Source organism: Polynucleobacter sp. HIN8 (assembly GCF_030297615.1).
Lineage (GTDB): Bacteria > Pseudomonadota > Gammaproteobacteria > Burkholderiales > Burkholderiaceae > Polynucleobacter.
Window position 1 is genome coordinate 1 of sequence record NZ_AP028139.1, and the last position, 461,373, is coordinate 461,373.

A 461,373-nucleotide genomic window follows, 5' to 3' on the forward strand; every position below is an offset into this window, starting at 1 on the left:
TTATCCCTCGCTACAATCAACTCCTGAATTTCATATGAGTAAACTAGAAATCCCCCCACTCCTGACACACCCGAATCCACTTGGGTTTTGGGATTTAGCTATGGAGATTTTAGCTAAAGAGCTGTCACCACAACAATTCAAAACCTGGATTCAACCTTTAAAATTAAAGGGTTATGACGAAAGTGAGCGTTTACTACTCATTGGTGCTCCCAACCCCTTCAAGCTTGACTGGATTAAGCGCACCTTTTCTGCCAGGCTTCACGAAATAGCCTCCTCTTATTTTGGCAGCACTATTAACATTCAATTTACACTCGGCGCCGATTCGACGAAAGATCCCTCCAAAGTCGTTAATACGGTTTTCCGTCAAGAAAAATTAGTGGATGCTTCGGTTGACACCGCTGCGCCGTCGGGCGCCGCCCTTTCTGGCGGCGACTTAGGAACCGACGGGGGCGAGGTTCTAGAGATCGGCATTGGATCGACCCCCCAGGATCGCGACCATTCAAAGCTTAATCCTGGGCTAACTTTTGAGAGTTTTGTTACAGGCAAAGCAAATCAGTTGGCTCGTGCGGCATCCATTCAGGTTGCCCACAACCCGGGGGCATCGTATAACCCGATGTTTTTGTATGGCGGCGTGGGCCTTGGCAAAACCCACTTAATACATGCTATTGGGAATCACCTCCTTAAAGAAAAGCCCGATGCCAAAATTCGATATATCCACGCGGAACAGTATGTATCCGACGTTGTGAGGGCCTATCAGCAAAAGGCGTTTGATCGATTTAAGCGGTACTACCACTCTTTGGACCTGTTGTTAATTGATGATATTCAATTTTTTGGTGGAAAATCCCGCACCCAAGAAGAGTTCTTTTATGCGTTTGAAGCTCTGATTAGTAATGGGGCACAAGTAATTATTACCAGCGATACCTATCCAAAGGAAATGGAGGGTATTGATGAGCGCCTCATTTCACGCTTCGACTCTGGGCTAACGGTTGCCATTGAACCGCCAGAGCTAGAAATGCGGGTTGCTATTTTGATGAAAAAGGCTGCTATTGAAGGCATCCCGATGAGCGAAGATGTCGCTTTTTTTGTGGCTAAGCACCTGCGTTCAAACATTCGTGAGCTTGAGGGTGCACTTAGAAAAATCTTGGCGTACGTTCACTTTCATGGCAAGGAAGTCAATATTGAGGTGGCGCGCAGCGCACTTAAAGATCTTTTGTCTATCCAAAATCGACAAATTTCAGTTGAAAGTATCCAAAAAACGGTTGCCAACTTTTATAACATCAAGGTTGCCGACATGTATTCAAAAAAACGGCCCGCCAACATTGCTCGCCCTCGTCAAATTGCGATGTTTATTGCTAAAGAACTAACCCAAAAGAGTTTGCCCGAAATTGGCGAGTTATTTGGTGGCAGAGATCACACTACCGTTTTGCATGCGGTTCGTAAAATTGCTGAGGAGCGCCAGCACGATTCTCATCTTAACCACGAATTGCACGTTCTCGAACAAAGTCTTAAGAATTAACCTGTGGATAAACTTGTGGAAAGATGGTGGGATAACCGCGTTAAGAAACGCTTAATAGTTTTTTGAATAAGTTGTTTGTATTATCCTAATGCGATGTTATTCACAATTTGTTCATGAGTTATTTGGCACTTATGCACAGCAAATTTTCTCGAAAAAGCCTTGATTTCACTATAAAATTTAACTTATAAACAGAAAACACAACCCTAATTATTACTACGATATAAATATACAAAGGAAATAAAAAAACAATGCAGCTGATCAATGCCACCCGAGATGAAATACTAAAGCCTCTACAGGTCGTTAGTGGCATTGTTGAGCGTCGCCACACGCTGGCAATCCTGGCGAATTTACTATTTAAAAAAACGGGGCCGTCGATTTCGTTTGTATCTACGGATATTGAAATTCAGATTACAACAAAAGCGAACTTTGGGGTTGGTTCTGATGATGTGACAACAACAGTGGGGGCTCGAAAGATATTGGATATTTTGCGAGCCTTGCCCGAGGGGCCCGTAAGTCTTAATCTTAAAGACAATAAGATGGTCGTGCAAAGCGGCAAGAGTCGGTTTTCCCTCCAAACCTTAGCGGCAACCGAATTTCCGGTCATGCAAACCAACTCAGAGGCTCAATCGAGTTGGGCAATGAGTCAAAAGAAGCTTCGCCAACTCATCAGTCAAGTTTATTTTGCAATGGCTCAGCAAGATATTCGTTATTACTTAAATGGCATGCTTTTGGTTGTTGATGGAAAGGATCTGGTTGCTGTTGCAACCGATGGCCATCGGTTAGCCTATAGCCATGTTGAGCTTGACACCGCACCTTCAGGAAATGGGCAAAAACAAGAGATTATTATTCCGCGCAAAACAATTCTTGAGTGTCAACATTTACTACAAGAAACCGACGAATCGGTTGAGATCAGCATTAGTAACAACCAGATTAAGTTTAACTTCGGTGATATCGAGCTAATTTCGAAACTGGTTGAGGGTAAGTTCCCGGACTACCAACGCGTAATTCCGAAGGGCCAAAAAAATTCACTTTCTGTTAATCGTGAGACATTGCAAGCAGCTCTTCAACGAGCAGCTATTCTGACAACTGAAAAATTCAAAGGTGTTCGTTTTTCATTAACAAGCAACAAAATTACTATACAGTCTACCAATGCTGAACAAGAAGAAGCCCAAGAGGAAATAGAGACCACTTATGATGGCGACACAGTTGAGATCGGTTTCAATGTTAGTTACCTTCTTGATGTCCTCGCAAACATTAAAAACGAAGCGATTCAGATTAGTCTTGGGGATGCCAATAGCAGCGCCGTCATTACATTACCAGGATCAGAAGCATTTAAGTACGTTGTAATGCCGATGCGTATTTAGGTTTTGTTGTTCTTATAAGTTCAAATTAGAAAATTTCATGTCTTTAGAAAACCAAAGTAATGAGCAATATGGCGCCTCATCCATTCAAATATTAGAGGGACTAGAAGCGGTACGTAAGCGTCCAGGAATGTATATTGGGGATACATCTGACGGGACCGGCTTACATCACTTGGTATTCGAAGTTCTTGATAATTCGATTGATGAGGCTCTAGCAGGGTATTGCACAGAAATATCAGTAGTAATTCACACGGACAACTCCATTTCCATTATTGATAATGGAAGGGGCGTACCTACCGGCATCAAGTTTGACGATAAACATGAACCCAAGCGAAGTGCGGCTGAAATTGTGATGACCGAACTTCATGCTGGGGGTAAATTTGATCAAAACTCATATAAGGTTTCTGGCGGCCTACATGGTGTGGGAGTTAGCTGTGTTAACGCCCTTTCTAAGTGGTTGCGTTTGACGATACGACGTGATGGCAAAGTTCATCATATGGAGTTTGGTCGCGGGGTTGTTCAAAACCGAAACATTCAAATTGAAAATGGTGTTGAGGTGTCTCCAATTTCGGTTACTGGAGAAACCGATTTACGAGGCACCGAAGTTCATTTTCTGGCCGATGAAGAAATTTTTGGCAACATTGAGTATCACTACGAGATCCTTGTAAAACGAATTCGTGAGCTTTCATTTCTCAATAATGGCGTTCACATTCGTTTGGTTGATCAGCGAAGCGGGCAAGAGGAAGATTTTGCATTCTCCGGCGGGGTGAGGGGGTTTGTTGAGTACATCAACCAAACCAAAACCGTATTGCACCCAAATATTTTTCACGCCCTGGCTGAGCGGCCCTCTGATCTTGGCGGTCAGATTACCGTTGAGGTTGCCATGCAATGGAACGATGGTTACAACGAACAAGTTTTGTGTTTTACAAATAACATCCCTCAGCGCGATGGAGGTACACACCTAACCGGCCTGCGCGCCGCCATGACCCGCGTTATCAATAAATATATTGATGAAAATGAGATTGCAAAAAAAGCAAAAGTTGAGATCTCAGGCGATGACATGCGCGAGGGGCTTACCTGCGTCCTTTCGGTAAAGGTCCCGGAACCAAAGTTTTCAAGTCAAACCAAAGATAAATTAGTGTCCAGCGAGGTTCGGGGCCCGGTCGAAGATGTTGTTGCCCAGGCGCTTGCAGAATATTTGGCTGAGAAGCCACAAGATGCAAAAATTCTGTGTGGCAAGATTGTTGATGCCGCTAAAGCTCGCGAGGCAGCGCGCAAAGCTCGTGAAATGACACGTCGCAAAGGGGCTCTTGACGGCATTGGCCTACCCGGCAAGCTTGCGGATTGTCAGGAAAAAGACCCGGCAAAATCCGAACTGTTCATTGTTGAGGGAGACTCGGCGGGCGGCTCCGCCAAGCAGGGGCGCGACCGAAAATTCCAGGCCATCTTGCCGCTTAAAGGCAAGATCTTAAATGTTGAAAAAGCGCGCTTTGACAAGATGTTGAGTAGCCAAGAGGTTGTTACCTTGATTACGGTTTTGGGAACTGGCATTGGTGCCGAGGAATATAAAGCAGATAAGTTGCGCTATCACCGGATCATTATCATGACCGACGCCGATGTGGATGGTAGCCACATCCGCACATTGCTTTTAACTTTTTTCTATCGCCAAATGCCGGAGCTAATTGAGCGCGGACATGTTTATATTGCTCAGCCCCCGCTCTACAAGGTTAAGTTTGGTAAAAGCGAACAATACATTAAGGATGATGCCGAATTAAATCAACTGCTGTTTAGGGTTGCTCTTGAACAGGCCTCTATCGAAACCCCTGCGGGAGAGCGACTTTTAGGACAGGAACTTGAGGGTCTTGCAAAACACTATCAAAATATTCAGGCTGTGGTTGATCGGCTATCACGAACAATGGATGAAGATGCTCTTCGGGCGGTGGCGGCGGGCGTAACCTTGAATTTTGATACAGAGGCAGCAGCTAGCGATTCGGCAGACCGTTTGCGTAGTGCATTTTTGCAAAATGCAAGCCCCTTATCTATACCCACCGACATTGTGGTCCAAAAGGAAGAGAGAACGGAGCGCTATCGACTATTGTTGTCAAAGCGCGTGCATGGTAATTTAAAAATTTCGGTAATTAGTTCAGATTTTGTTGCTAGCGACGATTATCAAAGCCTTATGAATGCCGCTGCATCGCTTGCTGGCAAAGTTCCAGCGGGTAGTCGTGTGCGACGCGGAGACCCAGAGAAATCAAACAAAGAGAGCGTGGTTGCTGATTTTCGTGGCGCGTTTGAATGGTTGCTCTCCGAAGCCGAGCGCTCCATCAGTCGCCAGCGTTACAAAGGTTTGGGCGAAATGAATCCCCAGCAGCTTTGGGAAACAACAATGGATGCAAGCACCAGAAGGTTGTTGCGCGTTCAAATTGAAGACGCCATCATGGCCGATCAGGTTTTTACAACCCTAATGGGCGACGAAGTTGATCCTCGGCGTGCCTTTATTGAAAAGAACGCTTTGATTGCGCGCAATCTAGACATTTAATCCCATGAAAAAAAACAAAGCCCCGAAAATCGTGGCGAAGTCATTTATTGCCGTTAAAAATTCCAAAATTCATGGCCGCGGCGTTTTTGTAAAAAAAGAAATCCCTAAAGGGTCAGCAATCATTGAATATATTGGTGAACGGATTAGTTGGAAGGAGGCTTTGCGGCGTCACCCACATGACCCAGAGCAGCCAAATCATACTTTTTATTTTTCGCTAGAAGACGGACGTGTTATCGATGCAAATGTTGGTGGGAACGCCGCTCGCTGGATTAACCACTCGTGTAAGCCAAATTGCAAAGCGGACGAAATTGCTGTTGATGGTGAGGGTCGCGTTTTTATATTTGCGAAGCGCAAACTTCTTCCAGGAGAAGAGCTTTTTTACGATTACTCACTCAATTTGGACGAAAAGCCGACAAAAAAGTTGCTAAAGGAATACGCTTGCTATTGTGGCAACAAAAAGTGCCGAGGCACAATGCTTGATATCGATTGATTTGATGTCATCATGGTGTTTGTTTCCATCCAAGATTTAGAGGCCGCCATAAATTATTGGCGCACACAATCACCCTCTAAAGGCGACGAGTTAGTTTTATCCAAAGAGGCGGGCGCCTTAGCAAAGCCGTACGCACTGATGATTATTCAGGGGGCGCAGCGCATGCCGCTTGATATGCTTGATGAAGTTTGTAAAGAGGCGCTTGCCAAGTTTGTGGCTTGGAAGTCGCAGGCTCGTTAGCCAACTATTCATTGCGCTAAATTTTGGAAACCGTAGTCGACTTTAGTTCATATCTTTGGCTTTTGCTTTTGGTAGCCGCATTTGCCTCTGGCCTGGTTGACGCAATTGCTGGCGGCGGCGGATTGATTCAGGTGCCCGCTTTATTCGCTGCTTACCCAGATACCCACCCCGCAACCCTATTAAGTGCCAATAAAGTTTCTTCGATTGGTGGAACAATTAATGCAGCTAGGCGGTATTTACGTCACGCTAAGTTGCCGTGGAATATTCTGGGCCCGGCGATTGTTGCTGGATTCATCGGCGCTCTCTTGGGTGCTCTAGCCGTTAGTGTTTTTCCGCCAGAACCTCTGCGTAAAGCGTTGCCGTTCATGTTGGCAGCCTTACTTGCTTACACTTGGTTTGCTCCAAATATGGGCGCTGAAAATCGCCCCACCCACAAAATAGGTCGTCATGAAGCCGTTAAGGCGGCGGCCATGGGTTTAGTCATTGGGTTTTATGATGGTTTTTTTGGGCCCGCAACCGGAAGCTTTTTTCTATTTGCATTTGTTCGAATCTTTCACTTTGATTTTTTGCATGCTTCGGCTGCTACCAAGCTCGTAAATGTTACAACCAATCTAGCCACAATCCTGATGCTTACAAGCCTTGGTTTTATTGATTGGCCTCTTGGCTTGACTCTTATGGTTGCTAATATTATTGGTAGCCAAGTGGGCAGCATCTTGGCAATTACACACGGAAGCCAATTTGTCCGAAAAATTTTCTTGATTGTGGTTTTGGCGCTGATTGTACGATCAGCATATTCCGCATTTTTTTCCAATTAAATCAAGGGTTTATATTTTAGATAATGCATTAATTATTTTGATGTTTCACGTGAAACAGTAAAAATGCTATGATCTACGCCCTAATTGGGCAAATCCATGTTTTATTTCAAGAAATTTGATGTGATTGTGGTCGGCGGCGGCCATGCCGGGACTGAGGCCGCTCTCGCATCGGCTCGCAGGGGATCAAAAACCCTCCTGATAACGCATAGTATTGAAACCCTGGGGGCAATGAGCTGCAATCCCTCGATCGGAGGTATTGGTAAGGGTCATCTAGTAAAAGAAATTGATGCTTTGGGCGGGGCCATGGCCTCAGCGACGGATGAGGCTGGCATTCAATTTCGAATTTTAAACTCCAGCAAAGGTCCGGCAGTTCGGGCGACGCGAGCCCAAGTCGACCGTATTTTATATAAGGCGGCAATTCGTCGGCGCCTAGAGAACCAAGCTAATTTAACCTTATTTCAAGCCGCGGTTGATGATCTGATTGTTTATGGCGATCAGGTTCGGGGGGTTAAAACCCAAAACGGGCTTCAATTTGAGGGAAAAAAGGTTGTATTAACGGCCGGTACTTTTTTGGATGGAAAAATCCATATTGGATTGGCAAACCATAGCGGTGGTCGTGCGGGAGATCCTGCAGCAACCACCCTTTCAGCTCGTCTAAAAGAGCTTAAGCTACCCCAGGGCCGCCTAAAAACCGGTACCCCACCCCGCATTGATGGCAAGACGATTAACTTCTCTGTTATGCAAGAGCAGGCTGGTGATCTGGACCCCATTCCATGTTTTTCATTTATGGGCAGGCCCGAGCAGCACCCTCGCCAAGTGCCGTGCTGGATAACCCATACCAATAGTCAGACACATGACATTATTCGTTCTGGGCTGGATCGTTCGCCCATGTATACAGGGGTCATTGAGGGGGTCGGCCCACGATACTGCCCTTCAATCGAAGACAAGATCCATCGTTTTGCCACGAAAGAGAGTCACCAAATCTTCCTGGAGCCGGAAGGCTTAACGACTAATGAGTTTTATCCAAATGGGATTTCGACCAGTTTGCCCTTCGATATTCAAATGGCCCTTGTCCACAGCATTCGTGGGCTTGAAAGCGCTGATATTGTGCGCCCTGGATATGCCATTGAGTACGATTATTTTGATCCGCGACAACTCAAGCACAGCCTGGAAACCAAAGCGATTAAGGGCTTATATTTTGCTGGGCAGATTAATGGAACAACCGGATATGAAGAGGCTGCCGCTCAGGGGCTGCTGGCAGGCATTAATGCAAGCCTCGCCGCAGACGAGAAAGAGCCTTGGCTACCCAAAAGAAGCGAATCCTACATTGGGGTTTTGGTTGATGACTTAATTACACGCGGAGTACAAGAACCCTACCGAATGTTTACTAGCCGTGCCGAGTATCGTCTAAGCTTGCGTGAGGATAATGCAGATGCGCGACTTACAGAGGCCGGAAGAAGGCTTGGACTGGTCGGCGATGAGCAATGGGAGTTTTTTTTAAGAAAGCAGGAGCATGTTTCACGTGAAACATTGCGCCTTCGTTCAGTGCGGGTTGGCCCGAAACATCACACGGCAGAACGGTTAGAAACCTTTCTTGGTCAAGCCTTGGCGCACGAGTGTAGCCTTGCAGAGGTTTTAAGGCGTCCCGAAGTTGATTATCGTTCGCTGATTCAGGTTGATCCCTCCTTTGCGGAAGAATCCCCAAGGCTTGAAGACCCCTATCTCGAGCGACAGATTTTTGACCAGGTGGAGGTTTCAATCAAATATGAGGGTTATATTGAGCGCCAACGAATTGAAATCGAGCGCCATGAGCATTATGAAACCCTTCGCCTACCGCAAGACTTGGACTATTCCCTTGTTAAGGGCCTATCGGTTGAGGTCTGGCAAAAATTAAACCTGCATCAGCCAGAGACTCTGGGCCAAGCATCGCGCATTTCCGGGGTAACGCCGGCAGCAATATCCTTGCTTTTGGTCCACCTAAAAAAGGGTATTGCTAAGACCCAAAAAATAACATGAGCTTGGTGGTTGATAAGGGCCTAAAAGAGTTTGGCCTTACCCAAAGCGAGACTGCTGCAATGCAATATTTTTTAGGCGAGTTGCAGCGCTGGAATCGGGTTCACAATCTCACCGCCATTAATGAAACAGAAGCAGCGCTTCATTTACATCTTATTGATTCAATTATTATTTTGCCAATTCTGCGACGTTACTTGCAATCCAATCAATCAATGACTCACATTGCCGATTTAGGGTCGGGGGGAGGCCTACCCGGTATCCCGTTGGCAGTCCTTCAACCCTCTTGGTCATTTACTCTGGTTGAAACAAGTAAGAAAAAAGCCGCTTTTCTGCAGCATGTGCGAGGCGGTTTAGGGCTTGGCAATCTTCAAGTAATGGCAAATCGAGTTGAAAGTCTAGCGACGTCTCATGCAACGTCTTTTGATGCCATAACAGCACGAGCATTTACGCGTCTAAATAAACTGCTGGAGCTATCGGAACCTTTATTAAAATCATCGGGCCTTGTGTTTGCAATGAAGAGCCAACAAAGCAAAGAAGAAATTTCTGAAGTATCGAGTAAAGACTGGAGGCTGCTAGAGGAGTGCCAGCTGTCTTTGCCTGGGCAACAGCTTGATCGCCGATTATTAGTTTTCCAATACCAACAGTAAAAAAATTATGGCCAAAACATTCTGTATCGCAAATCAAAAAGGTGGCGTTGGAAAAACAACCACGGCAGTCAACTTGGCTGCGGGGCTCGTTGCCCAGAGACAGCGAGTTCTTTTGGTGGACTTAGATCCTCAGGGAAACGCAACCATGGGGTCGGGGATTGATAAATCATCGATTAAAAGTGGTGTTTATCACGTACTGATTGGGATTGCATCTGCGACTGAGGCAATCCAGTTTTCAAAGGAATCTGGTTATAGCGTTTTGCCTGCAAATCGCGATTTGGCTGGGGCCGAAGTTGAATTGGTTGAGCTGGAAGGGCGAGAAGTAAGGCTAAAAAATGCACTAAACGAGCTTGCAGACCAATACGATTTCATTTTGATAGATTGCCCCCCTGCACTGTCTTTATTGACCCTCAATGGCTTATGTGCAGCAAATGGCGTGGTGGTTCCGATGCAGTGCGAATACTTTGCACTCGAGGGGCTCTCGGACCTTGTAAACACTATTAAGCAAGTTCATGCAAATTTAAATCCGGATTTAAAAATCATTGGACTTCTGCGGGTTATGTTTGATGCCAGGGTCACCTTGCAACAGCAGGTATCAGAACAGCTCAATATTCACTTTGGAGACAAGGTGTTTAAAACAATTATTCCTCGCAACGTACGTTTAGCAGAGGCCCCCTCATTTGGTTTGCCAGGAATCATCTTTGACAGATCATCTCGAGGAGCCCAGGCTTATATTGATTTTGCGGGCGAAATGGTTCAACGAATTAAAACCATGTAGGCAAACGATGAGTGCAAGCAAGAAAAAGGGATTGGGGCGCGGTCTCGACGCATTATTAAGCGCCAGCAATAAGGGGGACGACGTAAGCCCTCTCTCTGGAAAAGGATCGCAATCATTGCCGCTGAAACTTTTGCAGGCAGGTAAGTATCAGCCACGGACCATCATGGCCGACGAGCCTCTAAAAGAGCTGGCCGACAGCATTCGAGAGCGCGGTGTGATGCAGCCTCTTTTGGTTCGTGAAATTGACAATGGGCGTTACGAAATCATCGCTGGCGAACGCCGTTTTCGAGCAGCAACGCTTGCTGGCCTTGATGAGGTACCCGTTCGGGTCTTGGAGGCCGACGATCAAGCTGCGGCAGCGATTGCGCTCATTGAGAACATGCAGCGAGAAGATTTAAACCCACTGGAAGAGTCGCGCGGTCTATCACGATTAATTAATGAGTTTAGTTTTACCCATGAGCAGGCTGCGAAGGCTGTGGGCAAATCCAGGAGCGCTATAACTAATTTGCTTCGCTTATCGCAGCTTTCAGGAGCGGTTCAAGCAATGCTTTTATCTGGTGATTTAGATATGGGTCATGCCAGGGCGCTTTTAACCCTTCCAGGCTCAAGCCAGGTTGCCTTGGCCCAAAAAATTATTGCCCAAGGGCTTTCGGTGCGAGAGACAGAGCGATTGGCGAGTACAGTAGCCCTGGCCGCTGGCGATTTAGCTCGAAAAGCCCCTCTCAAAAGAAAAGTAGGCGCCTCAACAAGCCAAGATTACAGTCGCCTGGCACAAACCCTGTCGGATCTAGTGGGTCTAGAAGCAGTCTTTAAGACCAATAAAAAGGGTGGGGAGCTACGCTTTCACTACAGCCATTTTGATGAACTGGACGCCCTACTTAAGAAGTTAGGCATTGACAATGACTGATTCATCTCGAGGGATATTAATTGACCTTCCCGAGAGCGAACACTAAAATTTTGAGGCTTAGTTGATTCATAAAAAAGAGCATTTGGCGCCAAAACCATCATGGCAAGAGCTTGATGAAGAGGCCGATTCTTTTAGAACCTACTCTAGAGAAGAGATGGAGGTTCTTAAAGGGACCAACCGTAGTGCTTTTTCAAGCATGTCACCATGGGCCATCATCCTTTTACAGGTAATCATGACGCTTGTGATGGCAGTTGCTTGGTCAACTTTTGCAAACCCTCGTGGGCTGAGCGTTTATACTTATTCAGCTTTTGTGGGTGGCTTTATTGGATTTTTCCCTGCGGCCTTGTTTGCTCTGAGAATGGGCTTAGCAAATAAGCAAAAAAACAAAAGCCCTGGGAGTCTTTTGGCAGCAGTTGTTTCAGGTGAATTTTTAAAAATCGCTGTAACAATTGCGCTATTTGTCGGGGTGGCATTGAGTTACCCAGATTTGCAGTGGATACCATTGCTAATCACGTATGTTGTGACGCTTAAGTGTTACTGGCTGGCGTGGTTTTGGCGGTAAATGGTTTTAATTAAGTACAAAGGAATTACTTAAACATGGCAAGTGCAGCACACGGAGCTCCAAGCGAGCCGTTAACTCCCACAGCATACATTGCTGAGCATTTACAAAATCTCAACAATATTGGTGGGGCACAAGCCTCTATTATTGATTTCAGTGTTATTAATTTAGACACATTATTTTGGACCATTTTGATGGGTCTATTGGCGGTGGGTTTTTTGTTGCTTGCTGCGAGACGCGCCACCCCGGGAGTACCCGGACGCTTTCAGGCCCTAGTTGAGATGCTAGTTGAAATGGTTGAGACCCAATCAAAAAGTATCGTTCATGGCGATCGAAGTTACATTGCTCCACTTGCCCTCTTTGTTTTTTGCTGGATTGTTTTACTTAATACCCTTGATTTGGTTCCTGTTGATTGGGTCGTCGGAGTCAATCATTTCTTGGAAAATTTTGGAATCCATGTTCCCCATCACAAGTTGGTTCCAACCACCGATTTAAATGCAACCCTTGGAATGTCTTTTGCGGTTCTTATTTTGGTTTTCTTCTACAGTTTCAAAATAAAAGGCGTCGGCGGATTCGTTCATGAACTTCTATCGGCCCCCTTTGGAGCCAAATGGTATTTGGCTCCTTTCAATTTGATATTAAACATTATTGAATATATTGCGAAAGGCGTGTCTTTGGGTATGCGGTTGTTTGGCAATATGTACGCGGGAGAATTAATTTTCTTATTAATTGCTCTCTTGGGAAGCATCTGGACCTTTAGCCTCGATTTCAGCGCTTTGGGTTTGGTTGGACATGTAATTGCAGGATCTGCTTGGGCAATCTTTCATATTCTTGTCATTTTGTTACAAGCATTTATTTTTATGATGTTGACATTGGTTTACATCGGGCAGGCGCATAGCCATCATTAATCGTTTTATTTTTAACAGCACTTTTATTACTTAGGAGTTGACATGCAAGCATTTCTAGCAAACATACAGGGCCTTACAGCAATTGGTATTGGTCTAATCATTGGCCTTGGTGCTTTGGGCGCCTGTTTGGGCATTGGTCTAATGGGTGGAAAATTTATTGAAGGCGCGGCTCGTCAGCCAGAGCTGATGAATGAACTCCAAACCAAAATGTTTTTATTGGCAGGCTTGATCGATGCTGCATTCTTGATCGGTGTTGGTGTTGCAATGTTATTTGCTTTTGCTAACCCATTGCTAGCTGTTATTAAGTAATTAAGGCTGGGTCGTTGACCCATACTTTGAGAGCACTGAAAGGAATATCGTGAATCTAAACGCGACATTATTCGCGCAAATGATTGTCTTCTTCATCTTGTGGTGGGTGGTCGCTCGCTTTGTTTGGCCGCCGCTTGTTAAAGCTCTTGATGAGCGTGCTACAAAGGTTGCCCAAGGTCTTGCAGCAGCAGAGCGCGGCAAAATTGATTTAGCTAATGCCACCAAGAAAGCAGAAGAGGCTATGGCCTCTGCGCGCCAAGAGGGTGTTCAGCGTGTTGCAGAGGCTGAGAAGCGAGCACAACTAACGGCGGAAGAAATCAAGGCGAACGCTCAAGCTGAGGCAGCTCGAATCATTGCACAAGCAAAATTGGATGCTGAACAGCAAATCGGCAAAGCCCGCGATGAGTTACGTAATCAAGTTGCGGCATTGGCAGTCAAGGGCGCCGAGCAAATTTTGCGACGGGAGGTTGATCCAAAATCCCACGCCGCTTTACTTGAGCAACTAAAGGCAGAACTATAAATGGCCGATATTGCCACTATTGCGCGCCCTTACGCAGAAGCACTATTTGCAAGTGCAAAACCGAGCGATCTTGACGTTTGGTCAAAGCAGCTTGAGGAACTGGCTGCTTTTTTTGAGAATAAAGAGTTATTGGCATTAGCCAATAATCCTAAGTTGAGCACGAATGATTTGGTCGCTTTGGTCGAGGGTTTGCTTAAAACGAAACCCTCTGAAGCGCTCGCGAATTTCTTAAAACTATTGGCCAATAACCATCGGTTAGTCGCACTGCCTGAGATTTCTAAGCAGTTCTCTGCCATGAAAAACAAAAGTGAGGGCGCAGCAGAAGCGCTCATTACCTCCGCATTTCCTTTGGAGGGAAGCGCGCTTACAGACTTACTGAAGAGCCTTAAAAAGCATTTTGGTGGAAAAGATTTGCGTCCTACCGTGATTGTGGATCCCAACTTGATTGGTGGTGTTCATATTCAGGTTGGTGACGAGGTATTGGACGGCTCCATTAAGGCAAGGTTGGCACAAATGCAAACCAACTTGAGCGCGTAACGTATCGTTATTGAGATTATTCGATTTATATTTAGGAGCAATTGATGCAACTGAACCCTTCCGAGATCAGCGAACTGATCAAAAGCCGAATTAATGAATTAGGGGTTGATTCAAAGATTCGTAATCAAGGCACGGTTATTTCTGTGACCGATGGTATTTGTCGAATCTATGGACTCTCTGGCGTTATGCAAGGCGAGATGTTGGAGTTTCCGAACAACACAATTGGCCTAGCACTTAATTTAGAGCGAGACTCTGTGGGCGCCGTTGTTTTGGGCGAATACACGCATATTAAGGAAGGTGATTCGGTTAAATGCACAGGGCGTATTTTAGAAGTCCCAATCGGACCCGAGTTATTGGGACGCGTAGTAAACGCACTTGGACAGCCAATTGATGGTAAGGGCCCAATTAATACAAAACTTACCGATTACATTGAAAAAGTTGCGCCCGGAGTTATCGCGCGTCAGTCAGTTAGTACGCCGGTTCAAACAGGACTCAAGGCGATTGACTCAATGGTGCCAATTGGCCGGGGTCAGCGCGAGTTAATTATTGGAGATAGACAAACCGGTAAAACGGCTGTAGCAATCGACGCCATCATTAATCAAAAGGGCAAAGGCCTTTATTGTATTTATGTTGCAATCGGACAAAAAGCCTCGACTATTGTGAACGTCGTTCGCAAACTCACCGAACTTGGTGCCATGGAATACACCATTGTGGTTGCTGCAAGCGCATCAGAGTCTGCAGCAATGCAGTATTTATCCGCATATACGGGTTGCACGATGGGTGAGTATTTCCGTGATCGCGGCGAAGATGCGCTGATTATTTACGACGACCTTTCAAAGCAAGCGGTGGCTTATCGACAAATCTCATTGCTCCTTCGTCGCCCTCCTGGTCGCGAAGCCTATCCTGGCGATGTGTTCTATTTACACTCTCGCTTACTAGAGCGGGCTGCCCGGGTCAATCCAGATTATGTTGAAAAATTTACCAACGGTGCAGTAAAAGGAAAGACTGGATCCCTCACCGCGCTCCCCGTGATTGAGACCCAAGCTGGTGACGTCTCCGCATTTGTGCCAACCAACGTTATTTCGATTACGGACGGCCAGATTTTCTTGGAAACCGATTTGTTTAATGCGGGTGTTCGTCCTGCGATTAATGCGGGTATTTCCGTATCGCGTGTGGGCGGTGCAGCACAAACAAAAATTATTAAAAAATTATCTGGCGGAATTCGTACCGACCTTGCACAGTATCGCGAGCTTGCAGCTTTTGCACAATTTGCCTCCGACCTTGACGAGGCAACCCTAAAGCAATTGGAGCGCGGTCGACGTGTTACTGAATTGTTAAAGCAGCCTCAGTACATGCCCATGCAGGTTTGGCAAATGGCAGCATCACTGTATGCGGTAAACAACGGCTTTTTTGATGACCTGGATATTAAGCAAGTGTTGCCTTTCGAAAAGGGCCTACACGAGCACCTTAAGTCTAAATATGCAAGTCTAGTTAATCGGATTGAAGATACGAAAGATTTAACGAAAGAGGATGAGGCTGCTCTCAGGGCCGCTATCGAAGACTTTAAGCGGTCAGGAACCTTTTAATCTAATTTACTATGGCTAGCACAAAAGAAATTCGAAGCAAAATCAAGAGCGTACAAAATACGCGAAAGATTACCAAGGCAATGGAGATGGTTGCTGCTTCAAAAATGCGTCGTGCCCAAGAGCGAATGCGTGCAGCGCGCCCTTATTCTGAAAAGATTCGAATTATCGCGTCCCACCTTGCAAATGCAAATCCCGAGTATCGACCAGTGTATATGGCTGAGCGCGATGTGAAGGCTGCAGGAGTAATCGTTGTTAGTACCGATAAGGGACTTTGTGGCGGCTTAAACACTAACGTTTTTCGGGTTTTAACAAATCAAATTCGAGAATTCAAAGAAAAAAATATTTCGACCCAATTCACTGCGATTGGCTCAAAGGGTTTTCAGTTTTTGAATAGAGCGAAGGCAAAAATTTTGTCCCAATCGGTGCACTTGGGAGATACCCCGCACATGGATATTTTGATTGGGGCTATTACTGCCCAATTAGAAGCATTTGAGCGCGGCGAGGTTGATGCTGTCTACTTAGCCTATACGCGATTTGTCAACACGATGAAGCAGGAACCAGTGCTAGAGAAGCTTTTGCCTCTCTCAGGCGATGAATTAGCTCAAGATGCAAATGGCAAAGCTGGCTGGGATTATATCTATGAGCCCGATGCCGAGTCGATATTAAATGGCTTACTTAAGCGCTACATTGAAGCGCTGATTTACCAGGCAGTGGCAGAAAACATGGCGTCCGAACAATCGGCGAGGATGGTTGCAATGAAAGCCGCGTCCGATAACGCCAAAAATGTGATTGGTGAGTTGCAACTGACTTATAACAAAACGCGTCAAGCAGCAATTACAAAAGAGTTGTCAGAAATTGTTGGTGGCGCAGCGGCAGTCTAAATGATTAAGAGATTAAATAGCGGAGAAATGTGATGAGTACCGGAAATATTGTTCAATGTATCGGCGCAGTAGTAGACATTCAGTTTCCTAGGGATCAGATGCCCAGCATCTATGATGCTCTGACGCTGATAGATAGTTCGGAAGCCAGCTTTGCTGAAAAAGGACTGACCTTTGAGGTTCAGCAACAAATTGGCGATGGTGTCGTTCGCGCAATTGCAATGGGTGCAAGCGACGGCTTGCGTCGCGGTATGGAAGTAAAGGCTACTGGGGCCGGTATTTCTGTCCCTGTTGGTCCTGCAACTCTCGGGCGCATTATGGATGTGTTAGGTCGGCCCATCGATGATGCCGGCCCAATAGCAACCCAGGAGCGCCGCTCAATTCATCAACTTGCTCCAGAATTTAATGACCTATCTCCGTCGGTTGATTTGCTTGAAACCGGAATTAAGGTGATTGATCTTGTTTGTCCCTTTGCAAAGGGCGGAAAGGTTGGATTGTTTGGTGGCGCCGGCGTCGGCAAGACCGTAAACATGATGGAACTCATTAACAATATCGCCAAGCAACACTCTGGATTATCTGTGTTTGCTGGTGTGGGCGAGCGGACGCGTGAGGGCAATGACTTCTACCATGAGATGAAAGAGTCCAACGTGGTTGATAAGGTTGCAATGGTTTTTGGGCAAATGAACGAACCCCCTGGAAATCGCCTGCGAGTAGCACTTACTGGATTGACAATGGCAGAGGCTTTCCGTGATGAAGGCCGCGACATCCTATTCTTCGTAGATAACATTTATCGTTATACCCTTGCAGGAACAGAAGTTTCTGCTTTACTGGGGCGTATGCCATCTTCCGTTGGTTATCAGCCTACCCTGGCAGAGGAAATGGGTAAACTCCAAGAGCGAATCACTTCCACAAAAAAGGGCTCAATTACATCGATTCAGGCCGTTTATGTTCCTGCGGACGACTTAACTGACCCATCACCAGCAACAACATTCGCACACTTAGATTCAACGGTAGTGTTGTCGCGTGATGTTGCTGCGCTTGGAATTTATCCCGCGGTTGATCCGCTTGACTCAACGAGTCGACAGCTTGATCCGCAAATTGTGGGCACTGAGCATTATGAGGTGGCTCGTGGTGTGCAGATTACATTACAGCGCTATAAAGAACTCCGTGACATCATTGCTATTTTGGGCATGGATGAACTTTCTCCAGAGGATAAGTTGGCTGTAGCCCGAGCTCGTAAAATTCAGCGTTTCTTATCCCAGCCATTTCACGTTGCTGAAGTTTTCACTGGCTCGCCTGGCAAATACGTTCCATTGAAAGAGACAATTCGTGGCTTTAAGATGATTGTTAGCGGTGAGCTCGATCATTTGCCTGAGCAGGCTTTTTATATGGTTGGTTCGATTGATGAGGCAATTGAGAAAGCGAAGAAACTGTAATGGCAACCATTCGTGTTGATGTGGTCAGTGCAGAGCAGTCGATTTTTAGTGGCGACGCTAAATTCGTAGCGCTCCCTGGAGAATCGGGCGAGCTGGGAATTTTGCATGGCCACACGCCCTTAATTACGCGCATTCGGCCCGGTTCGGTACGTATTGAAAAAGCCGATGGCGATGAAGAGTTTGTATTTGTGGCGGGCGGCTATTTGGAGGTTCAGCCAGACAGCATTATTGTGTTGGCTGACACTGCAATCCGCGGTCATGATCTTGATGAGGCAAAAGCATTAGAGGCAAAAAAACGTGCTGAAGAAGCAATGCAAAATCGTGCAGGCGACTTTGATATTGCTCATGTTCAATCCGAGTTTGCTGTTGCCGCTGCCCAGTTAGCCGCCATTGCGCGATTGCGTCGTAAGAAGTAATTTAATTGTTAGCAAACGATCGCTTCCTAAAAGCGTGTTTGGGCCAAAAAACTGATCGCACGCCTTTGTGGCTGATGCGTCAGGCTGGTCGATACCTTCCCGAATACAACGCAACTCGGGCTAAGGCCGGTAGTTTTTTGGGTCTTGCCAAAACACCCACGTATGCAACAGAGGTCACCTTACAACCATTGGATCGCTATCCTTTGGATGCGGCTATTTTATTTTCCGATATTTTGACCATTCCAGACGCGATGGGTCTTGGCCTTCAATTTGCTGCGGGCGAGGGGCCGAGTTTTGCCAATCCTCTTCGAACAGAGGAGGCTGTTAAAAACTTAAGGCCTGCAGATCTTCATCAACTTCAATACGTCTTTGATGCAGTAGCGCAAATTCGGAAGTCCTTGATCCAGGACGGTAAGCAACGCGTTCCTCTGATCGGATTCTCGGGCAGCCCCTGGACGCTGGCTTGTTATATGGTTGATGGTTCGGGATCGGATGATTTTCGACATGCGAAGACCATGATGTTTAATCGGCCAGATTTGCTTAAACATATTTTAGAAATCAATATTCAATCGGTAGCCGCCTATTTGACCGAGCAATTACGATCGGGCGCTCAAGCGCTGATGATTTTTGATACCTGGGGCGGACTGTTGCCCGATGGGTGGTATCAAGATATTTCTTTGGCAAGTATGCGCAAGGTGATTAATCAGCTTCCTCGCGAGTTAAATGGCCAAAAGGTGCCAATCATCATTTTTACCAAAGGCGGTGGTTTGTGGCTTGACGACATGGCAGAATCTGGAGCCGATGTTATTGGACTCGATTGGACAATGTCAGTGGCAATGGCACGATCCCGCTTGGTGGAAAAAAACAAAATAATTGCACTTCAGGGTAATCTTGACCCCTTGGCTTTATTTGCCAGTCCAGAACAAATTGAGGCACAAGCCAAGAAAATTCTTGATGGCCTCGGCACAGCCCCAGCCTTAAAGACAGGCCTCCACCCCCTTGATGGACATATTTTTAATTTAGGCCATGGAATTTCTCAATTTACTAATCCAGATAGCGTCACTGTTTTAGCCAAGACCGTCATCGAGTATTCAGAACATTTACGCAGGCCCTAATTTAGCCTCTTTAGCCCTTTAAACAGGCTCGCTTAAGGGTAGACTTATGCACATACGATGGCTGCTCATTTGATTTCATGGAGATTGTGAACAGACCACACACCCTGGTTTGAGTATATGCTGTAAGTTATTGATTTAATTGAATATTCATTAATTTTGATTCTATTCAATTAAGTTAGGGGCCGCTATCCCTTCTTTTGAATATTGGCAAAATTGATGGTTGTCCACAAAGTTATCCACAGATTATTCAATACACCGCTAAATGAACCAATCGGCACCAATTATCGTTAAAGTTGTTGTTGATCGGCCACTTAATGACGCATTTGATTACTCATGGAATTCAGCCTCTCTTAACGCTAAACCCGAGATTGGGATGTTGGTTGAGGTTCCTTTTGGACGTACAAATTTGGTCGGTCTAGTCATAGAAGTAAGTAGTTACACTCAAATAAATCAAACCAAATTAAAAAACGTTCTTCAAGTCGCCCCTTTAATCCCACTTGACAGCCGTTTGATGCAGTTAGGGTACTTTGCATCCCAATATTACATTCATGGACTTGGCGAAACGCTCATTTCAGCAATACCCAAATGGTGGCGTACAAGTACTCACTGGAATAAACCACTAGAGCAATTAATTGCAAAGGAAAAGGCGACAGCGCAATCAAACAGTAAGAAGAAGATTGCCCAGAATCAGCTCAATGAAGAACAAACGCATGCAATTCAGATACTGAGTAACCATCAAGCAGGAACATTTAATACATACCTCCTCAATGGGGTTACCGGAAGTGGGAAAACCGCGGTTTATCTTACGTTCATTGAATCCTTGTTAAAACTCGATCGCGGCGCCCAAGCATTAATCATGCTGCCCGAAATTAATCTAACTCCACAATTACAAAGGCGGATTCAAGAGCACTTCCCCGAAGAGAACTTAGCGATACTTCACAGTGGATTAACAGAAAAACAACGTGGCATTGCGTGGCATCAAGCAATGACAGGGGCGGCGCGCATTGTATTAGGCACGCGTTTATCGATCATGACCCCGTTGCCAAAATTGGTAGCGATCATTGTCGATGAGGAAAATGACAGCTCATTTAAACAACAAGAGGGTCTCGGGTATTCGGCACGCGACCTCGCCATTTGGCGTGCAAAAAATGAACGACTTCCAATCATTTTGGTATCGGCAACTCCATCTTCCCAGACTTGGCACGCAGTAAAAGAGGGCCGCTATCAAGAAATTCGATTGACTGGTCGGGTTGGGGGGTTTCAGTCACCGAGTGTTGAGTTAGTGAGTCCTGATAAATCATCCGGCTCAATCACCATTAACTCGAAAATGATTTCGGCACTTGAGGATAACCTTCATAAAAACCGACAAAGCCTAATATTGATTAATCGCCGCGGCATGGCCCCGGTGATTACATGTTTATCTTGTGGCTGGTTAAGCGAATGCAACAACTGTTCAAGCTATATGGTGATGCATCGCCAGCTGGGCCACTTTAAATCACCCATGATGTGTTGCCATCATTGCGGTCAAGCAAAGACCATTCCGCAAAGATGTCCACTGTGTGGCGATACAGATTTACAACCGCTGGGAAGAGGAACCCAAAAAATTGAAGATCAGCTGCAAACACTGTTTCCAGAAGCCAAAGTATTACGAGTCGATGCGGACACTGCACGAACAAGTAAAAAAAGCGACGCACTATTTGGAGAAATACATGATGGTTCAGCACAAATCATCGTTGGTACACAAATGTTAGCTAAAGGGCATGATTATCAAAATATCGGCCTAGTTTGTGTATTGGATGCAGACGCTAGGCTTTATTCGAATGACTATATGGCACCAGAGCATTTATTTGCCCAACTTGTTCAGGTTGCTGGGCGAGCTGGTCGCTTTAGCGGTGAACCAACACAAATATTGATTGAAACTCGTTATCCAAACGACCCGGTTTATCAATATATAAAAACATTTGATCTAGCAGGATTTATGGAGAATTTAATGTTAACGCGTCAGGAGGCAGGACTGCCCCCATTTGGTTACCAAGCCTTGGTGCATGCTGAGGCAAAGCAAAGGCAAGAAGTGTTGGCATGGCTAAACCATACAAAAGAATATTTACAAAGCATCGCAGATACTCAAGCCGGAATTACCATTTTTGATCCAGTACCAAAATCAATTGCTCGCCTTGGGGGGTGGGAGCGGTCGCAATTATTAATAGAGTCGCGACAGAGAGGACCACTTCAAGCTTTACTCAGTGCTCTTGACCAATACCTGCGGGAACGATCAGTTGGACGAATTTCAAAAATCAGTAAAGTACGCTGGTCAATTGAACGCGACCCATTGATTATTTAATTATTAAGGCCCGACTCATATTGTTGGTTGGGCATTAATGATGCAAGCTCCAAATTAGATGTTGCTTCGTCATCTGCTTTGATCTTAAAGAGCCAAACATCGTAAGGCTGAGTATTAATCCTTTCAGGATTTTCAGTAGCTGTGGCATTAATTTCAGCAACGACACCACTAATGGGAGCATGAATATCACTTGCTGCTTTAAGCGATTCAATCGTAGCGCATGCTTGACCTTGTTTTAAGCAAGATCCGATATCTGGAAGCTTTAGAAAAAGGATATCGCCGAGCGCTTCTTGGGCATGATTGCTAATACCAACCCAATAAAGGCTATCGTCACCACGTTTAATCCACTCATGAGTTTGAGCAAATAAAAGATTGCTAGAAATATTCATTAGAATATTTTAACGACTCTAATTAAAAGTTTAATAATACCGACATGACTTTAAAGCTCGCAATTGTTCCCGTGACCCCGTTCGAGCAAAATTGCTCGATCGTGTTTTGTGAGAAAACAAAAGAGGCGGCTGTTGTTGATCCGGGCGGGGATTTGGAGAAAATTGAGGATGCCTTATCGAAACTTGATGTCAAACTTTGTAAGGTGTTATTAACACATGGTCATTTAGATCACTGTGCCGGGGCGAAAGAGCTCGCAAAAAAATGGCAGGTTCCCATAGAGGGCCCCCATCACCTTGAAAAATTTTGGCTTGATCAGCTTCCTGAGCAAACAGTACGGTTTGGTTTTGGGGAGGCCGAACCCTTTGAACCGGATCGCTGGTTACTTGATGGCGATTCGGTTCAGCTTGGAGAGCATGAACTCAAGGTGTTCCATTGTCCTGGGCACACACCCGGCCACATCGTGTTTTACGATGAGCCAACTCGCCTGGCTTTTGTTGGCGATGTTCTATTTGCCGGCTCAATTGGGCGTACTGACTTTCCGAGAGGCAATCATGCAGATCTGATATCTGCAATCAAAACAAAGTTATGGCCGTTAGGAAACGACGTCCATTTTGTACCAGGTCACGGCCCAATGTCGACCTTTGGCCGCGAAAGGCAAAGCAATCCCTACGTGGGGGATGGCGTTTAAGTTTTAGCGGAGCCGGTACGGTGAGTGCGGTTATAGAGGCAACTGGCGCAAATCCAACGCTGTTTTCGGTTGCTTGTAGGAATCCAGGTGCCGCCTTCCAACCTTTTTTCCCGGCTGCATGAAGAGCAAAACTTAAGGCTGGGAGAAGTATCTTGGGTGGGAGTTGGGGTGGTTGACGTGGTCATAACGGAATCTGATAAATCTTCTCGAAACCATTATTTTACCTCGTTTCCCCATTGTTAGAGGGGGTAAGCAGAACCCGAACAGAATCAGCCGTTTTTTTGCCATCAAAATCAAGCCAGGCCTTTTCCGTAAAGTCATAAAGTTTGCAGGTCTTGGCGGTATCAAAATACCACTTCCAAGAGAATGGTTGAACAATAATTCGTTCTGGCAATAGGGTTTCAAGCCGATTTTGGGCTGCCTGAAGGTTGTAAAGGGGAACACTCATATCCACATGATGAGCGGTATGTTCCATGATGTGATGCATCAAGGCGCCCCAATAGAAACCAAAGGTTAAGTGAACCGTGGTTGAAACAAAAGGCTGGGCCCGCAACCACTCTGATTTATTGTCGTACCAGCAAACCGCCGGATGAGTATGGTGCACATAGACCACAAATCCAATCATCCCGTTCCAAAATAAGTAGGGCAGCACAAAGCCACACAGCAAAGTGATAAGGACAGATTGCCCAGTATTGACGGCAAAAATGCTTAAGAGTCCAATCCAGATTAGGGCAAAGGCACTAACCAAAAGATTGTCTTTTATGAAAATAGAGCGGTCCGCTGGGCGATATTTTTTATTTGGGAAGAACATTTTGTTCCACCATATTTCAATCAAATAATAAGTAACGGGCCCCCAGCCACTTCGATAATGCCTCTCTAGAAATTGACGCCATTTAGGCAGCGCATCGTATTCTGTCTTTGAAAGCGGCGCCCATACGAAATCAAAACCCTTGAGGTTGGTTTGTCCATGATGGACAACGTTATGGCCGATATCCCATAGGCTGTATGGGGTAAGTGATGGCAAAAAAGCAATCCGTCCAAGCACTTTATTTAAGGCGCGATGGGGGGTAAAGCTTTGATGGCACGCGTCGTGCCCCAAAATAAAGATTCTTCCCGTTATAAAGCCAGCAATTACTCCGAAGAGAACCTTAATCAGAATATTCTCAAAATACACCGTGGCAGCAATGCTAAGAGTCCATAAGACGGCATCGAGAACTAGTAGCAAAATTGCCTTAAACGTTCTAGCCTCGGTCATTGGGCTTAGCCATGACCGAATAACCTTGCGGTGAGGAAGGGGAAGATCTGGGCTGAGGGGTGCCGGATTAACCAATGCTTGGTTGGAATGGAGGGCGCTATTTAGCTCTGACACAGTGACTTTCTTAAGATCCTCAAATCATAGTGGTTTTTTTGGATTTCGGTGTTACACAATGATGAAACTGGCGCGCCCGGCAGGAATCGAACCTGCGACCCTTGGCTTCGGAGGCCAATACTCTATCCACTGAGCTACGGGCGCATTTAGGAGTAATCAGTATGTATTGTAAGTGCCTGAAACCAGGATGCTCTAGGTATAATTTATGCCATTCCTAATTAACCACACTTTTTCAAACCACTATGAGCGAAGAGCACGGTAATTTAATTAAAAATACAAAGCAACTGAGTGTCGCAGTAATTGCAAGTTTTTTTGTACCCCTCATTATTATTTTCTTATTGATTGTTTACGTTAGCAGTGGGAAAAATAAGCAGAATGTGGCTTCGGAAAAAAGTACGGAGACATTAATTAAGCCGGTTGGTAAATTAAATTTCAAGGATGCGAGTGCTCCACGTGAAGTGCAAACCGGTGAGGCGGTTTATAAAACGGTGTGCGCTTCTTGCCATAACTCCGGCGCTGCTGGCGCTCCAAAGTATGGGGATTCGTCTTCCTGGGGCGGTAGACTTGCCAAGGGATACGATGCTCTTTATGTATCGGTTATGAAAGGCAAGGGTGCTATGCCTGCCCGTGGCGGTGCAAGTCCAACCGATGTTAGTGATTATGAAATTGCACGATCGGTTGTTTATCTTGCAAATTCAGCCGGCGGTAAATTTACTGAGCCCAAGGCTCCAGCCTCGGCACAAGCTCCGGCAGAACCAGCAAAGTAATTAACCACCACCTTTTTTTGCTGCAAGAGCAAGATCGTAGGCCTCATTTTTTTGAAGGCCATACATTGATTGCAAAACTATTGAAAGATCTTTGCTGCTCAATTGCTTAGAAAGTAATTGAGCTAAGTGCCAAGGCTCATGGTTTTCCGTAATAGTTTTGCGATTATTTCCTTCCAGGATAAAAACAAATTCACCTTTCAAGTGGTTGGGATTTTCAAGCCATCCTGGGATTTCATCGGCCCTTAATAAAAAAAGGCTTTCAAATTTCTTACTAAGCTCCCGCCCAATACTTAGGCGACGACCATTGTCGAGAAGTTCGCTAAATCGAATTAAGGTTTTGGCCAAGCGATGTGGGCTTTCATAAAAAATGGTTGGAATCGGGCTTTCAATCATTAAGCGAAGCGCCTCTTCGAAATCATTTTTTGGGGTTGGTAAAAAACCAAGAAATTGAAACTGTCCGCGGGAGGCAATCATGACCTCACCAGCGATCGAGAGCATAGCGGTTAATGCGCTTGGGCCTGGGATTGGAATAGTTTGATAGCCATTAATTTGAACCTCAGCAACCAATCGAGCCCCAGGATCGGAAACTCCCGGGGTACCTGCGTCGGATAGATAGGCCCATCGTTCTCCCGCCTGAAGGTGATCCATAAGCTTTTTTGCTGCCTCAATCTCATTGTGCTCATGAATTGCCACCATTGGCTTTCTGATTCCATAATGTTTGAGAAGCAATAGGCTATGACGCTTATCTTCACAGGCAATTCCGTCAACAAGGCTCAGAATATGCAATGCCCTTAATGTAATGTCGCCAAGATTTCCGATGGGGGTAGCAATGACATACAAACTGGCACTTGGAAAGTCCTGATTTTGAAATGCACTGAGTGACGGTATTTCCAACGTTAGGGACCCCCTTAGAATCAATTATCTCCGCAAATGAATTGAAATGAAAATCGCCTGGAGATAGATTTGGGGATGGCAAAACAGAGCATAATATTGTGATGAAAACAAAACCATTAGACGAGCTTAAAACTAGAGCCCATCAGCACTTTGTCGATAGTATTGCGACAAAGCAATTGGGCGCCCAATCATTACCATTGGAAGTTGCGCGAGCCATTTTATTAATCACTCGGTCCATTGAGGCGGATGGAAAAATAATGGCTTGTGGTAATGGTGGATCTGCAGCGGATGCGCAACATTTTGCAGCCGAACTGATGGGTCGGTTTGAGCGCGAGCGTCGTGAGTTGGCAGCCCTTGCACTGACAACCGATTCGTCGATATTGACAGCGATCGGGAATGACTACAGCTATGAGGAAGTGTTTAGTAAACAGGTCCGAGGCATCGGACGTTCAGGCGATGTTTTGATTGCAATATCAACATCTGGGAATTCTAAGAATGTGATTAAGGCGATTGAGGCTGCCAAGAAGATTGGTATTCATATTGTTGCAATGACGGGTAATGGTGGCGGCAAGATCGCTGCTTTGTTAAGCGGCGAAGATGTTCACCTATGTGTCCCGGCAACCCGCACAGCACGTATTCAAGAGACCCATTTACTTTTATTGCACTGCCTTTGCGATGGTGTTGACCATGTTCTATTTGGTGAGGATTGAAATGATGCGACTCGTTAAAACAGTCTGTGCGGTTCTGTTTGCGCTTCAGCTCTCCGCCTGTGGCGTTTTGGTGGTTGGCGGCATGGTTGGTGGAGCAACCATACTGGCTGATCGCAGAACGCCTGCGGTTCAGGCAATTGATTTGGGAGTTGAGATCGAGGCCAACAGCCAGCTTTCAAAAAAGTTTGGCGATTCAGCCCACATTGTGGTTGTGTCTTTTAATCAGAAAGTTCTCCTAATTGGCGAGGCAAAAGACGACACTATTAAAACTCAGGCGGGCAATGACGTGAAGGCGATGAAAAATGTTCGCTCTTTATTTAACGAAATCGTGATTGGACCCAATAGTTCTTTGGGCCAGCGAGCAAGCGATGCGTATATGGCCTCCAGCATCAAAACCCAACTGATATTTAGCCCTGACGTTCCTTCAAATTCCATGAATATCTCGGTAGAGAGTGGTAAGGTCTATCTCATGGGTATTTTGACCCAGCAAGAGGCCGATAAAGCCAAGCAAATTGTTAGTAAGGTAAGCGGTGTGAAGCAGGTATTTGCCTTTTTTGACATTATTTCGGAGGCCGAAAAACGGCGCCTGGAACAAGAAGGTAAGGCAAGAACTTCACAGCCGGACACCAACCCAGCCCCAAATTAAAGCCGGATTAATTTTGGCTCTAATTTATAAGTATTTACCCTTATATAGTAAGACTCGGCTTTTATTAAAAATTAAGCCCTTACTACTATATGTCCCTAAGTCACTGATTTCATTGTGTCCAAAGTTAATCGAGTTAATTATGGTCTTCTACAGCATAAAAATATTTGTAAGAAGGTGTTGACATCACACTAAGGGTATGTCATAGTTATGGACTTCGCTGAATTTCCATGAATTATTTCTAGGGACAGCCTTCTTTAAAAATTAGTCAACCGATAATTGTGGGTACTGAGTAGAGGCATCCAGTCCTTCGGGACAGATGTAAATAAACAGTACTCATAGACAGTAAAAATGATTTGGTTTTTTACCAAGTCAATTTCTTAAATGAGTGCGACGAACCGCAAGGTTCACAGGAATTAAACTGAAGAGTTTGATCCTGGCTCAGATTGAACGCTGGCGGCATGCCTTACACATGCAAGTCGAACGGCAGCACGGGTGCTTGCACCTGGTGGCGAGTGGCGAACGGGTGAGTAATACATCGGAACGTACCTTATCGTGGGGGATAACGCAGCGAAAGTTGCGCTAATACCGCATACGCCCTGAGGGGGAAAGCGGGGGACCGTAAGGCCTCGCGCGATTAGAGCGGCCGATGTCTGATTAGCTTGTTGGTGAGGTAAAAGCTCACCAAGGCGATGATCAGTAGCTGGTCTGAGAGGACGATCAGCCACACTGGGACTGAGACACGGCCCAGACTCCTACGGGAGGCAGCAGTGGGGAATTTTGGACAATGGGGGCAACCCTGATCCAGCAATGCCGCGTGAGTGAAGAAGGCCTTCGGGTTGTAAAGCTCTTTTGTCAGGGAAGAAACAGCAGCTCTAACACAGTCTGCGAATGACGGTACCTGAAGAATAAGCACCGGCTAACTACGTGCCAGCAGCCGCGGTAATACGTAGGGTGCGAGCGTTAATCGGAATTACTGGGCGTAAAGCGTGCGCAGGCGGTTATACAAGACAGGCGTGAAATCCCCGGGCTTAACCTGGGAATGGCGTCTGTGACTGTATAGCTAGAGTGTGTCAGAGGGGGGTGGAATTCCACGTGTAGCAGTGAAATGCGTAGATATGTGGAGGAACACCAATGGCGAAGGCAGCCCCCTGGGATAACACTGACGCTCATGCACGAAAGCGTGGGGAGCAAACAGGATTAGATACCCTGGTAGTCCACGCCCTAAACGATGCTGACTAGTTGTTGGGAATTTACATTCTCAGTAACGTAGCTAACGCGTGAAGTCAGCCGCCTGGGGAGTACGGTCGCAAGATTAAAACTCAAAGGAATTGACGGGGACCCGCACAAGCGGTGGATGATGTGGATTAATTCGATGCAACGCGAAAAACCTTACCTACCCTTGACATGTCACTAACGAAGTAGAGATACATTAGGTGCCCGTAAGGGAAAGTGAACACAGGTGCTGCATGGCTGTCGTCAGCTCGTGTCGTGAGATGTTGGGTTAAGTCCCGCAACGAGCGCAACCCTTGTCTTTAGTTGCTACGCAAGAGCACTCTAAAGAGACTGCCGGTGACAAACCGGAGGAAGGTGGGGATGACGTCAAGTCCTCATGGCCCTTATGGGTAGGGCTTCACACGTCATACAATGGTGCGTACAGAGGGTTGCCAACCCGCGAGGGGGAGCTAATCTCTTAAAACGCATCGTAGTCCGGATCGTAGTCTGCAACTCGACTACGTGAAGCTGGAATCGCTAGTAATCGCGGATCAGCATGTCGCGGTGAATACGTTCCCGGGTCTTGTACACACCGCCCGTCACACCATGGGAGTGGGTTTTGCCAGAAGCAGTTAGCCTAACCGTAAGGAGGGCGATTGCCACGGCAGGGTTCATGACTGGGGTGAAGTCGTAACAAGGTAGCCGTATCGGAAGGTGCGGCTGGATCACCTCCTTTCTAGAGAATGATGCTAAAACTTTAGTGCCCACACTTATCGGTTGACAAAAAACGCCACGGGTCTGTAGCTCAGCTGGTTAGAGCACCGTCTTGATAAGGCGGGGGTCGTAGGTTCAAGTCCTACCAGACCCACCATCAAGCGGCGGTACAGATTGCGGTCGATGGGGGATTAGCTCAGCTGGGAGAGCACCTGCTTTGCAAGCAGGGGGTCGTCGGTTCGATCCCGTCATCCTCCACCATCATTAAATGTCAAAACAAAGCATTGCTGCAGTGTTTTGTTTTGCCATTTATGGCTGTTCTTTAACAATTTGAGTAAGCAATGCGTTTGATGCATCTTTGAGAGTGCATCAAACAACAAGTAGTATGGGTAGTGATTGAATCATCAGTAATACAAATGAGTTTTATCAAGTTTGGATTACGGCAAACATGTCAGAAGTAAAACCTGTAACCGGTATCAGTAATGGTGCTTGTTATAGGATCAAGTGAATAAGTGCATGTGATGGATGCCTTGGCGATTACAGGCGATGAAGGACGTTGTAGCCTGCGATAAGCTTCGGGGAGCTGGCAAACAAGCTTTGATCCGAAGATTTCCGAATGGGGAAACCCGCCGCTTTTGCGGCACCCACATCTGAATACATAGGGTGTGTGGAGCGAACCTCGTGAACTGAAACATCTAAGTAGCGAGAGGAAAAGACATCAACCGAGATTCCCAAAGTAGTGGCGAGCGAAATGGGAACAGCCTTCTAGTGATAGCACAACATTTAGCAGAACGGAATGGAAAGTCCGGCAATAAAGGGTGATAGCCCCGTATGCGAAAAATGATGTGTGGTACTAGGCTAGAGACAAGTAGGGCGGGACACGTGAAATCCTGTCTGAATATGGGGGGACCATCCTCCAAGGCTAAATACTCGTAATCGACCGATAGTGAACAAGTACCGTGAGGGAAAGGCGAAAAGAACCCCGGGAGGGGAGTGAAATAGATCCTGAAATCGCATGCATACAAACAGTAGGAGCCCCGTAAGGGGTGACTGCGTACCTTTTGTATAATGGGTCAGCGACTTACATTCAGTAGCAAGCTTAACCGCATAGGGAAGGCGTAGCGAAAGCGAGTCCGAATAGGGCGTTAGTTGCTGGGTGTAGACCCGAAACCAGTTGATCTATCCATGGCCAGGTTGAAGGTGCGGTAACACGTACTGGAGGACCGAACCCACTAACGTTGAAAAGTTAGGGGATGAGCTGTGGATAGGGGTGAAAGGCTAAACAAAACTGGAAATAGCTGGTTCTCTCCGAAAACTATTTAGGTAGTGCCTCGTGTATCACCAAAGGGGGTAGAGCACTGTAATGGTTGTGGGGTCCATTGCGGATTACCGCGCCATAGCAAACTCCGAATACCTTTGAGTGTCAGCACGGGAGACAGACATCGGGTGCTAACGTCCGGTGTCAAGAGGGAAACAACCCAGATCGCCAGCTAAGGTCCCTAAAATTGGCTAAGTGGGAAACGAAGTGGGAAGGCTAAAACAGTCAGGAGGTTGGCTTAGAAGCAGCCACCCTTTAAAGAAAGCGTAATAGCTCACTGATCGAGTCGTCCCGCGCGGAAGATGTAACGGGGCTAAGCCAGTTACCGAAGCTGCGAATCACGTAAGTGATGGTAGGAGAGCGTTCTGTAAGCCTGCGAAGGTGTGTTGTAAAGCATGCTGGAGGTATCAGAAGTGCGAATGCTGACATGAGTAGCGATAAAGGGGGTGAAAAGCCCCCTCGCCGTAAGCCCAAGGTTTCCTACGCAACGTTCATCGGCGTAGGGTGAGTCGGCCCCTAAGGCGAGGCAGAGATGCGTAGCTGATGGGAACAAGGTTAATATTCCTTGACCGTCGTTAGATGCGATGGGGGGACGGATCGCGGAGAGTTGTCCGGGTGTTGGATGTCCCGGTTCCTGCATTGGAGATGGCTACTAGGTAAATCCGGTAGCGTAAATCAAGGGTGTGGGACGAGTGAGCTTGCTCACGAAGCAATTGGAAGTGGTTCCAAGAAAAGCCTCTAAGCTTCAGTCTAACGAGACCGTACCGCAAACCGACACAGGTGGGCGAGATGAGTATTCTAAGGCGCTTGAGAGAACTCAGGAGAAGGAACTCGGCAAATTGGTACCGTAACTTCGGGATAAGGTACGCCCAAGTAGCTTAACTGTGAACAACAGAAGGGCAAAAGGGTTGCAATAAAATGGTGGCTGCGACTGTTTAATAAAAACACAGCACTCTGCAAACACGAAAGTGGACGTATAGGGTGTGACGCCTGCCCGGTGCTGGAAGATTAAATGATGGGGTGCAAGCTCTTGATTGAAGTCCCAGTAAACGGCGGCCGTAACTATAACGGTCCTAAGGTAGCGAAATTCCTTGTCGGGTAAGTTCCGACCTGCACGAATGGCGTAACGATGGCCACACTGTCTCCTCCTGAGACTCAGCGAAGTTGAAATGTTTGTGATGATGCAATCTACCCGCGGCTAGACGGAAAGACCCCATGAACCTTTACTGTAGCTTTGCATTGGACTTTGAATCGGTCTGTGTAGGATAGGTGGGAGGCTTTGAAACCAGGATGCTAGTTCTGGTGGAGCCAACCTTGAAATACCACCCTGATTTATTTGAGGTTCTAACCTTGGCCCGTTATCCGGGTCGGGAACAGTGCATGGTAGGCAGTTTGACTGGGGCGGTCTCCTCCCAAAGTGTAACGGAGGAGTACGAAGGTACGCTTGGCACGGTCGGACATCGTGCCTAAAGTGCAATGGCAAAAGCGTGCTTAACTGCGAGACCGACAAGTCGAGCAGGTGCGAAAGCAGGTCATAGTGATCCGGTGGTTCTGTATGGAAGGGCCATCGCTCAACGGATAAAAGGTACTCTGGGGATAACAGGCTGATACCGCCCAAGAGTTCATATCGACGGCGGTGTTTGGCACCTCGATGTCGGCTCATCTCATCCTGGGGCTGTAGCCGGTCCCAAGGGTATGGCTGTTCGCCATTTAAAGAGGTACGTGAGCTGGGTTTAAAACGTCGTGAGACAGTTTGGTCCCTATCTGCCGTGGGCGTTGGAGATTTGACGGGGGCTGCTCCTAGTACGAGAGGACCGGAGTGGACGTACCGCTGGTGTACCTGTTGTTTCGCCAGAAGCATCGCAGGGTAGCTATGTACGGAAGAGATAACCGCTGAAAGCATCTAAGCGGGAAACTTGCCTGAAGATAAGATCTCCCGGAGGTTTAACCTCCATAAAGGGTCGTTGAAGACCACAACGTTGATAGGTCAGGTGTGGAAGCGCAGTAATGCGTTAAGCTAACTGATACTAATTGCCCGTTAGGCTTGATCCTATAACCAGCACCATTGTGCTGAAGTTTGCGTGATTCAAGTCACTATCGATATTAAGTAATACATTGCTTGCTCAAATTGGGTTGTTTCTTTAGAAACAACCTACCATCTACGCCCGGTGACCATAGCGAGTTGGAACCACCCCTTCCCATCCCGAACAGGACCGTGAAACGACTCAACGCCGATGATAGTGCGGATTACCCGTGTGAAAGTAGGTAATTGCCGGGCACCAATGTGTGACGCCCAGACCCCTACGGTCTGGGCGTTTTCACTTGTGGAAGAAGGACTTGCAGATTGACAGCATTGACCGAACAAGAGAAAATGTACGGTTCTCGGAGAGATGCCCGAGCGGCTAAAGGGGGCAGACTGTAAATCTGTTGGCTTACGCCTACGTTGGTTCGAATCCAACTCTCTCCACCAGATGAATAGGTAGTAAAAGAAGTAGGAGCGGAATAAGTGAAGTATGAGTGGATGTAATTAAGCAGTTTTGATTGCGGGTGTAGCTCAATGGTAGAGCTGAAGCCTTCCAAGCTTATGACGAGGGTTCGATTCCCTTCACCCGCTCCAGCTTTTGGTAGTTCATGTGCAGTATCGACGCAGTGTGATGTTAGAGCGCTGCCCATGTGGCTCAGTGGTAGAGCACTCCCTTGGTAAGGGAGAGGTCGGCAGTTCGATCCTGCCCATGGGCACCAGTTTTTGTGGTTAATTTTTTTAGTGTGAATCAATTTGATTTAAGTAGATTACAAGGCACCCAAAATGGCAAAAGAAAAATTTGAACGGACTAAACCCCATGTGAACGTTGGCACCATTGGTCACGTCGACCACGGTAAGACCACGCTCACCGCAGCAATTACCACCGTGCTCTCTAAGCTCTTTGGTGGCGAAGCCAAAGCGTACGATCAGATCGATGCGGCTCCCGAAGAGAAGGCTCGTGGTATTACGATTAATACTGCCCACGTGGAGTACGAGACCAAGAACCGTCACTACGCGCACGTCGATTGCCCAGGCCATGCCGACTACGTGAAGAACATGATTACCGGTGCAGCACAGATGGACGGCGCCATTTTGGTGGTCTCGGCCGCTGACGGCCCCATGCCCCAAACCCGTGAGCACATCCTCTTGGCTCGCCAAGTCGGCGTGCCTTACATCATCGTGTTTATGAACAAATGCGATATGGTGGACGATGCTGAACTCTTAGAGCTCGTGGAGATGGAAGTGCGTGAGCTGCTCTCCAAGTACGAGTTCCCAGGCGACGATACCCCGATCGTCAAGGGCTCTGCCAAGCTTGCCTTAGAAGGCGACAAGGGTGAGCTCGGTGAAGGCGCGATCATGAAGCTTGCCGAAGCCTTAGACAGCTATATCCCCAACCCCGAGCGCGCGATTGATGGCGCGTTCTTGATGCCAGTCGAAGACGTGTTCTCGATCTCTGGTCGTGGCACCGTGGTGACCGGTCGTGTCGAGCGCGGGATTGTGAAAGTCGGTGAAGAGATTGAGATCGTGGGCATTAAGCCAACGCTGAAGACCACCTGCACTGGCGTGGAGATGTTCCGTAAACTGCTCGATCAAGGTCAAGCCGGTGACAACGTTGGTATTCTCTTGCGCGGTACCAAGCGCGAAGAAGTCGAGCGTGGCCAAGTGTTAGCCAAGCCGGGCTCGATTACTCCCCACACCCACTTTACCGCCGAGGTCTATGTGTTGTCCAAAGATGAGGGTGGTCGTCATACCCCCTTCTTTAACAACTACCGTCCTCAGTTTTACTTCCGTACCACCGATGTCACTGGCTCGATTGAGTTGCCAAAAGACAAAGAAATGGTGATGCCTGGCGATAACGTCACCATCACCGTGAAGCTCATTGCCCCCATCGCCATGGAAGAGGGCTTGCGCTTTGCAATCCGTGAAGGCGGTCGTACCGTCGGTGCGGGTGTGGTTGCGAAGATTTTGGCTTAAGAACGAATTAGGGGCGTAGCTCAATTGGCAGAGCGTTGGTCTCCAAAACCAAAGGTTGGGGGTTCGATGCCCTCCGCCCCTGCCAGCATTATTTTGTAAGCGGATTTGTAAATGTCACAACAAACGATAGAAAGCTCGGAGCAGAAATCAGGCTGGGTTAGCCTTGTGGCGGTTGCTATTGTGATCGCTGCATTGGTTCTTTATTACACCCTGATTGATCAAGGATATTGGATTCGACTAGGTGCGTTATTAGGTGGCATTGCATTAGCAATTGTGTTGATGATTTTTTCTGCTGACGGTAAGCGTTTTATTGCCTACAGCAAGGACTCTTGGCTAGAGGTAAAAAAAGTAGTTTGGCCAAGCCGCCAAGAATCAACCCGAATGACCCTTGTAGTTTTTGGCTTCGTTTTGATTATGGCGCTCTTTTTATGGCTAATTGATAAATTAGTTGAATGGCTTGTGTTTTCAATCTTTTTAGGCTGGAAGTGAGGCAATATGGTTGATGCTGATATGGTTTCAAACCCTCAGGCAACTGGCAATATGCGCTGGTATGTAATCCATGCCTATTCTGGTATGGAAAAGAGCGTCAAAAAAGGACTTGAAGAGCGAATTGCTCGCTCTGGGATGGCCGATAAGTTTGGCCGCATATTAGTCCCTTCAGAGGAAGTGGTAGAGGTTAAGTCGGGTCAAAAAGCCGTATCAGAGCGTCGATTTTTCCCCGGTTATGTATTAATTGAGATGGAAATGACCGATGAAACCTGGCATTTGGTCAAAAACACCCCAAAAGTCACTGGTTTCGTAGGCGGTGTTCGTAATCGCCCATCCCCAATTTCTACTGCAGAAGTCAGCAAAATCATGGACCAAATGCAGGCCGGGGTAGATAAGCCCAAGCCCAAGACCCTATTTGAGGTGGGTGAGATGGTTCGTGTCAAAGAAGGCCCATTTACCGATTTCAATGGAAATGTCGAAGAAGTGAATTACGAGAAGTCAAAACTCCGTGTTTCTGTTACAATTTTTGGTCGCGGTACTCCCGTTGAACTGGAATTTGGTCAAGTGGAGAAGATGTAATTTATAGAAGTATCAAGTAGTAATCGAGGAGCGGATCTAGAACACGCCAATTCTGGTGAAGCGTTTACTCAACGGCGGTTAACACAACCTGTTAGCGCGCTTTTTTGGAGCAAGTATGGCAAAGAAAATTATTGGCTTTATTAAGCTGCAGATTCCTGCTGGTAAAGCAAATCCATCCCCACCCGTTGGTCCTGCATTAGGTCAGCGCGGCCTCAATATTATGGAATTCTGTAAAGCGTTTAATGCTCAAACTCAGAGCATGGAACCTGGCTTGCCGATTCCTGTTGTAATCACTGCTTTTGCGGACAAGAGCTTCTCGTTTGTGATGAAGACTCCACCCGCAACTATCTTGATTAAGAAAGCAGCAAAAATTGAGAAGGGCTCACCCCGCCCTCATACCGATAAGGTTGGTAAGATCACTCGAGCTCAGGCTGAGGAAATTGCCAAGTTAAAAATGCCTGATTTAACCGCTGCAGATTTAGATGCTGCTGTGCGGACTGTGGCTGGCAGCGCCCGATCGATGGGCATCACCGTGGAAGGAGTCTAAGCATGCCTAAATTATCAAAGCGTGTGAAAGCGATTCAGTCCAAGGTAGATCGAAATAAATTTTATCCGTTGGATGATGCATTGGTGTTAGTTAAGGAATGCGCAACGGCAAAGTTTGATGAGTCAATCGATGTTGCTGTTCAATTAGGCATTGATGCGAAAAAATCAGATCAAGTTGTGCGTGGCGCGGTTGTGTTGCCTGCTGGTACTGGTAAACATGTGCGCGTTGCTGTTTTCGCTCAGGGCGAAAAGGCTGAACAAGCGAAAGCAGCTGGAGCCGAGATTGTTGGTATGGAAGATTTAGCCGAACAAATTAAAGGCGGCAACATTAATTTTGATGTGTTGATTGCATCCCCAGATACCATGAAGATTGTTGGAACTTTGGGACAAGTATTGGGCCCACGCGGTTTGATGCCTAATCCAAAGGTCGGTACAGTGACCCCTGACGTGGTTACTGCAATTAAGAATGCGAAGGCAGGCCAGGTCCAGTTCCGCGTAGACAAGGCTGGTATTGTGCACGCTTCGATTGGCCGTCGCTCTTTTGAGCCAACCGCTCTTAAGACCAATTTACTAGCCCTACTTGATGCCTTAAATAAGGCTAAGCCAAGCGCATCAAAAGGGATTTATTTAAGAAAGATCGCGGTCAGTAGCACTATGGGTGCTGGTGTGCGGATCGATCAAGCTTCGCTACAGGCTGCATAAGCCCGTAGTAAAAAAACTTTGGGTCGAGTGCCTTGGCACTCGAACATCAAAGACCGTTGGTGAACAAAGTGTTGTTTGACGAGTTCTTAATAATTACGTAAGTAATGACCAGCCTAGATGGCGACCCTGTAAGGATATTTCGGGCACACCCCGTGATAGACAAATCAGACGCTGGTGTGTAACCCCGATTGGAAACAATCGGAATGAGAAGGAGTTAAACCGTGCCTTTGAATGTAGAAGACAAAAAAGCGATTGTGGCTGATGTCGGCGCTCAATTGGCTGCGGCTCAAACAGTGGTGCTTGCCGAGTATCGCGGGATTCCCGTGGGTGAGCTAACCACCTTGCGTGCCAATGCGCGTTCTCAAGGTGTTTATCTTCGAGTATTGAAGAACACCTTGGCACGTCGTGCTGCGCAAGGAACACCGTTTGAGCAACTTGGTAACTCAATGGTTGGACCTTTGATTTATGGAATCTCTGCAGATCCTGTTGCTCCGGCAAAGGTATTGCATCAGTTTTCTAAAGGTCAAGATCAATTAGTGATCAAAGCAGGCTTTTATAACGGCAAAGTACTTGATGTAAACGGTGTTAAAGAACTGGCGACGATTCCGTCACGCGAAGAATTGCTCTCGAAGCTTTTGGGAGTCATGAAGGCGCCTGTGTCGGCAATGGCTCGTGTTCTTGGTGCTGTGGCAGAGCAAAAAGCAAGTGGAGCGCCAGCTGTAGCGGCCGCACCAGTTGCTGAAGTTGCCGCAGAGCCAGCACCCGAAGTGAGTGCTGCACCCGAGCAAGACAACCCAACTCCTGCGGCTTAATGCGCAGGATCAACTTATATAGTTTAGGAGCTAAAAATGGCAATTACTAAAGAAGAAATTATTGAAGCAGTTGGCAATATGTCCGTAATGGATTTGAATGATTTGGTTAAGGCATTTGAAGAGAAGTTTGGCGTCTCTGCAGCCGCAATGGCTGTCGCCGGACCTGCTGGCGGTGGCGGAGCTGCTGCAGCAGCTGAAGAAAAGACCGAATTCACCGTAAACCTCCTTGAGGCGGGTGCTAATAAGGTTGGCGTGATTAAGGCGGTTCGTGAGATTACCGGTCTTGGCTTGAAAGAGGCAAAAGATTTGGTTGATGGTGCACCAAAACCAATCAAAGAAGGCGTTGATAAGAAAACAGCGGAAGAGGCTAAGAAAAAGCTCGAGGACGCTGGCGCAAAAGCCGACCTCAAGTAATTTTGAGATTGCTGGAGGGCCCATGGGCTCTCCGTGGTTTGATCCTCAGTGGTCAAACCAGATCTCACATTTACTGATGTAAGTCTGAAATCTGGTTTGCCTTCTGATACGACTGCAGAAGACAAGTTTGGTCGGGCATAACAATTTAGATTGTTTTGCTGTCCGCCAGAGGCTGGTAGAGGCCAGCCGCCAAATCTTTGCTCAGTCGCTGCCATCGGAGATGAAATGAACTATAGCTTCACCGAACGCAAGCGCATCCGTAAGAGTTTTGCTAAGCGACCCAACAATCATCAGGTTCCATACCTGCTTACAACCCAGCTCGAGTCTTATGCTAAATTTTTGCAGGCTGATAAACCTGCAACCGCAAGAGCGAATGAGGGGCTTCAATCTGCATTTACATCGATATTCCCGATCGTATCCAACAATGGATACGCTCGCATGGAATATGTGTCCTATCAGTTATCACCACCACCATTTGACGTCAAAGAGTGTCAGCAGCGTGGCCTGACCTATCACTCTGCCTTGCGCGCCAAAGTACGCTTGATCATTAATGACCGTGAGGCGCCGCAGAAGGTAAAAGAGGTGAAGGAGCAAGAAGTCTATATGGGTGAAATCCCCTTAATGACTGATACAGGCTCATTTGTGATCAATGGCACCGAGCGTGTGATTGTTTCTCAGCTCCATCGTTCACCCGGTGTGTTTTTTGAGCATGACAAAGGTAAAACCCACAGCTCAGGAAAGCTTTTGTTCTCTGCGCGCATCATTCCCTATCGCGGCTCTTGGCTTGATTTTGAATTTGATCCCAAAGATATTTTGTATTTCCGAGTAGACCGTCGTCGTAAGATGCCCGTCACCATTTTGCTTAAAGCGATTGGCTTAAATAACGAGCAGATTTTGGCAAACTTCTTTAATTTTGACCATTTCACTCTCTCACAGTCAGGCGCGTCCATGGAATTTGTTCCAGAGCGTTTGCGTGGTGAGGTTGCTCGATTTGATATCGTTGATAAGAATGGCGTTGTTGTTGTTCAAAAAGACAAGCGCATCAATGCAAAGCATATTCGTGAGCTTGAGGCTGCTAAAACTAAAATTATTACCGTACCGGATGATTCTTTAATTGGTCGCGTGGTCGCTAAAAATATTGTTGATCCGGATTCCGGCGAAGTATTAGCAAGTGCGAACGACGAGATTACAGAAGATCTCTTAGCCAAACTTCGTGAGAGCGGCATTAAGCAATTTGAGACTATTTATACCAATGACTTAGATTGTGGCGCTTATATTTCGCAGACCTTGCGCATGGATGAGACTGCGGATCAAACCGCTGCTCGTATTGCCATTTACCGCATGATGCGTCCTGGCGAGCCACCTACTGAAGATGCGGTTGAGGCTTTGTTCCAGCGCCTGTTCTATAGCGAAGACTCTTATGATTTATCACGCGTTGGCCGCATGAAGGTCAATAGTCGTTTGGGTCGTAGCGAGATGGAAGGCCCGATGGTGCTCTCGAATGAAGACATCATGGATACCATCAAGATTTTGGTTGATCTTCGTAATGGTAAAGGCGAGGTCGACGACATTGACCATCTCGGTAATCGTCGTGTGCGGTGTGTTGGTGAGTTGGCAGAAAACCAGTTTCGTGCCGGGTTGTCACGTGTTGAACGCGCAGTAAAAGAGCGCCTTGGTCAAGCCGAGACCGAAAACTTAATGCCCCACGATTTAATTAATAGCAAACCGATTTCTTCGGCGATTCGTGAGTTCTTTGGCTCATCGCAGCTATCGCAATTTATGGATCAAACCAATCCATTGTCTGAGATTACGCATAAACGTCGTATCTCGGCATTGGGGCCTGGTGGATTAACCCGTGAGCGCGCCGGCTTTGAAGTGCGCGACGTGCATCCAACCCATTATGGTCGGGTTTGCCCAATTGAAACCCCAGAGGGACCAAACATTGGTTTGATTAATTCACTCGCTTTGTTTGCCCGATTAAATGAGCATGGTTTTCTTGAGACGCCATATCGTAAGGTAAGCAATGGCAAGGTAACCGATCAGGTTGAGTATTTGTCGGCGATTGAAGAGGCGAAGTACACCATCGCTCAGGCGAATGCCACGATTGATAAAAACGGTAAGCTTGCAGACGAATTAGTATCTGCCCGCCAAGCAGGCGAGACCATGATGGTTGGTCCAGAGCGGATTGATTACATTGATGTGGCGCCAAGCCAAATCGTTTCTGCTGCAGCTTCACTTGTGCCATTCCTAGAGCATGATGATGCAAACCGCGCATTGATGGGTGCAAACATGCAGCGTCAAGCCGTTCCTTGTTTGCGTCCTGACAAACCATTAGTTGGTACAGGTCTTGAGCGCATTGTGGCCCTCGACTCTGGAACTGTGGTGATGGCAACTCGCGGCGGTGTGGTCGATTATGTGGATGCGAACCGAATCGTGATTCGTGTAAACGACGATGAGACCGCAGCCGGTGAAGTTGGTGTAGATATTTATAACCTGACTAAGTACACGCGCTCGAACCAAAATACCAACATCAACCAGCGCCCAATCGTTCAAGTTGGCGATCATGTTAAGCGTGGCGATGTGGTTGCAGACGGCGCCTCAACCGATCTTGGTGAATTGGCCTTAGGTCAAAACATGACCGTCGCCTTTATGCCTTGGAATGGGTATAACTTTGAAGACTCTATCTTGATTTCTGAGAAGGTTGTAGCGGATGATCGATATACTTCCATTCACATTGAGGAACTATCGGTTGTAGCGCGAGACACAAAGTTAGGCTCGGAAGAGATCTCAAGGGATATTTCTAATTTGGCCGAATCCCAATTAGCACGCCTTGATGAAAGCGGTATCGTGTATATCGGTGCCGAGGTTGAGGCTGGTGATGTATTGGTCGGTAAGGTAACGCCAAAAGGCGAGACCACCCTGACTCCAGAAGAGAAGTTATTGCGCGCAATCTTTGGTGAAAAAGCCTCTGATGTAAAAGATACTTCATTGCGCGTGCCCTCGGGAATGAGTGGTACCGTCATTGACGTTCAAGTATTTACTCGTGAAGGTATTGAGCGTGATGCGCGCGCTCAATCGATTATTGCTGAAGAGCTCCAGCGCTATCGGTTAGATCTGAACGACCAGTTGCGTATTGTTGAGGGCGATGCATTTGATCGTTTACAAAAACTACTCTTAAATAAATCAGCCAATGGCGGTCCCAAGAAATTAGCTAAAGGTAGCAAGATTACGAAAGAGTATTTGTCAGAGTTGGATCGCTACCATTGGTTTGACATTCGGCCGGCGGATGAAGATGTCGCTACACAGGTCGAAGCGATCAAAGCTTCGATTGAAGCAAAGCGCAAGCAATTTGATGCAGCGTTTGAGGAAAAGCGTAAGAAGTTGACCCAAGGCGATGAATTGCCTCCAGGCGTTACCAAGATGGTGAAGGTGTATTTGGCTGTGAAGCGCCGCTTGCAGCCTGGTGACAAGATGGCAGGACGTCACGGCAATAAGGGCGTCGTATCCAAGATTGTTCCAGTCGAAGACATGCCGTATATGGCTGATGGTCGTTCGGTTGATATCGTGCTTAATCCCTTGGGCGTTCCATCACGGATGAACGTTGGTCAGATTTTGGAAACCCATTTGGGTTGGGCTGCGCAGGGTATTGGTAAACGGATTGATGCCATGCTCAAGGAGCAGGCTAAGGTAGCTGATCTTAGAAAGTTCTTTAAGACGCTTTATAACGAAACAGGTCGTCAGGAAAATATCGATGACTTTAGCGATGAGCAGATTCTGGAACTTTCCAGCAACCTAAAGAATGGCTTGCCATTTGCAACCCCTGTTTTTGACGGTGCTACCGAGAACGAGATTGGCAAGATGTTGGAGTTTGCCTATCCAGATGATCAGGCCAAGAGTTTGCATATGACTCCATCCCGTCAGCAAATTACCTTGTATGACGGACGCACTGGCGATGCATTTGAGCGCCCAGTCACCGTTGGTGTAATGCATGTCTTGAAATTACACCATTTGGTTGATGACAAGATGCATGCTCGCTCAACCGGACCATACTCCTTGGTGACGCAGCAACCTCTGGGTGGAAAAGCCCAGTTTGGTGGTCAGCGCTTTGGTGAGATGGAAGTTTGGGCACTTGAAGCATATGGCGCCTCTTATGTCTTGCAAGAGATGCTTACCGTGAAGTCTGATGACGTCACCGGGCGAACCAAAGTTTATGAAAACATCGTCAAGGGCGAGCACACGATTGATGCTGGCATGCCCGAATCGTTCAACGTTCTGGTGAAAGAAATCCGTTCGTTGGGTATTGACATTGACATGGAGCGCAACTGATATGAAAGCATTGCTCGATCTATTTAAGCAAACCTCTGGTGAAGAGCAGTTTGATGCCATCAAAATTGGCTTAGCTTCCCCTGAGAAGATTCGTTCGTGGTCTTTTGGTGAAGTTCGTAAGCCCGAGACGATTAATTACCGTACCTTTAAACCAGAAAGAGACGGTCTCTTTTGTGCCAAGATTTTTGGTCCGATTAAAGACTATGAGTGCTTGTGCGGTAAATATAAGCGTCTCAAGTTCCGCGGTGTTATTTGTGAAAAATGCGGCGTTGAGGTCACTTTGGCTAAGGTGCGCCGTGAGCGCATGGGACATATTGAACTCGCCGCTCCCGTTGCGCACATTTGGTTTTTGAAGTCGTTGCCATCCCGTTTGGGCATGGTTTTAGACATGACCTTGCGTGATATCGAGCGTGTTCTGTATTTCGAGGCATACGTCGTTGTTGATCCCGGCTTAACGCCTGAGGGCGCAATGAAGCGTGGTCAAATTATGTCCGAGGATGAGTACAACGCTAAGGTGGAAGAGTTTGGCGAGGGCGCCTTTACGGCCATTATGGGCGCTGAAGGTATTCGGGAGCTATTGCGCACGATTAATATTGATCGTGAAGTAGAGTCGATTCGTTCAGAGCTGAAGGCAACTGGCAGCGATGCCAAGATTAAAAAGTACGCCAAGCGTCTCAAGGTTTTAGAGGCCTTCCAAAGCTCGGGCATCAAGCCTGACTGGATGATCATGGAGGTTTTGCCAGTATTGCCTCCTGAGCTGCGTCCTTTGGTGCCATTGGATGGTGGTCGTTTTGCAACCTCAGACTTGAACGACCTTTATCGTCGCGTCATTAATCGTAATAATCGTTTGCGTCGTCTGTTAGAGCTACGCGCACCAGAGATTATTGTTCGTAATGAAAAGCGCATGCTGCAAGAGGCGGTTGACTCTTTATTAGATAACGGTCGTCGTGGTAAGGCAATGACGGGAGCGAATAAGCGCCCCTTGAAGTCGCTTGCTGAGATGATCAAAGGTAAGAGCGGCCGTTTCCGTCAGAACTTGTTAGGTAAGCGCGTTGACTACTCGGGTCGTTCTGTGATCGTAGTGGGCCCAACGCTGAAATTGCATCAGTGCGGCTTGCCAAAGTTGATGGCTTTGGAGTTATTTAAGCCCTTCATTTTTAATAAGCTTGAAACACTCGGTATTGCAACCACCATCAAGGCTGCTAAGAAAGAGGTGGAAAGCCAAACCCCAATCGTTTGGGATATTTTGGAAGAGGTGATCCGGGAGCATCCGATTCTGTTAAATCGTGCCCCGACTTTGCATCGTCTTGGTATTCAGGCGTTTGAGCCAATGTTAATTGAGGGTAAGGCAATTCAGTTGCACCCCTTGGTCTGCGCTGCGTTCAATGCGGACTTTGACGGCGACCAAATGGCGGTTCACGTTCCGCTCTCACTCGAGGCGCAAATGGAAGCCCGCACTTTGATGTTGGCATCGAACAATGTATTGTTCCCTGCCAACGGCGAGCCATCGATTGTGCCCTCACAGGATGTGGTGTTAGGCTTGTATTACGCTACGCGTGACAAGATTAACGGCAAGGGCGAAGGCATGGTATTTGCCGATATTCCTGAGGTGATTCGGGCATATGAGGCTGGAACTGTAGAACTCGCATCCCGGATCGCGGTGCGCGTCACTGAGTATGAAGTGGTGAACAAAAATGCTGAAGGCGATGAGCGGTTTGTTGCCAAGACATCGGTTCAACATACGTCGGTAGGCCGCGCAATTTTGTCTGAGATTTTGCCCAAAGGCATGGCTTTTGCAGAAATTAACAAGCCGCTGAAGAAAAAAGAAATCTCGCGGCTGATCAATACTTCCTTCCGTAAGTGCGGCTTGCGTGAAACCGTTATTTTTGCCGATCGTTTGTTGCAGGCCGGTTTCCGTTTGGCAACTAAGGCAGGCATCTCGATTGCCATCGATGACATGTTGATTCCAAGCTCGAAAGACGGAATTATTAATGAAGCTGCCGGCAAAGTGAAAGAGTATGACAAGCAATTTATGTCAGGCTTGGTAACCAATCAAGAGCGTTATAACAACGTCGTTGATATTTGGGGTGCGGCTGGTGATCAGGTTGGCAAGGCGATGATGGATGAGTTATCGCATGTTGACGTAACCGATCGCAACGGCAGGTCAGTGCGCCAGGAGTCCTTTAATTCCATTTATATGATGGCTGACTCTGGAGCGCGTGGCTCAGCAGCACAGATTCGTCAGCTTGCTGGAATGCGAGGCTTGATGGCCAAGCCCGACGGCTCAATCATTGAAACGCCAATTACCGCGAACTTCCGTGAAGGCTTGAACGTTTTGCAGTACTTCATTTCTACTCACGGCGCTCGTAAGGGTCTTGCAGATACTGCGTTGAAGACTGCAAATTCCGGCTACTTGACGCGTCGTTTATGCGATGTGACGCAAGATCTGGTTGTCGTTGAAGAAGATTGCGGCGCAAGCAATGGTGTAACGATGCGTGCTTTGGTGGAGGGTGGTGAAATCATTGAGGCCTTGCGTGATCGTATTTTGGGTCGCGTGTGCATTGGCGATATCTTGCATCCAGATACTCAAGAGGTCATTGTTCCTCACGATACTTTGCTTGAGGAAGATCATGTCGATCAAATCGTTGATTTGGGTATTGACGAGGTTAAGGTACGTACGGTACTTACCTGCGAGACACGTTATGGTCTATGCGCCAAGTGCTATGGACGTGATTTAGGTCGTGGCGGCCTGGTTAATGTGGGTGAAGCAGTTGGTGTAATCGCGGCTCAGTCGATTGGTGAGCCCGGCACCCAGTTAACGATGCGTACCTTCCATATTGGCGGAGCGGCATCACGTGCTTTGGTTGCTAGCAACGTGGAGGTCAAGTCCAACGGTTCATTGAAGTTCTCCTCCACCATGCGATTTGTAACTAATGCCAAGGGCGAGCAAGTCGTGATTTCTCGTTCGGGCGAGGCCTTGGTCTTAGATGACAACGGTCGCGAGCGCGAGCGCCATAAGATTCCATATGGAGCGACCTTGCTAGTGAAAGAGGGCGCAAGCGTAAAAGCTGGAACCAGCATTGCAACGTGGGACCCATTAACTCGCCCGATTATTTCTGAGTATGCGGGTATTGCACGCTTTGAGAATGTTGAAGAAGGTGTAACGGTTGCCAAGCAAGTCGATGAAGTTACGGGTTTATCAACCTTAGTGGTGATTGATGGTAAGCGTCGTTCAGCAGCCAGCAAAGGCTTGCGTCCAGTCATTCAGTTGCTCGATGAAAAAGGAAATCAAACCAAGATTGCTGGTACCGATCATCCAGTAACGATCGGCCTTCAAGTAGGCGCATTGATTACTGTTAAAGATGGCCAGAAGATCGAGGTTGGTGAGGTGTTGGCACGTATTCCAATTGAGTCACAAAAGACGCGTGATATTACTGGCGGCTTGCCACGAGTTGCTGAACTTTTCGAAGCTCGCTCACCGAAAGATGCTGCTATTTTGGCCAAGGTGACTGGAACCGTTTCGTTTGGTAAAGAAACAAAGGGTAAGCAGCGCTTGGTCATTACCGATATGGATGGTGAGAGCAGCGAATTCCTCATTCCAAAAGAGAAGCAGGTCTTAGTTCATGATGGTCAAGTGGTGAACAAGGGCGAAATGATTGTGGAAGGCCCAGCGGATCCACACGATATTTTGCATCTCAAGGGAATTGAAGAATTAGCGATCTACATCGTCGATGAGGTTCAAGACGTTTATCGACTACAAGGTGTAAAAATCAACGATAAGCACATCGAAGTAATTGTGCGCCAAATGTTGCGTCGTGTTCAGATTACCAATGCTGGCGATACGAACTTCATTACCGGTGAGCAAGTAGAGCGCTCCAAGCTGTATGACGAAAATGATCGAGTCATCGCAGAAGGTAAACAACCCGCTCAGTTCGAAAACATTCTGCTTGGAATCACGAAGGCATCCTTGTCGACCGATAGCTTTATTTCGGCGGCATCCTTCCAAGAGACCACCCGTGTTTTAACGGAAGCAGCCATCATGGGCAAAGTGGACACCTTAAGAGGCTTAAAGGAAAACGTCATTATTGGTCGACTAATTCCAGCGGGTACTGGTTTGGCCTATCGTCGGGCGAGAAAAGTGCGAGAGCAATTTGAGCGTGATCGTGCCCAGATGATTGCCGCTGAAGAGGCTCTAGCCTTGGATGCTGGTGCTGTGGCTGAACAAGTTGAGGCTGCTGCGACCCCTGAAGGTGAAGCTGAGCAAAGTTAGGGTAGCCATCGGCACATTGACCAGTCTTTCCCAACAAGTTGACGGGAAGGGCTGGTCAAGCTAGAATGCTCAGTTCTACTGATTTATAACAAAATCAATTGTTTAGTAAATAGCCAGTTAAATTTAATAAGTTATTGATTTTAAAGATAAAAGTAATAAGCGAGTATATATTTATGCCAACAATTAATCAGCTGCTGCGTAAGCCGCGCTCACGACTAGTCATCAAGAGCAAAAGCCCTGCGTTGCAGAATAGCCCCCAGCGTCGCGGTGTTTGTACCCGTGTTTACACGACGACACCAAAAAAGCCAAATTCGGCATTGCGTAAAGTGGCAAAGGTTCGCTTAACCAACGGTTTTGAGGTGATCTCATACATCGGTGGTGAGGGTCACAATCTTCAAGAGCACTCGGTAGTGCTAATCCGCGGCGGTCGTGTAAAAGACCTGCCTGGTGTGCGCTATCACATTGTTCGTGGATCTCTTGACTTACAGGGCGTTAAAGATCGTAAGCAGGCTCGATCCAAGTATGGTGCAAAGCGCGCTAAGAAAGCGTAATTTGATTTAGTTGTTTTTGTAGTAACGGCCATTTTGGCAAGTAAGTGGCTACTTCGCTTTGATACAAAGTTGTTGAGTAGCTAAGGGAATGTTCCCTAACTGAATAGATAGGAGTTGTTATGCCGCGTCGTCGCGAAGTCCCGAAACGGGAAATTCTTCCTGACCCAAAATTTGGGAATGTGGAAGTTGCTAAGTTCATGAACGTCTTAATGCTTGACGGTAAGAAGTCCGTTGCAGAGCGTATCGTTTATGGTGCCTTTGAGCACATTGAGAAAAAAGCTAACAAAGAGCCTCTCGAGATTTTCTCGACTGCGATGGGAAATGTAAAACCCATGGTTGAGGTCAAAAGCCGCCGCGTTGGCGGTGCCAACTATCAAGTGCCTGTTGAAGTTCGTCCATCGCGTCGGTCTGCGTTGGCGATGCGCTGGCTAAGAGAGGCTGCTAAGAAACGTGGTGAGAAATCCATGGCACAGCGTTTGGCAAATGAATTATTGGAAGCTGCCGAAGGTCGTGGCGGCGCAATGAAGAAGCGTGAAGAGGTTCACCGCATGGCTGAAGCCAACAAAGCCTTCTCGCATTTCCGTTTCTAACGCTCTAACCGAAAGAGGAAAAAGTGGCACGTAAAACCCCCATTGAGCGCTATCGAAATATTGGTATCTCTGCACACATTGATGCTGGCAAAACAACGACGACAGAACGCGTGTTGTTTTATACCGGCGTAAATCACAAAATCGGCGAAGTTCATGATGGCGCTGCCACGATGGACTGGATGGAGCAAGAGCAAGAGCGTGGAATTACCATCACCTCAGCAGCGACAACTGCATTCTGGAAAGGCATGGCTGGTAATTATCCAGAGCATCGCATCAATATCATTGACACACCGGGTCACGTTGACTTCACGATCGAAGTAGAGCGCTCAATGCGTGTATTGGATGGCGCTTGCATGGTTTACTGCGCGGTGGGCGGAGTTCAGCCCCAATCCGAAACCGTTTGGCGTCAAGCAAACAAATACAGAGTTCCTCGATTGGCCTTTGTGAACAAAATGGATCGTACTGGCGCGAATTTCTTCAAGGTCTATGACCAAATGAAAGCCCGCCTTAAAGCGAACCCAATTCCAATCCAAGTTCCAATTGGTGCTGAGGAAAATTTCCAAGGCGTTATTGACTTGATCAAGATGAAGGCCATTATTTGGGATGACGCCTCTCAGGGAACTAAATTTACATACGGTGACATCCCTGCAGAACTAAAAGAAATTGCAGAAGAGTGGCGCGAGAAAATGCTCGAGGCTGCGGCTGAGAGCTCTGAGGAAATGATGGACAAATATCTTGGCGGTGAAACGCTCACCGAAGAGGATATTAAAAAAGCGTTGCGCCATCGCACCATTGCTGGAGAAATCGTGCCAATGCTTTGTGGCAGCGCCTTTAAGAATAAAGGTGTTCAAGCCATGCTGGACGCAGTAGTTGATTTCTTGCCATCACCCGTTGATATTCCCCCGGTCAAAGGCGAAAAAGAAGACGGAAGCGAAACGAGTCGTAAAGCAAGTGATGACGAAAAGTTCTCGGCACTCGCATTTAAGATCATGACTGACCCATTTGTTGGCCAGTTAATTTTCTTCCGCGTTTATTCTGGAGTTGTAAATTCTGGCGATACCATTTACAACCCGATTAAGGGCAAGAAGGAGCGTATTGGTCGTCTGCTCCAGATGCATGCTAATCAGCGTGAAGAAATTAAAGAAGTTCGTGCTGGCGACATCGCTGCTGCGGTTGGTTTAAAAGAAGCGACCACTGGCGAAACCCTTTGCGATCCAGACAACATTTTGATCTTAGAGCGCATGGTGTTCCCAGAGCCAGTGATTTCTCAGGCTGTTGAGCCCAAAACCAAAGCTGACCAAGAGAAGATGGGCTTAGCTCTGAATCGCCTTGCACAAGAGGACCCATCGTTCCGCGTGAAGACCGATGAAGAATCTGGCCAGACCATTATTTCTGGAATGGGCGAGTTACACCTTGAGATTATTGTTGACCGTATGAAGCGCGAGTTCGGCGTTGAGGCAACGGTTGGTAAACCACAAGTTGCTTATCGCGAGACGATTCGTAAGGTGTGCGATGAAATCGAAGGCAAGTTTGTCAAGCAATCTGGTGGCCGCGGTCAATATGGACATGTGGTGTTAAAACTGGAGCCACAAGATCCAGGTAAAGGTTTTGAGTTTGTCGATGCAATCAAAGGCGGTGTCGTTCCTCGTGAATACATTCCTGCCGTTGAAAAGGGTATCGTTGAAACACTCAATGCCGGAGTACTTGCTGGCTACCCAGTGGTTGACGTAAAGGCAACCCTGTTTTTTGGTTCCTATCACGATGTTGACTCAAATGAGAATGCATTCAAGATGGCGGCGTCGATGGCGTTCAAAGATGGAATGCGTAAAGCAACTCCAGTACTACTTGAGCCAATGATGGCAGTAGAAGTTGAGACGCCCGAAGACTTCATGGGTAACGTGATGGGTGATTTATCCTCACGCCGTGGAATTATGCAAGGCATGGATGACATTCCTGGTGGCGGCAAGATTGTGCGCGCCGAGGTTCCCCTCGCAGAAATGTTTGGCTATTCAACCGGCTTGCGCTCATTAACGCAAGGCCGCGCGACCTATACCATGGAATTTAAGCATTACTCAGAAGCACCAAAGAACGTCGCTGACGCTGTCATTGCAGCAAAAGCAAAGTAATTTTTTGAACATTGATTAGCTAAATAAAAGGCACCCAAAATGGCAAAAGAAAAATTTGAACGGACTAAACCCCATGTGAACGTTGGCACCATTGGTCACGTCGACCACGGTAAGACCACGCTCACCGCAGCAATTACCACCGTGCTCTCTAAGCTCTTTGGTGGCGAAGCCAAAGCGTACGATCAGATCGATGCGGCTCCCGAAGAGAAGGCTCGTGGTATTACGATTAATACTGCCCACGTGGAGTACGAGACCAAGAACCGTCACTACGCGCACGTCGATTGCCCAGGCCATGCCGACTACGTGAAGAACATGATTACCGGTGCAGCACAGATGGACGGCGCCATTTTGGTGGTCTCGGCCGCTGACGGCCCCATGCCCCAAACCCGTGAGCACATCCTCTTGGCTCGCCAAGTCGGCGTGCCTTACATCATCGTGTTTATGAACAAATGCGATATGGTGGACGATGCTGAACTCTTAGAGCTCGTGGAGATGGAAGTGCGTGAGCTGCTCTCCAAGTACGAGTTCCCAGGCGACGATACCCCGATCGTCAAGGGCTCTGCCAAGCTTGCCTTAGAAGGCGACAAGGGTGAGCTCGGTGAAGGCGCGATCATGAAGCTTGCCGAAGCCTTAGACAGCTATATCCCCAACCCCGAGCGCGCGATTGATGGCGCGTTCTTGATGCCAGTCGAAGACGTGTTCTCGATCTCTGGTCGTGGCACCGTGGTGACCGGTCGTGTCGAGCGCGGGATTGTGAAAGTCGGTGAAGAGATTGAGATCGTGGGCATTAAGCCAACGCTGAAGACCACCTGCACTGGCGTGGAGATGTTCCGTAAACTGCTCGATCAAGGTCAAGCCGGTGACAACGTTGGTATTCTCTTGCGCGGTACCAAGCGCGAAGAAGTCGAGCGTGGCCAAGTGTTAGCCAAGCCGGGCTCGATTACTCCCCACACCCACTTTACCGCCGAGGTCTATGTGTTGTCCAAAGATGAGGGTGGTCGTCATACCCCCTTCTTTAACAACTACCGTCCTCAGTTTTACTTCCGTACCACCGATGTCACTGGCTCGATTGAGTTGCCAAAAGACAAAGAAATGGTGATGCCTGGCGATAACGTCACCATCACCGTGAAGCTCATTGCCCCCATCGCCATGGAAGAGGGCTTGCGCTTTGCAATCCGTGAAGGCGGTCGTACCGTCGGTGCGGGTGTGGTTGCGAAGATTTTGGCTTAATTGTTTTGCACGATTGGGAATATTTGTGCTGCAGATATTCCCTTGCTCTTTAGTTGGATGATTAACGCGGCAGCACCGCACTGCTCTTTGGAATAACTATGCAAAACCAGAAAATTAGAATTCGTTTAAAGGCTTTTGATTATCGATTGATCGATCAATCTGCTGCTGAGATTGTGGATACTGCAAAGCGTACTGGTGCAGTTGTCAAGGGTCCAATCCCTTTGCCAACCCGCATTGAGCGCTTTGATTTGTTACGTTCTCCACATGTGAACAAGACTTCACGGGATCAGATGGAGATTCGTACGCACCTTCGTTTGATGGACATTGTCGACCCAACCGAGAAAACGGTAGACGCCCTGATGAAGTTGGATTTGCCAGCCGGTGTGGATGTTGAAATCAAGCTTCAGTAAGCTAGGTTGCCCGAAAGTTTGTTAGTTTTGCTTTTTTAGGCTAGAATTGAAGGCTTTTCGTAGTTTTAAAATGCATGTTTTGTAGTATATAAATTGTAAGTGCTTGTTTTATATAAATATTTTTATATAAAACGGGTTAAATTAAATTTCCGCTGACCAATCGAAGTCAGCATTGGAGTAAGAATATGAGCTTAGGCTTGATCGGCCGTAAGGTCGGCATGACCCGTCTGTTTACGGATGAAGGGGAAGCTATCCCTGTCACCGTGATTGATGTGAGCGATAACCGGGTTGCTCAAGTGAAAACCCAGGCAACGGATGGCTATGATGCTGTTCAGTTAGCTCACGGAACACGCCGCGCTAGCCGCGTAACCAAGGCGATGGCTGGACACTTTGCAAAAGCAGGTGTGATGGCTGGCAATGCCTTAAATGAATTCCATGTTGATGCTGAAAAATTGGCCGAGATGAAGCCTGGTCAAGTTGTTGGCGTTGATGTTTTTGCTGCTGGTCAAAAAGTGGATGTGCAAGGCGTAACGATCGGTAAGGGCTACGCTGGAACGATTAAGCGCTACCACTTCGCCTCTGGTCGTGCGAGTCATGGTAACTCCCGTTCACACAATGTTCCAGGCTCTATTGGTATGGCGCAAGATCCAGGCCGCGTTTTTCCTGGTAAGCGCATGACCGGTCATTTGGGTGATGTAACCCGTACGGTTCAAAATCTCGTGATTGCTCGCATTGATGCGGAGCGCAATCTAATTATGGTCAAGGGCGCCGTTCCCGGTGCTCCTGGTGGAAAAGTACTTGTGACCCCAGCTGTTAAAGCTGCGGCAAACAAATAAGGAGAAGATATGGAACTCAAGCTTCTCCAAGATAACGGTCAACTAGGCGCTGGTGTACAAGCCTCACCCGAAGTATTTGAGCGTGAGTACAACGAGGCACTGGTTCATCAAATCGTAGTTGCTTATCAAGCGAATGCACGTAGCGGTAATCGTGCTCAAAAAGATCGTGAGCAGGTTAAGCACAGCACGAAAAAACCATGGCGCCAAAAAGGTACTGGTCGCGCTCGTGCTGGTATGAGCTCCTCGCCATTGTGGCGCGGAGGCGGTCGGATATTCCCGAACTCCCCAGAAGAAAATTTCTCGCACAAGGTCAACAAGAAAATGTATCGCGCCGGTATGCGCTCTATCCTTTCTCAGTTGGCACGGGAAGGTCGTTTAAATGTGGTTGATCAATTCAATCTAGACGCGCCTAAGACAAAACTATTGGCTGAAAAAGTAAAGGGTATGGGTCTTGAGTCCGTACTAATTATTTTGGATGAAGTTAGTGAGAATCTTTATCTTGCTTCCCGCAATTTGCATAAGGTTGCTGTGGTTGAACCGCAGCATGCCGACCCTTTGTCATTAGTTCAGTTTCAAAAAGTATTGGTGAGCAAAGCAGCGATCGCCAAGATGGAGGAGTTGCTGAAATGAGCCAAATACGTAAAAACGATCATCGTCTCATGCAGATTTTGCTTGGACCCATTGTTTCTGAAAAAGCGACGATGGTTGCCGAAAAGAACGAGCAGGTGATTTTTCAGGTTGCGCGCGATGCAAATAAGCTTGATGTAAAACAGGCCGTTGAATTGCTTTTCAAGGTCGAAGTGGAGTCTGTGCAAATCGTTAATCAAAAAGGTAAGCCAAAGCGCTTTGGCCGATTTGAGGGACGACGCGATCACGCCAAGAAAGCCTATGTCAATCTGAAGCCTGGTCAAGAAATTAACTTTGAAGCGGAGGCAAATTAATTATGCCGCTCATGAAAACTAAACCGACCTCACCAGGTCGTCGTTCAATGGTCAAGGTAGTCAATCCTGATCTGCATAAAGGCAAGCCTTTCGCAGCCTTGGTTGAGCCACAATTCCAAAAAGCTGGTCGTAACAATAATGGTCACATTACGACACGTCACAAGGGCGGTGGTCACAAACATCACTACCGCATGGTTGACTTTAAGCGCAACGATAAAGATGGTATCGCCGCTAAAGTTGAGCGCCTGGAATATGATCCAAACCGTAGCGCAAATATTGCTCTTCTGGTCTTTGCCGACGGTGAGCGTCGCTACATCATTGCCTCAAAGGGAATGACCGTCGGTCAGCAAGTGATGAACGGTGCCGAGGCTCCGATCAAAGCAGGAAATAATTTACCAATTCGCAACATACCGATTGGTAGCACAATCCATTGTGTTGAGATGCTGCCTGGAAAGGGTGCGCAAATCGCTCGTTCTGCTGGTAGCTCAGCTGTGTTGTTGGCCCGCGAAGGTGTGTATGGCCAGGTTCGTTTGCGCTCCGGAGAAGTGCGCCGTATTTTGATCGATTGCCGAGCCACGATTGGTGAAGTAGGCAATGAAGAGCATAGTTTGCGTCAGATTGGTAAAGCAGGCGCAACCCGTTGGCGCGGTATTCGTCCAACAGTGCGTGGTGTAGCCATGAACCCAATCGACCACCCTCATGGTGGTGGCGAAGGACGAACTGGCGAAGGTCGTGTACCCGTCTCTCCATGGGGAACCCCAACGAAGGGCTATCGTACCCGTCGCAATAAACGTACAACGACCATGATTGTTCAGCGTCGTCAAAAGCGTTAATGGATAAGGAATAGATAAATGACACGTTCTGCAAAAAAAGGTCCTTTCTGCGATGCCAGCCTTGTGAAAAAGGTTGAGACCGCTCAGGCCAATAAAGATAAGAAGCCAATTAAGACATGGTCGCGTCGTTCAACCATTCTTCCTGACTTCATTGGATTAACAATCGCTGTTCACAACGGTAAACAGCACGTTCCAGTTTATGTTTCTGAAAACATGGTTGGACACAAGCTTGGTGAGTTTGCTTTGACGCGCACGTTCAAAGGACACTCTGCCGACAAGAAAGTTGTGAAGAAGTAAGGGGATGATGATGGAAGTTAAAGCTATTCACCGCGGCGCACGAATTTCTGCCCAAAAAACACGTTTAGTGGCAGATCAAATTCGTGGTTTGCCGATTTCACGCGCTATGAACATTTTGAATTTCAGCCCCAAAAAAGCTGCTTTCATCATGAAGAAGGTGGTTGAGTCCGCCATAGCCAATGCTGAGCACAATAAAGGTGCCGACATTGATGAGCTCAAAGTGTCCGCTGTGATTGTTGACAAAGCAACATCATTAAAGCGTTTTACTGCTCGAGCCAAAGGCCGCGGTAACCGCATTGAGAAACAAAGTTGTCACATTAGCGTGACCTTGAGTAATTAAGGAAAGACATGGGCCAAAAAATTAATCCAAATGGATTTCGTCTATCGGTAAGCCGTAACTGGACATCCCGTTGGTATGCCAATAGCAATGATTTTGCCAACATGCTTAAAGAGGATGTTGAGGTACGCAATTACCTGAAGAAGAAGCTAAAGAATGCTTCTGTTAGTAAAGTGTTGATTGAGCGTCCTGCTAAGAATGCACGAATCACTATTTTTAGTTCGCGTCCTGGCGTCGTAATTGGCAAGAAAGGCGAAGATATTGAAGTTCTCCGCAAAGAACTGCAAAAGCGCATGGGTGTGCCTGTTCATGTCAATATTGAAGAGATTCGTAAGCCCGAAGTAGATGCCCAGTTGATTGCAGACTCAATTACTCAACAGCTTGAAAAACGCATCATGTTCCGTCGTGCCATGAAGCGTGCGATGCAAAGTGCAATGCGTCTTGGTGCTCAGGGCATCAAGATTATGTCCTCTGGACGTTTGAATGGTGCTGAAATTGCTCGTCGCGAATGGTATCGTGAGGGCCGCGTTCCACTCCATACCCTAAAGGCTGATATTGATTACGCCACATCAGAGGCAGAAACAACATACGGCATTATTGGCGTCAAGGTTTGGGTTTACAAAGGCGACACCTTGGGTCGTGGCGCAGATGCGCAATTGACTCAAAATGCAGCACCAGAGGCCCCTGTAGCCGAGGAGAAAAAACCACGTCGTGCACCTGCTAAGACTGTGCGTCGTGCAGCCGGCGCTGATTCGTCAGCCAAGCCCAGTGAAGAGAAGCCAGCGGTGAAACCCACTGTAAAGCGGGTTCGCAAAGCGGCTGCTAGCACCGAAACGAAAAAGGCAGGAGAGTAAGCATGCTGCAACCAAAGCGTCGCAAATATCGTAAAGAACAAAAAGGTCGTAATACCGGTGTTGCCACACGCGGTAGTTCAGTTGCTTTCGGAGATTTTGGTCTGAAGGCAGTTGGCCGTGGTCGTTTAACGGCGCGTCAAATTGAGTCTGCACGACGCGCAATGACCCGCCATATTAAGCGCGGCGGAAGAATATGGATTCGTATTTTCCCAGACAAGCCAATTTCTCAAAAGCCTGCTGAAGTGCGTATGGGTAACGGAAAAGGTAACCCAGAATACTACGTTGCCGAGATTCAGCCGGGCAAGGTTCTGTATGAGATGGACGGTGTTGATGAAACTCTAGCGAGAGAGGCATTCCGTCTAGCCGCATCCAAGTTGCCCATTCAAACAACCTTTGTGATTCGTCAAATCGGCGCTTAATCAGGAATCCATCATGAAAAGCAAAGAACTCCAAAGCAAAGATTTAGGCGCTCTTAACCAAGAGTTGTCTGAATTGCTAAAAACCCATTTCAAGCTGCGTATGCAAAAAGCAACTCAGCAACTTCAAAATACCAGTCAATTGGGACAGGTAAAGCGTGACATTGCTCGCGTTAAAACCTTTATCACCCAAAAGACTATTCAGAAATAATTAGGATCGAGATATGACAGAAATCTCCAAACCCTTGCGCCGCACCTTGGTTGGTCGTGTCGTTAGCGACAAGATGCAAAAAACCGTGACTGTTCAAGTTGAGCGTCAGGTGAAGCATCCTGTAATTGGCAAATACGTTGGTAAGTCAAAAAAGTATCACGCACACGATGAGACCAATCAGTACAAGATGGGCGACACCGTGGAAATTACAGAAGGCAAGCCAATGGCTAAAACGAAGGCCTGGGTAGTAACCCGCCTAGTTGAGGCTTCTAAAGGAATTTAAGTTGAAATTTTGACAAGATATTGTCAAAACACAGTTTTTTGAAGTAGAATCAAAGGCTTTCCGTTATTAAATAGATCAAATGACGGAAATATATAGTTTTATTAAGTTGTTGATTTATAAGTAATTTTTATTAAATCCGAGCTACTTTGCAGCAATGCGATGGGCTCATAGACGGAACCAAGACTGACGCCATTGGCGTACAAGTTGGGGATTAGACAAAATGATTCAGACTGAAAGCAGGTTGCAAGTCGCCGATAACACTGGCGCGAGCGAAGTTTTGTGCATCAAGGTATTGGGCGGTTCAAAGCGCCGTTATGCCAATATTGGTGATGTCATTAAGGTTAGCGTAAAAGCTGCCGCTCCTCGTGGTCGAGTTAAAAAAGGCGATATTTATAACGCAGTAGTTGTTCGGACTGCGAAAGGCGTTCGTCGTCCAGACGGCTCCTTAATTAAATTTGATGAGAACGCTGCTGTTTTGCTAAATGCAAAGCTTGAGCCAATTGGTACCCGTATTTTTGGACCAGTCACGCGTGAGCTACGTACAGAGCGTTTCATGAAGATTGTTTCTCTTGCCCCAGAAGTTATTTAAAGAGGTCACTATGAAAAAGATTCGTAAAGGCGACTCCGTGATTGTTCTTACTGGGCGTGATAAGGGTAAAAAAGGAACGGTTACCGGAATTCTCGAAAACAAATTTGTGGTTGAGGGCGTGAACATTTACAAAAAGAATGTGAAGCCCAATCCCAACGATGGAACCACTGGCGGAACCGTAGATAAGACCATGCCAATTGCCGCTTCCAATATTGCATTAATAGATGCAAACGGTAAGCCATCCCGTGTTGGCATTAAGTTGGTTGATGGCAAAAAAGTGCGTTATTTAAAAACCACTGGCGCGACATTAAGCGCTTAAGGTTCGGAGAAATTATGAGCACCCGTTTACAAGAGCATTACAAAAATACAGTTGTTGCAAACTTGATGCAGCAGTTTGGCTACAAGTCTGTGATGGAGGTCCCTCGCATTACCAAAATTACCCTCAACATGGGTTTAGGTGAGGCCGTAAATGACAAAAAAGTAATCGAACACGCGGTTGGTGATCTAACTAAAGTTGCTGGTCAAAAACCAGTTATCACGAAGGCGCGTAAAGCGATTGCGGGATTTAAGATTCGCCAAGGCTACCCTATCGGTGCGATGGTTACTCTGCGAGGTACTCGCATGTATGAATTTTTAGATCGTTTTATTACAGTTTCTTTGCCACGTGTACGCGATTTCCGCGGAATCTCTGGCAAAGCGTTTGATGGCCGTGGTAATTACAACATTGGCGTTAAAGAGCAGATTATTTTCCCTGAGATTGAGTACGACAAAATCGATGCATTGCGTGGTCTCAATATCAGTATTACAACCACCGCTAAAACCGATGAAGAAGCTAAAGCATTGTTAGCGGCGTTTAAATTTCCATTTCGCAATTAAGAGGCAAACGTGGCAAAACTATCTTTAATTGAGCGTGAGAAAAAACGCGCTAAGTTGGTTGCAAAATATACGCATAAGCGCGCTGAGCTTAAGTCGATCATTAATGACACAAGCCGTAGCGATGAAGAGCGCTATGAGGCCCGTTTGAAGATGCAATCACTGCCGCGCAATGCGAGCCCTATTCGTCAACGTAATCGTTGTTCATTAACCGGTCGTCCACGTGGCACCTTCCGCAAATTTGGTTTAGCGCGCGGCAAGATCCGTGAGATTGCTTTCCGTGGCGAGATCCCCGGTTTAACCAAGGCCAGCTGGTAAGCGGCGAAAGAATTTAGGAGAACCCATGAGTATTAGTGATCCAATCGCCGATATGTTGACTAGAATTCGCAACGCGCAAGCGGTGCAGAAAACCTTGGTCACCATGCCGTCGTCCAAATTAAAAGTTGCTATCGCAAAAGTCTTGAAAGACGAAGGCTATATCGATAGTTATGAAATCACTGGTGAAGCAGCCAAGCCCGTATTAAAGATTGATCTCAAATACTACGCTGGCCGTCCTGTGATTGAACGAATTGAGCGAGTTTCAACCCCTAGCTTGCGTATTTACAAAGGTCGTCATGATATTCCTGAAGTGATGAATGGCTTGGGTGTTGCCATAATTTCAACACCGCAAGGTTTGATGACTGATCGCAAAGCACGCGCATCTGGCGTGGGTGGCGAAGTCATTTGCTACGTGGCTTAAGGAGAGAACGATGTCACGAGTTGGTAAATCTCCCATTACAGTGCCAAAAGGTGCTGAGATCAGTATTGCAAACACCTTGTTAACAGTGAAAGGGCCTTTGGGTACTCTCACCCATACATTGCATCCCAGTGTTGGCGTTGAACATAAAGATGGCGTTATAACGGTTGCTATTAAAGACAACTCGCCAGAAGCGAATGCACTCTCGGGAACAACCCGAGCATTGGTCAACAACATGGTCGTTGGCGTAACCCAGGGGTTTGAGCGTAAGCTGAGCTTAGTTGGCGTGGGTTATCGTGCGCAAGCGCAAGGCAATTCCTTGAAATTGCAATTGGGTTTCTCGCACGAAATTAACTATCCACTGCCTACTGGTGTCAAAGCGGAAACCCCTTCGCAAACTGAAATCATTATTAAAGGTGCCAATAAGCAACAAGTTGGTCAGGTTGCTGCCGAAGTTCGTGCGCATCGCTCTCCAGAGCCCTATAAGGGCAAGGGCGTTCGTTATGTTGACGAAGTGGTTCACCTTAAAGAAACCAAGAAGAAGTAATTAAGTAAAGCCGAGATTCGATATGAATAAAAACGAAACAAGACAAAGACGTGCGCGTCAAACCCGTATCAAGATTGCTGAGCTATTGGCTCATCGCTTGACGGTGATTCGGAGTAATTGCCATATCTCTGCCCAGGTCTATAGCCCATGTGGTAGCAAAGTGGTTGCTGCGGCTTCGACGATGGAAAAGGATTTGCGTACATCGGTAAAAAATGGTGGAAATAGCCAAGCGGCGCAAACCATTGGCAAATTAATTGCTGAGCGTGCAAAAAAGGCTGGTGTTGAAAGCGTTGCTTTTGATCGTGCGGGACATCGTTACCACGGCCGCATTAAGGCCCTTGCTGAAGCTGCGCGTGAAGCCGGCTTGAAGTTCTAAGAAACGGTTTAGGAAAAAATTATGGCAAAAATGCAAACCAAAATTCAGTCTGAAGAGCGCGATGACGGTCTACGCGAGAAGATGATTGCTGTTAATCGCGTAACCAAAGTGGTTAAGGGCGGCCGTATTCTTGGCTTTGCTGCTTTGACCGTCGTTGGTGATGGTGATGGACGCATTGGAATGGGCAAAGGGAAATCGAAGGAAGTTCCAGTCGCTGTTCAAAAGGCTATGGACGAAGCTCGCCGCAAAATGATTAAGGTCCCTCTTCGTAAGGGAACGCTGCAACATTCTGTGATTGGTCAGCATGGCGCATCGCGCGTTCTGATTTCTCCCGCTAAAGAAGGTACTGGCGTGATTGCTGGTGGTCCAATGCGCGCAATTTTTGATGTGATGGGCGTAACCAACGTTGTTGCTAAGTCGATTGGTTCAACCAATCCCTACAACATGGTACGTGCAACTTTAGATGGTTTAAGCAAGATGAGTACGCCTGCAGAAATCGCAGCTAAGCGCGGAAAGTCAGTTGAAGAAATTTTGGGTTAATAGCCTGTAATCGAAAGTAAAAAATGGCAAACACACAAACAAATTCAAAGGTCAAGCTTCAGCTAGTGCGTAGCTTAATCGGTACTCGCGAGAGCCATCGTGCCACGGTTCGTGGTTTAGGCCTTGGCCGCCTCAACTCGGTTTCAGAGTTACAAGATACTCCGGCGGTCCGGGGAATGATTAATAAGGTTTCATACCTTGTGAAAGTGATCGGGTAAAGCAATGCAATTAAACACAATCAAACCTGCAGAAGGTGCTAAACGCCCACGTCGTCGTGTAGGCCGTGGTATTGGCTCTGGTCTTGGTAAAACTGCAGGTCGTGGTCATAAAGGCCAAAAGTCGCGTTCTGGTGGTTTTCATAAGGTTGGCTTTGAAGGTGGTCAGATGCCAATGTATCGTCGCTTACCGAAGCGCGGTTTTATTTCTTTAACACGTCGTTTTGTTGGTCAAGTAACCCTCGCAGATCTTGAGCGCATCGGTTTGGCTGAGGTGGATCTAGTTGCCCTTAAACAGCATGGCCTTGCTGGTGAGCAAACAAATGCTGTCAAAGTGATTAAGACCGGTGAAATTAAGCGTGCAGTCACCTTGAAGGGGTTGACTGCAAGTGCTGGTGCAAAAGCTGCTATTGAGGCTGCTGGTGGCAAGGTGCTCGCAGAGGTTTAAAGCAATTTATGGCACTCGGTTCCTCTAACGTCTCTAGTTTGACACCATCTGGAAACAAGTATGGCGACTTACGTCGCCGCTTGATTTTCTTGGTATTGGCGTTGGTTGTTTTCCGTATTGGTGCGCACATTCCAGTACCTGGAATTGATCCTGATCAGCTATCAAAGCTCTTTAGCGAGCAAAAAGACGGTATTTTGGGAATGTTCAATTTGTTTTCAGGCGGTGCATTATCGCGCTTCACCGTATTTGCTCTGGGAATCATGCCTTACATTTCTGCATCGATCATTATGCAGTTGATGACGATTGTGATCCCTTCGCTTGAGGCAATGAAGAAGGAAGGCCAAGCTGGGCAGCGCAAGATTACCCAGTACACGCGCTATGCAACGGTCTTTTTAGCCACATTCCAGGCGATTGGAATTTCTGTTGCCCTTGAGTCTCAGCCCGGATTGGTTGTTGATCCAGGCCTCATGTTTCAGTTCAATACCGTTGTAACGCTTGTTACTGGGACGATGTTTTTAATGTGGCTTGGCGAGCAAATTACAGAACGTGGTTTGGGTAATGGCATTTCCATCATTATTTTTGCCGGAATTGTTTCTGGTTTACCCAGTGCACTAGCAAGCCTTCTTGAGCTCGTTCGTACCGGTTCCATGAGCATCCTTTCAGCAATTTTTATCGTATTGATTGTTATTGCTGTTACTTATTTTGTGGTTTTCGTAGAGCGTGGGCAACGTCGTATTTTGGTGAACTATGCCAAGCGTCAAGTTGGCAATAAGATCTATGGTGGTCAGTCTTCCCATTTGCCTTTAAAGCTGAATATGGCCGGTGTTATTCCCCCCATCTTTGCTTCATCGATTATTTTGTTCCCAGCAACCATTGCCGGTTGGTTTACTGCAGGCGAACCAACCAATATGCTTAGTCGTATTGTGAAAGACTTGGCCGCAACTTTAGCTCCAGGTCAGCCGGTGTACATTATTTTGTATGCTACGGCGATTATTTTCTTCTGCTTTTTTTATACAGCACTGGTCTTTAATAGCCGTGATACGGCTGATAACTTAAAAAAGAGTGGAGCATTTGTCCCAGGCATTCGTCCGGGTGATCAAACGGCCCGTTACATCGACAAAATTTTGGTTCGTTTAACGTTGGCGGGTGCTATTTACATGGTTTTAGTGTGCCTATTGCCTGAGTTTTTGGTTTTGAAATACAACGTTCCTTTCTACTTTGGCGGAACATCGTTGTTAATTATTGTGGTGGTTGCGATGGACTTTATGGCCCAAGTGCAATCATTTGTGATGCAACAGCAGTACGGCTCTCTCATGAAGAAAGCCAACTTTAAGATGGGACCCACTCTCTAAGATGCCTAAAGACGATGTGATTCAGATGGCAGGGGAAATTGTTGAAAACCTTCCCAATGCCATGTTTAGGGTGAAGTTAGAGAATGGGCATGTAGTACTAGGTCATATTTCTGGAAAGATGCGGATGCATTACATCCGAATTCTGCCCGGAGATAAGGTAACTGTGGAAATGACCCCATACGATTTAACGCGCGCAAGAATTATCTTCCGTGCGAAGTAAGGATTATTAAAGAGGTGAATGATGAAAGTATTGGCATCCGTTAAATGTATTTGCCGCAATTGCAAAATCATCAAGCGTAAGCGCGTGGTGCGTGTGATCTGCTCGTCCGATCCACGTCATAAGCAGCGTCAAGGTTAATTCGGTTAAGTAGAGGAATTCATATGGCACGTATCGCTGGGGTAAATATCCCAAATCATCAACATACTGTGATTGGTTTAACCGCCATTTATGGTATTGGCAAAGCTCAGGCTCTCAAGATCTGTGAGAACACAGGTGTTGCAATCGATAAGAAAGTCAAAGATCTTACCGATGCTGAATTAGAGAAGCTTCGCGATGAAGTGGGTAAGCGCACCACAGAGGGTGATTTGCGTCGTGAAGTCACCATGAACATTAAGCGTTTAATGGATTTGGCTTGCTATCGTGGCATTCGTCATCGCAAAGGTTTGCCAGTTCGTGGCCAGAGAACGAAGACCAATGCGCGTACCCGCAAAGGCCCCCGTAAGGCCGGCGTTGCACTTAAGAAATAATTAGGAACTGATATGGCAAAAGCACAACAAACCGCCGCAAATGCAAGTGCGCAACGCGCTCGTAAAAAGGTAAAAAAGAACGTCGCTGATGGCATCGCCCACGTGCATGCATCATTCAATAACACCATTGTGACCATTACCGATCGTCAAGGAAATGCCTTGTCGTGGGCAACTTCAGGCGGTCAGGGATTTAAGGGTTCACGCAAGTCAACGCCATTTGCAGCACAGGTTGCTGCTGAAGTAGCTGGCAAGGCAGCAATTGAGTGTGGGATTAAGAATTTAGAGGTCCAAATTAAGGGCCCCGGTCCCGGTCGTGAGTCTGCAGTTCGTGCATTGAACTCCTTGGGCATCAAGATTGTTGAAATCCAGGATGTAACGCCGGTTCCACATAATGGTTGCCGCCCTCCAAAGCGTCGCCGTATCTAATTTTTGCAGTACCAAGCCGCTGGCTATGCCAGCAATTGTTTAATAAGCCCACCGTTCGCTGGTAGTTACAGCGAACTCACCTCGGTAACCATCGAGGCATAGAAAGGAAGAAATCGTGGCACGTTACTTAGGCCCTAAAGCCAAACTATCTCGTCGGGAAGGTACCGACTTATTTTTAAAGAGCGCTCGCCGTGCTTTATCGGACAAGTGCAAATTAGACAGTAAGCCTGGTCAGCACGGTCGCACTTCAGGTGCGCGTACTTCTGACTTCGGTAATCAGTTGCGTGAGAAGCAAAAGGTAAAGCGCATTTATGGTGTGCTCGAGCGTCAATTCCGACGCTACTTTGCTGAGGCGGAGCGTCGCAAGGGAAATACCGGTGAAACCTTACTGCAGCTTCTCGAGTCCCGTTTAGATAATGTGGTTTATCGCATGGGCTTTGGCTCAACACGTGCTGAAGCGCGTCAGTTGGTATCGCATGCAGCAATTACTGTAAATGGGCAAGTAGTTAATATTCCATCGATGCAGGTTCGTCCTGGTGATGTGATTGCGATTCGTGAGAAGGCAAAAAAACAAACCCGAATTCAAGAAGCACTAAATCTTGCATCGCAAGTCGGCGCAATTAATTGGGTTAGCGTTGATGCTAGCAAGCTCGAGGGAACGTTTAAACAAGTACCAGATCGCGATGAAATCAGTGGTGATATCAACGAAAGTTTGATCGTCGAATTGTATTCACGCTAATACTGCACCTCTTAAGGAAAAGATATCTATGCAAACAAATTTGCTTAAACCAAAAATCATTTCTGTTGAAGCACTCGGTGCGAATCAGGCTAAAGTTGTCATGGAACCATTTGAGCGTGGCTATGGCCATACGCTTGGTAATGCATTACGTCGTGTTTTGTTGTCTTCCATGGTTGGCTTTGCTCCAACCGAAGTAGCCATTGCAGGCGTTGTTCATGAGTATTCCACCTTGGATGGCGTTCAGGAAGATGTTGTTAACCTGCTCCTCAACCTAAAGGGCGTTGTCTTTAAATTGCAATCTCGTGATGAGGTGACGATCAATTTGCGTAAGGAAGGTCCTGGTGTGGTCTGTGCCAAGGATATTGATCTTCCGCATGATGTTGAAATCATCAACCCTGAGCATGTTATTGCTCACTTGGCTGCAGGTGGTAAGCTCGATATGCAGATCAAGGTTGAAAAGGGTCGCGGATACGTACCAGGTAATATGCGCCAGTATCAAGATGAAGCGACTAAGCTAATTGGACGTATTGTTTTAGATGCCTCATTTAGCCCAATTAATCGCGTTAGCTATGCCGTTGAGTCTGCTCGTGTTGAGCAACGTACCGATTTAGATCGTTTGGTAATGACGATTGAAACCAATGGCGTGATCTCGCCTGAAGAATCAATCCGTCAAGCCGCAAGTATTTTAGTAGACCAATTGGTCGTATTTGCTGCCTTAGAGAGCAGTCAGGTGAGTGGCGAGTTGGCTCCAAGTCGCTCGACGATGGTCGATCCATTATTGATGCGACCGGTCGATGACTTAGAGTTGACAGTTCGGTCAGCGAACTGCTTAAAGGCTGAAAACATCTATTACATCGGTGATTTAATTCAGCGTACTGAAAATGAACTACTCAAGACACCTAATTTGGGTCGCAAGTCCTTGAACGAAATCAAGGACGTGTTGGCAGCCCGTGGTTTAAGTCTTGGGATGAAGCTCGACAGCTGGCCTCCAGCGACCCTCGGGCAATAATTAGAAAGGAAGCATCATGCGTCATGGTAATGGCTTACGCAAACTAAATCGCACCTCCTCGCATCGTTTGGCGATGTTGCGCAATATGTCGAACTCCTTGATTGAGCACGAGGTCATCAAAACAACTCTGCCAAAGGCAAAAGAATTGCGGATGGTAGTTGAGCCTTTGATTACTTTGGGTAAGAAGGATAATTTGGCTAATCGTCGTTTAGCATTCAATCGATTGCGTGATCGTGAAATGGTTAGCAAATTATTTACTGAGCTCGGCCCTCGTTATGCGACCCGTCCAGGCGGCTATCTCCGTATTCTGAAATTTGGTTTTCGGCACGGCGACAATGCACCAATGGCGTTGGTTGAGTTAGTCGATCGCCCCGAAGTCGAAGAGGCCCCTCAGCAAGAGCCTGTAGCAGCATAAATTAGCATCAGGTATAGTTAAAGCCAGGCCTTCGGCCTGGCTTTTTCATTTAACCCACTGCTTGAACCATCTCTTTGTATGGATTCGATACTGATCGTGACAACGACTTTGCCAACGATGGATGCGGCTAGATTACTAGGTCAGCAATTAATCGATGAGCGTCTCGCAGCCTGTGTGCAAATTCAGGGGGGCGTGCAATCGATTTATCGATGGGATGGAACACTATGCAACGATGCCGAGGTCTTATTGAGTGCTAAAACAACACCTACTCAGTGGCAACCTATTGAAGCATTCATTAAGATCCATCACCCTTATCAATTGCCAGAGATCATTGCTTTTAGGCCGGCCGAGTATTCCCAAGCATACGGCCAATGGGTGAATGAGGAGACAAGGCCATGAGGCGAATTCAGTATGGCTTAGTTAAACTCTTATTGTTTCTACTATCAAGTGTCGCATTATCTGGTTTAGTAAGCGCTAAAGAATTTTTGCCTCCAGAAAAGGCATTTATTGTGGAGGCGACATGGCTTGCCAATACCAATGAGATTGCAATTGAATACCGACCGGTTTCAGGTTATTACATTTACCAGGAGTCCTTGCAGTATCGGCTATTCATCAATGACAAGCCAAGTGCTCCCAAGAGTATTCAAATCCCCCGAGGGGTTGAAAAGTTTGATGAGACCTTTGGAAAAAAAATGGAGATTTTTCCAAAACCATTTGAAGTGGTTCTTGGGTTTACACAAACTCCACAAAGCGGTATTCGCCTAGAGATTGATTTACAAGGTTGTGCGGACGGAGGTATTTGCTATCCACCAATGACCTATCAATACTTTATTGCAGCCCCAGGGGTTCGGGTTGCGCCAATTCCTGAGGGTGATGCAGCACCAACAAGGAGCTCGAATCCAACCCCAGTCCCATTTGACTTAAGTGATTTGTGGAGTGGGCGAGATGACGTTGCCTCGATTAAAAGTTACTTAGAGAATGCCAAACCGTTTTATCTATTTACGGGATTTTTTATTCTCGGGATTGCGCTTGCGTTTACGCCCTGCGTGCTACCAATGTTACCCATTTTGAGCAGTATTGTTTTAGGCCGCCAAGATGGGGGTCCAATCAGCAAAACCCGATCGGCTTATCTTGCCTTGGCTTACATTTTGGGTATGGCCTTGTTGTATGCGTTAGCGGGAGTACTTACGGCTGCATTAGGGAGTGGTGTGCAGCGGGCTCTACAAAGCCCCATCGCGCTGATACTCTTTGCCCTCCTTCTATTATTTTTAGCGGGCAGCTTATTTGGCTTATACGAGTTAAAGATGCCTCAAGCGTGGCAAAACAAAGTCGATCAACTGGCAGGGCGACAAAAGGGTGGCAGCATCGCTGGAGCGTTTAGCCTTGGGGCGATTTCGACTTTGGTGGCAAGTCCCTGTATTACGGCGCCACTAGCAAGTGTTTTAGGGTTTGTGGCACAAACCGGATCGATGGCGCTTGGTGGAGGCCTTCTATTTGTGATGGCCTTGGGCATGGGGCTTCCGTTATTACTTATTGCGATGGGTGCCAGAAGTTTCTTGCCACAAACAGGCGTGTGGATGATATGGTTGCAGCGCGGTCTCGGTTTGGTGTTAATTGCTTTAGCCATTTGGATTGTATGGCCAGCAATATCCGTCGTAGCTGATAACCAAAATCAAACAAGTCCTCGTACTGAAAAACGAATTTCATCCGATTTGGTATTTCAGGTCGTGCGTTCAAGTGAAGAGCTCGAGCGCATTTTGCAAAGGGCGAAGGCTGAAAATAAACCCGTCATGCTTGATTACTATGCGGACTGGTGCATCTCTTGCAAAGAGATGGAAGCGATTACTTTCACAAATCCCGAGGTTGCTAAGGCAATGAGCCGTTTTGTATTGGTTCAAGCTGATGTGACTATTAACAGCCAACAGAGCCAAGCACTACTCAAGCAATTTAGTTTGTACGGCCCGCCCGCAATATTGTTCTTTAATGGGGCTGGTGACGAACAAAAGTCTTTGCGAGTAGTTGGTTTTATGGCGCCCAGCCGTTTTTTAGAGCGACTGCAGGAGTTAGGAGCTAAATAATCCTAGCGTTTGAGTAAGCGTGCAGCCTCAAGCGCAAAATAGGTCAAGATGCCGTCTGCCCCGGCGCGTTTAAATCCGAGTAGGGACTCCATCATTACTGCATCATGATCAAGCCAGCCATTTTGGGTGGCAGCTTTCATCATGGCATATTCGCCACTCACTTGATAGGCATAGGTTGGATAGCCGAAGGCTTCTTTAATGCGATATACGATATCGAGGTAAGGCATGCCAGGTTTTACCATGACCAAATCAGCACCTTCACTAATATCTAAGCCAACTTCACGGATGGCCTCATCGCCATTGGCGGGATCCATTTGGTAAGTCTTTTTATCTGCTTTACCAAGATTTGTTGCCGATCCAACTGCATCCCGAAAGGGACCATAAAATGACGACGCGTATTTGGCGGCATAAGCCATGATGCGCGTATGAATCAATCCTTGATTTTCAAGGGCGGTACGAATTGCACCAATACGGCCATCCATCATGTCAGAAGGGGCAACAATATCAACGCCTGCTTGAGCATGACAGAGCGCCTGTTTGATGAGGATTGCGACGGTCTCATCATTTAAAATCCGATGCTGATCATCGAGTACGCCATCTTGACCGTGACTGGTATAGGGATCGAGTGCGACATCAGTCATGATGCCAAGCGCAGGAAAACGTTTTTTTAGTTCCATTACAGCGCTTGGAATAAGCCCTTTTGGATTAAAAGCTTCGGCACCGTCATTGCTCTTTAATGACCCATCGATTATGGGAAAGAGGGCCATCACTGGAATGCCAAGTGCTACGCATTCTTCAGCCACATGAAACAAGCGATCAAGTGACATCCGCTCAATACCCGGCATCGAGGAGACCGCTTGGCTTTGATTGTTGCCGGGCAGTAAAAAAACGGGATAGATGAGATCGTCAATCCGTAGATGATTTTCTTGAATAAGGCGACGCGACCAATCATCGCGGCGCATCCGGCGAGGGCGATAAGCAGGGTATTGAGACATTGCAAATACTTTCTAATCAGGGCAGGGTTGGGTGGTGCGGTGTTCTGGAAAAAGCCATTGTTGAATAAGTGTATCGCTTTCGAGAAGACCGACCCGTTTTGTACTTGAAAATAACTGGGCAGTAATTTGGGCGGGGGCAAATCCCTTTATTTGCTCAGAGATGGCATGTAATAGGGCGCGATTTTCTGAAAACGTTTGTTTATCAGACTTGCTCAATAAAATGTGGATGGGTTTTTGGGTCACGCCAAACCATCCAATCATCTGTTCATCCAGTTCAGTTAGGCCCCGTCGCGCATCAACAATTAAGATTAGCCCAACCAAATTCTTGCGAGTTTGAAGGTAGCGGCTTAAGATTTCGTTCCAATGGGAACGGGTTGCCTCGCCAACTGCTGCATAGCCATAGCCTGGTAAGTCGACTAAATATGCAAGTAACTCATCCTTGGCGTAGACCCCAAAATAGTTAATGTGCTGGGTTCGACCTGGAGTTTTACTTGCAAAGGCTAGGCGCTTCTGATTACATAAGATATTGATTGCACTGGATTTTCCGGCGTTGGAGCGCCCTGCAAATGCGATCTCGGGGAGATCTCCCTGGGGAAGAGTTTGAAGCTCATTGACCGTGGTAAAAAAGCGGGCTTGGTGCAGTTTAGACATGACTGGAAGCTATTGTAAAATCACATGAATTTAGTTGAACATCAATTCATTTCAAAGTAGGCTAGGTACCCATAATGCGCTATAGCAGCAAATTCTCCAAATTAAATATTTCTGCCCTTTTGCTAGTTTTAGTTGGCGGTTTTTTATCGTTTGCTCATGCAGCTGAGCCTGCAAAAGCCGCCGCGCCTGCGATGACCACCAGCGCTCCAACCCCTGCAGTGATCAAAGCGGATGCTGCTGCTGGCGATGCTCTCTATAACAATGGTGATCCAAAGAGAGGAATCGTTTCTTGCGTTGGTTGCCATGGTCCAAACGGTAATAGCGGGGTTGCAACCTGGCCTAAGTTGGCTGCTCAGCATGCTGCTTACACTCTGAAGCAACTCAAGAATTACAAAGATGGCTCACGGATGAACCCCGTGATGATGGGGATGGTAGCTGCCTTAACCGAGCAGGATATGCTGAACCTAGCTGCCTATGTCAGTAAACAAGAGCCTAAGTTGGGTACCGCTCAAAATAAAGATTCGATTGCATTGGGACAGCGCATTTATCGCGCAGGCATTGCTGAAAAAGGGATTCCGGCATGCTCGGGATGTCATAGTCCTAATGGTGCTGGCATCCCAGCGCAATACCCGCGTTTGAGTGGCCAATGGGCAGATTACTCGACCTCGCAATTAATTGCTTTCAGAGAGGGTACGCGTAAGAACAGTGTACAAATGAGTACGATTGCTGCCAAGATGTCAGATGCTGAAATGAAAGCCGTGTCTGATTACATGGCGGGTTTGCGCTAGACCGAATTAGCTCGTTCCAATCGTTCGTTCATTAGCAAAGAGGCTATTGGTAGTCTCGCGTTCCCTTACTAGGTGGGCTTGATCACCATCAACCATCACTTCCGCTGGTCGTCCTCGCGTGTTGTAGTTTGATGCCATAACAAATCCATAAGCGCCCGCGGACAAAATAGCCAGAACATCACCTTCTTGAACCGCTAAGGCACGATCTTTGCCCAACCAATCGCCTGATTCGCAAACCGGTCCAACTACGTCATAAGTGATTGCTTTACCGCTTTCACTTTTGATCGGAACGATCGCATGATAGGCATCATAGAGGGCGGGACGCATTAAATCATTCATGGCGGCATTCACAATGCAGAAGTTTTTATCAGCGCCGGTCTTCAGATATTCAACTTGAGTCAGAAGTACTCCAGCATTTCCGACTAAGGAGCGACCGGGCTCTAAAATCACATCTAGCTGCGCAAAGCCACGCTCATCGATACGATTGAGTAGGGCGTTGGTGAACATCGTGATATCTGGGGGCGCATCCGAGCCATAGTCGATTCCAAGGCCACCGCCTAAATCAAGATGATGAATGATGATGCCTTCACGCTTTAGTTGCTCAATAAGATCAAGTACCTTATCAAGTGCATCAAGGTAAGGAGAGGTATTTGTAATTTGGGAACCAATGTGACAATCAATACCAACAATATCAATATGGGGCAGTAGCGCCGCCTCACGATACGTTTTTAGAACCTCAAAGTAGGCAATCCCAAATTTATTGTCTTTGAGACCCGTGGAAATATAGGGATGGGTTTGGGCATCTACATCAGGGTTCACGCGCAATGAAACCGGAGCACGTAAACCCATGCCTTTAGCAATCAGATTAATTCGATGGAGTTCAGGGATGGACTCGACATTAATGCACTTGACTCCAACTGTGAGTGCAAATTTAATTTCATCAGCGGATTTGCCGACCCCAGCAAAAACCATACTTTTTGGATCGGCACCGATATGAAGAGCGCGCGCCAGTTCACCACCACTAACTAAATCAAACCCAGCTCCTAGTTGCTTGAGCTCATCTAAAACAGCAAGATTACTATTCGCCTTAACTGCGTAATGAATTCTGGCACGTCGACTACCATTTGCACGGATGCAGGCGACATCATAAGCACGGTATGCCGAACAAATCGCATGCTTGCTGTATACGTATAAGGGAGTACCGTATTGACTCGCTAAAACGGATAGCGAAATCCCTTCAGCAAACCATTCCCCATGGTGTTGAGAAAAGCCGATTAGTGATGGAATGGAATGCATCATTACTTTGTGGGGCTTGAATTAATCGGAGTACTTGAACCTGATTCTTTAGGTGGATACAGAGTACCCTTAGGTTCCGCTTGAGTCGGCGCTGGTGGGACGGGCGGAACATTTGGCAAAAATAAAGGCCCTCTAACCCCACATCCAACGAGGGACATTAAAGCAACACAAACCGGAATCTTAACTACAATCGATATCATCTGATTAATCACCGAAATTTGAATATAGCATGCAAAATACCTCTTCTTCCCAGATTGACAAAATTGACGATAAGCAATTTCATCAGCTCGCTAGTCATCTATTGCAGTCGATTGAATTGTCGCTTGAGAATGCCGATGAGCGTTTAGATCTCGACCTCGACATTGCTCGTCAAGGGGGTAATGTCATTAATATTGTGTTTCGAGATCGCAGCGTTGTCGTTATCAATACGCAACCGCCCTTGCATGAGATTTGGGTCGCATGTAAAGCCGGAGGCTTTCACTACCGTTGGGCTGGAACCGTTCATCAGCCACGATGGCTTGATACAAAAACAGGTAACGAATTGCTTGCCGACTTATCTCGCTTTGTGAGTGATCAGGCAGGCCAAGCAGTTCAGATTACTTTACTTGATTAGTCGTTAAGACCTGGTCAACGATTGCATCATCAACCACCTCAATTTTTGCTTTTCCAATTCTCTCAAGGGTAATGTAACGAATTTCTCCGCCCTCGGATTTCTTATCAATTCGCATAAGATCAAAGAAGCGGCTATTTCCAAGTTTGGGCGCACAATCGGGCAGGTTCATTGCCGCAATGAGTTTTTTAATGCGACCCGCTTCCTCAGTTTGCAAATAGCCTAAGCGAGAAGATAAATCTGCCGCCATCACCATTCCGCATCCTACTGCCTCACCATGCAACCATTCCCCGTAGCCTAAGCCAGATTCGATAGCATGGCCAAAGGTGTGGCCAAAATTTAAGATGGCACGAATCCCAGACTCTTTTTCGTCGGCAGCTACTACTGCTGATTTAATTTCGCAAGAACGCTCGACTGCATGACTCATCGAATTGCTATCGCAATTTAGTAGTTCTTGGCGATGTGCTTCAATCCAATCAAAAAATTCAGCATCTGCTATCGCCCCGTGTTTGATTACCTCTGCCAAACCGGCTGACAACTCTCTGGGTGGAAGTGACTTGAGGGTATCAAGATCAGCAATGACTGCAACCGGTTGATGAAAGGCGCCGATCATATTTTTGCCAAGAGGGTGATTAATCCCAGTCTTGCCGCCTACCGAGGAGTCCACTTGAGCCAACAAGGTGGTGGGCACTTGAATGAAGCGAATGCCGCGCATAAAGCTAGCAGCTGCAAAACCCACCATATCACCAATCACCCCGCCACCGAGAGCAATTAATACCGATTTACGATCAGCGCCATAGGTTAATAGGGCGTCAAAGATTTTCTGCAGAGTAATCCAGTCTTTGTAAGACTCGCCATCGGGTAGAACAATCTCATGAACAGATTTTGCATCGTTTGAAATGGTTTGGATCAAGGATTGGCTATAGAGAGGGCCAACGGTTGTGTTGGTGACCACAAATACAGATTTGCCAGTAATCCAAGGTTTAAAAAGTTCAGATTGTTTAAGTAGCCCCGAACCAATGTAAATGGGGTAGCTGCGTTCACCAAGGGATACATTCAGAGTTTTCATGGGGCTAGTTCAAGTTGCATGAGTAAAGAGCTTACGAGTTGATTAACGCTTGGTTTACCAGTCTCAATAATAAAGTCTGCGATTTCTCGATAGAGTGGATCGCGAATGGTATATAAGTTTTCTAAGATCATCTTTGAGTCGCCATGTTGTAACAGGGGGCGACCTTCGCCGCCCTTAGTGCGATGCCAAAGCTCAATCGGGTTGGCATGCAGATAAATTACCGTACCACGTTCAGCAAGCACCCTTCGATTATCTGGAAGCAATATCGCACCGCCACCGGTGGCAAGCACAATCGAGTGCTCTCGGGTTAGCTCATCGATGATTTGAGCTTCGCGCTTACGAAAACCCGCCTCACCTTCCATCTCAAAAATGGTCGGTATTTTGACACCACAGCGCTCTTCAAGCGCATGGTCGGAATCAATAAAGCGCCGTTCGAGTTTTCGGGCAATTAGTTTCCCAACCGTTGACTTGCCAGCCCCCATTAGTCCAATTAGAAAGATATTGGAATTTTCAATGTCCATAGCGTCATTCTATTCGGGTTTATCTAAGATGGTAGGCGTTAAAAATACGAGAAGTTCGGTCTTATCTCGCAAGCTGGATTGATGTTTAAAAAGATGACCAATTAAGGGAATGTCTCCTAAGAATGGGATTTTGACAGTATCCTTTCGCTCCGTTGTTTGATAAATACCGCCCAAGATAACGGTTCCACCATTCTCAACACTGACTTCGGAGCTCAAATTTTTAGTATCAATGGCATAACCTTGTTCGGTCTTCATGCCAATACTGTCTTTATTAATAGCAACCAATAAAGAGACTCTGCCATCATCATGAATCTTCGGAATGACTTCGAGGCGTAAGTTGGCTTTACGGAACTGAATTTTATTTCCTCCATTTGAAGAGGAGGTTTGATAGGGTAGTTCGGTACCTTGTTCAATCGTGGCTTTCACCATATCGGCGGTCATGATGCGTGGATTGGACAGTATCTTGCCCTGCCCATCGCTTTCAAGGGCGCTTAATTCAAAATCGAGTAAGCGAGTGGCGTTTTTACTCAGCAAGGTTGCTGCCGCGGTAACTGGCTCAAATCCACTGAGGCCGCTAGCACCAAGCGGTAATCCTATTGCAAACGAACTCTGAGTTCGACTATTCCCATCGGGCGAAGTTTCTGGATGAGAGCGCAAGCCCAGCTTGGCACCTAGATTACGTGCAAAGCGATGGTCTGCTTCCACAATCCTGGCTTCAATCAAAATTTGCCGAGGTGTGCCATGGTGCTCGCCACCAAAAGGTAATGTGGAGTCATCACGACGTTGTTTTTGGAAAGCTGTGATTTCCTGGTGTGGTGCAATCCAATAGACACCCTGCTTGCGAATGAAGCGTAAGCCACGACTCGCTAAGATGGTTGATAAGGCAGTTTGCCAATGAACATCGACAAGCTGGACATTAATCGTTCCTTGAATGCTGGGACTTAATACAAAATGCGCATTACCCAGTTGACCCAATGCATGGAGCAAATCCACCAGCGGCATCTCTTTGGCTGAAATACTAATCGGTGTATTTGGTAAAGTACTGTTGATGGTTGGATGATATGCAAATGCACTTTGAGCGCCCAATAAAAGCCAAATCCAAATGCTCTGAAATACCTTACGTATCATGGTGAAGTTATCACTACTTGCTTTCCTCCGGGGCCTTGTAGGATGGCTTGAGAGTGATCAAAGTGGGTGATCTTCCAGGCGGGTTTTGCGAATTCATCATGGGTGAAGACCCGACTTTGTTGGCCATCATGGAGCATCACGAATGACCCCCCCTTATTTTTTCCCACACCAAGGTGACGCCATTTTTTTAAATCAACTTCATCAGGATCGGGACTTGCTAGGCGCTTAATTTCTTTAGTCGGGATAGACCGACTTTTTTGAGTCACCTCTAGAAGTTCCATCATCTGGGAAAAGTTTTCCTCTGTCTGCTCATAAAGATCATCGATCTGACCCTGAATGACCGTTAATTCTCGCTTCATCGAAGCTTGATTTGATCCATCGTGACTCCGTTGAGCGATCTCCTGAACTTGAGTGATTAGATAGGTCAACGCCAGAAGAACCGCTATAAAACCAAGGGCAAGGACAAGCGCCCAAGAGTGAGGGGATGCGCGATAGGACTCTTTGAGGGCGCTAAGGCCCGACCATGTTTGCCCTAATTGGGTCGACCCTGGAGTCTGGCGTTTACTTTGCAAATGATCGGCTTGAGTCTCATGCTCCAAAATGGCGGGATCATTACCTAAGCTTTGGAGTGCTTCGTCAAAATCTTCCCGTTTAATATTGCGATAGACCATGGCCTATTGTGTTGCTAGCCACTGCGCATTAAAAGCGGCAAACCCGTATTAATTGATCAGTAATTCTTGCAAATGCTGTAGGACCATATAATTTAAGGATGGTTAATCCTCCTAGCAAAAAACCACCTTTTCAACGGGGCTCTGGTAGTCGTTTTACTGAAAGGTCAAACGCTAGCCCACTGATTAAAGCGTTATTGATCTTGATGGTGGTGGTTGGCTTGTTATTTGCCATGTTGGTAGCGTACGCATTCATTATTGCCAAGCCAAATTTACCGAACATTTCAGCGCTGGTTGAGTACAACCCGAAAGAGCCGCTACGGATTTATACCGCCGATAAGGTGTTGATTGGAGAATTTGGGGAAGAGCGACGGAATGTCGTACCTCTCAATGAAATCCCAGTTCATCTCAAGTACGCAGTGATTGCAATTGAGGACGATCGTTTTTACAGTCATGGCGGTGTTGATTATTGGGGTGTTTTGCGAGCCGCTCTAGCAAACTTGCGAGGAAGCCTTTCGCAAGGAGCATCAACGATTACGATGCAAGTGGCACGTAATTTTTTCTTGACCAATGAGAAGACTTTCAGTCGTAAGCTTTATGAGGTGTTGCTGGCATGGGAAATCGAGGCCCAATTAACCAAAGATAAGATTCTTGAGATATACATGAATCAAATTTATTTGGGCCAACGTGCATATGGATTTGCCAGTGCTTCCAAAATTTACTTTGGCAAAGAACTCAAAGACATTAGTATTGCGGAGGCTGCAATGTTAGCGGGCTTGCCGAAGGCGCCTTCGGCCTATAACCCGGTTAATAACTATAAACGCGCCAAGATTCGTCAAGAATATATTTTGCAGCGCATGCGTGACCTTTCTTACATTACGCCAGCTAATTATGAAAAAGCGATGGCCGAATCCATTAAGATACGCGGTCTCGGAAAAGAGTTTGATACTCGCGCCGATTTTGTTGCTGAGATGGCTAGACAGCTGCTCTTCGCTCAGTATGGCGATATTGTTTATTCGCAGGGTATCAATGTTTACACCACAGTCTTAAAAGCGGACCAAGATGCAGCATACGCCGCAGTCCGTAAAGGTATCTTTGACTATGATTTACGACATGCGTATCGCGGCCCAGAGGGCTTCATTGAATTACCTGAAGACCCGCTAAAGCGCCAGCGAGCGATTGATGACGCTTTACTTGATTATCCAGCGCTCGACGAGTTGCAATCCGGGGTTGTATTGGAAGCTAGCCCCAGGGAGTTAAAGGTCATGATTGCCACTGGGGAGCAAATTACGATTAAAGGCGATGCATTAAAGCTTGCAAGTTCATCTTTATCAGAATCAGCGCAACCCAAACGGCGTATTCGTCCGGGGGCGGTTGTTCGACTCCTTAATGATGATGGGGTTTGGAAGCTGGCTCAGTTGCCACAGGTTGAAGCTGCGTTTGTAGCTCTTGATCCGAATGATGGGGCAATCTTAGCGTTGGTCGGCGGTTTTGATTTTCGTCGCAATAAATTTAATCACGTGACTCAAGCGTTTCGCCAACCTGGCTCAGCCTTTAAGCCTTTTGTTTATGCGGCGGCTCTTGAAAAGGGTATAAGTCCTTCAACCATGGTGAATGACGCGCCATTGTCGATTGGGGCATTGGAGACCGGTAGTCAAGTGTGGCAACCCAAGAACTACGATGGGAAGTTTGACGGCATGATGCGTTTACGAACCGCCTTGGCAAAGTCTAAAAATTTAGTGTCGGTTCGGGTGATTCGGAAAATAGGTCCGTCTTACACCCAAGAATTTATTCAACGATTTGGGTTTGAGCCTGAAAAGCATCCACCTTATCTAACCATGGCTCTTGGCGCAGGATCTGTCACGCCATTGCAAATGGCTAGCGCTTACAGCGTATTCGCTAACGGAGGTTATTTCGTAAATCCCTATTTAATTGACAAAGTCACTGATGCAAAAGGTCAAATTCTTTTTCAGGCTGATCCTGTCCGGGTTGGAAAAAATGCGCTACGGGTATTGGATGAGCGAACTACTTTTGTGATGGACAGTATGTTGCAAGAAATTACCAAAACCGGTACGGCGGCGCGTGCAAGACCTGCTTTAGGACGCAACGATATTGCTGGGAAAACGGGTACAACGAATGATTCACACGATGCTTGGTTTGCTGGATACAATCCCCGAGTTTCAGCAGTCGCATGGATCGGTTTTGATAACCCCAAAAGCTTGGGCGATCGCGAGACAGGTGGAGGCTTGGCATTACCCGTTTGGATTAACTTTATGTCGGTTGCTTTACGAGGCGTCCCTGAGATAAATCGCGCGCCTCCGCCAGGGGTTTCTGAATACGATGGCGATTGGATCATTCCAGAGTTCGCCCCCTTGGGCGGCGTTCGTCAACTTAATTAAGTAAAGATGGCTCGTAAAGCGCGCTTGGTCATTGTTGGACAAGCGATGCATCTTTTAGTTCGTGGCCACAACCGTCAAATTATTTTCAACGACGACGCGGACTGCCGAATTTATTTGAATTGGTTGCGCGATGCTGCTAAAGAGTTTGGATGCGGGGTTCATGCATTTGCCTTAATGCCCAATCATGCGCATTTATTGGTGACCCCTCGTTATGACTATTCCTTATCCAAAACGATGCAATCATTAGGGCGTCGCTACGCGCAATACATCAATCAACGACAGGGTACCTCAGGCACGATTTGGGAGGGGCGCTTTTGTTCTTCTCTCATTGATCCTAGCTATGCTTTACAAGTGCAGCGCTATATTGAACTCAACCCTGTACGAGCCGGACTTGAATCCCGCGCCGAAGACTGTAAGACCACCAGCTATCAAAGCCATATTGGTGGCAAGGGGGAGCCCTGGCTAACTGATCATCCGAACTTTTGGGCCTTAGGAAACACGCCTTTTGAGAGACAGCTAGCTTGGGAGGCATTTGTCAGAGAGGGCGCACCGCATCATGAGGATCGGGCCATTATCGAGCATTTGATTCGCTCAAGACCTTGGGTAAGTCTGGAATTTATCCAGCAAAATCCTAAATGGAGTCTAGACCGGTGGCAGCTGAAACCACGAGGGCGACCTAAAAAATCTTAAGTCTGTCCCTATTTAATAAGATGGATTTTTAGTTCCCAGCAATTAAATGGGACAGAGTCATTAAATATCTATTGCATCCCTAAGTGGAATCCCCTATATTTACCCTCCCGGCCAATAGTTAACGCAATTCATGGGGATTGCATGCCGTATGACCAATTTGGATTAAATATGAATCATCTCGAGTTACGTCCATCCGCCCAAGGTCTTTATGACCCCCAAAACGAACACGATGCCTGCGGCGTCGGCTTTGTGGCTCACATTAAGGGTAAAAAAACCCACGACATCATTACTCAGGGATTAAAGATCCTTGAAAATCTAGATCATCGTGGCGCCGTAGGCGCAGATCCGCTCATGGGCGACGGCGCTGGAATATTGATACAGATCCCAGACGAGCTCTACCGTAGCGAAATGAAAAAGCAAGGGGTGGACTTACCACCCGTTGGTGAATACGGCGTTGGCATGATCTTTTTGCCAAAAGAAAATGCTTCACGACTTGCATGTGAACAAGAGTTAGAGCGCACTGTTCGGCAGGAGGGACAAATTGTTTTAGGTTGGAGGGATGTGCCAATCGATAGCGCGATGCCGATGTCGCCGACTGTGAAAAAAACCGAACCAATTATTCGTCAAATTTTTATCGGACGTGGCCGTGACATCATGACCACCGACGCATTAGAGCGCAAGCTTTATGTAATTCGTAAAACGGCAAGTCATGCGATTCAAGACTTGCATCTGAAACACGGTAAAGAATACTTTGTAGCATCGATGTCTGCCCGCACAGTAGTCTATAAAGGCCTCTTGCTGGCCAGTCAGGTGGGTGCATATTACTGCGATCTTAAAGATTCGAAAGCAGTATCCGCGCTCGCATTAGTACACCAACGCTTCTCCACGAATACATTCCCTGCGTGGGAGCTGGCCCATCCTTATCGCTTACTTGCCCATAATGGCGAGATTAATACGGTCAAGGGCAACGTGAACTGGATTAATGCGCGCACAGGTGCAATTAGTTCACCTGTATTGGGTGATGATCTGCAAAAGTTGTGGCCCCTGATTTATCCAGGCCAATCGGATACTGCCTCGTTTGACAACTGCCTTGAGCTCTTAGTGATGGCCGGTTACCCGCTTGCACAAGCCATGATGATGATGATTCCTGAAGCGTGGGAACAGCATACCCTCATGGATGAAAATCGCCGTGCCTTTTATGAATACCATGCCGCCATGATGGAGCCATGGGATGGCCCCGCTGCGATGGCCTTTACCGATGGGCGTCAAATTGGCGCCACCCTGGATCGCAATGGATTAAGACCTGCGCGCTATTACGTTACCGATGATGATTTGGTCATCATGGCGTCTGAAGCTGGCGTGTTGCCGATTCCAGAAAATAAGATTGTGCAAAAGTGGCGTTTACAGCCTGGCAAGATGTTCATGATCGACATGGATCAAGGCCGCATCATTGATGATGTGGAGTTAAAGAACTCAGTTTCGAAGGCCAAGCCTTATAAGAGCTGGATCGATGCGGTGCGTGTGAAGCTTGATGAGTTGGATGTCAGCAAAAAAGATACCCAAGACGATGCGAAACATATTCGCCCCGCTGCAAAGTTACTCGATCGTCAGCAAGCATTTGGCTACAGTCAGGAAGATCTCAAGTATCTGATGGCGCCAATGGCACAAAATGCGGAAGAAGCCATTGGTTCGATGGGTAACGATAGTCCGCTTGCCGTGTTATCCGATCGCAGCAAGTCGCTCTATAACTACTTTAAGCAATTATTTGCTCAGGTTACCAATCCTCCAATTGATCCGATTCGTGAGAACCTGGTCATGTCTTTGGTGTCGTTTGTTGGGCCAAAACCCAATTTATTAGATACCAACAATATCAATCCACCGATGCGCTTGGAGATCAGCCAGCCAGTTTTAGATTTGGATGACATGACCAAGGTACGCCATATTGAGCACTACACCGGTGGCAAGTTCCGTTCCCACGAATTGGATATTTGCTATCCAGTGGCATGGGGCAAGGAAGGCATTGAGGCGCGTTTGGCTTCCTTATGTGCTGAAGCAACCGATGCCGTGCGCAGTGGATTCAATATTTTGATTGTGAGTGATCGTCAGGTGGATCGCGAGCATATGGCGATTCCTGCATTGTTAGCAACCTCAGCCATTCATCAGCATTTGGTGGAGCGTGGTTTACGGACCAGCACTGGTTTGGTAGTCGAAACTGGTAGTGCTCGCGAGGTTCATCACTTTGCGCTACTCGCAGGCTATGGTGCCGAAGCCATTCATCCCTATTTGGCGATGGAGACCTTGGCTGAAATGGCTAAGGGACTCTCTGGTGATTTATCGCCAGAGAAAGCGATTAAGAATTTTGTGAAGGCTATTGGTAAGGGCTTACAAAAAGTGATGTCGAAGATGGGCATTTCAACTTATATGTCCTACACCGGATCGCAAATCTTTGAAGCCATTGGGCTTAATCACGAACTGATTGATAAGTACTTTAAAGGTACCTCTTCGAATGTCGGTGGTATTGGTGTATTTGAAGTTGCAGAAGAAGCACTGCGGATGCACCACGCTGCATTTGGAGATGATCCCGTATTGGCTGATATGTTAGAAGCGGGCGGAGAGTATGCCTATCGCGTTCGTGGTGAAAAACATATGTGGACTCCGGATTCGATTGCCAAGTTACAGCATGCCACTCGCACTGGACCAGAGAAGGGCTACCAAACTTATAAAGAGTATGCCAACCTGATTAATGATCAGAGTAAGCGTTTAATGACCTTGCGCGGATTATTTGAGTTCAAGATCGATCCCAATAAAGCCATTCCGCTCGATGAAGTCGAGTCTGCCAAAGAAATTGTGAAACGGTTTGCTACGGGCGCGATGTCCTTAGGTTCCATTTCCACTGAGGCTCATGCAACCTTAGCAATTGCGATGAATCGCATTGGTGGTAAATCCAATACGGGCGAGGGTGGTGAGGACCCGAATCGCTATGTCAATGAGCTCAAAGGTATTCCGATTAAGAAGGGTGAGACGCTAGCGAGTATTTTGGGTAAGGATGTCGTTGAAGCCGATATTCCCTTACAAGATGGTGATTCGTTGCGATCGAAGATTAAGCAAGTTGCCTCAGGACGTTTTGGTGTAACCACCGAGTATTTACGTTCGGCCGATCAGATCCAAATCAAGATGGCCCAAGGTGCAAAGCCTGGCGAGGGCGGTCAGCTTCCCGGTGGTAAGGTCTCGGACTATATCGGACGCCTACGCTTCTCGGTGCCAGGTGTGGGTCTCATTTCGCCACCACCGCATCACGATATTTATTCCATTGAGGATTTGGCACAACTGATTCATGACCTAAAGAATGTCAATCCACAAGCCGATATTTCAGTGAAGCTTGTCTCAGAGGTCGGCGTGGGCACAGTTGCAGCAGGCGTTGCTAAAGCAAAGTCGGATCACGTTGTGATTGCTGGTCATGATGGTGGCACAGGCGCATCTCCCCTGTCATCGATTAAGCATGCTGGTACACCGTGGGAGCTGGGTCTTGCAGAGACGCAGCAAACATTGGTGCTCAACCAGCTGCGCAGTCGGATTCGGGTTCAAGCCGATGGTCAAATGAAGACTGGTCGTGACGTTGTGATTGGTGCTTTATTAGGTGCTGATGAGTTTGGTTTTGCTACAGCGCCATTAGTGGTTGAAGGCTGCATCATGATGCGCAAGTGCCATCTCAATACCTGCCCAGTGGGTGTTGCGACCCAAGATCCGGAACTGCGTAAAAAGTTTTCAGGTAAACCCGAGCATGTCGTTAATTTCTTTTTCTTCATTGCTGAAGAGGTTCGTGAAATTATGGCGCAACTGGGGATTCGGACTTTTGATGAGCTGATTGGTCGTGTTGATCTCTTAGACACACGAAAAGGGGTTGATCATTGGAAAGTACAAGGCTTAGATTTCAGTAAGGTGTTTGCTCTACCCAATGTGTCTCATGACGAACCTCGTCACCAAACACTCACTCAAGATCATGGCCTAGATACTGCACTTGACCATACTTTGATCGAAAAGAGTGAGCCAGCCTTAGAGCGTGGCGAAAAGGTTTCATTCATTGTCCCAATCCGCAACGTTAATCGTACGGTGGGTGCGATGCTGTCAGGCGAGCTGGCAAAACGCTATGGCCATTTGGGCTTACCCGATGACACGATCTACATTCAGTTAAATGGTACCGCTGGACAAAGTTTTGCAGCATTCTTAGCGCGTGGCATTACTTTGGATCTGGTGGGTGATGCGAATGACTATGTCGGTAAGGGATTGTCGGGCGGGCGCGTTGTGGTGCGTGCGCCGCACGAGTTCCGTGGCGATGCTTCCCAAAACATTATTGTGGGTAACACGGTGTTGTATGGCGCGATTGAAGGCGAGGCATTTTTCAACGGCGTCGCTGGTGAGCGGTTTGCAGTTCGTAACTCAGGCTCAATTGCGGTTGTCGAGGGCACAGGTGACCATGGATGCGAGTACATGACGGGTGGCACAGTTGTTGTTCTTGGGAAGACCGGCCGTAACTTTGCAGCAGGCATGAGTGGCGGCGTAGCCTATGTGTTTGATGAAGACGGACTTTTTGAGAAGCGTTGCAACACCACCATGGCCACACTTGAGAAAGTGTTGCTGTCTTCTGAGCAAATTGCGAGTATGCCCAAATCAACATGGCATGCACCAGTGAATGTGAAAGAGGGTGGCGAGAGGCAAACGGATGAGCAAATCTTAAAGACACTGATAGAACGACATTTCCGGTACACCGGCTCAGAGCGGGCCAAGGCATTACTAGCCGATTGGGACAAGTCGCGCGCGCGTTTTGTGAAGGTCTTGCCTACCGAATATAAGCGAGCTCTTGGTGAGTTATGGGAACGCGCTCAAGGACACGATCAAAACAAGCCTGTGATGGCTTGATGATGCTGATTAATTAATGAAGGATTTTTGGAGTTGGTATGGGTAAAGTCACTGGATTTATGGAATTTGAACGGGTCGAGGAGACCTATGAAGCACCAGTCAAACGAATTCATCATTACAAAGAATTTGTGGCCGCGCTATCGGATGCCGATGCAAAAGTACAAGGTGCACGTTGTATGGATTGCGGTATCCCGTTTTGTAACAACGGCTGCCCCGTGAATAACATCATTCCCGACTTTAACGATTTGGTGTACCAAGGCGATTGGAAAAATGCGATTGAGGTTTTACATTCCACCAATAATTTTCCGGAGTTCACTGGCCGTATTTGTCCGGCACCATGCGAGGCAGCCTGTACCCTCGGAATCAATCAGTTACCGGTCGGTATCAAATCGATTGAACATGCCATTATTGATAAAGCATGGGCCAATGATTGGGTAAAGCCACAACCACCTAAAACAAAGACTGGCAAGAAAGTTGCCGTGGTTGGATCTGGCCCTGCCGGGATGGCAGCAGCTCAACAATTGGCGCGGGTTGGCCACGATGTCACCGTTTATGAAAAGAATGACCGGGTGGGTGGCTTACTTCGCTATGGCATCCCTGATTTCAAAATGGAGAAGTGGTTGATTGACCGACGGGTCGAGCAAATGCAAGCCGAAGGCGTTACTTTTGCTACCAGGGTCTTTGTCGGTAAAGAAACGCTTGGCAAAGAAGTGAAGAACTATGCTCAAAAAACGGTAAGCCCGGATGAATTACTCAAGAGCTTTGATGCGGTCATTATTAGCGGTGGTGCTGAGCAACCCCGCGACTTACCTGTGCCTGGTCGTGAGTTGAGTGGAATTCATTTTGCTTTGGAGTTTTTAATCCCACAAAATAAAGAAGTGGCGGGCGATCTCAAAAATGAGATTCGGGCAACGGATAAGCACGTCGTTGTGATTGGTGGTGGTGATACGGGTTCTGATTGTGTCGGGACCTCTAATCGCCACGGTGCAAAGAATGTCACGCAGTTTGAGTTATTGCCTCAGCCACCTGAAGAGGAAAACAAACCCTTGGTCTGGCCCTATTGGCCAACCAAGCTTCGTACCTCATCATCCCATGAAGAAGGTTGTGAGCGCGATTGGTCCGTTGCCACTAAGCGTTTTGAGGGTAAAAACGGTAAAGTTGAAAAACTGATTGGCGTGCGCTTGGAATGGAAAGACGGCAAGATGAGTGAGGTCCCAAATTCTGAATTTGAGATTAAAGCCGATTTAGTTTTATTGGCGATGGGCTTTGTCTCTCCGGCTCAGCAAATCTTGAATGCCTTTGGTGTAGAAAAAGATGCTCGTGGGAATGCCAAGGCGACCGTTGATGGTCATCATGCCTATCACACGAATGTACCTAAGGTATTTGCGGCTGGCGATATGCGTCGCGGTCAATCATTGGTGGTTTGGGCGATTCGTGAAGGCCGTCAATGTGCACGCTCAGTCGATGCGTATTTAATGGGCACATCAGTTTTACCGCGATAATCTAGGCATGTCCTCTATTCCCACCGCACGCGCGATCGAGTCGCCGGTTGTTTCGATTCGGGGAGTGGATTTTTCCTATGCGCCGGGTGAGCGCCAAATTCTCGGTGGGCTTCAGATGGAATTTCGCCGTGGTCAAGTTGTTGCTGTAATGGGCGGTTCGGGTTGCGGTAAGACCACGATATTGCGATTGATCGGCGGTCAGGTGACTGCTCAAACCGGCTCAGTAGAGTTTGAGGGCCATGAAATTTCTGCGATGAATACCGATCAGTTGATGCAAGCCAGACGGCGCATGGGGATGCTATTTCAGTTCGGCGCCTTGTTTACTGATTTGAGCGTGTTTGAGAACGTTGCTTTTCCATTGCGGGAGCACACGAACCTAAGTGAAGAGCTTATTCGTGATTTGGTGCTAATGAAATTAAATGCGGTGGGCTTGCGTGGGGCTCGCGATTTAATGCCTTCGCAGATTTCAGGGGGGATGGCAAGGCGCGTTGCCTTGGCACGCGCGATTGTTTTGGACCCACCGCTTATTATGTATGACGAGCCATTTGCGGGTCTTGATCCGATCGGCCTTGGGATTACAGCGCGATTGATCCGCAATCTCAATGACGCTTTAAATGCAACCAGTATTCTGGTGACACACGACGTGGAAGAGACTTTCGAGATCGCAGACTACGTGTACTTTATTGCTAATGGCAAGATTGGAGCGCAAGGCACGCCCGATGAGCTCAATCGCTCAGTCGATCCATTTGTGCGCCAATTTTTAGACGCTTCGCCTGAAGGACCGGTTCCGTTTAATTACCCAGGCCCTGATTTAGCTACTGATTTTGGATTACGCCAGCAATGAGTCTTAAATCAACTTCCAAAACCAATCCGATCACTAATCTATTAGGCGATTTTGGATTTTTTATTCGCAGAAACATTACGGGCCTTGGCTATGCTGCGCGGATGTTTTTCTTGGTATTGATGCGTTCTGGTGGTTTACTCAAACGACCGCGCCTGGTATCGGATCAAATTTTATTCGTCGGTAATTATTCGTTTGTGATTATTACGGTGTCCGGCTTATTTGTTGGCTTTGTGTTGGGCTTGCAAGGCTATTACACCTTAACGCGTTATGGTTCAGAACAGGCCCTGGGATTATTGGTGGCTTTGTCGTTGACACGTGAACTAGGCCCCGTGATCACCGCTCTATTGTTTGCAGGCCGTGCTGGCACCTCACTCACTGCGGAGATTGGCCTCATGAAAGCCGGAGAGCAGTTATCGGCGATGGAGATGATGGCCGTGGACCCCTTACGTCGGGTGATCGCGCCGCGTTTATGGGCCGGGATTATTGCAATGCCAATTTTGGCCACCATCTTTACTGCCGTGGGTGTCTTGGGTGGTTATTTAGTGGGCGTGCCACTCATTGGGGTTGACAGCGGTGCATTTTGGTCCCAAATGCAAGGTGGTGTCGACTTATTTGATGATATTGCCAATGGCTTTATCAAAAGTATCGTCTTTGGAGTGGCTGTGACATTTATTGCTCTCTATCAGGGCTATGAGTCAAAGCCCACCCCCGAGGGCGTCTCGCAAGCGACCACCAGGACCGTAGTCCTCTCATCCTTAGCAGTGTTGGCTTTGGATTTTTTATTAACCGCCATGATGTTCTCTAACTAAAGCGTCGGCCACGATCGGAATAAACTAGGATTCTTATGAAAAAAAGTGCGATTGATATTTGGGTTGGATTGTTCGTAACAATCGGCATGTTGGCCATGCTTTTTTTGGCACTCAAGGTCGGCAATATGAGCGCCGTCTCATTCGCTCCAACCTACACGGTTTCAGCCCGCTTTGACAATATTGGTGGTTTAAAACCGCGTGCGCCAGTAAAAAGTGCCGGCGTTGTGGTCGGCCGTATTTCAACCATTCAGTTTGATGACAAAACCTATCAAGCTACGGTAACGATGACGATTGATAAGACCTACCAGTTTCCGAAGGATTCGTCAGCTAAGATATTGACTTCAGGTTTGTTGGGCGAACAATACATTGGTCTTGAAGCGGGTGGCGATGATCAAATGCTCGCCGATGGCGGTAAGATTACCCAGACCCAGTCAGCCATTGTTTTAGAAAATCTGATTAGTCAATTTCTTTATAACAAGGCAGCAGATACTGGGCAAGATAAAGGCGATTCCAAGTCCGGCGCTAAATAACTATAACTATTTAAGAAACAACCTCGACTGTGATTTTTCTAAAGCGCCTGGGCATTACTTTTCTAAGTTTTTGCATTATTGGTTGTGCAAGTATCCCTGCGGGTAGTGAGCCATCGCCCCATGATCCATGGGAATCTTTTAATCGCTCGGTGTTTTCTTTTAATGAGGGATTGGACGAGTATTTATTAAAACCCATTACCAAGGGTTATCGATTTATATTGCCAAAACCTGCCCAGCAAGGGATTGATAACTTTTTTGGTAACTACCGCGACATCTACACCTCAGTAAACAATCTTTTGCAAGGCAATGTCAGCATGGCCTTTAGCGATTTGATGCGAGTGGTCGTCAATACCATTTTTGGTTTGGGTGGCTTTATTGATATGGCCACACCGGGGGGGTTAGAAAAACACAAAGCAGATTTTGGGCAAACTTTTGGTGTTTGGGGTGTACCTGCAGGCCCTTATGTGGTTTTACCAATTTTTGGCCCCAGTAATGTCCGCGATACCTTTGGTACCGCGGTGGATTTAGAGACCGATTATCTGTTCCGACTCTTACCTGACGTGGCCCTGCGCAACAGTTTGACGGGGTTGCGGATTGTCAATGCTCGTAATAATTACTATGAAGCAGGCGATCTTCTTGAGGGTGCGGCGATTGATAAGTACACCTTTACGCGCGATGCATATATTCAGAGGCGTCAGTATCAAATTGATCAGGCCAAGGAAGGCAAGGAATCAAGCGCACCCGTTTATGAGAACCCCTACGAGTAAATCATTCAAAAAGACTAAAATCAATTCATTATTATTTTGACCGGCTTATCGTGAAAACAACCTTTTTAACTTTCTTTGCTTTTTTGCTGTCTGGCATGGTTGGCTTTGCCAATGCGCAAAATGCGCCTGACCCGAACTCGCCTGACGGCCTCATCAAAATGATTGTGGCCGATGTGATGGCCTCCGTGAAGGCAGATCATGAAATCCAGAAAGGCAATATTCCTCGGGTGGTGGATTTGGTGGAAAAGAAAATTGTTCCCTATACCGATATGCGTAGAACCACCCAATTGGCCATGGGTCGAAATTGGAGCAAGGCAAGCCCGGAGCAGCAAACGCAACTGATTGCCGAGTTCAAATCCTTGTTAATACGAACCTACTCAGGGGCTCTAAGTCAATTGCGTGATCAGACGGTTCAATACAAACCCTTTCGTGCAAATCCGAGCGATACCGATGTGATTGTGCGAACCGTCGTCATTGGTAAATCAGATCCGATTCCCTTGGACTATCGGCTTGAGAAAACCAATGATGGGTGGAAAGTCTATGACATTAATATCATGGGCGCTTGGTTGATTGAGGCATATCGCAATCAATTTACCAATCAAATTAGTCAAAATGGTGTCGATGGCCTAATTAAGTTTTTGCAAGAACGCAACGCGATGTTGGCAGGCAAGAAGTAAGTATGAGTTTTGCCTTACCGAATTGCGTGACCCAGGCCAATGCGCTCGGTATTGAGAAACAGGGCGCTCTTGCCCTAGTAAAGTCTTCCCAAGTGGATTGCTCTGCACTGCATGATTTTGACTCAAGCGTGCTAGCGGTTCTGCTGGTATGGCGCCGCCAACTGCAAGAGCGCAATCAAGCCCTCGTAGTTTTAAATTCCCCTGAGAAATTAAGAGTACTTGCTAGCGTGTATGGAGTGACTGATCTTTTGGGGCTGCAGTAAGTCATGCAATCAGCTGTTCTCGTTGAACATTTAACTAAATCTTACGGTTCACTACAAGCGCTCAAGAATGTTTCTTTGGATGTAAAGGAGGGCGAGTTTTTTGGTTTACTCGGTCCTAATGGTGCTGGTAAGACCACGCTGATTTCGATTTTGGCTGGTTTATGCCGACCCGATTCTGGTCGCGCGTTCGTCATGGGCACGAATGTGCAAACTAATTTTATTGAGGCGCGTCGATTACTAGGCGTAGTTCCTCAAGAGCTGGTATTTGATCCTTTTTTTACGGTACGTGAGACCCTGCGGTTTCAGTCGGGTTATTTTGGGATTCGGAATAATAATGATTGGATTGATGAGATCATGACCCATCTCGATTTAACCAGTAAGGCCAATAGCAATATGCGTTCGCTTTCTGGAGGTATGAAGCGTCGAGTTTTGGTTGCACAGGCCCTCGTGCATCGCCCACCCCTGATTGTCTTGGATGAGCCGACTGCTGGTGTGGATGTCGAGTTGCGTCAGTCCCTCTGGAAATTTATTAGTCGTCTTAATCAAGATGGTCACACCATCTTGTTAACCACTCATTATTTAGAAGAGGCTGAAAGTTTATGTGGTCGGATTGCGATGCTTAAATCTGGTCAAGTCGTGGCACTCGATACCACTCAAAATCTGCTCGCACGCTATGGAGCACACAAAGTACAAGCTGGGCAAGAGGCTGATCTAGAGGATGTATTTATTCAAATTATGGCGGGAGAGTAGTCGCAATGCCAATTCCATTTGAATACGGTAATGGTTTTCCAACCCTGCTACGTAAAGAGATTAAGCGTTTTTATAAGGTTGCCTTTCAAACGGTTGCTGCACCTGTGCTCACTGCTGTGTTGTACCTAATGATTTTTGGGCATGTATTAGAAGGACGCATAGTGGTGTATGACAAGTTGACCTACACGGCATTTTTAATTCCGGGTTTGGTGATGATGAGTGTGTTGCAAAACGCATTTGCAAATACCTCCTCGTCATTGATCCAATCCAAAATTACTGGTAATTTGGTATTTGTCTTACTGGCACCCCTAACTCACCTTGAGTTTTATTCTGCCTATGTACTCGCTGCCGTATTTCGTGGGGTTGTTGTGGGTCTAGGTGTTTTACTCATTACCCTCTTTTTTGATGTTCCTGCCATGCAAAACCCAGCGTGGATTCTCTTATTTGCATTTATGGGCGCGGCAATCTTAGGCGGCTTAGGGCTGATCGCTGGTATTTGGGCAGATAAGTTTGATCAGCTCGCTGCCTTTCAGAACTTTTTGATCATGCCTGCCACGATGCTCTCAGGAGTGTTTTACTCCATTCACTCCTTGCCAGAAATCTGGCAGTTTATTTCGCATCTCAATCCATTCTTTTACATGATCGATGGCTTTCGCTATGGATTTTTTGGGGTCTCGGATGTTTCACCCTGGCTTAGTTTGACGATTGTTAGCGTGTTTTTCTTGGTCGTCTCAGGATTGGCTCTGCGTTTACTACAATCGGGTTATAAATTACGCCATTAATCATGAAGGATCGCGATGTTTCCAACCCCTGAGCAAGTAAAAAGTTATATTAGTGAGCAGCTCTCCTGTACGCACATAGAGGTTGAGGGGGACGGACAACATTTTTATGCCACCATCGTGAGCCCCGAGTTTGCAGGAAAGCGCTTGGTGCAACGCCATCAATTAGTTTATGCAGCCCTGGGAGATCGGATGAAGGCGGAAATCCATGCGCTCTCCATTAAAGCCTTTGCGCCCGATGAGTTTGCGGCTCAATAAATCATTTCAGATTAGCGCGAATGGATAAATTAGTAATGACGGGGGGAGTCGCCCTCAACGGTGAGGTCGCAATTGCGGGGGCTAAGAATGCCGCTTTACCAATTTTGTGTGCAAGCTTATTAACAGCTGATCCCATAGAACTCTTTAACGTCCCTGATTTGCAAGATGTGCGTACGATGTTAAAGCTCTTGCAACAGATGGGGGTGACCTTGAAGTTTCCAAATCCGAACGATCGCAGCCATTTGATCTTGCAGGCGGCGACTATTTCAAGTCCTGAGGCTCCCTATGAATTAGTAAAGACCATGCGGGCCTCCATTTTGGTATTGGGCCCGCTCTTAGCGCGGATGGGACGTGCAACCGTATCACTACCCGGTGGCTGTGCGATTGGGGCGCGACCCGTGGATCAGCACATTAAAGGCCTCAAAGCCATGGGAGCCGGTATTCAGATTCGTAAGGGCTTTATTGTTGCAAAGATTTCTGAGCCCAATACTCAGTTACGGGGTAATGCGATCCTGACCGACATGATTACTGTGACCGGTACAGAAAATCTTTTAATGGCCGCTTGCCTTGCGGAGGGGACTACGACTTTAGAAAATGCAGCTCGTGAACCCGAGGTCGGTGATTTGGCTGAGCTCTTAGTCAAGATGGGAGCGAAGATTACTGGTATTGGTAGCGATCGTCTTGTGATCGAAGGAGTATCCGCGCTGCACGGAGCAAGCCATCAGGTGATTGCTGATCGCATTGAGACCGGCACCTTCTTGTGTGCGGTAGCAGCGACCGGTGGTGAGATTGTTCTCAAGAACTGCCGACCTGATACCTTAGATGCTGTTCTAGTAAAACTTAAAGAAGCTGGTCTTAAAATAAAAATTGGGACCGATTGGATTTCTGCTTCGATGGGTGGTCGTCCAAAGCCAGTGAGCTTTCGGACTTCCGAGTACCCAGCCTTTCCGACTGATATGCAAGCCCAGTTTATGGCGCTTAATGCCATCGCCAGTGGTAGCTCACGTATCACCGAGACCATTTTTGAGAATCGCTTTATGCATGTGCAAGAGCTCAATCGCTTAGGGGCCGATATCTCGATTGAGGGCAATACGGCAATTGTCGAGGGGGTGGATAAACTCTCGGGTGCAACAGTAATGGCTACAGATCTGCGTGCCTCTGCAAGCCTGGTGATTGCTGGCTTGGCGGCTCAAGGTGAGACCCAGGTGGATCGTATCTATCACCTTGATCGTGGTTACGATCGCATGGAGCAGAAATTAACCCAACTTGGCGCAAACATCCGCCGCATGAAATAATGGGTCATTATGTTGACTTTAGCTTTGTCCAAAGGACGTATCTTTGAAGAAACCGCCCCTGTTTTAGCAAAGGCGGGTATTCGTCCGCTCGAAGATCCTGAGCAATCCCGTAAGTTAATTATTCCGACCTCTAATCCAGAGGTGCAAATCATTATTGTGCGCGCATCAGATGTGCCCACCTATGTGCAATTTGGTGCTGCTGATTTTGGCGTTGCTGGTTTAGACGTTCTTTTAGAAAAAGGCAGCGATGGTTTATATGTCCCGATTGATTTAGGAATCGCACGCTGTCGAATGGCGGTGGCTGTTAAAAACGGGTTTGATTATGCAGCAGCAGTCCGTCAGGGCTCGCGTCTGCGAGTGGCTACCAAGTATGTGAACTGCGCACGCGAGCACTTTGCTAATAAGGGCGTGCATATCGATACGATTCATTTATATGGATCGATGGAGTTGGCTCCCTTAGTGGGCTTAGCCGATGCGATTGTGGATTTGGTGTCCACTGGCAACACCTTGCGCGCCAATAATTTAATCGAGGTCGAGTCGATTGCTGATATCAGTGCGCGCTTAATCGTAAACCAAGCATCGTTTAAGCGTAAGCGCGCTCAACTGCAAAAGATCCTGAGTATTTGGCAGCCATGAGTATCAAGATTCGACGCCTTACAAGCCGTGATCCCGGCTATGAAAAGACCTTGCTTTCCAGCTTGTCAATTCCATCGGCCGATGATCACGCCATTGATCAGATTGTTCTCGGAATTTTGGAGCGCATTGAGCGCGAGGGCGATGCGGCGCTTTTGCAATACACCCAGCAGTTTGATCGCTTAGCAGTCAATCGGGTAGGCGATCTTGAGATTACCCCTTCTGATCTTGCCGCGGCTTATCAAGCTCTACCGCAAGACCAAGCAAGTGCATTACAAGCGGCTGCTAAGCGGGTTCGGGCCTATCACGAGCGCCAGAAAGTAGAAACCGGTTGCCACTCGTGGGAGTACACCGAGAGCAATGGTACACGCTTAGGCCAAAAAATTACTCCCTTAGATCGTGTTGGTATTTATGTGCCTGGTGGTAAGGCGGCTTACCCATCCTCTGTTCTCATGAATGCCATCCCTGCCAAGGTCGCCGGGGTTGGTGAGATTGTGATGGTTGTCCCTACACCTGATGGTACGCGTAATCCCTTGGTATTAGCAGCCGCTCATTTAGCAGGAGTGGATCGGGTCTTTACGATTGGCGGTGCGCAAGCGGTTGGGGCATTGGCATATGGAACCCAAACCGTGCCGGCGGTCGATAAGATCGTAGGTCCTGGTAATGCGTACGTGGCAGCAGCAAAGCGCAGAGTATTTGGTCGGGTGGGGATCGATATGATCGCAGGTCCTTCTGAGATCTTGGTGTTGTGCGATGGCTCGACCGATCCAGACTGGATTGCAATGGATTTGTTTTCGCAGGCTGAGCACGATGAGCTCGCCCAATCGATTTTGCTCTGTCCCGATGCCGGCTTTATTGATCGAGTGGATGCGAGTATTCAGAAGCTATTGCCGCAAATGCCTAGAGAGAAAGTAATCCGCGCATCTCTACAAAATCGGGCACTATTGATTGAGGTCGACGATATGGCGCAGGCTTGCCAAATTGCCAATTTGATCGCGGCTGAGCATCTAGAGATTTGTGCAAACAATCCCGATCAATGGGCCGCACACATTCGGCATGCAGGCGCTATCTTTATGGGCTCCTACACCAGTGAATCCTTGGGCGACTACTGCGCTGGGCCTAATCATGTTTTACCCACGGCACGTACGGCACGGTTTTCTTCACCTTTGGGTGTCTATGACTTTATCAAGCGCTCGAGCCTCATTGAGGTGAGTGAGGCGGGTGCACAAACTTTAGGTCCCATTGCCAGTACCTTAGCGCATGGCGAAGGTTTGCAGGCGCATGCGCGTGCAGCCGAGATGCGGCTCACCAAAAAATAATCAGCTTAGTTTTAAAAAGTATTACGACACAATATCGCGTAAGGCATCGATGAGTAATTTCATTTGCTCATTTGTGCCAATCGTAATTCGTAGGTAATTCTTGATGCGCGGCATTTTGAAGTGGCGCACGATGATTCCGCGCTCTCGTAAGGCTAGATATAACTTCTCGCCATCATGCTTGGGATGCTGGCTAAAGACAAAGTTAGCGCTTGAGGGAAGGGTATCAAAGCCCAGACTCTTTAAGCTTTCGATACAGGCGGCTCGAGTCTTCATCACCTCTTGAGTGATTGCATCAAGATGCGCCTGATCTTCAATCGCTGCAATCGCACCGGCTTGCGCTAATTGACCTAAGGGGTAGGAGTTAAAACTATTTTTTACGCGCTCAAGTCCTGAGATCAGATCAGGGTGGCCCAAGGCATAACCAACTCGTAGTCCAGCTAAAGCCCTCGATTTTGAGAGCGTGTGGGTGATGAGGAGATTGGGGTAGTGTTTGTGTAAGAGTGGTACACACGATTCGGTACCATAATCTACATAAGCCTCATCAACCACCACCACGCTTTGGGTATTGGTTTTTAGGAACTCTTCAATTGCTGCGAGCGGCAGAGCGCGACCGGTTGGCGCATTAGGGTTCGGAAAGATGACTCCACCATTTCCACTCAATTCGTTAGTCTTCTGAATGTAGTCATCGAGATGAATGGCAAATTGACTGTCGAGCGCAATCGTTTGGTAGTTAATTCCAAAGAGTTGGCAATAGACGGGATAGAAGCTGTAGGTGATATCGGGAAAGAGGAGGGGCTTTGGGTGTTTGAGAAGCCCCAAGAACACATGAGCGAGTACTTCATCCGAGCCATTTCCCACGAACACCTGATTGGGTTCGAGCCCATAGTGCTTTGCGATGGCCTCTTTAAGCGCCTTGGCATCGGGATCGGGATAAAGCCGCAAGCCCTCGTGGTTGCCTGCAGCAATCGCTGCTAAGGCTTTGGGCGAGGGCCCATAGGGGCTCTCGTTCGTATTGAGTTTGACAAGTTTCTCGTGTTTGGGCTGCTCCCCAGGAACATACGGACTTAAGTTTTGTAGATCAGGGTTCCAAAAGATGCTCATCGCAATGGGGTCCAAAGAGTAACTATGAAAAAACAGGTGAAGTGATTGATTTTGAATGACAAATGATATTATGAACGCTTAAGACTTATTATTTTTATTCACACACCATGCGCCAAGCAGATGTCAGTCGTAATACCTCAGAGACCAAGATCCAAATTACTTTGAACTTGGATGGTACCGGCAAAGCGGATTTAAATTCCGGAGTGCCGTTTTTGGATCACATGCTCGATCAAATCGCCCGTCACGGCATGATCGATTTGAAGGTGCATGCCCAAGGCGACACTCACATTGATGACCACCACACTGTAGAGGATATTGGCATCACCTTGGGTCAAGCCATCGCCAAAGCAGTTGGTGATAAAGCGGGTATTACCCGTTATGGTCTCTCGTATGTGCCACTCGATGAGACCTTGTCGCGCGTTGTGATTGATTTCTCAGGCCGTCCAGGTTTGGAGTTCAACGTGCCCTTTACCCGCGCACGGGTGGGTGACTTTGACGTGGATTTAAGTATTGAGTTCTTCCGCGGCTTTGTAAACCACGCTGGTGTGACCTTGCACATCGATAACATCCGGGGTGTCAATGCGCATCACCAGATTGAAACTGTATTTAAGGCCTTTGGGCGAGCGCTGCGCATGGCCTTGAGTATCGATCCACGTTCACCCCATGCGGTGCCATCCACCAAGGGAAGTTTGTAAGACATACTTCTTCTGCCAACGAGATTATTGAGATCGCGATGCACATCGCTATTGTTGATTACGGAATGGGTAATTTGCGCTCGGTTTCACAAGCCTTGCAGTACGTCGCTCCTGAGTGCAAGATTACGATCTCCAGCGATCCGGCTGAGATCTTGCGCTCAGACCGTGTGGTGTTGCCCGGGCAGGGCGCGATGCCCGATTGCATGAAGCAGTTGCGATCCTCGGGTCTCATGGATGCAGTGATGCAGTCGGTGCGTGAGAAGCCACTTTTTGGGATTTGCGTGGGCGAGCAAATGCTTTTTGAAGAAAGTGAAGAGCGTAAACCCGGAGTAACAACCAATACGGCGTGCCTTGCTTTAATGCCAGGGAAGGTGAAACGCTTTCATTTGTCGGGTACGCAAGAGGATGGCTCAGAGTTTAAGATCCCACACATGGGATGGAACCAAGTTCGCCAAGATCGTGATCACCCGATGTGGCATGGCATCCCTGATATGACGAGTTTTTACTTCGTACACAGTTATTATGTTGAGGTGGGCAACCCAGAAGATACTGTAGGATCAACGAATTACGGTGGGTGGTTTACATCAGCCGTGGCTCGCGATACTATTTTTGCTACGCAATTCCATCCAGAAAAAAGTGCTCAATACGGACTAAAGCTTTATCAAAACTTTGTCGCCTGGCGACCCTGATTGATTTCAAGACGATGACCTTATGTTGTTAATACCTGCGATTGATATTAAAGACGGACACTGCGTGCGTCTTGAGCAAGGTGATATGAACCGTAGCACCGTGTTTTCCGAAGATCCTGCCGCGATGGCCAAGCACTGGTTGAGTAAAGGTGCGCGCCGCTTGCATCTGGTCGATCTCAATGGTGCCTTTGCTGGTAAGCCCAAGAATGAGGCTGCAATCAAATCGATCCTCAAAGCAGTGGGTAGCGATATTCCTGTGCAATTAGGTGGCGGTATCCGCGATCTAGAAACCATCGAGCGCTTACTCGATGATGGCATTAGCACCATCATCATTGGCACCGCTGCGGTGAAGAACCCCGGATTTTTACAAGATGCGTGTACTGCATTTGCGGGGCACATCATGGTGGGCTTAGATGCTAAAGATGGTAAGGTCGCCACCGATGGTTGGAGTAAGTTAACTGGCCATGAAGTGATCGATCTTGCCAAGAAGTTTGAGGACTACGGAGCTGAGGCGATTATCTATACCGACATTGGGCGCGATGGCATGCTCAAGGGTATTAATTTAGAGGCGACTGTGAAGCTTGCGCAATCGGTTCGTATCCCAGTAATTGCGAGTGGTGGTCTATCGAGTAAGAAGGATATTCAGGCGTTATGTGCGGTCGAGGATGAGGGTGTGATGGGGGTAATCGCAGGGCGCTCCATTTATAACGGTGATATTGATCTAGCTGAGGCACAACAGTACGCCGATCAACTCAGCAAAGCCAAGTAGGCAACTATGCTTACAAAACGCATTATTCCTTGCCTTGATGTCACTGCAGGCAGGGTCGTCAAAGGAATTAATTTTGTTGGCTTGCAAGATGCGGGCGATCCGGTAGAGGTTGCGCAGCGTTATAACGAGCAAGGCGCTGATGAGCTTACCTTTCTAGATATCACCGCAACATCGGATGACCGTGATCTGATTTTGCCGATCATTGAGGCAGTTGCGTCAAAAGTGTTTATTCCATTAACAGTCGGCGGTGGTGTGCGTACTACACAGGATGTACGTCGTTTACTCAATGCTGGGGCTGATAAGGTGAGCATGAACTCCTCAGCGGTCGCCAATCCGGATTTGGTTTCGGATGCGTCCGCGCATTATGGCTCGCAATGCATCGTGGTGGCGATTGATGCCAAGCAAACCGCCCCTAAGCGTTGGGAGGTGTTCACGCACGGCGGTCGTAAAGGCACTGGTATCGATGCGATTGAGTGGGCTATGGAGGTCGCAAAGCGAGGTGCCGGTGAGATCCTGCTCACCAGTATGGATCGCGATGGCACCAAGAATGGCTTTGATCTGGAACTCACGGCTGCGGTAAGCAAGGCGGTTTCAGTGCCCGTGATTGCTTCTGGTGGTGTGGGTGGCTTACAAGATCTCGTTGATGGCATTCAGATTGGCAGAGCCGATGCGGTACTCGCAGCAAGCATCTTTCATTACGGACAGCACAGTGTGCAAGAGGCTAAGCACTATATGGCTAAGCAGGGAATTGCGATTAGACTCTAATCATCATGACCAACGCTAAATTTACAAAGACAGTCGGTTTGGAACCAGGCCCATGGCTTGAGCGAATTGTTTGGAACGAGCAAGGTTTAGTGCCCGTGATTGCGCAAGAGGCTTCATCGGGTGATGTGTTGATGATGGCTTGGATGAATCAAGCATCTCTACTGCAAACCTTGCAAAAGGGTGAGGCGGTCTACTGGTCGCGCTCGCGCAATAAACTTTGGCATAAGGGCGAAGAGTCTGGCCATACACAAACCGTGCGAGAGATTCGGTTGGATTGCGATGGCGATACGCTTTTACTAATCGTGGATCAAAAAGACGGAATTGCTTGCCATACCGGTAGACACAGTTGCTTTTTTAATGAGTGGGACTCGGCGGCGAGCAATTGGGTCGATACAATGAAGCCATGAGTAGCTCGAATCAATCGAACCAAAAACCTAACCTCGAATCTAATCTAGATTCCATCTTGGCTCATCTAGCCGATGTGGTCGATAGCCGTCGTGCTGATTTAGCAAGTGGCAAGATCGATGCTGGAAGTTCATATATTGCCCAGTTGTTTACCAAGGGCGATGATGCGATTTTGAAGAAGATTGGGGAGGAGGCCACAGAAACGGTGATGGCGGCCAAGGACTCGCGCCAGCATCAGCTCGATCCCAAATACCAACAGTTATTGGTGGGTGAGATGGCTGATTTGTGGTTTCATTGCCTGGTAGCGCTCTCCCGTTTTAACTTACGACCCGAGGATGTTCTGGCGGAGCTCAAGCGTCGCGAGGGCACTTCAGGGATTGCTGAAAAGGCGAATCGCAAAACGTAGTGCTTACCCCCAGTTCGCTGGTTTTTGGGGTTAATTCAGGTAAGATGCCAGCCTATGAAACACCCAAGCCATGAGCCAAACTGCATTTTTTGCAAGATTGTTGCGGGGGAAATCCCTTGCCAAAAGGTCTATGAAGATCATGAAATCCTGGCGTTTAGGGACATTAATCCTGCCGCCCCAGTGCATTTATTGCTGATTCCCAAAAAGCACATACCGATGTTGGAGTCAGCCACTGCCCACGATGAGCCATTGCTGGGTAGAATGATGGAATTAGCCCCGCGTTTAGCTTCCCAAGAAGGATGTCGTCCCGGTAAAGAGGGGGGATTTCGGGTGATGGTGAACAATGGCGCGGATGGGGGTCAGGAGGTTTATCACTTGCATCTGCATGTGATGGGCGGACCGCGCCCCTGGAAAAAATAATCCGAGGAGAAATTGAGATGGGCTCATTTAGCATTTGGCACTGGTTAATCGTACTGGTCATTATTTTGTTGGTCTTTGGTACCAAGAAGCTTCGTAATATTGGTTCCGACTTAGGTGGTGCCGTAAAGGGTTTCAAAGATGGCATGAAGACGAATGAAGAAGCCAAGACTGAACAGATTCAGTCGCAAACCCCTGTTGCAGCAGAAAAGACTGTTGATGTGCAAGCCAAGGATGTGAACAAGTCGTAAGACCTGATCAAACCAGACACAAAAACTAAAAACTAGCGATGCATCGATGATTGATCTTGGTGTATCAAAGCTCGCCCTAATTGCGGTGGTGGCTTTGATCGTAGTGGGCCCCGAACGTTTACCCAAAGTGGCTCGCATGGCGGGTAACTTATTTGGTCGTGCCCAGCGCTATATGGCGGAAGTGCGCTCTGAGGTCAATCGCCAGATTGAGCTTGATGAGTTCAAAAAGCTTCGTGAAGCAAGTGCGGACGCCATGAAAGAAATGGAGAGCTCCCTCAATGCCACCGTGCAAGAAGTGAGCGTTAATCTGAGCGATCAGGCTGAACCCAAGGATGATTACGCGAGCGCCATTCTAGAGTCTTCCCCGGATGTGACGAAGGTGTATCGAGATGCGCTTCGACAAGGGCGAGATAGTTGGGGTGTCAAGCGCACCGCCAGACCTCTTTGGTATAAACATTCGGCCGGTGTGCGCACTCGAGTTCAATCGGGCGCTGCCCGCGTGAAGCGCTTTAAGCGTCCAGTACTAAGTAAGTAAATTGACCCAAACAAGTCAAGAATAGATAACGATGTCCGATACCAAGCCAGGTCAGAGCGAAGAAACTACCAAATCAGGAGAGGGTTTTCAAGAAACCTTCATGTCGCATCTCTTTGAGTTGCGCGATCGGGTGGTCAAATCCGCAATCGCAGTCATTGTGGTTTTTGTTTCGCTGGTCTACTGGGCCCCGGACATCTTTCATTTGTTTGCCAAGCCACTTTTAGACTCTCTCCCAGCCGGTGGCAAGATGATTGTGACCGATGTAACCGGATCCTTTTTTGTGCCGATGAAGGTCACGATGCTGGTAGCCTTCTTAATTGCACTTCCCATCGTTCTCTACCAAATGTGGGCCTTTATTGCCCCAGGTCTTTATACCCATGAGAGAAAACTAGTCCTTCCATTGGTAGTAAGTAGTTACTCACTATTTTTAGTGGGGATGTCGTTTGCGTACTTCCTAGTCTTTCCAACGGTTTTTCAGTTCATGGCGAGCTACAACGCCCCCTTGGGTGCGGATATGTCGACTGACATTGATAAGTACCTTAGTTTTGCCATGTCGACCTTTTTGGCCTTTGGCATCACCTTTGAGGTACCGGTCGTGGTGGTAGTTCTCGTCAAAATGGGGATTGTTAGCATCGAAAAACTCAGAGAAATCCGGCCCTATGTGATCGTTGGGGCATTTGTAATCGCGGCAATTGTCACCCCGCCGGATGTGTTATCCCAACTCTTACTCGCCATTCCCATGTGCCTCCTCTATGAACTTGGCCTTTTAATTGCTCGTTTTTACCTACCCAAAACGCAATCTGCAGAAGAAAAATCAGAATAATTCTTTAAGTAATTGATTTATAAACATTAAATCATAGAAAAATCCCTGTTGCACCAATACAACGAATAGCCATAAAAAAGCCCAAAAAGGCTGTATTTACATACAAAAACCGGATAATTCATAAGTCCTGAAGAAATTCAGGCATTTCTTAATTTATGGAGATTTAAACAATGAAAAAATCACTATTTGCGATCGCCGCAGTCGGTGCGTTTGCTGGTGCTGCACAAGCCCAGTCGAGCGTGACCGTATACGGTATTTTGGATGTTGGCTTTCAAGGAAGAACAGCCAGAATGTCAGGTACTGAAGTTCCATCTGCAGTAAAAACCAACACAACAGCCTTCTCGGGTCAGGGCGCTGAAAGTACTAGCCGTTTAGGCTTCCGTGGTAATGAAGACCTTGGCGGTGGCACAAGGGCTTTTTTCACAGCTGAGTTTGATCTAGCTCCAACTGATTACAACCTTTCGGGTAACGCTCAAGATGGAGTTTTCAATCGTCAAACGTTTGTTGGACTCGGGCAAAAGGGTATTGGTCAGGCAGCAATCGGAACGCAATATACCCCAGTACACGTAGCCGTTGCAAGGACAGACCCCGGACAAGCTAATAACATGCAAGGTAATTTAGTTTACGCAGTTAATAGTTCGACTGGCGCTACCGAAAGCACAATTCCAAGTTACTCAGTACGTTATAACAATGCACTCACCCTGCAAACAGATAGAATTTCAGGCTTTGTACTCTCCGCAATTTACAACAACAATAACAGCAATGCGAATAACCCAGCTACATTACAAACCGTTGGAAACAATCAGGCATATGGCCTTGGTTTGAATTTTGTTTGGAATAAGCTAAATATTGATGTTGCAACAAATCAATCTCGCCAACAAGCTATTTCAGGGTCAGCAGTTCAGACAGCCTCCGGCCCATCAGCCGCGGTAAGAAATTCTGCAGTGCCAAACTTGCTTGGAAACAATGTGAACTGGAGTCAAACCTATGTTGGTGCGACATATGACTTTGGAATCTTCACAGCATATGCTCAATATATATCTACCAATATGACATCCAATATGCTAATAATCAAGCATATATTCAGCGCAACGCAAGCCAAATTGGTATTCGTGGCTACGTAACAAAAACAGTTGAGGCCTGGGCGTCTGGTGGTATGGGCAGACTTTCAGCTGGCGGTTTAAGCACAGTCGCAGCCAACTCAGCCACTGGTGGTGTAAGCTCCCAGAATGCTTTAGCTACAACAACTCGGACAACATCCGATTTGAATGGATATCAGCTTGGAGCTAATTACTGGTTAAGCAAGAGAACAAATATGTATGCAATCTATGGTCAGAGTACACGTTCACAGTCTGCTCAAATTTCAGCAGCTGGAACAAGTAGCTATGGCTTAGGTGTGCGCCACACATTCTAATTATTCATTAATTAGTTAGCATCTCTTAAACCCATCACATGTGAATGTGATGGGTTTTTTATTAATGAAAATATGTTAATGAAAATAAATAAAAACTTTACAGGTAAAAATTGATCAAAGAAGAATTAAACATCGTAATAGTATGCGGAACAAGAAAATCAGAAAATGATTTTTATGAAAAAACCGCAACTGGTAAATCACTAAAATCAACTTCAGAAATTACAAAAAACAAAATAATTTTATATCCTGAAAATACAAAAGGGTTAAGTGAGATTTATAACGACGCAATTCAAATAACTAAAAATGAAGAATCAATTCTAGTATTTATGCACGACGATATTTGGATTACGGATTTTTTTTACAAAGCTAGAATTCAAAAAGCATTAGAAAAATTTGATATCGCAGGTGTTGTGGGATGTATTGCAAGAACTAAAAAACAACCATCATGGTGCCATATGTATTACAACCCCGAAAGTCAAAAATTCATACAACACAATATCAGTAACTTGAGTGGATCAATAGGGCATGGAAAAAAATATCCAGAAAAAATAGACTATTTTGGGCCAACAATGAAAGAATGCAATTTAGTAGATGGGGTAATTATCGCAGCAAAGAGCAAAAAATTAATAGAAACAAACACATATTTTGACAATCAATTTAAATTTCATTTTTATGACTTGGATTTTTGCAGAACAGCAGAAAGAAATAAACTAAAAATTGGAACAATGGATGTCTCAATAATCCACGAATCGTATGGAGGATTTCAAACAGAAGAATGGAGAGAGGCTTACAACAAATATATGAGTAAATGGAAAGAATAAATTAAGTAAAAATCACATCAGGATTGAGACCATTTTTTCTACGGGAGTGAGCAGAAATTAATGCAGCTTCAAAATTAGTAGCATATTTTTTACCATTAAATAGATCTGTAGATTCTAAATTAGAGGTCAACCGCGTTTTGATAGCGTTAAATAAATTGGGATCATTGGAAAGTTCAACCGCACATTTGACATAATCAGTATCTGAATAAGTAATTAATTCAGTCAAGTTTAATGAATTGAGTAAGCTTGCACACATTCGTGAGGCAAATGACCTACCGCAGAGAGTGAGTATGGGGAGGTTTGAAAATAGAGCATCACTAGCGGTAGTGCCACCATTGAATGGAAATGTATCAAGGAATAAATCAGCAAATTTAAAGCGCTCAAGATACTCTGGATAAGACACTCTAGGTGCAAAAAATATACGATTAGAGGAAATATATCTGGATTTCATTTCGGATAATATATTATCCCTTGTAATATCGCTATCAGCATAAATCCAGAGCACAGAATTCAAACTTTGTGAAAGAATTTCCGACCAAAGATTAAATAACCTAGGATTAAATTTAAAAGAATTATTAAAGCAACAAAAAACAAAAGAATCTTTAGGTAATCCATAAAATTCACGTGATTTCATGGACGAAGTAGGAAAATCTCGATACGAATCATTTGGCTGAAAACATAGAGGAAGATATAAAGGCTTTTCAGAATAATCATTAATAAGATGATCAGGAATTACAAAGCGATCAGCGACAATATAATCCATAAAATTACAACCCATAGATCCAGGGTAACCAATAAAATTAATTTGGATGGGAGCACACCGATGCGAAAATATAAAAGAACGTGAATTTTGAGTAAATCCAGCTAAATCGATAGCAATATCAATATTAAATGAACGTATGAAGCCCAATAAATCATAATTAGAGAAATGTGAGACATTAAAAAAATTAGATCCAAATGCCTTTGCAATTCGAAAATATTTAGAATCTTCAGTTGTATTTCCAAAATAAAAACCGAATATTTCAAATTTATCTAAATCATGTGATTCAAAAAGTTCAGCGGTAAGGTTTGATACAGCATGATTATTAAAATCAGGAGAAAAATACGCCAACCTTATACGATCACTATGGACATTTGAAGAATCAGTAACAATAGGAGGTGTAGTAAAAAATGAGAGAGCATAAGTCTTTGCACATTTACTTTGAAGGCCTAAATCATCAGTCATTCCAAGAAAAGCAAATGGTTGAATAGTGGGTCGCTGTAAATCAACATTTATGCAGCACAAATTAAATAACTCATCAAATGAAGACCAATCACAAACTTTCATTTTCTGGTGCAATAAAGTACCCACTACAAAATTAAGATTTGGATCAAGATTAAAGGCTAATTTATAACTATCTAAAGATTCATGAAACATACCAATTTCATTAAATAAATCTCCCCTTAGTAACAAAACTTCTGCAGAGTCGGGATCAATGGAGAGAGCATTATTAAAGCACTCCAATGACATTGTGTAGTCACGTAAAATAAAATACGAATTCGCCCTGTGAAAAAAGACATCAAAATCAGAGGAGTGATAATTAGATGCAAGATCAAAACACAGAAGTGCATCAGAAGGACAATTTAATGAATTTAAAATTTTTCCTTTTAAGAGAAATACATCATCAAAAGACTCATTTAAAGAAATTAGAGAATTGACAGCTACTAAGGCTTCATCAAATTGATGTAAGGAAAAAAGAGCAGAAGAAAGATTAAAGAGCGCCTCAGGATAATCTGATTTAAGTTTTAATGAGTGATGAAAATATTTAACAGCACTAGATAAATCATTAAGTTTTGCAAAACAAATACCCATATTTAAAAATAATTCTGGAAATTTGCTGTTAAGCTCATATGCTAACTTATAATGCTTAATTGCAAGATCATAATGGCTAAGGTTACGATAAACATTACCAACATTAAATTGCAAAAAATAATTTTTTGAATTGATTTTTAAGGCTTTAAGAAAATACTTTAATGCAGATTCCTCATCGTTTTTTAGGCCGAGAACAACCCCGATCATTTGTAACGCATCATAATGATTTGGATTAATCTTTAAAGATTCTTTGAGAAAGTAAAGGGCAGTGTCAAGTTTATTCGAATTGAAATTTAAAGCTGCTTGCTGAATTAAATAATCAGTGCGTTGATTCATAATGAATAAAATACAGATATATCAAATATATTATGATGACCTGTCAAGAAATCAGGTGGAAAAAGAATTTATAGGATTAGATAATACCAGCAATCAGAGATCGGACTGGTACGAATTCTGGCCAATATTAAACTTTCTCAGGAAAAATAAAATAGAGAATGACATATGGTATGGCTTTCTCTCACCAAAGTTTAGAGTAAAAACTGGCGTCAGTGCAAAGTTATTAACAAATATAATTAAGGACCATGGTAATAGGGCCGATGTAATAATAATTTCACCAGGATGGGATCAATTAGCATACTTTAAAAATACCTTTGAACAAGCGGAGTATTGGCACCCAGGTATTGAAGAGCTAACAAGTGTATTTTTAGAGAAAGTAAAACTAAATATAAATTTAAAAGAATTCATAACAGATTCATCCAATTCAGGGTTTTCAAACTATATAATTGCTAAAGGAAAATATTGGCAAAATTGGTTAAATTTATCCGAACACTTTTTTTATATTGCAGAAAATAATGAACAATTTAAAATAATTACAACATATGGGTCGGAAAATGAACTTGTACCAATGAAAACATTTATTCAAGAAAGGCTTAGCTCAATAATTTTAAATTTAGAAGAATACAAAATAATAACTTATGATCAAAGTACAAGCATGCCAATTTTTGAAAAAATGTTTGAAAATAACATTGAAACTAGAAAATTACTTATAACATGCGACTTAATGAAAAAATATTATCGAATGAGCAATGATAATAAATATCTAGACATGTATTGGGAGGTGAGAAGTAAAATAAAATTAAAGAAATTAACTAATTAAATAAAGAATTATTTAGATCGTTAAATAAATTGCTATAAATTTCTTTATATATACACTCGAGATTATTAGCGTAAAGCTCTGTGTTAAATAATGGGTAATTATTAATATTTAACCTTAGTTTATTTTTGATCTCAACTAATGCAGAGCGATCATTGTATAATTTAATCGCAAGATTCTCGTAATCAACGAGTGAACAGGTTATTAAACAATCTAGTCCTGTAGCCTTTAACAAACTAGAGGCAACTCTGCTCTGAAAAGACTTTCCTTGAAGAGTAATTAATGGTAACCCAGCCCATAAAGCATCGCTAGCAGTAGTATGAGCATTGTAGGGAAATGTATCTAGAAAGACATCAGCAAGAGAGTGTCTATTTAAATGTAGGTCAAGCGGTAGAGGATCAGAAAAAAATAATCGTCTTGAATCTAATCCGAGAGAAGACGCATATTTTTTTAGATTAACTTCGCTAAGTTGATTGTCTCTCAAAAGCCACAATATGCTGTCATTTGTTTGTACTAAGATTTTAGCCCAACTAGTAAATATTTCAGATGTAATTTTATTGCAGTTGTTAAAACAACAATAAATAAATTTATTCTCTGGTAAATTAAAGTCATTCCGTGTGTAATTTTTTTTGGATATATTTTTTTTTCGGTCATTGGGTTGATAAGAATTTGGTAGAAAAATAATCTTTTCTGTATAAAATTTTTTATCTTTGTCTGAAATTAGATAATTATCAGCAATAATGTAATCATAATTTTTTGAGCCTAAGGTGCCGGGATATCCTAAGTAGTTGATATGTACAGGCGCAATTCTTCTGGAAAATATAGAAGGCCTTGAATTTTGTGTATAACCTTTAAGATCAATAGCAATATCAATATTTAATTCATCGGTGATATTATAAATTTCATTATCAGATAAATTTGTAATATCAATAAACCTTGCAAATGCTTTTAATAACCTTAATTGCATTTCATCATGCGTAATTGGACCAAAGGAAAAAGCAATAACTTCAAATTTAGACTTATCATGTAATTCAATTAGCTCCGAAATTAAGTAACTTGTAGCATGATTATGAAAATCAGATGAAAAATATGCAATTTTTATTTTTTTATTTAATGTAATATTTTTTTTATACGTGGAGATTCTCTTATCAGAAATATCTCTAGAATATATATGTGAAGCTAATTTATGAATTTTCGGACAATCTAATAGTAACAACAAACTAAATGGCATTATTGTTTTTTCTCTCGCTTTGATTTTTTTAATGATATTGTTCAAATCAGATGAAAAATTTTGCCAATCACATATTTGCATTTTTGTATGAAGTAAAATACCATCTATCCAATTAAGATTTGGATTTAATTCTTTTGCTGTTTTATAGTTAAATATTGCCCGTTGATAATCTTTTAATTCATGATAAATATTTCCAAGATTAAGCCATGCCTCGGCATAATCCGGCTTAAGGTAAATACATTTCTTGAAATAATTAATAGCTTGTTCAAAATCTTTCAAATCAAAATAAATATTTCCTAGGCTTAGGCAAGCCTCCGTATAGTTTTCATTAATAACTAGCGCATTCTTAAAAGAGTCAAGTGCGGCTACTAATTTTCTGTTTTTGTATAGTGCAAGTCCTTTATTGTAGTAAGCCTCTTGGTATCTATGATTTAATTTGATCGCAATATCATAGCTTTTGATTGCATTTTGAAATTGGTTTATATTGTTTAGGGCAACTCCATTATTCAGCCAAGCCTCAGAAAAATTTGAAATTAACTGTTTATGTTGCTGAAATAATTCAGTTGATAGTTTAAATTCTTTTAATTCATTTAAAGTGGCTAATTTATTAATTAGAGAGGCAGGTTCATAGGGTTTAATTCTTAATGCTTCATTAAAAAATTTAAGAGCATCTTTGTGATTGCTTTTTATAGCATGAATTAATCCAATATTGTAAGGTATCTTGTCATCATCTCTAAAATGATCATTTAATTTTTTAAATATTAATAGTGCAATATCAAACTTTTCTTCTTTTGCTAAGCGTATTCCAATATCAATAAATTTATCTTTGCAATTAATATTTGCGGTAATGATAGTATTGATTAAAAAATTAAGCTCTTCTAGTTTATTTTGATCAATTAGTTGATTTATTTTTAATAAATTGTCAGAAAAAGCCATTTTTATTTTGTTTTAAGGAGATCTCTAATTTCCCTAAGCAGGGTAATGTTTTCTGGGGTCTGGGCTACTAGCGCTACATCTTCATTCCTAATTCTGTTGATAATCTTAATCATCTGAAATATAACAAATGCAAGCAGCATGAAATTGATTGATATTGTCAGGAAATTACCATAGGCAAAAATGGGAATCCCTGCCTTTTTGAGGGCATCAAAAGTTCTTGGGAGGTTCTCAGGTACAGTACCAAGCACAATAAAGAGGTTGGTAAAGTCGATTCTGCCCCCCAGAAGGGTGGAAATTAGGGGCATCACAATGTCATTGACTAAGGAATCAACGATTTTCCCAAAGGCCCCCCCAATGATGACGCCGACTGCTAGGTCAATTACATTGCCTCGGACTGCAAAAGCTTTAAATTCTTTCATCATTTTGGTTGCCACGGTCTTCTCCTGGTATTTCCGTAGGTTAAGTCATTTTTAGCCGAAATTAAGCGGGTATTTGGCTTTTTACCTTAAAATAAAGGGTTATTGCAATTCACCCTTTAGAACCCTTATTTGACATAGGCACAAGGATAGATCGTACATGAGTGATACCCCAAAAATGGATAAAGACCGCCGGACTTGGCTAATAGCAACTTCCGCTGTAGGTGGTTGCGGTGCTGCAGCAGTTGCCTACCCATTTCTAGACAGTTTTCAACCCTCAGAACGCGCTAAAGCCGCTGGAGCCCCGGTTGAGGTTGATATCTCTGGAATGAAGCCCGATGAAATTCGTACGGTTGAGTGGCGCGGCAAGCCAGTTTGGATTTTGCGTCGTACCCCAGAGCAAGTGGCTCAACTGCCCAAATTAGATGGTGAGCTGGCTGACCCCAAATCCTTGAGAGATCCTGCTGCTTTGACACCTCCGTATGCCCGTAATGATCACCGCTCGATCAAACCTGAGTATTTGGTGGCCGTTGGTATTTGTTCGCATTTGGGTTGCTCACCAACAGCAAAATTACAATCAGGTCCTCAACCATCGTTGCCCAATGATTGGCCAGGTGGTTTTTTATGTCCCTGCCATGGCTCTACCTTTGATTTAGCTGGCCGTGTGTATAAGAATAAACCAGCTCCAGATAACTTAGAAGTACCACCTCATATGTATTTAAGTGATACCAAGATTTTGATCGGTGAGGATAAAAAGTCGTAATTTGTTTATTCAATTATTAGTTATTGATTTAGGAAACTGACCATGGCATTCCAAGAAATTAAAGTCCCTGATAACGCCACTGTTGCCCAAAAAGGCCTGGCGTGGGTGGATTCACGCTTTCCATTGAGTAAGCTCTTCAAAGAGCATATGAGTGAGTACTATGCTCCCAAGAACTTTAACTTCTGGTATTTCTTTGGCTCTTTAGCCATTGTGGTGTTGGTGATCCAAATCGTGACCGGTATTTTCCTTGTCATGAACTACAAACCGGATGCCATGAAAGCATTTGACTCGGTGGAGTACATCATGCGTGAAGTGCCTTGGGGCTGGCTGATCCGATATATGCACTCCACTGGAGCTTCGATGTTCTTTGTGGTGGTCTATTTGCACATGTTCCGCGGCTTGATTTATGGTTCCTATCAAAAACCACGTGAGCTCATTTGGATCTTTGGCTGCACGATTTTCTTACTACTCATGGCCGAAGCTTTCCTGGGATATCTCTTACCCTGGGGCCAAATGTCCTACTGGGGCGCTCAGGTGATTATTAATCTCTTTGCTGCCATTCCTTTAATTGGTCCAGACTTAGCTTTGTGGCTCCGCGGTGATTATGTGGTGGGCGATGCAACTTTGAATCGCTTTTTCTCCTTGCACGTCATTGCCTTGCCATTGGTCTTAGTTGGTTTAGTCGCCGCCCATATCATTGCTTTGCATGAAGTGGGCTCCAATAATCCAGATGGCATTGATATTAAAAACAACTTAGATGCCTCTGGTAAGCCAGTTGATGGTATTCCATTTCATCCTTACTACTCCGTGCATGACATCATGGGTCTGGGTGTGTTCCTCATGATCTTCGCCGCAATTGTGTTCTTTGCGCCTGAGATGGGCGGCTACTTCTTAGAAGCGAATAACTTTATCCCAGCAGACCCTCTACAAACGCCATCGCATATTGCCCCGGTGTGGTACTTCACACCGTTCTATTCGATGCTGCGTGCGACGACCACTCCGTTCCTAATTCCGTTATGGATTTTGTGTGCGGTGATTTTGGGAATGGTCATCAAGACCAATAAAGACATTCGAGTTAAAGCGGTGTGCGCTGGTATTTTGGCAGCCCTTGCTGTTGGTTTTTATGTGTTCGATGCCAAGTTTTGGGGCGTGGTCATTATGGGCGGCACAGTAGTAATTCTGTTCTTCCTGCCTTGGCTCGATAAATCCCCGGTGCGCTCGATCCGGTATCGCCCTGACTTTCATAAATATATTTACGGCATTTTCATTGTTAGTTTTGTGATCTTGGGTTATCTCGGCATTAAGCCACCTTCACCACTCTTCGAGAAGATCTCGCAGATTTGCACGATTTACTACCTGGCATTCTTCTTTGCCATGCCCTGGTGGAGCAAGATGGGTACCTTTAAGCCTGTACCCGATCGCGTGACCTTTGAGGCGCACTAATCCATAAGAACAATAGAAGATATTAGGAATCCAGATGAACCATTCTCTTTATATGATCGGTGCACTTAAGAAGTTCGTTGTTGTGGGCTTAGGTAGTTTTATGATGAACGTCGCATTTGCTGCAGGAGGTGATTTTCCCCTCGATAGTGCACCCAATCGTGTTAACAACAATGCTTCCTTACAAAATGGCGCTAAGATTTTTGTTAATTATTGCTTAGGTTGCCACTCCGCAGTGAACTTGCGTTACAACCGTCTGCGCGATATTGGCTTGAGTGATCAACAGATTAAAGATAACCTGATTTTGGGCGATCAAAAAGTCGGCGATCTGATGACGATTGCCATGTCGTCTAAAGATGCGAAGGCGTGGTTTGGTAAAGTTCCTCCTGATTTATCGGTGGAAGCACGTGCCCGAGGTACTGATTGGCTGTACACCTACTTCCGTACTTACTACAAAGACGAAGAGAGCCCAACTGGGTGGAATAACCTTGTCTACCCCAATGTCGGTATGCCCCATGTGCTGTGGGAGCTCCAAGGCGAGCGTATTGCTAAGTTTGAGGATTTAAAAGATCCCAAAAATCCTGGCAAGACAACTAAAGTCTTCAAAGGGTTTGAGCAAACCACGCCAGGATTAATGAAGCCCCAAGAATATGATGATAATATTGCGGACCTCGTTTCATTTATGTCTTGGATGGCTGAGCCTACTCAGTTACAACGTAAGCGAATTGGTGTCGTTGTCCTTCTGTTCCTCGCAATCTTCACCTTGATTGCTTGGCGCCTGAATAAGGCATATTGGAAAGACATTCGCTAAGCGATAGCTTGGCGTATTTTGATTATTTGATTTGAAGGATATTTGCTTATGATGGTGTTGTACTCGGGTACTAATTGCCCATTCTCACAACGCTGCCGCCTGGTTCTCTTTGAGAAGGGCATGGACTTTGAGATTCGTGATGTCGATCTCTTTAATAAACCTGAAGATATTTCGGTCATGAATCCTTACGGTCAAGTTCCGATTTTGGTAGAACGTGATCTGATTCTCTATGAGTCCAACATCATTAATGAGTACATTGATGAGCGTTTTCCTCATCCCCAGTTAATGCCGCCCGATCCTGTGGCTCGCGCTCGTGCTCGTTTATTTCTCTTTAACTTTGAGAAAGAACTCTTTGTGCATGTGAGTGCGCTTGAGAACGAAAAGGGTAAAAGTGCGGAGAAACTCCATGAGAAAGCTCGTATTGCTATTCGAGATCGCTTGACTCAATTGGCTCCTGTCTTTGTTAAGAACAAGTATATGTTGGGTGATGAGTTTTCAATGTTGGATGTGGCAATTGCTCCTCTGTTATGGCGCTTAGATCACTATGGCATTGATCTTTCTAGAAACGCTGCCCCACTCCTAAAATATGCTGAACGTATCTTCAGTCGTCCTGCTTATATTGAGGCCCTGACCCCTTCTGAAAAGGTCATGCGCCGTTAATCGAGGCATCTGTGTCGCTAGCTTAAAATAGAGTTATGGCTAGCGAAACCCCAAGTACCAAACCGTATCTAATCCGTGCACTACACCAGTGGTGTACGGATTTTGGTTTTACGCCGTTCTTGGCCGTTTTTGTTGATGAACGGGTTGAAGTACCCATGGAGTTTGTAAAAAACAACGAGATTGTTCTCAACATTTCTTCAGAAGCTTGCCATCAATTACATATTGAGAACGATTGGATCAGTTTTCAGGCAAGGTTTGGTGGTGTGCCAAAGAAGGTATTAGTTCCGGTTACGCATGTATTAGCAATCTATGCCCGAGAGAATGGCCAAGGCATGTCATTCCCATTTGATCCGGAAAACAAAGGCCCTGTAGATAAGGGGCTTGGCAACCAAGAGGCCACCAAGACCAAGAGCGAACGCCCAGCTTTGAAGATTGTGAAGTAAGTTAAAATCCAGTTTTAGAAGGTTTATGCCCCATTAGCTCATCTGGTAGAGCAACTGATTTGTAATCAGTAGGTGGTCTGTTCGAGTCGGACATGGGGCACCAATCATTTTGCTGCCCCTTCTTCATTGATTAAGATCCACTCTCCTTGTCTCTGGCAGATACAGTATTGCCAAAGTCGCCGCAATTGCTAGGAAAAGAGTTGGATACCAAAGCCCCGCAAGCTGACTCGCAAACTCTTTATTGAGCCAGGTCACAATTAGCGGTAGTAGTCCTCCAATCCAACCAGCCGCTAGGTTGTGTGGCAAAGTTGCTGCACTATTACGTGTTCTAGCTGGAAATAGCTCCGCCAGGAGGGCTGTTTGAGGCCCGATGACCAATGCAAGTGGTATTGCAAGTGCAACTAGAGTTGTACTCATCAGAAAATAATCAGGTGCACTTTGCATCGACAATGTTTGTAGTAACTGATAGGCAGGCTGAATTAAGATTGTTCCGAGCAATAGACCGCTAATCACGACTGGACGACGGCCAATTCTGTCTGAGAGTGCTCCCGAAATGATGACCATCGGAAAAAGAACAAGCGTTGCGGAAATCGTGAGGGTATCCACAATTTGCGTACTCATTTGCAAGGCGGATTTCATGAAGATGCCGGTGTAAACCTGAACGCAGAAAAAGAGTACTGATCCGCCCGCTGAGATACAGAAAAACAATAAGAACATTTGTTTGCGGGTTTCTTTATCTTTGAAGTTATCGCGCAAAGGTGATTTGGCCAGCTCACCTTTAGCAAGCATCGCATTAAAGATCGGTGTTTCTTCAAGGATCATCCGAACCTTTAGGGCAACTAGCAGAAGAACAATCGAGAACCAAAAGGGCACGCGCCAGCCCCATTCTTTAAAACTCTCTGGATCTAAATAGTGATTGAGTAGCACCAATTGCAGGATCGAGACCAGCATGCCAAGTGGCCCCATGAGTTGTAAGACACTTGTTTTAAGGCCCCGGTTGCTACTGCCTGCATGCTCAGTTAAGTAGACCGCACTCCCGCCAATTTCTCCACCTGCAGATAGGCCCTGAAGAAGTCGCAGAGTTACTAGGCAGATGGGTGCCCAAATCCCAATTTGCTCATAGGTGGGTAAAAATCCCACAGCAAAGGTGGCGCTACCCATTAATGTGATCGTGATCAAAAAGACTGGCCGACGCCCAATGCGATCACCGAGAGAGCCAAAGAATGCTGCTCCTAGGGGTCTAACTACCATCCCCGCCCCAAAGGTTGCAAGACTGGCCAGGAGACCCGTCATGGGGTCGGAGCTTGGAAAAAAGAGTGGGGCAAAGGCCACCGCAAGGGTAGCAAAGGTTAGGAAGTCGTACCACTCTAGAAAGGTGCCAAAACAGGCAGCGGTGGCGATTTTGGGATAAGAATGGTTGGTTTGTGGGGGATTTGGCACAGGAGATTTATTATAAATAATTGATTTAATTGACTATTTTATTCAATACCCGAGTATTTTGTTGCATTGCACACATATTTATTGCATAGCAGCAAATAATTAGGTATAGTTTCATGGTGCAGTGCAATATTAAACAAGTTAACTAATTGGAGAGTACACCATGAATCAAGATCAAGTCGCAGCAAAATTGTCGCAAATCCAGAGCAAGAACCTCGAGACCGTATTTTCATTGAGCGAAGCTGCTCTTGAGAATGCTCAGAAACTCGTTGAACTGAACTACGACGCTTCTAAAGCGGCGTTATTAAATGCTCAAGAGAACATTCAGCAAGTATTGAGTGCAAAAGATCCCAAACAAGTAACCGAACTTTTGCAAGCCGAAACTTTGCAAGACGCTGGAAATCAAGCCATTGCTCATCAGCGTAAGGTAACCAAAGTATTGCGTGAGAGCGGCAAAGAGTTTGCGGATGTCGTAGAAGCTAGCATTGAGCAAGCGCAAGCTGGTATGCAAGACTGGGTAAACACCTTGGCTGCAAATGCACCTGCTGGTTCTGATGTGTTTGTATCTGCATTCAAAACTTCGATGAACTCGGTCATGCAAGGTATTGAGCAGTTCCGTGAAGCTAGCAAAGATGCATTGGCTACCGTTGAGAAATCAGCCGACCAAGTATTTGAAGCATTCCAAGGTCAATTGGCTCAAGTAAAAAAAGCCGCTGCTCCTGCAAAGGCTCGTAAAGCTGCTTAATTCGTAATTCGTTGTTGATGAAGACCCGCTCCGAGTGAGCGGGTTTTTATTTATGCAGACTCATCATCTTGCGTGAGTAGATTGCTCGCAATCATTTTGTTAGGCTTCACTCCCAATTCTTTGACCTTCTCAGCAGCTTTAATCAAATTGCCTTTACCCGTTTTGAGTTTATTAAAAGCATCGTGATAACTCGATTGCGCTTGGTCTAGGCGCTTACCAATTTGTTCAAGGTCTTCCACAAAGCCTACAAACTTGTCATAAAGGTTGGCACACTGACGGGCAATTTCCATGGCATTTTTGTTCTGTTGATCCTGCCGCCACAAGTGGGCGACAGTTCGCAAAGTGGCCATGAGGGTGCTGGGGCAAACCAAGACAATGTTTTTGCTAAGCGCCTCTTGATAAAGATTGGGGGCGGACTTGAGGGCACTTAAGAAGGCGGGTTCTATAGGAATAAACATCAATACAAAATCTACACTGGCGATATCCGCAATCCCGGCATAGTTCTTACAAGATAGACCTTGAATATGTTGGCGAATCGATTGAATATGAGCGAGCAGTTCTTTATTAGCCTCATCCTTACTGACTGCCTCAGTATGTCTGGCATAGGCCGTAATCGATACCTTGCTATCGATTACGAGGTGACGACCTTCGGGCAACTTAATAATCACATCAGGCTGTAAGCGACTACCATCCTCATGCGTATGGCTATCTTGAACCAGGTACTCTTCGCCTTTACGTAAGCCCGAGGACTCCAGGATGGATTCCAGAACCAGTTCTCCCCAGTTCCCTTGGATCTTAGAGTCGCCCTTTAGTGCATTGGTAAGTGATCGTGCTTCATCCGACATCTTGAGGTTGAGATTGGCTAGACGCTCAATCTCATGCTTGAGAGCAAAGCGTTCTCTAGATTCTTTTTCGTAAGAGTTGCTCACTTGTTCCTTGAACTCGGTGAGCTTGGTTTGTAGGGGCTTTAGCAAAATATCGAGCTGCTGGGCGTTTTGCTCCGTGAACTTCTTAGTTTTATCTTCCAAAATCTCATTGGCGAGATTCTTAAACTGATTGGTGAGCGCCTCCTTGGCCTCGTTTAATGAATCAATCCGATGTTGAACTTGCTTACGCTCTGAATCCAACTCAGCCTCTAGACGAATGGCGCGCTGGAGGGCTTGATCACGCTCCACCCGAATATGCTCTAACTGGGTGGTTAGCTCAGCAATGGCACCTTGCTGTTGATTCTGATTGGATCGAAGAATGGCAACATAAATTCCTAGCCCAATGGCGATGCCAAGGGCAATAATAGTAATTAGGGAATGAGGATCAAGCATAGGCTTAGTCTACTGCGGACCAAGCCCACCGAGTGAGCTTTTGAGGAGTGGGCTTGCGATCAAAGACCGAGGAGTTTTTTGAGTTCGCCGCTTTGGTACATTTCGGTCATGATGTCTGAACCACCAATGAACTCGCCATTCACATAGAGCTGAGGGATAGTGGGCCAGTTTGCATACTCTTTAATGCCCTGACGAATGGCTTCATCATCAAAGACATTGACCGTATGCAAGGTCTCTAGACCACAGGCACGTAAGATATTCACGGCATTACCTGAGAAGCCGCATTGTGGGAACTGTGCGGTACCCTTCATAAATAGAACCACAGGATGGCTGGTCACAATTTCTTTAATTTTGGTTTGGGTATCACTCATGGTGATGAAATCCTTTCATAAACGAACTGGGTTTTACTGATTTTTAGCTATTTTATGACCTATTAAAAAGTAGGGTCTTCTTTTCTGGCCTGTGTGACTCGTAAATGCCCCGCTAGATCAGTAATGGCGCCAATATCATGAAAGCCATGGTTTTCTAGGAGTACTGATATCTCAGCCGCCTGATCATAGCCATGCTCTACGGCTATGAGGCCACCGGGCTTTAAGTAATGATGGGCGTGATTCACAATCTCCCGAATACACGACAGGCCATCACCATCATCGGTAAGCGCTGCTTTGGGCTCAAAGCGTAGATCGCCCTCGTGTAAATGAGGGTCGTCCTTTTGAATATAGGGAGGGTTACTGACAATTACATCAAATGTGGTTTGGTATCGATTGGGTATTGCGTCATACCAATTGCTTGGCAAAAACTCGACCAAATGGTTAAGCCCCAGGGCTTTGGCGTTTTCGCGCGCAAGTTCAATCGCATCACTCGCTTGATCAACCCCTAGAATGCTTAGATTGATCGGCACTTTACTGATGGAGCATTCGTGGGCAATCGCTAGAGCAATCGCTCCAGAGCCTGTCCCCAAATCCAGAATCTGAATGGTTTGATTGGGGTAGTTCGCATGAATACGCTTCATTTCTTCCAGAGCAAGATCCACCAGGAGCTCGGTCTCTGGACGGGGGATTAACACGGCCTCATTGACCTTGAGATCGATCCCATGAAAACCTTTCATTCCTGTGAGGTAAGCCACAGGCACCCCAGATACGCGCTGGGCTTCTAGGGATTGCCAGGCGATGAGAAGTTCGTTGGGGAGGGGCTCTTGATCCTTAGAAATGAGAGCCGACCGTGGCCAACCTAGATGTCTGTCAAGCAAATGCGTTAACAGCGCCTTGGCATCGGTTTTATTGAGTTTTGTGTTCTCGAGGAGAGCGGCAATCGTGTTGGCCATAATGCGGATTACGCATCGCCCATAGCGGCTAACAGTTCAGCTTGATGTTCGGCTGCCAGAGCATTTAATAGATCGCCAATATCACCATCCATCATGGCATCAATTTTGTAGAGGGTGAGATTAATGCGGTGATCGGTAATTCGACCTTGGGGGAAGTTGTAGGTACGAATCCGGTCACTGCGATCGCCGCTACCCACTAAGGATTTGCGGGTTTGTGCTTGTTCTTGCTGCTGCGCATGCCGTTGGGCATCCATGATGCGTGAGACCAAGACCTTCATCGCTTGATCTTTATTGCGATGTTGGCTGCGATCGTCTTGGCACTCCACCACAATTCCGGTGGGAAGGTGAGTGATCCGCACTGCGGAGTCTGTTTTATTAATGTGTTGACCGCCGGCACCCGATGCTCGAAAGGTGTCGATGCGGATCTCTGCTGGATTAATTTTGACACTCTCAATCTCATCCACTTCGGGCATCACCGCAACCGTACAAGCCGATGTATGTATCCGTCCCTGAGTCTCAGTTTGCGGGACGCGCTGTACCCGATGGCCTCCGGACTCAAACTTCATCTTGGCATAGACATCATTGCCGGCTAAGCGCACGATCACCTCTTTATAGCCCCCAAGATCGGACTCGGCTTGACTGACTATCTCGGTTTTCCAGCCCTGACGCTCAGCAAAGCGGGAATACATTCGCAGTAGATCGGCTGCAAATAAGGCACTTTCGTCACCGCCAGTGCCCGCTCGGATTTCTAAGAAAATATTGCGCCCATCGTCTTCATCCTTGGGCAGCAAAAGCGTTTGCAGGCTTTTCTCAAGCTCTGCCATACGTGCTTGCGCATCTTTTTCTTCTTCGTCGGCAAAATCCTTCATTTCAGGGTCAAGGCGCATTTCGCTCGCAGCCTTTGCATCCGCTTCTGCTTTTTTGTAAAGCCCAAACTGCTCCACCACCGTTGAAATATCCGCATGCTCGCGCGTGAGTTTGCGATAGACATCCATATCCTTCGCGGAGTCTTCTTGCATCAAAATGGTATTGAGTTCAGCCAAACGGGCATCCAGATGCTCCAGCTTGGCACGCATGCTGGATTTCATCTAATGGCTATCGGAAGAATTATTTTTATCGTTTGAGTGGGTAGTGAATAACTTGGGTAGTAATTTCAGTAAAGCATCGCGCTCAGAACCACTAGCGTGTTGTAGGGCGTGTAAGGAGCCATGTAAGAACTTGTTGGTGAGGCCCTGGGCCATCGCATTGAGAACCTCTTGCGGATCATCGCCACGAACTAAGCGTCTGAGTGCGCGCTCTAGTTCAATTTGACGCAGGCGATCGCCTTGCTGTTGAATATCCTGGATTAAAGGTACGGCATTGCGGCCTTGCAACCAATGCATGAAATTACTCACACGCTCTTCAATAATGATCTCGGCTTGGCTAACTGCAGCTTGCCGCAGATTGGCGCCAGCTTGGGCCATAGTGCCTAGATCATCCACCGTGTAAAGATACACATCATTTAATCGGGCAATCTCGGGCTCAAAGTCCCGCGGCACTGCTAGATCAATCATGACCATGGGTTTACGACGCCTGAGCTTTAGGGCACTTTCCACCATCCCCAAGCCAATGATGGGTAGCGGGCTAGCGGTAGAAGAGACAATGATGTCAAACTCATGTAGGCGTGTTGGCAGGTCATTGAGACGAAAGGACTCCGCTTCGATATTTTGGGCTGAGATCGAGTCAGCTAGCTCTTGACCACGCTCCACGGTACGATTTGCAATTGCTGCACCACGGGGTTTGCGAGCGACGAAGTGGGTGGCGCATAAGGTAATCATTTCACCGGCGCCGATAAACAAAATTTTCTGTTCGCCAATCGATGCAAAGATGCGCTCGGCTAAGCGAACCGATGCGGCAGCCATCGAAATGGAATGGGCACCGATTTCAGTGGAGCCACGAACCTCTTTGGCAACCGAGAAGGTTTTCTGAAAAAGTTGATTGAGATAGGTTCCTAGTGCGCCAGCCTCATTAGCGGTGCGAACCGCATCTTTCATTTGGCCTAAGATTTGGGTCTCGCCAATGACCATCGAATCTAAGCCACAAGCAACCCGAAATGCATGACGAACTGCATCGGATTGCGGTAGGGTATAGATATGGGGTTGTAAAACGCTGGGTGCTAAATTTTGGCTTTTGGCTAGCCAATCAAACGTTGCCTCATGAAACTCACCCTCCGAGGCAGGATCATTAGCGGCACAGTAGAGTTCGGTGCGATTGCAGGTCGAAAGAATGGTTGCCTCAGGCATGCCGCCACGATTAACGCCATCCAAATGGGAGCGTAGGTCGGATAATGCGTCAAGCAGACCCTCGGGATCAAAAGCAACTTTTTCCCGAACGGCAACTGGCGCTGTGTGATGGTTAATGCCCAAAGTCAACAGCTTCATATTGATAATTATAGGTTTCTTGGGGCTAATAGGGGTGTTTTGAATGGGGTTTTTGGCTTATTTACTACTTGGAAGCCTGATGGGCTGGGCTACTGCCCATTATTTTCCTGGGTTTTCCCCTAGAAATAAGGGCACAAAGCGAGGCAAACGAACCAAGGCCACTTACCTCTGGAGTATGTTCTTCGGGATTCTTGGAACTGCTTTTGCAGGTTACGGTGGCCAAGCTGCGGGACTGTTTACTGCTGGGCAAATGCTCGAGTGGGGTAGTGCCATTGTGGGGGGATTTTTATTGCCCCAAGTCTATCTTTTATCCATTCGGGCTTAATCTAAATTCTTGTTTACTGGATCCAGTCCAAGCAATTGGGCTTTTCTGATGTGTTGTTAAATACGTATTTGCCTTCGTAAAGTGCCCACAACTTTTCTGATCACCTGGATAGATAAAGGGTTGTTTTGTTTTATAGACTCCAAGGCCTGAGGGGTGCGAGGATTTTAGGATGAGGTGTTGGTTAGGATTATGAATATATTCCTCCATGGATTGCGCATGACCACCCCAAAGCATCCAAACGAGATTGGGTTGTTGTGAGAGTTTTTGAATGATCTCAATCACGAGAGATTTCCATCCCAATTGCGCATGCGAGTTTGCCTCACCTAGTCGCACTGAGAGGGCAGTGTTTAATAACAACACCCCTTGCTTAGCCCAGTGGCTTAAATCGCCACTCTTGAGGAATCCCAATCCTTCAAGAGCTAATGCTTTATTGATATTGCGTAGTGAGCTTGGAAATTGTTTGGACTGCAGTGGAATATCTTTGGGGACTGAGAATGCTAAGCCTTGCGCCAATCCCGGTGAGTGATAGGGATCTTGTCCCAAAATGACAACCTTTACTTGATTGACTGGTGTGAGATGCATGGCATTGAAGATACGCTCTAGATCCGGTCGAATCGCATCACGGTGTTGTTGGTATTCGATAGTAAATTTTTTAGATAGGGAGCGCCAATCGTTTGATTGCAGATAGTCATTTAATAGCAACTGCCAATCATCAGGGATGAACCGCTTGAGATCCATGCTGATAGGGAAAGACTACTTATTAGGTTGCTTCAGCTCATATTGAGCTGGACAGTCGAGCTTTAAGACAACGCTTGCTTGATGCTCTTTATCTTGTCGGAAGTAATTGAAGGCGATTTTCTTACTATGCACAAGACTTCCAAGCACTTGATCCATTCTCGTGGTGGTGATGCGTTGCTGATTGATGCTGCCAATCAGATCGTTTGGGGCTAGCCCTGCTTGTTGGGCCATGCCACCATCAAGCACATGCGTTACCTTAACCCAGCCGTTGCTATCGGTATAACGCATTCCAAGGGCTAGTTTGATGGATTCAGTAAAGTTCGCTTGTTTTTGAGCGACTTCGATATTGGCAATCTGAGGTAACCAAATCTGCAAGGGTAGGTCCTGTGTGCCATCAATATAGTCGCGCTTAAAGCGTTGCCAAGTTTTATTAAAGCCAATCCCAATGGTTGAGTTGATAGCCAGATCCAGTGCGTATTGATTAATCCCAATTCCAGTTTTGCCATGTTCTTTCCATAAAAAGCGCATGACATCATCCAGCGATTGCTGATTGCTTGAGTACTGCCGAATTAAAAGATCCAGACCAAGGGCAATCAGTGATCCTTTGGCGTAGTAACTCACCACCGCATTGGGGGTGTTCTCATCCATCTGGTAATACTTGGTCCAAGCATCAAAGGAGCTATCCGCTACGCTTTGTTTGGTTCTGCCAGGATTGCGCAATACCCCATTCCAATTGTTGGCCACTAACTCCAAGTAGCGCTCCATGGTGATGCACCCACTGCGTACCAGTTGGAGATCGTCATAGTAACTGGTAAATCCTTCGAAGAGCCACAACAGTCGGGTGTGATTACGTTCATTGAGACGGTATGGCTGAAAAGCCTTCGCCTGAATACGTTTGACGAGCCAGGCATGGAAATACTCATGACTACAGAGTCCCAAAAACTCTTCATACGATTTTTTAGGTCTTTGAGCGCTATGATCACCGTAAGGTAATTGATCACGTTTACACAAGAGAGCGGTGCTGTCGCAATGCTCAAGTCCACCATAGCCATCGAGAGCCGTATTGACGATGAATAAGTATTGTTTGAAGGGGGCCTTGAGTTTGCGTGGCTCAAATAAGCGAATCGTGGCATCACAGATTTGTTGGAGATCAAGAGCGAGCTGTTTTCTATCAAGCAGTTGCGATTGCTCACTCGTTAGCCCTTGAATGACCATGCGGTGAGAGGTACCAAAAGATTGCCACTCAATCGTCTCAAATTGTCCGAGTGCGACTGGATGATCAATCAGATCTGCATAGTCTTTGGCCATATAAAAGCCAAAACCGCTCGCATCCGTTTTGACCTGGCGCAACGTGGTTTGCACTTGCCAGTGCTTGTTCGTCTGATCGTGTGGCGGGGCAATAGCCAGTGAACAGGGCAAATGGGCCTGACCCTCAACAGCGAGACATAGACTAGTGGGGTTAAAGAAACCTCGTTCTTGATCGAGATAAGCCGTGCGTACCGATTGATCAAAAGCATATACCGTGGTGACGATCTCGCAAGCCCCGGTTCCCTTGGGAATACGCCAGCGATCATTATCGAGACGCTCCAAGGCAATCTTTTTCTTTGCTTCCGCCTGGTTTTTGGGGAGAGTAAACGCGGTGATGGACTCAATATGCTTACTAAAGTCTCGAATCAAGTAGCTCCCCGGAATCCATGCGGGCATATGCACAACTTGCCCCTGAGGCTCTGGGCGATGAATGGTGAGTGAGACCGTAAAGCGATGACCATGAAGGTCATCAGGCCAAACCATGTACTGAATTGCTGGTGTGGAATCTAAAGCCATCATCAATTACTTCAAAGAGGCGAGTTTTTTCTCGATATCAGAGAGTTGGACAGCGCCTGGGAAACGACTACCGTCGGTGAAGAAAATAGTTGGGGTGCCATTAATTGCATAGGTTTTTGCAATGGCCATATTCTTATCAATTGGATTTGCGCAATCTGATTTGCCACTTGGCGTGATGTTACCTAGCATCCAATCGTTCCATACTTTTTGTGGATCGGAAGCGCACCAAATTTGTTTAGATTTCAGTGCTGAGTCGGCCGATAAAATCGGAATAAGATAATTGTAAATAGTGACGTTATCGAGCTGTTGCAGGGTTTTTTCTAAACGCTTGCAATAACCACAATTGGGATCAGAGAACACAGCAATTTGACGACTCCCATTGCCCCGCACAATTTTAATGGCATTGGCTTGGGGAAGCTCAGACCATTTGATGCGATTGATATCCTCTTGACGTTTAGCAGTCAAATTCGTCCCCGTAGCGAGCTCAATCATCTCGCCTTGGATTAAATATTTAGCCTTACTATCGGTGTAAAAAATTTCATTATTGACTTGCACTTCAAATAATCCTGGGATTGCCGATGGCGTGACATTACGGACATTGGCCGAAGTACCTAAGCGCTTTTGCAATTCAGCACGAATTTGTTTCTCTGACGTGGCATCGGCTGAACCAAAAAAACTGAGTAAGACGATCGCAAGTCCAAATTGGTAAATGAATTTACCCATGCAGTTGTTCTCCTAGTGCGCGCTCAATCAGCTGGCGCTTGATGATGTGACTTCGATTAACCATTCCTAAGCCCCAGTTGCGTAATCCCTTTTCAATCGGACTTTGTGCTGCAAACAGTTTCTTTAAGCGATCGGTTAGCCATAAAAGCGACGAGGTGTCGCCTTCACGCTCGCGCTCATAGCGACGCAGAAGAATGCGATCATCCACTTCCCGATACGACTCTTTGTCCTTCATAATGTGAAGTAGGCTTACCACATCCCGTAAGCCCAGATTAAGTCCTTGACCAGCCAATGGGTGCATCACGTGCGCAGAATCACCAACCAAGATTAATTTAGGATCGTAATCTGGACCAATCAGGCGATGCGCCTTGATGTGTCGCAGAGGAAAGCTTGCTGGTGCGGATTGCAGTCGCAGCTCACCGAGTTGATCATGAACTTCTACTGCGAATTGGTTTGACCATGCCTGGCTATCCAGTTGTAGTAAATGTTTGGCATGCTCGTTTTGTGTTGACCACACCATTGAAACCTGTTGCTGAGGTAATGGCAGCATGGCTAAGATGTCGCCGCTGGGCAAGAACCATTGGTAGGCGGTCTCACGATGGGCAATTGCGCAGGTAAAGTTAGCAACTACTGCATGTTGTTCATAAGAATGTTGAGCGATTTCAATTCCAACCGACCGACGTAGAGGGGAGTTCGCACCATCGGCTGCAATCACCAGTTTGGCTTGAATAGTTTGACCATTGCTCAATGAAAGCGTTGGTGATGTATTAGGCTCAAACCGAACCTCGTCAACACTGGCCTCGATACTTTGCAGGTTCTTATTAAAACGAATCGCTTGGGTCAGCGTGGCCTCAATCAAATCAGATTCGGCAATCCAGGCGAGTTCCGGTCGACCGGCTTCAAAGGCTGAGAAATGCAGTTGATCATGCTGTTGCCCACGATCGCCGTAGATTCGCATATCGCGCACTGGTTGAATACGAGTATGGTCAAGTCCATCCCAAATGTTTAGTTCCGATAAAAGATGTTTGGTGCTCGGTGAGAGTGCATAGATTCGTTGCCCAAAGGAAGGCACAAGAGTGATCGTCTGAAGTAAATCAGGTGCAATTTGAATCACTGAGTAGCCCAGTTGCGCCATGGCAAGTGCACTTGCCTTACCCACAATGCCGCCTCCAACGACTGCGAAGTCGAATTGGGTATTGGCGTGCTGGGCAGAATTAGCGGTACTTTGGGAACGCATACCAAGATGATAGCGAATCAACCGCATTTACAATGGGAGGATGTCACTCAAATGCGGAATCGTTGGCTTACCGAATGTAGGCAAATCCACCCTGTTTAATGCCCTCACCAAGGCTGGTATTGCAGCCGAAAATTATCCGTTTTGCACCATTGAGCCCAATGTGGGCATGGTCGAGGTCCCGGATCCCCGTTTAGCTGCTTTAGCGCAGATTGTGAGTCCTGAGCGGGTTGTGCCCGCCACGGTTGAGTTTGTCGATATTGCTGGATTGGTGGCCGGTGCTTCCAAAGGGGAGGGACTGGGTAATCAATTTTTGGCCAATATTCGGGAGACCGATGCGATTACTCACGTCGTGCGTTGCTTTGAAGATGCCAATGTGGTTCATGTTAGCGGCAAGGTAGACCCGATTGCAGACATTGGGGTAATTGATACTGAATTAGCTCTAGCTGATTTGGGTACTGTTGAGAAAGCCCTGCAGCGTTACTCGAAGGCAGCTAAATCGGGTAACGATAAAGAGGCTGCAGCCTTGGTTGCGGTACTCACCAAGGTTCAAGCACAGTTAGATCAAGCTTTGCCAGTTCGAGCTATAAGCCTCAGCAAGGAAGAGTTGGCTCTTCTTAAGCCATTTTGCTTAATTACGGCAAAACCGGCGATGTATGTGGCAAACGTGAAAGAAGATGGGTTTGAGAACAACCCCCATCTTGAGGCGGTCAAGCAGCATGCAGCCAAAGAGAATGCCCCGGTCGTTGCGGTATGCGCAGCCATTGAAGCGGAGATTGCCGATTTAGAGGATGCCGATAAGGTCGAGTTCTTGGCTGATCTGGGGATGAGTGAGCCCGGACTTAATCGGGTGATCCGGGCGGGTTATAGCTTATTGGGTTTACAAACTTACTTCACTGCCGGTGTGAAAGAGGTGCGTGCTTGGACCATTCATATTGGCGACACGGCGCCACAGGCTGCAGGAGTAATTCATACGGATTTCGAGCGCGGCTTTATTCGAGCACAAACCATTGCTTACGATGATTACATTCAATACAAAGGTGAGCAGGGCGCGAAGGAAGCGGGCAAGATGCGTGCCGAAGGTAAGGAATACATCGTCAAGGATGGCGATGTCTTGAACTTCTTATTTAACGTCTAACTCAAGCAAATAATGCTGCGAGTGCCTTACCTGGGTGCTCAGAGCGCATAAAGGCTTCGCCAATTAAAAATGCGTTAACCCCAGCTTCTTGCATCTGCTTCACATCGTTGGCATTGAGAATCCCAGATTCCGTAATGACGAGTTTGTCTTTGGGAATGGCTGGCAGCAGATCGAGGGTGGTTTGTAAGCTCACCTCAAAGGTTTTGAGATTACGGTTATTAATACCCAGTAGAGGCGTTTGTAGTTCAAGGGCGGTTTCTAATTCGGCGCCATCATGAACTTCCACTAATACATCGAGTTGGTTCTCGATCGCACACGCTTCTAGTTCTTGCATTTGCGATAACTCAAGTGCCGCGACAATTAAAAGAATTGCATCAGCACCCATGGCGCGCGCTTCATAGACCTGATAAGGGTCAATGATGAAGTCCTTGCGAATCACTGGCAAGGAGCATGCAGCCCGGGCCTCTTTGAGATACTGGGGCGAGCCCATGAAGTAATCCCGATCGGTCAAAACCGATAAGCAGGTCGCGCTATGGGCGGCATAACTTTGGGCAATGTCATGAGGCACAAAGTGCTCACGCAGCACTCCTTTACTCGGACTTGCTTTTTTGATTTCAGCAATGATGCCGGGTTTGTGATTGCTGACAGAGCTTATCAGTGCTTGGGCAAAACCACGCACCTTCGTATTTGGATCAGAATTAGCTTGCAGAGCCTCTTTTAAGATTTCTCCGCTAGAGATCAAGCGTTGTGCAGCCATAATCTCATGCCGCTTCGTTTCCAGAATACGACTCAGAATATCGCTCATGAGGCGAGACTTTGTGTCAAGGCAACAAAAGCCTCGAGTTTCTGTTTGGCTTTACCCGAAGTTATTGTGCTGCTAGCCAGTTGCACGCCCTCTGCAATCGACTTGCAAACATTGGCAGCATAAAGCGTTGCACCGGCATTGAGGTACACAACATCGCGCGCTGGTCCCGATTGATTGTTCATGATGTTCAAAATGATGGCTTTGGATTCTTGCGCATCGGCGACCTTCAGATTTTCCATTGAAGCATTGGCGATTCCAAAATCACTCGGCTTAATTTCATATTGACTGATTTGCCCGTTGCGCAGTTCAGCGACCATGGTGGAACCCGAGAGTGTGATTTCATCTAAGCCATCGTTGCCATGGACCACTAAGGCATGCTCAGCCCCCATCAGCTGCAAGACTTTTGCTTGGGTAACCACTAGCTCCGGATGAAATACGCCCATCAGAATATTGGGTGCTTTAGCGGGGTTAGTGAGAGGCCCCAAAATATTAAAGATGGTACGCACCCCGAGGTCCTTGCGAACTGGGACTACGTTTTTCATGGCGGGGTGATGGTTGGGGGCAAACATAAAGCCAATGCCAAGTTGCTCAATGCATTGACTTACCGCAGCAGCACTCAGATTAAGTTTGACCCCGAGCGCTTCCAAAACATCGGCGCTGCCTGATTTACTACTAACACTGCGGTTGCCATGCTTCGCAATCTTGGCACCTGCTGCGGACGCAACAAACATCGATGCTGTTGAAATATTAAAGGTATGGGCGCCATCGCCACCGGTACCGACCACATCAACTAGATAGGTCTTTTCCTTGACATTCACTGCAGTAGCAAAGTCCCGCATCACGGTAGCCGCTGCAGCAATTTCTGTGGGCGTTTCTTTTTTACTACGAAGGGCGACCAAGAGAGCGGCGATCATCGGACTCGGCAGTTCACCACCCATGATGGCGCGCATGATCTGTACCATTTCTGCCTCGGGTAATTCTTTGCCGTCAATCAAGTGTTGTAGTGTTTGAGATGGGTTCATGACCATTTCTTACTTCATTGCTAGAAAGTTTTTTAGGAGGGCGTGACCGTGTTCCGAGAGAATTGACTCTGGGTGAAATTGAACACCCTCAACGCATAACTCCTGATGACGCACACCCATAATTTCGCCATCGGCAGTTTGCGCGGTGATGCTTAAGCAATTAGGTAGATTCTCACGATTAATGGCGAGCGAGTGGTAGCGTGTGACACGAAATGATTTCGGAAGATTTTGAAATACACCTTCATTCGTATGCGTGATTTCATCGGTTTTACCGTGCATCACCTTCTTTGCGCGGATGACCTCGCCTCCAAAGGCTTCGCCGATCGCTTGATGCCCAAGGCACACCCCCAGAATCGGAATCTTGCCCGCATAGGTCTTGATGGTGTCGACCGAGATCCCTGCTTCCTTTGGGCTGCATGGTCCTGGGGAAATACAAATCCGATCTGGATTGATTATGGCGATGTCGGCAACGCTGATTTCATCATTGCGCACGACTTTTACGTCTTCGCCAAGCTCGGCAAAGTATTGCACCAAGTTATAGGTAAAGGAGTCGTAGTTATCGATCATTAAGAGCATCGTTATGCTCCTTTTGGGGATTCGGTTAATTCAGCAGCTGCCAATACTGCTTTTGCCTTGGCCTCGGTCTCTTTCCATTCGGAGCTAGGATCCGAATCGGCCACAATACCTGCGCCCGCTTGAGAATGCAACATACCGTCCTTAATCACACCGGTACGGATCACAATCGCCACATCCATATCGCCAGAGAAGGAGAGATAACCCGCAGCGCCTCCATAGATGCCGCGTTTGGTAATTTCCATTTCATCAATAATTTCCATTGCCCGAATTTTGGGGGCACCCGATAAAGTTCCTGCAGGGAAGGTGGCGCGTAAGACATCCATATTGCTCATATTGTCCTTGAGTTCACCTTCGACCGAACTGACAATATGTTGCACATGGGAATACTTTTCAATCACCATCGAATCGGTAACCTTGACACTTCCGGTCTTAGCAATGCGTCCGACATCATTGCGGGCGAGGTCAATCAACATCACATGCTCAGCGATTTCTTTGGGATCCGCCAATAACTCTTTAGCGAGTTGTGCATCCTCTTCAGGGGTCGCACCGCGGCGACGAGTACCGGCTAAGGGCCGAATCGTGACCATCTTGCGCCCCTCACGTTTTTCTTGGCGTACCAAGATCTCGGGGGATGAGCCCACAATTTGCAAATCCCCAAAGTCATAAAAATACATATATGGGGAAGGGTTAAGTGAGCGCAACGCGCGGTAGAGTTGCAATGGCGGCTCAGTGAAGGTTCGGCTAATGCGCTGGCCAATCACAACCTGCATGCAATCACCCGCGAGGATATAGTCCTTGGTGCGACGCACTGCATCTTCAAAATCGCTCGCCTTGAATTTACGAATAGGTTCGGGGTGTGGCTTGGATGCTTGTTCCTCAGGCATCTGGATCGAGACTGTCAGTGTGGCTTGCAAGCTTTGTAGCCGTTTCATGCCACTCTCATAAGTGCTAGTGTTATTGGGATCCACATACACAATGAAATAGATCTTGCCGGCAACATTGTCAACAACCGCCAGTTCTTCGGTGAGCATCAGCTGAATATCAGGTACACCGATTTCATCGGGTAAAGAGTGAACAGCGAGGCGCTTTTCAATATAGCGAACCGTGTCATAGGTGAAGTAACCGGCCAATCCACCACAAAAACGCGGTAAGTTGGGTTGAGGAGCGACCTTAAAGCGTTTGATGTAAGTGTCAATAAAGTCAAGCGGATTATCGTGATTGCGCTCAATCACTGTACCGTCATGAACGATCTCATTAATGGGCTTGGTAGGCGTGCCAACGGTTCGCAAAATAGTGCGCGCTGGGAGACCAATGATCGAATAGCGTCCAAAGCGCTCACCACCATAAACGGACTCCAAAAGAAAGGTATTTTTCTGACCGGACTTCTGAGTTAACTTCAAGTACAGCGACAGGGGGGTCTCGAGATCGGCAAGTGATTCTGCAACCAGAGCTACTCGGTTGTATCCCTGCTTCGCGATTTCTTGTAACTCAGTCATGTTCATGATGCGAGGTCTTTTCTAGAATGATTTAAGACCCAATCGCTTTACGCATGGCAGTAATGACTTCGCCGTAGTTTGGCTTGCCAAAGATCGCTGAGCCGGCGACGAAGGTATCGGCTCCAGCCTTGGCAACGCTAGCAATATTGTCAATCTTGATCCCACCGTCAACCTCAAGACGAATGGAGCGCCCACTGGTTTCTTGATAGCGATCGAGCATCCTACGGACCTGTTCGATCTTAGTGAGAGTGCTGGGAATGAAGGATTGGCCCCCAAAGCCTGGGTTAACTGACATCAGGAGCACCAAATCAATTTGATCCAGAGCGTGGTCTAGGTGATGGGTCGGGCTGGCAGGGTTGAGGACGAGCCCAGCCTGGCAACCATGATCTTTAATTAGAGAGAGGGTGCGATGCACATGAGCGCTCGCCTCAGGGTGAAAGCTAATCAGATTGGCTCCTGCTTTGGCAAAATCCGGAACAATCCGATCAACTGGCTCAATCATCAGGTGGACATCGATCATGGCTGGTTTACCGTTTTTGATCGCATGTGGACGAATTGCCTCACAAACTAAGGGTCCAACTGTTAAATTGGGCACATAATGGTTATCCATCACGTCAAAATGAATCCAATCGGCTCCGGCATCCAAGACGGCCTTTACTTCTTCGCCCAATTTGGCAAAGTCGGCTGACAGAATCGAAGGGGCAATGATGGCGGAATTAGGGCTCATTTGAGTACTTTTTGTCATTCATACCTAGATTCTATCTTGCGAACGGGGTTGGGATGGCGCAGAATGCTCCTCATGAATCCACCTGAAATTACTGTTAACGTCCGCCCCCAGTACCTTCCCGAGCAATCAGATCCCGATAATCAGCAATACGCGTTTGCCTATACCGTGACGATTCGTAATACTGGAACGGCTAGTGTTCAGCTGATTGCCCGCCATTGGTTCATTACCGATGGCGAGGGTGAAGTTCAAGAAGTGAAGGGTTTGGGGGTGGTTGGCCAGCAGCCACTTTTGCGCGCTGGCGAGCATTTTGAGTACACCAGTTGGGCTACTTTGCCCACCCCAGCCGGTACGATGCGCGGGGAATATTTTTGCGTCACCGAGGATGCCCAGTTTTTTCAGGCAACCATCCCAGAATTTGCCCTGGTGATGCCAAGAACCTTGCACTAATTTGGGTAACTCAAATCCGAGAGCTCAAACTTTCTAGGATTAACCCTAATTGGTCTCGGTTTAGATTAAATATTGTCCATTTTTCTGCTAAAAATACAAATCGCTGTTTCTTATCTCATACGAGCCAAAGGATTTATATGAAAAAAGCTTTCTTTTTACCTCTTGCGGTTTCAATGCTTGGGCTGTTTTCTGCGCCAAGCGCACATGCTCAACAAAGCACCTTGGACAAAATTAGATCAACTGGAGTTGTTACGATGGGTGTTCGAGAGTCATCAGGAGCCCTATCGTATACCTTGGGCGATGGTAAGTATGCCGGTTTTCACGTTGAAATTTGTAATGATGTTCTTCGCGACATTCAAAAACAGCTCAACATGAAGACTTTGGATATTAAGTACACTCCAGTCACTTCACAAAACCGTATTCCTCTTTTACAAAATGGCACGGTTGATATTGAGTGCGGTTCAACGACCAATAATGCCACCCGTCAAAAGGATGTAGCTTTTGCGGTGACTACCTATGTTGAGGAGATCCGGATTGCAGTCAAAGCAAATTCAGGCATTACATCATTAAATCAATTAAATGGTAAAAAGGTCGCTACTACCACTGGTACAACATCGGTTCAACTTTTGCGTAAACATGAGAGAGCGACTGGTGTGAATTTCGAAGAAGTGTTTGGTAAAGACCATGCTGATAGTTTCCTCTTATTGGAATCTGGGCGCGCCGATGCGTTTGTGATGGACGGCTCAATCTTGGCCGGCAATATCGCCAATGCAAAGAATCCAAGTGATTACCGAATTGTAGGAGAGGTAATAGCGGTTGAGCCGATTGCTATCATGATGCGTAAAGACGACCCTTCATTTAAGAAGGCAGTCGATACGAGCATTATTAGAATGATGAAGGATGGCACCCTTGCAAAGCTTTGGGACAAATGGTTTTTACAGCCAATTCCACCGAAGAATGCACGAGTTGGTTTAGCCTTGTCTGAGAGTACGAAACAAGCATGGTCGAACCCAAATGATCGTCCTGCCGAGGATTATCAGAAGAAGTAATTTAAAAGGTTCATTGTGAGTTTGATATGACCTTAGATTGGAGTGTCTTTTGTAAGGACACTTTAACTGGAGAAGCAGCCCCGCGCTGCTTCTCCTTTTTGTTTGGAATGGATCCTAATGTTGATCCAAGCTATTTGGATTGGTTATTTAAGGCTTGGGGTTGGACCTTAGCGGTTGCTGCTTTAAGCCTTATTTTGGCCCTCATCATGGGTGTGGTGATTGGTACCTTGAGGACGTTGCCCCAGAATCATTTCATCCAAAAGATCCTCACTAGTTTTGCCACTGCTTGGGTTGAGCTTTTCCGTAATATTCCATTGCTCGTTCAGGTATTCCTTTGGTACCACGTTGTGCCGGCCTTGTTTCCGATTATGAAGAGCTTTCCATCCTATCTTTTGGTTAGCATCGCTTTAGGGTTATTTACGTCTGCCAGAATCGCAGAACAAGTTCGAGCCGGCATTCAATCACTACCAAGAGGGCAGCGGTATGCTGCAATTGCTCTTGGGATGACTACAGCGCAAAGCTACCAATATGTCTTATTGCCGATGGGTCTACGAATCATCATTCCACCGCTAACCTCCGAGTGTATGAATATTGTGAAAAACTCATCGGTTGCGTTTGCTGTGTCTGTACCAGAACTTACCCTCTTTGCAATGCAGGCACAAGAGGAAACGTCACGCGGTATCGAAATCTATTTGGCAGTGACTGGTCTGTACATGATTTCAGCATTTTCAGTCAATCGGGTGATGACCTGGATTGAGAAAAAAACACGTGTTCCGGGTTTTATTGCGTCAAGTAATTCATCGGGACATTAAGAGACCAAGAAAATCATGATGAATCTTGATCTTAGTTTCTATAATTGGGCTTTATTTACCAACTATATTCAAAAGGGTTTGATTTTTAGTATTCAGCTCACCGTGATCGCAACGATTGGTGGAATTTTGGTAGGTACTATTCTTGCATTAATGCGTTTGTCTGGTAAGCCATGGCTGGTGTTACCTGCAACTGCTTACGTTAACACCATGCGATCCATTCCTCTCGTCATGGTGATTTTATGGTTCTTCCTGTTGATTCCACTGATTATCGGCAAACCCATCGGGGTGAATCTATCAGCAATCATTACCTTTATTGCCTTTGAGGCAGCTTTCTTTTCGGAAATCGTACGTGCTGGAATTCAATCGATCCCAAAAGGGCAAGTATATGCTGGCCAAGCCCTTGGAATGACCTATTCACAAAACATGCGATTAGTGGTTTTGCCCCAGGCCTTTCGAAATATGATCCCTGTCTTTATGACCCAAACTATCATTTTGTTTCAAGACACTTCTTTGGTCTATGCCATTGGCGCTTATGATCTTTTAAAAGGGTTTGAGATTGCAGGTAAAAATTTTGGCCGTCCGATTGAAACTTACCTTTTGGCGGCTGTGACGTATTTTCTGATTTGCTTTGGTTTATCGCGGATTGTTAAAAGGATTCAGGAAAAAGTAGCGATTATTCGCTAATACAGAAAGTTATTAATATGATTGCGCTACAACATATATCAAAATGGTATGGACAGTTTCAGGTTCTAACGGATTGTTCTACCACGATTCATAAAGGTGAAGTGGTGGTAATTTGCGGCCCATCAGGGTCAGGTAAATCCACTTTAATTAAAACTATTAACGCGCTGGAGCCATTTCAAGAAGGTGAGTTAACGGTTGATGGTATTCACCTGCATGATCCTAATACAAATTTGCCCAAGCTTCGCTCGAGGGTTGGTATGGTGTTTCAGCACTTTGAATTGTTTCCCCATTTATCCGTGATGGAGAACTTAACCATTGCCCAGATAAAAGTGCTAAATCGTAGTCTTGAAGAGGCTAAACAACACGGCCTTAAATATTTAGAGCGGGTTGGATTATTGGAGCAAAAAGATAAATTTCCTGGCCAGCTCTCGGGTGGTCAGCAACAACGCGTTGCAATTGCACGAGCTTTATGCATGGATCCAATTGTCATGTTGTTTGATGAGCCAACTTCCGCACTTGATCCCGAAATGGTTGGCGAGGTTTTAGACGTGATGGTCAAGTTAGCACAAGAGGGGATGACTATGTGCGTAGTCACTCATGAAATGGGGTTTGCCAAGAAGGTAAGCGATCGCGTTATTTTTATGGATCAAGGAAGAATTGTGGAAGATTGCACTCGTGACGAGTTCTTTAATCATCCCGATGCACGATCGCCACGGGCCAAAGAATTTCTTTCCAAAATATTGAGTGACTAATTTCTCTAGTCTCTACGGCCTTTACCGGTCCAAAACACAATTGCTAATAGAATAATTAGAGCTAGAAATGCTTCTAGCACAAATAAGAGCATTGGATATTCATCAAATAACTGAGCGAACATGATGATTTTCTGGAATTGGAGTTACCTCATTGTAGTTAGTAAAACCGCATTCTGTGTTGTGATAGCGAGCCTTTTTCTTACATCGTGCGCTGTGCCGCCAACCAAGCCAGTTTCTCAAGCGCCTAAGGTAAGTAGCCCGAGCAACTTATCGCGTACACCGAAAGTCACTGAAACCGTTGTTACCGATGACAGTAGTTCATCAGCGGCATTAACGCCTGTGGAGTTTTCTGAGATACCGGGGTGGGATGAAGATAAATTAAGTGAGGCATGGCAAGCTTGGTTACAGAGCTGTAGTGTGTTGCGTAACCGTAAACCAGGGCCAGTCAATTGGGTTACGGTATGCGATCGAGCGAACGCTCAAAAACCGAGAGATGCAAAAACGTTTTTTGAGAATAATTTCAGAGCCTATGCAGTTCGTAATCAAATGACTGGTAAGTCGGAGGGCTTAGTTACCGGTTATTACGAGCCCATTATTTTGGGCTCGCGTGTACGTACGGACCGATATACAGTACCTCTTTATGCTTATCCGAAGGCCTGGGTTCGTGCAAAGCCATCGCCTGCGCCAGCGCGTACCGAGTTGATGAATTCGACTCTTCTTAAGGGTTCCGAAATTGCTTGGGTTGAAGATCCTGTAGCGGCTGCATCGATGCAAATTCAGGGGTCTGGAAAAATCCGTTTAGATAATGGCCAAATCATGCGATTAGGTTTTGCGGGGTCGAATGATTTACCCTTTAAATCGAGCGCTCAGTGGCTATTAGATCGCAAAGAGATTACCCGAGCGCAGGCAACGATGCAGGGGATTTCAGAGTGGGCTAAACGCAATCCCAGCAAAGTGCAAGAGATGCTTAATGCTAATCCACGCTTTGTGTTCTTTCGAGAACTGCCTGCCTCTGCAAACCAAGATCTTGGACCGATTGGGGCCTTGGGGGTTCCGCTGACCCCGGAACGCAGTATTGCGATTGATCCTCGGGCAATTCCGTTGGGCGCCCCTGTTTTTTTAGAAACAACGCGACCGCTTAGTAATCAGTCAATTCGACGTTTGGTCATGGCCCAAGATACGGGTAAGGCGATTGTAGGCCCAGTCCGAGTCGATTATTTTTGGGGTACCGGAGATGAAGCTGGAGAATTAGCCGGCAGAATGAAGCAAAATGGTCGTGTTTGGTTAATGCTACCGAAAAGGGATTGAAATGCCATACAACACAATATTGACTCAGACAGAGGGAAAAGTTGCCCTCATTACTTTAAACCGTCCACAAGTACTCAATGCATTAAATGACGAGTTGATGGATGAATTAGGCGATGCATTATTAAAGTTTGATGCGGATGATGCGATTGCGTGCATTGTGATTACTGGAAGTGAGAAAGCATTTGCTGCTGGTGCTGATATCGGCAAGATGGCTAAATTAGATTTTCAGGAGGCGTATCGAAATAATTTTATTAGCCGTAATTGGGAAACCATTTGCAAGATTCGTAAACCAGTGATTGCGGCAGTATCGGGATATGCATTGGGAGGCGGTTGTGAGTTGGCGATGATGTGTGACATGATCATTGCTGCAGATAATGCCAAATTTGCGCAACCCGAAATTAAATTAGGAATTGTTCCAGGCTCGGGTGGCACGCAACGGCTAACCCGTGCGGTATCAAAATCGAAAGCAATGGATTTATGTTTAACGGGTCACATGATGGATGCCGCCGAAGCCGAGCGAAGTGGTTTAGTTGCCCGAGTTTATCCAGCAGCGCAATTAATTGCTGAAACAATGGCAATTGCACAAACGATTGCTGCGATGCCATTGCTGACCCTAATGATGGTGAAAGAAAGTGTGAATGCCGCTTATGAAACAACCTTGAGCGAGGGCATTCGATATGAGCGCCGTTTATTTCATGCCTGCTTTGGTACCGAGGATCAAAAAGAGGGAATGACTGCTTTTTTAGAAAAGCGGCCAGCACAGTTTAAGAATCGTTAACGCAGAAAAGTTTGGGCTAAACGGACCCAGTAGTTCACTCCTACCGGAATGATTTGGTCATTGAAGTCATAGGAAGGGTTGTGCAAATGGCACGGACCCATGCCATGGCCTGTTGTGCGGTGATCGCCGTCACCATTCCCTAAAAATACATAGCACCCAGGTTTCTTTAAAAGCATGAAGGCAAAGTCTTCGGCACCCATGGTTGGATCGATTCGGGTGTTCACTCGCTCATTGCCCACGAGTTCTTTCATCACCTGAGCGGCAAATTCGGTTTGCTGTTCATCGTTAATCAGGGGCGGGTAGTTACGCTTAAACATTAGATTGGCTTTGCAATCAAAGGCACTGGCTACTTGATTGGCGATCTCATGCATTCGTGTTTCGATGAGATCTAAGACCTCTAGTGTAAAAGTGCGTACGGTACCGCCGAGCATCGCAGTGTCGGGAATGACATTGCTTGTTTCTCCAGCATGAAACTGCGTAATCGAGATCACCGCAGCATCGACCGGGCGCTTATTGCGAGTAATGATGGTTTGCAGGGCTTGCGCAATCTGAATACCAGCCATGATGGGATCCGCACTGTTGTGCGGCAGGGCCGCGTGCCCACCTTTGCCCTGAATGTTGATCACGAACTCGTTGCTTGATGCCATCATGGGGCCGCTTACAACACCAAAATGACCCTCTTCTAGACCAGGCCAATTGTGCATTCCAAATACTGCATCGCATGGGAACTGTTCAAAGAGACCGTCTTCAATCATTTCTTGGGCGCCAGCACCGCCTTCCTCAGCGGGTTGAAAGATAAAAATCACCGTTCCTTTGAAATCCCGATGGTTGGAGAGATATTGCGCCGCACCTAAAAGCATCGCAGTGTGACCATCGTGGCCGCAGGCGTGCATCTTTCCAGGGTTTTGCGAGGCGTGGGCAAATGTATTTTTTTCTTGCAATGGCAGGGCGTCCATGTCGGCACGTAAGCCAATCATCTTGCCAGGACCCAACTCACCATCTAAGCGACCGACCACCCCTGTTTTACCGAGGCCCTGATAGACCGCAATACCCCAACTGGATAATGCTTGCGCAACTAAATCAGCGGTCCGCTTTTCTTCAAAGCGCAATTCGGGGTGCGCATGAATAATGCGTCGGATTTCAGCGATGCTAGGGGTGGACTCGAGGATCTCAGGGAGAATTCGCATAGGTCAATATTAGCCCAAAGCGATACACTTGGCGTGGAGACATTGTGACTATTAAAAAAGTGTAATAAATACCAATGATTACAAATAAACCTTGGTTTTCATCCTATCCAGCGGGTGTTGCCCATCATCTAAGTTATGACCGATATGGGTCACTCTTAGACTTGCTCGATGAGTCTTTCAAAACTCATCGGGAGCGACCTGCGTATTGGTGTATGGGTAAGCATTTTTCCTATGATGCGATCGATTTAGCTTCAAAACAATTAGCGAGTTATTTACAAAGCCTTGGCCTATCAAAGGGTGCACGGGTCGCAATCATGCTACCCAACATCCCTCAATATCCCATGGCTTTATATGGTGTGCTTCGCGCCGGATTTATTGTGGTCAGCATTAATCCCCTCTATACCCCTCGTGAACTAGCGGCGCAACTTCGTGATTGCGGGGCTGAGGCCATCTTGCTGTTGGAGCATTTTGGGAAAACGCTTGAGGATGCCTTTGTGCTTGAGGGTAAGGCGATTGCATTAAAGCACGCCGTGATTACAAGTATTGCTGAGATGTTGGGTTGGAAAGGACCATGGTTAGATCGTTTTATACGGACCTTTAAGCGTAAGGTCATTCCCTATACGCTACCGACACACGTTCACAGTACGCAATTTACAGCCGCCTTAGAGTTAGGCGGGCAGCGTACATATGAACGTCCACAACTTTCTCATGCTGATATTGCACTATTGCAATACACCGGAGGAACCACCGGAATTTCGAAGGGCGCCATACTGACGCATCGCAATTTAATTGCGAATGTATTACAAATTGAGGCTTGGTTAAAACCAATTGAGCAACGAAAAACGATTATGTCTTGGCATTTTCTGTGCGCACTCCCGATGTATCACATCTTTGCTCTCACTGGCTGTGGCTTATTGGGTATGCGCCTTGGAGCCCGAATTCTATTAGTTCCGAATGCGCGGGATTTGCACAATTTAATTGGGATTTTGAAAGAATTTCCCGAGATTAATTTGTTTCCGGGAGTAAATACTTTATTTGCGGCCCTTTTAAATAATCCGAAATTTTCTCAATTGGATTTTTCACAATGGGCCCTAACGATCGGTGGCGGTATGGCAGTGCAGCGGACTGTTGCACAACGTTGGCAAGATCTAACCGGTACAGTGATTACGGAGGGGTATGGTCTTTCTGAAACCTCTCCCGTCGCATCGTGTAATACCCCATTGGCAACCGAGTTCACAGGTTCAATCGGCTTACCTCTACCAGATACCGAGATGTGTATTCGGGATGAAGAGGGTAAGGATTTAGCGGTTGGCGAGATTGGTGAAATTTATATTCGCGGTCCTCAGATTATGCGAGGTTATTGGCAACAAGAAGCTGAAACGCAGAATGTGCTCGGCGCCGATGGATTTTTTAGAACGGGTGATATTGGTGTGATGGATGAGGCTGGCTACTTTCGGATTGTGGATCGTAAGAAAGATATGATTTTGGTGGCTGGATTTAATGTCTTTCCGAATGAAGTTGAAGATGTTGTTGCCTCGATTCCGGGGGTCCTGGAGTGCGCAGTAGTGGGTATTCGCCAGGGCGCGATGGGCGAGGCGGTTAAGTTATTTGTGGTGCGAGAGGACCTTACGATTACCGAAGAACAAATCATGGAGGTCTGTAATCGCGAGCTGACCCACTACAAGCGCCCAACTCAAATCGAGTTTCGGGAGACCTTGCCTAAAAATAATGTCGGTAAGATTCTGCGCCGTGTCTTGCGCGATGAAAGTCAATCAGGGTAAGGCGATTGCCGCCGCAGCAAACTGAATCGCTTCAATCGAATAGGGCGCATTCGTTTCTTTCTGTAAGTGCGGCGGTAAATGAGCAATGCTTCCCAATAAGGGCGCCTTGATTCGATTCTGAAGCGTTGAAATGTTTTCGTTTAAATAGGCCATCTTAGGATCGATGCAATTGGCGATCCAACCAGCTAGCGTGAGACCACGCTGTTTGATGGCCTCCACCGTGAGAAGTGTGTGATTGATGCAACCCAAACGCATCCCCACGGTCAAAATTATGGGCACCTGAATACGCTGGACAAATCCAGAGAGATCATAGCGATCATCGATCGGAGTTAGAAACCCACCAGCACCCTCTGCAATCACATGGGTTACTCGTGTTTGTAGGGTTTGATACGCTTGCACCATCCGATCAAGTTCTAAGCGCTTGCCATGTGCGGCAGCGACTAGATGAGGTGCGGCTGGAGTATCTAATACATAAGGGCAAATCGTACTTTGGGGAATTGTAGGATCTTGGACTAGCACATAGCTTTCCAAATCCTCATTGCAAAGCATGCCATCACCGTTGCGGTAGGTCCCTGCGACGACTGGCTTGTAGGCACATGCTGACCCTGGATTGAGGGTGTTCAATTTGTAAATCAGCGCTGCAGTGACTAAAGTTTTACCAATCTCAGTGTCTGTACCAGCTACAAAGTAGGAATGATTCATGATGGTGGCAATGAGGACTCTAGCTCAGATAACACATTGCAGAGCCCCTCAATCTGTTCTTTAGTATGCGCGGCCGATAAAGTCATTCTTAAGCGCGCCTTGCCCTTGGGAACCGTTGGTGGACGGATTGCCGGTATCCAATAGCCAAATTGATCTAAGGCTCTAGCTAGCTGCAATGCGGTCTCATTGCTGCCAACCATAATTGGCTGAATTGCGGTATCTGATTCCAATCGCTTCCAACGGGTAAAGGTCGATTCCTTTTTCCAAAGCGCGATGTTTTGTTGCAAAAGTACCCGTAATTCTTTCCCCTTCTCACCTTCCATTAGAGAAATACTGCGCAGTACAGCAAAAGCTAATGCGGGCGAGCTGGCTGTGCTGTAAATATAGGGTCTTGCTTTCTGAATCAACCACGCAATAATTTTTTTATGAGCACATACAAACGCACCATTGAGACCAGCCGCCTTACCAAGTGTGCCAATATAGATAATACGGTCAGAGCAAATTCTTTGGTCTTCTAAGATTCCATATCCATGCTTGCCGAGCACACCAAATCCATGTGCATCATCAATCATGAGGAGCGCATCGTATTGATTGGCTAGGTGCAAAAGCTTTTGAACTGGGGCGAGGTCACCATCCATGCTAAAGACCCCATCAATCACGATTAATTTATGTGGGGCCGAGTCATTATGCAAAATATCGTCAAGAGCTTCTAAATGATGGTGATCAAAAATATGGAGATCGACAGAACCTTGCCCACGGGCTAGACGAATCCCATCAATGAGTGATGCATGGTTAAGAGCCGCAGAGTAAATACTTATTTTTTTGTTTCCAATTAAGCCTAAAGCGGTAATTACACTTAGGTTAGCAACATATCCGGTTGAGAAAAATAGAGCACGTACATTTGGAATAGCGCCGGCTTGAGTCGATGCTAATTTTGCTTCGAGCTCGTCATGGATTACATGATGGCCGCTAATTAAATGCGAAGCACCGCTACCCGTACCAAAACGCGCAGCCCCTTCAGATAGGGCGGCAATTAACTCAGGATGGTTGGCAAGCCCCAAATAATCATTGCTACAAAATGCCAGCAATGATCGCCCCTGTATTTGAATCTCAGGGCCACATGGGGTATTTACCGACCGAATGGATCGGCGCAGTAGCTCACGATCCAGCGTTACTAGTTCTGTATCAATTTGATCAAGGGCAAAAGGCATGGAAAATATTGAATCTAGACTTTTTGTAAAACGGCATGCAAGGTGCGCTCAATTGCACGACTCATCTGTTGGACTTCGTCGTCAGAAAGAATATAAGGTGGCATCACATAGACAGTACGACCGATGGGTCGAATTAACACACCTTCGCACAAACCTTGCTGAAAGATCTCTTTTGAGAATGAGCCTGGGTTTGAAATCGCAGATGCTTTCACATCAAACGCCATGATCATTCCTTGTTGACGAACATGTTCAATCGATACGTGATCACGGGTCCATACGAATGCTTCTTGGATCGATTGGCTGCGGACTTTATTTTTTTCTAGTACGGCATCCTCTTGAAAAATATCTAATCCTGCGAGTGCAGCGCGACACGCTAATGGGTTACCGGTATACGAATGGGAATGCAAGAACGTTGCAGTCATACGATCACTGTAAAACGCGGAGTAAATCCTATCGGTACTTAAGCAAATGGATAGGGGTAGATAGCCCGCACTAATTCCTTTGGATAGCGTCATGAGATCGGGCCAAATACCGGCTTGCTCACAAGCAAAGAATGTGCCCGTCCGACCACAGCCCACTGCGATTTCATCGGCAATCAGATGCACATCGTATTGCTCACACAGTTGCTTAGCCCCTTTCACATACCGTGGTGCATGCATTGCCATTTGGCCTGCGCATTGCACCAGAGGCTCAATGATTAAGGCCGCAATGGTTTGATGGTGTTGAGCTAAACATTCCTCAAGACTCTTAAGTGCCAAATCAATGACTTCCTCGCTTGAGATTTGCTCTGTTGCAGCTCGAGAATCGGGTGACATAACAATATGTACCGGATTGAGAAGCGATCCATAGGCATCGCGAAATACAGAGACATCGGTCACGCTTAGAGCGCCTAAGGTTTCTCCGTGATAGCTATTTGCTAAACAAATAAATTCATTTTTATTCGGCTTACCCTGAATCTTCCAAAAGTGATGGCTCATCTTGAGTGCAATTTCAACGGCCGATGCACCATCGCTGGCATAAAACGCATGCCCTAAATGACCGTTGGTCAAAGTACTTAAACGTTCAGATAGTTCAACCACCGGTTGATGAGTAAACCCCGCAAGCATCACATGCTCAATACTTTGGAGTTGCTGGACGATTGCTTGATTGATGCGTGGATTGGCGTGACCAAATAAATTGGCCCACCAGGAACTAATTGCATCGATGAACCGGCGCCCTTGCGTATCTTCAAGCCACGGCCCATTTCCAGAGGTAATTGCAATTAATGGATACGCCTCATGATCTTTCATTTGGGTGCAGGGGTGCCAAACCGAGGCAAGGCTTCGGCTGACCCAGTCTAAGGAATGACTCGGTTTATTCATTTGCAAGTCAGGGGACTATTTTCAAAATTAAGCTGCATATCTGTTATGTTATTGGTTTTAGAGTTCAATCCCGATAAAACCATGTCAGCATCACCATCGATCTCACCCTTGGTTCAGGTTAAGCCAAGCTCAACCACTACTTATCCAATTTGGACGCTTGAGCAGGTTGCGGCGCTATTTGAACTTCCTTTTCATGAATTGATGTTTCGGGCTCAGGAAACCCATCGCCAGTATTTTCCAGAAGGCGATGTGGAATTAGCCACTTTGCTTTCGATTAAGACGGGGGGTTGCCCGGAGGATTGTGGCTATTGCCCCCAAGCAGCGCGTTATCACACCGATGTTAAAGCGACAAAACTCTTGGATTTAGATGAAGTGCTAGAGGCTGCCAGGGCGGCCAAAGCAGCTGGCTCTAATCGATTTTGTATGGGCGCTGCATGGCGCGAGCCCAAAGATCGTGATGTTGAAAAAGTAGTCGCGATGATTCGGGGCGTTAAGGAGTTGGGGCTTGAGACCTGTGCGACGCTTGGAATGCTAGAGCCCAGTCAGGCAAAGGCTTTGCGGGACGCAGGCCTGGATTTTTATAACCATAATTTGGATACCAGTGAAGACTTCTATCCAAATGTGATCCAGACCCGTAGCTACCAAGATCGGTTGGATACTTTGCAGCATGTTCGCGATGCCGGGATGTCCGTATGCTGTGGTGGAATTATTGGCATGGGGGAATCGAGGGAGCAGCGGGTGGCATTCATTGCACGTTTAGCCAATTTGAGTCCCTATCCAGAATCGGTGCCCATTAATCATTTGGTCCCAGTAGCCGGCACCCCTTTGGCCGATCAAGCTAAATTAGATCCCTTGGAATTTGTGCGCACCATCGCTGTTGCCCGAATTACGATGCCTAATGCCCGAGTTCGCCTATCGGCTGGTCGTCAAGAGCTTGGAAAAGCGGTTCAGGCCATGTGTTTTCAAGCGGGGGCAAACTCTATTTTTTATGGCGATCAACTGCTCACCACGGGCAATCCTGAGGCGCTAGCCGATCGCCAATTGCTCGCAGAACTTGGCCTAAAAACCAAGGAAAGCTGCAAGGCTGAAGTGCAAGTATGAGTCGTTCAAACCCTATCAACTTGAGCCCAATTGATCATTTGATTGGTGAGTTTGATACTGCGTTGCGTGCAATTGCCGGTGGTGCCAATTACAGCCGGCCAGTCCCCAAGGCCAATATTCAAAAAGGATTAAATGAAGAGCAAGTGCTCACTTCAGATCTTGATTTAAGCCCCCAAGACCGCACCCATGTAGCAGGCTTAATGCGCGTTAATCATGTCGGCGAGGTCTGCGCCCAAGCGCTCTATCAATCCCAAAAATTTCTAGCCAAGACTCCCGAAACCCGCGCCTTATTAGATCAGGCGGCAAAAGAAGAAATGGATCATATGGCCTGGTGCGAGGAGCGCCTTAAGGAACTTGATTCTCGACCCAGTCTTTTAAATCCACTCTGGTACGCCGGCGCATTCGGAATCGGTCTGGTGGCAGGACTCGCTGGCGATCGTTGGAGTTTGGGTTTTGTGGCAGAAACGGAGAAGCAGGTCGAGCGGCACTTAGATGATCACCTTGAGAAACTTCCTGAAGCGGACCTTCGCTCCCGTGCCATTGTGGAACAAATGCGAATCGATGAAATTGAGCACGGTACAAGCGCAATCGCTGCAGGAGGTCAAGAATTACCCCGGCCACTTCAGACACTCATGGCGGGTATTTCAAAAATAATGACAACAACCGCTTATAAAATCTAGTATTACTGTTCTTTTATACAGTCTTTTCAGGGCATCCCCGGTATATACCTAAAGACGTATCTTAGCTATAGATTCCAAGTACTTGTTTTAGGTCAATATTTTAATTCACAGCTATTTTGCAAAGCTTCTCTAAGTATTTGTAATCACTAGAGAATTTCCTAAAAATTTACCCAAAAATACTTGACCCTGTAGGAAGCTTCCTCTAAAGTGGGAGGAAGTGTGAAAAAGTGGGGTAAATTTTGTTTCAAGGTGCTTCAGCTCTCAATCTCGATGCAAAAGGTCGCATGTCGGTGCCGGCAAGGCATCGTGATGCCTTATTGCTGCAGGGTGAAGGCCGCGTTACCTTAACCAAGCACCCCGATGGGTGTTTATTGCTATTTCCAAGACCTGAGTGGGAAGCGTTTCGAGCTCGAGTTGCGCAATTGCCTATGGATGCGCATTGGTGGCGCCGAATCTTCTTGGGTAATGCCGCTGAAATAGATTTAGATGGCGCTGGACGCATTCTGATTACACCCGAGTTACGAACTTCCGCAAACATTGAGCGCGAAATTATGTTGTTGGGTATGGGTTCGCATTTAGAGATCTGGGATGCCAACACGTATGCAGCAAAAGAACAAGCTGCAATTGCGCAGGGCATGCCAGACGCATTAAAACAATTTACCTTTTGATGATCGGGCGCCATGAACAATATCCATCGCCCAGTGTTACTGGCCGAGGCAGTCACCGCCATGATCAGTGGACCATCCTTTCAACCCAATTCTGCGGTAATCATCGATGGAACCTTCGGACGAGGTGGGCATACGCAAGCCCTGTTGGATACGCTTGGCAAGGAAATCAGGCTCATCGCATTCGACAAAGATCCCGAAGCAATTGCAAAGGCGCAATCGCTTTGCGATCCACGTCTGCAAATCATTCATTCAAGTTTTGCAAATATGGAGCAGTACCTTCAGTCAGAGTCCGTCGACGCGGTACTACTCGATTTGGGGATCAGTTCACCGCAAATCGATACACCAGAGCGCGGATTCTCATTTCGGTTCGAGGGCCCGCTTGATATGCGGATGGATACGACACGCGGAATCTCTGCACAGGAATGGCTCGTGAGTGCAGCCGTCGATGAGATTGCACAGGTGATCAAAACCTTTGGTGAGGAGCGATTTGCGACATCCATAGCGCGCGCAATTGTGAAACAGCGCGAAGAGGGGCGCCCTGTTCAAACCACTAAAGGTTTGGCAGAGCTGATTGCAAGCGTAGTGAAAACGCGAGAACCTGGGCAGGACCCAGCAACGCGAACGTTTCAAGCGATTCGGATTTTTATTAATCAAGAATTAAGCGATCTTGAGAAGGGGCTATCAGCCGCACTCAAGCTATTAAAAGTAGGCGGTCGATTGGTAGTAATTAGCTTTCATTCCCTAGAGGACCGTATTGTTAAGCAGTTCATGCAAGCGCATGCGCAAGTTAATGTCCCCCGTGAATTACCCATACGAGCAAAGGATTTACCACAGGGTGATTTAGAAATCATTGCTCGGATTAAGCCTAGCGCAACGGAAGTTTATGAAAACCCCCGTGCACGTTCAGCAGTAATGCGAGTTGCGCAGAAAAGAGGTGATCTCTTATGAATCGCGCTACGCTCAGCCTGCTTGTGTTGCTATTGATTTGTGCATTATCGCTGGTTACGTCTCAACAAAAAACGAGAAAATTATTTGTATCTTTGGAACGTGCCCAAGCCCAAGAGCGTAAGTTAAATCAAGAATGGCTTAGATTGGAGTTTGAGCAGCGTAATCTCTCTAAATCTGCTCGGATTCGTGATGTGGCTCGCAATCAATTGCGAATGAGTCCAATCACTCCAGATCGTACCTTGTATTTCAAGGAGGGCCTATGAAACCAGTTGGCTTCTCGACCTCTCCAAACGTTGTGCTGCGACTACCAATGTGGCGTTCGCGATTGATGTTGTTTTTATTATTTGTTGCGTTCGTAGCTTTGGTTATTCGTGCATTTTGGATTCAGGGTCCAGGGAATGGATTCTATGAGGCCAAAGCAGTCAAGGGCGTACAGCGCGAAATTGAGATGCGCGCAACCCGTGGAAAAATTTTGGATCGTAATGGTCAGTTAATTGCAACGAGTCTTGAGGCAAAAGCCGTGATTGCATATACAGATAACATCCCGACCGATTTGGCTCCAGAAAAAATTACCCAACTCGCCAAGCTCTTGGAGATGAGTGAAGCAGAGATCAAAAAGCGCTTTGCTGATGAGCGTAATCAAGTATTTTTGAAGCGTCAGGTTGATCCGGAGATTGCTCAACAAGTCCGTCGTTTAGAAATCCCTGGTATTGGACTAAATAACGAATATCGTCGCCATTACCCAGAAGGTGAGGCGATGGCCCATGTGGTTGGTTTTACCAATGTGGAAGATCGGGGTCAAGAAGGAATTGAGTTGGCGCGCGATAAAGAGTTGGCTGCACACCCGGGTAAACGGCGGGTTGTAGTCGACCGTTTGGGTCGAATCGTCAATGACATTACGATCTTGCAATTTCCACAGGACGGTCAAGATCTTCAACTCTCAATCGATAGCAAGATTCAATACATTGCGTATAACGCCTTAAAGAGCGCAGTTGAAAAGCATCGTGCAAAAGCAGGTGGCGCGGTAGTGCTTGATGTGCGCACCGGTGAAATTTTGGCATTAGCCAATTGGCCAAGCTATAACCCGAATTCTCGTAAAGCGCTTACTGGAGAGCAGCTTCGGAATCGCGTCCTTACGGATACATTTGAGCCGGGTTCCACGATGAAGCCCTTCCCTGTCGCTCTTGCACTTGAGCAGGGTAAGGTGCAACCTGAAACCAATATGACCATTGGTCAAAAGTTATTAGTGGGACCTAAACCGATCACAGATACCCATCCTTATGGAATGTTGACAGTATCGCAAGTGATTCAAAAGTCGAGCAATATTGGAACGGCAAAATTAGCGTTACAGCTTGAGCCACGAGAGATGTGGGACTTATTTGCTGCAGTTGGTTTTGGACAGGCTCCAAATATTGGATTCCCTGGTACGGTGACAGGGCGTTTGCATCCCTATCAAAAATGGGGCCAAAGCGATCAAGCCCGCATGTCCTTTGGTTATGGAATTTCAACTTCCTTATTTCAGTTAGCACGTGCTTATACGATCTTTGCTCGCGATGGTGAGTTAGTGCCCACCACTATTTTGCGCAGTCCAGATTACAAACCGGGCACTCGGATTATTACCGCTAAGACTGCGATTGAGATGCGCAATATGTTGGAGACAGTCACTGAGCAAGGCGGTACTGCGTTGACAGCGCGAGCCGAAGGATTTCGGGTTGGAGGAAAAACCGGAACTTCGCATAAAGTCGAGGGTAAGGGCTACGCATCAAATAAATACCGAGCGTTCTTTGTTGGATTGGCACCCATCAGCGCGCCACGTATTGTGGTTGCGGTGATGGTTGATGAGCCCTCTGTAGGCGGCTATTTTGGTGGGCAAGTTGCGGCACCAGTGTTCTCGACAATTGTGAGCGAGACCCTACGCAGTTTAAATGTTTCCCCTGATATCAATGAGCGTACGGTAGTACAGGCTCCGGATGCTCAACCGTTAACCGGTACATTGCAAAAAGTGGCACTAAAGCAATGATGGCCAATGTTCAAATGACCCACCATGACGTGTTGCCTTATTTAAGGCAATTTCTTCAATCCAGTGCAAAGTTCGTTGCGGATACGCGCATTCTTGCAAAGGGCGATGTATTTCTTGCCTATTCTGTTGGACACGGTAAAGCCTTGCGCGATGGACGAATTTATATTGCTCAAGCTCTTTCTCAAGGCGCTGCATTTGTGTTGTATGAACCGCACCTTCAGGGAGCTCAAGGCTTTAATTGGGAATCCGAGTTAGATGAGCGGTGTATTGCAGTTCCAGATCTCGCAAGTCATGCAGGATGGTTAAGCGCACAGTGGTTTGGCAACCCCAGCGAAGTGATTCCAGTAATTGGCGTAACCGGCACCAATGGGAAGACGAGTGTGACGCAGTGGCTTGCACAAAGTCTATCTGAGAAGGCTGGGGTCATTGGCACTCTTGGGAGCGGCTTTATAAACCGATTACAAGGGTTGGGGTACACCACCCCAGATGCGCCTCGCTTGCAAATGGAAATGGCTAGTTTAAAAGCACAGGGTGCCGACTATATTGCGCTTGAAGTGTCCTCTCACGCATTAGAACAAGGGCGTGTTCATGGGACTCACTTTGCTTGCGCTGTTTTTACCAATCTAAGTCAAGACCATTTGGATTACCACGGCACGATGGCGGAGTATGGCGCGGCAAAAGCCCGACTTTTTTATGATTTTCATCCAAAGAATATCGTCATTAATATCGATGATGCTTTTGGGCGAGAGCTATTAATGCGGCTGGTGACACGCGAGGAAGTTGTGATATGGGCATATGGCATGTCTCAATCCTCGTTTGATGGGTTGGAGAAGCTTCGGAGTCGATTTAAAGCCGTTTATTTTCAGGAATACGCATTTGCAAAGAATGCATATCAATGCCAGTTAAGCATTGATGGAACAAGTTGTTCCACAGCAATTCCTTTATTAGGCCTTTTTAATTTAAGTAATGCCCTAGCAGTAATTTCTACTTTGATGGTTTTTGGCGTATCCGTTCCAGATGCGCTACAGCGCGTCTCTAACCTAAAGCCAGTTCTTGGTCGCATGGAAGTGATTCACAGTGATCGCAGCGATGCTCCGCTGATGGTTGTTGATTACGCCCATACTCCGGATGCATTACAAAAGGTATTAGAGACCTTAAGATCGATTGCCCAAACGCGCGGTGGAAAGTTGGTATGTGTGTTTGGTTGTGGTGGCGACCGGGATCAAGAAAAACGTCCCAGGATGGGAGCTATAGCGCAATCAATGGCTGATCATGTGATTGTCACAAGCGATAACCCGCGCACTGAAGATCCGCAAGAGATTATGAACATGATTGTGGCGGGCATGAGCGGTCATCACAATTCATCTGTTGAGCTAATTGCGGATCGCGCCGCAGCCATCATGACTGCAGTTAGGCAAGCTCAAGCTCACGATGTTGTTCTCGTTGCCGGTAAGGGCCATGAGACCACCCAAGAGATCAAGGGAAAGCGTTTTGATTTTTCGGATCAGGCGCACTTACGTTTAGTCAGTGGAGGGTCAAATTGATGTTAGCGATTCCGGCCATGACAAATCTTGCCCATATCCATGCCTTACTTCCAAATAGTCAACTGCATAATATTGGCATCGCAGAGGCGCGCGATCGGCAGATTAGTCAGATTGGAACAGACAGCCGCCATCCAACGGTTGGGGAGCTATTTGTTGCGCTCAAAGGGGATCGTTTTGATGCGCATCAATTTTTAAACACAGTATCCGAGCAGGGTGCTTCTGCTGCTTTAATTAGTGAGAAAACATCGTGCCCCATCAGCTTACCCGCTGTTTATGTAGAAGATACCCGTAAGGGACTTGGTGAGCTGGCAGCTGCATGGCGTGCACAGTACTCATTACCACTCGTTGCGGTGACGGGAAGTAACGGCAAGACAACCGTTAAGGAAATGATTGCGGCAATTTTTAGGCAAGCGATCAGCCCACCTGAATTACTTGTGACTGAGGGAAACCTAAATAATGATATCGGGTTACCGCTGACATTATTAAAGCTACGCCCATTGCATCGCCTAGCTGTGATTGAGTTGGGGATGAACCATCCAGGCGAAACCGCCGAGCTTGCGGCGATTACTCGCCCAACCATTGCACTTATCAATAATGCGCAACGAGAGCATCAAGAATTTATGGAAACCGTTGATGCCGTAGCTCGTGAGCATGCTGACGTATTGCGCTCGTTAGGGCATAACGGCGTGGGCGCATTTCCAGCGGATACCCCGTATACCGATTTATGGAAATCCGCATGCGCCTCAAAACAGTCTATGAAATTTCGTTGGTTCGATCAGGCCCCAAATACTAATTTGCAAGACGATTCATTAATTAGTGGTTACCTCCTATCGGATGGCAAGATTGAGATACGCACACCGCTAGGTAGGATTGAAGTGCAACTCAATACGCTTGGGGCGCATAACTATCGTAATGCCTTAGCAGCCGCTACCGTTGCCGTTGCTGCAGAGATTCCTTTATCTCAAATTAAAGCGGGTTTGGAGCAGTTTGAGCCAGTATCTGGTCGAATGCAGCGTATCGCCCTTTCCCAAAGTATCGAACTAATCAACGATACCTACAACGCCAATCCAGATTCAGTTATAGCCGCTATCGATACCTTGGCAGCTCTCGGTGGAGTGCGTTATCTAGTCTTAGGTGATATGGGGGAGGTGGGATCGCAGGGCCCGGCATTTCATCACGAAATTGGTAAATATGCAGCGCAATGCGGTATTGAGCATTTCATCACGATTGGTAGTCTGACTCAAGAAAGTCATAAGGCCTACTTATCGAATAGACCTACTGGAGATGCGCGTCACTTTGATGATATGGATTCTTTAAATACGGAGTTGGTTCAGAATCTGTGCAAATTCGATGATCGCAATCTTTATATCCTAGTTAAAGGGTCACGATTTATGCGGATGGAGCGGGTAGCGCAAGCACTCGTCAAAGGAGTGAACCCATGCTCTTAATCTTGGCACAGTGGTTGCAAGATGATTATGGATTTTTCCGGGTGTTTTCTTACATCACCTTTCGTGCCGTGATGGCAACAATGACTGCACTTTTGATTGGTCTTGTCTTTGGCCCTTGGGTAATTCGTAAGTTGACTGAAATGAAAGTGGATCAAGCAGTTCGCACTAACGGACCTCAAACGCATTTAGCAAAAGTAGGCACCCCTACCATGGGCGGTGTATTAGTGCTCATTGGAATTTTTATCTCTTGCGTTCTATGGGCTGATTTAAGTAATCGCTTTATTTGGATTGTCATGCTTGTGACTTTTGGTTTTGGTGCGATTGGCTGGGTCGATGACTATCGAAAGGTGGTTTATAAGGATCCGAAAGGAATGTCTTCGAAAGAAAAATTCTTTTGGCAAACTTTGATCGGTTTATTTGCCGCGATTTATTTAGCATTCTCTGTGTCGGAAGTTAACAACCTAAAAGTTCTGCAGTTATTTATTAGCTGGGTTGAAAGCGGTTTTTCATTAGATCTTCCGGCGAAATCAAACTTAACCGTGCCGTTCATGAAAGAAGTGAGCTATCCCTTGGGTGTTATGGGATTCATCATTTTGAGTTATTTGGTGATTGTGGGCAGTAGCAACGCTGTGAATTTAACAGATGGCCTTGATGGTTTGGTCATCATGCCTGTAATTTTAGTTGGTGCTGCACTCGGTGCCTTTGCCTATGTGATGGGTAACGCAATTTACGCGAAATATCTTTTATTTCCCCATATTCCAGGTGCTGGTGAATTATTGATCTTTTGTGGCGCAATGGGTGGCGCCGGATTAGCATTTCTTTGGTACAACGCGCATCCTGCACAGGTCTTTATGGGTGATGTAGGTGCTTTAGCTTTAGGCGGTGCCTTGGGAACAATCGCAGTCATTGTTCGTCAAGAGATCGTTCTTTTTGTCATGGGCGGAATTTTTGTTGCTGAAACCGTTTCGGTAATGATCCAAGTTTTTTGGTTTAAGTTCACCAAAAAATATTATGGAGAGGGTCGACGCATATTCCGAATGGCGCCTTTGCATCATCATTTTGAACTGGGTGGCTGGCGCGAGACTCAGGTTGTTGTGCGTTTTTGGATCATTACGATTTTGTTAGTACTCGTTGGCTTATCAAGCCTTAAGTTACGTTAATGGTCAATACAATGAACCAGCGATTACTCCATCCCTTCAACTCCAGTAAGAGCAATGATTTTGCTGGGCAGGGATCTCCTCACGTATTAATTGTGGGGATCGGTGAGTCTGGCTTCGCTATGGCGAAGTGGTGCCTATCTCAAGGCGCGCAGGTGCACCTTGCTGATACGCGTGCGCGAGAGGCGTTGAATTCGCAACAACAAAATTGGTTAAGTGAACTTGAGGGCTTTGGATTAAAAAGCTTTACCGAGCAGGCAAGTAATTGGAGTGTGCTGCTTGGGCAGATTGATATTTTGGGGATTAGTCCTGGTTTATCGCCACTCCAAGAGCCAGCTAAAACAATTTTGTCAATCTGTGAGGAACGCAAGATTGCTGTGTGGAGCGAAATCGAGTTTTTTGCACGTGCACTTGATGCACTTCATCAAATGGCATTGAAAGGCGGCACACGGTATCAGCCAAGCATTCTTGCGATTACCGGCACCAATGGCAAAACAACGACAAGTGCATTAACTGCACAAATATGTGAGCGAGCCGGTCGCCATGTTGCGTTGGCTGGCAATATTAGTCCAGCTGCTCTTGAAAAATTGAGCGCTGTATTAAAAGAGGCCAAGAGTTCTGATGACTTGCCTCAAATTTGGGTATTGGAGTTATCGAGTTTTCAGTTGCACTTTACTCATACCCTGAATCCAACTGCATCAACTATTCTTAATCTCTCCCAAGACCACTTGGATTGGCATGGCGATATGAATTCGTATGCCGCTGCCAAAGCTCGAATTTTAGGAAGCGATTCCGTTTTGGTGCTGAATCGAGATGACCCTTTAGTCAACGATGTATTCAGAAATGTAGTCGATCATAAGATCATCTCCTTCGGAAGTGATGCGCCAAACGAAAGCGACTCATTTGGTATAGAGCGCGATTTGAATGGTGGTGGAATTGATTGGTTGGTTTGGGCGGAGCCTGATGAAGCGACTCAAGCGATGGCACAGGAAGAGGCACAAGAGGGATTTATCAAGCGTCGTCGTAAGAAAAATAATGCGTATGAAGCCTCCGATACCTTGCGACTAAAGCGATTAATTCCTGCAGATGCCCTACGTATTCGGGGGCGACACAATGCCCTAAACGCCCTTGCTGCGCTCGCACTTGCTCGTGCTGCAGGATTGGGAATCGGCTTACTTTTACATGGCTTGCGTGAGTATCAAGGAGAGCCACATCGGGTTCAAACTGTCGCTGTGATTCGAGATGTGGAATACATTGACGATAGCAAGGGAACCAATGTGGGAGCAACGGTTGCTGCATTGATGGGCTTAGGGGTAGCCTCTGGCCAAAAAAATATATGGCTCATTGCGGGTGGTGATGGAAAGGGTCAAGACTTCACGCCTTTATCTGAACCCATCGAGCGATTTGTAAAAGGCCTCATCGTGATAGGTCGCGATGGCCCGGCTATTACGACTGTGTGTTCAAGTGCAGTCAGCCGAGGTATTTTGTTGGCTATTGAAGTGAAGGATCTAGAGTCGGCGGTTCAGTCGGCGGCTCAATACGCATCGGCCGGCGACATTGTTTTGTTATCCCCAGCGTGTGCGAGCTTTGATATGTTTAAAAACTATCAACATCGCGCTGAAGTTTTTGTGGGGGCTGTCCATGAGTTGATGAATCAGTGGAGCGATAGTCCCAATGAACATCTGGGGGCGTCCGCATGAACCTTCGTCAGAACCGTTTTTGGAATATTTCGCGCGAGGGCTTTGATGGGTTTCGTTCGGGGCTACGCGATGCCGTATCTGGTGTTGAGCAAACGCGATCGCGCATGATGGAATATGACCAATTACTGGTTTGGGCAGTGTTGTCATTGAGTCTGATTGGCCTAGTCATGGTCTATTCGGCCTCCATTACTCTGGCTGATGGCCCTAAATATGCCAACTACAGCAGCAACCATTTTTTAGTACGTCATCTCATCTCTCTTGGGATTGCGGTCTTCGTTGGTTTTTGGGTATTTAAGATTCCGGTGAAGACTTGGGATAAGTTAGCACCATATATCTTTGCATTCACAATCCTATTATTAATTGCTGTTTTGATTCCTGGAATCGGTAAGGGAGTCAATGGAGCGCGACGTTGGATTTCTCTAGGAGTAATGAATTTCCAACCCTCTGAGTTGATGAAGTTCGCTGTCATCATCTTTGCAGCCAGTTACACGGTGCAACGTCAAGAGTATCTGCATTCTTTTGTGAAAGGCTTTGTGCCCATGGGGCTAGCGGTTGCCTTAGTTGGTCTTTTGCTCATGCTGGAACCCGATATGGGGGCCTTTATGGTCATTGCCATCATCGCCATGGGCATTCTGTTCCTTGGCGGCATTAATGCCAAATTGTTTGCTGGCCTAACGATTGTGGGCGTGTTGATTGTGACAACTGTGATCGCTTTATCCGAGTTTAGACGGCAGCGCATCTTTGCATTTTTAGACCCTTGGCAAGCGGAGCATGCGGCTCGAAAGGGTTATCAGCTGGTTCACTCACTGATGGCTTTTGGACGTGGAGAGTGGTTTGGTGTTGGTTTAGGAGGTAGTGTTGAGAAGTTGCATTACTTACCTGAAGCTCATACGGATTTCATCTTGGCTGTGATTGGTGAAGAACTTGGTTTTATAGGTGTATTTGTAGTGATCCTACTTTTTTACTGGATCGTACGTCGGGCATTTCTGATTGGACGTACTGCGTTGCAATTGGACCGAAGCTTTGCAGGTTTATGCGCCAAGGGTGTTGGCATTTGGATCGGTTGGCAAGCCTTTATCAATATGGGCGTGAACTTAGGCATTTTGCCAACTAAAGGTTTGACTTTGCCGCTGGTCAGTTACGGTGGCTCAGCGATTCTTATGAATATGGTTGCCTTCGCGGTCTTACTAAAAATTGATTATGAGAACCGAATTTTGATGCGCGGAGGCAAGCTATGACGATGGCCACGCGCTCCGTCTTAGTAATGGCCGGTGGCACTGGTGGGCATATTTTCCCTGGGTTAGCCGTTGCGGAGTGTTTGCGCAATCAAGGGTGGACCGTAGCTTGGATGGGTAATCCCACTGGTATGGAATATCGTTTAGTGCCTGCAAAAGGATTTGCTTTTGAGGGCGTGAAATTTAGTGGTCTGCGCGGCAAGGGCATGCTGACAAAGGTGCTCATGCCATTTCGGCTAGCTCGCGCGATGATGCAAAGCTGGAAAATTCTGCGTCGCTTAAAGCCAAGTGTGGTGTTGGGTATGGGAGGCTATATCACCTTCCCAGGCGGCTTAGTAAGTTACCTCATGGGTCGGCCTTTGGTGCTGCATGAGGCTAACTCCGTAGCTGGAAGCGCTAATCGAGTGTTAGCACGATTCGCAACTCGAGTTCTTACTGGATTTCCAAAAACACTGAAAGAAGCCCAATGGGTTGGTAATCCAATACGTGAGAGTTTTGAGAGGTTAAGTGATTGTAAGACGCGCTATGGCAAGCGCCAGGGTCCGCTGCATTTACTTATTGTGGGTGGAAGTTTAGGGGCCGCTGCACTCAATACAGTGGTTCCTGAGGCTTTGGCGTTGTTACCTGCTGATCGGCGCCCAAATGTGCTTCATCAGACTGGCGAGCAGCATTTAGAGACGGTTACTAAGACCTATCAGCAATTGGGTGTTAATGGTGAGCTAAAGCCATTTATTGACGACATGGCCGCAGCCTACGCCAATGCAGATTTAGTAATTTGCCGTGCTGGAGCGATGACCGTATCAGAAATCTCTGCTGCTGGGGTTGCTGCGTGTTTTGTGCCATTTCCGTATGCGATTGATGATCATCAGACCGCAAATGCGCGTTTCCTCTCAGACGCAAAGGCTGCAATCCTGATACCTCAATCTCAGTTGGATGGCGATTCTTTAGCAAACTTAGTTTTGGGATTACGGCGTGAAGATTTAGCCGAAATGGCTGTAAAAGCGCAAGCACTTGCTAAGTTTCATGCGACCGAAGAAGTTGCTTCCATTTGCGAGGAGTGCGCCCGATGAAACATATCGTCCAGCACGTTCATTTTGTGGGGATTGGTGGAGCCGGTATGTGCGGTATCGCTGAGGTCCTGCTGAATCTAGGGTATCGCGTTTCAGGATCAGATTTGGCCGAGTCGGCAGTCACAAAACGATTAATGACATTAGGCGCACAAATTGAGATTGGCCATGATGCAAAGAATATTGGTAATGCTGAAGCAGTGGTAATTTCTTCAGCAGTGACCGGTAACAATCCAGAGGTACTTGCCGCAAGAGCCAATCGGATCCCGGTGATTCAGCGTGCTGTAATGCTTGGGGAGTTAATGCGTCTTAAGCAAGGAATTGCCATTGCCGGTACGCATGGCAAAACTACTACAACGAGTTTGGTTGCCTCAGTGCTCGCTCAGGGTGGATTAGATCCAACCTTTGTGATTGGTGGAAAGTTAAATTCTGCCGGTGTCAATGCACGTTTGGGGCAAGGTGACTTCATTGTGGTTGAGGCCGATGAATCCGATGCCTCATTCTTACAGCTGTATCCAGCAATGGAAGTTATTACGAATATCGATGCTGATCACATGGATACGTATCAGCACGACATGGCACGTTTGAAACAAACGTTTGTGCAGTTTACTCAGCGAATGCCATTTTATGGAATCGCAGTACTTTGCATTGAGGATGCAAATGTTCGAGACATTCTGCCCTTTGTTTCGCAGCCTATCTTACGTTACGGATTTTCTGAAGATGCTGATATTCGTGCAACGGATATCAAAGCCGTTGGTACGCAAATGCATTTCAAGGTTCATCGTCGCGCAATTCGCCGGCATGGCCCAAGACCCGGATCGTTACCAATCATTCTAAATTTACCCGGTAAGCACAATGTATTGAATGCGTTAGCAGCTATTGGAATTGCTACTGAACTAGGCGTGAACGATGATGCCATTGTGAATGCCTTATTGCAATTTAGTGGCGTCGGACGTCGTTTTCAGCACTATGGAGATATTTCATTAGCGCATGGCGGAGCATTTACCTTGATTGATGATTATGGTCATCATCCAGTTGAAATGAATGCAACCTTAGCGGCTGCACGCGGCGCTTATCCAAATCGACGTTTAGTTTTAGCATTTCAGCCTCATCGATTTACTCGCACTCGCGATTGTTTTGGTGAATTCGTCAATGTGTTGCGCCAGTTTGATGCAGTGGTTCTCACGAATGTTTATCCGGCTGGTGAAGCACGGATTGCCGGCGCTGATAGTAAAAGTCTGATGAAGGCTCTTGGTAAATCAACCTCAGTTCAGGTGGTTGAAGATCTCCAAGAGATTCCTCTGGCCTTGAGCGGACTTCTAAAAAATGGCGATGTTTTGATTACGATGGGCGCGGGTTCCATTTCCAAGTTGCCTCAGATGCTTGTGGAGATTGGTCATGTCTAAGCCACAACGCATTTCTTCATGGGGTCAGGAAGTTACTTTGCAACTCGCTCAGTTCGACCCTAAACAATTTGGGCGCGTTGGAGTATTAATGGGCGGACGTTCCGCAGAGCGTGAGATTTCTCTTTTATCCGGTCAAGGGGTACTCAACGCGCTTTTGGAAAAGGGCATTGATGCACATGCCTTTGATCCAGGGGTGCGTAGTCCTGTAGATATTTCTAATGAGCAATTTGATCGCGTCTTTATTGCACTGCATGGCCGTTATGGTGAAGATGGAACCATTCAAGGTCTTCTCGAGTTACTTAATATTCCATATACCGGTAGTGGTGTTTTGGCCTCTGCGTTATCGATTGATAAGGTGGTTACTAAGCAAATTTGGTTAAGCAATCAATTACCAACACCACGCTATGAGGTCTTAACCAGTGACAGCAATTGGGATCGAATTGCTAATCATCTGGGACTGCCGATCATTGTGAAGCCTGCACACGAGGGATCTTCCTTGGGCTTGAGTAAAGTGCGGCACGTGGAAGATCTACCGGCAGCTTACGCATTAGCAGCCAAATTGGATCGACGAGTTTTGGCGGAGACCTGCATTGTTGGTCCAGAACTAACCTGCCCGATAGTGGGTCACGGCGCGAGTGTCCAGGCGTTGCCACTAATCCAAATTATTCCCCCTGAAGCTGGTTATGACTTTCATCACAAATATTTTTCGGATGAAACTCAATATCGCTGCCCTCCAGGACTTGATCCCGAGCTTGAGAATCAGATTCAGGAGCTTGCGATATCGGCTTATCGAGCGCTAGGTTGTCGGATGTGGGCACGTGCAGATGTCATGCTCGATGCGGCAAATCAGAACAAGCCATATTTATTAGAAATGAACACATCGCCAGGAATGACCTCGCATTCACTGGTTCCAATGGCGGCTAAAGCGGCTGGTGTTCCCTATGCCGATCTTGTGGTGTGGATCCTAAGCCAGACCTTAGAGGACACACTTTCTCCACTTGGAGTCCATAGATCATGACCATGATGCAACGGATCTCTGAGGGAATCGGCTTTGTCATTGCGCCGGTTTGGAACTATCCCGAACGGATGCAAGAAATCACGCGATGGCTAATGCGGTTCTTTATTTTGGCTGTTGTGCTATCCATTTTTATTTGGCTCAGTCAGCAACCCGTGTTTACATTAAAACAGTTACAGATTGAATCGGCTGGCAATCAAGACTTAAAGCACCTCCAGCTGCCTGCAGTACGCAGTCAGGTCTTAGATAAAGTTCAGGGTAATTTTTTTAGTGTTCGTTTACAAGATGTAAAAAATGCTTTCGAGGCATTTCCTTGGGTGCGTCATGCCAGCGTTCGCCGGGCTTGGCCCAATGGTTTGATTGTTAGTATTGAAGAGCAAAAACCGTTAGGGGTTTGGGGAAAAGCCGATCAACAGAAATTAATTAATGTTCACGGCGAAGTATTTGATGGCTCAATCGCCGAGCTAGACGAAAACACTCCCATCATTGAGTTTAGTGGCCCAGATGGATCAAGTAAGGAAGTGCTTCGTCTTTATCAAAAAGCCAGCATCTGGTTTAGGCCATGGGATGCTGAGATCAAATCATTAACACTTTCTGATCGGTACGCATGGCATATCAAGCTTAGTAATGGCGTCCGCATTGAGTTTGGGCGCGAGGAAGAGCAGGCAAAAGGCGCCTTAGAGCAACGCGTCGCACAGCTTTTGCAATATTGGCCACAGGTTCAACAAAAATGGCCAAATCGGGTTGACGCAGTCGATCTGCGCTATGCCAATGGGTTTGCTGTACATATTGTTGGCGCTCCAACTAAGCCAAGCACGCCCGCGATCAAGGTTGAACTACCCAAGGCGTATCAAATCGCCATTATGAGTCATGACGAGCAACGTATCGAGGAATGGAAATGAGTAAAGACAGCCGCGATTTATTGGTTGGGTTGGATATTGGCACATCAAAAGTGGTGGCACTGGTTGCCGAGCTAAGCCCTGATGGTGAATTTAATGTGTTGGGCTTAGGTCAGACTTCCTCTAAAGGTTTGAAAAAAGGGGTAGTAGTCAATATCGAGGCCACGGTTCAGTCCATTCAGAAGGCACTCGAGGAAGCAGAGTTGATGTCCGATCGTCGGATTGCCCAGGTTTATACCGGCATCGCTGGTAATCACATCGTGAGTTTTAACTCAAGCGGCATGGTTGCGATTCGTGACAAGGAGGTTGGCTCTGGTGATGTGGAGCGAGTTCTTGAAACAGCTAAAGCAATCAATATTCCTACCGATCAACAAATTCTTCATATTTTGATCCAGGAATTCATCATTGATGGCCAGGAGGATGTGCGTGAGCCGATTGGAATGAGCGGTATTCGTTTGGAGGTGAAGGTGCATATTGTCACTGGGGCGGTGAGTGCGGCACAAAATATTGTGAAGTGCGTCAGACGCTGTGGCCTTGAGGTCAATGATTTAATTTTGCAACCCCTTGCATCAAGTTTGGCAGTTCTTACGGAAGACGAAAAAGAATTAGGCGTTGTATTAATTGATATTGGGGGCGGTACAACCGATATTGCAATTCATAGTCAGGGATCGATTCGCCACACCGCAGTCATTCCAATTGCGGGTGATCAGATTACGAATGATATTGCGATGGCCCTACGAACCCCAACGGTTGAGGCGGAAGATTTAAAGATTCATCATGGGGTTGCTAAACAAGATATGGCTGACCCCAATGCGATGATCGATGTTCCGGGTGTGGGTGATCGTGAACCTCGCCCCATGTCTAAACAAGCACTTGCAGCGGTGATTGAGCCGCGCGTTGAAGAGCTATTCACCTTAGTGCGCAACATTATCCGTGAGTCAGGCTACGAGGACATGGTTTCCTCGGGAATTGTGTTGACAGGTGGCACCGCCATGATGCCAGGCATGGTTGAGTTGGCAGAGCAGGTTTTCTTAAAACCGGCACGTATTGGTGCTCCGGAATATCGCGGTCATTTACATGAGGTATTGAGAAGCCCACGTTACTCAACAGGGCTTGGTTTGCTAATGGAGGGTCAGGCGCAAATGGTACGAGGCCGTAGAGCGACTCAAGGCGGGAGTTTACAAGGCGTCGTTACTCGAATGAAGGAATGGTTTACAGGTAATTTTTGATTTTTTTCGTCGTCGTCAATCGGTGATCCATGGTGGAAAGCCGATTTTATTAAGGAGGGTGTTATGGAGTTTGAAATGATAGAACAGGAAACAGCTGGCAAAACCATCATCAAGGTGGTTGGTGTCGGAGGGGCTGGCGGCAATGCTGTCCAGCATATGATTCGTCGCAGCGTTAATGGCGTGGAGTTCATTTGTATGAACACCGATGCGGGAGCATTGCAGCGTTCGCAAGCGAGCTTAAATCTACAGTTGGGTGAGACCGGCCTTGGGGCCGGCGCAAAGCCAGAGGTGGGTGCAGCTTCAGCGGAGCAGGCCCGCTCACGTATTGCGGATGCTTTACAAGGCGCACATATGGTGTTTATTACCGCAGGCATGGGAGGTGGCACTGGCACCGGAGCTGCGCCAGTGGTTGCTCAAGTTGCTAAAGAAATGGGCATCCTAACGGTTGGTGTCATTAGCAAGCCATTTGACTTTGAGGGCATCAAGCGCTTGAAAGTTGCCGAGCTGGGTGCGCAAGAGTTAGAGAAACACGTTGATTCATTAATCGTCGTTTTGAATGAAAAGCTCTTTGAAGTGATGGGAGAGGATGCAGAATTTGATAAAGCCTTTGCTTGCGCAGATGATGTATTGCATAACGCCGTATCCGGTATTGCCGAGATCATTAATGAGCAGGGTTTAATCAACGTCGACTTTGAAGATGTGAAGACCGTCATGAGTGAGCAAGGTAAAGCCATGATGGGAACGGCAACCGTATCTGGAATGGATCGGGCGCGTTTGGCTGCTGAGGCTGCTGTTGCTTCGCCATTACTTGAGGGAGTTGATTTATCGGGTGCACGAGGTGTGTTGGTCAATATCACCGCCAGTCGTTCATTGAAGTTATCCGAGACCCGTGAGGTGATGGCAGCTATCCGAGGTTATGCTGCTGAGGATGCCACGGTAATTTTTGGAACCGTCTATGACGATAGCCTAGGCGATGCTTTACGGGTAACCGTAGTGGCGACTGGGCTTAATGGCTCTCAATCGCTCCAAAAAGATCAACCCCAATTAATCTGGCGCGCTGCCACAGGGACGAATGATGCAAGCCCAACGATGACCACTTTGGGTGATTTTGCTCCGACCAGTCCAGCCGCGGCGATGAGCCGTAATGCTGCTCAAGCGTCAAGCGCCATGGGCTCAAGCCCGGCTGCCCCGATTAATGCAGCAGTTGATTATGGTCAGTTTGATGTTCCAAAGGTATTTCGTAATTCTCGAGAGTCTGTGCCTCCAAGCCTTGGTGCCGATAGTTCACCACAGGCCAAGGCAATGCTTGAGAAGGGGGCGGATTACTATGAGATACCTGCCTTTTTAAGGAAGCAAGCAGACTAGTAAATAAACCATACAATAGTGGCTTCGAGGATTGCTAATTCAGTCGCCCCTCCGGACGACGAATCCAGCGCCTGCGTTAGCACCCCAAACCACTATTGATATGGAGATAACATGATTGCAGTAGGACAAAAATTACCCAACGCCACCCTCTATGAGTTTTTTGATGAAGAGCGCGATGGCTGCTCCTTGGGCCCAAATTCATTTGAAGTTGAAAAATTAACTGCCGGTAAAAAGATTGTAGTTTTTGCGTTACCTGGTGCTTTTACACCAACCTGCTCGGCTAAACATGTTCCTGGATTTGTGGAACACTTTGATGCGATTAAAGCCAAGGGAGTCGATGAGATCTGGTGCGTTTCTGTGAATGATCCATTTGTGATGGGCGCATGGGGACGGGACTTAAAGGTTGGTAAGAAAGTGCGTATGTTGGGTGACGGTAGTGCTGAGTTCACCAAAAAGTTAGGTATGGAATTTGATCTCACCGCTCGCGGTCTTGGTGTTCGTTCCCAACGCTATGCCATGATTGTTGATAACGGCGTTGTTAAGCATTTAGCGCTCGAAGCACCTGGCAAGTTTGAAGTTAGTGATGCCGCAAATACCTTAAAGCATCTCTAATTAATGTGATGTAAGCCATGGTGCTTAAACAAAAAACCTTAGCACAGCCGATCAAAACGGTCGGCATTGGCTTGCATTCTGGTCGTAAGTCGACATTAACAATTAAACCCGCACCAATTGATTTTGGAATTCAGTTTGTGCGGGTTGATATGCCTAATGCAGCCCCAATTCCAGCTCATGCGTTAGCAGTCTGTGATACCCGCTTGGCCTCGGTAATTCAGAGTCAAGGTGTCAAGGTTTCTACAGTTGAGCATTTGCTCTCCGCTTGTTCAGGTTTGGGGCTGGATAACTTATTAATTGAGGTGGATGCGGAAGAGGTGCCGATCATGGATGGCAGCGCCGCCTCTTTTCTTTTTTTAATTGAATCAGCCGGTACTGTTGAACAAGAAGCACCACGTAAATTTATGGTGATTCAACGTGTGATTGAAGTGCGCGAAGGCAATAAATTAGCGCGCTTGGAGCCATACTATGGATTTAAGTTAGATTTCACGATCGACTTTAAGCACCCAGCAGTAGACAAAACGGGGCAGCGTTTTATGGTTGATTTTGCTGAACATGCTTACCGTAGTGAAATTGGCCGTGCTCGTACGTTTGGATTTGCGCACGAGGTTGAGGCACTTCGTGAGATTGGCCTGGCCCGAGGCGGTAGCTTGGATAATGCGATCGTGCTTGATGAGCACCGTATCTTAAATAATGAAGAGTTGCGTTACGACGATGAATTTGTGCGTCACAAAATTCTGGATGCCATCGGCGATCTTTATCTAGCCGGTCACCCAATTGTGGGCGCTTATACTGCAGAAAAGTCAGGCCATGCTCTAAACAATGCATTGTTAAGAAAGCTTTTGGATGACCCTAGTTCGTATTCAATTGAGACATTTGATAAAAGCAGTGCCCCAGCAGCTTATTTGCAAATCCCCGAGAGCATCAACGTTTAGTTTTTCTATTTTTTAATAAGCTTTCGATCGATTGCCGCAGGGAGGATTGCAGAGGTAGTTTTTGATAAAGCCCTTCCCAGGCACTTTGAGCTGCTTGAGTAAATTCTGGGGTTTCTTCATTTCTTCTATTGGGATTCACTGATGAATGGTTGGGTCTTACCTTTACCCGAACCTCATGAATGACCCAGTGATACTGGCCGAGTTTTTTGGCAATACTTGGGGCCATTTGCTGAAGGCGGGTACCAATCGTGGCACTGGGGACCACTAAAACAAGCTCACTGGGACGATCGGGGCGCCATTCAACTAAAAGGGCCTGGCTAATCGATTCATAACCCTGAGAATGCAGGACCCGCTTAACCGCATGGGCCAGGGCATCATGCTTTTTGGCCCGCTCAAGAAGCTTTTTTAAGCCTTCCTCATGGGCTAGGCAATCCTGCCACGGCAGGGCCAACTTCACTAGGGGCTTATTCATCAAAGGAGGGCTCGCGGGTGATAAACTCAATAGCTAAAATTTTTTCTAGATTCTTATGGTACTTGGTCTTATTAAAACACTGGTTGGTAGTAGCAACGACCGCCTCCTCAAGCAATATCGCAAGGTTGTTTCAAAGGTAAATGCACTAGAGCCCAATCTCCAGGCTTTAGATAATTCAGCGCTGCAGGCAAAAACGGCTGAATTTAAGCAACGGATTGCAGCCGGCGAGGCTTTGGACGACTTGGCTGCGGAAGCATTTGCGGTTGTTCGTGAGGCCAGCGTTCGCGTCATGAAAATGCGCCATTTTGACGTTCAGATCATGGGGGCTCTGGCGCTTCATCAGGGAAAAATCGCTGAAATGGGGACCGGCGAAGGTAAAACCCTAACCGCAACCTTGGCCGTTTACTTAAATGCACTCTCTGGCAAGGGTGTCCATGTCGTTACTGTTAATGATTATCTGGCAGAACGCGATGCGGAGTGGATGTCAAAACTCTATACCTTTTTAGGGTTGACCGTTGGGATTAACTTGTCCCAAATGGATCATGCAGCCAAACAAAAAGCATATGCAGCCGATATTACCTATGGAACCAATAATGAGTTTGGTTTTGATTATCTACGCGACAATATGGTTCAGGATGTGGCGCAGCGCGTACAACGTAGCCTTTCCTATGCCATTGTTGACGAGGTTGATTCAATTCTGATTGATGAAGCCCGTACCCCCTTGATTATTTCAGGGCAGGCTGAAGACCATACCGATCTTTATATCAAGATGAACGCATTGCCTGCTCATCTTGATCCTCAGTTGGGTGAAGAGAAATCCGATGGCTCAGGCGTGATTAAGCCAGGCGATTACTGGGTCGATGAAAAGTCCCATCAAGTTTATTTGACTGAGCGTGGCCATGAAAAAGCAGAGCAAATTCTGACTCAAATTGGTCTATTAAAAGAGGGCGATTCCTTATACGCCCCGCAAAATATTAATTTGATGCATCACCTCTATGCGGCCCTACGCGCACATTCGCTGTATCACCGAGATCAGCATTATGTTGTTCAGGGCGGTGAGGTCATTATTGTGGATGAGTTCACTGGTCGATTAATGCAAGGTCGGCGCTGGTCGGATGGTTTGCATCAAGCGGTGGAGGCAAAAGAGAAAGTGGGGATTCAGAACGAGAATCAAACACTCGCAACCATCACCTTCCAAAACTATTTCCGCATGTATCAGAAATTGGCTGGAATGACCGGAACGGCCGATACTGAAGCCTACGAATTCAAAGAAATCTATGGGCTTGAAACAGTTGTTATTCCACCTAATCGACCCAGTCGTCGCTTAGATCGGCAAGATCAAATTTACAAGACTTCGCCTGAGCGCTATGCAGCGGTCATCAAAGATATTAAAGACTGTTTTGAACGAGGTCAGCCAGTTCTGGTAGGCACTACATCGATTGAGAACTCAGAACTGATCTCTAAATTGCTTGATAAAGAAAAGCTATCCCATCAAGTTTTAAATGCAAAGCAACATGCGCGTGAGGCAGAAATTATTGCTCAAGCGGGCAGGCCCAAAATGATCACAATCGCTACTAATATGGCTGGTCGTGGAACCGACATTGTTTTGGGTGGCAATGTCGAGCGGCAATCGATTCTGATTGAGGCCGATGAGTCCTTAAGTGATGCTGAAAAGGCAAAACGAATTCAACAGTTAAAAGATGAATGGCAGGGCCTACACGATGCTGTAGTCAATGCCGGTGGTCTCCATATTATTGGTACCGAGCGTCATGAAAGTCGCCGAATCGATAACCAGTTGCGTGGCCGTGCTGGACGCCAGGGCGATCCCGGTTCATCGCGTTTCTATCTCTCCTTAGATGATCCCCTATTGCGTATTTTTGCAGGCGATCGTTTACGCGCTGTGATGGATCGTTTAAAAATGCCCGAGGGTGAGCCAATTGAAGCGGGGATGGTAACCCGTTCAATTGAATCCGCTCAACGTAAGGTCGAAGGCCGTAACTTTGATATTCGTAAGCAATTATTGGAGTATGACGATGTTGCTAATGATCAACGTAAAGAGACGTATCGTCTTCGTAATCAGATTCTTGAGAGTAAAGATATTGGTGATCTGATTGCCAACTTATGCGATGATGTCTTTACAGCAATCGTTCGCAATTATGTGCCAGTGGAATCGATGGAGGAGCAGTGGGATATTCCTGCTCTCGAACATCTCTTGGTGAATGAGTGGGGAATTTCCGTTGATCTTCAAGGCTGGATTGCTAATGCAGATACAGTGGACGATGAAGAGATCGTAACCCGCGTGATTGAGGCTGCTAAGAAAAACTACAAGGACAAAGAGGAACTCACTGGCCGCGAGTCGTTCGCTAGCTTTGAACGCTCGGTGATGTTGTACAGCTTAGATATGCATTGGCGTGAGCATTTGGCCGCGCTAGATCGATTGCGTCAAGGGATTCATTTGCGGGGATACGCCCAAAAAGATCCAAAGCAAGAGTATCGTCGTGAGGCATTTGAGCTTTACGCAGAATTACTTGATGTTGTGAAAAATGACGTGATTAAAACGGTCTTTACAGTTCAGATTAAGAGCGCCTCAGAGCTTGATGAAGCAACAGAGACCATTGCCGATGATGGTCAGGTCAAAGAGATGCAATTTAAGCATAATCAGTTTGCTGATGGAGAAAGTGTCCCGGTTGAGCAGGTTGAACATGCAATCGCACCGGCACCAGTGCGTGAGGGCCCAAAAATTGGTAGAAATGATCCTTGCCATTGCGCTAGTGGTAAGAAATACAAGCACTGCCACGGAAAAATTGCTTAATTTGGGGTTTGCCGTTCTAATTTAACGATGGCTGTCAATTTTCCAACCCTTGATCCCAAATCCCTAACTCCAATACCCGGGCTTGCCCTCGGAATTGCCGAGGCTGGTATCAAGCGTGCTAATCGCAAAGATGTTTTGGTGATGCGTTTGACCCCGGGATCTACAGTTGCAGGGGTTTTTACTCAAAATCGCTTTTGTGCTGCCCCTGTGCAGCTATGTAAACAGCACTTATTGGAAGCTAATCCGATTGAAGCGTTGATTGTGAACACTGGTAATGCCAATGCTGGGACTGGTGAAGAGGGTTTGCGTCGAGCCTTTCAGACCTGTGAGGTGCTGGCAGGGTCTTTTGGACTTAGTGCAGAACAAGTATTACCCTTCTCAACGGGGGTGATCATGGAGCAATTGCCAGCCGACAAAATTGTGGCAGTGATACCCCAAGCTGTTGCCCAATTGACAGAAGATAATTGGTTTGCGGCTGCGCAGGCTATCATGACCACCGATACTTTGCCCAAAGCAGCCTCTTTAACGATTAATACTGAACTTGGGCCAATTCATCTCACTGGCATCTCAAAAGGGGCTGGCATGATTCAGCCGAATATGGCAACCATGCTGGGTTTTGTGGGAACAAATGTTCAGATTGATCGAGGTCTGCTCCAAGAGTTAACTGCAGAGGCTGCCGATACATCATTTAATGCAATTACGATTGATGGCGATACCTCAACCAATGATTCTTTTATTGTGATGGCAACCGGCCAGTCTGCTATTCGAATTCAAAGTCGATCAGATCCGCTGTACGATGTTTTTCGAGAGGCTTTGATTACTATTTCTCAACAGTTAGCCCAATTGATTGTGCGTGATGGCGAGGGTGCCACTAAATTTATAACAATTTGTGTAAAAGGTGGCAAAAATACCCTTGAGTGCAAGCGAGTCGCAAAAGCAATCGCACATTCTCCTTTGGTTAAAACTGCGTTTTTTGCCAGTGATCCAAATTTGGGTCGTATTCTGGCTGCAGTGGGCTATGCCGGAATCGATGATCTCAATAGCAGTAAAGTTCAATTATGGCTAGATGATGTTTGGGTTGCAAAAGACGGCGGCCGACATCCGGACTATCAAGAAGAGCACGGTCAAGCCGTGATGAAACAAGCTGAAATAACCGTAACAGTTGATTTGGGAAGGGGCGATACGATGGGTACGGTTTGGACCTGTGATTTATCGCACGAGTATGTATCGATTAATGCGGATTACCGCTCTTAGCTAAATTCATTATTACGAGAACCTGAACTGTGAATGACAAGCTCGATCGTCTTTTAGATCATCTCGAAACATTTTTACCGAAGCCATTGAGTGATCAGGAGTGGCAAATAGCTAAAGCCTTTCGTTGGCAACGTCGGGATAGTATTTTTGGACGAATTGGATTCTTAAAGCCAGTTAAACACTTGTCCCCAATCTCGTTTAAAGATTTAAAGCATATTGATCGTCAACGCGATGCAATCATCGACAATACGCGACATTTTGTTGAAAAGAAACCTGCTAATAATATTTTATTAACGGGTGCACGTGGCACCGGTAAGTCCTCACTCATTAAGGCTTGCCTCAATGAATTTGCTTCTCAAGGTTTACGCTTAGTAGAGGTGGATAAAGATCACTTGGCAGATTTGCCTGACATCACTGAGATTCTTGCGGCTCGTCCGGAGCGATTTATTGTCTTTTGTGATGATTTATCGTTTGAAGAAGGTGAGTCTGGGTATAAGGCGATGAAGTCTGCGCTAGACGGTTCTATTTCTGCGCAGGTGGACAATATTTTGATTTATGCAACCTCGAATCGCCGCCATTTGTTACCCGAGTATATGAAAGACAACGAGTCTTATGTTCATACTGACGATGGTGAGATCCATCCAGGCGAGGTCGTTGAAGAGAAAATTTCTTTATCGGAACGTTTTGGCTTATGGCTTTCTTTTTATCCGCCAAGGCAAGAAGAATACCTCGCAATTGTGGCCCATTGGTTGGCGCATTTTGGGCTCTCTGACAAAGCCATTGAAGCAGCTCGTCCAGAAGCCCTAGTGTGGGCCCTAGAGCGTGGCTCACGCTCAGGTCGTGTAGCTTGGCAGTTTGCGAAACACTGGGTTGGTTCCCAGTCTGGCAAAAAGTAGTTTATGTCGGCTCAATCTCGGTCGATCGTTGAGGTCGCCGTCGGAATTCTTTTAAAAGAACAATCCCTTGTCTTAATGGGTAAACGACCCAGTGGAAAACCTTATGCAGGTTATTGGGAGTTTCCAGGTGGCAAACTAGAGGCCAATGAATCCATCACAACTGCATTGGAGCGTGAGTTGTATGAGGAACTTGGCATCCGAATTGCTTTAGATAAAAACCATTGTCATGAAATTATGACCTTAGAACACGATTACCCACACGCTTATGTTCGTCTACATGTATGCTTGATTGATCGTTGGGATGGCGATCCAGTTGGCTTAGAAAATCAAGAGCTATCTTGGCAAAATATATTCAATCAAGAGTTAACCATAAACCCTTTATTGCCAGCCGCCTGGCCAATGATTCAAAAAGTTCGTTCGTATTTGAGCGGCACGTAAACAATTGTGAGCCCAAAGTCAGAATTGACAGAAGGTTAACTTAAAGGGAATATCTTGATTGATTAGAGTAGGCTTAAGATCCTGCTCACACTTGAGTAGCCGAATCGAGACCAGATATTTATTAGCGCTGATCTCAGCAAAGAGCGAGGGATCTTCTAGCGTGATACGCATTAATTGGTAAACCTTGCCAGAGGGCGCTTGTTGGAAAGAGCCTTGATGAGCTAATACTTCTTTACTCTCTCCAGACTCACGAAGCAGGCGCAAAAATAAATGGCATGCTTCTTGCCATGGGAGCATCGGGTAAATAAACTTTTGTAAGAGCTCACGACGAGAAGAAGCGGGGCTGTGGCGCCAAGCATAAAAACCTGGCAGGTCAATCGGACTCGTTCCCCCTGGTGTGTGTAAGCGGGTACGAATTGCATTAAGCCATTCGTTTTCACCGATCAGTGCGTTTGGCTTGATAACTGACGCATTGACTTGGGCGCTTGCATGCTCTAATTCCATCATGGTGGATGCTAGTTTTTCTTGATCAACCTCTTTGGCATGTTTAAGTTGATTGAGTGCAAATTTCTGGCGCTCTAATTCTTTTAAAAGTAATGATTTGATATCGCCTCGGGCGCTAATGTCGCCTAGCTCAAAGAGAGTGGTCAAAGCATTGTGGTGTAGTTCGGGGTCGTCTGAGCGGGCAAAGTGATTAAACCGGTCGAACAAATACTCAAGTCGGAGCATGTTCCTGACCAGTTCATTAAACGGGTATTCGTAAATAATCACAGGGTTTTATTTTATTCCGACCACAGCCAAAAAACTATAAATCCAGCATTTTTTGATGAAGGCGGTCGACTTCAATCTCTAGGCTCGCCAGATCCCCCTGGTTATGAATCACGGTATCCGCAATTGCCAGCCGCTCGGCTCGGCTGGCTTGATGGGTCATGATGGCCAATACGTCTTGCCGGTTCAACTGGCTTCGCCCCATTACCCGCTGAACTTGGAGCTCTTCCTCGCAATCAACCACCGCTATATGGTCAAGGTTCTCGATCCAAGTCCCAGACTCTAGGAGAAGTGGGACCACAAACACCAAATAGGGTGCATGATTATTTAAGCCATTTTCAGCCTGGATCAGGGTTTCCTGTCGAATTAGGGGGTGCGTAATAGCCTCTAGAATTCGTTTGAATTCGGCATTGCTAAATACGTATTCACGCATTTTTGCTCGATTTAGGGATCCATCGGGAAGGATGAACTCTGACCCAAACTCCTTTTTGATCGGATCAATCGCCATACCCCCGGGAGCAGTTATTTGGTGGGCGATTTGATCAGTATCAATCACCCATGCACCTCGCTTCGATAGATAGGAGGCAACACTCGATTTGCCTGAGCCAATTCCCCCGGTCAGTCCTAAAAATGGAACTTTTCCTTTTAAATCAAGGAGTGAACGAGTGGACTTGACCATAGTATTTGTATGATGCCAGCAAATGCCAAAAAAGGACCAAAGGGAAAGGGATGGCTTGGTGGTAATTTTTGATACTTTAGCCAGAGTAGCCCCCCAATGGTGCCGCTTAAAGCGGCTAGGGCCAATATCCATAGAGCACTATGGATTCCCAACCATGCCCCAAGAGCGGCCAAAAGTTTTGCATCTCCCATTCCTAGACCATGCTGTGAGCGGATTCGTTTGTAGAGTTGATTAATGATCCATAGAAGGGAGTAGCCAAAAATGGCACCAAGCCAAGCCAAATAGGCATCGCACCAGGCGAGCGGTGAAAAAGAATTAAAGATGAGACCAAAGACAATCATGGGGTAAGTGAATCGATTGGGGATTAAAAATCGATGAAAATCGACCCATGCTAAATAAAGGAGCGTTAGGATGAGACAAATTCGAAGGATGAAGTCAACCCACATCAGATAATTCTGCCTAATGAAAAAATCGGGAGGTATAGTGTCATCAGCAATCCTGCTACTAAAAGGCCAAGAAAAATAATAAACAGTGGCTCTAAACTTTGGCTAAGGATAGCTAACCGATGCTCTAAGAGATTTTCAATCGAACGAGACCGATTGAGCAACATTGCATTGAGCATACCGGTTCTAGCACCGATTTCAAGCAATTGAATGGTTTCAGGATCAAAAAATCGACCAATAGGATCGGCACGTCTCATCGCGAGCCCTAGATCTAAGCCCAACGATAGTTGCTTAAATAGGTTGGCACTCAAATCATGACTTAACCAATGATTTGATGATTGTGCACAAATACGAATGGAATCCAAAAGACTTAGACCGGATTGAAGTAAGTGGGCAATGTTTTGACACCATGTAATTTGATGCGATAGTCGTATGAATTCTCCAAAAATCGGAATTTGAAAGCAATATCGATCACACCACTTTTGAAATCGAATTGATTTTCTCCAAAGGAATAGAGTACTAGTACATAGGATGAATATCGAGCTTAAAATAATTACCGCATGATCATTCAAGTTTTTTGATAGTCCAATCAATAGTTGTGTGCTCATCGGCAATTCAGCATGAAAATGATGAAAGATGTCTTCAAAGCTAGGTATAACCAATAACAGCATAGTGACGACCATCATCATCGCAGCTACAAAAGTAATCGCAGGGTAGGTTAGCGCTTGCTTCATTTTCTGTTTCAGCGATTCCTTAGCAAGTAACTGTTGATGAATTAAGGAAAGTGATTGTTCTAAGGCCCCTGTCTTTTCTCCAATCGCTATTAGGCCAATGCAAATCGGACTGAACCATTTGCCCTCTTTAGAAAGACTAGTTGCTAAGCTATTACCACGCTTGAGCCCTTCAATCGTATGCGATAGAAATGATCTCCATTGAATAGGGGAGCATTGCTCTAAAAGATGGAGGGCTTCAAGGAGTGGTACGCCAGCCTGTAAAATACTATGGAGGCGATAAGTGAAATTGATTTGATCACGAAGCGATAGAGAGCGCCAAATCATCACGGAAGCTCATCAATTAAAACTGATTGGTCAATCAACCCTTGATTCAATAAGGCGTCAGCCGCTTGTCGCATTGAACGAAACCCTTCTTCGCCTGCAATGATGCCCAGATCTGTTGATGACACACATTTTTCGATCGCAGTCATCAGTTTGGGGGTAAAAGGAAGCACCTCATGAATCGCAAAACGACCCATTGACGAGTCACGATAACGAATTAAGCGCTGCGAGCTAATCAAGAGAATATTTTGGGCGATAGCATGGGGTTCGATACCGAAGTACCTAAGCCGCTCAATGCATGAGAGCGCTTGATGTGTATGAATAGTACTTAGAACTAAATGGCCTGTTTGTGCAGCACTTATGGCAAGTTTTGCCGTTTCTGAGTCACGAATCTCGCCAATCATCATTACATCAGGATCTTGACGCAAGAGCGCTCGAATGATGGCATTAAAATGAAGCCCAGCTTTTGGATGGTACGCAATTTGGTTTACTCCTTGAAGACGAATTTCAATTGGATCTTCAATGCTACAAAGATTGAGATGGGGTTGATTTAAAAAATTAAGAAAGCTGTACAGTGTGCGTGTTTTTCCGCTACCCGTAGGACCGCATACCAGAATCAAGCCATGGCGCCGATTCAAACACTTTTTGACAATACCCAGTTGATGATCAGTTAAGCCGATATGGTTAATATCCAATTCAGCATTCGTTGTTTTGAGAAGTCGAATGACTGCTTTTTCTCCAAATAGAGTAGGCATGGTTGAGACCCGACAATCAATTTTGCGCCCTATAGAATCGCCGACAGTGATTGCAAGACGACCGTCTTGTGGTAAGCGCTGTTCGGCAATATCAAGCTTCGCCAGAATTTTGATGCGAGTAATTAGACGAATGTGATCAGTTTTTGAATATGCCTTGAAAAGGCATAGGTCACCATGGATACGAAAACGTACGATGCAAGAATTCTGTTGTGCTTCAATATGAATATCGCTTGCATCTTTAATAACGGCAGATGAAGCAATTTCATGCCACAAACGAATGATATGAAAATCAGATGCTTCGAGTGGTTTGCGTAATGAATTCTGAGTGATAGACCCGGTATGAATCAAGAGTCTAATCGACTTCGATCTTCAGGCCCTGGTTTATGAAGCCTAACTGTTTTAATCCCTTGATCATCAAATTGAATAATCTCCATCACTACGCCTGCAACCTTGACACTAAGATCATGATCGGGTATTTCTTCAAGCTCTTCAAGTATCAATCCATTCAATGTACGAGGCCCATCAACGGGGAGCTGTAATCCCAGTAACCGATTGAGATCGCGCAAATTTGCACTACCATTTGCTAGATAGGATCCATCACTTGACCATTGATCATGAGTCAACATACCCGGAAAAGAGGTAGTGAACTCACCAATTAACTCTTCAACAATATCTTCAAACGTTAATAACCCCTGAACGCTCCCATACTCATCAACGACTAAACTTAAACGTTGACGATTTTCCTGAAAAAATTGCATCTGCTGCATTACTGGAGTACCCTCAGGAATAAAGTAGGGCTCATTTAGAAGTTCTCGAAAGTCGCTGTGACTGAGTTCTTCGTTTCCTAGCAAGGAAAGCGCTTTTTTAACTGAGAGAATCCCAATAATTCTTTCTGGATCCCCCTCGCATACGGGTAATTTGTTGTGATAGCAGGTCTCAAGTTGCCCAATGACTTCATCAATAGGCCGTGATAAATCCAATATCTCCATCTTGGCTCGAGGCGTCATCACATCATCAACCGAGATATTTTCAAGGTTAAATAGATTGAGCAAGATACTACGGTGCTGATTTGAAATAAAGTGACTTGACTCAAGAACTAGACTCCTGAGTTCTTCCGTGCTCATGGTTTGTAAGGCCGTTTCCTTTCGGTTTAAGCCCATGAGGCCCATTAAGCCAGAAACAAAAGAGTTCACCAGCCACAGCAATGGTTTAAGCAAAATCGTTAGCGGATAAATTACCCAACCGATATTGGCGGAGATTTTTTCAGCAAAAGCAGCACCAATGACTTTCGGTGTAATTTCACTAAAGATGATGATTAAAAATGCAATGGTTAGGGTGGCTATCGACAAAACTAGGCCATTGGTACCAAACAAATGAAGTGCAATACCCGTTACTAAAATGGGCAAAATAGTATTGATTAGATTATTAGCAATCAATAGAACCGATAAAAGCGTATCAATACGCTTAAGGAGTTTTTGGGTGATGGCAGCACCAGCATGACCACCATTTGCCATCGCTCGTAAGCGGTGTCGATTACTTGCTACCATACTGGTTTCGGCCATCGAGAAAAATCCAGACAAGGCAAGTAAAAAGACCACCAGAGCGGCTTGAGCCCAAAGGGGCCAAGAATCAAAAAAAGAATCCATCTACACTTTCAAGAAAAGCACAGATAAGCAATATAGCAAATACTGATTATTTAGACTATCAGGGTAAATTGATTTAGGTGTCAGAAAGGGGGAATTTTTGCAGTCAACTTTGAAGAGTCATGTTGAGTATTGCTTGATACGTGCCCCGTTTGGGGGATTGGGTATTCGCACAGAAATGATTGATGAGTCCTTAATGATTACTCAAGTTCAATACTTGAGTCATTTGGATCAACCCAGTCGACCTCTGAACGAATTAGCAAAAAACGCAAAAGAGCAAATTGAGAGTTACTTCGATAATCCTAATTCACGTTTTGACTTACCAATAAAAAATCAAGGTAGTGTTTTTCAGCAAAATGTTTGGGCAAAGATTGAATCCATTCCAGTCGGAAAAACCATGACCTATGGAGAGCTAGCTAATCAGATCAAGTCTGCCCCAAGAGCTGTTGGGGGCGCTTGCGCCTCGAACCACTACCCACTGATTATTCCATGCCACCGCGTCCTATCAAAATCAGGTATTGGCGGTTTTATGGGCGAGGCTAAGGGACCTTATCTAAGAATTAAACAATGGTTGTTAAAGCACGAACATGCAATTTAGGACTACGCTTTTAGCGATCTAGCTTGGACTCTAAAAAAGATGTCTAATAGCCAATCACTGTGAACCGCAAATTTAGTAAAAAGATAAAAACGACTTACCTGCGATCGAGTCAATTTTGCTTCAATTGATCTATAGCCATGATGACGTAGTGCAATTTGTTTTAGCGTTAGTACTGCTAAGCCAAAGGCAAGAAAACAAAAGCGACGGATTCCGAGCTCTGATTTCGGAATGCAGTGAATGTAATGAAGGGCATCTTCAAGTTTTTGGTGGGCAATCACGAGTAAATCCGTATCACTAACACCAATTGGTTTCCATGAAACCCCACGTTCTCGATCCTCTGGGGAGTCTTTGAGAATATTGGTCATTTGTAAGGCTTGACCAAAAGAAATCGATAAGTATTCTCGTTGGGCAATGGCCTTGGAAAAATTAGGGGAGTGTAGTGCAAATACAGTAGTTAGCATTTCACCAACAACTCCAGCAACGACATAGCAGTACTTTTCAAATTCGGCTAAATTTTCCAGGCCGAGAGGATTTTGTAGGGTATGAAAATAGCTCATACCGTCAGACATTATTTGTATGCAACGAGCGACGGCTTGGCGCTGTTGCACATCGCAAGTTTCTAGTACGCGAAGTACCCGTGGGATATTTTGGATTAAATCTTTTTCACTTTGATTGTTGTGCCCTGATAAAGCAATGGCACACTGCTCAGTAAATTGCTTGGGATTTTGCTCACCTAGAACCGTTTTTACAAAGCTCGCGGATAGATCTTGTTTAGTTATTGCATCGATACCAGGCGCATCCTCAATTGTATCTACGATACGACAGAGTAAGTAGGTATTGCCAACTACTTTCTCAAGATTTGGGGGTAATAATGGAATGGTGAGCGCAAATGTTCTAGATACCGACTCCAGAATTGAGCGTTGATAAAGCTCATCAGCAGATAAAACAGGCATGCGCAGTTTGGCTTTCGAAGAGAATTAACTAATTAATGCCGGACTTTGTTTGGATGGTTTGATTTATCCTCTGGAAGCCGAGGTGCGATGAAGCTGCCAAGAACCATACCAACTGCACTAGCTAACAAACCAATTAATTGGGGCTCAACCGGTTCCTCGATACCCATGAATTCAAGCAAGATCCACATCATTAGGCCAAAAGTAATTGCTAGCAAGGCTCCTAGATCACTCGCTCTCTTCCAAAATAATCCAGCAACCAAGGGTACAAATGCACCAGCAAGTGTAATGCGGTAAGCATTCTCAACCATCGTGTGAATTTTAGTTTCAGTAGCAATTGCATAGTAGGTCACAATACTGGTAAAGACAAATACAGTGATGCGCGTTGCCCATAAAAATTGCTTATCTGTCATGTAAGGATAAAACCCTTTTAAGATGTTTTCAGTAAAAGTGACTGAAGGTGCAAGCAGAGTGCCAGATGCGGTGCTCATAATGACCGATATGAGTGCTCCAAAGAAAACAACCTGCATAAAAAATGGCATATGGTCGAGGATCAGAGTTGGTAAAATCATTTGCGAGTCGCTGGCAAGAAATTTTTCAACCATTTGTGGATCAATGATATTGGCGGTGTAAGCCAAGAAAAGTGGAACACTAGCAAAAAAGAAATAGGCAACACCACCCAAAGTGGTTGCCCAGATCGCAATCGATTCATTTTTGGCCGCGTTGACTCGTTGGAAAACATCTTGCTGGGGAATCGAGCCTAGTGCAATCGTGAGCAAGGCTGCAATCCAGCTGAGCATATCAATTGGGTCCAGGCTTGGTAAGAAATTAAATTTTCCTTCCGCACTGGCCTTAGCAATAACACTCGCAACACCGCCTGCTTGATCCGCAGCATTACTTGCCACAAGCAAAAGTCCGATCACAATCACAATCATTTGTACAAATGTTGTGAGCGCTACAGACCACATGCCGCCAAACAGGGTGTAGATCAAAACTACACCGGCCCCAATGAGCATGCCATCGCTCATTGAAACTAAACCGTTTGAAAGGACATTAAAGGTAAGACCTAATGCTGAAATTTGAGCCGATACCCAGCCAAGGTAGGACACAATAATGCAAATGGAAATTAATAATTCAGTTTGGCGGTTGTAGCGAAATCGAAAATAGTCACCAAGGGTGATGAGATTCATTCGGTACAACGGTTTTGCAAATACCAGTCCAAACAGAATTAAGCAGACCGATGCCCCAAGAGGGTCTGAAATGAGTCCCCTGAATCCCTCTTCCAGAAAGGTTGCAGAAATGCCAAGAACAGTCTCTGCTCCAAACCAGGTTGCAAAAACCATTGCCAGAACAAAGGCCATGGGCAAATTTCGTCCAGCAGTAATGTAGTCTCTGGCATTGTGTACTTTTGTTGCGCCGTATAAACCAATCGCAATTGAAATGCCGAGATAAGCAATTACCAACCAAAGCAGCATCGAACCGTCCTCTTTTGACAAAATAGATTGATCATCGGAGGGTTTTTAGACCACCCCATTAAGGCCCATCTAGTAGCAAGACCTGATTATAGGCGGGGATCATCCTGTCATCATGAAACCAAAAATGGGGCCTAAGGTATTGAAACCTATCAAAATCTGCTGTTCTAGGGTAATTCCATTTCATTAGTAATTCACTAAAAATACCAGTAGCGTTTAAGTCTTATAAAAGAGTAGACCTTTTTTCTTGAGAGAAGCTTACTTAAAGTGAAAAATAATTTTATGGATGAATTGAGACCCGCGAAGTGTTGTGGAAAATCCAAATAGCCCTAAAAAATATCGTACTATTGCCAATAATCTTATTTAAATTGGAGTGTTTATGAAAATCTGTGTGATTGGCGGCGGCGGCGCAATTGGCGGTTATCTGGCGGTAATGCTAGCAAATTCTGGCAACGAGGTAACCGTGATGGCGCGTGGGGCTACCCTGAGAGCCATTGAAGAGCGTGGACTTGCATTAATAAGCGATGAGCATCCTGAGCCGATCATTGCAAAAGTTAAAGCTGTTGAAAATTTACGCGGTTTGCCAAAACAAGATGTCATTATTTTGGCAGTGAAGGCTCATCAAGTGGAGCCCGTCATTGATGATTTGGTTGCCGCACTTGGACCCGATACCATTTTGATCCCAATGCAAAACGGAATTCCATGGTGGTATTTTCAGAAGCTCAATAGCAAGTACAAAGATCATCCGGTCGATACCGTTGATCCAGGCGGTGTTGTGATGCGTGCCATTAGCCCGGACAATATTATTGGTTGCGTTGTTTATCCGGCCACCATTACGCAAGGACCTGGGGTCATTCGACATGTCGAGGGAGTGCGTTTTCCCCTCGGAGAGCTCGATGGTAAATCGACAGATCGTATTCAGAAGATTTCTGATGTGATGGGTGCCGCAGGCTTTAAATCGCCCATCTTGGATGATATTCGTGCCGAGATTTGGCTAAAGCTTTGGGGTAATCTCACATTTAATCCAATTAGCGCCTTAACTCACGGTACTTTAGAGGGAATTTGCCGTTACCCTCTCACTAAAGAGTTGGCTCGCAATATGATGGCTGAAGCGCAAGCGATTGCTGAAAAACTTGGGGTGACGTTTCGAGTCGATATTGAGCGCCGCATTGCTGGAGCTGAAAAAGTGGGTAAACATAAAACCTCCATGTTGCAAGATTTGGAGGCTGGTCGCTCATTAGAGATCGATGCTTTGCTGGGCTCCGTAATTGAGTTGGGTGGAATTACTGGAACCCCAACTCCCTGCCTTAATACTGTTTATGCATTGACTAAGTACTTAGATCAAAACGTACAGGATTCTAAGGGGAATCTTATCTTGCCCGTAGCCGCCGGGTATTAATTAATTATTCAAAGCGATTATCAAGACGCCCAACGCCATCGATCACGATACTGACCTGACTGCCTGGTTTCATGGAGCCAACGCCCACGGAGGTTCCACAGGCAATCACATCGCCTGGCATAAGGGTCATGTCTTGTGAAATTAAGCTGACTAGTTGAGAGGGTGTAAAAACGGTATCACTCATCGGATAGTTTTGACGCTCTTGGTCATTAAGAATCGTTTTGATCGACAAGCCCATAGGATCGACATTGGTGGTAATGGTTGGTCCAAATACGCCGAAAGTATCAAAGCTCTTTGAACGACTCCATTGCGCGTAGCCTGGGTTTCGATTCAGAATCTCGACAGCAGTCACGTCATTGACACAGGTATAGCCAAAAATGTATTGAGCGGCATCTGCGACGCTAACCCCATGGCATTTTGTCCCAATCACAATTCCAAGCTCACCCTCATAAATAACCTTACCCGCATAGGATTTTGGGACCTGTATGACTTGACCGGCGGCTAAATAAGAATTACTTGCCTTTAGGAAGTACAAAGGTTCATCCGGAACGGTATGTTCAAGCTTGGTTACCAAGGCATGAAAGTTATCTACCAGGGCAATAAATTTACTGGGAACGCATGGTGTTTCAATCGTTACATCCTGAACTTTGAGGTGTTCACCACTTGCCTTAGGGTTAGCAAATAAGTCGCCCGTATGGACAGCAATTTGATCACCCTGTAATTGTCCAAACCCAATATTGCCTTGATGAGTGTAGCGTAGCCACTGAGCCATAGTATCTTTCTCCTGTATTTATGATTACTATGATCTTATCAATTACCACAGAGCTACTCTAAAAATGTCAGAACTGTCGTTTGCACCCGAATTTGACAGCGCAATTCCATACATGCAACGGACACGCTCTTATTACCTGGCACTCGGTTATGACAACCCGTATGTTTGGGCACATTACAACAATGTGCCATTTACCCCTTTACGAAAGCCGTTGCGAGCATCAACGTTGGCTTTAATTACAACTGCGGTTCCATATGACCCCTCAAAAGGAGATCAAGGTCCTGGAGCCCCTTATAACGCACAAGCGAAGTTTTATGAGCCTTACGCAATGATTACGCTTGGTGACCCTGATTTGAGGATTGCGCATGTTGGAATCGATCGACAGCACGCCAATTTATCCGAGATGGCTTGCTGGTTCCCTCTTAAGGCAGCGAGACAAGCAGTTTTGGATCAGCGAATTGCCAAGCTTGCACCTCGATTTTACGGTTTGCCAACGAATCGCAGCCAACGGCATACCCTAGAAAATGATGCCCCAAGGATTTTGGAAATGTGTCAAACCGATGGGGTTGATGTTGCGATGTTGATTCCAAATTGCCCAATTTGCCATCAGAGCATGTCGTTACTGGCGCGTTATTTGGAAAATGCTGGCCTCTCAACCGTGATTGTTGGAGCCGCAAAAGATATTGTTGAATATTGTGGAGTCCCACGTTTTGTATTTAATGATTTTCCTTTAGGCAATGCAGCGGCAAAACCTCAAGACCCGCAATCGCAATCCATCATTTTTAACTTAGCTCTTGATGTGTTAGAAATTGCCCCAGGTCCTCGAACGACAGTTCAAAGTACCCTGCGCTGGAGTGTTGATCCCCGTTGGAAACTCGACTATATGAATATCGAACGTTTGGCAAAGCACGAAATTGAAGCCTTACGAGCTGAAGCCGAGAGAGCGCGGCTTACTGCAAAAGAAATTCGGCTAAATACAGTTGGGAGTTAGTGGTCGGAATGAGAGGATTCGAACCTCCGACCCCCTCGTCCCGAACGAGGTGCGCTACCAGGCTGCGCTACATTCCGTATTTCTATTTTATCCCTGACGAATTAGCGAGTACTCGCATAGAGCTCGCAATGAATCGCTGGCTGGGTTTTGTGGAAAATCTTTAATCGTGTTCAGGGCCAGGTGCACCTCGCGCCTCGCGGCATCTTGGGTGTATTCAAGGGCGCCTGAAGAGTGAATACCTTGTAGGATTTGGTCAAATACGTCATCGGGCAGCTCCTCGTTTTGGGAGATTGCTTCCCGAGCAAGCAATTGTTGATCAGCACTACCTTTTTCCATTAAGAAGATGAGCGGCAGAGTCGGCTTACCTTCACGTAAGTCATCACCCACATTCTTGCCCATTTCATTGGGATCGGCGGTGTAGTCTAGGAGATCGTCCATGAGTTGGAAGGCGGTACCAATATGTCGTCCAAAAGCTGCTGCGAGTTCTCGCTGAATGTCGCTTGCTTGAGAAATTAACGCACCGAGCTCAGCAGATGCCTCAAATAATTTTGCTGTTTTATAGCGAATGACCTGGAGGTAGCTCGATTCATCCACCTCGGGATCATTCATATTTAATAGTTGCAAGACCTCACCCTCTGCAATGGTGTTCGTAGCATCGGAAAGGATTTGCATCACCCGAATATCATTAGGGGCAACCATCATCTGGAAGGCGCGGGAATATAAAAAATCACCCACGAGAACACTTGCAGCATTTCCGAAGGCGGCGTTAGCGGTTTGCTTACCTCGACGCATCGTTGACTCATCCACAACATCATCGTGGAGTAGGGTGGCGGTATGGATAAATTCAACCACTGCTGCCAGCTCTAGAGCATGAGGAGTTTCCTTACCGTCAGCCAAGGCCTTGGCCATTAATAGAAGGAGTGCAGGACGAACCCGTTTTCCACCAGATTGAATGATGTATGACGAGATTTGGTCAATCAGAACCACCTCAGAGGCTAGTCGACGGCGAATAACCTCATCTAAAGCCTTTAAATCAGGGCTAATGGGGGCCAAAATTTGCCCTAAGTGATTGTTTTTGACAGTGTTATTCATCCAAGATATAATACTTGGCTCAGCTTATGGTCGCGGATTTTCTATAAGTCACCGATTTTTAAGGAAATCATGCCGCCAAATAAGTTGATTTGCAATTATTTGTAGTTCTTTTTGAGAGGTTTAACCATGTACGCGGTCATAAAAACCGGTGGCAAACAGTATAAAGTTGCTGCTGGCGAAAAATTGAAAATAGAACAGATACCAGCGGACATCGGCAGCGACATTACTCTTGACCAAGTTCTCGCCGTAGGCGAGGGCACATCGCTTAAAGTAGGCGATCCTTTGGTTAATGGTGCCGCTGTGATGGCTACTGTAGTCTCCCAGGGACGTCACGATAAAGTGAGAATCTTTAAGATGCGACGTCGTAAGCATTATCAAAAACATCAGGGCCATCGTCAGAATTACACAGAAATTCTGATTAAGTCGATCAAGGCCTGAGTTAGGAGAGAAAGATGGCACAGAAAAAAGGCGGCGGCTCAACACGCAACGGTCGCGATTCCGAATCAAAACGCCTAGGCGTTAAAGTTTATGGTGGTCAAGCAATCAATGCTGGCGGAATTATTGTTCGTCAGCGTGGTACTAAAGTTCATCCTGGCGTCAATGTTGGCATGGGCAAGGACCACACATTATTTGCCTTGATTGATGGGCAAGTCGAGTTTGGAGTTAAAGGCGCAATGAAGAAAGCGCAAGTTTCAGTATTGCCTCGTTCATAAGCGGCCTGACTGAGATTTCTTTAAACTAAGTTAATCAACAGAAACAGGCCTCGCAAATTGCGAGGCCTTTTTATTTATGAAATTCATAGACGAAGCCAAAATTGAAGTGATTGCCGGCAATGGTGGTGCTGGTAGTGCCTCAATGCGTCGCGAGAAATTTATTGAGTTTGGCGGCCCTGACGGTGGTGATGGTGGTCGCGGCGGAAGTGTGTATGCAATTGCCGATCGAAACATTAATACACTGATTGATTATCGGTATTCCAAAACCCATACCGCTAAAAATGGCGAGCCCGGACGAGGTGCGGATTGTTATGGTCGTGCCGGAGATGACATCGAGTTGCGGATGCCGGTTGGAACTATTATTGCGGATTTAGAGACCAACGAGTTAATTGCCGACTTAACTAAACATGGCGAGCGAATTTGCCTTGCTCAAGGTGGGGTTGGAGGTTGGGGCAATATTCATTTCAAAAGTAGTACCAACCGTGCTCCACGTCAGAAGACCAATGGCAAGCCAGGTGAGCGCCGCAAGTTAAAGTTAGAATTAAAAGTTTTAGCCGATGTGGGTTTATTGGGAATGCCCAATGCTGGAAAATCAACCCTCATTACCGCAGTATCGAATGCCCGTCCAAAGATAGCTGATTATCCGTTTACAACCTTGCATCCCAATTTGGGGGTGGTGCGCGTTGGCAATGAGCGGAGCTTTGTGATTGCAGACATACCTGGTTTGATTGAAGGAGCTGCCGAGGGTGCTGGGCTTGGTCATCGGTTTTTAAGGCATCTGCAACGAACTGGCGTGCTGTTGCATCTTGTTGATATTGCCCCTTTTGATGAGAATGTTGATGTGGTCGCTGACGCTAAGGCGATTGTCAATGAGCTTCGTAAATACGATGAAGCCCTCTATCAAAAGCCAAGATGGCTTGTTTTGAATAAGATCGATATGCTGCAACCCGAGGAGCGAGAGCGCATCATTGCCGATTTCTTAAAGCGCTTTAAATGGAAAGGCCCCGTATTTGAGGTCTCAGCCCTTACGGGTGAAGGTTGCGATCGCCTGTGTTATGGAATTCAAGACTATTTAGATGGGCTTCGTAAAGATCGTGACCTAGAGGAAGAGCGCGCTGAGGACCCCCGTTTTTTAGACGAGTAATCACGATGAAAAGAACGATTTCAGAATCAAAACGAATTGTTGTGAAGGTTGGATCGACCTTGGTGACCAATAATGGCGCTGGATTAGATCGAAATGCAATTGCTACATGGGCAGAGCAGGTATCCACTTTACTAAAGCAAGGCTGCCAGGTATTGATGGTGAGTTCCGGAGCGATTGCCGAGGGAATGCAGCGCTTGGCCTGGACTCAGCGTCCACAAGAAATTCATCAGCTCCAAGCAGCAGCAGCGGTTGGTCAGATGGGCTTGGTTCAGGTTTACGAATCGTGCTTCGCTAAATTTGGTGTGCATACTGCGCAGGTTTTATTGACCAATGCTGACTTAGCCAATGAGGAGCGCAATGCAAATGCGAAGGCAACCTTGCAAACGCTGTTGTCTTTAGGCGTTGTTCCGATCATTAATGAGAACGATACGGTTGTCACCGATGAAATTAAATTTGGGGATAACGATAGCTTAGCAGCGCTTGTCGTTAATTTAGTTCACGCCGATGCTTTGGTAATTTTGACCGATCAAGGCGGGCTATATACCGCCGATCCTCGGAGAGATACTTCTGCCACGATGGTTGATTTTGCAATTGCGGGCGACCCCACTTTGGAGCGTATGGCTGGCGGTGCTGGTAGTGATTTAGGCAAAGGCGGAATGCTGACTAAAGTACTGGCAGCAAAAACGGCGGTAGGAACCGGTGCCAGTACCGTCATTGCTTCGGGTCGAGAACCCAATATCCTCGTGCGCCTTTATCAAGGCGAATCTATTGGAACGTTACTCAGTAAATCCTGATTAGCGAATGGTTGGTAATTCTTCTTCAGTCCCCACCGGTGCAATGATTCCGAGAAAATTCTTCGGGTCAAGTGACTTCACTACTTTGGCATAACTTTTTTCTTGGGATGCTAGATTACAAAAAGCACCCTGAGCTAAGGCTGCCTGATATCGATTTGGCACATTATCTTTAATGGCCAACCAACTCCCCAATGGATTGGCTCGCCATTGTTGATTGGTTTCAAGGGTTCCATACAGGCGCCACTGAAAGGTGTCGCACCGAATTCCTTCAAAGTACGCATTTTGACCGCCAGAGGGATTCGTAATAACAACAATGTATCGGGTCACCCCATCATTCCCAATCTTGATGGATTCGGTATCGACCGCAAACTTGAAAATTGTGGTTTGCGAGACAGAAAAAGGCACCAAATATTTTTTATTCGGCGGATTGAGAGGCATGAGGGTATTACCCTCTTTGAAAACCGTTGGCGCATAAGGGTCGGTACCATCCGCTAAAGGATCAGAGAAGCAGGCGCTTAATACCAACGTGAATGAAGCAAAAAGTAGCAGCCAGGATTTATTCATGATGAATGTGAGGCATGCAATGGCGCCCCCCAGACTAATTGCTGCATTTGGTTGGTGGTGGCGATAAACCGGGCAAGTTCGGAGAGCGCCAGTTGATATACCTCGCGCTTGAAATCAATCACGGTATCAAGTTCAATCCAATAGGGATGCCAACGCCAGGCATCAAATTCAGGGTGACCAGTGGCTCGAAGCTGAATTTCGTGATCCTGACCTAGCATTCTGAGTAAGAACCAAATTTGTTTTTGTCCCTTATAGGCCACGCGCTGATGACGGTGATTGATTTGGCGTCGCAAAAACTCCTCAGGCACATCGTAGCGAATCCAATCACGGGTTCGTCCAATAATTTCGACATGGTGGGGAAAAAGCCCTACCTCTTCGTGAAGTTCACGATACATCGCTTCTTCGGGACTTTCTCCGTGCGCAATTCCTCCTTGCGGAAATTGCCAGGAGTGTTGTCCAATTCGTTTGCCCCAAAATACTTCGTTACGAGCATTGAGAAGAACGATACCAACATTAGGTCGATAGCCCTCGCGGTCAAGCATAATCGTACCTTTTAGCCCTTAATCTTTAATCCTTTAAAATCAACGATTTGATTATAGTCACTCATGAAAGCTTCACAAACCTTTCTTGCAACCCTGAAAGAGGCTCCAGCGGATGCTGAAATCGTGTCCCATCAATTGATGGTGCGCGCTGGGCTCATTCGTAAATTAAGTGCCGGAATTTATAACTATCTCCCTCTCGGGCTTAAGGTAATTCGAAAGGTTGAGAACATTATTCGAGAAGAAATGAATCGCGCAGGAGCAATCGAGCTTCTGATGCCAGTAGTTCAGCCTGCTGAACTATGGCAAGAGACGGGCCGTTGGGAAAAAATGGGACCCGAGTTATTACGGATTAAAGATCGCCATGAGCGCGATTACCTAATTCAGCCAACCTCCGAAGAAGTCATTACTGATCTTGCTCGTTCGGAGATCAGAAGCTATAAGCAGCTACCAGTCAATTTTTATCAAATCCAGACAAAATTTCGTGATGAGCGCCGCCCTCGTTTTGGGATTATGCGAGGTCGTGAGTTCAGCATGAAAGATGCCTATTCATTCGATCGCGATCAGGCGGGTTTGAAAAAATCCTATGCCCTCATGTTCGATGCCTATGTCCGAATCTTTCAGCGCATGGGCTTACAGTTTCGGGCTGTCGCTGCCGACAATGGTGCGATCGGAGGGTCTGGTAGTCAAGAGTTTCATGTGATTGCCGATACGGGCGAAGATGCGATTGTTTATTGCCCCAATTCGGATTACGCCGCCAACTTAGAAGCCGCTGAATCGGTTGCTCTCATTGCGCAGCGAGCCGCTCCAAAAGAAAGTATGCAAAAAGTGGCAACGCCAGGTCAAAAGCGTTGCGAGGATGTTGCACAATTTCTTAAGATGGATTTGATGCGCACGATCAAATCTTTAGTGTTGGCAGTTGATCAAGAGACCGGACCCGCTAAATTATTCATGGTGTTGCTCAGGGGTGATCATGAGCTCAATGAAATCAAGGTTAATAAAATTGCTGGCTTGGGCGCCTTCCGCTTTGCCACTGATGCGGAAATCCAGGTGGCTTGCGGTTCTCCGGTGGGTTATTTGGGTCCGGTTGGCTTGCCTACTTCAGTCCAAGTGATTGCTGATCGGACTGTCGCAAATATGAGCGATTTTGTATGCGGTGCCAATGCGGAAGGCTTTCACTTGACCGGTGTAAATTGGGGGCGAGATGTACCTGAGCCACTGGTAGCGGATGTTCGTAATGCAGTGCTTGGTGACCCCTCTCCGGATGGCAAAGGTACCGTCGAGATTTGTCGCGGTATTGAGGTAGGCCATGTTTTTCAACTGGGGACCCGTTATTCAGAGGCGATGAAGTGCACCTATCTCGATGAAAACGGCAAAGCTCAAGCCATGGTGATGGGCTGTTACGGAATTGGTGTGACCCGTTTATTGGGCGCTGCGATTGAGCAGGGTCATGACCAGCGCGGGATTATTTGGCCGATTTCCATGGCCCCATTTGAGGTCGTGATTTGTCCTGTGGGCTACGATAAATCCGATGCCGTTCGTGAGGCTGCGAATCATTTACATCAAGAACTTCTTGCTGCTGGCGTGGATGTGGTTTTGGATGATCGCGGTGAGCGTCCTGGCGCCATGTTTGCAGACTGGGAGTTGATCGGAGTTCCTTATCGTGTTGTGATTGGCGAGCGTGGTCTTAAAGAGGGTCAGGTTGAGTTTCAGGGGCGACGTGAAAGTGCCGCTCAATTAATTCCGCTTACCTCAATTGCGCATACCATTACTACTGCAATCCATACTGCAAAAAATAACTTGATTTAAGCCCTACTTTTTGAACAGTCCGCCAAGCCCTTTGGCGGCTCCGCGAGCGGCAAGCGAACCCATCATTTTGGCCATCTTGCCACCTTTCATTTGTTTCATCATCCCTTGCATTTGTTCAAATTGCGCCAAGAGACGATTGACCTCTTGGACCTGAACTCCCGCGCCTGCTGCAATTCGACGCTTACGACTTGCCTTTAATAGTTCGGGTTTGGCACGCTCTTGAGGGGTCATGCTATCTATGATTCCTTGCATGTGTTTCATTTGTTTATCAGCCATTCCTAAGTTGGCTTTGCTAGCCTGTTGTGCGATTTGGCTGGGTAGTTTATCGAGAAGATTAGCCATGCCACCCATGTTTTGCATTTGCTTAATTTGCTCTCGGAAATCACCAAGATCAAAGCCGCCCTTTTGTATTTTTTTGGCAATCTTTTGGGCTTGCTCAACATCGACATTTTGCTGGGCTTGCTCAACCAATGCCAAGATATCGCCCATGCCCAATATGCGATTGGTCATTCGCTCGGCATCAAACGCCTCAAGCCCATCCATCTTTTCTGCAACACCAATAAATTTGATGGGCACCCCGGTGATGTGACGAACCGATAACGCTGCACCCCCGCGGGAATCACCGTCCAGTTTGGTGAGAATGACTCCGCTCAAAGGCAATGCTTCATGAAAAGCCCGTGCCGTATTGATGGCGTCTTGACCGAGCATTGCATCAACCACAAAAAGGGTTTCAATCGGTTTCACACTGGCATGCAATGATTTGATCTCTTGCATCATTTGCTCATCAATGCCTAAACGACCTGCCGTATCAACAATTAAAACATCGTGGTAATGGCGCTTAGCCCAATCAAGAGCGGCATTTGCGATGTCAATGGGTTTTTGATCGGATGAGCTTGGAAAGAAATCGGCTCCAACTTGAGCGCTGACGGTTTTTAATTGTTCGATTGCGGCCGGACGATACACATCGCACGACACCGTTAGAACTTTTTTCTTGAACTTTTCTTGTAAAAATTTGGCAAGTTTAGCTACCGATGTTGTTTTACCTGCTCCTTGCAAGCCAGCCATTAGGATGACCGCAGGGGGTTGAGTGGCTAAATTTAATTTGCCACGGCTTTCCTCATCTCCGCCCATGATGAGGGTTAGCTCGCGTTGTACCACCCCCACCAAAGCTTGACCAGGCGTTAGGCTGCCCACCACATCCTCACCGAGTGCCTTGAACTTGATTTGCTCCATGAGGCTCTTAACAACCGGTAAAGCAACGTCTGCCTCAAGTAAAGCGAGACGAATCTCGCGAAGCATATCCGCGGTATTGCTTTCTGTTAGGCGAGCTTGCCCTCGCATGGTTTTAACCACACGACTTAGGCGATCGGTCAGATTCTCAAGCATTTATCGATTAGACTTTCGAAATGACTATTTTAGGTTACTCGGGATTTGGTTGGCTGCCATCCCTACTTTATCTTCTGCTGATTATTGTTTTGGGCTATCGCGATCAAAAGCGCCCTGAAACCCCGTTTTTTATTGGCTTAGTGCAAATTCTGATTCTGATCGTTTTGATCATTCACGGAATTTTGTTATACGAGTCGATTTTTAACGGCGAGCACTTTGTGTTTGGTTTCGCGCAGGATTTGTCCCTTATGGCTTGGGTGGGGTTGAGTTTTTACTGGATTCAAAGCTTTTTCTTGCCAATTTCAAGCTTACGGTTGATGACCATTAGTATGGCGATGTTTTGTGCAATCTTGCCGGATCTTTTCCCGGGTTCGGTCATTTCTCAGCGCGCAGTATCTGATCCTTGGTTTAAGGCACATTTTATTGTGGCAACCTTTGCGGTAGGCTTTTTTAGCCTAACAGCAATGCTAGCGGTATTAATGAACCTGCAAGATCGTGCTTTGCGTAAGGGCATGGCCAATGGTATGGGCGGCGCCCCAACTTGGATTGAGAGTCTGCCGCCATTATTGACCATGGAGAGCTTTTTGTTTCGCCTCCTCTATGTCGGTTATGTACTTTTAAGTATGACTGTTTTCTCAGGCTTATTTTTCTCGCAAGAGCTGTTTGGTAAACCACTGGTTTTTGACCATAAAACGGTGTTTGCACTCTTATCATGGCTTTTATTTAGTGGTTTGGTGGTTGCGCGCCTACGCGTTGGTTTACGCGGACCAACTGCGGTGCGGTGGGTTCTAGGTGGATTTGTGGCTCTGCTTTTGACTTATGCAGGTACCCGCTTTGTGGCCGAAGTGATTTTGCAGAGAGCCTAATTTTGCTGAAATGGATTTTGCTGGCTTTGGGATTGGGTTTTGCCTATTGGTGGTTCGTGGTTAAGAAAAAGCGAGATCAAGAAAAATCGGCAGAGCCTAAAGTAGCGCCGCCGCCGCTAAAGGCAAAGCGTATGGTCTCTTGTTCCTACTGCGATCTTCACTTGCCCGAAGAGGATGCCATTGCCTGGGATGGTCGCTATTACTGCTGCGTCGATCATCGCGATAGTCTTAGTCAGAAGGGTTGGTGGGGCAAAGCGCAATGGCGGGCTTCCCCAAACTTTGATGAGCGACCCACCCAAATTGAGCCCGATCTGGTGGTGATCCATCACATTAGTTTGCCGCCCGGTCAATTCGGTCGAGGACACATTATTGATTTTTTTCAAAACAAGCTAGATCCTCGTGCCCACCCTTATTTTGAACAAATTGCGCATCAGAAGGTTTCAAGCCATTTTTTGATTGATCGTGATGGACAATTAGTTCAACTGGTGTCAGTTCATAAGCGGGCTTGGCATGCAGGAGTATCGCAATTTTTTGAGCGGGAGCGCTGCAATGATTTCTCAATCGGTATTGAGCTAGAAGGTGATGGGGAATCGGCTTTTACAAATGAGCAATACACGGCATTGAGCCAACTAATTGCCTTATTGGAGAAAAATTTTCCGGCCATGCGTTTTGCTGGGCATAGCGATATTGCGCCCGATCGTAAGACGGATCCCGGGAAATCATTCGATTGGGCTCGAATACAACGATTGGCAAACCTAAGTCAGGAACAATTGCCCTTTGGGGTCGACTCTCGCTAACTGTTTCTTCATCAGGTAAGCGTACGCTTACATCACCCTTTTTGAAGATTTCATTTCTATCAAAAATAGGGAAATTACTAATAAATTCTGTAAAAAAGGACTTACCTAATATAAAATATTTACCTATACTTAGTATCTAGAACGATTCAAAACCACTACATCTAGTGTTTTTGTTACAAATTTGTCTTTTTTCCAATAAATACATATATATAGCAGGAGCAATATGACCTTCGCCGATCCTCAAGCAGCTGGCCAAGCAGGCACCATGAGTCATGAAGGCGTTAGCCCGGTAGGTAATTTGACCCAAACCCCGTCCGCCAACTATGTGGCGGGTGGCGTAGGTCTTGCTCAAACCACCCAGCTTTCAGACTACAAAATTATTCGTCGCAATGGTTCGGTAGTGGCTTTTGAGCCTTCCAAAATTGCAATTGCTGTCACTAAAGCCTTTTTGGCAGTGAATGGTGGACAGGGCGCCGCCTCAGCAAGAATTCGTGAGCAGGTTGAGCAATTAACCCAGAACGTTGTACGTGCACTATTGCGCAGCCGTCCCAATGGCGGAACGTTTCATATTGAAGATATCCAGGACCAAGTTGAGTTAGCTTTGATGCGTAGCGGTGAGCATAACGTTGCTCGCGCTTATGTTCTTTATCGCGAAAAGCGTAACCAAGAGCGCGCAGCCCAACAAAGTGCTGCCCAAGAACAAGCTACGGACCCAAGCCTGCCTTCCGTTCAAGTGAATGACAACGGTGTTAGCAAACCCCTGAACGTGGCTGCTTTACGCAGTGTGATTGAGGCGGCGTGCGAAGGATTGGGTAACCATATTGATGCTAGCCCCATCATGACCGAGACCATCAAGAATCTTTATGATGGCGTCCCCATGGCTCAGGTCTATGACTCCGCTATTTTGGCGTCCCGTACCTTGATTGAGAAAGATCCTGCTTACAGTCAGGTAACCGCTCGCATATTGATGCATGTGATTCGTAAGGAAATTCTAGGACGCGAGGTCTTGCAAGGCGATATGCAGTCCGAGTATCCGAACTACTTCCCTCAATTTATTCGTAAGGGCATTGAGGCGGAACTCTTAGACCCCCGCCTTTTAGAGTTTGATCTGAGCAAAATCTCGGCAGCCCTTAATGCTGACCGGGATTTGCAATTTAATTATTTAGGCCTCCAGACCCTCTACGATCGTTATTTCTTGCATATCGAAGATCACCGCATTGAAATGCCGCAGGCGTTTTTCATGCGGGTGGCGATGGGCTTGGCTTTAAATGAGCCTGAGCGTGAGCGCCGTGCAATTGAGTTTTATGAAGTTCTCTCAACCTTTGACTTTATGTCGAGTACCCCAACGTTGTTTAATTCAGCAACGTTGCGCTCGCAATTATCGAGTTGCTACCTGACCACGGTGGATGACGACTTAGATGGTATTTATGAGGCACTTAAGGAGAATGCCTTGTTATCTAAATTTGCTGGTGGCTTGGGGAATGACTGGACCAATGTACGTGCATTGGGAAGTCATATCAAGGGGACCAATGGCAAGTCCCAGGGCGTTGTCCCTTTTCTGAAGGTTGTGAACGACACAGCGGTGGCTGTGAATCAGGGCGGTAAGCGCAAAGGCGCAGTCTGCGCTTACTTGGAAACTTGGCACCTGGATATTGAAGAGTTCTTGGAGCTTCGTAAAAATACCGGTGACGATCGTCGCCGTACCCACGACATGAACACGTCCAATTGGATCCCTGATTTGTTTATGAAGCGGGTGATGGAAAACGGGGAATGGACTTTGTTTTCTCCATCCAGCACTCCTGATTTACACGATAAGTATGGCAAAGCTTTTGAGCAAGCTTACATTGCCTATGAGAAACGTGCCGAGGCAGGAGAAATTAAGCCATCGAAGAAAATCCCTGCGGTTCAGTTATGGCGCAAGATGTTAGCGATGCTGTTTGAGACTGGACATCCTTGGATTACGTATAAAGATCCTTGCAATATTCGTAGCCCCCAACAGCATGTGGGTGTGGTTCATTCATCGAATTTGTGTACCGAGATTACCCTCAACACCAATGAGACTGAAATTGCTGTATGTAATTTAGGCTCAGTCAACCTCACCGCCCACATGACCACCGATGCCAATGGTCAGATGGTGCTCGATCACGCTAAGCTGAAGAAAACGATTCAGACTGCGATGCGAATGCTCGATAACGTAATTGACATCAATTACTACGCGGTTGCTAAGGCTCGTAACTCCAATATGAAGCACCGCCCAGTCGGCCTTGGAATTATGGGCTTCCAAGATTGCTTGCACATGCAACGCATTCCGTATGCGAGTGAGGCCGCGGTTAAGTTTGCTGATACATCGATGGAAGCGGTTTGCTACTATGCCTATCAGGCGTCGAGTGAACTTGCCAAAGAACGCGGTACCTACAGTAGTTACCAAGGATCATTGTGGGATCGCGGCATTCTGCCTCAGGATACCCTGAAGATGCTTCAAGAGGAGCGTGGTGGCTATGTCGAGGTAGATCAGTCCAGCACGATGGATTGGAACGCCTTGCGCGCCCAGATCAAGCAACACGGTATGCGCAACTCCAATTGCGTGGCAATTGCTCCAACCGCCACGATTTCCAATATTATTGGCGTCTCCGCCTGCATTGAGCCAACCTTCCAGAACCTCTTTGTGAAATCGAATCTTTCTGGCGAGTTCACCGTGGTAAATGACTACCTGGTGCGGGACTTAAAAGATCGCGGACTTTGGGATGAGGTCATGATCGCTGATTTGAAGTATTTTGATGGCACTCTGTCCAAAATTGATCGCGTTCCCCAAGATTTACGTGATTTATATGCCACCGCCTTTGAGGTTGAGCCAAGCTGGCTGGTTGAGGCTGCTTCACGTCGCCAGAAGTGGATCGATCAAGCGCAATCGCTCAATATCTATATGGCCGGTGCCTCAGGTAAGAAGTTGGATGACACGTATAAGTTGGCTTGGATTCGGGGTTTAAAAACAACGTATTACTTGCGGACGATGGCGGCAACCCATGTTGAGAAATCAACGGTTGCCACTGGCCAACTTAATGCGGTCTCTAGTGGGGCTGCCAGTACTGCCGGTGCGATTGCGGCGGATGGTCCGGTTTGCACTATGCGGCCTGGCGACCCAGGATTTGAAGAATGTGAAGCCTGTCAGTAAGCTTAATTAAAACAATAGAACAAGTACGAACTAGGAGAAGAGTATGTTGAACTGGGATGAAGAAGTGGCACCAGCCCTTGCTAAAGCGGGGTTTGTGCCACCACCCTCGCCGATGGCAGTTCCACCGGTGCAGGTTGCTCCTGTGGCCGATCAGGTCGCGGTTGCTCCTCCGGTGCAAGCTGCTCCAAAACTAACGACTGACGCAACCGAGCGCCGCGTGAACGTTGCCGATAAGCGAGTGATTAATGGTACGACCGACGTCAATCAGTTAGTTCCTTTTAAGTACAAGTGGGCCTGGGAAAAGTATTTGGCTGGCTGCGCGAACCATTGGATGCCCCAAGAAATCAATATGAATCGTGATATTGCGCTCTGGAAAGACCCCAATGGGCTTACTGAAGATGAGCGGCGCATTATTAAGCGTAATTTGGGTTTCTTTGTTACGGCCGATTCCTTAGCTGCAAATAACATCGTATTGGGAACCTATCGTCAGATTACTGCTCCCGAGTGCCGTCAGTATCTATTGCGCCAAGCTTTTGAGGAGGCTATTCACACGCACGCCTACCAATACATTGTCGAGTCTTTGGGTCTGGATCAGGCAGAAATCTTCAATGCCTACCATGAGGTTCCGTCGATTCGGGACAAAGATGAGTTCTTGATTCCGTTCATTGACGTGCTAACCGACCCCGCATTTAAGACTGGCACACTGGAAAATGATCAAAAATTACTGCGTTCACTGATTGTTTTTGCTTGCGTAATGGAAGGTTTGTTCTTTTATGTTGGTTTTACGCAAATCCTCGCAATGGGTCGTCAGAACAAAATGATGGGGGCTGCAGAACAGTATCAATACATCTTGCGCGATGAGTCGATGCATTGCAATTTTGGCATCGATTTAATCAACCAAATTAAGCTGGAGAACCCGCAGTTATGGACTTCCGCGTTCAAAGAAGAGATTCGGAGCATCTTTGAAAAAGCAGTTGAATTGGAGTATCGCTATGCCGAGGATACGATGCCAAGAGGGGTGCTTGGGCTCAATGCTCCGATGTTCAAAAGTTACCTTCGCTTCATCTGTAATCGTCGTTGTATGCAAATAGGACTTGACGCAATGTATCCAAATGAAGAGAATCCTTTTCCATGGATGTCAGAAATGATAGATCTGAAAAAAGAGAGAAACTTTTTTGAGACTAGAGTAATTGAGTATCAAACCGGTGGTGCGCTGAATTGGGAGTAACAAAAAGCTAGACCAGCGCTTCCTCCGGCAACATAGGAGATAGTTCGGTTGATTAGTATTTGTAGTCACTTGAAACTGGCAAAACTGCGAAAACCCTTGCAACAGGGTGACTGGGCCTTCTTCCCAATTTTTTCTACCCTCTTTGAAAAGCTGCTTCCCGCAAGGGCCGCAGCTTTTTTTCCAGGATTCATTAGCGTGCAGCACCCTGTAGTAAGCCGCGCGCCGATGAATAGCTCGCTCGTTTCCCATGGTGCACCGCAAGGCGCAGCTTGGAGTCATGGTCGGGTTTTCTTAATCAGTAGTTTGTTCTAATCCTCACACGTGAAGGAGAATCACTATGGCAATCGCCAAAAAGAAGTCTGCTGCAAAGAAACCAGCTGCTAAGAAAAAAGTAGCTGCTAAGAAACCAGCTGCCAAAAAAGCAGCGAAGAAGCGCCCAGCTGCCAAAAAAGCAGCAAAGCGCCCAGCTGCCAAAAAAGCAGCGAAGAAGCCTGCCGCTAAAAAAGCTGCTAAGAAAAAAGTAGCCAAAAAGCGTCCTGCTGCTAAAAAGAAAAAAGCTGCCAAGAAAAAGCCTGCTAAAAAAGCAGCTAAGAAAAGGCCTGCTGCCAAGAAGAAAGGGGCTTCTGTAAAAAAGCCCGCGGCTAAGCCCGCCGTTGCTGCTCCAACGCAAACTGCGTTGAATCCGGCTGCGGCTTGGCCATTTCCTACAGGCAGCCGTCCCTAAGCGTCAGCTTGGTGGATAGTTGAAGTAGTCTGGATGGGGTCCTTCGGGACCCCATTTTTATTTAGAGGGTAATAGCCGTCCCAAAAGCAGCTTTGAAGCGATCGCTAATTTCAGCGCGCGTTGGTTGATGGTTTTGGGGGCCTTGGTGAGCGATTTTGATCGATCCCATGAGACTCGCTAAGCGTCCAGTCGTCTCCCAGTCCAAACCTTTTTCAAGACCATATAGTAGACCACCCCGAAATGCATCACCGCAACCGGTTGGGTCGGCGACTTTCTCAGCCGGGACTGCAGGAATGTCAATCACCTTGTCTTGCGTATGAATTTGCGCTCCTTGAGCACCTTTAGTAACAATTAGCGCCTCAAGTCGATTGGCAAGCTCGTGAAGCGATAAACCGGTGCGTTGGCAAAGCATTTCAGCCTCATAGTCATTTACAGCAACATAGGTGGCGAGATCTACAAGCTCTAGAAGCTCTTGACCATTAAACATTGGCAGCCCCTGACCTGGATCGAAAATGAATGGAATCTTGGCCTGCGAAAATTGATGGCAGTGTTCCCACATACCAATTCGACCATCTGGAGCGACGATGCCAATGTGTCGATCGTTATTCGACAGATGGGCTATACAGTCGCTTACTCGATTGGTGTGGGAATCATTCATCGCCCCAGGATGAAATGCAGTAATTTGATTGTTGGCAAGATCGGTAGTAATCATCGCTTGAGCTGTGAAGGCCTGATCCAGCTTCTTAATGAACTGGCGACTTATTCCTAGCCTCTCGAGGTGGGAGAGGTAAGGATCTGCATCCGCTCCCACAGTTGCCATGATGAGAGGTTTGCCGCCGAGGAGTTGGAGGTTATAGCCAATGTTCCCGGCGCAACCCCCAAACTCTCTACGCATGCTGGGAACCAAAAAAGCGACATTCAGAATATGAATTTGTTCAGGAAGAATTTGATCTTGAAAGCGACCCTCAAAGGTCATGATCGTGTCATACGCAATGGAGCCACAAATAATACTTGCCATAAAGTTCTCTAAAGGGATGGTGATTGAGTGAAAGAGGGATATGCTACACGTAAGCGATAGCCTGCCGTATTGGCAGGAAGTCGCAGGGGAATAGAAAGGTTAAATTGTTCTTTGGGTGGGGCCCCGGTTTGCTCAAAGTCAGGGTGAGCGTTTTGCCAGGTTTTTGGGAGCCATTCTCTGGGGCCTATCAGAATTTGAGTAATCGTATTTTCATCGGCATCGCTCAGTGTTAGTTCGAGATGGGGGATTGCAACAGGAATCAATAGGCGGTTTTGTAGCTCGATTTGCAAGATGGACTGCACTTCTTCCCCACGCTTCGCTTCATCCATACCAAGATTAGCAAGTTGAAAGCGCCAAGCTTTGAAATCGATCGCGGCAGCTCGAGCGCAAGGTAATACCTTACAAATTACCCGATCCATGGTTTGTATTAACTCAAAGCCATGTAAGGCAATTGGGCTCGGGTTTTTATCTATACTGGGAGCCAAAAAATGCAAGATTGGGATACGCCAAAGACTCCATACAACGAAGCAACTGATGGTAATAAATAGTCCAGTGGCAATAAAAAGCGCTTGCGGACGATGGCGATTGATCTTTGCAACAAAAGTACCAGCAATTACGCGATTCGGTATTTCAGCATCCTCAATCAAGGGCGCATTCGAAATCTGATTTGGCATAGAGACTGGTTTTTGACCATGCAGGCAAACCCAGCCCTCCGAAACCCTCCAGATTGAGAGAGGAATAGCGTTTTTATAGCAATCAATAACCTCTTGTGCTTGCCGCTCCAGGATGCCTGACAGAATTAGTTGCCCACCATCTTGAACGCGTGCGATTAGAGCAGGGGCTAAAACTTGCAAAGGGTTAGCCAAAATATTGGCAATCACAACATCAAAGAGCCGGGAACCAATTGCAACATCAATATCGTCGGGCAGTTGAAACTCAATATCCGTTTGGTTATGATTGGCATTCGCACGAGCCGATTCAATTGCCTGAGGGTCAATATCGGTACCAAAAACCGTTTGAAAGCCCAGTTTTTTGGCGGCAATTGCCAAAATTCCAGAACCGCATCCATAATCCAATACGCTTTGGCTTTTACAAATTCCACTGGCGCTATATTGCTCAAGCCATTCAAGGCACAGTCGAGTGGTGGGGTGGCTACCCGTCCCAAATGCAAGCCCTGGATCCATTGCTAGGCAGATTGCCTCTGGTGCAGAGGGTTTTGGGTGCCATGAGGGAACAATCCACATGCGCTCACCAATCGGAATGGGATCAAATTGATTTTGTGTCATCGACACCCAATCTTGATCTGCCACAATCGATTCAGTAGGGGTTTGAACGGCAAACCCAGCCTCTAATAAAGTGCTGGCGAGCTCTTCCTTATTTACTTCTTGGGTTTGATCAAAAAGCGCCTTAACAACGGATAAATCCCATGCTTGCACGTCTGGCGATAATCCTGGCTCGCCATACAAAGGGTTTTCATCATAGCCACCCGCAGTCGCATCTTCAACCGAAATCGACAGTGCCCCCAGTTCCATAAGGGCATCCCCCAAGGGTTCGGCAATTTCAGCAACAACCGTAAATTGGAACTCGCGGTACGGCATTGGCTCAGGAAAGCCTACTTCTCGCCACGAGTTGCGGATTGCTCCTCAAGGCGCTGTTCAAGGTAATGAATGCTAGTACCCCCCTCAATAAATTTTGCGTCGAGCATTAGCTCACGATGTAGGGGTACATTGGTCAAAATGCCATCAATCACCATTTCGGAGAGGGCAATACGCATTCGACGAATCGCCTGTTCACGAGTTGCTCCATAAGCAATTAATTTACCAATCATGGAGTCGTAGTTCGGGGGCACTAAATATCCGCTGTAGGCATGGGAATCGACGCGGATGCCCGGGCCTCCAGGCATATGCCATGACTGAATTCGACCGGGGCTTGGCGTGAACTTAAAGGGGTCCTCAGCATTTAAGCGGCATTCAATTGCATGGCCTTTAAAGACGATATCGCGTTGCCGAAAGCCCAACTTTTGACCGGCCGCAATTTTGATTTGTTCTTGAACAATATCAATGCCAGTAATCATCTCCGTTACTGGGTGCTCGACTTGCACGCGGGTGTTCATTTCAATAAAGAAGAACTCACCCTTTTCGTAGAGAAATTCAAAGGTACCAGCGCCACGGTAAGCAATTTTTTTGCATGCATCGGCACAACGCTCTCCAATTTTGGCAATCAATTTACGATCAATGCCTGGGGCCGGTGCTTCTTCAATCACTTTCTGGTGGCGACGCTGCATGGAGCAATCACGCTCACCCAACCAAACTGCGTTGCCATGGGTATCCGCTAAGACTTGGATCTCTACGTGCCTGGGGCGTTCAAGGAATTTCTCCATGTAGACTTCGGGGTTACCAAAGGCACGACCCGCTTCCTCACGGGTCATATTCACGGCACTGATGAGGGCTGCTTCCGTATGAACAACACGCATACCGCGCCCACCACCACCACCTGCTGCTTTGATGATCACCGGGTAGCCTACACGCTTGGCGGTCGCCAAAATTTCTTTTGGATTATCAGTGGGTAAAGCTCCGGCAGAGCCGGGTACGCAGGGAACACCCGCTTTGATCATGGCATTTTTTGCAGAAACCTTATCGCCCATTAAGCGGATGGATTCCGGTCTTGGGCCAATAAAAGCAAATCCTGATTTTTCAACACGCTCAGCAAAATCAGCATTTTCTGAGAGAAATCCATAGCCAGGATGAATCGCCTCAGCATCGGTCACTTCAGCCGCTGAAATAATCGCCGGCATATTGAGGTAACTTTGTGTCGAAGGTGCTGGCCCGATACATACCGCTTCATCAGCAAGTTTTACGTATTTGGCGTCTTTATCCGCAGTGGAATACACCACCACGGTTTTAATTCCAAGCTCGCGGCAGGCTCGTTGAATTCGCAGGGCAATTTCGCCACGATTGGCGATTAGTATTTTGTCAAACATGGCGATTAGGCGATGATGAACAGCGGTTGATCAAACTCAACGCCTTGACCGTTCTCACACAAGATTTGTTTAATTACCCCGGCTTTTTCGGACTCAATCTCATTGAGAAGCTTCATCGCTTCGATGATGCAGAGGGTTTGGCCTACTGTTACGGTATCGCCTACATTCACGAAAGCAGGCGCCTCTGGATTGGGAGAGCGATAAAAAGTTCCAACCATTGGAGACTTTTGCACAAAACCCTCAGGCGCTGAACTGACTTCTGGGGCAGCAGCGGAAGCAGAAGCTATTGGAATTTCCTGTTGGATCGGCGCCGGTATGACCATGGTATTCATGGGCAATGCTGCTGGAGCGTTTGTAACGGAGCCAGAATGTCGCGCATTCACAATCTTGACTTTATCTTCTCCTTCGCTCACTTCGAGTTCGGAGATTCCGGATTCGGAGACCAAGTCGATGAGGGTTTTTAGTTTACGTAAGTCCATGCCAAACCTCGTTGTAATGTTTTTAATGAGAAGCCAGTTTGTTCTGAATGGCTGCTAACGCCAATTCATAACCTTGGGCACCTAGGCCACAAATAACGCCCATGGCTAGATCTGAAAAATAGGAATGTTTGCGAAACTCTTCACGTTGGTGAATATTGGAGAGGTGCACTTCAATGAATGGGATTGCTACACCAGCTAAGGCGTCCCGTAGAGCAACGCTCGTGTGAGTAAATCCGCCTGGGTTAATAATGATGAAACCAATGCCGTCCTTTTTGGCTTTCTGAACACGGTCAATCAGCTCACCCTCGTGATTGCTCTGAAAGGTCTCAAGCAAAATCCCAGCATCTTTAGCGAGCATGCCCATACGACGAGTGATGTCCTCAAGGGTTGTTTTCCCGTAAACTTCGGGCTCTCTGGTTCCTAAAAGGTTTAAATTAGGCCCATTGAGAAGTAAAACAGAGGAATTTGAATGGTTAGTAGGCATAGATCGCTACAGTTATTGAAAAATATCGATTAATTTGGCGATAAATCAGGAAAATTAACGTAAGAAGCAGTATACCCCCTGATACCCTGAATTCCTAGAAATTAGCTATTTTTTTAAGAATTTGATTAAAAATAGCAGGTAAGCATGCGAAGAATTTAGATTTAAAATGAGTTAAATTTACCTAAATTGCCTCTTTAATTAACTTTCTGAGCTCATCTTCGCTGATCTTGCCTAATTTTGTACCAGCGATATTTCCTTTAGCATTAATAACCACAGTAAATGGTAGAGCACCTGATGGATTCCCCAGCATTTTATTGATGTCATTACCGCCGAGACCGCCCAAAACGATTGGGTAAGAAATAATCGTAGTTTCAATAAATTGACGAATATTAGATGGTGAATCAATACCGATGCCGACAATTAGCATCTTTTTAGGGTCATATTCCCCTTGAATTTTGTCCAAAGCGGGCATTTCTTCAACGCAGGGTGGACACCAAGATGCCCAAAAATTGACGACTAAAACCTTATTCTTCCAATCTTGGGTCGATATTGGCTTTTGGTCAGGAGAAAACCACTCCCGGTCAAAAAGGGCTTTCACAGCATCTTGCGAAGCGGATTGCAAGGCAGTTCTGCGATTAGCAAAAAAAGCACCAGTTACGGCAGCAACAATCGCTACTCCGCTTGCAATTAGAAAATGACGACGGTTCATGGCTCTCCTTGGCTAAAATCCTCGCATGCATATTCATATCTTGGGCATTTGTGGCACCTTCATGGGTGGAATCGCGGCAATTGCCAGACAGGCCGGTCATGAGGTAACCGGTTGCGACGCGAATGTGTACCCACCAATGAGCACGCAACTTGAAGCACAAGGTATTCAATTAATCGAAGGATACTCTCCTGATCAACTCCGTGAATTTAAATTGAAACCGGATTTATTTCTAATTGGTAATGTAATTTCAAGGGGAAATCCTCTTCTTGAGGAAATTCTGAATCAAGGCTTGCCCTATACCTCAGGACCCCAATGGTTGGGAGAGCAGGTGTTATCGGGCAGACATGTGCTTGCGGTCGCCGGAACGCATGGCAAGACCACAACGACAGCTATGTTGACCTGGATCTTAGAGCGAAATCAACGTAAACCTGGATATTTAATTGGTGGTGTGCCGTTGAATTTTTCAGTTTCGGCTCGCTTGGGCGAGGGGCGCTATTTTGTGATTGAGGCCGATGAGTACGACACCGCCTTTTTTGATAAGCGCAGTAAGTTCGTGCACTATCGGCCACGAACCGCGATTTTGAATAACCTCGAATTTGATCATGCCGATATTTTTACTGATTTAGCGGCGATCGAAACCCAATTTCATCATTTAGTTCGAACCATTCCGCAAACAGGCCTGGTACTTGCTAACGGCTCACAGGAGTCATTGGATCGTGTGATTGAGCGCGGCTTGTGGTCTCCGTTGGAGCGTTTTGGTTTTGGTGACTGCGATTGGTCATTTGAGGATTTAGAAAATGCAGATGGCAAAGGCGGAGCTGATTTTTCAGTTCTTTATCAGGGTAAGAAATGTGCGGAAGTTCATTGGGCAAGGCATTCGGGTGTGATGGGTGTTCATAATCAACTTAATGCATTGGCGGCGATTGCAGCTGCTCACCATATCGGAATTACCCCAGAAGAATCCGCTCTTGCTTTGGCGGAATTTAAAAACGTCAAGCGACGTTTGGAACTTATTGGCGAAAAGAATCGGATTTCTGTTTACGATGATTTTGCCCATCATCCTACGGCAATCGCTACCACCATTGATGGATTGCGTAAACAAATTGGTCGGGCGCGAATTCTGGTGGTGCTTGAGCCACGATCAAACACCATGAAGCTTGGTGTTATGAAGTCGCAGCTTCCAGATAGCTTAAATCAAGCTGATTTGGTGTTTGCCTACGGAGCGGTCAGCGGCAAAGATGCTTTAGGTTGGGACTTGCAAGAGGCGATCGCGCCATTGGGTTCGAAAGCGAAAAGTTTTCATGATCTTGGGCGTTTAGTCGAGGCCGTATGTAACGAAGCCAAACCCCACGATCATGTTTTAGTGATGAGTAATGGCGGTTTTGGCGGCGTTCATCAAAAAATTTTGGCTCGCTTAGAGCACCTTCATCCTTAATTAGAGGAATTGGTATGCGTTTACGAAATAAAGTGGCACTTATTACTGGAGCAGCTAAAGGAATTGGTTTTGCAACTGCCAAACGGTTTTCCGAGGAGGGTGCCAAGGTCATGTTGGCCGATCTAAATGAAGCTGCGGTAATGGAGGCCGTCGGCCAACTTAAGCATGCTGAACCCTATGTATTGAATGTTACCGATCGAGCCAGTATTCAGCGTGCAGTGGACGACATCATCGCTAAACATCAACGCATTGACATATTGATTAATAATGCTGGCATTACTCAAGATGCGCGTTTAGTGAAAATGACCGAGGAGCAATTTGATGCGGTGATTGATGTCAATCTTAAGGGCGTCTTTAATTGCACCCAATTAGTTATTCCTCATATGCTAGAGGCAAAAAAGGGGGCTATCGTCAATGCTTCGAGTGTGGTTGGTATCTATGGTAATTTTGGGCAAACCAATTACTCTGCGACTAAATTTGGCGTAATTGGATTTACTAAAACCTGGGCCCGTGAGTTCGGTCAAAAAGGCATTCGGGTGAATGCGGTGTGTCCTGGATTCATTGCGACTGAGATGGTTAAGGCGATGCCTGAAAACATATTGCAAAGCATTGAGCAGCGCTCGTGGATGGCTCGCTTGGGTACACCAGAAGAAATGGCGAACGTATACCTGTTTCTAGCAAGCGACGAAGCCAGTTATGTCAATGGCGTTACCATTGAAGCAAGTGGCGGGATTTCGCTTTAATGCAATTACTGCATGAGGAGGGTGGTGAGCTACGTATTGCCACAGCCTTATCGTCTTCAGGTGCTGGAGATACGCAGTCATGGCAAGCAAGCGCTTTATCGGGTAAGCATCTCAAGCTAAAATCAAAAGAAGTTTGGCTTCAATTTGAAGCGACTAATCCCCAAGCAGTTCTTGAGGAGGCTCATGGTATTGCTGCAACAATTGATTTGCAGTTGTTATGGGATTGCGCGTCTGATCACGAATTTGCATTTCAGGTGATTGCTAAAGAGTATTTTGGAGATACCGTTAGCACGCCTCAATTGATCGGCTTAGCGATTGCATTGCAAGGAGCCCCTGTTTACTTTCGACGTAAAGGGCGCGGTGCCTTTATGCGGGCGCCATTTGATCAGCTGCAAGCGGGACTAGCGGCAATCGAACGCAAGCAAAGAGATCTTTTGCAACAAGAGGCATGGCAGTTGGAGCTTATCGAAGGAAAGCTGCCAGATGCCTTATCCACGCAGGTGAACAGTTTGCTGTTTCATCCTGATAAAAATAGCTTGGCATACAAAGCCTTTCATGGGGCGTGTGAGCAAACTGGAGAACACCCAGCGCGTTTACTAATGCGCTGCGGTGCTTTGGATTCCCCGCTGTCTTACCATCATGGCCAATTTATACAAGCGCATTTTCCAAAAGGAGAGGGCTTTGCAAGTGATTTTCGGTTTACTAACGCAGAGTATGAAAAGGCCATTGCTGGTTTGCCAACTGCGCAAGTTAAGGCGTTTTCAATTGATGACGCCGGCACCACTGAAATTGATGACGCCTTGTCATTATCGCCAATCGGTAATGGCTTGTATCGATTGGGCATACATATTGCCGCACCCGGTTTATTGATTCAAAAGGGAGATCGTTTTGATCAGGTCGCGCGCGAGCGGATGTCAACGGCTTATTTCCCAGGTGACAAAATTACGATGTTGCCAGAGCAATTTGTTGAGTACTTTTCGCTCGATGCTGGTTCGGCACGTCCGGCTGTCTCCTTGTATGTTGAGATCGATGCTCTAGGGCATCGAACCCAGACCCCCCCGCAAAGCGCACTGGAGTTGGTGCCCATTGAAACTAATCTTCGGTTAGATGATTGGGAGCCTTTAGTTGACGAAGCCTTCTTGGCCCAAGAAAACTCATCATTACCGTATCACGAAACACTTAATCGATTGTGGGTTTTGGCTCAGAATGAATATCAGAAACGCCAAGAGCAGCGGGTTAAAGATGGCTTGCGGGCTGAAGTTTTGGGTCAAGCCGATCCAAATGCCTTGATCCGTGATTTCAATTTCAAGATCACATCACCAACGAATGAGATTGTGATCGAGCCTCGTATTCGAGGTTCGATTTTAGATACCATCGTGGCCGAGTGCATGATCTTATGTAATCGAATTTGGGGGCAGGCGCTGGCTGAGCATGGCTTACCAGCTTTATTTCGGACCCAAAAAGGCTGGGGAGTAATGCGTACGCGTATGCAGACTACGCCCAGTCCTCATGAGGGTTTAGGTGTTGAGTTCTACGCTTGGTGTACGTCGCCTCTGCGTCGTTACGCGGATCTTGTGAATCAATGGCAATTGATTGCCATGATTCGAAATGGGGTTACTGCCAAGATGACAGCCCCATTTCCTCCCAAAGATTCTGAGATTATGGGGATTGCTGCCGATTTTGACGCAGTGTATTTGCAGTATGGCGAGTACCAGTCTCGTATGGAACGTTATTGGTGCCTGCGCTGGTTGGCGCAGGCTGGCTTACCCCATTCAATTTATGCACGCCATTTGAAAGAGGGCATGGCGCGAATTGAGCCCATTCCCCTTCATTTGCCTATTCCTGAATTAGCTGGTCATCCCCGTCTTACCCGCGCTAAGATCGAGATCATGGAAATTGATCTGTTGGATCTAACCGCCAAGGCACGTGTGCTCGAGCTTGAGGCCAATTCCAGCGATATGAGTACTGGGGCAGAGGGAGATTTGCCAGAATGAGATTAGCGCTTCACCCGTTTGTGGTGAGTCGGTCAATTAAGCCGCTATGGATTGCATTGGCTATTTCATTATTGATTCATCTCGTTCTAATGAGTCAACGTTGGTTCGATGCGCCTGAAGTAGATCGTCGCTTAAATACTCCACTTAGCGTTGTATTAGTAAATGCGTCTAGACCCACTCCGCCTCAAAATGCGCAGAAACTGGCACAAGCCAATTTGGATGGTGGTGGCTTAACCATCCGGGAAGATGCGAGTGCGATGCATCGCGCTCACTTAGGGGCCGATGCTAAGTTAGAGGCACTCGAGAAGCGCCAAAAACAATTGTTATCGAAGTTGGATGCCGAGAAAAAGCAGGCAACTGGATCGCGATCGGGCGATGAGTCAAAACCGCTCTCCCAGACCAATGCATTAGAGGCCGAGCTCGCTAGACGACTCAGTCCCGAGGGACGCCTTCCGCGTCGAGTTGCGCTGAGCGCGAGTAGTACGAAAACGGTTGTATTTGCCTATTACTATGACGGCATGCGTCAAAAGATTGAAGCCTATGGCAACACTTTTTTTCCTCGTGTTCAAGGACGGCCGTTGTACGGTAGCTTAGTGCTTACGGTGAGCGTTGATGCCGAGGGTCGGATTACCAATAATGTTAAAGGCCGCGAAGGAATTGAGGTGAGTCGCTCTTCAGGTATCCCCGAGCTTGATCGTCAAGCGGTCGCGATTGTGCGTGCTGCTGCTCCGTTTGGGCCTTTTCCGAGTGAAATGCGTCAGAAAATTGATATTTTGGATTGGGTTTCAACCTTTGAATTCGCGCGCGATTTGAATGAGCAATCAGGTAACCGTCTTGAATTAAGAAACGGCTCCAAACCATGAACCACTATCCATTTTTGACGACGCTTGAGCCAAGTCTCTTTGCTGGGAAACAAACATATGCTGTATTTGGTCATCCAATTGGGCATAGTAAGTCACCCCTAATTCATGAGCAGTTTGCTATGCAAATTCAGCGTGATATTAAGTATTTACGAATTCAACCGTCGCTTGATGGTTTTGCAGCAATGCTTACCCAATTTTTTGCTCTGGGTGGTCAAGGGGCAAATATTACGATCCCATTTAAGCTTGATGCATATCAGCTATGTCAGCAATTGAGTTCGCGTGCTCGGTTAGCGGGTGCTGTCAATACGGTCTGGCAAGATGAAGGGGTGCTCTGCGGTGATAACACCGATGGGGCTGGATTGGTGGCCGATCTTCTTTCTCAAGGCGTGGCCATCAACAAAGCGGATGTTCTCATTCTGGGGGCTGGTGGCGCAAGCCGTGGCATCGTTGAACCCCTGCTTACCCAAAGGCCAAAACGGCTTTGGATTGCCAATCGGACTTCTCAAAAAGCCGATGAGCTCGTTTTGTTATTTCAGTCTCTGGCAAGCGAGCATGGCGTTGAATTGATTGCCAGCAGCAATGCTCAGTTCGAAGAAAATGCACCTTCATTTTCGCTTGTGATTAATGCCAGTGCGGCTGGTCTTGATGATCAAAGTCCTTTAAGCAAATTGGCTGCGGATCATGTTTTTTGTACCGGTGGTTTTGCTTATGATTTGGTGTATGGCAAGACCACAGTATTTATGGAACAGGCCTTGCAGCGTGGCTGTCGAATCAGTGATGGTTTGGGAATGTTAGTTGAGCAAGCTGCTATTGCATTTTGTCAATGGCACCGGGTGGGTATCGAGCGCTTAGATACCCGAGCCGTTATCGCGCAGTTGCGCCACATGTAATCATCATGTCATGGGCGATGTATTTCCTCAAATGCATGGCATGGGGAGTGGTCGGTTTGCAACTTTACTTTGTGATTCAGATTGGCCTATGGGCATTCATTAATCCAAGCAGTACCGCATTTCAGAGGGCTGAACGTTGGCGTATCTGTCACTTGAGCTTGACCTGCCCAATTCAGCATCGCTGGGTTCCATATGCACAGATTAGCAATGATTTAAAGCGAGCAATACTAGTGAGCGAAGACGACATCTTCTTTAAGCACAACGGTGTGCGTATCGATGATATGCAAAAAGCGTGGGAGCGCAATCAAAAAGGGGGCAGTAGAGTTGTGCGTGGAGGCTCCACGATCACACAGCAATTGGCTAAGAATTTATTTCTTTCTTCAGAAAAAAACTATCTACGCAAAGCGCAAGAGCTTGTTATTACCGGTCTTTTAGAGTTGATGCTCTCCAAAGAACGCATTCTTGAAATCTATATGAATTCCGTTGAATGGGGCGAAGGAATTTTTGGAATCGGTGCCGCAAGCTCTCATTACTATGTAGCTAATCCAAAAAATATCAGTCGTGAACAAGCAGCTAACTTGGCATCTGCTCTACCAGCCCCGAAGTGTTTTGATAAAAGCAAATATTGCAAACGCGGTAGTATTAACTTTGAAGTGCGACAACAATTTATCTTAGAGAATATGGACCGCGTGGTTTTACCTAAAAACCGTTAGCAATACAAAGCATCTTCTTTATGTGACTTGCGCAGACTGAATCGCATCGCGGGTTGCCATCGCTACTTTTCTGGCAGCATCCGCAAAATCGTCTTTGGCACTGGCATACAAAATCGCGCGCGATGAATTAATCATCATTCCCGTACCGGGTCGATTTGCCACTTGGCCCGCAGCAACCGTCGCTTTTATATCTCCACCTTGCGCCCCAATTCCAGGAATGAGTAAGGGCATATCGCCGACGATGGTTCGAACTCGAGTGATTTCTTGGGGGAAAGTGGCACCCACCACAAGCGCAATTTGACCGGTTTGATCCATTTCTTTAGCAAGGATTGCAACGCGTTCAAAAATCGCCTGATGACCATCGGTCAGAAGGTTTTGGATATCTGATCCACCGGGATTAGAGGTGCGGCAGAGAATAATGACCCCTTTGCCAGGATGTTGCAGGTAGGGTTCAATTGAGTCTTTACCCATATATGGGTTGACTGTAACGGCATCGGCTCCATAGCGCTCAAAGGCCTCCAACGCGTAATGCTCTGCGGTACTCCCAATATCCCCTCGTTTCGCATCCAAAACTACCGGGATCTGTGGGTAGTTTGTTTTGAGGTGGGCGATTAGCTCCTCCAATTGACCCTCTGCCCGTTGGGAGGCAAAGTACGCAAACTGTGGTTTAAAAGCACACACTAGGTCGGCACAGGAATCAGCAATTTCTTTACAAAAGGTGAGGATGGCTTTGGGACTTTTGCCTAAACTGGGTGGAAAGCGCTCGGGGTCGGGGTCTAACCCAAGGCACAGCATGCTGCCCTGGGACGCCCAAGCGGCCTCGATCTGATCCCGAAAGGATCCCGGATTTTTTGCCAAATGTAATGAACGATTCATAGTGCATAGGATAAACTAGGGCATTCGTCGGGAGTTCACCATGATCAACTTGTTCGTCCTACAAAACGGTCGTCTATCGCAAGAGCAAGTCGAAGATCGCAATGAACTGCTCCAACACCACAATCCAATTTGGATTGATGTGATTGACCCTGAAGAGGAGGAGCTTCTTTGGATTAAAGAAGCTTTTGCAGTCCAACTCCCTGAGTTGGATGACCTTGGGGACCTGGAGGCGTCTGCACGCTATTTTGAGGCAGACGATGGGCATCTGCATATTCGTACCGATTTTTTGCTTGACGAAGAAGACACATCACGGAACGTGAGGGTTGCATTCGTTCTAACCAATCAGGTTTTGTTCTCAATCCATGATGAAGATTTACCAGTATTCCGACTCGTACGATTACGGGCGCGTTTACGTCCAGGCTCGGTCAGTAATGCTAAGGATGTATTACTTGATTTGTATTCCACCGATGCTGAGTACTCTGCCGATGCGCTTGAAGAGGTTTATGAAAATCTCGAACGCGCGGGTAAGCGCGTTTTATCGGAAACCATTACCGATGCCGACGCTGCCGAGGTCCTTGAGACGATTGCTACGGAAGAGGATACCAATGGCCGAATTCGTCGTAATGTGATGGATACGCGGCGCGCACTATCATTTTTGATGCGCAGTAAGTTATTGTCCGACGAGCAGCAAGAAGAAGCACGTCAGATTTTGCGAGATATTGATTCGCTAGAAAATCATACGGCATTCTTATTTGACAAGATTAACTTCTTAATGGATGCCACGGTGGGTTTTATTAGCCTGAACCAAAGCAAAATTATTAAGATATTCTCCGTGGTCTCGGTCGCCTTAATGCCCCCAACCTTATTGGCCAGCGTCTGGGGTATGAACTTTGAATACATGCCAGAACTTAAAGAAACTTGGGGCTACCCATTGGCAATCATCAGCATGATTATTTCTGCAATGATTCCCCTGGGCTACTTCCGCCACAAAGGCTGGTTGAAGTCAAATTAGCGGGTGGCGCTTGGCGTGAATTGCGCGAGCAGTGACTGAATGGCGTAAATGCAGGCTTGCTCCCGTATGCTCTGACGGTCACCGCTTAACTGTTTTGTTTGCGAGCGAGTTTGAATTAAGTTGTTCTCCCGCCTTCCCCAGGCAAAGCAAACCATCCCTACTGGCTTATCAATGGTTCCACCACCAGGTCCCGCGATCCCAGTTATGGCAATGCTCACTTGGGCGCGACTATTTTTGAGGACGCCCTCAGCCATGGCTTTTGCAACTTCTTCGCTGACGGCCCCGTAGCGCTCAATGAGCGAATGCGCTACGCCAATACTCTCTTCCTTGGCTTCATTGCTATAGGTGACAAAGCCCCGCTCAAACCATTGACTTGATCCACTGAGATCGGTGAGGTGTGCAGCCAATAAGCCTCCAGTGCACGACTCAGCGAGAGCAATACTGAGCTTATTGGCTAGCAGTGTTTGTGCCAATTGTTGAACTAAAGAGATCATTGATGAATTCATGTGAGCCAGTGTATTCCAAGAATCACAATCAAAATTGTGAAAAGAGCAGCGATGAGATCATCAATCATGATGCCAAAACCGTATTTGATGAGATGCGACGGGTTGACATGTTCTTGATGGATCCAGATTTTCTTAAAGTATTGGTCCACACAGCTAATGGGCCATGGTTTAGCAGCATCGAAAAACCGAAAGATTAAAAATGCAATCGCTTGCACTAAAAAATTTGTCGATCCAATAAAAAATAGGATCCAACCAAATGCAATCACCTCATCCCAAACAATTGAGCCGTCATCGGGGCGACCAAGATCGTGGCTGCATTGACCGCAAGCCCATAGACCATAGAGCGATCCAATGCAAAGTAGAAGACATAATGCGGTCGTTGGAAGAATTGCGTTGAGGATCAAAAACAATCCCCAGGCAAGCAGCGTGCCAGCCGTGCCTGGGGCAAGTGGAGAGAGCCCGCTACCAAAGCCGATACCAAACACCCGATGCACAGATCCCAGCATCCAAGCAAATGATGGGGGGTGAGCTGAATTCATGAGCATCTAATCTCGAAAGTGATCAAAGGAACGTTGAAGTTCCTTAGTTTGTTCAGGGCTTAATGGCACGCCATCACTATTTTCGAGTATCAGTGAGTTTTTATTCTGAGATTTGATGATTTGCCCGATGCAGGTGAGAGGAAGTCCTAGCTCTGCTGAAAGCTTTGTAATTTTGTCGTGCTGATTTGGATTTGTTGTGAAACAGAGCTCATAGTCATCCCCACCGGATGCTGCACATTGATACTGAATTGCTTGCGCTTGTCGACGCAGTACTTGTGAGCGAGGCAGGGCATCGATATTAATCTGGGCGCCCACATGGGAGGCCTCCAAAATGTGTCGTAAATCGCCCAATAATCCATCCGATATATCCAAGGCTGATGTTGCAATTCCGCGTAGGGCGATTCCAAGTGCGACTCGTGGTAAAGGCGAATGAAGTCGCTGATTGACTTGATCCAGATCTTTAGACTCGAGGTCGAGCGACCATTCATTGCGGTGATGAGCAAGTGCTAGGCGCGCATCACCAAGCTCACCTGAGACCCAAATGGAGTCGCCAACCTGAGCGCCCGATCGATTAATTGCTTGTCCGCTTGGAATCACACCAAAAGCCGTGATGCTGATCGTCAATGGCCCTTGACACGTATCACCGCCAATTAGGTGGCAATCGAAGAGTTCGGCTAAATCAAAGAGACCATTTGCAAATCCATGTAGCCATGCTTGCCTTTGTTTTGGTAAGGCGAGCGCCAAAGTAAATCCCGTAGGCTTAGCACCCATTGCAGCGAGATCCGATAAATTCACCGCCAGGGATTTTTTTCCGACAAGGTAAGGGTCGGCGTCCGCAAAAAAGTGCCGATCAGCTACCAACATATCGGTTGTGATTACCAGCTCTTCGTTTGGGCGAGATGCGATCACCGCTCCGTCATCACCAATACCTAGAAGCGGTGCGTGTTGAGGTTTAGCCTTCATCATTTGCTCAGCGCGCGTCTTGAAAATATCGCGAATTAACTCAAATTCCCCGAGTTTGTGGGTATTTGATGGCGGGCTCTGAAGGAATTGCTTTGTCATCTTTGTATTGTAGGCGGGCTTTAAGGCCCATTCATGCGAGACCTGCCGTTTCAGAGGGCATTCAAAGGGCAGTCTTTAGAGGAATAGAATAGAGCTTTTAGCAATTTTGTTTTAGGCTTCAAGCCTCTTCATCCCATTACCGTGAAACCCTATGAGTCAATCAGGCAATAAACCCAATCAAAACAAAGAAGAGCAAATTAAAGCTTTACGTGAAGCTGCTCTGAAGTACCATGAGTTTCCGGTGCCCGGCAAAATATCCATTGCTCCTACCAAGCAATTGACTAATCAACGGGATCTGTCCTTGGCTTATACACCGGGGGTGGCAGCAGCTTGTGAGGAAATCAATCGAGACCCCGCTACTGCATTTCGCTATACCGCTCGCGGTAATTTAGTTGGCGTGGTCACCAACGGCACGGCGGTTTTAGGTTTGGGTGATATTGGCGCACTGGCAAGTAAGCCCGTCATGGAAGGTAAGGCGGTACTCTTTAAAAAGTTCGCTGGGATTGATGTGTTTGATATCGAAGTTAATGAGAGTAATCCCGAGAAATTAGTGGAGGTTATTGCCGCTTTGGAGCCAACTTTTGGCGGAATCAACCTCGAAGACATCAAGGCCCCCGATTGCTTCTTGGTCGAGCGTAAATTGCGTGAGCGTATGAAGATTCCGGTCTTTCATGATGATCAACATGGCACAGCGATTGTGGTCGCTGCAGCGATTCTCAACGGCCTGAAAGTCGTTGGAAAAGATATTACAAAAGTAAAGTTGGTCACATCCGGTGCCGGTGCGGCAGCGCTTGCATGCTTAGAGTTATTGGTTCATCTCGGCTTACCAAAGAGCAACATCTGGGTAACCGATATTGTTGGCGTGGTCTATGAAGGCCGCATTGAACTCATGGATCCGCAAAAATCACCTTTTGCGCAAAAGACTGACAAACGTACCCTAGGCGATGTGATTGAGGGAGCGGATGTATTTTTGGGCTTATCCGCTGGTGGAGTCTTGAAGCCAGAGATGGTTGCCAAAATGGCGCAGAAGCCTTTGGTATTTGCCCTTGCAAACCCTACACCTGAGATCTTGCCTGAAGAGGTAAAAGTCGTTAGGCCTGACGCAGTGATGGCGACCGGGCGCACTGATTACCCGAATCAAGTCAACAATGTCCTATGCTTTCCCTTCATCTTCCGTGGTGCTTTGGACGTAGGGGCAACCACGATCACTACGGAGATGGAAATCGCTGCAGTGAAGGCAATTGCCGAGTTAGCCCAAGCCGAGCAAAGCGATGTGGTGGCAGCTGTTTACAGTTCTGAAAACCTGGCTTTTGGCCCAGATTATTTAATTCCAAAACCATTTGATCCACGCTTAATTACAGCGATTGCGCCGGCCGTTGCGAAAGCTGCCATGGACGGTGGTGTCGCAAGTCGCCCGATTAAGGATTTTGCGCTTTACAAGGATCAATTGCAGCAATTTGTGTATCACTCGGGTACGGTTATGAAGCCCTTATTTGGGATCGCTAAGAAGATCCCAATGGAACAAAAGCGCATCGTCTTTTGTGAGGGCGAAGATGAGCGAGTAATGCGTGCGGTTCAAGTCATGCTCGATGAAAGTTTGGTCAATCCCATTCTGATTGGGCGTCCATCGGTCATTGAGCATCGCATTGAGAAGTTTGGCCTGCGCATGAAATCTGGTGTGGATATTGAGATTGTTAATCCAGAAAGCGATGCGCGCTATCGGGATTTTTGGCAAACCTATTTACAGCTCACTGAGCGCAAGGGAGTAACAGAGTCGTTTGCGAAGCTTGAGATGCGCCGTCGTAATACCTTGATTGGTTCTATCCTTCTCAAAAAAGGTCAGGCAGATGGCATGATTTGCGGCACCATCAGCAACACCGCCACTCATTTGAAATACATTGATGAGGTCATTGGTCACGAGCCCGGTGCAACCGTTTATGGAGGAATGTCTGGACTGATATTGCCTAATCGCCAAGTCTTTTTGGTCGACACCCACGTCAATATTGATCCAAGCGCTGCTGAGTTGGCTGAGATCACACTTTTAGCTGCTAGCGAGATGCGTAAGTTGGGAATGACCCCGAAGGTCGCGTTGCTCTCCCACTCAAACTTTGGCTCTAGCGATGCCCCATCGGCTGTAAAAATGCGTGAAGTATTAGCCATCTTGCAAAAAGCCGCCCCCGAACTTGAGGTTGATGGTGAAATGCACGGCGATTGTGCTCTGGATCCGGAGACTCGCGCTGGTGCCATTACAAATTCAACTTTACGTGGGGAGGCCAATTTATTGGTCTTGCCCAATATTGATGCTGCCAATATCTCCTATAACTTATTGAAAACGGCTGCTGGTAATGGCGTAGCCATCGGACCGCTTTTATTGGGGGTGGCAAAGCCCATTCATATTTTGACTCCAGCAGCGACCGTTCGCCGTATTATTAACGTGAGTACGCTAGCAGTGGTGGAGGCTGCAAGCCAATCCAAGGGCTTATTTTAGAGCGGAAATATACTTAGTAAGTAGTCGCTCACTTTTAAATTATTGATAAAAATCAATCACTTATAAAATTAGTTCATGGATTGGGCTTGATTTGGAGGCGGGATAAGGGTAACCTATTACCCATCATGAATATTCTTCCTGAAAACATTACTTTAGCAAGCGTCGAAGATCACAGCCGCGCAGAAAATTGGGACAGAAATGATCAAGCCGATCGCGAGATCTCGGCGGCGAGCGTTTATGCGCAGGGCGGGCTATCGCGTCTTCAGACCTATGCTGCCAATCAAGACCTAGGAAAAAAAGTGACAGCTTCTTGGCGTGCCGCTTTGGCTATGAGGGATGCTGGCCCCCCAGCAATGTTGCGCAGTGTTCGTCCCAATATCGTGCAATCAATTCGTGCATTTAGAACCAGTGATTTAGCGGAGGCCGCAACGGAGTTAGGCCAACACTTTGTTTATGCAAGTTGCACCAATGCCAATACCAAGGGCGAGGTACTCGAAGCAATCGCGAACGCCTATATGTTTACCAAACAGCAGGCTAAAAACTTTGATCCACTGTTGGATGCGCTGACAACTTTAGTTGACAAAGCAGGTCCGCAGCCAGGCTTTGTAGTCGTACTTGAGGGCTTGCCTTGCACCCAAAAGTTTGACAAGGAAGCAAGAGAGACCCTATTGGATGTATTCCGCGACGCGGTTGAGTTTTGGTCCGAGCGCCGGGTTCCTTATCGGGTCTTTTACTCGTTCGCTTAATTCGCTTTTAAATTCCAAATACTTTCAACGGCTGAGATCGCAACGATCCCAGCCGTTTCTGTTCGTATTATGCGTGGACCAAGTGACAAGGTTATAAAACCAGCCTCTTTAGCACTTGCCTCTTCCTCTCTACTAAAACCACCTTCCGGACCAATCGCGATGGCAATACTTTGGGGCGAGTGTCGGTTTAGAAATTGGTGCAGCGAATCGGTACCAGTTGGGCTCAGAAGTATTTTTAAGCCAGCTTTACTTTGTTTAAATGCATCTCGAGGATATTGAGTCGGAGTAACTTTTGGAATGACGCTGCGATCGCATTGCTCACAAGCCGCTTGGGCAATTGCCTGCCAATGTAACATGCGTTTTTCTAGTCGCTTGGGTTCGCTTTTAAGTTTCACCACGGAGCGATCACACTCAATAGGGGTAATGATTGATGCCCCCGTTTCTACAGCCTTCTCAATGATCCAATCCATTTTGTCACCACCGGCAAGCCCCTGAACAAGCTCTAGGTAATAGGGTAGTTCGCGGTGCCGATCTTCTTGGATTTGCTCGATTTCGATCTGCGGATGGATATCATTGATTTTGGAAAGTCTTCCTATAGCGGTGTAGCCTTGGCCATCAAAGACGGTGAACACATCATCTGGTCCAATACGACGAACGCGTAAATGATGGGCTAGATCCCCGTCAATTGGAACTTGAAGTTTAGGTAGTTTGGATTGGGCCCAATCACCTGCTAGGTAGAACTGTGGCATACAAGCTCAGTGAGTAATTGAATCAATCACTTTTTCTTATTGCGGCAGTTCTTTTTTTGGCAATGACCATACATTGCCAGCGAATGCTCTTGTAACTTAAATCCAAGGGATTTGGCAATTTCGTTTTGGCGTTTTTCAATCGCTGAATCAACAAATTCTTCAACATGACCGCAATCAAGGCACACAAGATGATCGTGATGATTGCCCTCATTAAGCTCATAAATGGCTCGGCTATCACCTTTGCTTGACTCAAAATGGCTACGAAGTAAGATTCCAGCTTGCTCGAACTGGGTCAAAACACGATAAACCGTGGCAAGACCGATATCCGAGTTGTCCTTGACCAGGGCCATATAGACTTCCTCAGCACTAAAGTGCGAATTTGCGTTTTCCTGAAAAAACTCAAGGACTTTCATGCGAGGCGCCGTGACTTTTAAGCCGATTTCACGGAGGTCGGTGGGGGAAGCGTTCTGGCTCATACGGTTTGGCTCGATCGGCAGGTTTGGGCGCTAAAATCAGATACTTAATGATACGTTGAACTGTTGACCCATGCAGATTAGCATTTTTACTTGCCGCAAGCCAAATCGAGCTTTTGCATCACGGATGTTGATCGTGCTGTGCGTTTGTTTTGGTTTAGGAGCGTGCACTTCAGCCGTTGATAATACCCAGCGAGCTTGGATGAACAGTATTTTTCAGCCATATGTTCCGGATGTGGTTCAAGGTAACTTTATTTCCAGCGAGCAATACGCTCAGCTAAAAGTTGGAATGAGTCGTGAGCAGGTACGTCAAATTATGGGTACACCATTACTCGCTAGTTATTTTCACGCAAATCGCTGGGATTATGTGTTTGAGTTTAAGCGTGAGGGTCAGACGATTGGTAAAGAGCGTCGCGTAACTTTATTTTTTGAAGGTGACAAACTCATTAAATTTGATGGCGATGCTCTGCCTACTGAAGTAGAGCTTGTGGCGGAGATTGATAATTATGCGCGGGAGAGACGTAGCTTTTGGGATGTTGTAACCGGAAAAAATAAGCCACCGAAGCCTGTGAAGAGGGCACCCCCTGAAGTGATGGTGATTAGCCAGCCCAATAACTTACCTAACCCAACACCACAACCCGATGTGGTGGTTACCCCTGTTAAAAATTAATCAGAGAACTAGCGATGCCAATGAAATTTGCAGTTGCGGGAGCGACCGGAAAAATGGGCAAAATGCTCATCGAGACGATTCTGAGATCGCCTAATGCTCAATTAACGGGCGCCCTTGAGCATCCTGCATCCCCCCTATTAGGAACGGATGCGGGTACTTTTTTAGGTCAACAAACCAATGTCCTAATTACGGGTGATTTAGCGAAGGGTTTGGCGGGTGCAGAGTATTTAATTGATTTCACCCGCCCTGAGGGAACCTTGCTGCACCTTGAGGCCGCAAAGCGGGCGGGTGTCAAAATGATTGTTGGTACTACCGGCTTTACCCCTGAGCAGTTACAACAACTTCGAAGTGCTGCTGACACCATTGCCATGGTGTTTGCTCCCAATATGAGTGTAGGAGTGAATGCCACTCTCAAAATTTTGCAAGTGGCTGCACAATTACTCAAGCAGGGGTATGACATTGAGATTGTGGAAGCGCACCATCGTCACAAAGTGGATGCACCTTCAGGAACTGCCATCAAAATGGGTGAGGTGATTGCTAAGGCGCAAGGCCATTCCCTAGCTGATTTGGCGGTGTATGCTCGTGAAGGTCACACTGGTGAGCGTAAGCCAGGTAGCATTGGTTTTGCAACGATACGGGGCGGTGATATCGTGGGCGATCACACTGTAATCTTTGCTGGCGAGGGTGAGCGGATCGAAATTAGCCATCGCTCAACGAGCCGTCAATCCTACGCCGAAGGTGCTTTACGCGCAGCCACTTTTTTACAAACTCAGTCCAAAGGCTGGTTTGATATGCAAGACGTCTTGGGCCTCAAATAATTTAATCCCTAACAACAAGAATAATTAATGGATAAACATCAGGCTAAGGATTACGATTTTCGCAGCATTGAAGCGCATGCGCACGAGCAATGGCGCACTCAGGATGTCTATCGCGTCACAGAAAATGCAAGGACAAGGACTGGTCAATTAAAGCCCAAGTTTTATGCCTGCTCGATGCTGCCTTACCCCTCAGGTAAGTTACACATGGGTCATGTGCGCAACTACACCATCAATGATGTGATGGCACGTCAACTCCGCATGCAAGGCTACAACGTTTTAATGCCGATGGGATGGGATGCATTTGGTATGCCAGCCGAAAACGCTGCACTTCAAAACAATGTGCCGCCCGCACAATGGACCTATCAAAACATTGATTACATGCGGGGTCAGATGGCAGCAATGGGTCTTGCGATTGATTGGTCGCGAGAGATTGCAACCTGCAAGCCGGATTACTACCGTTGGAATCAATGGTTATTTTTAAAGATGCTTGAGAAAGGCATCGCTTACCGTAAAACCCAAACGGTTAACTGGGATCCGGTAGATCAAACGGTTTTAGCGAATGAGCAAGTGATCGATGGGCGTGGTTGGCGCTCGGGCGCCTTGGTTGAAAAACGTGAGATCCCTGGCTATTACCTCAATATCACTGCGTATGCTGAGGAGTTATTGACCGGGCTTGATGATCTAGCCTGGCCTGAGCGTGTCAAGATCATGCAACAAAACTGGATTGGTAAAAGTCATGGGGTACGTTTTGCATTTACCCATGAAATTCAGGATGACGCTGGTCGTTTAATTAATGATGGCAAGATGTATGTGTTTACGACGCGTGCCGATACCATCATGGGCGTTACATTTTGTGCAGTTGCTGCTGAGCATCCACTAGCGTCAAAGGCTGCACGATCCAATCCAGAGTTAGCGCAATTTATTGAGCGCTGCAAAACCGGTAGCGTGATTGAGGCCGATCTAGCAACCCAAGAAAAAGAGGGCATGCCAACGGGTTTATATGTGACTCACCCTTTAACCAACGAGCCAATTCCACTCTGGGTTGGTAACTACGTACTCATGTCGTATGGCGATGGCGCGGTGATGGGGGTTCCTGCTCACGATGAGCGTGACTTTGCCTTTGCCAACAAATACCATTTGCCCATTAAGCAAGTGATTGCTGTAAAAGGCGTAACCGATATTTTTAATCCCTCACGCTGGCATGAGTGGTACGCACAAAAAGAGAACACCGAGTGCATTTACAGCGGCCCCTATGATGGCTTATCGCATCCAGACGCAGTCCAGGCGGTTGCGAAGGATCTAAAAGATCGAGGTCTTGGTGAGTTAAAAACTACCTACCGTTTGCGCGATTGGGGAATCTCTCGTCAGCGCTATTGGGGAACTCCAATCCCAATGATCCATTGCGTCGATTGCGATGAAGTACCAGTCCCTGAATCGGATTTACCCGTAGTGTTGCCCGAAGATTGCGTACCCGATGGTTCTGGTAATCCCTTGAACAAACGTGAGGATTTTTTAAAGGTCAATTGCCCAAAGTGCGGTAAGCCTGCGCGGCGTGAGACCGACACCATGGATACCTTTGTGGATTCCTCATGGTATTTCATGCGCTACACCGGTCCCGATGCGAAGACCATGGTGGATTCGCGCAATGATTACTGGATGCCAATGGATCAATACATTGGCGGAATTGAACATGCAATCTTGCATTTGCTATATGCGCGTTTTTGGACCAAGGTGATGCGCGATTTAGGCCTAGTGCGATTTGATGAGCCCTTCCAAAATCTCTTGACTCAAGGAATGGTTCTCAACGAAACCTTTTATAAAGAAGATCAAAGCGGTAAAAAGCAGTGGATCAACCCTGCCGATGTGGAGTTAAATCTCGATGAGAAGGGGCGACCTATTGCAGCCAAGCTCATCAAGGATGGCTCAGCAGTCCATATTGGTGGCGTGGAGAAGATGGCCAAGAGTAAAAATAATGGAGTTGATCCACAAGCTTTAATCGATCAGTATGGTGCGGATACAGCACGCCTCTTTACGATGTTTGCCGCACCTCCTGAGCAGCAACTCGAGTGGTCAAGCGCTGGAGTGGAGGGTGCCGCTCGATTCCTGCGACGTCTGTGGATGTATGCAAGCTCGCAAGCCGATCATTTGCAATCGGCAAAAGCTTCGATCCCTGATGATTTAAGTGCTGCTGAAAAAGAACTGCGCTTTGAAGTGCATACGATTTTGAAGCAGGCAAACTTTGACTATCAGCGTCGTCAGTACAACACCGTGGTTTCAGCTGCAATGAAGATGCTCAATGTCTTGGAGCCGATTAAGTTAGATCGGGATGCGAATTCGATTCGTCCCGAAATCCTTTTTGAGTCCCTCGGCATTTTGTTGCGAATTTTGTACCCCGTGGTGCCGCACTGCACTTATGCGCTGTGGGGCGATCTTGGATTTACGAAACACTTTGGCTCCTTACTGGATGCACCCTGGCCACAAATCGATGAGTTCGCTTTAGTTCAGTCTGAGATTGAGTTGGTATTGCAAATTAATGGCAAACACCGTGGTCAAATTAAGGTGCCTGCCGATGCCTCAAAAGATGCAATTGAGGCGATGAGCTTGCAAGCTGAGCCCGTCTTACGTTTACTAAACGGCGTGCCCCCCAAAAAGATCATTGTGGTTCCGGGTCGCCTAGTTAATGTGGTTGCATAAGCAGATGAGTACACCGTGTAACCTCAATCGGCGCTCACTATTACAGGGCGCTCTTCTTGGACTCTTTTCGGTTTCTGGAATTTCAGCTTGCGGTTTTCGTTTGCGCGGTTCGGTCACTATTCCTTATAAATCCATTTTGATTTCAGGGCGGCCATCACCCCAACTCCGCTATGACCTTGAGCGCATTATTGCGACTGGAACGAATGCAAAAGTGGTTGCCTCGGGTAAGGATGCCGATTTAATTCTGGATATTGTGAGCGAAGACAGTACCCGGCAGATTTTGACCTACACCGCTACAGGTCAGATTTCAGCGTATCGACTCAATAATCGGGTGGTATTCCGTGCCTTTGATAATACGGGCGCCGAAGTGATTGCTGAATCCGATATTTATGTGATTCGGGATCTGGATTTCACAACAGCTACAGTATTGGCATCCGATATTCAGCAACAGCAATTTTTAGAGAGTATGCGCTCTGATTTGGCGCTGCAAATTTTGCGTCGCATTGCTACCCTGGGACGGGTGAGCAAATAAATTGCTGACTTGATCGACCTCGATGATCAAAAGTGATGCCTTTCAGATTCATGTGGCTGGTCTAGCTAAAGGCTCACAAAGCTTAAATTCCTTGTATGTTTTTTCCGGGGATGAGCCACTACTGATGATGGAGGCCGTGGACAGCCTGCGGGCATTTGCCAAAACTCAGGGATTTACTGAGCGCGATGTGATGGTTCAAGACCGCTACTTTGACTGGCCAGCTTTGTTGAGTGTTGGGCAAACGATGTCGTTATTTGGCGATAAGCGCTTTGTTGAACTGCGCATGCCAACTGGTAAGCCCGGCCGTGAAGGAGCAGAGGTATTAAAGCAGTTTGCAAATGGATTGGGATCAGCCAGTTCAGGTCTTGATGTGATTGTATGTATACAGCTCCCGCGCCTTGATCTGAAAACAAAAAGTTCGGCTTGGTTTATGGCCCTTGATGAGGCTGGGATGGCGGTGCAAATTGATTCGATCGAGCGAAGTCAATTGCCCCAATGGATTGCTAAGCGAATGTCACTGCAGTCCCAATCGGTTGAGCCTGGGGAAGCGGGGCAACGTAGTTTGCAGTGGATGGCTGATCAAGTCGAGGGTAATTTGATTGCCGCGCATCAAGAGATCCAGAAACTGGCGCTTTTATATCCCAACGGGGTCATTACGGATGAGCAAATCCGTGCCGCGGTTCTCAAGGTTGCTCGCTATGATCTATTTGAGCTAATTGAAGCACTGCTTTCTGGCGATGCGGCACGTTTGAATCGAATGGTGGATGGCTTGCAGGGCGAGGGTGAGCCTTTACCACTGATTCTGTGGGGTATTAGCGATGAGCTAAGAACGCTTAATCGGGCCCAGGCTGCGCTTGCGGCTGGAGAGAGTTTGCCAACCATCATGCGTAATTATCGAATTTGGGGAAAGCGCGAGAAGCTCTATCCCACGGCTCTTAAGCGCATTCAACCCAAGAAACTAAAGCAAGCGTTATTGCTTGCAGCTAATTTAGATAAACAAGCCAAGGGTCTCTGGGTTCGGGATCTTCCAGCCAACCCTTGGGATGGCCTGCGACTTGTTGGGAGTTTATTGCGTTAGAGTATCAACTATGGCAAACGAGATGAACCCAACGATTGAGCAAATGATGTTGACCATTGGTCAGCAAGCGCGTCTCGCCTCAAGAGCGATGGCTAGGGCTACTTCTCAACAAAAGAACCAGGCACTAAGCAATATTGCGAAGGCGATCCGTAAAGATGTGGCAAAGATTTTGACTGCCAATATGCGCGATGTGGAGCGCGCTAAGGCCAGTGGTCATGATGCCGCCTTTGTGGATCGCTTAACCATGACCGAGAAATCGATTGAGACCATGGCCTTGGGACTCGAGCAAATTGTTGGTTTGGTCGATCCAATTGGTCAAATCACTCCGTTTAAACAGCAACCCTCCGGTATTTTGATCGGACAGATGCGCGTGCCACTTGGTGTGATCGGCATCATTTATGAGTCACGTCCGAATGTGACGATTGATGCAGCAGCGCTTTGCCTTAAGTCAGGAAATGCCGTAATTTTGCGAGGCGGCTCCGAGGCGATTGACTCTAATACATTCTTAGCTGGATTAATTCAGGAAGGTTTGGCCTCCGCTCAACTACCAGCCAATGCTGTGCAGGTTGTACAAACAACTGATCGGGCTGCCGTTGGAATGATGATCACCATGACCGAATACATTGATGTGATCGTGCCACGCGGTGGCAAGAGTTTGATCGCGCGGCTGATACAAGATGGCCGGGTACCCATGATCAAACACCTGGATGGAATTTGCCATACTTTTGTTGATGATGCCGCAGATATTGAGTTAGCGATCAAGGTGTGTGATAACGCCAAGACTCAGCGCTATGCCCCTTGCAATACGATGGAGACGCTGCTTGTTCATGCCAAGATCGCACCTCAGGTTTTGCCTAAGCTTTGCCGAATTTATCAAGACAAGGGCGTGGAACTGCGTGTTGACCCCAAGACCCGTTCACTCCTGGAATCGAAGCAGTTTTCGAATCTCGTGGATGCAACCGAAGAGGATTGGCGTACCGAGTACCTAGCTCCAATTTTGTCGATCAAGATTGTTGAAAACCTTGATGAAGCCATCGATCACATTGAGCTTTATGGAAGTAAACACACGGACGCCATCATTACTCAAAATCAAGAACATGCCAATCGCTTCTTGCGAGAAGTCGATAGTGCGAGTGTGATGGTCAATACCAGCACGCGGTTTGCGGATGGCTTTGAGTATGGCTTAGGTGCCGAGATTGGGATCTCCAACGATAAGTTACATGCGCGTGGTCCCGTTGGCCTTGAGGGGCTCACTTCGCTGAAGTACGTGGTTATGGGCCACGGTGAAGTTCGTCAGTAATGTTGATAAAGAGATTTTATGTTTGATGGTTACCTTTGGGCCAAAACCCTTCATATTGTCTTAATTGCTTCTTGGTTTGCAGGACTTTTTTATTTACCCCGTATCTTTGTTAATCTGGCGCAAGAGACCAATGATGTGGCCTATGAGCGCTTAATTGGGATGGCGCAGCGACTCTATCGTTTTATGACCATCCTGATGATGCCAGCAGTCGCTTTGGGGCTCATTCTATGGCTGTATTACGGCGTAGGGCACGGCTCGATCTGGATGCATGTGAAGGTATTATTAGTGCTAATTGTGATTGGCTACCATTTGCAATGTAAACGGCTCCTCAAGCAATTTGTTCAAAAGCAAAATACAAAAAGCCATGTGTGGTACCGCTGGTTTAATGAGGCTCCAGTTTTACTCATGCTAGTGGTCACTGCCCTTGTGGTAATCAAGCCCAACTGATCGCCATTGTGAAATTTTTTATTGTTTGTCCTGGCGGGCTTGAAGCAGTTTTAGTGCAGGAACTCGAGGAGCTTATTACTCGGCCTGAGATAAAAGCATTGGGTCGATCATCGGTTGAACCGGCTCCTTCAAGTCTAACCGGGGGAATGGGGGTTGAGGGACCGCTAGCCTTAGCAATGGCAGTGAATCTGCATTCACGGATTGCCAGTCGTGTCTTACTGAAGATGACCGATGAACCCTATAAATCTGAGGATGATCTTTATCGCCAAGCAAAAGCGATTGGGTGGGAAGATTGGTTTTCCTCTAATCAAACCCTTCGGGTCGATATTACGGCACAGCGATCGCCATTGAAGAGTTTGAACTTTACCACTTTGCGAATTAAAGATGCGATTGTTGATCGCCTGCGTGAGCAAACGGGCGAGCGCCCTAATATTGATACCGTAAATCCTGATGTTCGGATTCAGGTTCATTTGACGCAACAACACGCCACCATCTATTTGGATACCTCCGGTGAGCCTTTGTTCAAACGCGGTTGGCGGGAGGAAAAGGGTGAAGCTCCCTTAAAAGAGAATCTCGCTGCTGGGATTTTGCGGTTAACTAACTGGCAAGCCTCGATGCCGCTTTATGATCCCATGTGCGGAAGCGGTACCTTTTTGATTGAGGCCGCTCAAGTCGCATTGCATATTCCAGCGGGGGCGCTACGAGCTCGCATACTAGACTCATCAAATCAAAACTTCACCCCATCGTGGAAACAATCGGTTATACAAACAGGTTTTGGCTTTTTACGACTCAAACCCTTTTTGAGTACCTTAGAGAAAAAGAACTGGCAGACACTTTGTGATGCTGCGAAGACAGAAATGCATCAGCATCAGAATGACCCCATTGCAATTAGTGGCAGTGATATCAACGAGAAAATGATTACCATGTGTAAAGCCAATTGGCAACGCGCGCAGTTACTTGGGTTGCCCACGGTTCGACAATTGGATGCAATCGCGATTAGGCCTAACGTTGATTTAATCGAAGGGCAAAAGGGGGTGATGGTTTTTAATCCACCCTATGGAGAGCGCTTGGCAATGAAGGGTGGTGATTCTGATCGACCCTATTCTTTTGGCGATAGCAAAGCAACTTCGATGCAAAAACGGCGTACGAGCCGAGAGCCTTTAGTCAAAGAGCCGATTGACCCTAAGTTCGCAACCCTTTTAGATCAGTTTAGTAAACAACTCAAAGATCATTTTGCGGGCTGGGAGATCTTTGTTTTAACGGCAGATATGGGTTTGCCGGGGCATTTGCGCATGAAAGAATCAAAGCGCACCCCATTATTTAACGGCCCCTTGGAATGCAGACTTTTTAAGTTTGAGATTCGAGGGCGGAGCGATATCCAGAAATCGTAAAATAGAACTTCAATCTAAGAGAAATAACAAATGGAATATAAAACCTATATGTGCTTGATCTGCGGCTGGATTTACGATGAAGCCAAGGGTTGTCCGGATGATGGCATTGCGCCTGGAACCTTGTGGAAAGATGTTCCCATGAACTGGTCGTGTCCGGAGTGTGGTGCGCGCAAAGATGATTTTGAGATGTGCGTGATCTAATCATCTAGATCTTCTTCATTAATACTATGAGTCAAAACGAACAATTATTTTCACGAGCCCAAAAAACCATTCCGGGTGGCGTGAACTCCCCTGTGCGGGCATTTCGGCAAGTGGGCGGTACCCCCCGATTTATTACTCGTGCGCTGGGCCCTTATTTTTGGGATGCCGACGGTAAGCGCTATGTTGATCTCATCATGTCTTGGGGTCCAATGATTGTTGGGCATGCGAATCCTGAGGTAGTAGAAGCAGTTCAGCGCGCAGCGACTCAGAGTTTTAGTTACGGGGCTCCCACTGCAGGGGAGATTGACCTTGCTGAGCGCATTTGCGAGTTGATGCCAGCTATTGAGCAAATTCGTTTGGTCTCAAGTGGTACTGAAGCGACTATGAGCGCTCTGCGCTTAGCCCGCGGTTATACCAATCGTGATTTGATTATTAAGTTTGAAGGCTGTTACCATGGCCATGCAGATAGTTTGTTAGTGAAAGCCGGCTCTGGTTTATTGACCTTTGCCGATTCCACGAAGAATGCTCCCTCATCGGGCGGGGTGCCTCAAGATTTAGTGAAGCACACCTTAGTGCTTCCCTATAACGATGTTGGCGCCTTGGAAGAAGCTTTTAAGCGCCATGGTGATCAGGTCGCCGCTTTAATTTTGGAACCGATTGCAGGCAACATGAACCTAATTCGTGCGACCCCTGAGTTCGTCAAGGCAGTTCGTTCGCTCACCCAGCAATATGGTGCTGTATTGATTTACGACGAGGTAATGACAGGATTTCGGGTGGCCCTGGGCGGCACCCAATCCTTGCATGGCATTAAGCCTGATTTAACCTGCCTTGGGAAGGTCATGGGTGGCGGTATGCCCATGGCAGCTTTTGGCGGCAAGCGCGAGATCATGGCAAAACTTGCCCCCTTGGGTAATGTCTATCAAGCGGGTACCTTATCCGGTAACCCCGTTGCAGTAGCTGCGGGAGCGAAGACCTTGGAGATCATCTCGCGCCCTGGATTTTTTGAGTGCCTGACCGAGCAAACCAAAAAATTGATAGCAGGATTACAGCAAGAGGCCGATCGAGCCAAGATCCCATTCTCGGTCGACAGTGTTGGTGGTATGTTTGGGTTCTATTTTTCGCAAACAGTGCCAACTTCATATGAAGCAGTTACAAAAACTGATATTGAAGCCTTCAAACGCTTCTTTCATGCAATGTTAGAAGAAGGTGTTTACCTGGCTCCTTCTGCCTATGAGGCTGGATTTACATCGATTGCGCACGATAATGCTGTGGTCGATGAGATCATTCGCGCCGCTCAAAAATCATTTCAGAAGATTTAATGCGCTCACATCCTTAGCGGATGATCGTAACCCGCCACACTAATGGCCTTGATTACAAGCGATTGGCGATCCCCGACCAAACCTTTTGGGTTCATAGTTTCTAAATGATCGAGGTCGATTGCGGTTAATGTGCCACCCCATACGCAACCGGTGTCAATTCCAATGACGCCTTGATGATTGAGTAAGCCAAGTGTTGACCAGTGACCAAAGACGATCGGAATCGATTTTGTTTTACGATTAGGAGTCTCAAACCATGGGATATAGCCAGCGGGGCCGCTTTCAAGCCCTTCTTTGCTCTTAAACTCCATTTCGCCCTCTGGAGTGCAAAACCGAATGCGAGTTAGGGTATTGGTGATTAAACGTAAACGATCAAAGCCATTCAGTGTTGGATCCCAGTAGTTGGGAGTATTGCCATACATCTGGGCTAAGAAATCGCGATACTTTTTATGGCGTAAAGCAGTTTCAACTTCATGGGCTAACGACAGTGTGCGTTTTAGGCTCCATTGCGGTAGAACGCCAGCATGCACCAGCAAGACCTTACCGTTGCTTAGTGCCATGGGCCGGTATCTTAGCCAATCGATGAGCTCGCGACGATCAGGGGCTGCCAAAATATCATCAATCGTATCGAGCGGTTTGGTATCGCGAAGCCCTGCATCGCACGCCAATAAATTGAGATCATGGTTCCCTAAAAGGCATTCGGCAACCCCATCTTCTTGAAGTTGCTTTAAGCGCCGCAAGGCTCCCAATGAATCTGGACCACGATTGACGAGATCCCCCAAGAAAATTAATTTAGAACCTTGGGGGAGTTTCCTGATGAGTTGATTAAGGGGCCTTAAGCAGCCTTGTACATCACCAATCGCGAAAACGCGTGTCATCTTAAGCCACTTTTTTCACAACGTTGTAGCGAATCAAGGTCGCCTTACGGGCTTCATCATGATCGACGATGGGGCGTGGGTAGTCCTTACCTAAAACAATACCTGCTGCCTCAAGTTCAAGCTGGCCCGCAAGCCAGGGCGCATGAATTGACTTATTAGATAGCTTTTCAAGAGCAGGAATGTAGCGGCGGATAAATTTACCATCGCTATCAAAGCGCTCAGACTGGGTGATGGGGTTAAAGATACGGAAGTAGGGCTGGGCATCGCATCCAGAAGAGGATGCCCATTGCCAGCCACCATTGTTGGAGGCAAACTCAAAATCGTTCAGATGCTCCGCAAAGTACTGCTCACCCCAGCGCCAATCAATACCCAAGTCTTTACATAAGAAACTAGCCACGACCATGCGCAAGCGATTGTGCATATAGCCTGACTGATTGAGTTGATGCATGGCTGCATCGACTAGAGGGTAGCCAGTTTGACCATCGCACCAGGCTTTAAATAGTTTTTGTGCCTTTGCTCCTTGCTCCCAAACAATCTTGTCATAGTCGGGCTTAAATGATTGGCCACCGGCAAGGCGAGGGTGATTGGCCAAAATCATGAAATAGAAGTCACGCCAAATCAGTTCACTCAGCCAAGTGCTTGCACCAAGGCTACCTGTAAGCATCCGACGATGAGCCTCGCGAACCAAGCCTCGGATTGATAGAAGACCAAAGCGTAAGTATGTAGAGAGGTAGCTGACGCCTTTAGTTGCTGGAAAGTCCCGACCGATGTTGTATTGATCAATGCGTTTAAGAAAGTCACTTAAAAAGAGTTCGGCACCTCGCTGACCCGGTGGAAGGTATTTTTCAATACCGGTTGTTCTAAATCCCATCGACTCGAGCGAGGGGATGCCAGTATCGATGGCCTTGGGCATAGGGGCATATCGACCTCGCAAGCTGGGATGTGAATCGCAGATGAAGGGCTCAAGATTGGAGGGATTTAGTTTCTTAAGCCACGCATTCTTATATGGGGTGAAGACCGAGAATACCGTTTCGGAATTCGTTAAAACTTCGGTCTTCTCAAAAATAACCTGGTCTTTAAAATGTTGGAACTGAATCCCATCGTTTTCAAGCTTTTGCGCAATAGTCTCATCACGCAAAATTGCTAGGGGCTCATAGTCATGATTCGTAAATACTGCTTGTACACCAAGTTGTTTAGCTAAGGTGGGGATCAGTTCGGTCGGGTCACCATGACGGGCAATGATTCCGCTTCCCACGGCTCTTAGTGTTTTATCAAGGTCTTGAATTGTCTGCCAAATGAAATCTACCCTGCGATCAAAACCCTGGCCTTTAGAGAGTAGAGGGTTAAGAATCGAGGTGTCAAAGATAAAACAGACCCAGACCTGTTGATGCTGTTTTAGAGCACGATGAAGAGCCGCCTGATCATAAAGGCGCAAATCACGTCGAAGCCATACCAATGCACTTGTCATAGACTCTATCTTATTCGGGAATGCGATTTTGATTATGATGCCCTCATGGATAGCCTATTTTTTATTACCTCGAAAATTGTTCAATTCGTAATTGAGCCTTTAAACCTGATTTTCTTGGCTACCCTTCTAGCATGGTTCTTTCTTACCATTCGTAAGCCTGCGCTCACCAATCGCCTTTTAGCGCTTGCAGTCATTGGATTCCTAGCAGTCGGTTACCTGCCTATTCCAGAGGCATTAACCCGTGTTCTGGAAGACGCCGTTCCCAAACCATCGATTCAGAATCTCAATCCCGACCAATTTGCTGGAATCATTATTTTGGGTGGGGCTATAGGGGGTGAAGATGTTGCAGTTGACCGTGGTGAGGTATCTCTTAAATCAGCGGCTGAGCGTGTCACGAAGGGGTTAGAGTTGATTCGTAAATATCCTGATAAGCCATTTATCTTTAGTGGCTTTTCAGGAAGAGTAAATCCAAGGGGTATGTCAGAGGCCGATGCCTTTAAACAATTGATCCAAGAGCAGGGGCTTTCTAGTACTACCAGTAATACAGCCCACTTCGAGAACCAGTCGCGCAATACCTATGAAAATGCGATCTATTCCAAAAAGATCATGGATACGATTTATGAACAATCCCCAGATCAGCAATCAAAACCCTGGTTATTAGTAACGTCAGCCAGTCACATGTATCGATCGACTAAGATCTTTGAAAAGCAAGGAATCCCGATAATTGCTGTCCCGGTGGATTACCAAACAGCGAATACTTTGCAATGGCGTGAGTTTAATTTGACGGAGGGCCCATTTCTGTGGAATAAGCTATTGCATGAATATATTGGAATTGCAGCCTATCAATTGACTGGAAAAATATCACTTTTCTGAATTCTTGAGGCTTGCTAGAATGGGTTATGAATCAAGCCAACACCTTTTCTTCATCGAGTTCCTTTGCTAATCAGTTCTTGTTAGCCATGCCGGGAATGCTGGACGAAAATTTCTCAGGTTCCTTAGTGTATCTTTTGGAGCATAGCGATAAAGGTGCCATGGGATTAGTGGTCAATCGCCCAACCGATATAGTGCTCTCAACCCTGTTTGAGAAAATTGAGCTTAAGCTCGAGATTGCGCCTTTACTTGATGAGCCGGTTTATTTTGGTGGTCCCGTTCAGGTTGAACGAGGCTTTGTTCTGCATCCGACTGATCTTGCTGAAAAGTATTCATCCTCATTAATCATTGCAGACGGTCTCACCATGACCACATCGAAAGATGTCCTTGAGGCAGTAGCCAATGGCTCTGGACCCGAGAAGTTTCTGATGACTCTAGGCTATGCTGGTTGGGGTGCGGGACAGCTCGAAGAGGAGATTTCACTGAATGGTTGGATTAATATCGCCATCCCAAATGATCAAATGAAAACGATTATTTTTGATACGCCATATACCGATCGTTATCAAAAGGCAATGCAGGTTTTAGGTTTTGATCTGGCAAGTCTTTCTGGAGAAGCGGGGCATGCCTAACGAAGATTCAAATCCTATAACGATTGTTCTGGGGTTTGATTACGGCACGAAGCGGATTGGGGTTGCGGTTGGTAATTCGCTGACAGGAAGCGCTCAAGTAATGAGTGTCATTCATAATACAAATTCTGAGCAAACGCTTCAAAAAATTAAAGAGTTAATTAGTGAGTGGCAACCAAATTGCCTAGTGGTTGGCCTTCCAGTGTATCCAGATGGCGCAGAACATGCGATGACTAAACGCTCACGCTCGTTTGGACAAGAGCTCACTAAGCAGTTTGGTAAGCCTGTTCACTTTGTGGATGAGCGCTATTCCTCAGTATTGCTTGAGCAAGACGCCCAATACCAAGGGTTTGTCGATTCTCATGCAGCCGGATTACTTTTAGAGCAGTTCTTTCGTGAGCGCAGTTAAAATTGGAGTACTCACTAATTTAAGCGAAAATAGCTCTCATGAATGCTGAAGCCCTCTATCAAGACCTACTCAGGCACCTGAAAGAGGGTTTATTTTCGAAAGCCTCGACCACTACGGTTTACTTGGCTGGCTTGGCAATTGGCGGGGCTTGGATTGCAAAGCGCTTGGCAAAAGATCTTAATCTTCCTCAGTATGGGGTGATTAATGTTTCCTTTCATCGTGATGACTACGCCGAGAAGGGGGTTCGAGCGCTTGAGAGTGCCAATAGTATGCCGACCGAACTGAAATTTGATGTAAATAATGCCCATATCGTTTTGATTGATGATGTGCTGTTTACAGGACGAACGGTACGAGCCGCACTCAATGAATTGTTTGACTTTGGCCGACCTGCTCAGGTATCTTTGATGGTCTTGGCTGACCGTGGTGAGCGTGAATTACCAATTTCAGCTGATTTTGTTGCGCAGGTGGTTGCTTTACCTCACTCACAAATCTTAGTTTTAGAGCAAGATGTGAATGCGCACTTTCATTTTCAGATTGAGGAGCGACTCAATTGACGCTGAAGTCTCAACCGTATCCGATGACCAATCAATTGAACCGAAATGGCAAGCTGACCCATCTGTTGACTTTAGAGGGGATGCCAAAAGAGCAAATTCTCTATATCCTTGATACCGCAAAGCAGTTTGTCAGCGTTACCTCGCCCAATCGAGAAGTAAAAAAAGTACCTTTACTTCGGGGCAAGAGCGTCTTTAATCTGTTCTTTGAGAACTCCACTCGAACACGAACGACTTTTGAGATTGCTGCCAATCGTCTCTCAGCTGACATTATTAATCTAGATATTCCAACTTCATCGACCTCAAAAGGCGAGAGTTTGATGGATACGATTGATAATTTGATTGCGATGCAGGCAGATATTTTTGTGGTACGCCATAACATATCAAAAGCCCCTATTGAAATCGCCAATCATGTCCCAGAGCATGTACATGTGATTAATGCTGGAGATGGAAGTCATCAGCATCCAACTCAGGGTCTGCTTGACGCCTATACGATGCGACACTTTAAGCAGGATTTTTCGAAACTGAAAGTAGCCATCATTGGAGATATTCTGCACAGTCGCGTGGCCAAATCGAATATTCATGCTTTAACGACCTTGGGTTGCCATGACATTCGTGCGATTGGACCAGAGAGTTTATTGCCAAGTGATTTAGCGAAGGACTTAAGTGCCCTAGGCGTGAAGATCTTCCATAAAGTGGAAGACGGCATTAAGGATGCGGATGTTGTCATGACCTTGAGAATCCAAAAGGAGCGAATGGATCAAGGTCAGGTACCAGAGGGTGCGGCGTTCTTCTCTCAATTTGGTCTTAATGCCGAACGTCTAGCACTGGCCAAGCCGGATGCAATCGTGATGCATCCGGGCCCCATGAACCGTGGAGTTGAGATTGATTCCGCCATTGCCGATGGAAAGCAATCAGTGATCTTGAACCAAGTTACTTTTGGGATCGCTATCCGAATGGCAGTGATGTCGATTGTTGCAGGAAATTAAAAATGATCCTAGTTACTGGTGGAGCCGGCTTTATTGGAAGTAATTTTGTTATCCATGCAATTAAGTATGGCCGACACAAAATCATCAATCTAGATAAATTGACATATGCTGGAAACTTAGAGACATTAAGATCAATTTCTGGGCATGAAAATTATTTATTTGTTCATGGTGATATAGGAGATGAAAAACTTGTTTCCTCGTTATTAGAAAAACATCGCCCATATGCAATTATTAATTTTGCAGCAGAAAGCCATGTTGATCGATCAATTCATGGCCCTCGTGATTTTATTCAGACAAATATTGTTGGAACATTTAATTTGCTTGAATCCGTTAGGGGCTATTATCAATCATTGGATACACACGAGAAAATGCAATTTCGATTTTTGCATGTGTCAACGGATGAGGTCTACGGTACCTTAGAAAAAAATGATCCACCCTTTTCAGAATCTAATCCTTACGAACCAAATAGTCCCTATGCCGCCTCAAAAGCTGCATCTGATCATTTAGTAAGGGCATGGCATCATACATACGGAATTCCTGTATTAACTACGAATTGTTCAAACAACTATGGCCCTTATCAATTCCCAGAAAAATTAATTCCCCTCATCATTCATAACGCACTCAACCATAAGCCATTGCCAATTTATGGTGATGGTTTGCAAGTAAGGGACTGGTTATATGTAGAGGATCATTGTGAGGCAATAGAGACTGTTTTACTTAATGGAAAGATTGGCGAGACTTACAATATTGGTGGAAATAATGAAAAAACAAATTTGTTCGTTGTTGAAACCATTTGCCAAATACTTGACAGGTTAATGCCAAGGCAAGATCAAAAAAGTTATGCCGAACTTATTACGTTTGTAAAAGATCGATTAGGGCATGATCGACGTTATGCAATTAATGCAAAAAAAATATCATTGGAACTTGGTTGGAAGCCAAAAGAAACGTTTGAAACGGGAATCGAAAAAACAATTCGCTGGTATTTGGAAAATTCCGTGTGGGTGAATAGTATCCTGTCAGGTTCGTATCGGGAATGGGTTGCAAAACAATATGGCCACTAATTTCAAATGACTATATTGATTTTTGGCAAAGATGGTCAGTTAGGTCGTGCTTTTCAAAAATGCCTAAGAGATAACAAGAACGTAATTTTCCTTGGCAGAAATGAATGCGATATTTCAAATGAGAAATCAATAACTCAGTACTTATCTCTTTACAAGCCCGAAGTATTAATTAATGCAGCGGCATTTACGGCAGTGGATTTAGCAGAAAGTTCCGAGGCAATTGCTTATGCTGTTAATAGTCAGGCACCTGGGTTTATGGCTCGATATTGCGCCAAACATGGAAAGCAATTTATTCATTTTTCAACCGATTATGTTTTTGATGGGATTAAAAAAGAGCCATACATTGAAACTGATTCGTGTAATCCCTTGAATATCTATGGCAAATCAAAGCTTTCTGGCGAACTAAAAATTAAAGAAAACTTTTGTCAGGATCCTCAGAGGATGATTATGGATCAATCGATGGCATGCTTCATCATTTTAAGAAGTACATGGATTTACGGAGATGGCGCAAATTTTATTCGATCTATCATTCGCTTAGCAAAAGAGCGTGAAACCTTGAATGTGGTTTCTGATCAATATGGAGTTCCAGTTAGTGCTGATTGGCTCGCAAATCTTACGCTTGAGATAATAAATTCACAAATTAAAAACTCTGGAATTTATCATGCAGTACCCTCGGGAAAAACAAGTTGGTACGGTGTTGCTCAGTATATTCTTGAATGTTGTAACGATTTTAAAATTAATATTAAATTGCAAGTAGAAGATTTGCACCCAATCCCGGCGAAAGAGTATCCATCACCCACTATTCGACCAATGAATTCCGTATTATCAAGTGAGTTACTGTCTTCCATTTATCCAGCCAATAGGAAATTTTTAAATGAAGATTGGAAGATTGGCGTTAGAAAATATATACAAAATCTTAGGGATGCGGAAAAAATTTGATCATGAATGGTGGCAGATCATCCATTAGTATTTAATGAATATTGAGGATTAATAATGAGTATTTATCGTAAAGGAATTGTCTTAGCAGGGGGGGCAGGCACAAGGCTTTATCCGGTAACGCAAGCAGTTTCAAAACAATTAATGCCTGTCTATGATAAGCCAATGATCTACTATCCACTGACCACATTAATGCTTGCGGGAATACGAGAAATTTTAATTATTTCGACACCAAATGATACGCCGCAGTTCCAAGAGCTTTTGGGTGATGGATCGCAATGGGGCGTCCATTTTGAATACACCATTCAGCCATCACCTGATGGATTAGCTCAAGCATTCGTGTTGGGTAAAAATTTTATTAATCAACATCCATCCGCACTTGTTTTGGGGGATAATATTTTTTATGGGCACGAACTTGTGAATCAGTTAAATATTGCTAATCAACGAGATATTGGCGCTACTGTATTTGCATATCATGTGACCGATCCAGAGAGATACGGAGTTGTTGAATTTGATCATCGCCAACATGCGGTATCAATAGAAGAAAAACCTCAAAAGCCTAAAAGTAATTTTGCAGTCACTGGCTTATATTTTTATGATAATCAGGTTTGTGATATTGCTGCCGGAATCCGTCCAAGCGTAAGGGGCGAGCTTGAAATCACGGACATAAATCGTGCCTATTTAGCTAAAAATAATTTACATGTTGAACTTATGGGAAGAGGGTATGCCTGGTTAGATACTGGTACGCACGATTCATTGCTTGAGGCATCTGGATTTATTGCTACTCTACAAAAACGTCAAGGACTAATGGTGGCCTGCCCTGAAGAAATTGCATACCGGAGTGGTTGGATTAATTCAGCTCAGATCGAGAAATCAATTAATACACTCGGTAAAAGTAGTTATGGTCAATATCTAAAAAAATTCTTGATTGAGCAACATTCTCTATGAATTCCTCGGAAAAGTTAACGATTGAGAAAACCCCTCTAAACGATTTGTTGATATTAAAGCCAAAAATTTTTGGTGATGAGCGTGGTTGGTTTTTTGAATCCTTCAATGCAAATGAATTTGCTGCGCTAACTGGTCAGCGTGAGAATTTCGTACAAGATAACCATTCAATGTCAAAAATGGGAATTTTACGTGGCCTTCATTATCAAACAAAACATGTTCAGGCCAAATTAGTACGCGTAGTGAATGGTGTGGTGTTTGATGTAGCTGTTGATTTACGAAAAGAGTCTTCCAGCTTCGGAAAATGGTTTGGAATTCACTTAAGTGCCGAGAATAAATTGCAATTATGGATTCCCAAAGGTTTCGCGCATGGATTTTTAGTGCTAAGTGAATATGCAGAATTTCTCTACAAAACCACAGATTATTATGATCCTCAAAGCGAAGTAAGCCTTCGGTGGAATGATCCAACTATTGGCATTCAGTGGCCTTTAGGAGCTATTCAAAATAATCCAATTCTTAGTTCAAAAGACTCCGCAGGTTTATTTTGGGATCAAATCCCCAAGTTTTGACATTATCAGTAATGCCCGCTATTTTTTTTCTCGAAAGTTCAAATAATTTAGGAGGTCAGGAATATCAGATATTGACGCAGATATCTGAGCTGCATAAAAGATCGTGGCAGCCTTATTTATTTTGTAGAAAGAATAGCAAAATTAGTCAATTTGCGGCGCATAGTGAAATTCGTACTATTCACTTGCCTTTACGAAACGCTCTAGATATTAAAAGTATTTTTAGCATTCTTCGCCATCTTATAAAGATTAATCCCGTAGCTATAGTTCTTCATAGCGGACATGACGCAAATATCGGCGCCATATCTGCAAAAATTTATCGCCTTCTTTTTAAAAAAAAGGTATTAATCATTCGATCTAGAACCTATCAGCCAGGAATGCCAAATAGTTTCTCTTATAACAATCTATTTGATGTCACATTCACACCTAGCGAGTATTTGCGTGAAAAATTATTAAAAAATAAATTAATTGTGCCAAGTAGAATTCGCGTACTCTATCCTGGTCTTGATTTTCAGCGGATACATGATTCTGCGGCCGACAATTTGCCAGAATATGTTCAGGCATGGATTAATGGCAAAGAGGGTCCATTCATTGTTCATGGGGCAATGTTACGGGGTGAAAAAGGTCATTTACAATTTTTGAAGGTCTTTAGTCATCTGTTAAAAAAATGGCCAAGACTTCAGTACATTATTGCTGGGGATGGCCCTGAACGACAGCGATTAGAGCATGAGGTTAGTCAATTAAAGATTGATCAGAATGTATTTTTTGCAGGTGTTGTTAATCCGATAGTGCCTTTACTAAAAATTGCTGACTTGGCGATATTGCCATCCCATCATGAGCCATTAGGAATGTTTCAGATTGAGTCGCAGTATTTACAAGTGCCAACCCTTGCTAGTAGAGTTGGTGGTATACCTGAAACGATGGAGCATCATAAAACAGGTTTGCTCGTTGAAGATAGGGTAATTAATTGGATAGATGCTATGGATTGGGCCTTGGCAAATCCCTTAAAAATGCGCAATTATGGAAATAATGGAAAAGAATTTGTCATGGAGAAATTTTCGATCAAAACTAATATTGATTTTTTAATACACTTTATCGAGAACTACAACCATTCAAATTGATGATTTTTTCGTATTCCATGAACTGTCATACCATATTGGTTAAGCTCAACTTGACGAAATTGCTTGGATGACTGTTTGTTACGAAATTGTCGCAATTTCCGCTCAATCCAGCTCTCATTAAGCAATTTGTAGTTGTATCGCCCTGTTAGACCTTGACTGTCAGACAATTTTCGTTCCCGCTTCATTTCTGTTTGGGTGATAGATCCAAAATGATGTAACCAACTAGACCCAGTAATGGCCATTGGTATGGATGCCTTTCGTGCCATGTGGAAAAATAAAGTATCCTCAAATCCCCACAGGGTTGGGGTGGCTTGGAAATAACCAATATCCATCCAAACAGACTCATGAATTGCCAAACATACCGCATGGGCTTTATCCATTCGCAAGGCATCTTTCATGTTGATCGACGCATTTTTTGCAAACGATTCAAAATCATAATCAAGGGAGCCCTCTACTAATGCGGGGGATATGATTTTGATATTGTTTTTTTCAGCAGTTTCTATAAGGGATTGAATCCACTGATCTGAAACGACCACATCATTGTTCATAATGACTGACCACTCGGCTTGCTGAACTAGGGCCCCCTGGTTCCATGCAACTCCACATCCTAAATTTTTGCGATTTAGTACCAAACCCCCTAGTGGAAGACCTCTTAAATAATTAACCGTATCATCAGATGACCCATTATCAACAACTACCAGGCGACTGAGCGGTGTCGAAGTCTTTAGAAAGCTGTCAACACAAATCTTTGTGTAATCTAAAGCGTTATAGCAGGCAAATGTTAAGGAATATTTATTGGGGTTCATTCTGAGTAGCCGGATCAATAGAAAGTGCAGACGCTAATAGGATTGCAACCATCATCGCATAAAATGAGCATAAATATTTTAACGAAAGAGTTTCGTTAAACAGCCCACAAACAAATAGGCCACATATATAAATTAATCCAAGATTCGCGGCGGCCTGGGCCGATTTGTGATTAGCATGTTTTAATGAATTAAAGAAAAGATAAGCAGGACCCCCTAAAGTTGCTATGTATGCAACAAAACCAAAGAGTCCATTTGCCAGTAATTTTGCAAGTATGTCGCTATGAGGACCGGTTCCGATCAAAATAGCAAGTGGCTCGCTAAGGTTGGTAGGAATTTTTTCTGATAAAGAAAAAATACTATCTCTCAGATTTTGTTCTCCAAATCCAAACAGTGGACTTTCCTGGATTAGTAAGAAACTAACCTCCCACATTCCCAGTCTTGCTCCAACGGATGTTTGGCCTAAATTTTGACTACCATCTTTCCATAGTGAAATCTCTGCACCAATTGGGCTCAATCGTGATAAAAATTGATCGTAATTAAATAGAAGAAATGCAAAGAAAAACGTAAATAATATGATTATGAAAAATGTAAATCGATTTCGATTTTTCTGAAAAATCTTTTTTATGGTTTGATATTGCAAAAAGCTCATGCAAATGAGCATTGCTGCAAAAGCTATCCAGCCACCTCTAGATTGAGCCTGAAACATCACAATAAAGCCGCTCATAAAGCCAATTAGTAAATTAACTTGATACAGCACGGGTTGATTGAATTTATAAAAAAGTAGAGATAAACATAAAACGCTTAGTATTGCGGTTTGTCCACCAAGGGTGTTTGGATCAACGAAATAACTGGCGTAACGCCCTCCCCAATTACTGATATAGTTTTGATCTACGAATACTAGATTTAAAAACAGCAGAATCAAGGAAATCGGCAGAACTATGGATAAAATTTCTAGCCATTTTTTTCTCGTCTGATATAAAAGAATAAATATAAAAAATCCAATGAAAATTCTGGAAGGTCCATCGAATGATGAAATTTGAAATGGATTTTTAAAAATCTGTGAGAGTAAGGTTGCAATAAGTAGACTACCAGATGCTATCGCAATGATTACTAGTTTTTTCAGCCCAACTATATTTTTGATACTTTGGAAGTTTCGTATCCAGACCCATAGGCCCAGAAGTGCTAATCCAATCGTAATCGCATTTGTTATTCCGCGTATGGAGAGATAGCCCAATACAGAAAGACTGATTAGAATAGGGATCAATTTTTCCGAGAGTTTTTGATGGATCAACATTAAATAATTTTAATCCTTCTTGCGGTAGACTCCTCTATATTCAAGTTCACACATCATGCCCACCAAATTCTTAATCGTTAAATTGTCTTCTTTGGGGGATGTGCTCCATAACCTACCGATGGTTTGGGATATTCGGCAGCATTATCCAAACGCCATAGTTGATTGGGTGGTCGAGGAGGCGTATGTCGATCTTTTGAAACCCCTTCAATCGACTCATACGTTTAAGGGTATTGACCGGATTATTCCAATCGGGTTACGGCGTTGGAAAAAAAATATTCTGAGGGCAACACATTGGTATGAATTCAAGCAATTTTTATATGCTTTACAGCAAGATCAATACGACGTGATTATTGATTCACAAGGATTAATCAAGTCTGCAGTGGTGTCTAAGTTCGCTCATCGCACTCAATCCGGAAGAATTACTGGACTTGCGAATGCGACTGAATTTTCGGGTTATGAGCCTTTAGCCAGGATGTTTTACTCCGACTCGGTTGCCGTGCCCAGACAGTGCCATGCAGTTGATCGTTCACGTTATCTTCTGAGTTCTGCTTTAGATGTTGCTCCAATTACACGCATATCAATTCCTCGGTTCTACCCAGAGTCCTTTGTAAAAGATCTTACTAATCAAAATTTAAGTCCTGAAATTACAAAGGATTTAAAAACTCCTTACGTTTTATGTTTTCATGCGAGTGCCCGGGCTGCGAAGCAGTGGGGTATCCAAGGCTGGATTGCAGTTGGAAATTTTTTACTAAAGCGGGGTTTGCATCCAGTATTTCCGTGGGGGAGCCCCCACGAGAAACAAATCAGTCAACAGATTATTAAGGGGATTGGCAGCGGCGGAGGTATCCTACCCTCATCTTATTCCATCAAGCAGTACTTTGAGATTATTAGTCATGCCCGATTAACAATCGGTGTGGATACGGGCTTAACTCATTTAGCTGCTGTAATGGGTCACCCAACGATTGAAATCTATTGCGACTCCCCGCTTTGGAAAACAGAGGGTTATTGGTCAACTCAAGTGATTAATCTTGGTGATATTGGTCAGTCGCCCAGCATTGAGAGTATTCTCAATGGAATTGAGCGTTTGATCTCATCCTAAATGATTAACGTAGTAGCGCGTTAATGGCAATCAAATCTTCATCCGAAAGATTAGCGGCCTGAGCTTTGAGACGCAAAGCATTCATGATGGTGTCATAGCGAGCTTTATAGAGTGAGGCACGCGTGGTAAAGAGCGTATCTAAGGCAATTAAGACATCAATGTTAATGAGAGTGCCAACGTTGTAACCTAGCTTGCTGGATTCCACTGCGGTAGCAGATGATTTCTCGGCTGCTTCCAGTGCTTTGACTGTAGCTAAGCCGCCATAGAACCCAGTAAAAGCTTGACGGGTTGACTGGGCAGCGGTGCGTCGTAGATTGTCATAATCGGCCTTCGATTTATCAAATAGCGCTGCGTTTTGCCGAATGACTGACATATTAAATCCACCCGACACGATGGGAAGGGTCATTTGTAACGCTAAAGTATTGTTATAGATATTTTGTGTAGGCGAGGGGTTGAAGTTCAGGGCAGATCCATTCGATTGGTTAAAGCCTGCAGTACCAACAAAGTTAACGCTCGGATAGTTTGAGGCCAGAGAAGCTTTGTAAACACTCTCCGCTAGTTGCACGCTGAGTTGACCAGCCAATACCCCATAGTTAGCGTTTTCAGATTGGGTAATCCAGTCGTCCAATGCTTGCCCAGGGGGAAGTTTGGGATTGACACTCTCTGCAATGGGCACCCCTTTAGTATCTTTATTACGCGCTCTTGGATCGGCCACCACACCAGCAATAGAAACATCCTTTGCCATCGGTTTAATGTGTTTTACAGGGTGACCAATCAGTTGCTCTAGAACACCACGTTTGACCACAAGATCGGCATGGGCAGCGATTTCTTGGGCATTGGCGACATCAAAGCGTGCCTGGGCATCATTAGCGTCGACGATCGTCGCGGAGCCGATTTCAAATTTCGCTTTTGCAGCCTGAAGTTGCTGACGGATTAACTCTTTCTTATTTTTAAAGAGCTCAACATTATCTTGAGCTGTTAGGACATCAAAATAGGCTTGCGATACTCGAATTACTAAATCCTGCTGAGCTTGGTAGAACTGTAAATCGGAGATTTTGCTATTAAGATCACCCTGTTTAAAAAGTTGCATTCCAGTTAAATTAAAGACTGGTTGTGTCAGTGTTACGGTGTAGCTTCGTTGATCAAAGATTCGGTTTGTGCCTTCTCCGTGCTGGAAAAACCGAGTAGCTGTTGGGTTGGCTGATACCTGAGGCAGCAGCACCGACAAGCCTTGCCAATAGAGCTCTTTGCGGGCCGCTAAATTAAAACGTGCGCTGTTGATGACTGGGTCGTTAAATGCGGCTTCCTGATAAAGGCTAAGAAGGTCCATAGTTCGACCTTCAAGCGCCTTACGATTTTGTGAATCCGTTAGGTTCGATGAAATCGGTGGCGTTGGAATGGCGGTTTGTGGAGGAACCTCAAGCTTTATGAGATCTTGAGGGCTCAAGGTCTTGGGCAATGAATTATTTGCTGGAGTTACCGTTACCGACCCTTGATTGCCTTGTGACCAAGCTTGGCTAGATAACAACCATCCAGCCATTCCAATAAGGGTAATAATCGGGAATCGTTTCTTCAAATGCATGTTTCGAAGTTTAAGCCTAAACGTTAAATTGAAGGGTTTCTGGGTTTAAGGCTTTAGTATTAACACTTATGGATCCATTACTTTTATTCAAGGCCCTTATTTTAGGTATTGTTGAGGGTTTAACCGAGTTTTTACCCATCTCAAGTACTGGGCATTTAATCTTAGTTGGGGATCTCTTAAATTTTAATGATGAGCGCGGTAAAGCCTTCGAGATCATCATCCAATTCGGTGCCATTTTGGCGGTATGCTGGGAGTATCGCGAGCGCTTATTAAGCGTAACCAATACCCTCTTTTCTAGTAAACAATCTCAAAAGTTTGTCTTGCATGTGGTCATTGCCTGTATTCCAGCTATGGGGCTTGGTCTGATTTTTGGTAAGCTGATCAAAGCCCATCTATTTTCACCAGTACCTGTGGCAAGCGCATTTATTGTGGGTGCATTTGTGATCTTTTGGGCTGAGTATCGCCAAACCAAAGCATCAACTAAGAAGAAAATCGATAGCATTGACCAATTAACTGCGCTTGATGCCCTAAAAGTAGGATTGGCTCAATGTGCGGCATTGATACCAGGTACCTCGCGCTCAGGGGCGACCATTATTGGCGGGATGCTCTTTGGATTGCCTAGAGCCGTTGCAACCGAATTCTCCTTCTTTTTGGCAATCCCAGTGATTGGTGGAGCAACCGCATATGAGTTATTAAAGATTGCAAACTCATCCCAGGCATTTGGTTTTGCTGAGTTTGCGCCACCGCTTTTGGTTGGATTTGTTGCAGCCTTTATCTCAGCATTCATTTGTGTGCGTTGGCTGATTCATTATGTCGCGCATCACAACTTTATTCCGTTTGCTTGGTATCGCATTATTTTTGGCGTCTTAGTTTTGGTGACCTCGTATACTGGTCTTGTCGCTTGGTCTAACAGATAGTTCCAGAGTAAAAATATGAACCTTTCAATCGATGCCATACAGGCCAATATTCAGTTGGCCTTAGCGCCCGTCTTTCTCCTAACAGCTGTCGCCACCCTGGTTGCCGCGATCACTGCCAGACTGGCTCGTAATGTAGATCGGATGCGATTTATTCAAAACCAGTTATACGGCGATCATCAACTAAGTGACAAACTGAGGACGCATTATGAGAAAGAGATTGACGAGTTCAAAACTAGAGGAAGGTTATGCACACTCGCAATCTTTTTTGATGTCTTAGCAGGCGTTTTAATTTCCTTAACCGTCTTAGAGTTATTTCTGTTGCAAACTGGCGCAGGTAAATTAGTCAATGTGGGCTACGTACTCATTACGTTTGTATCGGGATTAGTTTCATTTGTAGTGTCCCTAACACTGATCTTGGTTGAGGTGGTCTTTGCTTATCGCTCAACGAGTTGGGATATGCCAGACGATTCAAAATGATACGATAGGTGATTATCGTGTCTGATTCTCAGTCGCACCTGCGACGAATTCGTTCATTTGTTCGTAGAGCGGGCCGTACTACGCTTGCTCAAGAACATGCGATCGCAACCTTAGGCAATCAATTTCTGTTCCCATTTCAAGACGCATTATTTGATTGGTCGGTATTTGGTGCACCATATCAGGATGCTCCACGGATTATTGAGATCGGCTTTGGCATGGGCGAGTCAACCGCTCAGATTGCGCAAGTTCGTCCCAACGATGTATTTTTGGGTATTGAGGTTCATGAGCCGGGAGTTGGTGCGCTTCTAAAGCGCATTGGTGAGCAGAATCTTTCTAATATTCGTTTGATTTCCCACGATGCTGTTGAGGTACTTGAGCGGATGATTGCCCCCAATTCTTTGGATGGGGTTCATATCTTCTTTCCCGATCCATGGCATAAAACGCGGCATCATAAGCGCCGCTTAATTCAGAAAGATTTTGCAGAGTTGCTAGTTTCTAAATTGAAGCCCAATGGCTATATTCATCTAGCAACCGATTGGCAGCATTACGCCGAGCAAATGCTTTTGGTCCTTAATCATCATCCCCAACTACGCAATCAATCGACTCGAACAGTTCGATTAGAAGCGATTGGGGGTATTGATCAAGACCAAATCATCGGCGGTATTGATTGGACGGCGGAGCATTTACAGGGGACGCATGAGGCTTTTGTGGATAAGCCCTCGTATCGCCCACTGACTAAATTTGAGAATCGTGGTCTCAAATTAGGCCATGGGGTTTGGGATTTACTCTATCGCAAGTCTGAGCTTTAAAGACCCATACAAACGTATTTCATTTCAAGGTACTCGTCGATTCCCCAGGAGCTACCCTCGCGCCCTAGGCCGGATTGCTTTACCCCACCAAATGGGGCAACTTCATTTGAGATGAGTCCGGAGTTGACCCCCACCATTCCAAATTCAAGCGCTTCGGCCACCTTCCAAACCCGACCAATATCCCGGCTGTAAAAGTAAGACGCTAGGCCAAACTGACTGCTATTGGCTAGCCGAATGACCTCATCGTCATTCTGAAACGGTATGACTGGAGCTACAGGGCCGAAGGTTTCTTCATGGGTAATGAGCATGGTGTTGGTGACATTGGCTAGAACCGTTGGCTCGTAGAATGTGCCACCCAGACTTGCACGTTTACCTCCAATTACAAGTTGCGCACCTTTGCTCAGCGCATCGGCAACATGCCGTTCAACCTTTTCAATGGCGGCTTGGTCAATGAGAGGACCTTGAGAAACCCCCTGTTCTAGACCATTTCCAATTTTGATTGACTTGGTTGCAAGGGCTAATTTTTCAACAAAGGCATCATGAACATTTTTGTGAACATAAAACCGGTTAGCACAGACACACGTTTGCCCCGCGTTACGGTATTTAGAGCTCATCGCACCAGATACAGCGGCATCAATATCCGCGTCTTCAAAAACAATGAAGGGCGCGTGACCGCCAAGCTCTAGGGAGAGCTTCTTAACCGTTGGTGCGCACTGGGCCATAAGAATGCGACCCACTTCCGTTGATCCGGTAAAGGATAGATGACGCACGGCTGGGGATTCACAAAGGACCTTACCAACCGCAATGGATTGCTCGGCATCGGCGGTCACGATATTAATGACCCCTTGTGGAACCCCTGCTTGTTGGGCGAGCTCCGCAATTGCTAGAGCTGATAGTGGAGTCTGCTCTGCGGGCTTAATGACAATGGTGCATCCCGCCGACATTGCCGGCGCGATTTTGCGAGTGATCATTGCGATCGGAAAGTTCCAGGGTGTAATGGCGACGCAAACCCCAATGGCTTGTTTTAAGACAAGGGTACGCTTATCACCCCAGGTGGTTGCTGGAATTGCTCCCATGACGCGTTTGGCCTCTTCGGCAAACCACTCCACAAAGGAGGCTCCATAGATCACCTCACCTTTGGCTTCAGCTAGGGGTTTGCCTTGCTCTAAAGTCATGAGCAACGCTAAATCATCGGCATTGGCCAGAATTAATTCAAACCACTTGCGCATGACTTGGGCACGCTCTTTTGCCAGCTTGCCCTTCCAGGCGTTCAGAGCCAGCTCAGCCGCGGAGATCGCCTCCTCGGCATCTGAGCGATTCAAGTTAGCAACCTTGGCAATGATTTCACCGGTTGCGGGATTAGAAACCATAAATCGAGCGTTTTCTGAGGCTTTGACCCACTGGCCATTAATTAGGGCATCCTCATGAAAAAGACGGGGGTTCCTTAGGAGTGTGCGGATATTTGCGATTGAATCGGGTGCATTCATGGTGATTTTTTTTGGAGTGATGGTGTCGTGATCTTTAGTGTAATCCCAACCGTCATGCAAGATTAATTGAGGATATTAGTCCGAAAATTAGGGCCAATAAATACGTGAAGTACAAATGGCGGTGCACTAATTTGTATTGGCTACAGAGCGAACAATACAAATTGAAAACTACTATAGCTAGTAGGTATAAGGAAGTTGACAGCCTATAGGTAGTTTTAGATTGACACTTTTTCTTTCAAAATATGAAAATAAATCGGTAATAGATGATTTTTTCATGATGAGGAATGAGTGCAGACTAACTTGATTAAACCATTGTATTCATTGATTTTTTTATATTAAGCGCTGCATCATATTAGGGTTTAAACGGATAATATGGCTTATTAGTTATATAAAAACATTTCTTTATTCTTGACAGAATATATAGCGGTTCCTAAGATTCGGCATGTTCAATAGTTGTTGCACTGCAATATGAATAGAGTCTGCTTCTAATACTCCTCGTATTTTGTGTGACCCAAACAATGAAACCGTTTAACTTGCTAGACACAATTTGGATTAATCGTCATTTGGTGACAAGTTCTTTCGCCAGGTTCGGTCAGCGTGTATTCGCGATATTAGTTGCCGCAATTCTTGCAATTTGGCTAATTGGTCCGAAGACCGGTGCCGGAATCTTTGATCTTGCTCACTACTTGGTTCCTGCTGAAGCGCGTGCGCTGATCCTGGGTGCTGACAGTGCGGAAATCTTAACTGCCGATGAGTCGGCAAATCAGCTCAAGTTTTGGAGCTTAAACCCCCAGAGTATTCCCTCCATTGCAGGACCTGCATCGCAAATCCCAGGTCATTTAGTCGACTTAAGCGCAGTAGATCGTTCAATATTGCGCTCCGAAAACGAGCGTCGGGCGGTTGCCGAGCATTTGGCTAAAAAGTTTCGGATTTCGTTTGAAGATACCCTTCATTATGTAAATCAGGCGATGGTGGTCAGCAAAGAGGTCAATTTAGACCCAACCCTTATCTTGGCGGTGATGGCTACTGAATCTAGCTTTAACCCTCGTGCTGAGAGCCGTGCGGGTGCGCAAGGATTGATGCAAGTTCGAACCCATGTTCATCACGACAAATTTGAGCCCTATGGAGGCCCATTAGCAGCCTTTATTCCTGAGGCGAACATTCGGGTGGGTGCGCTAATCTTGAAGGCTTGTATCGCCCGAGCAGGATCACTTGAGGATGGCTTAAAGAGTTATCTCGGTGCGCCTAGTGCAGCGAGTGGGGTGGGTACCTACACGCACAAAGTATTTTTAGAGCGCGAAGAATTACGTAACGTTGCCCGTCGGTTAGGCGGCAGCGTTTAGTTTGCGACAATTTCAGCTTGCCGCAGTTTTTGGGCAAGCTGATCCAAAACCCCATTCACATATTTATGGCCATCGGTGCCACCAAAAGTTTTTGTAAGTTCGACCGCCTCATTGATTGCGACCTTGTAGGGTACCGAAAGATCAGCTGCTAACTCATAAGTACCAATGAGCATCGCAGCATGCTCAACTGGGGACAGCTCGGCTAAAGGACGATCTAACTCTGGAACAATTAACGCATCAAGCTCTTGGTGCTGTCTAATCACACCCTGGAAGATACCCGTAAATAAATCACCCTGGCATTTTTTAAACGCCGGATCCTCGCCAAGCTGTTTTATGATCGCGCTGATCGCTAAAGGGACATCGGTTAGTTCGCCCGCCTTTTGAATCACCAAAAACTGATAAATACCTTGTAGAGCATATTCCCGGGCACGACGTCGTGGCGTGAGCGAGCGCTTTGGGTTGGGTGATCCACTAGCCATCGCAGTTACGTTGACTCAATATCAAGGTCAGGATTCATCGCAAGGGCGAGATTAGCCATTTCAACTGCCGCTCGCGCACAATCACGGCCCTTTTCAAGAGTTCTGGCGAAGGCTTGATCGTCGGTGTCGCAAGTTAGTACGCCATTGGCAATCGGGATACTGTGATCCAAACTAATCCGAGTAATGGCGCTTGCGGACTCATTGGCGACTAATTCGAAGTGGTAAGTTTCCCCCCGAATTACCGCACCAAGGGCAATTAGGGCATCAAACTCTTGAGTCTTCGCAAGTTGCGATAGGGCAAAGCCAATCTCTAAGGCACCAGGAACAGTAACCAACTGAATATCGTGGTGTGCCACACCCAAATTCAGCAGCTCGGTAATGCAGGCCTCTGATAGGGCTTTGCAATGATCTTCATTAAAGCGCGCTTGCACAATCGCAATCCTCAGATCTTGGCCATTTAAGTCAGCCTCAAAGACATCAATATCGTTCATGCTATGTTCCTCAAGATGGGATTGGTGTGTAGGGGATGTGATCAATAATCTCTAATTGATAGCCAGATAAACTCGGCACTCTAGATGAGTTAGCGAGTAGGCGCATTTTGCGTACACCCAAATCTTTGAGTATTTGTGCCCCAATTCCGTAGCTACGAAAATCGGTTTTATGCTCTGTACCGGGATGAACTGAGGGGGTTGAGGGCTTGCGATCGGAGTGCTGGTCCAATTGGGTCAGCTTCTCAAACTGTGAAAGCCATTTGAGCTCATTGGGGGCTGCAACTCCTGCAGCATTTAGTAAAACAGCGACGCCGCAGGGTGCATTAGCGATTACTTGCAGAGCTTTGCTCAAAGGCCAGGAGTGCGTCGATTGATCAATGTCTAAAAGATCCAAAACAGTGACCGGTTCATGAACACGAACAATCGCTTCTTCGGCCGATTGTGGGTTTCCTTGAATAAGTGCAAGGTGTAAACAGTTGCTCGGTGTGTCGCGATACACCACGCCCGTAAAGCGACCCCAAGGACTTGCAAACTCGCGCACACCCTCACGCAGCACAATGCTCTCGGTTTGGCTGCGATACTGAATCAGGTCTGCAATGGTCCCAATTTTTAATTGATGGGCTTTGGCAAATTCAATCAGATCCGGTAAGCGCGCCATGCTGCCATCGTCTTTCATGATTTCACAAATCACGGCAGTGGGTGAGCAGCCAGCAAGACTTGCTAAATCACAGCCAGCTTCGGTATGGCCAGAGCGTATTAATACACCCCCAGGTTGAGCCATTAGCGGAAAGACGTGGCCTGGTTGCACTAAATCAGCTGGTTTGGCAGTCGGGGCGACTGCGGCTTGAATGGTACGCGCGCGATCTGCTGCGGAGATGCCAGTGGTCACGCCACTAGCGGCCTCAATCGATACCGTAAAGTTTGTGCCCAAAGCAGTGCCATTCTCTCGAACCATGAGCGGCAAATTGAGCTGCTGGCAACGCTCCTTGGTGAGCGTGAGGCAAATGAGACCACGACCATGTTTAGCCATGAAGTTAATTGCTTCCGCGCTAACGTGATCAGCGGCAAGAACTAAATCACCCTCATTCTCGCGATCCTCTTCATCAACCAAGATGATCATCTTGCCGGCCCGAAGGTCGGCCACGATCTCATGAACGGGGCTGATGGCTGGTAAGGATACGTTTGGCATGGTAGAGGAATTTGCAAATAGAGCGCCATTTTAAGCCTTCTTGCTACTTTGTAGGGCTTTACGACAGGATTTTCCGAGGGGGCCGATAGTCAAGTCATGAGGACTTTGGAACAATTTTGGGGATCAGCCACTTCTGGAATAAACCCATGAACCATGACCATCCATCTGAATCCGGAATCGTATTACTTGAACTGCTAATTGCGATGACCTTGATTGTGGGTAGTATCACGGTCGCGCATGCGATTTATTCAAAGCTTGTCATGAAGGCCATACAACTTGAGCAGTCCCATGCGGTGTGGGTTCGTCAAAAGAATCAGCATGAAATGATGTTTTACTTAAGTCGCTTAAAAAGCCAGCGGTCCCAGAATTCAGCGCAATCAAAACGATGAGTCTATTGGCATGTTTGACCGCACTTACACTCAGTACGATTTTGCTTTTACCACCCGCTTGGTTGCTTCATCGGGTCCTGATTTACCAGTCGCAGATCGAGACTCGTTTTTTACAGCAGCAGAATGTAGATCGTTCGCTCGAGTTAATTAGTCGAGCGATTCAGGGCGCTGGGTATCAAGCAACGATATCGCAGTATCGAGCAACCGTCGAATCAATCAAAATCCAAAAAGGGTCTTCTTCTCGCAGTGGTGATGCAATTGTGCTTACCCAAGATATTCCAGATCAATTGGGATATGACTGCATGGGTAATTCCTTAACGCGTGAGCGAACCATCAAACAGCAAGCTTATCAGCGGTTTTATCTGGAACCTAATCGGCATAATTCTCGGACTCAAAAACTAATATGTCAAAGCGTTGATCGTCAGGGTCGATTGCATCAGGGAGAAATTCTAAATAATGTTCTGTCTTTACAAATCGATTGGGTGCGAGCGAACTCGCTCACCCATCAACCTGAGATTTCTCGGACCTCAACCGGCTTAATTGCTATTACCCTACGGGTGCAACCTCAAATCGGTCAAAATGATCCAGCACGGGTTATCGAGCAGACGCGCTACATCAGTCAGCGTCACGGAATGTATAACCCATGATTTTGCTCTGGGTGATGAGTTTATTACTCTATCTGGCTTGGACGGTTGCCCAGTTAGAGTCGGTGCTCGCGCTTGAGATTCAATCGCAAGCAATCCAGGTTCGATATCAATCCGAGTTTGAGAAAGCAGAAGCGCTCCTAGCCCATTGCGAGGATCGGCTTAAAAGATTATTGATCCATGAGTCCGATTCTGCAAAGATAGACTTCAATTCTTTAGACCTTGAAGGGTGCCGACCAAAGTTGATCAGCAACTTTGGCAACTCTGCAACACCTAATTTGAATAATCCTCAAATGACGAAGGTACGCTGGATTGAGATGGAAGTGGGACAAGGTATTCGTCTTCGCAGTGTGCTTCGTTATCAAATTACGAGCCAACAACTTAGTCGTATCAATTGGCAGATACTCTATGAGTAAGAGGTACATCCATTATTTATTTGACTCGAGAGAGGGTGGGGAACGCGGGCATTCCTTATTGGAGTTGATGGTAGTCATCGCACTTATCAGTATGATGTTGTTGATTGGAGCACCCCAGATACAGGCCCAGTTTTATGAGCGAAAGCTCGAGCATGCGGCGCGCCAGTTCATTTATCACGCTCAGTTTGCTAGGCAGCGTGCGCTTTATGGAGGTCACGACATGCTTTTGAAACCAATAGTAGCTAATGATGATGAAGCAAATTGGAAATTAGGGTGGCAGGTTGAGGGTATTGGTGCAAATGACTCGACAGTGATTGTTGCCCAGTATTTTCTGCCTACCAATATTACGATTCAGTCCAAAGGCTTTGTCGATCCACATTCTGGGCAAAGCCAGATTCGCTTTAATCCTGCAGGTGCGGCCAAATCAAAACATGGTGGCTTTATTGCCAATCGTTTGATCTTTGCCCATACTAAAAATACAGATTTGAAGCGTCATGTGATCTTGGCGGCAAACGGTCGCTGGCGCATCTGTAATCCGAATTCGTCCTTTCATCGTAAGGAACTTAATTGTTAGCAGATTACCGCTCTATTAGTCATTCCATAAATCAGGTTTAATAGCGCTATGACCCAATTTAGTTCATTTGATCGACAGATGATGGCCTTGGCGCTTGAGGAGGCCAACAAGGCGCTGTATCTCTCCAATCCCAATCCACGGGTGGGTTGCGTGATCACCAAGGGTGAACAAATTTTGGGCCAAGGGTTTACTCAGCAAGTTGGGTCCCAACACGCCGAGATTGAAGCGATTACTAATGCACGACGCTTGGGAACAAGTGATGCTGATTTTGCTACCAGTACGTTTTATGTCACCCTTGAGCCTTGTTCGCATACCGGTCGGACACCGCCGTGTTGTGATGCGCTCATCCAGCTTTCGCCAAAGCGCGTTGTGATTGCCATGCAAGATCCCAATCCCAAGGTCTCTGGGCGGGGTATCGCAAGCTTACAAAAGCATGGAATTGAGGTGGACCTTGGTCTAATGGCGCATGAAGCGGCTTTACTGAATCCTGGATTTATCAAACGCATGACCCAAGGTCTTCCATACGTACGCATGAAGATTGCATCGAGCCTGGATGGTCGTACCGCACTGCCCAATGGAAAGAGTCAATGGATTACAGGGCCAGTAGCACGTGCAGATGGCCATCATTGGCGAGCCCAAGCATGTGCCATTCTCTCGGGGGTAGGTACGGTGAAGGAGGATGATCCAGCGCTCAGCGTACGTGAGGTCAGCACTTCGCGCCAGCCACTGCGAGTGATTGTGGATTCACAGCTGGAGATTCCATTGGGGGCCAAGGTGCTGAGTGATGCGAATGCCATCATCGTTTGCGCTAATCCAGAGCCAAACCACTTACAGAGAATTCAAAAAGAATTAGCAGCGCGTGGCATTGAGGTAGTTCAAATTCCGAATACGAAGGGCAAGGTGGACTTACCTAAATTGTTCGCTCATTTGGCTACTGAGCGTGAGATGAATGAGGTGCATGTTGAGTCAGGGTATAAATTAAATGGCTCACTGCTTCGCGAAGGCTGTGTCGATGAGCTCCTTATCTATCAGGCATCCTGCTTTTTGGGTGAGGGCTTAGGAATGGTCAATATTGGGCCGCTTCAAGAGCTATCCCAACGGGATTCTTGGCGAATTATTGAGCACATTCTGATTGGTGATGACCTGCGAATTCGGGCATTACGACGTTAAGTGATTAAGCATCACATAGGCTGATATAGTTCATTCATGTTTACTGGAATCATTACTGCGATTGGTGAGATTACACATCTCACTCCAAAAGGGGATGGCCTCCATTTAACCGTCAAAACCCCTGACAACTATCTTGATGATGTAGCGATTGGCGATAGCATTGCGCTCAACGGTGCCTGTATGACGGTTACGACCATGCAAACCAATGCCTTTGAAGTGGATGTTTCTGAGGAATCGATCTCGAAAACAACAGGATTAAGCCAGCCTGGGTCTGTGAATTTAGAAAAGGCTCTGCGATTTAACGATCGTTTGGGCGGCCACTTGGTCAGTGGCCATGTGGATGGGATTGGTACGGTTCAATCATTTGCTTCTGTTCAAGGTGATGCCTACGGCTCATGGAAGTTGGTAATCGACGCACCGCAATCATTGGCCCCCTATCTGGCCTACAAAGGGTCAATTGTGGTGAACGGCGTATCACTCACGGTCAATCAAGCAGGATCGAAAGATCAATCCGAATGCCCCATTGAAATCAACATCATTCCCCATACCTTGGATCACACCACACTTGGCAAACTCAAGGCAGGCGATCACGTGAACTTAGAAGTGGATTTAATCGCGCGCTATGTGGCGCGCATGCTTGGTAAAGACTCGAGTTAGAGCTGATATTGGGTAGGATCAGCCACCCCAGCTTCTTTAAATCCCGCTTTACGAAGTTGACAGGACTCACAAACGCCGCAGGCTTTCCCTTCCGCATTGGCTTGATAGCACGACACCGTTTGGCTGTAATCAATCCCCAAAGATTGGCCTAGTTGAATAATCTGTGACTTACGCATTGAAATGATCGGCGCATGGATCCGAAATCGTTGGTGATGATCATTTGATTCCACCCCAACCTTCGTTGCTAAGTTCGCCATCGTTTCAAAGGATTTCACATACTCTGGGCGGCAATCCGGATATCCAGAGTAATCCACTGCATTGGCTCCATAGAAGACATCAATACTTCCTAGAGATTCTGCATAGGCCAGGGCCATTGACAGCATGATGGTATTGCGAGCGGGCACATACGTAATTGGAATTGCTGTTGTCTTCGGATCACCTTCGGTGGGTACGCGCAGTGCCTGGTCAGTGAGGGCTGATCCACCAAAGCGGGCGAGATCCAGGTGAATGACCTCATGCCGCTCAACACCAAACGATTGAGCAATCCTTTTTGCAGCATCCAACTCTGACGAATGTTTTTGGCCGTAATGAACCGAGAGGGCATAACAGCGATAGCCGAGTTGTTTGGCTAGCGCCAGAATGGTTGTGGAGTCTAAACCGCCGGATAACAGAATGACCGCAGGGCTATTGGGAGTGCGGGCCTGTGATGAAGCAAAAGAATGCTTAAACGCAGAAAAGTCCAAAATTAGAAATCCAGGATTTACTTACTTGATGTTGGCAACAATCGGCTTAGCTTCTTTGGCAGCTTCAGAGTCTGGGTACTTGGCGATTAAATCACTGAGTACCTTTTTGGCTACTGCTTTCTTACCAGATTCAAGATTGGCATTACCAAGGGTTAACATCGCCGCAGGCACTCGCTGATGGCCTGGGAAGCGACTAATCAACGTTTGTAGTTGATTGATTGAACCGTTGTAATCCTTTAGCGCGTACTTGGTATTGCCGGACCAAAAGAGTGCAAGCGGTAAATAGGGGCTAGAAGGGTATTTCCGAATAAATGCAGTGAGATCAGAATCCGCTTTTTTGACCTGATTGTTCTGAAACGCATTGAGCGCTTCTTCATAAGCAGAGCGCTCACCGGCTTGCACCACCCCGGTCACGCCCTCCACTTCAATGGTTTGGGGCTCAAATCGAGTCAGTCGATTATCTAAATCTTGATAGTAGGTTTTTTGATTCTTGGTCAGATCATCGGTTTGCTTTTGCAAACTTTCGATTTGTCCACGCAGTTGAGCGTTCTCCGTACGTAGCTTCTCGATTTGGTTTTGCAGATCCAAAATCGCACCTTGCGAGGCTTGCACCGATTTGCGCATTTCCAAAATTGCTTTGCGGGCTTCGTCATCAGAGAAAATAGCCCACGCATTACTGGAAAGTAACGCACCTAGGGAAATCGTCAGTGCAATGCGTGTATAGCTAGAGATAGCAGTCAATCGATCACACTCTTATTTGGTGATGTAAATGATGTCAGCACGACGGTTTTCAGCCCATGCCGCTTCGGTATTACCCTCCGCTTTGGGCTTTTCTTTACCAAGACTGACTGCCTCCATTTGACTATCGGGTACCCCTAGCGCTGCGAATGCTTTACGAACGGCATCGGAGCGACGTTGACCAAGGGCGAGGTTGTACTCTGCGGTACCGCGATCATCGGTATTACCTTGGATCATGATCTTCTGTTGAGGATTTTGTTTTAAGAAGGCCGCCCCAGCTTGTAGCATGTTTTGATATTGGGGTTTAATGGTGTACTCATCAAAATCAAAATAGATGCTGCGTTGAAAGAGTGGGCTCTTCGGATCATTCCAAGGCTGAGAGGCGATATTACTGCCTTTGGCCTCATCGGTTTTCATGGTGCTGAGGTCATCTAACTTAACACCCGAAGAGCAAGCGCTCAGCAAGCCAATACCTCCCAAAATACTGGTTAGTATGAAGCGACGTTGGGGTGATGTGGTGTTCATGCGCTCTCCCTCGAAAATAGTATAAATTTTGTGATCCAATGAACTGCAAACTAATGAATATTATGCCTTGGATTATGGATCACTTAAGTGGATTAGCGATCCATGAATGGACCCCAAGACGGTTGACGCACATCCGATCCTGGAACGCTCAAAATTTGTTTGACATAGCCATCCACTGAAACAGCGGCTAATACTTTTTTGCCCCCCACTTGGGTTGAATACAAAATGTAACGACCATTGGCGGCAAAGCTAGGTGACTCATCAAAGCTAGTATCCGTCATCGGTGTGCTATCGCCAGTGGCGAGGTTCATCAAAAAGAGCTTAAAGCCACCACCTGCACCGCCGATATAGGCTAAGTACTTACCATCGGGTGAGATCCGTGGCGATGTCGCATACGGTTGTTTAAAAGTGATGCGTCTTGCTGGTTCCCCGCGTTCGCCATCAGCGCTCATGCGATAGATTTGAGGATTGCCGCCTCGATCACTCGTGAAATAAAGGAACTTACCGTCTGGTGAAAATTGCGGTTCGGTATCAATCGTATTGCCTTGCGTCAGACGGCGCAGATTACTGCCATCGGCATTGACTCGATAAATTTGCGTATTGCCATCTTTGGAGAGAGAAACTGCTAGGCTCTTGCCGTCTGGGGCCCAGGATGGCGCGCTGTTGTTACCACGTTCATTTGAGAGAACGATGCGACGTCCGGTGACTAGTTCATGTACATAAACTACGGGTTTACGATCTTCAAACGATACATACGCAATTTTTTGACCATCGGGTGACCACGCTACCGAAATGATTGGCTCACTACTGTTGAGCGCATTGCGCATATTTTGGCCGTCGGCATCCGAGATCACTAAGCGGTAACGTTTGCCCTCTTTCATGACGTACGAGAGTCGTGTGGAGAATACGCCACGCTCCCCCAAGAGTTTGAAGATGATGTCATCTGAAATCTTGTGGGCTGCAAGGCGCAAGTTATCTTCGCTTGCAGACACAATCAATCCATTCAGACTCTCGCCCTTACGTATGTCATACAAGCGGTAACGAACCTCATATTGACCTGGAGATTTTTGAGTCACTGAGCCGACAGCTAAGGCATCGGCTCCACGTGCCGCCCAAGTTTTAAAGTTGGGAATGACTTGATCGTCCTCAACACCGTTACCAAGTTCGACATTTCGGAAGTAGCCACTGCGCGTGAGGTTTTGGCGGATCACATCGGAAATCTTGACCGGTAATTTATCTTCATCTCTAAACCGGGCAATCGCAATCGGATAGAGCGTTTGGCCAACGCCTTTGATCTCGATATTCATTTGAGCATTCGCGGGAGAAACGAACAGTCCCATGAAAATAGTAAATGCCAGCAGGATGGCAATACGAATGCGTTCAAATGTCATGGACATTATTCTAGCCGCTCACAATGACCTATAAATTAATCCTTAGGTTTAAAGGTCAGTTTTATTTGACGCATAGGAATTTTGCCGTTTTCGTCACGCGGTAGGCTCTCGGCTCGATCGATCGCAATTAAGACCGCGCGATCCCAGGCGGGATCCGTGCTCGCAGAGGTAATAGTTCGTTTCAAAATCATGCCATCTGGAGCAAGATCCACCAAAACGACTACAGCTGGATTGCCAGTGGTGGATTCGGCATTGAACACAATGAGAGGCTTTATCTTTTTGCGTACGCGATCGGCGTAACCAGGGGGCGCGTTACCACCCGCTCCCAGGCCATCACCAACTTTGCCGCCGCTGCCGCCTTCGGCGCCTGCTGCTGCTTTTAAGCGGGCCAATTGATCTAAACGCGCTTTCTCTGCTGCAGCCGCTGCTTTTTTGGCTGCAGCATCCTCTTTGGGATCAATTTTTTTCTCAGCCGGTTTTGTTTCTGCTTTCTTCTCAGGCTTAGGCTCAGGTTTTTTCACTACCTCTTTGGGAGGCTCGGGCGGCGGTTTCGTTTTCTTGATCACGATTTCAGCGGCTTCTGGTTTCACCTCAACTTTAGGGATAGGGGTAATGCTTGGGGGTGGAACACTCGCGTCCCAGAGCTCCACTTCAACGCCAGCTGGACTTGAGCTGGTTTTCCAATGAATCCCCAGAGTCAGCAGAGCAATTAGAAAAAGATGCGCACCTAGGGAGAGCACGAACGCTTTTGTAGTTCCTGGCTCGCGCTGCGCATGAAACTGCCGCGAGGTATGAAGAGTCGCGCTACTCATTCTTACCCATCATTATTGACTACGAACTGCCAATCCCACGCGCTTCACACCGTTTTCCTTCAAGCGGGACATCACATCCATCACTACTTCGTATTTAATGGATTTGTCGGCGGCTAGAACGACTGGTTGCTCAGCAGACTTTTCGGCTTGAGAGCGAGCAAAGGCACCAAGCTCTAGTTTGGAAATCGTTTGTGCGGATTCACCCTCTTTGCGAATCGTAATGGCTTCATTAGCACCGATCGTAATAAAGACAGGGGGTAAGGCTTGCACTTTGGCGCCACCAACGGTAGGTAGATTGACAACGCCGGGGTTTACTAGGGGTGCGGTCACCATAAAGATGACTAACAACACCAACATCACATCGATGTAGGGAACGACATTGATATCCGCAATCGCTTTCCGACGGGATGAGCGAAAGGATGAGCGACTAGCCATAGACTTTAGAGGCGAGCGCCCTGGCGTTGCAAAATATTGGTGAACTCTTCGACAAACGATTCAAAATGCATCGAGAGGCGATCAATATCGGTCGAGTAGCGGTTATAGGCAACCACTGCTGGGATAGCTGCAAATAAACCAATTGCAGTTGCGACCAGCGCCTCTGCAATGCCTGGGGCAACAGATGCAAGAGTGGCTTGTTGAACATTAGCCAAACCTCGGAAGGCGTGCATGATGCCCCAAACCGTTCCAAGTAAACCAATGTAGGGGGAGACTGAACCAACCGAAGCTAAAAAGGGTAGATTCGCCTCCAAACGATCCATCTCGCGTTGATAGGCTGCTTTCATGGCGCGACGTGCCGCATCGATTTCCTTCGCCTTTAAGAACTCTTTCATTCCAGCTGCAAAGATTCTTTCGAGAACAGCAGCATTTCCGGCGCTGTCGGCGCTGGCCATTTTTCGTTGCGCAACCTCAAACAAGTTATACAGATCACCGCCAGCCCAAAAATTTCGCTCAAAACGTTCAGTCTCTCGACGCACGCCACCCAGAATCGAGCCTTTACGAAAAATAATGGTCCAAGAGGCTATCGACAGGCTCAAGAGCAATACCATCACAGCCTGGACCAGGATGCTGGCATTGAGAACCAGGGAGAGAATAGAAAGGTCTTGAGTAGGGTTCATAAGGACTTTGTATTATGGAGGGTAATTTTAGCCAATCCTTGCACGATTGCCTCAGTTTGACTGCCGTACTTTGTTATTGTTATGTGATTAATTAGGAATCCACCATGTTTGATCGTCAACACACTTTATCGCATATTGACCCCGAGTTATGGGCTAGCATCCAAAACGAGAATCGCCGTCAGGAAGAGCACATCGAGCTTATTGCCTCTGAAAACTACACCTCACCGGCAGTGATGGCCGCTCAAGGCTCCCAGTTGACCAATAAATACGCCGAAGGCTACCCCGGCAAGCGCTATTACGGTGGTTGCGAGTTTGTTGATGTGGCCGAGCAATTGGCGATCGATCGGGTCAAGAAATTATTTGGAGCTGATGCGGCGAATGTACAGCCCCATTGCGGAGCATCAGCTAATCAAGCCGTTTTCTTGGCCTTTTTAAAGCCTGGTGATACGTTTATGGGTATGAGCCTTGCCGAAGGTGGTCATCTCTCCCACGGTATGGCACTCAATATGAGTGGCAAGTGGTTTAACGCCATCTCTTACGGCCTAGATCAAAACGAAGCGATCGATTACGAGCAAATGGAGCGTCTTGCCCGCGAAAAGAAACCAAAACTCATCATTGCTGGTGCATCCGCTTACTCATTGCAAATCGATTTTGAGCGCTTTGCAAAAGTTGCCAAAGAGATTGGTGCGATTTTTATGGTGGATATGGCGCATTACGCAGGTTTGATCGCTGCGGGCGTATACCCTAATCCAGTGCCGTATGCGGATGTCGTGACCTCAACCACGCACAAGAGTCTACGCGGTCCACGCGGCGGCATTATTCTCATGAAGGCTGAGCATGAGAAAGCGATTAACTCAGCAGTATTTCCAGGTATGCAAGGCGGCCCCTTGATGCATGTGATTGCGGCAAAAGCAGTTGCATTTAAAGAAGCGCTGGAGCCTAGCTTTAAGGATTACCAAAAGCAAGTGATTGCCAATGCGCAAGCCTTAGCAAATTCATTGATTGAGCGGGGTCTAAGGATTGTCTCGGGCAAAACCGAATCGCATGTGATGCTTGTCGATTTGCGTGCCAAGAAAATTACTGGTAAGGAAGCCGAAGCCGCGTTAGGCGCTGCGCACATTACAGTGAACAAAAATGCAATTCCGAATGATCCTGAAAAACCCATGGTGACAAGTGGTATTCGATTAGGTTCACCGGCAATGACCACGCGAGGTTTTAGGGAGGCAGAAGCTAGGCAAGTGGGGCAACTCATTGCCGACGTGCTGGACCATCCAAACGATGCTAATCATTTGGCGAAGGTCCGAGAGCAGGTCAATGCCCTTACTAAACGCTTTCCTGTTTACGGAAATTAACGTTTATGCGCTGCCCGTTTTGCCACAGCGACGATACCCAGGTAATGGATACTCGGGTATCGGACGAGGGCGATTCGGTAAGACGTCGCAGGCGCTGCGCTTCCTGCGATAAGCGCTTTACAACTTACGAGCGGGCTGAGTTAAGTCTGCCTGCCATTGTGAAAAAAAATGGCAGTCGTGTTGAGTACAGTCATGAAAAGTTAGTCAGCTCAATTCGCTTAGCGCTACGTAAACGCCCCGTTTCCTCCGATGCGGTCGATGATGCGATCGGACGCATCGAAGAAAAACTGATGGCCTCTGGTGAAAAAGAAATCCCCAGCGAGCGGGTTGGTGAACTGGTAATGCGTGAGCTCAAACGCTTAGATAAAGTCGCCTACATCCGCTTTGCATCGGTCTATCGTAGCTTTGCGGATCTTGAGTCGTTTGAGAGTGCTCTCAAGGAGCTCAAATAAAAATTACTGAAGTGCCGCGAAGATGGCTTTGGTAATGTCGTCCACCGAACCTGTACCGGATACCTTGCGATAAGCAGGTGCTTTAACCCCAGCACTTGCTGGCTCACTTGCCCACTTTGAGTAGTAGTCTACGAGAGGGCGTGTTTGATCGGTGTAGACCTGTAGACGTTTCTTAACGGTTGCCTCTTGATCATCATCACGCTGTATGAGGGGCTCACCCGTCACATCATCTTTGCCATCGACTTTTGGAGGATTAAATTTGACGTGATACGTACGACCCGAAGCAGGGTGCACACGGCGACCACTCATACGCTCAATAATTGCCTCAAAGGGCACATCGATTTCAAGGACATAGTCAATCGGCACGGCCGCATCTCTCATGGCTTGTGCTTGTGGAATGGTTCTAGGAAAACCATCAAAGAGGTAGCCTTTGTGGCAATCGGGTTGAGTTAGGCGATCTTTGACAAGGCCAATAATGATGTCATCGGAGACCAGACCACCGGCATCCATAATTTTCTTGGCAGCCATTCCGAGGGGAGTGCCTGCTTTAACGGCGGCGCGCAGCATATCGCCAGTTGAGATTTGTGGGATTCCAAACTTTTCACAAATAAATTGGGCTTGCGTTCCCTTGCCCGCACCTGGAGCACCCAGCAAAATTAAGCGCATGTTATCCCCTATCTCGTTTTTTCATTCCCTATAGTCTAATTGATTGCCCTGAGTTAGGGCAGATTTATTAGGGGATGTTTCTTAGCGAAATCCCTTAAAAGAGGGCGCGAACGCGCGCGAGATCTTCTGGGGTGTCTACACCAGCTGGGGGCAATACGGATGTGAGATGAACCGCGATGCGATAGCCGTGCCATAGCACGCGCAACTGCTCTAGGGACTCGGCCACCTCTAATGGCGAGCTTGTAAGTTGTGCGTATTTTTTTAGAAAAGCAACGCGGTATGCATAAATACCAATGTGGCGGTAGTAAGTGGGTGACGATTGAGTGCGATCGTAGGGTACCGCTGCTCGAGAGAAGTACAGCGCCTCATGGCGTTGATTGAGAACCACCTTGACCGCATTGGTATTGGTAATTTCCTCAGCATTCTGAATAGCTACGGCTGCAGTGCTCATCACGCATTCGGAGTTTGCTGCCAGTGTGTCAGCCACTTGATTGATGAGTTCCACCGGAATTAACGGTTCATCGCCTTGCACATTCACAATGAGAGCCTCATCATCTAACCCTAAGCGAGACGCAACTTCTGCAATCCGATCGGTGCCACTGGGGTGATCGGTACGAGTCATGAGGACGGTTAACCCCGCCGCTTGGCAGGCTGACTCAATTTCAACGGCATCGGTAGCAACCAAAATTTGTTTTGCTTTGGATTGTGCGGCGCGCTCGGCCACGCGTACGACCATCGGTTTACCACCAAGGTCTGCGAGTGCTTTGCGTTCAAGTCGTGAGGAGGCTAAGCGCGCAGGGATTACAACAGTAAAGACGGTCATCGCGACAAATTATTTAGAGAGTGCACTAGCTTCTTCAGGGCTGAGACTGCGCGCTTCATCAACCAGCATCACCGGAATGTCGTCGCGAATTAGGTAGGCAAGCTTATCGACTTTGCAAATGAGTTCGTGTTTATCTTCATCCAAATGCAGTGAGCTCTTGCAAATAGGGCAAACCACAATATCGAGTAAATTTCTATTCATCATCGGAGGGCCTCAATCATCACTATGTGCTCATCATAGCCCAAGATGTCGGATTATTTGAGATAAGGATTGGGCCGCGTAATGACCTCTTCCACCCAACGACTGAACTCCAATGGGAGTTCTAAGCGCATCGGAATCACCCAGACGCGAGAATCCTCAATATCTGAGCATTTAACTGCGTCTTTTTCGGTGATCAGGATGAGATCCACCGCAAGCGTCTTGAGATCGTTATCGCGAACTGGCGTGTGATCAGGTAATGCCAGAGTTTGATCAATATGGACACCAAGCTTGACGAGCGCATCAAAAAACTTTTTTGGATTGCCAATTGCTGCAAGTGCCCCCACTTTTAATCCGACCAAGCGACTAAGCATTTGTGTAAAGGTGATGGGCTCATTGGGGCGATGCAATGGATAGGCACTATCGATGATTGGGCTGAGTTGCAGTTTGCGAGAACTAGGAAAAGGCTCGCTCTGTGTAGGGGATTCGCTTATGGTGATGGTCGCATCGCGTTCGCGCTTAGCACTCTCGCGTAATGGCCCGGCAGGTAAGAGCCTGCCATTGCCATCCCCACGCTTATCCTCAACAACCAATTCCAAATCACACCCGCCCTCACGCGCAGGCCAACGCACTAAAGCGGCGTGCTGTAAGCCATCGTCACTGATGATGACATTGACCTCGGAATGGGCTTGCAGGAGCGCATCTATACAGGCCTTACGTTTGCGATAGACCCAAATGGGTACAGAATCATGAATGCGTTGCGACATGAGTAATGGTTCATCGCCAACTTCGTTGGGATTGCTGTTCCGATTAACGGCTGTAGGTTGCGCAAGTAATGATCGAGTATTGGGTTGATAGCCACGACTAATCACTCCAGGTTTAAAGCCTCGTTCGACCAATTCATTGGCAAGCGCAATCACGAGCGGCGTTTTCCCCGTGCCCCCCACCCGAATATTACCCACGATGATGATCGGCACTGGCGCGGCGCGATAGATCCCAAGGGTATGCAATAGCCCAGAGTCCACGATCAACCGCTTGATCCAAACCATGAGGCCATAGATCCATGCGAACGGAAGCAAAACAACGCTGACAAATCGATCGACAATCGCTCGAATAGGCGATTGAGAAAATGAAGATTTTTCCCAAAAGCGCGGTGAAGTCTTAAACAGCATTATTTTTTTGCTTGACTACTAAAAGCGATATTGGGTAGACCCGCATCACGCGCCAGCTCCAATACGGTCATCACGGCTTGATGCGGAGCGCGGGCGTCGGCATCGATGCTAATGCGTAGGTTTTGCTCAGGAGTGGTGTTCATTTGCTTGAGAGCACTCCCCAACTGAGAGCGATTCATAACCTTGCCATTTAGGGCAAAGCGACCATCGCTACTCACCGCGATATTGATCTCACGCGCCGAATCGACCGTCTCGACACCAGAGGCCGTTGGCAGGGTAATCGCAATTTCTTGAAACTTGGTAAACGTAGTAGAAATCATCAAAAAAATCAGAATGACTAAGAGGACATCGATGAAGGCAATGAGATTAATTTCTGGTTCGGCATAAGAGAAGGAGCGGGATGAGCGACCCAAATGGATGCCAAAGCGAGAGGAGCTTTTGTGCGAAGTGTCTAGCCAACTCATGAAGATGACGAAGCCGATTTTGGATACAACTTCTTAAACAACTGCCGGGTGCATTCCTCGCACTCACGCTGGCGTTGATCGGCAACTGCTCGCAAGATCCGCCATCCAGCCAAGGCTGGAATTGCAATTAAAAGACCAAACGCGGTGTTATAGAGCGCAATCGAGATGCCGTGCGCCAATTGCTGAGGATTAGTCGCCCCAACGCTGGCAGCATTCACTACACTACCAATCGTGCCACCTTGGCTGCCAAAGATCTCGATCATACCCACCACGGTGCCAAAGAGACCCAGAAGGGGTGCGACGGTAGCAATTGTGGCGAGCGCTCCTAAATAGCGATCTAATTTCATCCAGAGGTTTTGCGCAAGGATCTGAAGCTCTTCAATCGCAACCTCGGCCGAGTGCCCCAGGGCATGCTCACGCAATACTCCAGCTAATAGGCCGCCAATCGGGGAGGAGCCAGAGAGCTGATTGAGAAAATTGGGGTCATTCGCTAAGGTTGGGGTGGCGGCAAACGCCTCTTCAATCGACTGTTTGCGAACAATGTGGGCTTTACGCAAATACCAGCTGCGTTCAAGCAAAATGGCTAAGCCGAGGATGGATATGGCAAGGAGCGGCCAGATGGGCCAGCCAGCTGCGATTAAGATGGAATACATGAATGGTATTTTCATGCAAATTCAGAAAAGCCCCCAAAAACGGGTGACCCTATTTCATCCCGTAAATCAGTTGCAGCTAACTATGGGCTTTCATGTCGGCTTGTGGATAACTCTGTGTAAAACTTTATGCAAATACCGCTCTAAGTCCTTGATGGGTGGTGTAAGTCCTTGATTTATGCTTGAAGATCGGTCCATTCAAATGATAAAAATATGCATTTAAATCAATTACTTACAATTTCACTGTTGGATGAATACGACATCCATAAAGAGCGAGTATTTACTAACTTTCTTACTATTTCGGTCAGTCAAGCCTTGTGGATATGTCGCGACCCGCAAGCCCATATAGTTACAGGAAGGTGACGCTTTGATGACGGAAAAATCAAGGCCGATCCTGAGCGTTGGCGATCTAAACCGCGCCATTGCTGAGTCTTTGACCGAACAATTTGAGTTTGTCATGGTTAGCGGGGAGGTTTCGAACTTCAAAGCTTATGACAGCGGGCACTGGTATTTCTCACTCAAAGATGAAGAGGGTCAGATTCGCTGCGTGATGTTTCGGGGAAAAAATTTGCAAGTTGGATTTATGCCCCAATCTGGGGATCAAGTGGAGGTCAGTGCCTCGGTCAGCATGTATGTGCCCCGCGGTGATGTGCAACTAACCATCCATGCATTGCGTAAAGCAGGTCTAGGCGGTCTTTATGAAGCGTTTCTGAAACTCAAAGATAAGTTGGCGAAGGCGGGCTTATTTGACGAGGAGCGTAAACGCGCAATTCCATCTCATCCCAAGGCAATTGCAATTGTGACCTCAACGCAAGCCGCAGCCTTGAAAGATGTGCTGACCACCTTAGCGCGTCGTGCGCCACAAATTCCGATCTTTATCTATCCAACTCTAGTGCAGGGTGCGGATGCGTCTGCTGGGATCATCAAAGCCATTCAGAAGGCCAATGATGATGGCTTAGCCGAGGTGATTCTCCTCGTGCGGGGCGGTGGCAGCATTGAGGACCTATGGGCTTTTAATGACGAGCAACTGGCGCACACCATTGCCAGCTCAGACATACCAATCATCAGCGGGGTGGGCCATGAAACCGATTTCACGATCGCCGATTTTGTGGCGGACTTGCGAGCCCCAACGCCAACCGGTGCTGCTGAATTAGCGACCCCAAAACGAGAGCAACTTTTACAAGAGCTGAAGAGCTATCAAGACACGATCACTCAGCGTCTGGAGCAGCGCCTTGAGCGCGAAGCCCAAACGCTTGATCAAATTAGTCTGAAACTGAAGCACGCTTTGCCAAACCCGGAGCGCATGCGCGAGCAAATTGGGCAATGGCAGCAACGCTTGTCTCAAGGCGTACGCGTTTATCTAGAGAACCTAAAACGCAATCAAGCACATTGGCTATCCCAACTCGAAACCCTCAATCCGCAACGCACGCTCGAGCGGGGTTATGCAGTGATTTTGGATGAGAATCAAAAGGCCGCACGGCTACCCAGTGATATTCGAGAGGATGAGGATTACATCATTAAACTGGCAAGCGGTGAGGTTGCAACTAGATTCGATAAACCAAGTAAGTAATCATTAAAAAAATGAAAAGAAAAATTACGCCCTGCGAATTACTTGCGGCTTGAATTACTGCTCTGAGTAAATCATTGGCTCGACGGTCAATTCCACCCCAAAGGTCTCTTTCACCTTTTTCTGAATCTGTCCCGCAAGCCCAAGTAGTTCTCCTGCATTGCCACCACCACGATGGGTAAGCACTAGAGCTTGTTTGTCGTGAACTCCCACATTACCCATTTGCATCGCTTTAAAGCCGCATTGATCGATGAGCCATCCAGCGGCAAGCTTGCTATGGGTCGCCGATTCTGGATAACTCACAATCCGTGGAAATTGCCCTTTGAGAGATTGCAACTGTTGATTAGAAATTACAGGATTTTGAAAAAAACTACCGACATTACCAATCACCTTGGGATCTGGTAACTTTTGAGTACGGATTGCATACACTGCATCAAAGATTGCAGGAGCAGTAATCGCATCGACTGCGCGATTGGCGAAATAGTTTGTCAGATCGGCGTATGAGATACGCGGTTGCCATACTTTGGGAAGATCAAAAATCACCGCTGTAATCACAAAGCGATTTGGTTCATCTTTAAAAACACTGTGCCGATACGAAAATCGGCAATCTGTTCTCGATAAAGTGACCCACTGATTGGTTTGGCAATCATAGGCTTCCACCGTATCGATGTACTCTTTCACCTCAACCCCATAGGCACCAATATTTTGGATAGGGGCCGCTCCGACCGTGCCTGGAATTAAGGCGAGGTTTTCCAGACCTAAAAAGCTATGATCGAGGGTCCAGCGAACGAAGGCATGCCAGTTCGTTCCGGCTCCTACCCGCAACCTTGTCTTCGCAGCGAGATTCTCAAGAACCTCGATGAAGTCGATATCCATGAGGAGGGTAAGTCCTGGCAGTTGGGCGGGTAATACAACGTTGCTACCTCCCCCAAGAACGCGATGGGGCAACCCCGCATTTTTGGCCCAGCGAATCGCAACTGGGATTTGCTCAGCTTGGGGAATGGGCAAAGCCCACTGGGCCACCACATCAAAGCCTAAGGTATTGCGCTCTCGCAGTGGGTAATTGGCCAGTGGCTTGCAATCAAAGTTCATGCCACAATCTTATTCGGGTTTTGCAGGAAGAACGAAATTGGTCTAAAAATAGCAAAACCGCCATGATTACAACATTTGTTTGGAGAGGTAAATGCCGTCATTTGATACTGTGTGCGAACCCAATGTCGTTGAGCTCAAAAATGCCGTCGAGCAAGCCAATAAAGAAATTACGAACCGCTTTGACTTTAAAGGCTCGGACGCGCGCGTTGAGCAAAAAGATACTGAACTGATTTTGTTTGCTGATGACGACTTTAAATTAGGGCAAGTGCGCGATGTGCTCTTTAGCAAAATGGCTAAACGCAATGTGGACGTACGATTTTTAAAAGACGATAAGACCGAGACGATGTCAGGCGATAAGCGTAAGCAAACCATGAAACTTTTAAAAGGTATCGAGCAAGAACTTGCTAAAAAGATTGTGCGCATCATCAAAGACAGCAAGATCAAAGTGCAAGCGAGTATTCAGGGGGATGCGGTGCGTGTAACCGGCGCCAAGCGCGATGATTTGCAAACCGCAATGGCTCTGCTTCGAAAAGAAGCGAGCGAAGCCCCTTTGGCGTTTAATAATTTTCGCGACTAATTTGTGGTTTTGGCATCTCAAAACGCGATTGATCAATTTTGCGATGCCTGTTGGCTTGAAGATGGCCTTTCTAAAAATACGCTAAGCGCCTATCGGCGTGATCTCACTTTATTTGCCACTTGGTTGGGCAAGCAAAAGAATGCCACCGATCTCTTTGAAGTAAAGGAAGGGGATCTCACCGCCTACATGGCGGCCAAGCGGAGCGATAAAGCCACCACTGCTAATCGGCGTCTCACGGTCTTCAAGCGCTTTTATCGCCATGCATTGCGGCTTGGATATGTCAAAGAGGATCCTTGTGCGAAGTTACGAGCGGCTAAGCAAGCGCAGCGGTTTCCGAAGGTCTTGAGTGAAGATCAGGTGATTGCGCTACTCAATGCCCCCAACATTGAGGAGCCCTTGGGATTACGCGATCGCACCATGCTCGAGCTGATGTATGCGAGCGGCTTGCGAGTCTCAGAAATTGTGTCACTCAAAACCGTATCGTTGGGACTCAATGAGGGAGTGGTACGAGTGGTCAATGGCAAGGGTGGTAAAGAGCGGATTGTGCCTTTTGGTGGAGAAGCGGGACAGTGGTTGCGAAAGTATCTGCAAGAAGCGCGACCCATTCTTTTAGAAGGAAAAAATTGCCAAGAGGTTTTTGTGGGGCGTCGCACGGGAAGTGGTTTAACCCGTCAGGCTTTTTGGTTCATCATTAAACGCTATGCGAGTCTGGCTGGCATTCAAGTGGCGCTCTCACCTCATACTCTGCGCCATGCCTTTGCCACCCATCTCTTAAATCATGGCGCTGATTTGCGCGTGGTGCAACTCTTGTTGGGGCACGCGGATATCTCCACCACCCAAATTTATACTCATGTGGCCCGCGAGCGTCTCAAATCCTTACACGCCACCCACCATCCGCGTGGTTCTTAAGCAAATCCGCTAGTATTGATTCATGGATCTATTGATTTCATCTTTTTGGTTAATCCCTGTTGCATATTTGCTGGGTTCAATCTCCTTTGCGGTGGTCGTGAGTCGTGCGATGGGTTTACCAGACCCCTATACGCATGGTTCCAAAAATCCAGGAGCAACGAATGTTTTGCGCACTGGTAACAAATTAGCGGCAGCGCTTACACTCATCGGTGATGGTGCAAAAGGGTGGTTGGCAGTGACCCTCGCACGCCTAGTCTTGGGGGACCCTAGCCAGAAGAGCGTCAATATTCTCTTAGGACTAGTGGCGATCGCCGTCTTTATCGGACACCTCTATCCGATCTTTCATCGCTTTAAGGGGGGCAAAGGTGTGGCCACAGCCGCAGGGATCTTATTTGCAATCAATTGGGCTTTGGGCTTGGCCACCTTAGGAACCTGGCTCATTGTGGCGGTCTTTATGCGCTACTCGTCTTTAGCCGCCTTATGTGCCGCGGTTTTTGCACCGATTTATTTCACCTTTCTCTTTGGCGCACAACCTATGGGATTAGCCATTGTCATGATGAGTGCGCTCCTCATTTATCGCCATCGCAGTAATATTCGAAATCTTTTAAACGGCACGGAGACGCGCCTGAGTAAAAAGTAGTGAATCAAAATCAACGCACAATAAATAATCAATCATGACCATCGCCATCGTCTGCGTCATTCTCGCCGGATTTTTACCCATCATTGCTGCGGGTATTGCCAAATTTGGCCCCACTGAGAACTCTGCAAGCGATCCCTATGACAACAACCAGCCGCGCGAGTGGCTTGCCAAACAAACGGGATTGCGCGCGCGTGCGAATGCAGCGCAAGCCAATACCTTTGAGTCCCTCCCTTTTTTCTATGTTGCGATTGCAATCACCATGATTTTGCAAGCGCCCCAAGCGCGCATAGATGTGTTGGCTATTGGCTATCTTTTAGCTCGCGTAGCCTATATTGCTTGCTATGTGATGGACTGGGCGAACCTGCGCACCTTCGTGTGGCTCGTTGGGTTTGCGTGTACAGTAGCCTTATTCTTTCAAATTTAGCTTAGCACCTAGCAGCCCAAATCATTCATGCCTCGCACCACAAAACGAACACCATCCAAAGTGAGTACTAAACCAACTCCTCGTAAAAGTCGCAAAAGCGACGAGGGCGTTCCACTGTCGCAAGTCATTCGCAGGCGCATTCAAGCGAAAAAAGCACGCTTTCATGCGAATGACAATATTGCGCAGTTCATTGAACCTGGTGAGATCGATGGTTTGATTGATGAAGTGGCGAGCAAGCTCCAAGAGGTGCTCGAGAGTTTGGTGATTGATACGGAGAGTGATCACAATACGCGTGGTACTGCGTATCGCGTTGCTAAGATGTATGTTAATGAAGTATTTACGGGGCGCTACACACCGCAACCGAGTCTTACACGTTTTCCGAATGTCAGTCGCTTAAATGAACTCATGATTATTGGACCCATTGCGGTCAAGAGCGCGTGCTCGCACCATTTGTGTCCGATCATGGGGCGCGTGTGGATTGGGGTCCTGCCGGACAAGCAAACGGCACTGATTGGATTATCCAAGTACGCCCGCATTACCGAGTGGGTGATGTGCCGGCCGCAAATTCAGGAGGAGGCGGTGGTGGAGCTTGCCAATATCCTTGAAGAAAAAATGAAGCCCACGGGACTCGCGCTCGTCATGGAAGCCGATCACTTTTGCATGCAATGGCGTGGCGTGAAGGATCTTAATTCCAAGATGGTCAATAGCGTGATGCGCGGCTCATTTTTAAAGGATGCCAACTTACGGCGCGAATTTTTGGCACTCATGGATAAGCAGCAGGGTAAGCAATAGTCACTACTTTTGATGATTTGAGAATCATTCTCACTTAAATAATCAATTAAATCAGTCACTTATAAAACACTACGATGAGTAATGATTTATGTTTTAAGATGCCATCTGCAGTTTTTACGAACACGGAGAATCCATGAAAAACACACGTCGTCAATTTTTGATTATGTCTGCTGCCGGTGCAGCAACCTTATCTCTCAATAACTTGGCTCAAGCCCAAGCCATGGTTGCTGAGACCGATCCACAAGCACAAGCCTTGGGTTACAAAGCTGATACCACTAAGGTAGACACCAAGAAGTATCCTAAGCACGCCAATACTCAGCGCTGCGACAATTGTGCGTTGTATCAAGCTAAAGCTGGTGCTGCCGCTGGTGGTTGCAGTCTCTTTGCTGGCAAGCAAGTGGCCGCTGCAGGCTGGTGCTCGGCTTGGGCAAAGAAGGGCTAATCACCTAACTTACTAAGAGCTTCAACATCTTTCTGATGTTGAACCGAATAAAAATGGCGCTCAACTGAGCGCCATTTTCTTTTCCTAAAAAACGACTGATTAGGAATTTGCCAAGTGTGCTTCGAGCGTCTTGGTGAACTTGTTGGCGTGGCTGCGCTCAGCCTTTGCCAAAGTTTCAAACCAATCAGCAATCTCGTCAAAGCCCTCTTCACGGGCAGTTTTAGCCATGCCTGGGTACATATCGGTGTACTCATGGGTCTCACCAGCAATCGCTGCTTGGAGAGCCTCAGCAACGGTCTTGGCTGGCATGCCAGTACCTGGCTCGCCAGCACCACCATTGATTAAATATTCCATATGACCATGGGCGTGGCCAGTTTCACCTTCAGCGGTAGAGCGAAATACTGCTGCTACATCGTTCGCACCAGCGATGTCAGCCTGGTTCGCGAAATACAAATAACGACGATTTGCTTGGGACTCACCTGCAAACGCTTCTTTTAACGACTGTTCAGTCTTGGTACCTTTTACCGACTTAGCCATAATATCTCCTTAATAATCAACATGTTAAAAATACAGAGGAAAAGCAATTTCTGGGTAAGAAACACTTTTCACATGAAAATTATCGGCAAATTAGGCGCTAATTTGATGGTATTTTTATATAGTAGCTATAGGTAAAATTTAACGATTTTGACAATAGATAGAAAAGCTTAATCGTTACAGGGGCTTACCCGAAGATTACCCTATTGGGAGGGCTTAGTCTCAAGCGCAGAAAACCGATCAAGAATGGTTTTTGCCATCGCATCGTAAGAAAAACGATTTTCGATAAACGCCCGACCATTGGCAGCAATGGTGGCAATTTGATCGGGATTTTGGAGTAGTTGAACCAATACCGTCTTGAACTCGTCCACCGAGTTAAAGAGGATCAGGTTGTGTCCATGACGCAATTCCGCTTGTAGCTCTTCGTATTGGTCGGACAGAAGAAGGGCGCCGGTGGCCAATACTTCATAGGGGCGCATATTGATGCCACTCTCAAGACGACTAACCGCTTGGGGTTTGGCAATGATGCTTAGTACCATCTTGGAGTTGTTATAGAGTTGATTGAGCTTTTCTCCATAGCACTGAGAGCCTTTGATCGCAAAAAATAGGGCAGGGCGTTTGAATGTCGGTGCAATCCAGCGCGAGCCGTAGACGCTTACTTTTTTCGTGACCGCCAGGGCAGCCAAAATAAATTGCTCGCGATGCTTAGAGTGTTTACCGACAAACGCAATATCAATTGATTTTTGAGTAATCCCCAAAGGATAAAACTGCTGATGATCAACGGCATGCGAGAGGTAACTTGTCTTGGTGTAGCCTAATTGATTGAGGGCAGATATCGCAGTTTGACTGTATGAAAAATACCAATCCAATCGATTGGCAAATTGCCACAGACGCTTTGGATCGGTCACCGGGTCAACCAGCCAGCCGATCGTTGGGCAAGTAATCTGTGCGAGCGTCTTATCCGAATAATGAATACCGTGAATAAAAAAAACGAAGTTCGGGCGAGTTTTGTGAAAGACCTCTACTAGCTTATGATTGAGGTAATTCCAATGATTGAGTTTGTGTTCAGTAAACCAAAAGCGTCCCTTTTTAAGAATACGCAAATTATGGGCCCATTTATTGATGGTGTGAAATACGTATTTATCCACCCAATGATGGTGTTGATCGGCCATGAAGTGCAGCACCTGCGTACCTTGATTTTGCAGGCCACGCGTGAGCCCCGAAACAATGTCGGGTTTGGATTGGTAGACAATGAGAACGCGTGGCATAGTTAACGATGTTTTATTGAAGTGTACTGGTTTAAGTCGACCAAGAACTTGAAATCGCCCTAAGAAAAGATCATGCATGATAGCAATGTCAAATAGTAAATCAGTAGTGGTTTATCACTACTTTGAAAAAGATCAAAGTTACATCGATAATTTTTGCCATTTTCTGCGCTTTGGATATCGGCTCGATATGAATTTTGTCATCGTGGTGGCTGGTCATCACACGATTGATTTACCCAAAGTCGCAAATCTCCAATACCACTTTGCCCCAAATATGAACTTTGACTTCGGAGGGTATGCGAGCGCGATTCGTGCCCTGGATTTACTCGATCATTACGAACACTTCATTTTTGTGAACTCTTCCGTACGCGGCCCTTTTTCACCGCCATATATTGAAAAATCGTGGGATCAAATTTTGATTGATTTACTAGAGCCTGATGTAGGGGTTGCGGGCACAGCCATTGCGCTTACTCCTGCCCACCACTCCATTGCCAAGCTCTACCATGCTAAATACGGTGTGAGCCCTTCCAATGAAGAAATCCTGGCACACGTGCAATCAACCTGTTATGTGCTACCTAAAAATTCACTGCAATATTTGGTGAATATAGGGTTTTATGAGGGTGCGATTTCTCTATCAAAAGATGAGACCGTGCGCGATTATGAAATTCGACTCTCGCAATTGCTTTTAGCGCAAGGACTCACTCTAAAGTGTGTTTTACCTGAATACAACCAGCCCGATTATCGAGAGCTAGAAAGTGACATCAACCCATCTTCGCGCGAAGGCGATAGCGGTTTTCGGAACTCCTATTTTGGGCGAACAGTACATCCCTATGAGTCGATGTTTATAAAAACCAGTCGAAATACCTATTCAGATCAATACCTAAAGCAACTCGCTCATTCAATGGCCTCCCCAAAGACAATCGTTAAAGGGTTTGAAGACTCAGAAATTCTTTCTCAGTACGATTTAGCCTGTCAGGCAAGCATCACTACAACAGATCAAGGTCGCGATACTCCATCGTTTTGGAAAAAATTAGTTCAAGTACGATAAATATTTAACAGATTACTTACAAAAATAATTCTGTATTTGTTCCTTAAATATACGCGGCTCGTCTTGCAGCCATTTTCGATAGGGATTAAATGCTGCGTAGTGACTCGGAAAGTCATTTAAAACTTGTGCGGCGATCTCGCCAAATTCAGAAATGAACTCAGGCGAACTCGAATCTAGCTTATATTGATTTGGAATTGGTAAATCAATCGCATTGCCGGCTGAGCCAAGTCGACCAGTAATAAGACAGCAACCATGCATGGCCGCCTCACGAGGCATGCGATCGCGACCCGGGTGGTGACCAAAATCAATATAGAGTTTGGCGGCGTAGAGTTTTTCTGACAACTCCTCGCGACTCAAACCCTTTAGGGGTAAAAATTGCCACTGAGGAAAAGCTTCAATAAGTCTTCGCGTTACGCGCCATCCCTTAGTGGGGTTATAGAGGATGAGATCCTGCTTATGATCGATGCGGTCTAAATAGCGATCCGTTAAGAAATCTTCATTAATGGAATCAATTAAAGGAATTGGCTCGATCCCGCATGATCGTAGGTATTGCGAGGAGTGCTCCGTCTGGGAGAAATGTAGCAGGGTTTTGAGGGCTCGTGCACCTCCCCAGGGTCTACGCCCCTGAATCACCCTCTTCAAATACCGAATCTTGTCATATAGGGGAGAGACATGGCGGCGCTCTAAAAAGTTCTCTAGAGATAACCACCAGAGCGCTGCTTGAGCACGTTTTACTTGTAAAGCCAACATGGGATCAACCTCTGGGAAAATAATCAGATTTCCGGGTGCATCGTCATAAGGAGCTGATTGGATGTTGTAACGCTCGTAGGGATTTGGAGTATTAGCCAATTGATTAAATGGGAGGTAGCACATGAAGGCGGGTAGTCCCAGGCTATTCATATGGGCACAGAGTTGATGGAGGGCTTCAGGACCACCAGTGACTGCACCGGCGGGGCAAACGATTAAGATTTTTTTAAAAGTCATAATGGCCGTTTTGTTTGTAGTAAGTCGACGATTTTTGCCAATAAACGCAACTAAATTAAATCAGTAGGTGGATTACTGTCGTTTTGATAATTTTATTAAAAAGAGAAAAGGTAAAATAGTATTAACTAAATTGTATTGGTAAAAAATTTAATCTACCCTACTTGTACTCAACACTTTATATCGGTATCAAGCATATAAATGCAAGTCTATTTATCTAGAACAGGAGCCTAAACATGAATAATGTTGTTCCGATTATTCTCTGCGGCGGCTCAGGTACTCGTTTATGGCCTCTTTCACGTTCTGGATTTCCTAAGCAGTTTTTAGTCCTATCTGATAATCCACAGCAACATAGTCTTTTTCAAGAATCCATAACTCGCGCTCAAGTAGCAATTGGATCACATGACGATCATCGATCGGCATTGATTGTGACCAATGAAGAGCATCGATTTTTAGCTTTGAATCAGGTGCATGAATTAAAAAATATTAAGGCAACACTATTACTCGAGCCATCAGGGCGCAATACCGCTCCCGCACTTACCTTGGCTGCACTATGTGCGATGGACGATGGGAGTGATCCCATTTTGCTCGTTACGCCAGCCGATCAAACCATTACCAATCAATCCGCTTTTGAAGAGGCCATACAGTCCGCTTTGCGGATTGCGCAATCAGGGACGATAGCTATCCTGGGCATTCCTCCTGACACACCAGAAACTGGTTACGGCTATATTAAGGCCCAGCAAGCGCAAGAAGGTGATGGGATGCTAGTGGAGCATTTTGTCGAAAAGCCTGACTTAGTGATTGCTACCCAATACCTAAATGAGGGTGGTTATTACTGGAATAGCGGAATGTTTGTACTCAAAGCTAGCATATGGCTTGCCGCAATAAAGTATTTTCGGCCTGATATTTTTCAGGCGACAAGCGAAGCATATCAAGGAAAAACGAGGGACGTCAGTGGTGATAACAACGGCAGTGCTATTTTTATTCGTCCCGAAAAAGGTCTATTTAATGCTACCCCCAGTGAATCGATTGATTATGCCGTGATTGAAAAATGCCCCGGTAGCGCATTTGCGATCCGCATGGTGCCATTAGATGCTGGTTGGAATGATTTGGGTGCCTGGGATGCGGTCTGGCAAGTGGGTAGCCCTGATGCGCAGGGCAATGTCACAAGAGGTGATACCGTATTAGATAAAACGACTAACTCCCTGGTCTACTCAAGCACGCGCTTGGTGAGCGCTGTGGGAGTGAGTAATCTTGTGATTGTTGAGACTGCCGATGCAGTGTTGGTTGCCGATCGGAGCAATAGCCAAGAGGTCAAGGCAATTGTGAAGCAGTTAGAGAGCAGGGGTCGCGAAGAGAAGAACTTACACCGCAAGGTTAATCGTCCCTGGGGCTGGTATGACAGCGTCGATCAGGGTGAGCGATTTAAAGTCAAACGCATTCAGGTTAAGCCGGGAGCAAGCCTCTCTTTACAAATGCATCAGCACCGCGCAGAGCATTGGATTGTGGTTAAGGGCGTCGCACAGATCACTAATGGCAAAGAAGTCATTACCCTTACCGAAAACCAAAGTACTTATATCCCAAAGGGTCAAATTCACCGTTTAGCCAACCCCGGGTCCGAGCTCCTGGAAATCATAGAGGTGCAATCTGGCAACTATCTTGGGGAAGATGATATTGTGCGCTTTGAAGATACGTATGGGCGAAACTAAGCGGTTTCTAGGGTACGAATCAAAATCCTCCAATGACCATCTATCCGCTACACTTGAAAGTATGAGCACTAACCGACCCAAAGTTGCCCTCATCACCGGTATTACTGGCCAAGATGGCTCTTACCTTGCTGAGTTTTTATTAGAAAAAGGCTATGTGGTGCATGGTATTAAACGGCGCGCTTCTCTATTTAATACTGAGCGCATCGACCACCTCTATGAGGACCCCCATGTTAATCATCCCCAATTGATTTTGCACTATGGTGATCTTACTGATACTAGTAATTTGGTGCGTATCATCCAACAAACCCAACCCGATGAGATCTATAACCTAGGGGCGCAGAGTCATGTGGCGGTTTCCTTTGAGTCGCCCGAATATACGGCGGACGTTGATGCGATTGGGGCGCTTCGCATGCTCGAATCAATACGTATTTTAGGATTGGAGAAGAAAACTCGCTTTTATCAAGCCTCCACATCCGAACTCTATGGTTTAGTTCAAGAGATCCCCCAAAAGGAAACGACTCCATTCTATCCTCGAAGTCCTTATGCAGTCGCCAAACTCTATGCCTATTGGATTACAGTCAACTACCGGGAAGCCTATGGGATTTATGCATGCAATGGCATCCTCTTTAATCATGAGTCCAAGCGTCGCGGAGAGACCTTTGTTACCCGCAAAGTCACGCGTGGCTTAGCCAATATCGCCCAAGGCTTGGAAAAGTGTCTCTACATGGGTAATATTGATGCCTTGCGGGATTGGGGGCATGCCAAAGACTATGTGCGCATGCAATGGCTCATGCTCCAGCAAGATAAACCAGAGGATTTTGTGATTGCTACTGGGGTGCAATACACCGTTCGCGAGTTCATTCAAAAGAGTGCCCAGCAACTCGGAATTACTTTACAGTTCCAAGGCAAATCCGAGGCCGAGATGGCGATCGTTGCTAAGATCGAGGGCGACAAAGCACCCGCTGTAAAGGTGGGCGATGTGATTGTGCAAATTGACCCCCATTACTATCGCCCTACCGAAGTCGAAACTCTATTAGGAGATCCTTCCAAAGCCAAAGAAAGACTTGGTTGGATCCCGGAGATCACACTTGATCAGATGATCGAAGAAATGGTGAGCAACGATCTTGAGAAAGCCAAGCAGCATGCCTTACTGAAAAAGTTTGGTTATGCGGTGGCCATTGGCACAGAAAAATAAATTCAACCCCAATGTCTACAAACCATTTATACCAAAAAATATATATAGCCGGCCATCGCGGCATGGTTGGTTCTGCGATTGTCCGCGAGCTAAGGAGTAAGGGCTATTTAAATCTTGTGGTCCGAACCCATGAGGAGTTGGATCTAACGAATCAAGCAGCTGTTCAACTTTTTTTTGAAACCGAAAAGCCCGACCAAGTATATTTGGCTGCTGCTAAGGTAGGTGGAATTCATGCAAACAATACCTATCCAGCCGAATTCATTTACCAAAATTTAATGATTCAAAGTAATGTAATTCATCATGCTTTCAGGAGCGGCGTTAAAAAGCTACTGTTTTTAGGTTCAAGTTGCATTTACCCCAAAGAAGCGCCTCAACCGATGGGAGAAGATGCACTACTTACCGGTAAATTAGAATCGACTAATGAGCCCTACGCAATCGCAAAAATAGCCGGAATCAAGATGTGCGAGAGTTATAACCGACAATACGGTGATTCACACGGAGTTGACTATCGCTCGGTAATGCCGACTAATTTATACGGCCCTGAGGATAATTATCATCCAGAAAACAGTCATGTTATACCGGCGCTGATTAGAAGATTTCATGAAGCAAAAATTACTAATTCACCCGAAGTGATGATTTGGGGAACTGGTACTCCAAGGCGTGAATTTTTATATGTCGATGATATGGCTGCAGCTTCAATTTTTGTGATGGAGCTTGATAAGAAAATTTACGATGCAAGTACTAAACCGATGCAAGGCCATATTAATGTAGGGTACTGGGAGGACATTACCATTACACAATTAGCATTAGCTATTTCCAATGTAGTCGGTTATCAAGGAAAAATTAGCTTCAATTCGGACAAACCAGATGGCGCTCCTCAAAAGTGGATGAACTCCAACCTCTTGAAGAAGCTGGGTTGGGTTGCTAAAGTAGATATTATGAATGGATTGGCGAAGGCCTATAAGGACTTTTTAAAAATTAATTAACCTATTAGTATTAGGTAAGTCTCTTCATTTCCAAACCAAAAACGCTAAAGCAATAAATCAAATTGAATATTCTTTTAACAGGTGGATTAGGTTATATCGGTAGCCACGTTACTGTAGTTTTAGCTGAAGCTGGCCATCATGTAATCATTTTAGATAATCTTCATAACTGCAAGATTGAGGTTTTAGATCGTCTGGCAAAAATTTTAGGAAATTCCCCTGCATTTATCCAGGGAGATGTGCGTAATCAGCTTTTGGTGGAGTCAGTCCTAAAGGACCAAAAAATCGACGCCGTAATGCACTTTGCGGGTTTAAAAGCGGTTGGGGAGTCTGTGCAGAAGCCCCTCATGTACTATGAAAATAATGTTGGCGGAACAATTTCTCTGTTGCAGGCAATGAAAAGTTGTCAGGTTAAAAAAATTGTCTTTAGTTCGAGCGCTACGGTTTATGGCATACCCCAATATCTTCCCTTGGATGAAAAGCACCCAACAAATCCAGAAAGCCCTTACGGACAAACGAAGTTACAAATCGAAGCAATCCTACAGGATTTGGCAAGATCCGATCAGAGTTGGAAAATCATAGCCTTACGTTACTTTAATCCAGTGGGAGCGCATGAATCAGGTTTGATTGGCGAAGAGCCCAATGGTATTCCTAATAATTTAATGCCCTATATTTCTCAGGTTGCATCGGGTCTTTTGCCAAAGTTGAAAATTTTCGGCAATGATTATGAAACGCCCGATGGAACTGGGGTTCGAGATTACATTCATGTGATGGATTTGGCGGAGGGTCATGTATGCGCTCTGAATTATTTATACAATAATGAATCAGAATTTTCCATTATGAATTTAGGCACTGGAGCTGGATATAGCGTTCTAGAGCTGGTAAAGCTTTATCAAAAAGTCTCTTCTCGAAAAATAACATATGAGATTGCTGCTAAAAGAGCTGGTGATATAGCTGCTTGTTACGCCAATGCTGATAAAGCTGCTGTTCATATGGTCTGGAAGGCAAAGCGCTCGTTGGAGAAAATGTGTGAAGATTCATGGCGCTGGCAAAGTCGGGGTTAGGTATTAAATATGTGAGTACTATCAAATATCATCATCAACAAAGTGCCAAATTCAAATATTTCTTGCTGGTTAGCCCTGCCTTAACAGTGTCGGAGCTTTGTCATGCTAAATGGTCTTGTTTTAGGCGCACACGATATCTGTTCAATATGCAGAAAACCTAAACAGTTTATTTTCTATTAAATAGGCGCATTATATATAGCATCAGTTAATCAAAGAGAGCGAATACACAAACTTTTGTGCAATACTTATTTAGGGCCTATACCCTTAATTTTATCGCAGGAATCTGCGAATAAACTTACTTTTGACAGGCTAATTTAGGGAGATGATTATTGAGAATAAATCTCAACAATTATTTTTTTTGTATTGTATTTTAGTGTCAGTGACAAAGAATGCAAATACAGGAGGATGTAAAAATTAATTTAAAACTAAATTTACCTATAAATAAAAATTTATCATACCATCAACCAGTTTTTCAACTTTGGGAATATATAAGCCCAAGACGAAGATTGCAGTTGGTATCAATTATTCTTATGTCAGTTTTTTCATCCTTTGCTGAAGTGTTTTCAATAGGTATTCTGATTCCATTTTTATCGGCGCTAACTAATCCGAAAAAAATATTAGATAACCACTCCCTCGAATCAATTTTTTCGGTAACTGGAATCGCTGCCGCGCATGAATTAATATTTGCATTAATGATAGTCTTTATTATTTCAGTGGTGGTTGCGGGAATTTTAAGACTCTTGCTTTTGTGGGGAAATTCAAAGATCTCCTTTTACATTGGTGCTGAGCTGAGTACTGAAATTTATAGGCGATGTTTGTATCAACCTTACACCCACCAAATTAACCAAAATAGTAGTGAGGTAGTCACCGCTATCTTAAGTAAAGTAGATGCAGTTATTTTTGGGGTTATCTCACCTATTCTGGTCCTCATTAGCTCGATAATTGTCTTAATTACAATCTTAATTGCACTACTATTGATTAGTCCTTGGATTTCATTAACTATTTTTGGCGTAGTTGGTGGGTTATATCTATTAATTTCGCTAATGATGAGAAAGCAATTAATGCTTAATAGCCGAAAGGCCGCTGGCGAGTCAAATAAACTTGCTAAGATGCTTCAAGAAAGTTTTGGGGGCATTAGAGATATTTTGCTTGGCAATACCCAAGAGGTTTATTGTGCTTCATTTAAAAATGCTGCCTTTAATCTAAGAAAATCACAGGGAAGTTCTTTTTTTATAGGACAATCACCGCGTTTGATTTTGGAAATGCTTGGTATGGTTGTAATAGCAATAGTCGCATATATGATTACAAGTTTAGAAGCTGGATTATTGGGAGCGGTGCCGATTCTTGGTGCAATGGCATTGGCCGCACAACGATTGTTACCCACTTTTCAGCAGATATATTCATCCTGGGTATCGTTAAGATCAAACAATTCTCATTTAAAAGATATATTAAAGCTGATGAGTTTAAAAGCCCCCAATCAACTCAGCCTAAATGATCTTGATATAAAGATGAGTTTTGACGAGTTTATAAAATTAGATAATGTAAGTTATTCATATAGATGTGATTCCAAAATTATTCTTAATGAGATTAATTTGAAAATCTATAGAGGCGAAAAAATTGGTATTATAGGGCTGACTGGCGGCGGTAAGAGCACCTTATTAGATTTAATAATGGGTCTGCTGGAGCCTACGTCAGGTAGTATTTATATTGACAACATACAACTAAATTCTAAAAACTGCTCACGTTGGCAGAGGCGAATTACTCATGTTCCGCAGGGAATATTTTTATCTGACTCTTCAGTCGCACAAAATATTGCTTTTGGAGTACCGTCCAATGAAATTGATTATCGTCTAGTGAAGGCCGCAGCTGATATGGCTCAAATATCGAGTGAAATAGAATCCTGGAAAGAAGGATATCGGACTGTTATTGGTGAGCGGGGTATCAGGCTTTCTGGGGGACAAAGACAAAGAATAGGTATTGCAAGAGCGTTTTATAAAAAAGCTGATGTCATTATTCTTGATGAGGCTACGAGTGCCTTAGATTTAAAAACTGAGGAAATGGTTATTCATGCCCTTGAAAAAACGTCTGATAAATTTACCATTTTTATGGTTGCCCACCGATTGAGTACTCTTAAGAATTGTGATCGAGTAATCGAGATTTCTGATGGTCATATTAAGCGAATTGGAACCTATCAGGAGATGATCTAACCAAACTTACATAAGTAATCTTGGTATTAGTAAGTATCTTACTAATAGAGCATTAATTTTTTGAATGTATGCACGAAATAAGATATCACTTGAATCTATCGGGCCTTACAAACAAGGCATCGAATTGAAGGAGTTCTCCTGTTCTGGGGTCGCTAAAGCCAGGCGTAAGACCCCATAGTTGGTAATCATTCTTCTTAAAAAAGTCAAAAAAATAATCGTACAAGTATTGAGAAGCGTAAAGTTGGGTTGTTGATAGCTCTAGCTGAACTGCTTTAATTTTCTGGAGGGCGTTTATGCTACCGGCTAGAACTTCGTGCTCATACCCTTGAGTATCAATTTTTAAGAAGATATTCACGTGATTTTTGCTTATTTCGCTAAATATTGAGTCTAATGTAATTACCTCTACTTCTTGAGATGAAGAATATTGCGACTCTGGGGCGGCTTTAATATGCCTTGGAAGCATATCTAATATAGAGGAACTACCTGAATTTCCTGCAACATTAATTAAAGAGATTGATGGACTGCTTCCAAGCGCACACCTTCTGAAAACATACCATCGAGAATCATTAGCTGAATTTTTGCATAAAGACTTGTGTGCATCCAGAAGGGGCTCGAAGGATAAAATTTGATTTTTATATCCGTCATGCCTAGCTTGAATTGCAGTTTGGCCCGTATTCGCACCAATATCAATTAGTAAATCAATGTTTAGGGAAAGTAGTGGCGATATCATGGGTGTTTGGTAGCGAGAAATTTCATACCCAAGATATCTTGAGGCTGCGCGTAATATTTCTTTTAGTGCCATGAGTTTGAAATGTGATTAGTTAAATAATGTAATATCACAATTTTAAGCCAAAAAAGGTAGATCTAAAATGGGAAAGTAAAATCTAAAAAAGGATTAAAAATGACAAAAAAAACTCTATCTCAGATATTTTATAGTGCAAATAATTCCTCCATCAAGCACGAGTCGTATTTTGCGGTATATGAGAGTCTATTTAATAAATTTCGTGGGGGCGAGGTAACCTTTCTTGAGGTAGGAGTTTTTAATGGCGGCTCTCTAAATATGTGGAAAGAATATTTTGGCTCAAAGGCAAGGATTATTGGAGTTGATCTCAACCCTGTTGCATTAAAATTAATTGATCAGGGTTTTGAAATCTATATTGGAGATCAAGAAAGTAAAAGTTTTTGGTTGGATTTAAAGTCTAGGATCGGAAAAGTGGACATTATTCTTGATGATGGCGGACACAAAAATCTACAACAAGCTGTTACATTGTACTATGGTGCCGACTTAGTATCAGATGGTGGTTTAGTTGTAATAGAGGATGTACACACTAGTTACTTTAGGAGATTTGGAAATCCCGGATATTTTTCATTTGTCAATTTCAGTAAGCGAATAATAGACATCGTTAATTCAAGATTCGCTTACTTGAAAAAAATTAACTCTAAATTAGGAAGTATGGTATGGTCAATTCAATATTTTGAATCTATTGTTGCCTTCAATATTGATAGAAGTAAATGTAAAATATCAGTTCCAGTAGCTAATAAAGGATATTCAAATAATGCTACTGACTTCCGACATGAGAGTGATAAATTAATAAAGGCTTCAGAGTTGATAGAGCAGCGAGTACATGAGACTACTGGAAATAAAAAAATTATTTCAAAAATTATTATGAAAATATTTGATCAAATTTATTATTTATATGAATATTTAAAAAGTTTAAGTATAAATAAATATCTAAAATGAATATATATTTTTGTACGACAGAGTCAGCAAACAGCTACAAAAGTTGGTCGAATATTCCCTATCTAGTTAAAACTAAACTTGAGGCAGAAGGGTATTACGTTAAAAATATTATATTGCACGAACTTGCGCTGACAAAATTTATTTTTAATAGCTTTATTAAATTAATTAATATATTTAAAAAGGATAAAACTACTTTTTTATACAATCGAACCTATTTACATTATTTTTTTACTTACTACTACTCAATACTTATAAAAGTGTTTGCAAAAAAGGATGATGTCATAATTATTCAGGGATATACGCATCCGCCTAAAATTTTTAAAAATAAAACAATTATGTTAGGAGATTGGCCATACGAATATATTTTTGATAATTTTCTCAAAAGAGCGCCGTCTGCTTATGAAAAACATGCAATAAAAAGAGAAAATATTGAAATTGAGCGTGCAAATATTGTAATTACAATCTTCCCTGATGTTTATGATTTTATGATTACAAATTACCACAACAAAAATATACACTTTCTTGGTAATTTTGTAAATATTGATTTTAGCCAAAATCCACCCGCTATTGAACATAAGCAATCATCAAATCGAATTTTATTTATAGGGAGAGCCCAATATTTAGATGGAGCTCATGAGCTAGTTGAGGCAATTAATCAGCTTAGATTATTAGGTTACGAAATTTTTTTGGATATAGTTGGGATTTCAAAATCAGAAATGCCAATTAATTATGATTGGGTAACAATTCATGGCTACTTGGATAAGGGACGACCTGCTGAAAAAAACAAGTTTTATGAGTTACTTAAAAATGCTAGGGCAGTTGCTAACACTACAAAAAACTGGAATGGCTTTCAGGCACTTCTAGAAGGAATGTATTTCTCTAATCCAATCATAATAAGAAAAAATCCAAATATTAATAAATATTTTGATAATTTGAGTGATTTTTCTTACATAATAGATGATAGCCCAAATTCATTGGCTACAAATATTAAAAAAATATTTATTGATGAAAGATTATATAAATTAAAGGTAAAAAGTGCTCGAAGAATAAGTGAGTTTCATACGTGGGATCTATTCATAAAAAAATTAACTTTCTTTATAAATGAAAAATAATAATATTACGGCTATTGTTTTTACTTTTAACGAAGAACGAAGAATTGGATTTGTTCTTGATAATCTCATTGGTTATTGCAATATTATGGTTATTGACGGAGGTAGTACAGATAACACTGAGAAAGTATGTAACAAGCATGCAGTAATATTTTTAAGACGACCTGAGTGCTCACCTAATGATGAAATGCGGTTAGATACCTTAAAATGGGCATATGATCAGGTGCCAACAGATTATGTAATTCATGTATATTGCTCTCATTTTTATCCAGCTAAGCTCTTAGAAGCTTTTGAAAAACTAACCAAAGAGAAAAATTTGGATGCAATTTATCATGATTTAGTAGTATTAAGATATGGACGCATAGTTCACCGACCAATAATAAAGCGCACATCTTCTGCATGCGTTTTTTATAAAAAATCAATTATTAATTTCGCTAAATCAAAGATACATGATGAGCTTGCAATTCAATATAATCCAAATACAATGATACGATTAAAAGCTGAAGACGATCTTTCGCTCCATGTATTTCAGGATGAAGATTATTTGAGTACTGAAAAAAAACATCTAGGATATGCAAGAACAGAGGCTAGTCAAATGCTCAGAGCAGGGCATAGAAAAATTGGTCGTTATGATCTATTTTTGGGACCACTGTTAAAGTTTTTATATATGTACCTCAGGTCAGGAGCATTTATGAATGGGGTGCCTGGATTGATTTACTCAATTGCACTTTTTCAATACAACCTTTCTAAAAATATTTTTTTGTGGGAAATGCAAAATTCAATGGAAAGGCCAGAAATAATTAAGGCTAATAATGCATTGAGAAGCAGGCTAATTACTAAATCAAAGAGGGTCACCATCTAATGGACCTTGCTGTAGTCATTCCTACATATAATAGGTTTACTATTACCAAGCAATGTATTAATACTTTAAAGAAGAATGAAAAACGTAACATTTTAATTATTATTTGTGATAGCTCCTCAACAGACAATACACCTTTAATAAAACAATTATTCGATAATCTAGAGTTTATAGATGTTGGTCCTAATACCTGGTGGTCCGGAGCAGTGAATGCTGGAATAAAAAAAGCAGAATATTTTGGATATCGTAATGTCTTAGTCTTAAATGATGATCTTTATTTTGATTTTAATCTAATCGATAATATTATAGAAGCTTCAAAACGACACCCAGACGCAATAATTTCAGCCTCTCAAGAGACTAATTCAAAATTATTCATAGGAAGTATTTACTCAGGGATTTTTAAAAAAACTCAACATTTATATAATAATCTAAATTCAGCTAGAAATTTGAGTCAGATAGTTGAAAGTACTAATGGTTCTTGTTTGTATATACCCTGTAAAGTATTTAAAAATATTGGCTATTTTGATGAAGTAAGATGCCCCCATTTATATGGCGATACAGAATTTCAGCTTCGAGCTCTTAATGCTGGTATAAAAATAATTTGCGATTTAAATGTAAGAGTAGTTCAGCAGCCAACTACTGATTACATTAGAAGACTATCTCTTTCAAGTATATTAACTGCACCTGATTCCCCTTTCAAAATTTCTGCCTATTGGGCATTTTGTAATATGTTATTTAAATCTAAGTCAAAAGCAGTATTTTTTGGAGTTTGGCACCATTATTTTTTTATAATTCAATTAACAAAAGCAGTATTTAATAAATGTTGGAATTTCAAAATTTTTTCAAAATCATTAAACAATTATGAAAATTAGTGTATGTATCAAGGTAATTAACACATTTATTTTTTAAAAAGATGTTGTGGAAGATTGCTATCTATAAAATGATAAGATTATAAATTTTATAATGAGATTTGACGATAAATTTTCAGGTACCATACGTCATGAATTAAATAAAGAAAAATCTCGGTTATTATTTAACTAATTTTTACCAAATATCTTTTATAGTGGTAAAATGTTATTCTAGCAAAAGACCACTTTTGAATTCAGGATGATATATAAAATTTTTTTTGATATTACAATAAGTTAAAAATATAGTGATTATTAACATAATAATAAATTATGAAATGCATATATAATATAAATGTGAATTAAAAATTCTCTTAATAACTATGTATTATTAACTAATTAACAATTAATAAAGTTTCATAGTTTAATTAAAAGTTTAAATTCGACTACATCAATTATAAAAATTTTTATTAAACTCTTCACAAAGACACCTTTAGTACGTTAAAGACTAATTACCTAAAATTAAATAAACATATATATAACATATAAACATATAAACATAAAAATGAGGAAATAATGGATAAATTTGGAATAGATAGCCATAAATTAATATATCACCCAAAAAGAGTTTCCCAATTCTTGGAGAATCGAAATGCTTGGAATACAGCAAAATCAATTTATCCTATTTATGTAGAGGTATCGCCTGTAGGCGCTTGTAATCATAGGTGTACATTTTGCGCAGTTGATTATATTGGTTATAAGACTGTAATGTTAGATCCATCAATATTCTCTGAAAGACTTAAAGAAATGGGTTCACTTGGTGTTAAAAGTATTATGTATGCAGGCGAGGGTGAACCACTGCTTCACAAAAAAATTAATAAAATAGTAGAAGATACTCATAATTCAGGAATTGATGTTTCATTTACCACAAATGCTGCAGTTTTAAATAATGAATTTATTGAACGCTCATTACCATTAACTTCCTGGATTAAAGTTTCAATTAATGCAGGCACTTCAGAAACATATTCGAAAGTACACCAAACGAAGGAAAAAGATTTTATGAGAGTGGTGAATAATTTGAAAGCTGCCGTAAAAGAAAAAAAATCAAAGAATCTCAAATGTGTTATTGGAGCACAATCATTACTCCTGCCTGAAAATATAAATGAAATGGAGCTATTAGCAAAGATTTGTAGAGATGAAATTGGTTTGGATTATTTAGTTGTAAAACCTTACTCTCAACATCTTTTTAGCAATACAAAAGTCTATCAAAATATTGACTACTCCCATTCAGAGAAATATGGTGAAAACTTGAGAGCTCTAAGTACAGACACTTTTAAGCTGATTTTTCGACAAAATACGATACAAAAATATTTAAATAAGGAAAATCGTTACGATAAATGCAATGCTACGCCTTTTTTCTGGGCTTACGTAATGGCAAATGGGGATGTTTACGGATGTAGTGCATATTTATTAGATAAAAAATTTATGTATGGGAATCTTCATGAGGAAGCATTTCGTAATATTTGGGAGGGGAAAAGGCGTGAAGAAAGTTATTTTTATGTAAGAGATCAACTAGATATCAAGGGATGTCGAATTAATTGTCGTATGGATGAGATAAATCGCTATCTTTACAGCCTTACCCATGAGCAAATAGAGCATGTAAATTTTATTTAACTAAATGATATAGATTTTATGAAATGCATTATTACAGGCGGTGCCGGCTTTATTGGAAGTCATCTATGCGAGCTGTTATTGAATAATGGGCATCAGGTTAAAGTATTAGATAATCTAATCTCTGGAACAACTAAGAATTTAATAACTTGTGAGAATAATAACAAGTTTAAATTTATAAAAGCAGATATTCGTCAAGTTGAAACAATACGTGAGTTTTTTTGCGATGTTGATTGGGTTTTTCACTTGGCTGGAATTGCTGACATAGTACCTTCCATAGAAAACCCTTTGGATTATTTTAATACAAATGTAGTTGGTACATTAAATGTTTTAAATTGTGCAAAAGAATCAAATGTTAAAAGATTTATATATGCTGCTTCATCATCTAGTTATGGAATTCCAAATATATATCCAACTAATGAAGCGGTTCTAACCAATCCTCAACATCCATATGCGTTAACAAAACATATGGGCGAAGAATTAGTATTACATTGGGCTAAGATTTATGGAATATCAGCCCTATCTTTAAGATTGTTTAATGTATATGGCCTTCGCTCAAGAACAAGTGGTGCATACGGAGCTGTATTTGGTGTCTTTTTGGCTCAGAAAATTAATAATCATCCATTAACAATTGTGGGGGATGGATCGCAAACAAGAGACTTTACTCATGTAACGGATGTTGCGTATGCTTTCTATGAAGCTGCAAAAACAGACCTAACAGGTGAAGCTATTAATGTAGGAAGTGGAAACCACTACAGTGTAAAATATTTGGCAGATCTTTTGGGTGGGCCTATCCAGTATATTCCTAAAAGACCTGGTGAACCGGATTGTACTTATGCAGACATATCCAAAATTAAAAAACTACTAGGATGGAAGCCAAAAATAGTCTTTGAAGATGGAGTGGCAGAAATGGTTAAAAATATTCAAAATTGGAAAGATGCTCCAGTATGGAATGTAAACTCAATTGAAGTTGCTACTAAAAATTGGTTTAAATATCTTGGATAATACCTGATTGAACAATAATGAATCTAGAACTGAATAACCGCTTAGATAATTTTTGTACATTAATTAATACATGTGAGATTACATTAAAAAATGAATCTTGTGTGAATTTAAATAATGGTATTAATTTAATATATGAAAAGTTAAAAAATTTAAAGAATAATAATAAAAATTTATACCTATTTGGTAACGGAGGAAGTGCAAGTGTTGCATCGCATGCAGCAACTGATTTTTGTAATGTTGCAAAAATCAAAGCCACAACTTTACATGAAAGTTCAATGCTTACATGCTTTTCAAATGATTATGGATATGAAAATTCCTTTTCAAATATCGTAGATCATTTTTTGAATAAAGAAGACATTATTATTGCAATAAGTAGTTCAGGTAATTCAATGAATATCCGAAATTTAGTATTAGTAGCAGAAAAAAATGATGCCCTTCTAATAACCTTTTCTGGATTTTCTATAAACAATCCATTAAGAAAACTCGGTGATATCAATATATGGTTAAATTCAAATGATTATGGATTTGTTGAAATAGGGCATCAATTTATACTTCATAATATTGCTGATCGATTTAATCCAAAGTTTTCGGAGTAAGTGTGTCTAGCGAAAAAATTTATACCATAGAAGAATTAAAAAAGAAAGTAAATGAAATTCGACTCGGAAAAAAAATAGTCCTATGCCATGGGACTTTTGATTTAATGCATACTGGGCACATAAAGTATTTACAGCGAGCAAAATATGAAGGTGATATTTTGATTGTTACTGTTACAGCAGATAAATATGTAAATAAAGGTCCAGGTCGACCAGTATTTAGTGAAAAGCTTAGAGCAGAAAATCTAAGTGCCCTAGAATGTGTAAACTATGTAGCAATTAGTTATTCAAATACAGCAGAGGATTTGCTTAGAAAAATCTGTCCTGATGTATATGTAAAGGGGTCAGATTACAAAGATCATTCAAATGATGTTACAGGAAATATAGCAAAAGAAATTGCTGTTATTAAATCTTACGGTGGAAGAGTATTTTATACGAATGAAATAACATTTAGTTCAAGCAAATTATTAAATGAGTACTTTGATGTATTTTCACCTGAAACAAAAAATTATTTAAAAGATTTTTCTTCTAAATATTCTGATATCGACGCCATACAAGCTATAGATTCATTATCTCGTCTCAAGGTTCTTGTAATAGGGGATTCCATCATAGATGAATATCACTATGTAACAACACTCGGCCAAACAGGAAAGGGTAATATTTTTTCAGTACAGTATCAATCTGAAGAGAAATTTGCAGGAGGATCGCTCGCGGTTGCTAATCATGTGTCTCAATTTACTAATTCCGTAGATTTATTTACAGGTATTGATTCCTCAGAAGATTCAGAAAAATTTATTAGAAAAAATTTAAATAAAAATATAAATCCTATTTTTGCTTACTTTGAGGATGCGCCCACTGTAACAAAAAGGAGATACGTTGATTCTGATTTAAATAAACTTTTTGAAGTTTATTTATATAAAGAAAAACAAAATTTCAAAGGCGGGGAGGATCAATTCTTATTTTGGATGAGGAAAAATTTAAAAAAATATGATTTAGTTATTTCTGCGGATTTTGGTAATGGATTTATTTCACAGAAAATGGTTGAATTATTATGTAGTGAATCAAATTTTTTAGCAGTAAATACACAGATTAATAGTGGAAATCGAGGCTACCATGTGATAAATCGATATACAAAAGCAAATTTTATCTCACTAAATGAGCCTGAATTGAGATTGGCAGCACATAATCGACATGATCCTTTAGAAAATGTATGTAAAAAGATTTTTACTGATTTAAATGCTTATTACATCGGGGTAACTCGAGGAAATAAAGGTATTGTTTATTACAGTAAAGAAGATGATTCATATCACGAAATGCCAGCTTTTTCTACACGTGTTGTTGACCGAGTAGGAGCTGGTGATACCTTTTTGTCAATTGCATCTATGTGTGTAGCGGGAAAAGTTAATTCAAACCTTGCAAGTTTTATTGGTAATGTTGCGGCAGCAATGAATGTTCAAATTGTATGCAACAGAGAATCAATTGATCCTATAAATTTAAAAAAATATATTACTACGCTTTTAAAATAGAACGAACAGATTATATTAAAAATACATTTAAATATTTTATAGATACATTAAAAAACCTATGCCTTTACCATCAATAGCGGCGAGTAGATTAACAGGACAAAAAATGTTTCAAATTCTTGCTCAAGCTCAGGAATTAGAGCGACAAGGTAAAGAAATTATACATTTTGAAATTGGTGAACCAGATTTCAATACGCCACAAAATATTATTGATAATGGTATTGCGGCACTTAAAAGTGGAAATACTCATTATGTAAATTCAATGGGATTACTAGAGTTACGTCAAGAGGCTACTTTAACTACCATGCGGTCAAGAGGATTTAAGCCGGATGTATCTCAGGTTTTAGTAACACCTGGTGCTAATATACAAATATATTTAGCTATTGCTTGTACAGTAAATCCTGGAGATGAAGTAATTATTCCCGATCCTGGCTTTGTCTCGTATGAATCAATAACAAATTATGTAGGCGCAACCCCAGTAAAGGTGAGATTAAAAGAGGAGAATGATTTTAGAATTTCACCACACGATATCAAAAATGCTATTACTAAAAAAACGAAACTCATTATTATTAACTCTCCGAGCAATCCTACTGGTTCTGTTCTTAGAGAAAATGAAATAAATGAAATATTTAATTTAGCTAAATCTCATGATATTTACATATTAAGTGATGAGATATATGCACGAATGATTTACGGTAAAGATAATAAATTTGTATCCCCTAGCAGGTATGATAAGTGCTTAGAATATTCAATAATTGTTAATGGATTTAGTAAGTCTTATGCAATGACTGGGTGGAGACTTGGTGTTGTTACAGGACCATCAGATGTAATACGAAATATGGGTCTTTTGTTAGAAACGACTTTGTCTTGTACTCCTCCATTTATACAAATTGCAGGAATAGCAGCACTACGCGAAAGCCAAGAAGAAATTAATTCTATGGTGAATACTTATGAAAGAAGAAGAAATATACTAGTAAATGGTTTGAATGGTATAAGGGGATTTTCGTGTAAACTACCTCAGGGTGCTTTTTATGCATTCCCTAATATCGTTGGCACTGGTTTAACTAGTGATAAGCTATCAACACTATTAATGGAAGAGCTGGGAATTATAGTCTCCCCAGGTACAATTTTTGGCAAAGGTGGTGAGGGTTATATTCGATTTTGCTACGCCAACTCAGAAAGTAATATTAATAAAGCCTTATATAAAATGAACAAATTTTTTAATTAAATAAAAAATTAACATGAAATTATCTGACTACGTTGCTGATTTCATTAAAAATCAAGGAACTACTACTACATTTGTTTTGACAGGTGGATGTATTGTTCATCTAATTGACTCAATTGGACAGCATAAAGACCTTGTCTATATCCCAATGATGCATGAGCAGTCATGCGCTATGGCTGCTGATGCATACGCAAGAATTACTGGTAAAGTTGGCGTTGCCCTTGTTACAAGTGGCCCAGGAGCAACAAACTTGCTTACCGGTGTTTGTTGCTCATACTATGATTCCGTGCCAGTTTTATTTATAACAGGACAAGTTCCATCATCCCAATTAAAGCGTGGCAGTAAATCCCGACAAATTGGATTCCAAGAAACTGATGTTGTATCAATATTTGAGCCTGTAACAAAATATTCTAAGCTAATTGAAGACCCATTAGATATTAGATTCGAGCTAGAAAAAGCATTTTATTTAGCTCGGGAAGGACGACCTGGTCCAGTATTGCTTGATATTTGCGATGATATTCAGAGAGCGGATATAAATCCAGAAATGCTTAGGGGGTATATGCCTCCTAAGCTCCTGGGTGAGGATCACCAGCTTTTAAATAACCAAATTCAATTGATAATAGAAATGTTGAAGCAGGCAGATAGACCGCTTTTGGTTCTAGGTGCAGGAATTAGAACGGCAGGGATTATTAATGAGACGCGCAAGCTAATTGATGCTCTTAAAATACCATTTACCCTTACTTGGGGGGCAATGGACATTTGTTCACATGACCATGAATTATTTGTGGGCGGGTTTGGTGTTACATCAGGAAGACCAGGTAATTTTGCGATTCAAAATGCTGATTTAATTATCGCCATGGGTACTAGATTTGACAGTCATGAGGCTGGACCAAATCTCAAGCATTTTGCCCGAGGCGCTAAAAAAGTTATAGTCGATCTAGATTTTGCGGAACAAGAAAAATATTCTCAAATGGGAATGAAGGTAGATTTATTAGTAACCAGAGATGTACGAGATATCGTAAGGAATTTATTAGATCGCAATTTACCATCTATAAATGATTCGATTGAAATTTGGAAAAAATGGATTTCGAAATGGAAAAAAACTTATCCCATTTGTCTTGATGAATATCGCGAGCAATCGGAGCTTATAAATCCATATGTATTTATGGAAAAAATAAGTGAAATAGTAAATGATGAAGAAATTATAGTTACTGATTGCGGAAGTAATTTAATCTGGACAATGCAAGGTTTCAAATTAAAAGGAACTCAACGTTTAATTTCCGCCTTTAATCATTCACCAATGGGATATTCATTACCAGCTTCTATTGGGGCAGCATTAGCAAATCCTGATAGGCAAATTATTTGTATTATTGGAGACGGGGGGCTTCAAATAAATATTCAGGAATTAGCAACTATAGATCTTCATAAACTAAATATTAAAATATTTGTATTAAATAATCACGGCCATGGGATAATTCAAGGAACGCAAGACAATTGGCTAGGAGGGAGATATTTTGCCAGCAACCCGCAAGATGGCCTTTTGCCCGATCCAGACTGTAAAAAAATTGCAATTGCCTACGGTATCAAAGCTTTAGAAATTTCAAATACTGACGATTTAAAAAAAATAATCATCGAGACTCTTAATTCAAATGGGCCAGTATTGTGTAATGTACATATGCTACCGGGTTCGCAAATTGCCCCAAAATTACTTTATGGACGACCTTTAGAAGACTCTAGCCCATTACTTTCAAGAGAAGAATTTCACTCAAACATGCTTATCCCCCCAATTACATAATTAAATAGAGATTTTGAATGAATAATTGGAAAATAAATGTTGACACCGAGACGCCAAAAACTCAACATGAGTGGCAAGATAAAAATGATATTCAAAGAATCTTGATCCTGGAAAAAGCAATTAATGAATTATCTGTTTTTAAAAACGAAATTACCTTTTTACATGCAGATAAAGATGGACAGGTTACAGTATGTTTAAAAAATCAATTAAATGCCGGAGAAAGAGGTGACATATTAATGGATTTAGAGGAATTTTTAAAGCTAAAAGTTGATATTGGAATTACCGTTTGGTTAGAGCCTTTAAAAGATAAAAGTTCACTAAGAAAATTAAGAGGTATTGTTATTAAGGAAGATAAATGAATAACAGCATTAAAACAAAAGAAGGCGCCTTAATATTAGACTCACATAAACTGTCATATCATATGGATAGAGTTGAAGCATGGGAGGCAGGTGAGAGGATTGCTCCTGTTAGTATCGATATGTCACTTACTCGAGCTTGCGGAGCAATGTGTAAATTCTGCTACGCTATGATGCAAGAGTCTCAAGTTAGAAGTAGCTTATCAATTAAAAATGCCTTAGCACTAGTAGATGATTTTGAAAAAATTGGAATAAGAAGTGTATCATTGGTTTCAGATGGAGAAAGTACATTATCAAAAGCATATATTCCATTTATTCAGCATGCATATAACGCAGGAATTGACGTCGGAAATGGAACAAATGCTTGGGAATGGGGGCCCGAAAAAATCGAACAGGTGCTACCTTATTTAACATGGGTCCGATTTACAGTGGCAGCTGGCAATCCCGAAAGTTATGCTCGTTTGATGTATAAAAGTGAAAAGAATACCGAAGTTTTTGATAGAGCAATGAATCATATAAGATATGCCGTAGAACTAAAAAAAAAGAAAAAACTAAAAGTAACATTAGGTATACAAATGGTGTTGATGCCTGATTTAGGCGACGAGATATTACCATTTGCAAAACTTGGAATAGATTTAGGTGTAGATTATGCTGTTATTAAGCATTGCTCGGATGACGAACAGGGTTCCTTAAATATAGACTACTCTAAGTATGATTCTCTTCATGGGTCACTGCAGCAAGCAGAAGCAATGAGTTCTAAAGATACAAAGATAATCGTGAAATGGGAAAAGATTAAAAATGGTGGGGAGCCTCCATATAAGCGGTATTATGGATCACAATTTTTATTACAAATAAGCGGAAGTGGATTGGTAGCACCAGCTGGAATGTTTTTTAACTCAAGATACTCAAAGTTTCATATAGGTAATTACACAGAAGAAAGATTTTATGATATCTGGAAATCAGAAAGATATTGGAGAGCTATGAATTACCTTGCAAGCCCTTCATTCAATGCAAAGAAAATGATGGGAACCTTGCCAATAGCTCATTACGTAAACATTGCACTAGATAGACATCTCAAGGGAATAGAAAAATTAAAACGTAGCGAGGGACCAAAACCACTACATCATAATTTTTTATAAAATAATATTTTCAAGCAGAAATAATAAAGATTACGAAATTTCATTATTTAAACAATTGAACTAAGAATCATGGAAAAAAAGAATATAGAATTCTCAAATCTGCAATTTAAAGGATATGAAGTAAAAAAAAATGATAACCATTTGATGCTTGTTGAGATTCGTAACGATGTAGTAAATAAATTAAAGATAGCTTTTGATTTACAACATGAAAACAAGCAAACAGAAGAATTTTTAAATAAATTTCACGAATTTGAAAATATAAAAAAACTATCCGATGGAGAATTTAATGAAAAAAGAAGGCAGCTGATAGAGAGAATAAATTTAAACGGTGTTAATTTAAAAAAATTATTTAATTCCTGTGAGGAAAAAATCACTAATTTACTAGGTCAAGATATAGTAATTCAAAAAAACATTAATTTAACTATTCAAAGACCAAACGATCCTTACCCAACAGAAATTCATAGAGATTCACCACCTAATTCGCCATACGAAATTGCTTTATGGATACCTTTAACAGATTGTACAAAATCAAAAGCTCTTTATTTAGCGCCGTTAGAAAATTCATTTGAAATTGCAAAAAATTTACAGAAATATAATACATGTTCAACTTTTGAGGAAGATGTAATTAAAGTCTCAAATAATGTTCCAGTATCATTTGGTGAAGTACTATATTTTTCTCCCACTCTATTTCATTATTCAATTAAAAATGAAGAAAATGAAACTAGATTTTCATTAAATTTAAGAATTAAAAATATGTTTACTCCATACGGGTTAAAGCATCCAGCCTCTTTTTTTACACCAATCAAACATTCAATAATTTCAAGTATTGGCTTGAAAGCAAGTCAAATTGAGAATGATAATGAATAAATTATTTTATTCTTGCATTGATAGCTTAATTCCAAGTCCACAACCTGAGCAACATTTAGTAATTGAGAAAATGGCGAAGTTGTGTAATGGGAAGATTACTTACAGTACATCTGAAGATTGTAGTTTAAGAAATTCACAAGCCTGGATTGAGGAGAGAGTGAAGCGTATTCCAGGAATTGATGGATTAATATTTTTTACAGTAGAACAATTTTATTGTGCTGGTAAATTTAATATACGGTTATTAAAAATTTTATTATCAAAAAATTTAGAGGTACATTTTGCACGAGAGAAATTAAGTTATAGGAATTTAAATGATTTGGATTATGCATACGATAAAGGTGAAATTATTTTTTTAGACTTTTTAAGCTATTTAAAAAGTAAATAAATAATATGAATTTCTTGATAGATATTATAAAACCGGAAATAAAAAATATTCTAGGTTTGTCTATCCTGATTAGACTTTTGCTAAAAGATATTGGTAAATTTTGGAAAACAAAAGTTTGGTTTATAGATGGATCAGTTGTAGATATTTTTGCAGTCTGTGGATTATTAGCTAGTTTAAAAAAGAAACACCATATTTTAATTTCTGAAGATTATAAATCAACAATATGCCGGTATAATTTAAATACAATATATAATGTTATTTATATAAATTCATTAACATTAGCAAAATACAGAAAATACTACTATTGGTTAAAAGCAAGAACTGGTAATACTGGAATTCTTAAATTTTTTCAAAATACTCATTGCATTAATGATAAAACGTTATATTTTTTTATAAAAAATAATAAGTTAGGTTATCGTGAGTCTCTTGCACAATATTTAGGTATGCCAATGAGTGCAATGTATAAACATCCACAATACTCAAATACTGATTATGAGTTAATTCAAAATCTATTTGATTCAAAAATAAATGAATTAAATAAAATTGCCCTTATAGGGCCAATAGCCTACACTCACGGATCTTTTAAAAGTGAAATTTGGGAAGGAGTTTCCGATGCTTTAAAAAGATTGGGATTTAAATGTATTTTGAATACAGCAAAAAAATCTGGTGATTATTCACAAAATATGCATACTCACATTAAGAATGTAAATCTTCCAGTTGATTTAGTACCGCTTGCCTCATCATTAGTGGGATTGTGTATTGGTGGTACAGGAGGAGGATTTGATTTAATGCACCAATTCAGCGATCATAGTAAAACTATTCTTATGCATTGCAATACTTGCTTTAAAAATGGAATGCAAGATTATCCTTTAGAAATGCTTGATGACTTATATTTGAATGATTGTGGTAGGAAGCCAAGTTTAATTATTTCTATTACTGGCAAAGAGAATACAAATGAAATTTCAAAATTTGTATATAATAAAATAAGTGAATTTTTAAATAAATATCAAATTTAATAAATAATAATGATAATCAGATGACAAAAAAAATAATATCCGCAATAAAGAAATTTGGATATACAAATTATCCTTCTCAGTATGGTTTACTAAAATATTTATATGCAATACTTACAAATCCGTTTAGATTAATGGCCTTAAATTTAGGTTTTGAAATTGGGTTTTCAGGCAAAGAACAAGATAAATGGGTTGTAAATGCTACTAACAAAAAAAAATATGGATATTTCGTAGATTTAGCCGCTACATCAGGAATTATTGAAAATAATACATATTTACTCGAAAAAAAATTTAAATGGAATGGTATTGCGATAGAACCAAATCCAAATTATTATAAGCGTCTTGTTTTTAATCGTTCTTGCCATTGCATAAATTACCCAATTTCATCAGAACCTATTGAGGTAGATTTTGTTTTCAATAGAGGTATTGGAGGTATTATTAGCGAATTTACTGATAATAATCCAAGTAAACGATCGGCACTAATTAATAAGCTCAAAAAAAATGGTTCCGTTAAAAAACTTAAAACAAAGCGCTTGGAAGATATTCTTAAATTTTTTGAGGCCCCAAGAGAAATTGATTATCTATCACTTGATATCGAGGGTTCGGAGCTGGATGTTTTAAAAAAATTCCCCTTCGATCAGTATAGATTTAACCTCATGACAATTGAAAGACCACCTCGCGAATTGTGTGAGTTATTATTTAAGAATGATTATGTTTTTATTAAAAATCATAAGGTTGATACATTTTTTGCTCATAAACAATATGCAATCAAGCTTGGTCTTAAAGCTGACATTTATAGTGAATTACCACCGAAATCATGGTAGATTTAATTTGCTTTTTTCTTTGTAAACATTTTTGTGTATAAAGTAAAATTTTAGGGTTAAAAATGGATTATGAAATAATTAAATTTAAGGAATGTAATGATTTTGCCCTAAGGCATTTTGTTAAATATGGTTTTTTAATAGTTGAAGGTTTATTTGACGAAGCTATAATAAATAAAACAAAAAAATTTTTTTTTGATCGATTTAATCACTTTAATTCTTTATATTTAGAACAAAAAATTCCTAATGATGTCCAGGCCTGGTCTAATGCTATCATTGATGATTTTTCATTAACAAATACCTATGATTCTTTAGTAACTTCTAAAAAGATAATAGATATTTTAAAGAATATTTTAGGTCCTGACATTGCAATTTTAAATTACGATCATGCTTGGATAAATCTACCTAATAATAATGATCCTGTTTTAAAAAAAGAAATACACACTGATGCATGGACTGGTACTTCTATTAATACATTATTAACCAATATATATATAACTGATGTTGATGATTTTAATGGCTTATCAGTTGTTCCAGGATCTCACATTTATGGAATGACACCTGTTAGAAATAGAAAACCAGATCCTAATAATGGCATTACATATAATTTAGTTAATCTTAAACAGATTAAAGCGGGGGACTTCATAATGTGGCATCCGCTTCTATTACATTCTACAACTGGTAATAGCCATAAAAATATTAGAATTTCAATCTCATCACGTTACACCTCTACAGAAACTCCCTTTAGTACTCAGGAAAGAGCCTTATCGTATAAAACTATCTCTGTTGGTCCTATGAATCAAATATCTCGATTAATCGGAAATGATTATTTAACACCGCACAGAACTTTGGGTGGGGTGGTAAGTGTCGAACGTAGATTAAAGAATCTATACAATTTATGTGAATTTATTGATGATACTGAATTTGATTATAGAAAATTTATTAAAGATTTTGAATAATCACTGTACTATATTTCTATTAATTGTCATTAATAAATTTCAATCTATATACTAAATTTTGTTATGAAAGCAGTTATTTTGGCAGGTGGTTTAGGTACTCGAATCAGTGAAGAAAGCACTATTCGTCCAAAGCCAATGATTGAGATTGGAGGTATGCCAATTTTATGGCACATTCTCAAGATTTATTCAACCCATGATGTTCGTGAATTTGTAATTTGCTGTGGTTACAAGGGGTATATGATCAAAGAATATTTCGCTAATTATTTTTTGCATATGTCAGATATCACTATTGATATGACCTATAACTCTATTGAAGTGCACCAAAAAAAGGCAGAGCCATGGAAAATTACCCTTATTGATACTGGCGAAAATACGCAAACAGGAGGGCGATTAAAACGTATTGCTGATTATTTGGATGAAGACTTCTGCATGACTTATGGTGATGGAGTCGGCTCAATCGATATTACGGCTTCTATTGCCTTTCATAAGCAACATAGAAAATTAGCGACAATGACTGCTGTACAGCCTCCTGGTCGTTTTGGCTCACTAGAGATTAACGGAACAAATGTCAAAGCTTTTGTTGAAAAGCCACAAGGTGATGGGGGTTGGATTAATGGTGGATTTTTTGTATTAAACCCCAAGGTAATAGATTTGATTGATTCTGATGCTACTCTTTGGGAAAAGGAGCCTCTTGAGTCTTTGGCTAAACAGGGCCAGCTTAAATCATTTTTTCACTCTGGTTTCTGGCGCCCTATGGATACCCTAAGGGATAAAGTTTTACTCGAGGAATTGTGGACAAGTGGCAAAGCTCCTTGGAAAAACTGGTCATGAATGGAATAGTCGACCCACAATTTTGGGCGAAAAAAAAAGTATTTCTGACAGGCCATAGTGGTTTTAAGGGGGGATGGCTCACTATCTGGTTAGCAACTATGGGGGCTAGAATAATTGGTTATTCTTTATCCCCCAAACCCAATCCTAATTTATTTGAGGTGGCAAAAATTTCCTCGCTTTGCGAGTCTTCACTCATTGGAGATATTTGCGACTTAAATAGTTTGCGTAATGCAATAATTAAAGCTGCTCCAGATGTAGTTATTCACATGGCAGCCCAACCACTTGTGCGTTACTCTTACGAAAACCCCATAGAAACTTATGCAACGAATGTTATGGGCACTGCCCATTTACTGGAGGCAATACGTTCCTGCTCTAGTGTTAGAGTTGTTATTATTGTTACTACTGATAAATGCTATGAGAATAAAGAGTGGGTCTGGGGCTATCGTGAGAATGAGCCTATGGGAGGATATGATCCATACAGCAGTAGTAAGGGTTGCGCCGAATTGGTGACTAAGGCTTATCGCGAATCCTTTTTCTCAGAGAATGAATATGCCAATCACCGTATAGTAATTGCTTCAGTTCGTGCTGGAAATGTGATTGGTGGCGGCGATTGGTCTGCGGATCGTTTAATACCTGATGCAATTAGAGCGTTTGAGGCGAATCGTCCATTAATCATCCGCAACCCATTAGCAATTAGGCCATGGCAACATGTCTTAGAGCCACTATCTGGTTATTTAGTTTTGGCTCAAGCTATGTTTGAGCGAGGTGTTGAATATAGTGGCGCTTGGAACTTTGGTCCTCAGGATTCGGATGCGCGTTCTGTTAAAGAGGTTATTGAGCTATTAATTAGAGAGTGGGGTGCCACCACAACGTGGACGCAAGATGGGGCCCCTCAACCCCATGAAGCTCATTTTTTAAAGCTCGATTGTTCAAAAGCAAAGCAAGTATTGAATTGGAGAATCAACTGGAACTTGGAAAAAGCAATTACAACTATTGTTGAGTGGCATCATGCTTATAGCAAGGGGGGGGATATGCTTGCAATGACATGTAAACAAATTGAATCTTATAACGCTTGGTAATTTATTTAAAGAAATTCATTTATGACTGAAACTACTATCCCGGCAAATCAGTGTGCAAAAGATAAGATCCGTAAGCAAATATTAGATCTAGTAAGAGAGTATTCTGCCTTGGAATTTGCACCAAAATCTTTTGCGCCCGGCCAAACTGTCATACCGCCGTCTGGAAAGTTAATTGGTGCTGAAGAATTACAAAATATGGTAGAAGCATCTTTAGATGGCTGGTTAACTACTGGCAGATTTAATGAGTTATTTGAGAAAAAACTCGCACATTTTATTGGAGTGAAATATGCTATTACAGTAAATTCAGGTTCTTCAGCCAACCTAGTGGCCTTTTCAGCTCTTACTTCATCAAAGCTTGGCGATAGGGCAATCAAGAAAGGTGATGAAGTAATTAGTGTCGCCGCTGGATTTCCAACTACGGTCAATCCGATTATTCAGTTCGGAGCAGTCCCAGTTTTTGTTGATGTCGACCCAATAACTCATAATATTGATACATCCAAAATAGAGGTGGCGATTGGCCCCAAGACCAAAGCAATCATGTTGGCTCATTCGTTGGGCAACCCTTTTAATCTCGATGTAGTTGTTGCTTTGTGTAAAAAGTATAATCTTTGGTTAGTTGAAGATTGTTGTGATGCGTTGGGCACAACCTATAAGGGGCGAATGGTTGGAACTTTTGGGGATATTGGGACGCTTAGCTTTTATCCAGCTCATCACATCACCATGGGTGAGGGCGGAGCAGTTTTTACTAATAATTATGAATTAAAGCAGATAGCTGAAAGTTTTCGAGATTGGGGGAGGGATTGTTACTGTCCACCTGGGAAAGATAATACATGTGGTAAAAGATTTACATGGCAGCTGGGTGACCTCCCTTTTGGTTATGATCACAAGTACACCTACAGCCATCTTGGCTACAACTTAAAGATCACGGATATGCAGGCGGCTTGCGCACTGGCGCAATTAGAAAAAGCACCAGTATTTATTCAGGCTCGTAAAAATAATTTTCTTTTCCTAAAAAAAAGACTGAAGAGCTGTGAAGAATTTCTCCAGCTACCCAAGGCAACTGATGGATCGGATCCCTCTTGGTTTGGATTCCCTATTACATTAAAGCCCAGTTGCCCAGTATCTCGAGTTGATTTAACAACATTCCTAGATCAAAAAAAAATTGGTACTCGTCTATTGTTTGCTGGAAACCTAACTAGGCAACCCTATATGAAAAATGTAATGTATCGCGTCAGCGGTGATCTCACTAACACTGATAACGTGATGAATAGCACATTTTGGATTGGTGTACAGCCAGCACTTACGAATGAAATTCTTGAATATACGGCAGTTCAGATTGAAACGTTTTTAGGAATTAATTTTTAATGAGCACAAAACCAGCCCTATTATTATTTGGAGCTTCAGGGTCTATTGGTAATGCAATTTATCAGAAATTTATTTCTAAAGGTTGGCATGTTATTCGCATTATTCGTAAAGCTGATAATAAATCTTTGATGTCTAATTCTGAAGATATAGTTTGGGATCCCATTTGCAAAAAAATACCCTTACAGTTGAAAAAAGTAGCTAGAATAGATGCAATTTGCTGGGCCCAAGGAATAAACTTAAGTGATAGCATAGAGGAATTTTGTTTAGAGGAGCATTACAAGCTGTATCAAGCTAATGTCATATATATATTAGTTTCATTAAACCAAATTATAAATTCTGGACTTTTAAAAGTACCTACTCGTTTATGTATCATTAGTTCAATTTGGCAAAATATCTCTAGATTAAAAAAATTAAGCTACGCTGTTTCAAAGTCAGCATTGCAAGGTTTGGTTCTCTCGTTAGCTAATGATTTGGCAGATCGTGGACATCTTGTTAATGCAATTTTGCCAGGAGCAATTGATACTCCAATGACCAAAAGTAATCTGTCAAACGAGCAAATTGAAACCATAAAAAAAGCTACAGGATTCAATCGATTAGTTACCTTAAATGATGTTTCAAATATCACTTTCTATCTGTGCTCGCCCGAAAATTCAGGTATTACTGGTCAATTCATTAAGGTAGATTTAGGTTACTCTGATGTACGAAATTTTTAATATCAATTCAAAAAATTTTTGTTATCCCATCAAGATCGGAAATGGCTTTATAACATCTAGTAATTCTCTCGCAGACACAGAAAAACATATATTAATCGATGAACTAGTAGCTAACTTATGGCCAGAAAGTAACCACGAAAAAGCAATTACGATTGAGGCAATTGAGATTTTTAAAACCCTTGATACTGTTTCTCAGTTGATAGAAAAACTTCGTTTACTTGGAGTAAATCGAAGATCACTCGTTTATTCAATTGGCGGGGGGGTTGTTCAAGATTTATCAACAATGACAACCGCTATTTATATGCGTGGTATTGACTGGATTTACTGTCCCACGACACTATTGAGTATGGTAGATTCTTGCATTGGAGGTAAATCATCACTAAATGTAGGGATGTTTAAAAATCTTGCTGGCAACTACTACCCACCAAAAGAAGTATGGATCGATATAGCTTTTTGTAAAACACTTAGTGAAACTGAAAAAATAGCAGGACTCTGCGAAGCTGTAAAAATATGTTATGCAGATAACGGTTCTGCTTTTGATGATTACTTAAGATTAACCTCTAATGCTAAAGATCAGTATTCAGATGAATATCTAATCGAAATTGTTAAACTTTCTCTTAAAACAAAAAAAAGATTTATTGAAGAAGATGAGTTTGATAATGGTGTTCGTTTATTACTTAACTTTGGCCATACTTTTGGCCATGCTTTTGAGGCTGCCACTCAGTTTTTAATTACCCATGGTATTGCCGTTGGTCTCGGCATGCTTGCTGAGGTTCGACTAGCAATATTACTTAATGAAATGCATAGTAAACCTGTACGGCTTTCTTATTTAGAGTCATATATTTTAAATTTGTTAGTTAAGATCAAAGATTTAAATACAAAACTAAAAAAATTATCACTTGAGCAGGCAATGCATGCCTTTAAGTCAGACAAAAAACACAATAGACATTCGTATTCTATTGTCATGCCAAACCAAGATGGCTTTTTGAGTAGAGTAAATTTACCAATTACCTGCGAATTAGATAAATTAATTTTTAATATTTTTGTAGATTTTAAGAATGGAATAAATTTTGAAATATAGTGATCAAATTACCGAATGGCTTATAGAGCTTGGATATACCCACTGCTTTTTAGTTGGTGGCGGTAATATTATGCATTTAATTGAAAGCATCAGCAAGCGAATGATTTGCATTCCAGTTATTCATGAGGTAGCTGCCGGGATTGCGACTGAATACTACAATGAAACTTCTCCAAACGGTTCGAAAGCATTTTCCCTGGTAACTGCTGGTCCAGGGCTAACAAATATTGTAACTGCTTTAGCAGGTGCATATTTAGAAAGTCGTGAGCTTTTGGTTATTGGTGGTCAAGTTAAAACTTCTGATTTAGCAAGGAATAAATTACGTCAGCGAGGCATTCAGGAAATTGATGGTCTTTCAATAGTCCGTTCAATAACGATACGTTCAAGATTAATTGATGAGGTTATCGATGCTAACTCATTTTCAAAGCTTATAAGTCATACAAATAGTGAAAGAAGAGGACCCATATTTTTAGAAATCCCACTAGATATACAAGCAAAAGAAGTATCTTTTGAGAAGTTAGAATTGCACCAAAGCGTAGCCTCCGAATCAGATAAGCTTAATAACTCAGTTGCACTAATTACTGAAAAGTTGAATACGTCTAAGCGCCCAGTAATCTTGATTGGAGGTGGTGTATTACGCCAAACAGCTAAAAGACTCCAAAAAAAGCTTGCCATGCTAAATATTCCAATAATGACAACATGGAATGCTGCTGATCGTATAGATTCTGGGCAGTCTAATTATTTTGGTAGACCTAACACTTGGGGGCAAAGATCATCAAACTTAATAATTCAACAATCCGATTTTTTATTAGCAATTGGTACTAGGTTAGGCTTGCAACAAACAGGATTTAATTGGCAGGAATTTATTCCCAATGGTGAAATTGCTCAAATAGATATTGACAAAGCTGAGCTATCAAAAGGTCACCCTGAAGTTCAAATTCCAATTTTGGAGGATGCAAATATTTTTTTGGAAAAACTATTTGAGCAGAAATTAGGTAGCCATCTAGATTGGATGGCTTATGCAAAATCAATTAGAAAGTATTTTCCCCTAAGCGAGTCTTTTAATACAACAGAATCTGGGTATATATCTCCATTCCATTTTGTATCCACTTTGTCAAAAATTAGTTCTAATAATGATATTGTAGTACCCTGTAGCAGTGGAGGCGCATTCACAACAATGATGCAGGCATTTAATCAAAAAATGGACCAAATTATTGTCACTAACAAGGGCTTAGCCTCAATGGGCTATGGATTATCTGGTGCAATCGGAGCAGCTTTAGCTAATCGAGACAAGAGGGTTATATTAGTTGAGGGAGACGGTGGATTTGCCCAAAATCTTCAAGAAATTGGCACCGCCCAACTAAACAAGTTAAACTTAAAGATATTTATTTTTGATGATAAAGGTTATGCATCTATTCGCATGACGCAAAAAAACTATTTTCACGGCAGATATGTTGGCTGCGATACACAAACTGGACTGGGAATGCCAAATTGGGAAAAATTATTTTCCGCATGGAGCGTTCCCGTGTTGAAACTTGATAATGGATTTGAGCACACTTCTGAATTTATTGATTTATTTGAGGAGCAATCTACAGTTGCATTTATAGTTCCAATTGATCCTAATCAAACATATTTTCCAAAAATTATGAGCCGCATTTCTGATTCGGGGGCAATGGAGTCAAATCCATTGCATATGATGTATCCAGAAATCACAGAAGAGGAGCGTTCAATTTATTTAAAATATCTAAATTTCATTAAATAAAAGATTAATATTTTTTCTACGATTTTACACATATGAATAATAAAATTTTTGAAGACTTATTTGTTCTTGAGATGGCCAGCAACCATCAGGGAAGTGTTGAACGAGGGCTAGACATTATTAGGAGTTTTTCTAAGGTTGTTCGTTTTAATAATGTGCGTGCTGCAATTAAATTACAATTTCGTGATATTAGTAATTTTATACACAAAGATTATGTTGGAAGAGAAGATATTCGATATGTAAAGCGTGTTTCTGATACGCGAATGAGTAAACAAGATTTTGCTGTTTTAGTCGATGCTATAAGAAAAAGTGGCTGCATTCCCATGGCAACCCCTTTTGATGAAAAGTCAGTTGACTGGTGTGTAGAGTTTGATATGCCAATCATTAAAGTAGCAAGTGCTGATAATAACGACTGGACTTTGTTAGAAAAAATTGCATCTACACGTCGTCCAATTATTGTATCAACTGGCGGCATGACACAAAAAGATATGGATGATTTGGTTTTATTCTGTGAGCACCGTGCAATTCCCCTTGCTCTTAATCATTGTGTTGCAGCCTATCCACACGAGGACTCTGAATGCGAGCTTAATCAAATTGATTTTCTTAAAAATCGGTATCCTGGTCTCGTTATCGGATATTCATGTCATGAATATCATGACTGGTCTTCATCAATTCAAATTGCCTATGCAAAAGGTGCCCGAACTTTTGAGCGTCACGTGGATATTAATGATGATGGATTTGAAGTGGCAACGTACTCTTCCTTACCTAGCCAAATTGATATTTGGTTCAAGGCTTGGCATAAGGCGGTTGAAATGTGTGGCACTTCGTCAACACAACGACGAAATTTTTTACCTCGAGAAATAGCATATCTAGATTCATATGTGCGTGGTGTCTACGCAAAATCAGATTTAAATATTGGCGATCTTCTTACCGAAGATAATTGCTACTTAGCTATACCTTTGCAAAAGGGTCAGGTTTCGAGCAGAGAGTTAATGCTTGGAAAATATGGTCATAAGATGCTTGCCCCATGTTCAAAAGATTCTCCAATCAAAATTGACGCATTGGACACTCCATATTCAGGAAATCCTGAATTATTAAAGACTTTTAAAGAGCGTGGTTTATAAAGTTTATGGCCAGTCTCTTGGTGATTGGCGGATCCGGTTTTTTTGGAAAGTCAATACTTGATGCCTACAATAGGGGATTATTAGATTCATGGGAAATTCGCTCTATTAAAATTATAGCCCGACAAGCTAGCTATCTGAGAAAAACGGATCCAAGCTTAATTGGGCCTAATATTGAGCTAATAGATCAAGACATTAGTTCTTGTAAAATTTTGCCACCGGCTAATTATGTAATTCATGCTGCTGCATCCACAGATGCAACTCGATATGTATCGATGGCTAAAGAAGAAAAAGAAAATATTTTGTCGGCAACATTGAACTATTGCCAATTAGCAAAAGAATTTCATAAAGAAAGTAAAATTGTTTATGTAAGCTCTGGTGCTGTATATGGCAAACAGCCGGCGAACGTAAATAAAATCGCGGAAAATTATGATTTTGGCCTAATTGAAAATTTAGAACCAGTTAAGCAAAATTATGCTGCTGCTAAAAGAGATGGGGAAAAATATGTCCAAGCTCTTGGAGCCCTTGGGTATAAAGTTAGCATCGCAAGATGCTTTTCTTTTATTGGGCATTATTTACCTCTAAATCAACACTTCGCAATTGGAAATTTTATACGAGATGGATTGAAAGGGAAATCTATCGTTGTCAATGCAAGACATCAAGTTATTCGAAGTTATATGTATGCGGATGATCTAGTCATCTGGTTGATGACAATTGCAAATATAGGTAATTCAGCATGCCCTATTTATAACGTAGGCTCTAGTGAAATTATTGAGATAAGAGAATTAGCTAAAATGATTGCTGAAAAGTTCAATGTTGAAGTGATAACTCATCCAACATTAATTCAAAGTCAAGTTGATCGGTATATCCCATCGATAGAAAAGGCAATAACTCAACTTAATATTAGTCTTAAATATAACTTGGATTCCGCATTAAATTTGACGATAAAGTCTTTTCTTAAATTTTAAATCATTTGTAGTTATTGAAAGTTTATAAATTTAAAACTATCGAAATATTTTCATAGAAAAATCTATTGATGTTATTTGAATTTAACATAATAATTTTTTAAAATATTTACTATAAATAATATGGCGCCTATTATCTCAGTTTGTATTCCAGCATATAATAGGTCTAAGGTTTTGCCTGCCCTTTTGGATTCAATATTAAATCAAAAATTTTCTGATTTCGATATCGTTATCACAGAAGATTGTTCACCTGAGCGAAAATTAATATCTTCAATTGTTGCTAAATATCAGTGCAGCTTTGGTAAAAAAATTAAGTATTTTGAAAATGAATACACATTAGGTTACGATGGAAATTTGCGACGCCTCATTCAGCTTGCATGTGGTGATTATGTACTTTTCATGGGAAATGATGATTTATTGGCTCCTGGGGCACTTCAATCTATAGCAACAGCAATACAAAATGAGAAAAAAAATATTGGTGTAGTCTTGCGAAGCTATTCTTCTTTTACGGAAAATCCTCAAAAATCTGAACAAATATTTCGCTATTTCGATGAAGATCGAATATTTCCACCTGGTTCTGATACAGTAGTAACTTTCTTTCGGCGTTGTGTTTTTATTTCTGGCATGGTATTTAAAAGAAGTTCTGCAGGAAAGATTTCAACATCAAGGTTTGATGGTTCTTTGCTTTATCAACAGTACTTAGCTGGAAGGATTTTATTCGAGGAATCCGGTATTTATCTAAATAAAATTATTTCCTATCACCGATTGGGTGGTATACCAGACTTTGGTGTTAGTGAGGTTGAAAAAAATAAATTTATTCCAAATCATCAAACACCAGAATCTTCTGTTCATTTTATTCGTGGAATGATTAGTATTGCAAATTCTTTAAACGAATATTGCGAAAATAAGGTGAGCCACCGAATACTGCGGGACATTGGTAATTATTCTTATCCAATTCTGTCGATACAGTCAGAGCGATCGTCTAGAATATTTTTTTGGTATTTTTGGCAACTGATGAAGATAGGATTATGGAGGTCCCCACTATTTTTTATATATGCAGTATGTTTGCTTGTATTTGGATCAAAAAGGTGCGATTATTTTATATCTAGGGTAAAAATTAAACTAGGAAGATCGCCAATATTAGGCAACATATATGCAGGAGAGCCAACTGGAGGGAGTTCCTCTAAATGTCAAAAAAGTTAATTGTTCGCCTAAAAGGTGGATTGGGTAACCAGCTTTTTTGTTATGCAGCTGCAAGAAGACTTGCTTGGGCAAATCAGGCTGAATTGGTTATAGATAATCTTACAGGGTTCCAATATGATCATCAGTATCAACGTAAATATGCATTAGATGCATTTAAAATATCTGCGCGGATTGCAACACCTAAGGAGCGGATGGAGCCTTTAGGGCGAATTAGACGCTATTTCGCACGTAAAATTGCAAATTATCAACCTTTAAATAAGCAGCGTTATATTCATCAGGTTGGCATCAAATTTGATCCAGACATTCTATCGTTAAATCTCCAAGAGGGATCAACATATTTTGATGCCTTTGGCCAGAGTGAGCTGTATTTCAGTGACATTTATGATTTAATTAAACAAGATCTTGGCATGGCCGCACCATGCGATCAAAATATCTTAGATCTACTAAAAAAAATTGAGAAAACCGAATCAGTTGCGATTCATATTCGCTGGTTCAATCCCAATGATGTTGGTCACAAAGCAAATATCTCATTGGTCTATTATGCCAACGCTATTTCTTTTGTGAAAAAAATAATCGCCAATCCCCACTTTTTTATATTTTCAGATTATCCTGATTTAGCAGAAATAAAACTATCGCCTTTGCTGCAAAAGAGGTCTTATTCAGTAGTTAAGCACAGTGTCGCCACTGAAAAATCATTGACAGATTTTTACATAATGAGACAGTGTCGCCATTTCATCATTAGTAACAGTACATTTGCATGGTGGGCAGCCTGGCTAGGAGAGAAATCCAATCCAATGAGCCATATCATTGCTCCGGGTCAAACGTTAGATCCAAATTCAAACGTTACTGCATGGGGTTTCCCAAAGCTCATTCCGGAGCGCTGGATAAAGTTATGACTACTGAAGTTCAAAGTGTTGATGTCATCATCCCAGTGTTTAACGGGCGTAACACCATTGAAGCATGCATTAACAGTGTATTAGCTCAAAAAGGAAAAGTGATTCAAAAAATCATCGTAATCGATGATGGGTCAAGCGATGATAGCGCTCTAATTGCAATTAATTTTAATAATCCTTTAATAAAAGTTATTAAAACAACAAATCAGGGTGTTGCTAACGCTCGCAATCTTGGCATTAAATATTCGACAGCCAAATGGATTGCATTTCTTGATGTTGATGATCTATGGTTGCCCGATAAACTATTTAAACAACTTCATCTTGCAAAGCATTTTGACGTTAAATTCGTTTGTTGTGCAGTGAGCACGCAATTACATCTAAAGTCTAGTTTAATTTCTGCAAGGACATTGGCACGAGGAAATTTTATTGCAACAAGTTCAGTTTTGGTTAGACGTGATTTGTTGCAACAAATCAGCCCTGTCTTTAACTCAAAAATGTCATTTGCCGAGGATTATTTAGTATGGCTAAAATGCTTAACAATAAGCCCCGGATATTATTTATCAGAAAAGCATGCAGAGTACATATTATCTGATCAGCCGCGATATCGATTAAATCAGATTTTAAATAATTTGTTAGTAGTTAATATTGAGTACACTAAATTCTTAATTAACATTAAATTACCGCTAGTAACAAAATTATTGTTAGAGCTTTCGGTGGCTTTTGGAACATTAGTTGCAGTGATCAGTATCTTTAAACGATTCATCTCTTTGAGAAAATATGAGTAGTAAACGTCAACAACAATCGTTAGAACTCTCATTTTTAATGAGGATTTTTCTAAAACTTGGTTTTGAAAATTTTGCATGGGCGTGTCGAAGACTTTATTGCCCGGTACCAAAATCCGCATTAGTTCTCGAAGTTGGATCTGGGGGTAGTCCGTATTTTCGAGCAAATGTGTTAATAGACGCCTATGAAGAAACTCGAGAACGCCATTGGGCACCGTTTATAAAGGATAGACCCTCTGTTTTAGGATATGGCGAATCCCTTCCATTTAAAGATAAGATTTTTGATTTTGTAATTGCTTCGCATGTTTTGGAGCATTCCTCAGATCCAGAAAAATTCTTAAACGAACTTCAACGAGTTGCTAAGGCGGGTTATATTGAAACTCCAGATGCATTTATGGAACGCATTAATCCGTATTGGGATCATCGCTCGGAAGTTACAATTCGCGATGGGGTATTACTTGTTCGCAAAAAGTCCATGTGGCAACAGGATTCTGAGTTAGTTGAGTTATACGAAAGTCGAGCAAAATCACTAATTACTCAATCAGTAATTCCAAAGTACCCCTTTATTTTTCATACTCGCTTTTATTGGAAGGATCACATTCCTTATGTCATTCAAAATCCAAAAGTGGATTCCAGCTGGGATCCCCCCCGGATAGCTCAAACCACGCAATTACACAATTCAATGCGAGCAAAATTAGGACGACTAGGTTTATGGTTTGCTAGGGCATTTTTTTCACAAAGAAAAAGAAATAAACAACTCCAATTAATTAACTTATTACTTTGCCCATCGTGCCGATCAAGTCAGTTAGAGATGAAAGAAAATGAAATTATTTGTAATGGCTGTAGCAAGCAATATCATGTCACTCATGGAGTTCCGAATATGATGAATACATAATGATCACTACCTATCATTTTTTATTAGATCACCGGATTGGTGGTCCACATGTTTACGTAAAAAATATTGCTAAAGAATTAGCTACTCACATCAAAACTGTGATCGTCTCAACTGGCAACGGACCAATTACCGACATTAGTTTGATTAATTTACGTCACACAAATAAATGGCTATATCCCCTCGAGATTATTGTCAATGTTTTACTTATTGTATGGTTGGCACTAAGTAAAAAAATTGAAAAAAATTCAGTTTTTTGTGTACATGGATCTGCAAATATTGCACCAATTATTGCTGCACGGGTTCTATCATATCGAACAATTTGGTATATCCATGAAACTCTGAATAACTTTAAATTTTTAACTAAAGTTGGTAAACATATTGTTCATAATGGTAAAAATAAAACTGTAGTGGTGGCTAACAGCGCAAAGAGAATATACCAGTTAGAAGATGCAATTTATATTCCATCAGGGATTGATCCGAATTTCTGGTCTGATGCAAATCCAAAAAAAAATGCCAATACCACTATTAATTTACTCGCAATTGGGAATATCAACCCCTTAAAGGGATTTGATGTTTTAATCGGAGCACTGGTAGATATAAAAACAAGTTTTCGGCTAAAAATTGTTGGCGCTAGACTAGAAACATATGCTAAATATTCAGCATATATTGAAACACGAGCAAAAGAAATCAATAGTCCTGAACGAGAAATTATTTTTTTAGGTTGGCAATCCGATAGTCAAATCAAAACGCTACTTGAGTCCACTGATATTTATATCTTATCTTCACGTAGTGAAGCGTGCCCAATATCTTTATTAGAAGCAATGGCAAGTGGGTGTGCTTGTATTGCCACTGATGTAGGTGATGTAGCTCAGATTGTTTCGAATAAGCAAACGGGGCTGATAATCTCCCCAGAAAATTCACAAGAAATTCTAAGAGCGATAAATTTTATGATCGAGCTGGGTCATGAGAAACGATATAATATGGGTGAGTTAGCAAAAAATCATGTTATAAAAAATTTTTCGATTGCTAATCTCGCAAAACAGCATTTAAAACTTTACCAAGACCTTTTATAAATCGCAAAAAATATGATTATTTTAGGTATTAATGCCTATCATGGTGATTCTTCTGCATGCTTAGTGATAAACGGAATGTTAATGGCTGCTGCGGAAGAGGAGCGCTTTTCAAGAGTAAAACATTGGGCCGGTTTGCCAATTCAAGCTATCGCCTATTGTTTAAAAGTTGGCAATCTATCGCTTTATGAAGTTGATGTAATTGCAATTAATCGAAATCCGCAGGCTCATCTAGTTCGTAAGTTATTGTATGGAATTCAGGCTAGACCGAATTTTGCCCGTTTAGTTGACCGGATACGTAATCGTAAAAAGTTAAAAAGTCTAGGGGATGAACTTGCCGCTAGTTTTCAACTCGAATCATCAAGACTTGATTCTAAAATTCAGTATATTGAGCATCACTTAGCACACTTAGGAAGTGCATTTTTTGTTTCACCCTTTGATGAGGCTGCGGTTATCTCGGTTGATGGATTTGGTGATTTTGCAAGCACTCTTTGGGGGATTGGTAAGCAACATGAAATCGCTATTAGGGAACGCGTTTTTTTCCCACATTCCCTGGGCATCTTTTATCTTGCTATTACTCAGTATCTTGGATTTAATCAGTACGGCGATGAGTATAAGGTCATGGGGTTAGCTCCCTATGGAGAGCCCACAGAACTTCAAGCAATGCGAAATATTGTCACTCTTGGGCCCAATGGTTCCTTTTCGCTTAATTTGGATTATTTTCAACACCATACAAAGGGTGTTGCGATGACTTGGGAGGGTGGTGAGCCTAAAATAAGTCAAATCTTCACAGAAAAGTTAGAAGATATGCTTGGGCCAAAACGACAAAAAGATGAAGCGCCAAGTCAAAACCATAAAAATATTGCAGCTTCTGCGCAGTCTATGTATGAAGAGGCTTTTTTTCATCTTTTGAATTATGTTCAGGAAAAAACTGGGCAATTTAATTTAGCTTTGGCCGGTGGCTGCGCCCTGAACTCAGTTGCTAACGGTAAAATTTTTTCGAATACTAAATTCAAAGATGTTTACATTCAATCTGCAGCAGGTGATGCAGGCGGTGCGATTGGAGCTGCATTTGTCGTTTGGAATCAGCTTTACAAAATGCCAAGAAACTTTGTTATGGAGCATTCTTATTGGGGCCCAGATTACTCCAATGCTGAAATTAAGAAATTAATTGATAAAAATTTAAGCCGATTAAGCGTTAATGAGTTTTCAATAAGTCACATAACCTCAGAAATTGATATTACCAAATTAGTTGCCAAGGCGATTAGTGAGGGAAAGGTGATCGGTTGGTTTCAAGGCAGAATGGAATGGGGGCCAAGAGCATTAGGTAATCGAAGCATCTTAGGAGACCCACGCCGTGCAGATATGAAAGATATATTGAATTTAAAAATTAAGCGCCGCGAATCATTTCGGCCATTCGCTCCCTCAATTCTGCGAGAACATGTCGGGGAATGGTTTGAGACCGATTATGATGTCCCATTTATGATGCAGGTATTTCAAATTAATGAGGAAAAGAAAAAATTGATCCCTGCAGTCACCCATGTCAATGGCTCAGGTCGTTTACAAACTGTCCGAAAAGAGCAAAATAATCGTTATTACAATTTGATTAACTCATTTTACGAGTTGACCGGAGTGCCAATTTTACTAAACACCTCGTTTAATGAAAATGAACCAGTGGTTTGTCAGCCCGAGGAGGCGCTCAATTGTTTCTTAAGAACCAAAATGGATATTTTGGTTATGAATGATTATGTCATTGAGCGCAAAGTCTAAATTGAAAATATCCATCATTACAATTTGCTATAACAGTGCAAAAACAATTGAAAGAACAATTCAATCTGTTATTTCTCAAACTTATCCAGCTATTGAATATATTATTATTGATGGTAAGTCATCCGATAAAACTTTAAATATCATTGATAAGTATAGTTCTCATATTTCTCAACTAATTAGTGAGTCAGATGATGGAATTTACGACGCAATGAATAAAGGACTACAAATTGCAACTGGTGATATTTTATGTTTTCTAAATTCAGACGATATCTATGAATCTAATAAAACGATTGAAAGAGTTGTAAAGCGATTCCATGAGAATCAAATTGATGCGCTATTTGGCGGAGTTTCTTTCTTTCATAAAAGTAATCCCTCGAAAGTTTCTCGAGTGTATAAATTTGACAATTTCAATCTAAGAAAATTTTCGTTTGGTTGGATGCCCGCACATCCTGCAACATTTATTAAAAAAAAACTTATTAGACAAAATGGTTTATTTGACACATCTTTTCAAGTTGCGGGAGATTTTGATTATCTTCTACGCATGTTCAAAAAATTAGAATTTAACTATGAATGCTCAAAAGATATTTTGGTTCGAATGCAAATGGGTGGAGTCAGCAACCAAAATTTAGCAGCGAAAATAATTCTTAATAAAGAAATTTTGTTTTCATGTAATAAAAATGATGTCGAAACGAACCTTCTAAAGATACTATCCCGTTATCCATTTAAATTATTAGAATACCTCATTTAGTAATTTTTTAGTCGATCAAAAATTAAGGAAATCCTGAACCAACCTATTTTTTAATACCACTCCAAAAGAGAGGATTTTTGATAATCTTCATCTTTAATGAGTGCTACCTATAGCCAAAAGACAACGTCTTATACATGAGCAAATCGTCACCTTATTGCGTAAAATCGATGTGTTAATTAGCAATGGCAAAACACTAGCCCAGGCCTGTATGGAAGCGGGAACGGTCGCGTAAAGTTACTACCAGTGGCGTAAGATCTATGACGGTATGCAGGTCGATCAAGCGAAGAAGTACAAAGAACTTGAACAAGAAAACACTCGACTCAAGAATCTCGGAGCGGACTTATCGTTACGCGAAGTGATGCTTAAGGAAGATATTAAGGGAATCTTCTTAGCCCTTCTAGGCGTAAAAATGCCGCGCAGTTGCTCATGGATCGGTATTGCATCTCTGAGCGGCTTGCCTGTTGTTTAGTAGGGCACTCCAGATCCGCTTACCGCTATTGCCATTACCAAGAAGTGACGACGGGCCTCTACGAGCTGAGGTCATCCGCATGGCCGGCACCTATGATCGGCATGGTTACCGCTTGATATCCAGCATGACTTGTGACGCCGGTTAGGGACAGGTTACGACCTTCAAGGTCGCTCGTATATGGCAAGAAGAAGGCTTAAGATCCCGCACAAGCAAACGCCTAGAGGCAGACTTTGGTTGAAAGATGGTAGCTGTATGAGACTGCGAGCCACTTAACCAAACCATGTGTGGAGTTACGATTTTGTTCTCAATAAAGACGCGTATGGTGGCAAGATCCGCATGCTTACCCTAATCGATAAGTTCGGCAGAAAATGTTTAACCATCTATTGCGCTAGACGGATTGGATCTGCTCAAGTCATTGAGCAGTTAGCAAACACCATGATCGCCAATGGCATCACCGAGTTCATCCGCAGTAATAATGGCCAGAGTTCATTAACAAAGAGCTACGCAGTTGGTTATGTGGCATTAGCGTGAAGAGCGCGTACATTGAACCCGGTAGCCCTTGGGAAAATGGCTTTTGTGAAAGCTTTAACGCCACCTTTAGGGATAACCTTCTAGACGGGGAGATCTTCTACAGTCTTAAGGTAGCCCAGATAATCGTCGGGGAGTGGGTTAAGCACTATAACCATGTCCGGCCCCATAGTGCTTTAGGTTAGAGACCACCAGCACCGCAAACCCAAGTACCCCAATTAATTATGGAAAATTCTCTTTGGTGGTGGATATAAATTAACAGCTGTTCATGCGTGCAGACTGAAAAAATTCATCAATATCAAGATGATTTGCATTTATGGGAAGATATTTGCCATTAAATACATACTTTGCAGTTCGGAATTTCATAAGAGATGTTATTTAAAAGAATCTAATGAAAGTAAAAGCAAATCGATGTGTCTTTAGAAGTTATATGTATGCTGATGACTTTGTGCACTGGTTAATGACAATTGCAAATTCTTCAAATCGTGCAAACGAAACATATAACGTAGGATCGAGTCAATCTGCCTTGCTGCATGATTTGGCTATATGACTAGCCTTAGGATATAAAACCAACTGTAAGGTGCAAGCAATAGAATTTAGTAAAAAAAATAGATATATCCATTCTGCTGAAAAGGCGTTCAGTCAGTTAGGCCTTGGATTGACTTACAATTTGTAAGATTCAATAATAGTGACAATTAGAATTCTTGATAGAAAATAGCATGCCACATCCAAATTATCACTTCTATATTCCGAATTATACAACCATATCAAATGGAATTGTGATTTTGTGGGAGGCTGCGTATGAATTTAGCAATCATCGACCTGTATCAATTAGTTCTTTTCACTACGGGGAAAAGTTTTGTGCGGTTCCGGAGAAATATAGAAAACTGATAAAACCGCACGAGTATCATAATAACTGTATCGTTGTGTATCCAGATTGTGTGGCGGGTAACCCGCTTAATTCAAGACTTGTAGCAAGATATCTGATGGCTAAGCCTTTTATACTCAACAATACATGGTTTGAGTACGGACAAAATGAATTCGTATTTGCATATTCTAACGCAGTGAATTCAGCGATGCCGCAATACAACTTGATAGACCCAAATTTAATTACACTTCGCAAATATAAAACAACTAAAAAAAATAACACTCTCTGCATTTATATGGGTAAATGCAGATTTGGATTGAATTTTAAAAAATATATTTCATTATTAGACAAGTTCGACGAGTTCGTTATCATTACACGCACAAACCCAAGCAAAAGGGAGATACTTTACGAATGTATAGCTAATTCAAAGTTGCTATTATCATTTGACCCACTTAGTAGTATATGCTATGAGTCAACATTGTTGGGAACACCTGTTCTTCTTGGTGATTCTGTATTTGAAGCTGAATACAAGAATTACAACTATCCACTATACGGTTTCAACTATTCTGCTGATGAAATAGATTTTTATAAAGATGAATTTTACTACCATGCCACAGATTGTCTTGATGAACAAATATCAAAAAATACTGATAAAACAATTAATATTATAAATAAAATTGAGTCTGCGATGATATACAAGAAAGATATGCTACCAGATCTGTACGACATGAAGTTATCAGATTTAAATTTTTTTAATGATGTATGGAAATGCTCCCCTATTTATAACTGCACAACCAAAAATTCGATTTTTCGATATCATCTTATCTGCAATAGACCCATTCTATATGTATTCTTATTACAGTTATTTCGATTTAAACTATGCTTTATTTCTGCGATTAAGGCGATTATTTTTTATTTTACATGGAGCAATATAAAACGAATGATGCTGATTTATCTGGGCTTGTCGAACGATATCATTTATTTAAATTATATTAAAAACCCTGGTGTATTTAAAATAAAGATATCGCCTATTAACTGTGAACCAATTGACAATTCTTCTAGTGATGCTATATCAATAAAGAAGCAAACATTGAAAAAACTTTGGAATCTGTAATGTACTTTACATATACTGATTTAGTTGAATCGATTGAATTGGGCGATCATAGAATCAAAAATTATTTCGACACATTTGGATTTGTTGTTATAAAAAATGTGCTATCTAAAAGTGATTTTAAAAATTTGCTTGCTGAATATGATATTCAGTATGCATTAAGAACAAATGAACCGTCTCCACTAAAAATGCTTAAAAACGCATTGTGGCTTGATGGTCCCAAACGATTTGGAATTAGATACTCGCTTAATAGAATATTTAAAAGAGGTGCGATGCGGTTTTTGCCTAACTTTGTTGATGGCTCTAACTTATACATGGATTATTTCTTTTCTGAGCGTTTTAGACGTGTATATTCATATTTTGCTGGTGAAAACTGGTTATATCTCGGTTCGGATGGAAGTAATTTCATAACCACTAGTTTTCCATGGCACAGAGATTGGTTCACAAAACTGCAAATATTAAAGTGCAATTTCTACTATAATCCGCTACCTTTTATTGGTGGTAAGTTTATGATCGTGCCTGGAAGTAATTTTGCGAATGATACCTACGCACAATTAATTCAGAAATGCATGAGTTGGCCAATGCAAAACAGAATGCCAGGTGGCCTCTCGGAAAATGGAAGATTACATCAGGTAGAAAATCCAAGAGATATTTTTCAGCTAAAAAAAAAATCTAATGAAATTGCAATTCCAGCAGTAGAAGTAAAAATTAAAAAAGGAGATGTTGTTATTTTTGATCAGCGTGCTATTCATTGTGTACAAAACAATTTCCCGAAATTCCAAAGAAGGTTGATGACAATATTGCTTTCAAAGAATGCATTTGACTTCCCAGCTAGTCATCCAGATTTGGTTTCACATAGTCGCGACGATTTAATGCAAGAAGTTGTCGATTTAGTAGTCAATGAGAGAAATCATATCGGATGTCCTCCATACGGCGATGCATTGCTCAAATCTAATTTTCCGGGCTCTAACCATTTTGTTAATATCTCTAAGTCAGATGGTTCTGAAAGATTTGACACGGGTCAGTTCAAAACCAGCGACGGCGTTGTTCACAAATACAAAATTGATTTCGACAAATATAATAAAATTGGAAAATTTTATCGTTCATATTATGAAAGTTTAAACAATGATCTTTCTGCTGTGAAAGACCAAAATTCTCAAGATTTCTCATACGCTGATGTTCATCTCGGTATTAATGCACAAAACATTAAGTATTTCGATTACAAATAGTAACTAATTATGAATGACTTTTCTTGGTCGTACACGCTAAGAATCGCATATATCTTAGCGTTTCTTGATATTAAACAGCGCTACAGAAGATCATTTTTTGGACCTTTTTGGATAACCCTTAGCACTGCTGTTATGGTTGGCGCTATAGGTCTTATTTTTGGATCTGTTCTTGGAGCAGATATGTCGGAATTTCTTCCGTTTCTAGCATTGGGTTTGATCTTTTGGGTCTATATATCTGGAATCCTCCAAGATTGTACCGTTGCATTTATTTCATCCGAAAACCTTATCAAACAGGTAGCTTTGCCTCTTTCTGTTTACATTTTCAGAATAATATTTAGGAATGCATTAATACTTATACATAATCTTTTGATACTGCCGTTTGTCTACTTAATATTAGGAAAGCAGATCGACTCAATGATCATATTATTTATCCCGCTTTCATTTATTATCGTGACAATCTTTCTCTTCTCAATTGGCACTATTTTAGCCGTTTTGTGCACCCGTTACAGGGATTTACCACAGGTTGTGGCGAATATTATGCAGGTCTTTTTCTATTTAACACCTATAGTTTGGATGCCAAGCCTCAAACCTTCGGAAATTGTAAGCTATGTTTTGCAATTTAATGTTTTTAACTATGTGTTGAGTGTACTAAGAGATCCATTTTTGGGTATCAATCCAACTTCTAAAACGATAATTCTTTCTTTAATTACATCATTTTTTTTCTTTGTTGCATACCTAATGCTCAAAAAATACAAGCACAGGGTTGTTTATTGGCTATAAATGGCTACTTTGACTTTAAAAAATGTTTCTGTTGACTTTCCAGTCTTCAGCTCGAAATCTCGATCATTTAAGCAAAGGCTTCTCTCACTATCAACAGGAGGAAGAATAATCGGCGATACATCTACTACTGTCATTAGGGCGCTAAGCGAACTAAATTTGAACATAATTGACGGAGAGCGTGTAGCTTTAGTTGGCCATAACGGGTGTGGTAAGACTACTTTGTTACGCGTTTTGAGTGGAATTTACACACCCTCATCAGGTAGCTATCACGCAAATGGACGTATAAGCACTTTAATTGATATTACACTTGGGATGGATTTTGAACTTACTGGTTTGGATAACATTCACCTGCGAGCGACTTTGATGGGTTTGACTGTCACTGAGACAAAGTCACACCTAAGTGAAATCATAGAATTTTCTGAGCTCGGTGGTTTCATTAATTTTCCTATGCGAACTTACTCATCTGGGATGCAGATGAGGCTAGCATTTGCTGTTTCTACAGTTCTTCAACCTGAAGTTTTATTGATGGATGAGTGGCTTTCTGTTGGCGATGCTTCATTTGTATCTAAGGCTGAAACTAGATTAAAGTCAGTAGTTGATGCAGCTAATATTTTGGTTATAGCTACCCACTCCCCTGGTCTTGTAGAAGCAGTATGTAACAGAGTCGTTTGGCTTGAACATGGGGAAATTATTGCAGATGGAAAACCATCCGAAATTTTGAAGCATGTATTCTGTTAACTGAGATTAACCGCTGAAAGTTGTAATGGTTAGCCTGTTGGATAGTTTCTAAGTATTAAGTATGAAGGCATAGTACATACGCTGCTTAGAGAATAGCACTGAAATAGAACTTTGCGGGGGAGGGCTTACTGTAGGATGATGACCTTGCCGCCAATCGATGCTGTTGTTTAGATGCCTTGCTTTTGGTAATTCAAGCATGGGGTAGGGTATGGTGGCGAGGTAATTGTTAATTCAAATATTTTTATTTTAACCTGGTTGGCTGTAAGCTGGTCAGGTGCAGTTCCTGTAGCCGTTGAACCAAGTAAGCTATCTTTTAATATTGATGTGGATCTCATAGAGGCTGCGATTATTCCTCGTACCCGTGCAATTATTACAGTTTATTTATGTGGGCAACCAGCAGAAATGGATGCGATCAATCAAATCGCTGATAGGTATGGTTTGATGATGCTAGAGGATGCTACGCAGGCTCATGGAGCGCGTTATCAAGGATGTAGGACTGGTGGTTTGGGACAAGCTACCAGCTTTAGTTTTTATTCTGGTAAGAATCATGAGAGATTTGTTACGCGCAGGGATATCTTCTCTCTCTCTGCAATAGCGTTCTGCGATGAGCTGGTTATCAGGCTATGCCCTGGTTCTGATATACGTTCCACTTCTTTTTAAGACACAGGGACTGTGGCTTCTGGCCAAATAACTCTCACGATGAATAAGGTCAACATGACTAGCGTGCTAGCCGCTGCATGGATGATTGGTCGGTTGCCGACAATCTCAACTTATGTTGTAACGCAAAAATTTATTGAGGTTGATACGTTATTCAATAAGTCATTGTAGATTTCAATAGCCCTTTATGTTTTGTATGCTTTCGCGATAGTGGCTCTAAGACTTTTATTGTCTTATACTATGCAAATAGAGTGTTTTGTTGTTACTAGAGACATTAGTTCTATTCATTGGCATCAGACCTTATCACGCGTCTGGTTTGTCGGAGTTATATATAGGCTCATTTGAAAAAACTAACGCTGAAAGCTTCAATAATCTTTGCAGTTGTAACGGTAACCCCTTAGGTTATGATTGCGCGTTGGAGTAATTGTGGCATTGTCTGGTAAGTGTTTTTTCTCAATGTTCTGTTGACTTTGCCCGTTACTGCATATCTGCACATTAAACTTCGCCAAGAATTGTAGTCTGAATGAGCACTGATCAATCACCGATATTAAGTATCGCAATTCCTACTTGGAATAGAGCCACTTATTTGGCGGAAACACTGAAGCAGTTAACTAGTGAACTGCGATCTGTGAATCAACCTACGGTTGAGATTCTAGTTTCTGATAATGGATCAACTGACAAAACATCCGAAGTTATTGATCGTTGCCATCATGAGGGGTTGAAACTAACGTCCATAAGAAATTCTGAAAACATCGGTAGCGATGCCAATATTGCTCAGTGTTTCAATTTGGCAAAGGGAAAGTATGTGCTTATCCTTGGTGATGATGATGTATTCGTAGACGGGGGGCTTAAGGCACTGCTCGATTTGTTGGAAAAGAATGATTATGGTGTTGTTTGTATGCGTAGCTATAGTTTCGATAGCGATTTTAGTAAGGAACATCCTGGCGGTGAGGGTGCTCCGCAGTTCTTCGAGAATGTAGATAACTTCTTCAAAAAGCTTGGTCCGCTTATTACTCTCATCTCGGTTTGTGTGATCAACAAAGAGCTGTTACCAGACGTTGATGCATCAGTATTTTGCGGTAGCAACCTGGTTCAGGTGCATCTCGTTGCACGAGCTGCCATCGCAGCCAAGCGTAATGTTTTCTTTAATAGGTATCTGATTGCCTGTAAACGAAATAATAGTGGTGGTTATAGCTTTAGCAAAATTTTTGTAGCTAATTTTTTTGGTATCATGGAAACGTATATAGGATCACGTTTTACAGAAAAAGGTTTGAAAAATCTCGAGTCGCGGATGATGCTAGGCTTTTATCCATTTTATTTATATAAAATGCGAGTGTATGGTGATAATGAATTAACAAAAAGAGATCGTTTGATTTATGAGAAGCGCTTTAAAGGGCGCTGGCAATATGAAATGGTTTTGGCTCCTATCTTAAGCTGGCCTAGACCGTTTGCTGTTTTCTGGGGGGCGCTCTCGACGTTACTAGGACGGATAGCGCAAGGTGACTTCAGGAGAGGGTGTGCTTTTGCCATTAATAAAATGCGACAAGCTTTGGGCGCTGGGTCGGAGGTCTGACTGGTTTGAATAATTCTAACGTTTCTGTTTCGCTCGTAAGCCACGGTCATGGCGATATGATCTGGAGCCTTGTTGATAAGTTGGTGGAGTGTCATGAAGTTTCTCAGATCATAGTGACGTTGAATATTCCCGAGAGTAACCCTGCCAATTTGCATAGCAAAGTCGTTTTGGTGAGGAACGAAAAGCCCCTTGGGTTTGGTGCTAATCACAACAAGGCCTTTAGATTCGCAAATGGTGGTTATTATTGCGCCATCAATCCTGATATTGAATTAGTTTTTAACCCCTTTCCCCAACTTATAAAGGTATTAGGAGATCCTAATGTGGGTTTAGTGGCGCCAGTTGTGATTAACTGTAGTGGTTTAAGCGAAGATAGTATGCGATGCTTTTTAACGCCATTGGCTATGGTAAAGCGCGTCTTAAGAATTGACATGGGGGTCTATTCAGATCACCATGGAGTTGGCGTTCTTTACCCGGATTGGGTGGCGGGTATGTTCATGCTGTTTCAGTCAGAGGTCTATGCCAAAGTGCACGGGTTTGATGAACGGTATTTTATGTATTGTGAAGATGCGGATATTTGTACCCGATTGTGGAAGACCGGGGTCATGGTAGCCGGATGTATGTCAGTCAGTGTAATTCACAATACTCAGAGGGCTGACCGTCAAAGCTTCAAGTATTTATATTGGCATTTGCTCAGTATGATCCTATATTTTTGGCGTCATTCATGGTCGCTGCCGGCCAAACGACAACTTTAAAAAAATTGCGGCGGAACAAAGTGCCAGCTAATTAAAAAGTTAAATTCTCTGGATGACCGAGCAAATTTACAAAATGAACCCATATAATGGGTCGGAGTAGGTAAACACGCTAATACCCCTTATCAGGCATAGTTAGATAAGCGTAGAGTATGGAAGAGGCCTTTGAGGGTTATTGGAGCGCATGACGTTTGAGCAGTAAAAACTGCAGACTATGTGACCGGTTTACACTGCTTTGTAATGGTGGGTCGGGCGAGACTCGAACTCGCGACCAACGGATTAAAAGTCCGCTGCTCTACCGACTGAGCTACCGACCCAGTAACGATTGACTTGCTTTTGATGGTATTTGCAAGAGATTTGCCAAAGAAAGACTATTTTTGTAGTTCTTCTTCAAGCAAAACTAAGATTATAGCAAGATGTTGGGACTCTACCTCAAGGCCGATTTAGGGCGGATTGGGAGTAATTAACCTCGCCTAGCTACTGGGGGATTTTGGGCAAAGTACTCCTTGATTCCTGCGAGGATCGCATCTGCGATTCGCTCTTGGTAGGTCTCGTCATTGAGCTTTTTTTCCTCTTGGGGATTGCTAATAAACGCGGTCTCAATGAGGATCGAGGGGATGTCTGGTGCCTTGAGAACTGCAAATCCAGCTTGCTCGACCCGATTTTTATGCAAGGGTGCAAAACTGCCAATATTTTTAAGGACCGAGCCCCCCACCTTGAGGGAGTCATTAATTTGCGCAGTCGTTGACATGTCCAGGAGCAGGTGGGCAACCTGGCGGTCCTTGGTTTTGATGTTGATCCCGCCAATGAGATCTGACGCATTTTCCTTGTTCGCCATCCAGCGCGCGGCGGAACTCGTCGCTCCTTGTTGTGAGAGGGCAAACACCGATGCCCCTTTGGCATGGGGCTGGATAAACGCATCCGCATGAATTGATACAAACAGGTCAGCCTCCACTTGACGGGCTTTAGAGATGCGGCGATGCAAGGGCACAAAGTAATCACCATCGCGGGTTAAGAAGGGACGCATTGCATCTTCTTGATCAATTTTGCTCTTTAGGCGCTTGGCAATCGAGAGCACGATATTCTTTTCATGGGAGCCTCGCGCACCAATTGCTCCCGGGTCTTCGCCGCCATGACCGGGATCGAGCGCAATGGTCACGAGGCGTTTAAAGGGAATGCGTTGCGTACTCGCAATCGGTGGAATTTGCTCTTTGCCTTTATTGATTGCAGCCCCTGCTTTTTTATTGGTAGGGCGCTCCTGGTTGGCAAAGGCGGCAATCGGATCATCGTCTAGTTTGGCTGCACTGTCTTTGCGGGTGGTGGTGCGCTCCTCAGCGAGCAACTTTTCTTTTCTGGCTGACTCTTTCACAAGCTGCATGAGGGGGTCGGGGGGATTGGTGGGGTAGAGATCAAAAATGAGTCGGTATTGATACTCGGCCACAGGCTCTAAAGTAAAGAGTTGGGGTTTGACTGCCTCTTTCAGATCAAACACCAGCCTCACAACAGTGGGCTGAAATTGCCCTACCCGAATTTGGGCAATATAGGGATCGTTGGGCTTGACCTTGGCGACCAGGTCTTTGAGTGTGGGGTTGAGCTCTAGTCCATCAATATCCACCACCAAGCGATCGGGCCCCGTGAGGAGTTGATGGGAGATCGGCAAGGTCTTATCCGACTCCAAAGTAATGCGGGTGTAATCCTCGGAGGGCCAAATCCGCACGCCAATCAGTTTGGCTCCTGCATTGGCATGCACCAATTCACTTTCAGTGAGAAGCACATACAGCACCCCCAAAGTGCCTACGGATTGAAGCCCTTTTTGAAGCGCGCGGCGGCGGTTGGGGTTCATGGATTTAGTGATTTCTGCTACTGATGGATTGAAGAATCGCTTCGCCCTTTACTGTGTTTGCTTCAATCACAACTGTTCTGGCAAGTTCGGATTCCTGTTGATTGGGATGCATGAGGGTGATGGACAGATCCATGGGGGGGAGGGTGTAATCCGCTTTCTCTGGCCATTCGATGATGCACAGTGTCGGGTTCTCCGATTGGGTAAAGTGCTCCAAAAGCCCAGCCTCAACCCATTCTTCTGGACTTTGCATGCGGTAGAGGTCAAAGTGAAAGATGTGCAGCGCTTCGTTGGGTAAATCCAAAATATGCTCTTCACATAGACTGTAGGTTGGGCTTTTGACTTTGCCCCCATAGCCCATGGCTTGTAAGAGGTAGCGCGTAGCGGTGGTTTTGCCAGCCCCCAAATCCCCATCGAGGCTGATAAAAAGCGATTGTGGTTTTTGGGGAGCGGGGGCATAAAACGCCAGGATCGCATTGGCGAGTATTCGCACCGCCTCTGCAGTGGCCCTCTCATCTTTACAATGAATAGTATGGTTTTTTGCCAAACGTATCTTGATCTCGTGCGTTCAAACCCATTTAGGGATCGATTCTAAATTGCCTATGCATTCTCACGTATTTTCGCAAGAATTGCACCCCCAATGGGCAGAGTTGCGCGTCTGGCTTAATACCCGTGCCAAGCAACTGGGTTTTAGTGAGGTGCGCATTACCGATACGGATGTCCACGATTCCCACCCCTACTTATTGCAATGGTTAGCGCAGGGTCGCCATGGCCAAATGAACTATATGGAGCGCCACAAGGATCTACGCGTTGAGCCAAGCGCCTTGCAAGCAGGCGCCATTCGCAGCATTTGCCTCACCATGCCCTATTTGAGTGAGATAACCCCCTCCTCAGCAGGGGACGTTCTCAGGCATGAAGAAGAGCGTCTTTTGAAGAGCGATCAAGCAGTGGTTTCGCTCTATGCCAGAGGACGCGATTATCACAAGGTGATACGCTCACGACTGCAAACACTTGCGACTGAACTTGAGGAAAAAATTCAGATTCTGTTGGAGGGATTCAATGATTCTTCATCTTCCTGTAGTGAGCCATTGCAGTACCGCGTCTTTACAGATTCTGCACCGCTCATGGAAGTGGAATTAGCGCGCAAGGCGGGGTTAGGCTGGCGTGGCAAACACACTTTGCTGCTGAATCGCGACTCTGGGTCCTTGTTCTTCTTAGGAGAAATCCTAATCAATATCCCTTTGCCCGTTGATACGCCAGTAGAGGCGCATTGCGGTTCATGTCAGGCCTGTATGGATATTTGTCCTACCCAGGCGATTACGGCGCCATACCAATTGGATGCGAGGCGTTGCATTTCTTATTTAACGATTGAGCATCGCGATGCGATCCCAATCGAATTTCGTCGGGCGATGGGTAATCGCATCTATGGGTGCGATGATTGCCAGCTGGTATGCCCTTGGAATAAATATGCTCAGCTATCGACCTTACCGGATTTTGCAGAGCGTAACAATTTAGGTGTCGCCTCTTTACTAGAACTATGGGGCTGGAGCGAAGCGCAATTTACCGAGCGCCATGCGGGTAGCGCCATTTTGCGCATTGGCTATGAGCGTTGGCGACGCAATCTTGCTGTAGCTCTTGGTAATGCCTTGGCCTCTGATCTCGATGAGGAGATCAAAAGGATTATGCGTGAGCAGTTGTTATGCGCTTTACCGAGCGCGAGTCCCCTGGTCGCCGAGCATATTACCTGGGCACTCAATCAAGAGATCCCATGCGATACCCCCAGGGTTGGACCGTTAAAATAGGTGTGATTCATCATGAGTACACCATCCACCAATCCGAATGATGCATTAAAGAGACCCACCGAGGATCCTTCTGATCGCATCGCGACGGAAATGGATTGCCCAGAGTCGTATCAGAGCTTGCATCAGGGTGAGATTGCATCGTCACTCGATCACACTAAAACAGCTCGGTTTGGCACTACGACCGATGCGTTCTGGGGTGGGGTACGCGATGGTCGTGGCGCTCCTGCCATGGTCCTATTTGCCGGGATGGTGGGCTTTGGGGCGATGGGGCGCACTAATGGGTTTGATGTGTGGTTTACCACGGCAACCAGCTTTTTGATGTTTGCGCTACCTGGTCAGATTGTGATGTTGGAGATGATCTTGTTAGGCGCATCATCGCTTACCATTGCGGTTGCGACCTCGCTCACGGCTACGCGCTTTGTCACCATGACCGCTACCCTCTTTCCGATGCTTCATGTGCGTGACCGCAATAAAGCTCTTTATGCCAAAGTGCATCTCTTGGCCATGACGGCTTGGGCGGTATCCCTCAAAGAGTTTGCGACTATCGAACCCAAGTATCGCCTGAGTTACTTTTGTGGTTTGGGCTTACTGTGTTGGCTGATTTCCATTCCGGGAACGGTGGTGGGATTTTTAATTGCTGGTAGCGTACCGATGCCGATTACCTTAGGCCTCATTTTTATTAATCCCCTCTTTTTCTTACTGACATTTACGGAAATTAAGGTTAGTGGCTATCGCCTAGCGATCCTCTTGGGTAGTATTGCAGGCCCCATCTGTTATTTGATGGATCGTGATACGAGCTTACTCACTGCGGGATTGATTGGCGGAACTCTCGCCTACTGGATTGATCGCAAATGGATCCGACGCTATGACCATGTGAAAAGAGGAGGGGTCTAGTGGAGGCAATCTCAGCCAATTTAAATAGCGCCTTTGCAATTCAGCAAGGTATGTGGGAGTGGCTAGCATTGATTGCAGCCTCGATTGGTACCTATGTCTGTCGGGCCCTAGGTGTGATGCTCTCCGGTCGCGTGAGCCAAGATAGCGAGTTCTTTCGCTGGCTCTCGGCCGTGACCTATGCGATGGTGGCTGCACTCACCATTCGCTTGATCTTCTTACCCGTTGGCATGCTATCAACCGTGCCGCTTTATTTAAGGCTGATTATTTGTGCGATTGCAGTTGGGGTGATGCTCATCAATCCCAGTCGCCGCCTTGTACCCGCTTTATTGATCGGTACGCTTTTAATGGTTGCCGTTGGGATTGTGTAAACGTTCTAGTACAACCGAAACCACGTAGGCGTTTGAAAGCGCACAATGGAGCGATACAAATACCAATAGGTCACAATAAACACAACCGCCACGATTTGCAGCGCCAGGGTTGAATCAAAGAAAAGGATAGAGGGTATGGCATTCATGACCACCAAAATCCATAAATACGGCGCAGTTCTGGCATTACGGTCGGCCGCAGAGAGTTGTGGGTTGACATTTCCGATGACGCGGCGGTAAATCAAGGTATGAAAATGAATCGCATCGGGCTGCCCCGGACTTTTATTCTGGTGAATAAGACGTCGGTAGATTGAGAATAAGGTCTCAAAGATCGGATAAATATTGATCGTGAGCGCAAACCAGGGCGATACGGCCGCATTTCGTTCGACCAGTAGGATCGAGAGTAGCGCAATCCAAAAGCCAATGAGATACGCACCGCCATCGCCTAAAAAAATGAGACCACGCGGATAGTTCCACAGAAAAAACCCGGCAATCGCTGCAAGCATGCAAAGCGACAGCTTAAAAATTACCAAATCATTTTGCTTAAAAGCAATATACAGAATGGCCCCCAGGGTGATGATTGCAATCATGCTAGAGAGCCCATGAAAGCCATCAATGATATTGTAGGCATTAGCAAGCCCTGTCATAGCAAAGCAGGTGAATAAAGTGGAAATGAGGGTAATGCTCAAGAGTTGATTGAGAAGATGGATATCGAGCGAAGTGATAGACGTTGGAATTGCGTAAATCGCAATGAGAGCACCAAGTGCAGTAAACGCTAATCGCTTTTGAACCCCAATATTCTTTTTCAGATCTTCAATCAGGCCAATACCAAATACCGAAATGCAGCTCACCAGAATCGCTGCGATCAGGCTAAAGAGTTGATCTTTAAATGCAATAAATAGGCTGCCCGCGATTAGGCCGGTTGCAATACTGAGTCCACCAATACGGGGTACCGAGCGCGTATGGATTTTTTGGGGGCCTGAGAACTCATGATCGCCACTCAGATGCCCGTGCAGGTGCTGGTACCGAATCAGCAAAAAAGTGACCACAAATGAGACGCAGAAACTGATTAAAAGCGTATTCATGAACCCATTCTAACGGAGTCCAATTTAACCTTTCTTGCGCTGCAAGGATGGTGAGCTGCCGCTTCTGTTCACCTAGAGATGCATTTCTAGGACCCGTGCAATATGTACTGCCTCACGATTCGCTCCATCAGCAATTTGGTGACGACAGCTAGTACCGTCGGCCACCACCATCGCGTTAGGCTCTTTGCGAATGCGCGGTAACAAACTGAGCTCCGCCATTTGCTTGGAAGCCTCGATATGCTCCACCCCATACCCAAAGCTGCCCGCCATGCCACAGCACGACGACTCAATCAGTTGGGGGTTGGCATTCGGAATGAGTTTCAGTAATTCAAGGGCGGGACTCACGGCCGCAAAGGCCTTTTGATGGCAATGGCCATGTACCAAAATCGGCTGAGCGGACTCTTTGAAGTTCGGCACAAACCGATTGGCTTTGTGTTCACTGGCTAAAAACTCTTCAAGGAGTTGGGCCTGCTTACTCACGACTTGCGCAGACTCACCGAGACCCATCGTGAGCGCTTCATCGCGTAGCGTAAATAAGCAAGAGGGCTCTAGACCCACAATTGCTATCCCTTCGTTTGCATAGGGTGCCAAGTGGTTAACAAGTGCTGAGAGTCGTACTTTCGCCTCATTCACCATACCGGATGCTAAGTAGGTGCGACCACAGCAAAATGGCTTTTGTTCATCGAGATCTTTTGCAGGTTGCGCCACATGAACCGCGTAGCCCGACTTTTGTAAGAGGGCAAGTGCCGCTTGCAAGTTCTCATTCTCAAAATAAGCGTTAAAGGTATCGGCAAAGAGGACGACGCGCTTGTCGTGTTTGGCGAGCTCCTCAGGCGTTATAAATGGTAGGGGTGCTTGATTCCAAAAATGCTTACTTTTCCAGACCGGCAAGGAGCGCTGGGCGCTAATTCCGGTGAACCACTCTTGGATCTTGGCTAAGAGTGGGATGTGATTGCGTAGATTCATGAGCGCGGGCAAACCAGGAACGCGCGCAATGATGGGGGCATAGTTCGGCAAATGGGCCACTAAACGATCACGTAGGGTATGACCAAAGCGCTCTTTGTATTGCGCCAAATACTCAATCTTCATTTTGGCCATGTCCACGCCCGTGGGGCATTCGCGTTTGCAGCCCTTGCAACTGACGCATAAATCCATCACCTCTTTCACTGCTTGGGTGGCCAGAGGTAAATGGGCGGGAGGTCTATCACTCGTATTCGAGATCTGCCCTGAGATAGCTAGACGCAAGGTGTTGGCACGGCCGCGGGTCAGATCTTTTTCATTGCGAGTGATGCGATAGCTTGGGCACATCACATCGGCATCAAACTTACGGCAATGTCCATTGTTATTGCACATCTCAATCGCTTTGGCGAGACCTTGCGCAGGATCGCCACCGGTGCCCGCCGCAGTGACTGCTTCGGTCACGGGATTGTTTTGCACGTTCCAGGCAGACCAATCAAGCTTGGGTTTCACCGTAATAACCTGATAGGAAGGCGGATAGCGAAAGTACGCACTATCATCCATCTTGGGGGGATTGACAATCTTGCCGGGATTAAGAAGTCCCTTGGGATCAAATTGTGTTTTGATCTTGGTAAGTGCCTCGGTAATCTTCGGACCAAATTGCCAGCTGATCCACTCCCCCCGGCATAGACCATCGCCATGCTCGCCACTAAAGGCGCCTTTGTATTTGCGCACAAGCTCGGCCGCTTCTTCTGCAATCGCGCGCATCTTGAGAGCCCCATCGCGACGCATATCCAGAATTGGGCGCACATGCAGGGTGCCGACTGATGCGTGCGCATACCAGGTACCGCGTGAGCCATATTTACTGAAGACCTCGGTCAAGGCTTGGGTGTATTCGGCTAGGTGCTCCAGTGGTACAGCACAATCTTCAATGAAGCTCACCGGCTTGCCATCGCCCTTGAGACTCATCATGATATTGAGCCCTGCTTTACGCACTTCCCATAAGTTCTTTTGCATCGCCGCGTCGGGCATCATCACGACCGACCCAGGTAAACCCAGATCACTCATGAGGGTGTTGAGATCTTGAAGTTTTTGTAAGAGTGGAGCGTGCTCGTCGCCGCTAAACTCCACGAGCAAAATGGCATCGACTGTTTTTGCGTTGGCGTCCACGAGCGCGGTCTCAATCGTCTTGCGAAACGCCGGGTTATTACGCGAGAGATCGATCATGGTGCGATCAACCAGCTCCACGGCGGTGGGTCCCAACTTCACGATATGCTGGGCACTATCCATTGCTTGATAAAAACTCGCAAAGTTCACAACCCCTAAGACCTTGTGTTTGGGCAAGCGCGCGAGCTTGAGCGTTAGAGATTTGAAGTATGCGAGAGTGCCTTCGCTACCTACGAGTAAATGAGCAAGATTGACACTGTTATCCAAGGTGTATGGCAACTCACTTTGCGGATGAAAGACATCCAAGTTGTAACCAGCGACTCGGCGCATGACTTTGGGCCAGTGTGCATCGATCTCCGGTTTGAGATCGTCCACCAAGTGCCTAACATAATCCCCCAAGGCTTTGGCACGACCCATGCTTTCTGAATAAGGACCAAAGTTAGCGAGCTCGCCATTAGCCAGCCAGGCGTCAATCCCCAAAACGTTATGCACCATATTGCCATACGCAATCGAGCGACTACCGCAGGAGTTATTCCCTGCCATGCCGCCAATGGTGGCCTGTGCAGCGGTCGAGACATCAACCGGATACCAAATCCCGTGGGGTTTGAGGTGGGCATTGAGATGATCCAGCACCATACCCGGCTCCACTTCCACCGTGGCGCGATCCGGATCAGTGAGATCGGAAGAGAGGATCTTACGAAAATGTTTGCTGTTATCAATCACGAGTGCGGCACCCGTGGTCTGGCCGCATTGACTGGTACCACCGCCTCTAGGTAAAACGGGAATACCTGACTCATTGGCAACTTCAAGAGCTGCTTCAATATCCTGCGCCGATTTAGGAACAAGAACTGCTACCGGGAATTGTTGGTAGATCGATGCATCGGTTGCGTAGCGCCCACGGCTTGCACTGTCAACCAAGACCTCGCCCTCGACATGCTTTTGGAGTTTGGTGGAAATCTCGGGTGGCAGGCTACTTAGGGTAAAGCTGGGATCGGGTGCAATTTTGGTCATGAATCAAACGAATTTAAATCAATAAACAATGGATTGTATTGATTTGAGGGTAAATTTGGGGAGGGTCCTAATCCATGGCAGAATGACCCTAAAGAAAGAATCAAAATACCAAGGAGACCACCATGCTAGCCAATAAACCCTATTTGCGCCAAGTCGATGTGCAAAAGATCTTAGACGCTGCTAATGCCCATGCCGAGAAACACAACTGGGCGGTCACGATTGCCGTATGCGATGACGGCGGGCATTTGTTGGGACTGATTCGTCGTGATGGCTGCGCCCCGGTGTCATCCTATATTGCTCAAGACAAGGCGCGCTCTGCAGCGATGGGCAAGCGTGAGAGCAAGGTGTATGAGGACATCATTAATAACGGCCGAACGGCCTTTGCAACCGTCCCCCACATCAAGGGCATGCTCGAGGGCGGCGTCAATATTGATGTCGATGGCCATACGATTGGCGCGGTCGGCGTCTCTGGCGTGAAGTCTGCAGATGATGCCGGTATTGCCCGAGCCGGTATCGCCGCGATTTTGTCTTGATCCAAAAAACCAGTTTGTAGGAAAACATGAGCCGTATTTTTAAAAATACGGCTCAAAATTTGAGCCGATTCTTATAAATCGGTCGTTTTCCCGACTTTCTTGACATTTGTGTTCAAAAAGTCGGAACTCAGTTGATCACTTTTGATCCAAGTTTTAGTTGGCAATATTGATCAATATCCTAAATGGGTCTCTAAAGCCTGTAAAATCAAGGGGTGTCTACAAAAACCGATCCAAACCTACCCGATTCGGGTAATGTGCCCAGCGCTAATTTTGCTGATTTCCAATTAGATCCTAAGATCCTCAAAGCGATTGAGGAGCAAGGCTATACCCAGGCAACCCCAATTCAGGCCAAGGCGATTCCGGTGGTCCTGGAGGGCCGGGACGTGATGGGGGCAGCGCAAACGGGTACTGGTAAAACCGCCGCCTTTACCCTGCCGATTATTCAGAAGCTGTTGCCTCAGGCCAATACGAGTACCTCGCCCGCTCGCCACCCCATTCGAGCCTTGATTTTGACCCCAACCCGGGAATTGAGCGATCAGGTGGCTGAGAACGCGAGCCTTTATGCCAAATTTACGGATCTACGGACCGCAGTCGTATTTGGTGGTGTTGACATCAAACCTCAAACGGCCTTGCTGCGATCGGGGGTAGAGATTTTGATTGCAACCCCCGGGCGTTTACTCGATCACATCACCAGTAAAACGGCCGATTTGTCGCAAGTGCAACTTTTGGTATTGGATGAGGCTGATCGTATGTTGGACATGGGTTTCTTGCCCGATCTGCAACGCATTATCAATTTGATTCCTGCACAGCGTCAGACCTTATTGTTCTCTGCAACCTTTTCTCCAGAAATTAAGAAGCTCGCACAAACCTACTTGCGTAATCCCGTAACGATTGAAGTGGCTCGGCAAAATGCCGCAGCCGATACGGTCAATCAAGTGGTGCACTTGGTACCCTCCGAACATAAGCGTGCAGCCATCGTAGCCATATTGCAAAACCGGGTGAAGGCGGGCTTAAGTAGTCAGTGCATCATCTTCACCAACAGTCGAATGGGCTGCGCACGGTTGGCAAACGCTCTGGAGCGCGATGGTATTAGAGCAGCTGCGATTCATGGGGATAAAAGCCAAACCGAACGGATGGCAACCTTAGAAGCCTTTAAGACCGGCACAATCGATGCTTTAGTGGCTACCGACGTTGCGGCACGCGGCTTAGATATTCCAGATATGCCCTGCGTGATTAATCATGAGCTTCCTTTTAATGCCGAGGACTTTATTCATCGGATTGGGCGCACTGGGCGTGCTGGGAGCAAAGGTGATGCAATTGCCTTAGTCGATGATAGTGAAAAGCGCTTACTCGAGGATATTGAGAAACTCATGAAGCGCAAGCTCACGATTGCGCGACTACCCACGAGTGAGCGAGAGAGTAAAAGCGGTGGTTCTAAAGCGATTGCAGCCGACCCATTTTTCTACATGCCTTATGAGCCTGGGAAAATCACGCCAGTACCAAAGCAAGAGCCAACCAGTTCATCGATCAAGCCGGGCACCAATCAAAAAAAGCCAGTGCTTGGCGCGCTCTTGGGCGGCACCAAAAAGTAATTATATGAAGGGCGTTCCCGCCACTCTTGTACCTTACGGTTTAGCCATTGCGAAATGCTCCCACGAATCGGATCATTTTGTAATCCCAAGTGATTTGCCGCACTGTTAAGGCTGGCTCGAATTGACTCCGGGTGAGCGATATCAACCGCAGTCGCTTTTGTTTGTTTGCTGAGTTTCTTGCCAGCGTCATTGGTTACGAGTGGTAGATGCAAATAACTCGGGGTTTGATAACCCAAGCATTGTTGTAAATAGATTTGCCGTGAAGTGTTACTGAGTAAATCTTCACCCCGCACAATATGCGTGATCCCTTGTAAGTGATCATCGACCACCACTGCTAACTGATAAGTAAAGAGCCCGTCAGCTCGGCGCAGAACAAAATCTCCCACTTGCGTATTGACATCTTGGGTTTGCTTACCTAAATCTCGATCCGTAAAGCTGATCTGGCACTCGTGTGGAAAGCGAATGCGCAAAGCATGATTTTGAATCGGTACCTTTCGTTCTCGACATGTCCCCGGGTAAATCAATTCTTGATTAGGCTTAATCAAACCCCCTTCTTTTTGTAAGACCTCCTCAATTTGCTTGCGGGAGCATTGACAGCCATAGATGCGATCGATCGTGATGAGTTGTTCTAGAGCATTTTGATAGTGAGTTGTCCGTTGAGATTGCCAGACCGGTGCCTCGTCCCATTCCAAACCACAGACTCTCAATTGATTCAAGATTAATTGATCAGCACCAGGTACCGTCCTTGGGGTATCCACATCTTCAATACGCACGAGCCAAGCCCCATCATGTGCCCGGGCATCAAGCCAACTGCCTAATGCTGTCGCCAGTGAGCCTAAATGGAGCGGCCCAGTGGGCGACGGAGCGAAGCGGCCCCGGTAGGGTTTATGGCCTTTTTGGGCTTCATCTGATCTAGTGCCTTGATTGAATTGGGGATTTAAAGAGGAGGTCATCGGGCTCATGATTTGACAGTGCGCACAGCTAAAATCATCTCATATGGCAGCGCCCCAATTTATCCATCTTCGTTTGCATTCCGAGTACTCGATTACCGATGGGGTGGTGCGCATTGATGATGCAGTTGAGGCAGCTTGTTTGGATGATATGGGCGCCTTAGCACTCACCGATCTAGGTAATTTATTTGGTCTCATCAAGTTTTACTCGGCAGCCCGCTCCGCAGGGGTCAAACCAATTGCTGGCACTGATGTGTGGGTGACGAACACCCAAGAGCCCGATCAACCCTATCGCATGCTGCTCTTGGTACAAAACCATATCGGTTACCTCAATCTGTGTGAACTCCTAAGTAAAGCATCACTCCATAATCAGCGCCATGGAAGAGCGGAGATTCAGCCGGATTGGTTGAGTGAGCCGCTACCCACAATTACTAAAGGAGCGAAGAAAAAAACATTGGCTGAGGGCTTAATTGCGCTCTCAGGCGCGCATCAGGGGGATGTGGGAGTTGCGCTCCTTAATGGGGATGAGGTAAGGGCGCGCGAGACAGCCACTCACTGGCAAACAGTCTTTGGTGGCCGCTATTTTGTGGAGCTCCAGCGTTTTGGTCATGCCCAGGATGAGGCGCATATTCAGCTTGCTTGCCAACTCGCGAGTGATTTAAAAATTCCGGTAGTCGCAACTCATCCGATTCAGTTTATGAAGCCCGAGGATTACACGGCACATGAGGCGCGAGTCTGTATCGCTGAAGGCGAGTTATTGGGTGATCCACGTCGCCCCAAACGCTTTACCGAAGAACAATATTTTCTGACGCAAGAGCAAATGCACGAGCGTTTTGCGGATCTCCCGGCGGCACTTGCCAATACGGTGGAGATAGCCAAGATGTGCAATCTCAACCTGACCTTGGGTCAAGCGCGGTTACCTGAGTTTCCAACGCCCGATGGCATGGCGCTTGATCAATACTTGATGCAGCAGGCAGAACTAGGACTTGATAAAAATCTTCGCAGACTCTATCCCAAGGAAGAAGAGCGAGTAGCCCTTGAGCCCCGCTATCGCGAGCGCTTGCGCTTTGAAGTCAACACGATTGCGCAAATGGGGTTCCCAGGCTACTTCTTGATCGTCGCAGACTTCATTAACTGGGCCAAAAATAATGGCGTGCCTGTTGGACCAGGTAGAGGATCAGGCGCCGGATCCTTAGTCGCTTTCTCATTGGGGATTACCGATCTCGATCCTCTGCGCTACAACTTACTCTTTGAGCGCTTTTTAAATCCCGAGCGCGTCTCCATGCCCGACTTTGATATCGATTTTTGTCAGCATGGGCGCGATCGCGTGATTGCCTATGTGAAAGAAAAGTACGGCAAGGATGCGGTGAGCCAAATTGCTACCTTTGGCACGATGGCGGCCAAAGCTGCGATTCGAGATGTGGGAAGGGTGCTTGAGCAACCCTATGGCTTTGTGGATGGTATCGCCAAGCTCGTCCCATTTAAGCCCGGCCAAGTGGTGACGATCGAATCAGCCAAGAAAGAAGAAAAGCAACTCGCCGAGCGTGAAAGAAATGAAGAGGAAGTGCGCCAACTCTTGGCGCTTGCACAGCAGCTCGAGGGCATGACCCGCAACGTGGGCATGCACGCGGGAGGGGTCTTAATTGCGCCTGGCAAACTCACCGATTTTTGCCCGCTTTATACCCAAGATGGGGGCGACGCGAATGCAGGGGTGATTAGCCAATTCGATAAAGACGATGTGGAATCGATTGGTCTAGTGAAATTCGACTTCTTGGGACTCACCACACTGACTATCTTGGCGGGGGCCGAGCGCTGGATTAAAAAACTACATGCCGATCGCAAAGCTTGGAGCATCAGTGATATCCCACTCGATGATCCCAAAGCCTTTGAGCTTTTAAAGCGCGGTAATACCGTTGCCGTGTTCCAGTTGGAAAGTCGGGGCATGCAAGGCATGCTGCGCGATGCTAAGCCCGATCGCTTTGAAGACATCATCGCCTTGGTAGCGTTGTATCGACCAGGTCCCATGGATCTCATCCCCGATTACATTAAACGTAAGCACGGGCAACAGAAGGTTGAATACCCCGATCCCCGCATTGAGCCCGTATTGCGTGAGACCTACGGCATCATGGTCTACCAAGAGCAGGTGATGCAGATGGCGCAGATGATTGGGGGCTACTCCTTGGGAGGTGCAGACCTATTGCGTCGCGCGATGGGTAAAAAGAAGCCAGAAGAGATGGCACAGCATCGCCAGATTTTCCGAGAAGGCGCTCAAAAAAATGGACTCACCGAGCACAAGGCCGATGAAATCTATGACTTGATGGAGCGTTTTGCGGGATATGGGTTTAATAAGTCCCACGCGGCTGCGTATGCGCTATTAGCCTATCAAACTGCCTGGCTCAAGGCCTATTACCCTGCCGAATTTATGGCAGCCAACTTATCGCTCTCGATGGACGATACCGATAAGGTGAAGATTCTGTATGACGATAGTCTGCACAATGGTTTGAAGATTTTGCCACCGGATATTAATACCGGCATGTACGAGTTCACACCGATTGCAGATCCCAACGATCAAGAACAAAGCGTGGGGATTCGTACGATTCGCTATGGCTTGGGAGCGGTTCGAGGTACCGGTGAGGGTGCGATTCAAATCATTGTGGAAGCGCGCAAAGCAGGACTATTTAATGACCTGTTTGATTTCTGTGCCCGCGTGGATCGTCGTCAAGTCAATCGCCGTGCCATCGAAGCCTTGATTCGGGCGGGGGCGTTTGATTCGATTACAGTCGATGCCGCTAAAGCACTAATGAATACCTATGATGCTCGCTCAACTCTTCTTGCATCGCTCTCCCGTGCGATCGAGGCTGCCGAACAGGCCGAAGCCTCAGTGCATCAGGTAAGTCTCTTTGATGCAGACGATGTGGCGCAAGCGCATGCACCCGAGTACGTGAAGGAACTCCCTTTTTCTGAAAAGAAACGCTTGCAAGATGAGAAAGCGGCATTGGGTCTATGTTTAACCGGACATTTGTTTGATGCCTATCGGCCTGAAGTGACGCACTTTATTCGTCAACCACTCATCAAGCTCACCGAGGGTAAAGATCAACTCCTCGCCGGCATCATCACCTCGTCACGAATGCTGATGGGGCAACGTGGACGCATGATGATAGCCACGATTGATGATGGTAGTGCAGCCGTTGAGCTCACGCTCTACAGTGAAGTGTATGAGCCCAATCGTTCTTGGCTTAAAGAAGACGAACTACTGATTGCTAAGGTGAATGTCAATCCCGATAAGTTCTCAGGAGGCTTACGAATTGTTGCCGAGAGCGTGATGGATATTGTGGGCGCACGTTTGCGTTTTGCCAGAAACGTTCACCTGAACTTAGACACTGGTATTGATTTGAAAGTTCTCAAAGCTCAAATCAATCCATTTTTAGTCAAAGCCCCAATCGGTAACGCCGCACAAACGCCACCAAAAGGATTGCCATTGACCGCTGCTGTGATGGCTAAAGGCGGGGCTTGTTTAGTTCAGTTTCCAGAAGACGTGCGTCTTTACCCGGATGACAATTGCCTACGCAACTTGCATCAGATCTTGGGAAGTAAAACTGGCTCAAGCCCTAATCCGGTGGAAATTCAGTATGCGTAATTTTTATGAGCGATTTTTGAGATAGGTCTCAAAGTCGTCTTTGAGCTCAGGATGCTTGAGTGCAAATTCAATGGTTGCCATAAGGTAGCCTAATTTACTACCGCAGTCATAGCGCACCCCTTCGTACTCATAGGCGAGCACGGGCTCATCCTTTAGGAGAGTTTGTATGGCATCGGTGAGCTGATATTCCCCGCCAGAACCGGGTTTCAGATTACGAATGTGGCAAAAAATAGAGGATGAGAGGATGTAGCGACCTACCACCCCAAGATTGGATGGGGCATCCTTTGATGCCGGCTTTTCAATAATTCCGGTAACAGAGTGGATTCCAGCGCTTTGGGCTTTTGCGGCCACAACCCCGTAAGATTTGGTTTGCTCCGGCAGAATTTTCTCAACGGCTAAGACCGATGCATTGTGTTTGGCATGCAGATCAACCATTTGTTTGAGTACCGGAGTTTTGCCATCCAACAAATCATCGGCCAAGATAATGGCAAAAGGCTCATCGCGCACCAATTTCTCAGCACATAAAACCGCATGCCCGAGGCCCAATGGCTCTGCTTGGCGGACATAGATACAATCCACATGGCTAGGTTTGATATTACGTACAATCTCTAAAAGGTTTTGCTTATTCTTCGCCTCAAGTTCTGCCTCAAGCTCATACGCCTTATCAAAATGATCTTCGATGGCACGTTTGCTGCGACCAGTCACAAAAATCATCTCAGTAATGCCAGCAGCAATGGCTTCTTCCACCGCATACTGAATTAATGGCTTATCCACCACGTTGAGCATTTCCTTGGGGGATGCCTTAGTAGCTGGTAAAAAACGAGTGCCTAGGCCTGCAACAGGAAAGACCGCTTTGGTGATGGGTTTAGTCAACATAAACGTAATTATGCCTCGTGTTTATTAAAATCTACTGAAAACTTTATAAACTTATTTAAGATAGATTCATCGAATTAAGCGAAAAAATGAATAAAAGAATTAACCGCAATCCTTCACGCAGACCAACGCATCCCGGTGTAGTTCTACGTGAGGATATTTTGCCTTCACTCGTAATCAGTCAGGCTGCCCTTGCGGAATATTTGGGAGTCAGCCGATTGACGGTATCTGAAATCTTGCTTGAAAAACGTGCCGTAAGTGCGGAAATGGCCATGCGCATCTCGAAGGCAATTGGTGGATCTCCGGAGAGTTGGTTGCAGATGCAATCTGCCGTTGATCTATGGGATGTTGCGCAACGATTTAAGCAAGACCCGGCGAAGTTGCCTAAACCAATCCCAAATTTAGCTTTCGCTTGATTGGCTAAGCCGACTTGCTCAGTTTATTAAGCTGTTCACTTAGCTTCGCATGACTCACTTCAAAATCCACTAGCCGTTTTTTCTCCTGCTCGAGAACTGCGGCAGGAGCACGTGCCACAAAGGATTTGTTATTGAGTTTGCTCTGACATTTAGCGATCTCATTGGCAAGACGCGTAATTTCTTTGGTAAGTCGTGCTTGCTCTGCTTTAGGGTCAACCTCAATCTTCAGCAATAACTTATTGCGACCCACCAGAGCAATCGGTGCGCCCGGCGCATCCTTTTCTAAAGTAGACTCATCGGTCACGATTTTCACTTCCGACAGTTTCGCAAGCGCACTTAGGTAAGGAGCCGCTTTGGTTAAAAAGTCTGTGTCGCCATTGATCCATAACGGTACCTTCTGGGCAGGTGAGATTTGCATTTCCCCACGCAGATTACGGCACGCATCAATAATGCTTTTAACCTCACCCATCCATGCCTCGCTGACCGGATCGATCTTGTCACTTTGCGATACAGGGTAGGGTTGAAGTGCAATCGATTGTCCCGGTTGATTGGCAAGCACTTTGCCACTCTTGGGACCAATGGTTTGCCACAACTCCTCAGTAATGAATGGAATGATGGGGTGAGCCAGGCGCAAAGTGGTCTCGAGAACGCGCAAAAGTGTTCTACGGGTTGCCCGTTGCTGAGCAGGAGTGCCATGTTGCAACTGAACTTTGGCAAGCTCTAAATACCAATCACAGTACTCATCCCACACAAATTGATAAATGGCGAGTGCAATATTGTCAAAGCGGTAGTCAGCAAAGCCCTTAGCAACATCTGCCTCGGTGCGCTGCAGTTGCGAGACGATCCAGCGATCCGCTTGCGAGAAATCCAGATACCCTTCAGGACCGCATTGGTTATCGCACGGTGCAAAGCCATTGTCTTTTTCATTACCGGGGCAGCTCATCAAGACAAAACGCGTAGCATTCCATAATTTGTTGCAAAAGTTGCGGTAACCTTCGCAGCGTTTTTGATCAAAGTTAATATTGCGCCCCAATGAAGCAAGCGAGGCAAAGGTAAAGCGCAATGCATCGGTACCAAATGCTGGAATGCCCTCTGAAAACTCTTTCTTGGTCTTTTTGGTAATGCTCTCCGCTTGCTTAGGATTCATGAGGCCGAAGGTGCGTTTTTGAACCAAGTCATCGAGCGCAATGCCATCAATCAAATCAATCGGATCCAAAGTATTGCCTTTGGACTTACTCATCTTTTGGCCTTCGGCATCGCGCACTAAGCCATGCACATACACAGTTTTAAATGGCATCTTCCCTGTAAAGTGGCAGGTCATCATGACCATGCGCGCGACCCAAAAGAAAATAATGTCAAAGCCGGTCACTAAGACTGAGGATGGCAAAAAGTGATCAAGCTCTTTGGTTTGTTTGGGCCACCCCAGTGAACTAAATGGCACCAAGGCAGAGCTAAACCAGGTATCAAGTACATCCTCATCACGCTTCAGTTCACCGCTATAACCGGCAGCCTTGGCCTTGGCCTTGGCTTCATCGGCATTACGCGCCACAAAGATTTGACCGCTATCGCCATACCATGCGGGGATTTGATGGCCCCACCACAATTGCCGCGAGATACACCAGTCCTGAATGTTCTCGAGCCACTGGGTATAGGTGGAGATCCAGTTCTCAGGTACGAGTTGGATGTCACCCGAGGTGACTGCATGCAAGGCTGCCCCTGCAATCGATTGACCCGGTTGGTAGCGATTATCAGGACTTGCTTTAGACATCGCTACAAACCACTGATCGGTGAGCATCGGCTCAATCACGGTTTGGGTTCGATCGCCACGCGGCACCATGAGGGTGTGGGGTTGAACTTTTTCCAATAGATTAGCTGCTTCGAGATCAGCCACAATTTGCTTACGAGCAGCAAAGCGATCGAGCCCCTGGTAGACCTGCGGGGCATGCTCATTAATCTTCGCATCGAGCGTTAAGATATTGATGAGTGGTAACTGATGACGCTGACCTACAGCATAGTCATTAAAGTCATGGGCGGGAGTGATTTTAACTACTCCAGTCCCAAAACCCATATCCACATAGGTATCCGCAATAATCGGGATGCTGCGCTGGCAAAGAGGAAGCTCCACGGTTTTACCAATCAGGTGGCGGTAGCGCACATCCTCCGGATGCACCATGACCGCCACATCTCCCAAGAGGGTCTCAGGTCGGGTAGTCGCGACTACTAGGTGGCCACTCCCATCGGAGAGTGGATAGCGAATGTGCCACAGGCTGCCTTGCTCTTCGGTGCTAACTACTTCGAGGTCTGAAACCGCAGTACCTAAGACTGGATCCCAGTTCACAAGACGCTTGCCGCGATAGATCAGTCCTTGTTCAAAGAGAGTGACAAAGACCTCCACCACCGCCTCGGACATCTTTGGATCCATCGTGAAATACTCACGCGACCAATCAATCGATGCTCCGAGACGCCGAATCTGACGCGTAATCGTGGAACCGGATTCTTCTTTCCACTCCCACACCTTTTTTAGGAAGGCCTCGCGACCGAGATCGTGACGAGAAATTTTTTGGGCATCGAGTTGGCGTTCCACCACAATTTGGGTGGCAATTCCGGCGTGGTCGGTGCCTGGAACCCAAAGGGTATTTTTGCCGGACATGCGTGCATAGCGCACCAAGCCATCCATGATGGTTTGATTAAAGGCGTGACCCATATGCAAGGTGCCCGTGACATTGGGGGGTGGCAACTGAATGCAAAAATTATATTTGCCATCATCCACCTTGGCAGTGGCAATGCCGCGCGTCTCCCACTCGGGTCCCCAGAACGCTTCAATGGGAGCTGGCTCATACGACTTGGCTAATTTGGCTAAGTCAGGATTTTGATCTGGCGAGGTTTTTTCAGAGGAGTGGGCAGTATCAGGCATAAGCATCAAATTATAATTGGGACGATGTACGCTGATTTACTTGAGAACCTTAATCCCGAACAACGGGAGGCGGTAACCTTACCTCCAACTCACCCCGATGGACGCCCTCAATCAGCACTGATTTTGGCGGGTGCGGGTAGCGGTAAGACCCGAGTCTTAACTACTCGTATCGCGTGGCTCATTCAAACGGGGCAGATTTCACCGATTGGACTATTGGCGGTGACCTTTACCAATAAAGCAGCCAAAGAAATGCTCACCCGTTTGGGTGCCATGCTACCAATCAATACTCGGGGTATGTGGGTTGGAACCTTTCATGGTCTGTGTAATCGATTACTGCGTGCGCATCATCGCGATGCAGGTTTGCCATCGACCTTTCAAATCTTAGATACGCAAGATCAACTCTCAGCCATTAAGCGGCTTTTAAAGAGTCTTAATGTTGATGATGAGAAATTCCCACCGCGGCAATTACAGTATTTCATTGCCAATGCCAAAGAGCGGGGTAAGCGTGCTAAGGATCTCGATCCGGGGGATGATTTTGAGGCCCGCATGATTCAGTTGTACGAAGCCTATGATGCGCAGTGTCAGCGCGAAGGGGTGTGCGACTTCTCGGAGTTACTGTTACGCAGTTATGAGTTACTCAAGCATCATGAGTTAATCCGCACGCATTATCAAGAACGTTTTAAACACATTTTGATTGATGAGTTCCAGGATACGAACGCCTTGCAATATGCTTGGCTCAAGCTCTTAGCAGGAAACGGTCAGATGACCAGTAGCTCAGTATTCGCGGTTGGTGACGATGATCAGAGTATCTATGCATTTCGCGGTGCGGATGTTGAGAACATGCGCCTTTATGAAAAGCAATTTAAGCCAGTGACCGTGAAATTGGAGCAAAACTACCGCTCGCATGGGCATATCCTCGATGCTGCGAATCATTTGATTGCACATAATCAAGATCGCTTAGGCAAGAACCTACGCACCGAGGCCGGTGTCGGTGAGCCAGTGCGTATTTATGAGGCCGCTAGCGATGGCATGGAGTGCGCTTGGTTGATTGATGAGATCAAGGCGTTGATTCGTAGCGGCATGAGTCGCAGTGAGATCGCGGTGCTCTACCGCAGCAACGCTCAGTCACGCATCATTGAGCATGGGCTGTTCTCGGCCAATATTCCGTATCGTGTTTATGGGGGCTTGCGCTTTTTTGAACGTGCCGAGATTAAGCATGCATTAGCGTACATGCGCTTACTCGAGAATCCCAATGATGACACCTCCTTTGCACGGGTTGTGAATTTCCCAGCTCGCGGCATTGGAGCGCGTTCGATTGAGGCCTTACAAGATGCTGCCAAACAACATCAATGCTCATTCTATGCAGCAGCCTCGTTCATCGAAGGGAAAGCCGGCAATAGCATCTCCGGGTTTGTGCGTCTGATTGAACATCTGCGTGACGCGACCAAACACAATACCTTACCGGAGACGGTGGAGTATGTGATTCAGCATAGTGGCCTGATTCAGCATTACTTGACCGAGCGTGAGGGTCAGGATCGCGTTGAGAACTTGCAAGAACTGATTAATGCTGCGACGGCGTTCGTGGCCGAGGAGGGTTATGGTCAAGACGTTCAAGCGACCACGCCACCTAGCCCAGAGCAAGCTGGGGTGGAGGATATTTCTCCGCTGGCCGGATTTTTGGCCCATGCATCGCTTGAGGCTGGGGATAATCAAGCCGAGGCTGGTCAAGATGCGATTCAGTTAATGACCGTGCATTCGGCCAAAGGCTTAGAGTTCTCTGCAGTCTTTATGACTGGTCTTGAAGAAGGATTATTTCCGCATGAGAACAGTATTTCAGAACCCCGTGGGTTGGAAGAAGAGCGACGCCTTATGTATGTGGCGATTACGCGTGCTAAAGAGCGTTTGTATCTTTCGCATACCCAGTCACGCATGCTCCATGGCCAAGTGCGCTACAACATGCCCTCACGCTTTTTGGATGAACTGCCCACCGAGAGTCTCAAGCACTTAACTCCCAAAGCAAAAGATGCGCGTTGGGGCGCCGCATCGTGGCAAAAAGGACGATCTGAGAATACAAACAGTGTGGATGAGTTGTGGTGGGGCGGCAACGAGAGTGATGTGCCCGTGCGAAACGATCAGGCCAGTAACGCGATTGTCACGAGCTCTCTGCAGTTAGAGCAAAACAAGAAGCGCGGACATTCTTTTCGGGTTGGTCAAGAAGTGTTCCATACCAAGTTTGGTGAAGGGCGTGTGACTGCACTAGAGGGCGAAGGGGTAGATGCGAAAGCGCAAGTGAACTTCAAACGCCATGGCGCAAAGTGGTTACAGCTATCGATTGCTAAGCTAGTGGCGGTTGAAAATTAAGTTTTTTAAGTTATAACTAAAGCAGTTTTGGCCAAACTCTGGAAGTATGAAAAATTCGCAATACTTCCACTGAATTGTCTTTAATTCGATAAGGAACAATATACGGATACCTCTGAATAACTAGTTCTCTAGTTCCAGAGACTCTGCCAGGTCGGCCAAGCTCTGGAAACTTTGCTAATTGATTTACGCTTTTAACCACATAAGAAAAGAATGCTTTTGCAATTTTGGGATTTTCTTTGGCTAAGTAATTTGTTTCGTCATCTAAATTTTGAGCAGCTGTTCTTAACCACTTAACCTGCATGTTTTCTCACTAGCTTTGCAAATTCTCTTTCCGAAATAAAGTCTTTCTTATCTGCCTCTTTAAGAGCAGCTTTGATTTCATTAACTTGCCAAGCCTCAAGTTCAATATAACGCTCTATAGCTTCTGCAGCCAAGAAGGACTTGGTACGATGGGTAGCGCCCGCAAGTTTATCAAGCATGAGCTTAGTTTTGCTATTTATTCGAAGGGTTAAAACAGCAGTAGTCATATAAATAAATGAGGTTTTTAATACAATGTATACATTGTATTTTAAATTGATCAGTACGGCAATCTGACAATAAAACTTTAAAAATTAAGCAAATCTCTTTAATTCGGTAACTGCTCGTAATCATTGCCCGTAAAGCAACCCTTCCAGGTCGCAAAAAACGAGCAGTACATCACGGTTAATGCAGCCATAGAGAAGGGCGCCACTACAAAGGATGCGTAACGGCTCAAACCAATAATATCAATGAACATTCCAAGCGTGAGCGGAATCACAATCAACACCACACTCCAGATGGTGATGTAGTAAAAGAAAGCACCTTTGTTCGTCCAACAGGCCATCCAACTGGCAAACAAGGCTTTAGTGGGTGGCATATCAGCCCAAACTACCAGAACTGGGGCAAACCACATGAGCATGGCTACTGGAATATACAAAATGCCACCGATCATCAGCGAGTAATACAGCTGTTGCATGACCTCGGAGGTGATGGGTTTGTCATTGGTAATGAAAGGTAAGAGACTCTGAAAATCAATCACCATGCTGGCAATCAAGCTCATGGTGAAGATCATGAGGGTATACACCAATCCCAGTTGGAGGATACGCTTTTTAACCTCCGGATGATTCGTGCGAAATGCAGCCAGATAGACCGTTGGCAAAATTCGCTCTTTTTGAATCGTTTGGCGACACGCGGTCATAAAGCCAACCGATAGAGCGGGAGTCAGAATGAGAACCGCAAACACACCGGCCAATGGAATCAGGATGGCTAGCTGAGCCAAAAAGACATACATAAAGACCAGCATTAAGAAACCCAGCGGGTTTTGTTTAAAGAGCCAAACACCCTGGCGGACCCAGACATAGCCCTCATTGGTTGCAACGGGATTGAGATTCATAGGCACTTAGCTTACCTTAACTTGTGTGACGGCGGTTGCGAAGAATTCTCTCAAAATGGCTGGGGTTATGCGCAGTGAGCATCTGTGCATTGCGGGGTAAATAAAAATCCCACAAGCGCGAGATCCAAAATCGCAAGGCTGCGGCACGTAACATCGCACCCCACGATTCTTCTTCGCCATCGGTGAGTGGGCGCACTGCCATATAGGATGCTAATAAGGCGTGTAAACGCTCGCGATTGAGGGCGCCTGAGCCATTCGCAAAGGGTTCCTCAAGACACCAATCATTAGCAGTGACGGCTAAATCAAACAACCATTTGTCATTGCCTGCGAAGTAGAAGTCAAAAAACCCACCTAAGGATTGCTGACCGTTGTGTGTAGTGAAAAGAACATTATCCCGAAATAAATCGCAATGGCAGGGGCCCTCAGGAAGTAATTGATAAACGGCAGATTGAAAAAACGCTTCCTGAAATTGCATCTCGGATAAGAGCAATTCTTTTTGAGAGACATTGAGGTGTGGCACGATCACAGGAACGGTCTCTTGCCACCAGGAGAGGCTGCGTAAATTAGGTTGGGATCGCGAAAATGATCGACCAGCCAAATGCATCTTGGCAAGTTCTCCACCAACTGCGTCACAATGCTCGCCCTGCGGAGTAAGTTCCGATTGACCAGAAAGTTTGGTGACGATGGCTGCAGGCTTTCCTTTGATCTCAAACCATAACTGTCCAGCACGATTAGCCATTGGTTTAGGCACCGAAATACCTTGATTGGCAAGATGGAGCATGAGCTCTAAATAATAGGGGAGTTGGGCGGCACTTAAACGTTCAAAGATGGTTAGAACGTAGTGATTGACTTCGGATAATTTGCAATCAAGAAAGAAATTCGAGTTTTCAATCCCACCATGAATCCCTTTGAGTTCAATGACATCACCAATCGCAAAATCGTTTGCAATCCGAGGCGTAATCTCGTCAAGAGTCAGGGGGGTGTAGACCGCCATGCGCCAAATTACTTTAGAGGAATCCGAATACTCGGAACGCTGATCAAATTATCGGATGACATCCCGCCTGCTGGAAATACAGTTTGTGGTGGCGACATTTCATAGGTACCGAAGGCGGATTTCACTTCAATTTCAGTTGGTAAATTACTATCTCGGTATTCGCGGATTTGGGTGCCAAAAGGATCGGTGTATTCAAAGCTGGGTTTACGCTCTTCCTTGACGCCAAGACCTGCAGGATTTCTCGATGATGGCGCTAATGGCTGATTGTTAATCTGATTCAGATCTTCTTTGCTTAGCGCTTGTGTGCCTGATGACTGCGCACATACCCCATGCGATACGAGCAGGGTAAGACACGCAATTACTGCATACCGCTTCATCAGCGGGCTAGGATTCAGAGGTAATTTCAGAGCCATCATCATTTATTTATGAATTGAGAATGCAGCCTATTATCCTAAGAAAGTAGGATTCATCCTAGGGTGACGCCGATCCAGCAAAATCAGGGATTTTCCAAACCCGAACAACTAAATTGTACGATTGAGGGATGTCATCACACCAATTACTCTTGGTCGACGGCTCAAGTTACCTCTACCGAGCCTTCCACGCCATGCCCGACTTACGAAATAGCGCCGGAGAGCCTACGGGAGCAATCTACGGTATGGTCAATATGATGCGACGTGCTCGCTCTGAAATCGGCGCCGATCATATCGCTTGCGTGTTTGATGCCAAGGGTAAGACCTTTCGGGAGGATTTATACCCGGAGTACAAGGCCCATCGATCCCCCATGCCCGAGGATCTGGTTGCACAAATCGAGCCGATTCATGAGGTAGTCAAAGCACTCGGCTGGCCAATTCTTATGATCTCTGGCGTGGAAGCGGATGATGTGATTGGCACACTGGCCCGACAAGCCGCAGAGATGGGCTGGTCAACGGTGATTTCGACCGGTGATAAAGATCTTGCTCAGCTCGTCAATGACAAAGTGACTTTAGTGAACACCATGACCAATGAAAAATTGGATCGCCAGGGTGTGGTAGCTAAATTTGGTGTGCCGCCAGAGCGCATTGTGGATTACCTAGCGATTATTGGTGATAGCGTCGATAACGTTCCAGGGGTTCATAAAGCCGGACCCAAGACCGCAAATAAATGGTTGGCTGAGTATGGCGATTTGGATCAACTCATCACCCATGCGAGCGAGATTAAGGGGGTCGTTGGCGATAACTTACGTGCAAGCCTTGATTGGCTTCCGAAAGCTAGAGAGTTGCTCACCGTAAAACTGGATTGCGATCTCAATCCACACATTAGCTCATTGCATGATTTACACGCTAAACCCGAAGATCCCAGCCAACTAAGAGCACTCTTTGAGCGCTACGCATTTAAATCATGGCTTAAAGAATTAGATACCAATAGGGGTGCTCCTGCCCCAACTTCACAGAATGCATTGAATCATTCAGATGCCCCCGTCTCCCAAGAGACTCTTTCGCAGGAGCCTCAGGTACCATCTAAAAGCGAGGTTGGGCGTGACTACGTATGCGTTACAACACAAGCAGCGTTTTTCAAATGGCTCGAGGCGATTCAGCGCGCTCCATTAACCTGCATCGATACTGAGACTACAAGCTTGGATGCCTTACAAGCCGAGTTGGTTGGGATTTCGTTATCGGTTGAAGAGGGTAAAGCCTGTTACATCCCAGTTGCACACCGTACGGGCGAAGAGCAGTTGGAGCGTGATTGGGTGCTCGCGCAACTCAAGCCCTGGCTTGAAAATCCACTTGCGAAGAAATTGGGTCAAAACCTCAAATACGATATGCACGTGTTTGGTAATTATCAGATTCAGGTGCAAGGCGTTGAGCACGATACCTTGCTCGAGTCTTACGTATTGGAGTCGCACCTTAGTCACAGCATGGATAACTTAGCCCAGCGCCATTTGGGAGTTAAGACCATTCAATACGAAGAGGTTTGTGGCAAAGGGGTGCATCAAATTGGATTCGATCAGGTGGATCTCAAAACTGCGACCGAGTACGCCGCTGAAGATGCTGATATCACCCTGCGCCTTCATCACCATTTATGGCTGCAATTGGAGCGCATGCCCAGCTTGCGGTACGTGTATGAACAAATCGAAATGCCAGCCATGCGCGTTCTGGGCATCATGGAAAGCAATGGCATCACGATTGACCGTGAGAAGCTAGCCATTCAGGGGCAAGAGGTTGGCAAAAAACTCCTCGTCCTCGAAAAGGAGATCCATCAACTTGCGGGTCAGCCTTTTAATATCCAATCTCCCAAACAGATTGGTGAAATTTTATTTGGGCAATTGCAACTCCCCATCGTTAAGAAAACTCCTTCAGGGGCGCCATCGACCGATGAAGAGGTCTTACAAAAACTGGCCGAGGACTTTCCCTTACCAGCGCGGATTTTAGATTACCGTAGTTTGGCAAAACTGATGTCAACCTACATTGAGAAGTTACCGCGCATGATTAATCCCAAAACAGGGCGCGTGCATACCAATTACGCCCAAGCTGTTGCGGTCACGGGGCGCTTAGCGTCAAACGATCCTAATTTGCAAAATATTCCAGTCCGTACGGAAGAGGGTCGTCGGATTCGAGAGGCCTTTGTCCCTCAAGCGGGCTATCGGTTGGTCTCGGCCGATTACTCCCAAATTGAACTGCGCATCATGGCGCACATTGCTGAGGATGAAAACTTATTAGCTGCGTTCAAAGCCGGCAAGGATATTCATCAAGCAACTGCCGCCGAGATCTTTGCGATTCCACTGGAGCAAGTGAGTTCGGAGCAACGGCGCTATGCCAAAGTGATTAACTTTGGTCTCATCTATGGCATGAGCGCTTATGGATTGGCAGGTAATTTAAAGATTGAGCGCGCTGCTGCTCAGCAGTACATCGCAAAATATTTTGACCGTTACCCAGGGGTTGCCCAGTATATGGAACGAACTCGAGAAGAGGCTCGCTCCAATGGGTATGTAGAAACCGTATTTGGGCGACGTTTATGGTTACCGCATATCAAAGCCAATGGACCAAAACGGCAGGGCGCTGAGCGTGCAGCGATTAATGCGCCAATGCAAGGAACGGCGGCGGATCTTATTAAGTTGGCGATGGTAGCGGTGCAAAATTGGTTAGAACAGGAGCAACTCAAGACCCGTATGCTCTTGCAAGTGCATGATGAACTCGTCTTCGAAGCTCCCCCTGACGAGCTTGAGCATCTAAAATCATCCCTACCTCAACTCATGGGATCGATTGCCGAACTAAAGGTACCTCTAATCGTGAGTATCGGAGTTGGCGATAATTGGGAAGAAGCGCATTAGCGCATGCGTTGTTGAAATCAAATAAGGAGACAAGACGATGAGTAATGATCATATGCAAAATGATTTGGGTCGACGTGATTTCATGAAGACCTCATTAAAAGCCTCAACCGCAACGGTGACCGCCGGAGCCTTGGGCATTGGGTTTGTGGCTGCCTCGGAGCCGGTTTTGGCCCAAGCGATTAAAACCGACTTTACCGGTATTAAAGCAGGTGAGCAGGATATTCCAGTGGGCAGTTTTAATATGCCGGCTTATATTTCTCGCCCTGACAAAGCGAGCGGCTCATTGCCAATCATCATTGTCGTCAGTGAGATTTTTGGTGTGCATGAGTATATTGCTGACACCACTCGCCGTTTTGCAAAGTTGGGTTACTTGGCCATTGCCCCAGAGTTCTTTACTCGTGCAGGAGACCCCAATACCTTTGGAACCATTGCCGAGATTCAGAGCAATATTGTGGCAAAGACCCCCGATGTTCAAGTGTTGGCTGATCTCAAGGCGGCGATTGCTTGGGCAGGAAAAAATGGCGGTGATCTTAAAAAAGTGGGCGTCACTGGATTTTGTTGGGGTGGGCGTATTACGTGGCTCTCCGCAACTCTTCCAGAGGTGAAAGCAGGCGTGGCTTGGTATGGGCGTCTCGTGGGGGATAAAACCGCCAATAACCCCAGACAACCCGTTGAGATTGCAGCCGATCTCAAAGCGCCGGTATTGGGACTTTATGGCTCAGCCGATACGGGCATTCCTCTTGATACCGTGGAGCAGATGAAAGCAGCCCTCGCTAAAGCAAGCTCCAATCCTGCGGCTAAAGCAACGAAGTTCGAGATCTATCCGGATGCGCCACACGCCTTTCATGCGGACTATCGCAATACCTATCGCGAGGGTCCCGCAAAAGATGGATGGGCAAAATGCTTAGCTTGGTTTAAGCAGTACGGCGTTTCTTAAAAAACCGATTGAATCGAGTGGATTATCTGTGGGTTTGAGCACACTTCAAATGATTGTTTTGGTCACCGCAGGTGCAGGGCTTGCGAGTGTGCTCGCTGCCGCAAGTCTTTCCTTAACCCTGTTGGCCAAGATCGTAAACAATATGGTGAGCCTCTCTGTGGGTATTTTGTTGGCCACAGCCTTTTTGCATTCCCTGCCTGAGGCATTTGAGATTCCGGGAGCGCAAACTCACTATCTCTTTGCAACCCTTTTGGGGGGATTACTTGGGTTTTTTCTCCTCGAGAAAATTGCATTACTGCGTCACAGCCATCACCACGAAGGCGATGGGCATGACCATCATCACGGTCACGATAAGGAAGAGGCTGGTAGTAGTGGTTGGATGATTTTGGTGGGCGATAGCATTCATAACTTTGTGGATGGCGTATTGATTGCTGCCGCCTTTATGGTGGATGTGCAAATCGGTATCTTTACAGCCTTAGCCATCATTGCGCATGAGATCCCCCAAGAGATTGGAGACTTCATCGTGCTACTTAATGCGGGTTTTTCTCGGGCACGTGCACTGCTTTATAACGGGATTAGCGGTTTGATGGCAGTGGTCGGAGGCGTACTGGCGTATTATTTTCTAGAGCGAGCCACCCAAGTCATGCCCTATTTACTAGTGATTGCATCAAGCAGCTTTATTTACATTGCGGTGAGTGATTTAATTCCGCAGATGCATCGACGACCCCATTGGCAGGAGTCACTTCGTCAAATTGCATTAATTGCAATCGGAGTAGGGATTGTCGTTTTACTGACCGACCACAATCATTAATTCAAGTCTGTCAGTAGTAGCTAAATTTATCGCTCGATTGGACGGCTTGGATCCGAGCACCACTCGCTCCAACTGCCCACATGTAAGCGTGAGCCACTCAGACCCGCCGCTTCCATCGCCAACAAATTATGGCAAGCGCTGACCCCAGATCCACAGGAATGGATGATCGTTCCTGGTTTTTGCTGACCAATCAGTAGGACAAATTCTTTATAGAGTTGTTCTGCCGATTTAAATTTACCGGATACTAAATTCTCTTTAAAGCAGCGATTGGTTGCTCCAGGAATATGGCCGCCTACTGGATCCAAGGTCTCATTCTCACCACGAAAGCGATCGGGCGCGCGAGCATCAATAACCATTTTTCGAGCATCGGCTTTGACGTTTTGTTCCATCTCGTCAATCGTAACGACGCCCTGATAGGGATAAACCTCTGGCATCGTCGCCAAGGGAGAGGGTTCGCGACCGGCGTGACCAATACTGCCATTCCAGGCGTCTAAGCCACCATCGAGTACTTGAACCGAAGCATGGCCAATCGAGCGCAGCATCCACCACAAACGGCTTGCAAAGGTACCGCCATGGCTATCGTAGGCGACCACATGGGTGTGATTAGCAATTCCTAAACGCTGACGGGTTTTTGCCCACGCTTCAGGGCTCGGTAGTGGGTGACGACCATTCTTGCCCGTTTTTGGACCCGATAAATCTTTATCGACATTCACATAAATGGCACCAGTGATGTGCGCATTTTTGTACATTTCATAGCCGGTATTAGCGTTGGTGAGATCAAAGCGGCAATCACAGATCAATACATCACTACCTTCATTGATGAGCTCTTCCAATTGATTTGGGGTAATGATGGGATTCATATGGCCTCCTTGGTGAAGATCAATTAGTAGTTCATTTCACGACGATACCATTCGTGGAAGTGTTGCATACCATCTTCCATGGGGCTTTGATAGGGACCCACTTCGTTTTGGCCACGAGCAAGCAATGCCGCACGACCTGCATCCATTCGTTCGGCAATTTCATCATCCTCAATGCAGGTTTCCATGTACGCTGCTCGTTCAGCCTCAATAAACTCGCGCTCAAAAAGAGTAATTTCCTCGGGGTAGTAGAACTCGACAATATTTCGGGTCTTATTGGGGGCAATCGGATGCAGCGTTGAAATGCAGAGTACACCTGGATACCACTCGACCATCACATTGGGGTAGTAGGTCAGCCAGATCGCGCCATGTTTTGGCATCTGTCCTTGATGGTGCCGAAGGACAGCGTCGTGCCAAGCCCGGTAGGTTGGCGTGCCAGGCTTACTCAGTTCCTTGTGGATCCCCACGGTTTGAACGCTATGCCAATGACCAAATTCCCAGTGGAGATCATCGCAGGAAACAAATTTACCTAGTCCTGGATGAAAAGGGACTACATGATAGTCTTCAAGATAAACCTCGATAAAAGTTTTCCAGTTGTAGTTGCACTCGTGCACTTCAACATGGTCGAGCATATAGCCCGAGAAATCTAAATCGCGACCAACAGAAAGTTGCCCAAGGTCTGCTTGGACATCCCGAGGCCCTTCGAACAATAGACCCTGCCAGTTTTGCAAAGGCGACTTACCAAGATTTAAACAGGGCTTATCGCCAAAGTGTGGCGCACCCAATAATTGACCTTCGAGGTCATAGGTCCAGCGATGCAGTGGACAAACAATGGTATCGACTTTACCGCTGCCATTGAGCATCAAGGCTTGACGATGACGACAGACATTCGATAGCAGTTCAACACCGTTTGGGCCTTCATGATTGCGAACAAGGATGCGCCCCTCGTTTTCCGCAAGTAGGGTTCGATACGAACCCGTCTCGGGAATCATGAGTTCATGGCCCACATAGCCAGGTCCTTGCTGAAATAGCAATTGCAGCTCACGTCGAAATAAATCAACGTCAAAATATGCCGAAACCGGCAGTTGTAAATTGGACGGCGCAAGAAATTGCGCGGTAGCCAGATTAGTCATTCTCCCCACCCCCGAAAAGTCAGCCGAAGCTAAGCGGAATAACCAATCCAACCATCGACATGTCGATATTGGAAAGGAAGAGGGATTATACCCATGGGCAAATATTTTGGTAGAACTCTATATGCGAAGCCTTCGGTGGGTCATGTAGACCCCGGAAAAGGGTTAAGACCCAATTCAGTATTAAGATGACGAAATGGCCAGCAAGAAAACAACTTCGGTTTCACCCGAATCCACCATCGACCCTCAAATGCGCTATGAGGCTGCTTTAAAGGAGCTCGAATCCTTGGTGATGGCCATGGAGTCTGGCAAGCTATCCCTTGAAGAGACCCTGGCCGCCTATCAGCGCGGCGCTGCTCTGCTTAAACACTGTCAGGGTGTATTGGCTCAAGTCGAGCAGCAAGTCAAAGTGATTGAGAGTTAAGTCAATTAACTTTGCATTGATGAGTTCATTTTCATTCGAGGCGTGGTTGGCCACCCAATCTCAGCGAGCAGAAAGCGCGCTCCTTCAGTACCTCGATCCGGATACCGCAGTACCTCAACATTTGCATACCGCAATGCGCTATGCCGTTCTTGGTGGCGGCAAACGAATTCGACCCTTATTGGTATTTGCTGCGAGTGAGTTGGGATCGATTGATCGTGTGGATGCGTCGCTCGTCAATCGTGCCGCCTGTGCCATTGAGATGATTCACACCTATTCACTGGTGCACGATGATTTGCCATGCATGGACGATGATGATTTGCGACGTGGACGGCCTACAGTGCATAAAGCCTTCGATGAAGCGACCGCTTTATTGGTGGGGGATGCCCTGCAAACCCGTGCATTTGAGATCCTCTCTAATGTAATTGACGCCGACTCTTTAATCCGTCTTGCCCAACTGGAGATGATTCAATCATTAGCCCATGCCTCGGGGTCAAAAGGGATGGCCGGTGGTCAGGCGATTGATTTACAAAATGTGGGTAAGAAAATGGATTTACCCGCTTTGGAAGAAATGCACGCTATGAAAACTGGTGCTCTTCTCCTATGTGCCGTCCAGCTTGGCGGAATTGCGGCTCAATTACCTCCTGCCTCCATGGCTTCCCTATATACCTATGCAAGGGCTTTGGGCTTAGCATTCCAGGTGGTCGATGATATTTTGGATGCCACCGCCGATAGCGCAACGCTTGGGAAAACAGCAGGTAAAGATGCTGCTCAAGACAAGCCCACCTATGTGACCCTGAAGGGTTTAGACTATGCAAACGAACTAGCTAAAGAATTAAAGGGGAGAGCGTTAGACAGCCTCAATGAGTTTGGGCCACAGGCGGACGCCTTGCGCCATCTGGCTCATTTGGTTGTGGATCGCAAAAAATAGTATGTTGCACTCGATGAATGACCCGAGCGATTTACGCAAGTTAACGCGTGAAGAGTTACCAGCCCTAGCTGATGAGTTAAGGCAATACATAGTGGATTCCGTATCCAAAACGGGCGGCCACCTCTCATCTAATTTAGGAACAGTTGAGTTATCGATTGCACTTCACTATGTGTTTGATACACCGCATGATCGGATCGTGTGGGATGTGGGTCATCAAAGCTACCCGCATAAGATTTTGACCGGAAGGCGTGATCAGATGCACACCTTGCGACAGTTTGGTGGGCTCTCAGGATTTCCAAGACGCACTGAAAGTGAGTACGACACTTTCGGTACAGCGCATTCTTCCACGAGCATCTCCGCAGCGATGGGAATGGCGCGGGCTGCGCAAACCAAGGGCGAGGATCGCGTTGCAGTTGCCGTGATTGGCGATGGCGCCATGAGTGCCGGTATGGCGTTTGAAGCCATGAACAATGCCGGTGTCTACGAGAACATGCCGCTGGTTGTGATTTTGAATGACAACGACATGTCAATTTCACCTGCAGTTGGGGCGCTCAATCGTTATTTGGCACGCTTGCTAAGCGGTAATATTTATTCAGCAACTAAAAAAGGAATTGATTCGGTTTTGTCTTCGATGGCACCGCCATTACGCGAGTTCGCCAAGCGTCTTGAAGACCATGCTAAAGGCTTTGTATCGCCATCCACCATCTTTGAGGAGTTTGGTTTCACATACTTTGGCCCCATTGACGGGCATGATTTGGATACTTTAATTCCGATGATGCAAAACGTTCGCAGGCTAGCTAAAGAAGGTAACGGCCCCCAGTTCCTGCATGTGATTACTCGTAAAGGTCAGGGCTATATGCTCGCTGAAGCGGATCCCATTTTGTATCACGGTCCCGGTAAATTTAATCCTCAGGAAGGTATTAAAGCGAGCGGCGCCGGTAAAAAAACATTCACCCAGGTATTTGGTGAGTGGTTATGCGATATGGCGCAAGCCGATCCAAAATTAGTGGGTATTACTCCAGCAATGCGTGAAGGTTCTGGATTGGTGGAGTTTGAGAAACGTTTCCCAGATCGTTACTACGATGTAGGGATTGCTGAGCAGCATTCAGTTACGTTTGCGGCTGGTATGGCTTGTGAAGGAATGAAGCCGGTTGTTGCCATTTATTCCACCTTCTTACAGCGCGCCTATGATCAATTGATTCATGATGTGGCATTACAGGATTTACCTATCGTGTTCGCGATTGATCGTGCTGGATTAGTGGGTGCCGATGGTGCAACTCATGCAGGGGCATACGATATTGCATACTTGCGCTGCATTCCCAATATGTTGATCATGACCCCGGCCGACGAAGCAGAGTGCCGTGATTTGTTGACAACCGCCTATCATCAAAATCATCCCACAGCGGTTCGCTATCCTCGTGGTGCTGGAATCGGTAATCTGCCGTCTAAAGAGTTGCGTACCTTGCCACTCGGTCGTGGCGAGATTCGTCGAGAAGCCCAAACGACTGGCAAGCGCCTAGCCATTCTTGCATTTGGGACATTGCTGTATCCAGCGCTCGATGTTGCACAAAAGTTGGATGCAACGGTCATCAATATGCGTTTCGTGAAGCCCCTTGATATTGATTTAATTCAAAGCTTAGCTCGCAATCACGATTACTTTGTAACGGTTGAGGATGGTTGCGTTCAAGGCGGCGCAGGAAGTGCTTGCATGGAAGCCATGAATCTTTTGGGAATTGCCAAACCACTCTTGGCTTTGGGCTTGCCCGATTCTTTCATTGAGCACGGGGATTACAACCTTCTGATGGCGCAATGTGGGCTTGATGCCGCTGGAATGGAGGCCTCAATTCTTGGGCGTTTTCCAGATTTAGGCACTTCAGCACTGTCACTTAAGACCCCTTCTGATCAGGTCCCGGTCGGTAAGTAAAGCGCTTTTAAAACGCATTACTGAACCCGATGGATCGTTTTGAGCGAAAATAATGGTATGAATGATTTCAACACGAGCTTTCTCAATACCCAAGCACTACCCGACGTTCAAGGTAGCGACGATGCCCGGTCGCTAGCGATTGAGCGTGTTGGAATCCGTGGTATCAAGCACCCCATTCAAGTTCAAAGCGGTTTAGGTTCATTTCCAACGGTTGCTCGTTTTGAGATGGACGTGGCATTACCTGCGGATCAAAAGGGTACCCATATGTCGCGCTTTGTGCAGTTACTGCAAGATCAACAGGGCGCCTATGATGGGGCAGTCATCGTGGACATGGCTAAGAAAATGCTACCTTTGTTGCAGGCTAAGCAAGGCCGTATGCAAATGCAATACACCCACTTTGTGAAAAAAAGTGCCCCAATCTCCGCGGTTGAGAGTTGGATGGATTACGAAGTAACCTATTTAGCTGAAGTGAAAAAAAGTCTTGATCAAATTCTTGAGGTTGATCTTTATTTGAAAGCCACCGTTCCGGTAATGAGCTTATGCCCTTGCTCAAAAGAGATTTCGGAATATGGCGCCCACAATCAGCGCTCGCATGTAACGATTTTGGTAAAGCTCGATGCCGATGCCAATCTTGGTGTTGACGAGCTTGTCCGCATTGCAGAAACAGAAGCATCTAGCGAGTTGTGGGCAATCTTAAAACGTCCTGATGAAAAATGGGTCACTGAGCATGCCTATGAAAACCCGAAATTTGTGGAGGATCTGGTGCGGGATGTTGCTACTCGCCTAAAGCGCGATGAGCGAATCCTATCTTTAATGGTGGAAGCGGAAAACTTTGAGTCCATCCATAATCACAGTGCATTTGCCAGAATTAGTTTGCCGTAATAGTGAGAGCGCTGAGATCCCAGCGCGCCTTAATATCAAATGCTCCATTAGTACTTATTGAGCTTCCTTGTAAAAGTCGAAGTGCTCCTGCAAACGCAATCATCACACCGTTGTCAGTGCATAACTCGATTGGTGGATAGTGAACTTGACACCCTTGAGAAGTCGCCATGGCAGTGAGTTTTTTACGAAGCTGGGTATTCGCACCAACGCCCCCAGCAACCACCAAATCACGACATCCCATTTGCTCTAAAGCAGCCATGGCTTTATGACTTAGAACATCGGTCACCGCTTCGACAAATGCGTAAGCGAGATTGGCTCGAAACGAGACGTTAAAGGAGTCGCTACTTTGCGCTTTTTTGACTTGATGTAAGACCGCGGTCTTAAGCCCTGAAAATGAAAATTCCAAATCCTTAGAATGCAACATTGGTCTGGGCAAATCAAATCCAGCATTTTTTCCAGTTTCTGCTAATTTCGAGAGCGCGGCACCACCCGGATAATCGAGCCCTAATAATTTTGCAGTTTTATCAAACGCCTCACCGGCTGCATCATCAACCGTTTCGCCGAGAAGTTGGTAGTTGCCAATCCGATTAACGTACATGAGCTGCGTATGCCCACCCGATACCAAAAGGGCAAGAAAAGGAAAATCTGGCTTTTTTGAGGAGTCGTTTGCCAATAGCGGAGAAAGCAAATGGCCCTCTAAATGATGCACTCCAATTAACGGTTTTTGGATCGCTACTGCCAAGGCATTGGCAAAGGCGGATCCTACTAGCAAGGCACCAGCAAGACCAGGTCCTTGGGTATAGGCAATCCCATCCAAATCATCGACCGTGCAGCCGGATTCAATTAAGGTCTTGTTTAATAAAGGAATTAAGCGCCGAATGTGGTCACGAGAGGCTAGTTCTGGAACCACCCCACCGTAATCCTGATGCATCTCAATTTGGGAGTGCAATGCAGCCCCTAAGATGCCCTCATAGGCCGATTTTCCAGCCTCCCAGGGGCGAGTGTCGTAAACGGCAAGGCCAGTTTCGTCGCAGGAGGTCTCAATACCGAGGACTATCATTGAAGGCGGGGACGTGCTAGAATCAGTGTTTTAGTGAATTTTGATCATTTTCAAGCAATCAAAGAGTAAAAGCGAGTAAAAACAGCATGACCACAGTCCGCCTTCGCGAAAACGAACCATTTGAAGTGGCATTACGCCGCTTTAAGCGCACCATTGAGAAGAATGGTCTGTTGACCGATCTTCGTGCTCGTGAGTTCTACGAGAAACCCACAGCCGAGCGCAAGCGTAAAAAAGCAGCTGCTGCAAAACGCCACTACAAGCGGATTCGTAGCCAGATGTTGCCTAAAAAGCTTTACTAATTCATTCGGCTCTTGTGGCCATCTAAATTAATAATGTGCCTCGACAAGTCGAGGCATTTTTTTTGGGATTCATAAATCCCTATTTCAAACCAGGTGAAGTTCAATTCGCTTACCCAAAGCAGCCGCATATTTACGAAGCGTATTGAGGCTTGGGGAATGTTTTCCAGAGGCTAAAGCACTTTCTAGTCTTGCAATGGCTGGTGCTTGGGTTCCCATCCGTTTGGCAACCTGAGCTTGGGATAATCCAGCCGCTTTTCGTGCCGCAAGGATTTCATCCAAAATCGAAAGTTCTTCACGGTTTAGTCGATGAAGCTCAGCCTTTACAGCTGAATTCTTAAGCATCTTGTTGACCATTTGTTTGTGGGTCAGGACCTTCGTAGCTTTAGTCGTCATTTCTTAAACTCCTTCATGCGTTGCTTGGCAAGCTTTAATTCTTTATCTGGGGTCTTTTGAGTTTTCTTTATAAAGCTATGGAGCATGACAATTTGTTGTTTTACTATCAAGCAAAAGAAAACGCGTGCAATACCCTCTGCACCTTTAAGTCTTAATTCAAATAGCCCACCTCCAAATGCGTCGGTATGAGGTAGGCCTAAGTTTGGTCCATGCTCCATCATTCGGTCAGTTAAGCCGATAAATCGAGCTTGAAGCGTAACTGGTAAATTCATGATTTCTTCCTGTACCTCTTGACTGTAATAAACAATGGAATATCTCATCAATGAATGATAACAAATTTGTTAATATTAGACAAGAAATACAGTCGTTCTTTTCAGGATAGCTCTGGGGTTTTTCAATACGTGTAAGGTCTTTGGTAAAAAATACTTTTACCGTTATCAAAGCAATTCAGCTTATTACTAGTGCATTTATTAATCTCTTGGATAATGGATCCATTCCACTGATATTTGGAGAACTTGAATGACTCTTAAAGAGCAAATTACTGAAGACATGAAGTCAGCCATGCGTGCCAAAGAGGCCGAGCGCCTTGGTACCATTCGTTTATTGTTGGCCGCTATCAAACAGCGAGAAGTGGATGAGCGTATTACCGTGGATGATGTAGGCATCATCGCCATCATTGAAAAACTCATCAAGCAACGCAAAGATTCGATTGAGCAGTTTCAAAAAGCAGGGCGCACGGATTTAGTGGATCAAGAAAGTAAAGAACTGGCGATCTTGCAAGCCTATATGCCAGCGCAACTCTCGGCCGCTGAAGTGCAATCAGCCATTCAAAAGGTAATCGCAGATTTGGGAGCGAGCGGTCCTCAAGATATGGGTAAGGTGATTGGGGCGCTAAAAGCTCAGTTGGCTGGTAAGGCTGATATGGGAATGGTATCTGGATTGGTCAAAGCCGCTCTCGCCAAATAATGCTTTAATCCATGGCGCTCATTCCTCAATCCTTTATCTCCGATTTGCTCAATCGGGTCGATATTGTCGATGTCGTTGGAAAGCACGTCAAACTCAAAAAGGCAGGCGCTAATTATCAAGGCTTGTGCCCCTTTCATCAGGAGAAGTCACCATCATTTTCAGTATCCCCTACGAAGCAGTTTTATCACTGCTTTGGTTGTGGGGCGCATGGCTCGGCAATCGGCTTCATGATGGAGTATTCTGGCCAATCGTATGTTGATGCGATTGAAGATCTTGCCCGCTACGTAGGGCTCTCCGTTCCCCGTGAGGAACGAAATGTTCGTGATGTGATTGCTCAAAAGCAAGCCCTTGCCATTGGTGAAGTGATGACAATGGCCAGTGATTGGTACTCCCAACAATTAAAAGGATCGCAACGTGCTATTGACTATCTCAAGGGCCGTGGTTTGACTGGCGAGATTGCCAAGCGCTATGGCCTTGGTTATGCACCCGATGGCTGGCAGGGGCTCGAAGCGGTGTTTGATTCTTACGCTAAAGATGAAACCGCTAAGTTACTAATTGAGGCCGGCTTAATTATTCAGGGGGAGGGGGCAGATAGCCAGGGTAAGACCAAGCGCTATGACCGCTTTCGAGATCGGATTATGTTCCCCATTCGTAATCCCAAGGGACAGGTCATTGCGTTCGGTGGGCGCATCTTAGATCAAGGCGAGCCCAAGTATTTAAATTCTCCAGAGACCCCTTTGTTCTCTAAAGGAAATACCCTCTACGGTTTATTTGAGGGGCGTTTAGCGATTCGGGATCGTGAATTTGTGTTGGTGTGCGAGGGTTACATGGATGTGGTGGCCTTGGCCCAGCTGGGCTTTGCTAATGCCGTTGCGACCCTGGGAACCGCGTGTACACCATTTCATGTTCGGACATTATTGCGCCAAACCGATCGGATCGTATTCTCATTTGATGGTGATACAGCGGGTCAACGTGCCGCGCAGCGCGCATTAGAAGCATGTTTGCCAATCCTCTCCGACGATAAAGAAATTCGTTTTTTATTCTTACCGAGTGAGCATGATCCAGATAGCTACATTCGGCAGTATGGATCAGCGGCTTTTGAACAAGCGATTAACCAAGCGATGCCTTTATCGGGATTCTTTTTCAAGCTCGCTAGTGATGGCAATGATCTAGCAACTCCTGAGGGTCGAGCAAAAACCCATCACGTTGCAAAACCCTGGTTGCAATCGATGCCAGCCATTGCTTTGCGCTCTCAACTGCTGCGAGAACTTGCCAATCGCACCGTATCGAGTGTGAGCGAGCTGGAGCAATTTTGTGCGCTGACGCCAGCGACTAAAGCACCGGCCCCTAACACTCAAGCCCAAACAAAACTGCAGGCTATCAGACCGGCAATGACAAAACCCATCACCCCTCGATCGGCAAAGCAATCCCGTCCGAACGTTGAGCCACCCAAGCCAACTGATTTATCGGAACACATCATGCGTTTGTTGATTCAGTTTCCGATTCTGGGAAAAGAAATGACTTTGGAGCAGCGTCAACTGGCGCTTGAAATTGCTAAAAAACGATCGGATAAGGCCCATGACCTAATGGGCGATCTAATTCACCAATGCGACGTTTTAGAGCTTGGAGAAGAAAATCAAAATTCCTCCTTTGCCGTTTTTCAGGATCAGTTGGCTACCAGTCCATTGGCTGATTTGTACCAAATCCTAAGGCAGCGGATCTTAGGTTCTGAGATTGAGTTTATTGGAGCAAAAGAAGATTTAATCGGGGTTTTAAGTAAGTTAGAACTTGCTAATCTCAAAGCCGAAATGACTGAAATTACGGAAAAAATGACCCAAGGCACAGCAAATCCCGAGGATTTAGAACGGTATCGGCAAATTAGTCAGCGTTTGAGTAAACGGTAGGAAATTTAAACAATTGATGGCATAAAACGATATTTTTTATGCTTTTGTAGGCCTTGCTTGACTCAATCGAGTATAATACGCATTTCCAGAAAAAACTATTTGAATCAGCCACTTACCTCCTTGGCCTGAGAACCTTTGGATGATCGATACGGGTAAATGAACCAGATCGTCAGGACATACGGCTTAAGTAAGTAATCACTAACTTATTAGATTGATCGATTGCAAAGATACCCATGAAAAAACCAGTTACCAAAGCTGCTCCTAAAAAATTAGCAAAACCTATTACGAAGGCAAAAGCTGCAATTAAAAAGGCAAAGCCTGTTGCGGCTGTTAAGAAGGCCGTAAAAGTTGCTGCAAAGAAGCCCACGAAGGCACCAGTAAAAAAAGTTAGCAAATCATCTAAAGCGCCAGCAAAAAAAGCGGTCTCCAAGGTTGTGAAGCCAATTGCAAAGAATGCAAAGGCTAATGCTAAATCGGTAAAACCAGTCCCTAAATTAACCGCCAAGGAATTGGCAAAAAAGGCAGCTGAAGAAAAGGCATTAAAGAAGGCACAAGAAAAAGCAGCCAAAGAACAAGCGAAGGCGGAGGCAAAAGCTGCCAAATTAAAAGCAAAAGAAGCAGCTGTTGAGCTCGATGAAAATGGGCAGCCGATCAAAAAAACGCGTGGTCGAAAACCCAAGGCCGAAGTAGTTACTGAGCCAGGCGTGGACAACCGAACTGATCGGCAGAAGGCGCGCGATCGCAAAGCAAAAGAAAAGGCGCTTCTAAAAGAGTTTGCTGCGCAACAATTAGGTAGTGAGGAGCAGCAAGAATTACGCCGCTCGCGCTTGAAGACCCTCATTAAGATGGGTAAATCCAAAGGGTATTTAACCCATGGCGAGATGAACGATGTGATGTCCGATGAGTTATCCGAGGTAGATGCCCTAGAAACTCTGATCGGTCTTCTCAATGACATTGGCATTACTGTTTACGAGCAAGCGCCAGACGCAGAAACCCTTTTGCTCAATGAGCATGGACCCACTGCAACCTCTGAGGAGGAGGCTGAGGAAGAGGCCGAAGCTGCTCTCTCAACGGTTGACTCCGAATTTGGACGAACCACCGACCCTGTACGCATGTACATGCGTGAGATGGGTACCGTTGATTTGTTGACCCGTGAGGGCGAAATCGTCATTGCCAAAAAGATTGAAGCTGGCCTTAAGGACATGGTGATGGCTTTGTCTGCTTGCCCAGTAACAATCTCAGAGATCCTAGCTAATGTAGACAAGATCGTTTCAGGTGAAATGGAAATCGATCAGTTTGTTGATGGCTTAGTTGATCCAAATGCCGAAGATATCCCGATGGCTGCTGATGAGCCCGAGGATCTCGAGCTCATGGAAGAGGGCGAGGAGGGGGATGATGAGGAAGGTGGCGGCGGTGGTGCAAGTACTGCAAGTGCCAAACAACTCGAGGAGTTAAAGCAACGTTCTCTTGAAAAGTTTGCGGTGATTCGGGCTCAGTTTGACAAGATGCGTCGTGCTCATGATCGCGATGGGTATAACTCACCCGGTTATTTAAAGGCCCAAGATGCGATTCGCAATGAGTTGCTTGGATTTCGTTTAACGGCGAAGAGTGTTGAAAAACTCTGCGATACCATGCGTGCGCAAGTGGATGAAGTATGGAAGCTTGAGCGCGGCATTGTGAGCATTCTGGTTGATAAGATCGGAATCCCACGCGCTGAAGTTCTGCAAGCATTTCCAAAAATGGCCATGAACTTGCGTTGGACCGCAAATCTTCTTAAGGACCCAAAACCCTACAGCGCCCTCTTAGAGCGTAATGTTCCCGCAATTCAAGAGCTGCAACAGAAATTGATCGATATTCAAACCAAGGTGGTCTTGCCGCTCAATGAGCTCAAAGAAGTCAACAAGCAAATGATTGCTGGCGAGAAGCGGGCGCGTGAAGCAAAGCGTGAGATGACCGTTGCAAACTTGCGCTTGGTGATCTCAATTGCTAAGAAGTACACCAACCGCGGCTTACAGTTCTTGGATCTGATTCAAGAGGGCAACATCGGCCTCATGAAAGCAGTGGATAAATTTGAGTATCGTCGCGGTTATAAGTTCTCAACCTATGCAACATGGTGGATTCGTCAAGCGATCACGCGCTCGATTGCGGATCAAGCTAGAACGATCCGTATCCCGGTTCATATGATCGAAACCATCAATAAGATGAATCGTATTAGCCGTCAAATTTTGCAAGAAACAGGGCATGAGCCTGACGCAGCAACCTTGGCTCAGAAGATGGAGATACCAGAAGATAAGATTCGTAAGATCATGAAGATTGCGAAAGAGCCAATCTCAATGGAAACCCCAATTGGCGATGATGAAGATTCGCATCTGGGTGACTTCATTGAAGACTCCAATACCCTAGCTCCAGCCGAGGCTGCATTGCATGACTCGATGCGCGATGTAGTGAAGGATGTTCTTGACTCTTTAACACCACGCGAGGCAAAGGTATTGCGGATGCGTTTTGGTGTTGAGATGAGCACCGATCACACTCTCGAGGAAGTTGGTAAACAGTTTGATGTGACCCGTGAGCGGATCCGTCAAATTGAGGCTAAGGCATTACGGAAAATGCGTCATCCCAGCCGCAGTGATAAGCTGAAGACTTTCCTCGAAGAAGATTAATCAAGTCTTAGGGGCCCATAGCTCAGTTGGTTAGAGCAGAGGACTCATAATGGACTTAACCATGAGGTCTAGCAGTAAAGACCTCAATGATTTCAAGCGGTTAGTGGTGATAAAGGTGGTTTAAATTCACTACACACCGCTTACACACCAAGGCATTTTTCATGGTGTGTAGTAAATAGGTTTTTTATGTGGTTTTTGTGTAGTAAAACAAGTTAAGTAGGGCCCATAGCTCAGTTGGTTAGAGCAGAGGACTCATAGCGAAAGTTGTGCACCAGATAGCGAAAGCTGCTGTGTGAATGGTGTCAAATTCGGTGAACGCTAAGTCGAAAGATATGCCAACGCCGAGCCAAGCGGAATCGCAAGATTCTGAAGGTGTAGAGACTAGACGGCACCCACCTAAGTTCTGAAAAGAATACGGTGAAGGCATAGTCCAGGGAGTTAGGAAACTAACACAAACCGGAATCCTTTGGTCCCAGGTTCAAGTCCTGGTGGGCCCACCAGAAAACAAAAACCCTCATCAGAAATGGTCTGGGTTTTTGTCTTTTGAGTATTACTAATGCGTATATCATGCCTGAAATAGACCCAATTTTGACTCGCATTGACTGCAGTCAATCATGTTTCAGACTTTGCTTTCTATGATTTATTCAACGAGTAGAAGAGTAAAAAGAACACATGGAATTCGAAATACCAGAAACCCTAGCCAATACGCTTCTTGGAATGATCGATGAGGATACGCTGCTTGCGAAGCGGCTTAGCGAGTACGGCCTTTCCCGCGGTAAACGTGTGGTATCCAGCCGACTTTTTGACGCCACCTCATTGAACACGCTCTACGGCCTGTGCCGCACGGCCGACGAGCGTGAGCTGATGTTCCAAATGATTGCGCTGGACAATATCCACGCCGCGCCGGCTGCCCGAAAAATCCCAAGCTTGGAGCATCTGATCCCTGGTCTGATCGCTTGGTTGTCGCGCGACATGATCGATGGCTGGCTCTACAAACTTGGCAAGGACGGTGTGTTGCTGCCCTGGCTGGTCCATTCTATGCGCTATGTGCAGCCTGTCGATGGCACAGCTTACGTCATCATCGGCCTTCTGGCTAACACCTTGCAGGCCGCAGATCGTGAGCCAATTAACGATCCGAGGTTAAAGCGCACCGGCATGACCTACAGCATCATCTTTTATGCCGAAGATATTCAAGATCGCACGATTCCCGAATTGATGACGGGTTATGGTTACTTTAAAGAATGTGCAGAATTCAAAAACGAATACGAGACACACTTAAAGCATTTCATGCAGATACAGCCGAAGTTTGGTGCGCAGTTTAATGTTTCTGGCACTGTCTGGATGTCCAGCGAAGGACATCGTCCACATCTCGAATGCGTGCGGCTGCAGGCAGGCACAGCCGCCCGCTGCGTCAATGACGAAGAGCTGCTAGAACGCCACTTTGACACCACCGCCGATGCAGGCTTCTGGCGCGGAAGCGGCATCAGCGAGGGTTTTGAGAGGATTCCCCAGCATTGCTATCTACATCTATTCCACCTGGATTACCACCGTAATGTATGGGTGCATGTGCAAAATGTTAAGACTTATCGTTACAAACCAGAATTGCGTGACAAGCTGGTTCTGCCGCATGCTCATCGCGACCTGATTGATATCTTGACCGCTGATCGTAACTTCCTAATGGAGGACATTGTCGAGGGTAAGTCGGGCGGTACAACCATCCTTTGCAAAGGCGCGCCTGGCTTAGGTAAGACGCTGACAGCAGAGGTCTATGCCGAGGTCGTCGAGAAACCTTTATACCGCGTACACTCTGGTCAACTCGGCGTGACGGCAAGCTCAGTGGAAGCCAACCTTTCGAAAATCCTGCGGCGCGCAGCACGCTGGGATTCAGTACTGTTGCTCGACGAGGCCGATGTCTACATTCGCCGCCGCGACAATGATCTCCAGCACAACGCTATCGTAGCTGAGTTTCTGCGTACTCTCGAGTACTTTAACGGCTTGCTATTCATGACCACCAACCGCGTAGCCGATATTGATGACGCCGTCTTGTCGCGCTGCATCGCTATCATCCAGTTCGAGACACCGACGCAAGAGCAGGCGAAACAACTATGGAAATCGCTAGCGCAGCAGTTCAACACCGAGCTGCCCGATGATCTAGTTGAGCGCTTGATAGTAACTTATCCAGCTGCCAGCGGCCGCGATATCAAGGAGTTGCTCAAGCTGACGCTAAAGTTTTGCAAAGGCAGGAATTTGATACTGAACGAAGAAGCATTTGCTCAGTGCGCAGCTTTCCGTAGCATCAGTAAATCCGTCTAAGATGGCAACGTTTGACACATCTATCCTTGGAGATTTGCTACTGGGCCGGCTCAGTTTTCGACCTGGCAACTTGCCCGACAAGCAAGCCTTGCCCGCTGGTCGTCACAACCTGGGCATCGCTAGCGAGCGTGATGCAGTATTGATCGTGCCGGACGATCTCCAGCCCGGAGTTCCAGTTGCTTTACTTGTGATGTTTCATGGGGCTGGTGGCAGTGCTGATAAGGTATTGCCATTTTTGATCAAGCATGCGCGTCAGCATGGCTTTTTGCTTCTGTTACCGCAGTCTCAGTTTCCAACTTGGGACTTGGTTGTGGGTGGTAATGGCCCAGACCTAGAGCGGCTGGATAAAGCATTGCACGAAGTGGCATCACGTTTTTATATCGATCCATCCCACTTGGGGTTTGCTGGGTTTTCAGACGGAGGCAGTTATGCGCTCTCAGTAGGACTGACCAATGGCGACTTTGTTAGCCACGTGATCATATTTTCTGGAGGCTTTATGTCAGTCCTTCAGCAAAATGGTGCGCCCCGCATTTTCATCGCCCACGGTTTGGAAGACGAGCAACTGTCAATTGAAACTAGTGCGCGTCCTCACGTAACCAAACTTAAGGCTGCAGGTTATGACGTAACTTCTTTGGAATTCAAAGGTCCGCACCGCATCGAGCCAGCAGTAGTTTCGGTAGCAATGGATTTTTTCCTAAAGCCAGCGACGCCACAGTAACAAGCCGTGCTTAGAATGCAGAAATTCTCATAGAACCGACAAACATTAGTCAGCGGGTTGGCGATATTGCCAAAAGTCTTGTTTATTGTTGAAGGTGTAGAGACTAGACGGCACCCACCTAAGTTCTGAAGAGAATATGGTGAAGGCATAGTCCAGGGAGTTAGGAAACTAACACAAACCGGAATCCTTTGGTCCCAGGTTCAAGTCCTGGTGGGCCCACCAGAAAAGCAAACCCTCATCAGCAATGGTGGGGGTTTTGTATTTTCTGAGCGTTAATTCAGGTAATGATTGAAGAATGCTTGCGCGTTCAATAAATAATCTACACCTTGCTTTGTACATTACATTATTTTTTTAAATCTTTTGATTCTTGTGGGCTTTTGCAAATTAAATTTCAATACTCAGGTTGATTTTTAAACACCTCTTAAAGCTTATATTTGTTTTAACTCTTCGCAGGATTCGCGGATTATTAGTTGTGTAGGAAGTGTTAATGGCTTAGGAATTGTAATTTTTTTCCTAGATAAGTTGACGAGTACTTCAGCTGCGTACATACCAATTTCAGCAGACGGAAACGATACGGTTGTTAGTGGCGGATTAATAAAGGGTGAAAAGTCACTGTTATTAAAACCTATTACAGAAATTGACTCAGGAACCTTTAGTCCTCGTTCGCGTAATGCAGTAATAGCGCCTAGAGCTAAGTAGTCATTTCCGCATATCAACGCTGTAAAATCAAGGCGAGGGCTTAATAATTCTAGCGTAGCATCGTAGCCCGCCTGAAACGTATAGTCAGCCTCTTTGATATTATTTCTCATTAATTGGCCGCCGTTACTGGCAATGGTTTCTAAGATTCCCAAATACCTTCGTGAGGCACGTTGATTTCCCTCTAGTGTGCCGCTGATAAGGGCAAACTTTAAGTGCCCAAGGGATAGGAGATGGTTAACTGCGGTTTGCCCTGCCAAATAGTTATCAAACCCAATATCCCCTGAGTTACCTTCGCTAGTATCTGCCCAAATATTTACAAGAGGAATATTATTTTTCTCTAATAAAAATTTCCAATCATCAAGGTATTTTCCGCCTCCTCCCAATAGAACGACAGCATCTACCCCTCGTTCAATCAAGACGCGTAGCGGCCCTATTGAGGAGATGTTTCCTTCGGTTGGCTGTGCCAGCAGCAGTGTATATCCTGCTTTACCAAGCTGAGTTCGTAGTACTTCAATAGTTTTTGCAAAAGCTGACGCTCCAATTTGGGAAATAACGGCCCCAATTGTGAAAGTCTCCTTAGAAACAAGAGTCCTGCCTGCCCCTTGAGGCACATAGCCCATCATTTTTACTGCCGATTGAATGCGTAGGCGAGTTTTTTCATCAACCATATTGGGGTGGTTAAGCGCTCTCGAGACAGTGCTAATAGAGACGCCAACGGCTTGAGCAACATCAAATAGGCTGGCTGGCATGCTTGTTTAATATGATATTCATGCAAACGATTGTAATATTAATTTCATCTTTTACATATACCTATTATTTAATAGGGGAAAACGTGAATTTTTAAATAATGCAAACGTTTGTATTATTATTGTTATATTCTTTACTTTTTACTATGTTATGACTGGAAAACAATACGCAGGAAAACCAACTAAGCACGCTATTGTTAGCACTCTAGTCGAGTTAGGTGTAACTCATGCATTTACGCTTCCAGGGTTGGGTGTGACTTGGATGCTCGATGAGTTTTATGAGGTTCGAGGTCAGTTAAGGGTGGTATTAACGCGCAGCGAACAAGTGGCATCAATCATGGCTCAAGTAGTGGGTAGGCTGACAGGAAAGCCTGGCGTATTCATGGGTCAAGGCCCTTTTGCAAGCACTACTGGAGCATTTGGGATTTTGGAGGCCTATTTTGCTGGGTCCCCAATGCTGGTGTTAACCGATACCTCGTGTTACGACGGTTTTGGAATGTATGGGGTATATCAAACCATGACAGGAGATTATGGTGCAGCTGATGTTAGGACCGTTTTAAAAACAATGACAAAGGCCACTTATTACGCAACCGAGACACACGAGGCAGTTTACGCAATTCAGCAGGCTTATCGTCAGGCAAGTCTTCCACGGACAGGGCCTTGTGCAGTGGTTTTAAAAAGTCCGATCATCCGACGCGAAATGTCTGATCAAAAACGTGTACAGCTATACCCATCTCAGGACACTAGTAATGTACTAATGCCAGAAATAGCATTGCAAGCAGTAAGCGAGTTAGTTGCAGTGATTAATCAAGCTAAGCGGCCGGTTGCAATTGTTGGCAATGGCTTACAAAATCCCCGAGGTCGAAAAGCCATCGCCGCACTGGCTATGAAATGTGGGATAGCAGTAGCAACAAGTTACAACGGCAAAGGAGTTGTCGATGAAACTGCTGAATACAGTGTTGGGATGTTGGGAACATGGGGGTCCAAAGTTGCAAATACAGCAGTACGGGAGGCCGATCTTCTGCTCGTTGTGGGCGCGAGTTTAGGCGCTGACTATTTGCGCTTTAGGGAGCCAAATTTTATTAGACCTGGTGATCAAAAAATTATTCAGATAGATGTTGATCCTAGAAACCTTGGATGGGTTTATCCAGTTGACTTAGCTATTAATGCTGAAGCAGCCAATGCACTTGAAGCCATATGTAATAGTGGAATAGTTTCTGATATGAGAGGTATGAGGTTGAATTGGATCAAGCAAGTGCAGCAGAAATGCCCCGATCCGCTTCAACTAGATACGCCTGCTGCTAATGGCTTTATCAATAATTCCACCTTAATTAAGGTACTAGATAAATTTTTAACTCCTGACCATTTATTAACTTTGGATGCTGGAACAAACCGTATTTGGTCTACGATCGCTTTAAAGATCCGAACCCCTGGTCAATTAATTGTTCCGGGTGGAATTGGCGGAATGGGCTGGGGAGCCCCAGCTGCAGCGGCAGCAAAATTAGTTCATCCAGAAAAAAAGGTCATTAGCCTGACTGGTGACGGGGGCTTTGCAATGACAATGAATGTATTGTCTACCTGCGTTCAAGAAAATTTACCAATCACTGTGGTAGTTGCTAATAACGGCGGTCTAGGAATGGTTCGGGACAACATGAAAGGCAAGAAAATAGCAGTGGATTTTGCGCCCATAGACTTTGCAGCAATTGCCGAGGGAATGGGCTGTCTAGGATTGAGTGCCAACTCTGCAGAGTCACTAGCTGAAGCATTACGGATGGCAGAAAATTCGGGAAGAACTGCAGTAATTAACGTAAGCATTGATCCGGCTTCAACCCATATCAATGTTTCTGATTATTGAGAAAAATCTAAATGACCCCTGTTGCAATCGTTACCGGCGGATCAAGTAATATAGGTTGGGCTATAGTTAACGCACTTAGCTCTTCATATCACGTTGTCATTGCCGATATCAATCCGCCTGAAAATGAATTGCCATTAAATTGCCGATTTTTGAGTTGTGACGTTTCTAACTTAAACCAAGTGCAAGATGTATTTATGCAAGCATTGCAATTTGGCGAGCTACACACGGTAGTTCATTCCGCAGGAATTACTCAAGCCCCAAAATTGATTTCTGAATTAACTGTTGAGGAGTGGGAACACATTATTCGTGTTAACTTGACTGGGGCATTTATTATTTGTAAGGTCGCCAGCACTCATATTAAAAAAGCCGGCGGATCAATTACTTTAATTAGCTCGCGTGCTGGTAAAACAGGAGTGGCTGCCTTAAACATTCAGGATCTTGGGGCAAAAGCCCATTACTGCGCGTCAAAGGCGGGCGTTATCTCCCTAACTAAATCACTAGCAATTGAGTTAGCCTCAAAGGGTATTCGAGTGAATGCAGTTGCTCCAGGATCTATCAAAGGAAGCATGATTCCAAAAGAACAATGGGATGTATTGGAAGAAAAAATTCCAATGAAGCGATTAGGAACGCCAGAAGAAGTCGCCAAAGCTGTTAATTTCTTATGTTCCACTGAAGCAAGTTACATTACCGGTCATGTTTTAGATGTGAATGGCGGAACATTGATGGATTGAAAGTAGTTAAGGAATAACCCGATTTGGAGAAATCATGAAAGTATTAAAAATTTTTACTACAGCTTTTATTTTTTATTCGCTTATATTAATTGGTCCCGGAACTGTTTTTGCTGCTTATCCTGACAAACCTGTTCGTGTAATTGTGCCTTTTCCGCCGGGCGGAGCAACTGATATTGTTGGACGAGAGATATCTGAAAAGTTATCCCAAGCTTTTAAACAAACATTTATTGTTGAAAATAAACCGGGAGCAAGTGGCAATATTGGTATGGAAATGGCTGCTAGAGCACCTGCTGATGGCTACACTTTAGTTATTGGCGCTCCCCAAACGCTCACCATTAATCCACAGTTGATGAAGATGTCATTTGATCCACAAAAGGAGCTGGCACCAATTGTGGTTATTGCATCAGTCCCAAATGTTCTTGTAGTCAATCCTAAGTTGCCTGTTAACTCTGTTAAAGATTTAATAGCGCTGGCTAAAAAGCGGCCAGGTAAATTAAGTTACGGCTCTTCTAGTATCGGGGGGACTCCGCATTTATCTGCTGAAATGTTTAAGGCGATGACAGGAACTTATATATTGCACATCCCGTACAGAGGTAGTAGCCCAGCTCTTACGGATTTAATAGGCGGGCATATTGATTTTATGTTTGATAATTTACCGGCGGCATTACCCTTTATACAATCCGGCGCCCTAAAAGCCCTCGCAGTAACTACTTTGAAGCGTTCGCCGTCATTGCCAAATACGCCAACCATGGTTGAGGCTGGTGTGCCTGATTTTGACTCCCAAGGTTGGTTCTCGTTATTGGCCCCAGCAGCGACCCCGACAGAGGTTTTAGAGAAGATCAATATTGAAGTAAATAAAATTTTACTTACTGATGATTTCAAAGCGAAACTTGCAAAGGTTGGTGCAAATCCAATCGGTGGATCAAGATCTGAATTTCAAAATCGAATTCAAATGGAAACCAAGCGCTGGGGGGCTGTAATCAAATCTGCTGATATAAAGGCTGAATAATGATTTTTAGATTGAAAGGTAAAACAGCTTTTTTTACCGGAGCGGGATCAGGAATTGGGTTAATAAGTTCAATTAGGCTGGCACAAGAAGGTGCGAATGTATGGATATCGGATCGGGATTTGACAATCCTAGAAGAGGCCAAGAAAACTGGAAAAGCACAGGGTGTTGTTTTAAACACCATCGAAGCCGATTCTACCCAGTCAGACTCTATCAAGACAGCTATTGATTCCATATCTAGAGACTCTGGCCGAATTGATATTTTAGTGAATAATGCAGGTGGGTCTTTGCATACGCCTTATCAATTTTTAGATGAAACTGATGAAGATTGGAAGCGCGTATTAGATTTAAATATTATGGGCACTGTTGTTGCCTCCCGTTTTGTGTTGCCCTACATGCAGCAACAGAAGAGTGGCAGAATAATTAATTTTGGATCAAAAGCAGGTCGATTTGGTAGTTTAATTGCTGGCGCCAATTATGCAGCAGCTAAAGGCGCTATTTCCTCACTAACACGTCAATTGGCTCTGGAGTTTGGTCCATATGGAATTACTGTAAATTGTATTTGTCCTGGCATAGTATTGACGAAGAGAACAACTGGACTTTGGGAATCAAGAAGAACTCCAGAAGAGAGAGCAAAAGTGTTACATGAGATTCCATTACGAAGACATGCCGTTGCAGAGGATATTTCAGGTGTAGTGGCTTTTTTTGCTTCAGATGATGCTGGATTTATAACGGGTGCAACCTTGGATGTGAATGGTGGACAAGGAATGGCATAAATGTGGATACACCTTAATTTTGACTTTTTTATATAGATACAGGGGTAGAAGTAACGAGTTCAAGCCCTGGTAACCCACCAATAAGATCAATGACTTATCGTGAAAACAGTAGGTCATCTTTTAAAAAAATGTAGTTAGTGTGTAGTAAATATTACTGCTAGACCCCAATAGATATATAGGTCTTGATTGAGTATCTATACTGTTTCTAGATTTAAACCATCAAGAAATAAATACTTATTAGAAAGTGATATGGCAGTGGATTTGTTCATTAGCCCATCCATTGACTTACTGGAGCCGCAGCATCTTGCAATGGTTGAGAAATGATATCTATCAAGGCCGGTTCTCCACATTCAATTGCTGATTTGATTACAGCCTCTAAATTGATCGGATCATTTACCGACCATGACCGTATTCCATAAACCTCTGCAATCTTGGCGTGGTCCGTTCGACTAAAGTCAACCGAGTAATATCTTTTGTCATAGCCAGATTTTTGACTTGCTTTAATCCAGCCATATACTGAATTAGAAATCACAATCATAAGAATTGGTAATTTATAGCGAGTAATCGTTTCTAATTCGCCGGAAGTAAAACCAAAACTTCCATCACCCATTACAGAAACGCATTTTGATTGTGGTTTTCCAATTGCCGCACCAATTGCCGCAGACATTGAAAAACCAAGAGCTCCATGTGCTCGATTTGTAATGAAGTGTCTTCCTGGAAGATCACTTAGAAAATATGCAGAAAAATAGGGACATGGAGTCCCAGGATCAGCGCAAACGATTGCATCCTTGGGTAAATATTTGTTCAAAAGATGAACAATTTTTTCGGGAACTATGGGGATTTGATTGCTGTTTGCTAAATTCAGGAATGGCTCAAATTTAGCTGCCTTAGCTTTAGCTACGACCGCTTTACCATCAACACAATTTTCAGCTCGAATTTGTAAATTAGACGTTAATTCCTTATAGAGTTCCTCAAGGGTTAGTTTTGCATCACCAACCAATCCAACTTTAGTGGGGTAATTAGCGCCGATCGTATTAGGGTCGATATCAAGGTGAATAATTGGGATTGATTTATTTGGAAATCGCCAATTCTCTGTTGTGGTAGAGCCTGCACGACAGGTAATAAAAAAAACTAAATCAGCACTATTCACAACTTCTCGAGTCGGCATGACACCACCATTGGCGCCAACCACTCCAACATTCAAAGGGTGATTGCCTGCGAGACTACCTTGACCGCTAACCGTAGTGCAGACTGGAATATTAAGTAACACAGCAATTTTTTCAAGAATTTGCTCAGCACCGGAGTTAACTACTCCACCACCACAAATTAATATCGGAAAATGAGCATTAAGGATTAATTTTGCAGCTTTTTCAATATCCTCATGATCTGCAACATACCGTTGCGCAGGGTAATGACAATGTTCTTTTTGTACCCAAATATCACTGCCTGAAACACTATGCTTTTGGACATCATGTGGAAGGCAGATATGAGCACTGCCGGGCTTGCCGGTTGTCATTGCCCGAAAGGCAGTGCGTACAGCCGAAGGAATTTGCTCAGCTAAGTCAATGGTTGTATTCCATTTAGTAAGGGGTTGGTAGAGAGCTTTCTGATTTAGCTCAGTCAGTGGAAATTTTCCACGTGATGTTACAGGTACATCTGAGGTAATGCCCAAAACTGGTATGGATGATTCGTTCGCTTCTACTAAGCCAGGAAGCAGGTAAGTTGCACCTCCGCCACTTGGGCCTTCACATACGCCTACTTTATGCGTGACCCGAGCGTAAGCATCAGCCATGTATGCTGCACTACGCTCATCTCTGGTTAATATGTGCTGAATGCCATGATCAAGCCGCGCTAGAGCATCGTAAAAGGGTAGGCTAGTATCGCCGCATAAACCAAAGATATGTTTGACTTCATACGCTTCTAACATTCGAACTAGAGCTTCTGCTCCAGTAAGCTTGTCGTTCATCTCAATCTTCCAAGTTTAATTTGGTATTTTTTACGAATTGCTGCCAGCGTTCAAATTCTCTTTTAGCATATCGTTCTAAAGCTGGACCATCGCTGGCTTGAACATCAAATCCACCTTGGGTGAGCTTCGATTTAATCTCCGGATCATTGAGCACCGCTTGAAAATCAGCGGTCAGTTTCTTAACAACTGCTGCCGGAGTATTGGCTGGGGCAAATGCACCAATCCAAGAATAGGCTTCAAAACCTGGATAACCAGATTCGGCAACAGTTGGAGTATTTGGGAGTTCTGGTAGGCGTTGAGCCCCTGTCACCGCAAGAGCTTTCAGTTTATCGGCTTGAATTTGACCTCTTAATGCCGCATAACTAAGAAGAGTTAGGCTTGCGGTATTTCCCACGACTGCTGTGATTGCAGGGCCACCACCACCATATGGAACATGCAATACGAAAATACCAGCTTTTCGTTTGATATCTTCCATTGCAAGATGATTAAGCGAACCAATTCCGGTAGATGCATAGCTGTAAAAACCAGGACGTTTTTTTGCAGCAGCAATAAACTCTGCCAAATTGTTTCCAGGAACAGAGGGATTTGCAGCAATTACTAGGGGAAAGCGCACCAATAAACTTACGCCAACAAAATCTTTAAAGGTATCGTAAGGTAGGTTAGGTTTAACAATTGGATTAATAGAGTGATTATCAAAACTAATGAGCAAGGTATTTCCATCAGGTGCTGATCTTGCTACATGTTGTGTTGCAATTTGACTGGCTGCACCTGGACGGTTTTCAATAACCACCGGTCTTCCAATTCGTTCAGCAAGCTTTGATTGAATGGTTCTGGCGGTAATATCAGTACTTCCTCCAGGTGGAAATGGAACCACAAGAGTTAATGGCTTCTCACTTTGAGCGATAGCAGCACTGGAGAGGGCAAATACTGCCATTAACAACATTAAGTGCTTAAAAAACGGACTAATTTTCATAGATCGATTCTTAAAAAGAGTTAAAAAAATTTGTATCAATCTTAAAGTCTACAATATCTTTAGGACCTTTTGATAAGCAAATACTGGTAATTTTGGATTGAGCGTTGTTTGCTGGTGACTGATGAATGGATAGCTCAATATTTGGTAAAAAAATCTGAGAAATATCTTTACTCAATATCGTATTAGTGGTTTGGATATTTAATAGCGCGATAAATTGATTGGTCACATCTTGAATATTGTGCGTTGTAATATTAATTTTCCGTAGGGTTGTAATTTGATTGACATGGTTTAACCAATGACTTTGCCATACATAATTTGGTGTTATGTGCTCACAAAAGTAGATTCTTATTCCAGGAATGGGTTGTTCCTGAAAGCGAACTGTTTTAAATTTGACCAATACTTTTGTATTTTCGTATTCAGATTCTCGGGAAAGATCTTGAACCGGATTAACTAGAAACCCTTGTTGCCTTAATTTTTCATAACATTCCTCTGCATTATCTGTACGAAAGACAATTGCATTTAAACCAATTTGCTGATTCGCTATTTCTGCTCTTTTGGGCATCTCACCTTTTTCCCATCCTAACAACTCGATATACGATGAATCGAGCATAATTAATCGATTACTAGAGCCTAGGTTGTGATGTGCTGTCGGAGTTAATTGAAAACCTTGGTTGGAAAATTTTTGCGAGAGCTCATCCAACCTGTCCCTCCCTATGATGACGAGGTGGTCAAAAAAATATTCTGAAAGATAATGAGATTTCAAATGAAACTGAGGCTTAGGATAATTTTCTTATATTGATGAGTTTTTATTAAAGCATAATACTTTTGTCTTTATTCCCCTGAGTTATTGAATTGATACTCTGCTTAACGAGTTGGAGCTCTTCTGTAGCCCAGGTTGGTGGACCCAATTACCCCTGTTCCCAAGCAGAATCACAAATTCTTATCAGAAATGATAGATTTATTTTGAGTGCTACTTCAAGTAACTCTTAAAAAACCACACATAACACCACACACCGATCCATAGGCGATGTAACCTCTTGATATCATAGAGGTTACTATGGATATCTGTGCTCATAATCCTTTGGTCCCAGGTTCAAGTCCTGGTGGGCCCACCAGAAAAAAACCTCATCGACCTCGATGGGGGTTTATTGATAGATTAGTAGTGACCTATAAAGATAGTCTTACAATTTCAGCATTATGAATCCATCCGAGCAAAGTAATTCAAATTCAGCCAATCAAGATACTCAAGATGATCAAACCTCGGCTTCGGATAGTTTTGAGGTTAAACCTGAGCCCAAACCCACCATGAGTAAGAGAGAGATCATGGAGGAGTTATCTCGACAACGATTTCCATGGGAAGAATAGGTGCTTATTCTTAGGAAAAACTAGTGCAGTCTGGTTTTTATCTATCGATTATTCTCGCAAGTTTAGGCGCATTACTATTTGCTGCTAAAGCGATTGTGGTGAAATTTTCCTATCAGTATGGCGCTACAGCAGATATCGTTCTGACCCTGCGGATGGTATTTTCACTTCCAATCTTTTGGCTAGCGGTATGGTGGAACCAGCAGATCACATCACCACAACCGCTCATCAGAAAGGATGTGATCAAAGTCTGTGCGATTGGCTTATTGGGCTATTTTGTATCGAGCTACTTAGATTTCCTCGGACTGCATTACATTTCTGTTGGGCTAGAGCGCGTGATTTTGTATTTAATTCCAGCCATCGTATTAGTACTGTCAAAGTTTTTACTGAAAAAAACAATTGATCGGCGGCAATATTGGGCGATGGCTGTCGCCTATCTTGGGATCACCCTAGTTTTTTTGCATGATATACAGTTCAATGGACAGAGCGCTGTATTTTTGGGTGGCATATTGGTCTTTTTGTCAGCCGTGGCGTACTCGATCTATTTGATCTATGCCGGTGAGCTCGTGGGGCGGGTAGGAAGTATCCGAATGGTGGCACTTGCGAGCGCCTCAGCTACGGCTGCAACCTGCATTCAGTCGCTTGTCTTGGACGTCGGTCAACTTTTTGTGCAGCAGCCCGAGGTCTATTACTTTGCGCTTATCAACGCCTTGTTTTGTACCTTTATCCCTATGCTTTTTATCATGATGGCGGTCAACCGCATTGGTTCAAGCTTGACTGCTCAGGCGGGTACGATTGGTCCAGTAGGCACCGCATTCTTGGGGTGGTATTTCCTCAGCGAGCCAGTGAGTGCTTTACAGCTTGCGGGAATTGCTGTTGTATTAATTGGAATTGCAATTTTGTTATCGATTGGCAAGTCCAATCAAAACCCAGCAGCAGCCGAATAATGACTTAATTTTTGAATGTGACCACGTGGTCAGCGCCCAAGCGAATACCAATTTTTTCGCCAATCGCATGGTTGTGGTGACTAGGGACAAAGGCAAACACCTCTTGGCCCGAATTGAGTTTAAGGGTGTATAAAAAATCGGCACCACGAAACGCCTTACGCACAACCTCTGCTTGCATCGGACTTTCATCGTCGTGCTGAATATCATCGGCACGTAAGAGCACATCAATTTGTTTTCCAGGACTCAATGCTTCCCCTGGATCTAATTGCAATTGTCCGAGTTCAATCTCAACGGCACCTCCATCTTGGGTTTTGCCTTTAATAAAGACACCCCGACCTATAAACTCAGCCACATAGCGTGTATTCGGTTTGTGATAAAGATCGTATGGAGTATCCCATTGAATGATCCTACCCTCATTCATCACTCCGATATGATCCGCAATTGCAAAGGCTTCAAATTGATCATGCGTGACGAGCAGGGCAGTTACCCCATTGGCTTTGAGAATATCGCGCATCTCACTAGCCAGACGCTCACGTAAATCGATATCTAAATTTGAGAAGGGCTCATCGAGCAAGATCAGATCGGGTTCGGGTGCCATTGCTCGTGCCAGTGCCACACGTTGTTGTTGTCCGCCAGAGAGTTCGTGGGGATAAGCACTTGCTTTGTCGTCAAGTGCTACCCGCTCCAACCAATGCATGCCAATTTTATGGCGTTCTGCATTAGTGCCTGTCCGTAGCCCAAACATGACGTTCTCAAGAACGCTAAGGTGTGGAAATAAAGCAAAGTCCTGAAAGACCATGCCAACTTTGCGCTCTGCTGGGGAAATTCGTTGGCTGGGTGAGCTTACCGTTTTGCCATGGATTTTGATCTCACCGGTTTGCACAGGCTCAAAGCCGCAAATGGCACGCAATACGGTGGATTTACCGCAACCCGATGGGCCCAAGAGGCAGGCAATATCCCCTGTAGGAAGTTGGAAACTGAGGCCATTGACAATCCGAATGACGCCCGAGCTTTCCTGTTTAGGAAACTCGATCGCAATGTTTTCGAGGGAAATCAGGGCTGGATTGGAATTCATCCCTATAATTTTCGCATTGAATCATAAAAAATCATATAAACACCACAACCCATCTACTTATTCGATCCATTACCGCACTGAATGCGCATAAGCTCTATTTTCTTAGCCCTGACTCTTAGCCTACCTATTCTAGGGTTGATCTTAGCTGCCCTGTTGGGTCAACCCAGTCCAATCGGATCTGACGGGATGGTCTCTGGGAGTACGCTAACTCACCTTTGGAATTATGTGTTGACGGATTACATCGTTACGACACTCCTGCTTTGCTTCGGCGTTGGTATTGGTGTTTTCATTCTAGGGGTGGGTAATGCATGGCTGATAGCGAACTATCAATTTCCAGGAAAGGCAATCTTTGAATGGGCCTTAATCTTGCCGCTCGCGGTTCCTGCTTATGTGATGGCGTATTTGTTTGTGGATTTCTTGCAGCATGCTGGCCCTGTGCAAACCCTGTTGCGTGAGAATTTAGGTCTTATTGTGTCATTACCGGATCCGCGCTCCTTAGGTGGTGCGATATGGACCTTCACTATGTGTTTGTATCCCTATGTGTATTTGGTCGCGCGCACCTCTTTTTTAGATCGCAGTGCACGATTTATGGAGGTTGCTGAAACCTTAGGTTATACCAGTGTGGAAGCATTTATTAAGCTGGTACTGCCTATGGCAAGGCCTGCGATCTTTACCGGTATTGCTTTGGCGCTTATGGAGGTATTGGCTGATTTTGGGGCAGTATCCTACTTTGGCTTACAAACCTTTGCAACCGGTATTTTTAAGGCTTGGTTATCGTTTGGGGATCGAAGTGCCGCAGTACATTTATCCCTAATGCTCCTGAGTTTTGTCTTAATTGTGTTTTATTGGGAGCGTCACAATCGAGCCAGGCAACGCTATGCCCTTACCAATACAAATACTCGACCTGCCATCCCGAAGCGCTTAGTGGGTTCCCATGCGCTCTATGCCTTTTTATTCTGCGCGCTGACCCTCATATTTGCATTCATTTTGCCAATGGCAGTTTTATTTGATCTTGTTAGCGAGCAGGGTCTTGAAATGGATTCGCGCTACTGGACATGGTTAAAGAATTCATTAAGCTTATCGGCATTCACTGCCATCTTAGCTGTACTTTGCGCAATCTTTTTGGCGTATGCCGCACGCCTTACCCAAAGTAAAACACTGCAAGGTGTCAATCGCTTACTCACGGTTGGTTATGCATTACCCGGCGCAGTTTTGGGCGTTGGCATTTTGTCTCTTTTGGGTTTGTTGGATATCGCATGGTTAATGTCGATAAGTGTTGGGGTATTAGTCTATGCCTATCTAATTCGCTTCCTATCTGCCGGCTTACAAAGTATTGAGACCGGATTGACTCGTATTACCCCTGCGATGGATGGCACCGCTGCGCTCCTGGGCGCCAAGCCGATGGAGATGATTTGGCGGATTCATTTGCCATTGTTAAAGCGTAGCGTTTTAACTGCCTTGTTATTTGTGTTTGTTGATGTAATGAAAGAGCTGCCTGCCACATTACTATTGCGACCTTTTAACCTGGATACCTTGGCAGTTGCCACCTACCAATTGGCAGCCGACGAACGCTTAACCGAGCTCGCATTACCTGCCTTAAGCATTGTTTTGGTTGGACTTTTACCGGTTATCTTGTTATCGCGGGCGATTGCCCAGAAACGGTAAAAAACCACAGAAGTACCAATATGATTGATAATCATTCTCATTTGTATTACACTAAAGTTTTTGTAATCGCTAATAGGAATGGTTTGACATGCATGAAATTGGCTGGGCGCCTTCGTCGGTATTGAAAAAAATTTCCCTGATACCGAGTTTAGTTTTTGGACTTGCTATAACTTTGGGCTCATCGCCAAATCATGCAGCTGAGCCAAATGCGGTACTTAATCTGTATTCTGCCCGGCATTATCAAACCGATGAAGCGCTTTATGCTAACTTCACAAAAAGTACTGGCATCAAGATTAACCGGATTGAAGCCGATGACAACGCCTTGCTCGAACGCTTAAATAGCGAGGGTGCTAAAAGTCCAGCCGATGTGATTTTATTAGTTGATGCCGCACGGTTGTGGCGCGCTCAGGTCAATGGCATGTTTAAGCCAATTCAGTCCAAGGTGTTGGATCAGCGCATACCAGCCAACCTTCGCGCCAAGGCCGATGCGGATGGTACCACCTGGTTTGGATTCTCAACTCGTGCGCGCATTATGGTGTACAACAAAGATCGCATTAAACCCGATGATGTGAACACCTATGAGAAGTTGGCTGATCCAATCAATAAAGGTAAGGTATGCACTCGTTCCGGTTCGCACCCCTACATGTTGTCATTGGTTGGTGCTCTGATTGAGCGTGATGGCACTGCGGCGACTGAGAAGTGGGCTAAAGGAATGGTCGCCAATATGGCGCGTGCGCCCAAAGGCGGTGATACCGATCAAATCCGTGCTGTCGCATCGGGTGAGTGCGCGGTTGCATTAACCAACTCTTACTACTTGGCACGTTTAATGCGCTCGACCAAGCCCGAGGATATTGCCGCGCTTGCCAAACTAGGCCATATTTGGCCCAATCAAAATGCCGGTGGTGTGCATATCAATATTTCTGGGGGTGGCGTAGCTAAAAATGCACCTAATCCACAGGCTGCTGTGAAGTTTTTGGAGTATTTAGCAAGCGACGCTGCGCAGATCTATTTAGCCGATGGTAATAATGAATGGCCTGTCGTTCCGGGAGTGAAGCTTGATAACCCCGCTTTGAAAGCGCTTGGACCCTATCAAGTCGAAAAGGTATCAGTCGCTGCGATTGGGCGCAATCAAGTAGCAGCTCAGCGGATATTGGATCAGGCGGGTTACCGCTAGAGGGCTATCCCCGGCCAACAAATGGCATCTTGCTGGCCATGATGGTCATGAACAAGATGTTACTTTCAGGCGGCAGTTTGGCCATTTGTAAAACTGCTTGCCCAACATGATCCACATCCATCCGTGGCTCGACTTTGATCGAACCGTCGGCTTGCATAATGCCGTTAGCCATGCGTTCGGTCATCTCGGTGGCGGCATTCCCAATATCAATTTGACCGCAATTAATGTTAAATGGCCTGCCGTCAAGTGCAATGGATTTGGTGAGTCCTGTGATGGCATGTTTGGTGGACGTATATGGCGCGGTATTGGGTCTTGGGGCATGCGCAGATATTGAGCCATTATTAATAATGCGACCACCTTGGGGCGATTGGGACTTCATCATACGCATGGCTTCTTGGGAGCATAAAAATGCACCGCATAGATTACTGTTCACGACATTCATCCACTGCTCGTAGGAAAGCTCGTCCATCGGAATTGCTGGCGCACCCGTTCCTGCATTATTAAATAGCACATCAATGCGACCAAATTGATCTTTAAGCTGACGAAATAAAGTCTTCACCTCTTCGGGTTTGCCCACATCGCAAGCTACAGCTAAGCAGTTCGTTGTATTTCCACCAATTTCCTTGATTGCTTTTTGTAAACGTTCGAGATTGCGTCCGGTAAGCACTACCGAAAATCCGTCACTTAGCAGGGCTTTGGCGGCAGCTTTACCAATACCAGTTCCAGCACCGGTAACAAGGGCAACACGCAGGGGGTTTGAGTTCGTTGGCATGGATTTAATCAGGGCATAATGGTTAAAAATAGAATGATAAAGCCATGACCATTTTGTATCGGATCGCCTCCCGACCTGCCTATTTGGTTACGGCGTTTATCGTACTGATTGCAAGTATTTTTTTGACGATCTGGTTGCTATTGCCAGGACCCCCCAAGACGCTAACAATTGCGACTGGATTTCCGGATGGGCTTTATCACCAGTTTGCAAAACAGCTTCAAGTAGAGCTCGCCAAAGAAAAGATTGTCCTAAGAATTCAGAATACAGGCGGTAGTGTTGATAACCTAGCGCTGATGGCCGATTCTAAATCCGGAGTTGATTTGGCCATCATACAAAGTGGTGTGGGTAACCCAAATCAGTATCCAAAACTCACGGCATTGGCCGGTCTTTTCTATGAACCTCTTTGGGTTTGGTATCGGCCCGACGCCTTTAACAAAGACGGGGGGTCTTTACGGCAATTAAGTCAACTCAAAGGAAAAAAAGTATCGATCGGCAACGAGGGAAGTGGTACGAACATGCTCTCCCAAGCTATTCTTAAACTCAATGACATTGAGTCAACACAACTCAATCTAGTTAGCCTTAGTCCCGATGAGGCAATTAATCAATTGCGCCAAGGTGGAATTGATGTTGCCATGATTGTTTTGGCAGGTGAAGCACCTTTATTGAAAGATTTTTATCAATTACCCGGTATTCGCTTGATGGATTTTGACCAAGCAGAGACTTACACCCGAGTTTTGCCTTACCTCAATCGAGTTGATATCCCTAGAGGTCTTGTAAGTATTGCCCATGATTTACCTAAGCAGGATATTCATGTGATTGCGCCTACTGCCACTTTGGTTGCACACTCTGATATTAATCCTGCTACGGTGAGTCTACTGTTGGGAACCACATACGACATATTGCGTAATTACTCTCGCTTACAAAAGCCTGGTGAGTTTCCATCGAGCAAGGGCTTAGATTTTCCAATTGATTTAGATGCCGAGATTTTCTTAAAAGATGGCCCCTCGTTTTTCTATCGGCATTTACCGTTTTGGGGTGCGGTGTGGTTAGAGCGTGTAATCAAGATCTTAATTCCCTTGCTGATTATTTTATTGCCCATCTTTACCTATTTACCCGTGATTCTGAACCTAAGCTTAAAGATAAGACTGGGTCGACTTTATAAGACCTTAAAGACTATCGAAAAGCGATTTGCGGCTTCAAAAAATACGGATGAGTTATTGTCTGGGCTCAATGATCTAGAAAATCGGATAGAGCGTTTGAATGTGTCTGCGATCCAGTCAAAAGAACTTTATGATCTACGAATGCATATTGCCTTGGTGCGTGATCAGTTAAAACAGGCAAAATAAGGCTTGCATGTTAGCGCCACCATTTACCCCCTTCGAACAGTTGCAGCATTCCCTCCAAGACCGGGGTTATGCGGTTCTATCCCCCGATAGCCTGAGCCAATTGGTGAAGGCTCATCTTGGGGATTTGCAAAACCTCAAGAGCTATTGGAACAATCTACCTCGCGACCCGTATTTGAAAGATGGCGGACGGTATCGCTTTCGTCGCCATGGGAGCTATGTCATTAATTCAGGGCAGGTCGAGTTAGCTCCCCATCGTGCGCATTGGCAATCGGTTGATTACAACGCTTTGCATGGTGGAATTGAGCGCTGGTTCGAGCCCCTGGAACCCGCCCTACAAGCGAATCAGAATTGGCAGAAACTGATGCTGGGGATATCGTATTTATTTCCAGATTCACCAAGATGGTTTGTCGAGGCCCATCCATTTCGGATTGATACGAGCGATGGGATTGGACGCCCCACACCCGAGGGAGCGCATCGCGATGGCGTTGATTATGTCGTAGTGATCTTGGTTGACCGAGTCGGCGTTAAGGGTGGAGAAACTCGGATTTTTGAAGCACAAGGATCGATTGGCTTGCGGTTTACCTTACAGGATTCTTGGACGGCCTTGGTTCTAAATGATGCAAAGATGATTCATGAGACCACACCTATTCAGCCAATCGGATCCTATGGCTATCGCGATACCCTGGTGGTCACCTTTCGGCATAATGGTTTTCAAGAGCCACCACACCGGCAAGATCAATAAATTTGTTTGTCATGAGTATTTTGAAGGGGAATACACCATGGATGTTGCTAGCCCAAGTCGGGGCTTTATTGGGCTTTGCAGCATATGCCGTCACCCTGACAACTTTGCAACGCGAGTGGGGCCTATCTAATTTTGAATCCGGTCTAATCGCCAGTGCATTTTTTGTAGGATATATCGCCGTAGTACCATTTGCTACGGCTCTAACCGATCAGATGGATGCAAGGCGCATTTACATGATTGGAAGTTTGTTCGCAATCACAGGTCAATTGGGGATGGGCTTTGTAGCAAGTGGCTTTATTAGCGCTTGCGCTTGCATGATGGTAAGCGGTGCAGGGTTGGCGGCCACCTACATGCCGGGGCTCAAAATCCTATCCGATCGACTCATCCAAGGCGAAATCACCCGGCACATTTCGTTTTACACAGCATTCTTTGGAGTGGGTACAGGACTCTCTTACGTCATCTCGGGTTGGGTATTGAGTATGGGTGACTGGCACAGTGTGTATCGCTGGGTTGCCTTAGGTCCAACCACTTCCTTACTCATCGTACTTGCATTCATTCGGCCGACACGCCATTCTCACTGGCAAGAAAAAATTACCATCGATTGGCGCAATATTTTTCCGATTCGTAAGTGGCAACAGGTTTTGCAAAATCGCAATGCCTCGGGATACATTCTTGGATACACCGTTCATTCGCTTGAACTCTTTGCCTCTCGCAGTTGGTTGGTAGCTTTTTTTATTCTTAGCACTCAGCTTTCAGGCGAGCAATTTATTTTGGCAGCAACCACACTTGCCGGAGTGATCAATTTCTTTGGGGTACCTGCTTCAATTTTGGGCAACGAGCTTGCTCTAAAAGTGGGCCGTCAGAAATGGGTTTGTATTGTGATGATTACGAGCGCTATATTTGGAGTTACTCTCGCATACTCAATGGGGCATGCGAGCTGGCTTATTTTGATGCTTGCGATTGGCCATGCCATTTTCATTATGGCGGATTCGGCTACGCTGACCGCAGGACTGGTGACGAGCGCCGATGAGAAGCTCAAAGGGGCCGCAATGGGCTTGCATTCGCTCATGGGTTTTGGCGGGGGATTATTAGGCCCAGCAATCTTTGGTTTTGTATTGGACCTTACTGGATCACAATCGGATCGAGTCTCTTGGATCTGGGCCTATGCCTCGATCGTAGTTTGGGGACTGCTATTTGTAATCTATGAGCGTCGCAAGGGCTGGGTTCAATAAGGCTTTAAAAAGGCATTCCTGACTTTTTGTAGTCCAGCGGCTAGATCATGGCAGAAAAATTCCGCACTCATCTTGTCATAGAGGCCTGAGCGCAGGGCAATATCATGGGTCTGATGATTTAAGCCGCAGATATAGACTGTCACACCCCGAGTTTGGCAATGGTGCATAAACTCTATCAAGCTATCCATCCCAGTGGCATCGATATAAATCACATTCTTAAAATCCAATACCACTGCACATTGGGGAAGCCGTTGCTCGATTTTTTCAAGCAATTGAACAGCCCCAAAAAAGAGGGCGCCATAAATGCGATACGCTGCTACCTTATCTTCTTGGCCCTCAAGAAATGGAAAGTCTGCGACGGGAGCGGTTTCAATACGTGAGAGACTGGAAATGCGATACACAAAGGTTACAAACGCCAAAATTAGTCCAACTTGCACAGCAACTGTTAAATCCACCGTAACAGTCAGTAAAAACACACTGATCATGGTAATTCGATAGGGCAGACGAAATTGCTTGAAATCGATAAATTGTTTCCAATCACCCATATTCCAAGCAATAAAAATGAGGATGGCAGCCAAGCATGCCAGGGGAATATCTTTTGCTAGAGGTGCAGCAATCACGATGATGAGTAGTAGGGTAATCGAATGAACAATCGCAGAGATTGGTGTTCTGGCTCCAGATTCAATGTTGGTAACAGTGCGGGCAATAGTGCCAGTGACCGGCATACCACCAAACAATGGCATCACGAAGTTGGCAACTCCTTGGCCCATGAGTTCTTGATTGGGGCGATGACGCTCATGCGTTAAGCCATCGGCAATCCGAGCGCACAGCAGAGATTCAATGGCGCCTAATAGTGCCAGGGTCATCGCTGGTGCAATCACCAATTGGGCACTCTCCCAGGTGATGCCTTGCCATTGGGGGCTTGGAAGACCAGCAGGAATACCGCCAAACCGACTACCAATTGTTTCTACTGGTAATGAAAAGATACTCGTTACCAGAGTCGCTAATACTAGAACCCATATGGTCCCTGGAATCATCCCTAGCTTACCGATGCGCTTATGAAATAGTCGCCACAAAATCAAAAAGATCAAGCTTGATATTGATAGGACTAGCGTCGCTGGACTCCAGCTACTGGCACGATCGAATAGGGTTTGGACCATGCTAAAAAATTGCGATGGCAGTTGCGGGATTTGCAGTCCAAAGAAATCCTTAATTTGCGACAGAATAATCAGGACGGCAATACCATTGGTAAAGCCAACAATTACTGCTATTGGAATAAAGCGAACTAAGGTTCCTAAACGAAATAGCCCCATCAGAAATAAAAAAACTCCAGAGAGGGTGGTTGCTAGTAGAAGATTGGCAACACCATACCGATCGACAATAGCATAAACAATCACAATAAATGCACCAGCTGGCCCAGCAATTTGTACCTTAGTTCCTCCTAGTAGAGCAACAATCAATCCTCCGATAATGGCGGCAAAGATTCCGGCCTCAGGTTTTAAACCACTGGCAATCGCAAATGCCATCGCCAATGGCAGGGCAATGACTCCAACGGTAATACCCGCTAGTACATCGCTAGAGAACTGTTGACGTGAATATCCTGCAAATGAATCAAGGATGGCTGGTCGAAAGAAAGCCATTATGACTTTAGGTTTTAAACCAATCCCCTAACCGTTGGGTAATTCCATAGGCTAGTACCGAACATATCGCCGTTAGAAAGGTGCCCCAAGCGATATCGATGAGTGCGAGCTTACTTGGAAAATCCCGAATCACCGCTAGATTAGTCAGGTTGTACGTCATATAACAAAAGAGTCCAAAAAGGGCTCCATAAATGAAAGCATCTAGCCACACTTGCTTTTGCAGAGCTGGATAAATGACAAAGATGAGCGCCCCAAGACCATATAAAAGATAAAAGCCTAAAGCCGCAATCAGATTTGGATTGGGAGACATTAAGGAGCCCATTTCGTTGCGGTATAGACTCTTGGCAATTCCTAATAACCAAATTAAATCAATTACTAAGAGGCAGAGCAGAAAAGCAAAGTAGGGGATTAAATACTTAAGCATTTTGGTCAGAACCAGTCGTGTAGACCGTTAATCAGACTTGACATAGTAATAACAGTATAAATCGTTCAACCATCCAATCGGAGGTTGCAATGTTCAAGAATTTAGTCGAACCCGTTGATGGCGACGATGTCAGTCTAAGTAAGGGTAAATAGCGCAAAAGTTACTTTGGTTTATGTACCCGATCTATGACGACCGAGCATAACAAACCAACTCGGTTCTAGTTTTCGGCTAAAGCTTACTTTTTTCGTTGATTTGACTCAGCACGGGCCGCGGCGATATTTTCATCCATACCGCGTGCAAACTCGCTATTAGCAGGAACTAAGCCTTTCGCCCTGGACCAATATTCTTCCGCTTTTTTATAATCACCCGTTTCAAAGGAGGCAGTGCCCGCGAGGGCAAGCCCTTTAAGATTATTGGGATCGATCTGTAATGCTTTTTGCACAAGGCGTATTGGCTCTCCCTTAATACTTTTATTCTCAAACGCCAAGAGATCAGCGTAGTCGACTAAGAGAGGGGCATTATTAGGGTTGAGTGCCAAAGCTTTTTTATAAGCAGCTAGTGCTTCTGGCATACGTTGTAAGGCAGCATAAGAGCGCCCTAGCATTTGCCAGCCCTCGGCATTATTGGGATCCTTTTCAAGGCGCTGAGCTAAGCGCTCGACCATTCCCTCAATATCCTGTTGCGTCAGCTGCGGTTGACCTTGATTAGCCTCAGGTAAGTACAACGCTAATGGAGACCCCACAAAAAGGTATAAAACAATCGCCCCAATCGGTAAGGTGCTAGCAATAAAAATGGTTGACCATTTTTTATTGCGTTGATGTTGCTCACCATTTAAAACGAGTTGATCTGCAGCGATCGCTCGCTCTTCTTGAAGTAAGCGTTTTTCAATATCAAGCCTTGACTCTTGCAGCTGTTCTTGAGAAATCCGGCCTTCTTGGCAGTCGAGTTCAAACTGACGCAACTGATTGCGAAGAATAGCGATGTTTTCATCCTGTTCAAGACTAATTTTTTCTGGATTTATCTTATTTTTTCGAAACGGAATAACGATAAGCAGTACCGCAACCACGGTCATGAATACTGCAATCAGGATGAAAAGAGTCATTACTGGTTTCCTAGTTTGCGATCCAGCAATTGTCTGGCGCGCTCAATTTCTTGGGCCGAAAATGTTTCTTTAGAAAGTTCTTGTTTGCGTTGCTTAATTTGACGAACCAATACGATGAGACCGAGCAGCATCAGTAAGAATGGACCAACCCAAAGCATCAAGGTGGCAGCATTAAAGGGTGGGTTATACAACACAAAGTCCCCATAACGCTCAGTCATATAGTTCAGAATTTCCTGCTTTGAGCGCCCTTCACTCAATTGCTGCCGAACCTGATTTTTGAGATCCACAGCGAGATCGGCATTGGAGTCCGCAATGGTCTGGTTTTGACAAACTAAACAGCGTAATTCATTGGAAACTTCCAAAACTCTCTTCTCAAGCGCTGGATTATCAGAGACTAAGGGGACTGTATTGTTTTGTGCAAACGCCACACCAGGGGTTACAAAACCAATCGTGAGTCCGGCCAAAAGAATAAAGAGGTGCTTCATGACTGTAGGCTAGTAATCAATGGAACAATTTTTTTCTCAATCGCCTCTTTGGTCAGTGGCCCGATGTGTTTTAGACGAATCACGCCAGCGCGATCAATCACAAAGGTCTCGGGGACACCATAAACACCATAATCAATTCCGACCTGTCCCTTCATATCCGATACCGAGAGGCGGTAAGGGTCGCCAAATTGCTTGAGCCAATTTTGGGCAGCCTCGGGTTTATCTTTGTAATCAAGTCCAATGAGTGGTGTACTGTGGGTTTTTGCAAAATCAACCAGTAAAGGATGCTCCTCTCGACAGGCTACACACCAAGAAGCCCAGACATTCAGAACCCAGACTTGCCCCTTCATTTGATCGGGAGAAAAACTCGACTCCTCTTTCCCAAGTATGGGTAAGTTAAACATCGGAGCAGGTTTACCAATAAATGGCGAGGGTACCTCACGCGGTTTAAGTTGCAAACCGATTCCCAAAAAAATGAATAATCCCAAAAAGATCACGAAGGGAATGAGATAACGCCGCATCTTACGCTTCTTTCTTGCGATAGCGACGATCAGTAATCGCCAAGAAGCCGCCAAGCGCCATTAAGAAACACCCGCCCCAGATCCAATCGATAAAGGGTTTGTGATAAATGCGAACACTCCATTCGCGGTCATTAATTGGCTCGCCTAACGATACATACAAATCGCGTGTTAGACCAGAATCGATCGCAGCCTCAGTCATGGGCATTTGACTTGCGGTATAGATGCGTTTTTCAGGAAATAGACTTGTGACTGGTTTGCCATTTTTTGTTACATCAAACTGCCCCTGAATTGCTGCATAGTTAGGACCGTTGATGGTTTTCAAGCTAACCATTTTGAAGTCGTAGCCACCAGACTGGGATACGCTACCAATCTGCATGCGTACATCTTGTTCAGTTTCAAATCCACGTACTGCGGTGACACCGATGATAAATACAGCGACTCCAAAATGCGCTACGAGCATGCCGTAGTAACCGGCCGGTTGAATACGGAGGTTTTGCCACCACGTCTTGTTGGGATTAATTCGAGCGCGATCGATTAATTGAGTTACTCCGGAGCTAATAATCCAAGTAGCGATTAAGAGCCCAAAGCCGATCATTGGGGTCCAAGATCGCAACACAAGCGGAGCAATAATCGCAGAAATCGCACTTGCGGCAAAGGCCCACTTCAGTTTGGTGGCGAGTTCAATGGGGGGTGATTGGCGCCAGCGCGCAATCGGTCCGACTCCCATTAAAAATAAAGCAGGCGTCATGAGCGGCACAAATACTGCCTCAAAGTAAGGTTCGCCCACCGAGATCTTGCCAAGATTTAAGGCGTCTAGGATAAGTGGATAGAGGGTGCCCAACAATACTGCAGCTGCTGCAACCAGTAATAGAACATTGTTGACCAGCAGCATGCCTTCGCGCGAGACGGTTTCAAAGTTCCCTCCGATATTGGCTTTTGGGGCTCTCCATGCAAATAGTAATAATGAGCCACCCACCACGAGTCCCAAAAATCCCAAAATAAATACGCCCCGTTCAGGATCGGTGGCAAAAGCGTGAACCGAGGTGATCACGCCAGAGCGAACCAAGAAGGTTCCCAATAGAGAAAGTGAAAAGGCCAAAATCGCTAAAAGGGCAGTCCACATTTTGAAGCCACCGCGTTTTTCAGTGACGGCAAGCGAGTGCATCAATGCAGTGCCGACCAGCCAGGGCATAAATGAGGCATTCTCAACAGGGTCCCAGAACCACCAGCCACCCCAACCGAGTTCGTAGTAGGCCCAAGCACTTCCAAGGGCAATACCAATGGTTAAAAAACACCAAGCCGTAGTGACCCATGGACGCGACCAGCGCGCCCAAGCAGCATCGAGTCGTCCTGATAAAAGAGCGGCAATTGCAAATGCGAAAGCGACTGCTGAGCCGACATAGCCCATGTAAAGAAAAGGTGGATGAATAATCATCCCAGGGTCTTGTAAGAGCGGATTGAGGTCACGTCCCTCAGGCGCTGGCGGAAAGAGTCGATCAAAGGGGTTGGAGGTCAAAATCGTAAAGAGCAAAACGCCCACACTTAAAATACCCAAGACCGCCAGAATGCGCGCGATCATTTTGTCTGGAAGATGCTTAGAGAAAACAGCGACAGCTAAGGTCCATGCCGCCAGCATGAGAGCCCATAACAAAATCGAGCCTTCGTGACCGCCCCATACAGCACAGATGCGATAAATCAGGGGTAAATTGGAATTAGAGTTTTGTGCCACATACAGCACGCTGAAATCATTTTGAATAAAGTTGATTGTTAGGCAAATAAAAGCGATGACGACCCAAATAAAAAGAGCCCAAGAGGCAGGTCGGGCAATGCCAATTAGATGTGGGCGATTGGTTTGTGCTCCCACCATGGGGAAGACAGATAAGATAAGCGCTGTAACCAGCGCTAAGATCATTGCGTATTGGCCAATTTCAGCAATCATTTTTTACCCCCATACTCTTTCAGAGTAGGTGCGGCTTGTGGATCTTTTGATTTAGCTTTTTCAAGAGCCTCGGCGGCTTCAGGTGGCATGTAATTCTCGTCATGCTTGGCAAGGACTTGTTTGGCCTGAAAGATTCCTTTTTGATCAAGCTGTCCTTGGGCAACCACCCCTTTACCTTCTTTAAATAAATCAGGCAAAAGACCTTCGTACTGGACTGGGACATCGTGTGCGGTATCAGTAACAATGAAGTTCACCTTCAAACCACCAGGGTCTCGAACGATGCTGCCTTCTTTAACCAAACCACCAATTCGAAATAGTTTGTTTTTCGGTGCTTCATTGGCATAGACCTGGGATGGACTGAAGAAGAACACTAAATTACTTTGGAAGGTCTGCAATACTAAATAGGCTGCAACACCTAATGAGGCTAGACCACCAGCGATCGCAAGACCGCGCTTTGTACGGGGTTTCATAACCCCCTATTTTGCCTAATTTCTCTCGGACTCGCGAATTTCAGAAATTAGGGTTTTTCGAAGCGCCTTATTCCGACTTCGCAGCAGGGCTATCTCAATGATCAGCACAAAAATTGTGACCAAATAAGACCCCCAAACGAAGAGGGCGTAGCCACCCATCTGGATAAAGTCGGAGAAGCTAGACCAGTACATCGTTACAGCACCTCCTTGACCCAGTCAGCGTGACGTTCACGTTCCAGAATCAGGTTTCGACACCGATACAAGGCAACCGCGATGGAATACATCCAAAAGGCAAAGACCATAATGAGCATGCCGGTTAACATTTGGGTGGCCATGGTCGGGGCTTTGGTCAGACTTATAGAAGCCCCTTGGTGGAGGGTATTCCACCATTTAACCGAGAAATAAATGATAGGAACGTTGATCACGCCCACAATCGCTAATAACGCTGCGCTTCGGTCCGCTTTGCGAACATCCTCAATTGATGCGTGCAGTGACAAGAAACCAAAATACAGAAAAAGCAAGACGAGCTCAGAGGTAAGGCGAGCATCCCAGACCCACCAGGTGCCCCAGGTTGGTTTTCCCCAAACGGCACCGGTCCACAAAGCGATGAAGGTCATGATGGCCCCAGTAGGCGCCAGAGAGAGAGCTAGCATGCTTGCCAAGCGTGCATTGAAGATTAGACCAATCGCTGCCCAAAATGCCATGACCAGATAAATCAGCATCGACATCCAGGCTGCAGGAACGTGAATAAAAATAATGCGGTATGAATCACCCTGTTGATGATCAGTGGGTGCAATACCTAAGCCAATCACTAACCCAATGATGGTCAGGATCACACCGCTCACCACAAACCAGGGGATTAGTGATCCAGCAAGCCCATAAAAACGCTGAGGGGCTGCGTACTTAAACCAATTTAGATTGAGCGATGACAAAGTAATAAAACCTAACAGATTAATCAGTTGAAAAGTATTGTAAGTCGATTGAATGCGATCGTCTTTTATTCCAAGGCAATTCGAATGCTAGCCGCACTGGCAAAAGGGGCCAAAAATAATGCGATGGCAAGCATGGCACCAAGTAAAGAAAAATGGGCGGTAACCCCAAGTCCACTTTGGTAGGATTCCACTGCCCCACCTCCAAAAATGAGGACAGGACTCACGAGCGGCAAAATAATCAAGGCTAATAAGGTTCCGCCGCCACGACTCGCTAACGTTAATCCGGCGCCGATCGAGCCAATGAGACTAAGTAGTGGGGTTCCAAGCAGTAGCGAAATAAATAGCACGCCAACCGTATCCATGGGTAAATTAAATTGCAAAGCAAGGATTGGTGAAATCAGAGCGAGCAATAAGCCACTACTTATCCAATGTGCAATCGTTTTAGCAAGGACAACGAGCGGCAAAGGTAGGGCGGTTAATGCAATTTGATCTAAAGAGCCATCCATAAAGTCTTCAGAAAATATCTTATGAAGCGATAACATTGCAGCTAAAAGAGCAGCAATCCAAAGCATACCGGGTGCAATTTGCATCAACAGATTTTGTTCGGGCCCAATACCTAAGGGAAAGAGGCTGGCAACGACGGCAAAAAAGATCAGCACTGCCAGACTATCGCTTTTGCGCCTCAGCGCAAGTCGCAGATCGCGAGCAATCACACCTTGGAAAATTTTTAATCCAGAAGCGTTTGTACTCATAGCTCTAACCGAATCACACGAGCATTGTCATCGATTTGTAGGTCTTGATGGCTGCTGAGCGCCACGATTCCTCCATGATTGACATGGTTGATGAGTAGGTTTTGTAGTGCACGATTTGCATCACGATCCAAGGCGTTAAATGGTTCATCTAAAATCCAAATTGATTTCGGCTGAGGAAGAAGTAAGCGACTGAGGGCGATGCGTTGCTTTTGGCCTTGGGATAGAGTTCGAATAAAGCGATGGGCCTGGCGATCCAAACCCGCTTCGCGAAGAGCGTTCATCGCCTCTTCATTGGAGATTGATTGGCCACCAAGTAGTGCCAACGACATGAGATTCTCAATTGCACTGAAGTCTGCTTTTAAGGCTGGAATATGCCCAAGATAAATCAGTTCACCATGAAATTGATCGCGATCTTCGGTGATTGGATCGGATCCCCAAAACACTTTGCCAGCATGCGGTGTGAGTAGACCACAAAGAATGCGCAGAAGACTAGACTTACCAGAGCCGTTATCCCCAGAAATGCGAAGAATGGATCCGGGCTTGATTTCAAGGTTCAACTCTTCAAATAAGGTGCGATCCCCTCGCACGCATGTAATGGACTCGAGTCGTAAGGATTTAGACATGCGCATTCATTCTTTGGGGATACTACCCAACATTAACAGTTGTTTGGTAAACGAGCCACTGTCACTTGGGCGCATGGTCCATAAATCCAGTTGAATTTTTGGGTTGTAGGGATCAACATAAATGCCATTTTTTCGTAATTCATAATGCAAGTGTGGGCCAGTGGAGCGACCAGTAGAGCCAACGTAACCAATCTCCATTCCCCGCCGTATATCGTTACCAACGACTAATTCATTATTGTAATTACTCAAGTGAGCGTAATAGGTGCGATAGTTACCGGGATGGTCAATGATGATCAGTTTCCCGTACGCTCCGCTGTATCCCAGAAAAGCTACTTTGCCATTGGCTACACTAAATACCGGTGTGCCTGTTGGAGCTGCATAGTCAATTCCCATATGGGTTCGATAGCGACGGTCTTTGCTTTGGGCTTGCGGATTATTGGGATTGGTTCGAGAGCGAATCGGAACTTGCCCAACGCCCCGCGAGATTCGTCGATAGCTTAAGGGATTAGTCCAAAAGCTGCGTTCGATGGAGTCGCCGTTGGCAGTAAAGAATGATCCCGGAATATCATCACGATTTAACCAAAATGCATCAGCTAGTACTTGATTCGTTGCCAGATCAAGAATCTCAATCGCCCAAATTTGTGCCCAGCGATCCCGAGTACCAAAATCAACGATGACACGCACTTGCTTAGGACTATTTTCTAACGAGGCAGAGTCATCCGGATAGAGTTGCTTTACGATCGAATTGAGTTCCCAGGCAAGCTCAACGGGTAATTTATCCCCTAAACGCTGGGGCTCATACAGAACCTCTTGCAACGGAATAAATAGCTCTGTCCAGAATTGCATCTGGCTCGCTAAGTTTTCTTCTTGAACTAAGTACCCCCCAAACCCGGAAGAGGTAAAAGTCAAAATCTGCGATTTCTCATTACGGTTTGTCCCATTCATGATGCTGAGCGACTCGAGGCGACCCCGTTTTCCAAAAGCAACGACGTAGGGAGTGCACGAACCACTCGCTGAGTCGAAGAACCGTACCGTTTGATTCTTGAAGTACTCCAAGAATTCAGGATCGTTGATTCCAATCCGACTTGGAAGGTTGCTTTCTCGAAACCCTCGTTTCATGCAACCACGTTGCACTTGAAAATCGGGGGCTGCATCAAATTGACTGTATTCCTCGGTACCGGGATCAGTGAGTAGCTGACTTTGATCTGCAACGGATTTACTTTGCAAGCCAGAGCCACTATTGACTGCTTTACTCGGCACGCGTTGATTAACCTGAATTCCTTTTTGGGGGGCAACTGTTTTTTTATTTGTTGGATTGGGTTTGGTAGTTTGATTTGATTGAGGCAGAGCAAGTTGACTGCACAGCAATAGGCCAATTCCAAAACATACCTTGCCCCAAAGAGCCAAAGATCGAACACAAAATCGAGAGGTATGGGTTTGATGCACAGCCTAATTATCCAATATCAAGCGAAGTCACCGACGCATTTATGCCGTAGTGCAGCATTTTTACATCCAGAAACTAGGTATGATCAGATATTGACCTTTTGGGAGCGGTAGTCGATGCAAGCCGTGATGATTCGTTTGATGACCGCCGCCTGCGTATTAAGCGTACCGTTTTCGCAGCCATGGGCTAAGAGTTGCTCTGAACAACTGGCCTCACAAGATACCTCTCGCCCTCGATCAAAGACCGTGAGCTATGACGATTGTGTTAAGCAAGCCCGTATGGATTGCGAGCGTACCGCCCGCGATCGTAAATTAATCGATGTGGCCAAAGAGAGTTTTATGAAACGGTGTCTGGCTGAATCCATCGGCAAATAATCGCTACAATCGTTTTCTTTGATTGGTTAACCAAGAAGAGGAAAAAATGCCGATTATTGAATCCGTTCAAGTGGCTACAGTGCCCGTTCCCCTCGATGTTGTCACATCGTTTGCAACACGGACCGTGAGTGAGCGTCATTACTGCATCGTCAAAGTACGTAGTAAAGATGGTCATGAAGGAGTGGGTTTTTGCTACGTTGGTTCAGCTGCAGGGAGTATCGCTAAAGTTGCCGTTGAGCAACTATTGGCCCCGAAACTAATTGGACAAAATAGCCATCGTAGCGAAGGTCTTTGGTCTGAGATGTATGCCGAATCAATTTTGCAGGGCCGTTCAGGTGCTGTCATGCGAGGCATCTCAATTTTGGATACTGCGATTTGGGATCTTAATGCGCGATCGGTGGGTCTTCCCCTGCATCAATACTTGGGATGCGTGGTAGATGATCGTGTTCCTGCCTATGCCAGCGGAGGGTATTACTTAGAAGGTAAAACCCCTGCAAAATTAGGTAAAGAGATGGAAGCGTTTGTAAAGCTTGGCTTTAAGGCGGTGAAGATGAAAGTTGGTCGCCTATCCCCTCGTGAGGAGGAGGCTCGAGTCAAAGCAGCTCGCAGTGCAGTTGGTGACGATGTCCTCTTAACGCTCGATGCCAATAATGCGTGGCGCGATTTGCCAACCGCGATGGAGTACGTACGCCGCTTCGAGAAATACAACCCCTATTGGCTAGAGGAACCATTTTCCCCCGATGCCATCGATTTGCATGCTCGCTTAGCAAAAAATACGTCGATTACGATCGCTACTGGCGAAATCGAAGTGGGTCGTTGGCGCTTTCGTGAACTGGTCGATGCCGGTGGCGCAACCATTTTGCAGGCAGATGCGGCAGTCTGTGGCGGTATTAGTGAATTCAGACGAATTGCTGCCTATGCTGATTCCAAAGGGATTACGGTTTGCCCGCACTGGTTCCATGATCTTCATGCTCCTTTAGTTGCAGCAACACCCAATGCCCGCTTTGTGGAGTTTTTTCCAGACAATCAAGTTTTAAACTTTAGACGCCTCATTAATAAGCAGTTGGCATTTAAGAATGGCGATCTCATCTTACATAAAACACCAGGCTTAGGATTTGAGTTTGATGAAACGGCGGTGAAGAAATACGCCGGCAAATCAGCTTGGGCAAAAATCACATAACAAGATTAAAACTAGAATTAAAAAAAGCCGCTTGATGAAAGCGGCTTTTTGTTCATGCAGTTCTATGCACTCTCTTTGGGTTTAGCCCTAAAGTATTTAAAGAACTGCAGAACTAATACTAAGCTAAAACCAGTAAAACCAATCATGTCGGCAGTTGGTGAGGTATAGGCGAGTGCCACACCAGAAACAATCATCAGGGTACGCTCAAGGAGATTAGTCTTCTCAATAAACCAACCTTGTAAACCACCAGCAAGTGCAACAATACCAACGATGGCAGTTAGTGTTGACCAAACAATCTCCATCCAATTCGCCTGAGCCAGTGCAGTGGTGGATCCCATGAGCAGCAAGCTTACACCTGATTTGTCAAGGACAAACATAAACGGTACCAAAATCGCAGGTGCTACATATTTCCAACTTTGCAAGGTTGTTTTGTATGGATTGCCCTTACAAATCGCAGCCGCTGCAAATGGAGATAGGGCGGTTGGCGGTGAGACCTCGGATAACACGGCGTAGTAAAAAATAAACATATGCGCTGCAAATGCTGGGACGCCTAAGTTGATGAGTGCAGGTGCTGCAATTACCGCACAGATGATGTATGAAGCGGTTACTGGAACAGCAAGACCGACAATCCAGACAATAAAGGCGGTAAAAATAGCGGTGAGTAATAGAGAGCCCCCAGCGTACTGGATCACAATGGAGCTGAACTTTAATCCTAAACCCGTCAAAACTACCGTACCAACAATAAGACCTGCACCAGCACAGGTTGCTGCAATGGCTAAAACGCCGGTTGAGCCTGAGGCGAGCGCCTTCGTGAAATTTGATTCATAGAGTCCTTCGAGGATGGGTTGTTTACCCATAAACCAATCATATGGAATGATGGCCGTATCTCTACGCAGCATGCTAGTTAATGCAGAAATAATCGTTGCCCAAAGCACAGACATGACTGGCGTAAAACCCATCGCCATAAAAAGAACAATCGATATTAACGAGAAGAAATGAAACCAGTATTTTTTGCTGAGCGACCATGCACTTTCCACGGCCTCAAAATGCATCGCTTTCATGCCGTATTTACGAACATCGATTTCTACCATCGTAAAGAGTCCGAGGTAAAACAAAATGGTCGGAATGATTGACATCAATAAGACGTCTAAATACGAGATCTTTAAAAAGTCAGCAATTAAGAAGGCGGCTGCCCCTAATACCGGTGGGGAAATAATCGCACCCAAGCCCCCTGCAGCCAAAAGCCCTCCTGCGGCATTTTTCTCGTAACCGACTTTGTTAAGCATGGGGGCGGCGACAGAGCCCACGGTGACGGTGGTGGCTACACCCGAGCCAGAGGGGCCGCCGAGTAAAAACGAAGAGAGAACAATTGTGCGTCCCACGCCGGATGATTTGCCACCCATGGCGGCAAAAGAGAAGTCAATAAAAAACTTACCCGCACCAGTAAATTGCAGGAATGCCCCAAAGATCGTAAACAGAATAATGAGTGTGGCAGATACGTCAACGGCAGTGCCATAGATGCCCTCAAGGGTCATATACATAAAGCCAACCAAACGATCAACCGAATAGCCTTTATGAGTCCATGGGGCCGGTAGTGAGTCACCAAATAATGCATAGAGTAAGAATAAAACGGTGACGGTAAGTAAGATCATTCCATTGGTTCTACGGACGGCCTCTAAGATTAATAAGATGAGGGCTGAGCCAAAAAGGACATCGGTTGGGTTGGGCGCGGTGTTGCGATCACCAAAGTCATCCCCGCCTGAAATTGCGTAATACGCAATCGCAATCGACACAAGCGCAAAAATAATATCCCACCACATTAAGCGATTCTTGTAACGCGCCATCAAAGGGAAGCTTAAGAAAACTAGAAAAAGAACAAAGCTAACATGAACGGTTCGCAATACCTGAGTGGGAACAATCGAGTAGGCGGCATACAAATGGAACAGGGACATACCAACTGCGACTAGGGTCAAAAAGATTGCAAACATCCCTTTGTAGTTATTGGAGTCACCCTCTTCTTGTTTAATCAGCGCGTCTAATTTTTCTTGGGTTGCGCTATCGATTGCACTTTGGCTCATGATGTTGGTCTCTATTGGAAAATGGCCGCATCAGCGGCCATTCAAATAAATCGATGAATCGAATTAATTTACTTTAATGTTTTTCTCTTTGAAATACTTTAGAGCACCTGGGTGAAATGGTACCGGCGTTGCTGCAGATTTTTGACCTTCAGGGGTTACATTGATGTACTCGTAATGCGAGCGGACCAAGTCGATCTTGTTATCAAACACCGCCTTAACAATGTCATAGGCCTCTTTTTCAGACATCTTTGAGCTGGTAACCAAAATATTAGCTACAGAGATTACATTGTTGTCTTTATCCATTCCCTTGTAGGTCGTTTTTGGAATCACGTCCTTAAAGTACAGGTTGCCGTATTTCTTGTTCATGGCATCCACCTCTTTAGAGTGATCAATCATCACAATCTTAGTACCAGGCGTATTGGCCAAGTCTGTGACTGCAGCAGTTGGCAAACCGCCCACCCAAAAGAATGCATCAATCTTGCGGTCTTTCACAGCATTAACAGACTCTGCCACACCAAGACGCTCGCGTCTCATATCTTTGTCTTTATCAAGACCGGCAGCTTCAATGACACGAAAAGCCATTACTTCAGTTGCGCTTCCTGGACTTCCAGTACTTACCCGCTTCCCTTTTAAGTCTTGCATTGTTTTAATGCCCGATGCTTCGGTGGTCACAATATGCATCCGGTTGGGATAGAGAACTAATAAAGTGCTTAAATCAACCTTCTTGCCAGAGAACTTGCCTTGACCGGTTTGCGCATCCTTGGCTGCATCAGCCATGGAGAAGCCGATGTAAGGCTTACCCGTACCGATGAGGTTGAGGTTATCGACCGAGCCGCCAGTTACCTCGGCAGTTGCAGACATACCAGGTACTTTTTTGGATAGCACGGCTGCTAAACCGCCGCCCATGGGGTAATAAACACCACCAGTACCGCCAGTCGCTACGGAAAGATTTTGTGCTTGGACGCTGCCCCAAAGCAGTGCAATGCACAGCGGCAACAATTTAAGTAATTTCATGAAGTTATCTCCTGGGATCATTATTTATAGTTACAACAGACTATAAGTCTATACCAATTTAATTGGGCTAAAGCCCTTCCATTTGGAAGTTAATTTTTCCCAAGTCGCCCACTAATTTGGCTTGTTGTTCTGCGGTTAGGGATTGAAGGGGTGGCCTTACGCGAAGCCAATCCGAATCACCGCTATAGTGGGCAACGGCCGCTTTCATGCCAGGGATCATTGGAAACTGGGCAAAAATGGCCCGCACGGCTGAGAGGGATTCTTGTAAGGCATCGGCATCTGGCTCTTGCCAACGCATGGCAAGTTGGGCAATCGCTTTTGGATTCACGTTGGCAGTGGCCGAGATGCAACCGACACCCCCGGCTTTCAAGGTGCGTAGTAGAAATACTTCACTGCCTGCATAGACCCGAAATCCTGAACCCGCTAAAGCTTTAATGACTGATTCGGTATATGGCCAATCCCCCGAACTGTCTTTCATTCCAATGACGGTATTGGGGTAGACCCTCACTAAGCGCTCCAATAAAGGGAGGTTCAGACCAATTTTAGTTACCGGAGGAATGTTGTAGACATAAATTTTTAACATCGCATCGGCAACTTTTTCGATGACCTCTGCATAAAACGCGAATAAGCCATCGTCAGAGACGTCTTTGTAATAAAAGGGAGGCAGCATCAAAACCCCAGCGCATCCTGCGTTCACAGCGGCACGCGTCATCATGACCGCATCGTCGACCGAGCAGGCGCCAGTGCCGGGCATCACATTCTTGGGGTTTAGTCCACCATCAATTAATTCTTCCAGCACCGTCATCTTTTGGCGCGCCGACATTGAATTTGCTTCCGAGTTGGTCCCAAATACTGCCTGACCTACTCCGTGACTTTGCAACCATTGGCACTGGCGAAGAAGTTTCTTGGCATTGGGACTTCCATCCGCGTTGAATGGTGTTAGTACCGGGGATAAAACGGCAGAAAAACTTGATGGGTGAACAGGCATCGCAATCTCCAATTACATGGCAATAGGGGTTGGTAAGGGGCGTTGATTAAAAAAAGCATCTAAATTATCGATCGCCAAGTTGGTCATCGCTTGGCGTGTTTCTTGGGTGGCACTGCCAATATGCGGTGTGAGCAACACATTAGAAAGCTCTAAGAACTGGGGATCCAGATTTGGCTCGTTCTCAAATACGTCCAAGGCAGCTCCAGCAATGATTTGGTTTTGCAAGGCAAATAGCAGATCCGATTCATTGACGACACTTCCGCGAGCAACATTGATCAAGTAGGACGAGGGACCTAAAGCATCGAGTATCTCTTTATGAATCATGCGTTCAGTTTCTTTGCCACCAGGACAGCACAGGATCAACACATCACTCCATTTTGCCAGCTCGACTAAGGAAGAAATGTACGGGTAGGGCAGGTGCTTGTCGCGCGGACCATGGTAAGCAATCTTTACCTTAAAAGCCTTAAGGCGATCTGCTAGCTCTTGACCAATTCTGCCCATGCCCACAATACCGATTGTTTTGCCTGCCAAGGAGGTTGTAAACGGAAATGCTCCATTGACCCAATGTTTTTTGCTAACAAATTCATGCGCCCTAGGAATTTGGCGCAGCAGGGCAAATAGCATACCGATTGTGAGTTCACATACTGCATCGTTGAGCACCCCTGGGGTGTTCGATGCCATGATTCCCTTTTGTTTTAAATAATCAAGTGGGAGATTGTCGTATCCAACTCCACAGCAGGCAATCATTTTGACCTGTGGTAATTGATCTAAAAGAGCGGGGGTAATGGGATAGCTTGGTCTTGTTAATATGGCCTGAACATCCCTTTGAGGGATTGATCCCTTGGGGTCGGGCATCATCGCTGGCGTTAGGCGCCGCAAGACCTCATCTTGCATGATTTCAGGGAAAAATCCCACTTGTAATACGCTATTGACTGGAATCATGTCTCGATTCTATTTTTATTGGAATAATGTGACATTGTAAGTCGATATTTTTATTACTTTGGATACCACCCATTGAGCACAAATAACCATTCTAAAACCGCACCGAAGAATAATCCTCAAACCGGAATTCGTAAGGGCTTGACGCGCTATGGCGATACTGAATTCTCATTATTTCTACGCAAAGCCTTCATTAAAGCGATGGGATTTAGTGATAACGCCTTAGACCGACCGATCATTGGGATCACTAATACCTTTAGTGACTTTAACCCTTGCCATGGTAATGTTCCGCAAATGATTGAGGCCATTAAGCGCGGCGTAATGCAAGCGGGCGGCATGCCAATGGTGTTTCCAACCATCTCCATTCACGAGTCCTTTGCGTTTCCAACGAGCATGTATTTGCGCAATTTGATGGCGCTCGATACTGAGGAGATGATGCGCTCGCAGCCGGTCGATGCTGTGGTGCTTGTCGGTGGTTGCGATAAAACCATTCCTGCTCAATTAATGGCTGCGGCCAGTCTTGATGTGCCAGTGTTATCAATTCCGACGGGCCCCATGTTGACCACCTTACACCAAGGTGATCGTTTGGGGGCTTGCACCGATTGTCGTCGCTACTGGGGGAAGTTTCGGGCGGGCGAAATTGATCAAGCGGAAATTGATGAAATCAATGGCAAATTAGCGCCAACCACTGGGACCTGCATGGTGATGGGAACCGCTAGCACGATAGCCTGCATGGTTGAGGCCGCTGGTTTGAGTTTGCCTGGTACAGCCGCTGCCCCAGCAGTCACTGCCGAACGCTTTCGTTTATCGGAGCTGACTGGACGCAGAGCCGTTGAGCTAGGTAAAACAGCCAGCGAAGGTCACTTCTCACCGCGCACCATCTTAAGTCCCGAAGCATTGACTAATGCACTGATTGTGTTGCATGCGATCGGCGGTTCAACTAATGCGCTGATTCATTTCACAGCCATTGCCGCGCGCTTAGGAATCAAACTTGATTTGGAGCACTTTGATCGCTTGGGTCGAGATATTCCGGTATTGGTTGATCTAAAGCCCAGCGGCTCCCATTACATGGAACACCTTTACGAAGATGGTGGCCTAATGGGAGTTTTACGGGAGCTAAAACCCCATTTGTACCTGGATTGCCTCACAGTGTCTGGCAGAACGCTGGGCGAGGAGATTGATGCAGCAAAGGTTACGAAAGCACGTAAAGTGATTCGGATTGCCAGTGATCCAATTTACCCCGTGGGTGGTTTGGCTGTTTTGAAAGGTAATTTAGCGCCACGCGGGGCGGTAATTAAACATTCTGCAGCGAGCCCTAATCTACTTAAACATCGGGGTCGGGCGGTCGTGTTTAAGTCCCTCGAGGATTTGGCTTTGCGCGTGGACAACCCAGATCTTGACGTCACGGCAGACGACATCTTGGTTTTACAAAACGCTGGTCCCAAAGGCGCGCCAGGAATGCCTGAAGCGGGATACCTACCAATTCCCAAAAAACTTGCTCAGGCAGGCGTTAAGGATATGGTTCGGATTTCGGATGCACGCATGAGCGGCACTGCCTTTGGCACGATTGTGCTGCATGTCGCTCCAGAATCAGCCGAGAATGGACCGCTTGCTATTGTTCAAGACGGCGACATGATTACGCTCGATGTTGAAAAACGGCTATTGCAATTAGAGCTCGATGATGCAGAAATTCAGCGCCGAATTGCTGCTCTTGAGACACCAGCAAAGCGTTTAAATATTCCAAAAACTGGTTATCGGCATCTCTATCAAACAACGGTTACACAAGCAGATGTGGGATGTGATTTTGATTTTATGGTTCCTTCCGCACACGGCGTAGTACCTCTACTGAAGGGAAATTGAGATGCTATTTAATCCTGCTGAGACCAAAGTATTAATTGTGGGCGGTGGAACGATGGGGGCGGATGTTGCCCTCGTCTGCGCGCGCGGGGGATGTGCCACCCAAGTTTTTGAGGCAAGCCCTGAGCGCCGTGCCATATTACCGAATTATTTTGAAACCAAATTACAAGAAATTGGTTATCCACACCGATTGCATTTAATTTCGGTAGTTGCGTCACTTAATCATTTTGATTGGTCCGAAATTGACTTAGTCATTGAGTGCGTTCCAGAAAAACTCGAAGTCAAGCAGGATTTATTTGCCCAACTTGAGCAGGTAGTTAATCCTGAAACCGTACTTGCTAGCAATAGTTCTAGTTTTCCAATTAGTGACATTGCCAATGGTTTAAAAAGTCCTGCGCGTATGATTGGCCTGCATTTTTTTATGCCAGCGCATCTTGTGCCGTGCGTGGAAGTGATCTATGGTGAAAAAACTTCGCGTTTGGTGGCTGAAAGCTTAAGTCGTTTGATGACCGCGTGTGGCATGGTTCCGGTAACAGTTAAAAAGGACTTACCCGGCTTTTTGGCCAATCGTTTGCAACACGCGCTCTCGCGCGAAGCTTTTGACTTAATTGACGCGGGGATTGTGACTCCGGAGGATGTTGATAAAGCGGTGCGCTTTGGTTTTGGGTTTCGTTATTTAGCGGCCGGCCCTGTATTACAGCGCGATCATGCCGGTGTCGAGATTCATGCTGCCGCAGGGGCCAGCATCTATCCCTCACTGAATAATAAGGGTGAGATTGCGCAGTGCCTCAAAGAAAAGGTCGACTCTGGGAAACTCGGAATGAAAACGGGCCAAGGGTTTTATTCCTGGGATGCAAATGCGATTAAAGCAGAGCGTCAACGTTACGATGATTTGCTTCGTGCTGGGCTAAAGCTCTTGCAAAAAGAGCTTCCTGAAATTAAATAAAGTGAGCACACCGGTTCGTATTTGGGATTTACCCACTCGTCTATTTCATTGGACTTTAGCGATCTGTATTGTGCTCGGTATTGTGTTTGTCAAAATCGGTGGTAATGCCATGCAGTGGCATGCCTATTGCGGATATGCCGCACTCGCACTCATCCTGTTTCGGGTAATTTGGGGATTTATAGGGTCTTGGTATGCGCGCTTTACTAATTTCATTCCCGGTCCAGCCAAGCTAATGACCTTTCTTCGAGGCCAAGTCGATGGCGGTCTTGGTCATAACCCGCTTGGCGCACTCTCGGTGATTGCCTTACTAAGCGTAATTTTGATTCAGGCTTTGACAGGTCTGTTTGCAGATGACGATATTTTTTTTCAGGGGCCATTCGCAAAATACGTATCGAATAACACAGTAGCGTTACTCACCAGTATTCATCGCTTCAATCAGTATTTCATCTTTGCTTTGGTCGGGTTGCATATTGCTGCAATTTCGTACTATCACTTGGTTAAACGAGAAAACTTAATCCGACCAATGATCACAGGGGATAAATCGCTTACATCTAAACCACCGTTAGAGGTGGAGATTGATTCGTTTCGCCAGCGCATGCTCGCGCTGGCAGTGTTCTTGTTAATCAGCCTCGGCCTGTATTTTTTGATCGCCTGATCGCATTATCCAAGCCGAGCTATCAAGATGTTATTTCTTACGGAAGTCGTCGTGGCAGGCTTTGCAGGTTTGTCCTGTTGCACCTAAGGCTTTCTTCAAATTCTCAGGGTTACCAGATTGCGCTGCAGTATTGAGCTCAGCAACCGCAGCTTGCATCCGATCAGCGGCTGACTTGAACTTGGCATTTTCTTTCCAAATGGCCGGTTCAGCTTTGCCACCTTCGGTACCGGGGCCAAATGCTTGCCAAGGCAGGCTTGAGAGGGTGCTAATGATGGCAGCGTTACGCGCCACATCATCTTTGTTGTAAGGAACTTCACCTTTGACGACTGCTGAGAGCCTACCCATATGAGCGCCCATTAACGCAAAGGCGCTTTGGCGGTACTTGATAGCATCCTCTGGCTTGGCAAATTGGGCCATTGCTGGGGTGGCAATACTCAGGGTTAGGGCTGGAATGAGGGCTTTTAGGGAAACGCGAAGTAATTGACTATTCATAAATCCTCCATGAGACTAATCAGAATTGATCCAAATAAGAATACTCCAATTTTAGGCTGCAAATATTTCACGGTGTTTGAAGGAGCTAAGCCCCAAAAAGCATCCTTAGGGGATAGGTTAATCCTCGAACGATTGCGATAAAAAAATCGCTCAAAGGAATCATCCACCATTGTGAAATAATTCCGGTGAATACTAAGCCCAAGACAATAAAGAAGCCCCATGGCTCTAATTTGCCTAATAAAAGGGCTTGGCGGTAAGGAAGTAATCCGGCCAAAATTCGACCACCATCTAATGGCGGCAGGGGAAATAAGTTAAAAACCAAGAGGCCAATATTCCAAAACACCCCTGCTTTGGCCATGGAAATCAGAAATGGCTCATTAACCCCAAATCCCTGGAGTGCGATCCAAGCCATTGCCCAAGCGATCGCCTGGAAAAAATTAGAGCCGGGCCCAGCCAGTGCCACCCAGATCATGTCGATCCGAGGGTTGCGTAATTGATCAAAACGAACTGGAACGGGTTTGGCGTAGCCAACTAAAAAAGGAGAGTTTGCCAAAATCAGTGCGATCGGGATTAAAACGGTGCCAATAGGGTCAATATGTTTGATAGGATTTAGTGTGACGCGACCAAGAAGAAAAGCCGTGTTATCGCCAAAGCGTTTAGCAGCGTAGCCATGAGCAGCCTCATGGATCGTAATGGCAAAAACTAAAGGAATCGCATTAATTGCAATAGCTTGGATAGAATAGTCAGAAATCATATTGAGATCATATCGAGAGGAGACCATTGTGACCGATGAGAAGAAACCCCTAGCTAAATCTGCCGTGAAGGCTCCCAAGCTTCCAGCCCGTCCGCCCATAGGCAAGGGCCCTCAAAGCATGGGGGGTAAGCCACAACAAGGGTTTGGAGGCGGTAAGGGCATGATGCGTAAAGCCGGCCGAGGCCGATAGGCCCCCAAAATATGGATAATGTGACCTATATTCATTAGATAAAGGGGTACACCATGAACGAATGGCAAAACGAGAGCAAAGACGTTATCAATAAAAAGATGATTACCTTGGTTGTGATGTTGGCGGCTGCAACGAGCTTAGCGATTTTGTTTGCCTTAGTTGCTGCGCATATGGGTTACGTATTCGGCTAGACGCCTATGCAATGAGTGCGATGAAGTAATCGGTAATGTCTACCGCTTCTGTATCGATCATCGCCATCTTTTTTGGAGCAGGTCTTGGTGCGCTCTTGCGCGCCCTATTTAATGTTCTTGCAGAATCATTTTCTTCATCGATTCCAATAGGGACATTGATTGCGAATCTTCTAGGGGCTTATTTAGTTGGGATTGCTCTGGCGTATTTTATTGATCAACCAACCATTTCACCCCAATGGCGTCTCTTTATCATCACCGGGTTTCTTGGTGGCTTGACCACGTTCTCAAGTTTTTCTGCTGAAGTTGTGCAATTAATGCAGCGCGATCAGTTGCTGCTTGCTTTAGGCCTTGCCTTAATGCATGTCTGCGGATCTTTATTGCTAACCTTTCTTGGAATTTGGACTGTTCACACTTTCAAATAAGTCCAAAGAATCCTAGGATTGCACCCAAGCCAATCAAATAAAGAGGATGGCGCTTACTCAGTAAGACAAACAGAATACTAAAAAAAGTTAATGCGTAAGCTGTCCAGTTACCATTAATGCGGATGGCGATCTGCCAGGCAGATGCTAGCACCAAGCCTACCGCAAGAGCGCTAGCAGAGTACTCAATGGTTTTCTTCCACTGCAAATGCCGAAGTTTAGCGATTACCCGCTGTAAATAAAAAATCAAGATACACGATGGCCAGCAAACAGCTAGAGTCGCCAATACGGCGCCGGCTAAGCCAAAAGCATTCCAGCCAATCAAGGTCACCGTTAATAAATTGGGACCTGGGGCTGCCTGGGCAATTGCAAAATAATGAATAAACGTTTGAGGATCAATCCAACCCTCTTGATTAACCGAGATGTCGTACAAGGTTGGAAGTAGGGCATTGACCCCTCCAAACGCAATTAATGAGAATAAGGATAGTTTGATAAACAGTCCAACTAGGCCGATCATCATCGCGCTTTTCTCCACGCAACCGCTAGAGCGAGCGGCAAGGTGATGGCGACAACCCAGCCAAGCGCTAACTGATAGATGGTTGCAATTACGATACTGATGGCAATTACCGCCAGCATTGGTGGGTAATCCAGTTCGTCTTTAAGCATCTTAAATCCCGTAGCTGCGATTAAGCCAACACCAACAGAAGAGATGCCTCGCAAAATACCTTGTACCCGCTCAAACTCACCGTAGTGATCGTAGAGTAAAGCAAGCAAAATCACGATGCTCATTGGAGCGAGCATTAATCCCCCAACGGCGGCAAATGCTCCTCGCACCCCTCCAAAGCGTTCGCCCACACACACTGCTAAATTCACAATGTTGGGCCCCGGAACTAATTGGCAAACACCTAATAGTGCATTGAACTCTTGCGAGGTGAGCCACTGCTTTTGCTCAACTAAGGTTCTTCTGGCCCATGGTAGTACGCCCCCAAAGCCCGATAAACCAATTAGTGTGAATGTAATGAATAAATGGGCTGGACTTCGCTGCATAACTTCTAATTTGACGGGAAGGGCATCGGTACGGGCTTACCATGAAGCCAGGCATCCAGTGTATCGACAAGGCCCGAAGCAAAGGTCTTAAAAATAGGCTCAGCCACAAAGCCGAGATGGGGGGTCATGAGTAAATTTGGAATGCGATGCAGTTCTGAGTCTTTTGGTAGCGGTTCTTGATCGAAGACATCGAGGGCAGCCAGTCCTGGTCGACCACGCTTCAGTGCTGCGATTAAGTCTTCGGTCACAATCAGACTCGAGCGGGAGGTATTGACCAACAGCGAGTCATTGCGCATCATCGCTAAGCGATCTTGATGCATGAGTCCTTTGGTACGCTCGCCAGCCACCAAATGCAAACTCACAATTTTTGAGGTTTGTAGAACTGTTTCCAGTGGCAAGAACTCACATCCCACTGCATTCGCACGCTCCTTGGTCATATTCGGGCTCCAGCAAACCAAATCCATCCCAAATGCAGCGCCTACCTTGGCCACTAAGCTGCCAATACCACCGAGTCCAATAATGCCAAGACGTTGACCGTGAAGCATGGGTAATACGGACTGGGCATTACGCCACTGCCCGCTAGTCATCATCTGGGATTGATTGACCATCTGTTTGCTTGCAGCAAGAATAAGAGCCCAAGTGAGTTCGGCAGTGGTTTCTTTAGAGGGCCCGCCGCGCGTACACGCAATCGTTACCCCTTGGTTTAGCAAAGCCGCATGATCGAGTAAGCCATTACGGACTCCAGTAAAAACAAATAACTTGAGGTTTGGTAGGCGTTTGATGAGAGATGCATCAAATGGGGACCGATCACGGATTAGTGCAATCGCATTCGCATCGTGAACAGCGTGATAGAGTGATTCGCCAACAAGGGGCTCATAAAAAAATCGTAATTCGGCACGTGCTTGAATTTGCGACCAATCTGCATAGTGTTGTAAGCAGCGTTCATAGTCTCCTAAGACGGTAATGATGGGTTTGGTATGCATAGGAATTCGGAGAATTAATTAATAAATCGATGATAATTGATGTTTAATCTTCATCCTAAGGAAGCAAAATGATTCTAGAAGTGGTTGATATTCGTATCGATGAAAGCAAGCAAGATGAGTTTAATGAGGCAATTTTACGGGGGGTTCGCACTGCGATCGCACCCGCTAAAGGGTTTCGGGGCTTTAAAGTCAATCACAGCATTGAGTCGCCTAATCGCTACTTACTCATGATTTATTGGGACACCCTTGAGAACCATATGGTGGATTTTCGGGGATCCCCAGCGTTTATCGAGTGGCGAAGCATTGTGGGCCCATTTTTCACTCAACCACCCGCTGTTGAGCATTTCAACTTAGTTGGCAAGTCTGACTAGGTTTGACTAAGCCTGATTTTTCTTAGGCTTGAGTCGACCCTGGGGCTTCGCAGAAAGGCTGGGCTCTAGGGTTTCGCGCTCATCAAAGACGAAGCAATCGCCCACATAGTGATCCCCACCAATATCCTCAAAGTATTGCAAGATCCCGCCATCCAATTGATAGCTGTGTTCAAGACCGCGCTCGCGCAAATACAGGCCTGATTTTTCGCAGCGGATTCCGCCGGTACAAAAGCTTACAAGGGTTTTATCGCTTAATTCGGGTAGACGTTCTTCAATTGCTTGAGGAAACTCACTAAATTTAGTGATATTAAAGTGCAACGCATTCTTAAAGGTCCCGTACTCTACTTCAAATCCATTTCGAGTATCAATCATCACAACAGGACGCCCAAGATCATCCTGGCCACGATCGAGCCATTCTTTTAATTTCTTAGGAGAGATAAATTTTGCCCGCCCTTTTTCTGGGGCGATGGTCGGATGATTCATGCGAATAATTTCTTTTTTAATTTTGATCAACAGCTTACGAAACGGTTGCGTTGCCGACCAGCTATCCTTCGTTTGAAACGATGCCAGTCGAGGATCATTTCGCAAAAAGGAAAGAAAACTCTGGATATTGGTTTCTAGCCCAGCTAAAAATAGATTGATGCCTTCCTCCGATAACAAGATGGTCCCTTTAAGGCGCAGATCTGAAGCAGCTTGATAAAAAGATTCTCTGAGCCGATCGAGCTCATCAAGCCGGACAAACTGATAGCCGGCAATATTAAGGACAGGAAGGGCATTGGGGCCTAAATGTTCTTGATTCATGGCACTATTATCGATCAAGTTTATGGGTACACTACTATCACTAAAACACATCTCTGATTCCAATGACAAACGATCGTTTAATTCCATACCAGCCCCTAGATCTTGCAGAACCGGCCGATCTGGTCGCTGAGATTCGTAAGCGGCGAGGTGGCCAACTCATTAATTTGGATCGAATGCTATTGCATAGCGAGCCAGTAGCGCGTGGCTGGAATCATTTTATTGGTAATGTACGTCAACAACTGTCACTTGATCCTAAGTTACGCGAACTCGGAATGTGTGGTGTGGCAGTTCTCAATGGCGCTGAGTATGAGTTCTTCCATCATGCGCCACCTTTTTTAAAAGCAGGAGGCACCCAAGCGCAGGTCGATGCAATGCGGCATTTGGGGGAGGATGATTTTGATCCAACACCGTTTAGCCTATTGGAGCGGGATGTTCTCGAGTTAACCTTGCAAATGACCCGAACGATTCAGGTCAATTCTGAATTAATGAAACGACTGCAGGTGGCTTTGGGTAATACTGTTTTAGTTGAGCTGGTGACCGTGATTGCAGCGTACAACATGGTCTCTCGATTCCTCATTGCCTTAGATATTCATCCTGAAGATCAAGCTCCAAAGGCGTAAGTTATGAATCGGCAAATGATCCAGGTGATACCAGGTATTACAACCTCTGACGGGGCGGGAGTGCGCTTGCGTCGCAGTTTGGGTGGTCATGATCGGCAACGTTTAGACCCATTTTTGATGCTCGATGAGTTTTCATCTAATGATCCGAATGATTATGTTGCGGGATTTCCGCCTCATCCGCACCGTGGTTTTGAAACCGTGACCTATATGCTCGAGGGTCACATGTTGCATGAAGATCATTTGGGCAATCGTGGTCACTTAAAAAGTGGGGGTATCCAGTGGATGACCGCTGGTCGCGGAATCATTCATTCCGAGATGCCACAGCAAGAAAGTGGTGCGATGCGTGGGTTTCAGTTGTGGATTAACTTACCCGCGCGCGAGAAAATGAAGCCTGCGGGGTATCAAGATATTCAAGATGCATCCATTCCGAGAGTTCATTTACCGCATGGTGGATTAATAAAGGCGATTGCTGGGAGGTGCCAGTCATCGAATGGTACCGTCATTCAAGGCCCAATTCACGGCTTAAGTACTGAACCCCTGTTCTTTGATATTCATTTATCCAGTGATGAGGTCTTTAGCCATCCGGTACCAAGCTCGCATCATAGCTTTATCTATGTTTATGAAGGCGATTTATCAATTGGCGATCAAGCGCAGCAAGCCCCACGTCAGGCAGCTCTCGTTTTGGGTGAGGGCGATCGAGTTACTATGCAATCTGGTGCGAATGGGGCTAAAGCCATTTGGCTTGCAGCAAAACCACTTCATGAGCCAATTGTGCAACATGGCCCTTTTGTTATGAATACCCAAGAAGAGATCATGCAAGCAATCACAGACTATCAACAAAATCGATTAACCACGCCCTAAGAGCAAGTCATGAGTCTTTATCAACAACTACTTCAGCGTGCCGCTGAGCAAAAACCAATTCGGATTGGATTAATTGGCGCTGGTAAATTTGGTTCGATGTATTTAGCTCAGATCCCAAAGACCCCTGGGGTGCAGTTAGTAGCAGTAGCAGATTTGATGCCCGCTGTTGCTAAACAGAATTTGTGTACCGTTGGTTGGGATGCCACTCAATTGGAGACTTCATCGATTGATTTGGCTCTTCGTGATCGTACATGCTATGTGACGGATGATTGGCAAGCGATTGTGCAGCATCCAGCAGTTGACGTTGTTGTCGAATGCACAGGCAATCCGATTGCAGCGGTTGAGCATTGTTTGCGCGCATTTTCAGAGGGTAAGCATGTTGTGAACGTCACTGTGGAGGCAGATGCTTTTTGTGGACCCCTGTTGGCCAAAAAAGCAAGAGATGCGAACGTCATTTACTCCCTTGCCTTTGGAGATCAGCCCGCACTGATTTGCGATTTGGTGGATTGGGCCCGCACCTGTGGGTTCCCAGTCGTGGCAGCCGGAAGAGGACACCAATGGTTGCCGCATTATGCCGACTCAACCCCAGAAACAGTTTGGAATTACTATGGTTTAACTCCTGAGCAGGCAAAACGGGGTGGTCTTAATCCCAAAATGTTTAATAGTTTTTTAGATGGCTCAAAGCCTGCTATTGAATCAACTGCGGTCGCTAATGCCACCGGATTGGCCGTACCGAGTAATGGTCTCTTGTATCCCCCAGCCAGTATCGAAGATATCCCTGTCGTCACACGGCCTATTTCTGAGGGTGGTCATTTGGAACAAAAGGGAATGGTCGAAGTGATCTCTTCATTAGAAAAAGATGGTAGAAGGGTGCCTTACGACATTCGGATGGGGGTTTGGGTCACGGTTGAGGCTGAAACCGATTACATTAAGAATTGCTTTGAGGAATACAAAGCCCATACCGATCCGAGCGGACGATATTTCACGCTTTATAAGCGTTGGCATTTAATCGGGCTTGAGGTTGGCCTGTCTGTTGCGAGTGTAGCCCTTCGTAAGGAGGCTACCGGAGTGCCCTATTGTTGGAATGCCGATGTCATTGCCACCGCAAAACGTGATCTCAATCCAGGCGATGTCCTAGATGGTGAGGGCGGCTATACCGTATGGGGGAAGTTATTACCCGCGAATAGATCTAGCGCAATGGGTGGATTACCTCTGGGCTTGGCACACCAGATCAAAGTCATCAGACCGGTAAAAAAAGGACAAAGTCTTTGTTGGGATGATGTACTCATCGATAAAACAACCGATGCTTACAAAATTCGAATGGAGATGGAGCGATTATTTAAAGAAGCGATTCGCGCTTAGTCAATTTCTTATAAAGATCAATTCCAAATTTACAGAGGGAGATAAACAACAGAGCTCCTAAAACATCGCCAACCAGCATTGCAATCGCATTGGAGAGGCTGCCACTCGGTATACCGATTAGCACAAACCATAGCTGATGTAGAGCGGTACTCAAAAGAGCAAAGACCAGCACGCTAATGACGATCATCTGGATGTTAAGGTTACTCAAATCAGCATTAATTTTGAGATTGCGAACAACCACTAGACGAGCAATGTAAGGGCCAAACCCTGAGATCAGTCCAATCCCAATCATACTAATGATGTCATCACTCAGATCGCGTCCAAAGGTGATCAATGTAGAGGCAATAGAAATGCCAATTGCTCCGGACAGCCCAAAAACGAGTACTAAAAATAGCCTGAGTCCGGCTGGCAAGTAAATCCAATTCACGCCGGGGGCGGCTTCTAAGAACGAAGTCAGCCAATCATTTAGATAAAATAATAGGGTATATGTGAGGGCGCAAGCAATAATCGTTTTTGCAGAAATCACTGATTCTGTTGAAGAATTTGCCGTACCCATGAAAAGTTGACGATGATTATTGTTAATAAATTTTTTTTAGTATAGTGTGCATATTATTCTTTTTTAACTAATGAAGTTCATGCCACAACGCTCTTTGTCTTATTTACGTTTTTTGAATTGCTTGGATGCTCTTGATCGCATTAATCCAGGTAAGAAATTAGATTTTACAGAGGAGCAGTTATTAAATCGGGTGATGTTGGCTTGGGATCGCGAACAAACAATTTTGGTTGGTGATTTATTAACTGCCCATGAGCTTGGATCTCAAGCAACCCTTCACGGACGTATTAAAAATTTACAAGTAATGGGCTATATCAAATTATCAATTGATAAAGCCGATGCTCGTAAAAAACATATCATTCCAACAAAATTAGCTTTGAGCCACTATGAAAAGCTCTCCATGCAAATGGAGAGTGTTTTACAAACACGGTAGTTGGTAACTATTTCTGTATAGCCCCAACACTAAATTGGTGGAGTCGGCGGGAATCGAACCCGCGTCCGCAAACACGCTACAACAAGTTCTACATACTTAGTCTAATTATTTAATTTAACCAAGGCAACGCGAATCGACACGCTTTGCATTAGCGATTCACTAAATTTTCGTATCAACCCTTGTGACACGAGTTGATCTTATCTCTTGTAAATGACCCTGATGTAGCTTGCGCTACCTGACCCAAGAGAGAATCAGTTCAGGGGCAGCCGCATTTAAGCGGCTAGTGCGTAACGTTCGTCGTTAGCAGTTATTGCATTCCCATTGATTTACGAGATAACGGGTCCTCGGTATGCCCTTGATGCTTTGTAATCCACGTCGAAACCATGTCGACCCCGAATTATTTTTCACACTAGGACGCATATTTTAATTCTTTAGTGAATAAATTGCACTATTAATTTGTAAACAAAATTTGATTGAGATCGTGTGGGTGATGAATCATGTAGTCTGCGCCCCAGGTGTGCGGAGGTTCCTCGCATCCGCAATAGCCATAGAGCGCGGCTACTGTTTGCATTCCAGCAGCTTTACCAGACACAATATCCCGAATATCGTCCCCAATATAAATGGCTCGACTCGGATCAACTTTTGCAAGATGTGCGGCATGCAAAATGGGTTCTGGGTGTGGTTTAGAGTGCGGGGTGGTATCGCCTGAGACTACGCAATGCGCTCTTTTTAAAAGACCCATTTGCTCGGTAAGTGGCTGCGTAAATCGTTTCTGTTTGTTAGTCACAATTCCCCAAGGGATCTTGCATTCCTCAAGCTTTTGTAAAAGCGCTTCCATACCGTCATACAGTTTGCTGTGAACTAAAAGAGCCTCTTCATAGAAGCTTAAGAAGCGATCACGCAAGGCAAGGAACTCGGGGTGATCGGGATAAATCCCAAAACTTTTCTGAATCAATCCTCGAGCTCCGGCCGATGCCATCGGTCGAAGGATCTCATACGCCATGGGGGTGCGTTGATTAGCGATCAGCAAACGATTAGCTGCAGCAACCAAATCTGGCGCGGTATCGGCGAGCGTGCCATCAAGATCAAAAAAAACCCCCTCAAATACGGGCGTGCCCATCATTGTGGCTTACGGGTTGCCATCATATAGTTCACATCCGTATCGCTGCCTAAGCGATAAATTTGTGTGATGGGGTTGTAGGTCATCCCCTTGAGCTCGATGACTTCCAAACCAGCTGCCCGAGTAAATTGAGCCAACTCGGACGGCTTAATAAATTTTTCATATTGGTGGGTACCTTTTGGAAGCAGTTGCAAAATATACTCCGCGCCAATAATGGCAAAAAGGTAGGACTTTGGATTGCGATTCAGGGTGGAAAAGAAAATATGCCCACTGGGTTTGCATAGCTTTGCACATGCTTGTACTACTGAAGATGGATCGGGAACATGCTCCAACATCTCCATGCAAGTAACTACATCATACGATTGGGATTCTTCTTTTGCCAAGTCTTCGGCCGAAATTGTTAGATAACGAACAGAGGTGCCACTTTCAAGCTGGTGTAATTCAGCAACTTTAAGGGCCTTGGTCGATAAATCAATGCCAGTTACGGTCGCTCCTGCTTTAGAGAGCGACTCAGCAAGTATCCCGCCGCCGCATCCCACATCAAGTATTCGTTTGCCTTGTAAATTCGTAATCGATTGAATCCAGCCGAGCCGCAGGGGATTGATGGCATGCAGAGGTTTGAATTCGCTAGTCGGATCCCACCAGCGATGCGCTAGGGCACTAAATTTATCAATCTCACTGTGGTCGACATTGCTCATTGGAAAGCCCATTTAAAAGAATAAGTAAGACTATACAAAAAAAGCAATAAAAAAGCCCGGCGAACCGGGCTTTGCAGTCCAGAGGACTAAATTACTTAACAGCTTGGGTGCCAACTACTTCGATCACAGCACGACGGTTCTTGGCACGGCCTTCTGCAGTTGCATTGCTGGCAACTGGATCGGCTTTACCTTTACTTTCGGTATAAACACGAGTTGCTTCTACACCGCCATCATTGGTCAAGAATGCTTTAACCGCATTGGCACGGCGCTGGCCGAGGGCAATGTTGTAGGCATCGGTACCGACGCTATCGGTATAACCAACAATAATGACTACTTCAAGCTTCATCTTTTTGATGTCTTGAGCAAGTTTATTCAGGGTTGCAACACCTTCGGACTTCAAATTGGACTTGTCAAAATCAAACAAGGTATCCGCTTGCAGGGTGATTTTCTTCTGGGTCACTTTGCTTGCAGCTGCAGCAGGAGCAGCAGCAGCAGGCTTAGGAGCGAGCCAGCCATCGCAATTTGGAGCAGCAGTTGCTGGGGTCCAAGTCGCATCGCGCCAGCACAGGGTGCCATCGCCGTTTCTCCATGGTGTACCTGTGGAGTTTACCCAGTTATCAACATTCTTTGGCTGGGCCATCGCTGAACCGGCAGAAATCGTAATAACTGCAGCGAGTATCAGTTTTAGGGTTTTGTTCATTTTTTATCCTCAAAAAACATTTAATAAATTAATGCAACCGAATCGCCTAAAAGCCCAAAAAAGCCTAAAGCGCTACAACATAAATAGGTACTAACTATCAGAATATTAGCACAGGTTATGTGTCTACGAAATGATATTATTTCGAGATGGAACAAGCCGCTAAAGAAACACTCCCGATATCCCTAGAAGACGAAATGCGGCGGTCCTATTTGGACTACGCCATGAGCGTAATTGTCGGCAGAGCCTTGCCGGACGTGCGGGATGGGTTAAAACCCGTGCACCGTCGGGTTTTATACGCCATGTATGAATTAAACAACGATTGGAACCGGGCTTTTAAGAAATCTGCACGTATTGTGGGTGACGTGATCGGTAAATACCACCCTCATGGCGATACGGCGGTTTATGACACGATCGTCCGCATGGCCCAGGATTTCTCATTGCGCTACATGTTGGTCGACGGTCAGGGTAACTTCGGATCGGTCGATGGTGATAATGCAGCGGCAATGCGGTACACCGAGATTCGGCTTCGTAAGATCGCCCATGAGCTATTAGCGGATTTGGATAAGGAGACCGTTGACTTTGGGCCGAACTATGACGGCAGTGAAAAAGAACCGCTGATCCTTCCTGCAAAGGTTCCCAACCTGTTAATTAATGGCTCCTCCGGCATTGCGGTAGGAATGGCCACCAATATTCCACCTCATAACTTGGACGAGGTCATCAAGGCCTGCCTTCATGTCCTGCATCAGCCGGACTGCACCATTGATGAATTGATTGAGATTATTCCGGCACCCGATTTTCCAACCGCTGGAATCATATACGGCGTTCAGGGAGTTCGTGAGGGGTATCGCACTGGACGTGGTCGAGTTGTGATGCGTGCTAAGACCCATTTTGAGGATATGGATAAGGGGCAGCGCCAAGCCATCATTGTGGATGAGTTGCCCTATCAAGTGAATAAGAAAAACCTGCTTGAGCGCATTGCCGAGTTGGTCAATGAGAAAAAAATTGAGGGCATCTCGGATTTGCGCGATGAGTCTGACAAATCGGGAATGCGCGTTGTAATCGAACTGAAGCGCGGTGAAGTACCCGAAGTCGTTCTCAATAATCTATATAAGAGCACCCAGCTTCAAGACAACTTCGGTATGAATATGGTGGCTCTGGTAGACAATCAGCCTCGTCTACTAAACCTTAAGCAAATGCTTGAGTATTTCTTGGCACATCGCCGCGAGGTGATTACACGACGTACCATTTTTGAGTTACGTAAAGCGCGTGAACGAGGCCATGTTCTTGAAGGTCTTGCTGTTGCCCTGGCCAATATCGATCGATTTATTGCCATCATTAAAGCAGCTGCCAATCCAGTGGTTGCCAAACAGGAGTTAATGGCTCAAGCTTGGGACTCATCGTTAGTTCGCGAGATGCTAGCCCGCGCTGAAGGCGAGGCTCCAGGTGGTCGTAACGCCTTCCGACCCGAAGGTCTTTTGCCAGAGTATGGCATGCAAGACAGCGGACTCTACCGCTTATCCGACGATCAAGCCCAAGAAATTCTGCAAATGCGCCTCCAGCGTTTGACTGGTCTTGAGCAAGACAAGATCGTGAACGAGTACAAAGAAGTGATGGATCAAATTGCTGATCTATTGGATCTGCTTGCAAAGCCTGAGCGCGTCACTAAAGTGATTGAGACCGAGTTGCTCGAAGTAAAGGCAGAGTTTGGTGCTGATGGCAGCGACTCAGGTCGTCGCTCATTCATCGAAATGAATGCCACAGAGCTCTTTACTGAAGATTTAATTACCCCAACCGATATGGTGGTAACACTTTCTCACGCTGGGTACATGAAGAGCCAACCCTTGAGCGAATACCGGGCACAAAAGCGTGGGGGCCGGGGCAAGCAAGCGGCAGCAACGAAGGATGAAGACTGGATTGACACCCTGTTTGTCGCCAATACGCACGATACGATTTTGTGTTTCTCCGACCGTGGTCGGATGTATTGGTTAAAGGTTTGGGAAGTTCCACAGGGAAGCCGAACATCGCGCGGCAAACCAATTGTCAATATGTTCCCCTTAGTCGAGGGCGAAAAGATCACTGTGATTTTGCCGATTCAGGGTTATGAAGATGATCACTATGTGTTTATGGCAACTCGCCGGGGCACCGTAAAGAAAACTCGCTTATCAGACTTTTCGAATCCTCGCAAAGCCGGAATCATTGCGGTTGATTTAGATGAGGGCGACTTTTTGGTTGGAGCGGCTATTACAGACGGTAAGCATGATGTGATGTTGTTCTCGGATGCAGGTAAAGCCGTTCGTTTTGATGAGAATGATGTACGACCTATGGGTCGCACCGCCCGCGGTGTTCGTGGCATGAATCTCTCGGATGGGCAAGAGGTGATCGCCATGCTAGTTGCTCCTGCGGAAGTTGCCGAGGGGGCTGTGGCGGCAGTTGAAGATTTCGCAGCGCCAAATAGCGTTCTAACCGCCACCGAGAATGGTTACGGTAAGCGCACCCCGATTGCTGAGTACACTCGTCATGGGCGCGGTACGAAGGGCATGATTGCAATTCAGACCAGCGAGAGAAATGGTAAGGTCGTTGCAGCAGCCCTAGTTTCACCAGAAGATCAAATCATGTTAATTACCACGGGTGGAGTGCTCGTTCGTACGCGGGTATCCGAGATTCGGGAGATGGGTCGTGCCACACAGGGCGTCACTCTAATTAACGTCGATGAAGGAACCCATTTATCTGGATTGCAACGCATCGCGGAGAGTGATTCGGATGAAGAAGGCGATGACATGGGCGATGAGCAAAGCAATAGCGAGTCAGATGTATCGCCTGATGCCTAAGCTGAGCCTCGACTAACCGGACTGCATGATGAGTTTTGACCGCCGCATTTATAACTTCGCAGCGGGCCCGGCAACCTTACCCGATGAGGTTTTGGAGCAAGCTCGCGACGAACTCTTGAACTGGCAGGGTCTCGGTACAAGTGTGATGGAAATTAGTCACCGCAGCAAAGAGTTTATGGCGGTCTATGAAAAAACTCTAGCTGATCTTCGTGAGCTCATGGCTATTCCAAGCGATTATGAAATCTTGTTACTGCAAGGTGGGGGTATCGGTCAGAATGCGGCGATTCCAATGAACTTGATGCCACTAGCAAGTAAACCCAAAGCAGACTTTGTAGTGACTGGAATTTGGTCTGAGAAATCAGTTAAGGAAGCGCAAAAATATGGGGAAGCTCATATCGCTGCTAGTTCGCAAGCACAGGGATTTCGATCGATTCCCGATCAAAGCACATGGACCTTATCCCAAGATGCAGCCTATGTGCACATTTGTGCGAATGAGACGATCGGCGGCGTTGAATTTGCTAAGTTTCCAAAGCTTGGTAAGACCCCTTTGGTTGCTGATATATCCAGTAATATTCTTTCGAAGGCAATGAATGTGAGCGAGTGTGGCGTACTTTTCGCAGGCGCTCAGAAGAATATTGGCCCTGCTGGCGTGACCATTGTGATTGTGCGCAAAGACCTCATGGGTCATGCGATGCCCATTACCCCTTCAATCTGGGATTGGGCAAAGGAAGCAGCAAATCAATCGATGTTTAATACTCCACCCACTTTCCCAATTTATGTTTCCGGCTTAGTATTTGAATGGATTAAGCGGCAAGGTGGAGTAGCGGAAATGGAGCGTCGTAGTCAGCAAAAGTCGTCGATGCTATATGAATTTATTGACCGAAGTTCGCTTTATGAAAGTCGTGTGGATCCAAAGTGCCGCTCGAGAACCAATGTTACTTTCTTTCTGAAAGACGAAGGTTTAAATGCAGAGTTTTTGGAACAATCGAGCGCCGCTGGTCTGGCGGCCTTACGAGGTCATAAGGCCGCTGGAGGGATGCGCGCTAGTATTTACAATGCGATGCCAGTTGCGGGCGTTAAGACCTTGGTGGAGTTTATGCGAGAGTTTGAAAGGCGTGCCTAATGTCAAATGATGATCAACGATTGGCTCCGCTTCGCGCTCAAATTGATGCGATTGATCAAGAGCTGTTAGAGCTTATATCCAAGCGAGCAAAGGCCGCTCAAGAAGTCGGCCATATTAAGAATGAGTCATCTGCGCCTATTTTTCGTCCTGAACGAGAAAATCAGGTGATCCAGAATGTTTTGCAAAAAAATCCCGGCCCGTTACTGGCCGATGGCCTTGCTTCGATCTGGCGCGAAATCATGTCGGCATGCCGCGCCTTGGAATCCAAGCAAACCATCGCATATTTAGGGCCAACCGGTACCTTCTCGGAGCAAGCGGCGCATCAATTCTTTGGCCAGTCGATTTCTGGTTTGCCATGCGTGAGTTTGGATGAGGTCTTCAAAGCCGTTGAAAAAGGAGCCGCCACCTTTGGCGTTGTGCCGGTTGAGAATTCCAGCGAAGGAGCTGTTTCTCGAACCTTAGATTTGCTGCTAGAGAGCCCACTGCAAATTAGTGGTGAAGTTGTGTTGCCCATCCGGCATCATTTGTTAACAAAGCATGGAAATTTAGATGGCGTAAAAACGGTTTGTGCCCATGCCCAGGCTTTGGCCCAATGCCAACAGTGGTTAAGTGTGCATGCCCCTCAATTACAGCGTCAAGCCGTCAGTAGCAATGCCGAGGCTGCGCGGATGGCGAGCAAGGATTCAAGTATTGCTGCGATTGCAGGTGAGCCAGCCCAATTGGCGTATGGTTTGCAAATCGTTTCAGCTCAGATTCAGGATGATCCCAACAACCGCACACGATTTGTCGTGATCGGCCAATATGCCTGCCAGCCATGCGGACAAGATCAGACTTCTTTGGTGCTGTCGGTTGCCAATCAACCTGGGGCCGTTCACCACTTATTGGGACCATTGGCTAAGCATGGCGTCTCCATGACACGGTTCGAATCGCGACCAGCCCGCAAGGGATCTTGGGAATACCATTTCTATATTGATATTGAAGGGCATACCAGTGATGCCAAGGTAGCAACTGCGATTGCTGAGTTAAAAACGATTGCTGCTTTTTATAAAAACCTTGGTTCCTATCCCCGCGCTAAAAATTAAGAGCCTGATTCATGTCCAAAAAAATTGGCTTAGACCATGTGCACGCGATTGCACCCTATGTTGGCGGTAGACCCATTAGCGAGGTAGCGCGCGAGTTTGGTTTAGACGAAAGCGCGATTGTGAAGTTGGCTTCTAATGAAAATCCTTTGGGAATGCCAACATCGGCCAAAGCAGCAATGTTGCGAGCCGCCAATGATCTGGGCCGTTATCCTGATTCCAATGGTTTTGAACTCAAGCAGGTTTTATCAAAACGTCTTGGGATTCCAGAAGACTGGATTACCTTGGGAAATGGCAGCAATGATATTTTGGAGCTCACCGCCAGAGCAGTGGCGCACGCTGGCGATGCTGTCGTATTTTCTAAACACGCGTTTGCGGTTTACCCCTTAGCAACTCAAGCAATTGGTGCCAAAGCAGTGGAAGTTACCGCCGATGCAAGGTACGGACACGATCTGCCGGCCATGCTACAGACCTTGCGATCACTCGGGCAAACTGCCAAGTTGGTATTCGTAGCGAACCCAAATAATCCTACCGGTAGTTATCTTGAACCCAAAGTCATTGAGTCATTTCTCGCCCAAGTACCACCTCATGTCGTGGTGGTACTAGACGAGGCATATAACGAGTACCTTGCCCCAGAGCAGCGCTACGACGCAATCGCTTGGGTAAAAAAATATCCTAATTTAGTGGTCTCACGCAGCTTTTCGAAAGCTTACGGATTGGCAGGACTGCGGATTGGCTATGGTATTGCACAACCCCATTTAACGGATCTGCTAAACCGAATTCGACAGCCGTTTAATGTCAATAGCTTGGCACAAGCTGCCGCAATTGCAGCCCTAGGCGACGACGCATTTTTACAGCAGGGTTATGAATTAAATCGAGCCGGTTATAAACAGTTGACAAATGCTTTTGAACAAATGGGTTTAACTTACTTACCTTCATCCGGAAATTTTGTCTTAGTGAAGGTGGGTAATGATAATGAAGCGGGTGTACGCGTTAACCGCGAGTTATTAAAGCGGGGTGTAATTGTGCGACCCGTTGGTAACTATGGGCTACCCCAATGGCTCAGAATCTCGATCGGTTTGCCAGAAGAGAATGCTATTTGCATTCAAGCCCTCAACGCCATTCTGAATCAGCCACAAGGTACGGCATGAGTCGCAATCAGTTTGGAACGGTCGCCATTGTTGGAGTTGGTTTAATTGGCGGATCGATTGGCTTGGCGCTCAAGAAAGCTGGGGTTGTTACTGAAGTAATCGGCGTGGGTCGAAGCGCAAGCAATCTTGAAGAGGCTAAAAAATTAGGCGTGATTGATCGTATTGATGACCTTGAGGGCGCATGTAAACAAGCCCAGTGGATCGTTTTATGTGTTCCCGTTGCGCAAATGCGCGCATGCTTTCAAACGATTGAGCCGCATTTAAATCCGCACACTTTAATTACGGATGCAGGCAGCACTAAAAGCGACCTGATTGTGGCGGCCAAGGAGATTTTGGGGAAGAAGGTTTGTCAATTTGTTCCAGCCCATCCGATTGCGGGCGGGGCACAACATGGCGTTGTTGCCGCAAAAGCTAATTTATTTGAGGGAAAGCAAACCATTATTTGTCAGTTGCAAGAGAACTCTGCTGCGGATGTGGCTTTGGTCGAGAGTTTTTGGCAGGCACTGGGTTCGCGTATCAAAGGGATATCGGCAATTCAGCACGATGCAATCTACGCAGCGGTTTCGCATTTACCTCATTTGCTATCGTATGCCCTAATGACGAGCGTTCTGAATTCTGAGGATGCGGAGCAAAAACTTGGTCACGCAGGCGCAGGATTTAGGGATTTCACACGAATAGCCGCTTCCAGCCCAGAGATGTGGCGTGATATTTGCCTTGCTAATAAATCAGCGATTTTGCAGGAACTGGACCAATATCTCGTGATTGCTAAGGCTCTACGTGAGCTGATTGCTAAAGAGGATTCGCAAGCGCTTGAGAAGGTTTTTCTTAAAGCCAGTGAAGCGCGCAAGCGGTGGGAAGAGTCGTAATGGCGAGCGAGTCATTGCAGATTGGACCTTTTCAAGGCGCTAAGGGTCAGATGACCTTGCCTGGATCAAAAAGTATTTCGAATCGGGCATTGTTACTCGCAGCATTAGCAAGCGGTACGACTTCTCTTAAGCAATTGCTTGATGCGGATGATACCCAGGTGATGCGAAATGCCTTGCGCCAATTGGGTGTGAAGGTTGAGGATCATGGTCGTGATTGCATTGTGACTGGTTGTGCTGGCATTTTTCCAGTGAAGCATGCTGATTTATTTATGGGTAATGCTGGAACCGCGATCCGGCCTCTCACGGCAGCATTGGTCATGCAAGAAGGCCAATACCGGCTCTCTGGGGTGCCGCGGATGCATGAGCGACCGATTGGTGATTTAGTTGATGGACTTCAGCAAATTGGTGCACAGATTGCTTACGAGCAAGCGATTGGTTATCCACCAATCCAAATCCATGCAGCTAGGGTTGCACCACCTGAAGTAATTCGAGTGCGGGGCGATGTCTCCAGCCAATTTCTAACTGCTTTATTGATGGCACTGCCTCTCGTAGCCCGTAAACCAATTCAAATTGAAGTGATTGGTGAGCTCATTTCTAGGCCATACATCAACATTACGATTCAATTAATGGCTCAGTTTGGGGTGGAGGTTAAGAATCCAACGCCGCATCAGTTTGTGATTGCCCCCACCCAAACGGGAGCCGTATACAAGAGCCCACAAACCCTCTGGGTTGAGGGTGATGCATCCTCCGCATCCTATTTTTTGGCAGCCGGTGTACTTGGTCGTGGTCCGGTGCGCGTTCTTGGGGTTGGTAAGGCCAGCATTCAAGGTGATATTGCTTTTGCAGATGCCATTGAGCAAATGGGAGCACGCGTGTTGCGTGGCGATGATTTTTTAGAAACTTGCGGTGTAAATCATCCTGATGGAATGTTGCGAGGGATCACAATTGACTGTACAACGATTCCAGATGCAGCGATGACCTTAGCCGTGATGGCATTATTTGCCCAAGGAAAAACACGATTAGAGAAAATTGCTAGTTGGCGGGTGAAAGAAACAGACCGAATTGCAGCCATGGCAACCGAACTGCGCAAATTAGGGGCTGTGGTTCATGAGGGTGATGATTTCATTGAGATTCATCCATTAAGTAATGGGCAATGGCAGACTCCACCAATGGGAATCGATACCTATGACGATCACCGCATGGCGATGTGTTTCTCGTTAGCAGCTTTCGGTCCAAAGCCAATCGTGATTAATGATCCGCTTTGCGTTGCTAAAACCTTTCCGCATTACTTTTCAGAGTTAGCACGAATTGCTGATTAATTTCTCGTGAAGGAGTACTTGGGTTGAACCAGCCCCCAGTTATTGCAATCGACGGACCTACTGCCTCTGGTAAGGGGACAGTGGCTATGCACGTTGCAAATCACCTTGGATTTCATTACCTGGACAGCGGTGCCCTGTATCGTCTAGTGGCTCTTGCTAGCCAACAAAAAGGGATTTCGCCATCCGATTACCGCGCTTTGGGTGAGCTTGCCCTTACCATGCAGATTGAATTTAAAAATGGACTAGTTTTCCTCGGAAATCTGGATGTCACAGAGGCCATTCGAAACGAGTCGATTGGGGTTTTGGCATCTCAAATTGCAGTTTATCCAGAGGTACGAGATGCTCTATTAGCCCTCCAGAGGGGGTTTCGAAGGAGTCCAGGCTTGGTGGCCGATGGCCGAGATATGGCGAGCCGGATCTTTACCAATGCCCTTTTAAAGGTATTTTTAACTGCTAGCGTCGAGGCTCGGGCGGAGCGTCGATATAAGCAATTGATCGCTAAGGGAATTTCTGCTAGAATGAATGTCCTTTTGCAAGATTTGCAGGAACGTGATGCCCGCGACATTCAACGGGCAACCGCGCCTTTGAAGCAAGTAGAAGGGGCTTATTTGCTCGATACCTCGAAGTTATCCGTTGATCAAGCAGTTGATCAGGTACTTTCTTGGTACCAAGTTGCAAGTCGTAAATAGAAATTAGAAGTTGAAGTTTGGTGCTTAAGTTAGCTCCTACGGTAAAAAATCCGCTAACTTGAGTTTGATTAACCTAACCCGTCAGTAGTTGACGGCACAAAGTGAACCTCATGTCTGAATCTTTTGCAGCACTATTTGAAGAATCCCTAACCCGTTCTAATATGAAAACCGGCCAGGTTATTTCGGCCGAAGTCGTTCGTATTGATCATAATTTTGTGGTTGTTAATGCCGGCCTTAAGTCCGAAGCATTCATACCCGTTGAAGAATTCCAAAATGACCAGGGCGAGCTCGAAGTTAACCCTGGTGATTTCGTATCCGTCGCAATTGATGCCTTAGAAAATGGCTATGGCGATACGATTTTGTCACGCGATAAGGCAAAACGCCTTGCATCTTGGATGAACCTTGAAAAAGCCCTCGAAGGGGCTGAGATCGTTACTGGTACTGTTACCGGTAAGGTAAAAGGTGGATTGACCGTGATGGTGAATGGTATTCGTGCCTTTTTGCCTGGATCGCTCGTTGATACCCGTCCAATCAAAGATACCAGTCCTTACGAAGGTAAGACGATGGAGTTTAAGGTCATTAAATTAGACCGTAAGCGAAATAACGTCGTTCTCTCGCGCCGTGCGGTGGTTGAGGCCAGCCAAGGTGAAGAGCGTGCGAAGATGATGTCTAACCTCCAAGAGGGTAGTGTTGTTCAGGGCACCATTAAGAATATTACCGATTACGGCGCATTCGTTGATCTCGGTGGTATCGATGGTCTTCTTCACATTACCGACTTGGCATGGCGTCGTGTACGCCACCCCAGCGAGATGCTGACCGTTGGTCAAGAGGTAACTGCGAAGATTCTGAAGTTTGATCAAGAGAAAAACCGTGTTTCCTTGGGTATCAAGCAGTTAGGCGACGATCCTTGGGTTGGTATTGCGCGTCGTTACCCTCCAAACACACGTCTTTTTGGTAAGGTCACTAATCTGACCGATTACGGCGCATTCGTTGAAATCGAGAGCGGCATTGAAGGTTTGGTTCACGTATCGGAAATGGATTGGACCAATAAGAACGTGGCTCCAAGCAAAGCAGTTTCCTTGGGAACTGAAGTGGAAGTCATGGTCTTGGATATTGATGAAGATAAGCGTCGTATTAGCTTAGGTATTAAGCAATGCAAAGCAAATCCATGGGAAGAGTTCTCACGTAGCCATCAAAAGGGTGACAAGATTAAAGGAGCTATTAAGTCGATTACCGATTTTGGCGTCTTTATTGGCTTACCTGGTGGAATTGATGGTTTGGTTCACTTATCTGATTTGTCTTGGAATGAACCAGGCGAAGAAGCAGTCAAGGCATTTAAGAAAGGCGATGAGCTAGAGGCCGTTGTATTGGCAATTGATGTTGAGAAAGAACGCATCTCGCTTGGTATCAAACAAATGTCAGGCGATCCCTTCAATAACTTTACCTCGACGAGTGATAAAGGCAGTATGGTCACCGGTACCGTGAAGAGCGTTGATGCGAAGGGCGCTGTGATTGCTCTTGCTGATGAGGTGGAAGGTTATCTGCGTGCCTCCGAGATTTCGACCGATCGTGTTGAAGATGCACGCAATGCTCTGAAAGAGGGCGATTCTGTCACCGCCATGATCATTAATATCGATCGCAAATCACGTTCGATTAATTTATCGATCAAGGCAAAAGATAGCGCTGATCAACAAGATGCTATGAATAAGTTACAGGGCGATGCTGGCTCTGGCACGACTAATCTTGGCGCCCTGTTGAAAGCGAAGATGGATAATCAAAACTAAGGTGATTCCGCCATCCATGCGGTGGCGGGCTAATTAGATATGTCAGATCAAGAGCACCAAGCGATAACCCGTTCTGAGCTTGTAGAGAGCCTTGCGGAGCAGTTTCCGCAACTCTTGCCTCGGGATGTGGAGCTAGCAGTTAAAACCTTGCTTGATACGATGACCCAAGCGTTGGCTGAGGGAAAGCGTATTGAGCTGCGGGGTGTGGGCAGTTTTGTATTGCATCATCGACCTGCTCGTACCGGACGCAATCCCAAGTCAGGTGAAAAGGTTCTTATTCCAGAAAAGCGTGTTCCTCACTTCAAACCAGGTAAGGAACTTCGTGAACGCGTTGATTACAAGCCGCTCGATCAAAAAATTATTCTTGATTCAGGTAGTTCGGGTGCCTAATCCTGTGGTGGTAGATCTCCCAAGGATCTAAAAATAGTACGTCTATTCATTCGCCACTGAAATGATTCAAATTGAAACCGGTTGGTTACTCCTGATCCCGATCTTTTTTGGTTTGGGTTGGCTAGCTTCTCGCTGGGATTTGCGCTTAGAGGCACGCCAGGATGAGCGTGAGCGACTAAAACAGCAGCGCTCTACGTTTAAGGGTTTAAATCTATTACTCAATGAACAACCGGATCAGGCGATCGAAACCCTAGTCAAGGTCGCTCAATTGGATCCAGAAACGGTTGATTTGCATTTTTCCCTGGGCAATCTATTTCGTCGTCGCGGTGAGACCGAGCGAGCAATTCGCGTTCATCAACATCTGGCCAACCGTGAAGATTTAAAGCCGCGTGATCGAGATCATGCTGCTTATGAGCTTGGCCGTGATTTTTTGCGAGCAGGCTTATTGGATCGCGCTGAAGCGTCTCTCAATCAAGTCGGTGCGGGTAAATATGCCATACCGGCCAAAGAGAGTCTTTTAGAGATGTACCAGGTTGAGAAGGATTGGAAAAAAGCAATCATTGCTGCTAACGAACTGCAGGGTTTGCAAGACAAAAGCCATCAATTAGAAATCGCGCAGTTCTATTGTGAGATTGCTCAAGAGGCTTTGCGACGGGCTGATTTTCCTGAGGCAGAGGGAGCAATCCATCACGCGCTATCGGCAATTCCAAATCATGCGCGCGCTCTAATATTGCAAGGGGATTTCTATTTAGCGAATGAGCGCCCCCAACAAGCGATCGATGTTTGGGCAATCGTGGCGAGAGAAAATCCGGCTTATATGCACTTAGTGGCTGATCGTTGGATGGCGGCACATCATGCTGTAAATCAGGTGAATCTCGGCTTGGATCAATTACTTGCCCTCCTAAAAACACAAGCCATTGGTGAGCTCTTGGATATTGTGCATAAGCATATGATGCAAATTCGGGGGGCTCAGGCGGCCGAGGTGATGTTGGTCGATGTTATGCAACATTCACCGACGCTCAGTGCATTATCAAAGTTAGCAGAAACCCGTTTAGCCTTAGCCGAGGTGACTGGTCCAGAAACGAGGGTGGCTGATCTTAAATCCACTCTTGGATTGTTAAAACAGCGGACAACCGCCTTAGCACGTTATACCTGTGGAAATTGCGGATTTCGGGCAAGGCGTTTTTATTGGCAATGCCCTGGCTGTAATCATTGGGAGGCATACTCCCCGCGACGGACTGAAGGCGCAGTTCCAAGCGGTCCGTCGATGTAATAAATCATGCAAATCATCCAGTTAATATTCGATATTTAGGGGTAAGGATTGAAAGTTACTATCGTTGGCAGTGGCTATGTAGGATTGGTTACCGGGGCGTGTCTAGCCGAACTTGGTAACGCAGTTTTTTGCTTAGACCTCGACCAAAAAAAAATCGATATCTTAAATTCTGGCGGAGTCCCAATTTACGAACCTGGATTGCAAGAAATGATTGCCCGCAATCGCTCTGCAGGGCGCATTCAATTTTCGACCGACGTTGCGGCGGCTGTTGAACATGGTGAAATTCAGTTTATTGCCGTAGGAACCCCTCCGGATGAAGATGGCTCTGCGGATCTGCAGTATGTGATTGCTGCGGCTCGTAATATCGGTAAATACATGAATAGTTCAAAGGTCATCGTTGATAAGTCGACGGTGCCGGTTGGTACAGCTGAAAAAGTCACGGCAGCGATTGTTGAGGAGTTAAAAAAACGTAATTTAGATCCTGCATGGTGCTCGGTGGTTTCTAACCCGGAGTTCTTGAAAGAGGGTGCTGCAGTCGAGGACTTCATGCGCCCAGATCGCATTGTGATTGGAACTAATCACGATGCTGCAGGTCTGCGCGCTAAAGAACTCATGCGTAAACTTTATGCGCCATTTAATCGGCATCACGAGCGCACCTATTACATGGACGTAAAGAGTGCTGAGCTCACAAAATACGCTGCCAATGCGATGTTGGCCACGCGTATCTCGTTTATGAATGAGCTTGCTAATTTAGCGGATGCGGTTGGCGCTGATATTGAAGCGGTACGTCAGGGCATTGGTTCGGACTCGCGGATTGGCTATGGATTTTTATACGCAGGAACTGGCTATGGTGGTTCTTGTTTCCCTAAGGATGTGTCGGCCTTATCCAAAACTGCCTTACAGCATGGACGAGATCTAAAAATCTTAGAGGCTGTCGAGGCTGTTAATCGCGAGCAAAAGACCATATTAATTGAAAAGATCACTAAACGTTTTGGTAATGATCTTTCTAAGCATCGATTTGCAATGTGGGGTTTGGCATTTAAACCGAATACCGATGATATGCGAGAGGCGCCCAGTCGTTTCATTATTGCGGAGCTGGTTAAGCGGGGCGCCCAAGTGGTCGCTCATGATCCAGTAGCAATGACAGAGGCCCAACATGCACTTGAATTGGATTTTCAGACAAAGCCCGATGAACTTAAGCGGGTTTCTTTAGTAAAGACTCCTGAGGATGCCTTAGCAGGGGCTAGCGCATTAATCATTGTGACCGAGTGGAAGGCATTTCGTAGCCCCGATTTTGATCACCTAAAGCAAGCAATGCAAAATCCGATCATTTTTGATGGACGCAATCTGTACGAGCCCCAGTCGATGACTGAGCTGGGTTTTGAGTATTACGGCATTGGTCGGCATAATTGAGTTATGAATTGAATCTAGAGCGATGACCGAAAAAGCCGACCGTACACAATTTAGCAAAACCCGCCTTTTGGTAGTGGGTGATGTCATGCTCGATCGCTATTGGTTTGGCGATACCAGTCGCATATCGCCTGAGGCCCCAGTTCCTGTGGTGCAGGTTGGCAAGATCGATGAGCGCTTAGGCGGTGCAGCGAACGTAGCTCGTAACGCATCTGCTTTGGGAGCGCAAACTAGTCTACTAGGGGTAATTGGAGTTGATGAGGCCGGCAAACGAGTGGAAGCCCTATTGCACGACAGTGGCGTGCATAGCTGCTTACAGACGGATTCACAAGTGCCTACTACCGTTAAATTAAGGGTCATAGCCCGTCAGCAACAATTGATTCGTTTAGACTTCGAGGAGGCCCCAAGTTCGGGTTCACTGGCTCAGAAGCTCAAGCAGTTTGAAACATTACTACCCGAGACCGATGTTGTCATCTTATCGGATTACGGTAAGGGCGCCTTAGAGCAAGTGACCAGCATGATTGCGCTAGCCAAGGCAAAACAAAAGATTGTTCTGGTCGACCCAAAGGGTGATGCGTATGCGAAGTACAAAGGTGCGAACGTATTAACTCCTAATCGAAGCGAATTGCGGCAAGTGGTCGGCGCGTGGTCGAGTGAAGCGGAGCTTAACCAAAAGGCTCAGGCCTTGAGAGAGCAGCTTGAGATCGACGCTTTACTGTTAACCCGCTCTGAGGAGGGCATGACATTATTTACATCGGCTGGCGCAAGTCATGTTCGTGCCCAGGCGCGGGAGGTATTTGATGTGTCAGGCGCTGGGGACACCGTGATCGCTACTTTAGCAGTCGCATTGGCTGCCAAATGGCCTCTGGAGCGTGCGATGGCCTTAGCTAATCGCGCTGGAGGCATAGTGGTCGGTAAACTGGGAACGGCAACCGTTTGCGCAGAGGAGCTACAGTGACCTATATTGTGACTGGTGCCGCCGGATTTGTGGGCGCCAATATTGTTCGTGCTTTAAATGCCCGTGGTGAAAAAAATATTATTGCGGTCGATGATTTGCGACCTGCAGACAAATATCGCAATTTGGCTGATTTGGATATCGCAGATTACGTTGATAAAAATGATTTTTTAGAAGGCTTTCATGAAGGCTGGTTTGGAAAAGTAAAAGCAGTTTTTCATGAGGGGGCATGTTCGGACACGATGGAGACTGATGGGGTTTTCATGATGAACAATAATTATCAGTACTCCATCAATCTTTACGAGATTTGTACTAATCAAAAGGTTCCATTTCTATATGCATCATCGGCTGCAACCTATGGAGGGTCCGATACGTTTGTGGAAGATCGGCAATATGAGAAGCCGTTAAATATTTATGGGTACTCAAAATTCCTATTTGACCAATACATGCGTGCACGCATGGCCGAGAAGGCTCCGACAGCTCAAGTTGTAGGCTTTCGGTATTTCAATGTATATGGACCGCGCGAATCTCATAAAGGGCGGATGGCCTCGGTTGCATTCCACCATTACCATCAGTTCAAAAAAAATCAAACGGTCAAATTATTTGGAGAATATGGCGGTTACGCACCTGGTCAGCAATCGCGCGACTTTGTTTCGGTTGAAGATGTAGTGAAAGTGAACCTCTTCTTCTTGGATCATCCAGATAAGAGTGGTATTTTTAATCTGGGTACCGGTCGCGCTCAACCCTTTAACGACGTTGCACTGACAACCGTGAATACTATGCGTAAGCTCGCCAATCAGTCGGCGTTACCCTTAGCGGATCTAGTTCAGCAGGGACTTATTCAATACATTCCTTTCCCGGATGATTTACGGGGTAAGTATCAGTGTTTTACCCAAGCAGATTTAGCTCAATTAAGGGCAGCAGGCTATAACGATAGCTTCTTAGATGTTGAGCACGGTGTCAGTCAATATATCGAATGGCTATCGGCTAATTCTGATTTTTTAGCAAATCCCCTCTAGATCATTTATTTCGTCAACCCAATCAACAATTGGGCGTTGAAGAAAGCCATGACACGTTCGTCATGGATTGTTCATCAACTGCAAAGGAGAAATATATGGGTTTATCGTCTTTGTTTCATACATCCGCTAACGCCTTATCCAAACAATCGATGATTGGCATGATGGCTTTAGCGCTGGCATTGCCGCTTAGTACTTCCTTTGTAAATGCCGCTCCAGTCAACGTCAATACGGCAAGTCAAACTGAGCTAGAGAGTATTCGTGGACTGGGACCCTCAAAAGCAAAAGCGATTATTGCTGAGCGAGAAAAAGGCGGGGCATTTTACGATTCATATGATTTGCAATCGCGTGTTCGAGGTATTGGTGAGCGCTCAGTTGGCAAATTGATGGAGAATGGCTTAAAAATTGAAGGCCAAAGTGGATACCGTGAAACAAAAAGTAGCCCTCGTGCAGAGGCGCGTTCCACTAAAAAGACCCCGAAGTATCAAGCTAAAGCGCCTGCGGCGGAGGGCGAGCGATCGACTGATTCGCGTCAGCGCTATTGAAACCAACTGCTTTTGATGGAGTTGTCGCTAAAATAAGTCCATGACCCAATCCAATTCATCCGCAGCACTTTATCCAACCATCTCTCAGACCATTGGCAACACGCCATTGGTTCGTTTACAGCGTATTCCAGGTATGGATAATGAGCGGCGCGGTAATGTAATTTTGGGTAAGTTGGAGGGTAATAATCCAGCGGGGTCGGTCAAGGACCGACCCGCGCTGTCGATGATCAAGCATGCTGAGTTGCGGGGTGATATTAAGCCCGGAGACACCTTGATCGAGGCAACGAGTGGTAATACCGGTATTGCAATCGCAATGGTTGGGGCGATGTTGGGCTACAAAATTATTTTGGTCATGCCGGAAAACCAAAGTCTCGAGCGTCGACAGAGTATGGCTGCGTATGGAGCAGAACTTATTTTGACTTCCAGTTCTGGCGGGATGGAATTAGCCAGAGATTACTCTGAGCAATTACAAAAAGAGGGGCGTGGAAAGCTATTGGATCAATTTGCTAATCCAGATAATCCGCGGGCTCATATCGAGACTACGGGGCCAGAGATTTGGCGCGATACGCATGGCCAGATTACTCATTTTGTTTCTGCGATGGGGACCACAGGAACAATTACTGGCGTGTCGACGTATTTAAAGTCAATGAATCCCGATATTCAAATTATTGGTGGACAGCCCGAAGAGGGTTCACAGATTCCTGGAATTCGGAAATGGGCACCTGCTTATTTACCAAAAATCTATCAAGCCGAACGCGTCGATCGAATTGAATACGTGACCCAGGCCGAGGCCGAGGAAATGGCACGCCGCATGGCCAAGGAAGAAGGCATCTTTTGTGGTGTTTCTGCTGCAGGCGCCCTAGTCATCGCGCTACGCGTTGCTCAAACGGTTGAAAATGCCACCATCGTTTTTATTGTGTGTGATCGAGGTGATCGTTATTTATCAACAGGCGTATTTCCAGCCTAATTACTTGGCTTTAGTGGCTTACTCGATTTCTTCGCTTTGCTATCTTTCTTAGCTGCTTTAGCTGGCGTGGATCGATTTTTGCTAGCTGGCACCTGCTCGAGTTTCTCGATCCGCTCTCGCGTGATCACACTTTTATTTTGATATCCCAGCGCCTGCGCAAATTCAGCAACACTTTGGGCATAAAAGTAACTGCGGTTGTAGTTCACGATACTTAGAAAGTTTTGTAGTCCAACCACGTAAGTAGTTTCCGTCTCTTGATTGGCTCCGGGTGAAGGGAGATCAACAACCAAAGCCTTGCTGCTTGGTTCCACTCCGCCTTGAAGGAGATCACCATTGTTGGGTTCCAAAATACCCAATTGAATCAGTTCTGCTACCGTGATTTTGGCAATCGGCTGGCCATCAGCGAGTTCGATAATTTTTGCTTGCGTTTTATCATTTTCAATCACTGGAAAGTAGATTGGCATACCCGGTTGCCAGCCGTGTACTTTAAGAAAGTTGGCGACGCTAAAGATTGCATCGCGTCGATTATTGCGAAGATCAATTACGCCATCGCCATCGCCATCGGTGGCAAATTGCAAAATACTTCCAGGCATGAATTGAGGAAGGCCAATAGCGCCCGCATAAGAGCTACTTTGATTGAGGCAACGATTAAAAGAATTTTGCCTGTTCTTGGCCTCTTGCCAGCATAAAATAATCAGGTCTTTGAGCTGATTCTCAAATAGAATCTCTCGCGCAGCTTGATTGGGGGCCTCTGGGTAATCAAACGCAAGCGTGGTCAGTACGTCCTTGACCCGAAAGTTTCCCATTTGCCGACCATAAATCGTTTCCACACCGATAATGGCTGCAATGACTTGATGAGGGACACCCGATTCTGATTCGGCGGCCTCTAGAGCGGCTCGATTTTGCTCAATAAAGCTAAGACCGGCCCGAATCCGAACCGGTTCAACAAAACGCGAACGGTATACCCGCCAATTTTTTTGAAAGCTAACTGGCGGGGGCGCAACTAATTTTTTGATTTGAGATAGGTTTTGGACATCTTTAAAACCATTCTCTAAAAATGTTATGGGGATATTTTGTTGCTCGGATACCCGATTGAGGAGATCTTGGAGTGATGATGTATCTCGTTTGGCGTTAGATATGTTGATCTTACTGGGAGGGACCTTTGCGATGGATTTCGAGTCCTCATTGTTGGCTGTGTCTGGCTGCTGAGTGGTGGATGCGCAAGCGCCTAACAGAACCGTTAGTGCGAGACTGGAGAAAAACGGTAGAAAGTTCAAGATCGCGCTAAGATAATAAAAATAGTATTTTTAATACAAATTCATACTAAGTATAGTTAGTTGTTATTCACTGAGAGACAAATATGAGTACTGCCTACATAAGCCACCCCGACTTTATGAAACACGAGATGGGCCGCCATCACCCAGAATGCCCAGAACGAATTGCAGCAATTGAGGATCAATTAATCCAAAGTCGTCTTGATGCACACCTAAAGCGAATTGATCCACCACTTGCCTCGGAAGCGGATATCACTCGAGTTCATAGCGAGGATCATTTAGCATTTGTGAAGAGTAAAGCACCTTCTAGTGGCTACTCGATGATTGATGGGGATACGATCATGAACCCTGCCACTTGGACTGTTTCGTTACGTGCGGCTGGCGCCGCGATAGCAGCGGTTGACGCAGTCATGCAAGGTGAAGTGAACAATGCATTTTGTGCGATTCGTCCCCCGGGGCATCATGCTGAGCCGCATCGCTCAATGGGATTTTGTGTATTTAACAATGTGGCTATTGCGACACGCTATGCGATTGAAACCTACGGTTTAGATCGAGTGGCTGTGATTGATTTTGATGTTCACCATGGTAATGGTACAGAAGCTGCGTTCATCAACGATCCTCATGTACTGATGTGCAGTTTTTTTCAGCACCCTTTCTATCCATATAGTGGTCTTGATGGCGGAGACAATATGGTTAATGTGCCCTTACCAGCAAGCACCAACGGCAAGGTTGTGCGCGAAATGATTAGTCAAACCTGGATCCCACGTCTTCATGAATTTAAGCCCCAATTGATTATTATTTCAGCGGGTTTTGATGCCCACCGTGAAGATGATTTAGGTCAAATGGGCCTGGTTGAAGATGATTATGTTTGGATGACTAAGCAGTTGATGGAGATTGCCAATCAGTATTGTGAGGGCAAGATTGTGAGTTGCCTTGAGGGTGGATATAACCTTTCGGCATTAGGTCGCAGTGTGGCTGCTCATTTGAAAACTTTAGCCGAGATCTAGTCTAAATCACGATAAAATAACGATTTGGGTAAGCATAAAGGTCGTCTTTTATGAAGATTTTGGTCGCAGTTAAGCGAGTCGTCGATTACAACGTTAAGGTTCGCGTAAAGTCGGATCAATCCGGGGTGGATATTGCGAACGTCAAAATGAGCATGAACCCCTTTGATGAAATTGCTGTTGAAGAGGCGGTGCGACTAAAGGAAGCAGGCCTTGCTACAGAAATTATTGCCTTTTCAGCAGGCTCTCAAGCGTGTCAAGAGACGTTAAGAACGGCTTTGGCGGTTGGCGCAGACCGAGCTATCTTATGTGAGACCGAGATCGAATTACAGCCCTTGGCAGTTGCCAAATTACTTCAAGCAATCTATATCAAAGAACAGCCGCAACTCATCATTATGGGTAAGCAAGCAATTGATGATGACAGTAACCAAACGGGGCAAATGGTGGCTGCTTTGCTCAATCTTCCGCAGGCAACATTTGCCTCTAAAGTAACAATTAGTAATGGCCAGGCATCGGTCACGCGTGAGGTTGATGGCGGTCTTGAGGCCGTTGCAGTCTCTTTGCCTGCCGTGATCACAACCGATCTTCGTCTAAACGAGCCGCGCTATGTCACCCTGCCCAATATTATGAAAGCCAAGAAAAAGCAGTTGGATGTTGTGAAGCCTGATGATCTCGGTATCGATATCACGCCACGGTTGAAAACAATTCGGGTCGAGGAGCCACCTAAACGCTCTGCAGGGATCAAAGTGGCTGATGTTGCAACCTTGATCGATAAACTAAAAAACGAAGCAAAGGTACTGTAATGGCTGCACTGGTTCTCGCTGAGCATGATCAGCATTCATTAAAAATGGCTACGCATCACTCGGTAAGCGCTGCTAAGCAGTGCACCAATGAAGTGGATGTTTTACTAGTTGGCCATGATATCGACGCGATCGCACAAGAGGCTAGCAAGATAGAGGGAGTTCGTAAGGTTATCTATGCGAATGCACCGCATTTTGCGAATCAGTTACCGGAAGTAGTTGCCGAGCAAATTCTTGCCCTAGCTTCCAGTTACGATTACTTCCTAGCGCCCGCTACGGCCCATGGTAAGAGCGTGATGCCACGGGTTGCGGCAAAGCTTGACGTTGCACAGCTCTCCGATATTACTAAGGTTGTGTCGCCCGATCAGTTTGAGCGTCCCATTTATGCAGGTAATGCAATTGCGACGGTACAAACGATTGACTCCAAAAAGGTAATTACGGTTCGAACGACTAATTTTGATCCTGCGAATACTGGCGGATCATGTTCAATCGAATCAATTGCTACCTCAGAACCATTTGCTGCGAGTCAATTCATTGGTCGTGAGTTGACTAAATCGGATCGTCCCGAATTAGCGGCTGCCAAAATTATTGTTTCCGGAGGTCGTGGACTTGGCTCTGCCGAGAAATATAAAGAGTTAATTGAGCCATTGGCCGATAAGCTCGGCGCCGCCCTCGGTGCTTCGCGTGCTGCAGTGGATGCAGGCTATGTTCCCAATGATTATCAAGTGGGTCAAACTGGGAAAATTGTGGCCCCACAGCTATATATTGCAGTGGGGATCTCGGGAGCAATCCAACATCTCGCTGGGATGAAAGACTCTAAAGTAATTGTGGCGATTAATAAAGATCCAGACGCACCAATCTTTGGGGTCGCAGACTATGGCTTAGTTGGCGACCTTTTTACCTTAGTGCCCGAGTTAACTAACTCGATCTAATGCCACCTTATTGACTCAGCTTTTTAGCTTCCTCAATCTGGTAGATGAAAAATTGCTCAAAACCAATTGCTAGAAAGCTCATCATCGCTCCTGCACCAATCACCAGGGACAGGATTACGCAAATCACTACTGGCCAGCCAGACTCCGTTTTTTGTTTCCCTTGAAATGACGCGTTGAATTGCGCATCCCATTTTTCATCGGGACGCAAACCAAACACAATCGTGCTTAACCAACTTGCTTCCAAGGCAATAAATCCAAGAACAATTAAAACCCAAGCTGCTGCAGAGGACTCTGGACTTGTGTTTAAAAGCAAAAACCCTAGAATCCCAGCAATTAGAGACGTAAGCTGAATCCAACCCCAAAAACTTTTGATACCGAGTAAATAAAAGCAATTGAATCCAGTACCAGGAAGAAAGAGCCCTAGCGCAGAAAATATTAACTTAGACCGAAATGGAGTGCTCATGGATTAGTTCGTTGGATTAAGTTAAAACCTAACACCTCGCGGTTGGGACCAATGATAAGTAAATAATTGCCATCGCGTGCAATACTTCGGTAATCCCTCAATAGATACAAGAATTCGCGTTCAATCTCGTCACGATTGGAGGCGCAGGCCATACGAGTCGTAGCAATTTGTTCAATCTGAAATCCCCGCGAGTCTTCTATGATTTGCGCATTAAAGCGATTGCAGCCACTATAGCCACTTGCTCGGCCTTGACTAAATTGCAAGCTAATTTTTTGACCACCATCGCTAGGCATCGATCGAAGACGAACTTCACCCATGGTGTTAGGCGCCATATTCCAGCGATTGAGTTCCCATTGCGTGCCCACCAATTCGGAGTAGGGCGGGGTTGTTTTTCCAGGACATGGTGGGACCAGATTGGCACAACCGATTAAAAAAAATGGCGCTAGGGTAACGATACCCATCAGCTGCCTTTTGCCTTGTAAAACCCGAAGCACTGAGTTTTCTTTGTAACCTATTGATCTATATGTATTTTTTTTGGTCACGGTCAATAATCTTTCATGGAATGATGGAGTTTTTTGGTCATTTCGTCTAGAATATGAGGTTTTCTGTAATCGTCACTCTTGTTGGTCATTTAGGCCCTTTGGAGCAAAGACGATTTGGTCAACCATTTTGTAATCATTTGATTTTAAGGAAATACCTATGGTCGTTATTCGACTTGCCCGCGGCGGCTCTAAAAAGCGCCCTTTTTACAGCATCGTTGCTACCGACAAACGCAATCGTCGTGACTCGAACTTCATCGAGCGCTTGGGTTACTTTAATCCTAAAGCCTCTGAAAAAGAGCAGGCAATGCGCCTATCCCAAGACCGTTTAACGTATTGGTCTGGTGTTGGTGCGCAAATTTCGCCAACGGTAAAGCGTTTGATCAAGGATCATCCAGCGGCCTAAAACTTGGCCATAATTAATGGGGGAGCGGTGAGCGGTCATCCATCCCCCTCTGATTTAGTTGATTTAGGCATTGTCTACGATGCCCAGGGCCTCAAAGGCCACATTAAGGTCCGCCCATACTCCCCTGATCCAGTTGCTCTTCTAGCATCCAAAGAGGCATATTTACAGGGCTATGAGGCTGGAGCCAAGCCCACCGTTTATCGCGTTCAATCTGCAAAAATTCACTCTGGCTATGTGGTGATGCTTTTGGACGGCATTTGTGATCGGGACGCTGCATTGGCCCTTAAGGGTTGGGCGGTATCGCTTCCCAGAGATGCATTTCCACCACCTGAGCAAGATACCTATTATTGGATTGATTTAATTGGGTGCGAGGTCTACAACGAACAGGGAATTCATCTGGGGGCGATTCTTGATATGGCTGAATTTGGCGCCCATCCAATCATGACGATTGGTAGTGAGCTGATTCCTTTTGTCCCAGCGATTGTTAAATCGGTTCAGTTAAAGTCGGCCGAGTTTCCATCGGGTAGGGTAGTCGTGGATTGGCAGCCAAATTGGAGTCAATAGGCATGGAAAAGACCAAAATGGATTTTGATGTGCTTACACTCTTCCCAGAAATGTTTGCCGCTCTTACTCAGTATGGCGTGACTGGACGCGCCTGTGAGCAACAACTAACTTCTGTAACCACTTGGAATATCAGAGATTTTTCGGAGGATTCCCGAAAAACCGTTGATGATCGAGCTTATGGTGGGGGTCCAGGTATGGTGATGATGGCAAAACCCCTGGAATCTTGTTTGGAGGCCGTTGGCCGGTCCCATGTAGGTCGAGGATTGGGCAGCGGACCGGTTTGTCTTCTAAGCCCTCAGGGAGAGCCATTTACCCAGAAGTTAGCAACAGATATCCTCAATTACCGACAATTAACCTTAATTTGCGGTAGGTATGAGGCAGTAGATCAACGTTTTATTGATGGAAAAGTCGATTTAGAGATCTCAATCGGAGATTTTGTCGTATCGGGGGGCGAGTTACCTGCCATGATCCTTATGGATGCTGTAATTCGCTTAATTCCAGGGGCCTTGGGAGATGAAGGTTCGGCTCTGCAGGATAGCTTTATGAATGGGCTTTTGGACCACCCCCACTTTACCCGTCCGGAGATTTATGGAAATAAATCCGTCCCCGACGTGCTTTTGGGCGGACATCACGCTAAAATAGCGGATTGGCGTCGGCAAAAGTCATTAGAGCTGACGTTCAAGCGCCGCCCAGATCTCATCGTCAAAGCGCGCGCTAATGGGTTGCTAAGTCCAAAGGATGAGGCGTTTTTGAAGACGCTTGAATCCTAAAGGTTTGGCGAAAATTAAATTGCATCCTCTATTGAGTCCACTTGTGTGGGATTAACGTCAATACGATGCCAAAGGAGTTGAAATGAATTTGATTCAAACTATTGAGCAAGAGGAAATTGCTCGTCTAACCGCCAACAAAACGATTCCAAGTTTTGCGCCTGGCGACACCGTGGTTGTTAGTGTGAATGTTGTTGAAGGGACCCGTAAACGTGCGCAGGCCTTTGAGGGTGTAGTAATTGCTAAGCGCAACCGCGGCCTAAACTCCAGTTTCATCGTCCGAAAGATTTCATCTGGTGAGGGCGTCGAGCGTACTTTTCAGACTTATTCCCCGCTGATTGCTAGCATTGAAGTGAAGCGTCGCGGTGATGTCCGTCGTGCTAAGTTGTATTACTTGCGCGATCGTTCTGGTAAGTCTGCACGTATTAAAGAAAAGTTAACTGCACGCGCTAAAGAGACAGCGGCCGAGCAAACGGCTGAGTAATTCATTTGGTTCATGCCATTAAGGCGACTTCGGTCGCCTTTTTGTTTTCTTAAATCACCTAAAATGACGGCATGGTTAATTCATCTGCATCGATCAGAAAAAGCTTAGCGGCGCCACCTCATTTCAATCCCCGCAGCGTACCAATTTCACATCGCTGTGAAGATCAAACGCGGGTTTCTGATCATCTGTTCAATGCAAATGTTCTGCGTCAACGCTTCGCCTCGCCACCAGCCTGGACTCCTGAAATTACCGATGAAAATCGACATGTGATCGCAAGTAACATCATCGCGCAACGGGAGGCAGAGGGGCTAACCACAGAAGCTGCTATTTTGTTGCCAATTGTGATGCAATCAAACGGTTTGCATGTGCTTTTAACGCAACGAACGGAGCATTTGCATGATCATGCCGGGCAAATTAGTTTTCCAGGTGGGCGCAAGGACTTTGACGATGAATCCATTATTACTACCGCATTGCGTGAAAGCGAAGAGGAGATTGGCTTGCCCAGCGACCATATTGATGTAATTGGGACCATGCCAGAGTATTTGACCGTGTCCGGTTATCGGGTGACCCCTGTGGTTGCCTTAGTCGCGCCTCCTCAGGCATATCGTCCAGACCCATTTGAGGTGGCGGATATTTTTGAGGTTCCTCTGTCATTTCTGATGAACCCAGCAAATCATGAGGTGCGGGTATGGCATAGTGATGAGGGCTCACGGCGATTTTATGCAATACCGTATGCGGATCGCTTTATTTGGGGCGCTACAGCCGGAATGTTACGAAATCTATATCATTTATTAAAAGCATGACCTTTTTCTCCATTCTCTTCGCACTGATTGCCGAGCAATACCGGCCTGTTACCGCATCGCATTGGATACGGAGAATGAGTGCCGCATGGCTCGATTGGGTCGCCAAAGAGTTTGGTGGTAAATCTGAGCAGGGCGCAACCCCAGTGGGCGCTCGTCTAGCGTGCTTGGTTGGCTTTGGTCTTCCAACCCTATTGGTGTTTGTGATTTATCTACTTGCATATGTTGTGAGCCCACTATTGGCGTTTGCGTGGAACATCATCATCGTCTATCTATTCTTCGGTTTTCGTCAATTTAGTCATTCGTTTACTGAGGTCCACGAAGCGATTCAAAACCACGATCTTCTGGCAGCCCGAAAGGCGCTACAAGAGTGGGTAGGGGATGAGTTGGACACTTCCCACTTATCTCAAAGCGAAATCATTGCGATTGCTCTGGAGCGAGCGATTGTTGGAGCGCATCGCCATGTGTTTGGCGTATTTTTCTGGTTTCTTATGCCCATTGGCCCTGCTGGGGTCGTTTTATATCGATTGGCGGATAAAGCAAGTCGTCGATGGGAGGCGTTTGGTCTGAACCTGTCAGAAGCAGCTAAACACTTTTTCTTCATCCTGGATTGGGTGCCAGTTCGCCTCAGTGCAATTAGTTTTGCAATCGTGGGCAATTTTGAAGATGCGATTTATGCATGGCGTAACTTAACCAGTAAATGGGCGGACCCACTTTCAGCTGTTTTACTGGCCTCGGGTAGTGGCGCACTCGGAGTTCGTTTGGGCGAGCCTCTACGGGAGCCAACCAGTGATGAGGCATTAGCAAGGGCTGAGGCGGGCGAGCCACCTGTTTATGAGATTGGCCATGAGCCCAGTGAGCGATCCATGCGCTCGGCAATTGGTCTTGTGTGGCGAGCCCTTATCGTTTGTATGGTGGTTTTAGCGATGTTGACCATCGCTCTCTGGATGGGCTGATTCCCTGGATTTGGATATCGGCTGTTTTCGAGTCTGAGACCAGCTGTTTAAAGAGTGCTAAGCGCTCGCTCGCAATTGCACCTGATAAGACAGCCGCTTGAACCGCGCAATCGGGCTCGTTGTCGTGTTTGCAATTATGAAAGCGGCATTTTCCTAAATAGGACCTGAACTCCCGAAACGCATGTTGCAATTGGCTTTCGGATACATGGGCAAGGCCAAATTCCTGAAATCCTGGCGAATCAATAATCGCTCCCAAACAATGGATATCGCGACCCCATTCCGGTAAATCAAAATAGCGACAGGCTGTCGTGGTGTGTTTGCCACTATCTAGTTTTTGAGAGTATTCCTGGGTTACGGCTGCGGCATTGGGAACCCAGGCATTGAGAAGAGTTGACTTACCCATACCAGATTGACCCACCAAAACCGATACCTTCCCCCTTAAGAGCGGGTGAAGTATTTCAAGGGATTGGGGATTAAATTTTGCAGAGACCTCATGCACGGCATAGCCCATCGATTTGTATGGGGCAAGCTGATCACGTGCAACCATAAGCTTTTCTTGCAGATCGCATTTGTTCAAAATAATATGAAGGTCGATTTGATTTAGTTCGGCTGCAATCACTGCGCGCCCGAGAAGGTCTGGAGAGAATGCAGGCGCGGTTGCCAAAACAATCAATATTTGATCGACATTCGCAGCGATACTCTTACTTTTGAATGCGTCCGAGCGATACAGTAAATTCTTGCGAGGCTCAATCTCAAGAATGCGCGCTTGATCAGCGGATGTGGCCTCAAGAATTAACCGATCACCGACAGCACCGAGGTGTTGTTTGCCGGGGACGCTCACTTGAATAAAGGGTCCACCATGGGATCCATCAGCCTCAATTCGTTGCGCTAAATAATGCCTGCCATAAGAAGCGCTCAGAAGGGCACGAAATGAACCCATTACCGAATATTACTCATGCAAAACGTTGTAGGTGTGCAATCCGCAATGGAGCAGGGGGATGCGAGCTATAAAAAGCGGTGTAGATGGGGTCCGGGGTGAGGGTGGAAGCATTGTCTTGATAAAGTTTTACAAGAGCAGAGATAAGCGCATTTGCAGATGATTTCTGGGCGGCAAAATGATCTGCTTCGTACTCATGTTTACGCGAGGCAAGACTTCCCAATGGTGTAAAAAAGAATCCAAATACAGGCGCTACCAACATAAAAAGGGCGAGCGCAAGACCGCCGTTATAGCCGGTAAGATCAGGAGTTACTCCGAGGCCAAAATAGAACCAGGGTTGAGTGCTAACCCATCCCAAAATGGCTAGCATTACAAAACTGAGGGCAAATGAGACAAGTAGACGTTTGCGAATATGTTGACGCTTAAAGTGACCTAGCTCATGGGCTAAAACCGCTTCGACTTCTAAAGGCTCTAGTTTTTCAATGAGAGTGTCAAAAAAGACAATACGTTTGGCTTTACCAATGCCGGTGAAATAGGCATTACCGTGGGCACTGCGTTTGCTACCATCCATCACGAAAAGACCTTGACTCGCAAAGTCACAGCGCTTTAAGAGCTGCTCAATTTGAGTTTTTAAGGGGCCATCCTCAAGCGCCTTAAATTTGTTAAATAAGGGCGCAATTACCGTTGGAAAGAGCCATAGCAACAAGGCATTAAATAGTGTCCAAACGATCCAAGTCCACAGCCACCAATACGAGCCACTGGTGGCCATGAGTTCCAGAACCAGCCACAGTAGCGGCAGGCCAAGCACCGCCGCTAGAGCAATTCCTTTGATGGTATCAAGCCAAAAGAGGCGCGGAGTCATTCGATTAAAGCCAAACGCTGCCTCAATACCAAATTGCTTTTTCCAGGTAAAGGGTAAATCTAAAATCCCCGAAATGAGTGCCAAGGAAACTAAAAGAAGCATTTGCTGAGCAATGCCTGATCCCAGCATGCTTAATAGCATTTGATTAAGCCACTCTAAGCCACCAAGTAAAGTGAAGCCGATCAAGACGAATGCACCAAAGGCATTTTCGAGAAGTCCGAAGCGTAATTTTGCAATGGTGTAATCAGCCGCTTTTTGATGATCGGCTAAAGAAACTCGGGAAGCAAATTCATTCGGTACACTAGCGCGGTGGAGGGCGACGTGGCGTATTTGTCGCATGGCCAACCAGTGGCGCATGCCGACGCTCAATAGTAGGGCGGCAATGAAGATCAATGTAAAGGTCATGAAAGTATTATAGAGATGAGTGAACAAATGAAGCATACCGCTAACGGTAATGATCCTCTGGTTTGGGTCGATATGGAGATGTCCGGCCTTAAGCCCGATAGCGACCGTATCTTAGAAATTGCAATGATCGTCACGGATGCTCACTTAAACGTAATAGCCACAGCGCCTGTGTGGGTTGTTCATCAAACCGACGAAGTATTAAATGGCATGGATGCTTGGAATAAAGGAACCCACAGCAAGTCTGGGCTTATCGATAAAGTGAAGGCTTCCTCGCTAGGTGAACCCGAAGTCGAGCAGCAGTGCATTGCCTTCCTAAAGCAATATGTGAAAGCAAACACTGCGCCAATGTGCGGTAACTCAATTTGCCAAGATCGACGCTTTATGGCCCGCTACATGCCTCAGCTCGAAGCTTATTTTCATTATCGGAACGTTGATGTTTCGACCATTAAAGAATTGTCAAAACGTTGGCAACCTAATTTAGTGAAAGGCTTTGAAAAGCAACAGGCCCACACGGCTTTGGCCGATATTATGGAATCAATCGAGGAACTCAAGTATTACCGCGAGCATTTCTTTCGGATGCCCGCGCCAACAAACGATTAACTACTTCTTTTTCTTGGGCCTAAAGGCTTTGATGATGGCATCATCGGTTTCGATGCATGGCCCACCCATTAGCTCAATGCAATAGGGTATCGCTGCAAAAATTCCATGAACTAAGGTCTTACCATCAGGATCTTTTAAGCCTTCTAGAGTTTCTTGAATCGACTTGGGTTGCCCGGGAAGATTGAGGATAAGCGCACTATGGCCTTCAATTTCTCGCAAGACAGCTACTTGCCTCGATAAAATCGCAGTAGGTACAAAGTGCAGACTAATTTGACGCATTTGCTCCCCAAAGCCAGGCATCTCGCGAGTCCCAATTTCTAAGGTTGCTTCGGGGGTAACATCGCGGCGTGCTGGACCGGTTCCGCCCGTTGTTAACACGAGGTCACAGCCCATTTCATCAACGAGCTCAATCAAGCTTGAGGTGATATGTTCGACTTCATCGGGGATCAGGCGTTCATGAAAAACAACAGGCGTGGTGATGACCCGAGACAGCCAATTTCGCAGACTGGGAATGCCCTCGTCGACGTAGACGCCCTGGCTGGCTCGATCTGAAATCGAGACCAAACCAATTTTTGCTTCGTTGGGAAAACGACGTTCAAAAGGGTTCGGGTGCTTCATGGTTCTATTCTAGCTATCATTAGAGAATGTTCGCATATTCACACGATCAATTCAGAATCATTATTGACTTTATTTTGGCAGAAGCCAAGCGAATTGGCGCGACGGACGCCGCTGCTGAAATTTCAGAGGGCCACGGATTATCGGTGACCGTACGAAAAGGGGCGGTAGAGACCATTGAACAAAGCGTCGATAAACAAGTGGGCGTCAGTGTCTACTTGGGTCAGCGCCGGGGCAATGCGAGTACAAGTGACTTCTCACCTGAGTCGTTGCGGACTACGGTACAAGCTGCGTTTCATATTGCCAAACATACTGCAGAAGATGATTGCGCTGGATTAGCCGATCCGCATTTACTCGAGCATCACCCGCTTGACTTAGACTTATTCCATCCATGGGAAATCGATAGTAAAAAAGCAATTGCCATTGCCAGGCAGGCAGAGAAGGCCGCTTTTGCCGTTGATCGGGCGATTGCTAATAGCGATGGGGCTTCGGTGTCGGCGCATCAGGCCCACTTTATATTGGGGACTAGCAATGGATTTATTGGCGGTTATCCATATTCAAGGCACTTTATCTCATGCGCCCCGATTGCAAATGCAGCAGGTAAGACTAGTTCCATGCAGCGCGATGATTGGTATAGCACTTCTAGGATGGCTAATGAGCTCGCTAAACCAAGTCTGATTGGCCAATATGCAGCCCAACGTGCTCTATCTCGCTTAAATGCGAAGTCACTGAGTACGCGCCGTTGCCCGGTAATTTTTGAGGCACCAATTGCTGTTGGACTGATTGGATCTCTAGTTCAAGCAACGTCAGGCGCTGCGCTCTACCGACGCTCGAGTTTTTTGCTAGACAGTCTTGGTAAATCGGTTATGCCAAAGCATCTTGATTTATTTGAGTTGCCACATTTAAAACGACAAACTGGTAGCGCCCCTTTTGACGAGGAGGGAGTTCGCACTCAGGCTCGCTCGGTTGTTGCCAAAGGGGAGCTTCAAGGGTATTTCTTATCCAGCTATTCCGCCCGTAAGTTAGGAATGCAAACCACTGGTAATGCCGGTGGTGCACATCATTTGAGATTACACAGTCAACATACCCCAACAGGTGGCCTACCGGGCTTACTGAAAGAAATGGGAACCGGCCTGTTGGTGACTGAGCTCATGGGGCAGGGCGTTAATTACGTAACGGGTGACTACTCACGTGGTGCATTTGGTTACTGGGTAGAAAATGGTGAAATTCAACACCCGGTCGAAGAAATCACTATTGCTGGTAATCTCAAAGAGATGTTGATGGATATTGCGGCAGTGGGCGACGACACGATTATTCGTGGGACAAAAGAAACGGGCTCTATTTTGCTCGGATCAATGACAATTGGCGGAAAATAGTTATTGATGAATTCGGTTAAGGGTCACATAGCTAAACTGAATAGCACCTTCGCTCGCCGCAACCCGCTCAACAATTTCCCAATTTTGTGGATCGGGAACCTCAAAAAAGGTATCACCCTCAACCTCAAGTTCAATCTCAGTAATAAAGAGTTGATCTGCCAATGGAAAAGCTTGGCTAAATAATTGTTGGCCACCAATCACAAACACTCTCTCAAACTCGCGCAATGATTTCAGGGCATCATCGAGCGATAAGACCAGCTCAGCCCCCTTTGCCTGGTAGTCAGAATTGCGACTGACGACGATATTGCGTCTTCCTGGCAATGGTCTGCCAATCGATTCCCAGGTTTTGCGTCCCATAATAATGGGATAACCCATGGTAACTTTCTTAAAAAATTGCAAATCAGCCGAGATCTTCCAGGGCATTTGATTATCTTTACCAATTACATGATTGCGTGATCGCGCAACGATCATCGAGATAGCAGGATTTGTCATTAATCGACTTTAGACGGCAACCGGTGCTTTGATATGGGGGTGGGACTCATACCCCACAATTTCAAAGTCTTCAAACTGGTAATCAAAGATTGACTCAGGTTTGCGATGAATTTTAAGGCTTGGTAATGGGTAGGGTGTCCGCGAGAGTTGAAGTTTTACTTGCTCTAAGTGATTGCTGTACAAATGACAATCACCGCCAGTCCAAATAAATTCGCCGGGTTGAAGATTGCATTGCTCAGCAACCATGTGCGTTAGTAAAGCGTAACTAGCAATATTAAATGGAACGCCCAAAAAAATATCGGCACTGCGCTGATAGAGTTGGCAGGAGAGTTTTCCATTAGCCACGTAAAACTGAAAGAAGGCATGGCAGGGCGCCAGCGCCATTTTTGGAATATCAGCGACATTCCAGGCCGAGACAATAATTCGGCGGGAATCCGGATTTGTTTTGATCGTATGGATAATTTCTTTGATTTGATCGATATGCTCGCCATTGGGCGCAGGCCAGGATCGCCATTGATAACCATACACTGGCCCAAGGTCTCCATTTGGAGCGGCCCATTCATCCCAAATGGATACCCCACGTTCTTTGAGCCATTGATTATTGGTATTGCCGCTCAGAAACCAGAGGAGCTCATAGATAATCGACTTTAGGTGAAGCTTCTTCGTGGTCACTAGCGGGAAGCCCTCTGCGAGATCAAAGCGCATCTGATAACCAAAAACCGATAAAGTTCCGGTTCCAGTACGATCCGATTTTTGGGCGCCATGTTCGAGGACATGGTGCATGAGTTGATGAAATTGGTGCATGCGAAATTAAGTCAATGCAGGCAAGGCATTATTTTTCGAGATGCTCGAGCTTACTTTTGACATCTTTCCAATCATCCGCATCAGCAAGAGGCGCCTTGGATTTTGTGATACTGGGCCATTGCTTAGCGAGCTCAAGATTGATTGCAATAAAGTTTTGCTGATCACCCGGCACATCATCTTCTGCATAAATTGCATTGACGGGGCATTCCGGAACACATACCGCACAATCAATGCATTCATCCGGATCAATTGCTAAGAAATTAGGACCTTCACGGAAACAGTCAACAGGGCATACATCAACGCAATCGGTGTATTTGCAACGAATACAGGATTCAGTGACAACGTAGGTCATAGCTCACTCTGAGGAAGAAATACGATCATAAAGACAAAAATAATCAACCATTGGATTTTATCCCAAATGGTGTAAAGTCTTGATTCTACCGATATCACACCCTTACTCAGAGCCATGACAACCAAACCCAAAATCCTCGTTGCCCGTGCCATTTTTCCAGATGCCTTAGCACAATTGGAGGAGAAATTTGAGGTTCAATCGAATCAGGCGGATGACATTTTTTCTCCAGAGCAATTACGCAAGCATCTTGCCGAAGTCAAGGGAGCCTTAGTATTTGGCAGTGAGCGAATTGATCGCAACACCCTCTCTGATGCGAAAGACCTAAAGATTGTGGCTAATATTTCTGTTGGCTATAACAATTTTGATGTGCCTGCAATGACTGCAGCTGGGGTAATGGCTACCAATACCCCGGATGTGTTAACGGATACAACGGCCGACTTTGGCTTTGCACTTTTAATGGCGACAGCCCGACGAATTACGGAGTCAGAGCATTGGATTCGGAATGGCCAATGGGACAAGATGTCCATCGTTTACAACCCACTAGGTATGGACTTGCATCACACCACCTTGGGCATTATTGGTATGGGCCGAATTGGCCAAGGGATTGCGAAGCGCGCTTTAGGCTTTGGGATGAAAGTGATGTACCACAACCGCAAGCGCTTAAGTGAGACCGACGAGAAAGCATGTGGTGCAAGGTATGTTGATAAAGAAACCTTACTGCGCGAAGCTGATCATGTCGTTTTGGTGGTGCCTTATTCTGCAGAAAGCCATCACTTGATTGGCGCTAAGGAAATTGCGCTGATGAAACCGACTGCTACATTGGTCAATATCGCGCGTGGCGGTATTGTCGATGACGCAGCTTTAGCGGCTGCGTTAAAAGCAAAAACAATTTTTGCTGCAGGTCTCGATGTTTATGAAGGTGAACCCAAGGTTCATCCGGAGTTACTTAAATTGAGTAACGTAGTATTGGCACCGCATATTGCGAGTGCCACAGAAAAAACTCGGCGCGCCATGGTTGCTTTGGCCATCGATAATTTAAATGCTGCTCTTGAAGGAAAGCGCCCACCAAGCCTGATCAATACCGAATTGTGGAAGAACTAATTTTGCCAAGCTTTACTGCTGAATATCGTCCGTCTCTTCGGGAAGTTCTTTAAGGGCAAGTTCAATACCGCCAAATTTTTCTGCAACCCAGTTATAGACTTTACAGGCAATCCATAAGAGCCCAAAGCCCAGGATGGCATTAAGTACAAGGGCAGAAATGACTGTAAACCCAGGAATTGAGCCGTCTCGAATAAAGGCAACAAACAGAGCCAACAGTACGATTGGGACGGAGAAGCACAGGTAAACCAACACTAAGGTTTTGGCAGTGTGCATGGGATCTAAAAATACAATTTCTTTTTTAGTAAATTTCATGATCCCGTCATCTTAAAGCAGTCCATCAAAAATCTCCACGTCTACCCAATCGCCCGGCTCAACATTTCCTTGGTCATGGTGAAGAACGATAAAACAATTGGCCTCACTCATGGAGCGCAAAATCCCAGCACCTTGGCTACCCGTTGTTTTAACGACCCATTGACCCTCGGGATCTTGAAAGACAATCCCCCGCTGAAACTCCGTACGCCCAGATTTCTTTCGAATTCCTTGGGCTGATCGGACTGGGATTAATGGAATCTCAACTTGCTTGGCGCCATTGAGCTGCAACAGCGCATTGCGGACAAACTGATAAAAGGTCACCATCACCGCTACGGGGTTACCAGGCAAGCCAAAAAATACGGTGGACGTTGGCCTATTTGAATCTGGCTTTAGGCTACCAAATGCCATGGGTCGACCTGGGCGCATGGCAATTTTCCAGAATCCAACTTCACCTAGCTCTTCCATCATTTGCTTGGTGAAATCCGCCTCTCCAACCGAAACCCCACCAGAGGAGATGATGACATCTGCCATTTGAGCGGCCGTAATGAAAGCTTTGCGAAGATCATCGGGGTTATCTCGCACGATGCCGCAATCCATCACCTCCATGCCTAACCGCTCGATGCATACCCGAAGACTATAGCGGTTACTGTCATAAATCTTGCCGGGTGCTAAGGATTCATGGATGTCGCAGAGCTCATTACCAGAAGAGAGGATTGCGACCTTGATACGTTGATAGACATCGAGCTCACGAATGCCCAGGGATGCCATAAGACCGATGTCAGCCGGCCGTAAAATTCGCCCTTGCGAAATCGCCGCTTTACCAGACTGCAAATCTTCACCTCGTAAGCGACGATTCTCACCGGCACGGACGACCCCATTTGAAAAGCTCACCAAACCATTACTATGGGTCTTCGTAAATTCCTGCGGGACAACCGTATTGCAAGTTGCGGGCATCAAGGCACCCGTCATGATTTTGATGCATTGACCCGGTTTAACGTTCAATGATTCTGTTTCTCCGGCGTGTAAAGTTCCGATGACGGTTAATTCAATATTCTGGCGATCATCGCGCAGTTCACGACCATCAAATGCATACCCATCCATGGCAGAGTTGTCATGGGCTGGTACATCAATGGGTGATAAAACATCGACCGCCAAGATCCGGCCGAGGCATTGATGGAGAGGCAAGGTCTCTTTTCTGAGATGGATTGCCATAGATTCGTAACTGGAAGCGATTAAGTCAGCAATTGCTTGTCGTGCCTCAGATACAGATAAAAAATCCGACTGGAACTCTTGGTTTGCTTTTTTGGTTTCCATTGTTTTAATTGGTAAATTTTTCGAGTTGAGCAAGTTCGTCCGGAGTATTGGCATTGGCAAATGCAGATTCATTTTGAAAGACAGTTGTACATGCATTCTGAGATGCAAACCACCGATCAATTTTGCGTTGCCCATCGGCTAAAAATTGTTCCAAGGAATCAACTACCTCTCGCTTCATCAGGCAAAAGACCGGTTGCGCCCAAATCTTCCCCGATGGATCTTGGCTCGATGCATATGCAATATGAGACCCTTGCTTCTTAAGGGTATGGGCAAGCACTTCCACTAAATCGGTGGGGAACAACGGAGAATCGCAGGGCGCAGTCATCAAATAAGGCGTGTTGCACACTTTTAGGCCTGCCAGATAGCCTGCCAATGGGCCCGCATAGTCTTGATTTTCATCGGCTACGATAGGATAGCCATATTGTGAATAGACAGTCTGATTGCGATTAGCATTAATTACTAAATTTGCGACTTGTGGACCAAGGCGGTTGATCGCATGTTCGATTAAGGGTTTGCCTTGAAACGGTATAAGTCCCTTATCGATTCCACCCATTCGTAAGGCGCGACCACCTGCAAGCAGTAGGCCGGTGATTTCGGAACGCGCAATCATCCGCAGACCTTAACCACCAATATAGGACATTTCAACTTTACGTTGTTTGCGTTCTAAATCTTTCGTGTGCAGGTGTCTGATTTCAGAGTAGCGATCTTCACGGTTTGACCAGGTTTGCATCACTGCGTTTGCAATTTCAAGATCGGAGCGACCGGATCGAATGAGGGCTTTGAAATCAAACCCTTCGGTCGCAAATAAACATAAGAATAGCTGACCATCAGTCGACAGGCGGGCACGGGAACATTCATGACAGAACGCTTGGGTAACGCTGGATATCACACCAATTTCGCCGGCGCCATCCTGATAACGCCAACGTTGAGCGACTTCGCCGCTGTAGTTTGGGTCGAGTTGCTCAAGTGGGAACTGTTCAGAAATTTTGGCAATGACTTCGGCGGATGGCAAAACTTGATCAAGATTCCAGCCATTCGAGGAGCCAACATCCATGAATTCAATGAAACGTAGGGTTATGCCGCGATTTCGGAAATACTTAGCCATGGGCAAGATCTCGTGATCATTCACTCCTTTTTTGACCACCATATTGACTTTAATTCCCTGAAAGCCCGCCCTTTGGGCCGCCTCAATTCCATCGAGCACATCACGCACTGGATAGTCGACGTCATTCATGGCTTTGAAGACGGCATCATCAAGTGCATCTAAGCTAACTGTCAGTCGTTGCAAACCCGCCTCTTTTAAGAGCGCTGCTTTTTTACTCAAAAGACTGCCATTGGTCGTCAAAGTTAAGTCCAGCATCTGATTTTGTGGCGTTCGAATCTTGGCCAGCATGGAAATTAAGGTCTCTAGATTCTTGCGAAGTAAAGGTTCGCCGCCCGTTAAGCGAATCTTTTCAACACCGAGAGAGACAAAAATGGTGGTTAAGCGATGAATCTCTTCAAAACTTAATAATTCAGGTTGCGCGAGATACGGGTAATTCTGATCGAATACTTCTTTGGGCATACAGTAGGTACACCGAAAATTACACCGATCGGTAACGGAGATGCGTAGATCACGCAATGGGCGTTGACGACGATCAAGGGTACGACCGTGGACCGCACTTAGCGTGTTTGGGATCAACGGCAAAGGACCCCTGGGGGTCTCTTTGCGTATTGGAATGACAGGCTTCACCATAATTCACATTATGGCCTTAAACGACTAAACCGTTTTATCGATGGTTTTTTCTTGTCCGCCCGTCTCAACGAGCACCATCGGGCCAGTTGGAAGGCTAGCAGGAGATTTAGGTACTCGCGGAACACGGGGTGCTGGGCTTTCTGCCTGAATCTGGGTTTGAACTTCTGCCAATTTCGATTGATCCGTTCCCACCCAAACCATCCCTGCTCCTTGCACCACATCCTTGAGCGGCTCTTCGGCTAGGGGTGTGAATGCGACTCTAGGTAGCTCAGGTAGGGAGGGTGCAGCAACTGCCTCAAGATTGATGGTGGGCGCTGCGAAGGTTTCAATAACTGGCGTAGCTATTTCTTCGCGCCGTTCCCTTCGTTGATTGGGGCGCCGCCCCCCGGTTGACTCTCGAAAGGTGCTCACAATGCGAGTTAGAGGCACACTGGCGGAGCGACCACCGAGGCCCATCGGAAAGCCTGAATTGGATTCTGAATTCGTTGCTGAGCCACTGGTTTCATGGCGTTCGGCTCGTTCGCCACGGTTACGACCTCGACCTCGGCGGTTGCGACCACGGCGGCGTTCATCTCCGGAACCCTCAGATTCATCATCTGCACCCACCACTTGCGGTGCCGGGTTAGCAATTTCTACTTTCTCTTGATTATTTTGTCGTTCGCCACGGTTACGATTTCGACCCTCTGGGCGTGGTGGGCGATTTGCTGCGGCTTCAGTTGGCTCAATTGTTTTCTCAATTCGCTCAGACGAGTCACCGCGTTGATTACGCTCATTGCGATTGCGACCCCTGTTGCGATTGCGATCGCCATTTCGCCCCCGATAATCAGAACGCGGATTTGGTTTGGTCTCCGGGGCTGCCGGTGGGTTACTCGATGAAAATAATTTTTTGATAAACCCTAAGAACCCACTTGATTCGGGAGCGGATGAATTCGATTTGGAATCACGGACTGGACGCGGTGATGCTGCGGGTGCCGGTTGACTGGGGGTGATACCTTTGACTGCTGCCTCGGGACGAGCTCGTACTTCTTCGTTTTTACGGCCGATGACAGCATCCGTTTCCAGTTCGCGTGAGGCTTCTTCCACCATGACATAGCTAAGTTTTTGCTCGTCTAGGCGCGGATCATCATGGCGAAGGCGTTCTAGTTTGTAGTGAGGGGTCTCAAGATGCTTATTGGGGATCATCAAAATATGGACCTTAAAGCGCGTCTCAATCTTGATTACTTCAGCACGTTTTTCATTAAGCAAGAAGGCAACAACTTCAACGGGTACTTGGCAGTGAATTGCAGCCGTATTCTCCTTCATGGCCTCTTCCTGAATAATTCGCAGGACTTGTAGCGCGGAAGATTCGGTATCACGAATATGGCCGGTTCCATTGCATCGTGGGCACGTAACGTGACTACCTTCTGATAGAGCTGGACGCAAACGCTGACGCGAGAGCTCCATCAAACCAAACTTAGAAATCTTACCCATTTGTACGCGGGCGCGATCATGGCGTAAGGCATCGCGTAAGCGATTTTCAACATCCCGTTGACTCTTTGATGACTCCATATCAATGAAGTCAATTACGATCAAGCCACCAAGGTCACGAAGGCGCATTTGCCTTGCAATTTCATCAGCCGCCTCGAGATTGGTTCGGGTTGCAGTCTCTTCAATATCCGATCCACGCGTTGCGCGTGCCGAGTTCACGTCTACCGATACCAAGGCCTCCGTGTGATCGATTACGATTGCACCGCCAGATGGTAGTGGAACCGTTCTGGAATAGGCTGTTTCAATTTGATGCTCAATTTGGAAGCGTGAGAAGAGGGGCACATCATCCTGATAGCGCTTCACCCGAGGCAAGTTGTCTGGCATTACTACTGACATAAATGCCTGAGCTTGCTCATAAATGTCATCGGTATCAATCAGAATCTCGCCAATATCGGGCTGGAAGTAATCGCGAATGGCGCGGATTACAAGACTCGACTCTAAATAAATGAGTAAGGGTGCGGAGTTT

General features: G+C 45.6%; 469 protein-coding genes, 10 tRNA genes, 3 rRNA genes, 1 other RNA gene and 4 pseudogenes (1 of these 487 only partly in view). 333 read left to right on the forward strand and 154 right to left on the reverse strand.

The window, feature by feature from the left end:
• Window positions 1–100 precede the first annotated feature (100 nt).
• The 21 genes from dnaA (at window position 101) to priA (ending at window position 21,911) form a co-directional block, all read left to right on the forward strand.
• Window positions 101–1,516, forward strand: coding sequence for a chromosomal replication initiator protein DnaA (gene dnaA, locus QUE65_RS00005; RefSeq protein WP_458574780.1), 1,416 nt, complete (start codon window positions 101–103; stop codon window positions 1,514–1,516).
• Between the two features lie 248 nt (window positions 1,517–1,764).
• Window positions 1,765–2,880 (forward strand): DNA polymerase III subunit beta, encoded by a 1,116-nt coding sequence (gene dnaN / locus QUE65_RS00010; protein WP_286281050.1) that lies wholly within the window; start codon window positions 1,765–1,767, stop codon window positions 2,878–2,880.
• A 37-nt stretch (window positions 2,881–2,917) separates the two neighbouring features.
• On the forward strand, window positions 2,918–5,416 hold the full coding sequence (gyrB, locus tag QUE65_RS00015) for a DNA topoisomerase (ATP-hydrolyzing) subunit B (protein ID WP_286281051.1): 2,499 nt from the start codon (window positions 2,918–2,920) through the stop codon (window positions 5,414–5,416).
• A 31-nt stretch (window positions 5,417–5,447) separates the two neighbouring features.
• The gene (locus QUE65_RS00020) at window positions 5,448–5,906 is read left to right on the forward strand and encodes an SET domain-containing protein (protein ID WP_215372426.1); all 459 of its coding nucleotides are present in this window, start codon (window positions 5,448–5,450) and stop codon (window positions 5,904–5,906) included.
• A 12-nt stretch (window positions 5,907–5,918) separates the two neighbouring features.
• Window positions 5,919–6,146, forward strand: coding sequence for a DUF3717 domain-containing protein (locus QUE65_RS00025; RefSeq protein ID WP_286281052.1), 228 nt, complete (start codon window positions 5,919–5,921; stop codon window positions 6,144–6,146).
• Between the two features lie 23 nt (window positions 6,147–6,169).
• On the forward strand, window positions 6,170–6,961 hold the full coding sequence (locus tag QUE65_RS00030; RefSeq protein WP_458574757.1) for a sulfite exporter TauE/SafE family protein: 792 nt from the start codon (window positions 6,170–6,172) through the stop codon (window positions 6,959–6,961).
• A 96-nt stretch (window positions 6,962–7,057) separates the two neighbouring features.
• A complete protein-coding gene (gene mnmG / locus QUE65_RS00035) occupies window positions 7,058–8,977 on the forward strand; it encodes a tRNA uridine-5-carboxymethylaminomethyl(34) synthesis enzyme MnmG (RefSeq protein WP_286281053.1) in 1,920 nt (639 codons plus the stop codon).
• Window positions 8,974–9,621 (forward strand): 16S rRNA (guanine(527)-N(7))-methyltransferase RsmG, encoded by a 648-nt coding sequence (gene rsmG / locus QUE65_RS00040; RefSeq protein ID WP_286281055.1) that lies wholly within the window; start codon window positions 8,974–8,976, stop codon window positions 9,619–9,621. Before mnmG ends, rsmG begins: the two co-directional genes overlap by 4 nt.
• A 7-nt stretch (window positions 9,622–9,628) precedes the next feature.
• On the forward strand, window positions 9,629–10,399 hold the full coding sequence (locus QUE65_RS00045; RefSeq protein ID WP_215370743.1) for a ParA family protein: 771 nt from the start codon (window positions 9,629–9,631) through the stop codon (window positions 10,397–10,399).
• 7 nt (window positions 10,400–10,406) lie between these two features.
• Window positions 10,407–11,306 (forward strand): ParB/RepB/Spo0J family partition protein, encoded by a 900-nt coding sequence (locus QUE65_RS00050; RefSeq protein ID WP_286281060.1) that lies wholly within the window; start codon window positions 10,407–10,409, stop codon window positions 11,304–11,306.
• Window positions 11,307–11,367: 61 nt separating this feature from the next.
• Complete coding sequence (locus tag QUE65_RS00055; protein ID WP_286281061.1) at window positions 11,368–11,868, forward strand: ATP synthase subunit I; 501 nt, start codon at window positions 11,368–11,370, stop codon at window positions 11,866–11,868.
• 35 nt (window positions 11,869–11,903) lie between these two features.
• Window positions 11,904–12,773: a F0F1 ATP synthase subunit A gene (gene atpB / locus QUE65_RS00060; RefSeq protein ID WP_215370749.1), complete on the forward strand. Its 870-nt coding sequence runs from the start codon at window positions 11,904–11,906 to the stop codon at window positions 12,771–12,773.
• A 42-nt stretch (window positions 12,774–12,815) separates the two neighbouring features.
• Window positions 12,816–13,082 carry a F0F1 ATP synthase subunit C gene (atpE, locus tag QUE65_RS00065; protein WP_215370752.1) on the forward strand — a complete coding sequence of 89 codons (267 nt, stop codon included), beginning with the start codon at window positions 12,816–12,818 and terminating at the stop codon, window positions 13,080–13,082.
• 49 nt (window positions 13,083–13,131) lie between these two features.
• Complete coding sequence (locus tag QUE65_RS00070) at window positions 13,132–13,602, forward strand: F0F1 ATP synthase subunit B (RefSeq protein WP_286281066.1); 471 nt, start codon at window positions 13,132–13,134, stop codon at window positions 13,600–13,602.
• Window positions 13,603–14,139 carry a F0F1 ATP synthase subunit delta gene (locus QUE65_RS00075; protein WP_286281070.1) on the forward strand — a complete coding sequence of 179 codons (537 nt, stop codon included), beginning with the start codon at window positions 13,603–13,605 and terminating at the stop codon, window positions 14,137–14,139. It abuts the gene before it with no gap.
• Window positions 14,140–14,183: 44 nt separating this feature from the next.
• Window positions 14,184–15,725 carry a F0F1 ATP synthase subunit alpha gene (gene atpA, locus QUE65_RS00080; RefSeq protein WP_215370760.1) on the forward strand — a complete coding sequence of 514 codons (1,542 nt, stop codon included), beginning with the start codon at window positions 14,184–14,186 and terminating at the stop codon, window positions 15,723–15,725.
• Window positions 15,726–15,736: 11 nt separating this feature from the next.
• The gene (atpG, locus tag QUE65_RS00085; RefSeq protein WP_286281072.1) at window positions 15,737–16,606 is read left to right on the forward strand and encodes a F0F1 ATP synthase subunit gamma; all 870 of its coding nucleotides are present in this window, start codon (window positions 15,737–15,739) and stop codon (window positions 16,604–16,606) included.
• A 32-nt stretch (window positions 16,607–16,638) separates the two neighbouring features.
• Complete coding sequence (gene atpD / locus QUE65_RS00090; RefSeq protein WP_286281074.1) at window positions 16,639–18,039, forward strand: F0F1 ATP synthase subunit beta; 1,401 nt, start codon at window positions 16,639–16,641, stop codon at window positions 18,037–18,039.
• Window positions 18,039–18,455, forward strand: a complete 417-nt coding sequence (locus QUE65_RS00095) for a F0F1 ATP synthase subunit epsilon (RefSeq protein ID WP_215370769.1) — start codon at window positions 18,039–18,041, stop codon at window positions 18,453–18,455. The genes atpD and QUE65_RS00095 overlap by 1 nt, the downstream gene beginning before the upstream one ends.
• A gap of 5 nt (window positions 18,456–18,460) precedes the next feature.
• A complete protein-coding gene (hemE, locus tag QUE65_RS00100) occupies window positions 18,461–19,570 on the forward strand; it encodes a uroporphyrinogen decarboxylase (protein WP_286281075.1) in 1,110 nt (369 codons plus the stop codon).
• Between the two features lie 262 nt (window positions 19,571–19,832).
• On the forward strand, window positions 19,833–21,911 hold the full coding sequence (priA, locus tag QUE65_RS00105) for a replication restart helicase PriA (RefSeq protein ID WP_286281076.1): 2,079 nt from the start codon (window positions 19,833–19,835) through the stop codon (window positions 21,909–21,911).
• Here the strand turns inward: priA and gcvH are convergent.
• Window positions 21,908–22,300 carry a glycine cleavage system protein GcvH gene (gene gcvH, locus QUE65_RS00110; RefSeq protein WP_286281078.1) on the reverse strand — a complete coding sequence of 131 codons (393 nt, stop codon included), beginning with the start codon at window positions 22,298–22,300 and terminating at the stop codon, window positions 21,908–21,910. The two genes, priA and gcvH, sit on opposite strands and share 4 nt — an antisense overlap.
• A gap of 44 nt (window positions 22,301–22,344) precedes the next feature.
• Here gcvH and QUE65_RS00115 point away from each other — a divergent pair, with 44 nt between their 5' ends.
• Window positions 22,345–22,989, forward strand: a complete 645-nt coding sequence (locus QUE65_RS00115) for an MBL fold metallo-hydrolase (RefSeq protein WP_286281079.1) — start codon at window positions 22,345–22,347, stop codon at window positions 22,987–22,989.
• Window positions 22,990–23,209: 220 nt separating this feature from the next.
• Here QUE65_RS00115 and QUE65_RS00120 read toward each other — a convergent pair whose 3' ends face one another.
• On the reverse strand, window positions 23,210–24,244 hold the full coding sequence (locus tag QUE65_RS00120; RefSeq protein ID WP_286282525.1) for a fatty acid desaturase: 1,035 nt from the start codon (window positions 24,242–24,244) through the stop codon (window positions 23,210–23,212).
• A 182-nt stretch (window positions 24,245–24,426) separates the two neighbouring features.
• Window positions 24,427–24,502, reverse strand: a tRNA-Arg gene (locus tag QUE65_RS00125).
• Window positions 24,503–24,600: 98 nt separating this feature from the next.
• Between QUE65_RS00125 and QUE65_RS00130 the strand changes: the two genes are divergently transcribed.
• On the forward strand, window positions 24,601–25,125 hold the full coding sequence (locus QUE65_RS00130; RefSeq protein ID WP_286281081.1) for a c-type cytochrome: 525 nt from the start codon (window positions 24,601–24,603) through the stop codon (window positions 25,123–25,125).
• Here QUE65_RS00130 and rsmI read toward each other — a convergent pair whose 3' ends face one another.
• On the reverse strand, window positions 25,126–26,019 hold the full coding sequence (gene rsmI / locus QUE65_RS00135; protein ID WP_286281082.1) for a 16S rRNA (cytidine(1402)-2'-O)-methyltransferase: 894 nt from the start codon (window positions 26,017–26,019) through the stop codon (window positions 25,126–25,128).
• A 101-nt stretch (window positions 26,020–26,120) separates the two neighbouring features.
• Between rsmI and QUE65_RS00140 the strand changes: the two genes are divergently transcribed.
• The 55 genes from QUE65_RS00140 to dsbD all read left to right on the forward strand — a co-directional run bounded on the left by QUE65_RS00140 (window position 26,121) and on the right by dsbD (window position 67,759).
• Window positions 26,121–26,729: a phosphoheptose isomerase gene (locus QUE65_RS00140; protein WP_286281083.1), complete on the forward strand. Its 609-nt coding sequence runs from the start codon at window positions 26,121–26,123 to the stop codon at window positions 26,727–26,729.
• Window positions 26,707–27,375 (forward strand): BON domain-containing protein, encoded by a 669-nt coding sequence (locus QUE65_RS00145; protein ID WP_286281085.1) that lies wholly within the window; start codon window positions 26,707–26,709, stop codon window positions 27,373–27,375. Before QUE65_RS00140 ends, QUE65_RS00145 begins: the two co-directional genes overlap by 23 nt.
• A gap of 415 nt (window positions 27,376–27,790) precedes the next feature.
• Window positions 27,791–29,323 (forward strand): 16S ribosomal RNA (locus QUE65_RS00150).
• Between the two features lie 58 nt (window positions 29,324–29,381).
• Window positions 29,382–29,458: transfer RNA gene (locus QUE65_RS00155), tRNA-Ile, on the forward strand.
• Window positions 29,459–29,486: 28 nt separating this feature from the next.
• Window positions 29,487–29,562, forward strand: a tRNA-Ala gene (locus QUE65_RS00160).
• A 237-nt stretch (window positions 29,563–29,799) separates the two neighbouring features.
• Window positions 29,800–32,671 (forward strand): 23S ribosomal RNA (locus QUE65_RS00165).
• A 112-nt stretch (window positions 32,672–32,783) separates the two neighbouring features.
• Window positions 32,784–32,897, forward strand: a 5S ribosomal RNA gene (gene rrf, locus QUE65_RS00170).
• The 16S, 23S and 5S rRNA genes sit together here with 5 tRNA genes alongside, the layout of an rRNA operon.
• A 106-nt stretch (window positions 32,898–33,003) precedes the next feature.
• Window positions 33,004–33,089, forward strand: a tRNA-Tyr gene (locus QUE65_RS00175).
• Window positions 33,090–33,162: 73 nt separating this feature from the next.
• Window positions 33,163–33,236, forward strand: a tRNA-Gly gene (locus QUE65_RS00180).
• A 50-nt stretch (window positions 33,237–33,286) separates the two neighbouring features.
• Window positions 33,287–33,361 (forward strand) — tRNA-Thr (locus QUE65_RS00185).
• Window positions 33,362–33,425: 64 nt separating this feature from the next.
• Window positions 33,426–34,616 carry an elongation factor Tu gene (gene tuf, locus QUE65_RS00190; RefSeq protein ID WP_108507569.1) on the forward strand — a complete coding sequence of 397 codons (1,191 nt, stop codon included), beginning with the start codon at window positions 33,426–33,428 and terminating at the stop codon, window positions 34,614–34,616.
• Between the two features lie 9 nt (window positions 34,617–34,625).
• Window positions 34,626–34,701: transfer RNA gene (locus tag QUE65_RS00195), tRNA-Trp, on the forward strand.
• 26 nt (window positions 34,702–34,727) lie between these two features.
• Window positions 34,728–35,105 carry a preprotein translocase subunit SecE gene (secE, locus tag QUE65_RS00200; RefSeq protein ID WP_215370793.1) on the forward strand — a complete coding sequence of 126 codons (378 nt, stop codon included), beginning with the start codon at window positions 34,728–34,730 and terminating at the stop codon, window positions 35,103–35,105.
• 21 nt (window positions 35,106–35,126) lie between these two features.
• Window positions 35,127–35,684: a transcription termination/antitermination protein NusG gene (nusG, locus tag QUE65_RS00205; protein WP_371817070.1), complete on the forward strand. Its 558-nt coding sequence runs from the start codon at window positions 35,127–35,129 to the stop codon at window positions 35,682–35,684.
• Between the two features lie 115 nt (window positions 35,685–35,799).
• Window positions 35,800–36,231 (forward strand): 50S ribosomal protein L11, encoded by a 432-nt coding sequence (gene rplK / locus QUE65_RS00210; protein ID WP_108507572.1) that lies wholly within the window; start codon window positions 35,800–35,802, stop codon window positions 36,229–36,231.
• Window positions 36,232–36,233: 2 nt separating this feature from the next.
• Window positions 36,234–36,932 (forward strand): 50S ribosomal protein L1, encoded by a 699-nt coding sequence (gene rplA / locus QUE65_RS00215; protein ID WP_215370798.1) that lies wholly within the window; start codon window positions 36,234–36,236, stop codon window positions 36,930–36,932.
• 221 nt (window positions 36,933–37,153) lie between these two features.
• Window positions 37,154–37,744, forward strand: coding sequence for a 50S ribosomal protein L10 (gene rplJ / locus QUE65_RS00220; protein WP_286281090.1), 591 nt, complete (start codon window positions 37,154–37,156; stop codon window positions 37,742–37,744).
• Between the two features lie 36 nt (window positions 37,745–37,780).
• A complete protein-coding gene (gene rplL, locus QUE65_RS00225; RefSeq protein ID WP_215370803.1) occupies window positions 37,781–38,158 on the forward strand; it encodes a 50S ribosomal protein L7/L12 in 378 nt (125 codons plus the stop codon).
• Between the two features lie 225 nt (window positions 38,159–38,383).
• Window positions 38,384–42,484, forward strand: coding sequence for a DNA-directed RNA polymerase subunit beta (rpoB, locus tag QUE65_RS00230; protein ID WP_286281092.1), 4,101 nt, complete (start codon window positions 38,384–38,386; stop codon window positions 42,482–42,484).
• A gap of 1 nt (window position 42,485) precedes the next feature.
• A complete protein-coding gene (gene rpoC / locus QUE65_RS00235; protein ID WP_286281094.1) occupies window positions 42,486–46,754 on the forward strand; it encodes a DNA-directed RNA polymerase subunit beta' in 4,269 nt (1,422 codons plus the stop codon).
• A gap of 173 nt (window positions 46,755–46,927) precedes the next feature.
• Window positions 46,928–47,305, forward strand: a complete 378-nt coding sequence (gene rpsL, locus QUE65_RS00240) for a 30S ribosomal protein S12 (protein ID WP_108507578.1) — start codon at window positions 46,928–46,930, stop codon at window positions 47,303–47,305.
• Between the two features lie 119 nt (window positions 47,306–47,424).
• A complete protein-coding gene (gene rpsG / locus QUE65_RS00245) occupies window positions 47,425–47,895 on the forward strand; it encodes a 30S ribosomal protein S7 (protein WP_108507579.1) in 471 nt (156 codons plus the stop codon).
• A gap of 23 nt (window positions 47,896–47,918) precedes the next feature.
• Entirely contained in the window at window positions 47,919–50,021 is a 2,103-nt protein-coding gene (gene fusA, locus QUE65_RS00250; protein WP_215370810.1) for an elongation factor G, read from the forward strand.
• Between the two features lie 39 nt (window positions 50,022–50,060).
• Window positions 50,061–51,251 carry an elongation factor Tu gene (gene tuf / locus QUE65_RS00255; RefSeq protein ID WP_108507569.1) on the forward strand — a complete coding sequence of 397 codons (1,191 nt, stop codon included), beginning with the start codon at window positions 50,061–50,063 and terminating at the stop codon, window positions 51,249–51,251.
• Between the two features lie 98 nt (window positions 51,252–51,349).
• Window positions 51,350–51,661 (forward strand): 30S ribosomal protein S10, encoded by a 312-nt coding sequence (gene rpsJ / locus QUE65_RS00260; RefSeq protein ID WP_108507581.1) that lies wholly within the window; start codon window positions 51,350–51,352, stop codon window positions 51,659–51,661.
• 185 nt (window positions 51,662–51,846) lie between these two features.
• Window positions 51,847–52,497, forward strand: coding sequence for a 50S ribosomal protein L3 (rplC, locus tag QUE65_RS00265; protein ID WP_286281095.1), 651 nt, complete (start codon window positions 51,847–51,849; stop codon window positions 52,495–52,497).
• Between the two features lie 9 nt (window positions 52,498–52,506).
• Window positions 52,507–53,127, forward strand: coding sequence for a 50S ribosomal protein L4 (rplD, locus tag QUE65_RS00270; RefSeq protein ID WP_108507583.1), 621 nt, complete (start codon window positions 52,507–52,509; stop codon window positions 53,125–53,127).
• Window positions 53,124–53,438 (forward strand): 50S ribosomal protein L23, encoded by a 315-nt coding sequence (rplW, locus tag QUE65_RS00275; RefSeq protein WP_286281097.1) that lies wholly within the window; start codon window positions 53,124–53,126, stop codon window positions 53,436–53,438. Before rplD ends, rplW begins: the two co-directional genes overlap by 4 nt.
• A gap of 2 nt (window positions 53,439–53,440) precedes the next feature.
• A complete protein-coding gene (rplB, locus tag QUE65_RS00280; protein ID WP_108507585.1) occupies window positions 53,441–54,271 on the forward strand; it encodes a 50S ribosomal protein L2 in 831 nt (276 codons plus the stop codon).
• Window positions 54,272–54,289: 18 nt separating this feature from the next.
• Window positions 54,290–54,568 carry a 30S ribosomal protein S19 gene (gene rpsS / locus QUE65_RS00285; protein WP_108507586.1) on the forward strand — a complete coding sequence of 93 codons (279 nt, stop codon included), beginning with the start codon at window positions 54,290–54,292 and terminating at the stop codon, window positions 54,566–54,568.
• Window positions 54,569–54,575: 7 nt separating this feature from the next.
• The gene (gene rplV, locus QUE65_RS00290; RefSeq protein ID WP_199908528.1) at window positions 54,576–54,908 is read left to right on the forward strand and encodes a 50S ribosomal protein L22; all 333 of its coding nucleotides are present in this window, start codon (window positions 54,576–54,578) and stop codon (window positions 54,906–54,908) included.
• A gap of 8 nt (window positions 54,909–54,916) precedes the next feature.
• Entirely contained in the window at window positions 54,917–55,759 is an 843-nt protein-coding gene (gene rpsC, locus QUE65_RS00295; protein WP_286281098.1) for a 30S ribosomal protein S3, read from the forward strand.
• Between the two features lie 2 nt (window positions 55,760–55,761).
• Window positions 55,762–56,178, forward strand: coding sequence for a 50S ribosomal protein L16 (rplP, locus tag QUE65_RS00300; RefSeq protein WP_108507588.1), 417 nt, complete (start codon window positions 55,762–55,764; stop codon window positions 56,176–56,178).
• A gap of 13 nt (window positions 56,179–56,191) precedes the next feature.
• On the forward strand, window positions 56,192–56,386 hold the full coding sequence (gene rpmC / locus QUE65_RS00305) for a 50S ribosomal protein L29 (RefSeq protein WP_108507589.1): 195 nt from the start codon (window positions 56,192–56,194) through the stop codon (window positions 56,384–56,386).
• A 13-nt stretch (window positions 56,387–56,399) separates the two neighbouring features.
• Window positions 56,400–56,669, forward strand: coding sequence for a 30S ribosomal protein S17 (gene rpsQ / locus QUE65_RS00310; RefSeq protein ID WP_108507590.1), 270 nt, complete (start codon window positions 56,400–56,402; stop codon window positions 56,667–56,669).
• Between the two features lie 220 nt (window positions 56,670–56,889).
• Window positions 56,890–57,258, forward strand: coding sequence for a 50S ribosomal protein L14 (gene rplN, locus QUE65_RS00315; RefSeq protein ID WP_108507591.1), 369 nt, complete (start codon window positions 56,890–56,892; stop codon window positions 57,256–57,258).
• Between the two features lie 10 nt (window positions 57,259–57,268).
• Window positions 57,269–57,577, forward strand: coding sequence for a 50S ribosomal protein L24 (rplX, locus tag QUE65_RS00320; protein WP_286281100.1), 309 nt, complete (start codon window positions 57,269–57,271; stop codon window positions 57,575–57,577).
• 14 nt (window positions 57,578–57,591) lie between these two features.
• Window positions 57,592–58,134, forward strand: a complete 543-nt coding sequence (gene rplE / locus QUE65_RS00325; RefSeq protein ID WP_286281102.1) for a 50S ribosomal protein L5 — start codon at window positions 57,592–57,594, stop codon at window positions 58,132–58,134.
• A gap of 9 nt (window positions 58,135–58,143) precedes the next feature.
• Window positions 58,144–58,449, forward strand: a complete 306-nt coding sequence (rpsN, locus tag QUE65_RS00330; protein ID WP_286281103.1) for a 30S ribosomal protein S14 — start codon at window positions 58,144–58,146, stop codon at window positions 58,447–58,449.
• Window positions 58,450–58,474: 25 nt separating this feature from the next.
• Window positions 58,475–58,870 (forward strand): 30S ribosomal protein S8, encoded by a 396-nt coding sequence (rpsH, locus tag QUE65_RS00335; RefSeq protein WP_215370828.1) that lies wholly within the window; start codon window positions 58,475–58,477, stop codon window positions 58,868–58,870.
• Between the two features lie 10 nt (window positions 58,871–58,880).
• Entirely contained in the window at window positions 58,881–59,414 is a 534-nt protein-coding gene (gene rplF, locus QUE65_RS00340; RefSeq protein ID WP_286281104.1) for a 50S ribosomal protein L6, read from the forward strand.
• A 22-nt stretch (window positions 59,415–59,436) separates the two neighbouring features.
• A complete protein-coding gene (gene rplR / locus QUE65_RS00345) occupies window positions 59,437–59,790 on the forward strand; it encodes a 50S ribosomal protein L18 (RefSeq protein ID WP_215370832.1) in 354 nt (117 codons plus the stop codon).
• Window positions 59,791–59,811: 21 nt separating this feature from the next.
• On the forward strand, window positions 59,812–60,330 hold the full coding sequence (gene rpsE / locus QUE65_RS00350; protein ID WP_108507598.1) for a 30S ribosomal protein S5: 519 nt from the start codon (window positions 59,812–59,814) through the stop codon (window positions 60,328–60,330).
• Window positions 60,331–60,353: 23 nt separating this feature from the next.
• Window positions 60,354–60,548 (forward strand): 50S ribosomal protein L30, encoded by a 195-nt coding sequence (gene rpmD, locus QUE65_RS00355; protein ID WP_215370834.1) that lies wholly within the window; start codon window positions 60,354–60,356, stop codon window positions 60,546–60,548.
• Between the two features lie 4 nt (window positions 60,549–60,552).
• Window positions 60,553–60,993 carry a 50S ribosomal protein L15 gene (gene rplO, locus QUE65_RS00360; protein WP_108507599.1) on the forward strand — a complete coding sequence of 147 codons (441 nt, stop codon included), beginning with the start codon at window positions 60,553–60,555 and terminating at the stop codon, window positions 60,991–60,993.
• A gap of 8 nt (window positions 60,994–61,001) precedes the next feature.
• Window positions 61,002–62,345 (forward strand): preprotein translocase subunit SecY, encoded by a 1,344-nt coding sequence (gene secY, locus QUE65_RS00365; protein WP_286281107.1) that lies wholly within the window; start codon window positions 61,002–61,004, stop codon window positions 62,343–62,345.
• 1 nt (window position 62,346) lies between these two features.
• On the forward strand, window positions 62,347–62,565 hold the full coding sequence (gene infA, locus QUE65_RS00370) for a translation initiation factor IF-1 (RefSeq protein WP_108507601.1): 219 nt from the start codon (window positions 62,347–62,349) through the stop codon (window positions 62,563–62,565).
• A 21-nt stretch (window positions 62,566–62,586) separates the two neighbouring features.
• Window positions 62,587–62,703: a 50S ribosomal protein L36 gene (gene rpmJ, locus QUE65_RS00375; protein ID WP_096673338.1), complete on the forward strand. Its 117-nt coding sequence runs from the start codon at window positions 62,587–62,589 to the stop codon at window positions 62,701–62,703.
• Between the two features lie 23 nt (window positions 62,704–62,726).
• Window positions 62,727–63,092, forward strand: coding sequence for a 30S ribosomal protein S13 (rpsM, locus tag QUE65_RS00380; RefSeq protein ID WP_108507602.1), 366 nt, complete (start codon window positions 62,727–62,729; stop codon window positions 63,090–63,092).
• Between the two features lie 12 nt (window positions 63,093–63,104).
• Window positions 63,105–63,518, forward strand: a complete 414-nt coding sequence (gene rpsK / locus QUE65_RS00385; RefSeq protein ID WP_108507603.1) for a 30S ribosomal protein S11 — start codon at window positions 63,105–63,107, stop codon at window positions 63,516–63,518.
• A 115-nt stretch (window positions 63,519–63,633) separates the two neighbouring features.
• Window positions 63,634–64,257, forward strand: coding sequence for a 30S ribosomal protein S4 (rpsD, locus tag QUE65_RS00390; protein WP_286281109.1), 624 nt, complete (start codon window positions 63,634–63,636; stop codon window positions 64,255–64,257).
• 28 nt (window positions 64,258–64,285) lie between these two features.
• On the forward strand, window positions 64,286–65,266 hold the full coding sequence (locus QUE65_RS00395; protein ID WP_215370842.1) for a DNA-directed RNA polymerase subunit alpha: 981 nt from the start codon (window positions 64,286–64,288) through the stop codon (window positions 65,264–65,266).
• 16 nt (window positions 65,267–65,282) lie between these two features.
• Complete coding sequence (gene rplQ / locus QUE65_RS00400) at window positions 65,283–65,681, forward strand: 50S ribosomal protein L17 (RefSeq protein ID WP_286281112.1); 399 nt, start codon at window positions 65,283–65,285, stop codon at window positions 65,679–65,681.
• 96 nt (window positions 65,682–65,777) lie between these two features.
• Window positions 65,778–66,080, forward strand: a complete 303-nt coding sequence (gene cutA / locus QUE65_RS00405) for a divalent-cation tolerance protein CutA (protein ID WP_286281114.1) — start codon at window positions 65,778–65,780, stop codon at window positions 66,078–66,080.
• A complete protein-coding gene (dsbD, locus tag QUE65_RS00410) occupies window positions 66,077–67,759 on the forward strand; it encodes a protein-disulfide reductase DsbD (RefSeq protein WP_286281115.1) in 1,683 nt (560 codons plus the stop codon). The genes cutA and dsbD overlap by 4 nt, the downstream gene beginning before the upstream one ends.
• Before the next feature lie 2 nt (window positions 67,760–67,761).
• Here dsbD and hemB read toward each other — a convergent pair whose 3' ends face one another.
• Window positions 67,762–68,754: a porphobilinogen synthase gene (hemB, locus tag QUE65_RS00415; RefSeq protein WP_286281116.1), complete on the reverse strand. Its 993-nt coding sequence runs from the start codon at window positions 68,752–68,754 to the stop codon at window positions 67,762–67,764.
• Between the two features lie 12 nt (window positions 68,755–68,766).
• Window positions 68,767–69,405: a ribosome biogenesis GTP-binding protein YihA/YsxC gene (gene yihA, locus QUE65_RS00420; protein ID WP_286281117.1), complete on the reverse strand. Its 639-nt coding sequence runs from the start codon at window positions 69,403–69,405 to the stop codon at window positions 68,767–68,769.
• A 74-nt stretch (window positions 69,406–69,479) separates the two neighbouring features.
• On the opposite strand from yihA, the gene QUE65_RS00425 reads away from it, so the two are divergent.
• A complete protein-coding gene (locus QUE65_RS00425) occupies window positions 69,480–70,193 on the forward strand; it encodes a c-type cytochrome (RefSeq protein WP_458574758.1) in 714 nt (237 codons plus the stop codon).
• Window positions 70,194–70,199: 6 nt separating this feature from the next.
• Here the strand turns inward: QUE65_RS00425 and lysA are convergent, their stop codons facing one another.
• Window positions 70,200–71,492 (reverse strand): diaminopimelate decarboxylase, encoded by a 1,293-nt coding sequence (gene lysA, locus QUE65_RS00430; protein ID WP_286281118.1) that lies wholly within the window; start codon window positions 71,490–71,492, stop codon window positions 70,200–70,202.
• Window positions 71,493–71,718: 226 nt separating this feature from the next.
• On the opposite strand from lysA, the gene cyaY reads away from it, so the two are divergent.
• Complete coding sequence (gene cyaY, locus QUE65_RS00435) at window positions 71,719–72,102, forward strand: iron donor protein CyaY (RefSeq protein WP_286281120.1); 384 nt, start codon at window positions 71,719–71,721, stop codon at window positions 72,100–72,102.
• Here cyaY and aroB read toward each other — a convergent pair.
• From aroB to QUE65_RS00455, 4 genes are read right to left on the reverse strand one after another with little or no spacing between them, the layout of a single operon-like run.
• Window positions 72,086–73,168 (reverse strand): 3-dehydroquinate synthase, encoded by a 1,083-nt coding sequence (gene aroB / locus QUE65_RS00440; RefSeq protein WP_286281124.1) that lies wholly within the window; start codon window positions 73,166–73,168, stop codon window positions 72,086–72,088. The genes cyaY and aroB overlap by 17 nt on opposite strands.
• A complete protein-coding gene (locus QUE65_RS00445; RefSeq protein WP_286281125.1) occupies window positions 73,165–73,689 on the reverse strand; it encodes a shikimate kinase in 525 nt (174 codons plus the stop codon). Before QUE65_RS00445 ends, aroB begins: the two co-directional genes overlap by 4 nt.
• A 9-nt stretch (window positions 73,690–73,698) precedes the next feature.
• Window positions 73,699–74,817 carry a type II and III secretion system protein gene (locus tag QUE65_RS00450; protein WP_286281126.1) on the reverse strand — a complete coding sequence of 373 codons (1,119 nt, stop codon included), beginning with the start codon at window positions 74,815–74,817 and terminating at the stop codon, window positions 73,699–73,701.
• Window positions 74,814–75,488, reverse strand: coding sequence for a hypothetical protein (locus QUE65_RS00455; RefSeq protein ID WP_286281127.1), 675 nt, complete (start codon window positions 75,486–75,488; stop codon window positions 74,814–74,816). Before QUE65_RS00455 ends, QUE65_RS00450 begins: the two co-directional genes overlap by 4 nt.
• Window positions 75,489–75,586: 98 nt before the next feature.
• On the opposite strand from QUE65_RS00455, the gene QUE65_RS00460 reads away from it, so the two are divergent.
• From QUE65_RS00460 to hisD, 16 genes are all read left to right on the forward strand, one after another.
• Window positions 75,587–77,884: a penicillin-binding protein 1A gene (locus tag QUE65_RS00460; RefSeq protein WP_286281128.1), complete on the forward strand. Its 2,298-nt coding sequence runs from the start codon at window positions 75,587–75,589 to the stop codon at window positions 77,882–77,884.
• A 6-nt stretch (window positions 77,885–77,890) separates the two neighbouring features.
• Window positions 77,891–78,574 (forward strand): transposase, encoded by a 684-nt coding sequence (locus QUE65_RS00465; RefSeq protein ID WP_286281129.1) that lies wholly within the window; start codon window positions 77,891–77,893, stop codon window positions 78,572–78,574.
• 141 nt (window positions 78,575–78,715) lie between these two features.
• Entirely contained in the window at window positions 78,716–83,491 is a 4,776-nt protein-coding gene (locus tag QUE65_RS00470) for a glutamate synthase-related protein (RefSeq protein ID WP_286281130.1), read from the forward strand.
• A gap of 38 nt (window positions 83,492–83,529) precedes the next feature.
• Window positions 83,530–84,993: a glutamate synthase subunit beta gene (locus QUE65_RS00475; RefSeq protein ID WP_286281131.1), complete on the forward strand. Its 1,464-nt coding sequence runs from the start codon at window positions 83,530–83,532 to the stop codon at window positions 84,991–84,993.
• Window positions 84,994–85,000: 7 nt separating this feature from the next.
• Window positions 85,001–85,837: an ABC transporter ATP-binding protein gene (locus tag QUE65_RS00480; RefSeq protein WP_286281132.1), complete on the forward strand. Its 837-nt coding sequence runs from the start codon at window positions 85,001–85,003 to the stop codon at window positions 85,835–85,837.
• Complete coding sequence (gene mlaE, locus QUE65_RS00485; RefSeq protein WP_286281133.1) at window positions 85,834–86,646, forward strand: lipid asymmetry maintenance ABC transporter permease subunit MlaE; 813 nt, start codon at window positions 85,834–85,836, stop codon at window positions 86,644–86,646. Before QUE65_RS00480 ends, mlaE begins: the two co-directional genes overlap by 4 nt.
• Window positions 86,647–86,681: 35 nt before the next feature.
• Entirely contained in the window at window positions 86,682–87,176 is a 495-nt protein-coding gene (gene mlaD / locus QUE65_RS00490; RefSeq protein WP_215370891.1) for an outer membrane lipid asymmetry maintenance protein MlaD, read from the forward strand.
• Window positions 87,177–87,205: 29 nt separating this feature from the next.
• Window positions 87,206–87,943: an MlaA family lipoprotein gene (locus QUE65_RS00495; RefSeq protein WP_286281134.1), complete on the forward strand. Its 738-nt coding sequence runs from the start codon at window positions 87,206–87,208 to the stop codon at window positions 87,941–87,943.
• Window positions 87,944–87,990: 47 nt separating this feature from the next.
• Window positions 87,991–88,620, forward strand: coding sequence for an MlaC/ttg2D family ABC transporter substrate-binding protein (locus QUE65_RS00500; protein ID WP_458574771.1), 630 nt, complete (start codon window positions 87,991–87,993; stop codon window positions 88,618–88,620).
• A gap of 2 nt (window positions 88,621–88,622) precedes the next feature.
• Entirely contained in the window at window positions 88,623–88,883 is a 261-nt protein-coding gene (locus QUE65_RS00505; RefSeq protein WP_286281136.1) for an STAS domain-containing protein, read from the forward strand.
• Window positions 88,884–88,886: 3 nt separating this feature from the next.
• A complete protein-coding gene (locus QUE65_RS00510) occupies window positions 88,887–89,633 on the forward strand; it encodes an ABC transporter ATP-binding protein (protein ID WP_286281139.1) in 747 nt (248 codons plus the stop codon).
• A 5-nt stretch (window positions 89,634–89,638) separates the two neighbouring features.
• Window positions 89,639–90,415, forward strand: coding sequence for an ABC transporter permease (locus QUE65_RS00515; protein WP_286281140.1), 777 nt, complete (start codon window positions 89,639–89,641; stop codon window positions 90,413–90,415).
• Window positions 90,416–90,430: 15 nt separating this feature from the next.
• Window positions 90,431–90,670 carry a BolA family protein gene (locus tag QUE65_RS00520; RefSeq protein WP_286281141.1) on the forward strand — a complete coding sequence of 80 codons (240 nt, stop codon included), beginning with the start codon at window positions 90,431–90,433 and terminating at the stop codon, window positions 90,668–90,670.
• 20 nt (window positions 90,671–90,690) lie between these two features.
• On the forward strand, window positions 90,691–91,965 hold the full coding sequence (gene murA, locus QUE65_RS00525; RefSeq protein ID WP_286281142.1) for a UDP-N-acetylglucosamine 1-carboxyvinyltransferase: 1,275 nt from the start codon (window positions 90,691–90,693) through the stop codon (window positions 91,963–91,965).
• Window positions 91,966–91,974: 9 nt separating this feature from the next.
• Window positions 91,975–92,601, forward strand: coding sequence for an ATP phosphoribosyltransferase (gene hisG / locus QUE65_RS00530; RefSeq protein ID WP_286281143.1), 627 nt, complete (start codon window positions 91,975–91,977; stop codon window positions 92,599–92,601).
• A complete protein-coding gene (gene hisD / locus QUE65_RS00535; RefSeq protein WP_286281145.1) occupies window positions 92,598–93,917 on the forward strand; it encodes a histidinol dehydrogenase in 1,320 nt (439 codons plus the stop codon). The genes hisG and hisD overlap by 4 nt, the downstream gene beginning before the upstream one ends.
• A 21-nt stretch (window positions 93,918–93,938) precedes the next feature.
• Here hisD and hisC (QUE65_RS00540) read toward each other — a convergent pair whose 3' ends face one another.
• Window positions 93,939–95,018, reverse strand: coding sequence for a histidinol-phosphate transaminase (hisC, locus tag QUE65_RS00540; RefSeq protein WP_286281146.1), 1,080 nt, complete (start codon window positions 95,016–95,018; stop codon window positions 93,939–93,941).
• A 107-nt stretch (window positions 95,019–95,125) separates the two neighbouring features.
• Between hisC (QUE65_RS00540) and hisB the strand changes: the two genes are divergently transcribed.
• The 13 genes from hisB to QUE65_RS00605 all read left to right on the forward strand — a co-directional run bounded on the left by hisB (window position 95,126) and on the right by QUE65_RS00605 (window position 103,008).
• A complete protein-coding gene (hisB, locus tag QUE65_RS00545) occupies window positions 95,126–95,713 on the forward strand; it encodes an imidazoleglycerol-phosphate dehydratase HisB (protein WP_286281147.1) in 588 nt (195 codons plus the stop codon).
• 38 nt (window positions 95,714–95,751) lie between these two features.
• Window positions 95,752–96,402 (forward strand): imidazole glycerol phosphate synthase subunit HisH, encoded by a 651-nt coding sequence (gene hisH / locus QUE65_RS00550; RefSeq protein ID WP_286281149.1) that lies wholly within the window; start codon window positions 95,752–95,754, stop codon window positions 96,400–96,402.
• A gap of 22 nt (window positions 96,403–96,424) precedes the next feature.
• Window positions 96,425–97,171 (forward strand): 1-(5-phosphoribosyl)-5-[(5-phosphoribosylamino)methylideneamino]imidazole-4-carboxamide isomerase, encoded by a 747-nt coding sequence (hisA, locus tag QUE65_RS00555; protein ID WP_286281152.1) that lies wholly within the window; start codon window positions 96,425–96,427, stop codon window positions 97,169–97,171.
• Window positions 97,172–97,177: 6 nt separating this feature from the next.
• Window positions 97,178–97,936 (forward strand): imidazole glycerol phosphate synthase subunit HisF, encoded by a 759-nt coding sequence (gene hisF, locus QUE65_RS00560; protein ID WP_286281154.1) that lies wholly within the window; start codon window positions 97,178–97,180, stop codon window positions 97,934–97,936.
• A 5-nt stretch (window positions 97,937–97,941) separates the two neighbouring features.
• Complete coding sequence (hisI, locus tag QUE65_RS00565) at window positions 97,942–98,343, forward strand: phosphoribosyl-AMP cyclohydrolase (protein WP_286281156.1); 402 nt, start codon at window positions 97,942–97,944, stop codon at window positions 98,341–98,343.
• Window positions 98,340–98,747 (forward strand): phosphoribosyl-ATP diphosphatase, encoded by a 408-nt coding sequence (locus QUE65_RS00570; RefSeq protein WP_286281158.1) that lies wholly within the window; start codon window positions 98,340–98,342, stop codon window positions 98,745–98,747. Before hisI ends, QUE65_RS00570 begins: the two co-directional genes overlap by 4 nt.
• A gap of 54 nt (window positions 98,748–98,801) precedes the next feature.
• A complete protein-coding gene (locus tag QUE65_RS00575) occupies window positions 98,802–99,167 on the forward strand; it encodes a histidine triad nucleotide-binding protein (RefSeq protein ID WP_286281159.1) in 366 nt (121 codons plus the stop codon).
• 17 nt (window positions 99,168–99,184) lie between these two features.
• A complete protein-coding gene (tatA, locus tag QUE65_RS00580) occupies window positions 99,185–99,415 on the forward strand; it encodes a Sec-independent protein translocase subunit TatA (RefSeq protein WP_286281161.1) in 231 nt (76 codons plus the stop codon).
• A 46-nt stretch (window positions 99,416–99,461) separates the two neighbouring features.
• Window positions 99,462–99,950, forward strand: a complete 489-nt coding sequence (gene tatB, locus QUE65_RS00585) for a Sec-independent protein translocase protein TatB (RefSeq protein WP_286281163.1) — start codon at window positions 99,462–99,464, stop codon at window positions 99,948–99,950.
• A gap of 31 nt (window positions 99,951–99,981) precedes the next feature.
• Complete coding sequence (gene tatC, locus QUE65_RS00590; RefSeq protein ID WP_286281165.1) at window positions 99,982–100,773, forward strand: twin-arginine translocase subunit TatC; 792 nt, start codon at window positions 99,982–99,984, stop codon at window positions 100,771–100,773.
• A 170-nt stretch (window positions 100,774–100,943) separates the two neighbouring features.
• Window positions 100,944–101,897 (forward strand): porin, encoded by a 954-nt coding sequence (locus QUE65_RS00595; RefSeq protein WP_286281166.1) that lies wholly within the window; start codon window positions 100,944–100,946, stop codon window positions 101,895–101,897.
• Between the two features lie 32 nt (window positions 101,898–101,929).
• Entirely contained in the window at window positions 101,930–102,187 is a 258-nt protein-coding gene (locus QUE65_RS00600; RefSeq protein WP_286281167.1) for a hypothetical protein, read from the forward strand.
• A gap of 110 nt (window positions 102,188–102,297) precedes the next feature.
• Window positions 102,298–103,008, forward strand: coding sequence for a glycosyltransferase (locus QUE65_RS00605; RefSeq protein WP_286281168.1), 711 nt, complete (start codon window positions 102,298–102,300; stop codon window positions 103,006–103,008).
• A gap of 1 nt (window position 103,009) precedes the next feature.
• Here QUE65_RS00605 and QUE65_RS00610 read toward each other — a convergent pair whose 3' ends face one another.
• On the reverse strand, window positions 103,010–105,196 hold the full coding sequence (locus QUE65_RS00610) for a tetratricopeptide repeat protein (protein WP_286281169.1): 2,187 nt from the start codon (window positions 105,194–105,196) through the stop codon (window positions 103,010–103,012).
• A 1-nt stretch (window position 105,197) separates the two neighbouring features.
• On the opposite strand from QUE65_RS00610, the gene QUE65_RS00615 reads away from it, so the two are divergent.
• Window positions 105,198–106,016 carry a hypothetical protein gene (locus tag QUE65_RS00615; protein WP_286281170.1) on the forward strand — a complete coding sequence of 273 codons (819 nt, stop codon included), beginning with the start codon at window positions 105,198–105,200 and terminating at the stop codon, window positions 106,014–106,016.
• Here QUE65_RS00615 and QUE65_RS00620 read toward each other — a convergent pair.
• Complete coding sequence (locus QUE65_RS00620) at window positions 106,009–108,180, reverse strand: tetratricopeptide repeat protein (RefSeq protein ID WP_286281172.1); 2,172 nt, start codon at window positions 108,178–108,180, stop codon at window positions 106,009–106,011. The two genes, QUE65_RS00615 and QUE65_RS00620, sit on opposite strands and share 8 nt — an antisense overlap.
• 2 nt (window positions 108,181–108,182) lie before the next feature.
• Window positions 108,183–108,602: a large conductance mechanosensitive channel protein MscL gene (mscL, locus tag QUE65_RS00625; protein ID WP_286282360.1), complete on the reverse strand. Its 420-nt coding sequence runs from the start codon at window positions 108,600–108,602 to the stop codon at window positions 108,183–108,185.
• A gap of 154 nt (window positions 108,603–108,756) precedes the next feature.
• On the opposite strand from mscL, the gene petA reads away from it, so the two are divergent.
• The 6 genes from petA (at window position 108,757) to QUE65_RS00655 (ending at window position 112,816) form a co-directional block, all read left to right on the forward strand.
• Window positions 108,757–109,359 (forward strand): ubiquinol-cytochrome c reductase iron-sulfur subunit, encoded by a 603-nt coding sequence (gene petA / locus QUE65_RS00630; protein WP_286281174.1) that lies wholly within the window; start codon window positions 108,757–108,759, stop codon window positions 109,357–109,359.
• Window positions 109,360–109,401: 42 nt separating this feature from the next.
• Window positions 109,402–110,802, forward strand: coding sequence for a cytochrome b (locus QUE65_RS00635; protein WP_286281176.1), 1,401 nt, complete (start codon window positions 109,402–109,404; stop codon window positions 110,800–110,802).
• Between the two features lie 100 nt (window positions 110,803–110,902).
• Entirely contained in the window at window positions 110,903–111,610 is a 708-nt protein-coding gene (locus QUE65_RS00640) for a cytochrome c1 (protein WP_286282362.1), read from the forward strand.
• Window positions 111,611–111,658: 48 nt separating this feature from the next.
• On the forward strand, window positions 111,659–112,270 hold the full coding sequence (locus QUE65_RS00645; protein ID WP_286281178.1) for a glutathione S-transferase N-terminal domain-containing protein: 612 nt from the start codon (window positions 111,659–111,661) through the stop codon (window positions 112,268–112,270).
• A gap of 35 nt (window positions 112,271–112,305) precedes the next feature.
• Window positions 112,306–112,713 (forward strand): ClpXP protease specificity-enhancing factor, encoded by a 408-nt coding sequence (locus tag QUE65_RS00650; protein WP_286281180.1) that lies wholly within the window; start codon window positions 112,306–112,308, stop codon window positions 112,711–112,713.
• A 27-nt stretch (window positions 112,714–112,740) separates the two neighbouring features.
• Window positions 112,741–112,816, forward strand: a tRNA-Thr gene (locus QUE65_RS00655).
• A 20-nt stretch (window positions 112,817–112,836) separates the two neighbouring features.
• Here the strand turns inward: QUE65_RS00655 and QUE65_RS00660 are convergent.
• Complete coding sequence (locus tag QUE65_RS00660) at window positions 112,837–114,153, reverse strand: MFS transporter (protein WP_286281182.1); 1,317 nt, start codon at window positions 114,151–114,153, stop codon at window positions 112,837–112,839.
• Between the two features lie 160 nt (window positions 114,154–114,313).
• Between QUE65_RS00660 and QUE65_RS00665 the strand changes: the two genes are divergently transcribed.
• Window positions 114,314–114,895, forward strand: a complete 582-nt coding sequence (locus QUE65_RS00665) for a phasin family protein (RefSeq protein ID WP_286281184.1) — start codon at window positions 114,314–114,316, stop codon at window positions 114,893–114,895.
• A 50-nt stretch (window positions 114,896–114,945) separates the two neighbouring features.
• Here QUE65_RS00665 and QUE65_RS00670 read toward each other — a convergent pair whose 3' ends face one another.
• From QUE65_RS00670 to hemA, 5 genes are all read right to left on the reverse strand, one after another.
• Window positions 114,946–116,214 carry a DNA recombination protein RmuC gene (locus QUE65_RS00670; protein ID WP_286281186.1) on the reverse strand — a complete coding sequence of 423 codons (1,269 nt, stop codon included), beginning with the start codon at window positions 116,212–116,214 and terminating at the stop codon, window positions 114,946–114,948.
• 59 nt (window positions 116,215–116,273) lie between these two features.
• Window positions 116,274–116,585 carry a Grx4 family monothiol glutaredoxin gene (gene grxD, locus QUE65_RS00675; protein ID WP_286226871.1) on the reverse strand — a complete coding sequence of 104 codons (312 nt, stop codon included), beginning with the start codon at window positions 116,583–116,585 and terminating at the stop codon, window positions 116,274–116,276.
• 62 nt (window positions 116,586–116,647) lie between these two features.
• Window positions 116,648–117,538: a peptide chain release factor N(5)-glutamine methyltransferase gene (prmC, locus tag QUE65_RS00680; RefSeq protein ID WP_286281187.1), complete on the reverse strand. Its 891-nt coding sequence runs from the start codon at window positions 117,536–117,538 to the stop codon at window positions 116,648–116,650.
• An 8-nt stretch (window positions 117,539–117,546) separates the two neighbouring features.
• Window positions 117,547–118,626, reverse strand: coding sequence for a peptide chain release factor 1 (gene prfA, locus QUE65_RS00685; RefSeq protein ID WP_286281189.1), 1,080 nt, complete (start codon window positions 118,624–118,626; stop codon window positions 117,547–117,549).
• Window positions 118,627–119,958 carry a glutamyl-tRNA reductase gene (gene hemA, locus QUE65_RS00690; protein WP_286281191.1) on the reverse strand — a complete coding sequence of 444 codons (1,332 nt, stop codon included), beginning with the start codon at window positions 119,956–119,958 and terminating at the stop codon, window positions 118,627–118,629.
• 43 nt (window positions 119,959–120,001) lie between these two features.
• Between hemA and QUE65_RS00695 the strand changes: the two genes are divergently transcribed.
• Window positions 120,002–120,283 (forward strand): hypothetical protein, encoded by a 282-nt coding sequence (locus QUE65_RS00695; RefSeq protein WP_286281193.1) that lies wholly within the window; start codon window positions 120,002–120,004, stop codon window positions 120,281–120,283.
• On the opposite strand, the gene QUE65_RS00700 is transcribed toward QUE65_RS00695, so the two are convergent.
• Genes QUE65_RS00700 through QUE65_RS00715 form a run of 4 tightly spaced genes read right to left on the reverse strand, consistent with a single transcriptional unit; the run spans window position 120,266 to window position 124,805 of the window.
• Window positions 120,266–121,021, reverse strand: coding sequence for a uracil-DNA glycosylase (locus tag QUE65_RS00700; RefSeq protein WP_286281194.1), 756 nt, complete (start codon window positions 121,019–121,021; stop codon window positions 120,266–120,268). The genes QUE65_RS00695 and QUE65_RS00700 overlap by 18 nt on opposite strands.
• 15 nt (window positions 121,022–121,036) lie before the next feature.
• Complete coding sequence (locus QUE65_RS00705; RefSeq protein WP_286281195.1) at window positions 121,037–122,848, reverse strand: M61 family metallopeptidase; 1,812 nt, start codon at window positions 122,846–122,848, stop codon at window positions 121,037–121,039.
• Between the two features lie 3 nt (window positions 122,849–122,851).
• Window positions 122,852–123,568 carry a DsbC family protein gene (locus QUE65_RS00710; RefSeq protein ID WP_286281197.1) on the reverse strand — a complete coding sequence of 239 codons (717 nt, stop codon included), beginning with the start codon at window positions 123,566–123,568 and terminating at the stop codon, window positions 122,852–122,854.
• Window positions 123,561–124,805, reverse strand: a complete 1,245-nt coding sequence (locus QUE65_RS00715) for an FAD-dependent monooxygenase (RefSeq protein ID WP_286281199.1) — start codon at window positions 124,803–124,805, stop codon at window positions 123,561–123,563. Before QUE65_RS00715 ends, QUE65_RS00710 begins: the two co-directional genes overlap by 8 nt.
• A 40-nt stretch (window positions 124,806–124,845) precedes the next feature.
• Between QUE65_RS00715 and ychF the strand changes: the two genes are divergently transcribed.
• Complete coding sequence (gene ychF / locus QUE65_RS00720; protein WP_286281200.1) at window positions 124,846–125,940, forward strand: redox-regulated ATPase YchF; 1,095 nt, start codon at window positions 124,846–124,848, stop codon at window positions 125,938–125,940.
• Window position 125,941: 1 nt separating this feature from the next.
• On the opposite strand, the gene trpC is transcribed toward ychF, so the two are convergent.
• The 5 genes from trpC to rpe are packed head-to-tail and all read right to left on the reverse strand — an operon-like array spanning window position 125,942 to window position 130,584.
• Window positions 125,942–126,745, reverse strand: a complete 804-nt coding sequence (gene trpC / locus QUE65_RS00725) for an indole-3-glycerol phosphate synthase TrpC (protein WP_286281202.1) — start codon at window positions 126,743–126,745, stop codon at window positions 125,942–125,944.
• On the reverse strand, window positions 126,742–127,773 hold the full coding sequence (trpD, locus tag QUE65_RS00730; protein ID WP_286281203.1) for an anthranilate phosphoribosyltransferase: 1,032 nt from the start codon (window positions 127,771–127,773) through the stop codon (window positions 126,742–126,744). The genes trpC and trpD overlap by 4 nt, the downstream gene beginning before the upstream one ends.
• A 3-nt stretch (window positions 127,774–127,776) precedes the next feature.
• Entirely contained in the window at window positions 127,777–128,343 is a 567-nt protein-coding gene (locus QUE65_RS00735) for an anthranilate synthase component II (RefSeq protein ID WP_286281204.1), read from the reverse strand.
• A gap of 2 nt (window positions 128,344–128,345) precedes the next feature.
• A complete protein-coding gene (trpE, locus tag QUE65_RS00740) occupies window positions 128,346–129,839 on the reverse strand; it encodes an anthranilate synthase component I (RefSeq protein WP_286282364.1) in 1,494 nt (497 codons plus the stop codon).
• A 31-nt stretch (window positions 129,840–129,870) separates the two neighbouring features.
• On the reverse strand, window positions 129,871–130,584 hold the full coding sequence (gene rpe / locus QUE65_RS00745; protein ID WP_286281205.1) for a ribulose-phosphate 3-epimerase: 714 nt from the start codon (window positions 130,582–130,584) through the stop codon (window positions 129,871–129,873).
• A gap of 54 nt (window positions 130,585–130,638) precedes the next feature.
• Between rpe and apaG the strand changes: the two genes are divergently transcribed.
• The 7 genes from apaG to QUE65_RS00780 all read left to right on the forward strand — a co-directional run bounded on the left by apaG (window position 130,639) and on the right by QUE65_RS00780 (window position 136,396).
• Window positions 130,639–131,013, forward strand: coding sequence for a Co2+/Mg2+ efflux protein ApaG (apaG, locus tag QUE65_RS00750; RefSeq protein WP_215371016.1), 375 nt, complete (start codon window positions 130,639–130,641; stop codon window positions 131,011–131,013).
• 137 nt (window positions 131,014–131,150) lie between these two features.
• Window positions 131,151–132,062, forward strand: a complete 912-nt coding sequence (locus tag QUE65_RS00755) for an amino acid ABC transporter substrate-binding protein (RefSeq protein WP_286281206.1) — start codon at window positions 131,151–131,153, stop codon at window positions 132,060–132,062.
• Window positions 132,063–132,088: 26 nt separating this feature from the next.
• A complete protein-coding gene (locus tag QUE65_RS00760) occupies window positions 132,089–132,874 on the forward strand; it encodes an amino acid ABC transporter permease (protein WP_286281207.1) in 786 nt (261 codons plus the stop codon).
• A gap of 18 nt (window positions 132,875–132,892) precedes the next feature.
• Window positions 132,893–133,558 carry an amino acid ABC transporter permease gene (locus QUE65_RS00765; RefSeq protein WP_286282366.1) on the forward strand — a complete coding sequence of 222 codons (666 nt, stop codon included), beginning with the start codon at window positions 132,893–132,895 and terminating at the stop codon, window positions 133,556–133,558.
• Window positions 133,559–133,575: 17 nt separating this feature from the next.
• Window positions 133,576–134,310 carry an amino acid ABC transporter ATP-binding protein gene (locus QUE65_RS00770; protein ID WP_286281208.1) on the forward strand — a complete coding sequence of 245 codons (735 nt, stop codon included), beginning with the start codon at window positions 133,576–133,578 and terminating at the stop codon, window positions 134,308–134,310.
• 120 nt (window positions 134,311–134,430) lie between these two features.
• Entirely contained in the window at window positions 134,431–135,618 is a 1,188-nt protein-coding gene (gene mltA, locus QUE65_RS00775) for a murein transglycosylase A (protein WP_286281209.1), read from the forward strand.
• 1 nt (window position 135,619) lies between these two features.
• On the forward strand, window positions 135,620–136,396 hold the full coding sequence (locus QUE65_RS00780) for an enoyl-CoA hydratase (protein ID WP_286281210.1): 777 nt from the start codon (window positions 135,620–135,622) through the stop codon (window positions 136,394–136,396).
• Here QUE65_RS00780 and QUE65_RS00785 read toward each other — a convergent pair.
• Window positions 136,393–137,583, reverse strand: a complete 1,191-nt coding sequence (locus QUE65_RS00785) for a M20 aminoacylase family protein (protein WP_286281211.1) — start codon at window positions 137,581–137,583, stop codon at window positions 136,393–136,395. The genes QUE65_RS00780 and QUE65_RS00785 overlap by 4 nt on opposite strands.
• 74 nt (window positions 137,584–137,657) lie before the next feature.
• Here QUE65_RS00785 and QUE65_RS00790 point away from each other — a divergent pair, with 74 nt between their 5' ends.
• Window positions 137,658–139,364, forward strand: a complete 1,707-nt coding sequence (locus tag QUE65_RS00790; RefSeq protein ID WP_286281212.1) for an AMP-binding protein — start codon at window positions 137,658–137,660, stop codon at window positions 139,362–139,364.
• Here QUE65_RS00790 and bioD read toward each other — a convergent pair.
• The 3 genes from bioD to bioA are packed head-to-tail and all read right to left on the reverse strand — an operon-like array spanning window position 139,356 to window position 142,638.
• On the reverse strand, window positions 139,356–140,066 hold the full coding sequence (gene bioD / locus QUE65_RS00795; protein ID WP_286281213.1) for a dethiobiotin synthase: 711 nt from the start codon (window positions 140,064–140,066) through the stop codon (window positions 139,356–139,358). The genes QUE65_RS00790 and bioD overlap by 9 nt on opposite strands.
• On the reverse strand, window positions 140,063–141,277 hold the full coding sequence (locus tag QUE65_RS00800) for an aminotransferase class I/II-fold pyridoxal phosphate-dependent enzyme (protein ID WP_286281214.1): 1,215 nt from the start codon (window positions 141,275–141,277) through the stop codon (window positions 140,063–140,065). The genes bioD and QUE65_RS00800 overlap by 4 nt, the downstream gene beginning before the upstream one ends.
• A 14-nt stretch (window positions 141,278–141,291) precedes the next feature.
• A complete protein-coding gene (bioA, locus tag QUE65_RS00805; protein WP_286281215.1) occupies window positions 141,292–142,638 on the reverse strand; it encodes an adenosylmethionine--8-amino-7-oxononanoate transaminase in 1,347 nt (448 codons plus the stop codon).
• 81 nt (window positions 142,639–142,719) lie between these two features.
• Between bioA and bioB the strand changes: the two genes are divergently transcribed.
• The 19 genes from bioB (at window position 142,720) to lpxC (ending at window position 163,667) form a co-directional block, all read left to right on the forward strand.
• Window positions 142,720–143,739, forward strand: a complete 1,020-nt coding sequence (gene bioB / locus QUE65_RS00810; RefSeq protein WP_286281216.1) for a biotin synthase BioB — start codon at window positions 142,720–142,722, stop codon at window positions 143,737–143,739.
• Window positions 143,736–144,419 (forward strand): 2-polyprenyl-3-methyl-6-methoxy-1,4-benzoquinone monooxygenase, encoded by a 684-nt coding sequence (gene coq7, locus QUE65_RS00815; protein WP_458574759.1) that lies wholly within the window; start codon window positions 143,736–143,738, stop codon window positions 144,417–144,419. Before bioB ends, coq7 begins: the two co-directional genes overlap by 4 nt.
• Window positions 144,420–144,658: 239 nt before the next feature.
• On the forward strand, window positions 144,659–145,087 hold the full coding sequence (mraZ, locus tag QUE65_RS00820) for a division/cell wall cluster transcriptional repressor MraZ (protein WP_286281217.1): 429 nt from the start codon (window positions 144,659–144,661) through the stop codon (window positions 145,085–145,087).
• Between the two features lie 12 nt (window positions 145,088–145,099).
• Complete coding sequence (gene rsmH, locus QUE65_RS00825; protein WP_286281218.1) at window positions 145,100–146,035, forward strand: 16S rRNA (cytosine(1402)-N(4))-methyltransferase RsmH; 936 nt, start codon at window positions 145,100–145,102, stop codon at window positions 146,033–146,035.
• Entirely contained in the window at window positions 146,032–146,298 is a 267-nt protein-coding gene (ftsL, locus tag QUE65_RS00830; RefSeq protein WP_215371053.1) for a cell division protein FtsL, read from the forward strand. The genes rsmH and ftsL overlap by 4 nt, the downstream gene beginning before the upstream one ends.
• On the forward strand, window positions 146,295–148,055 hold the full coding sequence (locus QUE65_RS00835) for a peptidoglycan D,D-transpeptidase FtsI family protein (RefSeq protein WP_286281219.1): 1,761 nt from the start codon (window positions 146,295–146,297) through the stop codon (window positions 148,053–148,055). Before ftsL ends, QUE65_RS00835 begins: the two co-directional genes overlap by 4 nt.
• A gap of 14 nt (window positions 148,056–148,069) precedes the next feature.
• On the forward strand, window positions 148,070–149,599 hold the full coding sequence (locus QUE65_RS00840; RefSeq protein ID WP_286281220.1) for a UDP-N-acetylmuramoyl-L-alanyl-D-glutamate--2,6-diaminopimelate ligase: 1,530 nt from the start codon (window positions 148,070–148,072) through the stop codon (window positions 149,597–149,599).
• Window positions 149,599–151,047 carry a UDP-N-acetylmuramoyl-tripeptide--D-alanyl-D-alanine ligase gene (locus tag QUE65_RS00845; RefSeq protein ID WP_286281221.1) on the forward strand — a complete coding sequence of 483 codons (1,449 nt, stop codon included), beginning with the start codon at window positions 149,599–149,601 and terminating at the stop codon, window positions 151,045–151,047. Before QUE65_RS00840 ends, QUE65_RS00845 begins: the two co-directional genes overlap by 1 nt.
• On the forward strand, window positions 151,038–152,207 hold the full coding sequence (mraY, locus tag QUE65_RS00850; protein WP_286281222.1) for a phospho-N-acetylmuramoyl-pentapeptide-transferase: 1,170 nt from the start codon (window positions 151,038–151,040) through the stop codon (window positions 152,205–152,207). Before QUE65_RS00845 ends, mraY begins: the two co-directional genes overlap by 10 nt.
• An 11-nt stretch (window positions 152,208–152,218) precedes the next feature.
• Window positions 152,219–153,904, forward strand: coding sequence for a UDP-N-acetylmuramoyl-L-alanine--D-glutamate ligase (gene murD / locus QUE65_RS00855; RefSeq protein WP_286281224.1), 1,686 nt, complete (start codon window positions 152,219–152,221; stop codon window positions 153,902–153,904).
• Window positions 153,901–155,142 (forward strand): putative lipid II flippase FtsW, encoded by a 1,242-nt coding sequence (gene ftsW, locus QUE65_RS00860; protein WP_215371068.1) that lies wholly within the window; start codon window positions 153,901–153,903, stop codon window positions 155,140–155,142. The genes murD and ftsW overlap by 4 nt, the downstream gene beginning before the upstream one ends.
• Before the next feature lie 2 nt (window positions 155,143–155,144).
• Complete coding sequence (murG, locus tag QUE65_RS00865) at window positions 155,145–156,209, forward strand: undecaprenyldiphospho-muramoylpentapeptide beta-N-acetylglucosaminyltransferase (protein WP_286282369.1); 1,065 nt, start codon at window positions 155,145–155,147, stop codon at window positions 156,207–156,209.
• Window positions 156,206–157,612: a UDP-N-acetylmuramate--L-alanine ligase gene (gene murC, locus QUE65_RS00870; protein ID WP_286281226.1), complete on the forward strand. Its 1,407-nt coding sequence runs from the start codon at window positions 156,206–156,208 to the stop codon at window positions 157,610–157,612. The genes murG and murC overlap by 4 nt, the downstream gene beginning before the upstream one ends.
• Window positions 157,605–158,630 carry a D-alanine--D-alanine ligase gene (locus tag QUE65_RS00875; RefSeq protein ID WP_286281228.1) on the forward strand — a complete coding sequence of 342 codons (1,026 nt, stop codon included), beginning with the start codon at window positions 157,605–157,607 and terminating at the stop codon, window positions 158,628–158,630. Before murC ends, QUE65_RS00875 begins: the two co-directional genes overlap by 8 nt.
• Window positions 158,627–159,529, forward strand: coding sequence for a cell division protein FtsQ/DivIB (locus QUE65_RS00880; protein ID WP_286281230.1), 903 nt, complete (start codon window positions 158,627–158,629; stop codon window positions 159,527–159,529). Before QUE65_RS00875 ends, QUE65_RS00880 begins: the two co-directional genes overlap by 4 nt.
• The gene (gene ftsA, locus QUE65_RS00885) at window positions 159,526–160,755 is read left to right on the forward strand and encodes a cell division protein FtsA (RefSeq protein ID WP_286281231.1); all 1,230 of its coding nucleotides are present in this window, start codon (window positions 159,526–159,528) and stop codon (window positions 160,753–160,755) included. Before QUE65_RS00880 ends, ftsA begins: the two co-directional genes overlap by 4 nt.
• A gap of 63 nt (window positions 160,756–160,818) precedes the next feature.
• Entirely contained in the window at window positions 160,819–162,120 is a 1,302-nt protein-coding gene (ftsZ, locus tag QUE65_RS00890; protein WP_286281233.1) for a cell division protein FtsZ, read from the forward strand.
• A gap of 111 nt (window positions 162,121–162,231) precedes the next feature.
• Window positions 162,232–162,732 carry a peroxiredoxin gene (locus QUE65_RS00895; RefSeq protein WP_286281234.1) on the forward strand — a complete coding sequence of 167 codons (501 nt, stop codon included), beginning with the start codon at window positions 162,232–162,234 and terminating at the stop codon, window positions 162,730–162,732.
• A 20-nt stretch (window positions 162,733–162,752) separates the two neighbouring features.
• Complete coding sequence (lpxC, locus tag QUE65_RS00900; protein WP_286282370.1) at window positions 162,753–163,667, forward strand: UDP-3-O-acyl-N-acetylglucosamine deacetylase; 915 nt, start codon at window positions 162,753–162,755, stop codon at window positions 163,665–163,667.
• Here lpxC and QUE65_RS00905 read toward each other — a convergent pair.
• Complete coding sequence (locus QUE65_RS00905) at window positions 163,657–164,139, reverse strand: hypothetical protein (protein WP_286281235.1); 483 nt, start codon at window positions 164,137–164,139, stop codon at window positions 163,657–163,659. The two genes, lpxC and QUE65_RS00905, sit on opposite strands and share 11 nt — an antisense overlap.
• A 55-nt stretch (window positions 164,140–164,194) precedes the next feature.
• Between QUE65_RS00905 and secA the strand changes: the two genes are divergently transcribed.
• From secA to QUE65_RS00925, 4 genes are read left to right on the forward strand one after another with little or no spacing between them, the layout of a single operon-like run.
• The gene (secA, locus tag QUE65_RS00910; RefSeq protein ID WP_286281238.1) at window positions 164,195–166,951 is read left to right on the forward strand and encodes a preprotein translocase subunit SecA; all 2,757 of its coding nucleotides are present in this window, start codon (window positions 164,195–164,197) and stop codon (window positions 166,949–166,951) included.
• Window positions 166,952–166,978: 27 nt separating this feature from the next.
• Entirely contained in the window at window positions 166,979–168,205 is a 1,227-nt protein-coding gene (gene argJ / locus QUE65_RS00915; RefSeq protein WP_286281240.1) for a bifunctional glutamate N-acetyltransferase/amino-acid acetyltransferase ArgJ, read from the forward strand.
• A 29-nt stretch (window positions 168,206–168,234) separates the two neighbouring features.
• Window positions 168,235–169,101, forward strand: coding sequence for an ATP-binding protein (locus QUE65_RS00920; RefSeq protein ID WP_286281241.1), 867 nt, complete (start codon window positions 168,235–168,237; stop codon window positions 169,099–169,101).
• A 3-nt stretch (window positions 169,102–169,104) separates the two neighbouring features.
• A complete protein-coding gene (locus QUE65_RS00925) occupies window positions 169,105–169,539 on the forward strand; it encodes an NUDIX domain-containing protein (RefSeq protein ID WP_286281243.1) in 435 nt (144 codons plus the stop codon).
• An 18-nt stretch (window positions 169,540–169,557) separates the two neighbouring features.
• Here QUE65_RS00925 and zapD read toward each other — a convergent pair whose 3' ends face one another.
• From zapD to QUE65_RS00955, 6 genes are read right to left on the reverse strand one after another with little or no spacing between them, the layout of a single operon-like run.
• Complete coding sequence (gene zapD / locus QUE65_RS00930; protein ID WP_286281244.1) at window positions 169,558–170,310, reverse strand: cell division protein ZapD; 753 nt, start codon at window positions 170,308–170,310, stop codon at window positions 169,558–169,560.
• A gap of 34 nt (window positions 170,311–170,344) precedes the next feature.
• Entirely contained in the window at window positions 170,345–170,986 is a 642-nt protein-coding gene (gene coaE / locus QUE65_RS00935) for a dephospho-CoA kinase (protein ID WP_286281245.1), read from the reverse strand.
• Window positions 170,953–171,432 carry a prepilin peptidase gene (locus tag QUE65_RS00940; RefSeq protein ID WP_286281247.1) on the reverse strand — a complete coding sequence of 160 codons (480 nt, stop codon included), beginning with the start codon at window positions 171,430–171,432 and terminating at the stop codon, window positions 170,953–170,955. The genes coaE and QUE65_RS00940 overlap by 34 nt, the downstream gene beginning before the upstream one ends.
• Entirely contained in the window at window positions 171,432–172,487 is a 1,056-nt protein-coding gene (locus QUE65_RS00945) for a type II secretion system F family protein (protein WP_286281249.1), read from the reverse strand. The genes QUE65_RS00940 and QUE65_RS00945 overlap by 1 nt, the downstream gene beginning before the upstream one ends.
• A complete protein-coding gene (locus tag QUE65_RS00950) occupies window positions 172,487–173,587 on the reverse strand; it encodes a GspE/PulE family protein (protein WP_286281250.1) in 1,101 nt (366 codons plus the stop codon). The genes QUE65_RS00945 and QUE65_RS00950 overlap by 1 nt, the downstream gene beginning before the upstream one ends.
• Window positions 173,584–174,885, reverse strand: coding sequence for an HlyC/CorC family transporter (locus QUE65_RS00955; protein WP_286281251.1), 1,302 nt, complete (start codon window positions 174,883–174,885; stop codon window positions 173,584–173,586). The genes QUE65_RS00950 and QUE65_RS00955 overlap by 4 nt, the downstream gene beginning before the upstream one ends.
• 97 nt (window positions 174,886–174,982) lie before the next feature.
• Between QUE65_RS00955 and QUE65_RS00960 the strand changes: the two genes are divergently transcribed.
• On the forward strand, window positions 174,983–175,480 hold the full coding sequence (locus tag QUE65_RS00960; RefSeq protein ID WP_286281252.1) for a methylated-DNA--[protein]-cysteine S-methyltransferase: 498 nt from the start codon (window positions 174,983–174,985) through the stop codon (window positions 175,478–175,480).
• Between the two features lie 2 nt (window positions 175,481–175,482).
• Here the strand turns inward: QUE65_RS00960 and QUE65_RS00965 are convergent, their stop codons facing one another.
• Both QUE65_RS00965 and QUE65_RS00970 read right to left on the reverse strand, forming a co-directional pair.
• Window positions 175,483–176,433: a squalene/phytoene synthase family protein gene (locus QUE65_RS00965; RefSeq protein ID WP_286281253.1), complete on the reverse strand. Its 951-nt coding sequence runs from the start codon at window positions 176,431–176,433 to the stop codon at window positions 175,483–175,485.
• A 32-nt stretch (window positions 176,434–176,465) separates the two neighbouring features.
• Window positions 176,466–177,905 carry a high affinity choline transporter 1 gene (locus QUE65_RS00970; RefSeq protein ID WP_286281255.1) on the reverse strand — a complete coding sequence of 480 codons (1,440 nt, stop codon included), beginning with the start codon at window positions 177,903–177,905 and terminating at the stop codon, window positions 176,466–176,468.
• Window positions 177,906–178,281: 376 nt separating this feature from the next.
• Here QUE65_RS00970 and QUE65_RS00975 point away from each other — a divergent pair, with 376 nt between their 5' ends.
• Window positions 178,282–179,301: a 2-dehydropantoate 2-reductase gene (locus QUE65_RS00975; protein WP_215371127.1), complete on the forward strand. Its 1,020-nt coding sequence runs from the start codon at window positions 178,282–178,284 to the stop codon at window positions 179,299–179,301.
• A 4-nt stretch (window positions 179,302–179,305) separates the two neighbouring features.
• Here the strand turns inward: QUE65_RS00975 and QUE65_RS00980 are convergent, their stop codons facing one another.
• Complete coding sequence (locus QUE65_RS00980) at window positions 179,306–180,073, reverse strand: fumarylacetoacetate hydrolase family protein (RefSeq protein WP_286281259.1); 768 nt, start codon at window positions 180,071–180,073, stop codon at window positions 179,306–179,308.
• Window positions 180,074–180,137: 64 nt separating this feature from the next.
• Between QUE65_RS00980 and QUE65_RS00985 the strand changes: the two genes are divergently transcribed.
• Window positions 180,138–181,064 carry a reductase gene (locus QUE65_RS00985; protein ID WP_286281261.1) on the forward strand — a complete coding sequence of 309 codons (927 nt, stop codon included), beginning with the start codon at window positions 180,138–180,140 and terminating at the stop codon, window positions 181,062–181,064.
• On the opposite strand, the gene QUE65_RS00990 is transcribed toward QUE65_RS00985, so the two are convergent.
• Window positions 181,065–181,141: transfer RNA gene (locus QUE65_RS00990), tRNA-Pro, on the reverse strand.
• Between the two features lie 10 nt (window positions 181,142–181,151).
• Window positions 181,152–182,156 (reverse strand): polyprenyl synthetase family protein, encoded by a 1,005-nt coding sequence (locus tag QUE65_RS00995; protein WP_286281262.1) that lies wholly within the window; start codon window positions 182,154–182,156, stop codon window positions 181,152–181,154.
• Between the two features lie 126 nt (window positions 182,157–182,282).
• Between QUE65_RS00995 and rplU the strand changes: the two genes are divergently transcribed.
• The 4 genes and pseudogenes from rplU to proB all read left to right on the forward strand — a co-directional run.
• Window positions 182,283–182,594: a 50S ribosomal protein L21 gene (gene rplU, locus QUE65_RS01000; RefSeq protein ID WP_286281265.1), complete on the forward strand. Its 312-nt coding sequence runs from the start codon at window positions 182,283–182,285 to the stop codon at window positions 182,592–182,594.
• Window positions 182,595–182,608: 14 nt separating this feature from the next.
• Window positions 182,609–182,869, forward strand: coding sequence for a 50S ribosomal protein L27 (gene rpmA / locus QUE65_RS01005; RefSeq protein ID WP_215371140.1), 261 nt, complete (start codon window positions 182,609–182,611; stop codon window positions 182,867–182,869).
• A gap of 76 nt (window positions 182,870–182,945) precedes the next feature.
• A complete protein-coding gene (gene cgtA, locus QUE65_RS01010) occupies window positions 182,946–184,013 on the forward strand; it encodes an Obg family GTPase CgtA (RefSeq protein WP_286281267.1) in 1,068 nt (355 codons plus the stop codon).
• Window positions 184,014–184,018: 5 nt separating this feature from the next.
• A pseudogene (gene proB, locus QUE65_RS01015) lies at window positions 184,019–184,795 on the forward strand (glutamate 5-kinase); the annotation flags it as partial.
• Window positions 184,796–184,807: 12 nt separating this feature from the next.
• Here the strand turns inward: proB and QUE65_RS01020 are convergent.
• Window positions 184,808–185,371 carry a CNP1-like family protein gene (locus QUE65_RS01020; RefSeq protein WP_286281269.1) on the reverse strand — a complete coding sequence of 188 codons (564 nt, stop codon included), beginning with the start codon at window positions 185,369–185,371 and terminating at the stop codon, window positions 184,808–184,810.
• Complete coding sequence (locus QUE65_RS01025; RefSeq protein WP_215371149.1) at window positions 185,368–185,913, reverse strand: RNA pyrophosphohydrolase; 546 nt, start codon at window positions 185,911–185,913, stop codon at window positions 185,368–185,370. Before QUE65_RS01025 ends, QUE65_RS01020 begins: the two co-directional genes overlap by 4 nt.
• Before the next feature lie 63 nt (window positions 185,914–185,976).
• On the opposite strand from QUE65_RS01025, the gene QUE65_RS01030 reads away from it, so the two are divergent.
• The gene (locus tag QUE65_RS01030) at window positions 185,977–187,719 is read left to right on the forward strand and encodes a proline--tRNA ligase (RefSeq protein WP_286281270.1); all 1,743 of its coding nucleotides are present in this window, start codon (window positions 185,977–185,979) and stop codon (window positions 187,717–187,719) included.
• A 3-nt stretch (window positions 187,720–187,722) separates the two neighbouring features.
• Here the strand turns inward: QUE65_RS01030 and ffh are convergent, their stop codons facing one another.
• Window positions 187,723–189,105 (reverse strand): signal recognition particle protein, encoded by a 1,383-nt coding sequence (gene ffh / locus QUE65_RS01035; RefSeq protein WP_286281271.1) that lies wholly within the window; start codon window positions 189,103–189,105, stop codon window positions 187,723–187,725.
• A gap of 20 nt (window positions 189,106–189,125) precedes the next feature.
• Here ffh and QUE65_RS01040 point away from each other — a divergent pair, with 20 nt between their 5' ends.
• The 6 genes from QUE65_RS01040 (at window position 189,126) to QUE65_RS01065 (ending at window position 195,892) form a co-directional block, all read left to right on the forward strand.
• Window positions 189,126–189,971 (forward strand): cytochrome C assembly family protein, encoded by an 846-nt coding sequence (locus QUE65_RS01040; protein ID WP_215371156.1) that lies wholly within the window; start codon window positions 189,126–189,128, stop codon window positions 189,969–189,971.
• Window positions 189,972–189,973: 2 nt separating this feature from the next.
• Window positions 189,974–190,768 carry a 1,6-anhydro-N-acetylmuramyl-L-alanine amidase AmpD gene (ampD, locus tag QUE65_RS01045; protein ID WP_286281274.1) on the forward strand — a complete coding sequence of 265 codons (795 nt, stop codon included), beginning with the start codon at window positions 189,974–189,976 and terminating at the stop codon, window positions 190,766–190,768.
• A gap of 265 nt (window positions 190,769–191,033) precedes the next feature.
• Window positions 191,034–193,940: a ribonucleoside-diphosphate reductase subunit alpha gene (locus QUE65_RS01050; protein WP_458574772.1), complete on the forward strand. Its 2,907-nt coding sequence runs from the start codon at window positions 191,034–191,036 to the stop codon at window positions 193,938–193,940.
• 43 nt (window positions 193,941–193,983) lie between these two features.
• Window positions 193,984–195,168, forward strand: a complete 1,185-nt coding sequence (locus tag QUE65_RS01055) for a ribonucleotide-diphosphate reductase subunit beta (protein WP_215371161.1) — start codon at window positions 193,984–193,986, stop codon at window positions 195,166–195,168.
• A gap of 69 nt (window positions 195,169–195,237) precedes the next feature.
• Window positions 195,238–195,480 (forward strand): hypothetical protein, encoded by a 243-nt coding sequence (locus QUE65_RS01060; protein WP_286281278.1) that lies wholly within the window; start codon window positions 195,238–195,240, stop codon window positions 195,478–195,480.
• 25 nt (window positions 195,481–195,505) lie between these two features.
• Window positions 195,506–195,892 (forward strand): histone, encoded by a 387-nt coding sequence (locus tag QUE65_RS01065; protein ID WP_215371166.1) that lies wholly within the window; start codon window positions 195,506–195,508, stop codon window positions 195,890–195,892.
• Between the two features lie 61 nt (window positions 195,893–195,953).
• Here QUE65_RS01065 and QUE65_RS01070 read toward each other — a convergent pair whose 3' ends face one another.
• From QUE65_RS01070 to QUE65_RS01100, 7 genes and pseudogenes are all read right to left on the reverse strand, one after another.
• Window positions 195,954–196,910, reverse strand: coding sequence for a carbohydrate kinase family protein (locus QUE65_RS01070; protein WP_286281280.1), 957 nt, complete (start codon window positions 196,908–196,910; stop codon window positions 195,954–195,956).
• 8 nt (window positions 196,911–196,918) lie between these two features.
• Window positions 196,919–197,584: a DUF3426 domain-containing protein gene (locus QUE65_RS10360; protein WP_353506678.1), complete on the reverse strand. Its 666-nt coding sequence runs from the start codon at window positions 197,582–197,584 to the stop codon at window positions 196,919–196,921.
• Between the two features lie 9 nt (window positions 197,585–197,593).
• Window positions 197,594–198,508, reverse strand: a pseudogene (prmA, locus tag QUE65_RS01080) (50S ribosomal protein L11 methyltransferase); the annotation flags it as partial.
• Window positions 198,509–198,522: 14 nt separating this feature from the next.
• Window positions 198,523–199,890, reverse strand: a complete 1,368-nt coding sequence (accC, locus tag QUE65_RS01085; protein WP_286281282.1) for an acetyl-CoA carboxylase biotin carboxylase subunit — start codon at window positions 199,888–199,890, stop codon at window positions 198,523–198,525.
• A gap of 5 nt (window positions 199,891–199,895) precedes the next feature.
• Window positions 199,896–200,369, reverse strand: coding sequence for an acetyl-CoA carboxylase biotin carboxyl carrier protein (accB, locus tag QUE65_RS01090; protein WP_286281284.1), 474 nt, complete (start codon window positions 200,367–200,369; stop codon window positions 199,896–199,898).
• Window positions 200,370–200,391: 22 nt separating this feature from the next.
• Window positions 200,392–200,853, reverse strand: a complete 462-nt coding sequence (aroQ, locus tag QUE65_RS01095; RefSeq protein ID WP_286281285.1) for a type II 3-dehydroquinate dehydratase — start codon at window positions 200,851–200,853, stop codon at window positions 200,392–200,394.
• Between the two features lie 181 nt (window positions 200,854–201,034).
• Window positions 201,035–201,562 (reverse strand): TlpA family protein disulfide reductase, encoded by a 528-nt coding sequence (locus QUE65_RS01100; protein ID WP_286281288.1) that lies wholly within the window; start codon window positions 201,560–201,562, stop codon window positions 201,035–201,037.
• Between the two features lie 25 nt (window positions 201,563–201,587).
• Between QUE65_RS01100 and mpl the strand changes: the two genes are divergently transcribed.
• Genes mpl through mtgA form a run of 6 tightly spaced genes read left to right on the forward strand, consistent with a single transcriptional unit; the run spans window position 201,588 to window position 208,200 of the window.
• Window positions 201,588–202,997, forward strand: coding sequence for a UDP-N-acetylmuramate:L-alanyl-gamma-D-glutamyl-meso-diaminopimelate ligase (gene mpl / locus QUE65_RS01105; RefSeq protein ID WP_286281289.1), 1,410 nt, complete (start codon window positions 201,588–201,590; stop codon window positions 202,995–202,997).
• 14 nt (window positions 202,998–203,011) lie between these two features.
• A complete protein-coding gene (locus tag QUE65_RS01110) occupies window positions 203,012–203,740 on the forward strand; it encodes a beta-ketoacyl-ACP reductase (RefSeq protein WP_286281290.1) in 729 nt (242 codons plus the stop codon).
• Window positions 203,740–205,734 (forward strand): ribonuclease catalytic domain-containing protein, encoded by a 1,995-nt coding sequence (locus QUE65_RS01115; protein WP_286281291.1) that lies wholly within the window; start codon window positions 203,740–203,742, stop codon window positions 205,732–205,734. Before QUE65_RS01110 ends, QUE65_RS01115 begins: the two co-directional genes overlap by 1 nt.
• A complete protein-coding gene (locus tag QUE65_RS01120; RefSeq protein WP_286281292.1) occupies window positions 205,731–206,597 on the forward strand; it encodes an energy transducer TonB family protein in 867 nt (288 codons plus the stop codon). Before QUE65_RS01115 ends, QUE65_RS01120 begins: the two co-directional genes overlap by 4 nt.
• Window positions 206,594–207,487 carry a shikimate dehydrogenase gene (aroE, locus tag QUE65_RS01125; RefSeq protein WP_286281293.1) on the forward strand — a complete coding sequence of 298 codons (894 nt, stop codon included), beginning with the start codon at window positions 206,594–206,596 and terminating at the stop codon, window positions 207,485–207,487. Before QUE65_RS01120 ends, aroE begins: the two co-directional genes overlap by 4 nt.
• A 5-nt stretch (window positions 207,488–207,492) precedes the next feature.
• The gene (gene mtgA, locus QUE65_RS01130; RefSeq protein ID WP_286281294.1) at window positions 207,493–208,200 is read left to right on the forward strand and encodes a monofunctional biosynthetic peptidoglycan transglycosylase; all 708 of its coding nucleotides are present in this window, start codon (window positions 207,493–207,495) and stop codon (window positions 208,198–208,200) included.
• Between the two features lie 18 nt (window positions 208,201–208,218).
• Here the strand turns inward: mtgA and pyrF are convergent, their stop codons facing one another.
• The gene (gene pyrF, locus QUE65_RS01135; protein WP_286281295.1) at window positions 208,219–209,076 is read right to left on the reverse strand and encodes an orotidine-5'-phosphate decarboxylase; all 858 of its coding nucleotides are present in this window, start codon (window positions 209,074–209,076) and stop codon (window positions 208,219–208,221) included.
• Window positions 209,077–209,116: 40 nt separating this feature from the next.
• On the opposite strand from pyrF, the gene corA reads away from it, so the two are divergent.
• Complete coding sequence (gene corA, locus QUE65_RS01140) at window positions 209,117–210,088, forward strand: magnesium/cobalt transporter CorA (protein WP_108507748.1); 972 nt, start codon at window positions 209,117–209,119, stop codon at window positions 210,086–210,088.
• Here corA and QUE65_RS01145 read toward each other — a convergent pair.
• Genes QUE65_RS01145 through thiL form a run of 3 tightly spaced genes read right to left on the reverse strand, consistent with a single transcriptional unit; the run spans window position 210,085 to window position 212,195 of the window.
• On the reverse strand, window positions 210,085–210,594 hold the full coding sequence (locus tag QUE65_RS01145) for a CinA family protein (RefSeq protein ID WP_286281297.1): 510 nt from the start codon (window positions 210,592–210,594) through the stop codon (window positions 210,085–210,087). The two genes, corA and QUE65_RS01145, sit on opposite strands and share 4 nt — an antisense overlap.
• Window positions 210,591–211,133: a phosphatidylglycerophosphatase A family protein gene (locus tag QUE65_RS01150; RefSeq protein ID WP_286281299.1), complete on the reverse strand. Its 543-nt coding sequence runs from the start codon at window positions 211,131–211,133 to the stop codon at window positions 210,591–210,593. The genes QUE65_RS01145 and QUE65_RS01150 overlap by 4 nt, the downstream gene beginning before the upstream one ends.
• Window positions 211,134–211,139: 6 nt before the next feature.
• A complete protein-coding gene (gene thiL, locus QUE65_RS01155; RefSeq protein ID WP_286281301.1) occupies window positions 211,140–212,195 on the reverse strand; it encodes a thiamine-phosphate kinase in 1,056 nt (351 codons plus the stop codon).
• 151 nt (window positions 212,196–212,346) lie between these two features.
• Between thiL and QUE65_RS01160 the strand changes: the two genes are divergently transcribed.
• Together QUE65_RS01160 and QUE65_RS01165 are read left to right on the forward strand one after the other, a co-directional pair.
• Entirely contained in the window at window positions 212,347–214,683 is a 2,337-nt protein-coding gene (locus tag QUE65_RS01160; protein WP_286281303.1) for an NADP-dependent malic enzyme, read from the forward strand.
• Window positions 214,684–214,808: 125 nt separating this feature from the next.
• Complete coding sequence (locus QUE65_RS01165; protein ID WP_286281304.1) at window positions 214,809–215,429, forward strand: barstar family protein; 621 nt, start codon at window positions 214,809–214,811, stop codon at window positions 215,427–215,429.
• On the opposite strand, the gene QUE65_RS01170 is transcribed toward QUE65_RS01165, so the two are convergent.
• Both QUE65_RS01170 and fur read right to left on the reverse strand, forming a co-directional pair.
• Window positions 215,426–216,178 carry a 16S rRNA (uracil(1498)-N(3))-methyltransferase gene (locus QUE65_RS01170; RefSeq protein ID WP_286281306.1) on the reverse strand — a complete coding sequence of 251 codons (753 nt, stop codon included), beginning with the start codon at window positions 216,176–216,178 and terminating at the stop codon, window positions 215,426–215,428. The two genes, QUE65_RS01165 and QUE65_RS01170, sit on opposite strands and share 4 nt — an antisense overlap.
• Window positions 216,179–216,204: 26 nt before the next feature.
• A complete protein-coding gene (fur, locus tag QUE65_RS01175) occupies window positions 216,205–216,654 on the reverse strand; it encodes a ferric iron uptake transcriptional regulator (protein WP_215371220.1) in 450 nt (149 codons plus the stop codon).
• 70 nt (window positions 216,655–216,724) lie between these two features.
• On the opposite strand from fur, the gene QUE65_RS01180 reads away from it, so the two are divergent.
• The 10 genes from QUE65_RS01180 (at window position 216,725) to hemL (ending at window position 227,101) form a co-directional block, all read left to right on the forward strand.
• The gene (locus QUE65_RS01180) at window positions 216,725–217,321 is read left to right on the forward strand and encodes an outer membrane protein assembly factor BamE (protein ID WP_286281309.1); all 597 of its coding nucleotides are present in this window, start codon (window positions 216,725–216,727) and stop codon (window positions 217,319–217,321) included.
• Between the two features lie 20 nt (window positions 217,322–217,341).
• Entirely contained in the window at window positions 217,342–218,139 is a 798-nt protein-coding gene (dapB, locus tag QUE65_RS01185; RefSeq protein WP_286282373.1) for a 4-hydroxy-tetrahydrodipicolinate reductase, read from the forward strand.
• A 66-nt stretch (window positions 218,140–218,205) separates the two neighbouring features.
• Entirely contained in the window at window positions 218,206–220,833 is a 2,628-nt protein-coding gene (gene leuS, locus QUE65_RS01190; protein WP_458574773.1) for a leucine--tRNA ligase, read from the forward strand.
• Window positions 220,834–220,837: 4 nt separating this feature from the next.
• Window positions 220,838–221,365 (forward strand): LPS-assembly lipoprotein LptE, encoded by a 528-nt coding sequence (locus QUE65_RS01195; protein WP_286281313.1) that lies wholly within the window; start codon window positions 220,838–220,840, stop codon window positions 221,363–221,365.
• A gap of 22 nt (window positions 221,366–221,387) precedes the next feature.
• Complete coding sequence (gene holA, locus QUE65_RS01200; RefSeq protein ID WP_286281314.1) at window positions 221,388–222,443, forward strand: DNA polymerase III subunit delta; 1,056 nt, start codon at window positions 221,388–221,390, stop codon at window positions 222,441–222,443.
• Between the two features lie 10 nt (window positions 222,444–222,453).
• Entirely contained in the window at window positions 222,454–223,743 is a 1,290-nt protein-coding gene (locus tag QUE65_RS01205) for a glutamate-5-semialdehyde dehydrogenase (RefSeq protein WP_286281315.1), read from the forward strand.
• An 18-nt stretch (window positions 223,744–223,761) separates the two neighbouring features.
• Window positions 223,762–224,190, forward strand: coding sequence for a CopD family protein (locus QUE65_RS01210; protein WP_286281316.1), 429 nt, complete (start codon window positions 223,762–223,764; stop codon window positions 224,188–224,190).
• Window positions 224,191–224,198: 8 nt separating this feature from the next.
• Complete coding sequence (locus QUE65_RS01215) at window positions 224,199–225,581, forward strand: THUMP domain-containing class I SAM-dependent RNA methyltransferase (RefSeq protein ID WP_286281318.1); 1,383 nt, start codon at window positions 224,199–224,201, stop codon at window positions 225,579–225,581.
• 30 nt (window positions 225,582–225,611) lie between these two features.
• Window positions 225,612–225,782, forward strand: a complete 171-nt coding sequence (locus QUE65_RS01220) for a rubredoxin (protein ID WP_108507762.1) — start codon at window positions 225,612–225,614, stop codon at window positions 225,780–225,782.
• Window positions 225,783–225,808: 26 nt separating this feature from the next.
• Window positions 225,809–227,101: a glutamate-1-semialdehyde 2,1-aminomutase gene (gene hemL, locus QUE65_RS01225; protein WP_286281319.1), complete on the forward strand. Its 1,293-nt coding sequence runs from the start codon at window positions 225,809–225,811 to the stop codon at window positions 227,099–227,101.
• Between the two features lie 5 nt (window positions 227,102–227,106).
• Here hemL and QUE65_RS01230 read toward each other — a convergent pair whose 3' ends face one another.
• Both QUE65_RS01230 and QUE65_RS01235 read right to left on the reverse strand, forming a co-directional pair.
• Window positions 227,107–227,976, reverse strand: a complete 870-nt coding sequence (locus tag QUE65_RS01230) for a symmetrical bis(5'-nucleosyl)-tetraphosphatase (protein ID WP_286281320.1) — start codon at window positions 227,974–227,976, stop codon at window positions 227,107–227,109.
• A gap of 1 nt (window position 227,977) precedes the next feature.
• Window positions 227,978–229,444 carry a cryptochrome/photolyase family protein gene (locus QUE65_RS01235; RefSeq protein WP_286281321.1) on the reverse strand — a complete coding sequence of 489 codons (1,467 nt, stop codon included), beginning with the start codon at window positions 229,442–229,444 and terminating at the stop codon, window positions 227,978–227,980.
• A 45-nt stretch (window positions 229,445–229,489) separates the two neighbouring features.
• Here QUE65_RS01235 and QUE65_RS01240 point away from each other — a divergent pair, with 45 nt between their 5' ends.
• The 10 genes from QUE65_RS01240 to QUE65_RS01285 are packed head-to-tail and all read left to right on the forward strand — an operon-like array spanning window position 229,490 to window position 237,518.
• On the forward strand, window positions 229,490–230,317 hold the full coding sequence (locus QUE65_RS01240) for a YdcF family protein (protein ID WP_286281322.1): 828 nt from the start codon (window positions 229,490–229,492) through the stop codon (window positions 230,315–230,317).
• Window positions 230,318–230,343: 26 nt separating this feature from the next.
• Window positions 230,344–230,943: a YqgE/AlgH family protein gene (locus QUE65_RS01245; RefSeq protein WP_286281324.1), complete on the forward strand. Its 600-nt coding sequence runs from the start codon at window positions 230,344–230,346 to the stop codon at window positions 230,941–230,943.
• The gene (gene ruvX / locus QUE65_RS01250; RefSeq protein ID WP_286281326.1) at window positions 230,936–231,349 is read left to right on the forward strand and encodes a Holliday junction resolvase RuvX; all 414 of its coding nucleotides are present in this window, start codon (window positions 230,936–230,938) and stop codon (window positions 231,347–231,349) included. Before QUE65_RS01245 ends, ruvX begins: the two co-directional genes overlap by 8 nt.
• Window positions 231,350–231,387: 38 nt before the next feature.
• Window positions 231,388–231,903: a bifunctional pyr operon transcriptional regulator/uracil phosphoribosyltransferase PyrR gene (gene pyrR, locus QUE65_RS01255; RefSeq protein WP_286281328.1), complete on the forward strand. Its 516-nt coding sequence runs from the start codon at window positions 231,388–231,390 to the stop codon at window positions 231,901–231,903.
• Between the two features lie 23 nt (window positions 231,904–231,926).
• Window positions 231,927–232,889: an aspartate carbamoyltransferase catalytic subunit gene (locus QUE65_RS01260; RefSeq protein ID WP_286282375.1), complete on the forward strand. Its 963-nt coding sequence runs from the start codon at window positions 231,927–231,929 to the stop codon at window positions 232,887–232,889.
• A gap of 2 nt (window positions 232,890–232,891) precedes the next feature.
• A complete protein-coding gene (rfbB, locus tag QUE65_RS01265; RefSeq protein WP_286281330.1) occupies window positions 232,892–233,950 on the forward strand; it encodes a dTDP-glucose 4,6-dehydratase in 1,059 nt (352 codons plus the stop codon).
• Between the two features lie 6 nt (window positions 233,951–233,956).
• Window positions 233,957–234,889: a dTDP-4-dehydrorhamnose reductase gene (gene rfbD / locus QUE65_RS01270; RefSeq protein ID WP_286281332.1), complete on the forward strand. Its 933-nt coding sequence runs from the start codon at window positions 233,957–233,959 to the stop codon at window positions 234,887–234,889.
• Window positions 234,890–234,949: 60 nt separating this feature from the next.
• Entirely contained in the window at window positions 234,950–235,834 is an 885-nt protein-coding gene (gene rfbA / locus QUE65_RS01275; RefSeq protein WP_286282376.1) for a glucose-1-phosphate thymidylyltransferase RfbA, read from the forward strand.
• The gene (gene rfbC, locus QUE65_RS01280; protein WP_286281333.1) at window positions 235,831–236,400 is read left to right on the forward strand and encodes a dTDP-4-dehydrorhamnose 3,5-epimerase; all 570 of its coding nucleotides are present in this window, start codon (window positions 235,831–235,833) and stop codon (window positions 236,398–236,400) included. The genes rfbA and rfbC overlap by 4 nt, the downstream gene beginning before the upstream one ends.
• A gap of 11 nt (window positions 236,401–236,411) precedes the next feature.
• Window positions 236,412–237,518: a glycosyltransferase family 4 protein gene (locus QUE65_RS01285; RefSeq protein WP_286281334.1), complete on the forward strand. Its 1,107-nt coding sequence runs from the start codon at window positions 236,412–236,414 to the stop codon at window positions 237,516–237,518.
• Here QUE65_RS01285 and QUE65_RS01290 read toward each other — a convergent pair.
• Entirely contained in the window at window positions 237,500–238,324 is an 825-nt protein-coding gene (locus tag QUE65_RS01290; RefSeq protein ID WP_286281335.1) for a glycosyltransferase family 2 protein, read from the reverse strand. The two genes, QUE65_RS01285 and QUE65_RS01290, sit on opposite strands and share 19 nt — an antisense overlap.
• The gene (locus QUE65_RS01295; protein WP_286281338.1) at window positions 238,311–239,618 is read right to left on the reverse strand and encodes an O-antigen ligase family protein; all 1,308 of its coding nucleotides are present in this window, start codon (window positions 239,616–239,618) and stop codon (window positions 238,311–238,313) included. Before QUE65_RS01295 ends, QUE65_RS01290 begins: the two co-directional genes overlap by 14 nt.
• A 55-nt stretch (window positions 239,619–239,673) precedes the next feature.
• On the opposite strand from QUE65_RS01295, the gene waaC reads away from it, so the two are divergent.
• The gene (gene waaC, locus QUE65_RS01300; RefSeq protein WP_286281339.1) at window positions 239,674–240,717 is read left to right on the forward strand and encodes a lipopolysaccharide heptosyltransferase I; all 1,044 of its coding nucleotides are present in this window, start codon (window positions 239,674–239,676) and stop codon (window positions 240,715–240,717) included.
• Window positions 240,718–240,721: 4 nt separating this feature from the next.
• Here the strand turns inward: waaC and QUE65_RS01305 are convergent, their stop codons facing one another.
• Window positions 240,722–242,293 carry a TolC family protein gene (locus QUE65_RS01305; protein WP_286281340.1) on the reverse strand — a complete coding sequence of 524 codons (1,572 nt, stop codon included), beginning with the start codon at window positions 242,291–242,293 and terminating at the stop codon, window positions 240,722–240,724.
• Between the two features lie 74 nt (window positions 242,294–242,367).
• Here QUE65_RS01305 and QUE65_RS01310 point away from each other — a divergent pair, with 74 nt between their 5' ends.
• Genes QUE65_RS01310 through trmB form a run of 3 tightly spaced genes read left to right on the forward strand, consistent with a single transcriptional unit; the run spans window position 242,368 to window position 244,502 of the window.
• On the forward strand, window positions 242,368–243,216 hold the full coding sequence (locus tag QUE65_RS01310) for an undecaprenyl-diphosphate phosphatase (protein ID WP_286281341.1): 849 nt from the start codon (window positions 242,368–242,370) through the stop codon (window positions 243,214–243,216).
• A gap of 15 nt (window positions 243,217–243,231) precedes the next feature.
• Window positions 243,232–243,693, forward strand: a complete 462-nt coding sequence (locus QUE65_RS01315; protein WP_286281343.1) for a DUF2721 domain-containing protein — start codon at window positions 243,232–243,234, stop codon at window positions 243,691–243,693.
• A gap of 17 nt (window positions 243,694–243,710) precedes the next feature.
• Window positions 243,711–244,502 carry a tRNA (guanosine(46)-N7)-methyltransferase TrmB gene (gene trmB, locus QUE65_RS01320; protein ID WP_353506667.1) on the forward strand — a complete coding sequence of 264 codons (792 nt, stop codon included), beginning with the start codon at window positions 243,711–243,713 and terminating at the stop codon, window positions 244,500–244,502.
• Here the strand turns inward: trmB and QUE65_RS01325 are convergent.
• On the reverse strand, window positions 244,499–245,989 hold the full coding sequence (locus QUE65_RS01325; RefSeq protein WP_286282377.1) for an NAD-dependent succinate-semialdehyde dehydrogenase: 1,491 nt from the start codon (window positions 245,987–245,989) through the stop codon (window positions 244,499–244,501). The genes trmB and QUE65_RS01325 overlap by 4 nt on opposite strands.
• Window positions 245,990–246,555: 566 nt before the next feature.
• Between QUE65_RS01325 and QUE65_RS01330 the strand changes: the two genes are divergently transcribed.
• On the forward strand, window positions 246,556–247,332 hold the full coding sequence (locus QUE65_RS01330) for a transglycosylase SLT domain-containing protein (protein WP_286281345.1): 777 nt from the start codon (window positions 246,556–246,558) through the stop codon (window positions 247,330–247,332).
• Here QUE65_RS01330 and nusB read toward each other — a convergent pair.
• Genes nusB through ribBA form a run of 3 tightly spaced genes read right to left on the reverse strand, consistent with a single transcriptional unit; the run spans window position 247,329 to window position 249,491 of the window.
• Window positions 247,329–247,811 (reverse strand): transcription antitermination factor NusB, encoded by a 483-nt coding sequence (gene nusB, locus QUE65_RS01335; RefSeq protein WP_286281347.1) that lies wholly within the window; start codon window positions 247,809–247,811, stop codon window positions 247,329–247,331. The genes QUE65_RS01330 and nusB overlap by 4 nt on opposite strands.
• Before the next feature lie 5 nt (window positions 247,812–247,816).
• Window positions 247,817–248,302 carry a 6,7-dimethyl-8-ribityllumazine synthase gene (gene ribH, locus QUE65_RS01340; RefSeq protein WP_286281348.1) on the reverse strand — a complete coding sequence of 162 codons (486 nt, stop codon included), beginning with the start codon at window positions 248,300–248,302 and terminating at the stop codon, window positions 247,817–247,819.
• A gap of 10 nt (window positions 248,303–248,312) precedes the next feature.
• On the reverse strand, window positions 248,313–249,491 hold the full coding sequence (gene ribBA, locus QUE65_RS01345; RefSeq protein WP_286281349.1) for a bifunctional 3,4-dihydroxy-2-butanone-4-phosphate synthase/GTP cyclohydrolase II: 1,179 nt from the start codon (window positions 249,489–249,491) through the stop codon (window positions 248,313–248,315).
• A gap of 146 nt (window positions 249,492–249,637) precedes the next feature.
• On the opposite strand from ribBA, the gene QUE65_RS01350 reads away from it, so the two are divergent.
• From QUE65_RS01350 to QUE65_RS01375, 6 genes are read left to right on the forward strand one after another with little or no spacing between them, the layout of a single operon-like run.
• Complete coding sequence (locus tag QUE65_RS01350) at window positions 249,638–249,880, forward strand: hypothetical protein (protein ID WP_286281351.1); 243 nt, start codon at window positions 249,638–249,640, stop codon at window positions 249,878–249,880.
• A complete protein-coding gene (locus tag QUE65_RS01355) occupies window positions 249,877–250,527 on the forward strand; it encodes a hypothetical protein (RefSeq protein WP_286281352.1) in 651 nt (216 codons plus the stop codon). The genes QUE65_RS01350 and QUE65_RS01355 overlap by 4 nt, the downstream gene beginning before the upstream one ends.
• A gap of 14 nt (window positions 250,528–250,541) precedes the next feature.
• Window positions 250,542–250,940, forward strand: coding sequence for a hypothetical protein (locus tag QUE65_RS01360; protein ID WP_286281353.1), 399 nt, complete (start codon window positions 250,542–250,544; stop codon window positions 250,938–250,940).
• Window positions 250,933–251,514 (forward strand): GspH/FimT family pseudopilin, encoded by a 582-nt coding sequence (locus QUE65_RS01365; RefSeq protein ID WP_286281355.1) that lies wholly within the window; start codon window positions 250,933–250,935, stop codon window positions 251,512–251,514. The genes QUE65_RS01360 and QUE65_RS01365 overlap by 8 nt, the downstream gene beginning before the upstream one ends.
• Before the next feature lie 48 nt (window positions 251,515–251,562).
• On the forward strand, window positions 251,563–252,684 hold the full coding sequence (gene ribD / locus QUE65_RS01370; RefSeq protein WP_286281357.1) for a bifunctional diaminohydroxyphosphoribosylaminopyrimidine deaminase/5-amino-6-(5-phosphoribosylamino)uracil reductase RibD: 1,122 nt from the start codon (window positions 251,563–251,565) through the stop codon (window positions 252,682–252,684).
• 36 nt (window positions 252,685–252,720) lie between these two features.
• Complete coding sequence (locus QUE65_RS01375; protein ID WP_286281359.1) at window positions 252,721–253,341, forward strand: riboflavin synthase; 621 nt, start codon at window positions 252,721–252,723, stop codon at window positions 253,339–253,341.
• Here the strand turns inward: QUE65_RS01375 and queC are convergent.
• The 7 genes from queC to tolQ form a co-directional block, all read right to left on the reverse strand.
• A complete protein-coding gene (gene queC / locus QUE65_RS01380) occupies window positions 253,338–254,015 on the reverse strand; it encodes a 7-cyano-7-deazaguanine synthase QueC (RefSeq protein ID WP_286282379.1) in 678 nt (225 codons plus the stop codon). The two genes, QUE65_RS01375 and queC, sit on opposite strands and share 4 nt — an antisense overlap.
• A gap of 90 nt (window positions 254,016–254,105) precedes the next feature.
• Window positions 254,106–254,825, reverse strand: a complete 720-nt coding sequence (gene ybgF / locus QUE65_RS01385) for a tol-pal system protein YbgF (protein ID WP_286281360.1) — start codon at window positions 254,823–254,825, stop codon at window positions 254,106–254,108.
• A 12-nt stretch (window positions 254,826–254,837) separates the two neighbouring features.
• Window positions 254,838–255,347, reverse strand: coding sequence for a peptidoglycan-associated lipoprotein Pal (gene pal, locus QUE65_RS01390; protein ID WP_286281361.1), 510 nt, complete (start codon window positions 255,345–255,347; stop codon window positions 254,838–254,840).
• 92 nt (window positions 255,348–255,439) lie between these two features.
• A complete protein-coding gene (gene tolB / locus QUE65_RS01395) occupies window positions 255,440–256,738 on the reverse strand; it encodes a Tol-Pal system beta propeller repeat protein TolB (RefSeq protein WP_458574760.1) in 1,299 nt (432 codons plus the stop codon).
• Between the two features lie 35 nt (window positions 256,739–256,773).
• Window positions 256,774–257,550, reverse strand: coding sequence for a cell envelope integrity protein TolA (gene tolA / locus QUE65_RS01400; protein WP_286281362.1), 777 nt, complete (start codon window positions 257,548–257,550; stop codon window positions 256,774–256,776).
• Between the two features lie 12 nt (window positions 257,551–257,562).
• A complete protein-coding gene (tolR, locus tag QUE65_RS01405; protein WP_286281364.1) occupies window positions 257,563–257,985 on the reverse strand; it encodes a protein TolR in 423 nt (140 codons plus the stop codon).
• A 5-nt stretch (window positions 257,986–257,990) separates the two neighbouring features.
• A complete protein-coding gene (tolQ, locus tag QUE65_RS01410; protein WP_286281366.1) occupies window positions 257,991–258,665 on the reverse strand; it encodes a protein TolQ in 675 nt (224 codons plus the stop codon).
• A 104-nt stretch (window positions 258,666–258,769) separates the two neighbouring features.
• Here tolQ and glyA point away from each other — a divergent pair, with 104 nt between their 5' ends.
• Window positions 258,770–260,017, forward strand: coding sequence for a serine hydroxymethyltransferase (gene glyA, locus QUE65_RS01415; protein ID WP_286281368.1), 1,248 nt, complete (start codon window positions 258,770–258,772; stop codon window positions 260,015–260,017).
• A gap of 5 nt (window positions 260,018–260,022) precedes the next feature.
• Window positions 260,023–260,469, forward strand: a complete 447-nt coding sequence (gene nrdR, locus QUE65_RS01420) for a transcriptional regulator NrdR (protein WP_108507803.1) — start codon at window positions 260,023–260,025, stop codon at window positions 260,467–260,469.
• Window positions 260,470–260,472: 3 nt separating this feature from the next.
• Here the strand turns inward: nrdR and adk are convergent, their stop codons facing one another.
• From adk to QUE65_RS01450, 6 genes are all read right to left on the reverse strand, one after another.
• A complete protein-coding gene (gene adk / locus QUE65_RS01425) occupies window positions 260,473–261,135 on the reverse strand; it encodes an adenylate kinase (RefSeq protein ID WP_286281380.1) in 663 nt (220 codons plus the stop codon).
• Between the two features lie 94 nt (window positions 261,136–261,229).
• Window positions 261,230–261,958 carry a 3-deoxy-manno-octulosonate cytidylyltransferase gene (kdsB, locus tag QUE65_RS01430; protein ID WP_286281381.1) on the reverse strand — a complete coding sequence of 243 codons (729 nt, stop codon included), beginning with the start codon at window positions 261,956–261,958 and terminating at the stop codon, window positions 261,230–261,232.
• Between the two features lie 9 nt (window positions 261,959–261,967).
• The gene (locus QUE65_RS01435; protein WP_286282382.1) at window positions 261,968–262,159 is read right to left on the reverse strand and encodes a Trm112 family protein; all 192 of its coding nucleotides are present in this window, start codon (window positions 262,157–262,159) and stop codon (window positions 261,968–261,970) included.
• 53 nt (window positions 262,160–262,212) lie between these two features.
• Entirely contained in the window at window positions 262,213–263,328 is a 1,116-nt protein-coding gene (gene lpxK, locus QUE65_RS01440; RefSeq protein ID WP_286281382.1) for a tetraacyldisaccharide 4'-kinase, read from the reverse strand.
• Window positions 263,328–263,792, reverse strand: coding sequence for an ExbD/TolR family protein (locus QUE65_RS01445; protein WP_286281384.1), 465 nt, complete (start codon window positions 263,790–263,792; stop codon window positions 263,328–263,330). Before QUE65_RS01445 ends, lpxK begins: the two co-directional genes overlap by 1 nt.
• Window positions 263,789–264,460: a MotA/TolQ/ExbB proton channel family protein gene (locus QUE65_RS01450; RefSeq protein ID WP_286281385.1), complete on the reverse strand. Its 672-nt coding sequence runs from the start codon at window positions 264,458–264,460 to the stop codon at window positions 263,789–263,791. The genes QUE65_RS01445 and QUE65_RS01450 overlap by 4 nt, the downstream gene beginning before the upstream one ends.
• 352 nt (window positions 264,461–264,812) lie before the next feature.
• Between QUE65_RS01450 and xseA the strand changes: the two genes are divergently transcribed.
• Window positions 264,813–266,012, forward strand: a complete 1,200-nt coding sequence (gene xseA / locus QUE65_RS01455; protein ID WP_286281386.1) for an exodeoxyribonuclease VII large subunit — start codon at window positions 264,813–264,815, stop codon at window positions 266,010–266,012.
• Window positions 266,013–266,066: 54 nt separating this feature from the next.
• On the opposite strand, the gene murB is transcribed toward xseA, so the two are convergent.
• Window positions 266,067–267,101: a UDP-N-acetylmuramate dehydrogenase gene (gene murB, locus QUE65_RS01460; protein ID WP_286281387.1), complete on the reverse strand. Its 1,035-nt coding sequence runs from the start codon at window positions 267,099–267,101 to the stop codon at window positions 266,067–266,069.
• A 91-nt stretch (window positions 267,102–267,192) separates the two neighbouring features.
• Here murB and QUE65_RS01465 point away from each other — a divergent pair, with 91 nt between their 5' ends.
• From QUE65_RS01465 to QUE65_RS01490, 6 genes are all read left to right on the forward strand, one after another.
• A complete protein-coding gene (locus QUE65_RS01465; protein ID WP_286281389.1) occupies window positions 267,193–267,678 on the forward strand; it encodes a YajQ family cyclic di-GMP-binding protein in 486 nt (161 codons plus the stop codon).
• Between the two features lie 3 nt (window positions 267,679–267,681).
• On the forward strand, window positions 267,682–268,587 hold the full coding sequence (gene xerD / locus QUE65_RS01470) for a site-specific tyrosine recombinase XerD (protein ID WP_286281390.1): 906 nt from the start codon (window positions 267,682–267,684) through the stop codon (window positions 268,585–268,587).
• 22 nt (window positions 268,588–268,609) lie between these two features.
• Complete coding sequence (gene plsY, locus QUE65_RS01475) at window positions 268,610–269,227, forward strand: glycerol-3-phosphate 1-O-acyltransferase PlsY (protein ID WP_286281391.1); 618 nt, start codon at window positions 268,610–268,612, stop codon at window positions 269,225–269,227.
• A 34-nt stretch (window positions 269,228–269,261) separates the two neighbouring features.
• Window positions 269,262–269,651 carry an MAPEG family protein gene (locus QUE65_RS01480; RefSeq protein WP_286281392.1) on the forward strand — a complete coding sequence of 130 codons (390 nt, stop codon included), beginning with the start codon at window positions 269,262–269,264 and terminating at the stop codon, window positions 269,649–269,651.
• A gap of 27 nt (window positions 269,652–269,678) precedes the next feature.
• Complete coding sequence (folE, locus tag QUE65_RS01485) at window positions 269,679–270,443, forward strand: GTP cyclohydrolase I (protein ID WP_286281394.1); 765 nt, start codon at window positions 269,679–269,681, stop codon at window positions 270,441–270,443.
• 133 nt (window positions 270,444–270,576) lie between these two features.
• The gene (locus tag QUE65_RS01490) at window positions 270,577–270,885 is read left to right on the forward strand and encodes a high-potential iron-sulfur protein (RefSeq protein ID WP_215371349.1); all 309 of its coding nucleotides are present in this window, start codon (window positions 270,577–270,579) and stop codon (window positions 270,883–270,885) included.
• A 99-nt stretch (window positions 270,886–270,984) separates the two neighbouring features.
• On the opposite strand, the gene QUE65_RS01495 is transcribed toward QUE65_RS01490, so the two are convergent.
• Entirely contained in the window at window positions 270,985–271,422 is a 438-nt protein-coding gene (locus QUE65_RS01495; RefSeq protein ID WP_108507821.1) for a rubrerythrin family protein, read from the reverse strand.
• A 200-nt stretch (window positions 271,423–271,622) separates the two neighbouring features.
• Window positions 271,623–272,765, reverse strand: a complete 1,143-nt coding sequence (locus tag QUE65_RS01500; RefSeq protein WP_286281396.1) for a CgeB family protein — start codon at window positions 272,763–272,765, stop codon at window positions 271,623–271,625.
• A gap of 7 nt (window positions 272,766–272,772) precedes the next feature.
• Here QUE65_RS01500 and QUE65_RS01505 point away from each other — a divergent pair, with 7 nt between their 5' ends.
• On the forward strand, window positions 272,773–273,732 hold the full coding sequence (locus QUE65_RS01505) for a hypothetical protein (protein WP_286281397.1): 960 nt from the start codon (window positions 272,773–272,775) through the stop codon (window positions 273,730–273,732).
• 12 nt (window positions 273,733–273,744) lie between these two features.
• Here QUE65_RS01505 and QUE65_RS01510 read toward each other — a convergent pair whose 3' ends face one another.
• Window positions 273,745–274,716, reverse strand: coding sequence for a hypothetical protein (locus tag QUE65_RS01510; RefSeq protein ID WP_286281399.1), 972 nt, complete (start codon window positions 274,714–274,716; stop codon window positions 273,745–273,747).
• Window positions 274,717–274,949: 233 nt separating this feature from the next.
• Between QUE65_RS01510 and QUE65_RS01515 the strand changes: the two genes are divergently transcribed.
• From QUE65_RS01515 to QUE65_RS01535, 5 genes are all read left to right on the forward strand, one after another.
• Window positions 274,950–276,422, forward strand: coding sequence for a mannose-1-phosphate guanylyltransferase/mannose-6-phosphate isomerase (locus tag QUE65_RS01515; RefSeq protein WP_286281400.1), 1,473 nt, complete (start codon window positions 274,950–274,952; stop codon window positions 276,420–276,422).
• 61 nt (window positions 276,423–276,483) lie between these two features.
• Complete coding sequence (gene gmd / locus QUE65_RS01520) at window positions 276,484–277,617, forward strand: GDP-mannose 4,6-dehydratase (RefSeq protein ID WP_286281402.1); 1,134 nt, start codon at window positions 276,484–276,486, stop codon at window positions 277,615–277,617.
• A gap of 11 nt (window positions 277,618–277,628) precedes the next feature.
• Window positions 277,629–278,603 (forward strand): GDP-L-fucose synthase family protein, encoded by a 975-nt coding sequence (locus QUE65_RS01525; protein WP_286281404.1) that lies wholly within the window; start codon window positions 277,629–277,631, stop codon window positions 278,601–278,603.
• 62 nt (window positions 278,604–278,665) lie between these two features.
• Window positions 278,666–279,664: a UDP-glucose 4-epimerase GalE gene (galE, locus tag QUE65_RS01530; RefSeq protein ID WP_286281405.1), complete on the forward strand. Its 999-nt coding sequence runs from the start codon at window positions 278,666–278,668 to the stop codon at window positions 279,662–279,664.
• A 530-nt stretch (window positions 279,665–280,194) separates the two neighbouring features.
• The gene (locus QUE65_RS01535) at window positions 280,195–281,871 is read left to right on the forward strand and encodes an ABC transporter ATP-binding protein (protein WP_286281407.1); all 1,677 of its coding nucleotides are present in this window, start codon (window positions 280,195–280,197) and stop codon (window positions 281,869–281,871) included.
• A gap of 85 nt (window positions 281,872–281,956) precedes the next feature.
• On the opposite strand, the gene QUE65_RS01540 is transcribed toward QUE65_RS01535, so the two are convergent.
• Window positions 281,957–282,673: an FkbM family methyltransferase gene (locus tag QUE65_RS01540; RefSeq protein WP_286281408.1), complete on the reverse strand. Its 717-nt coding sequence runs from the start codon at window positions 282,671–282,673 to the stop codon at window positions 281,957–281,959.
• 99 nt (window positions 282,674–282,772) lie between these two features.
• Here QUE65_RS01540 and QUE65_RS01545 point away from each other — a divergent pair, with 99 nt between their 5' ends.
• From QUE65_RS01545 to QUE65_RS01745, 42 genes and pseudogenes are all read left to right on the forward strand, one after another.
• Complete coding sequence (locus QUE65_RS01545) at window positions 282,773–283,612, forward strand: class I SAM-dependent methyltransferase (RefSeq protein WP_286281409.1); 840 nt, start codon at window positions 282,773–282,775, stop codon at window positions 283,610–283,612.
• A complete protein-coding gene (locus QUE65_RS01550; protein WP_286281412.1) occupies window positions 283,609–284,724 on the forward strand; it encodes a glycosyltransferase in 1,116 nt (371 codons plus the stop codon). The genes QUE65_RS01545 and QUE65_RS01550 overlap by 4 nt, the downstream gene beginning before the upstream one ends.
• A complete protein-coding gene (locus QUE65_RS01555; RefSeq protein ID WP_286281414.1) occupies window positions 284,714–285,583 on the forward strand; it encodes a glycosyltransferase in 870 nt (289 codons plus the stop codon). Before QUE65_RS01550 ends, QUE65_RS01555 begins: the two co-directional genes overlap by 11 nt.
• Complete coding sequence (locus QUE65_RS01560) at window positions 285,583–286,452, forward strand: glycosyltransferase family 2 protein (protein ID WP_286281416.1); 870 nt, start codon at window positions 285,583–285,585, stop codon at window positions 286,450–286,452. Before QUE65_RS01555 ends, QUE65_RS01560 begins: the two co-directional genes overlap by 1 nt.
• A 549-nt stretch (window positions 286,453–287,001) precedes the next feature.
• The gene (locus QUE65_RS01565) at window positions 287,002–288,099 is read left to right on the forward strand and encodes a radical SAM protein (protein ID WP_286281419.1); all 1,098 of its coding nucleotides are present in this window, start codon (window positions 287,002–287,004) and stop codon (window positions 288,097–288,099) included.
• An 18-nt stretch (window positions 288,100–288,117) separates the two neighbouring features.
• Window positions 288,118–289,101, forward strand: a complete 984-nt coding sequence (locus QUE65_RS01570) for an SDR family oxidoreductase (protein WP_286281421.1) — start codon at window positions 288,118–288,120, stop codon at window positions 289,099–289,101.
• Between the two features lie 17 nt (window positions 289,102–289,118).
• The gene (locus QUE65_RS01575) at window positions 289,119–289,697 is read left to right on the forward strand and encodes an SIS domain-containing protein (RefSeq protein WP_286281423.1); all 579 of its coding nucleotides are present in this window, start codon (window positions 289,119–289,121) and stop codon (window positions 289,695–289,697) included.
• A 2-nt stretch (window positions 289,698–289,699) separates the two neighbouring features.
• Entirely contained in the window at window positions 289,700–291,220 is a 1,521-nt protein-coding gene (locus tag QUE65_RS01580) for a PfkB family carbohydrate kinase (protein WP_286281426.1), read from the forward strand.
• Window positions 291,221–291,278: 58 nt separating this feature from the next.
• On the forward strand, window positions 291,279–292,445 hold the full coding sequence (locus tag QUE65_RS01585) for a pyridoxal phosphate-dependent aminotransferase (protein ID WP_286281428.1): 1,167 nt from the start codon (window positions 291,279–291,281) through the stop codon (window positions 292,443–292,445).
• Between the two features lie 13 nt (window positions 292,446–292,458).
• Entirely contained in the window at window positions 292,459–294,237 is a 1,779-nt protein-coding gene (locus tag QUE65_RS01590; protein ID WP_286281431.1) for a thiamine pyrophosphate-binding protein, read from the forward strand.
• Window positions 294,238–294,254: 17 nt separating this feature from the next.
• Complete coding sequence (locus QUE65_RS01595; RefSeq protein WP_286281432.1) at window positions 294,255–294,596, forward strand: hypothetical protein; 342 nt, start codon at window positions 294,255–294,257, stop codon at window positions 294,594–294,596.
• Window positions 294,593–295,732 (forward strand): radical SAM protein, encoded by a 1,140-nt coding sequence (locus QUE65_RS01600; RefSeq protein WP_286281433.1) that lies wholly within the window; start codon window positions 294,593–294,595, stop codon window positions 295,730–295,732. Before QUE65_RS01595 ends, QUE65_RS01600 begins: the two co-directional genes overlap by 4 nt.
• Before the next feature lie 69 nt (window positions 295,733–295,801).
• The gene (locus tag QUE65_RS01605) at window positions 295,802–296,599 is read left to right on the forward strand and encodes a sporadic carbohydrate cluster 2OG-Fe(II) oxygenase (protein WP_286281434.1); all 798 of its coding nucleotides are present in this window, start codon (window positions 295,802–295,804) and stop codon (window positions 296,597–296,599) included.
• Window positions 296,592–296,984, forward strand: coding sequence for a hypothetical protein (locus QUE65_RS01610; protein ID WP_286281435.1), 393 nt, complete (start codon window positions 296,592–296,594; stop codon window positions 296,982–296,984). Before QUE65_RS01605 ends, QUE65_RS01610 begins: the two co-directional genes overlap by 8 nt.
• 5 nt (window positions 296,985–296,989) lie before the next feature.
• Entirely contained in the window at window positions 296,990–298,000 is a 1,011-nt protein-coding gene (locus QUE65_RS01615; RefSeq protein WP_286281437.1) for a hypothetical protein, read from the forward strand.
• A 20-nt stretch (window positions 298,001–298,020) separates the two neighbouring features.
• The gene (locus QUE65_RS01620; protein ID WP_286281438.1) at window positions 298,021–298,821 is read left to right on the forward strand and encodes an FkbM family methyltransferase; all 801 of its coding nucleotides are present in this window, start codon (window positions 298,021–298,023) and stop codon (window positions 298,819–298,821) included.
• A 62-nt stretch (window positions 298,822–298,883) separates the two neighbouring features.
• A complete protein-coding gene (locus QUE65_RS01625; protein WP_286281440.1) occupies window positions 298,884–299,777 on the forward strand; it encodes a phytanoyl-CoA dioxygenase family protein in 894 nt (297 codons plus the stop codon).
• 63 nt (window positions 299,778–299,840) lie between these two features.
• Window positions 299,841–300,608 (forward strand): glucose-1-phosphate cytidylyltransferase, encoded by a 768-nt coding sequence (gene rfbF, locus QUE65_RS01630; protein ID WP_286281441.1) that lies wholly within the window; start codon window positions 299,841–299,843, stop codon window positions 300,606–300,608.
• A complete protein-coding gene (gene rfbG / locus QUE65_RS01635; RefSeq protein WP_286281443.1) occupies window positions 300,605–301,687 on the forward strand; it encodes a CDP-glucose 4,6-dehydratase in 1,083 nt (360 codons plus the stop codon). Before rfbF ends, rfbG begins: the two co-directional genes overlap by 4 nt.
• A gap of 21 nt (window positions 301,688–301,708) precedes the next feature.
• Window positions 301,709–303,052, forward strand: coding sequence for a lipopolysaccharide biosynthesis protein RfbH (gene rfbH / locus QUE65_RS01640; protein WP_286281444.1), 1,344 nt, complete (start codon window positions 301,709–301,711; stop codon window positions 303,050–303,052).
• Window positions 303,052–303,765, forward strand: coding sequence for an SDR family NAD(P)-dependent oxidoreductase (locus QUE65_RS01645; protein WP_286281445.1), 714 nt, complete (start codon window positions 303,052–303,054; stop codon window positions 303,763–303,765). The genes rfbH and QUE65_RS01645 overlap by 1 nt, the downstream gene beginning before the upstream one ends.
• Window positions 303,749–304,846 (forward strand): 3-dehydroquinate synthase, encoded by a 1,098-nt coding sequence (locus QUE65_RS01650; protein ID WP_286281447.1) that lies wholly within the window; start codon window positions 303,749–303,751, stop codon window positions 304,844–304,846. The genes QUE65_RS01645 and QUE65_RS01650 overlap by 17 nt, the downstream gene beginning before the upstream one ends.
• A complete protein-coding gene (locus QUE65_RS01655; protein ID WP_286281448.1) occupies window positions 304,836–306,605 on the forward strand; it encodes a thiamine pyrophosphate-binding protein in 1,770 nt (589 codons plus the stop codon). The genes QUE65_RS01650 and QUE65_RS01655 overlap by 11 nt, the downstream gene beginning before the upstream one ends.
• A 32-nt stretch (window positions 306,606–306,637) precedes the next feature.
• Window positions 306,638–307,726: an N-acetylneuraminate synthase family protein gene (locus QUE65_RS01660; RefSeq protein WP_286281449.1), complete on the forward strand. Its 1,089-nt coding sequence runs from the start codon at window positions 306,638–306,640 to the stop codon at window positions 307,724–307,726.
• Window positions 307,727–307,731: 5 nt separating this feature from the next.
• Window positions 307,732–308,691 carry an NAD-dependent epimerase/dehydratase family protein gene (locus QUE65_RS01665; protein WP_286281451.1) on the forward strand — a complete coding sequence of 320 codons (960 nt, stop codon included), beginning with the start codon at window positions 307,732–307,734 and terminating at the stop codon, window positions 308,689–308,691.
• 120 nt (window positions 308,692–308,811) lie between these two features.
• Complete coding sequence (locus QUE65_RS01670; protein WP_286281452.1) at window positions 308,812–309,891, forward strand: glycosyltransferase family 2 protein; 1,080 nt, start codon at window positions 308,812–308,814, stop codon at window positions 309,889–309,891.
• Window positions 309,876–310,787 (forward strand): alpha-1,2-fucosyltransferase, encoded by a 912-nt coding sequence (locus QUE65_RS01675; protein WP_286281453.1) that lies wholly within the window; start codon window positions 309,876–309,878, stop codon window positions 310,785–310,787. The genes QUE65_RS01670 and QUE65_RS01675 overlap by 16 nt, the downstream gene beginning before the upstream one ends.
• On the forward strand, window positions 310,784–311,569 hold the full coding sequence (locus QUE65_RS01680) for a glycosyltransferase family 2 protein (protein ID WP_286281454.1): 786 nt from the start codon (window positions 310,784–310,786) through the stop codon (window positions 311,567–311,569). Before QUE65_RS01675 ends, QUE65_RS01680 begins: the two co-directional genes overlap by 4 nt.
• Window positions 311,562–312,461: a class I SAM-dependent methyltransferase gene (locus QUE65_RS01685; RefSeq protein ID WP_286281455.1), complete on the forward strand. Its 900-nt coding sequence runs from the start codon at window positions 311,562–311,564 to the stop codon at window positions 312,459–312,461. The genes QUE65_RS01680 and QUE65_RS01685 overlap by 8 nt, the downstream gene beginning before the upstream one ends.
• On the forward strand, window positions 312,461–313,534 hold the full coding sequence (locus QUE65_RS01690) for a glycosyltransferase family 4 protein (RefSeq protein WP_286281458.1): 1,074 nt from the start codon (window positions 312,461–312,463) through the stop codon (window positions 313,532–313,534). The genes QUE65_RS01685 and QUE65_RS01690 overlap by 1 nt, the downstream gene beginning before the upstream one ends.
• A gap of 12 nt (window positions 313,535–313,546) precedes the next feature.
• The gene (locus QUE65_RS01695; RefSeq protein ID WP_286281459.1) at window positions 313,547–315,301 is read left to right on the forward strand and encodes a carbamoyltransferase family protein; all 1,755 of its coding nucleotides are present in this window, start codon (window positions 313,547–313,549) and stop codon (window positions 315,299–315,301) included.
• Complete coding sequence (locus tag QUE65_RS01700; RefSeq protein ID WP_286281461.1) at window positions 315,279–316,049, forward strand: glycosyltransferase family 2 protein; 771 nt, start codon at window positions 315,279–315,281, stop codon at window positions 316,047–316,049. Before QUE65_RS01695 ends, QUE65_RS01700 begins: the two co-directional genes overlap by 23 nt.
• A 244-nt stretch (window positions 316,050–316,293) precedes the next feature.
• A pseudogene (locus tag QUE65_RS01705) lies at window positions 316,294–316,518 on the forward strand (hypothetical protein); the annotation flags it as partial.
• A gap of 282 nt (window positions 316,519–316,800) precedes the next feature.
• On the forward strand, window positions 316,801–317,049 hold the full coding sequence (locus QUE65_RS01710) for a hypothetical protein (protein ID WP_286281462.1): 249 nt from the start codon (window positions 316,801–316,803) through the stop codon (window positions 317,047–317,049).
• The gene (locus tag QUE65_RS10365) at window positions 317,046–317,231 is read left to right on the forward strand and encodes an integrase core domain-containing protein (RefSeq protein WP_353506668.1); all 186 of its coding nucleotides are present in this window, start codon (window positions 317,046–317,048) and stop codon (window positions 317,229–317,231) included. The genes QUE65_RS01710 and QUE65_RS10365 overlap by 4 nt, the downstream gene beginning before the upstream one ends.
• A 534-nt stretch (window positions 317,232–317,765) precedes the next feature.
• The gene (locus QUE65_RS01715; RefSeq protein WP_286281463.1) at window positions 317,766–319,028 is read left to right on the forward strand and encodes a hypothetical protein; all 1,263 of its coding nucleotides are present in this window, start codon (window positions 317,766–317,768) and stop codon (window positions 319,026–319,028) included.
• The gene (locus QUE65_RS01720) at window positions 319,028–320,254 is read left to right on the forward strand and encodes a phytanoyl-CoA dioxygenase family protein (RefSeq protein WP_286281465.1); all 1,227 of its coding nucleotides are present in this window, start codon (window positions 319,028–319,030) and stop codon (window positions 320,252–320,254) included. The genes QUE65_RS01715 and QUE65_RS01720 overlap by 1 nt, the downstream gene beginning before the upstream one ends.
• Before the next feature lie 9 nt (window positions 320,255–320,263).
• A complete protein-coding gene (locus QUE65_RS01725; RefSeq protein WP_286281466.1) occupies window positions 320,264–321,034 on the forward strand; it encodes an ABC transporter permease in 771 nt (256 codons plus the stop codon).
• Window positions 321,035–321,772, forward strand: a complete 738-nt coding sequence (locus QUE65_RS01730; RefSeq protein WP_286281468.1) for an ABC transporter ATP-binding protein — start codon at window positions 321,035–321,037, stop codon at window positions 321,770–321,772. It abuts the gene before it with no gap.
• A 255-nt stretch (window positions 321,773–322,027) separates the two neighbouring features.
• The gene (locus tag QUE65_RS01735; protein ID WP_286281469.1) at window positions 322,028–322,432 is read left to right on the forward strand and encodes a DegT/DnrJ/EryC1/StrS family aminotransferase; all 405 of its coding nucleotides are present in this window, start codon (window positions 322,028–322,030) and stop codon (window positions 322,430–322,432) included.
• A 520-nt stretch (window positions 322,433–322,952) separates the two neighbouring features.
• Window positions 322,953–324,002, forward strand: coding sequence for a glycosyltransferase family 2 protein (locus QUE65_RS01740; protein WP_286281473.1), 1,050 nt, complete (start codon window positions 322,953–322,955; stop codon window positions 324,000–324,002).
• A gap of 5 nt (window positions 324,003–324,007) precedes the next feature.
• Window positions 324,008–324,754 carry a galactosyltransferase-related protein gene (locus tag QUE65_RS01745; RefSeq protein WP_286281475.1) on the forward strand — a complete coding sequence of 249 codons (747 nt, stop codon included), beginning with the start codon at window positions 324,008–324,010 and terminating at the stop codon, window positions 324,752–324,754.
• Window positions 324,755–324,992: 238 nt separating this feature from the next.
• On the opposite strand, the gene QUE65_RS01750 is transcribed toward QUE65_RS01745, so the two are convergent.
• The 3 genes from QUE65_RS01750 to tsaE all read right to left on the reverse strand — a co-directional run bounded on the left by QUE65_RS01750 (window position 324,993) and on the right by tsaE (window position 327,138).
• A tRNA-Lys gene (locus tag QUE65_RS01750) sits at window positions 324,993–325,068 on the reverse strand.
• Between the two features lie 146 nt (window positions 325,069–325,214).
• A complete protein-coding gene (locus QUE65_RS01755; protein ID WP_286281476.1) occupies window positions 325,215–326,594 on the reverse strand; it encodes an N-acetylmuramoyl-L-alanine amidase in 1,380 nt (459 codons plus the stop codon).
• Window positions 326,595–326,598: 4 nt separating this feature from the next.
• Window positions 326,599–327,138 (reverse strand): tRNA (adenosine(37)-N6)-threonylcarbamoyltransferase complex ATPase subunit type 1 TsaE, encoded by a 540-nt coding sequence (gene tsaE / locus QUE65_RS01760; RefSeq protein ID WP_286281477.1) that lies wholly within the window; start codon window positions 327,136–327,138, stop codon window positions 326,599–326,601.
• Window positions 327,139–327,193: 55 nt separating this feature from the next.
• Between tsaE and queG the strand changes: the two genes are divergently transcribed.
• From queG to QUE65_RS01775, 3 genes are read left to right on the forward strand one after another with little or no spacing between them, the layout of a single operon-like run.
• A complete protein-coding gene (gene queG / locus QUE65_RS01765) occupies window positions 327,194–328,393 on the forward strand; it encodes a tRNA epoxyqueuosine(34) reductase QueG (RefSeq protein WP_286281479.1) in 1,200 nt (399 codons plus the stop codon).
• 12 nt (window positions 328,394–328,405) lie between these two features.
• Complete coding sequence (locus QUE65_RS01770; protein WP_286281481.1) at window positions 328,406–329,287, forward strand: AzlC family ABC transporter permease; 882 nt, start codon at window positions 328,406–328,408, stop codon at window positions 329,285–329,287.
• Window positions 329,287–329,655, forward strand: a complete 369-nt coding sequence (locus QUE65_RS01775) for an AzlD domain-containing protein (protein ID WP_286281482.1) — start codon at window positions 329,287–329,289, stop codon at window positions 329,653–329,655. The genes QUE65_RS01770 and QUE65_RS01775 overlap by 1 nt, the downstream gene beginning before the upstream one ends.
• Window positions 329,656–329,660: 5 nt before the next feature.
• Here QUE65_RS01775 and QUE65_RS01780 read toward each other — a convergent pair whose 3' ends face one another.
• Both QUE65_RS01780 and QUE65_RS01785 read right to left on the reverse strand, forming a co-directional pair.
• Window positions 329,661–330,737: an MraY family glycosyltransferase gene (locus tag QUE65_RS01780; protein WP_286281485.1), complete on the reverse strand. Its 1,077-nt coding sequence runs from the start codon at window positions 330,735–330,737 to the stop codon at window positions 329,661–329,663.
• Window positions 330,738–330,809: 72 nt separating this feature from the next.
• Complete coding sequence (locus QUE65_RS01785) at window positions 330,810–333,872, reverse strand: FAD-binding and (Fe-S)-binding domain-containing protein (protein WP_286281487.1); 3,063 nt, start codon at window positions 333,870–333,872, stop codon at window positions 330,810–330,812.
• 122 nt (window positions 333,873–333,994) lie between these two features.
• Between QUE65_RS01785 and QUE65_RS01790 the strand changes: the two genes are divergently transcribed.
• Window positions 333,995–334,405, forward strand: a complete 411-nt coding sequence (locus QUE65_RS01790; protein WP_108507876.1) for a heme-binding protein — start codon at window positions 333,995–333,997, stop codon at window positions 334,403–334,405.
• Between the two features lie 254 nt (window positions 334,406–334,659).
• Window positions 334,660–335,997, forward strand: a complete 1,338-nt coding sequence (locus tag QUE65_RS01795) for a DEAD/DEAH box helicase (RefSeq protein ID WP_286282383.1) — start codon at window positions 334,660–334,662, stop codon at window positions 335,995–335,997.
• Here QUE65_RS01795 and gluQRS read toward each other — a convergent pair.
• Entirely contained in the window at window positions 335,949–336,950 is a 1,002-nt protein-coding gene (gene gluQRS, locus QUE65_RS01800) for a tRNA glutamyl-Q(34) synthetase GluQRS (RefSeq protein WP_286281490.1), read from the reverse strand. The two genes, QUE65_RS01795 and gluQRS, sit on opposite strands and share 49 nt — an antisense overlap.
• Before the next feature lie 43 nt (window positions 336,951–336,993).
• Between gluQRS and dnaE the strand changes: the two genes are divergently transcribed.
• Window positions 336,994–340,584, forward strand: coding sequence for a DNA polymerase III subunit alpha (dnaE, locus tag QUE65_RS01805; RefSeq protein ID WP_286281492.1), 3,591 nt, complete (start codon window positions 336,994–336,996; stop codon window positions 340,582–340,584).
• A gap of 3 nt (window positions 340,585–340,587) precedes the next feature.
• Here the strand turns inward: dnaE and galU are convergent, their stop codons facing one another.
• Window positions 340,588–341,460 carry a UTP--glucose-1-phosphate uridylyltransferase GalU gene (galU, locus tag QUE65_RS01810; RefSeq protein ID WP_286281493.1) on the reverse strand — a complete coding sequence of 291 codons (873 nt, stop codon included), beginning with the start codon at window positions 341,458–341,460 and terminating at the stop codon, window positions 340,588–340,590.
• 86 nt (window positions 341,461–341,546) lie between these two features.
• Between galU and QUE65_RS01815 the strand changes: the two genes are divergently transcribed.
• Window positions 341,547–341,873, forward strand: a complete 327-nt coding sequence (locus tag QUE65_RS01815) for a HigA family addiction module antitoxin (RefSeq protein WP_286281495.1) — start codon at window positions 341,547–341,549, stop codon at window positions 341,871–341,873.
• A gap of 4 nt (window positions 341,874–341,877) precedes the next feature.
• Here the strand turns inward: QUE65_RS01815 and QUE65_RS01820 are convergent, their stop codons facing one another.
• Entirely contained in the window at window positions 341,878–344,787 is a 2,910-nt protein-coding gene (locus tag QUE65_RS01820; RefSeq protein WP_286281497.1) for a valine--tRNA ligase, read from the reverse strand.
• A 24-nt stretch (window positions 344,788–344,811) separates the two neighbouring features.
• Here QUE65_RS01820 and QUE65_RS01825 point away from each other — a divergent pair, with 24 nt between their 5' ends.
• Window positions 344,812–347,148, forward strand: a complete 2,337-nt coding sequence (locus QUE65_RS01825) for a UvrD-helicase domain-containing protein (RefSeq protein WP_286281499.1) — start codon at window positions 344,812–344,814, stop codon at window positions 347,146–347,148.
• Between the two features lie 16 nt (window positions 347,149–347,164).
• Here QUE65_RS01825 and QUE65_RS01830 read toward each other — a convergent pair whose 3' ends face one another.
• The 5 genes from QUE65_RS01830 to QUE65_RS01850 all read right to left on the reverse strand — a co-directional run bounded on the left by QUE65_RS01830 (window position 347,165) and on the right by QUE65_RS01850 (window position 349,972).
• Window positions 347,165–347,449 carry a type II toxin-antitoxin system RelE/ParE family toxin gene (locus tag QUE65_RS01830; RefSeq protein ID WP_286281501.1) on the reverse strand — a complete coding sequence of 95 codons (285 nt, stop codon included), beginning with the start codon at window positions 347,447–347,449 and terminating at the stop codon, window positions 347,165–347,167.
• Complete coding sequence (locus QUE65_RS01835) at window positions 347,439–347,675, reverse strand: CopG family ribbon-helix-helix protein (protein ID WP_286281502.1); 237 nt, start codon at window positions 347,673–347,675, stop codon at window positions 347,439–347,441. The genes QUE65_RS01830 and QUE65_RS01835 overlap by 11 nt, the downstream gene beginning before the upstream one ends.
• A 98-nt stretch (window positions 347,676–347,773) precedes the next feature.
• The gene (locus tag QUE65_RS01840) at window positions 347,774–348,559 is read right to left on the reverse strand and encodes a BPSS1780 family membrane protein (RefSeq protein WP_286282388.1); all 786 of its coding nucleotides are present in this window, start codon (window positions 348,557–348,559) and stop codon (window positions 347,774–347,776) included.
• A gap of 16 nt (window positions 348,560–348,575) precedes the next feature.
• A complete protein-coding gene (locus tag QUE65_RS01845; protein WP_286281504.1) occupies window positions 348,576–349,553 on the reverse strand; it encodes a homoserine kinase in 978 nt (325 codons plus the stop codon).
• Window positions 349,554–349,561: 8 nt separating this feature from the next.
• Window positions 349,562–349,972, reverse strand: a complete 411-nt coding sequence (locus QUE65_RS01850; protein ID WP_286281505.1) for a hypothetical protein — start codon at window positions 349,970–349,972, stop codon at window positions 349,562–349,564.
• A 122-nt stretch (window positions 349,973–350,094) separates the two neighbouring features.
• Between QUE65_RS01850 and polA the strand changes: the two genes are divergently transcribed.
• From polA to QUE65_RS01865, 3 genes are read left to right on the forward strand one after another with little or no spacing between them, the layout of a single operon-like run.
• Window positions 350,095–352,860, forward strand: coding sequence for a DNA polymerase I (gene polA, locus QUE65_RS01855; protein WP_286281506.1), 2,766 nt, complete (start codon window positions 350,095–350,097; stop codon window positions 352,858–352,860).
• 37 nt (window positions 352,861–352,897) lie between these two features.
• Complete coding sequence (locus QUE65_RS01860) at window positions 352,898–353,797, forward strand: dienelactone hydrolase family protein (RefSeq protein WP_458574761.1); 900 nt, start codon at window positions 352,898–352,900, stop codon at window positions 353,795–353,797.
• A 49-nt stretch (window positions 353,798–353,846) separates the two neighbouring features.
• A complete protein-coding gene (locus QUE65_RS01865) occupies window positions 353,847–354,608 on the forward strand; it encodes a ZIP family metal transporter (RefSeq protein WP_286282392.1) in 762 nt (253 codons plus the stop codon).
• Between the two features lie 26 nt (window positions 354,609–354,634).
• Here the strand turns inward: QUE65_RS01865 and QUE65_RS01870 are convergent, their stop codons facing one another.
• Together QUE65_RS01870 and QUE65_RS01875 are read right to left on the reverse strand one after the other, a co-directional pair.
• Window positions 354,635–355,468, reverse strand: coding sequence for a sulfurtransferase (locus QUE65_RS01870; RefSeq protein ID WP_286281507.1), 834 nt, complete (start codon window positions 355,466–355,468; stop codon window positions 354,635–354,637).
• 23 nt (window positions 355,469–355,491) lie between these two features.
• Window positions 355,492–356,598: an aromatic ring-hydroxylating oxygenase subunit alpha gene (locus QUE65_RS01875; protein ID WP_286281508.1), complete on the reverse strand. Its 1,107-nt coding sequence runs from the start codon at window positions 356,596–356,598 to the stop codon at window positions 355,492–355,494.
• Window positions 356,599–356,791: 193 nt separating this feature from the next.
• On the opposite strand from QUE65_RS01875, the gene xseB reads away from it, so the two are divergent.
• From xseB to folE2, 4 genes are read left to right on the forward strand one after another with little or no spacing between them, the layout of a single operon-like run.
• Window positions 356,792–357,019 (forward strand): exodeoxyribonuclease VII small subunit, encoded by a 228-nt coding sequence (gene xseB, locus QUE65_RS01880; protein ID WP_215371510.1) that lies wholly within the window; start codon window positions 356,792–356,794, stop codon window positions 357,017–357,019.
• A gap of 19 nt (window positions 357,020–357,038) precedes the next feature.
• Complete coding sequence (locus tag QUE65_RS01885) at window positions 357,039–357,947, forward strand: polyprenyl synthetase family protein (RefSeq protein ID WP_286281509.1); 909 nt, start codon at window positions 357,039–357,041, stop codon at window positions 357,945–357,947.
• A 13-nt stretch (window positions 357,948–357,960) separates the two neighbouring features.
• Window positions 357,961–359,871, forward strand: a complete 1,911-nt coding sequence (gene dxs, locus QUE65_RS01890; protein WP_458574762.1) for a 1-deoxy-D-xylulose-5-phosphate synthase — start codon at window positions 357,961–357,963, stop codon at window positions 359,869–359,871.
• Between the two features lie 57 nt (window positions 359,872–359,928).
• Window positions 359,929–360,753, forward strand: coding sequence for a GTP cyclohydrolase FolE2 (gene folE2, locus QUE65_RS01895; RefSeq protein WP_286281512.1), 825 nt, complete (start codon window positions 359,929–359,931; stop codon window positions 360,751–360,753).
• On the opposite strand, the gene tsaD is transcribed toward folE2, so the two are convergent.
• A complete protein-coding gene (gene tsaD / locus QUE65_RS01900) occupies window positions 360,740–361,813 on the reverse strand; it encodes a tRNA (adenosine(37)-N6)-threonylcarbamoyltransferase complex transferase subunit TsaD (protein ID WP_286281514.1) in 1,074 nt (357 codons plus the stop codon). The genes folE2 and tsaD overlap by 14 nt on opposite strands.
• An 86-nt stretch (window positions 361,814–361,899) precedes the next feature.
• On the opposite strand from tsaD, the gene rpsU reads away from it, so the two are divergent.
• A complete protein-coding gene (rpsU, locus tag QUE65_RS01905) occupies window positions 361,900–362,112 on the forward strand; it encodes a 30S ribosomal protein S21 (RefSeq protein ID WP_011903537.1) in 213 nt (70 codons plus the stop codon).
• Between the two features lie 84 nt (window positions 362,113–362,196).
• On the opposite strand, the gene QUE65_RS01910 is transcribed toward rpsU, so the two are convergent.
• Complete coding sequence (locus QUE65_RS01910; protein WP_286281515.1) at window positions 362,197–362,505, reverse strand: helix-turn-helix domain-containing protein; 309 nt, start codon at window positions 362,503–362,505, stop codon at window positions 362,197–362,199.
• Window positions 362,502–362,825: a type II toxin-antitoxin system RelE/ParE family toxin gene (locus tag QUE65_RS01915; RefSeq protein ID WP_286281517.1), complete on the reverse strand. Its 324-nt coding sequence runs from the start codon at window positions 362,823–362,825 to the stop codon at window positions 362,502–362,504. The genes QUE65_RS01910 and QUE65_RS01915 overlap by 4 nt, the downstream gene beginning before the upstream one ends.
• A 199-nt stretch (window positions 362,826–363,024) precedes the next feature.
• On the opposite strand from QUE65_RS01915, the gene QUE65_RS01920 reads away from it, so the two are divergent.
• The 5 genes from QUE65_RS01920 to QUE65_RS01940 all read left to right on the forward strand — a co-directional run bounded on the left by QUE65_RS01920 (window position 363,025) and on the right by QUE65_RS01940 (window position 371,066).
• Entirely contained in the window at window positions 363,025–363,471 is a 447-nt protein-coding gene (locus QUE65_RS01920) for a GatB/YqeY domain-containing protein (RefSeq protein WP_286281518.1), read from the forward strand.
• An 11-nt stretch (window positions 363,472–363,482) separates the two neighbouring features.
• The gene (dnaG, locus tag QUE65_RS01925) at window positions 363,483–365,375 is read left to right on the forward strand and encodes a DNA primase (protein ID WP_286281520.1); all 1,893 of its coding nucleotides are present in this window, start codon (window positions 363,483–363,485) and stop codon (window positions 365,373–365,375) included.
• A gap of 233 nt (window positions 365,376–365,608) precedes the next feature.
• A complete protein-coding gene (gene rpoD / locus QUE65_RS01930; protein ID WP_286281522.1) occupies window positions 365,609–368,035 on the forward strand; it encodes an RNA polymerase sigma factor RpoD in 2,427 nt (808 codons plus the stop codon).
• A gap of 672 nt (window positions 368,036–368,707) precedes the next feature.
• Window positions 368,708–370,348 carry an ATP-binding protein gene (locus QUE65_RS01935; RefSeq protein ID WP_286281523.1) on the forward strand — a complete coding sequence of 547 codons (1,641 nt, stop codon included), beginning with the start codon at window positions 368,708–368,710 and terminating at the stop codon, window positions 370,346–370,348.
• A 1-nt stretch (window position 370,349) separates the two neighbouring features.
• Complete coding sequence (locus QUE65_RS01940) at window positions 370,350–371,066, forward strand: alpha/beta hydrolase (RefSeq protein WP_286281525.1); 717 nt, start codon at window positions 370,350–370,352, stop codon at window positions 371,064–371,066.
• 428 nt (window positions 371,067–371,494) lie between these two features.
• Here QUE65_RS01940 and QUE65_RS01945 read toward each other — a convergent pair whose 3' ends face one another.
• Complete coding sequence (locus QUE65_RS01945) at window positions 371,495–372,514, reverse strand: LacI family DNA-binding transcriptional regulator (protein WP_286281527.1); 1,020 nt, start codon at window positions 372,512–372,514, stop codon at window positions 371,495–371,497.
• Between the two features lie 148 nt (window positions 372,515–372,662).
• Between QUE65_RS01945 and QUE65_RS01950 the strand changes: the two genes are divergently transcribed.
• From QUE65_RS01950 to QUE65_RS01965, 4 genes are read left to right on the forward strand one after another with little or no spacing between them, the layout of a single operon-like run.
• A complete protein-coding gene (locus tag QUE65_RS01950; RefSeq protein WP_286281529.1) occupies window positions 372,663–374,366 on the forward strand; it encodes a thiamine pyrophosphate-binding protein in 1,704 nt (567 codons plus the stop codon).
• An 11-nt stretch (window positions 374,367–374,377) separates the two neighbouring features.
• Window positions 374,378–375,097 carry an SDR family oxidoreductase gene (locus QUE65_RS01955; RefSeq protein ID WP_286281531.1) on the forward strand — a complete coding sequence of 240 codons (720 nt, stop codon included), beginning with the start codon at window positions 374,378–374,380 and terminating at the stop codon, window positions 375,095–375,097.
• Between the two features lie 34 nt (window positions 375,098–375,131).
• The gene (locus QUE65_RS01960; protein ID WP_286281532.1) at window positions 375,132–376,106 is read left to right on the forward strand and encodes a Bug family tripartite tricarboxylate transporter substrate binding protein; all 975 of its coding nucleotides are present in this window, start codon (window positions 375,132–375,134) and stop codon (window positions 376,104–376,106) included.
• Entirely contained in the window at window positions 376,106–376,879 is a 774-nt protein-coding gene (locus QUE65_RS01965; RefSeq protein WP_286281534.1) for an SDR family NAD(P)-dependent oxidoreductase, read from the forward strand. Before QUE65_RS01960 ends, QUE65_RS01965 begins: the two co-directional genes overlap by 1 nt.
• Window positions 376,880–377,147: 268 nt before the next feature.
• On the opposite strand, the gene QUE65_RS01970 is transcribed toward QUE65_RS01965, so the two are convergent.
• From QUE65_RS01970 to QUE65_RS01980, 3 genes are read right to left on the reverse strand one after another with little or no spacing between them, the layout of a single operon-like run.
• Complete coding sequence (locus QUE65_RS01970) at window positions 377,148–378,845, reverse strand: thiamine pyrophosphate-binding protein (RefSeq protein WP_286281536.1); 1,698 nt, start codon at window positions 378,843–378,845, stop codon at window positions 377,148–377,150.
• A gap of 1 nt (window position 378,846) precedes the next feature.
• Window positions 378,847–379,788 carry a tripartite tricarboxylate transporter substrate binding protein gene (locus tag QUE65_RS01975; RefSeq protein WP_458574774.1) on the reverse strand — a complete coding sequence of 314 codons (942 nt, stop codon included), beginning with the start codon at window positions 379,786–379,788 and terminating at the stop codon, window positions 378,847–378,849.
• 40 nt (window positions 379,789–379,828) lie between these two features.
• Window positions 379,829–380,581 carry a VOC family protein gene (locus QUE65_RS01980; protein ID WP_286281540.1) on the reverse strand — a complete coding sequence of 251 codons (753 nt, stop codon included), beginning with the start codon at window positions 380,579–380,581 and terminating at the stop codon, window positions 379,829–379,831.
• Window positions 380,582–381,015: 434 nt separating this feature from the next.
• On the opposite strand from QUE65_RS01980, the gene QUE65_RS01985 reads away from it, so the two are divergent.
• Window positions 381,016–381,183 (forward strand): hypothetical protein, encoded by a 168-nt coding sequence (locus QUE65_RS01985; protein ID WP_286281542.1) that lies wholly within the window; start codon window positions 381,016–381,018, stop codon window positions 381,181–381,183.
• A 23-nt stretch (window positions 381,184–381,206) separates the two neighbouring features.
• A complete protein-coding gene (locus QUE65_RS01990; RefSeq protein WP_286281544.1) occupies window positions 381,207–382,127 on the forward strand; it encodes a DMT family transporter in 921 nt (306 codons plus the stop codon).
• A gap of 4 nt (window positions 382,128–382,131) precedes the next feature.
• Here the strand turns inward: QUE65_RS01990 and QUE65_RS01995 are convergent, their stop codons facing one another.
• On the reverse strand, window positions 382,132–383,202 hold the full coding sequence (locus tag QUE65_RS01995; RefSeq protein WP_286281547.1) for an ABC transporter ATP-binding protein: 1,071 nt from the start codon (window positions 383,200–383,202) through the stop codon (window positions 382,132–382,134).
• A gap of 81 nt (window positions 383,203–383,283) precedes the next feature.
• Between QUE65_RS01995 and QUE65_RS02000 the strand changes: the two genes are divergently transcribed.
• Window positions 383,284–384,867, forward strand: a complete 1,584-nt coding sequence (locus QUE65_RS02000; protein WP_286281548.1) for an ABC transporter permease — start codon at window positions 383,284–383,286, stop codon at window positions 384,865–384,867.
• A gap of 166 nt (window positions 384,868–385,033) precedes the next feature.
• The gene (locus QUE65_RS02005) at window positions 385,034–386,041 is read left to right on the forward strand and encodes an extracellular solute-binding protein (protein ID WP_458574775.1); all 1,008 of its coding nucleotides are present in this window, start codon (window positions 385,034–385,036) and stop codon (window positions 386,039–386,041) included.
• Between the two features lie 4 nt (window positions 386,042–386,045).
• On the opposite strand, the gene QUE65_RS02010 is transcribed toward QUE65_RS02005, so the two are convergent.
• Entirely contained in the window at window positions 386,046–386,813 is a 768-nt protein-coding gene (locus QUE65_RS02010) for an SDR family oxidoreductase (protein WP_215371532.1), read from the reverse strand.
• Window positions 386,814–386,857: 44 nt separating this feature from the next.
• On the opposite strand from QUE65_RS02010, the gene QUE65_RS02015 reads away from it, so the two are divergent.
• From QUE65_RS02015 to QUE65_RS02025, 3 genes are read left to right on the forward strand one after another with little or no spacing between them, the layout of a single operon-like run.
• The gene (locus tag QUE65_RS02015; RefSeq protein ID WP_286281553.1) at window positions 386,858–388,159 is read left to right on the forward strand and encodes a TAXI family TRAP transporter solute-binding subunit; all 1,302 of its coding nucleotides are present in this window, start codon (window positions 386,858–386,860) and stop codon (window positions 388,157–388,159) included.
• Between the two features lie 7 nt (window positions 388,160–388,166).
• Window positions 388,167–388,901, forward strand: coding sequence for a 2OG-Fe dioxygenase family protein (locus QUE65_RS02020; protein WP_286281554.1), 735 nt, complete (start codon window positions 388,167–388,169; stop codon window positions 388,899–388,901).
• Between the two features lie 11 nt (window positions 388,902–388,912).
• Window positions 388,913–390,133: an MFS transporter gene (locus QUE65_RS02025; protein ID WP_286281555.1), complete on the forward strand. Its 1,221-nt coding sequence runs from the start codon at window positions 388,913–388,915 to the stop codon at window positions 390,131–390,133.
• Here QUE65_RS02025 and QUE65_RS02030 read toward each other — a convergent pair.
• From QUE65_RS02030 to QUE65_RS02085, 12 genes are all read right to left on the reverse strand, one after another.
• Complete coding sequence (locus tag QUE65_RS02030; RefSeq protein ID WP_286281557.1) at window positions 390,127–391,773, reverse strand: SulP family inorganic anion transporter; 1,647 nt, start codon at window positions 391,771–391,773, stop codon at window positions 390,127–390,129. The two genes, QUE65_RS02025 and QUE65_RS02030, sit on opposite strands and share 7 nt — an antisense overlap.
• Window positions 391,774–391,780: 7 nt before the next feature.
• A complete protein-coding gene (locus QUE65_RS02035; RefSeq protein ID WP_286281558.1) occupies window positions 391,781–392,197 on the reverse strand; it encodes a DUF2177 family protein in 417 nt (138 codons plus the stop codon).
• A gap of 235 nt (window positions 392,198–392,432) precedes the next feature.
• Window positions 392,433–393,299 carry a c-type cytochrome biogenesis protein CcmI gene (ccmI, locus tag QUE65_RS02040; protein ID WP_286281560.1) on the reverse strand — a complete coding sequence of 289 codons (867 nt, stop codon included), beginning with the start codon at window positions 393,297–393,299 and terminating at the stop codon, window positions 392,433–392,435.
• Entirely contained in the window at window positions 393,299–393,784 is a 486-nt protein-coding gene (locus tag QUE65_RS02045) for a cytochrome c-type biogenesis protein (RefSeq protein WP_286281562.1), read from the reverse strand. Before QUE65_RS02045 ends, ccmI begins: the two co-directional genes overlap by 1 nt.
• A complete protein-coding gene (locus tag QUE65_RS02050; protein ID WP_286281565.1) occupies window positions 393,781–394,305 on the reverse strand; it encodes a DsbE family thiol:disulfide interchange protein in 525 nt (174 codons plus the stop codon). The genes QUE65_RS02045 and QUE65_RS02050 overlap by 4 nt, the downstream gene beginning before the upstream one ends.
• Before the next feature lies 1 nt (window position 394,306).
• Window positions 394,307–396,244, reverse strand: coding sequence for a heme lyase CcmF/NrfE family subunit (locus tag QUE65_RS02055; protein ID WP_286281566.1), 1,938 nt, complete (start codon window positions 396,242–396,244; stop codon window positions 394,307–394,309).
• Window positions 396,241–396,714 carry a cytochrome c maturation protein CcmE gene (ccmE, locus tag QUE65_RS02060; protein WP_286281568.1) on the reverse strand — a complete coding sequence of 158 codons (474 nt, stop codon included), beginning with the start codon at window positions 396,712–396,714 and terminating at the stop codon, window positions 396,241–396,243. The genes QUE65_RS02055 and ccmE overlap by 4 nt, the downstream gene beginning before the upstream one ends.
• A 15-nt stretch (window positions 396,715–396,729) precedes the next feature.
• Complete coding sequence (gene ccmD, locus QUE65_RS02065) at window positions 396,730–396,906, reverse strand: heme exporter protein CcmD (RefSeq protein ID WP_353506669.1); 177 nt, start codon at window positions 396,904–396,906, stop codon at window positions 396,730–396,732.
• Between the two features lie 2 nt (window positions 396,907–396,908).
• Window positions 396,909–397,646: a heme ABC transporter permease CcmC gene (ccmC, locus tag QUE65_RS02070; RefSeq protein ID WP_286281571.1), complete on the reverse strand. Its 738-nt coding sequence runs from the start codon at window positions 397,644–397,646 to the stop codon at window positions 396,909–396,911.
• A 65-nt stretch (window positions 397,647–397,711) separates the two neighbouring features.
• Window positions 397,712–398,398, reverse strand: coding sequence for a heme exporter protein CcmB (gene ccmB, locus QUE65_RS02075; protein WP_286281573.1), 687 nt, complete (start codon window positions 398,396–398,398; stop codon window positions 397,712–397,714).
• Window positions 398,395–399,021, reverse strand: a complete 627-nt coding sequence (gene ccmA / locus QUE65_RS02080; RefSeq protein WP_286281575.1) for a cytochrome c biogenesis heme-transporting ATPase CcmA — start codon at window positions 399,019–399,021, stop codon at window positions 398,395–398,397. Before ccmA ends, ccmB begins: the two co-directional genes overlap by 4 nt.
• A gap of 6 nt (window positions 399,022–399,027) precedes the next feature.
• Entirely contained in the window at window positions 399,028–400,467 is a 1,440-nt protein-coding gene (locus QUE65_RS02085) for a M23 family metallopeptidase (protein WP_286281577.1), read from the reverse strand.
• Window positions 400,468–400,581: 114 nt separating this feature from the next.
• On the opposite strand from QUE65_RS02085, the gene QUE65_RS02090 reads away from it, so the two are divergent.
• Both QUE65_RS02090 and QUE65_RS02095 read left to right on the forward strand, forming a co-directional pair.
• Entirely contained in the window at window positions 400,582–400,839 is a 258-nt protein-coding gene (locus QUE65_RS02090) for a hypothetical protein (protein ID WP_286281579.1), read from the forward strand.
• Between the two features lie 46 nt (window positions 400,840–400,885).
• Entirely contained in the window at window positions 400,886–402,019 is a 1,134-nt protein-coding gene (locus QUE65_RS02095; RefSeq protein WP_286281581.1) for a mandelate racemase/muconate lactonizing enzyme family protein, read from the forward strand.
• Window positions 402,020–402,081: 62 nt separating this feature from the next.
• Here the strand turns inward: QUE65_RS02095 and QUE65_RS02100 are convergent, their stop codons facing one another.
• From QUE65_RS02100 to QUE65_RS02115, 4 genes are all read right to left on the reverse strand, one after another.
• Window positions 402,082–404,097 (reverse strand): TRAP transporter permease, encoded by a 2,016-nt coding sequence (locus tag QUE65_RS02100; protein ID WP_286281584.1) that lies wholly within the window; start codon window positions 404,095–404,097, stop codon window positions 402,082–402,084.
• A gap of 63 nt (window positions 404,098–404,160) precedes the next feature.
• A complete protein-coding gene (locus QUE65_RS02105) occupies window positions 404,161–405,111 on the reverse strand; it encodes a TAXI family TRAP transporter solute-binding subunit (RefSeq protein WP_215371563.1) in 951 nt (316 codons plus the stop codon).
• 67 nt (window positions 405,112–405,178) lie between these two features.
• Window positions 405,179–406,099, reverse strand: coding sequence for a dihydrodipicolinate synthase family protein (locus QUE65_RS02110; RefSeq protein WP_286281585.1), 921 nt, complete (start codon window positions 406,097–406,099; stop codon window positions 405,179–405,181).
• Window positions 406,100–406,111: 12 nt separating this feature from the next.
• A complete protein-coding gene (locus QUE65_RS02115) occupies window positions 406,112–407,041 on the reverse strand; it encodes a 2-hydroxyacid dehydrogenase (protein WP_286281587.1) in 930 nt (309 codons plus the stop codon).
• Between the two features lie 72 nt (window positions 407,042–407,113).
• On the opposite strand from QUE65_RS02115, the gene QUE65_RS02120 reads away from it, so the two are divergent.
• The 3 genes from QUE65_RS02120 to QUE65_RS02130 are packed head-to-tail and all read left to right on the forward strand — an operon-like array spanning window position 407,114 to window position 410,496.
• Complete coding sequence (locus QUE65_RS02120) at window positions 407,114–408,898, forward strand: IlvD/Edd family dehydratase (RefSeq protein WP_286281589.1); 1,785 nt, start codon at window positions 407,114–407,116, stop codon at window positions 408,896–408,898.
• Between the two features lies 1 nt (window position 408,899).
• Complete coding sequence (locus QUE65_RS02125) at window positions 408,900–409,841, forward strand: 3-hydroxyacyl-CoA dehydrogenase family protein (protein WP_286281590.1); 942 nt, start codon at window positions 408,900–408,902, stop codon at window positions 409,839–409,841.
• Window position 409,842: 1 nt separating this feature from the next.
• Window positions 409,843–410,496 carry a cytochrome b/b6 domain-containing protein gene (locus tag QUE65_RS02130; RefSeq protein ID WP_286281591.1) on the forward strand — a complete coding sequence of 218 codons (654 nt, stop codon included), beginning with the start codon at window positions 409,843–409,845 and terminating at the stop codon, window positions 410,494–410,496.
• A gap of 30 nt (window positions 410,497–410,526) precedes the next feature.
• Here QUE65_RS02130 and QUE65_RS02135 read toward each other — a convergent pair whose 3' ends face one another.
• The gene (locus QUE65_RS02135; RefSeq protein ID WP_215371573.1) at window positions 410,527–410,988 is read right to left on the reverse strand and encodes a c-type cytochrome; all 462 of its coding nucleotides are present in this window, start codon (window positions 410,986–410,988) and stop codon (window positions 410,527–410,529) included.
• Between the two features lie 85 nt (window positions 410,989–411,073).
• The gene (locus QUE65_RS02140; protein WP_215371575.1) at window positions 411,074–411,742 is read right to left on the reverse strand and encodes a site-2 protease family protein; all 669 of its coding nucleotides are present in this window, start codon (window positions 411,740–411,742) and stop codon (window positions 411,074–411,076) included.
• Window position 411,743: 1 nt separating this feature from the next.
• Here QUE65_RS02140 and QUE65_RS02145 point away from each other — a divergent pair, with 1 nt between their 5' ends.
• From QUE65_RS02145 to crcB, 3 genes are read left to right on the forward strand one after another with little or no spacing between them, the layout of a single operon-like run.
• Window positions 411,744–411,932, forward strand: a complete 189-nt coding sequence (locus QUE65_RS02145; protein WP_286281593.1) for a hypothetical protein — start codon at window positions 411,744–411,746, stop codon at window positions 411,930–411,932.
• A 53-nt stretch (window positions 411,933–411,985) separates the two neighbouring features.
• A complete protein-coding gene (locus QUE65_RS02150) occupies window positions 411,986–412,123 on the forward strand; it encodes a hypothetical protein (protein ID WP_215371578.1) in 138 nt (45 codons plus the stop codon).
• 35 nt (window positions 412,124–412,158) lie between these two features.
• Entirely contained in the window at window positions 412,159–412,545 is a 387-nt protein-coding gene (gene crcB, locus QUE65_RS02155) for a fluoride efflux transporter CrcB (RefSeq protein ID WP_215371580.1), read from the forward strand.
• Here the strand turns inward: crcB and QUE65_RS02160 are convergent.
• The 3 genes from QUE65_RS02160 to QUE65_RS02170 are packed head-to-tail and all read right to left on the reverse strand — an operon-like array spanning window position 412,538 to window position 414,572.
• On the reverse strand, window positions 412,538–413,062 hold the full coding sequence (locus tag QUE65_RS02160) for a chromate transporter (RefSeq protein ID WP_286281595.1): 525 nt from the start codon (window positions 413,060–413,062) through the stop codon (window positions 412,538–412,540). The two genes, crcB and QUE65_RS02160, sit on opposite strands and share 8 nt — an antisense overlap.
• Window positions 413,059–413,589, reverse strand: coding sequence for a chromate transporter (locus tag QUE65_RS02165; protein ID WP_286281596.1), 531 nt, complete (start codon window positions 413,587–413,589; stop codon window positions 413,059–413,061). The genes QUE65_RS02160 and QUE65_RS02165 overlap by 4 nt, the downstream gene beginning before the upstream one ends.
• 5 nt (window positions 413,590–413,594) lie before the next feature.
• Entirely contained in the window at window positions 413,595–414,572 is a 978-nt protein-coding gene (locus QUE65_RS02170; protein WP_286281597.1) for a D-2-hydroxyacid dehydrogenase family protein, read from the reverse strand.
• Window positions 414,573–414,640: 68 nt separating this feature from the next.
• On the opposite strand from QUE65_RS02170, the gene QUE65_RS02175 reads away from it, so the two are divergent.
• Entirely contained in the window at window positions 414,641–414,943 is a 303-nt protein-coding gene (locus QUE65_RS02175; protein ID WP_215371587.1) for an antibiotic biosynthesis monooxygenase family protein, read from the forward strand.
• A gap of 6 nt (window positions 414,944–414,949) precedes the next feature.
• Here QUE65_RS02175 and QUE65_RS02180 read toward each other — a convergent pair whose 3' ends face one another.
• Window positions 414,950–415,744, reverse strand: coding sequence for a sulfurtransferase (locus QUE65_RS02180; protein WP_286281599.1), 795 nt, complete (start codon window positions 415,742–415,744; stop codon window positions 414,950–414,952).
• A 62-nt stretch (window positions 415,745–415,806) separates the two neighbouring features.
• On the opposite strand from QUE65_RS02180, the gene QUE65_RS02185 reads away from it, so the two are divergent.
• From QUE65_RS02185 to QUE65_RS02195, 3 genes are read left to right on the forward strand one after another with little or no spacing between them, the layout of a single operon-like run.
• On the forward strand, window positions 415,807–416,364 hold the full coding sequence (locus QUE65_RS02185) for a carboxymuconolactone decarboxylase family protein (protein ID WP_286281601.1): 558 nt from the start codon (window positions 415,807–415,809) through the stop codon (window positions 416,362–416,364).
• Window positions 416,365–416,367: 3 nt separating this feature from the next.
• Window positions 416,368–417,225: a pirin family protein gene (locus QUE65_RS02190; protein WP_286281602.1), complete on the forward strand. Its 858-nt coding sequence runs from the start codon at window positions 416,368–416,370 to the stop codon at window positions 417,223–417,225.
• Window positions 417,226–417,234: 9 nt separating this feature from the next.
• Window positions 417,235–418,587 (forward strand): NAD(P)H-dependent oxidoreductase, encoded by a 1,353-nt coding sequence (locus QUE65_RS02195; protein ID WP_286281603.1) that lies wholly within the window; start codon window positions 417,235–417,237, stop codon window positions 418,585–418,587.
• Here QUE65_RS02195 and QUE65_RS02200 read toward each other — a convergent pair.
• Window positions 418,565–419,143 (reverse strand): hypothetical protein, encoded by a 579-nt coding sequence (locus QUE65_RS02200; protein WP_286281605.1) that lies wholly within the window; start codon window positions 419,141–419,143, stop codon window positions 418,565–418,567. The genes QUE65_RS02195 and QUE65_RS02200 overlap by 23 nt on opposite strands.
• 121 nt (window positions 419,144–419,264) lie before the next feature.
• On the opposite strand from QUE65_RS02200, the gene QUE65_RS02205 reads away from it, so the two are divergent.
• Window positions 419,265–419,573 (forward strand): hypothetical protein, encoded by a 309-nt coding sequence (locus tag QUE65_RS02205; RefSeq protein WP_251371905.1) that lies wholly within the window; start codon window positions 419,265–419,267, stop codon window positions 419,571–419,573.
• Between the two features lie 35 nt (window positions 419,574–419,608).
• Here QUE65_RS02205 and ssrA read toward each other — a convergent pair.
• From ssrA to ompA, 4 genes are all read right to left on the reverse strand, one after another.
• Window positions 419,609–419,967: a transfer-messenger RNA gene (ssrA, locus tag QUE65_RS02210) on the reverse strand.
• Between the two features lie 57 nt (window positions 419,968–420,024).
• Window positions 420,025–420,696: an HAD family hydrolase gene (locus QUE65_RS02215; RefSeq protein ID WP_458574763.1), complete on the reverse strand. Its 672-nt coding sequence runs from the start codon at window positions 420,694–420,696 to the stop codon at window positions 420,025–420,027.
• A complete protein-coding gene (gene ubiG / locus QUE65_RS02220) occupies window positions 420,693–421,391 on the reverse strand; it encodes a bifunctional 2-polyprenyl-6-hydroxyphenol methylase/3-demethylubiquinol 3-O-methyltransferase UbiG (RefSeq protein ID WP_286281606.1) in 699 nt (232 codons plus the stop codon). The genes QUE65_RS02215 and ubiG overlap by 4 nt, the downstream gene beginning before the upstream one ends.
• Before the next feature lie 91 nt (window positions 421,392–421,482).
• Window positions 421,483–422,091: an outer membrane protein OmpA gene (gene ompA / locus QUE65_RS02225; protein ID WP_286281609.1), complete on the reverse strand. Its 609-nt coding sequence runs from the start codon at window positions 422,089–422,091 to the stop codon at window positions 421,483–421,485.
• A gap of 146 nt (window positions 422,092–422,237) precedes the next feature.
• Between ompA and gyrA the strand changes: the two genes are divergently transcribed.
• The 15 genes and pseudogenes from gyrA (at window position 422,238) to cysM (ending at window position 439,486) form a co-directional block, all read left to right on the forward strand.
• Complete coding sequence (gyrA, locus tag QUE65_RS02230; RefSeq protein ID WP_286281611.1) at window positions 422,238–424,919, forward strand: DNA gyrase subunit A; 2,682 nt, start codon at window positions 422,238–422,240, stop codon at window positions 424,917–424,919.
• Window positions 424,920–424,947: 28 nt separating this feature from the next.
• Window positions 424,948–426,042 carry a 3-phosphoserine/phosphohydroxythreonine transaminase gene (gene serC, locus QUE65_RS02235; RefSeq protein WP_286282396.1) on the forward strand — a complete coding sequence of 365 codons (1,095 nt, stop codon included), beginning with the start codon at window positions 424,948–424,950 and terminating at the stop codon, window positions 426,040–426,042.
• A complete protein-coding gene (gene pheA / locus QUE65_RS02240) occupies window positions 426,042–427,124 on the forward strand; it encodes a prephenate dehydratase (protein ID WP_286281613.1) in 1,083 nt (360 codons plus the stop codon). The genes serC and pheA overlap by 1 nt, the downstream gene beginning before the upstream one ends.
• Window positions 427,125–427,135: 11 nt before the next feature.
• The gene (gene hisC, locus QUE65_RS02245) at window positions 427,136–428,272 is read left to right on the forward strand and encodes a histidinol-phosphate transaminase (protein WP_286281614.1); all 1,137 of its coding nucleotides are present in this window, start codon (window positions 427,136–427,138) and stop codon (window positions 428,270–428,272) included.
• Window positions 428,269–429,138, forward strand: a complete 870-nt coding sequence (locus tag QUE65_RS02250; RefSeq protein ID WP_286281615.1) for a prephenate dehydrogenase — start codon at window positions 428,269–428,271, stop codon at window positions 429,136–429,138. The genes hisC (QUE65_RS02245) and QUE65_RS02250 overlap by 4 nt, the downstream gene beginning before the upstream one ends.
• On the forward strand, window positions 429,138–430,457 hold the full coding sequence (aroA, locus tag QUE65_RS02255; protein ID WP_286281618.1) for a 3-phosphoshikimate 1-carboxyvinyltransferase: 1,320 nt from the start codon (window positions 429,138–429,140) through the stop codon (window positions 430,455–430,457). Before QUE65_RS02250 ends, aroA begins: the two co-directional genes overlap by 1 nt.
• 23 nt (window positions 430,458–430,480) lie before the next feature.
• The gene (gene cmk, locus QUE65_RS02260) at window positions 430,481–431,146 is read left to right on the forward strand and encodes a (d)CMP kinase (protein ID WP_286281620.1); all 666 of its coding nucleotides are present in this window, start codon (window positions 430,481–430,483) and stop codon (window positions 431,144–431,146) included.
• Window positions 431,147–431,256: 110 nt separating this feature from the next.
• On the forward strand, window positions 431,257–432,930 hold the full coding sequence (gene rpsA / locus QUE65_RS02265; RefSeq protein WP_215371615.1) for a 30S ribosomal protein S1: 1,674 nt from the start codon (window positions 431,257–431,259) through the stop codon (window positions 432,928–432,930).
• A gap of 39 nt (window positions 432,931–432,969) precedes the next feature.
• Window positions 432,970–433,266: pseudogene (locus QUE65_RS02270) on the forward strand (integration host factor subunit beta); the annotation flags it as partial.
• Between the two features lie 115 nt (window positions 433,267–433,381).
• Window positions 433,382–434,593 carry a lipopolysaccharide assembly protein LapB gene (lapB, locus tag QUE65_RS02275; protein WP_286281621.1) on the forward strand — a complete coding sequence of 404 codons (1,212 nt, stop codon included), beginning with the start codon at window positions 433,382–433,384 and terminating at the stop codon, window positions 434,591–434,593.
• A 48-nt stretch (window positions 434,594–434,641) separates the two neighbouring features.
• Complete coding sequence (locus QUE65_RS02280; protein WP_286281623.1) at window positions 434,642–436,006, forward strand: UDP-glucose dehydrogenase family protein; 1,365 nt, start codon at window positions 434,642–434,644, stop codon at window positions 436,004–436,006.
• A gap of 22 nt (window positions 436,007–436,028) precedes the next feature.
• Window positions 436,029–436,961, forward strand: a complete 933-nt coding sequence (rfaE1, locus tag QUE65_RS02285) for a D-glycero-beta-D-manno-heptose-7-phosphate kinase (RefSeq protein ID WP_286281625.1) — start codon at window positions 436,029–436,031, stop codon at window positions 436,959–436,961.
• Window positions 436,958–437,977 carry an ADP-glyceromanno-heptose 6-epimerase gene (gene rfaD / locus QUE65_RS02290; RefSeq protein WP_286281626.1) on the forward strand — a complete coding sequence of 340 codons (1,020 nt, stop codon included), beginning with the start codon at window positions 436,958–436,960 and terminating at the stop codon, window positions 437,975–437,977. The genes rfaE1 and rfaD overlap by 4 nt, the downstream gene beginning before the upstream one ends.
• A 95-nt stretch (window positions 437,978–438,072) precedes the next feature.
• The gene (locus QUE65_RS02295) at window positions 438,073–438,519 is read left to right on the forward strand and encodes a ComEA family DNA-binding protein (protein ID WP_286281627.1); all 447 of its coding nucleotides are present in this window, start codon (window positions 438,073–438,075) and stop codon (window positions 438,517–438,519) included.
• 40 nt (window positions 438,520–438,559) lie between these two features.
• Entirely contained in the window at window positions 438,560–439,486 is a 927-nt protein-coding gene (cysM, locus tag QUE65_RS02300; RefSeq protein WP_286281628.1) for a cysteine synthase CysM, read from the forward strand.
• Here the strand turns inward: cysM and QUE65_RS02305 are convergent.
• Window positions 439,483–440,763, reverse strand: a complete 1,281-nt coding sequence (locus QUE65_RS02305) for a lytic murein transglycosylase (RefSeq protein ID WP_286281630.1) — start codon at window positions 440,761–440,763, stop codon at window positions 439,483–439,485. The genes cysM and QUE65_RS02305 overlap by 4 nt on opposite strands.
• Before the next feature lie 83 nt (window positions 440,764–440,846).
• Here QUE65_RS02305 and QUE65_RS02310 point away from each other — a divergent pair, with 83 nt between their 5' ends.
• From QUE65_RS02310 to QUE65_RS02320, 3 genes are read left to right on the forward strand one after another with little or no spacing between them, the layout of a single operon-like run.
• On the forward strand, window positions 440,847–441,767 hold the full coding sequence (locus QUE65_RS02310; RefSeq protein ID WP_215371629.1) for a histone deacetylase family protein: 921 nt from the start codon (window positions 440,847–440,849) through the stop codon (window positions 441,765–441,767).
• A 50-nt stretch (window positions 441,768–441,817) separates the two neighbouring features.
• Window positions 441,818–442,567: an electron transfer flavoprotein subunit beta/FixA family protein gene (locus QUE65_RS02315; RefSeq protein WP_286281632.1), complete on the forward strand. Its 750-nt coding sequence runs from the start codon at window positions 441,818–441,820 to the stop codon at window positions 442,565–442,567.
• On the forward strand, window positions 442,567–443,496 hold the full coding sequence (locus tag QUE65_RS02320; protein WP_286281634.1) for an electron transfer flavoprotein subunit alpha/FixB family protein: 930 nt from the start codon (window positions 442,567–442,569) through the stop codon (window positions 443,494–443,496). Before QUE65_RS02315 ends, QUE65_RS02320 begins: the two co-directional genes overlap by 1 nt.
• Before the next feature lie 7 nt (window positions 443,497–443,503).
• On the opposite strand, the gene QUE65_RS02325 is transcribed toward QUE65_RS02320, so the two are convergent.
• Window positions 443,504–443,959 (reverse strand): hypothetical protein, encoded by a 456-nt coding sequence (locus QUE65_RS02325; protein WP_286281635.1) that lies wholly within the window; start codon window positions 443,957–443,959, stop codon window positions 443,504–443,506.
• Window positions 443,956–444,420, reverse strand: a complete 465-nt coding sequence (locus QUE65_RS02330) for an META domain-containing protein (RefSeq protein WP_215371636.1) — start codon at window positions 444,418–444,420, stop codon at window positions 443,956–443,958. Before QUE65_RS02330 ends, QUE65_RS02325 begins: the two co-directional genes overlap by 4 nt.
• A 238-nt stretch (window positions 444,421–444,658) precedes the next feature.
• Here QUE65_RS02330 and rpsP point away from each other — a divergent pair, with 238 nt between their 5' ends.
• The 6 genes from rpsP to QUE65_RS02360 all read left to right on the forward strand — a co-directional run bounded on the left by rpsP (window position 444,659) and on the right by QUE65_RS02360 (window position 448,475).
• On the forward strand, window positions 444,659–444,904 hold the full coding sequence (rpsP, locus tag QUE65_RS02335) for a 30S ribosomal protein S16 (protein WP_215371638.1): 246 nt from the start codon (window positions 444,659–444,661) through the stop codon (window positions 444,902–444,904).
• A gap of 27 nt (window positions 444,905–444,931) precedes the next feature.
• Window positions 444,932–445,468 (forward strand): ribosome maturation factor RimM, encoded by a 537-nt coding sequence (gene rimM / locus QUE65_RS02340; protein ID WP_286281637.1) that lies wholly within the window; start codon window positions 444,932–444,934, stop codon window positions 445,466–445,468.
• Window positions 445,469–445,485: 17 nt separating this feature from the next.
• Window positions 445,486–446,238: a tRNA (guanosine(37)-N1)-methyltransferase TrmD gene (gene trmD, locus QUE65_RS02345; protein ID WP_286282398.1), complete on the forward strand. Its 753-nt coding sequence runs from the start codon at window positions 445,486–445,488 to the stop codon at window positions 446,236–446,238.
• An 82-nt stretch (window positions 446,239–446,320) separates the two neighbouring features.
• Window positions 446,321–446,719, forward strand: a complete 399-nt coding sequence (gene rplS / locus QUE65_RS02350; protein WP_215371643.1) for a 50S ribosomal protein L19 — start codon at window positions 446,321–446,323, stop codon at window positions 446,717–446,719.
• A gap of 71 nt (window positions 446,720–446,790) precedes the next feature.
• On the forward strand, window positions 446,791–447,522 hold the full coding sequence (locus tag QUE65_RS02355) for a CoA pyrophosphatase (RefSeq protein WP_286281638.1): 732 nt from the start codon (window positions 446,791–446,793) through the stop codon (window positions 447,520–447,522).
• Complete coding sequence (locus QUE65_RS02360) at window positions 447,519–448,475, forward strand: CobD/CbiB family protein (protein ID WP_215371647.1); 957 nt, start codon at window positions 447,519–447,521, stop codon at window positions 448,473–448,475. The genes QUE65_RS02355 and QUE65_RS02360 overlap by 4 nt, the downstream gene beginning before the upstream one ends.
• Here the strand turns inward: QUE65_RS02360 and rsgA are convergent.
• Both rsgA and QUE65_RS02370 read right to left on the reverse strand, forming a co-directional pair.
• A complete protein-coding gene (gene rsgA, locus QUE65_RS02365; protein WP_286281641.1) occupies window positions 448,420–449,415 on the reverse strand; it encodes a ribosome small subunit-dependent GTPase A in 996 nt (331 codons plus the stop codon). The genes QUE65_RS02360 and rsgA overlap by 56 nt on opposite strands.
• Before the next feature lie 13 nt (window positions 449,416–449,428).
• Complete coding sequence (locus tag QUE65_RS02370; protein WP_286281643.1) at window positions 449,429–450,679, reverse strand: M48 family metallopeptidase; 1,251 nt, start codon at window positions 450,677–450,679, stop codon at window positions 449,429–449,431.
• Between the two features lie 15 nt (window positions 450,680–450,694).
• On the opposite strand from QUE65_RS02370, the gene orn reads away from it, so the two are divergent.
• On the forward strand, window positions 450,695–451,279 hold the full coding sequence (gene orn, locus QUE65_RS02375) for an oligoribonuclease (protein WP_458574764.1): 585 nt from the start codon (window positions 450,695–450,697) through the stop codon (window positions 451,277–451,279).
• On the opposite strand, the gene mog is transcribed toward orn, so the two are convergent.
• Window positions 451,280–451,897, reverse strand: a complete 618-nt coding sequence (gene mog / locus QUE65_RS02380) for a molybdopterin adenylyltransferase (RefSeq protein ID WP_286281646.1) — start codon at window positions 451,895–451,897, stop codon at window positions 451,280–451,282.
• Between the two features lie 26 nt (window positions 451,898–451,923).
• Here mog and pmbA point away from each other — a divergent pair, with 26 nt between their 5' ends.
• Window positions 451,924–453,270 (forward strand): metalloprotease PmbA, encoded by a 1,347-nt coding sequence (gene pmbA, locus QUE65_RS02385; protein ID WP_286281647.1) that lies wholly within the window; start codon window positions 451,924–451,926, stop codon window positions 453,268–453,270.
• Here the strand turns inward: pmbA and QUE65_RS02390 are convergent, their stop codons facing one another.
• The 3 genes from QUE65_RS02390 to fdxA are packed head-to-tail and all read right to left on the reverse strand — an operon-like array spanning window position 453,271 to window position 454,918.
• On the reverse strand, window positions 453,271–453,762 hold the full coding sequence (locus QUE65_RS02390) for a dihydrofolate reductase (RefSeq protein ID WP_286281648.1): 492 nt from the start codon (window positions 453,760–453,762) through the stop codon (window positions 453,271–453,273).
• 9 nt (window positions 453,763–453,771) lie between these two features.
• Complete coding sequence (locus tag QUE65_RS02395; RefSeq protein WP_286281650.1) at window positions 453,772–454,566, reverse strand: thymidylate synthase; 795 nt, start codon at window positions 454,564–454,566, stop codon at window positions 453,772–453,774.
• Between the two features lie 28 nt (window positions 454,567–454,594).
• Window positions 454,595–454,918: a ferredoxin FdxA gene (gene fdxA / locus QUE65_RS02400; RefSeq protein WP_108509308.1), complete on the reverse strand. Its 324-nt coding sequence runs from the start codon at window positions 454,916–454,918 to the stop codon at window positions 454,595–454,597.
• Between the two features lie 114 nt (window positions 454,919–455,032).
• Between fdxA and QUE65_RS02405 the strand changes: the two genes are divergently transcribed.
• Window positions 455,033–456,019 (forward strand): 2-hydroxyacid dehydrogenase, encoded by a 987-nt coding sequence (locus QUE65_RS02405; protein WP_286281651.1) that lies wholly within the window; start codon window positions 455,033–455,035, stop codon window positions 456,017–456,019.
• Between the two features lie 12 nt (window positions 456,020–456,031).
• Here QUE65_RS02405 and QUE65_RS02410 read toward each other — a convergent pair whose 3' ends face one another.
• The 5 genes in view from QUE65_RS02410 to QUE65_RS02430 are tightly spaced (at most 24 nt apart) and all read right to left on the reverse strand, a layout consistent with a single transcriptional unit that may run on beyond the window.
• Entirely contained in the window at window positions 456,032–456,331 is a 300-nt protein-coding gene (locus QUE65_RS02410) for a hypothetical protein (RefSeq protein WP_215371662.1), read from the reverse strand.
• Window positions 456,332–456,343: 12 nt separating this feature from the next.
• Window positions 456,344–457,645, reverse strand: coding sequence for a molybdopterin molybdotransferase MoeA (gene moeA / locus QUE65_RS02415; protein WP_286281653.1), 1,302 nt, complete (start codon window positions 457,643–457,645; stop codon window positions 456,344–456,346).
• Between the two features lie 4 nt (window positions 457,646–457,649).
• Entirely contained in the window at window positions 457,650–458,255 is a 606-nt protein-coding gene (gene mobA / locus QUE65_RS02420) for a molybdenum cofactor guanylyltransferase MobA (RefSeq protein ID WP_286281654.1), read from the reverse strand.
• A 9-nt stretch (window positions 458,256–458,264) separates the two neighbouring features.
• Window positions 458,265–459,380 carry a GTP 3',8-cyclase MoaA gene (moaA, locus tag QUE65_RS02425; protein ID WP_286281656.1) on the reverse strand — a complete coding sequence of 372 codons (1,116 nt, stop codon included), beginning with the start codon at window positions 459,378–459,380 and terminating at the stop codon, window positions 458,265–458,267.
• Window positions 459,381–459,404: 24 nt separating this feature from the next.
• Window positions 459,405–461,373, reverse strand: partial view of an Rne/Rng family ribonuclease gene (locus QUE65_RS02430; protein WP_286281658.1) — the 3' portion only. It continues 596 nt past the right edge of the window; the window shows 1,969 of its 2,565 coding nt (coding positions 597–2,565); its start codon lies off the right edge, out of view — the gene reads right to left on this strand; its stop codon occupies window positions 459,405–459,407.

Coding starts and splice junctions, on each gene's coding strand:
- dnaA (WP_458574780.1), top strand. CDS start 101: ATGGAGATTTTAGCTAAAGAGCTGTCACCACAACAATTCAAAACCTGG.
- dnaN (WP_286281050.1), top strand. CDS start 1,765: ATGCAGCTGATCAATGCCACCCGAGATGAAATACTAAAGCCTCTACAG.
- gyrB (WP_286281051.1), top strand. CDS start 2,918: ATGTCTTTAGAAAACCAAAGTAATGAGCAATATGGCGCCTCATCCATT.
- QUE65_RS00025 (WP_286281052.1), top strand. CDS start 5,919: ATGGTGTTTGTTTCCATCCAAGATTTAGAGGCCGCCATAAATTATTGG.
- mnmG (WP_286281053.1), top strand. CDS start 7,058: ATGTTTTATTTCAAGAAATTTGATGTGATTGTGGTCGGCGGCGGCCAT.
- rsmG (WP_286281055.1), top strand. CDS start 8,974: ATGAGCTTGGTGGTTGATAAGGGCCTAAAAGAGTTTGGCCTTACCCAA.
- QUE65_RS00045 (WP_215370743.1), top strand. CDS start 9,629: ATGGCCAAAACATTCTGTATCGCAAATCAAAAAGGTGGCGTTGGAAAA.
- QUE65_RS00050 (WP_286281060.1), top strand. CDS start 10,407: ATGAGTGCAAGCAAGAAAAAGGGATTGGGGCGCGGTCTCGACGCATTA.
- atpB (WP_215370749.1), top strand. CDS start 11,904: ATGGCAAGTGCAGCACACGGAGCTCCAAGCGAGCCGTTAACTCCCACA.
- atpE (WP_215370752.1), top strand. CDS start 12,816: ATGCAAGCATTTCTAGCAAACATACAGGGCCTTACAGCAATTGGTATT.
- QUE65_RS00075 (WP_286281070.1), top strand. CDS start 13,603: ATGGCCGATATTGCCACTATTGCGCGCCCTTACGCAGAAGCACTATTT.
- atpA (WP_215370760.1), top strand. CDS start 14,184: ATGCAACTGAACCCTTCCGAGATCAGCGAACTGATCAAAAGCCGAATT.
- atpG (WP_286281072.1), top strand. CDS start 15,737: ATGGCTAGCACAAAAGAAATTCGAAGCAAAATCAAGAGCGTACAAAAT.
- atpD (WP_286281074.1), top strand. CDS start 16,639: ATGAGTACCGGAAATATTGTTCAATGTATCGGCGCAGTAGTAGACATT.
- QUE65_RS00095 (WP_215370769.1), top strand. CDS start 18,039: ATGGCAACCATTCGTGTTGATGTGGTCAGTGCAGAGCAGTCGATTTTT.
- priA (WP_286281076.1), top strand. CDS start 19,833: ATGAACCAATCGGCACCAATTATCGTTAAAGTTGTTGTTGATCGGCCA.
- gcvH (WP_286281078.1), bottom strand. CDS start 22,300: ATGAATATTTCTAGCAATCTTTTATTTGCTCAAACTCATGAGTGGATT.
- QUE65_RS00115 (WP_286281079.1), top strand. CDS start 22,345: ATGACTTTAAAGCTCGCAATTGTTCCCGTGACCCCGTTCGAGCAAAAT.
- QUE65_RS00120 (WP_286282525.1), bottom strand. CDS start 24,244: ATGACCGAGGCTAGAACGTTTAAGGCAATTTTGCTACTAGTTCTCGAT.
- QUE65_RS00130 (WP_286281081.1), top strand. CDS start 24,601: ATGAGCGAAGAGCACGGTAATTTAATTAAAAATACAAAGCAACTGAGT.
- QUE65_RS00140 (WP_286281083.1), top strand. CDS start 26,121: ATGAAAACAAAACCATTAGACGAGCTTAAAACTAGAGCCCATCAGCAC.
- QUE65_RS00145 (WP_286281085.1), top strand. CDS start 26,707: ATGTTCTATTTGGTGAGGATTGAAATGATGCGACTCGTTAAAACAGTC.
- tuf (WP_108507569.1), top strand. CDS start 33,426: ATGGCAAAAGAAAAATTTGAACGGACTAAACCCCATGTGAACGTTGGC.
- secE (WP_215370793.1), top strand. CDS start 34,728: ATGTCACAACAAACGATAGAAAGCTCGGAGCAGAAATCAGGCTGGGTT.
- nusG (WP_371817070.1), top strand. CDS start 35,127: ATGGTTTCAAACCCTCAGGCAACTGGCAATATGCGCTGGTATGTAATC.
- rplK (WP_108507572.1), top strand. CDS start 35,800: ATGGCAAAGAAAATTATTGGCTTTATTAAGCTGCAGATTCCTGCTGGT.
- rplA (WP_215370798.1), top strand. CDS start 36,234: ATGCCTAAATTATCAAAGCGTGTGAAAGCGATTCAGTCCAAGGTAGAT.
- rplL (WP_215370803.1), top strand. CDS start 37,781: ATGGCAATTACTAAAGAAGAAATTATTGAAGCAGTTGGCAATATGTCC.
- rpoB (WP_286281092.1), top strand. CDS start 38,384: ATGAACTATAGCTTCACCGAACGCAAGCGCATCCGTAAGAGTTTTGCT.
- rpoC (WP_286281094.1), top strand. CDS start 42,486: ATGAAAGCATTGCTCGATCTATTTAAGCAAACCTCTGGTGAAGAGCAG.
- rpsL (WP_108507578.1), top strand. CDS start 46,928: ATGCCAACAATTAATCAGCTGCTGCGTAAGCCGCGCTCACGACTAGTC.
- rpsG (WP_108507579.1), top strand. CDS start 47,425: ATGCCGCGTCGTCGCGAAGTCCCGAAACGGGAAATTCTTCCTGACCCA.
- tuf (WP_108507569.1), top strand. CDS start 50,061: ATGGCAAAAGAAAAATTTGAACGGACTAAACCCCATGTGAACGTTGGC.
- rpsJ (WP_108507581.1), top strand. CDS start 51,350: ATGCAAAACCAGAAAATTAGAATTCGTTTAAAGGCTTTTGATTATCGA.
- rplC (WP_286281095.1), top strand. CDS start 51,847: ATGAGCTTAGGCTTGATCGGCCGTAAGGTCGGCATGACCCGTCTGTTT.
- rplD (WP_108507583.1), top strand. CDS start 52,507: ATGGAACTCAAGCTTCTCCAAGATAACGGTCAACTAGGCGCTGGTGTA.
- rplW (WP_286281097.1), top strand. CDS start 53,124: ATGAGCCAAATACGTAAAAACGATCATCGTCTCATGCAGATTTTGCTT.
- rplB (WP_108507585.1), top strand. CDS start 53,441: ATGCCGCTCATGAAAACTAAACCGACCTCACCAGGTCGTCGTTCAATG.
- rpsS (WP_108507586.1), top strand. CDS start 54,290: ATGACACGTTCTGCAAAAAAAGGTCCTTTCTGCGATGCCAGCCTTGTG.
- rplV (WP_199908528.1), top strand. CDS start 54,576: ATGATGGAAGTTAAAGCTATTCACCGCGGCGCACGAATTTCTGCCCAA.
- rpsC (WP_286281098.1), top strand. CDS start 54,917: ATGGGCCAAAAAATTAATCCAAATGGATTTCGTCTATCGGTAAGCCGT.
- rplP (WP_108507588.1), top strand. CDS start 55,762: ATGCTGCAACCAAAGCGTCGCAAATATCGTAAAGAACAAAAAGGTCGT.
- rpmC (WP_108507589.1), top strand. CDS start 56,192: ATGAAAAGCAAAGAACTCCAAAGCAAAGATTTAGGCGCTCTTAACCAA.
- rpsQ (WP_108507590.1), top strand. CDS start 56,400: ATGACAGAAATCTCCAAACCCTTGCGCCGCACCTTGGTTGGTCGTGTC.
- rplN (WP_108507591.1), top strand. CDS start 56,890: ATGATTCAGACTGAAAGCAGGTTGCAAGTCGCCGATAACACTGGCGCG.
- rplX (WP_286281100.1), top strand. CDS start 57,269: ATGAAAAAGATTCGTAAAGGCGACTCCGTGATTGTTCTTACTGGGCGT.
- rplE (WP_286281102.1), top strand. CDS start 57,592: ATGAGCACCCGTTTACAAGAGCATTACAAAAATACAGTTGTTGCAAAC.
- rpsH (WP_215370828.1), top strand. CDS start 58,475: ATGAGTATTAGTGATCCAATCGCCGATATGTTGACTAGAATTCGCAAC.
- rplF (WP_286281104.1), top strand. CDS start 58,881: ATGTCACGAGTTGGTAAATCTCCCATTACAGTGCCAAAAGGTGCTGAG.
- rplR (WP_215370832.1), top strand. CDS start 59,437: ATGAATAAAAACGAAACAAGACAAAGACGTGCGCGTCAAACCCGTATC.
- rpsE (WP_108507598.1), top strand. CDS start 59,812: ATGGCAAAAATGCAAACCAAAATTCAGTCTGAAGAGCGCGATGACGGT.
- rpmD (WP_215370834.1), top strand. CDS start 60,354: ATGGCAAACACACAAACAAATTCAAAGGTCAAGCTTCAGCTAGTGCGT.
- rplO (WP_108507599.1), top strand. CDS start 60,553: ATGCAATTAAACACAATCAAACCTGCAGAAGGTGCTAAACGCCCACGT.
- secY (WP_286281107.1), top strand. CDS start 61,002: ATGGCACTCGGTTCCTCTAACGTCTCTAGTTTGACACCATCTGGAAAC.
- infA (WP_108507601.1), top strand. CDS start 62,347: ATGCCTAAAGACGATGTGATTCAGATGGCAGGGGAAATTGTTGAAAAC.
- rpmJ (WP_096673338.1), top strand. CDS start 62,587: ATGAAAGTATTGGCATCCGTTAAATGTATTTGCCGCAATTGCAAAATC.
- rpsM (WP_108507602.1), top strand. CDS start 62,727: ATGGCACGTATCGCTGGGGTAAATATCCCAAATCATCAACATACTGTG.
- rpsK (WP_108507603.1), top strand. CDS start 63,105: ATGGCAAAAGCACAACAAACCGCCGCAAATGCAAGTGCGCAACGCGCT.
- QUE65_RS00395 (WP_215370842.1), top strand. CDS start 64,286: ATGCAAACAAATTTGCTTAAACCAAAAATCATTTCTGTTGAAGCACTC.
- rplQ (WP_286281112.1), top strand. CDS start 65,283: ATGCGTCATGGTAATGGCTTACGCAAACTAAATCGCACCTCCTCGCAT.
- dsbD (WP_286281115.1), top strand. CDS start 66,077: ATGAGGCGAATTCAGTATGGCTTAGTTAAACTCTTATTGTTTCTACTA.
- hemB (WP_286281116.1), bottom strand. CDS start 68,754: ATGTCTCAATACCCTGCTTATCGCCCTCGCCGGATGCGCCGCGATGAT.
- yihA (WP_286281117.1), bottom strand. CDS start 69,405: ATGTCTAAACTGCACCAAGCCCGCTTTTTTACCACGGTCAATGAGCTT.
- QUE65_RS00425 (WP_458574758.1), top strand. CDS start 69,480: ATGCGCTATAGCAGCAAATTCTCCAAATTAAATATTTCTGCCCTTTTG.
- lysA (WP_286281118.1), bottom strand. CDS start 71,492: ATGATGCATTCCATTCCATCACTAATCGGCTTTTCTCAACACCATGGG.
- cyaY (WP_286281120.1), top strand. CDS start 71,719: ATGCAAAATACCTCTTCTTCCCAGATTGACAAAATTGACGATAAGCAA.
- aroB (WP_286281124.1), bottom strand. CDS start 73,168: ATGAAAACTCTGAATGTATCCCTTGGTGAACGCAGCTACCCCATTTAC.
- QUE65_RS00445 (WP_286281125.1), bottom strand. CDS start 73,689: ATGGACATTGAAAATTCCAATATCTTTCTAATTGGACTAATGGGGGCT.
- QUE65_RS00450 (WP_286281126.1), bottom strand. CDS start 74,817: ATGATACGTAAGGTATTTCAGAGCATTTGGATTTGGCTTTTATTGGGC.
- QUE65_RS00455 (WP_286281127.1), bottom strand. CDS start 75,488: ATGGTCTATCGCAATATTAAACGGGAAGATTTTGACGAAGCACTCCAA.
- QUE65_RS00460 (WP_286281128.1), top strand. CDS start 75,587: ATGGTTAATCCTCCTAGCAAAAAACCACCTTTTCAACGGGGCTCTGGT.
- QUE65_RS00465 (WP_286281129.1), top strand. CDS start 77,891: ATGGCTCGTAAAGCGCGCTTGGTCATTGTTGGACAAGCGATGCATCTT.
- QUE65_RS00470 (WP_286281130.1), top strand. CDS start 78,716: ATGCCGTATGACCAATTTGGATTAAATATGAATCATCTCGAGTTACGT.
- QUE65_RS00475 (WP_286281131.1), top strand. CDS start 83,530: ATGGGTAAAGTCACTGGATTTATGGAATTTGAACGGGTCGAGGAGACC.
- QUE65_RS00480 (WP_286281132.1), top strand. CDS start 85,001: ATGTCCTCTATTCCCACCGCACGCGCGATCGAGTCGCCGGTTGTTTCG.
- mlaE (WP_286281133.1), top strand. CDS start 85,834: ATGAGTCTTAAATCAACTTCCAAAACCAATCCGATCACTAATCTATTA.
- mlaD (WP_215370891.1), top strand. CDS start 86,682: ATGAAAAAAAGTGCGATTGATATTTGGGTTGGATTGTTCGTAACAATC.
- QUE65_RS00505 (WP_286281136.1), top strand. CDS start 88,623: ATGAGTTTTGCCTTACCGAATTGCGTGACCCAGGCCAATGCGCTCGGT.
- QUE65_RS00510 (WP_286281139.1), top strand. CDS start 88,887: ATGCAATCAGCTGTTCTCGTTGAACATTTAACTAAATCTTACGGTTCA.
- QUE65_RS00515 (WP_286281140.1), top strand. CDS start 89,639: ATGCCAATTCCATTTGAATACGGTAATGGTTTTCCAACCCTGCTACGT.
- QUE65_RS00520 (WP_286281141.1), top strand. CDS start 90,431: ATGTTTCCAACCCCTGAGCAAGTAAAAAGTTATATTAGTGAGCAGCTC.
- murA (WP_286281142.1), top strand. CDS start 90,691: ATGGATAAATTAGTAATGACGGGGGGAGTCGCCCTCAACGGTGAGGTC.
- hisG (WP_286281143.1), top strand. CDS start 91,975: ATGTTGACTTTAGCTTTGTCCAAAGGACGTATCTTTGAAGAAACCGCC.
- hisD (WP_286281145.1), top strand. CDS start 92,598: ATGAGTATCAAGATTCGACGCCTTACAAGCCGTGATCCCGGCTATGAA.
- hisC (WP_286281146.1), bottom strand. CDS start 95,018: ATGAGCATCTTTTGGAACCCTGATCTACAAAACTTAAGTCCGTATGTT.
- hisB (WP_286281147.1), top strand. CDS start 95,126: ATGCGCCAAGCAGATGTCAGTCGTAATACCTCAGAGACCAAGATCCAA.
- hisH (WP_286281149.1), top strand. CDS start 95,752: ATGCACATCGCTATTGTTGATTACGGAATGGGTAATTTGCGCTCGGTT.
- hisA (WP_286281152.1), top strand. CDS start 96,425: ATGTTGTTAATACCTGCGATTGATATTAAAGACGGACACTGCGTGCGT.
- hisF (WP_286281154.1), top strand. CDS start 97,178: ATGCTTACAAAACGCATTATTCCTTGCCTTGATGTCACTGCAGGCAGG.
- hisI (WP_286281156.1), top strand. CDS start 97,942: ATGACCAACGCTAAATTTACAAAGACAGTCGGTTTGGAACCAGGCCCA.
- QUE65_RS00570 (WP_286281158.1), top strand. CDS start 98,340: ATGAGTAGCTCGAATCAATCGAACCAAAAACCTAACCTCGAATCTAAT.
- QUE65_RS00575 (WP_286281159.1), top strand. CDS start 98,802: ATGAAACACCCAAGCCATGAGCCAAACTGCATTTTTTGCAAGATTGTT.
- tatA (WP_286281161.1), top strand. CDS start 99,185: ATGGGCTCATTTAGCATTTGGCACTGGTTAATCGTACTGGTCATTATT.
- tatB (WP_286281163.1), top strand. CDS start 99,462: ATGATTGATCTTGGTGTATCAAAGCTCGCCCTAATTGCGGTGGTGGCT.
- tatC (WP_286281165.1), top strand. CDS start 99,982: ATGTCCGATACCAAGCCAGGTCAGAGCGAAGAAACTACCAAATCAGGA.
- QUE65_RS00595 (WP_286281166.1), top strand. CDS start 100,944: ATGAAAAAATCACTATTTGCGATCGCCGCAGTCGGTGCGTTTGCTGGT.
- QUE65_RS00600 (WP_286281167.1), top strand. CDS start 101,930: ATGGGCAGACTTTCAGCTGGCGGTTTAAGCACAGTCGCAGCCAACTCA.
- QUE65_RS00610 (WP_286281169.1), bottom strand. CDS start 105,196: ATGAATCAACGCACTGATTATTTAATTCAGCAAGCAGCTTTAAATTTC.
- QUE65_RS00615 (WP_286281170.1), top strand. CDS start 105,198: ATGAATAAAATACAGATATATCAAATATATTATGATGACCTGTCAAGA.
- QUE65_RS00620 (WP_286281172.1), bottom strand. CDS start 108,180: ATGGCTTTTTCTGACAATTTATTAAAAATAAATCAACTAATTGATCAA.
- mscL (WP_286282360.1), bottom strand. CDS start 108,602: ATGATGAAAGAATTTAAAGCTTTTGCAGTCCGAGGCAATGTAATTGAC.
- petA (WP_286281174.1), top strand. CDS start 108,757: ATGAGTGATACCCCAAAAATGGATAAAGACCGCCGGACTTGGCTAATA.
- QUE65_RS00635 (WP_286281176.1), top strand. CDS start 109,402: ATGGCATTCCAAGAAATTAAAGTCCCTGATAACGCCACTGTTGCCCAA.
- QUE65_RS00640 (WP_286282362.1), top strand. CDS start 110,903: ATGATGAACGTCGCATTTGCTGCAGGAGGTGATTTTCCCCTCGATAGT.
- QUE65_RS00645 (WP_286281178.1), top strand. CDS start 111,659: ATGATGGTGTTGTACTCGGGTACTAATTGCCCATTCTCACAACGCTGC.
- QUE65_RS00650 (WP_286281180.1), top strand. CDS start 112,306: ATGGCTAGCGAAACCCCAAGTACCAAACCGTATCTAATCCGTGCACTA.
- QUE65_RS00665 (WP_286281184.1), top strand. CDS start 114,314: ATGAATCAAGATCAAGTCGCAGCAAAATTGTCGCAAATCCAGAGCAAG.
- QUE65_RS00670 (WP_286281186.1), bottom strand. CDS start 116,214: ATGCTTGATCCTCATTCCCTAATTACTATTATTGCCCTTGGCATCGCC.
- grxD (WP_286226871.1), bottom strand. CDS start 116,585: ATGAGTGATACCCAAACCAAAATTAAAGAAATTGTGACCAGCCATCCT.
- prmC (WP_286281187.1), bottom strand. CDS start 117,538: ATGGCCAACACGATTGCCGCTCTCCTCGAGAACACAAAACTCAATAAA.
- prfA (WP_286281189.1), bottom strand. CDS start 118,626: ATGAAATCCAGCATGCGTGCCAAGCTGGAGCATCTGGATGCCCGTTTG.
- hemA (WP_286281191.1), bottom strand. CDS start 119,958: ATGAAGCTGTTGACTTTGGGCATTAACCATCACACAGCGCCAGTTGCC.
- QUE65_RS00695 (WP_286281193.1), top strand. CDS start 120,002: ATGGGGTTTTTGGCTTATTTACTACTTGGAAGCCTGATGGGCTGGGCT.
- QUE65_RS00700 (WP_286281194.1), bottom strand. CDS start 121,021: ATGGATCTCAAGCGGTTCATCCCTGATGATTGGCAGTTGCTATTAAAT.
- QUE65_RS00705 (WP_286281195.1), bottom strand. CDS start 122,848: ATGATGGCTTTAGATTCCACACCAGCAATTCAGTACATGGTTTGGCCT.
- QUE65_RS00710 (WP_286281197.1), bottom strand. CDS start 123,568: ATGGGTAAATTCATTTACCAATTTGGACTTGCGATCGTCTTACTCAGT.
- QUE65_RS00715 (WP_286281199.1), bottom strand. CDS start 124,805: ATGCGTTCCCAAAGTACCGCTAATTCTGCCCAGCACGCCAATACCCAA.
- ychF (WP_286281200.1), top strand. CDS start 124,846: ATGTCACTCAAATGCGGAATCGTTGGCTTACCGAATGTAGGCAAATCC.
- trpC (WP_286281202.1), bottom strand. CDS start 126,745: ATGAGCGATATTCTGAGTCGTATTCTGGAAACGAAGCGGCATGAGATT.
- trpD (WP_286281203.1), bottom strand. CDS start 127,773: ATGGTCATGAACCCATCTCAAACACTACAACACTTGATTGACGGCAAA.
- QUE65_RS00735 (WP_286281204.1), bottom strand. CDS start 128,343: ATGCTCTTAATGATCGATAACTACGACTCCTTTACCTATAACTTGGTG.
- trpE (WP_286282364.1), bottom strand. CDS start 129,839: ATGACTGAGTTACAAGAAATCGCGAAGCAGGGATACAACCGAGTAGCT.
- rpe (WP_286281205.1), bottom strand. CDS start 130,584: ATGACAAAAAGTACTCAAATGAGCCCTAATTCCGCCATCATTGCCCCT.
- apaG (WP_215371016.1), top strand. CDS start 130,639: ATGAATCCACCTGAAATTACTGTTAACGTCCGCCCCCAGTACCTTCCC.
- QUE65_RS00755 (WP_286281206.1), top strand. CDS start 131,151: ATGAAAAAAGCTTTCTTTTTACCTCTTGCGGTTTCAATGCTTGGGCTG.
- QUE65_RS00760 (WP_286281207.1), top strand. CDS start 132,089: ATGACCTTAGATTGGAGTGTCTTTTGTAAGGACACTTTAACTGGAGAA.
- QUE65_RS00765 (WP_286282366.1), top strand. CDS start 132,893: ATGAATCTTGATCTTAGTTTCTATAATTGGGCTTTATTTACCAACTAT.
- QUE65_RS00770 (WP_286281208.1), top strand. CDS start 133,576: ATGATTGCGCTACAACATATATCAAAATGGTATGGACAGTTTCAGGTT.
- mltA (WP_286281209.1), top strand. CDS start 134,431: ATGATGATTTTCTGGAATTGGAGTTACCTCATTGTAGTTAGTAAAACC.
- QUE65_RS00780 (WP_286281210.1), top strand. CDS start 135,620: ATGCCATACAACACAATATTGACTCAGACAGAGGGAAAAGTTGCCCTC.
- QUE65_RS00785 (WP_286281211.1), bottom strand. CDS start 137,583: ATGCGAATTCTCCCTGAGATCCTCGAGTCCACCCCTAGCATCGCTGAA.
- QUE65_RS00790 (WP_286281212.1), top strand. CDS start 137,658: ATGATTACAAATAAACCTTGGTTTTCATCCTATCCAGCGGGTGTTGCC.
- bioD (WP_286281213.1), bottom strand. CDS start 140,066: ATGAATCATTCCTACTTTGTAGCTGGTACAGACACTGAGATTGGTAAA.
- QUE65_RS00800 (WP_286281214.1), bottom strand. CDS start 141,277: ATGCCTTTTGCCCTTGATCAAATTGATACAGAACTAGTAACGCTGGAT.
- bioA (WP_286281215.1), bottom strand. CDS start 142,638: ATGAATAAACCGAGTCATTCCTTAGACTGGGTCAGCCGAAGCCTTGCC.
- bioB (WP_286281216.1), top strand. CDS start 142,720: ATGTCAGCATCACCATCGATCTCACCCTTGGTTCAGGTTAAGCCAAGC.
- coq7 (WP_458574759.1), top strand. CDS start 143,736: ATGAGTCGTTCAAACCCTATCAACTTGAGCCCAATTGATCATTTGATT.
- rsmH (WP_286281218.1), top strand. CDS start 145,100: ATGAACAATATCCATCGCCCAGTGTTACTGGCCGAGGCAGTCACCGCC.
- ftsL (WP_215371053.1), top strand. CDS start 146,032: ATGAATCGCGCTACGCTCAGCCTGCTTGTGTTGCTATTGATTTGTGCA.
- QUE65_RS00835 (WP_286281219.1), top strand. CDS start 146,295: ATGAAACCAGTTGGCTTCTCGACCTCTCCAAACGTTGTGCTGCGACTA.
- QUE65_RS00840 (WP_286281220.1), top strand. CDS start 148,070: ATGACCCACCATGACGTGTTGCCTTATTTAAGGCAATTTCTTCAATCC.
- QUE65_RS00845 (WP_286281221.1), top strand. CDS start 149,599: ATGTTAGCGATTCCGGCCATGACAAATCTTGCCCATATCCATGCCTTA.
- mraY (WP_286281222.1), top strand. CDS start 151,038: ATGCTCTTAATCTTGGCACAGTGGTTGCAAGATGATTATGGATTTTTC.
- murD (WP_286281224.1), top strand. CDS start 152,219: ATGAACCAGCGATTACTCCATCCCTTCAACTCCAGTAAGAGCAATGAT.
- ftsW (WP_215371068.1), top strand. CDS start 153,901: ATGAACCTTCGTCAGAACCGTTTTTGGAATATTTCGCGCGAGGGCTTT.
- murG (WP_286282369.1), top strand. CDS start 155,145: ATGGCCACGCGCTCCGTCTTAGTAATGGCCGGTGGCACTGGTGGGCAT.
- murC (WP_286281226.1), top strand. CDS start 156,206: ATGAAACATATCGTCCAGCACGTTCATTTTGTGGGGATTGGTGGAGCC.
- QUE65_RS00875 (WP_286281228.1), top strand. CDS start 157,605: ATGTCTAAGCCACAACGCATTTCTTCATGGGGTCAGGAAGTTACTTTG.
- QUE65_RS00880 (WP_286281230.1), top strand. CDS start 158,627: ATGACCATGATGCAACGGATCTCTGAGGGAATCGGCTTTGTCATTGCG.
- ftsA (WP_286281231.1), top strand. CDS start 159,526: ATGAGTAAAGACAGCCGCGATTTATTGGTTGGGTTGGATATTGGCACA.
- ftsZ (WP_286281233.1), top strand. CDS start 160,819: ATGGAGTTTGAAATGATAGAACAGGAAACAGCTGGCAAAACCATCATC.
- QUE65_RS00895 (WP_286281234.1), top strand. CDS start 162,232: ATGATTGCAGTAGGACAAAAATTACCCAACGCCACCCTCTATGAGTTT.
- QUE65_RS00905 (WP_286281235.1), bottom strand. CDS start 164,139: ATGAATAAGCCCCTAGTGAAGTTGGCCCTGCCGTGGCAGGATTGCCTA.
- secA (WP_286281238.1), top strand. CDS start 164,195: ATGGTACTTGGTCTTATTAAAACACTGGTTGGTAGTAGCAACGACCGC.
- argJ (WP_286281240.1), top strand. CDS start 166,979: ATGGCTGTCAATTTTCCAACCCTTGATCCCAAATCCCTAACTCCAATA.
- QUE65_RS00925 (WP_286281243.1), top strand. CDS start 169,105: ATGTCGGCTCAATCTCGGTCGATCGTTGAGGTCGCCGTCGGAATTCTT.
- coaE (WP_286281245.1), bottom strand. CDS start 170,986: ATGGTCAAGTCCACTCGTTCACTCCTTGATTTAAAAGGAAAAGTTCCA.
- QUE65_RS00940 (WP_286281247.1), bottom strand. CDS start 171,432: ATGTGGGTTGACTTCATCCTTCGAATTTGTCTCATCCTAACGCTCCTT.
- QUE65_RS00945 (WP_286281249.1), bottom strand. CDS start 172,487: ATGATTTGGCGCTCTCTATCGCTTCGTGATCAAATCAATTTCACTTAT.
- QUE65_RS00955 (WP_286281251.1), bottom strand. CDS start 174,885: ATGGATTCTTTTTTTGATTCTTGGCCCCTTTGGGCTCAAGCCGCTCTG.
- QUE65_RS00965 (WP_286281253.1), bottom strand. CDS start 176,433: ATGCCTGTTTTATCTGCTGATGAGCTTTATCAACGCTCAATTCTGGAG.
- QUE65_RS00970 (WP_286281255.1), bottom strand. CDS start 177,905: ATGCTGCTTTGGTTGGTAATTGCTTATCTCGGCATTTCAATTGCGATT.
- QUE65_RS00975 (WP_215371127.1), top strand. CDS start 178,282: ATGAAAATCTGTGTGATTGGCGGCGGCGGCGCAATTGGCGGTTATCTG.
- QUE65_RS00980 (WP_286281259.1), bottom strand. CDS start 180,073: ATGGCTCAGTGGCTACGCTACACTCATCAAGGCAATATTGGGTTTGGA.
- QUE65_RS00985 (WP_286281261.1), top strand. CDS start 180,138: ATGTCAGAACTGTCGTTTGCACCCGAATTTGACAGCGCAATTCCATAC.
- QUE65_RS00995 (WP_286281262.1), bottom strand. CDS start 182,156: ATGAATAACACTGTCAAAAACAATCACTTAGGGCAAATTTTGGCCCCC.
- rplU (WP_286281265.1), top strand. CDS start 182,283: ATGTACGCGGTCATAAAAACCGGTGGCAAACAGTATAAAGTTGCTGCT.
- rpmA (WP_215371140.1), top strand. CDS start 182,609: ATGGCACAGAAAAAAGGCGGCGGCTCAACACGCAACGGTCGCGATTCC.
- cgtA (WP_286281267.1), top strand. CDS start 182,946: ATGAAATTCATAGACGAAGCCAAAATTGAAGTGATTGCCGGCAATGGT.
- QUE65_RS01020 (WP_286281269.1), bottom strand. CDS start 185,371: ATGAATAAATCCTGGCTGCTACTTTTTGCTTCATTCACGTTGGTATTA.
- QUE65_RS01025 (WP_215371149.1), bottom strand. CDS start 185,913: ATGCTTGACCGCGAGGGCTATCGACCTAATGTTGGTATCGTTCTTCTC.
- QUE65_RS01030 (WP_286281270.1), top strand. CDS start 185,977: ATGAAAGCTTCACAAACCTTTCTTGCAACCCTGAAAGAGGCTCCAGCG.
- ffh (WP_286281271.1), bottom strand. CDS start 189,105: ATGCTTGAGAATCTGACCGATCGCCTAAGTCGTGTGGTTAAAACCATG.
- QUE65_RS01040 (WP_215371156.1), top strand. CDS start 189,126: ATGACTATTTTAGGTTACTCGGGATTTGGTTGGCTGCCATCCCTACTT.
- QUE65_RS01050 (WP_458574772.1), top strand. CDS start 191,034: ATGAGTCATGAAGGCGTTAGCCCGGTAGGTAATTTGACCCAAACCCCG.
- QUE65_RS01055 (WP_215371161.1), top strand. CDS start 193,984: ATGTTGAACTGGGATGAAGAAGTGGCACCAGCCCTTGCTAAAGCGGGG.
- QUE65_RS01065 (WP_215371166.1), top strand. CDS start 195,506: ATGGCAATCGCCAAAAAGAAGTCTGCTGCAAAGAAACCAGCTGCTAAG.
- QUE65_RS01070 (WP_286281280.1), bottom strand. CDS start 196,910: ATGGCAAGTATTATTTGTGGCTCCATTGCGTATGACACGATCATGACC.
- QUE65_RS10360 (WP_353506678.1), bottom strand. CDS start 197,584: ATGCCAAATCAGATTTCGAATGCGCCCTTGATTGAGGATGCTGAAATA.
- accC (WP_286281282.1), bottom strand. CDS start 199,890: ATGTTTGACAAAATACTAATCGCCAATCGTGGCGAAATTGCCCTGCGA.
- accB (WP_286281284.1), bottom strand. CDS start 200,369: ATGGACTTACGTAAACTAAAAACCCTCATCGACTTGGTCTCCGAATCC.
- aroQ (WP_286281285.1), bottom strand. CDS start 200,853: ATGCCTACTAACCATTCAAATTCCTCTGTTTTACTTCTCAATGGGCCT.
- QUE65_RS01100 (WP_286281288.1), bottom strand. CDS start 201,562: ATGAACCGTCGTCATTTTCTAATTGCAAGCGGAGTAGCGATTGTTGCT.
- mpl (WP_286281289.1), top strand. CDS start 201,588: ATGCATATTCATATCTTGGGCATTTGTGGCACCTTCATGGGTGGAATC.
- QUE65_RS01110 (WP_286281290.1), top strand. CDS start 203,012: ATGCGTTTACGAAATAAAGTGGCACTTATTACTGGAGCAGCTAAAGGA.
- QUE65_RS01115 (WP_286281291.1), top strand. CDS start 203,740: ATGCAATTACTGCATGAGGAGGGTGGTGAGCTACGTATTGCCACAGCC.
- QUE65_RS01120 (WP_286281292.1), top strand. CDS start 205,731: ATGAGATTAGCGCTTCACCCGTTTGTGGTGAGTCGGTCAATTAAGCCG.
- aroE (WP_286281293.1), top strand. CDS start 206,594: ATGAACCACTATCCATTTTTGACGACGCTTGAGCCAAGTCTCTTTGCT.
- mtgA (WP_286281294.1), top strand. CDS start 207,493: ATGTCATGGGCGATGTATTTCCTCAAATGCATGGCATGGGGAGTGGTC.
- pyrF (WP_286281295.1), bottom strand. CDS start 209,076: ATGAATCGTTCATTACATTTGGCAAAAAATCCGGGATCCTTTCGGGAT.
- corA (WP_108507748.1), top strand. CDS start 209,117: ATGATCAACTTGTTCGTCCTACAAAACGGTCGTCTATCGCAAGAGCAA.
- QUE65_RS01145 (WP_286281297.1), bottom strand. CDS start 210,594: ATGAATTCATCAATGATCTCTTTAGTTCAACAATTGGCACAAACACTG.
- QUE65_RS01150 (WP_286281299.1), bottom strand. CDS start 211,133: ATGAATTCAGCTCACCCCCCATCATTTGCTTGGATGCTGGGATCTGTG.
- thiL (WP_286281301.1), bottom strand. CDS start 212,195: ATGACAAAGCAATTCCTTCAGAGCCCGCCATCAAATACCCACAAACTC.
- QUE65_RS01160 (WP_286281303.1), top strand. CDS start 212,347: ATGAGTCAATCAGGCAATAAACCCAATCAAAACAAAGAAGAGCAAATT.
- QUE65_RS01165 (WP_286281304.1), top strand. CDS start 214,809: ATGAATATTCTTCCTGAAAACATTACTTTAGCAAGCGTCGAAGATCAC.
- QUE65_RS01170 (WP_286281306.1), bottom strand. CDS start 216,178: ATGCCACAGTTCTACCTAGCAGGTGATTGGGCCCAATCCAAACTACCT.
- fur (WP_215371220.1), bottom strand. CDS start 216,654: ATGAGCCAGAACGCTTCCCCCACCGACCTCCGTGAAATCGGCTTAAAA.
- QUE65_RS01180 (WP_286281309.1), top strand. CDS start 216,725: ATGCAGATTAGCATTTTTACTTGCCGCAAGCCAAATCGAGCTTTTGCA.
- dapB (WP_286282373.1), top strand. CDS start 217,342: ATGAAATTTGCAGTTGCGGGAGCGACCGGAAAAATGGGCAAAATGCTC.
- QUE65_RS01195 (WP_286281313.1), top strand. CDS start 220,838: ATGAGTACACCGTGTAACCTCAATCGGCGCTCACTATTACAGGGCGCT.
- holA (WP_286281314.1), top strand. CDS start 221,388: ATGATCAAAAGTGATGCCTTTCAGATTCATGTGGCTGGTCTAGCTAAA.
- QUE65_RS01205 (WP_286281315.1), top strand. CDS start 222,454: ATGGCAAACGAGATGAACCCAACGATTGAGCAAATGATGTTGACCATT.
- QUE65_RS01210 (WP_286281316.1), top strand. CDS start 223,762: ATGTTTGATGGTTACCTTTGGGCCAAAACCCTTCATATTGTCTTAATT.
- QUE65_RS01220 (WP_108507762.1), top strand. CDS start 225,612: ATGGAATATAAAACCTATATGTGCTTGATCTGCGGCTGGATTTACGAT.
- hemL (WP_286281319.1), top strand. CDS start 225,809: ATGAGTCAAAACGAACAATTATTTTCACGAGCCCAAAAAACCATTCCG.
- QUE65_RS01230 (WP_286281320.1), bottom strand. CDS start 227,976: ATGACACGCGTTTTCGCGATTGGTGATGTACAAGGCTGCTTAAGGCCC.
- QUE65_RS01235 (WP_286281321.1), bottom strand. CDS start 229,444: ATGACAAGTGCATTGGTATGGCTTCGACGTGATTTGCGCCTTTATGAT.
- QUE65_RS01240 (WP_286281322.1), top strand. CDS start 229,490: ATGGATAGCCTATTTTTTATTACCTCGAAAATTGTTCAATTCGTAATT.
- QUE65_RS01245 (WP_286281324.1), top strand. CDS start 230,344: ATGAATCAAGCCAACACCTTTTCTTCATCGAGTTCCTTTGCTAATCAG.
- ruvX (WP_286281326.1), top strand. CDS start 230,936: ATGCCTAACGAAGATTCAAATCCTATAACGATTGTTCTGGGGTTTGAT.
- pyrR (WP_286281328.1), top strand. CDS start 231,388: ATGAATGCTGAAGCCCTCTATCAAGACCTACTCAGGCACCTGAAAGAG.
- QUE65_RS01260 (WP_286282375.1), top strand. CDS start 231,927: ATGACCAATCAATTGAACCGAAATGGCAAGCTGACCCATCTGTTGACT.
- rfbB (WP_286281330.1), top strand. CDS start 232,892: ATGATCCTAGTTACTGGTGGAGCCGGCTTTATTGGAAGTAATTTTGTT.
- rfbD (WP_286281332.1), top strand. CDS start 233,957: ATGACTATATTGATTTTTGGCAAAGATGGTCAGTTAGGTCGTGCTTTT.
- rfbC (WP_286281333.1), top strand. CDS start 235,831: ATGAATTCCTCGGAAAAGTTAACGATTGAGAAAACCCCTCTAAACGAT.
- QUE65_RS01285 (WP_286281334.1), top strand. CDS start 236,412: ATGCCCGCTATTTTTTTTCTCGAAAGTTCAAATAATTTAGGAGGTCAG.
- QUE65_RS01290 (WP_286281335.1), bottom strand. CDS start 238,324: ATGAACCCCAATAAATATTCCTTAACATTTGCCTGCTATAACGCTTTA.
- QUE65_RS01295 (WP_286281338.1), bottom strand. CDS start 239,618: ATGTTGATCCATCAAAAACTCTCGGAAAAATTGATCCCTATTCTAATC.
- waaC (WP_286281339.1), top strand. CDS start 239,674: ATGCCCACCAAATTCTTAATCGTTAAATTGTCTTCTTTGGGGGATGTG.
- QUE65_RS01310 (WP_286281341.1), top strand. CDS start 242,368: ATGGATCCATTACTTTTATTCAAGGCCCTTATTTTAGGTATTGTTGAG.
- QUE65_RS01315 (WP_286281343.1), top strand. CDS start 243,232: ATGAACCTTTCAATCGATGCCATACAGGCCAATATTCAGTTGGCCTTA.
- QUE65_RS01325 (WP_286282377.1), bottom strand. CDS start 245,989: ATGAATGCACCCGATTCAATCGCAAATATCCGCACACTCCTAAGGAAC.
- nusB (WP_286281347.1), bottom strand. CDS start 247,811: ATGGCTAGTGGATCACCCAACCCAAAGCGCTCGCTCACGCCACGACGT.
- ribH (WP_286281348.1), bottom strand. CDS start 248,302: ATGAACGATATTGATGTCTTTGAGGCTGACTTAAATGGCCAAGATCTG.
- ribBA (WP_286281349.1), bottom strand. CDS start 249,491: ATGCCAAACGTATCCTTACCAGCCATCAGCCCCGTTCATGAGATCGTG.
- QUE65_RS01350 (WP_286281351.1), top strand. CDS start 249,638: ATGAACCATGACCATCCATCTGAATCCGGAATCGTATTACTTGAACTG.
- QUE65_RS01355 (WP_286281352.1), top strand. CDS start 249,877: ATGAGTCTATTGGCATGTTTGACCGCACTTACACTCAGTACGATTTTG.
- QUE65_RS01360 (WP_286281353.1), top strand. CDS start 250,542: ATGAGTTTATTACTCTATCTGGCTTGGACGGTTGCCCAGTTAGAGTCG.
- QUE65_RS01365 (WP_286281355.1), top strand. CDS start 250,933: ATGAGTAAGAGGTACATCCATTATTTATTTGACTCGAGAGAGGGTGGG.
- ribD (WP_286281357.1), top strand. CDS start 251,563: ATGACCCAATTTAGTTCATTTGATCGACAGATGATGGCCTTGGCGCTT.
- QUE65_RS01375 (WP_286281359.1), top strand. CDS start 252,721: ATGTTTACTGGAATCATTACTGCGATTGGTGAGATTACACATCTCACT.
- pal (WP_286281361.1), bottom strand. CDS start 255,347: ATGAACACCACATCACCCCAACGTCGCTTCATACTAACCAGTATTTTG.
- tolB (WP_458574760.1), bottom strand. CDS start 256,738: ATGACATTTGAACGCATTCGTATTGCCATCCTGCTGGCATTTACTATT.
- tolA (WP_286281362.1), bottom strand. CDS start 257,550: ATGAGTAGCGCGACTCTTCATACCTCGCGGCAGTTTCATGCGCAGCGC.
- tolR (WP_286281364.1), bottom strand. CDS start 257,985: ATGGCTAGTCGCTCATCCTTTCGCTCATCCCGTCGGAAAGCGATTGCG.
- tolQ (WP_286281366.1), bottom strand. CDS start 258,665: ATGAACCCTACTCAAGACCTTTCTATTCTCTCCCTGGTTCTCAATGCC.
- glyA (WP_286281368.1), top strand. CDS start 258,770: ATGTTTGATCGTCAACACACTTTATCGCATATTGACCCCGAGTTATGG.
- nrdR (WP_108507803.1), top strand. CDS start 260,023: ATGCGCTGCCCGTTTTGCCACAGCGACGATACCCAGGTAATGGATACT.
- adk (WP_286281380.1), bottom strand. CDS start 261,135: ATGCGCTTAATTTTGCTGGGTGCTCCAGGTGCGGGCAAGGGAACGCAA.
- kdsB (WP_286281381.1), bottom strand. CDS start 261,958: ATGACCGTCTTTACTGTTGTAATCCCTGCGCGCTTAGCCTCCTCACGA.
- QUE65_RS01435 (WP_286282382.1), bottom strand. CDS start 262,159: ATGAATAGAAATTTACTCGATATTGTGGTTTGCCCTATTTGCAAGAGC.
- lpxK (WP_286281382.1), bottom strand. CDS start 263,328: ATGCTGTTTAAGACTTCACCGCGCTTTTGGGAAAAATCTTCATTTTCT.
- QUE65_RS01445 (WP_286281384.1), bottom strand. CDS start 263,792: ATGAGTTGGCTAGACACTTCGCACAAAAGCTCCTCTCGCTTTGGCATC.
- QUE65_RS01450 (WP_286281385.1), bottom strand. CDS start 264,460: ATGAAAATACCATTCATGTATTCCATCTTAATCGCAGCTGGCTGGCCC.
- xseA (WP_286281386.1), top strand. CDS start 264,813: ATGACGGAAAAATCAAGGCCGATCCTGAGCGTTGGCGATCTAAACCGC.
- murB (WP_286281387.1), bottom strand. CDS start 267,101: ATGAACTTTGATTGCAAGCCACTGGCCAATTACCCACTGCGAGAGCGC.
- QUE65_RS01465 (WP_286281389.1), top strand. CDS start 267,193: ATGCCGTCATTTGATACTGTGTGCGAACCCAATGTCGTTGAGCTCAAA.
- plsY (WP_286281391.1), top strand. CDS start 268,610: ATGGATCTATTGATTTCATCTTTTTGGTTAATCCCTGTTGCATATTTG.
- QUE65_RS01480 (WP_286281392.1), top strand. CDS start 269,262: ATGACCATCGCCATCGTCTGCGTCATTCTCGCCGGATTTTTACCCATC.
- folE (WP_286281394.1), top strand. CDS start 269,679: ATGCCTCGCACCACAAAACGAACACCATCCAAAGTGAGTACTAAACCA.
- QUE65_RS01490 (WP_215371349.1), top strand. CDS start 270,577: ATGAAAAACACACGTCGTCAATTTTTGATTATGTCTGCTGCCGGTGCA.
- QUE65_RS01495 (WP_108507821.1), bottom strand. CDS start 271,422: ATGGCTAAGTCGGTAAAAGGTACCAAGACTGAACAGTCGTTAAAAGAA.
- QUE65_RS01500 (WP_286281396.1), bottom strand. CDS start 272,765: ATGCATGATCTTTTCTTAGGGCGATTTCAAGTTCTTGGTCGACTTAAA.
- QUE65_RS01505 (WP_286281397.1), top strand. CDS start 272,773: ATGTCAAATAGTAAATCAGTAGTGGTTTATCACTACTTTGAAAAAGAT.
- QUE65_RS01510 (WP_286281399.1), bottom strand. CDS start 274,716: ATGACTTTTAAAAAAATCTTAATCGTTTGCCCCGCCGGTGCAGTCACT.
- QUE65_RS01515 (WP_286281400.1), top strand. CDS start 274,950: ATGAATAATGTTGTTCCGATTATTCTCTGCGGCGGCTCAGGTACTCGT.
- gmd (WP_286281402.1), top strand. CDS start 276,484: ATGAGCACTAACCGACCCAAAGTTGCCCTCATCACCGGTATTACTGGC.
- QUE65_RS01525 (WP_286281404.1), top strand. CDS start 277,629: ATGTCTACAAACCATTTATACCAAAAAATATATATAGCCGGCCATCGC.
- QUE65_RS01535 (WP_286281407.1), top strand. CDS start 280,195: ATGTCAGTTTTTTCATCCTTTGCTGAAGTGTTTTCAATAGGTATTCTG.
- QUE65_RS01540 (WP_286281408.1), bottom strand. CDS start 282,673: ATGGCACTAAAAGAAATATTACGCGCAGCCTCAAGATATCTTGGGTAT.
- QUE65_RS01545 (WP_286281409.1), top strand. CDS start 282,773: ATGACAAAAAAAACTCTATCTCAGATATTTTATAGTGCAAATAATTCC.
- QUE65_RS01550 (WP_286281412.1), top strand. CDS start 283,609: ATGAATATATATTTTTGTACGACAGAGTCAGCAAACAGCTACAAAAGT.
- QUE65_RS01555 (WP_286281414.1), top strand. CDS start 284,714: ATGAAAAATAATAATATTACGGCTATTGTTTTTACTTTTAACGAAGAA.
- QUE65_RS01560 (WP_286281416.1), top strand. CDS start 285,583: ATGGACCTTGCTGTAGTCATTCCTACATATAATAGGTTTACTATTACC.
- QUE65_RS01565 (WP_286281419.1), top strand. CDS start 287,002: ATGGATAAATTTGGAATAGATAGCCATAAATTAATATATCACCCAAAA.
- QUE65_RS01570 (WP_286281421.1), top strand. CDS start 288,118: ATGAAATGCATTATTACAGGCGGTGCCGGCTTTATTGGAAGTCATCTA.
- QUE65_RS01575 (WP_286281423.1), top strand. CDS start 289,119: ATGAATCTAGAACTGAATAACCGCTTAGATAATTTTTGTACATTAATT.
- QUE65_RS01585 (WP_286281428.1), top strand. CDS start 291,279: ATGCCTTTACCATCAATAGCGGCGAGTAGATTAACAGGACAAAAAATG.
- QUE65_RS01590 (WP_286281431.1), top strand. CDS start 292,459: ATGAAATTATCTGACTACGTTGCTGATTTCATTAAAAATCAAGGAACT.
- QUE65_RS01595 (WP_286281432.1), top strand. CDS start 294,255: ATGAATAATTGGAAAATAAATGTTGACACCGAGACGCCAAAAACTCAA.
- QUE65_RS01600 (WP_286281433.1), top strand. CDS start 294,593: ATGAATAACAGCATTAAAACAAAAGAAGGCGCCTTAATATTAGACTCA.
- QUE65_RS01605 (WP_286281434.1), top strand. CDS start 295,802: ATGGAAAAAAAGAATATAGAATTCTCAAATCTGCAATTTAAAGGATAT.
- QUE65_RS01610 (WP_286281435.1), top strand. CDS start 296,592: ATGAATAAATTATTTTATTCTTGCATTGATAGCTTAATTCCAAGTCCA.
- QUE65_RS01615 (WP_286281437.1), top strand. CDS start 296,990: ATGAATTTCTTGATAGATATTATAAAACCGGAAATAAAAAATATTCTA.
- QUE65_RS01620 (WP_286281438.1), top strand. CDS start 298,021: ATGACAAAAAAAATAATATCCGCAATAAAGAAATTTGGATATACAAAT.
- QUE65_RS01625 (WP_286281440.1), top strand. CDS start 298,884: ATGGATTATGAAATAATTAAATTTAAGGAATGTAATGATTTTGCCCTA.
- rfbF (WP_286281441.1), top strand. CDS start 299,841: ATGAAAGCAGTTATTTTGGCAGGTGGTTTAGGTACTCGAATCAGTGAA.
- rfbG (WP_286281443.1), top strand. CDS start 300,605: ATGAATGGAATAGTCGACCCACAATTTTGGGCGAAAAAAAAAGTATTT.
- rfbH (WP_286281444.1), top strand. CDS start 301,709: ATGACTGAAACTACTATCCCGGCAAATCAGTGTGCAAAAGATAAGATC.
- QUE65_RS01645 (WP_286281445.1), top strand. CDS start 303,052: ATGAGCACAAAACCAGCCCTATTATTATTTGGAGCTTCAGGGTCTATT.
- QUE65_RS01650 (WP_286281447.1), top strand. CDS start 303,749: ATGTACGAAATTTTTAATATCAATTCAAAAAATTTTTGTTATCCCATC.
- QUE65_RS01660 (WP_286281449.1), top strand. CDS start 306,638: ATGAATAATAAAATTTTTGAAGACTTATTTGTTCTTGAGATGGCCAGC.
- QUE65_RS01665 (WP_286281451.1), top strand. CDS start 307,732: ATGGCCAGTCTCTTGGTGATTGGCGGATCCGGTTTTTTTGGAAAGTCA.
- QUE65_RS01670 (WP_286281452.1), top strand. CDS start 308,812: ATGGCGCCTATTATCTCAGTTTGTATTCCAGCATATAATAGGTCTAAG.
- QUE65_RS01675 (WP_286281453.1), top strand. CDS start 309,876: ATGTCAAAAAAGTTAATTGTTCGCCTAAAAGGTGGATTGGGTAACCAG.
- QUE65_RS01680 (WP_286281454.1), top strand. CDS start 310,784: ATGACTACTGAAGTTCAAAGTGTTGATGTCATCATCCCAGTGTTTAAC.
- QUE65_RS01685 (WP_286281455.1), top strand. CDS start 311,562: ATGAGTAGTAAACGTCAACAACAATCGTTAGAACTCTCATTTTTAATG.
- QUE65_RS01690 (WP_286281458.1), top strand. CDS start 312,461: ATGATCACTACCTATCATTTTTTATTAGATCACCGGATTGGTGGTCCA.
- QUE65_RS01695 (WP_286281459.1), top strand. CDS start 313,547: ATGATTATTTTAGGTATTAATGCCTATCATGGTGATTCTTCTGCATGC.
- QUE65_RS01700 (WP_286281461.1), top strand. CDS start 315,279: ATGTCATTGAGCGCAAAGTCTAAATTGAAAATATCCATCATTACAATT.
- QUE65_RS01715 (WP_286281463.1), top strand. CDS start 317,766: ATGCCACATCCAAATTATCACTTCTATATTCCGAATTATACAACCATA.
- QUE65_RS01720 (WP_286281465.1), top strand. CDS start 319,028: ATGTACTTTACATATACTGATTTAGTTGAATCGATTGAATTGGGCGAT.
- QUE65_RS01725 (WP_286281466.1), top strand. CDS start 320,264: ATGAATGACTTTTCTTGGTCGTACACGCTAAGAATCGCATATATCTTA.
- QUE65_RS01730 (WP_286281468.1), top strand. CDS start 321,035: ATGGCTACTTTGACTTTAAAAAATGTTTCTGTTGACTTTCCAGTCTTC.
- QUE65_RS01740 (WP_286281473.1), top strand. CDS start 322,953: ATGAGCACTGATCAATCACCGATATTAAGTATCGCAATTCCTACTTGG.
- QUE65_RS01755 (WP_286281476.1), bottom strand. CDS start 326,594: ATGAACCCCAACCGCCGCCGCGCGCTTCAAAAAGGGCTTCAATCCGTA.
- queG (WP_286281479.1), top strand. CDS start 327,194: ATGCATTCTCACGTATTTTCGCAAGAATTGCACCCCCAATGGGCAGAG.
- QUE65_RS01770 (WP_286281481.1), top strand. CDS start 328,406: ATGAGTACACCATCCACCAATCCGAATGATGCATTAAAGAGACCCACC.
- QUE65_RS01780 (WP_286281485.1), bottom strand. CDS start 330,737: ATGAATACGCTTTTAATCAGTTTCTGCGTCTCATTTGTGGTCACTTTT.
- QUE65_RS01785 (WP_286281487.1), bottom strand. CDS start 333,872: ATGACCAAAATTGCACCCGATCCCAGCTTTACCCTAAGTAGCCTGCCA.
- QUE65_RS01790 (WP_108507876.1), top strand. CDS start 333,995: ATGCTAGCCAATAAACCCTATTTGCGCCAAGTCGATGTGCAAAAGATC.
- gluQRS (WP_286281490.1), bottom strand. CDS start 336,950: ATGACCTCCTCTTTAAATCCCCAATTCAATCAAGGCACTAGATCAGAT.
- dnaE (WP_286281492.1), top strand. CDS start 336,994: ATGGCAGCGCCCCAATTTATCCATCTTCGTTTGCATTCCGAGTACTCG.
- galU (WP_286281493.1), bottom strand. CDS start 341,460: ATGTTGACTAAACCCATCACCAAAGCGGTCTTTCCTGTTGCAGGCCTA.
- QUE65_RS01815 (WP_286281495.1), top strand. CDS start 341,547: ATGAATAAAAGAATTAACCGCAATCCTTCACGCAGACCAACGCATCCC.
- QUE65_RS01820 (WP_286281497.1), bottom strand. CDS start 344,787: ATGCCTGATACTGCCCACTCCTCTGAAAAAACCTCGCCAGATCAAAAT.
- QUE65_RS01825 (WP_286281499.1), top strand. CDS start 344,812: ATGTACGCTGATTTACTTGAGAACCTTAATCCCGAACAACGGGAGGCG.
- QUE65_RS01830 (WP_286281501.1), bottom strand. CDS start 347,449: ATGCAGGTTAAGTGGTTAAGAACAGCTGCTCAAAATTTAGATGACGAA.
- QUE65_RS01835 (WP_286281502.1), bottom strand. CDS start 347,675: ATGACTACTGCTGTTTTAACCCTTCGAATAAATAGCAAAACTAAGCTC.
- QUE65_RS01840 (WP_286282388.1), bottom strand. CDS start 348,559: ATGAATCTCAATCCCGTTGCAACCAATGAGGGCTATGTCTGGGTCCGC.
- QUE65_RS01845 (WP_286281504.1), bottom strand. CDS start 349,553: ATGGCGGTCTACACCCCCCTGACTCTTGACGAGATTACGCCTCGGATT.
- QUE65_RS01850 (WP_286281505.1), bottom strand. CDS start 349,972: ATGATGATGGCTCTGAAATTACCTCTGAATCCTAGCCCGCTGATGAAG.
- polA (WP_286281506.1), top strand. CDS start 350,095: ATGTCATCACACCAATTACTCTTGGTCGACGGCTCAAGTTACCTCTAC.
- QUE65_RS01860 (WP_458574761.1), top strand. CDS start 352,898: ATGAGTAATGATCATATGCAAAATGATTTGGGTCGACGTGATTTCATG.
- QUE65_RS01865 (WP_286282392.1), top strand. CDS start 353,847: ATGATTGTTTTGGTCACCGCAGGTGCAGGGCTTGCGAGTGTGCTCGCT.
- QUE65_RS01870 (WP_286281507.1), bottom strand. CDS start 355,468: ATGAATCCCATCATTACCCCAAATCAATTGGAAGAGCTCATCAATGAA.
- QUE65_RS01875 (WP_286281508.1), bottom strand. CDS start 356,598: ATGACTAATCTGGCTACCGCGCAATTTCTTGCGCCGTCCAATTTACAA.
- xseB (WP_215371510.1), top strand. CDS start 356,792: ATGGCCAGCAAGAAAACAACTTCGGTTTCACCCGAATCCACCATCGAC.
- QUE65_RS01885 (WP_286281509.1), top strand. CDS start 357,039: ATGAGTTCATTTTCATTCGAGGCGTGGTTGGCCACCCAATCTCAGCGA.
- dxs (WP_458574762.1), top strand. CDS start 357,961: ATGAATGACCCGAGCGATTTACGCAAGTTAACGCGTGAAGAGTTACCA.
- folE2 (WP_286281512.1), top strand. CDS start 359,929: ATGAATGATTTCAACACGAGCTTTCTCAATACCCAAGCACTACCCGAC.
- tsaD (WP_286281514.1), bottom strand. CDS start 361,813: ATGATAGTCCTCGGTATTGAGACCTCCTGCGACGAAACTGGCCTTGCC.
- rpsU (WP_011903537.1), top strand. CDS start 361,900: ATGACCACAGTCCGCCTTCGCGAAAACGAACCATTTGAAGTGGCATTA.
- QUE65_RS01910 (WP_286281515.1), bottom strand. CDS start 362,505: ATGACGACTAAAGCTACGAAGGTCCTGACCCACAAACAAATGGTCAAC.
- QUE65_RS01915 (WP_286281517.1), bottom strand. CDS start 362,825: ATGAGATATTCCATTGTTTATTACAGTCAAGAGGTACAGGAAGAAATC.
- QUE65_RS01920 (WP_286281518.1), top strand. CDS start 363,025: ATGACTCTTAAAGAGCAAATTACTGAAGACATGAAGTCAGCCATGCGT.
- dnaG (WP_286281520.1), top strand. CDS start 363,483: ATGGCGCTCATTCCTCAATCCTTTATCTCCGATTTGCTCAATCGGGTC.
- rpoD (WP_286281522.1), top strand. CDS start 365,609: ATGAAAAAACCAGTTACCAAAGCTGCTCCTAAAAAATTAGCAAAACCT.
- QUE65_RS01935 (WP_286281523.1), top strand. CDS start 368,708: ATGGAATTCGAAATACCAGAAACCCTAGCCAATACGCTTCTTGGAATG.
- QUE65_RS01940 (WP_286281525.1), top strand. CDS start 370,350: ATGGCAACGTTTGACACATCTATCCTTGGAGATTTGCTACTGGGCCGG.
- QUE65_RS01945 (WP_286281527.1), bottom strand. CDS start 372,514: ATGCCAGCCAGCCTATTTGATGTTGCTCAAGCCGTTGGCGTCTCTATT.
- QUE65_RS01950 (WP_286281529.1), top strand. CDS start 372,663: ATGACTGGAAAACAATACGCAGGAAAACCAACTAAGCACGCTATTGTT.
- QUE65_RS01955 (WP_286281531.1), top strand. CDS start 374,378: ATGACCCCTGTTGCAATCGTTACCGGCGGATCAAGTAATATAGGTTGG.
- QUE65_RS01960 (WP_286281532.1), top strand. CDS start 375,132: ATGAAAGTATTAAAAATTTTTACTACAGCTTTTATTTTTTATTCGCTT.
- QUE65_RS01965 (WP_286281534.1), top strand. CDS start 376,106: ATGATTTTTAGATTGAAAGGTAAAACAGCTTTTTTTACCGGAGCGGGA.
- QUE65_RS01970 (WP_286281536.1), bottom strand. CDS start 378,845: ATGAACGACAAGCTTACTGGAGCAGAAGCTCTAGTTCGAATGTTAGAA.
- QUE65_RS01975 (WP_458574774.1), bottom strand. CDS start 379,788: ATGTTGTTAATGGCAGTATTTGCCCTCTCCAGTGCTGCTATCGCTCAA.
- QUE65_RS01985 (WP_286281542.1), top strand. CDS start 381,016: ATGAATCCATCCGAGCAAAGTAATTCAAATTCAGCCAATCAAGATACT.
- QUE65_RS01995 (WP_286281547.1), bottom strand. CDS start 383,202: ATGAATTCCAATCCAGCCCTGATTTCCCTCGAAAACATTGCGATCGAG.
- QUE65_RS02000 (WP_286281548.1), top strand. CDS start 383,284: ATGCGCATAAGCTCTATTTTCTTAGCCCTGACTCTTAGCCTACCTATT.
- QUE65_RS02010 (WP_215371532.1), bottom strand. CDS start 386,813: ATGCCAACGAACTCAAACCCCCTGCGTGTTGCCCTTGTTACCGGTGCT.
- QUE65_RS02015 (WP_286281553.1), top strand. CDS start 386,858: ATGACCATTTTGTATCGGATCGCCTCCCGACCTGCCTATTTGGTTACG.
- QUE65_RS02020 (WP_286281554.1), top strand. CDS start 388,167: ATGTTAGCGCCACCATTTACCCCCTTCGAACAGTTGCAGCATTCCCTC.
- QUE65_RS02025 (WP_286281555.1), top strand. CDS start 388,913: ATGAGTATTTTGAAGGGGAATACACCATGGATGTTGCTAGCCCAAGTC.
- QUE65_RS02030 (WP_286281557.1), bottom strand. CDS start 391,773: ATGGCTTTCTTTCGACCAGCCATCCTTGATTCATTTGCAGGATATTCA.
- QUE65_RS02035 (WP_286281558.1), bottom strand. CDS start 392,197: ATGCTTAAGTATTTAATCCCCTACTTTGCTTTTCTGCTCTGCCTCTTA.
- ccmI (WP_286281560.1), bottom strand. CDS start 393,299: ATGACTCTTTTCATCCTGATTGCAGTATTCATGACCGTGGTTGCGGTA.
- QUE65_RS02045 (WP_286281562.1), bottom strand. CDS start 393,784: ATGAAGCACCTCTTTATTCTTTTGGCCGGACTCACGATTGGTTTTGTA.
- QUE65_RS02050 (WP_286281565.1), bottom strand. CDS start 394,305: ATGCGGCGTTATCTCATTCCCTTCGTGATCTTTTTGGGATTATTCATT.
- QUE65_RS02055 (WP_286281566.1), bottom strand. CDS start 396,244: ATGATTGCTGAAATTGGCCAATACGCAATGATCTTAGCGCTGGTTACA.
- ccmE (WP_286281568.1), bottom strand. CDS start 396,714: ATGAAACCCCGTACAAAGCGCGGTCTTGCGATCGCTGGTGGTCTAGCC.
- ccmD (WP_353506669.1), bottom strand. CDS start 396,906: ATGTACTGGTCTAGCTTCTCCGACTTTATCCAGATGGGTGGCTACGCC.
- ccmB (WP_286281573.1), bottom strand. CDS start 398,398: ATGAGTACAAACGCTTCTGGATTAAAAATTTTCCAAGGTGTGATTGCT.
- ccmA (WP_286281575.1), bottom strand. CDS start 399,021: ATGTCTAAATCCTTACGACTCGAGTCCATTACATGCGTGCGAGGGGAT.
- QUE65_RS02090 (WP_286281579.1), top strand. CDS start 400,582: ATGCAAGCCGTGATGATTCGTTTGATGACCGCCGCCTGCGTATTAAGC.
- QUE65_RS02095 (WP_286281581.1), top strand. CDS start 400,886: ATGCCGATTATTGAATCCGTTCAAGTGGCTACAGTGCCCGTTCCCCTC.
- QUE65_RS02100 (WP_286281584.1), bottom strand. CDS start 404,097: ATGAGCCAAAGTGCAATCGATAGCGCAACCCAAGAAAAATTAGACGCG.
- QUE65_RS02105 (WP_215371563.1), bottom strand. CDS start 405,111: ATGAAATTACTTAAATTGTTGCCGCTGTGCATTGCACTGCTTTGGGGC.
- QUE65_RS02110 (WP_286281585.1), bottom strand. CDS start 406,099: ATGCCTGTTCACCCATCAAGTTTTTCTGCCGTTTTATCCCCGGTACTA.
- QUE65_RS02115 (WP_286281587.1), bottom strand. CDS start 407,041: ATGATTCCAGTCAATAGCGTATTACAAGTGGGATTTTTCCCTGAAATC.
- QUE65_RS02125 (WP_286281590.1), top strand. CDS start 408,900: ATGCTATTTAATCCTGCTGAGACCAAAGTATTAATTGTGGGCGGTGGA.
- QUE65_RS02135 (WP_215371573.1), bottom strand. CDS start 410,988: ATGAATAGTCAATTACTTCGCGTTTCCCTAAAAGCCCTCATTCCAGCC.
- QUE65_RS02140 (WP_215371575.1), bottom strand. CDS start 411,742: ATGATTTCTGACTATTCTATCCAAGCTATTGCAATTAATGCGATTCCT.
- QUE65_RS02150 (WP_215371578.1), top strand. CDS start 411,986: ATGAACGAATGGCAAAACGAGAGCAAAGACGTTATCAATAAAAAGATG.
- crcB (WP_215371580.1), top strand. CDS start 412,159: ATGTCTACCGCTTCTGTATCGATCATCGCCATCTTTTTTGGAGCAGGT.
- QUE65_RS02160 (WP_286281595.1), bottom strand. CDS start 413,062: ATGATGATCGGCCTAGTTGGACTGTTTATCAAACTATCCTTATTCTCA.
- QUE65_RS02165 (WP_286281596.1), bottom strand. CDS start 413,589: ATGCAGCGAAGTCCAGCCCATTTATTCATTACATTCACACTAATTGGT.
- QUE65_RS02170 (WP_286281597.1), bottom strand. CDS start 414,572: ATGCATACCAAACCCATCATTACCGTCTTAGGAGACTATGAACGCTGC.
- QUE65_RS02175 (WP_215371587.1), top strand. CDS start 414,641: ATGATTCTAGAAGTGGTTGATATTCGTATCGATGAAAGCAAGCAAGAT.
- QUE65_RS02180 (WP_286281599.1), bottom strand. CDS start 415,744: ATGAATCAAGAACATTTAGGCCCCAATGCCCTTCCTGTCCTTAATATT.
- QUE65_RS02185 (WP_286281601.1), top strand. CDS start 415,807: ATGACAAACGATCGTTTAATTCCATACCAGCCCCTAGATCTTGCAGAA.
- QUE65_RS02190 (WP_286281602.1), top strand. CDS start 416,368: ATGAATCGGCAAATGATCCAGGTGATACCAGGTATTACAACCTCTGAC.
- QUE65_RS02195 (WP_286281603.1), top strand. CDS start 417,235: ATGAGTCTTTATCAACAACTACTTCAGCGTGCCGCTGAGCAAAAACCA.
- QUE65_RS02200 (WP_286281605.1), bottom strand. CDS start 419,143: ATGGGTACGGCAAATTCTTCAACAGAATCAGTGATTTCTGCAAAAACG.
- QUE65_RS02215 (WP_458574763.1), bottom strand. CDS start 420,696: ATGATGGGCACGCCCGTATTTGAGGGGGTTTTTTTTGATCTTGATGGC.
- ubiG (WP_286281606.1), bottom strand. CDS start 421,391: ATGAGCAATGTCGACCACAGTGAGATTGATAAATTTAGTGCCCTAGCG.
- ompA (WP_286281609.1), bottom strand. CDS start 422,091: ATGAACAAAACCCTAAAACTGATACTCGCTGCAGTTATTACGATTTCT.
- gyrA (WP_286281611.1), top strand. CDS start 422,238: ATGGAACAAGCCGCTAAAGAAACACTCCCGATATCCCTAGAAGACGAA.
- serC (WP_286282396.1), top strand. CDS start 424,948: ATGAGTTTTGACCGCCGCATTTATAACTTCGCAGCGGGCCCGGCAACC.
- pheA (WP_286281613.1), top strand. CDS start 426,042: ATGTCAAATGATGATCAACGATTGGCTCCGCTTCGCGCTCAAATTGAT.
- hisC (WP_286281614.1), top strand. CDS start 427,136: ATGTCCAAAAAAATTGGCTTAGACCATGTGCACGCGATTGCACCCTAT.
- QUE65_RS02250 (WP_286281615.1), top strand. CDS start 428,269: ATGAGTCGCAATCAGTTTGGAACGGTCGCCATTGTTGGAGTTGGTTTA.
- aroA (WP_286281618.1), top strand. CDS start 429,138: ATGGCGAGCGAGTCATTGCAGATTGGACCTTTTCAAGGCGCTAAGGGT.
- rpsA (WP_215371615.1), top strand. CDS start 431,257: ATGTCTGAATCTTTTGCAGCACTATTTGAAGAATCCCTAACCCGTTCT.
- lapB (WP_286281621.1), top strand. CDS start 433,382: ATGATTCAAATTGAAACCGGTTGGTTACTCCTGATCCCGATCTTTTTT.
- rfaE1 (WP_286281625.1), top strand. CDS start 436,029: ATGACCGAAAAAGCCGACCGTACACAATTTAGCAAAACCCGCCTTTTG.
- QUE65_RS02295 (WP_286281627.1), top strand. CDS start 438,073: ATGGGTTTATCGTCTTTGTTTCATACATCCGCTAACGCCTTATCCAAA.
- cysM (WP_286281628.1), top strand. CDS start 438,560: ATGACCCAATCCAATTCATCCGCAGCACTTTATCCAACCATCTCTCAG.
- QUE65_RS02310 (WP_215371629.1), top strand. CDS start 440,847: ATGAGTACTGCCTACATAAGCCACCCCGACTTTATGAAACACGAGATG.
- QUE65_RS02315 (WP_286281632.1), top strand. CDS start 441,818: ATGAAGATTTTGGTCGCAGTTAAGCGAGTCGTCGATTACAACGTTAAG.
- QUE65_RS02320 (WP_286281634.1), top strand. CDS start 442,567: ATGGCTGCACTGGTTCTCGCTGAGCATGATCAGCATTCATTAAAAATG.
- QUE65_RS02325 (WP_286281635.1), bottom strand. CDS start 443,959: ATGAGCACTCCATTTCGGTCTAAGTTAATATTTTCTGCGCTAGGGCTC.
- QUE65_RS02330 (WP_215371636.1), bottom strand. CDS start 444,420: ATGGGTATCGTTACCCTAGCGCCATTTTTTTTAATCGGTTGTGCCAAT.
- rpsP (WP_215371638.1), top strand. CDS start 444,659: ATGGTCGTTATTCGACTTGCCCGCGGCGGCTCTAAAAAGCGCCCTTTT.
- trmD (WP_286282398.1), top strand. CDS start 445,486: ATGGATTTTGATGTGCTTACACTCTTCCCAGAAATGTTTGCCGCTCTT.
- rplS (WP_215371643.1), top strand. CDS start 446,321: ATGAATTTGATTCAAACTATTGAGCAAGAGGAAATTGCTCGTCTAACC.
- QUE65_RS02355 (WP_286281638.1), top strand. CDS start 446,791: ATGGTTAATTCATCTGCATCGATCAGAAAAAGCTTAGCGGCGCCACCT.
- QUE65_RS02360 (WP_215371647.1), top strand. CDS start 447,519: ATGACCTTTTTCTCCATTCTCTTCGCACTGATTGCCGAGCAATACCGG.
- rsgA (WP_286281641.1), bottom strand. CDS start 449,415: ATGGGTTCATTTCGTGCCCTTCTGAGCGCTTCTTATGGCAGGCATTAT.
- QUE65_RS02370 (WP_286281643.1), bottom strand. CDS start 450,679: ATGACCTTTACATTGATCTTCATTGCCGCCCTACTATTGAGCGTCGGC.
- orn (WP_458574764.1), top strand. CDS start 450,695: ATGAGTGAACAAATGAAGCATACCGCTAACGGTAATGATCCTCTGGTT.
- mog (WP_286281646.1), bottom strand. CDS start 451,897: ATGAAGCACCCGAACCCTTTTGAACGTCGTTTTCCCAACGAAGCAAAA.
- pmbA (WP_286281647.1), top strand. CDS start 451,924: ATGTTCGCATATTCACACGATCAATTCAGAATCATTATTGACTTTATT.
- QUE65_RS02390 (WP_286281648.1), bottom strand. CDS start 453,762: ATGACAAATCCTGCTATCTCGATGATCGTTGCGCGATCACGCAATCAT.
- QUE65_RS02395 (WP_286281650.1), bottom strand. CDS start 454,566: ATGCACCAATTTCATCAACTCATGCACCATGTCCTCGAACATGGCGCC.
- fdxA (WP_108509308.1), bottom strand. CDS start 454,918: ATGACCTACGTTGTCACTGAATCCTGTATTCGTTGCAAATACACCGAT.
- QUE65_RS02405 (WP_286281651.1), top strand. CDS start 455,033: ATGACAACCAAACCCAAAATCCTCGTTGCCCGTGCCATTTTTCCAGAT.
- QUE65_RS02410 (WP_215371662.1), bottom strand. CDS start 456,331: ATGAAATTTACTAAAAAAGAAATTGTATTTTTAGATCCCATGCACACT.
- moeA (WP_286281653.1), bottom strand. CDS start 457,645: ATGGAAACCAAAAAAGCAAACCAAGAGTTCCAGTCGGATTTTTTATCT.
- mobA (WP_286281654.1), bottom strand. CDS start 458,255: ATGATTGCGCGTTCCGAAATCACCGGCCTACTGCTTGCAGGTGGTCGC.
- moaA (WP_286281656.1), bottom strand. CDS start 459,380: ATGGTGAAGCCTGTCATTCCAATACGCAAAGAGACCCCCAGGGGTCCT.